The sequence below is a fragment of the Salmonella sp. SJTUF15570 genome (assembly GCF_043357055.1).
GTDB lineage: Bacteria > Pseudomonadota > Gammaproteobacteria > Enterobacterales > Enterobacteriaceae > Salmonella > Salmonella enterica.
The window spans coordinates 115,344-467,316 of the sequence record NZ_JBEUKJ010000004.1; the positions used below are offsets into that span (position 1 = coordinate 115,344).

At 52.2% G+C, this 351,973-nt stretch carries 327 protein-coding genes, 5 tRNA genes and 7 pseudogenes (1 of these 339 running past the window's edge); 145 read left to right on the top strand and 194 right to left on the bottom strand.

The genetic code is table 11. The features are described from left to right. Nucleotides 1-2,099: the 5' portion of a type III secretion system effector SspH3 gene (gene sspH3 / locus ABVN44_RS09295; RefSeq protein ID WP_048348800.1), read on the bottom strand. Its footprint begins 322 nt before the window's first position; only the first 2,099 of its 2,421 coding nucleotides appear in the window; it begins with the start codon at nt 2,097-2,099; its stop codon lies off the left edge, out of view. A 261-nt stretch (nt 2,100-2,360) separates the two neighbouring features. On the opposite strand from sspH3, the pseudogene ABVN44_RS09300 reads away from it, so the two are divergent. Further along, a pseudogene (locus tag ABVN44_RS09300) lies at nt 2,361-2,713 on the top strand (tyrosine-type recombinase/integrase); the annotation flags it as partial. Between the two features lie 373 nt (nt 2,714-3,086). On the opposite strand, the gene ABVN44_RS09305 reads toward ABVN44_RS09300, so the two are convergent. Genes ABVN44_RS09305 through yobA form a run of 3 tightly spaced genes read right to left on the bottom strand, consistent with a single transcriptional unit; the run spans nt 3,087 to nt 4,707 of the window. Next, nucleotides 3,087-3,440, bottom strand: a complete 354-nt coding sequence (locus ABVN44_RS09305) for a YebY family protein (RefSeq protein ID WP_023232537.1) — start codon at nt 3,438-3,440, stop codon at nt 3,087-3,089. Between the two features lie 16 nt (nt 3,441-3,456). Next, entirely contained in the window at nt 3,457-4,332 is an 876-nt protein-coding gene (gene copD, locus ABVN44_RS09310; protein ID WP_072103686.1) for a copper homeostasis membrane protein CopD, read from the bottom strand. Further along, a complete protein-coding gene (gene yobA / locus ABVN44_RS09315) occupies nt 4,333-4,707 on the bottom strand; it encodes a CopC domain-containing protein YobA (protein WP_000168393.1) in 375 nt (124 codons plus the stop codon). A 137-nt stretch (nt 4,708-4,844) separates the two neighbouring features. Between yobA and ABVN44_RS09320 the strand changes: the two genes are divergently transcribed. The 3 genes from ABVN44_RS09320 to exoX all read left to right on the top strand — a co-directional run bounded on the left by ABVN44_RS09320 (nt 4,845) and on the right by exoX (nt 6,561). Beyond that, nucleotides 4,845-5,075 (top strand): DNA polymerase III subunit theta, encoded by a 231-nt coding sequence (locus tag ABVN44_RS09320; protein ID WP_000856224.1) that lies wholly within the window; start codon nt 4,845-4,847, stop codon nt 5,073-5,075. A gap of 107 nt (nt 5,076-5,182) precedes the next feature. After that, nucleotides 5,183-5,839: a carbon-nitrogen hydrolase family protein gene (locus ABVN44_RS09325; protein ID WP_000100249.1), complete on the top strand. Its 657-nt coding sequence runs from the start codon at nt 5,183-5,185 to the stop codon at nt 5,837-5,839. 23 nt (nt 5,840-5,862) lie between these two features. Next, nucleotides 5,863-6,561, top strand: a complete 699-nt coding sequence (gene exoX / locus ABVN44_RS09330) for an exodeoxyribonuclease X (RefSeq protein WP_000944278.1) — start codon at nt 5,863-5,865, stop codon at nt 6,559-6,561. Between the two features lie 34 nt (nt 6,562-6,595). Here the strand turns inward: exoX and ptrB are convergent, their stop codons facing one another. The 4 genes from ptrB to yebG all read right to left on the bottom strand — a co-directional run bounded on the left by ptrB (nt 6,596) and on the right by yebG (nt 10,324). After that, nucleotides 6,596-8,647, bottom strand: coding sequence for an oligopeptidase B (gene ptrB / locus ABVN44_RS09335; RefSeq protein ID WP_048348801.1), 2,052 nt, complete (start codon nt 8,645-8,647; stop codon nt 6,596-6,598). A gap of 212 nt (nt 8,648-8,859) precedes the next feature. Further along, nucleotides 8,860-9,519 (bottom strand): tellurite resistance TerB family protein, encoded by a 660-nt coding sequence (locus tag ABVN44_RS09340; RefSeq protein WP_000024706.1) that lies wholly within the window; start codon nt 9,517-9,519, stop codon nt 8,860-8,862. Between the two features lie 93 nt (nt 9,520-9,612). After that, nucleotides 9,613-9,966, bottom strand: a complete 354-nt coding sequence (gene yebF / locus ABVN44_RS09345) for a protein YebF (RefSeq protein WP_001042123.1) — start codon at nt 9,964-9,966, stop codon at nt 9,613-9,615. A 67-nt stretch (nt 9,967-10,033) separates the two neighbouring features. Beyond that, nucleotides 10,034-10,324: a DNA damage-inducible protein YebG gene (yebG, locus tag ABVN44_RS09350; RefSeq protein WP_000257723.1), complete on the bottom strand. Its 291-nt coding sequence runs from the start codon at nt 10,322-10,324 to the stop codon at nt 10,034-10,036. Nucleotides 10,325-10,454: 130 nt separating this feature from the next. On the opposite strand from yebG, the gene purT reads away from it, so the two are divergent. Further along, the gene (gene purT / locus ABVN44_RS09355; protein WP_023232544.1) at nt 10,455-11,633 is read left to right on the top strand and encodes a formate-dependent phosphoribosylglycinamide formyltransferase; all 1,179 of its coding nucleotides are present in this window, start codon (nt 10,455-10,457) and stop codon (nt 11,631-11,633) included. 99 nt (nt 11,634-11,732) lie between these two features. Here the strand turns inward: purT and kdgA are convergent, their stop codons facing one another. The 3 genes from kdgA to zwf all read right to left on the bottom strand — a co-directional run bounded on the left by kdgA (nt 11,733) and on the right by zwf (nt 15,933). Then, entirely contained in the window at nt 11,733-12,374 is a 642-nt protein-coding gene (kdgA, locus tag ABVN44_RS09360) for a bifunctional 4-hydroxy-2-oxoglutarate aldolase/2-dehydro-3-deoxy-phosphogluconate aldolase (protein WP_000800494.1), read from the bottom strand. A 37-nt stretch (nt 12,375-12,411) separates the two neighbouring features. After that, nucleotides 12,412-14,223 carry a phosphogluconate dehydratase gene (edd, locus tag ABVN44_RS09365; protein WP_001069124.1) on the bottom strand — a complete coding sequence of 604 codons (1,812 nt, stop codon included), beginning with the start codon at nt 14,221-14,223 and terminating at the stop codon, nt 12,412-12,414. A 234-nt stretch (nt 14,224-14,457) separates the two neighbouring features. Continuing rightward, nucleotides 14,458-15,933, bottom strand: coding sequence for a glucose-6-phosphate dehydrogenase (zwf, locus tag ABVN44_RS09370; protein ID WP_000301711.1), 1,476 nt, complete (start codon nt 15,931-15,933; stop codon nt 14,458-14,460). Nucleotides 15,934-16,274: 341 nt separating this feature from the next. On the opposite strand from zwf, the gene ABVN44_RS09375 reads away from it, so the two are divergent. Both ABVN44_RS09375 and pyk read left to right on the top strand, forming a co-directional pair. Then, nucleotides 16,275-17,144 carry a MurR/RpiR family transcriptional regulator gene (locus tag ABVN44_RS09375; protein WP_001056719.1) on the top strand — a complete coding sequence of 290 codons (870 nt, stop codon included), beginning with the start codon at nt 16,275-16,277 and terminating at the stop codon, nt 17,142-17,144. A 123-nt stretch (nt 17,145-17,267) separates the two neighbouring features. After that, nucleotides 17,268-18,710: a pyruvate kinase gene (gene pyk / locus ABVN44_RS09380; RefSeq protein ID WP_000091156.1), complete on the top strand. Its 1,443-nt coding sequence runs from the start codon at nt 17,268-17,270 to the stop codon at nt 18,708-18,710. Nucleotides 18,711-18,782: 72 nt separating this feature from the next. Here pyk and lpxM read toward each other — a convergent pair whose 3' ends face one another. The 3 genes from lpxM to znuA form a co-directional block, all read right to left on the bottom strand. Next, the gene (gene lpxM / locus ABVN44_RS09385; protein ID WP_000448401.1) at nt 18,783-19,754 is read right to left on the bottom strand and encodes a lauroyl-Kdo(2)-lipid IV(A) myristoyltransferase; all 972 of its coding nucleotides are present in this window, start codon (nt 19,752-19,754) and stop codon (nt 18,783-18,785) included. A gap of 116 nt (nt 19,755-19,870) precedes the next feature. Further along, nucleotides 19,871-21,190: a murein DD-endopeptidase MepM gene (gene mepM / locus ABVN44_RS09390; RefSeq protein ID WP_001184028.1), complete on the bottom strand. Its 1,320-nt coding sequence runs from the start codon at nt 21,188-21,190 to the stop codon at nt 19,871-19,873. Between the two features lie 15 nt (nt 21,191-21,205). Beyond that, nucleotides 21,206-22,150 (bottom strand): zinc ABC transporter substrate-binding protein ZnuA, encoded by a 945-nt coding sequence (znuA, locus tag ABVN44_RS09395; protein ID WP_000939597.1) that lies wholly within the window; start codon nt 22,148-22,150, stop codon nt 21,206-21,208. A gap of 78 nt (nt 22,151-22,228) precedes the next feature. Between znuA and znuC the strand changes: the two genes are divergently transcribed. Together znuC and znuB are read left to right on the top strand one after the other, a co-directional pair. Beyond that, nucleotides 22,229-22,984, top strand: a complete 756-nt coding sequence (gene znuC / locus ABVN44_RS09400) for a zinc ABC transporter ATP-binding protein ZnuC (protein WP_000203023.1) — start codon at nt 22,229-22,231, stop codon at nt 22,982-22,984. Beyond that, nucleotides 22,981-23,766: a zinc ABC transporter permease subunit ZnuB gene (znuB, locus tag ABVN44_RS09405; protein WP_000571508.1), complete on the top strand. Its 786-nt coding sequence runs from the start codon at nt 22,981-22,983 to the stop codon at nt 23,764-23,766. The genes znuC and znuB overlap by 4 nt, the downstream gene beginning before the upstream one ends. A 78-nt stretch (nt 23,767-23,844) precedes the next feature. Here the strand turns inward: znuB and ruvB are convergent, their stop codons facing one another. Together ruvB and ruvA are read right to left on the bottom strand one after the other, a co-directional pair. After that, nucleotides 23,845-24,855: a Holliday junction branch migration DNA helicase RuvB gene (gene ruvB, locus ABVN44_RS09410; protein WP_000568504.1), complete on the bottom strand. Its 1,011-nt coding sequence runs from the start codon at nt 24,853-24,855 to the stop codon at nt 23,845-23,847. A gap of 8 nt (nt 24,856-24,863) precedes the next feature. Then, nucleotides 24,864-25,475 (bottom strand): Holliday junction branch migration protein RuvA, encoded by a 612-nt coding sequence (ruvA, locus tag ABVN44_RS09415; protein ID WP_000580335.1) that lies wholly within the window; start codon nt 25,473-25,475, stop codon nt 24,864-24,866. Nucleotides 25,476-25,894: 419 nt separating this feature from the next. Here ruvA and ABVN44_RS09420 point away from each other — a divergent pair, with 419 nt between their 5' ends. Next, the gene (locus ABVN44_RS09420; RefSeq protein ID WP_010989032.1) at nt 25,895-26,791 is read left to right on the top strand and encodes a DUF4034 domain-containing protein; all 897 of its coding nucleotides are present in this window, start codon (nt 25,895-25,897) and stop codon (nt 26,789-26,791) included. Between the two features lie 626 nt (nt 26,792-27,417). After that, nucleotides 27,418-28,017, top strand: coding sequence for a YebB family permuted papain-like enzyme (locus ABVN44_RS09425; RefSeq protein ID WP_023232095.1), 600 nt, complete (start codon nt 27,418-27,420; stop codon nt 28,015-28,017). A gap of 1 nt (nt 28,018) precedes the next feature. Here ABVN44_RS09425 and ruvC read toward each other — a convergent pair whose 3' ends face one another. The 4 genes from ruvC to aspS form a co-directional block, all read right to left on the bottom strand. After that, nucleotides 28,019-28,540 carry a crossover junction endodeoxyribonuclease RuvC gene (ruvC, locus tag ABVN44_RS09430; RefSeq protein WP_000022509.1) on the bottom strand — a complete coding sequence of 174 codons (522 nt, stop codon included), beginning with the start codon at nt 28,538-28,540 and terminating at the stop codon, nt 28,019-28,021. A gap of 36 nt (nt 28,541-28,576) precedes the next feature. Next, nucleotides 28,577-29,317, bottom strand: coding sequence for a YebC/PmpR family DNA-binding transcriptional regulator (locus tag ABVN44_RS09435; protein WP_000907242.1), 741 nt, complete (start codon nt 29,315-29,317; stop codon nt 28,577-28,579). 29 nt (nt 29,318-29,346) lie between these two features. Next, the gene (nudB, locus tag ABVN44_RS09440) at nt 29,347-29,799 is read right to left on the bottom strand and encodes a dihydroneopterin triphosphate diphosphatase (RefSeq protein ID WP_000653693.1); all 453 of its coding nucleotides are present in this window, start codon (nt 29,797-29,799) and stop codon (nt 29,347-29,349) included. A 102-nt stretch (nt 29,800-29,901) separates the two neighbouring features. Continuing rightward, nucleotides 29,902-31,674 carry an aspartate--tRNA ligase gene (aspS, locus tag ABVN44_RS09445; RefSeq protein WP_023232094.1) on the bottom strand — a complete coding sequence of 591 codons (1,773 nt, stop codon included), beginning with the start codon at nt 31,672-31,674 and terminating at the stop codon, nt 29,902-29,904. 324 nt (nt 31,675-31,998) lie between these two features. On the opposite strand from aspS, the gene ABVN44_RS09450 reads away from it, so the two are divergent. Genes ABVN44_RS09450 through cmoB form a run of 5 tightly spaced genes read left to right on the top strand, consistent with a single transcriptional unit; the run spans nt 31,999 to nt 35,580 of the window. Beyond that, nucleotides 31,999-32,565: a hydrolase gene (locus ABVN44_RS09450; RefSeq protein ID WP_000916144.1), complete on the top strand. Its 567-nt coding sequence runs from the start codon at nt 31,999-32,001 to the stop codon at nt 32,563-32,565. Further along, on the top strand, nt 32,562-33,380 hold the full coding sequence (locus ABVN44_RS09455) for a DUF72 domain-containing protein (protein ID WP_000639226.1): 819 nt from the start codon (nt 32,562-32,564) through the stop codon (nt 33,378-33,380). Before ABVN44_RS09450 ends, ABVN44_RS09455 begins: the two co-directional genes overlap by 4 nt. 52 nt (nt 33,381-33,432) lie before the next feature. Beyond that, nucleotides 33,433-33,828, top strand: coding sequence for an MAPEG family protein (locus ABVN44_RS09460; RefSeq protein ID WP_000252975.1), 396 nt, complete (start codon nt 33,433-33,435; stop codon nt 33,826-33,828). Between the two features lie 40 nt (nt 33,829-33,868). Beyond that, on the top strand, nt 33,869-34,612 hold the full coding sequence (gene cmoA, locus ABVN44_RS09465) for a carboxy-S-adenosyl-L-methionine synthase CmoA (protein WP_000019607.1): 744 nt from the start codon (nt 33,869-33,871) through the stop codon (nt 34,610-34,612). Further along, nucleotides 34,609-35,580: a tRNA 5-methoxyuridine(34)/uridine 5-oxyacetic acid(34) synthase CmoB gene (cmoB, locus tag ABVN44_RS09470; RefSeq protein ID WP_023232091.1), complete on the top strand. Its 972-nt coding sequence runs from the start codon at nt 34,609-34,611 to the stop codon at nt 35,578-35,580. The genes cmoA and cmoB overlap by 4 nt, the downstream gene beginning before the upstream one ends. 235 nt (nt 35,581-35,815) lie before the next feature. On the opposite strand, the gene cutC is transcribed toward cmoB, so the two are convergent. Together cutC and ABVN44_RS09480 are read right to left on the bottom strand one after the other, a co-directional pair. Further along, nucleotides 35,816-36,562 carry a copper homeostasis protein CutC gene (gene cutC, locus ABVN44_RS09475; RefSeq protein WP_001185774.1) on the bottom strand — a complete coding sequence of 249 codons (747 nt, stop codon included), beginning with the start codon at nt 36,560-36,562 and terminating at the stop codon, nt 35,816-35,818. A 19-nt stretch (nt 36,563-36,581) separates the two neighbouring features. Then, nucleotides 36,582-37,151: a VOC family protein gene (locus ABVN44_RS09480; RefSeq protein WP_023232090.1), complete on the bottom strand. Its 570-nt coding sequence runs from the start codon at nt 37,149-37,151 to the stop codon at nt 36,582-36,584. Between the two features lie 236 nt (nt 37,152-37,387). On the opposite strand from ABVN44_RS09480, the gene argS reads away from it, so the two are divergent. Both argS and mrdA read left to right on the top strand, forming a co-directional pair. Continuing rightward, a complete protein-coding gene (argS, locus tag ABVN44_RS09485; protein WP_001025358.1) occupies nt 37,388-39,121 on the top strand; it encodes an arginine--tRNA ligase in 1,734 nt (577 codons plus the stop codon). A 188-nt stretch (nt 39,122-39,309) separates the two neighbouring features. Further along, a complete protein-coding gene (gene mrdA / locus ABVN44_RS09490; RefSeq protein WP_000142857.1) occupies nt 39,310-41,181 on the top strand; it encodes a penicillin-binding protein 2 in 1,872 nt (623 codons plus the stop codon). A gap of 53 nt (nt 41,182-41,234) precedes the next feature. On the opposite strand, the gene ABVN44_RS09495 is transcribed toward mrdA, so the two are convergent. The 15 genes from ABVN44_RS09495 to flhD form a co-directional block, all read right to left on the bottom strand. Continuing rightward, a complete protein-coding gene (locus tag ABVN44_RS09495; RefSeq protein ID WP_000989908.1) occupies nt 41,235-42,374 on the bottom strand; it encodes a glycoside hydrolase family 105 protein in 1,140 nt (379 codons plus the stop codon). A gap of 236 nt (nt 42,375-42,610) precedes the next feature. Next, the gene (gene flhe / locus ABVN44_RS09500; protein ID WP_001233619.1) at nt 42,611-43,003 is read right to left on the bottom strand and encodes a flagellar protein FlhE; all 393 of its coding nucleotides are present in this window, start codon (nt 43,001-43,003) and stop codon (nt 42,611-42,613) included. Beyond that, nucleotides 43,003-45,081 carry a flagellar biosynthesis protein FlhA gene (gene flhA, locus ABVN44_RS09505; RefSeq protein WP_000002392.1) on the bottom strand — a complete coding sequence of 693 codons (2,079 nt, stop codon included), beginning with the start codon at nt 45,079-45,081 and terminating at the stop codon, nt 43,003-43,005. The genes flhe and flhA overlap by 1 nt, the downstream gene beginning before the upstream one ends. Further along, nucleotides 45,074-46,225 carry a flagellar biosynthesis protein FlhB gene (gene flhB, locus ABVN44_RS09510; protein ID WP_000797081.1) on the bottom strand — a complete coding sequence of 384 codons (1,152 nt, stop codon included), beginning with the start codon at nt 46,223-46,225 and terminating at the stop codon, nt 45,074-45,076. The genes flhA and flhB overlap by 8 nt, the downstream gene beginning before the upstream one ends. A 193-nt stretch (nt 46,226-46,418) precedes the next feature. Next, entirely contained in the window at nt 46,419-47,063 is a 645-nt protein-coding gene (gene cheZ, locus ABVN44_RS09515; RefSeq protein WP_000983586.1) for a protein phosphatase CheZ, read from the bottom strand. A 10-nt stretch (nt 47,064-47,073) separates the two neighbouring features. Then, nucleotides 47,074-47,463: a chemotaxis response regulator CheY gene (cheY, locus tag ABVN44_RS09520; RefSeq protein WP_000763861.1), complete on the bottom strand. Its 390-nt coding sequence runs from the start codon at nt 47,461-47,463 to the stop codon at nt 47,074-47,076. Nucleotides 47,464-47,480: 17 nt separating this feature from the next. After that, nucleotides 47,481-48,530: a protein-glutamate methylesterase/protein glutamine deamidase gene (gene cheB, locus ABVN44_RS09525; protein WP_000036392.1), complete on the bottom strand. Its 1,050-nt coding sequence runs from the start codon at nt 48,528-48,530 to the stop codon at nt 47,481-47,483. Next, nucleotides 48,527-49,393 (bottom strand): protein-glutamate O-methyltransferase CheR, encoded by an 867-nt coding sequence (gene cheR, locus ABVN44_RS09530; RefSeq protein WP_000204370.1) that lies wholly within the window; start codon nt 49,391-49,393, stop codon nt 48,527-48,529. The genes cheB and cheR overlap by 4 nt, the downstream gene beginning before the upstream one ends. 160 nt (nt 49,394-49,553) lie before the next feature. Further along, complete coding sequence (gene tar / locus ABVN44_RS09535) at nt 49,554-51,215, bottom strand: methyl-accepting chemotaxis protein II (RefSeq protein ID WP_000483265.1); 1,662 nt, start codon at nt 51,213-51,215, stop codon at nt 49,554-49,556. Nucleotides 51,216-51,451: 236 nt separating this feature from the next. Next, nucleotides 51,452-51,955, bottom strand: coding sequence for a chemotaxis protein CheW (cheW, locus tag ABVN44_RS09540; RefSeq protein WP_000147295.1), 504 nt, complete (start codon nt 51,953-51,955; stop codon nt 51,452-51,454). A gap of 20 nt (nt 51,956-51,975) precedes the next feature. Continuing rightward, complete coding sequence (gene cheA / locus ABVN44_RS09545) at nt 51,976-53,991, bottom strand: chemotaxis protein CheA (protein WP_000061307.1); 2,016 nt, start codon at nt 53,989-53,991, stop codon at nt 51,976-51,978. Nucleotides 53,992-53,995: 4 nt separating this feature from the next. Next, nucleotides 53,996-54,925 carry a flagellar motor protein MotB gene (gene motB / locus ABVN44_RS09550; protein WP_000795653.1) on the bottom strand — a complete coding sequence of 310 codons (930 nt, stop codon included), beginning with the start codon at nt 54,923-54,925 and terminating at the stop codon, nt 53,996-53,998. Then, nucleotides 54,922-55,809, bottom strand: a complete 888-nt coding sequence (gene motA / locus ABVN44_RS09555) for a flagellar motor stator protein MotA (RefSeq protein ID WP_000906312.1) — start codon at nt 55,807-55,809, stop codon at nt 54,922-54,924. Before motA ends, motB begins: the two co-directional genes overlap by 4 nt. Before the next feature lie 124 nt (nt 55,810-55,933). Continuing rightward, on the bottom strand, nt 55,934-56,518 hold the full coding sequence (gene flhC / locus ABVN44_RS09560) for a flagellar transcriptional regulator FlhC (RefSeq protein WP_000605987.1): 585 nt from the start codon (nt 56,516-56,518) through the stop codon (nt 55,934-55,936). Further along, nucleotides 56,515-56,856 (bottom strand): flagellar transcriptional regulator FlhD, encoded by a 342-nt coding sequence (flhD, locus tag ABVN44_RS09565; RefSeq protein WP_001518146.1) that lies wholly within the window; start codon nt 56,854-56,856, stop codon nt 56,515-56,517. The genes flhC and flhD overlap by 4 nt, the downstream gene beginning before the upstream one ends. Nucleotides 56,857-57,538: 682 nt before the next feature. On the opposite strand from flhD, the gene ABVN44_RS09570 reads away from it, so the two are divergent. After that, the gene (locus tag ABVN44_RS09570; RefSeq protein WP_001617301.1) at nt 57,539-57,655 is read left to right on the top strand and encodes a hypothetical protein; all 117 of its coding nucleotides are present in this window, start codon (nt 57,539-57,541) and stop codon (nt 57,653-57,655) included. Further along, nucleotides 57,652-58,080: a universal stress protein UspC gene (gene uspC, locus ABVN44_RS09575; protein ID WP_000122606.1), complete on the top strand. Its 429-nt coding sequence runs from the start codon at nt 57,652-57,654 to the stop codon at nt 58,078-58,080. Before ABVN44_RS09570 ends, uspC begins: the two co-directional genes overlap by 4 nt. A gap of 17 nt (nt 58,081-58,097) precedes the next feature. Here the strand turns inward: uspC and otsA are convergent, their stop codons facing one another. The 4 genes and pseudogenes from otsA to ABVN44_RS09595 form a co-directional block, all read right to left on the bottom strand. Beyond that, on the bottom strand, nt 58,098-59,519 hold the full coding sequence (gene otsA / locus ABVN44_RS09580; RefSeq protein ID WP_000089042.1) for an alpha,alpha-trehalose-phosphate synthase: 1,422 nt from the start codon (nt 59,517-59,519) through the stop codon (nt 58,098-58,100). Next, nucleotides 59,494-60,297 carry a trehalose-phosphatase gene (gene otsB / locus ABVN44_RS09585; RefSeq protein WP_048348803.1) on the bottom strand — a complete coding sequence of 268 codons (804 nt, stop codon included), beginning with the start codon at nt 60,295-60,297 and terminating at the stop codon, nt 59,494-59,496. Before otsB ends, otsA begins: the two co-directional genes overlap by 26 nt. 222 nt (nt 60,298-60,519) lie before the next feature. Next, nucleotides 60,520-60,703 (bottom strand): annotated as a pseudogene (gene araH, locus ABVN44_RS09590) (L-arabinose ABC transporter permease AraH); the annotation flags it as partial. Between the two features lie 228 nt (nt 60,704-60,931). Beyond that, on the bottom strand, nt 60,932-61,489 hold the full coding sequence (locus ABVN44_RS09595; RefSeq protein WP_000754796.1) for a DJ-1/PfpI family protein: 558 nt from the start codon (nt 61,487-61,489) through the stop codon (nt 60,932-60,934). Nucleotides 61,490-62,039: 550 nt separating this feature from the next. Here ABVN44_RS09595 and ABVN44_RS09600 point away from each other — a divergent pair. Next, the gene (locus ABVN44_RS09600; protein ID WP_000741707.1) at nt 62,040-62,543 is read left to right on the top strand and encodes a non-heme ferritin-like protein; all 504 of its coding nucleotides are present in this window, start codon (nt 62,040-62,042) and stop codon (nt 62,541-62,543) included. A 178-nt stretch (nt 62,544-62,721) separates the two neighbouring features. Here the strand turns inward: ABVN44_RS09600 and ABVN44_RS09605 are convergent, their stop codons facing one another. After that, nucleotides 62,722-63,360 carry an RpiB/LacA/LacB family sugar-phosphate isomerase gene (locus tag ABVN44_RS09605; RefSeq protein WP_023232076.1) on the bottom strand — a complete coding sequence of 213 codons (639 nt, stop codon included), beginning with the start codon at nt 63,358-63,360 and terminating at the stop codon, nt 62,722-62,724. A gap of 255 nt (nt 63,361-63,615) precedes the next feature. Between ABVN44_RS09605 and ABVN44_RS09610 the strand changes: the two genes are divergently transcribed. Together ABVN44_RS09610 and ftnA are read left to right on the top strand one after the other, a co-directional pair. After that, nucleotides 63,616-63,951 (top strand): YecR-like lipofamily protein, encoded by a 336-nt coding sequence (locus tag ABVN44_RS09610; RefSeq protein ID WP_000803229.1) that lies wholly within the window; start codon nt 63,616-63,618, stop codon nt 63,949-63,951. Between the two features lie 239 nt (nt 63,952-64,190). Next, a complete protein-coding gene (gene ftnA, locus ABVN44_RS09615) occupies nt 64,191-64,688 on the top strand; it encodes a non-heme ferritin (RefSeq protein ID WP_000920619.1) in 498 nt (165 codons plus the stop codon). A gap of 45 nt (nt 64,689-64,733) precedes the next feature. Here ftnA and ABVN44_RS09620 read toward each other — a convergent pair whose 3' ends face one another. Continuing rightward, nucleotides 64,734-64,973 (bottom strand): YecH family metal-binding protein, encoded by a 240-nt coding sequence (locus tag ABVN44_RS09620; RefSeq protein WP_000377238.1) that lies wholly within the window; start codon nt 64,971-64,973, stop codon nt 64,734-64,736. A 226-nt stretch (nt 64,974-65,199) separates the two neighbouring features. Here ABVN44_RS09620 and tyrP point away from each other — a divergent pair, with 226 nt between their 5' ends. Further along, nucleotides 65,200-66,411 carry a tyrosine transporter TyrP gene (gene tyrP, locus ABVN44_RS09625; protein WP_023232075.1) on the top strand — a complete coding sequence of 404 codons (1,212 nt, stop codon included), beginning with the start codon at nt 65,200-65,202 and terminating at the stop codon, nt 66,409-66,411. A gap of 74 nt (nt 66,412-66,485) precedes the next feature. Here the strand turns inward: tyrP and ABVN44_RS09630 are convergent, their stop codons facing one another. The 10 genes from ABVN44_RS09630 to uvrY form a co-directional block, all read right to left on the bottom strand. Continuing rightward, complete coding sequence (locus tag ABVN44_RS09630) at nt 66,486-67,151, bottom strand: YecA family protein (protein ID WP_000781521.1); 666 nt, start codon at nt 67,149-67,151, stop codon at nt 66,486-66,488. Nucleotides 67,152-67,389: 238 nt separating this feature from the next. Then, nucleotides 67,390-67,716, bottom strand: coding sequence for a glucose-6-phosphate dehydrogenase (locus ABVN44_RS09635; protein ID WP_000240837.1), 327 nt, complete (start codon nt 67,714-67,716; stop codon nt 67,390-67,392). A 212-nt stretch (nt 67,717-67,928) separates the two neighbouring features. Further along, nucleotides 67,929-69,368: an SH3 domain-containing C40 family peptidase gene (locus ABVN44_RS09640; RefSeq protein WP_077248372.1), complete on the bottom strand. Its 1,440-nt coding sequence runs from the start codon at nt 69,366-69,368 to the stop codon at nt 67,929-67,931. Nucleotides 69,369-69,581: 213 nt separating this feature from the next. Continuing rightward, nucleotides 69,582-69,914 (bottom strand): hypothetical protein, encoded by a 333-nt coding sequence (locus ABVN44_RS09645; protein ID WP_048348804.1) that lies wholly within the window; start codon nt 69,912-69,914, stop codon nt 69,582-69,584. A 249-nt stretch (nt 69,915-70,163) separates the two neighbouring features. Continuing rightward, a tRNA-Leu gene (locus ABVN44_RS09650) sits at nt 70,164-70,250 on the bottom strand. Between the two features lie 11 nt (nt 70,251-70,261). Beyond that, nucleotides 70,262-70,335: transfer RNA gene (locus tag ABVN44_RS09655), tRNA-Cys, on the bottom strand. A 52-nt stretch (nt 70,336-70,387) separates the two neighbouring features. Then, a tRNA-Gly gene (locus ABVN44_RS09660) sits at nt 70,388-70,463 on the bottom strand. Between the two features lie 151 nt (nt 70,464-70,614). Then, nucleotides 70,615-71,163: a CDP-diacylglycerol--glycerol-3-phosphate 3-phosphatidyltransferase gene (gene pgsA / locus ABVN44_RS09665; RefSeq protein WP_001160192.1), complete on the bottom strand. Its 549-nt coding sequence runs from the start codon at nt 71,161-71,163 to the stop codon at nt 70,615-70,617. A 56-nt stretch (nt 71,164-71,219) separates the two neighbouring features. After that, on the bottom strand, nt 71,220-73,052 hold the full coding sequence (gene uvrC, locus ABVN44_RS09670) for an excinuclease ABC subunit UvrC (protein WP_001289468.1): 1,833 nt from the start codon (nt 73,050-73,052) through the stop codon (nt 71,220-71,222). Further along, nucleotides 73,049-73,705 carry a UvrY/SirA/GacA family response regulator transcription factor gene (gene uvrY / locus ABVN44_RS09675; RefSeq protein ID WP_000611323.1) on the bottom strand — a complete coding sequence of 219 codons (657 nt, stop codon included), beginning with the start codon at nt 73,703-73,705 and terminating at the stop codon, nt 73,049-73,051. Before uvrY ends, uvrC begins: the two co-directional genes overlap by 4 nt. Nucleotides 73,706-74,016: 311 nt before the next feature. Here uvrY and ABVN44_RS09680 point away from each other — a divergent pair, with 311 nt between their 5' ends. Together ABVN44_RS09680 and ABVN44_RS09685 are read left to right on the top strand one after the other, a co-directional pair. After that, nucleotides 74,017-74,172: a hypothetical protein gene (locus ABVN44_RS09680; RefSeq protein ID WP_000546186.1), complete on the top strand. Its 156-nt coding sequence runs from the start codon at nt 74,017-74,019 to the stop codon at nt 74,170-74,172. Further along, nucleotides 74,169-74,393 carry a DUF2594 family protein gene (locus ABVN44_RS09685; protein WP_000106483.1) on the top strand — a complete coding sequence of 75 codons (225 nt, stop codon included), beginning with the start codon at nt 74,169-74,171 and terminating at the stop codon, nt 74,391-74,393. The genes ABVN44_RS09680 and ABVN44_RS09685 overlap by 4 nt, the downstream gene beginning before the upstream one ends. 66 nt (nt 74,394-74,459) lie before the next feature. On the opposite strand, the gene sdiA is transcribed toward ABVN44_RS09685, so the two are convergent. The 10 genes from sdiA to ABVN44_RS09735 form a co-directional block, all read right to left on the bottom strand. Further along, nucleotides 74,460-75,182, bottom strand: a complete 723-nt coding sequence (sdiA, locus tag ABVN44_RS09690) for a transcriptional regulator SdiA (RefSeq protein ID WP_001157172.1) — start codon at nt 75,180-75,182, stop codon at nt 74,460-74,462. Between the two features lie 232 nt (nt 75,183-75,414). Next, a complete protein-coding gene (tcyN, locus tag ABVN44_RS09695; protein WP_001273038.1) occupies nt 75,415-76,167 on the bottom strand; it encodes an L-cystine ABC transporter ATP-binding protein TcyN in 753 nt (250 codons plus the stop codon). Continuing rightward, on the bottom strand, nt 76,164-76,832 hold the full coding sequence (gene tcyL, locus ABVN44_RS09700) for a cystine ABC transporter permease (protein ID WP_023232071.1): 669 nt from the start codon (nt 76,830-76,832) through the stop codon (nt 76,164-76,166). Before tcyL ends, tcyN begins: the two co-directional genes overlap by 4 nt. Before the next feature lie 20 nt (nt 76,833-76,852). Then, entirely contained in the window at nt 76,853-77,839 is a 987-nt protein-coding gene (gene dcyD, locus ABVN44_RS09705) for a D-cysteine desulfhydrase (protein WP_023232070.1), read from the bottom strand. Nucleotides 77,840-77,992: 153 nt separating this feature from the next. Then, the gene (gene tcyJ / locus ABVN44_RS09710; protein WP_000761636.1) at nt 77,993-78,793 is read right to left on the bottom strand and encodes a cystine ABC transporter substrate-binding protein; all 801 of its coding nucleotides are present in this window, start codon (nt 78,791-78,793) and stop codon (nt 77,993-77,995) included. Between the two features lie 146 nt (nt 78,794-78,939). After that, entirely contained in the window at nt 78,940-79,491 is a 552-nt protein-coding gene (gene fliZ / locus ABVN44_RS09715; protein WP_000218080.1) for a flagella biosynthesis regulatory protein FliZ, read from the bottom strand. A gap of 58 nt (nt 79,492-79,549) precedes the next feature. Continuing rightward, the gene (locus ABVN44_RS09720; protein WP_001087453.1) at nt 79,550-80,269 is read right to left on the bottom strand and encodes an RNA polymerase sigma factor FliA; all 720 of its coding nucleotides are present in this window, start codon (nt 80,267-80,269) and stop codon (nt 79,550-79,552) included. 196 nt (nt 80,270-80,465) lie between these two features. After that, entirely contained in the window at nt 80,466-81,671 is a 1,206-nt protein-coding gene (gene fliB / locus ABVN44_RS09725) for a flagellin lysine-N-methylase (protein WP_048348806.1), read from the bottom strand. 78 nt (nt 81,672-81,749) lie between these two features. Further along, entirely contained in the window at nt 81,750-83,267 is a 1,518-nt protein-coding gene (locus ABVN44_RS09730; protein WP_129339460.1) for a flagellin, read from the bottom strand. 17 nt (nt 83,268-83,284) lie between these two features. Continuing rightward, complete coding sequence (locus ABVN44_RS09735; RefSeq protein ID WP_001141165.1) at nt 83,285-83,524, bottom strand: hypothetical protein; 240 nt, start codon at nt 83,522-83,524, stop codon at nt 83,285-83,287. On the opposite strand from ABVN44_RS09735, the gene fliD reads away from it, so the two are divergent. The 4 genes from fliD to amyA all read left to right on the top strand — a co-directional run bounded on the left by fliD (nt 83,523) and on the right by amyA (nt 87,275). Beyond that, entirely contained in the window at nt 83,523-84,929 is a 1,407-nt protein-coding gene (gene fliD / locus ABVN44_RS09740; protein WP_023232067.1) for a flagellar filament capping protein FliD, read from the top strand. The genes ABVN44_RS09735 and fliD overlap by 2 nt on opposite strands. A gap of 14 nt (nt 84,930-84,943) precedes the next feature. Next, nucleotides 84,944-85,351: a flagellar export chaperone FliS gene (gene fliS, locus ABVN44_RS09745; RefSeq protein WP_000287760.1), complete on the top strand. Its 408-nt coding sequence runs from the start codon at nt 84,944-84,946 to the stop codon at nt 85,349-85,351. Beyond that, nucleotides 85,351-85,719: a flagella biosynthesis regulatory protein FliT gene (gene fliT, locus ABVN44_RS09750; protein ID WP_000204899.1), complete on the top strand. Its 369-nt coding sequence runs from the start codon at nt 85,351-85,353 to the stop codon at nt 85,717-85,719. Before fliS ends, fliT begins: the two co-directional genes overlap by 1 nt. A 71-nt stretch (nt 85,720-85,790) precedes the next feature. Beyond that, a complete protein-coding gene (gene amyA / locus ABVN44_RS09755) occupies nt 85,791-87,275 on the top strand; it encodes an alpha-amylase (protein ID WP_000795489.1) in 1,485 nt (494 codons plus the stop codon). Between the two features lie 39 nt (nt 87,276-87,314). Here the strand turns inward: amyA and yedD are convergent, their stop codons facing one another. Further along, complete coding sequence (gene yedD, locus ABVN44_RS09760) at nt 87,315-87,728, bottom strand: lipoprotein YedD (protein WP_000754694.1); 414 nt, start codon at nt 87,726-87,728, stop codon at nt 87,315-87,317. A 128-nt stretch (nt 87,729-87,856) separates the two neighbouring features. Between yedD and yedE the strand changes: the two genes are divergently transcribed. From yedE to ABVN44_RS09775, 3 genes are all read left to right on the top strand, one after another. Further along, on the top strand, nt 87,857-89,119 hold the full coding sequence (gene yedE / locus ABVN44_RS09765; protein ID WP_324248798.1) for a selenium metabolism membrane protein YedE/FdhT: 1,263 nt from the start codon (nt 87,857-87,859) through the stop codon (nt 89,117-89,119). Next, nucleotides 89,116-89,349: a sulfurtransferase-like selenium metabolism protein YedF gene (gene yedF, locus ABVN44_RS09770; RefSeq protein ID WP_000790504.1), complete on the top strand. Its 234-nt coding sequence runs from the start codon at nt 89,116-89,118 to the stop codon at nt 89,347-89,349. Before yedE ends, yedF begins: the two co-directional genes overlap by 4 nt. Nucleotides 89,350-89,620: 271 nt before the next feature. After that, nucleotides 89,621-90,007: a hypothetical protein gene (locus ABVN44_RS09775; protein WP_000639596.1), complete on the top strand. Its 387-nt coding sequence runs from the start codon at nt 89,621-89,623 to the stop codon at nt 90,005-90,007. Nucleotides 90,008-90,126: 119 nt separating this feature from the next. Here the strand turns inward: ABVN44_RS09775 and fliE are convergent, their stop codons facing one another. Continuing rightward, nucleotides 90,127-90,441, bottom strand: coding sequence for a flagellar hook-basal body complex protein FliE (gene fliE, locus ABVN44_RS09780; protein ID WP_000719037.1), 315 nt, complete (start codon nt 90,439-90,441; stop codon nt 90,127-90,129). 216 nt (nt 90,442-90,657) lie between these two features. Here fliE and fliF point away from each other — a divergent pair, with 216 nt between their 5' ends. From fliF to rcsA, 14 genes are all read left to right on the top strand, one after another. Beyond that, on the top strand, nt 90,658-92,352 hold the full coding sequence (gene fliF / locus ABVN44_RS09785) for a flagellar basal-body MS-ring/collar protein FliF (protein ID WP_048348808.1): 1,695 nt from the start codon (nt 90,658-90,660) through the stop codon (nt 92,350-92,352). Further along, nucleotides 92,345-93,340, top strand: a complete 996-nt coding sequence (fliG, locus tag ABVN44_RS09790; RefSeq protein WP_000067735.1) for a flagellar motor switch protein FliG — start codon at nt 92,345-92,347, stop codon at nt 93,338-93,340. The genes fliF and fliG overlap by 8 nt, the downstream gene beginning before the upstream one ends. Continuing rightward, nucleotides 93,333-94,040: a flagellar assembly protein FliH gene (fliH, locus tag ABVN44_RS09795; RefSeq protein ID WP_000064158.1), complete on the top strand. Its 708-nt coding sequence runs from the start codon at nt 93,333-93,335 to the stop codon at nt 94,038-94,040. The genes fliG and fliH overlap by 8 nt, the downstream gene beginning before the upstream one ends. Then, nucleotides 94,040-95,410 (top strand): flagellar protein export ATPase FliI, encoded by a 1,371-nt coding sequence (gene fliI, locus ABVN44_RS09800; protein WP_023232064.1) that lies wholly within the window; start codon nt 94,040-94,042, stop codon nt 95,408-95,410. The genes fliH and fliI overlap by 1 nt, the downstream gene beginning before the upstream one ends. A gap of 21 nt (nt 95,411-95,431) precedes the next feature. Beyond that, entirely contained in the window at nt 95,432-95,875 is a 444-nt protein-coding gene (fliJ, locus tag ABVN44_RS09805; RefSeq protein ID WP_000046981.1) for a flagellar export protein FliJ, read from the top strand. Next, nucleotides 95,872-97,095 (top strand): flagellar hook length control protein FliK, encoded by a 1,224-nt coding sequence (fliK, locus tag ABVN44_RS09810; protein ID WP_023232062.1) that lies wholly within the window; start codon nt 95,872-95,874, stop codon nt 97,093-97,095. Before fliJ ends, fliK begins: the two co-directional genes overlap by 4 nt. A gap of 104 nt (nt 97,096-97,199) precedes the next feature. Then, nucleotides 97,200-97,667: a flagellar basal body-associated protein FliL gene (gene fliL, locus ABVN44_RS09815; protein WP_000132169.1), complete on the top strand. Its 468-nt coding sequence runs from the start codon at nt 97,200-97,202 to the stop codon at nt 97,665-97,667. A 4-nt stretch (nt 97,668-97,671) separates the two neighbouring features. Continuing rightward, nucleotides 97,672-98,676, top strand: a complete 1,005-nt coding sequence (gene fliM, locus ABVN44_RS09820) for a flagellar motor switch protein FliM (protein ID WP_000502811.1) — start codon at nt 97,672-97,674, stop codon at nt 98,674-98,676. Next, on the top strand, nt 98,673-99,086 hold the full coding sequence (gene fliN / locus ABVN44_RS09825) for a flagellar motor switch protein FliN (RefSeq protein ID WP_001282111.1): 414 nt from the start codon (nt 98,673-98,675) through the stop codon (nt 99,084-99,086). The genes fliM and fliN overlap by 4 nt, the downstream gene beginning before the upstream one ends. Beyond that, a complete protein-coding gene (gene fliO / locus ABVN44_RS09830; RefSeq protein ID WP_000978276.1) occupies nt 99,086-99,463 on the top strand; it encodes a flagellar biosynthetic protein FliO in 378 nt (125 codons plus the stop codon). The genes fliN and fliO overlap by 1 nt, the downstream gene beginning before the upstream one ends. Further along, nucleotides 99,463-100,200, top strand: coding sequence for a flagellar type III secretion system pore protein FliP (gene fliP / locus ABVN44_RS09835; protein ID WP_001253411.1), 738 nt, complete (start codon nt 99,463-99,465; stop codon nt 100,198-100,200). The genes fliO and fliP overlap by 1 nt, the downstream gene beginning before the upstream one ends. A gap of 9 nt (nt 100,201-100,209) precedes the next feature. Further along, complete coding sequence (gene fliQ / locus ABVN44_RS09840; RefSeq protein ID WP_000187355.1) at nt 100,210-100,479, top strand: flagellar biosynthesis protein FliQ; 270 nt, start codon at nt 100,210-100,212, stop codon at nt 100,477-100,479. 8 nt (nt 100,480-100,487) lie between these two features. Then, the gene (gene fliR / locus ABVN44_RS09845) at nt 100,488-101,282 is read left to right on the top strand and encodes a flagellar biosynthetic protein FliR (protein ID WP_000616953.1); all 795 of its coding nucleotides are present in this window, start codon (nt 100,488-100,490) and stop codon (nt 101,280-101,282) included. 281 nt (nt 101,283-101,563) lie between these two features. Then, a complete protein-coding gene (rcsA, locus tag ABVN44_RS09850) occupies nt 101,564-102,187 on the top strand; it encodes a transcriptional regulator RcsA (RefSeq protein ID WP_000103971.1) in 624 nt (207 codons plus the stop codon). Nucleotides 102,188-102,225: 38 nt separating this feature from the next. On the opposite strand, the gene dsrB is transcribed toward rcsA, so the two are convergent. Next, complete coding sequence (dsrB, locus tag ABVN44_RS09855) at nt 102,226-102,420, bottom strand: protein DsrB (protein ID WP_000867218.1); 195 nt, start codon at nt 102,418-102,420, stop codon at nt 102,226-102,228. Between the two features lie 128 nt (nt 102,421-102,548). Here dsrB and yodD point away from each other — a divergent pair, with 128 nt between their 5' ends. Further along, the gene (gene yodD / locus ABVN44_RS09860) at nt 102,549-102,776 is read left to right on the top strand and encodes a YodD family peroxide/acid resistance protein (protein ID WP_000844798.1); all 228 of its coding nucleotides are present in this window, start codon (nt 102,549-102,551) and stop codon (nt 102,774-102,776) included. A 309-nt stretch (nt 102,777-103,085) separates the two neighbouring features. Continuing rightward, the gene (locus ABVN44_RS09865) at nt 103,086-103,901 is read left to right on the top strand and encodes a mannosyl-3-phosphoglycerate phosphatase-related protein (RefSeq protein ID WP_023232061.1); all 816 of its coding nucleotides are present in this window, start codon (nt 103,086-103,088) and stop codon (nt 103,899-103,901) included. Here ABVN44_RS09865 and dgcQ read toward each other — a convergent pair. The 3 genes from dgcQ to ABVN44_RS09880 all read right to left on the bottom strand — a co-directional run bounded on the left by dgcQ (nt 103,880) and on the right by ABVN44_RS09880 (nt 106,936). Next, the gene (gene dgcQ / locus ABVN44_RS09870; RefSeq protein ID WP_001119828.1) at nt 103,880-105,592 is read right to left on the bottom strand and encodes a cellulose biosynthesis regulator diguanylate cyclase DgcQ; all 1,713 of its coding nucleotides are present in this window, start codon (nt 105,590-105,592) and stop codon (nt 103,880-103,882) included. The two genes, ABVN44_RS09865 and dgcQ, sit on opposite strands and share 22 nt — an antisense overlap. Before the next feature lie 164 nt (nt 105,593-105,756). Next, nucleotides 105,757-105,942, bottom strand: coding sequence for a YodC family protein (locus ABVN44_RS09875; RefSeq protein ID WP_001521741.1), 186 nt, complete (start codon nt 105,940-105,942; stop codon nt 105,757-105,759). A 76-nt stretch (nt 105,943-106,018) separates the two neighbouring features. Beyond that, nucleotides 106,019-106,936, bottom strand: coding sequence for a DUF808 domain-containing protein (locus ABVN44_RS09880; protein ID WP_085920526.1), 918 nt, complete (start codon nt 106,934-106,936; stop codon nt 106,019-106,021). A 169-nt stretch (nt 106,937-107,105) separates the two neighbouring features. On the opposite strand from ABVN44_RS09880, the gene yedA reads away from it, so the two are divergent. Beyond that, nucleotides 107,106-108,026 (top strand): drug/metabolite exporter YedA, encoded by a 921-nt coding sequence (gene yedA, locus ABVN44_RS09885; RefSeq protein WP_023232060.1) that lies wholly within the window; start codon nt 107,106-107,108, stop codon nt 108,024-108,026. On the opposite strand, the gene ABVN44_RS09890 is transcribed toward yedA, so the two are convergent. The 4 genes from ABVN44_RS09890 to drpB all read right to left on the bottom strand — a co-directional run bounded on the left by ABVN44_RS09890 (nt 108,015) and on the right by drpB (nt 111,056). Then, nucleotides 108,015-108,485 (bottom strand): very short patch repair endonuclease, encoded by a 471-nt coding sequence (locus tag ABVN44_RS09890; protein ID WP_000785978.1) that lies wholly within the window; start codon nt 108,483-108,485, stop codon nt 108,015-108,017. The genes yedA and ABVN44_RS09890 overlap by 12 nt on opposite strands. Further along, complete coding sequence (locus tag ABVN44_RS09895) at nt 108,466-109,896, bottom strand: DNA cytosine methyltransferase (RefSeq protein WP_023232059.1); 1,431 nt, start codon at nt 109,894-109,896, stop codon at nt 108,466-108,468. Before ABVN44_RS09895 ends, ABVN44_RS09890 begins: the two co-directional genes overlap by 20 nt. Before the next feature lie 73 nt (nt 109,897-109,969). Then, nucleotides 109,970-110,665: a phosphohydrolase gene (locus ABVN44_RS09900; RefSeq protein WP_000377042.1), complete on the bottom strand. Its 696-nt coding sequence runs from the start codon at nt 110,663-110,665 to the stop codon at nt 109,970-109,972. A 79-nt stretch (nt 110,666-110,744) separates the two neighbouring features. Then, entirely contained in the window at nt 110,745-111,056 is a 312-nt protein-coding gene (drpB, locus tag ABVN44_RS09905) for a cell division protein DrpB (RefSeq protein WP_000107443.1), read from the bottom strand. A 650-nt stretch (nt 111,057-111,706) separates the two neighbouring features. Here drpB and ompS1 point away from each other — a divergent pair. Continuing rightward, nucleotides 111,707-112,891 (top strand): porin OmpS1, encoded by a 1,185-nt coding sequence (gene ompS1 / locus ABVN44_RS09910; protein ID WP_017441838.1) that lies wholly within the window; start codon nt 111,707-111,709, stop codon nt 112,889-112,891. A gap of 259 nt (nt 112,892-113,150) precedes the next feature. On the opposite strand, the gene ABVN44_RS09915 is transcribed toward ompS1, so the two are convergent. The 3 genes from ABVN44_RS09915 to ABVN44_RS09925 all read right to left on the bottom strand — a co-directional run bounded on the left by ABVN44_RS09915 (nt 113,151) and on the right by ABVN44_RS09925 (nt 115,251). Next, nucleotides 113,151-113,339, bottom strand: coding sequence for a hypothetical protein (locus tag ABVN44_RS09915; protein WP_024131109.1), 189 nt, complete (start codon nt 113,337-113,339; stop codon nt 113,151-113,153). Nucleotides 113,340-113,349: 10 nt separating this feature from the next. Continuing rightward, on the bottom strand, nt 113,350-113,562 hold the full coding sequence (locus ABVN44_RS09920) for a cold shock domain-containing protein (RefSeq protein ID WP_000208509.1): 213 nt from the start codon (nt 113,560-113,562) through the stop codon (nt 113,350-113,352). Between the two features lie 578 nt (nt 113,563-114,140). Then, nucleotides 114,141-115,251, bottom strand: a protein-coding gene (locus ABVN44_RS09925; RefSeq protein WP_094204703.1) for an IS3 family transposase whose coding sequence is annotated in 2 segments (ribosomal slippage) — nt 114,141-114,999 and nt 114,998-115,251 — 1,113 coding nt in all. Because the reading frame shifts where the segments join, the coding sequence is not laid out codon by codon here. Between the two features lie 436 nt (nt 115,252-115,687). On the opposite strand from ABVN44_RS09925, the gene ABVN44_RS09930 reads away from it, so the two are divergent. The 3 genes from ABVN44_RS09930 (at nt 115,688) to ABVN44_RS09940 (ending at nt 117,179) form a co-directional block, all read left to right on the top strand. Further along, complete coding sequence (locus ABVN44_RS09930) at nt 115,688-115,870, top strand: hypothetical protein (protein WP_023232608.1); 183 nt, start codon at nt 115,688-115,690, stop codon at nt 115,868-115,870. A 65-nt stretch (nt 115,871-115,935) separates the two neighbouring features. Further along, a complete protein-coding gene (locus tag ABVN44_RS09935) occupies nt 115,936-116,571 on the top strand; it encodes a GAD-like domain-containing protein (protein WP_023232607.1) in 636 nt (211 codons plus the stop codon). 266 nt (nt 116,572-116,837) lie between these two features. Then, complete coding sequence (locus tag ABVN44_RS09940) at nt 116,838-117,179, top strand: hypothetical protein (protein ID WP_023232606.1); 342 nt, start codon at nt 116,838-116,840, stop codon at nt 117,177-117,179. A 1,212-nt stretch (nt 117,180-118,391) separates the two neighbouring features. Here ABVN44_RS09940 and ABVN44_RS09945 read toward each other — a convergent pair. The 3 genes and pseudogenes from ABVN44_RS09945 to putP form a co-directional block, all read right to left on the bottom strand. Then, nucleotides 118,392-118,520 (bottom strand): annotated as a pseudogene (locus ABVN44_RS09945) (integrase); the annotation flags it as partial. A 278-nt stretch (nt 118,521-118,798) separates the two neighbouring features. Then, nucleotides 118,799-119,587 (bottom strand): phosphate starvation-inducible protein PhoH, encoded by a 789-nt coding sequence (gene phoH, locus ABVN44_RS09950; RefSeq protein ID WP_000533527.1) that lies wholly within the window; start codon nt 119,585-119,587, stop codon nt 118,799-118,801. Nucleotides 119,588-120,479: 892 nt separating this feature from the next. Beyond that, nucleotides 120,480-121,988, bottom strand: coding sequence for a sodium/proline symporter PutP (gene putP, locus ABVN44_RS09955; protein WP_001018467.1), 1,509 nt, complete (start codon nt 121,986-121,988; stop codon nt 120,480-120,482). A 421-nt stretch (nt 121,989-122,409) separates the two neighbouring features. Between putP and putA the strand changes: the two genes are divergently transcribed. Together putA and ABVN44_RS09965 are read left to right on the top strand one after the other, a co-directional pair. Further along, complete coding sequence (putA, locus tag ABVN44_RS09960) at nt 122,410-126,372, top strand: trifunctional transcriptional regulator/proline dehydrogenase/L-glutamate gamma-semialdehyde dehydrogenase (protein ID WP_129339461.1); 3,963 nt, start codon at nt 122,410-122,412, stop codon at nt 126,370-126,372. Between the two features lie 58 nt (nt 126,373-126,430). After that, the gene (locus tag ABVN44_RS09965; RefSeq protein WP_000821059.1) at nt 126,431-126,826 is read left to right on the top strand and encodes a lysozyme inhibitor LprI family protein; all 396 of its coding nucleotides are present in this window, start codon (nt 126,431-126,433) and stop codon (nt 126,824-126,826) included. Here the strand turns inward: ABVN44_RS09965 and rutR are convergent. Together rutR and ABVN44_RS09975 are read right to left on the bottom strand one after the other, a co-directional pair. Further along, entirely contained in the window at nt 126,823-127,461 is a 639-nt protein-coding gene (gene rutR / locus ABVN44_RS09970; protein ID WP_000083128.1) for an HTH-type transcriptional regulator RutR, read from the bottom strand. The two genes, ABVN44_RS09965 and rutR, sit on opposite strands and share 4 nt — an antisense overlap. 136 nt (nt 127,462-127,597) lie before the next feature. Further along, complete coding sequence (locus ABVN44_RS09975) at nt 127,598-127,765, bottom strand: general stress protein (RefSeq protein WP_001273663.1); 168 nt, start codon at nt 127,763-127,765, stop codon at nt 127,598-127,600. A gap of 384 nt (nt 127,766-128,149) precedes the next feature. On the opposite strand from ABVN44_RS09975, the gene wrbA reads away from it, so the two are divergent. Together wrbA and ABVN44_RS09985 are read left to right on the top strand one after the other, a co-directional pair. Next, entirely contained in the window at nt 128,150-128,746 is a 597-nt protein-coding gene (wrbA, locus tag ABVN44_RS09980) for an NAD(P)H:quinone oxidoreductase (RefSeq protein ID WP_001062898.1), read from the top strand. 20 nt (nt 128,747-128,766) lie between these two features. Next, nucleotides 128,767-128,994, top strand: coding sequence for a YccJ family protein (locus tag ABVN44_RS09985; protein ID WP_001143125.1), 228 nt, complete (start codon nt 128,767-128,769; stop codon nt 128,992-128,994). Between the two features lie 33 nt (nt 128,995-129,027). On the opposite strand, the gene agp is transcribed toward ABVN44_RS09985, so the two are convergent. The 5 genes from agp to ABVN44_RS10010 all read right to left on the bottom strand — a co-directional run bounded on the left by agp (nt 129,028) and on the right by ABVN44_RS10010 (nt 133,815). Then, nucleotides 129,028-130,269, bottom strand: coding sequence for a bifunctional glucose-1-phosphatase/inositol phosphatase (gene agp / locus ABVN44_RS09990; RefSeq protein ID WP_000749201.1), 1,242 nt, complete (start codon nt 130,267-130,269; stop codon nt 129,028-129,030). Nucleotides 130,270-130,401: 132 nt separating this feature from the next. Next, the gene (locus ABVN44_RS09995; protein ID WP_023231552.1) at nt 130,402-130,908 is read right to left on the bottom strand and encodes a protein disulfide oxidoreductase; all 507 of its coding nucleotides are present in this window, start codon (nt 130,906-130,908) and stop codon (nt 130,402-130,404) included. Next, nucleotides 130,898-131,521 (bottom strand): DsbA family protein, encoded by a 624-nt coding sequence (locus tag ABVN44_RS10000; RefSeq protein ID WP_000876685.1) that lies wholly within the window; start codon nt 131,519-131,521, stop codon nt 130,898-130,900. The genes ABVN44_RS09995 and ABVN44_RS10000 overlap by 11 nt, the downstream gene beginning before the upstream one ends. Next, nucleotides 131,518-133,404: a protein-disulfide reductase DsbD gene (locus ABVN44_RS10005; protein ID WP_048348811.1), complete on the bottom strand. Its 1,887-nt coding sequence runs from the start codon at nt 133,402-133,404 to the stop codon at nt 131,518-131,520. The genes ABVN44_RS10000 and ABVN44_RS10005 overlap by 4 nt, the downstream gene beginning before the upstream one ends. 48 nt (nt 133,405-133,452) lie before the next feature. Continuing rightward, nucleotides 133,453-133,815, bottom strand: coding sequence for a copper resistance protein (locus ABVN44_RS10010; RefSeq protein WP_001118902.1), 363 nt, complete (start codon nt 133,813-133,815; stop codon nt 133,453-133,455). 235 nt (nt 133,816-134,050) lie between these two features. Here ABVN44_RS10010 and cbpA point away from each other — a divergent pair, with 235 nt between their 5' ends. The 3 genes from cbpA to ABVN44_RS10025 all read left to right on the top strand — a co-directional run bounded on the left by cbpA (nt 134,051) and on the right by ABVN44_RS10025 (nt 136,292). Next, entirely contained in the window at nt 134,051-134,971 is a 921-nt protein-coding gene (cbpA, locus tag ABVN44_RS10015; RefSeq protein ID WP_000420603.1) for a curved DNA-binding protein, read from the top strand. After that, a complete protein-coding gene (gene cbpM / locus ABVN44_RS10020; RefSeq protein WP_001284251.1) occupies nt 134,971-135,276 on the top strand; it encodes a chaperone modulator CbpM in 306 nt (101 codons plus the stop codon). Before cbpA ends, cbpM begins: the two co-directional genes overlap by 1 nt. Nucleotides 135,277-135,929: 653 nt before the next feature. Continuing rightward, the gene (locus ABVN44_RS10025) at nt 135,930-136,292 is read left to right on the top strand and encodes an anti-adapter protein IraM (RefSeq protein WP_001537781.1); all 363 of its coding nucleotides are present in this window, start codon (nt 135,930-135,932) and stop codon (nt 136,290-136,292) included. Between the two features lie 407 nt (nt 136,293-136,699). On the opposite strand, the gene ABVN44_RS10030 is transcribed toward ABVN44_RS10025, so the two are convergent. From ABVN44_RS10030 to hpaG, 9 genes are all read right to left on the bottom strand, one after another. After that, nucleotides 136,700-137,638, bottom strand: a complete 939-nt coding sequence (locus ABVN44_RS10030; protein WP_000976557.1) for an MBL fold metallo-hydrolase — start codon at nt 137,636-137,638, stop codon at nt 136,700-136,702. A gap of 13 nt (nt 137,639-137,651) precedes the next feature. Then, nucleotides 137,652-138,548 (bottom strand): 4-hydroxyphenylacetate catabolism regulatory protein HpaA, encoded by an 897-nt coding sequence (hpaA, locus tag ABVN44_RS10035; RefSeq protein ID WP_000336602.1) that lies wholly within the window; start codon nt 138,546-138,548, stop codon nt 137,652-137,654. Between the two features lie 9 nt (nt 138,549-138,557). Further along, complete coding sequence (hpaX, locus tag ABVN44_RS10040) at nt 138,558-139,934, bottom strand: 4-hydroxyphenylacetate permease (RefSeq protein ID WP_001285795.1); 1,377 nt, start codon at nt 139,932-139,934, stop codon at nt 138,558-138,560. Between the two features lie 71 nt (nt 139,935-140,005). After that, entirely contained in the window at nt 140,006-140,797 is a 792-nt protein-coding gene (hpaI, locus tag ABVN44_RS10045; RefSeq protein ID WP_000785082.1) for a 4-hydroxy-2-oxoheptanedioate aldolase, read from the bottom strand. A 10-nt stretch (nt 140,798-140,807) separates the two neighbouring features. Continuing rightward, nucleotides 140,808-141,611 (bottom strand): 2-oxo-hept-4-ene-1,7-dioate hydratase, encoded by an 804-nt coding sequence (gene hpaH, locus ABVN44_RS10050; RefSeq protein WP_000884795.1) that lies wholly within the window; start codon nt 141,609-141,611, stop codon nt 140,808-140,810. Between the two features lie 142 nt (nt 141,612-141,753). Next, nucleotides 141,754-142,134: a 5-carboxymethyl-2-hydroxymuconate Delta-isomerase gene (locus ABVN44_RS10055; protein ID WP_001119849.1), complete on the bottom strand. Its 381-nt coding sequence runs from the start codon at nt 142,132-142,134 to the stop codon at nt 141,754-141,756. A 9-nt stretch (nt 142,135-142,143) separates the two neighbouring features. Then, nucleotides 142,144-142,995 (bottom strand): 3,4-dihydroxyphenylacetate 2,3-dioxygenase, encoded by an 852-nt coding sequence (gene hpaD, locus ABVN44_RS10060; RefSeq protein ID WP_000517001.1) that lies wholly within the window; start codon nt 142,993-142,995, stop codon nt 142,144-142,146. A gap of 1 nt (nt 142,996) precedes the next feature. Further along, the gene (gene hpaE / locus ABVN44_RS10065; protein ID WP_000723529.1) at nt 142,997-144,463 is read right to left on the bottom strand and encodes a 5-carboxymethyl-2-hydroxymuconate semialdehyde dehydrogenase; all 1,467 of its coding nucleotides are present in this window, start codon (nt 144,461-144,463) and stop codon (nt 142,997-142,999) included. Continuing rightward, complete coding sequence (hpaG, locus tag ABVN44_RS10070) at nt 144,460-145,749, bottom strand: 4-hydroxyphenylacetate degradation bifunctional isomerase/decarboxylase (protein ID WP_023227208.1); 1,290 nt, start codon at nt 145,747-145,749, stop codon at nt 144,460-144,462. Before hpaG ends, hpaE begins: the two co-directional genes overlap by 4 nt. Before the next feature lie 274 nt (nt 145,750-146,023). On the opposite strand from hpaG, the gene hpaR reads away from it, so the two are divergent. The 3 genes from hpaR (at nt 146,024) to ABVN44_RS10085 (ending at nt 148,774) form a co-directional block, all read left to right on the top strand. Further along, nucleotides 146,024-146,464 carry a homoprotocatechuate degradation operon regulator HpaR gene (gene hpaR, locus ABVN44_RS10075; RefSeq protein WP_000543922.1) on the top strand — a complete coding sequence of 147 codons (441 nt, stop codon included), beginning with the start codon at nt 146,024-146,026 and terminating at the stop codon, nt 146,462-146,464. Nucleotides 146,465-146,681: 217 nt separating this feature from the next. Further along, the gene (hpaB, locus tag ABVN44_RS10080; RefSeq protein ID WP_000801496.1) at nt 146,682-148,244 is read left to right on the top strand and encodes a 4-hydroxyphenylacetate 3-monooxygenase, oxygenase component; all 1,563 of its coding nucleotides are present in this window, start codon (nt 146,682-146,684) and stop codon (nt 148,242-148,244) included. 17 nt (nt 148,245-148,261) lie between these two features. Further along, nucleotides 148,262-148,774 (top strand): 4-hydroxyphenylacetate 3-monooxygenase reductase subunit, encoded by a 513-nt coding sequence (locus tag ABVN44_RS10085; protein WP_001195556.1) that lies wholly within the window; start codon nt 148,262-148,264, stop codon nt 148,772-148,774. A 332-nt stretch (nt 148,775-149,106) separates the two neighbouring features. Here ABVN44_RS10085 and hiuH read toward each other — a convergent pair whose 3' ends face one another. Next, the gene (hiuH, locus tag ABVN44_RS10090; RefSeq protein ID WP_000833188.1) at nt 149,107-149,517 is read right to left on the bottom strand and encodes a hydroxyisourate hydrolase; all 411 of its coding nucleotides are present in this window, start codon (nt 149,515-149,517) and stop codon (nt 149,107-149,109) included. A 135-nt stretch (nt 149,518-149,652) separates the two neighbouring features. On the opposite strand from hiuH, the gene hprR reads away from it, so the two are divergent. The 4 genes from hprR (at nt 149,653) to ABVN44_RS10110 (ending at nt 153,551) form a co-directional block, all read left to right on the top strand. Then, a complete protein-coding gene (gene hprR / locus ABVN44_RS10095; RefSeq protein ID WP_023231786.1) occupies nt 149,653-150,333 on the top strand; it encodes a response regulator transcription factor HprR in 681 nt (226 codons plus the stop codon). Further along, nucleotides 150,326-151,690 (top strand): heavy metal sensor histidine kinase, encoded by a 1,365-nt coding sequence (locus ABVN44_RS10100; protein ID WP_023216403.1) that lies wholly within the window; start codon nt 150,326-150,328, stop codon nt 151,688-151,690. Before hprR ends, ABVN44_RS10100 begins: the two co-directional genes overlap by 8 nt. Before the next feature lie 172 nt (nt 151,691-151,862). Next, nucleotides 151,863-153,332 carry a C69 family dipeptidase gene (locus ABVN44_RS10105; protein WP_020898652.1) on the top strand — a complete coding sequence of 490 codons (1,470 nt, stop codon included), beginning with the start codon at nt 151,863-151,865 and terminating at the stop codon, nt 153,330-153,332. 108 nt (nt 153,333-153,440) lie between these two features. Then, the gene (locus ABVN44_RS10110) at nt 153,441-153,551 is read left to right on the top strand and encodes a hypothetical protein (RefSeq protein WP_000174815.1); all 111 of its coding nucleotides are present in this window, start codon (nt 153,441-153,443) and stop codon (nt 153,549-153,551) included. Here the strand turns inward: ABVN44_RS10110 and ABVN44_RS10115 are convergent, their stop codons facing one another. After that, on the bottom strand, nt 153,552-153,722 hold the full coding sequence (locus ABVN44_RS10115; protein WP_001111006.1) for a YlcI/YnfO family protein: 171 nt from the start codon (nt 153,720-153,722) through the stop codon (nt 153,552-153,554). Nucleotides 153,723-154,053: 331 nt separating this feature from the next. Between ABVN44_RS10115 and sopB the strand changes: the two genes are divergently transcribed. Further along, a complete protein-coding gene (gene sopB, locus ABVN44_RS10120) occupies nt 154,054-155,739 on the top strand; it encodes an SPI-1 type III secretion system effector inositol phosphate phosphatase SopB (RefSeq protein WP_023231787.1) in 1,686 nt (561 codons plus the stop codon). A gap of 16 nt (nt 155,740-155,755) precedes the next feature. Next, nucleotides 155,756-156,097 (top strand): type III secretion system chaperone SigE, encoded by a 342-nt coding sequence (gene sigE / locus ABVN44_RS10125; protein ID WP_000444723.1) that lies wholly within the window; start codon nt 155,756-155,758, stop codon nt 156,095-156,097. A gap of 9 nt (nt 156,098-156,106) precedes the next feature. Here the strand turns inward: sigE and ABVN44_RS10130 are convergent. Continuing rightward, a pseudogene (locus ABVN44_RS10130) lies at nt 156,107-156,428 on the bottom strand (hypothetical protein). A 649-nt stretch (nt 156,429-157,077) separates the two neighbouring features. Between ABVN44_RS10130 and pipB the strand changes: the two are divergent. Together pipB and pipA are read left to right on the top strand one after the other, a co-directional pair. After that, the gene (gene pipB / locus ABVN44_RS10135) at nt 157,078-157,953 is read left to right on the top strand and encodes an SPI-2 type III secretion system effector PipB (protein ID WP_023231788.1); all 876 of its coding nucleotides are present in this window, start codon (nt 157,078-157,080) and stop codon (nt 157,951-157,953) included. 221 nt (nt 157,954-158,174) lie between these two features. After that, nucleotides 158,175-158,855: a type III secretion system effector protease PipA gene (gene pipA, locus ABVN44_RS10140; RefSeq protein WP_000938180.1), complete on the top strand. Its 681-nt coding sequence runs from the start codon at nt 158,175-158,177 to the stop codon at nt 158,853-158,855. A 136-nt stretch (nt 158,856-158,991) separates the two neighbouring features. On the opposite strand, the gene ABVN44_RS10145 is transcribed toward pipA, so the two are convergent. Beyond that, nucleotides 158,992-159,079: transfer RNA gene (locus ABVN44_RS10145), tRNA-Ser, on the bottom strand. 394 nt (nt 159,080-159,473) lie between these two features. On the opposite strand from ABVN44_RS10145, the gene yccA reads away from it, so the two are divergent. Both yccA and tusE read left to right on the top strand, forming a co-directional pair. Continuing rightward, nucleotides 159,474-160,133, top strand: a complete 660-nt coding sequence (gene yccA / locus ABVN44_RS10150) for an FtsH protease modulator YccA (protein WP_000374046.1) — start codon at nt 159,474-159,476, stop codon at nt 160,131-160,133. A gap of 86 nt (nt 160,134-160,219) precedes the next feature. Further along, on the top strand, nt 160,220-160,549 hold the full coding sequence (gene tusE, locus ABVN44_RS10155) for a sulfurtransferase TusE (RefSeq protein WP_023231789.1): 330 nt from the start codon (nt 160,220-160,222) through the stop codon (nt 160,547-160,549). Here tusE and yccX read toward each other — a convergent pair. From yccX to ABVN44_RS10170, 3 genes are read right to left on the bottom strand one after another with little or no spacing between them, the layout of a single operon-like run. Beyond that, nucleotides 160,546-160,827: an acylphosphatase gene (yccX, locus tag ABVN44_RS10160; RefSeq protein ID WP_023231790.1), complete on the bottom strand. Its 282-nt coding sequence runs from the start codon at nt 160,825-160,827 to the stop codon at nt 160,546-160,548. The two genes, tusE and yccX, sit on opposite strands and share 4 nt — an antisense overlap. Nucleotides 160,828-160,875: 48 nt before the next feature. Beyond that, a complete protein-coding gene (locus ABVN44_RS10165; protein ID WP_000548082.1) occupies nt 160,876-161,655 on the bottom strand; it encodes a helix-turn-helix transcriptional regulator in 780 nt (259 codons plus the stop codon). A 25-nt stretch (nt 161,656-161,680) separates the two neighbouring features. Further along, a complete protein-coding gene (locus tag ABVN44_RS10170) occupies nt 161,681-162,229 on the bottom strand; it encodes a YbhB/YbcL family Raf kinase inhibitor-like protein (RefSeq protein WP_000859417.1) in 549 nt (182 codons plus the stop codon). Between the two features lie 214 nt (nt 162,230-162,443). Here ABVN44_RS10170 and rlmI point away from each other — a divergent pair, with 214 nt between their 5' ends. Next, on the top strand, nt 162,444-163,655 hold the full coding sequence (rlmI, locus tag ABVN44_RS10175; RefSeq protein WP_000140480.1) for a 23S rRNA (cytosine(1962)-C(5))-methyltransferase RlmI: 1,212 nt from the start codon (nt 162,444-162,446) through the stop codon (nt 163,653-163,655). Nucleotides 163,656-163,712: 57 nt separating this feature from the next. Further along, the gene (hspQ, locus tag ABVN44_RS10180; protein WP_000561983.1) at nt 163,713-164,030 is read left to right on the top strand and encodes a heat shock protein HspQ; all 318 of its coding nucleotides are present in this window, start codon (nt 163,713-163,715) and stop codon (nt 164,028-164,030) included. 44 nt (nt 164,031-164,074) lie between these two features. Here the strand turns inward: hspQ and ABVN44_RS10185 are convergent, their stop codons facing one another. After that, a complete protein-coding gene (locus ABVN44_RS10185) occupies nt 164,075-164,488 on the bottom strand; it encodes a CoA-binding protein (protein ID WP_001537782.1) in 414 nt (137 codons plus the stop codon). A 173-nt stretch (nt 164,489-164,661) separates the two neighbouring features. Between ABVN44_RS10185 and ABVN44_RS10190 the strand changes: the two genes are divergently transcribed. Together ABVN44_RS10190 and mgsA are read left to right on the top strand one after the other, a co-directional pair. Next, on the top strand, nt 164,662-165,324 hold the full coding sequence (locus ABVN44_RS10190; protein WP_000847736.1) for a DUF2057 family protein: 663 nt from the start codon (nt 164,662-164,664) through the stop codon (nt 165,322-165,324). Nucleotides 165,325-165,418: 94 nt separating this feature from the next. Beyond that, on the top strand, nt 165,419-165,877 hold the full coding sequence (gene mgsA, locus ABVN44_RS10195) for a methylglyoxal synthase (RefSeq protein WP_000424187.1): 459 nt from the start codon (nt 165,419-165,421) through the stop codon (nt 165,875-165,877). A 35-nt stretch (nt 165,878-165,912) separates the two neighbouring features. On the opposite strand, the gene helD is transcribed toward mgsA, so the two are convergent. Further along, the gene (helD, locus tag ABVN44_RS10200; RefSeq protein ID WP_393954262.1) at nt 165,913-167,967 is read right to left on the bottom strand and encodes a DNA helicase IV; all 2,055 of its coding nucleotides are present in this window, start codon (nt 167,965-167,967) and stop codon (nt 165,913-165,915) included. 123 nt (nt 167,968-168,090) lie between these two features. On the opposite strand from helD, the gene ABVN44_RS10205 reads away from it, so the two are divergent. Then, nucleotides 168,091-168,537 (top strand): YccF domain-containing protein, encoded by a 447-nt coding sequence (locus ABVN44_RS10205; protein WP_001261222.1) that lies wholly within the window; start codon nt 168,091-168,093, stop codon nt 168,535-168,537. An 18-nt stretch (nt 168,538-168,555) separates the two neighbouring features. Next, nucleotides 168,556-170,709 (top strand): YccS family putative transporter, encoded by a 2,154-nt coding sequence (gene yccS / locus ABVN44_RS10210; RefSeq protein WP_000950881.1) that lies wholly within the window; start codon nt 168,556-168,558, stop codon nt 170,707-170,709. Here yccS and ABVN44_RS10215 read toward each other — a convergent pair. Beyond that, entirely contained in the window at nt 170,696-171,301 is a 606-nt protein-coding gene (locus ABVN44_RS10215; protein WP_023231422.1) for a TfoX/Sxy family DNA transformation protein, read from the bottom strand. The genes yccS and ABVN44_RS10215 overlap by 14 nt on opposite strands. Before the next feature lie 216 nt (nt 171,302-171,517). On the opposite strand from ABVN44_RS10215, the gene sulA reads away from it, so the two are divergent. Both sulA and ompA read left to right on the top strand, forming a co-directional pair. Beyond that, complete coding sequence (gene sulA / locus ABVN44_RS10220; protein ID WP_000288732.1) at nt 171,518-172,027, top strand: SOS-induced cell division inhibitor SulA; 510 nt, start codon at nt 171,518-171,520, stop codon at nt 172,025-172,027. A 357-nt stretch (nt 172,028-172,384) separates the two neighbouring features. Continuing rightward, nucleotides 172,385-173,437, top strand: a complete 1,053-nt coding sequence (ompA, locus tag ABVN44_RS10225; RefSeq protein WP_001670727.1) for a porin OmpA — start codon at nt 172,385-172,387, stop codon at nt 173,435-173,437. 71 nt (nt 173,438-173,508) lie between these two features. Here the strand turns inward: ompA and matP are convergent, their stop codons facing one another. Then, nucleotides 173,509-173,961, bottom strand: a complete 453-nt coding sequence (gene matP / locus ABVN44_RS10230; protein WP_000877172.1) for a macrodomain Ter protein MatP — start codon at nt 173,959-173,961, stop codon at nt 173,509-173,511. A gap of 185 nt (nt 173,962-174,146) precedes the next feature. Here matP and ABVN44_RS10235 point away from each other — a divergent pair, with 185 nt between their 5' ends. Then, entirely contained in the window at nt 174,147-175,907 is a 1,761-nt protein-coding gene (locus ABVN44_RS10235) for a Lon protease family protein (protein WP_000156448.1), read from the top strand. A 68-nt stretch (nt 175,908-175,975) separates the two neighbouring features. Further along, a complete protein-coding gene (fabA, locus tag ABVN44_RS10240; RefSeq protein WP_000227928.1) occupies nt 175,976-176,494 on the top strand; it encodes a bifunctional 3-hydroxydecanoyl-ACP dehydratase/trans-2-decenoyl-ACP isomerase in 519 nt (172 codons plus the stop codon). A gap of 99 nt (nt 176,495-176,593) precedes the next feature. Here fabA and rmf read toward each other — a convergent pair whose 3' ends face one another. From rmf to rlmKL, 6 genes are all read right to left on the bottom strand, one after another. Next, nucleotides 176,594-176,761, bottom strand: coding sequence for a ribosome modulation factor (gene rmf, locus ABVN44_RS10245; protein WP_001537784.1), 168 nt, complete (start codon nt 176,759-176,761; stop codon nt 176,594-176,596). Nucleotides 176,762-177,016: 255 nt separating this feature from the next. After that, nucleotides 177,017-177,580, bottom strand: coding sequence for a membrane integrity-associated transporter subunit PqiC (gene pqiC, locus ABVN44_RS10250; RefSeq protein ID WP_000759136.1), 564 nt, complete (start codon nt 177,578-177,580; stop codon nt 177,017-177,019). Further along, nucleotides 177,577-179,217: an intermembrane transport protein PqiB gene (pqiB, locus tag ABVN44_RS10255; protein WP_000433414.1), complete on the bottom strand. Its 1,641-nt coding sequence runs from the start codon at nt 179,215-179,217 to the stop codon at nt 177,577-177,579. Before pqiB ends, pqiC begins: the two co-directional genes overlap by 4 nt. A gap of 4 nt (nt 179,218-179,221) precedes the next feature. Next, nucleotides 179,222-180,475 carry a membrane integrity-associated transporter subunit PqiA gene (gene pqiA, locus ABVN44_RS10260; RefSeq protein ID WP_000333153.1) on the bottom strand — a complete coding sequence of 418 codons (1,254 nt, stop codon included), beginning with the start codon at nt 180,473-180,475 and terminating at the stop codon, nt 179,222-179,224. 14 nt (nt 180,476-180,489) lie between these two features. Further along, nucleotides 180,490-182,397, bottom strand: coding sequence for an ABC transporter ATP-binding protein (locus tag ABVN44_RS10265; protein ID WP_000053044.1), 1,908 nt, complete (start codon nt 182,395-182,397; stop codon nt 180,490-180,492). Between the two features lie 12 nt (nt 182,398-182,409). Continuing rightward, on the bottom strand, nt 182,410-184,518 hold the full coding sequence (gene rlmKL, locus ABVN44_RS10270; RefSeq protein WP_001086485.1) for a bifunctional 23S rRNA (guanine(2069)-N(7))-methyltransferase RlmK/23S rRNA (guanine(2445)-N(2))-methyltransferase RlmL: 2,109 nt from the start codon (nt 184,516-184,518) through the stop codon (nt 182,410-182,412). A 98-nt stretch (nt 184,519-184,616) separates the two neighbouring features. On the opposite strand from rlmKL, the gene ABVN44_RS10275 reads away from it, so the two are divergent. After that, complete coding sequence (locus ABVN44_RS10275; RefSeq protein ID WP_045340691.1) at nt 184,617-185,726, top strand: YcbX family protein; 1,110 nt, start codon at nt 184,617-184,619, stop codon at nt 185,724-185,726. On the opposite strand, the gene zapC is transcribed toward ABVN44_RS10275, so the two are convergent. The 3 genes from zapC to pepN all read right to left on the bottom strand — a co-directional run bounded on the left by zapC (nt 185,723) and on the right by pepN (nt 190,261). Beyond that, nucleotides 185,723-186,265, bottom strand: coding sequence for a cell division protein ZapC (gene zapC / locus ABVN44_RS10280; protein ID WP_001220671.1), 543 nt, complete (start codon nt 186,263-186,265; stop codon nt 185,723-185,725). The genes ABVN44_RS10275 and zapC overlap by 4 nt on opposite strands. 165 nt (nt 186,266-186,430) lie before the next feature. Beyond that, complete coding sequence (pyrD, locus tag ABVN44_RS10285) at nt 186,431-187,441, bottom strand: quinone-dependent dihydroorotate dehydrogenase (RefSeq protein ID WP_000291723.1); 1,011 nt, start codon at nt 187,439-187,441, stop codon at nt 186,431-186,433. A gap of 207 nt (nt 187,442-187,648) precedes the next feature. Further along, nucleotides 187,649-190,261 carry an aminopeptidase N gene (gene pepN, locus ABVN44_RS10290; protein WP_048348814.1) on the bottom strand — a complete coding sequence of 871 codons (2,613 nt, stop codon included), beginning with the start codon at nt 190,259-190,261 and terminating at the stop codon, nt 187,649-187,651. A 266-nt stretch (nt 190,262-190,527) separates the two neighbouring features. Here pepN and pncB point away from each other — a divergent pair, with 266 nt between their 5' ends. Beyond that, the gene (pncB, locus tag ABVN44_RS10295; protein WP_023232662.1) at nt 190,528-191,730 is read left to right on the top strand and encodes a nicotinate phosphoribosyltransferase; all 1,203 of its coding nucleotides are present in this window, start codon (nt 190,528-190,530) and stop codon (nt 191,728-191,730) included. Between the two features lie 80 nt (nt 191,731-191,810). On the opposite strand, the gene ABVN44_RS10300 is transcribed toward pncB, so the two are convergent. Both ABVN44_RS10300 and dpaL read right to left on the bottom strand, forming a co-directional pair. After that, entirely contained in the window at nt 191,811-193,244 is a 1,434-nt protein-coding gene (locus tag ABVN44_RS10300) for a sodium:alanine symporter family protein (RefSeq protein ID WP_048348815.1), read from the bottom strand. Nucleotides 193,245-193,489: 245 nt separating this feature from the next. Continuing rightward, entirely contained in the window at nt 193,490-194,704 is a 1,215-nt protein-coding gene (dpaL, locus tag ABVN44_RS10305; protein WP_000544858.1) for a diaminopropionate ammonia-lyase, read from the bottom strand. Between the two features lie 317 nt (nt 194,705-195,021). Here dpaL and ABVN44_RS10310 point away from each other — a divergent pair, with 317 nt between their 5' ends. The 4 genes from ABVN44_RS10310 to aspC all read left to right on the top strand — a co-directional run bounded on the left by ABVN44_RS10310 (nt 195,022) and on the right by aspC (nt 200,157). Further along, the gene (locus ABVN44_RS10310; protein ID WP_023232659.1) at nt 195,022-195,483 is read left to right on the top strand and encodes an Lrp/AsnC family transcriptional regulator; all 462 of its coding nucleotides are present in this window, start codon (nt 195,022-195,024) and stop codon (nt 195,481-195,483) included. 200 nt (nt 195,484-195,683) lie between these two features. After that, nucleotides 195,684-197,084, top strand: coding sequence for an asparagine--tRNA ligase (gene asnS, locus ABVN44_RS10315; protein ID WP_000117867.1), 1,401 nt, complete (start codon nt 195,684-195,686; stop codon nt 197,082-197,084). Nucleotides 197,085-197,690: 606 nt separating this feature from the next. Beyond that, the gene (gene ompF, locus ABVN44_RS10320) at nt 197,691-198,782 is read left to right on the top strand and encodes a porin OmpF (RefSeq protein WP_000977709.1); all 1,092 of its coding nucleotides are present in this window, start codon (nt 197,691-197,693) and stop codon (nt 198,780-198,782) included. Nucleotides 198,783-198,966: 184 nt separating this feature from the next. Next, entirely contained in the window at nt 198,967-200,157 is a 1,191-nt protein-coding gene (gene aspC, locus ABVN44_RS10325) for an aspartate transaminase (protein WP_000462653.1), read from the top strand. A 61-nt stretch (nt 200,158-200,218) separates the two neighbouring features. Here the strand turns inward: aspC and ABVN44_RS10330 are convergent, their stop codons facing one another. The 7 genes from ABVN44_RS10330 to cmoM all read right to left on the bottom strand — a co-directional run bounded on the left by ABVN44_RS10330 (nt 200,219) and on the right by cmoM (nt 211,163). Next, nucleotides 200,219-200,866 carry an MBL fold metallo-hydrolase gene (locus ABVN44_RS10330; RefSeq protein WP_001109471.1) on the bottom strand — a complete coding sequence of 216 codons (648 nt, stop codon included), beginning with the start codon at nt 200,864-200,866 and terminating at the stop codon, nt 200,219-200,221. A gap of 27 nt (nt 200,867-200,893) precedes the next feature. Next, nucleotides 200,894-201,442 (bottom strand): YcbK family protein, encoded by a 549-nt coding sequence (locus tag ABVN44_RS10335; RefSeq protein WP_000357052.1) that lies wholly within the window; start codon nt 201,440-201,442, stop codon nt 200,894-200,896. A gap of 259 nt (nt 201,443-201,701) precedes the next feature. Further along, on the bottom strand, nt 201,702-203,549 hold the full coding sequence (gene ldtD / locus ABVN44_RS10340; protein ID WP_023204241.1) for a L,D-transpeptidase: 1,848 nt from the start codon (nt 203,547-203,549) through the stop codon (nt 201,702-201,704). 344 nt (nt 203,550-203,893) lie between these two features. After that, nucleotides 203,894-208,360, bottom strand: a complete 4,467-nt coding sequence (gene mukB / locus ABVN44_RS10345) for a chromosome partition protein MukB (RefSeq protein ID WP_023231942.1) — start codon at nt 208,358-208,360, stop codon at nt 203,894-203,896. Continuing rightward, nucleotides 208,360-209,064 carry a chromosome partition protein MukE gene (gene mukE / locus ABVN44_RS10350; RefSeq protein ID WP_000060024.1) on the bottom strand — a complete coding sequence of 235 codons (705 nt, stop codon included), beginning with the start codon at nt 209,062-209,064 and terminating at the stop codon, nt 208,360-208,362. Before mukE ends, mukB begins: the two co-directional genes overlap by 1 nt. Beyond that, nucleotides 209,045-210,367, bottom strand: a complete 1,323-nt coding sequence (mukF, locus tag ABVN44_RS10355; protein WP_001288828.1) for a chromosome partition protein MukF — start codon at nt 210,365-210,367, stop codon at nt 209,045-209,047. The genes mukE and mukF overlap by 20 nt, the downstream gene beginning before the upstream one ends. Further along, a complete protein-coding gene (gene cmoM, locus ABVN44_RS10360; protein WP_001154025.1) occupies nt 210,360-211,163 on the bottom strand; it encodes a tRNA uridine 5-oxyacetic acid(34) methyltransferase CmoM in 804 nt (267 codons plus the stop codon). Before cmoM ends, mukF begins: the two co-directional genes overlap by 8 nt. Nucleotides 211,164-211,298: 135 nt before the next feature. On the opposite strand from cmoM, the gene elyC reads away from it, so the two are divergent. Next, a complete protein-coding gene (gene elyC, locus ABVN44_RS10365; protein WP_023231944.1) occupies nt 211,299-212,075 on the top strand; it encodes an envelope biogenesis factor ElyC in 777 nt (258 codons plus the stop codon). Here elyC and ABVN44_RS10370 read toward each other — a convergent pair. The 14 genes from ABVN44_RS10370 to ABVN44_RS10435 all read right to left on the bottom strand — a co-directional run bounded on the left by ABVN44_RS10370 (nt 212,055) and on the right by ABVN44_RS10435 (nt 227,972). Continuing rightward, nucleotides 212,055-212,948, bottom strand: a complete 894-nt coding sequence (locus ABVN44_RS10370; protein ID WP_000436894.1) for a YcbJ family phosphotransferase — start codon at nt 212,946-212,948, stop codon at nt 212,055-212,057. The two genes, elyC and ABVN44_RS10370, sit on opposite strands and share 21 nt — an antisense overlap. Nucleotides 212,949-213,158: 210 nt before the next feature. After that, on the bottom strand, nt 213,159-213,905 hold the full coding sequence (gene kdsB, locus ABVN44_RS10375) for a 3-deoxy-manno-octulosonate cytidylyltransferase (RefSeq protein ID WP_000011576.1): 747 nt from the start codon (nt 213,903-213,905) through the stop codon (nt 213,159-213,161). Beyond that, nucleotides 213,902-214,084: a protein YcaR gene (gene ycaR / locus ABVN44_RS10380; RefSeq protein ID WP_000350061.1), complete on the bottom strand. Its 183-nt coding sequence runs from the start codon at nt 214,082-214,084 to the stop codon at nt 213,902-213,904. Before ycaR ends, kdsB begins: the two co-directional genes overlap by 4 nt. Nucleotides 214,085-214,135: 51 nt before the next feature. Continuing rightward, a complete protein-coding gene (locus tag ABVN44_RS10385) occupies nt 214,136-215,368 on the bottom strand; it encodes a winged helix-turn-helix domain-containing protein (protein ID WP_023231945.1) in 1,233 nt (410 codons plus the stop codon). Nucleotides 215,369-215,411: 43 nt separating this feature from the next. Beyond that, the gene (gene lpxK, locus ABVN44_RS10390; protein ID WP_393954263.1) at nt 215,412-216,389 is read right to left on the bottom strand and encodes a tetraacyldisaccharide 4'-kinase; all 978 of its coding nucleotides are present in this window, start codon (nt 216,387-216,389) and stop codon (nt 215,412-215,414) included. Further along, nucleotides 216,386-218,134 carry a lipid A ABC transporter ATP-binding protein/permease MsbA gene (gene msbA, locus ABVN44_RS10395; protein ID WP_000551246.1) on the bottom strand — a complete coding sequence of 583 codons (1,749 nt, stop codon included), beginning with the start codon at nt 218,132-218,134 and terminating at the stop codon, nt 216,386-216,388. Before msbA ends, lpxK begins: the two co-directional genes overlap by 4 nt. Nucleotides 218,135-218,170: 36 nt before the next feature. Further along, the gene (locus tag ABVN44_RS10400) at nt 218,171-220,435 is read right to left on the bottom strand and encodes a ComEC family protein (RefSeq protein ID WP_017440917.1); all 2,265 of its coding nucleotides are present in this window, start codon (nt 220,433-220,435) and stop codon (nt 218,171-218,173) included. A gap of 229 nt (nt 220,436-220,664) precedes the next feature. Further along, complete coding sequence (ihfB, locus tag ABVN44_RS10405) at nt 220,665-220,949, bottom strand: integration host factor subunit beta (protein ID WP_000167332.1); 285 nt, start codon at nt 220,947-220,949, stop codon at nt 220,665-220,667. A 155-nt stretch (nt 220,950-221,104) separates the two neighbouring features. Next, entirely contained in the window at nt 221,105-222,778 is a 1,674-nt protein-coding gene (gene rpsA / locus ABVN44_RS10410) for a 30S ribosomal protein S1 (RefSeq protein WP_000140324.1), read from the bottom strand. Nucleotides 222,779-222,891: 113 nt separating this feature from the next. Continuing rightward, nucleotides 222,892-223,575, bottom strand: coding sequence for a (d)CMP kinase (cmk, locus tag ABVN44_RS10415; RefSeq protein WP_000125007.1), 684 nt, complete (start codon nt 223,573-223,575; stop codon nt 222,892-222,894). A 172-nt stretch (nt 223,576-223,747) separates the two neighbouring features. Then, on the bottom strand, nt 223,748-224,509 hold the full coding sequence (locus tag ABVN44_RS10420) for a M48 family metallopeptidase (protein WP_000792301.1): 762 nt from the start codon (nt 224,507-224,509) through the stop codon (nt 223,748-223,750). A 142-nt stretch (nt 224,510-224,651) separates the two neighbouring features. Beyond that, entirely contained in the window at nt 224,652-225,935 is a 1,284-nt protein-coding gene (aroA, locus tag ABVN44_RS10425) for a 3-phosphoshikimate 1-carboxyvinyltransferase (RefSeq protein WP_001528800.1), read from the bottom strand. Nucleotides 225,936-226,005: 70 nt separating this feature from the next. Continuing rightward, nucleotides 226,006-227,094, bottom strand: coding sequence for a 3-phosphoserine/phosphohydroxythreonine transaminase (gene serC, locus ABVN44_RS10430; RefSeq protein WP_393954265.1), 1,089 nt, complete (start codon nt 227,092-227,094; stop codon nt 226,006-226,008). Between the two features lie 185 nt (nt 227,095-227,279). Continuing rightward, nucleotides 227,280-227,972, bottom strand: a complete 693-nt coding sequence (locus ABVN44_RS10435; protein ID WP_000642866.1) for a DUF421 domain-containing protein — start codon at nt 227,970-227,972, stop codon at nt 227,280-227,282. Nucleotides 227,973-228,108: 136 nt separating this feature from the next. Between ABVN44_RS10435 and ycaO the strand changes: the two genes are divergently transcribed. The 3 genes from ycaO to pflB all read left to right on the top strand — a co-directional run bounded on the left by ycaO (nt 228,109) and on the right by pflB (nt 233,473). Then, on the top strand, nt 228,109-229,869 hold the full coding sequence (gene ycaO / locus ABVN44_RS10440; RefSeq protein ID WP_001747674.1) for a 30S ribosomal protein S12 methylthiotransferase accessory factor YcaO: 1,761 nt from the start codon (nt 228,109-228,111) through the stop codon (nt 229,867-229,869). 404 nt (nt 229,870-230,273) lie between these two features. Next, nucleotides 230,274-231,131, top strand: a complete 858-nt coding sequence (gene focA / locus ABVN44_RS10445; RefSeq protein ID WP_000642539.1) for a formate transporter FocA — start codon at nt 230,274-230,276, stop codon at nt 231,129-231,131. A gap of 59 nt (nt 231,132-231,190) precedes the next feature. Next, a complete protein-coding gene (gene pflB, locus ABVN44_RS10450; protein ID WP_058109590.1) occupies nt 231,191-233,473 on the top strand; it encodes a formate C-acetyltransferase in 2,283 nt (760 codons plus the stop codon). Nucleotides 233,474-233,545: 72 nt separating this feature from the next. Here pflB and sopD2 read toward each other — a convergent pair whose 3' ends face one another. After that, complete coding sequence (gene sopD2 / locus ABVN44_RS10455; protein WP_048348816.1) at nt 233,546-234,505, bottom strand: type III secretion system effector SopD2; 960 nt, start codon at nt 234,503-234,505, stop codon at nt 233,546-233,548. Nucleotides 234,506-234,635: 130 nt separating this feature from the next. Between sopD2 and ABVN44_RS10460 the strand changes: the two are divergent. Continuing rightward, nucleotides 234,636-234,961, top strand: a pseudogene (locus ABVN44_RS10460) (cytoplasmic protein). Nucleotides 234,962-235,079: 118 nt separating this feature from the next. Further along, nucleotides 235,080-235,877 (top strand): pyruvate formate lyase 1-activating protein, encoded by a 798-nt coding sequence (gene pflA / locus ABVN44_RS10465; RefSeq protein WP_000067928.1) that lies wholly within the window; start codon nt 235,080-235,082, stop codon nt 235,875-235,877. Nucleotides 235,878-236,168: 291 nt separating this feature from the next. Here the strand turns inward: pflA and ABVN44_RS10470 are convergent, their stop codons facing one another. From ABVN44_RS10470 to lrp, 10 genes are all read right to left on the bottom strand, one after another. Beyond that, complete coding sequence (locus ABVN44_RS10470; RefSeq protein WP_001134264.1) at nt 236,169-237,590, bottom strand: APC family permease; 1,422 nt, start codon at nt 237,588-237,590, stop codon at nt 236,169-236,171. 217 nt (nt 237,591-237,807) lie between these two features. Further along, nucleotides 237,808-238,956 carry an MFS transporter gene (locus ABVN44_RS10475; protein WP_000109274.1) on the bottom strand — a complete coding sequence of 383 codons (1,149 nt, stop codon included), beginning with the start codon at nt 238,954-238,956 and terminating at the stop codon, nt 237,808-237,810. A 349-nt stretch (nt 238,957-239,305) separates the two neighbouring features. After that, complete coding sequence (locus ABVN44_RS10480) at nt 239,306-240,169, bottom strand: dimethyl sulfoxide reductase anchor subunit family protein (protein ID WP_000534681.1); 864 nt, start codon at nt 240,167-240,169, stop codon at nt 239,306-239,308. 1 nt (nt 240,170) lies between these two features. After that, nucleotides 240,171-240,788 (bottom strand): dimethylsulfoxide reductase iron-sulfur subunit DmsB, encoded by a 618-nt coding sequence (gene dmsB, locus ABVN44_RS10485; RefSeq protein ID WP_000213073.1) that lies wholly within the window; start codon nt 240,786-240,788, stop codon nt 240,171-240,173. Nucleotides 240,789-240,798: 10 nt separating this feature from the next. Then, complete coding sequence (gene dmsA / locus ABVN44_RS10490; RefSeq protein WP_000850250.1) at nt 240,799-243,243, bottom strand: dimethylsulfoxide reductase subunit A; 2,445 nt, start codon at nt 243,241-243,243, stop codon at nt 240,799-240,801. A 237-nt stretch (nt 243,244-243,480) separates the two neighbouring features. Then, nucleotides 243,481-244,773: a serine--tRNA ligase gene (gene serS / locus ABVN44_RS10495; protein WP_000886697.1), complete on the bottom strand. Its 1,293-nt coding sequence runs from the start codon at nt 244,771-244,773 to the stop codon at nt 243,481-243,483. A 258-nt stretch (nt 244,774-245,031) separates the two neighbouring features. After that, the gene (rarA, locus tag ABVN44_RS10500) at nt 245,032-246,375 is read right to left on the bottom strand and encodes a replication-associated recombination protein RarA (protein ID WP_023232101.1); all 1,344 of its coding nucleotides are present in this window, start codon (nt 246,373-246,375) and stop codon (nt 245,032-245,034) included. A 9-nt stretch (nt 246,376-246,384) separates the two neighbouring features. Then, a complete protein-coding gene (gene lolA / locus ABVN44_RS10505; protein ID WP_001519746.1) occupies nt 246,385-246,996 on the bottom strand; it encodes an outer membrane lipoprotein chaperone LolA in 612 nt (203 codons plus the stop codon). A gap of 142 nt (nt 246,997-247,138) precedes the next feature. Next, nucleotides 247,139-251,260 carry a DNA translocase FtsK gene (gene ftsK / locus ABVN44_RS10510; RefSeq protein WP_048348889.1) on the bottom strand — a complete coding sequence of 1,374 codons (4,122 nt, stop codon included), beginning with the start codon at nt 251,258-251,260 and terminating at the stop codon, nt 247,139-247,141. A 134-nt stretch (nt 251,261-251,394) separates the two neighbouring features. Beyond that, the gene (gene lrp / locus ABVN44_RS10515) at nt 251,395-251,889 is read right to left on the bottom strand and encodes a leucine-responsive transcriptional regulator Lrp (RefSeq protein ID WP_000228469.1); all 495 of its coding nucleotides are present in this window, start codon (nt 251,887-251,889) and stop codon (nt 251,395-251,397) included. A 546-nt stretch (nt 251,890-252,435) separates the two neighbouring features. On the opposite strand from lrp, the gene trxB reads away from it, so the two are divergent. From trxB to infA, 6 genes are all read left to right on the top strand, one after another. Further along, nucleotides 252,436-253,404, top strand: a complete 969-nt coding sequence (gene trxB, locus ABVN44_RS10520) for a thioredoxin-disulfide reductase (RefSeq protein WP_000537406.1) — start codon at nt 252,436-252,438, stop codon at nt 253,402-253,404. Nucleotides 253,405-253,517: 113 nt separating this feature from the next. After that, nucleotides 253,518-255,284 carry a cysteine/glutathione ABC transporter permease/ATP-binding protein CydD gene (gene cydD, locus ABVN44_RS10525; protein ID WP_001044541.1) on the top strand — a complete coding sequence of 589 codons (1,767 nt, stop codon included), beginning with the start codon at nt 253,518-253,520 and terminating at the stop codon, nt 255,282-255,284. Then, nucleotides 255,285-257,006: a cysteine/glutathione ABC transporter ATP-binding protein/permease CydC gene (gene cydC, locus ABVN44_RS10530; RefSeq protein ID WP_023231715.1), complete on the top strand. Its 1,722-nt coding sequence runs from the start codon at nt 255,285-255,287 to the stop codon at nt 257,004-257,006. Between the two features lie 44 nt (nt 257,007-257,050). Further along, nucleotides 257,051-257,755, top strand: a complete 705-nt coding sequence (aat, locus tag ABVN44_RS10535; RefSeq protein ID WP_001241650.1) for a leucyl/phenylalanyl-tRNA--protein transferase — start codon at nt 257,051-257,053, stop codon at nt 257,753-257,755. After that, nucleotides 257,756-258,139, top strand: coding sequence for a membrane protein (locus ABVN44_RS10540; RefSeq protein ID WP_001539595.1), 384 nt, complete (start codon nt 257,756-257,758; stop codon nt 258,137-258,139). After that, nucleotides 258,067-258,285, top strand: coding sequence for a translation initiation factor IF-1 (infA, locus tag ABVN44_RS10545; protein ID WP_001040187.1), 219 nt, complete (start codon nt 258,067-258,069; stop codon nt 258,283-258,285). Before ABVN44_RS10540 ends, infA begins: the two co-directional genes overlap by 73 nt. Nucleotides 258,286-258,375: 90 nt before the next feature. Here the strand turns inward: infA and ABVN44_RS10550 are convergent, their stop codons facing one another. After that, nucleotides 258,376-259,287 (bottom strand): LysR family transcriptional regulator, encoded by a 912-nt coding sequence (locus ABVN44_RS10550; protein WP_000597928.1) that lies wholly within the window; start codon nt 259,285-259,287, stop codon nt 258,376-258,378. A gap of 108 nt (nt 259,288-259,395) precedes the next feature. On the opposite strand from ABVN44_RS10550, the gene ABVN44_RS10555 reads away from it, so the two are divergent. The 3 genes from ABVN44_RS10555 (at nt 259,396) to ABVN44_RS10565 (ending at nt 261,189) form a co-directional block, all read left to right on the top strand. Further along, the gene (locus ABVN44_RS10555; RefSeq protein WP_000809969.1) at nt 259,396-260,256 is read left to right on the top strand and encodes a pirin family protein; all 861 of its coding nucleotides are present in this window, start codon (nt 259,396-259,398) and stop codon (nt 260,254-260,256) included. A 19-nt stretch (nt 260,257-260,275) separates the two neighbouring features. After that, nucleotides 260,276-260,953 (top strand): hydrolase, encoded by a 678-nt coding sequence (locus tag ABVN44_RS10560; RefSeq protein ID WP_000097893.1) that lies wholly within the window; start codon nt 260,276-260,278, stop codon nt 260,951-260,953. A gap of 148 nt (nt 260,954-261,101) precedes the next feature. Continuing rightward, nucleotides 261,102-261,189: transfer RNA gene (locus ABVN44_RS10565), tRNA-Ser, on the top strand. Between the two features lie 375 nt (nt 261,190-261,564). Here the strand turns inward: ABVN44_RS10565 and clpA are convergent. The 3 genes from clpA to ABVN44_RS10580 form a co-directional block, all read right to left on the bottom strand. Next, entirely contained in the window at nt 261,565-263,841 is a 2,277-nt protein-coding gene (gene clpA / locus ABVN44_RS10570; protein ID WP_000934064.1) for an ATP-dependent Clp protease ATP-binding subunit ClpA, read from the bottom strand. A 30-nt stretch (nt 263,842-263,871) separates the two neighbouring features. Beyond that, nucleotides 263,872-264,192: an ATP-dependent Clp protease adapter ClpS gene (clpS, locus tag ABVN44_RS10575; protein ID WP_000520789.1), complete on the bottom strand. Its 321-nt coding sequence runs from the start codon at nt 264,190-264,192 to the stop codon at nt 263,872-263,874. Nucleotides 264,193-264,287: 95 nt separating this feature from the next. Continuing rightward, on the bottom strand, nt 264,288-264,365 hold the full coding sequence (locus tag ABVN44_RS10580) for a hypothetical protein (RefSeq protein WP_212742690.1): 78 nt from the start codon (nt 264,363-264,365) through the stop codon (nt 264,288-264,290). A gap of 150 nt (nt 264,366-264,515) precedes the next feature. On the opposite strand from ABVN44_RS10580, the gene cspD reads away from it, so the two are divergent. Beyond that, complete coding sequence (cspD, locus tag ABVN44_RS10585) at nt 264,516-264,737, top strand: cold shock-like protein CspD (protein WP_000447499.1); 222 nt, start codon at nt 264,516-264,518, stop codon at nt 264,735-264,737. Between the two features lie 129 nt (nt 264,738-264,866). Here the strand turns inward: cspD and macB are convergent, their stop codons facing one another. Next, a complete protein-coding gene (gene macB, locus ABVN44_RS10590) occupies nt 264,867-266,813 on the bottom strand; it encodes a macrolide ABC transporter ATP-binding protein/permease MacB (protein ID WP_048348817.1) in 1,947 nt (648 codons plus the stop codon). Further along, the gene (macA, locus tag ABVN44_RS10595; RefSeq protein WP_001201754.1) at nt 266,810-267,928 is read right to left on the bottom strand and encodes a macrolide transporter subunit MacA; all 1,119 of its coding nucleotides are present in this window, start codon (nt 267,926-267,928) and stop codon (nt 266,810-266,812) included. The genes macB and macA overlap by 4 nt, the downstream gene beginning before the upstream one ends. 145 nt (nt 267,929-268,073) lie before the next feature. Here macA and ABVN44_RS10600 point away from each other — a divergent pair, with 145 nt between their 5' ends. After that, a complete protein-coding gene (locus ABVN44_RS10600) occupies nt 268,074-269,024 on the top strand; it encodes a VirK/YbjX family protein (RefSeq protein WP_023232208.1) in 951 nt (316 codons plus the stop codon). Here the strand turns inward: ABVN44_RS10600 and ABVN44_RS10605 are convergent. Next, the gene (locus ABVN44_RS10605; protein WP_000599765.1) at nt 269,021-270,679 is read right to left on the bottom strand and encodes an ATP-dependent endonuclease; all 1,659 of its coding nucleotides are present in this window, start codon (nt 270,677-270,679) and stop codon (nt 269,021-269,023) included. The two genes, ABVN44_RS10600 and ABVN44_RS10605, sit on opposite strands and share 4 nt — an antisense overlap. Before the next feature lie 201 nt (nt 270,680-270,880). On the opposite strand from ABVN44_RS10605, the gene ABVN44_RS10610 reads away from it, so the two are divergent. The 7 genes from ABVN44_RS10610 to ABVN44_RS10640 all read left to right on the top strand — a co-directional run bounded on the left by ABVN44_RS10610 (nt 270,881) and on the right by ABVN44_RS10640 (nt 280,025). Continuing rightward, entirely contained in the window at nt 270,881-271,780 is a 900-nt protein-coding gene (locus tag ABVN44_RS10610) for a lysine exporter LysO family protein (RefSeq protein WP_000491118.1), read from the top strand. A 143-nt stretch (nt 271,781-271,923) separates the two neighbouring features. Next, nucleotides 271,924-273,576 carry a hydroxylamine reductase gene (gene hcp, locus ABVN44_RS10615; protein WP_000458776.1) on the top strand — a complete coding sequence of 551 codons (1,653 nt, stop codon included), beginning with the start codon at nt 271,924-271,926 and terminating at the stop codon, nt 273,574-273,576. 11 nt (nt 273,577-273,587) lie between these two features. Continuing rightward, on the top strand, nt 273,588-274,556 hold the full coding sequence (hcr, locus tag ABVN44_RS10620; protein ID WP_023216393.1) for an NADH oxidoreductase: 969 nt from the start codon (nt 273,588-273,590) through the stop codon (nt 274,554-274,556). A 157-nt stretch (nt 274,557-274,713) separates the two neighbouring features. Then, nucleotides 274,714-276,432, top strand: coding sequence for a ubiquinone-dependent pyruvate dehydrogenase (poxB, locus tag ABVN44_RS10625; RefSeq protein WP_000815309.1), 1,719 nt, complete (start codon nt 274,714-274,716; stop codon nt 276,430-276,432). 38 nt (nt 276,433-276,470) lie between these two features. Further along, nucleotides 276,471-277,472, top strand: a complete 1,002-nt coding sequence (gene ltaE, locus ABVN44_RS10630) for a low-specificity L-threonine aldolase (protein ID WP_000566346.1) — start codon at nt 276,471-276,473, stop codon at nt 277,470-277,472. Between the two features lie 10 nt (nt 277,473-277,482). Then, nucleotides 277,483-278,916 carry an SDR family oxidoreductase gene (locus ABVN44_RS10635; RefSeq protein ID WP_023232205.1) on the top strand — a complete coding sequence of 478 codons (1,434 nt, stop codon included), beginning with the start codon at nt 277,483-277,485 and terminating at the stop codon, nt 278,914-278,916. Nucleotides 278,917-279,011: 95 nt separating this feature from the next. Beyond that, nucleotides 279,012-280,025 carry an NAD(P)-dependent oxidoreductase gene (locus ABVN44_RS10640; RefSeq protein WP_000866904.1) on the top strand — a complete coding sequence of 338 codons (1,014 nt, stop codon included), beginning with the start codon at nt 279,012-279,014 and terminating at the stop codon, nt 280,023-280,025. On the opposite strand, the gene ABVN44_RS10645 is transcribed toward ABVN44_RS10640, so the two are convergent. Then, on the bottom strand, nt 280,022-280,852 hold the full coding sequence (locus ABVN44_RS10645; protein WP_023203679.1) for an N-acetylmuramoyl-L-alanine amidase: 831 nt from the start codon (nt 280,850-280,852) through the stop codon (nt 280,022-280,024). The two genes, ABVN44_RS10640 and ABVN44_RS10645, sit on opposite strands and share 4 nt — an antisense overlap. Then, entirely contained in the window at nt 280,849-281,172 is a 324-nt protein-coding gene (locus ABVN44_RS10650; protein ID WP_001160725.1) for a heavy metal-binding domain-containing protein, read from the bottom strand. Before ABVN44_RS10650 ends, ABVN44_RS10645 begins: the two co-directional genes overlap by 4 nt. A 127-nt stretch (nt 281,173-281,299) precedes the next feature. On the opposite strand from ABVN44_RS10650, the gene ABVN44_RS10655 reads away from it, so the two are divergent. From ABVN44_RS10655 to artJ, 6 genes are all read left to right on the top strand, one after another. Further along, entirely contained in the window at nt 281,300-281,815 is a 516-nt protein-coding gene (locus tag ABVN44_RS10655) for a lipoprotein (protein WP_001270724.1), read from the top strand. Nucleotides 281,816-282,043: 228 nt separating this feature from the next. Next, nucleotides 282,044-282,772 carry an arginine ABC transporter ATP-binding protein ArtP gene (artP, locus tag ABVN44_RS10660; protein WP_000027186.1) on the top strand — a complete coding sequence of 243 codons (729 nt, stop codon included), beginning with the start codon at nt 282,044-282,046 and terminating at the stop codon, nt 282,770-282,772. A gap of 17 nt (nt 282,773-282,789) precedes the next feature. Further along, on the top strand, nt 282,790-283,521 hold the full coding sequence (gene artI, locus ABVN44_RS10665; protein ID WP_000756587.1) for an arginine ABC transporter substrate-binding protein ArtI: 732 nt from the start codon (nt 282,790-282,792) through the stop codon (nt 283,519-283,521). Between the two features lie 6 nt (nt 283,522-283,527). Then, the gene (artQ, locus tag ABVN44_RS10670) at nt 283,528-284,244 is read left to right on the top strand and encodes an arginine ABC transporter permease ArtQ (protein WP_001001677.1); all 717 of its coding nucleotides are present in this window, start codon (nt 283,528-283,530) and stop codon (nt 284,242-284,244) included. After that, complete coding sequence (gene artM, locus ABVN44_RS10675) at nt 284,244-284,912, top strand: arginine ABC transporter permease ArtM (RefSeq protein WP_000895396.1); 669 nt, start codon at nt 284,244-284,246, stop codon at nt 284,910-284,912. Before artQ ends, artM begins: the two co-directional genes overlap by 1 nt. A 236-nt stretch (nt 284,913-285,148) precedes the next feature. Further along, nucleotides 285,149-285,880 carry an arginine ABC transporter substrate-binding protein ArtJ gene (gene artJ, locus ABVN44_RS10680; RefSeq protein WP_000737538.1) on the top strand — a complete coding sequence of 244 codons (732 nt, stop codon included), beginning with the start codon at nt 285,149-285,151 and terminating at the stop codon, nt 285,878-285,880. A 219-nt stretch (nt 285,881-286,099) separates the two neighbouring features. Here artJ and ABVN44_RS10685 read toward each other — a convergent pair whose 3' ends face one another. The 13 genes from ABVN44_RS10685 to ABVN44_RS10745 all read right to left on the bottom strand — a co-directional run bounded on the left by ABVN44_RS10685 (nt 286,100) and on the right by ABVN44_RS10745 (nt 298,309). Then, entirely contained in the window at nt 286,100-287,587 is a 1,488-nt protein-coding gene (locus ABVN44_RS10685; protein WP_023232356.1) for a sulfatase, read from the bottom strand. A 9-nt stretch (nt 287,588-287,596) separates the two neighbouring features. Beyond that, a complete protein-coding gene (locus ABVN44_RS10690) occupies nt 287,597-287,917 on the bottom strand; it encodes a PTS sugar transporter subunit IIB (RefSeq protein WP_001522988.1) in 321 nt (106 codons plus the stop codon). Between the two features lie 29 nt (nt 287,918-287,946). After that, nucleotides 287,947-289,290, bottom strand: a complete 1,344-nt coding sequence (locus ABVN44_RS10695; RefSeq protein WP_023232355.1) for a PTS sugar transporter subunit IIC — start codon at nt 289,288-289,290, stop codon at nt 287,947-287,949. Nucleotides 289,291-289,572: 282 nt separating this feature from the next. Then, on the bottom strand, nt 289,573-290,703 hold the full coding sequence (rlmC, locus tag ABVN44_RS10700; RefSeq protein WP_023209111.1) for a 23S rRNA (uracil(747)-C(5))-methyltransferase RlmC: 1,131 nt from the start codon (nt 290,701-290,703) through the stop codon (nt 289,573-289,575). Between the two features lie 42 nt (nt 290,704-290,745). Next, complete coding sequence (locus tag ABVN44_RS10705; RefSeq protein ID WP_001668047.1) at nt 290,746-291,219, bottom strand: YbjO family protein; 474 nt, start codon at nt 291,217-291,219, stop codon at nt 290,746-290,748. 73 nt (nt 291,220-291,292) lie between these two features. Further along, on the bottom strand, nt 291,293-292,138 hold the full coding sequence (potI, locus tag ABVN44_RS10710) for a putrescine ABC transporter permease PotI (RefSeq protein ID WP_001061629.1): 846 nt from the start codon (nt 292,136-292,138) through the stop codon (nt 291,293-291,295). Then, a complete protein-coding gene (gene potH, locus ABVN44_RS10715; RefSeq protein WP_023232354.1) occupies nt 292,135-293,088 on the bottom strand; it encodes a putrescine ABC transporter permease PotH in 954 nt (317 codons plus the stop codon). Before potH ends, potI begins: the two co-directional genes overlap by 4 nt. A gap of 9 nt (nt 293,089-293,097) precedes the next feature. Then, a complete protein-coding gene (gene potG / locus ABVN44_RS10720; protein ID WP_001000698.1) occupies nt 293,098-294,231 on the bottom strand; it encodes a putrescine ABC transporter ATP-binding subunit PotG in 1,134 nt (377 codons plus the stop codon). A gap of 87 nt (nt 294,232-294,318) precedes the next feature. Then, nucleotides 294,319-295,431 carry a spermidine/putrescine ABC transporter substrate-binding protein PotF gene (gene potF / locus ABVN44_RS10725; RefSeq protein ID WP_000125769.1) on the bottom strand — a complete coding sequence of 371 codons (1,113 nt, stop codon included), beginning with the start codon at nt 295,429-295,431 and terminating at the stop codon, nt 294,319-294,321. Nucleotides 295,432-295,779: 348 nt separating this feature from the next. Then, the gene (locus tag ABVN44_RS10730; RefSeq protein ID WP_000624811.1) at nt 295,780-296,256 is read right to left on the bottom strand and encodes a YbjN domain-containing protein; all 477 of its coding nucleotides are present in this window, start codon (nt 296,254-296,256) and stop codon (nt 295,780-295,782) included. 96 nt (nt 296,257-296,352) lie between these two features. After that, the gene (gene rimK, locus ABVN44_RS10735) at nt 296,353-297,255 is read right to left on the bottom strand and encodes a 30S ribosomal protein S6--L-glutamate ligase (RefSeq protein WP_000684361.1); all 903 of its coding nucleotides are present in this window, start codon (nt 297,253-297,255) and stop codon (nt 296,353-296,355) included. A 57-nt stretch (nt 297,256-297,312) separates the two neighbouring features. Further along, nucleotides 297,313-298,035, bottom strand: coding sequence for a nitroreductase NfsA (nfsA, locus tag ABVN44_RS10740; RefSeq protein ID WP_000075300.1), 723 nt, complete (start codon nt 298,033-298,035; stop codon nt 297,313-297,315). Then, entirely contained in the window at nt 298,019-298,309 is a 291-nt protein-coding gene (locus tag ABVN44_RS10745; protein WP_001259137.1) for a YbjC family protein, read from the bottom strand. The genes nfsA and ABVN44_RS10745 overlap by 17 nt, the downstream gene beginning before the upstream one ends. Nucleotides 298,310-298,478: 169 nt before the next feature. Between ABVN44_RS10745 and ABVN44_RS10750 the strand changes: the two genes are divergently transcribed. Next, on the top strand, nt 298,479-298,742 hold the full coding sequence (locus ABVN44_RS10750; protein WP_000495513.1) for a GrxA family glutaredoxin: 264 nt from the start codon (nt 298,479-298,481) through the stop codon (nt 298,740-298,742). A 31-nt stretch (nt 298,743-298,773) separates the two neighbouring features. On the opposite strand, the gene ABVN44_RS10755 is transcribed toward ABVN44_RS10750, so the two are convergent. Continuing rightward, nucleotides 298,774-299,151 (bottom strand): inner membrane protein YbjM, encoded by a 378-nt coding sequence (locus ABVN44_RS10755; RefSeq protein WP_000680850.1) that lies wholly within the window; start codon nt 299,149-299,151, stop codon nt 298,774-298,776. A 270-nt stretch (nt 299,152-299,421) separates the two neighbouring features. Here ABVN44_RS10755 and ABVN44_RS10760 point away from each other — a divergent pair, with 270 nt between their 5' ends. After that, nucleotides 299,422-301,107 (top strand): aspartate:alanine antiporter, encoded by a 1,686-nt coding sequence (locus tag ABVN44_RS10760; RefSeq protein ID WP_001024853.1) that lies wholly within the window; start codon nt 299,422-299,424, stop codon nt 301,105-301,107. A 116-nt stretch (nt 301,108-301,223) separates the two neighbouring features. Here the strand turns inward: ABVN44_RS10760 and ABVN44_RS10765 are convergent, their stop codons facing one another. Continuing rightward, entirely contained in the window at nt 301,224-301,844 is a 621-nt protein-coding gene (locus ABVN44_RS10765; RefSeq protein WP_023232233.1) for a TetR/AcrR family transcriptional regulator, read from the bottom strand. A gap of 167 nt (nt 301,845-302,011) precedes the next feature. On the opposite strand from ABVN44_RS10765, the gene ABVN44_RS10770 reads away from it, so the two are divergent. Beyond that, nucleotides 302,012-303,223, top strand: coding sequence for an MFS transporter (locus tag ABVN44_RS10770; protein WP_000217430.1), 1,212 nt, complete (start codon nt 302,012-302,014; stop codon nt 303,221-303,223). Further along, nucleotides 303,220-304,035 carry a Cof-type HAD-IIB family hydrolase gene (locus ABVN44_RS10775; protein ID WP_000023554.1) on the top strand — a complete coding sequence of 272 codons (816 nt, stop codon included), beginning with the start codon at nt 303,220-303,222 and terminating at the stop codon, nt 304,033-304,035. Before ABVN44_RS10770 ends, ABVN44_RS10775 begins: the two co-directional genes overlap by 4 nt. A gap of 53 nt (nt 304,036-304,088) precedes the next feature. Here ABVN44_RS10775 and ABVN44_RS10780 read toward each other — a convergent pair whose 3' ends face one another. Next, nucleotides 304,089-305,321 (bottom strand): MFS transporter, encoded by a 1,233-nt coding sequence (locus ABVN44_RS10780; protein ID WP_001181284.1) that lies wholly within the window; start codon nt 305,319-305,321, stop codon nt 304,089-304,091. Between the two features lie 312 nt (nt 305,322-305,633). Here ABVN44_RS10780 and ybjG point away from each other — a divergent pair, with 312 nt between their 5' ends. Continuing rightward, nucleotides 305,634-306,242 carry an undecaprenyl-diphosphate phosphatase gene (gene ybjG / locus ABVN44_RS10785; RefSeq protein WP_023181381.1) on the top strand — a complete coding sequence of 203 codons (609 nt, stop codon included), beginning with the start codon at nt 305,634-305,636 and terminating at the stop codon, nt 306,240-306,242. 71 nt (nt 306,243-306,313) lie between these two features. Continuing rightward, on the top strand, nt 306,314-307,072 hold the full coding sequence (deoR, locus tag ABVN44_RS10790) for a DNA-binding transcriptional repressor DeoR (RefSeq protein ID WP_000450103.1): 759 nt from the start codon (nt 306,314-306,316) through the stop codon (nt 307,070-307,072). Nucleotides 307,073-307,117: 45 nt separating this feature from the next. Here deoR and dacC read toward each other — a convergent pair whose 3' ends face one another. Further along, nucleotides 307,118-308,320, bottom strand: coding sequence for a serine-type D-Ala-D-Ala carboxypeptidase (gene dacC, locus ABVN44_RS10795; RefSeq protein ID WP_000195712.1), 1,203 nt, complete (start codon nt 308,318-308,320; stop codon nt 307,118-307,120). Nucleotides 308,321-308,563: 243 nt separating this feature from the next. Here dacC and ABVN44_RS10800 point away from each other — a divergent pair, with 243 nt between their 5' ends. After that, nucleotides 308,564-309,190: a glutathione S-transferase family protein gene (locus tag ABVN44_RS10800; RefSeq protein WP_000631907.1), complete on the top strand. Its 627-nt coding sequence runs from the start codon at nt 308,564-308,566 to the stop codon at nt 309,188-309,190. Here ABVN44_RS10800 and ABVN44_RS10805 read toward each other — a convergent pair. Together ABVN44_RS10805 and bssR are read right to left on the bottom strand one after the other, a co-directional pair. Then, nucleotides 309,187-310,308 (bottom strand): PQQ-dependent sugar dehydrogenase, encoded by a 1,122-nt coding sequence (locus ABVN44_RS10805; protein WP_001252730.1) that lies wholly within the window; start codon nt 310,306-310,308, stop codon nt 309,187-309,189. The two genes, ABVN44_RS10800 and ABVN44_RS10805, sit on opposite strands and share 4 nt — an antisense overlap. 118 nt (nt 310,309-310,426) lie before the next feature. Beyond that, entirely contained in the window at nt 310,427-310,810 is a 384-nt protein-coding gene (gene bssR / locus ABVN44_RS10810) for a biofilm formation regulator BssR (protein ID WP_000259651.1), read from the bottom strand. A 230-nt stretch (nt 310,811-311,040) separates the two neighbouring features. Here bssR and rimO point away from each other — a divergent pair, with 230 nt between their 5' ends. After that, nucleotides 311,041-312,366 (top strand): 30S ribosomal protein S12 methylthiotransferase RimO, encoded by a 1,326-nt coding sequence (rimO, locus tag ABVN44_RS10815; RefSeq protein ID WP_000073317.1) that lies wholly within the window; start codon nt 311,041-311,043, stop codon nt 312,364-312,366. A 90-nt stretch (nt 312,367-312,456) separates the two neighbouring features. On the opposite strand, the gene gsiD is transcribed toward rimO, so the two are convergent. From gsiD to iaaA, 5 genes are read right to left on the bottom strand one after another with little or no spacing between them, the layout of a single operon-like run. Beyond that, nucleotides 312,457-313,368: a glutathione ABC transporter permease GsiD gene (gene gsiD, locus ABVN44_RS10820; RefSeq protein ID WP_001236024.1), complete on the bottom strand. Its 912-nt coding sequence runs from the start codon at nt 313,366-313,368 to the stop codon at nt 312,457-312,459. Nucleotides 313,369-313,370: 2 nt separating this feature from the next. Further along, on the bottom strand, nt 313,371-314,291 hold the full coding sequence (gene gsiC / locus ABVN44_RS10825) for a glutathione ABC transporter permease GsiC (protein ID WP_000936066.1): 921 nt from the start codon (nt 314,289-314,291) through the stop codon (nt 313,371-313,373). A gap of 60 nt (nt 314,292-314,351) precedes the next feature. Further along, a complete protein-coding gene (gene gsiB, locus ABVN44_RS10830) occupies nt 314,352-315,890 on the bottom strand; it encodes a glutathione ABC transporter substrate-binding protein GsiB (protein ID WP_000191427.1) in 1,539 nt (512 codons plus the stop codon). 32 nt (nt 315,891-315,922) lie between these two features. Next, complete coding sequence (gene gsiA / locus ABVN44_RS10835; protein ID WP_001120598.1) at nt 315,923-317,794, bottom strand: glutathione ABC transporter ATP-binding protein GsiA; 1,872 nt, start codon at nt 317,792-317,794, stop codon at nt 315,923-315,925. Nucleotides 317,795-317,804: 10 nt separating this feature from the next. Continuing rightward, complete coding sequence (gene iaaA / locus ABVN44_RS10840; protein WP_001030503.1) at nt 317,805-318,746, bottom strand: beta-aspartyl-peptidase; 942 nt, start codon at nt 318,744-318,746, stop codon at nt 317,805-317,807. Nucleotides 318,747-318,949: 203 nt separating this feature from the next. Between iaaA and moeA the strand changes: the two genes are divergently transcribed. The 4 genes from moeA (at nt 318,950) to ABVN44_RS10860 (ending at nt 324,549) form a co-directional block, all read left to right on the top strand. Continuing rightward, nucleotides 318,950-320,185, top strand: coding sequence for a molybdopterin molybdotransferase MoeA (moeA, locus tag ABVN44_RS10845; protein ID WP_000395792.1), 1,236 nt, complete (start codon nt 318,950-318,952; stop codon nt 320,183-320,185). After that, nucleotides 320,185-320,934, top strand: coding sequence for a molybdopterin-synthase adenylyltransferase MoeB (moeB, locus tag ABVN44_RS10850; RefSeq protein WP_000829280.1), 750 nt, complete (start codon nt 320,185-320,187; stop codon nt 320,932-320,934). Before moeA ends, moeB begins: the two co-directional genes overlap by 1 nt. Nucleotides 320,935-321,211: 277 nt before the next feature. Next, the gene (locus ABVN44_RS10855; RefSeq protein WP_000576947.1) at nt 321,212-322,111 is read left to right on the top strand and encodes a glycyl-radical enzyme activating protein; all 900 of its coding nucleotides are present in this window, start codon (nt 321,212-321,214) and stop codon (nt 322,109-322,111) included. Between the two features lie 5 nt (nt 322,112-322,116). After that, nucleotides 322,117-324,549 (top strand): glycyl radical protein, encoded by a 2,433-nt coding sequence (locus tag ABVN44_RS10860; RefSeq protein WP_023258304.1) that lies wholly within the window; start codon nt 322,117-322,119, stop codon nt 324,547-324,549. 77 nt (nt 324,550-324,626) lie between these two features. Here the strand turns inward: ABVN44_RS10860 and ABVN44_RS10865 are convergent, their stop codons facing one another. After that, nucleotides 324,627-325,436 (bottom strand): Cof-type HAD-IIB family hydrolase, encoded by an 810-nt coding sequence (locus ABVN44_RS10865; RefSeq protein WP_000217910.1) that lies wholly within the window; start codon nt 325,434-325,436, stop codon nt 324,627-324,629. 261 nt (nt 325,437-325,697) lie between these two features. Here ABVN44_RS10865 and ABVN44_RS10870 point away from each other — a divergent pair, with 261 nt between their 5' ends. Next, nucleotides 325,698-326,963: a DUF1479 domain-containing protein gene (locus ABVN44_RS10870; RefSeq protein ID WP_001586229.1), complete on the top strand. Its 1,266-nt coding sequence runs from the start codon at nt 325,698-325,700 to the stop codon at nt 326,961-326,963. A 121-nt stretch (nt 326,964-327,084) separates the two neighbouring features. On the opposite strand, the pseudogene ABVN44_RS10875 reads toward ABVN44_RS10870, so the two are convergent. Continuing rightward, nucleotides 327,085-327,168, bottom strand: a pseudogene (locus tag ABVN44_RS10875) (hypothetical protein); the annotation flags it as partial. Between ABVN44_RS10875 and ABVN44_RS10880 the strand changes: the two are divergent. Continuing rightward, nucleotides 327,159-327,887 (top strand): annotated as a pseudogene (locus ABVN44_RS10880) (Cof-type HAD-IIB family hydrolase); the annotation flags it as partial. The pseudogenes ABVN44_RS10875 and ABVN44_RS10880 sit on opposite strands and share 10 nt — an antisense overlap. 28 nt (nt 327,888-327,915) lie before the next feature. On the opposite strand, the gene ABVN44_RS10885 reads toward ABVN44_RS10880, so the two are convergent. Together ABVN44_RS10885 and ABVN44_RS10890 are read right to left on the bottom strand one after the other, a co-directional pair. Beyond that, entirely contained in the window at nt 327,916-328,659 is a 744-nt protein-coding gene (locus ABVN44_RS10885; RefSeq protein WP_077910764.1) for a DUF4261 domain-containing protein, read from the bottom strand. A 547-nt stretch (nt 328,660-329,206) separates the two neighbouring features. Continuing rightward, the gene (locus tag ABVN44_RS10890) at nt 329,207-330,799 is read right to left on the bottom strand and encodes an ABC-F family ATPase (protein ID WP_000961479.1); all 1,593 of its coding nucleotides are present in this window, start codon (nt 330,797-330,799) and stop codon (nt 329,207-329,209) included. Between the two features lie 218 nt (nt 330,800-331,017). On the opposite strand from ABVN44_RS10890, the gene ldtB reads away from it, so the two are divergent. Continuing rightward, nucleotides 331,018-331,938 (top strand): L,D-transpeptidase, encoded by a 921-nt coding sequence (gene ldtB, locus ABVN44_RS10895; protein WP_001056404.1) that lies wholly within the window; start codon nt 331,018-331,020, stop codon nt 331,936-331,938. A 43-nt stretch (nt 331,939-331,981) separates the two neighbouring features. Here ldtB and ABVN44_RS10900 read toward each other — a convergent pair whose 3' ends face one another. Both ABVN44_RS10900 and mntR read right to left on the bottom strand, forming a co-directional pair. Then, nucleotides 331,982-333,094 (bottom strand): anion transporter, encoded by a 1,113-nt coding sequence (locus ABVN44_RS10900; protein WP_001046525.1) that lies wholly within the window; start codon nt 333,092-333,094, stop codon nt 331,982-331,984. After that, on the bottom strand, nt 333,091-333,564 hold the full coding sequence (gene mntR / locus ABVN44_RS10905; protein WP_000533542.1) for a manganese-binding transcriptional regulator MntR: 474 nt from the start codon (nt 333,562-333,564) through the stop codon (nt 333,091-333,093). Before mntR ends, ABVN44_RS10900 begins: the two co-directional genes overlap by 4 nt. Nucleotides 333,565-333,749: 185 nt before the next feature. Between mntR and mntS the strand changes: the two genes are divergently transcribed. Next, a complete protein-coding gene (gene mntS, locus ABVN44_RS10910) occupies nt 333,750-333,878 on the top strand; it encodes a manganase accumulation protein MntS (protein ID WP_001001755.1) in 129 nt (42 codons plus the stop codon). Between the two features lie 264 nt (nt 333,879-334,142). Then, complete coding sequence (locus tag ABVN44_RS10915) at nt 334,143-335,723, top strand: phosphoethanolamine transferase (protein WP_001089328.1); 1,581 nt, start codon at nt 334,143-334,145, stop codon at nt 335,721-335,723. 62 nt (nt 335,724-335,785) lie between these two features. Here the strand turns inward: ABVN44_RS10915 and ompX are convergent, their stop codons facing one another. After that, on the bottom strand, nt 335,786-336,301 hold the full coding sequence (gene ompX, locus ABVN44_RS10920) for an outer membrane protein OmpX (RefSeq protein WP_000716763.1): 516 nt from the start codon (nt 336,299-336,301) through the stop codon (nt 335,786-335,788). A gap of 353 nt (nt 336,302-336,654) precedes the next feature. Between ompX and rhtA the strand changes: the two genes are divergently transcribed. The 6 genes from rhtA (at nt 336,655) to ybiO (ending at nt 343,436) form a co-directional block, all read left to right on the top strand. Beyond that, entirely contained in the window at nt 336,655-337,542 is an 888-nt protein-coding gene (gene rhtA, locus ABVN44_RS10925) for a threonine/homoserine exporter RhtA (RefSeq protein WP_001119555.1), read from the top strand. 302 nt (nt 337,543-337,844) lie between these two features. Further along, nucleotides 337,845-338,348, top strand: coding sequence for a DNA starvation/stationary phase protection protein Dps (dps, locus tag ABVN44_RS10930; RefSeq protein ID WP_000100805.1), 504 nt, complete (start codon nt 337,845-337,847; stop codon nt 338,346-338,348). A 476-nt stretch (nt 338,349-338,824) separates the two neighbouring features. Beyond that, the gene (gene glnH, locus ABVN44_RS10935; protein WP_000838671.1) at nt 338,825-339,571 is read left to right on the top strand and encodes a glutamine ABC transporter substrate-binding protein GlnH; all 747 of its coding nucleotides are present in this window, start codon (nt 338,825-338,827) and stop codon (nt 339,569-339,571) included. Between the two features lie 145 nt (nt 339,572-339,716). Further along, nucleotides 339,717-340,376: a glutamine ABC transporter permease GlnP gene (gene glnP, locus ABVN44_RS10940; protein WP_001159076.1), complete on the top strand. Its 660-nt coding sequence runs from the start codon at nt 339,717-339,719 to the stop codon at nt 340,374-340,376. Beyond that, entirely contained in the window at nt 340,373-341,095 is a 723-nt protein-coding gene (glnQ, locus tag ABVN44_RS10945) for a glutamine ABC transporter ATP-binding protein GlnQ (protein ID WP_000569093.1), read from the top strand. Before glnP ends, glnQ begins: the two co-directional genes overlap by 4 nt. 118 nt (nt 341,096-341,213) lie before the next feature. Then, entirely contained in the window at nt 341,214-343,436 is a 2,223-nt protein-coding gene (gene ybiO / locus ABVN44_RS10950) for a mechanosensitive channel protein (protein ID WP_063054249.1), read from the top strand. Here ybiO and rlmF read toward each other — a convergent pair. Beyond that, nucleotides 343,433-344,359, bottom strand: a complete 927-nt coding sequence (gene rlmF / locus ABVN44_RS10955; RefSeq protein ID WP_001275964.1) for a 23S rRNA (adenine(1618)-N(6))-methyltransferase RlmF — start codon at nt 344,357-344,359, stop codon at nt 343,433-343,435. The two genes, ybiO and rlmF, sit on opposite strands and share 4 nt — an antisense overlap. A 204-nt stretch (nt 344,360-344,563) precedes the next feature. On the opposite strand from rlmF, the gene ABVN44_RS10960 reads away from it, so the two are divergent. Together ABVN44_RS10960 and ybiJ are read left to right on the top strand one after the other, a co-directional pair. Next, nucleotides 344,564-344,830 carry a DksA/TraR family C4-type zinc finger protein gene (locus ABVN44_RS10960; RefSeq protein ID WP_000146330.1) on the top strand — a complete coding sequence of 89 codons (267 nt, stop codon included), beginning with the start codon at nt 344,564-344,566 and terminating at the stop codon, nt 344,828-344,830. Nucleotides 344,831-345,114: 284 nt separating this feature from the next. After that, a complete protein-coding gene (ybiJ, locus tag ABVN44_RS10965; protein WP_000849089.1) occupies nt 345,115-345,375 on the top strand; it encodes a DUF1471 family protein YbiJ in 261 nt (86 codons plus the stop codon). Nucleotides 345,376-345,530: 155 nt separating this feature from the next. On the opposite strand, the gene ybiB is transcribed toward ybiJ, so the two are convergent. From ybiB to ABVN44_RS10985, 4 genes are all read right to left on the bottom strand, one after another. Then, a complete protein-coding gene (ybiB, locus tag ABVN44_RS10970; RefSeq protein ID WP_023138452.1) occupies nt 345,531-346,505 on the bottom strand; it encodes a DNA-binding protein YbiB in 975 nt (324 codons plus the stop codon). 29 nt (nt 346,506-346,534) lie between these two features. Next, entirely contained in the window at nt 346,535-348,679 is a 2,145-nt protein-coding gene (gene dinG / locus ABVN44_RS10975) for an ATP-dependent DNA helicase DinG (RefSeq protein ID WP_001218630.1), read from the bottom strand. A 207-nt stretch (nt 348,680-348,886) separates the two neighbouring features. Continuing rightward, a complete protein-coding gene (gene rhlE, locus ABVN44_RS10980; RefSeq protein WP_023232305.1) occupies nt 348,887-350,251 on the bottom strand; it encodes an ATP-dependent RNA helicase RhlE in 1,365 nt (454 codons plus the stop codon). A 181-nt stretch (nt 350,252-350,432) separates the two neighbouring features. Further along, on the bottom strand, nt 350,433-351,973 hold a 1,541-nt coding region (locus ABVN44_RS10985; protein WP_393942366.1), incomplete at its 5' end, for an iron-containing alcohol dehydrogenase.

Here is a 351,973-nt window from a genome sequence, read left to right on the forward strand (position 1 = left end):
TCTGAAACCGTCACGCCGGATACGCCAAAGAAACGCATTTCTGCCGTCACGCTGGTCAGCCCGAGTGCTTTCTTCAGCTTATTCTGATACGCCAGATAGACTTCAACATCATCGGCCAAGGCCAGCGTTCCGGCCTTTTCCCGGGCAATCTGTTCCAGTTTTTCCAGACGGAACATCTCACGCCCCGTGGCAACCAGTGCCGCGAGATTGTTATCGTATTGCCCTTTTTCTGCATCATGTACCAGTTGTACGTTCTTCATCTGGTGCAGAGCAAGTGTGACCCGATCCTGGCAGCTTGCTGTTGCCTCTGTTGCCATGGCAAAGGTTTTTGCTCTCAGCGCCTCATCTTCAGCCAGTTGTACCAGCCAGGACGATATCTGTGCCTTAAACCCCGCGTCCTTCATGAAGTTTTCCGTCTCACTCAGTCTGTCCAGGAAGAGGCTGAAGGCAGCAGCGTTATCTTCCTGTCCGAACATATGCCATCTGTCTGCAGGAGCCGGTTCGCCCTCCCGGGCAGGCACCAGCCAGCCAGCGGCCGCCAGGTGCAGTGCCCGGGCTTCCCGGGGGGCTGAGGCTCCCGCCATATCGAATAGTATCCTGGGGCCTGAATAGCCTGGCGCGCTGGTGATCTCCCGCAGCGCCTGCAGAGTGCGTTCAGACAGAGGATTGCCTTCCAGATTTACGCTTGCCTCTGAAGACAGACCCGTGATGCTTTCCGGCAGGCGGGTCAGTTGGTTATTGCGGGCATACAACCGTTGTAGGCCTGACGGCAGCGCCGGCAGGCGGGTCAACTGTGGGTTAGCATCAACCGACAGCGTCTGTAGTCCTTCCGGCAACGGCGGCAGGCGCACCAGTTGTGGATTGCGCTCGAGCGTCAGCAACTCCAGTCCTGCCGGCAACAGCGGCAGGCTGGTCAGTTGATTATCTGATACCGACAGCACCTGTAGTCCTGCCGGCAACGGCGGCAGGCTGGTCAGTTGGTTACCTGCTACCAACAGCCTCCGTAGTCCTGCCGGCAACGGCGGCAGGCTGGTCAGTTGATTACCTGCTACCGACAGCATCTGTAGTCCTGCCGGCAACGGCGGCAGGCTGGTCAGTTGGTTACGTGCTACCAACAGCATCTGTAGTCCTGCCGGCAACGGCGGCAGGCTGGTCAGTTGGTTACCTGCTACCGACAGCGTCTGTAGTCCTGCCGGCAACGGCGGCAGACTGGTCAGTTGGTTACCTGATACCGTCAGCACCACCAGTCCTGCCGGCAATGGCGGCAGGCTGGTCAGTTGGTTATCTTCGACAGTAAGCACCTCCAGTCCTGACGGCAACGGCGGCAGGCTGGTCAGTTGGTTATCTTCGACAGTAAGCACCTCCAGTCCTGACGGCAGCGTCGGCAGGCTAGTCAGATAATTATTATGAGGAATAACTAATGTTGTTATATGCGTTGGTAAACAGTCTGGTAAGGCGGTAAGGCCTGACTCTCCCACATTAAGCTCTCGACTGCCGTTATTCAGGCAAGTACATATTCTCTGTACCGTCGCAGCACGACCGCGTAACTCTTCTGCTGGCGCAGCCCTCTTCCATTCTGACCAGACAGCATCATACGCTGCTGGTGTCTGTGGAGCCGCCGGATCAGGAAGGGGGGATACCTGGAGTGTCCCGGATGCCCCTTCCGCATGTTCTGTACATTCCTCTCCCTGTTCTATGTCCATGGTGAAGCGATATGTTTCATTGTGCCCCTGGCAATTCACGGTATAGTTCCCGGCGTCATCAAGGGTGACCGACAATATCTCCTGGTTGTCTGCATCCAGGATACAGAAGTGGCTTTCCCCGTGGCGGCCGGAGTGAATGCTTTCCTCGTATCCGGCATACGCGAGCATCCTGAGCTGTTCAAATCTGCTGACTACATCCTCCCGCGTCGTTCCGACCGAAGGGTGGCAAATCGTCCAGATACATTCCAGCGCTTCAGTCTGGTGCGTTGAGCAGAAAAACTCCTTAATTTTTTCCCATAAGCTCATTTCAGGCGGGGTTGCAGATTGGGCAATACAGTTAATACGAAGGTTAGTAATTGTGGCGGGAAGACATCCGCTTCCAACATGCAAGGGCATAATAAAAAACCTTTATAAATTTACACATAATGTCTGTCTGGCGGACATCCTCTTTCCCTGGTCTTAATTTCACAATAAGGTTATCGACGGATTCATGGTCGTCCTGCCATGGCGGACTTCAGTAGGTGCAGAAGAAAAATCCGTTATAATGACCAGATGGCGGGACTGTCATTTTGCAGCTAAAGGTGTCGATTTTTTCAGGGGCGCTTTCTACGATGACCAGATCATCCGGCATCAGCGCCCGGGCGCTCAATTTTGGCAGGCAGATCCCTGACACTTCAGGCGCCAGGGTTACGTCCGGGACGGTTATCGATCGCTGCCGACTGGTAAGCAGAACCGATTTCATGATCAGTGCCGGAATCAGGAAAAATAGCCCGACCGGGAATATTCACCCGGATGGGCTGACAAAGAAATTTGTAAAAGCCAGAAAAATTTCAGGCGCTAAATTTAGTGATAACCCACCGACATTTCACGAGATCCGTAGCCTGCCCGGGCGGCTATACAAAGACGAACTCGGCGAGGAATTCGCTCAAAAACTACTGGGCCACACCTCAGAGAACACCACGAAACTCTATCTCGATGAACGCGATAATAAAGCTTACGTGATGCTCTGATTTTGTTGTAAAAGAAATGTTAAACTGAATTTGGATGTGATATAACCAAAAAGACCGAAATACAGAAATTCGAGGAAATTTCGAGGAATTTCGAGGGGGAATACATAACCCATTGATTTATAATCTAAATAAAAAGAGACCGAATACGATTCCTGTATTCGGTCCAGGGAAATGGCTCTTGGGAGAGAGCCGTGCGCTAAAAGTTGGCATTAATGCAGGCTAAATCGCCTTGCCCTTTAAGAATAGATGACGACGCCAGGTTTTCCAGTTTGTGACGAAGGTGATTGAAAAAACCTGGCGTATTGTCTGTCATCAGAGATAAAAAAACCGTAAGCCTTTTCGTGAAGGTTTACGGTTTTTTATTAAAAATCAGTCAGCTATTGGATGGGTCACAAAGCTTTTGCGCACGTTCGATAAACGGCGCCAGACTTATTTTCTCACCGGGCTTCGCCGGGTTATCGATTTGAATGACGGCAATAGGCTGAGCGCGCGTTTTACCCTCCGCTACTTGCTGTTCGGCAATGGCATTCAAGGGATACTGCACCAGCGTACTGGGGTTGATCACATAGAGCGCCTGGCCAGGCCGACAGGTCAACATGACCTCTTCCCGATTAAACGCCCACTTGTCTTTTCCTACTTCAAAACGACTTACGGTAATCACCTGCGGCGCCGCCAACGCTACGCCCGAAGTGGCCAGCAGAAGCGCCGGAAGGAGTATTTTTTTCATTCGTTATGCCAGTCCATCAGAAAGGTTCGAGGGTTGCAAACAGGCTGACGATCGCCAGAACTATGCCTCCAACTCCCCATTCAATTTGCGTCATCCTGACAAACCATAGGTCAGTCCGGGGATTTTCCTGTCGCATACGTGGTACGAGAACATACCGATTCGTCAGCGCAATTGCTACCATAAGCACCACCAGCGCACATTTTAACAAAAGCAACTGTCCATAGGTGGTCTGCCAGATGGCGGTAAATCCCGTGATAAATAGCGTGTTGCCAATGCCTGTGAGCAATACGCCCGCCACAAAAAAGTGACCATAACGAGAAAAACGCATCATGGCGCTAATAGCATGTTGACGCCAGCGTCCCTGAGCCATGCGCATACAATAAACCACTGGCAACAGCCCACCAAACCAGGCTGCGGCACAGAGTAAATGCAGAGCATGGTTAATCTGCTGTAATGTTCCCGCTACACCGTCGCGCATCGTCGCATGTCCAACGCCTGCCAGCAGGATAAACTGAGCAACGGTGAGAATAAGAAGCCGTCGTTGCATTTTTACCGGCGCAATGATTACCACCGCCAGCGTGACCAGCGCGAGGATAATTTGCCATATCCAGACCGCGCCAAAGCGGGTTTGCAGTACCGCGCCCCACACCGAGACGGAAAAAACATCGGGCCAGCCGCCGCCCATCAGTCCGCCCTGAATCGCCAGCATGAAAGCCGCGCTGATAACGCTCCAGGCGGCGGCATGTCGTTGCAGATGTAAAAATCGACGCGTCATTAAACGACGAATTGATGCGGGTGCCAGCCAGGCGCCGTAAAGCGCGCAGCCGTAGACCAGCATCAAACTAGCAAAATGAATAAATCGGAGAGTTATCCAGACGAATGTCAGCATCATTTATTTCACGCTGAAGGTGTATTTCCCTTTTGTTTTATGCCCATCCACCGACACAACGTGCCAGTCTACCGTGTAAGCGCCAGATTTTAACGGCTGCTCAAGCGGGATAATCAACTGCGTTTTATCCTGTTCATTTCGCTTTGCCGGGCGCGTTTTGATGAGCTCTTGCTGAGGGCCAGTAATGGTTGCGCCGCTGAACCCTGGCTCAATCCCTTCAGAAAAATTCAAGGTCAGCGCCTGTGGCGAGGCCGTAACGGCAGCATTCGCCGCTGGATACTGATGCGTCAGGTGCGCATGTGCCCAGGCCGCTGGCGTCGCAAATGTCGATGCCAGCAACAGTAAAGCTAAACGTCGCGATGGTGCAGAAGAAGCCATATTCACTATTCCTTTTTGTTATGCCTACGTTACAAAGAATAACCTTCAACAATCAATGAGTCGAGGATCATCATTTCCACCTTGCCATTACCGCGGACTCTTAGTACCTTCTGGCGGCAACAAAAAAGGAGACGCGTATGAAAACGAATCTGGCTCAGCTTGAACAAGCGGAAATGGATAAAGTCAATGTGGACCTGGCGGCAGCCGGGGTGGCATTTAAAGAGCGCTACAATATGCCTGTTGTCGCGGAGGCGGTCGAACGTGAGCAGCCAGAGCATCTACGCGCCTGGTTTCGCGAGCGGCTGATTGCCCATCGTCTGGCTTCCGTATCACTATCCCGACTCCCTTACGAACCCAAAGTTAAATAAAAATTATATAACGTTACACTTCCTTACATGCAGACGACTACATTATAAGGCGATTCTTAACCTATGCTTTTTAGAATGGCTGTAGAGACTATGAAAAGGAAGTCATTATGTCCTCCTGGAAAATTGCTGCTGCGCAGTATGCGCCCCTGAACGCCTCGCCGGCGGAGCATGTCGCCCATCATCTGGAATATATTGAGCTTGCGGCTCGTCAACAGTGCGAACTGCTGGTCTTTCCGTCGCTGTCGCTATTAGGCTGCGACGAAAGAAATAAACCGTTGCCCGCCCCGCCTGACGAGGCGCTTTTACAGCCGCTCACTCATGCGGCCGATACCCACCATATGACTATCATTGTGGGTATGCCTGTTGAGCATAACTGCCGCTTCGTAAAAGGCATCGCTATTTTTGCCCCATGGCTAACGTCGCCGCTCATGTTTCACAAAAGTCATGGCGCCTGTATTGCCAGGCAGCGAAGCGCTATCAACGTGGTGGATGAGCAGCCAGAAGGTGGTGATATAGATCCCTCATTTACGTTATTCACAACCAGTCAATGTCTTAACGAACCTGAACTCCATGCTTCTACCTCACGCTTACAACGTTTTTCGCATAAATATGCGCTGGCCGTACTGATGGCCAATGCCTGTGGCAGTAGCGCGCTGTGGGATGAAAGCGGGCAACTTATTGTTCGTGCCGATTGCGGTTCGCTATTACTGACGGGCCTGCGCACAACGGAGGGTTGGCAAGGCGATATCATTCCATTACGCTAAGGTCTTTCGGTGAGGAATGAATCATGTTGCGGATTATAGACACGGAAACCTGCGGGCTGCAGGGCGGGATCGTAGAGATAGCCTCTGTAGATGTCATTGATGGCAACATTGTCAATCCCATGAGTCACCTGATACGCCCCGATCGCCCTATTACGCCGCAGGCGATGGCGATACACCGTATTACCGAAGCCATGGTCGCCGATAAGCCGTGGATTGAAGATGTCATACCGCTTTATTACGGTAGTGAGTGGTATGTCGCTCACAATGCCAGTTTCGACAGACGCGTATTACCTGAATTGCCGGGTGAGTGGATCTGTACCATGAAGTTGTCGCGACGCCTGTGGCCGGGAATAAAATACAGCAATATGGCGCTCTATAAATCGCGCAAACTAAGCGTACAAACGCCGCCGGGGCTGCACCATCACCGGGCGCTTTATGATTGCTATATCACCGCCGCCTTGCTGATTGATATTATGCAAACCACCGGCTGGACCGCGGAAGAAATGGTCAATATCACGGGCCGTCCTGCGCTGTTAACCACTTTCCCGTTCGGTAAATACCGCGGTAAGGCGGTATCTGAAGTCGCAAAACGCGATCCGGGCTATTTACGCTGGCTTTTTAATAACCTTGATAATATGAGCCCGGAACTTCGCCTGACGCTTAAACACTACCTGGAAGATGTTCAGGCTGGCGAGCAACGCAGCAATGGAACACCACAATAACCCGCGACGCTTACAAGCCGTTGCGGGCGCGCGTCTATGCGCTATGTAAGGTTCCCTGCGCCAGGCCGATTAAAAAGGCGAACTCCAGCGCGACGCCTTCGTAGGATTTAAACCGCCCCGACTTACCACCGTGCCCGGAGTCCATATCCGTACATAACAGCAGCAGACGTTGGTCCGTTTTTAGCTCGCGTAATTTTGCCACCCACTTCGCCGGCTCCCAGTATTGCACCTGGGAATCGTGCAATCCTGTCGTCACCAGCAGGTGCGGATAGTCCTGCGCTTTGACATTGTCATAAGGACTATAGCTTTTCATATAGTCATAATATTCAATATCCTGCGGGTTCCCCCACTCTTCAAACTCTCCTGTCGTTAGTGGGATCGACTCATCCAGCATCGTGGTTAATACATCAACAAAGGGTACCTGGGCAATAACGCCGTGGAAAAGCTCGGGGCGTTCGTTGATAGCGACGCCCATTAGCATTCCGCCCGCGCTCCCGCCCATCCCATAACACAGCGACGGTGAACCGTAACCCAGTTTTAATAAGGCATCGCAGGCATCAAGATAGTCATTAAAAGTATTCCGCTTTTTGAGGAATTTGCCATCTTCATACCACTGCTGCCCCAGCTCACCGCCGCCGCGAACGTGTACGATTGCGTAAACAAAGCCACGATCCAGCAAGCTCAGTCGGCTGCTGCTGAAGTCGGCGTCAATACTGGAACCGTAAGATCCGTAGCCGTAAACCAGAAGCGGATTTTGCCCTTTACGAAAATACTTCTGATGATAAACCAGCGATACCGGCACTTCGACGCCGTCGCGTGCAGTGATCCACAGGTGTTCGCTCTGATAACAGCCAGAATCAAACCCAGGCACTTCCGTCTGTTTAAGTACCCGTCGTTCTCCGGTATCCATATCCAGTTCAAACAAGGTATCTGGCGTCGTCATTGAAGAATAGCCGTAACGCAGCCGGGAGGTCTCAGGTTCGGGATTATAGGCAAGCCACGTCACGTAAGCCGGATCGTCAAAGGCGATGCCTATCACTTCACGGGTTTTACGGTTAATTTGCCGCAGGCTGGTAAGCCCCCGTTGACGCTCTTCGACCACTAACCAGTCGGTAAACAGGGTAAACCCTTCCAGCATAATATGCTCGCGCGGAGGGATCAGCTCTTCCCAGGAGTTTTCATTGCGCACGCGGGTACGGTACAACCCAAAGTTTTTACCGTTTCGGTTAGAGCGCAGGTAAAACTTATGTTGATAGTGATCGAGACTATATTCATGGTCTTTGCGGCGCGGTAAAAATGAAAACGGCTCGGCATCGGCCAGTTCCGCGTCAAGTAATAGCACTTCGCTAGTGGTGGCGCTGGCAAGATGAATTACCACATAATGCTGCGAAGTGGTTTTATGCAGGCTGACATAAAAGGTGTCGTCTTTCTCTTCATATACCAGTTCATCTTGCGATGACGGAGTGCCAATCGTGTGCCGCCAAACCTGATAGGGCAGCAGCGTCTTCTTATGCTTACGCACATAGTAAAGGGTCAGGGAATCATTGGCCCAGACAAATTCAGGCGCAACGTTATCCAGCAGTTCCGGATACCAGTTACCGCTTTCGAGGTTACGAAAACGCAACCCATACTGACGACGGGATAAATAATCTTCTGCCAGCGCCATGATGGTATTATCCGGCGTAATGGCAAGTCCACCGAGCGTATAAAATTCGCTGTGCGCGGCCCGTTGGTTCGCATCGAGCAAGGTTTCCCACACATCCCACTCTTCGCTTAACGCCGATTGTCGTTGATAGATGGCATATTCGCAGCCGGGTTCATAGATATAACGGTAGCGATAGCCATTTTTCACATACGGAGCGGAAACTTCTCTGGGCGGGATGCGATCGATAATTTCTTTTAGAATGCGGTCCTGTAACGCCTGCTGAGAGGTCATGACCTTCCGGCCATACTCATTTTCCTGATGCAGGTAATCAAGGACTTCCGGCTGCGAGCGAGTGTCATCTCGCAGCCAGTAATAATTATCAATGCGCGTATCGCCATGTACGGTCATGGCATAGGGAATTCGATTGGCTTTTGGCAACATGTCGTTTTTTCTTTTGCGTTAATATTTGTTATATATCACGCGGCAAACACAGCGGCGTAGCATGGTAGTCCCGGTCGCTCACCTCGGTAAACGCCTGAGATGTCACTGCTTCGCCGCTATCCTGCAACATGAATGACGTAAACTATCCATCCTATAAGGGTGGCAAAAGACACGCATGATGCAAGCGAAACATGTTACTTAATGGCAGGTTATCAGCCTGGTAGCGCCTGTTTTTGCTGCTGCAAGTCCTGCTCGATACCGTCCCGAACCTCCTGAGGAATTTTTAGTGCGTCTCCTAACGCATTCAGATAGCTACGTTCCATAAAGTGGTCAATATCAATGGCGGCGCAGCTCAGGAAGTAGATTTCCAGAGCTTCTTCTTCATTGCGAATGCCCTGTGCCAGACGTTGTGGATCAAGCGGCTGCTCAATAGCTTTTTCGATAAACACACGCCCTTGCTCTTCCACGCCTGATTCTCGCAGTTGGTGCTCAATCGCCGCGCGTTCTTTGGCATCAATATGCCCATCGCTTTTTGCAGCAAAAACCAGTGCCAGGATCAGTCGCTCAGTGCGAACATCCAGCGGCGTACTTTGGCTGCCGAATTGCGGCTCCCCCTGATGCGCAGCGCGTACTTTATCTTTGTACTTATTCCACAATACGGAACCCGCTACCGCGCCGCCGCCCACCAGCAAAGCGCCAGTACCGTATTTAGTTAATAATTTGCGCGAAGACTTATTGGCGACCAACAGTCCAGCCAGACCGCCCAGCGCGCCGGGAACCAGCAGTTTATTTAACCCCTGTTCACCGGAAGGCGATGCGGAAGCGCCTTTTTGCCCAAGAAGTGATTGTAATTGGTTCAACCAGTTAGCCATAGTACCCCTCAAATACAGACCAATAATGGTCAAGCGTACCTGAGGGGATGTCAGGAATTGTCTGTTCCGGCAAAAGAAGCGCAAATTACGCTGCTAGCGGGGCTTATATTCCGCCTTGCCGGCTTTGCAATCAACGATGACCTGATAATGAATATCGGCGCTTTTACCGCGAACAGTTAGCGGAACTGTCCATTTATCATTTTGACCCACAACGTCCTGCACATTAACCCACGCGACCGGGTCAGCCTGCCCGACCTTTTTTTGGTCGTCTGCCCACCGCACGATACGATTTTGCTGGTAGTCGCGCTTCACGCTTGCCGCAATCCCGGCGGCATCCAGCCCTTCGCACTGCGGAAACTTAACCGATTTACTCTCGGTGGATGCCGCAAATGCCGATACGCTGGCGGATAACAACAGCAGGCTCAACAACGCTCCTCTTTTATTCATACTTTTCTCCTTAGCACAATGATTCAGGAAAAGCATGGTACAAAACGCCGGGAGCGCAAGTGTGGGTTCAGGCGGCTTGCTTTTTCGTTTTACTCGCGGCGTCCTTTTCAACCGCCTGCGGAGAAGGCAACTTACCGGTTTTGAGGATCGTGCTTAACACCTCTTTATGTTCCGCCAGCCACAGCGACAACGCCTCGCGCTGCCCATCTTCCAGCACGACTGGCGACTGCTCAAGCCAGGTATCAAGAAGATCGGCAGTATCGAGCATTTTGTCCCAGGCGTCGGCTTCCTTTTTACTGGTAAATGACATCTTCTCCTCACCCTCGCGAATGACTACGTATTTAACTTCAACCGCCATTTTGCAGCCCCTTATTTACCTGTGCTTATATACAGTATATTGCAAAACGGCAAGAAAAGCAATCTATTCGAAAAGACATGCGCAAACGTTTTCGTATATACTGCGCGCAGGTAAATAAGGGGACAGAAATATGACGCTATTAGGCACTGCGCTGCGTCCGGCAGCAACGCGGGTGATGTTATTAGGGGCAGGTGAATTGGGAAAAGAGGTGGCGATTGAATGCCAACGCCTGGGGATCGAGGTTATCGCCGTCGATCGCTATCCTGATGCTCCCGCCATGCATGTGGCTCACCGTTCACACGTCATTAATATGCTGGACGGCGAGGCGCTACGTCATGTGATTACAGAGGAAAAACCGCATTATATCGTGCCGGAAATAGAAGCGATCGCCACCGATACGCTGCGCGAGCTGGAGGGCGAAGGGCTGAATGTCGTGCCTTGCGCCCGTGCAACGCAGCTCACGATGAACCGCGAAGGGATCCGTCGCCTGGCCGCAGAAGAATTAGGTCTGCCGACATCGACGTATCGCTTTGCCGACAGTGAGGCCAGTTTTCATGATGCGGTAGCCGCAGTGGGTTTTCCTTGCATCGTCAAACCGGTCATGAGCTCTTCCGGCAAAGGCCAGAGCTTTATCCGCTCGGCCGAACAGCTCGCGCAGGCATGGGAGTATGCTCAACAGGGCGGACGCGCTGGCGCGGGTCGCGTGATTGTGGAAGGCGTGGTTAAATTTGATTTTGAAATTACGCTGCTCACCGTTAGCGCCGTCGATGGCGTGCATTTCTGCGCGCCGGTCGGTCATCGTCAGCAAGATGGTGACTATCGCGAATCCTGGCAGCCACAGCAGATGAGCGAACTGGCGCTGAAGCGGGCGCAAGAGATTGCCCGTCATGTGGTACTGGCGTTAGGCGGTCATGGCCTGTTCGGCGTTGAACTCTTCGTCTGTGGCGATGAAGTCATTTTCAGCGAAGTCTCCCCTCGCCCGCACGATACCGGAATGGTCACGTTGATTTCTCAGGATCTCTCTGAGTTTGCGCTGCATGTGCGCGCCTTTCTGGGAATGCCCGTAGGCGCTATTCGCCAGTATGGTCCCGCTGCCTCGGCCGTGATTCTGCCGCAGCTTACCAGTCAAAATGTGACGTTTGATAATGTACACGCGGCGGTAGGAGCCGGAGTACAGCTACGGCTGTTTGGTAAGCCTGAGATCGACGGCACTCGTCGTCTTGGTGTAGCGTTAGCGACAGGTGAAAACGTTGAAGAAGCGGTGATAAGAGCGAAAAAGGCCGCCAGCCGCGTGACGGTAAAAGGCTAATGCGCCATCGCCTGATGGCGACGTTAGCGCATTTTTATCAGACCTGCCTGATCGCCACTCGTAAGCCCGATAAGCGAGCGCCATCGGGCATTTAACGGCTTACTGCTTCGCGCCTTCTACCGCTTCGCGCGCCAGTTTGGTGATGCGATCGTAATCACCCGCTTCCAGCGCGTCGGCCGGCACCAGCCAGGAACCGCCGATGCACAACACGCTTTTCAGCGCCAGATAGTCACGATAGTTTGCCGGAGAGATGCCGCCGGTTGGGCAGAAACGTACCTGAGAGAACGGACCGGCAATCGCCTGCAACGCTTTAGTGCCGCCATTCGCTTCCGCCGGGAAGAATTTGAACTCTTTCAGACCATAGTCCATGCCCAACATCAGTTCAGAAACGGTGCTAATACCGGGAATCAATGGGATAGTGCCTGCCGTCGCGGCTTTCAGCAGTGGCTCAGTCAGTCCCGGGCTAATCGCAAATTGCGCGCCCGCTTCCGTCACCTCCGCCAACTGCTGCGGATTGAGAACGGTTCCGGCGCCGACAATCGCTTCCGGCACGTCTTTAGCGATAGCGCGAATAGCATCCATCGCGCAGGCCGTACGTAAAGTCACTTCCAGAACGCGAACGCCCCCGGCCACCAGCGCTTTAGCCATCGGCACCGCGTGCTCCAGTTTATTGACTACAATGACCGGGACAACCGGGCCGGTGGTCAGGATTGCTTCTGCACTTGTTTTCCAGTTTTTCATCGGAATTCTTCTCTCGCCTGATTACTAGTGTGTCATCTTAAAAAGTGATACAGGTTGCGCCCTGCTCCGCACCCGACAGCTTTTCGCGCAGCGCGCCAAACAACTCACGCCCCGTTCCGACGCGCGACGCGCTCAGGTCCGGAATATGAGGCTGACGAGCGGCAAGTTCCGCCTCGTCGACCAGCAGAGTTAACTCACCTGTCTGCCCATTCACGCGAATGATGTCGCCATCGCGCACTTTTGCCAGTAAGCCGCCATCGTAGGCTTCCGGCGTTACGTGGATAGCTGAAGGCACTTTACCCGAAGCGCCTGAAAGTCGTCCATCAGTAACTAACGCGATTTTGAAACGGCGGTCCAATAATACACCAAGTGGCGGCATGAGTTTATGTAATTCTGGCATTCCATTCGCTTTTGGTCCCTGATGACGCACGACAACAACACAATCCCGGTCAAGCAGGCCCGCGTCAAACGCAGGCAGCACATCATGCTGACTTTCAAATACCATGGCAGGCGCTTCAATGATCTGGTTTTCAACCGGTACCGCAGACGTCTTCATTACTGCGCGCCCCAGATTACCGCTTAGCACCTTAGTACCGCCGTGAGGAGAGAACGGCTTATCAAAAGAGGCAATGACATCGTTATCCAGTGACCTTTCCGCGCCTTCACGCCAGTCCAGCTCGCCGTTGTTGAGCCATGGCTCCAGCGTATAGCGTTTCAGGCCGAAGCCTGCGACAGTATTAACGTCTTCGTGCAGCAATCCGGCATTGAGCAGCTCACGCATCAATACCGGTACGCCGCCCGCCGCCTGGAAGTGGTTAATGTCCGCCGGACCGTTCGGGTACAGACGCGCCATCAACGGAACCACTTCCGACAAATCCGAGAAGTCATCCCAGTTGATCAGAATGCCCGCCGCGCGCGCCATTGCAACCAGATGCATGGTGTGGTTGGTGGAGCCGCCGGTAGCCAGCAGCGCGACAATGCCGTTCACCACGACTTTTTCGTCGATCATTTTACCGAGCGGCATCCACGTATTGCCGTTGCCGGTAAGACGTGTTACCTGACGTGCGGCAGCGGCAGTCAATGCCTCGCGCAGCGGCGCATCCGGATGCACAAACGAAGAACCCGGCAACTGCATTCCCATAAACTCCACCACCATCTGGTTGGTGTTGGCGGTGCCGTAAAATGTACAGGTGCCCGGCGCATGGTAAGAGGCGGCTTCTGACTCCAGCAGCGCCATTCTGTCTACTTTTCCTTCCGCATATAGCTGACGAATACGGACTTTTTCTTTATTCGGCAGGCCGCTCGCCATCGGGCCTGACGGAACAAAAATCGCGGGTAAATGACCAAAAGAGAGCGCGGCCATCGCCAGCCCCGGAACGATTTTGTCGCATACGCCGAGGAATAACGCGCCGTCAAACATATTGTGAGAAAGGCCTACTGCTGCCGACATCGCTATCACTTCGCGGCTGAGTAATGACAACTCCATGCCATCCTGCCCTTGCGTAACGCCATCGCACATTGCCGGTACGCCGCCTGCGACCTGACCTACCGCATTCACGGAATGCAGGGCCTGACGAATAATCTGCGGATAATGTTCATACGGTTGATGCGCAGAGAGCATGTCATTGTAGGAGGTAATGATGGCGATATTATTGCGCAACATACTTTTCAGCGAGGCTTTGTCCTCTGGCTGACAGGCGGCGAAGCCATGCGCCAGGTTGCCGCAGGCCAGTTGAGATCGGTGGACCGTGGCGGTTTTCGCCTGCTCAATGCGGGCAAGATAGGCTTTTCGGGTCTGCTGCGAGCGTTCGACAATGCGCTGTGTTACGCGTAACAAATTAGGATTCATAGAGGCTCCTGAAATTTATCTGTCCGGCTACCGGGTTTACCATGCGTTTCATCAATGTGGAAAGACAGTGAAATACATGATGTCCGGTGATAATGGGGCAAAATCGTTTCAGGCAGTGTAATAAAAAAAGCCTCGCAGGTGAATCCACACGAGGCTTAAAAGTGCAAAAATGATTCTACAATCTGTGTTAGATCATGTTACCGGTAAAATACCACCTAAGAGTGAGTGGCAAATTTACTCAAACTCATTCCACGAACGACCGTCACGGGTAATCATCGCCACGGACGCTACCGGTCCCCAGGTGCCCGCCTGATACGGCTTCGGCGCGTCGTTGTCCATCGCCCATGCTTCGGTAATGGAGTCCACCCACTTCCAGGCTTCTTCCACTTCGTCACGGCGGACAAACAGCGCCTGAATGCCACGCATCGTTTCCAGCAGCAGGCGCTCATATGCATCCGCCAGGTGCGTCTGATTAAAGGTCTCGGAGTAGCTCAGATCAAGCTTCGTGATCTGCAGATTATGCTTATGATCCAGCCCCGGTACTTTGTTAAGCACCTGAATATCTACGCCTTCATCCGGCTGCAGGCGAATCGTCAATTTGTTCTGCGGCAGGTCTTGCCAGGACTCTTTAAAGAGGTTCAGTTCAGGCGTCTTGAAATAAACCACGACTTCAGAGCACTTGGTTGGCAGACGCTTGCCGGTGCGCAGATAGAATGGCACGCCCGCCCAACGCCAGTTATCGATGTCGACGCGGATCGCGACGAACGTTTCGGTGTTGCTGCTTTTATTCGCGCCCTCTTCTTCCAGATAGCCCGGCACCTTTTGACCCTGCGCAAAGCCAGCGGTGTATTGACCACGAACCGTTTTTTCACGCACGTTGGAGCGATCAATACGGCGCAGCGATTTCAACACTTTGACTTTTTCATCGCGAATACTGTCGGCGCTCAGGTCAGACGGCGGTGACATGGCAATCATGCAGAGAATTTGCAGCAAGTGGTTCTGGATCATATCGCGCATCTGACCGGCCTGGTCAAAGTATCCCCAGCGCCCTTCAATCCCCACCTCTTCCGCTACGGTAATCTCAACGTGATCGATAGTGCGGTTATCCCAGTTATTAACGAATAACGAGTTGGCAAAACGCAGCGCCAGCAGGTTGAGAACCGTTTCTTTGCCCAGATAGTGGTCGATACGATACACCTGGCACTCTTCAAAGTATTCGCCGACCCGATCGTTAATCTCACGCGAGGTCGCCAGCGAAGTACCCAACGGTTTCTCCATCACAACGCGCGCCGGTTTGGCGTTGAGTTTAGCCTCCCCTAACCCTTTGCAAATAGCGCCAAACGTGCTGGGCGGCATCGCAAAATAGTTAATGGTGGTACGGTTTTTTTGATCCAGCATATCGCCCAGGCGACTGAACGCAGGCGTATCGTTAACGTCAAGATTACAAAAATCCAGACGGCCGCTCAGCGTATCCCACAAGCCTTCATCAATTTTTTCCTTCATGAAGGTTTCCAGCGCCTCACGCACGACGTGGGTATAAGCTTCTTTATCCCAGTCCGCGCGCCCCACCCCAATGATCCGGGTATCCGGATGGATCTGGCCGGCTTTCTCAAGCTGATACAGGGAAGGCAGCAGTTTCCGGCGCGCCAGGTCGCCTTTAGCGCCGAAAATGACCAGGTCACATGCCTGGGCTGTTTGCGTTACCGCCATGTCATTCTCCTCAGTTAATCTCCTGGTACTTTAGCCAGGATATCGTTGTAATTTTATTACACAGCACTGTACTGCTTTTACGAGATTACGGAAACCGTAAACGCCTTTTCATAGGTGAACCGGCGTTTGATTGGCAATATAATCGGCAAAACGCCTAATAAAATTGTCGCTTTTCCACACAAGCTGGAACTTAAAATCCGACGTCGGTCATGTAATGAAAAAAAACGACACCTTTTTTAGCCATTTTGCCCCCTTTGACAGCCTCCAGGAGTAATATCTAACAAAACGCGCTCGGTTTCGCGCATCATTGAAATCGCTAATACCCATGAGCCTTGCTAATCATGAATATGCTGGAAAAAGTCCAGTCTCAACTGGAACATTTAAGCAAATCTGAACGAAAAGTCGCCGATGTTATTCTGGCCGCCCCAGGCAGATCGATTCACTTAAGCATTGCCATGCTGGCCCAGGAAGCTAACGTTAGCGAACCAACGGTGAACCGTTTCTGTCGCAGCATGAATACCCGCGGCTTTCCTGATTTTAAACTGCATCTGGCGCAAAGTCTGGCAAATGGCACCCCCTATGTTAATCGCAATGTGGATGAAGATGACAGCGTTGAGGCCTATACAGGAAAAATCTTCGAGTCCGCCATGGCCAGTCTCGACCATGTTCGTCAGTCGCTGGATAAATCGGCCGTCAACCGCGCCGTCGATTTACTGACCCAGGCAAAAAAAATCGCCTTTTTTGGTCTTGGTTCCTCCGCCGCGGTCGCGCATGACGCCATGAATAAGTTTTTTCGCTTCAATGTGCCGGTGATTTACTCCGACGATATCGTGCTGCAACGGATGAGCTGTATGAATTGTAACGATGATGACGTCGTCGTGCTCATTTCGCATACTGGCAGAACCAAGAGCCTGGTGGAACTGGCGCAGTTGGCGCGGGAAAACGATGCGATGGTGATCGCCCTGACCTCCGCTGGAACGCCGCTGGCGCGCGAAGCCACGCTGGCCATTACCCTCGACGTACCGGAAGATACAGACATTTATATGCCCATGGTCTCTCGACTTGCTCAGCTGACCGTGATAGATGTGCTGGCAACGGGATTTACTTTGCGTCGCGGGGCAAAATTCAGAGATAACTTGAAGCGTGTCAAGGAAGCGCTCAAGGAATCGCGTTTTGATAAAGAATTACTCATCAGGAGTGATGACCGCTAAAAGCAATAACAATGTTCTACCCTTTTCGTCATCCGGGGACGTTCATTTTATACCGTTAAGGTTTCAGAACGACCGGATCAATGTTCACGCAACACCAAGTTGTTTTAGTCAACGGAGTATTACATGTCCAGAAGGCTTCGCAGAACCAAAATCGTTACCACGTTAGGCCCGGCAACTGACCGCGATAACAACCTTGAGAAGGTTATCGCCGCGGGCGCAAACGTCGTACGTATGAACTTCTCTCACGGCTCGCCGGAAGATCATAAAATGCGTGCTGATAAAGTCCGTGAGATTGCCGCCAAACTGGGGCGTCATGTGGCTATTTTAGGCGACCTGCAAGGGCCAAAAATTCGCGTTTCCACTTTTAAAGAAGGCAAAGTGTTCCTCAATATCGGGGACAAATTTCTGTTAGACGCTAACCTGGGTAAAGGCGAAGGCGATAAAGAAAAAGTCGGCATTGATTACAAAGGGTTGCCGGCAGACGTCGTTCCTGGCGATATCCTGCTGCTTGACGATGGTCGAGTACAGTTGAAAGTGCTTGAAGTCCAGGGCATGAAAGTCTTTACCGAGGTCACCGTCGGCGGCCCGCTGTCTAACAATAAAGGCATTAACAAGCTCGGCGGCGGGCTTTCTGCTGAAGCGCTGACCGAAAAAGATAAAGCCGATATTCAAACCGCGGCGCTGATAGGCGTTGACTATCTGGCCGTCTCCTTCCCGCGCTGCGGCGAAGATCTGAACTATGCACGCCGCCTGGCGCGCGACGCCGGCTGCGACGCGAAAATTGTGGCTAAAGTCGAACGCGCCGAAGCGGTATGCGATCAAAACGCCATGGACGATATCATTCTGGCCTCTGACGTTGTGATGGTCGCACGTGGCGACCTGGGCGTTGAAATCGGCGATCCGGAGCTGGTTGGTATCCAGAAGGCGCTGATTCGCCGTGCGCGTCAGCTAAACCGTGCAGTCATCACCGCAACGCAGATGATGGAGTCGATGATCACCAACCCGATGCCGACCCGCGCGGAAGTGATGGACGTGGCGAACGCCGTCCTGGATGGCACGGATGCGGTTATGCTGTCTGCCGAAACCGCAGCCGGTCAGTATCCTTCTGAAACCGTTGCCGCAATGGCGCGCGTCTGCCTGGGCGCAGAAAAAATCCCCAGCATCAATGTGTCTAAACACCGTCTCGACGTGCAGTTCGACAACGTTGAAGAAGCTATTGCCATGTCTGCGATGTATGCGGCAAACCATCTGAAAGGCGTTACCGCGATCATCACCATGACGGAATCCGGTCGTACCGCGCTAATGACTTCCCGTATCAGCTCCGGCCTGCCGATTTTCGCCATGTCGCGCCATGAACGCACGCTCAACCTGACCGCGCTCTACCGCGGAGTAACGCCGGTGCATTTTGACAGCGCGGCTGATGGCGTTGTCGCGGCACATGAAGCTGTTAATCTGCTGCGCGATAAAGGGTATCTGGTTTCCGGCGACCTGGTTATCGTGACCCAGGGCGATGTCATGAGCACCGTCGGTTCAACCAATACCACGCGTATTTTGACCGTTGAGTAAAACTCCCCCACACCTGTTCATCAGGTAGTACAGGGTTTGTCAGCATAAAGCCTCTCTTACGAGAGGCTTTATTTATTTGATGGGATAAAGATCTTTACGCTTATACGGCTGAATCTCGCCTGGCTTGCGGGTTTTGAGCAGCTTCAGGATCCAGGTGTACTGTTCCGGATGCGGGCCGACAAAAATTTCGACCTCTTCGTTCATCCGTCTGGCGATAGTGTGGTCGTCAGCCGTGAGCAGATCGTCCATTGGCGGGCGAATCTGGATAGTCAGGCGATGCGTTTTACCATTATACACCGGGAAAAGCGGTATCACGCGTGCGCGGCACACTTTCATCAGCCGACCAATTGCAGGCAGCGTCGCTTTGTATGTCGCAAAGAAATCAACGAATTCACTATGCTCCGGGCCGTGATCCTGGTCCGGCAGGTAGTAACCCCAGTAGCCCTGACGAACAGACTGAATAAAGGGTTTAATCCCGTCATTACGCGCATGCAAACGTCCGCCGAAACGCCGACGCACTGTGTTCCAGATATAGTCAAAAACCGGATTACCCTGATTATGAAACATCGCCGCCATTTTTTGCCCCTGAGAGGCCATCAGCATGGCTGGAATGTCGACGCCCCAGCCATGCGGTACGAGAAAAATGACTTTTTCGTCGTTACGACGCATCTCCTCAATGATTTCCAGACCTTCCCAGTCAACACGCTGTTGAATTTTTTTCGGACCGCGCATCGCCAACTCAGCCATCATCGCCATTGCCTGTGGCGCGGTGGCGAACATCTCATCGACAATCGCTTCGCGCTCAGCTTCGCTACGCTGCGGAAAGCACAACGACAGATTAATTAGCGCCCGGCGACGAGAACTCTTCCCCAGCCGTCCGGCAAAACGCCCCAGCGTCGCCAGCAAAGGGTCGCGGAATGATGCCGGTGTTAGTGCGATCCCCGCCATTGCCGCAGCGCCCAACCAGGCGCCCCAATACTGCGGATAGCGAAAGGATTTTTCAAATTCAGGGATATACTCACTATTATTTTTTTTGGTTTCCATGCTTTTCCAGGGTCTGCTGACGCGAAAAGGAATTGTGAATAGTGTAGCGACGTCTGCGCCGCACACAAAACAAAAAAGCCGGCACACATCGCGTACCGGCTCTGTCAGCGCATTTGTTAATCGAAGCGCAGTTGCGGCAGAACCTCTTTCACCTGTGCCAGGTATTCACGACGATCTGACCCCGTCAGACCTTCCGTGCGCGGCAATTTTGCTGTCAGAGGGTTAACGGCTTGCTGGTTTATCCATACCTCATAATGCAGATGCGGCCCTGTGGAACGCCCGGTGTTACCAGAAAGCGCAATACGATCGCCACGTTTCACTTTTTGCCCCGGTTTCACCAGCAGCTTACGCAAGTGCATGTAACGTGTGGTGTAGGTGCGTCCATGACGAATCGCAATGTAGTAACCGGCAGCGCCGCTACGTTTAGCGACCACGACCTCGCCATCCCCCACCGACAGCACCGGCGTACCCTGCGGCATCGCAAAGTCAACGCCACGATGCGGCGCAACGCGTCCGGTAACCGGGTTCAGACGGCGCGGATTGAAGTTGGAGGAGATGCGGAACTGTTTGGCGGTCGGGAAGCGTAAAAAGCCTTTCGCCAGGCCAACCCCGTTACGGTCATAGAATTTACCGTCAGCGGCGCGAATGGCGTAGTAATCTTTACCATCGGAACGCATCCGCACGCCCAACAACTGACTCTGTTCACGCTTGCCATCCAGCATCTCGCGCGACATCAGAACCGAAAATTCATCGCCCTTTTTCAGCTTGCGAAAATCCATCTGCCACTGCATGGCTTTTATCACTGCGCTGATTTCGCTGCTGGTTAAACCGGCCTCTTTCGCGCTGGCGACAAAGCTACCCCCTACCGTGCCTTTCAGCAGACTGTTAACCCAGTCCCCCTGCTGCATTTCACTGCTCATTTTAAAACCGTTGGCAGTGCGATCGTAGGTACGCGTTTCACGGCGGGAGACTTCCCATGTCAGACGCTGTAAATCGCCATCGGCGGTCAGTGTCCAGGAAAGCTGTTGGCCAATTTTCAGATTGCGCAGCTCCTTATCAGAAGCGGCAAGTCGGCTAATATCGCTCATATCGATGCCGTACTGATTCAGAATGCTGCTTAACGTATCGCCTGTGGAGACGACGTATTCATGGACGCCGACTTCGCCTGCGGTTTTATCGTCCAGCTCATCCTGAGGAATAGCTTCATCTTCCTGCGCGGCCTGATCGATGGGTTCGCTGGCCTCCGGTAAGAGGGAACGAATCTCGCTTTTCTCCAGTTCAATAGTTTTAACGATTGGTGCGGATTCTGGGTGGTAAACATAGGGCCGCCATACGGCGACGGCCAGTGTCAGAACGGTAAGTGACCCCAGCATAACGCGGTGGGGTCGGGGCAGATTATTAAATGCCAGGGCGACAGAGCGGGCTATCTGTTGCACGTATTCACTTCCTCGTTAATCTCCTTTCAGGCAGCTCGCATACTGGTTGGCTAATTGGCTTAAAAACGCTGAATAGCTTGTTTTACCCAGTTTAATGTTCGTCCCGAGGGGGTCCAGTGTTCCCATTCGAACGGATGTCCCTCTCGCCACGGCTTCCACGACCGCTGGCCTGAATTGTGGCTCAGCAAAAACGCAGGTTGCTTTTTGCTCAACCAACTGTGTTCTTATTTCATGTAAACGCTGCGCGCCAGGTTGTATCTCAGGGTTCACGGTAAAGTGACCGAGCGGGGTGAGTCCGTAGTGTTTTTCGTAGTAACCGTAGGCGTCATGAAAAACGAAATACCCTTTCCCCTTGAGCGGCGCGAGCTCGTTACCGACCTGTTTATCGGTTGCGGCTAATTGTGCCTCAAAATCCTTCAGGTTGGCGTCGAGTTTGGCTCGACTTTGCGGCATAAGTTCCACTAATTTTTCATGGATTGCAACCGCTGTAGCCCGCGCTATCTCTGGGGAGAGCCAAAGATGCATGTTATATTCGCCGTGATGGTGATGTACGTCACCTTTTTCCTCATCGGCGCCCGTATGCGCATGTTCATCCTCATCATCATCCGCGCCCTTCATGAGTAACGGTTTTACATCGGCAAGTTGCGCAATGGTAACCTGCTTATTATCAGGAATATTCCTGACCGACTTCTCCATAAAGGCTTCCATTTCCGGGCCAACCCAGACGACTAAGTCCGCGCCCTGTAAGCGTTTTACGTCTGATGGACGCAATGAATAATCATGCTCGGATGCCCCATCCGGAAGTAATACTTGCGTATCCGTAACGCCATCAGCAATGGCGGAAGCGATGAACCCAAGCGGTTTAAGCGAAGCGACAACGGCGGCGTCGGCAGCCTGGGTTGCACTCCCCCAAAGCGCGGCGGATAATGCTGCGAAAAGAAGCGTATTTTTCTGTAACATAATGCGACTAATCATCGTAATGAATGTGTGAAATGTGATATTATAACATTCTATCACTTCTGCAAGCCTAAAATTAACATGACAAGTTTAGTTTCACTGGAAAACGTCTCGGTCTCATTTGGTCAACGCCGCGTCCTCTCTGACGTGTCGCTTGAATTGAGCCCCGGAAAAATTTTAACGCTTCTCGGCCCTAACGGCGCGGGGAAGTCAACGCTTGTACGCGTGGTTTTAGGACTGGTAGCCCCTGATGAAGGGGTGATCAAGCGCAACGGGCAACTCCGTATCGGCTATGTCCCGCAAAAGCTCTATCTCGATACCACGCTTCCGCTGACGGTAAACCGATTTTTACGTTTACGTCCCGGCACGCAAAAAACGGATATTCTCCCGGCGCTTAAACGCGTTCAGGCCGGACATTTGATTGACGCGCCCATGCAAAAACTCTCCGGCGGTGAGACACAGCGCGTACTGCTGGCGCGTGCTCTGCTTAACAGGCCGCAGTTGCTGGTACTTGATGAGCCGACGCAAGGCGTGGATGTCAACGGCCAGGTCGCGTTATACGACCTTATCGATCAGCTGCGCCGTGAACTCGATTGCGCCGTGCTGATGGTGTCGCATGACCTACATCTGGTCATGGCAAAGACGGATGAAGTGTTATGCCTGAACCATCATATTTGCTGTTCCGGCGCGCCGGAAGTGGTGTCTATGCATCCGGAATTTATTTCTATGTTTGGCCCGCGAGGCGCGGAGCAATTAGGGATTTATCGCCATCATCATAATCATCGCCACGATTTACAGGGTCGTATTGTACTGCGCCGGGGAAATGGTCACTCATGATTGAATTATTACTGCCCGGCTGGCTGGCCGGGATGATGCTGGCCTGCGCCGCTGGTCCTTTGGGCTCATTTGTGGTCTGGCGTCGGATGTCCTATTTTGGCGATACGCTGGCTCACGCGTCGCTTCTGGGCGTGGCGTTTGGCCTGTTGCTGGACGTTAACCCCTTTTATGCGGTAATCGCCGTTACGCTGCTGCTGGCCGCCGGTCTGGTATGGCTGGAGAAACGCCCTCACCTCGCGATTGATACCTTACTGGGCATTATGGCGCACAGCGCCTTATCTTTAGGACTGGTCGTGGTCAGCCTGATGTCCAACGTCCGCGTTGATTTAATGGCTTATCTATTTGGCGATTTGCTGGCCGTCACGCCGGAAGATCTTATCTCGATCGCTATTGGGGTCGTTATTGTGCTGGCCATTCTCTTCTGGCAGTGGCGCAACTTGCTGTCAATGACTATCAGTCCGGATCTTGCCTTTGTCGATGGCGTGAAGTTACAGCGCGTGAAGCTGCTATTGATGCTGGTAACGGCGTTAACTATTGGCGTGGCGATGAAGTTTGTCGGAGCGCTGATCATTACGTCGCTGCTGATTATCCCCGCCGCAACCGCGCGTCGCTTTGCCCGTACGCCGGAACAGATGGCGGGCGTCGCCGTTGGTGTAGGTATGATAGCGGTTACAGGTGGACTGACCTTCTCAGCCTTTTATGATACCCCGGCAGGGCCATCCGTAGTGCTGTGTGCCGCGCTGCTGTTTATCTTCAGTATGATGAAAAAGCAGGCAAGCTAAGCGTGTGTTGCCCGGTGGCGCTGCGCTTACCGGGCCTACAAAATCGCCCAGGTCTGATGAGCGCAGCGACTTCAGGCGCTAAGGCATCTCTGGCGGCGTGATCCCGAAATGGTTCCAGGCGCGCACCGTTGCCATACGCCCACGCGGCGTGCGCTGCAAAAAGCCTTGCTGAATCAGATACGGCTCCAGCACATCCTCAATGGTTTCACGCTCTTCGCCAATCGCCGCCGCCAGGTTATCCAGGCCGACCGGTCCACCGAAGAATTTATCAATAACCGCCAGCAGCAGCTTGCGATCCATATAGTCAAACCCTTCCGCATCGACGTTCAGCATATCCAGCGCCTGCGCGGCAATTTCCGCTGAAATAGCCCCGTCATGCTTCACCTCGGCGAAATCACGCACACGTCTGAGCAGGCGGTTGGCTATACGCGGCGTACCGCGCGCCCGACGCGCCACTTCCAGCGCGCCGTCATCGCTCATCTCAAGCCCCATGTGCCTTGCGCTGCGCCCGACGATGTGCTGCAGATCGGGCACCTGGTAGAACTCCAGGCGCTGCACAATACCAAAACGGTCGCGTAGCGGGGACGTTAACGACCCGGCGCGCGTCGTCGCGCCAATGAGCGTAAACGGCGGCAGATCGATCTTAATTGAACGTGCAGCAGGCCCTTCGCCAATCATAATATCCAACTGGTAATCTTCCATCGCCGGATAGAGTACCTCTTCCACCACCGGTGAAAGCCGGTGAATCTCATCAATAAACAGCACATCATGCGGTTCAAGATTGGTGAGCATAGCCGCCAGATCGCCTGCTTTTTCCAGCACCGGGCCGGACGTGGTTCGGAGATTGACGCCCATTTCATTGGCAACGATATTCGCCAGAGTCGTTTTACCTAACCCTGGCGGGCCGAAAATCAGCAAGTGATCTAGTGCGTCGCCACGCAGTTTTGCCGCCTGAATAAAGATCTCCATCTGGGAGCGCACCTGCGGTTGGCCGACATATTCCGCCAATAACTTCGGGCGAATGGCGCGATCGGCGACGTCTTCTGCGATCGTGGCGCCTGCTGAAATCAGGCGATCTGCTTCTATCATCCTTTACCTCATAACGCGGCGCGTAACGCGTCGCGAATCAGTGTTTCACTGCTTGCATCCGGACGGGCGATCTTGCTTACCATCCGACTGGCTTCTTGCGGTTTATAACCCAGCGCCACCAGCGCAGCAACTGCTTCTTGTTCTGCATCTTCCGAGGTTGGGCTGGCCGGCGACGTCAATACCAAGTCGACCGCTGGCGTAAAGAGATCGCCATGTAGCCCTTTAAAGCGGTCTTTCATTTCGACAATCAATCGTTCGGCAGTTTTCTTGCCGATACCCGGCAGCTTCACCAGCGCACCAAGCTCTTCGCGCTCAACCGCATTGACGAACTGCTGCGCCGACATGCCGGAGAGAATCGCCAGCGCCAGCTTAGGCCCGACGCCATTCGTTTTAATTAGCTCTTTAAACAGCGTGCGCTCTTGCTTATTGTTGAATCCGTACAGCAACTGCGCATCTTCACGCACCACAAAGTGGGTGAAGACGATTGCCTCCTGCCCGGCCTCCGGCAGCTCGTAAAAGCAGGTCATAGGCATATGTACTTCATAGCCTACGCCCCCTGTCTCCAGCAGCACGATCGGGGGTTGTTTTTCGAGAATAATGCCTCTGAGTCTGCCTATCACATGACGCTCCTGCGTAAAGGGCTGAAAAGATAATGCACTATCATAAAAAAAGACTGGATGTTTATCCAGATGAAAAACACGTTATTCGCCTATCTCAATGGCCTTCCCTTCGAATCGGTCGCGCAACACCACCGGGTGCCGCCGCGCCCCATGATGTGGAGATATAATAAGTGTCTATAATAAATATAATTCAATAACATTTTCTGTAAGAATAATAAATAAAAAGTCCAGATACGCATTATCACTATAGCTTGAATTTCCTCCGGTGAAAGCACATCCTTTATAAACATTTTTAATCATCTTGTTATTTAATCATTCAGGACAGAAATTCAATGTTATTGAAAAATATTGTCATAGGTGCATTAATGGCTATTCCTGCGCTGGCGTCAGCTAATAGCCTCACGGAAACACGGGAAAGAATGGCCATTGAGCAACAAGCTATCGCCTATACTGTCAGCCAAAAGTGGGACAAGCTGGACGCTATGTTTCAGGAATACAATACCGGATTCCCGACAACCAGCGGCGGAACTCATAAACTGGTTATCGCATGGGGAGGGATCTATAATCTTTTTTCAGTAGATGTTTCCGACAATGGTATTTCTGGCGTGGCAAAAGAGTGGCTTAAAGCAAACCCCAAATCCACGGGTGCAAGGCTGCTGCAAGCAATGGTTTTTGATGCTAAAGCCGTGAATTTACGCGGTGAAGGTGCGGCCAGCACGGTGGACTCTGATATATGGCCGAAATATAAGAAGCTGATGATTCAGGAAAAAGAGTATCTGTTAAAGAACAAAGATATTGCCGACAAAGATGTGACCTGGTATCAGGAAATGGAAATGGTCGCACGCAATCTTGAGGATAAAGAGCTGCTCTATAGCACTTTGGAAGAAGCCAGCAAAAAATATCCCGCCTATCAAAATATTTATATCGAGGCCATGGTCGCTCGTTTGCCTAAATGGGGTGGCTCTCCGGAAGAAGTCGAAAAAATCGCCAGAATGGCCGCAGAAAAAAACAAAGATCAATCGGGACTTTCTTACTACGCTTATATCTGGAGTAATGCAATCCATTACCAACCTGAATTAATGGCTTTACTGAATAAACGTCAGATTGTCTCCTGGGATGATATGCTGCAAGGTTGGAGAGATCGCTACAAACAGTTTCCATCAACCCGCACGCTTAATAATATTCTGATAAGCTCCTGCATTGCCCGCGATAAAGACTCCTTTGTGAAAGCAGATAAAATGATTCAAGGGGAAACAGAGCGGGATACCTGGCCACAAGGGTTAAATTATCGGGAATGCCAGCAGTCCTTCCAATAATTGCCAGATTACCATCACAGTTTAATGCACAGCATTAATTGAATTAAGCCGCCTCAGCCGTTATATGCAGAGGTGGTTTAATGGAAAATGTCCTTCAACCTCTGGACCATGAACGAGATAAACGGTACCGTTGTTAATCACTTCCTTACCCTTTACAACAATAATAATCAGCGATTGATGAACAGTACAAACTCGATATTTTTTGCATTGCAACCTAACCTTTTGCACTTTCGCCTCCTGTTCCCCCTGGCGCTTAATATAACGCAGAGTCAGCCAAATATTTGCGCCAACCACTCTTGCCAGATCACACCTCAAATGCCTATTAAAAACAAAAGCAATAAGCATGAAGAGAAACACAACCAGACAATAACATAGACTCAAGAAAAATATATGGCGATATAAACAATTATATAATATGGAAAGGACAGTCCACTTATTCCCTGCATTCGTCTATTTTCCCTTTCACTTTCACCTCTGGAAAGAGGTAAAAACATTATCACCGTAAACTATAATATTCATGATGGATATTTATTGATAATAATATCTTGTCATTATGTGAGTATAATGCTAATTATCCAATAGCGTAAAATAAAGGATATTATTTTAGGTAATAATGGAACGTGAACATGAAAAAACATTATTCTGTCCAATATGAAACCGGGGATATCGTCTTTACCTGTATAGGTGCCGCGCTTTTCGGCCAGATATCCACCGCTTCACAGTGCTGGAGCAACCATGTTGGGATTATTATTGGTCATAATGGTGATGACTATCTGGTGGCGGAAAGTCGCGTCCCCCTCTCAACCGTCACCACGCTGTCACTGTTTATACAACGTTCAGCCGGACAACGTTACGCGGTTCGTCGCCTGTGCGGCGGTCTGACGGTCGAACAGAAACTCGCCATCATGGAACAGGTTCCCGCCCGGCTGAATAAGTTTTATCACACGGGGTTTAAATACGAGTCATCGCGCCAGTTCTGCTCGAAATTTGTGTTTGATATCTATAAAGAAGCATTGTGTATTCCGGTAGGCGATATTGAGACATTCAAAGAATTACTTCACAGCAATCCTGATGCGAAACTCGCCTTCTGGAAGTTCTGGTTTTTAGGTTCAATCCCGTGGGATCGTAAGACGGTGACGCCCGCCAGTCTGTGGCAACATCCCAATTTAGAATTAATTAGCGCCTGTGGAATTGAACCCCCTCAACGCGAGGCTGAGGGAGAATGATTTAGCGCAACCTTCCCCGCGCCAGATTGAGTCGGCTCTCGCTCATTTGCATCGCGTTCTGGCTAACGTGGCAATGCGTAATGGCGATAGCCAGCGCATCCGCGGCATCGGCCTGCGGGTTAGCGGGCAGTTTGAGCAACGTGCGCACCATATGCTGAACCTGGCTTTTCTCCGCGCTACCAATACCGACGACGGTTTGCTTCACCTGACGCGCCGCGTATTCAAACACGGGCAGTTCCTGATTGACCGCGGCGACAATCGCGACGCCGCGCGCCTGTCCCAGCTTGAGGGCTGAATCGGCGTTCTTCGCCATAAACACCTGTTCGATAGCAAAATAGTCCGGCTGGAACTGCGTGATGATTTCCGTCACGCCTGCGTATATGAGCTTCAAACGAGACGGCAAATCATCGACTTTGGTACGAATACATCCGCTGCCCAGATAGGTCAGTTGTCTGCCTACCTGGCGAATAACGCCATAACCGGTAATGCGCGAGCCGGGGTCAATACCGAGAATAATCGACACGCTATCCCCCCTGCCCGCCGGCGTTTAACAGCACCATTACAGGGTCGCCGCCACCTCATCAGAGATCTCACCGTTATGGTAGACTTCCTGGACATCGTCACAGTCTTCCAGCATATCGATCAGACGTAGCAGTTTCGGCGCGGTTTCCGCATCCATATCCGCTTTGGTTGACGGGATCATGGACACTTCGGCGCTGTCCGCTTTCAGACCCGCCGCTTCCAGCGCGTCACGCACTTTGCCCATCTCTTCCCAGGCAGTGTAAACATCAATCGCGCCATCATCATAGGTCACAACATCTTCCGCGCCAGCTTCCAGAGCGGCTTCCATGATGGTGTCTTCATCGCCTTTCTCAAAGGAGATGACCCCTTTCTTACTGAACAGGTACGCCACTGAGCCATCGGTACCCAGATTACCGCCGCACTTGCTGAAAGCATGACGCACTTCCGCTACGGTACGGTTACGGTTGTCACTCAGACACTCAATCATAATGGCCGTGCCGCCAGGACCATAACCTTCATAGATGATGGTTTCCATGTTCGAGTCTTCATCACCACCCACACCGCGAGCGATGGCACGGTTCAGAGTGTCGCGGGTCATGTTGTTGGCCAGCGCTTTATCTACAGCCGCGCGCAGACGCGGGTTGGCATCCGGATCGCCGCCGCCCAATTTAGCTGCCGTTACCAGTTCACGAATAATTTTAGTGAAGATTTTACCGCGCTTGGCATCCTGCGCAGCTTTACGATGTCTGGTGTTGGCCCATTTACTATGACCTGCCATAAATATTTCCTCAAAAAAAGCGCGCCTTTTCAGGCGACGTTAATGACAAACTCTTCAATCGCTTGCCGGTTACTCCAGGACTTGGTAAGCGCCGCCGCGTCAGGCGCATCAAGCCACTGGTACGTCAGATGTTCAGTGAATATCACCTGCCGCTCATGCGGTAATGCAAGGCAGAACCAGAATTCTGTATTGTGCATGACGCCCGGCGCATAGCGATGACGTAAATGTGAAAAAATTTCAAACTCCACCGTACGTTGGCAGTCGATTAAGGTCAGTTGCTCTGCCGCAACATCAATCGTGACCTCCTCTTTGACTTCACGTACGGCGGCCTGCAACGCGGTCTCCCCTTCTTCTATGCTGCCAGTCACTGACTGCCAAAAATCCGGGTCATCGCGTCGCTGCAACATTAGCACCCGTTTCGTATCCTGCGCGAAAATAACCACCAGGACCGAAACGGGGCGCTTGTACACTTTATCCTTCACGCGACCTCGTTGTTGGCTGTTGGGTGACGCCGCGCATTGATGAGACTCGCCCTTGCGGGCCGCCGCGATATCACGCGAATGATGTCGTGTACATTGTTCATATCAGTTACTCTCGGCTTTCTTCACAACCTGAATCCCTAACTCCGTCAACGCTGCCTGGTTGGCGAAACTCGGCGCTTCAGTCATCAGACACGCGGCGGCGGTCGTTTTCGGGAAGGCGATAACATCACGAATATTGTCGGTGCCGGTCAACAGCATGGTCAGACGGTCCAGACCAAACGCCAGGCCCGCATGCGGCGGCGTACCGTATTTCAACGCATCCAACAGGAAGCCGAACTTCTCGCGCTGCTCCTGTTCATTGATACCGAGAATACCAAATACGGTTTGCTGCATTTCACCGTTGTGAATACGCACCGAACCGCCGCCCACTTCATAGCCGTTAATCACCATATCGTAAGCGTTAGCGACGGCTTCTTCCGGCGCAGTTTTCAGTTCAGACGCCGTCATGTCACGCGGGGCGGTGAACGGATGGTGCATCGCGGTCAGACCGCCTTCGCCGTCGTCTTCGAACATCGGGAAGTCAATCACCCACAGCGGCGCCCATTTGTCTTCGTCGGTCAGGCTCAGGTCTTTGCCCAGTTTCAGACGCAACGCGCCCAGCGCATCGGCAACCACTTTTTTGTTATCTGCGCCGAAGAAGATCATGTCGCCGTCCTGCGCGCCGGTACGTTCAAGGATAGCCTCGACGATGTCGGCGGTCAGGAACTTGGCCACCGGACTGTTAATCCCGTCCAGACCTTTCGCGCGCTCGTTAACTTTGATATACGCCAGTCCTTTCGCGCCGTAGATCTTAACAAAGTTACCGTAATCGTCGATCTGCTTACGGCTAAGCTGTGCGCCGCCAGGCACACGCAGCGCTGCCACGCGGCCTTTCGGATCGTTAGCCGGGCCCGCGAAGACCGCGAACTCTACCGATTTCAGCAGGTCAGCGACATCTACCAGTTCCATCGGGTTACGCAGGTCTGGCTTGTCGGAACCGTAGCGACGTTCCGCTTCGGCAAACGTCATGACCGGGAAATCCCCCAGATCCACGCCTTTCACTTCCAGCCACAAATGGCGCACCAGCGCTTCCATCACTTCGCGCACTTGTGGCGCGGTCATGAAGGAGGTCTCGACGTCGATCTGAGTAAACTCCGGCTGACGGTCAGCACGTAAGTCTTCATCACGGAAGCATTTGACTATCTGATAGTAACGGTCGAAACCGGACATCATCAGGAGCTGTTTGAACAGCTGCGGCGACTGCGGCAGCGCGTAGAATTTACCTTTGTGCACGCGCGAAGGCACCAGATAGTCGCGCGCGCCTTCCGGCGTGGCTTTGGTCAGCATCGGCGTTTCAATATCAAGGAAACCGTGATCGTCCATAAAACGACGCACCAGGCTGGTAATTTTGGCGCGAGTTTTCAGGCGCTGCGCCATTTCCGGACGACGCAAATCCAGATAGCGGTACTTGAGACGCGCCTCTTCGGTATTAACGTGGTTAGCGTCAAGCGGCAGTGAGTCTGCGCGGTTGATGATAGTGAGAGAGGACGCCAGCACTTCAATTTCGCCGGTCGCCATATCCGCATTGACGTTTTTCGCGTCACGCGCACGCACGGTGCCCGTAACCTGAATGCAGAACTCATTACGCAGTTCAGAGGCCAGCTTTAACGCGTCCGCACGATCCGGATCGAAGAACACCTGCACAATACCTTCGCGGTCGCGCATATCGATAAAGATCAGGCTGCCAAGATCACGACGACGGTTGACCCAACCACACAGAGTCACCTGCTGCCCCACGTGGGACAGACGTAGCTGTCCGCAATATTCTGTACGCATGAGATATCCCTTAACTTAGCCGCAGGCGGATTGTTGCCTGCCATGCAGGCGACGAAGTCGCAGCTTTAGCTGTATGTCACAACTGGATGAAAAAAGGCGGCTATTATACTGGAAATTCTGCCGCACGATAAGAGTCAATCCAGCATGGGAGCGATAACTTGCCCGTTTCATGCGGTATCGACACTTGGTTCATACTGACTGTACCCGGGTTTTTCACGCGGGTATTGCGTATGCTCACAAAAATTAACAATATTTGTCGCCGCTTTCCTCTTTAATCGCGCTTAAGGTGTAGTGAAATCCGCTATTTTTAGGAGAGTGATTATCATGCTGAAACTCAACGCGACCACAACCGCCCTGGTGGTTATTGATTTACAGGAAGGAATTCTTCCGTTTGCCGGCGGCCCGTATACGGCAAATGAGGTGGTCGCCCGCGCCGCGCGGCTGGCGGAAAAGTGTCGTGCCAACGGTTCGCCCGTGGTTATGGTACGCGTCGGATGGTCTGATGATTATGCCGAAGCGTTAAAACAGCCGGTGGATGCCGCAACGCCTGCGCACGCGTTGCCGGAAAACTGGTGGACCTGGCCTACGGCATTGGGTAAAAAGGACAGCGATCTGGAAGTGACTAAACGCCAGTGGGGCGCGTTTTACGGCACCGACCTGGAATTACAGCTTCGCCGCCGGGGTATCGACACCATCATATTGTGCGGGATCTCAACCAATATCGGCGTCGAATCCACAGCGCGCAACGCCTGGGAGTTAGGATTTAACCTTATTATTGCCGAAGATGCCTGTAGCGCCGCCAGCAGTGAGCAGCATCAGAGCAGTATGACGCATATTTTCCCGCGCATTGGCCGGGTACGCAGCGTAGAGGATATTTTAAACGCCTTATGATCTACATTGGCCTGCCGCAATGGTCGCACCCGAAATGGGCGCGGCTCGGCATCACCAGTCTGGAAGAGTATGCCCGCCACTTTAACTGCGTGGAGGGCAACACCACGCTTTACGCGCTGCCGAAAGCGGAAATTGTCGATCGCTGGTATGCGCAAACTACGGACGATTTCCGTTTTTGCTTTAAATTTCCCGCCACCATTTCTCACCAGGCCGCTCTGCGCCATTGCGACGATCTGGTACAGGCGTTTTTTACCCGCCTGGCGCCGCTGGAAACGCGTATTGGCCAATACTGGCTGCAGTTGCCCGCCGCCTTTGGACCGCGCGATCTCCCCGCCTTATGGCAGTTTCTTGATGCGCTCCCCGCCACGTTTACCTATGGCGTAGAAGTTCGTCATCCGTGTTTTTTTGACAAGGGTGAGGATGAACAGCGGCTCAATCGCGGGTTACACGCGCGCGGCGTAAACCGCGTGATCCTGGATAGTCGTCCGGTTCATGCCGCCCATCCCCACAGCGAGGCCGTCCGCGACGCGCAGCGAAAAAAGCCCAAAGTCCCGGTACATGCAGTCGTGACGGCTAGTCATCCGATGGTGCGTTTTATCGGTAGCGATAATATGGCGCAAAACCGTGAATTTTTCGCCGCCTGGTTGCAGAAACTCCCGCAGTGGCGGCAGACCACCACGCCTTTTCTGTTTTTACATACACCGGATATCGCGCAGGCGCCGGAACTGGTGAATACGCTTTGGCATGATTTACGCAGCGTCTTACCGGAAATCGGCACTGCTCCGTCCATTCCACAGCAATCTTCTCTTTTCTGAAAATGCCCCCTATCATAGACAGTGCCATCAGCCATTTTAAAAGGGAGTTTGTATGGTAAGCGCGCTGTATGCCGTTTTGGGTGCGTTATTATTAATGAAGTTCTCTTTTAATGTCGTTCGCTTGCGAATGCAGTACCGTGTCGCCTATGGCGACGGCGGTTTTAGCGAATTGCAAAGCGCCATCCGTATTCATGGCAACGCGGTGGAATATATTCCTGTCGCGCTGGTGCTGCTGCTGTTTATGGAAATGAACGGCGCCGAAACGTGGATGGTGCATATCTGCGGCATCATTTTAATCGCCGGTCGGCTGATGCATTATTACGGTTTTCACCACCGCCTGTTCCGCTGGCGGCGGGCGGGGATGAGCGCGACCTGGTGCGCATTGTTGCTGATGGTGCTGGCAAACCTGTGGTATATGCCCTGGGAGTTGGTTTTCTCCCTATATTAGCGCACAATATGCGCCTTTATTTTTCCCGGATGTATACGTTATGTCTCACCGCGACACGCTTTTTTCTGCGCCTATCGCCCGTCTCGGCGACTGGACTTTTGATGAACGAGTAGCCGAAGTTTTTCCCGACATGATTCAGCGTTCGGTACCAGGCTACTCCAACATCATCTCCATGATCGGCATGTTAGCTGAACGCTTTGTGCAGCCGAACACGCAGGTCTACGATCTGGGCTGCTCGCTGGGTGCCGCGACGCTGTCTGTTCGGCGTAATATCCGCCATGAGCATTGTCGCATTATCGCCGTCGATAACTCCCCGGCCATGATTGAACGCTGCCGCCGTCATATTGATGCGTATAAAGCGCCTACGCCGGTTGAAGTCGTTGAAGGCGATATCCGCGATATCACTATTGAAAACGCCTCGATGGTGGTGCTGAATTTTACCCTGCAATTCCTTGAACCTGCCGAACGCCAGGCATTGCTGGATAAGATTTACCTGGGGTTGAATCCCGGCGGCGCGCTGGTACTGTCGGAAAAATTTAGCTTTGAAGACGCGAAAGTGGGCGAGCTGTTATTCAACATGCACCACGATTTTAAACGCGCTAATGGGTACAGCGAACTGGAGATCAGCCAGAAGCGCAGTATGCTGGAAAACGTGATGCTCACCGACTCGGTGGAAACACATAAAGCGCGCCTGCGTAAGGCGGGTTTCGAACACAGTGAACTGTGGTTCCAGTGCTTTAATTTCGGGTCGCTTGTCGCGTTAAAAGCCGGAGTTGCCGCATGATCGAGTTTGGTAACTTTTATCAGCTCATTGCTAAAAATCATCTCTCCCACTGGCTGGAAACATTGCCCGCGCAGATTGCCGCCTGGCAACGCGAGCAGCAGCATGGCTTGTTTAAACAGTGGTCGAACGCGGTAGAATTTTTACCGGAAATTACGCCCTGGCGGCTGGATTTACTGCACAGCGTCACGGCGGAAAGCGAAACGCCGCTCAGCGAAGGTCAGCTAAAGCGTATTGATACATTGCTGCGTAATCTGATGCCGTGGCGTAAAGGCCCGTTCTCGCTTTATGGCGTAGATATTGATACCGAATGGCGCTCCGACTGGAAGTGGGATCGCGTACTGCCGCATCTGTCAGATTTAACCGGCCGGACGATCCTTGATGTCGGCTGCGGCAGCGGCTATCACCTGTGGCGGATGATTGGCGCGGGCGCACATCTGGCGGTCGGCATCGATCCTACGCAGCTTTTCCTCTGCCAGTTTGAGGCGGTGCGTAAACTGTTGGGTAACGATCAGCGCGCGCATCTGCTGCCGTTGGGCATTGAACAACTCCCGGCGCTGAAAGCATTTGATACCGTCTTCTCGATGGGGGTGCTTTATCACCGTCGCTCGCCGCTGGAGCATCTGTGGCAGTTAAAAGATCAGTTGGTCAACGAGGGTGAACTGGTACTGGAAACGCTGGTCGTCGACGGCGACGAAAATACCGTTTTGGTGCCGGGTGACCGCTACGCGCAGATGCGTAACGTCTATTTTATTCCTTCCGCGCCGGCATTAAAAAAATGGCTGGAAAAATGCGGCTTTATTGATGTGCATATCGCTGACGTTTGCGTCACTACCACCGAAGAGCAGCGCCGTACCGAATGGATGGTTACCGAGTCGCTGGCCGATTTTCTTGACCCGAACGATCGCAGCAAGACGGTGGAAGGCTATCCCGCCCCGCAGCGCGCGGTGCTGATTGCGCGTAAACCGTGATGGATTGCCGAATGACCGTTACGTATAGCACCGTTTCTCCAAAATAGTTCAAGTTGCAGCAAGGCGGCAACGCAGCAAATCCCCGGGAACGTAGGTAGCTACGTGACCGGGGTGCGCGAGGCGGCCAACGCTGCTGCGGCTTGAAATATGAAGGAGAAAAAAAGGCCCCTGTTGAATTGGCAGGGGCCTGGTACGAGCAAGCATCATATTGGGCGACATGATGCAACGGTAAAAATCATTTGGCCTGATGGCGAACAATGATTCCTTTCATTTCAGCGACCGCCGCACCCTCTACCCTATAGCGAGAATACTCGTCCGCCTGTATATCGGCAGACATCGATAACCCCTGATTGCGATAGCGCATCGGCGAAGGCAGTAAGACTCCGGCGGAACTGTGTACTTCCCGTACTCCGGCATCGAGGAAATTCTGCAGGTTATTTGCACGAACCCCCGCACCAGCCATAATGGTTGGAGCATCCCCCTGGGCAATAAGTTCCATAATTATTGATAAACCTTGCGCCGCATCGGCTTTTTGCCCGGAAGTCAGTACTCTTGCTACGCCTGCGTCAGCCAGATTCTTTAGCGCATTGAAGGGATTAGCGCACATATCGAAGGCGCGGTGGAATGTCACCGCCAGAGATCCGGCCGCCGCCATTATTTTTTCCATTCGCGACATATCGACATCCCCATCAACGGTCAACACGCCAGTAACCAGCCCGGGAAACCCCAACTCTCTGACGAGGCGGATATCTTCCAGCATGGCGGCAAATTCGCCGTCAGTGTAGTAAAAATCCCCGCCGCGAGGACGAATAATCGGATGTACGGGAATCGTAATATGCTCGCGTACGCTGCGTAAGACGCCGAAAGAAGGCGTAAGCCCCCCTTCTTTCGGCGCGGCGCACAGTTCGATACGATCCGCGCCGTTTCGCTGCGCGGTGAGCGCGCATTCCATGCTGTAACAACAGATCTCAAGTAACGCCATATTCACTCCACTCGGCAGGTTAATGGGCCGCCTGTTCGCTGGCGACAATCGCTTCAATCGACCATGGATGAAATTTTACCGTGATGCGGCCATCGGTCACGGCCAGCGTAGGGTTTGGCAAACGTTCATGCTCGCCCTGTGGCGAACTGGTTTTAACCACGATCCCCGGCTGACTAAGCCCCTCATCCGACAACAACGCCAGGGCCCTCGCGTTCAAGGTCTCCGGCTCGCCGGGCAGCACGATTTCAATATGCTCCCACCCTTCGTGTGGATAGCGTTTTTCTCCCGGCCACGGTAATTCAATAACAAAAAACCGCCAGTGTTCCACACATACCGGTTCATGCAGTTTAAACAGACAAATCGGCCTGCCGTTGATGATATTTTCCGACAGTAGCTCGCCGCATTGTTCAAAACCGCGACGCCAACGCTCCGCCGTCGTATTCTGGTGACAGCGCAATGAAATGTGATCGGCCTCAAGGGTGCTAATCTGCAGACCAAGGCGAGTGGAAAGTTCTCTGAACGCCAGAGTGAATCGCGGTAAATCTGCGGAAATATCATGCAGTTCATCAATGTGTTGCCAGTTCGCCATATCAGGACGCTCTTCTTGCTGTGAAAACCGCTAATTTACGCTGTTGCGCCCCGGCAACCAACCTTTGATTTGATTGGGCGTTTATTGAATGCTTATGCAGATTATTGTTGCGTATATTTCAGGCGACGCGCCGCGCGCGCAATGCTGACGCCAACGGGCATTTGCAGTATACTCCCGCCCTAATTCTTAAACTGGCGCGGGCAATACAGCCCGCTTCATAAACGTAAGGTATTCCGGTGAATATTCAGGCTCTTCTCTCAGAAAAAGTTAGTCAGGCCATGATTGCTGCAGGCGCGCCTGCAGATTGCGAGCCCCAGGTTCGTCAGTCAGCCAAAGTTCAGTTCGGCGACTATCAGGCCAACGGCATGATGGCAGTTGCGAAAAAACTGGGTATGGCCCCCCGACAACTTGCAGAGCAGGTGCTGACTCATCTGGATCTCAGCGGCATCGCCAGCAAGGTTGAAATCGCCGGCCCTGGCTTTATCAATATTTTCCTCGAACCGGCTTTTCTCGCTGAACAGGTGCAGCAGGCGCTGGCCTCCGATCGTCTGGGCGTTTCTCAGCCGACTCGCCAGACGATTGTCGTCGACTACTCCGCGCCCAACGTCGCGAAAGAGATGCACGTCGGTCATCTACGCTCCACGATTATCGGCGATGCGGCAGTACGCACGCTGGAGTTTCTGGGCCATCATGTTATTCGCGCTAACCACGTCGGCGACTGGGGCACCCAGTTCGGTATGCTTATCGCCTGGCTGGAAAAACAGCAGCAGGAAAACGCGGGCGACATGGCGCTGGCGGATCTCGAAGGATTTTACCGCGATGCGAAAAAGCATTATGACGAAGATGAAGCGTTTGCCGAGCGCGCGCGTAACTACGTCGTCAAATTGCAGAGCGGTGATGCCTATTTCCGTGAGATGTGGCGTAAGCTGGTTGATATCACGATGACGCAAAACCAGATCACCTATGATCGTCTGAACGTCACTCTGACGCGTGACGATGTGATGGGCGAAAGTCTGTATAATCCGATGCTGCCGGGCATCGTCGCCGATCTGAAAGCCAAAGGACTGGCGGTTGAAAGCGAAGGCGCAACTGTGGTTTTCCTTGATGAGTTTAAAAACAAGGAAGGCGATCCGATGGGCGTCATTATTCAGAAGAAAGATGGCGGTTATCTGTATACCACTACCGATATCGCCTGCGCCAAATACCGTTACGAAACGCTGCACGCCGACCGCGTGCTCTACTACATTGACTCCCGTCAGCACCAGCACCTGATGCAGGCCTGGACCATTGTGCGTAAAGCCGGTTATGTGCCGGATTCCGTTCCGCTGGAACATCACATGTTCGGCATGATGTTGGGTAAAGACGGTAAACCGTTTAAAACTCGCGCGGGCGGTACGGTGAAACTGGCGGACCTGCTGGATGAGGCGCTGGAGCGCGCGCGTCGTCTGGTGGCGGAGAAGAACCCGGATATGCCGGCTGACGAGCTGGAAAAACTGGCTAACGCCGTCGGTATTGGCGCGGTGAAATACGCCGATCTGTCAAAAAACCGCACCACTGACTATATCTTCGACTGGGATAATATGTTGGCTTTCGAAGGCAATACCGCTCCTTATATGCAGTATGCCTATACGCGTGTGCTGTCTGTTTTCCGTAAAGCGGACATCGACGAGCAGGCGCTGGCGAGCGCGCCGGTTATCATTAGCGAAGATCGCGAAGCGCAGCTCGCTGCCCGTCTGCTGCAGTTTGAAGAAACCCTGACGGTGGTCGCGCGTGAAGGTACGCCGCACGTCATGTGCGCGTATCTGTATGACGTCGCCGGGCTGTTCTCCGGCTTCTACGAGCACTGCCCTATTCTCAGCGCCGAGAATGACGCGGTTCGCAATAGCCGCCTAAAACTGGCGCAACTGACGGCGAAGACGCTGAAACTGGGTCTGGATACGTTGGGTATCGAAACCGTAGAACGCATGTAAACGCGCCGTCGTTAACATCATCAGGCCTGACTCCGGGTAACGGACTCAGGCCTTTTTATTGCCACAGCGGTATATCTGTAACAAATCACAAGGAATGACACATTTCTATAGAGAGATGGAACATCTTTTACCTGTGCTGGCGCTGACCGCCCCGTATCATTAGGCGGCGGATTGTTCAGGTACAGGTAATGACTTTTAAAGACTTTGATGCGGAAGAGAAACTCTTCCTGAGACGTGTGATTGTGGCGTTTGGTGTAGTGGTTGTCTGCTTTGGTATCCTGATCTTCAACCTCTATAACTTGCAAATCCGTCAGCACCACTACTACACCACCCGTTCGAATGAGAACGATATCAAGATGCTACCCGTCGCTCCCACGCGCGGCATCATTTACGATCGCAACGGCATTCCGCTGGTGCGTAACGTAACCTGGTATGATATCGCGGTTACGCCCTATAAAATTGCCGATATGGATGCGCTGCTAAAACAGCTCACCCCTATTGTTGATCTCTCCCCCGACGATATCGCCGACTTTCGCCATGCGCTAAAATCCAGTAGCCGCTATCGTCCGGTTGTGCTCAAAAACGCGCTAACGGATGTTGAAATCGCACGCTTTGCGGTCAATCAGTTTCATTTCAACGGCGTCACGATCAATAGCTATCAGGATCGGCAGTATCCTTACGGCGCGGAGCTGGCGCATGTTCTCGGTTACGTGTCAAAGATAAACGATAACGACCTTAAAGCGCTGGATAAAAAAGGGTTGGCAGAGAATTACGCGGCGGACCATAACATCGGTAAACAGGGGATTGAGCGTTACTACGAAAACGATCTTCATGGCAAAACCGGTTATCAGGAGGTCGAGGTGGATAATCACGGGCGTATTGTCCGCCTGCTGAAAGACGTTCCTCCCATCGCGGGTAAGAACATTCACCTGACGCTGGATCTCCATTTACAAGAGTACATTGAAAGTTTGCTGGCCGGGCAGCGTGCTGCCGTACTGGTTGAAGATCCGCACGATGGTTCAGTGCTGGCGATGGTATCTATGCCCAGCTACGACCCGAACCCCTTTGTAAAAGGCATTAGCTATCAGGATTACGGCAAACTGCTGCACGATAAAAATCTGCCGCTGATCAACCGCGTGACGCAAGGGCTTTATCCCCCGGCATCAACGGTTAAACCCTATATGGCGATGTCCGCGCTGTTATGCGGGATTATTACGCCGCAAACCACCTTCTTTGGCGCGCCAACCTGGACGCTTCCCGGCACGCAGCGGCATTACCGGGACTGGAAAAAAACCGGACACGGTATGCTGGATGTCACTAAAGCGATTGAGGAATCTGCGGATACCTTTTTCTATCAGGTCGCTTATATGATGGGTATTGACCGTATCGACACGATGTTGTCTCAGTTCGGCTATGGCAAACCGACGGGCATCGACCTAAATGAAGAGTATGACGGGCTGCTTCCCAGCCGCGCATGGAAACAGCGGGTCCATAAAAAAGCCTGGTATCAGGGCGATACCATCTCTGTCGGCATCGGCCAGGGTTACTGGATTGCCACCCCCATCCAGATGGTTAAAGCGATGGTGGCGCTCATCAACAACGGTAAGGTGATTGCCCCTCACCTGTTACTCAATGAAGAGAGCGGCAAAACGGTGGTTCCGTATCGTCCTTCAGGAACACCGGCACAGATAGCCGATCCGGCGTCGCCATACTGGGGACTGGTGCGTCAGGCGATGTACGGCATGGCGAATGCACCCAACGGAACGGGCTATAAGTTCTTTCACACCGCGCCCTACGGCATTGCGGCCAAAAGCGGCACGTCGCAGGTATTTAGCCTGAAAGAAAATCAGACCTACAACGCGAAAATGATCCCCATTCGCCTGCGCGATCATGTGTTTTATACCGCTTTTGCACCGTATAAAAACCCTAAGGTCGCTATTGCCTTGATTCTGGAAAACGGCGGAAGCGACGGCGTTACCGCCGCGCCCATCATGCGAAAAATCCTTGACCACCTGTTTGATCCACAGGCTGATACCACACAGTCGGGTCAGGCGCCATAATCAAATAAGCAAAGCGCCATCAGACAAGGATACGACCGGAATATCTGCATACATCAGAAATAGTTACGCAGATATTCCGTCAAACACAGCATTGCCATCGCCTGCCCGTAAGGCATAGAGGTCAACGGAATATGACGGTAAAAATCGAGATCGTGGCCCATGCCAGTGCCAAATGACGTTTGCAGCAGTTCGCCTTCCGGCGAGATATGTTTCACTATCCCCCGGATAGCTTTTTCCGCCACCTGCGCATAGTGCCGTTCGACATAACGTTTGCGCACCGCTTTAAGAATACCGTAGGCAAAACCCGCCGTCGCCGACGCCTCAAGATAAGAGTGCGGATCGTCAAGCAGCGTATGCCACAAACCGCTTTCATCCTGACATTTCGCCAGCGCGGCGATCTGCGCATTCAGTACCTGGACCAGATAACGGCGCACGGCATTATTTTCCGGCAAGTCCAGCAGTTCAAGAAAATCCGGGATCACAATGGTCAGCCAGCTGTTGCCGCGCGCCCAGCGAGCGTTAGCGAAGTTATGATGACCGTCATAGCTCCAGCCGTGGAACCACAGCCCCGTCTCTTTATCCATCAAATTCTGCACGTGTAGCAGGAACTGATAGGTTGCCTCTTCCACATATTCCGGCCGGTTCAACAGCTTACCGATTTTCGCCAGCGGCAGCACCGTCATCATTAGCGTGTCGTCCCACATCTGCTGATGATTTTCCTCCGCCAGCGTGATGTGCTGCATTCCGCCGTGATCGGTACGGGGCATTTCATTCATCGCCCATTCGGCCCACGTTTCCAGCCACGGTAAATACGCTGGATTACGCGTCTCTTCATAGCGATACGCCAGCGTTAAAAACGGCGCCATCGTATTAACGTTTTTCGTCGTCGCGCCTTCCGCAAAACGATCGGCAAACCAGTCATCAATGATCTTACGCATCGTCTGGTCGCCGGTCTGTTGGTAATAGTGATACATTCCGTACAGGCCCACGCCGTGCGTCCACTCCCATCCGGCCCAGCCTTTAGTATCGATCACGCGTCCGTCGTCCAGTCGCAATAAAAATTCGCCTGTCTCATCTTTAATATTGACCAGGTTATGCGTCACCTTTTGCACCAGGGCTTTTAGTTCATCTCTGGCGATAAAATGCTCAGGCTGACGCAATAGCGGACTGTGTTTGACTGGATAAACCATCATTTGCTTAACCTCTGTGTAATGTCGAATTCAGTGCTGCGTGCAGTTTTACCGCCGACGCAGTCGATTCGCTACAGTAAAAGCTAAGCTGGGCGGAAACCTTTTTGTTTCTGCCATTGCCAGAGCGTAAATGGCAAAAACGCAAAGAGTCCGGCAACCTACCTCACCATTTTATAAAACAGCGTTTCTATTTATTCAAAAAGAGAGTCAGATCTGCTACCTGGCAAAGAAAGGGGCGGTTAGCGGTAGTTCACAATCACCTGATTGCTCCGCACTTTTAACGCCGGGATAAGTCGGCCGCCGCCGGGGACTTCCCAGACAAAGCGGAGCGGCTCGACTGCGGGAACATGAGCAAAACCGTGGGTCGTGCCACTCTGACCATCAAGTTCTACGCAACGGGACTGGGAACATAAACGTACCCGTAAGCCCGCGGGAGTCGGGCCATTCAGTTCATAACGCCAGGCGACCAGCGTCATCACACCGGAAACCGGCTGGCGCGCCGACAATGGCGAAGACGATGCGGAAACACCCCGGTAATTTAAGGTTACACCCATACCGCTATCCTGCCACGCGCCTTCGCCTGCGGCCTGAACCGTCAGGGGAAAGAGCAACAACGCCAGCCATTTACGCATTATTTTCCTCCAATGGTCGCCGTCATGCGGATATGACGGTTATCGGAAAGCTCAAGGTTCGACAACACCACCAGCTGCGGTAAACTGCGCCGCAAAAAGCGGGACAATAATGGACGTAGCGCATGGTTAACCAGTAATACCGGCGGCGCGCCAAGCATCTCCTGGCGAGAAAGCGCCTCTTGCGTCTGCGCCAGCAGGCGATCCGCCAACCCAGGCTCAAGTCCACCGCCGCCCTGCAATGCCTGAAGCAGCAAACGCTCCAGCGCGGTATCCAGGCCAATCACCTGCACTTCTTCATTACCGGGGAACCACTGTTGCGTAATCGCTCGTCCTAATGCCACGCGTACCACGGCGGTTAATTCATGCGGATCGCTTTGTAACGGCGCATGTTCCGCCAGCGTTTCCAGAATGGTGCGCATATCGCGAATCGGGACTTTTTCCGCCAGTAAGTTTTGCAGGACTTTGTGTAAAGTCGTGAGGGTCACTACGCCGGGGACCAGATCTTCCGTGAGTTTAGGCATCTCCTGAGAGACACGATCCAACAGTTGCTGCGCTTCCTGGCGGCCAAACAGTTCGGCGGAGAATTGGCCAATCAAGTGGTTAAGGTGCGTCGCTACAACGGTACTGGCTTCAACGACGGTAAAGCCCTGAATTTGCGCCTGCTCTTTCAGGGCGCTTTCAATCCAGATGGCATCAAGGCCAAAAGCTGGATCGACGGTTTTCTCGCCCGGTAGCGTTCCCGCCGCCGTGCCGGGGTTAATAGCCAGCCAGCGTCCCGGATAGGCGTCCCCGCTGCCGATCTCTACCCCTTTCATCAAAATACGATAGCGCGCAGGCTGTAAATCCATATTGTCGCGAATGTGGACCACCGGCGGCAGGAACCCCATATCCTGCGCGAATTTTTTACGAATACTGCGAATACGTCCGAGCAATTCGCCATCCTGTTGAAAATCCACCATCGGGATCAGGCGGTAGCCCACTTCCATTCCCAGTGAATCCTCAAGCTGTACGTCATTCCAGGTGGCTTCGACCACCGAGTTATTTTCCGGCATTTTTACCGGCTGCGGCTCCTCCGGCGCTTTTTCTTCACGCCCGCGCAGCCACCATGCCAGGCCGAGCAAAGCGGCGGTAAAAAGTAAAAATACCAGGTTAGGCATTCCTGGCACCATGCCAAGCAGCCCCAGCACCGCCGCCGCCAGCAGCATCACCCTTGGATTACTGAACAGTTGGCCAACCATCTGCTCGCCTACATCCTGATCGGTACTGACGCGGGTCACAATGACGCCCGCCGCCGTGGAGATAACCAGCGCCGGGATCTGGGCGACCAGGCCGTCGCCAATGGTCAGCAGGGTGTAGCTTTCCGCCGCGCTGCCCATGCTCATTCCGTGCTGCAATACGCCGACCAGCAGCCCGCCGACCACGTTAATGACCATGATGAGAATACCGGCGATGGCGTCGCCGCGTACAAATTTACTTGCCCCGTCCATCGAGCCGTAGAAGTCGGCTTCCTGAGTGACTTCCGAACGCCGTTTTTTGGCCTCGTCTTCACCAATCAGACCGGCATTAAGATCGGCGTCAATCGCCATTTGCTTGCCGGGCATACCATCCAGCACAAAGCGCGCGCCGACTTCGGCAATACGTCCGGCGCCTTTGGTGATGACCATGAAGTTGATAATGACGAGGATGATAAAAACCACAATCCCGATCGCGAAGTTACCGCCGACCAGGAAATGACCGAACGCCTCCACTACCTTTCCCGCCGCCGCCGCGCCGGTATGCCCTTCCATCAAAATAATGCGCGTTGAGGCAACGTTAAGCGCCAGACGCAGTAGCGTGGTAAACAGCAGAATGGTCGGAAACGCGGCAAAATCCAGAGTACGCTGGGTAAACATCGCCACCAGCAGCACCATAATTGATAGCGCAATATTAAAGGTAAACAATAAGTCGAGGATAAAAGCAGGCAGCGGCAGCACCATCATCGACAAAATCAGCAGAATGAGGATCGGCCCGGCAAGAATTTGCCATTGCGTCGATTTCAGGTTGCTGGGCAGGCGCAGCATCGCGACCAGATTAGCCATCAGTATTCTTCTCGTTCATAAAATCCAGCGCTTCTGGCACCGGAAGGTTCTCAGGTTGTGGAGGACGTTGCCCGCCCGCAAGCCGCCAGCGTTTAAGCTGCCAGACCCAGGCCAACACTTCCGCAACGGCAGCATATAACTGCCCGGGAATTTGCTGACCAATTTCGGCGTGGCGATATAATGCCCGCGCCAGCGGCGGCGCTTCTAAAGTGGGAACCCGATGTTCAGCGCCGATCTCGCGAATGCGCAGCGCTATTAATCCAGCCCCCTTCGCGACCACTTTCGGCGCGCTCATTTTGTTTTCGTCATACTGCAGCGCCACGGAATAGTGCGTCGGGTTAGTGACAATGACGTCCGCTTTCGGCACATCTTCCATCATGCGGCGCTGCGCGGCGGCGCGTTGCATCTGGCGAATTTTGCCCTTAACATGCGGATCGCCTTCGCTCTCTTTAAATTCGTCGCGAATGTCCTGCCGCGACATGCGTAATTTTTTCAGGTGGCTAAAGATCTGGAAAAACACGTCAAATCCCACCATCGGAATCACGCCCAGTACCACCAGTAACGCGCAGAGTCCAACCAGATCCAGCGCATTCCCCATTGCGACGATCGGCGACTCCGCCATCAGGCGCATCATTTGCGGCCAGTGATGCCAGAGATAAAAGCCGGTAACGCAGCCGACCAGCGTGGATTTCAACACCGCTTTTAGCAGTTCCGCGCCGGTCTGCGCCGAAAACATGCGCTTAATTCCCGGCAGCGGGTTTAATTTAGAAAATTTTGGCTGTAGCGACTTACCGCTAAAAATCAGGCCGCCAAGCATAACCGGCGAGATAAGCGCCACCAGCACCACGCCCGCGATGAGCGGTAGCAGTGCCATCATCGCCGCTTTAATCAGCAAAATTATCTGCCCCAGGATCAGGTTAGGATCGTTCACCATACGGTGATCGAAGTGCAGGCCTGCTGAGAGCATTCCCGCCAGCTGCCGCGCTAACGACTCGCCGCCGAACCAAATAATACAAACGCCCACCAGCAATATCAGCAGTGAGGTCAGTTCTCTGGAACGGGGGATCTGCCCTTCTTCCCGCGCTTTTTCAAGTCGGTGGGGTGTGGGGGCTTCTGTTTTGTCGTCGTCGCTCTCTTCTGCCACGCAGCAAACCCTGGATAGATTGATAAGCGAGAATGATGCCAGAACCGCTTTACACCAATGGGCAGAGTAAGAGGTAAAAAAGGCGGGGTTTATGGCGTTAATAGAGATAGCCGGATACGATAAGAAAGTATCGTATCCGGCCGGGTTGACGGATTCGGACCCGATAAGCGCAGCGCCATCAGGTCAAAAAAGCTTAAAAGCCAAGACTGTCCAGCAGGTCGTCCACCTGATCCTGACTGGCGACGACGCCAGCTTTCGAGGTATCCACCTGCGGGCCGTTGAGCAAGCTTTCGTTCTCGCGTTTTGGTCGCGCGCTCTGTTCCGGGATGTTTTCCAGCAGCACCATTAACAACTGGCGTTCAATCTCCTGAATCACGTCCATCATGCGTTTGATCACCTGACCCGTCAGATCCTGGAAATCCTGCGCCATCATGATGTCCAGCAGTTGCGCGTTAGTAAAGCTGGTATGACCCGGGACATCCCTGAGAAACTGGCGCGTATCCGTCACCAGTTCACGGGCGTCGGAAAGCTCGATCGGATTGTCAAACCACTCGTCCCAACGTTGGGTTAGCGCTTTCGCCTCTTTCTCCATCGCATCCTGATGCGGCTGCGAAGCTTCGACACTGTTTAGCGCGCGTTCCGCCGCCTGCGCCGTCATCTGGACGACGTAATCCAGACGGTCGCGCGCATCAGGGATCGCCTCCGCCGCTTCGGCAATCGCCTGGTCCAGCCCCAGTTCACGCAGGCTGTCGCGCAGCATTCGGGTCAGACTACCGATGCGCGCAATGATGTCTCCTGCTGAGCCTTCATCAGCAGGCTTGATAGATGGTTGCATCATCATCGCATCCTCACATGCCCAGTTTCTCAAAGATTTTGTTGAGCTTCTCTTCCAGAGTCGCTGCGGTGAACGGTTTTACGACATAACCGCTGGCGCCAGCCTGTGCGGCGGCGATAATATTCTCTTTCTTGGCTTCCGCCGTGACCATCAACACGGGTAACGCCGACATGGCGCTATCGGCGCGAATGGTTTTCAGTAGCTCCAGGCCATCCATGTTCGGCATGTTCCAGTCGGAGATAATAAAACCAAAGCCGCCCGCCTGGAGCTTGTTCAGCGCATCGACGCCGTCTTCGGCCTCTTCCACATTGTTAAATCCAAGCTCTTTTAAGAGGTTGCGCACGATACGACGCATGGTCGAAAAGTCATCCACAACCAAAAATTTAAGCTCTTTATCCGCCATAAAATACTACTCCTGGTTCAAATACGTATCGCCTGTCCGGCACTGATTTTCGCCAGCATCTGCTGGCTTACCTGGCTAAGATCGACCACTTCGCTTACGCCACCCATATTGATGGCCTCGCGCGGCATGCCGAACACCACACAACTTGCTTCGTTTTGCGCAATGGTCCAGGCGCCAGCCTGGTACATCGCTAACATTCCAGCGGCGCCATCGTTGCCCATCCCCGTAAGAATGACGCCTACGGCGTTGCGCCCCGCGTGTTTCGCCACCGAATGAAACAGCACATCCACGGAAGGCCGATGCCGGTTTACCGGCGGGCCATCATGAATTTTGATTTGATAATTCGCCCCGCTACGCGCCAGCTCCATATGCTTGTCGCCGGGCGCAATGTAGGCATGACCTGGCAATACGCGTTCGCCGTCCTCGGCCTCCTTCACGCTGATTTGACAGAGTTTATTCAGACGCTCGGCAAACGAGCGGGTAAAGCCAGGCGGCATATGCTGCGTAATAATCACTGCCGGACTGGAAAGCGGCAGCGGTTGCAGCACATGTCGGATAGCTTCAGTACCGCCCGTTGAAGCGCCGATAGCAATCAGTTTTTCCGAACTGAGCAGCGGACCGGCTTTTAAGGTTGTCGGGGCCGCCATCGGTTTATGTGCGGCGATGCGGGCCCGCGCGGCGGTACGCACTTTTTCGGCAATCATCTCGCTATACGCCAGCATACCTTCACGAATGCCAAGCTGCGGTTTGGTGACAAAATCGATGGCCCCCAACTCCAGCGCCCGTAGCGTCACTTCGGAACCTTTCCCGGTCAGCGAAGAGACCATCACCACCGGCATCGGTCGCAGGCGCATCAGTTTTTCCAGAAAATCGAGGCCGTCCATACGCGGCATCTCAACGTCCAGGGTCAATACGTCCGGATTAAATTTTTTGATGAGATCCCTGGCGACCAACGGGTCCGGCGCAGTCGCCACCATCTCCATATCGCTATGGCTATTAATAATTTCAGTCATGATTTGGCGCATTAGCGCGGAATCATCAACTGACAATACCCTGATTTTACTCATGCTTTATCCTTACTTAGCGCATACACCGTCTGTCCGCGCAGGCTAAACTCGCGCACGAGGTTGCTAAAGTTTTCTGAGTGACCGGCAAACAACAGTCCGTCAGGTTTAAGGAGTGGAACAAAACGGCGCAGAATGTCCTCCTGAGTCGTTTTATCAAAATAGATCATGACGTTACGGCAAAAAATCGCGTCAAAGGGACCGGGTACGTTGTACTGCTTTTCCAACAAATTAACGGAGGAAAATTCAACATAATTGGCCAGTTCCTGACGCACGCGCACCAGTCCTTCATGCGGCCCCGTACCGCGCATGAAGTAACGTTGTAGCTGCTGCGGCGATAACGTTTTTAGTTCGCTGAGGCGATAAATACCGCTTCTCGCTTTTTCCAGCACTTCAGTATCAATATCGCTGGCGAATACTTTCCAGCGACCGGGGGCCATCCCTAACGCATCCGCCAGCGTAATGGCGATACTGTAAGGTTCTTCTCCTGTCGATGCCGCCGCACTCCAGACGCGGTACTCGCCGTGGCGGCGACGCGCATGTTCCGCAAGGATGGGAAAATGGTGCGCCTCGCGAAAAAAAGCGGTCAGGTTGGTAGTCAGAGCGTTGATAAAAGCCTGCCACTCAGCGCTGTTTTGATTAGCCTCCAGCATACTGAGATAACGGCCAAAATCATCCAGTCCCAGGGTACGCAGCCGACGGACCAGGCGGTTATAAACCATATCCCGCTTATGGTCGGCCAGCACGATCCCTGCGCGCTGGTAGATTAATTGACATATCCGACGAAAATGCGCGTCGGACAGCGCGAGGCGCTGTGTCATCTGTAACAATACTGACGTTTGCCCGGAGGGCAGAGATGATGTCATAGCGCCTTCTTAATCACATTCAAAGTACAACGGGCGCGCCCTGCGGCAGCGCCATGCTTCCCGTATTACACATTTTTTGCTTTTATCTATGCGAACCAGACGAAAGGGATCGGCGGGTTCGCAAATTAATCGATAACCGACAGCACACAGCGCACATCGATCAGAAGGTTTCCCAGTTCGCATCATCCCCGGCGGCTAAGGGCCGCGGCGTATTGCCGGACTGAGCGTCCACTGATAAACGCATCTCAGGTTTATTTACCGCCAGCGGTCGCGATGCCAGGCGGAAAGCCGATACCGCCTGGGTCAGACGGCTGGCCTGCTCTTCCAGCGCGGCGGCGGCCGCTGCGGATTCCTGAACCAGCGAGGCGTTCTGTTGCGTTACGCGATCCATTTCGGAAACGGCCAAAGCGACCTGATCGATACCCCGGCTTTGCTCATCCGAGGCGGAGGCGATTTCGCCCATGATATCCGTGACGCGCGTAACGGCATTGACGATGTCAGTCATGGTTTCCCCGGCGCTTTCCACCAGCACTGAACCGGTATCGACACGCGAGACGGAATCTTCAATCAACGCTTTTATTTCTTTCGCCGCCTGGGCACTGCGGCTGGCCAGATTACGCACCTCGCCTGCCACGACCGCAAAACCGCGCCCCTGCTCTCCCGCGCGCGCCGCTTCTACCGCCGCATTCAGCGCCAGAATGTTAGTCTGGAAGGCAATACCGTCGATAACGCTGATAATGTCAGCGATTTTTTTCGAACTGTCGGCAATTTCGTGCATGGTGTTTACCACGCCGTCGACCACTTTGCCGCCATGACGCGCGGTCTCGGAGGCGCTTTGCGCCAGTTGCGAAGCCTGACGGGCGTTATCGGCGTTTTGCTTCACGGTGGCCGTCAGTTGTTCCATGCTGGCCGCCGTCTCCTCCAGAGCGGAGGCTTGTTGTTCGGTACGGGAAGAGAGGTCGGTATTACCGGCGGCAATTTCACTGGTGCCGGAATAAATCGCATCCGAACCTTCACGAACCTGCGTCACGGTGTCAATCAGCGAGCGTTGCATATGTTCAACCGTTCCCGCCAGTTCGCCAATTTCATTACGTCCTGAGACGGTGAGCGTTTTCGTCAGATCGCCGCTGGCAATTTCACGGATATGAGTAATCACTCGCGCTAATGGGTTAAGCAGGGCATGACGAATGCCGAACCAAACCACCATCAAAATCAGCACCAGCACGACCGCAAGCCCCCCCAGTTGCCATTGCGCAAAACGGTAGTCATGAGCGCTTTGATCAAATGTCTGGCGGTACAGGTTTTCGCTCACCCGGGCGTAATTGCCCAGCGCCTCGCCCAACGCGTTTTGCATTCCCTGGGTTGGCTGGGCGAAGTAGGCATCCATATTGCCATTGTCCAGAAACTGAATAAGTTCGGCTAATGCGGCCTGATAGCGCTGATATTTTTCATCGACGTTCGCGCTGGCCTCCGCCATCGCTGGCAATGGCGTCATGTTTTTGAAATTGGCGTAGTGCGCCGCCGCCTGTGCGAGGGTCGTTTTTGCATTCTGGAGTAAATCCGTTTTGGCGCTGCTCTGCTGGTTAGAAGCGTCCATCATCATGCGTGCGGCGGAGCGGCTCAGGTTAATGCGCGTTTGCAGCATTAAGTCCCATGTCGACGTGAGTTCGCTTTGTTGCTGACGTAATTCGTTAGAAATAACAAAACCTTGCTGGTTATGCTGTAATGAAGAAAACAGCAAACCACCGGAAACAAGCTGTAGCAGTGCGAAAACCCCCAGCACCATCATCAGCATTGTGACAACGCGGATACGGTTAAACATAAGGCACCTTCCTGATAACGAGTTATCAACGTTATCGGCACCTACGGTGATAACTTTACTTTTGCAAAAAGGAAATACGCTGTTCCGGAAGACGATATTGACAATAACAGCGTCGCAGCGGCGATGCCGGCGCAAAATGCAGGGGCTGGGCGCGGGCGATGAAGAGGCACTCTCACCGCTGGCGGAAGCATAACGGTGAATATTGCCGGATAGCGCGACGCCATCCGGCAACGTTATTACGCGACGTGTGATGCTGCGATATCCAGCAGCGCCATCTCTTCGCTGTTAAGCAGTTTTTCGATATTCACCAGAATCAGCATACGCTCGCCGAGCGCGCCCAATCCCGTCAAATATTCTGTTGACAAGGTCACGGCAAATTCTGGCGCCGGACGGATCTGTTCCGCCGTTAACGACAGTACGTCAGACACGCCGTCTACCACTATCCCGACGACACGTTGCCCCAGATTCAGTACGATCACTACCGTATTGTCATCATACTCAACGTCGCCTTCGCAGAATTTCACGCGCAGATCGACAATGGGGACAATCACGCCGCGCAGGTTAGTCACCCCTTTTATAAAGGCCGGTGTATTGGCGATGCGCGTCACTTGGTCATAGCCACGGATCTCCTGCACTTTCAGGATATCGATGCCGTACTCTTCATTTCCCAGTGTAAACACCAGGAATTCCTGACCTGACGGCTCGCCGGCCAGTTTGCTTACATTACTCATACCGGTCATATTATTCCCTTCTCACTCAATCAGGCGGCTGTGATCGCCATACGTTGTTCGCGGTTTAAACCCTGCAATGCGGAAACATCAACAATCAGCGCGACGCTGCCGTCGCCCAGGATCGTCGCGGCGGAAATCCCCGGTACCTTGCGATAATTGCTTTCCAGATTTTTGACCACCACCTGGTGCTGACCGATGAGCTGATCGACCAGCAGCGCGTAACGGCGTCCCGCGCTTTGCAGGATCACAACAATGCCCTGCGTGGCTTCGGTTTTCGCCCCGTCCACGTCAAACACTTTCCACAATTCGACCAGCGGCAAATACTCGCCGCGAACTTCCAGAACCCGTTCGCCGCCCGCCAGCGGATGAAGATCCTCTTCACGCGGTTGCAGCGACTCCATCACCGCATTCAACGGCAGGATAAAAACTTCCCCCGCCACGCGAACCGACATCCCATCGAGGATGGCCAGCGTCAGCGGCAGCAGAATACGAATCGTGGTGCCGGAGCCTTGTTTTGACTGGATCTCAACGTGACCGCCCATCTCCTGAATGTTACGTTTCACCACATCCATGCCAACGCCGCGACCGGAGACATCCGTGACCTGTTCCGCAGTTGAGAATCCCGGCGCGAAGATCAACATGCCTACTTCATCGTCGGTCATGTTTTCATTCACCGCCATCCCCTGCGACATGGCCTTCGCCAGGATACGCTCACGGTTAAGCCCCGCGCCGTCATCGGTCACTTCAATACAAATATTCCCGCCCTGATGTTCTGCGGAAAGAATCAGGTTGCCGACAACATTTTTCCCCGCCTCAAGGCGTTTTTCCGGCATTTCAATCCCGTGGTCGAGACTGTTGCGCACCAGGTGCGTCAGCGGGTCGATAATGCGTTCGATCAGGCTTTTATCAAGTTCAGTGGAGCTCCCCACCAGCGTCAGCTCTACCTGCTTGCCCAGTTTGCCCGCTAAATCGCGTACCAGACGCGGGAAACGGCTGAAGACGTACTCCATAGGCATCATACGAATCGACATCACCGACTCTTGTAAGTCGCGGGCGTTACGTTGTAACTGACCCATACTGGTAATGAGATCGCCGTGGTTTACCGGGTCCAGCTCGTTAGAACGCTGGGCCAACATTGACTGGGTAATCACTAACTCGCCGACCAGGTTTATGAGCTGATCCACTTTCTCTACCGCCACGCGAATGCTGGTGGACTCGCGTTCACGCGCAGGTTTTTCACGCCCCGCATGATGTTCATGCGCCGCGCTTTTGGCGGCTGGCGCAACGACTGCCGGAGACGCTACCGGTGCTACCTCGGTTTTCTCTTGCGCTTTTTCAACCGGCGCGGTGACCACTTTTTCAAAAGCGATCTGATCGGCCTCGATGACAAAACAGAGCACCGCGACAATGTCATCTTCCGCGACGCTGCCATCCAGAGTTGCCGACAGTGAATCCGCCCCCTTAACGACATCCGTCAGAGTAGCCAGATTGCCCAACTCTTCTTCAAGCAGATCGACCTCATTGGCTTTCAACCGTGAAAGTACAATGCGCAGTTTACTCTCGTCACGAGGCGATTCGGTTTCGGCTACGCTCTCTTCCTGGATCGCCGCGCTTAGTGCCGCGGTTTCTACGACCGCCGGCGTGGTTTCGCCTTTCGCCTCCAGCGCCAACTGGCGTAGCGCATTGCAGATATATTCGAAGCTTGCGGCATCCGGCTCTTCGGAGTTTTTATAGGCGTCGAGCTGTTCCTGCATAATATCTTTCGTTTCCAAAAACAGGTTGATAATGTCGGTATTGAGCTGCATTTCACCGCGTCGGGCTTCATCCAGCAGGTTTTCCATTAAATGTGTGGTTTCCTGCAGAATAGTGAAGCCGAATGTGCCCGCGCCGCCTTTAATGGAGTGCGCCGCGCGAAAAATGGCGTTCAGTTGTTCAGCGTCCGGGGATTCCGGCACCAAATCCAGCAGATGCTGCTCCATATCAGCCAACAGCTCGTCAGCTTCATCAAAAAATGTCTGATAAAAATCGCTAATATCCATGCTCACGCTATCACCTCGGTTCCGCTTTTGGCGATGTGGGTACGCTTGCCGGCGGGGCTGCCGCAGGCTGTTGTAATACACTTACCGGCTCATTCTGGCTTTCAGCGTTTTCATGCAAAATGGCCTGTTCCGCCTGTTTGTTTAACACCAGCAGGCTTATACGGCGGTTGATGGCGTCATCAGGACCGCGATCGCTCAGCCGCATCGTGGCGGCCATGCCAACCACCCGTAATACTTTTCCGTTATCCAGCCCGCCAGCGACCAGTTCGCGACGCGAGGCATTGGCGCGATCGGCGGATAACTCCCAGTTGCTATAGCCTTTTTCGCCGTTCGCGTAGGGAAAGTCATCGGTATGGCCAGCCAGGCTAATGCGATTAGGTATACCGTTTAACACTGGCGCAATCGCACGCAGGATATCGCGCATATACGGCTCAACTTCGGCGCTGCCGGTTTTAAACATCGGGCGGTTCTGGCTGTCGATAATCTGGATGCGCAACCCCTCCTGAACCAAATCAATTTTCAGATGCGGACGTAACGCTCGCAGTTTGGGATCGGATTCGATCAGTTGATCCAGATCGCCGCGCAGTTTGTTTAAGCGACTCTGCTCCATCCGTTTTTTCAGCTCGTCGATATTCGGCTGCTTTTCCACTTCACCCTGCTGTTGGGTGTAATCATCGCCGCCGCCTGGTATCGGGCTCTCGCTATTGGCAATCCGATTTCCCCCCGTTACCGCGGTGGCCAACGGCGTACGAAAATATTCGGCAATCTGAATTAATTCTTTAGGGCTGGAGATGGAAATCAGCCACATCACCAGAAAAAAAGCCATCATCGCCGTCATAAAATCGGCGTAGGCAATTTTCCAGGAACCGTGCGCCCCGCCGCCGTGCGGTTTGTGCCTGCGGCGTTTTACGACGACAATGGGATGAGCCTGATTTTTCATGCTTCCTCAGTCGTCTGCTGCTGGTTTGGGTTTCTCACTGCGCGAACGTGTTCTTCCAACTCAATAAACGATGGACGCTCACTGGAATAAAGCGTTTTACGACCAAATTCCACGGCAATCGGCGGCGCATAGCCGTTCAGATTAGACAGCAGTGTAATTTTTACGCACTGCATCATCTTGGTGGTTTCGGCGCTCTTCTGGCGCAAAACGGTCGCTAACGGTGAAATGAATCCATAAGCCAGTAAAATACCGAGGAACGTACCTACCATGGCATGGGCAATCAGCGCCCCCAACTCCGCTGCCGGACGATCGGCTGAAGCCAGAGCGTGAACCACCCCCATTACCGCCGCGACAATACCAAAGGCAGGCAGCGAATCCCCCACCATCGCCAGGCTGTTGGCCGGGACTTCCGCCTCGCTTTCATGGGTTTCAATCTCTTCATCCATCAACGCTTCAATTTCGAACGTATTCATGTTGCCGCTGATGATCAGACGCAGATAATCGACAATAAAATCAAGCATTACCGCATCGGCCAGAATACGCGGATAACTGGCGAAGATTTCACTCTCTTTCGGATTTTCAATATCGCGTTCAAGGGAGAACATCCCCTGCTGGCGTGATTTGGCCATCAGGCGATAGAGCAACGCCAGCAAATCCATGTACATAGATTTCGTGTATTTCGAACGACGAAATAACAACGGGATCGCTTTCATCGTGCCTTTGATGGCCTTCCCGTTGTTGCCGACAATGAACGCCCCTATCCCCGCGCCGCCAATGATGACCAGTTCAGCAGGTTGATAGAGTGCCCCAAGGTGTCCGCCGGTCATGACATAACCGCCGAAAACTGTACCGATAACCACCAGGTAACCTAATAAGATAAGCACGACATCATCCTTCCGCTGTTGACTATGACAGGATGCGCAGTCGGGCGATTAACGCGAAGGCAAGGCAAAAAAAAGCAGCGGTAATGGCTTACCGCTGCTGGAGTGTTTGTCCACACCGTTTCGGTTAAACAGCCTGTTCGATCTGTTCATCCAGCAGTTGTGGAATAATATCGGCAGCATCTCGGGAAAGTTTACGTCTTTTTACTGCGCGGGATGGCGGCTGGCATAAACTACACGCAAAGCTGCCTACGGGCTGATGCGCATGGGTAATAAAGTTCCCACCGCAGCAGTTACAGCTCGACAATTCAAGCAACCCACTTTCAACAAAACGCACCAGCGTCCATGCGCGAGTCAGCGCCAATAACGGCCCTTCAGGCGGTTGCGGACACTGCTCAAGATAAAGCCGATAAGCTTTAATCACCGCATCCACACCGCTGCATAAGCCGGTCTTCAGTAAAAATTGCCAGGCGTTGCAGAACATGGAGGCATGAATATTTTGCTCCCAGGTCATAAACCAGTCTGTCGAAAATGGCAGCATCCCTTTAGGCGGCGGGCTACCGCGTAATTCTTTGTACAGCCTGATGAGGCGACCACGGCTGAGCTGTGTTTCGCTTTCCAGCATTTGTAGACGAGCGCCAAGATTAATCAACTCCATCGCCAACTGGATATCGCGAGCTTCCTGAACAATGCTTTTTTCACTCATTATCATGCCCTTTTCTTACGCGCCGTATCGTCCACTTCATTGAGCAGACGCGTTGAAAGCATGATACCTGTGTGAATCTGCTGTAAGTCATCGACGCGCGAATCCTGAGTCAAACGGGTGATCGTCTGATGATCGTCAAACCGGAAATGACAAACTAACTGGTTCGTCTCCGCCAGTTTGACCATCTGCGGCAGGGTCAACGCGCCCAGTGTGTTTGCCATCTCTTCGTTGATACCGAGGCGGAACATCGCAGATGCTTTGTCCTGGACGATCAAACGCTGTGCAAGGAGTAAATATGACAAATTGATGTCATAAATGTGTTTTAGCAACTCGGATGTATGCATTGTTCCCATCCAGAATAACCAACTTTATTTTTGTGCGACGTAGCCGCACCCCGTGATGTCGCCGGGAAGGCCCGGTAAAAGAAGCAAAAAGGTCAAATGCATAGCAGCGCTCAGACATTGTGGACATTGTGACGTATAACGCAGCTTCCCACTGAGATTCGCCTTACACGTTTACATCAATTTTTACAAATGCCTAAGATTTTTCCTAATTCGACGCAACTCTACTCGTCAGCTTCGTGACATACAACGGAGCGGGACGGCGATTTTAGAAAATATGTGATGTAGATCACATAATTTAACGGAATACTTACGATAAAACCATCAGCATGGCTTTTACTTTGTTTAATTAATAACCTAATGTTCACTTTTTCTATTCCACACTGCTGAATAGGGGTACGTCAACACCAAATTCTTTTTTGTTTCTCTCTGTTAAAATAACGCCAGGATAATAGATAACAGGCTATTATTTCTATTTTAGAAACGATTTTATTTTACCTTTAGTAAACAGTGGCTTAAATATTAAACGTTATTAATTAATCTCGTCACAGCATACGCCCTCCGCTGTTAAAAATAAGCTCATTTGATTTAACTTTTAGCTTTCCTTGTTCACCCGTTTAAATGAAGCATCCTGGTGGTGTGTAAAAAGTGTCTTATGCCACGATTCTTTACATAAGAATAATTAATGATTAATTATGATGTCCTTCACATTAATGTGGCATTAGCGCATTGCAGAAATGCGATAAACAGAGTAAAGCTAAAGCACAATCTCATATTCTTGCAATCAAGGAGCGAGTTATGAGCTACACCCATATTCTTGTCGCCGTTGCCGTCACCCCGGAAAGTCACCAGCTACTGGCTAAAGCGGTCTCTATCGCCCGCCCTGTTCAGGCGAAAGTAAGCCTGATTACTCTCGCTTCCGATCCTGAACTGTATAACCAGTTCGCCGCGCCCATGATGGAGGATTTACGCGCGGTTATGCATGAGGAAACCGAGAATTTTCTTAAGATGCTGGGGGAAAAGGCGGATTATCCGATTGAACAAACTTTCATCGCATCAGGTGAGTTAAGCCAGCATATTTTGGCTGTGTGCCGCAAACACCATGTTGATCTGGTCATTTGCGGCAACCATAACCACAGTTTCTTTTCGCGCGCGTCCTGCTCGGCAAAAAGTGTCGTCAGCGCCAGCCAGGTAGATGTGTTGCTGGTACCGTTAGCGGGCGACTAGTCGCCGCTCGCGATATTTCAGGCCAGCTTAGGGAACGTCGCCACGTTGTTCTGCTGCTGACGCTCAGGGCTACGCGGCGTGACCTCCTTTAGGTCATGAATAAAACGCTCCTGCCAGCGGTTAATGTCATTTTTAACGATCACGTCCAGCATTTCCGCATGGCGCGAAATACGCTCGGCAAGGGGCATCGTTAACGCACGATTGAGCGCCGCCGCCACGTCATCCCGATCGTAAGGATTGACGATTAACGCCGACGTCAGTTCATTCGCCGCGCCGGCAAACTGTGACAGTACCAGTACGCCAGGGTTAGCGGGGTCCTGCGCGGCGACAAACTCTTTCGCCACCAGGTTCATCCCGTCACGCAACGGGGTGACGAGCCCGACGTCTGAATAACGGAATATCTTCATTAACAGTTTACGGTCGAAATGCTGATTCAGATAATAGAGCGGCGTCCAGCCCAATTGTCCATATTTCCCATTAATCCGGCCTGCTTCCGTCTCAAGCTGGTGGCGAATATCCTGATATGCCTGTACTTCGCCGCGTGACGTAGGCGCAATTTGGGTATAACGAATTTTTCCCCGATGCTGCGGGTAGTTTTCCAGTAGCGCTTCATACGCCAGAAAACGTTCCGGCAGCCCTTTCGAATAATCCAGCCGCTCAACGGAAAAAATATTCTTCACATTTTTCAGTTCCGCCTTGAGCTGCGCCAGTTTTGGCGGCAACGGCCCGGCAGCCTGCAGAGCAATCTCATCGGGCTCAATACCGATGGGATACACTTCTGTCTGGAAGTCTTTACCCCACGCGATATGCTGCTTGCCGCTGCGAGTCGTGACTCGCGTTTGACTCGAAAGGCTATCCAGAAAAGCCAGGCGATCATTTTCGGTCTGGAACCCTAGCAGATCAAAGTCACACAACTGCTCCAGCAGTTCATCATGCGGCGGTAAAGCGTTAAAAATCTCCGGGGTCGGGAATGGAATATGCAGGAAAAAACCAATTCGGTTGTTCACGCCGCGTTTACGCAGCTCGCTGGCAAACGGTAACAGGTGGTAGTCATGCACCCAAATGATGTCGTTCTCTTTAATGAGGGGCAATAACTTATCCGCTAATAACGCATTCACCCGCATATAGCCTTCCCATGCAGGACGCTGAAACTGTACCAGGTCCAGACGATAATGGAACGCAGGCCAGAGAACCGCATTGGAAAATTGACAGTAATAATCTTCGTAATCTTGTTCGCTCAGGTTAAACGATGCCCAGGTAATATTACCTTTTGTCACCTTTTTTAATGGCTCATCCTCGTTACCTGTCTCGCCACTCCAGCCGAACCACAACCCGCCAGCCGCTTTTAGCGCGCCAAGCACGCCAACGGCGAGGCCGCCGGCGCCGCCTTTATTATCCGGGGGGGCAATTCGATTAGATACTACGACTAAACGACTCATAGCCATCTCTCCTGTTATTCATTACTTGTTGTTCTTGTTGTGGATAATTGATTTGTTCCAGCCAGCGCCAGACATCGGGTACGCTTTCCAGCCGCCATGCCGCCTGGGTTGCCCCGACGCCCACTTTTACGGAAATTCCGCCAGCGTGATTCACCACGCCAAAGCCAGCCTCATCGGTCAAATCGTCGCCCACAAAAACGGGAATCCGTCCCGCAAAGGGCGCCTCCTGCATAAAGGCGGCAATCGCTTCGCCTTTATTGGTTCCCTTAGGTTTGATTTCCACAACACATTTACCAGGCTGCAACGCCAGTTGCGGCCAGTGCTGCGTAACGTGTTGCGCAAGCGCCAACAGCGCCGCTTCATGTTCCGGAGCCTGACGGTAGTGCAGCGCAAACGCCATCCCCTTCGTCTCCAGCTCCGTTCCGGGCAGCGCTACAAGCGTCGAACGTAATAACGCCTCCACCTCACGGACTACCGCTTCAGGAAGGCGCACGATATGGGTTTTACCATTGATGTCACGACGCTCTGCCCCGTGAACGCCAGCGAGCGGAAAGCGAAAAGGCTTCGCCAAAACATCCAGCTCAGTCATTGAACGCCCTGAAATCAATGCCAGTGCCCCTGCGTTGTGCGCCGCGAGACGGTCTAACAACTGAAGGATTTTATGCGGTACCACTACCTGATCGGGATGAGGCTTTATCTCTGCCAATGTGCCATCAAGGTCAAAAAAATACGCATAGTTCGCAGTGAGTTCGGGGGATACGGTTAACGGTTCTGCCACCCTGGTCTCCTCCTTATCATCATATTGAGATTCACAAACGGTCTCATTAGTCATGTAAGTATAGACAGTGTGACGCTGCTCGCCATTTAGAAAGACCATCGCCAGCCGGGGTAGCGGCTGGCGATGACGTGAAGCTATACTGTTTAGTTGAGTGTTAATTCATCAAATCATACGCTTCGCTTTTTACTTATAATGGTCGAAGATAACTGTTGTCAGAAGGATTCAGCCGCGAACCACGTACTGTGCAAAAGGTGAAATGTTGAGCAGGTTCATCGCGTTCTCCACTGCTCCTGATATCAGTACGCTCGCCACCACATATGAGATTTTTCCGAGGCCGCCTCTCAGGAATCCCCCCCCCTAAGACACACGCAGAAATAACGATTAACTCATAACCCAGGGAATTCATTGACCTGCTTTAGCGTTTTTTATGTAGGGTAAAATCAAACGATTCTTGTTAGAGAAGACGTAAAACGGTGCACTGTCTTTCATTCATTAGATAAATGCTGATGGCGGGAATAGTTTTAGCGGAAAATGACATAACCCAGAGCGAATTCATCAGCCAAAAGGCAGGAAAGCCAGCACATTAATCCATAACATCAGCCAGCTAATCCTTATGGCCCTGGGTGAATAACGATTACCAGGGATAATAGATATGTTCAGCCTGTTCGCGAACCGGCGCATCGTCTCCCAGCAGTCTGGCGGAAAGGGTTAGCGCGAAATCAAAGACATGACCCAAGCCTTTACCGCTAATTAAATTACCATCTTCAACAACGGGCGCATCCACATAGACACCTTCCGGAACCGCTTTCCACAGGTCGCCGGAACAGACATAACGACGCCCCTTCAGCAATCCGTGAGCCCCCAGCACCCTTGCCGCCGCGGAACAGATAGGACAAATAAATTTCCCTGCCGCATCATGACGCGCAACGAAAGCGATCACCGCCGGATTAGCCGCCAGATTAGCGCTCCCCTGCGGACCGCCCGGCAGCACTACCGCATCGAAAAGCGCCTGCTGGCGTTCACTCAGCGTACTGTCCGCAACCATAGGAATATCATGGTAACTCACCACCGCCCGAGATTCAGCACACGCCAGCGTTTCGACGTCGATATGCAAACGTCGCAGAATATCAAGAGTAACAATGGCCTCTGCTTCTTCAAATCCTGGTGCCAACAGCACCGCGACCTTTTTCATTGACTGCTCCTTGTTAACGAGTCACCCATCAAAACTGCGCTCAACCGAATAACGTGCTCGTATGATTAATGACATTAAAAATGATCTACCGCAAAATCGGCTAGTTTATAAAAACAGGCATATTTGCTCTCAACCGTTTATGCGTGTGGTATCCAGACTGACTAATGTTTATTTTATTGAAATTACCATACTTGAAAGGCTTACCCCATGATCTGAAACAATGTTTCATAAATTACAAATCTATATAATATCATTTAACTTTCAAATGGTTGTAACTGCTCCACACCAAAAATCATTACACCTGAAAAAATCACACCGCTAAAAATGTAAAAAAAGATAAACAATTGCATTTAAGGATTTTCTTATTTTTATTGACGCGCTATTCTCATTACCGATCGATAAACAGGAAATGAGATCGCATAAGGGACTGGCGGAACGGAGTTCTTCTGCTAAGAGTATTTATTGTGCATAGAGGTAAGAATGTGACAACGGCCCGTTGCATTCTCGTCTGTCATGCACATCAACACTTTCTGGAAATAAGGATATTGTTATGGCAGCTGTAGGAATGGTTCAAAAGCTCAACACGCCAATGAACCTTGAGTTTTACGCATCAAATCTTTACCTCCATCTAAGCGAATGGTGTTCTGAACACAGTTTAACAGGCACCGCCACCTTTCTTCGTACCCAAGCGCAAGGCAACGTGACGCAAATGATGCGCATGTTTAATTTTATGAAAAACGCCGGCGCCACCCCTATCGTTAAAGCCATTGACGTTCCGGGTGAAGAGCTCTGCTCTCTGGAAGAATTGTTCCAGAAAACCCTGGAGGATTATCAGCAACGCGCCAGCACGCTGTCGCGTCTGGCAGATGAAGCGAAAGCGCTGAATGATGCCTCAACGCTTGATTTTCTCCATACCCTGGAAAAAGAGCAGCAGCAGGATGGCGTACTTTTACAAACTATTCTCGAAGAAGTTCGCAGCGCTAAACGAGCAGGGTTATGCCTGGCGCAAACCGATCAGCATCTCCTTAACGTCGTGACCTATCAGCATCACTGATAGCGGCTCCCCGAGCGACAATATTGAGACGTTATTAGCCGGATAGCAACGCGAAGCAGCTTATCCGGCCTACACCGTTTCTGGTCTGTTTGCCAGAGGTGGCGCCTGTCGCTGCTGGCGTATAATCGGCACATCATGCCAGCCGACAGGCGCGAAACGTCTCTGTCTTGTCCAGGCATTACCCCAGCATCTCACGTACAAACGCTTCTATTTCTTTATTCTGGCCGTTTTCAAACAAACATTGCTGGAAACGCGGCCCTGAAACCGCCGTTTTAACCAGTTCAGGATCGATAGCCCGTAGTGTATCCAGATAATTCTCTTTGACGACCGCGGCCTTAACCTGGTTCAAAATGCCCGCATTGCGTACCTGCGGCGCTTTGCGCTCAGGCGGATACCCCTCGCCTTTACGCCCGGTAAACGCTTTTTCAAAGATGAAACGCACGTTCAGCTCAGCGCCCCAGCCAAAGCCTTTCGCAAATGGCAGGGACAACGCATTGCCGTTGTTGATCTGCGCAAACAGAAAAGCATCTGCCGGATCGATGCAATAGCCACAAATGACACCTGGATGAATATTTAACGACATCAGCGCGCCCTGCCCGGTGCCACAGCCAGTAACCACAAAATCAACCGCGTTTGCATTAAGCAAAATACTCGCCATGATGCCCAAGTGAATGTACGTCAGGTGATGGTCATTTTCGTCGCACATGCCAACGTTAAAAATGGGAAATCCCTTTTCATTGGCGACGGCGCTAAGTTCGTTATAAATGATGGCATTTTTGCTGGCCTGGCTATTTTCCATCATCAGTGCAATTTTCATCGTGTTCCTCCTGAATGCAGACGGTCGCGTCTGCGTAAATCATGACGTTTTGCCCACACTACACACTTAAGAACACGCATTCAAATTTAATGAAACCAAGTTTCATTAAATGAAGAGACGCTCACACATTTTCTGTTCCCGCTGTAAACCTCCTGCCGTTACCTTTAATCAAGGCGAATCCGTAAGTTATTCCAGCCATTGACGGTGCAAGACACGAGGTAGCATGGTCTGATACCGAATTGTCGGAGCGATTTTATGAAGCCTCTTATTTTTACTCTTTCACTGCTAGCCCTGACGGGATGCACCATTACTCGACAAGCGCAGGTCAGCGAAGCCAGCCCGATAAGCGGCATCGTGCGCCTGACGTATAACCAGCCGCTATTTTTTACTTCACGGACAGATGACTATGTATCTCACGGGACCGCAACACGCGAATGCCAGCAGATGGGCTATGCCGATGCCGTTTCGTTTGGTCAGCCGGTAGGAACCTGTAGCATTTATGCGGGCTCGTTGTGTCTGAACACCCGATTTACCCTCTCCTGGCAGTGCCGGGGCGTTGCCGTCCCGCAAATCATGCCGCTTTATTATTAAGGCGGCTGGCTTAACGCCGACACCATCTACAATAGAGGAGAGTGCAGGGTCGCTATTGCCAGCATGAAGATGCTGGCTTTCCTTTATTTTTATACCCTATACACTGGCGTTAATGCGTTTTATTCCCATTCGTATTTTTAATAATTAAATTTAATATTTTACCTTTTGCAAATAATAAAATAACAAATTATAGTGGCGCCACATTACCGTATATCTTTTGCTATTTGTGGAGCGGAACCATGCTGAAAACAGAAATGATCGACAAACTGAATGAGCAAATGAATCTGGAGTTGTACTCCTCCCTGCTCTATCAACAAATGAGCGCGTGGTGTAGCTATCATAGTTTTGAAGGCGCAGCCGCATTTCTTCGTCGCCATGCGCAAGAAGAGATGACGCATATGCAGCGCCTGTTTGACTACCTTACCGATACCGGAAGCCTGCCGCGCATTAATACCGTTTCTTCGCCCTTCGCTGAGTACACCTCACTGGATGAACTGTTCCGCGCGACCTATGAGCATGAGCAGCTTATTACGCAAAAAATTAATGAACTGGCTCATGCCGCAATGACCAGCCAGGATTATCCGACATTTAATTTCTTGCAGTGGTATGTGGCAGAACAGCATGAAGAAGAAAAACTGTTCAAATCTATTATTGATAAATTAACGCTGGCGGGAAAAAGCGGCGAAGGGCTTTATTTCATTGATAAAGAACTCTCCACCCTGGATACGCAAAATTAATCCAACACGTCCTTACACGGTGAGACGCGCTCTCACCGTGGCGTATTAATGGCGGCAGATTTTACTCTCATGCGTTGAAAAACCGTCCTCCACCGCAATAAACTTTCCTTTCGCCGCCAGAAACGCGACCAGTTCCGCCGCCGTCATATCTGACGCTGAACAGGTGTGAAATCGTGCCCGCTCGCCAAAGCGCGCTTTTATTGCCGCCTCCAGCGAGGTATGCGTGTACTGCTCGCCAGACTCAATCATCATGTTGAGTACTTCGTGACCGTGAATAGAATCCATAACCCCTCCTGAATAAAACTCGTAGCCTAATGTGTCCGTGTGCGAGCGACTTTGCGCTAGCGCAGGTTTGCGGCGGTTGTCCGCGTCTCCTCTCATATTCGCTTTTATGCCCGAAACTGTAAATTTTACAGTACATCCATTGTAACGACCATTTGACGAAAATAGCGTAATGCCTTACCCTGCGCCGCGGATATCACCGTTCTTTGTTACCGGGGTAGTAGAAAGCGTGAAAAACAGAACTCTGGGCAGTATTTTTATCGTGGCAGGCACCACTATCGGCGCCGGGATGCTGGCAATGCCGCTGGCAGCGGCTGGCGTTGGTTTCAGCGTCACGCTGGGATTGTTGATTGGCCTGTGGGCGCTGATGTGTTATACCGCGCTACTATTACTGGAGGTATATCAACACGTTCCGGCGGATACCGGGCTGGGCTCGTTGGCAAAACGCTATCTTGGACGTTACGGACAGTGGCTTACGGGATTCAGTATGATGTTCTTAATGTATGCGCTCACCGCCGCCTACATTTCCGGAGCCGGAGAATTACTGGCATCCAGTATTAATAACTGGCTTGGCGCCACGCTCTCGCCCGCTGCCGGAGTACTGCTGTTCACCTTTGTTGCCGGTGGGGTGGTATGTGTGGGCACCTCGCTGGTCGACCTTTTTAACCGCTTCCTGTTTAGCGCAAAGATCATTTTTCTGGTCATCATGCTTGCGTTGCTCACGCCACATATTCATAAAGTAAATCTTCTTACGCTTCCTTTACAGCAGGGGCTGGCGTTATCCGCCATACCGGTCATTTTCACCTCGTTTGGTTTTCACGGAAGCGTGCCGAGTATTGTGAGTTATATGAACGGCAATATTCGCCGGCTGCGTTGGGTCTTTATGACGGGTAGCGCCATTCCGTTAGTGGCCTATATTTTTTGGCAGCTCGCCACGCTGGGAAGCATCGACTCGCCGTCATTCAGAGGGCTACTGGCCAGCCATGCCGGGTTAAATGGCCTGCTGCAGGCGCTCAGAGAAGTGGTCGCTTCGCCACATGTCGAACTGGCGGTCCACCTGTTCGCCGATCTGGCGCTGGCGACCTCTTTTCTGGGCGTAGCGCTAGGATTATTTGATTACCTGGCCGATCTATTCCAGCGCCGCAGTACGGTGTCCGGACGCCTGCAAACCGGGCTGATTACCTTTCTGCCGCCGCTGGCGTTTGCGCTTTTCTACCCACGCGGATTTGTGATGGCATTAGGCTATGCCGGCGTAGCGCTGGCAGTGCTGGCACTGCTCATCCCTGCCATGCTGGTCTGGCAGTGCCGTAAACAGATCCCTCAGGCGGGCTATCGTGTGGCAGGCGGCACCCCAGCGCTGGCGCTGGTGTTTATCTGCGGCATTGTCGTGATTGGCGTCCAGTTTTCGATCGCACTGGGGTTCCTGCCCGATCCAGGTTAACGCCAGGCAAAGATTACCGGGCCCGGACGCCGTCCAGGCTCGATAATCATCACGCTATGGCCGTTTACGAGCCATTAATGCAGGCAGCACTGCTTAAATTTTTTGCCGCTCCCGCATGGACAAGGATCGTTACGCCCCACTTTCACCTCCGCTTTTATCGGCATCTGTAGCGGCGTCGTGTGCGGATGCGCCATCCACCAGGCATGCAGCTCAAGCGCCGCGATACGGATAGCATCAACGCTTTTATCGAACGCTTCCGGGCTCATTTTATCCAACAGCGCAAAGTTTTCTTCCGTGCCGTGTAAGGCAATCGCTTCCAGCGCCGGTTTTAGCGTATCCGGCAAGTCAGACCAGTCGGACAGCGACACTCCGCGCATGTAACCAAAGCACCATTCTTCAACAATCGTTAATTCATGGCCATCAACTTCTCGCAGGCCAAACAGCGGCTCGAACTGTTCTGGATAATCTTCAAGCCGGGCGGCTGTGTCCGCCATGTGCTGGAACACCAGATCCATAAATCGCGTCATTTCTTTTTCAGATGTCCAGCGCGGTACGTACGCGGGTCCCCCCCATATCGCGACCAGCCACTGTTCCGGCTCGATGGGACGCGGAGAACTTAGTACCGCAGTAATCAGACCGTCCAGCTCCGCGACATCCAAAATGGCCTGATCGGTATTGTATTTCGTCAGCACATCATCCAGCCATTCCAGCTCGTTCTCGTTTAATGGTTCCATTTTCATAACGCTTTTCCTCAGTGATGACTTCCGCCTGTAGGCCTCTTACATTGCAGCGGATAAAAATAATTTTTTTGCAGGCAGTTTGGATGGCAACCATCAGGGGCCAGATTAACACGAAATGAGGAGGATTCCGGAAGTTAACGCACAAAAGGAGGATCAGGGCGCAGATTTTCCGCCAGGAAGCGCTCGCCCCACACAAAAGCGAGAGATAGGTTTCTCGCTATATTATACTCATGCTAACTTATACCACCGCCGCGGACAGATAAAACCGCCCTCTCAAATAGAGCTTATTTTCAGTAAAAAAGTGTTTAATGAGTTCGTCTACCGCTTCTCTGTCAGCAGAAAAGGTTATTTCCATAAACAGCGTATCGTACCCTATTTTGATATTTTTTTTCTTACAGTAAACACGGATCTCATCCTGCACACTCAGCAACGGCAGGCTAAATGTGTATAGCGGTTGCGGTTCTTTTTTCGCCGCTTTCTCAAAAACTTTAGTGACCAGATCCCCAAGATCGCGCTCTGACCGGGCACCGTTATTAAAATGCAATAAATTACGTCTTTTTACCACCCAGCCTCCAGCCAGATACCGCTAACAATAACTCTCACTTCAATGTGTGAGGCACATAATCACATCCAGAATCAGCTCCAGATAGTATTTCAAATAAACAGCCCGCACTATAGCGCATACTTTTTTCAGACACAGTTTACAGGGATACTCTCTTTATATCCACGCGCACGGTTGCCTTAATCATGTCTTCCGCGATAACACAGTTTGTCAACCTATTCTATATAACCAAGCTTAAACAGAACCTTACCAGCCAGCGATATCAGCTCAGGATTTTCAGGATAAAAACGCAGTAACGGCAAAAATACCGCCTCACCGATAATGCTCCGGCTATTAGCATGGTTTGGGCGCAATCCCCAGATATTCTGATAAGTCATCGGTACGACCTGCCCATTCATGGTTGTGTTACCGATATACAGCATAATATGTCCTGGAATATAGACCAGCGTAGTAAACGGTTTTCCGTATCTGGTGAGATAATCGATCCGCATTTGGGGACTTTTATGACTAAGATCGACCACCCGTCCAGCAGCCTCTACCTGCGCGGATGAATGTCTGGGCAGGAATATGCCAAACGGCATTAACAGGCTGCGGACTTCGGCTGAACAATCATTATAAAAGTTAAAATTTCCCCAACCGTAGGGGGTGCCATGCATTGCTTTCATTAGCACGGCGATATTTTCCGGCGTCATTTTCCACGGCATAGCCGTAAACTCGTTACCGCTTAGCCAGACCCAATGGATAGACGCGCGACCATTGCTATTGCGAACTGGCGCCGCAATCAGGAACTGGCCCGCCCGTTGATGTCGGAACGGTAAAATAGTGCCCGGTCGCCCGGTGAAATAATAGACGCCTGCGGCATGGACAGAAACCGGCGCGTTGATAAATGCCCCCAGTTGCTTGTGAGCGAGCAAAACCCACTGTGTTATAAATTTCTGATCCGTACTGGCAATATCTTCACTATGAACCCAGCCAGTTACCGCTGGTGAAACGACATATTGCCAGCGTTGGTCTTTGCTCTTCGTCAGCGTATAGACCGGCGTACCGGGACGCAGCGAAGACATTTGTAAATTATCAAACGGATACCCCTCGCCCGCCTGACGGGGATCGTTAAAGAGCGGGTCGTCCGTTGGCAGCGCTCTGACTAAACTTTCTCTGACCATAATGCCTCGCCGGGAGGCATGATAGATATTGTCAATTTGCGTATCCGTATTCCCTCTAACCTCCTCTTTCCAGCGAGAGGTATAAAGTCTGAAGTTTTCTCCCCAATAAGCACTGCCGTCGCTAAGAAACTGCTTAATACTGGCATCCCGCGCCTGTGCTGCGTTTTTTTTCAGCAATGCGGTAATATAAAAACCATTCCACGGCGAGTGCGCTTCACTGTCCATTCCGAAATAATGAGATTTTAGTGCGTTAAAGTAGCGTTGTTGGGTAGCACTATCAATAACCGGAATAGTGTAATCAGCCGAGTCCGGAGGTATCCATTTATCAACCGACTGTGAATAATCCGCTAACGGAAAGCGTGTTTTTGTCGGGTCAATATAGCTCCCTGCGACAATTTCATCTTTGGCTGTTGATCGGTAGGTCGTCTGGTGGCAAGCGGTGAGGCACAATGGTATCAATAAAACGGCCCAGGTTTTCTTTTGCATCATCATCTCCGTAAAGCGGGGAAAGCATAATATAGAGACTGACCAAAACCGCCATTCACGAAAACCCGAAATTATCTGTAGTTGACCTGTTATTAAGACAATATTGCAAAACGTGATTAAAGCATGAAGCGGATCACATTACCTAGTGATGAATATTAGTTCGCTATCTACCTTTAATTAAATTGTGCAGAAAACACCCCTGAACAGTTATATACTCGTTTAATTTGCATAAATACTCCACTGGCCCGCCCCTGTTTTTTTCAGACAATACATACTGTAGCGCGTCAGTTCTACTTTTTTTATATACTCTGCAAAGTCATTTTCATCGACGTAGCCAATAAAATTACGCGCATCACATGTTGAAGAGGAAACCTCTCCTGGAAGAGAGTAGGTTACGATTGCACTCTCAGGCTCATACAAAATAAAAAAAAGTAAAAAAGCGCAACCTACAATCCCAATATTAATGAAGCTAATAAATAATTTTGCATTATCGGTATATTTCACTGGCAGACCTACTCTCTTTAATAAAGCAGGCATAAAACATATCAGCATTTTTTATAGAGATTAATGGATTTTATCGGCTGATTTACCCGACGTTTAGTATTTACCAGGCATAAGTTCTTGCGGGTCGGTAGCACATAACTGTTGTACTGGCAGAAATGCCGCTACCGATGTTTTTTACTGTATATCGCACTGGAGAGTTCACGCTCGCGGTCGGCATACAAACTGAAGGCACAAAAAAACCACCCGTAGGTGGTTTCACGACACTGCTTATTGCTTTGATTATTCTTGTCTTTCCCATGGTACCCGGAGCGGGACTTGAACCCGCACAGCGCGAACGCCGAGGGATTTTAAATCCCTTGTGTCTACCGATTCCACCATCCGGGCTCGGGAAAAATTGGAGGCGCGTTCCGGAGTCGAACCGGACTAGACGGATTTGCAATCCGCTACATAACCGCTTTGTTAACGCGCCAAATTTTTTTGGCTTTTCAGCCAGCATCCGCTTTACGCCAATGCTTTTAAACTGGAGCGGGAAACGAGACTCGAACTCGCGACCCCGACCTTGGCAAGGTCGTGCTCTACCAACTGAGCTATTCCCGCAGTATCAAGCAACTTTGTTAATCACTTGATTTTGTTATCGTCTGGCAATCAGTGCTGCCGTTCGATGCGTTGCATTCTACTTACCTGACGCACTGAGTCAACGATATTTTTCGTCACTCACGATCGTTTGCTGAAATTTGCGGCGAAACGATCACTGATCAAGCAAATCTCCGCGTGCAGCGCTCAAATATTGCAACATGGACCACAACGTTAGCACCGCTGCGACAAAGAAAAGCGCGATCCCGGCATACTCTACCCAGATATTCGGACGCCACAAGAGCCACGCCAGCGCCACCATCTGCGCGGTAGTTTTGACTTTACCGATCCAGGAGACCGCTACACTACTGCGTTTGCCCAGCTCCGCCATCCATTCACGCAGAGCAGAGATAATAATTTCGCGGGCTATCATCGTCGCCGCAGGTAACGTCACCCACCAGCTATGATAATGCTCGGTGACCAGCACCATGGCGATCGCCACCAGCACCTTGTCGGCGACGGGGTCGAGGAAAGCGCCGAAACGCGTACTCTGGTTCCAGCGTCGCGCCAGAAAGCCGTCAAACCAGTCGGTAATCGCGGCAATACAGAAAATCAGCGCGCTGACCATCGGCGCCCAGGCGAACGGCAAATAAAACACCACGACAAAGAATGGAATCAGGATGACGCGAAACAGCGTGAGCAACGTAGGGATATTAAATTGCATAGTGACGGGTAACTATCTGTTGTCAGTGAAATTACCCCTATGTTGCTACAGTGGCCTCAATGTTTCAACGACCAGAAGATCTTTTCTGCCAGACCTTGCGAAATACCCGGCACTTTTGCAATTTCTTCTACGCTGGCGTTACGTAGTCCTTGCAAACCGCCCATATATTTCAGCAGCATCTGGCGACGTTTAGGCCCAACGCCTTCAATAGTTTCCAGCGTACTGGTATTTTTAACCTTCGCGCGTTTTTTACGGTGCCCGCCGATCGCGTGATCGTGCGACTCATCGCGAATATGCTGAATAACATGCAGCGCCGGCGAGTCCGGCGGCAGGCTAAACCCCTCGCCTTCCGGTTCAAAAAAGAGTGTTTCCAGACCGGCCTTTCTGTCCGCGCCTTTGGCGACGCCGAGCAGCAAAGGACGATGCTTATCCCAGGGGACATCCAGCTCAGCGAAAACGGCTTTCGCCTGGGCGAGCTGCCCTTTTCCGCCGTCGATCAGAATAACATCCGGAATCTTACTTTCTTCTATGGCCTTGCCATAACGCCGACGTAGCACCTGATTCATCGCCGCGTAGTCATCACCCGGCGTGATGCCCGCGATATTATAACGACGATACTCGGCGCGTAACGGCCCGTTAGCGTCAAATACCACACAGGATGCGACCGTTTGCTCCCCCATGGTATGGCTGATGTCAAAACACTCCATCCGCTTGATCGCAGGAAGTTTTAATACCGCCGCCAGCGCGGTCAAACGCTGCGTGATGGTGGACTGCTGCGAGAGTTTAGTGATTAAGGCCGTTGCCGCGTTGGTCCGCGCCAGCTTGAGATAACGGGCGCGATCGCCGCGCGGTTTTGTCTGGACATGAATACGCCGTCCGGCAAGTTCCGACAACGAATCGGCCAGCAGCGTTTTATCACTCAGATTAAAATCGAGCAGTATCTCGCCCGGTAGCGTACGCATCTGGCTACCCTGCAGGTAAAACTGCCCGACAAAGGTTTCCACCACTTCGCCCAGTTCCGTACCGCCAGGCACTTTTGGAAAATAGCTGCGGCTGCCCAGCACCTTACCCTGGCGAATAAACAGCACATGCACACAGGCCATACCCGCATCAAAAGCCACGCCGATAACGTCGAGATCGTCGCCCGCATTGGAGACAAACTGTCTCTCCGTGACCCGGCGTACCGCCTGGATCTGATCGCGAATACGCGCCGCCTCTTCAAATGCTAAATCCTGGCTGGCCTTTTCCATCCGGGCAATCAGCTGTGTTAAGACCTGGTCGTCCTTACCGGACAAAAACAACCGGACATACTCCACCTGTTGCGCATACTCCTCCTCGCTGACCAGTCCTGCAACGCAGGGGCCTAAACAGCGGCCAATCTGATATTGCAGGCAAGGACGCGAGCGGTTGCGATATACGCTGTTTTCGCACTGGCGGATAGGGAAAATTTTCTGTAACAGCGCCAGCGTTTCCCGCACGGCATAGCCATTAGGAAATGGGCCGAAGTACTCGCCTTTCGCATGTTTGGCGCCACGGTGCATCGCCAGACGCGGATGGGTATCGCCGCTCAGAAAAATAAAAGGATAGGATTTATCATCACGCAACAACACGTTGTAACGCGGTTGATACAACTTGATGTAATTATGCTCAAGCAGCAGCGCTTCCGTTTCGGTATGCGTTACCGTGACATCAATGTGTTGAATTTGCGCAACTAGCGCTTCGGTTTTACGCGAAGCCAGGTTGCTGCGAAAGTAGCTGGAAAGACGCTTTTTCAGGTCTTTTGCTTTACCGACATAGATAACCGTACCGCCGGCGTCATACATACGATAGACACCGGGTTGGCTGGTAACGGTTTTCAAAAACGCCTTTGCGTCAAATATTTCACTCACTGGCTTGTTAACGTCTCCGCATTACACAGGCCATGGCGGATTGCCAGGTGAGTCAGCTCAACATCACCATGAATGTTTAATTTACTGAACATACGATAGCGATAGCTGTTCACCGTTTTAGGACTAAGATTCAGCTGTTCTGAAATCTCATTGACCTTCTGACCCTTGGTGATCATCAGCATAATCTGCAACTCGCGTTCAGACAAACTGGCGAACGGCGTTTCCGTTTTTGCAGGCTCGATCTGACTGAGCGCCATCTGCTGAGCGATATCGGAGGCGATATAACGTTGTCCGGAATACACCGAACGAATAGCGCTCACCACCTCCTGAGGCGCAGCGCCTTTGCTGAGATAGCCAGCTGCGCCAGCCTGCATCACTTTGGCGGGCAACGGGTTCTCCGTATGGACGGTCAGCATGATCACTTTGATATCCGCTGTCGATCGGGCAATTTTACGCGTCGCCTCAAGGCCGCCAATACCGGGCATGTTCATATCCATCAGCACGACGTCAACGGCGTTAGTACGGCACCATTTTACCGCATCCTCTCCGCAGCACGCTTCACCGACAACTTTAATGCCCTTTATATCTTCAAGAATGCGTCGTATCCCTGCGCGCACCAGTTCGTGGTCATCAACAAGAAGAACGTTGATCAAAGGAATATCTCCAGAATAGGGATAACGCTACTGATAGTTAATCGCCCTTATATTAGCTGGTTTTATCTCAACTTTGAAACGTAAAAAAACACCGGGTATTCGATTTTGCTCTCGTTTTTGGAAATTATGTTGTACGTCATGTGGCAACTGCCAACGTTGTAGCCCCTTCTGACGGCGCTGTCCCGGGCTGCTATTTCATAATGGTGACAAAAATTTCACGTTCCGCTGTCTAAACACTAATTAGGGAATAAACTTTGTAACAATAATTAACGAGTAAAATACGCGTAATAAACAAAGAATGAAGAAAATATATGCATCACGCGGCAACGTTTATTTTGTGGGTAACCCCTCCGCTTTTTGATCAAAAAACAACCACTGCTATTTTTAGCGTAGCTTATGGTATACTCCGCCGCCTTAACATCTGCTATCGCACATTTTCACTGAAACATAACGAGGAAAATAAATGAGTACGCCTGATTTTTCCACCGCTGAGAATAATCAAGAACTGGCTACTGAAGTCAACTGCCTGAAAGCCATGTTAACGCTGATGCTGCAGGCGATGGGCCAGGCCGATGCAGGGCGCGTGATTCTTAAAATGGAAAAACAGATCGCGCAGATGGATGATGAAGCACAAGCGGCGGTATTTTCCAGTACGGTTAAGCAAATTAAACAAGCTTACCGCCAGTAGTAAAAAACCGGCTGTTAGCATCGCTTTCAGCCGGTTTCGCGTCTGGCGCGAAGCATCTTCAGCACGTCATATCAGACCTGTCGCCGCAGCGTAGCAGGCAATCTGTGTTTTATTTGGCGCATTGAATTTCTTCTGCATGTTTTTCTGATGGAAGTTAACGGTATTTTCAGAAATTGACAGAATAATGGCGATCTCTGATGAGGTCTTCCCTTCCGCCGTCCACTTCAGAATCTCTTTCTCACGTTTACTGAAACGCATCTCAGGCGCCATCACCATGTCGTCTTCAAATCTTGTCAGCGCCGAAAGACTCTCCCGCGCCAGCAGTTGTAACCTCAGCTCCACTTCATCGTAGGTAAACGAGGAGCAGCGTAAACTGCTACGGGAGAAAGATAAAAAGCCCAGCGCCCGGTTCGGCAACATCACACACTGGGTTACGCCTCTGCGTAATCCGAAACGCTGGGCGGCATCCCACATCGCCTGCGCTTCATGAAATAGCACGTCATCCCAATGTAAATGACCCTGCCTGAAATTTTCCGGCTTTAATACCGGATCGATCGCAAAATAGTTTTCGGACTGATAATGCGTTACCCACGCCTGAGGATAAGTGGTACGAAGCGATATTTTAGGCCGGGTAAAGGGGACGGGATGACGAACACACAGGGCATAATAATCAAATTCCAGCCGCTGTGTCTGATATTGCAATTCAGTATAAACATCCTCTGCTGCCGCCATCTCCTGAAAGCGTAACAACATTGCGCGTCGCCAGGTGAAGAAATCATTTTCCTGCATATTTTATGGTCACGCCTTTGATATTGATAATCATTATTATGAATGACTTAAATTAACACATAAATAGTGTTTATATATAAGAAATATCGGACGAATCATAGAATACTTGAGCGGCATTACAGTTTTTTGGCTTCCGCCAGAGAGCGAGGTTAATAATCTGGCAGAATGACTTCATAATTATTCATTGCGCTCGCCCGAGGCGCGGCTAATTCGGGCGAGCGTTGAAAAGGCATTATTTCACTAAAAATTTCTCAAGGAACTGGCGGGTACGCGGATGCTGAGGATCGGCGAACAAGGTTTTCGCTGGCCCCTGCTCGACGATTTGCCCCTGATCCATAAATATTGCCCGATCAGCCACGTCACGCGCAAAGCTCATTTCGTGAGTGACGATCACCATCGTGCGCTTTTCCTGCGCCAGCTGGCGAATCGTATTAAGCACCTCGCCGACTAATTCAGGATCAAGCGCCGACGTGGGCTCATCAAACAGAATCACTTCCGGGCGCATCGCCAGCGCGCGTGCAATCGCCACGCGCTGCTGTTGCCCGCCCGACAGGCGGCGCGGATAACGGGTCTCTTTACCGGCCAACCCGACTTTGGCTAACAGTTCCCGCGCCAGCGCCGTCGCCTCGGCTTTCGGCTCTCCCTTTACAATCACCGGACCTTCAATGATATTTTCCAGCACGGTACGATGCGGGAACAGGTTAAAACTCTGAAAGACAAAGCCGACATGCTGACGCAACTGGCGAATCAACCCTTTTTGCTGGCTGAATGGGCGGGCGGTATCGATGATAATATCGCCCACTTTAATGGTGCCCGCTTCCGGTTGTTCCAGTAGGTTAATACAGCGTAATAACGTTGTCTTCCCTGAGCCGCTCGGGCCGATAATGGCGACGACTTCTCCGGGCTTCACCTCAAGGTCAATACCGTGCAGCACCGTTTGACCATGAAATTTTTTGACCAGGTTGGTGACTTCGATAGCACTCATTTTGGCTCTCTCTCCTGGCGGTTAAGCTGGTTTTCAAAATAGTTTTGCAGTGCCGATAAGACGGTCGCCATTACCCAGTAGATTAACGACGCGGCCAGATACATGGTAAACACCTCCAGCGTTCGCGAGGTAATTAACTGCGCCTGGCGGAACAACTCCGGCACCTGAATCGTCGCGGCGAGCGACGTATCTTTCACCAGGCTGATAAAGCTGTTGCTCAACGGCGGAAGCGCGACGCGAGCGGCCTGCGGCAAAATAGCGCGACGTAGCGTTTGCCACGGCGTCATGCCAATGCTCGCCGCCGCTTCCCATTGCCCCTTGTCGATAGCCGAGATCGCCGCGCGCAGCGTCTCGGACGTGTAAGCCGCGGTATTGAGCGATAAACCAATCATCGCCGCCGGGATAGGGTCCAGCTCAATCCCAAATTGCGGCAGGCCGTAATAGATCATAAATAACTGGGCGATAAGCGGCGTACCGCGAAAAATCGAGATATAAAAGCGCGCCAGCCAGCGAACCGGCCATAGCGGAGACATCCGCATCAGCGCCAGCACAAATCCCAGAAGCAGACCAAAAAACATACCGCCAACACTCAGTTGCAGGGTAAAGACGGCGCCTTTAAGCAAATACGGCAGCGATTCAATAACCAGTTGGATACTTTCTTGCATTCGCGTTGATTACCTGGAGGTTATACATGAGGATGGTAGGCAAACAGCGCAGGCGCCCCACCGGTGTGAATAAAGAGAATCGGCCCGTCATCGTTAAAGCGTTTCTGGCTGATGCCGTCTATCAGACCCGCCATCGCTTTACCGGTATATACCGGATCCAGCAGCACCCCCTCCAGGCTCGCCAGCAGTTTCACCGCCTCCATCCCCGCGTCATTTGGCACGCCGTAACCCGGGGCAAAATAGTCATCCCATAAATGAATATCCGCCGTCGCCGTCAGCGCCAGCTGACCGGCAATAGCCTGCTGCAAGGCAATCACTTTGGGTTTCTGCTCGGCGACAGAACGTGAAACGGTCACGCCAATCAGTTCGACATCCGGCATCAGATGTTCCAGCCCGACAGCTAACCCGGCGTGCGTTCCGGCGCTGCCGGAGGCCACCACCACCGAAGAGAGCCCGACGACCTCTTCACACTGCTGGGCGATTTCCAGAGCGCTCTCTACGTATCCCATTGCGCCCAGCGCGCTGGAGCCGCCGACCGGAATCACATAGGGCCTGAACCCTTGCGCTTCAATGCGCGTCGCCAGCGTTTGCAGCTGCGCATCCGGATCGGTTAGCGCATCGCACATCTCAATTCGCGTATTAAATAAATCCAGTAACAGGCGATTACCATTCGTCAGGTAATTTTCCGCGGTGGTACCGATTGGATTTTCCAGCAAGGCGACGCAATGCAGTCCCAATTTGGCCGCGACTGCCGCCGTCTGACGGACATGGTTCGACTGAATCGCCCCTGCGGTTATCAGCGTATCCGCCCCTTCTCGCAGCGCGTCGGCCACCAAAAACTCCAGCTTGCGCAGTTTATTGCCGCCCATTGCAATGGGCGTAACGTCATCGCGCTTAATGTAAATCTCACGGCCAAGATAATCAGACAATCGCGGCAGGTATTCGAGCGGGGTCGGCGCGCCAATAAGCTCCAGGCGAGGAAAGCGCGTTAAGTGATGTAGTGGCATTGAGCCTCCGGTAACGTTGTGGTGTGTTCTTTTTATTATGCACGTTGATCTAACGGAAATAAAAAAGGCGCCGATTCACGCGCCTCCGTTTGCTGACATAGTATGAGGTTGATATTGCCCGGCGGCGCACTGCCTGCCGGGCAACGTAGAGCATTATTGGGTCACGTCAGCGCCAAACCATTTTTCAGAGAGCGCTTTTAAGGTGCCATCTTTTTGCATTTCCGCAATGGCGTTATCTACCGCCTTCAGCAAGTCTTCGTTGCCTTTACGTAACGCAACGCCGGACTCCTGACGCGAAAACGCATCACCGGTGACGGCCAGCGTACCTTTGGTTTTTTTCACCAGATCCAGCGCCGCCAGACGATCGACTAAAATCGCGTCAATACGGCCTACGCGCAGATCCTGGTATTTTGTAGGATCATCGTCATAGGTACGGATATCCACGCCCTGCACATGTTGACGTAGCCACTCTTCATAGTTAGTCCCCAGCCCAACGCCGACTTTTTTGCCCTGCAGATCGGCAGCCGTTTTGATCGTGCCTTCATTGCCTTTTTTCACCAGCGCCTGAACGCCGGAGACAGTATAAGGCGTAGAGAAATCATATTTTTTCTTGCGGACGTCTGAAATCGTGACCTGGTTTATCACTACATCAATGCGTTTAGCGTCCAGCGACGCCAGCATTCCGTCCCATTTGGTCGGCTTCAACGACGCTTTAACGCCCAGATGTTTTGCCAACGCCTCGGCGAAATCGACTTCAAAACCGGTTAATTTGCCGTCTTCGCCCTGAAAGCTAAACGGCGGATAGGTACCTTCCAGCCCTACCAGCAGCGTGCCGCGTTCTTTAACTTTGTTCAGCAAACCCTCATCGGCAAAGCTCTTCGCGCTCATTCCCGCCACCAGCGCTACAGCCATTACTCCCATCAGTGCCTGACGTCCCAGCAGTGCTAATTTCATAGTAACCCCGAATATTGCCGTTAATGACCATAGACTGTGTCCCGCCATGGCGCATCGTCACGTCTCGCGAACCTTTGGGGGACTCAGCCTAATGTAGAAGGTTCGCCACGTTTCACCAACACGACTCTGCTACATCTTATGCTTTTTTAATATATATCAGAACTGGCGGTAAAGGGGGATTTCTGTCTGGGTGCAATCTGCTGATGCGCTTTATATTGCTGGTATTTACGTAGTGCGATACGGTAATTATTGGTGCTGGTTTCCGGCAACCATGGCGCCAGGCTTTCATCGAGAAAACCGTCCTGCAGCAGATCGTGGGAAATGTTTTGCTCGCTGAGGTAATTGCCAAGACGTCGTAAACGCACGACATATTCCCGCACCGTGCCATGACTCATCTCGGTTTGTTCAAACAAATACTGTTTGAAACCGATAATATCGAAAAAATCACTCTGCTTTTTGCAGTGCAAATCGCCGCAAAAGCGACACAGCGCCACCCACTCCTTCTGCTCCCGCTGCCAGGCAGCGTCGTCAAGTAGCATATCCAGCTGTGAAATAGCGATTTTATTAACGATCTTGCCACGGCGAACCAGCGTAATGCGGTCGAGCAGCTTGTGACAATGCGCGCAATGCGTCTGGCTGTGTTTAAAGTCTTTAAGATAGCGGCTCAAGGGCCGCCTTTTAGGTTGCTGCACCGTCATGAGAACTCCTGGTAGTCTATACGTTGTGCGGCACTTTTCGGGTGCGACCATGCGCGACCTATAACTTACCCAGTTTGGTGCGTAATCGTTTGATGGCCTGACTATGCAACTGGCTGACCCGCGATTCGCCGACTTCCAGTACCGCGCCAATCTCTTTGAGGTTGAGCTCTTCCTGGTAATACAGCGTTAACACCAGTTGCTCGCGTTCCGGCAGCGATTCAATCGCATCCATTACCCGCTGTCGCAGGTCGCCCTCCAGCAGTTGATGTAACGGGTTTTCCTGTTGATGTTCTTCAGTCACCAGTTCGATGCTATCGCCATGCTCTTCCCGCCACTCATCGTAAGAGAAAAGTTGGCTGTTGTTGGTATCGAGCAACATCTGACGATACTCCGCAACAGGGATGCCAAGACGTTCCGCCACTTCGGTTTCCGTCGCATTACGCCCCAGTTCCTGCTCCAGTTGTCCCATCGCCTGCGCCACTTCGCGGGCATTACGCCGGACGCTACGCGGCACCCAATCGCGGCTGCGTAATTCATCCAGCATCGCCCCACGAATACGCTGCACTGCGTAAGTGGTAAATGCCGTTCCTTGCAAAGCGTCATATCGGTCGACCGCATTTAATAACCCGATGCCGCCCGCTTGTAGCAGATCGTCCAGTTCCACGCTCGCCGGCAATCGCACCTGCAGGCGCAATGCTTCGTGACGCACCAGCGGTACATAACGCTGCCACAGCGAGTGTTTATCCATTACACCTTCAGCGGTATACAGTGAATTCACGATAAACAGCCCTGCGTTAAATGAGTTATCGGCATGATTATCCGTTTCTACAGAGGGTTCTATCGAAGGAATAAGGCTATAAAAGAAGGGTTATTTCACTTATGTAACCTGTAGCACCTTTTTAGCGGCTAAAAGAGCAGAATAAAATCAGCCAGATAGGATAAACGGGATGCGCAAAAGCCCACCCCGAACAAAACTATGTCAGAAGATGAATCATCGACAGATCGTCGCCAGTACGCACCGTTTCTATATGGCGATGAAAATTCTTCGCCACCTCGCTGTTATGCTGGCTGCGGGAGTGAAAACTATACACAATATTAGTAACGTCATCCCACTCAAGCCGCCCGCGCTCATGCACGCTGGCTGCCGTTAATAGCTTAATAAAGGCATATTCCGCTACGATAATATACAGCGCGCGTAACGGGTCGACATTCGGCTGGTTGGGGAAATTATTTTCCCAAATTTTATAGAGAATTAAATTTCTGAAAGCCCAGTTCTTCTGCTGCTCATCCGCCTGTAAACAGCGCGCTAATGAGGACTCAATATCGCTAACCTTTTGCTCCATTGAAACGCCCTCTTCCGCCGTCAGCACCCGCAGAAGACACTGGATGTAGTGATCGAGGACATAGCTTCCTCTGCTCGGTGGGAGAGCCCTGAAATAATCCTGCATCAACAGTACCAGGGATGTTTTGAATTTCTTATCCGGCGTAATATTAGCGAGTTCCTGAGTTAACGAACCGGACTGCAGCTGGGAAACTAACGTGCCATACACTTGCTCAATCTCCCCTAATGCAGCGTCATCAATCCGGGGAAACTTCTGCACATACATTACAAACTTGATCAACGCGTATAATGCCGCATCCGGATTGCTGGCAGCATGGTTAATCAAACTCAGGCAAAACAAGTTAAGTAGTTTTTGCTGTGGGGAGAATAGCGGCGCGGTATTGTACTTCTGCTGAATGATCGCCTTTTCATTGAGTGTTACCGCATCGGGGTCGTTTAAAAGATGGGCTGTCACTTCCGGGCAGGCAAGGCTTAGAGAATGTCGTACCTCGTTTTTATAAGTATGGAACACCCGCGGAAACGTAGTGCAGGTATAACTTAATGCTTTAGCTCCCAGTTTTTTTTGTACCTTGCACAGACGATCGTCATCCAGATAAGGGCAGCTGCCTGTCCCAGATGGTAATTTAATCTCCCCCCAGTTATTTGGGGCTTTCTTTAACAGAATAATACTATTTTTGGCAATCTCTCTGATGGTTACATCCTTGCTGGTAAGGTACTTTTTGACCGTCGTCTTATCCAGCGTGATTTTCCAGCCCTTACAACAGTGGTCGCGACAGGCCGAGCCAGAACAGGAAAAGCGGGTGACAAAGGCAGGTTCAGTGACGGTGATTTCTTTCATTACACAGGCTCCGGAATTAAAAAAGGCAGCTTTCGCTGCCTTGATTGTGTACCACGTGTCGGTGAATCAATCGCCGGATTAACGCAGTAAAGAGAGGACGTTTTGCGGAACCTGGTTAGCCTGCGCCAGAACGGAAGTACCAGCCTGCTGCAGAATCTGCGCTTTAGACATATTAGAAACTTCCGTTGCATAGTCAGCATCTTCGATACGGCTACGCGCGGAGTTCAGATTGGTTACCGTATTGCCAAGGTTGGTAATGGCTGAATCAAAACGGTTTTGAATTGCCCCCAGAGAAGAACGAACTGCGTCCACTTTTGACAATGCAGAATCAATTGAAGCCAGTGGGTTAGCGGTACTTTTCTTAGCAGCGGCAGCGTCTTCATTGATTAATGTACTAACGCCAGAAGCTGTTTTGTCAATAAACATGGTTTTGCCTGCTAAGGTGACCTTATCACCCGTGGCGTTAGCAGTATATTCAGCCCCGTTTACTGTAATTTTACTTTCGCCTTTAACAGCATTGTTTGCTTCCAAATCAGAAAGTTTCGCACTCTCGTTTTTGGTTTTATCATCAAAAGTAAACTGACCGTTCACTACAGATGTATAAACATTTTTGCTTGATTGTAAGGTAGCAGCATCAACATTCGCCGCACCAACGGTAATATCAGCGACAGTTAACGTAACTTTTTCACCATTGATGGTAGTAGAAACCTTACCATTACCGTCATTACCAGTTTTTGTATCAATAGTAAAAGTCACGCCTTTATAATCAAAGGTATCTCCTTCCTTACCACCCTTAATGGCACCAGCTATCGCTTTGGCTTCAGCGGTACCAGCAGTAGATTTAGTGGTCTTAAAGAGGTTAACCGCAGTGTTATTTTCCGCATCGTCAGTTGTTAACTGACCGTTTGCTGCATTTACATATACTTTATTCGGTGCTACTGCATCAGTCACTACAGCACCGGAATTAATATCTACACGATATTTATCGGCACCCGCTGCATAGGTGTCGTAACCCGTAACATTCTTGAAGCTGGACTTCAGATCACCCACTGTCGCTTCTTTTGGCCCATTAACATTGAACCCATCAAGGCCAAGGCTTTTCACATCAATTTTTTGCAGATCGATGGTAATGGTTTCACCATCGTTAGCACCAACCTGGATTTTCATCTGGTTGTCCTGAGACAGGACTTTAACACCGTTAAATTGAGTCTGATTAGAAACGCGATCGATTTCCTCCAGACGTTGCTGAATTTCATCCTGGATAGATTTCAGATCGGAATCAGAGTTAGTCCCGTTAGTGGCCTGAACAGACAACTCACGCACACGCTGCAGGTTGTTGTTGATTTCATTCAGCGCACCTTCAGTGGTCTGCGCAATAGAAATGCCGTCGTTAGCGTTACGGGAAGCCTGAGTCAGACCTTTGATATTAGACGTGAAACGGTTAGCAATCGCCTGGCCTGCCGCATCGTCTTTCGCGCTGTTGATACGCAGACCAGAGGACAGACGCTCAATAGCGGAACTCAGTGAGGACTGAGATTTGTTCAGGTTATTCTGGGTCAACAGCGACAGGCTGTTTGTATTAATGACTTGTGCCATGATCTTTTCCTTATCAATTACAACTTGATGTTATTGGGCTGTTGCCCACGGTTTCTCACCGTAACCCTTGTATCGGCACCTGAATTTCGAACTTTAGAAAATTTTTCACTTCCCCCGATCTTTTTCTTAGCCTGCGAAATAGCCGCTTTATGCATCATTATTCCACGCATTATTTTTGCAAAATTATCATTAAACTTTGCTTCCAGATTGCCGATAACGCGTTTAACTACTGTTTGCAATCGAAAGGAAGATGGCATGGCTTCAATTTCATCATTAGGTGTAGGGTCAAACTTACCTCTGGATTCACTGCTGACTAAACTGACCAACGCTGAAAAAGGACGCTTAACGCCGATCACACAGCAGCAGAGTGCTAATACGGCCCGTCTAACGGCATACGGTACTTTAAAAAGTGCACTGGAGAAGTTTCAAACAGCAAACACGGCCTTAAATAAAGCCGATCTGTTTAAAAGTACGAATGTCACCAGCAGTACAGAAGACCTGAAAGTCTCGACGGAAGCTGGGGCCGCACCTGGAACTTATGTGGTTAGCGTAACTCAGTTAGCACAAGCACAATCTTTGAGTACAGCAACCAAAATTACATCCACCAAAGAAGTGCTGGGAGATACCACATCTGACAGCCGTACCATAAAAATTGAACAGAAAGGCCGTAAAGAACCACTTGAAATCAAGCTCACTAAAGATCAAACCTCTTTAGAGGGCATCCGTGACGCCATTAATGATGCTGACAGTGGTATTTCCGCCAGTATCGTTAAAGTTAAAGAAGGCGATTATCAGCTTGTACTGACCGCAGATAGTGGCACGGATAATCAAATGACTATCTCTGTGGAAGGCGATAGCAAACTCAGCGATCTGTTGTCCTATGATAGTAGTACTGGCACGGGCAAAATGAAGCAACTGGTTGCTGCAGATAATGCTTTGTTAACCGTTAACGGCATTGATATTGAGCGACCGAGTAATAAAATCACTGACGCTCCACAAGGTGTGACGCTTGAACTAACTAAAGAAGTAAAAAACGCCCGTATTACTGTCACAAAAGATAATGAAAAGGCGACCGAAGCCGTCAAAGGTTGGGTTGATGCCTACAACTCGCTGCTTGATACCTTTAGTTCATTAACAAAATATACAGAGGTTGATCCAGGGGCTGAAGAACAGGACAAAAACAACGGTGCACTACTTGGAGATACCGTAGTGCGAACGATTCAAACTGGAATCCGCGCTCAGTTCGCTAATGGTGCAAGTACAGGTACATTTAAGACCCTGAATGAAATTGGTATTACTTCTGATGGTACCACCGGAAAACTAAAAATTGATGATACCAAGCTTAAAAAAGCGCTGGATGAAAATACCGCTTCTGTACGTGAGCTGCTGGTAGGTGATGGTAAAGAAACGGGGATCACCACCAAAATTGCCACCGAAGTGAAAAGTTATCTGGCCGATGACGGCATTATTGACAGCGCCCAAGACAGTATTAACGCCACGCTGAAAAAGCTGACTAAGCAATATCTGACCGTCAGCAGTAGCATTGACGACACCGTTGCCCGTTACAAGGCCCAGTTTACCCAACTGGATACCATGATGAGTAAGCTGAATAACACCAGTACTTATTTGACCCAGCAATTTAATGCTATGAACAAGTCCTGATAACAGAGGTTACCATGTACACCGCGAGCGGTATCAAAGCTTATGCGCAAATCAGCGTGGAAAGCGCCGTGATGAGCGCCAGCCCGCATCAGTTGATTGAAATGTTGTTTGATGGCGCGAATAGCGCTCTGGTGCGCGCTCGCCTGTTTTTAGAACAAGGCGATGTTGTCGCGAAAGGTGAAGCGTTAAGCAAAGCCATCAATATTATCGATAACGGGCTGAAAGCCGGCCTCGATCAGGAAAAAGGCGGTGAGATTGCGACGAATCTTTCCGAGCTATACGACTATATGATTCGCCGTTTACTGCAGGCTAATTTGCGTAACGACGCTCAGGCCATCGAAGAAGTGGAAGGGTTACTCAGCAATATTGCAGAAGCCTGGAAACAGATTTCACCGAAAGCATCTTTCCAGGAGTCTCGTTAATGACCTCAACCGTGGAGTTTATCAACCGTTGGCAGCGTATTGCGCTGCTCAGTCAATCGCTGCTTGAACTTGCGCAGCGAGGTGAATGGGATCTCTTACTGCAACAAGAGGTCTCCTATCTGCAAAGTATTGAAACGGTGATGGAAAAGCAAACTCCACCGGGCATTACGCGAAGTATTCAGGATATGGTCGCCGGATACATCAAACAAACGCTGGATAATGAGCAGCTCCTGAAAGGGCTGCTGCAACAGCGACTGGATGAACTCAGTAGTTTGATCGGACAATCCACCCGCCAAAAATCACTCAACAACGCTTATGGGCGTCTTTCCGGTATGTTACTCGTGCCAGACGCGCCTGGCGCCTCATAATATTTTCTCGTCTCGTATGAAAATTCTTCCATACTCCAGAGGTCGGCTAAACGACTTCTGGAGCACGGAAGATGAAAAACCCCACGTTATTGCAGTACTTCCACTGGTATTATCCCGACGGCGGTAAACTCTGGTCTGAGCTGGCGGAACGTGCTGATGGGCTGAATGATATCGGTATCAATATGGTCTGGCTACCGCCCGCCTGTAAAGGCGCCTCCGGCGGCTATTCCGTAGGCTATGATACCTACGACCTGTTTGACCTCGGCGAATTTGACCAAAAAGGAACTATCGCGACAAAGTACGGCGATAAACGCCAGTTACTGACGGCGATAGACGCGCTCAAAAAAAATAATATTGCGGTGCTGCTCGACGTCGTCGTGAACCACAAGATGGGCGCAGACGAAAAAGAACGTATTCGCGTTCAGCGCGTGAATCAGGATGACCGCACGCAAATCGATGACAACATCATTGAATGCGAAGGCTGGACGCGCTACACCTTCCCTGCCCGCGCGGGCCAGTATTCCAACTTTATTTGGGACTATCACTGTTTCAGCGGCATTGATCACATCGAGAATCCCGACGAAGACGGCATTTTTAAGATCGTCAATGACTATACCGGCGATGGCTGGAACGATCAGGTTGATGATGAGATGGGTAATTTCGACTATCTGATGGGGGAAAATATCGATTTTCGCAATCACGCGGTTACGGAGGAGATTAAATATTGGGCTCGCTGGGTCATGGAACAAACCCATTGTGACGGCTTTCGCCTGGACGCGGTAAAACATATACCCGCCTGGTTTTATAAAGAATGGATTGAGCATGTACAGGCGGTTGCACCAAAACCGCTGTTTATTGTCGCAGAATACTGGTCGCATGAAGTAGATAAACTGCAAACGTACATCGATCAGGTCGACGGGAAAACCATGCTGTTCGACGCGCCGTTGCAGATGAAATTTCATGAAGCCTCGCGCCAGGGCGCGGAGTATGACATGCGCCACATTTTCACCGGCACGCTGGTAGAAGCCGACCCTTTTCATGCGGTGACGCTGGTCGCTAACCACGATACACAACCGTTACAGGCGCTGGAAGCGCCGGTAGAACCCTGGTTCAAACCATTGGCCTATGCGCTGATCCTGCTTCGTGAAAACGGCGTGCCATCGGTGTTTTATCCCGATTTATACGGCGCCAGCTATGAGGATAGCGGCGAAAATGGCGAGACCTGTCGGGTCGACATGCCGGTGATTAACCAACTGGATCGGCTGATCCTTGCTCGTCAGCGTTTTGCGCACGGTATACAAACTCTCTTTTTCGATCATCCTAACTGTATCGCCTTTAGTCGCAGTGGTACTGAAGAGAATCCAGGCTGTGTGGTCGTACTTTCCAATGGCGACGACGGTGAAAAAACCCTCCTGCTCGGCGACAATTACGCTAACAAGACCTGGCGTGATTTTCTGGGAAACCGCAGTGAGCATGTTGTAACTAATGATCAAGGCGAAGCGACGTTCTTCTGCAACGCAGGCAGCGTCAGCGTGTGGGTCATTGAGGACGTGTGATGAGCGTTCCCGGCGGCAGAGCGCTGCCGGGAAGCGAAATTACGGCAGCGGCGTCGGCAGCGGCGTTTTTTCTAACGCGGCGGCGCACTCCGGCGTCGGACGAGCGACCCGTTGCAGCGTCATGCCATCATATTCCAGGGTATTCCCGTCGCGCTCAATCTCATAGAGCTCACGCTTAACCGTAACATTGGTTAAGTCATCGGAGAGCATGGTCAGCTTGCCCGGCAGAGCAATAACGCGCTGCCACTGGCGGCAGTCCAGCGTATCGCCTTCTTTAGTCACCACCAGGCTGGCGATAGCTTCAGGGCTCACCAGCTTACGTTGCGGGCCTTTTGACTGCCAGTACCCTTCCAGACCGGCCGGCGCGGGCGTTTTCACCACATCATTATAGTTTTCCACCTCGGCGCATCCGGCCAGAACCAGCAATGCGCCAACGATCGCTACTTTTTTCATCATTCATCCTGCATCAGAAGAAAGAGGAATTGTGGCATTAAAGCCCTGACGCCGCCAGCCTTTCCAGGCGCTGGCCGCAATTTGATCCAGTCGGTATTACCGCTTATTAGGTGTAGGCAAATTCTGTGATCGGTGTAGTATGCGCACTTCTTGTTTCACACCTTCTGAGTTCAGAGGCTAAACACATGTCATGGCAACACTTCAAGCAAACCTGGTTAATTAAATTCTGGGCGCCGGCCCCTGCGGTGATCGCAGCCGGTATTCTCTCTACCTACTATTTTGGCATCACCGGCACGTTCTGGGCCGTGACGGGCGAATTTACCCGCTGGGGCGGGCAAATTTTGCAGCTTTTTGGCGTTCATGCCGAACAGTGGGGCTACTACAAGCTGATTCATCTGGAAGGTACGCCGCTGACGCGTATCGACGGCATGATGATCCTCGGCATGTTCGGCGGCTGTTTCGCCGCGGCGCTGTGGGCCAACAACGTAAAACTGCGTATGCCGCGCAGCCGAATCCGTATCGTACAGGCGGTGGCCGGAGGCATGATCGCTGGCTTCGGCGCGCGTCTGGCGATGGGGTGTAACCTGGCCGCCTTTTTTACCGGGATCCCGCAGTTCTCCCTACACGCGTGGTTCTTTGCGCTGGCGACCGCTATCGGTTCCTGGTTCGGCGCCCGCTTTACGTTGCTGCCGATATTTCGCATACCGGTGAAAATGCAAAAGGTCTCCGCGGCTTCGCCACTGACGCAGAAACCGGATCAGGCAAGACGGCGTTTCAGGCTCGGTATGCTGGTCTTTATCGGCATGATTGGCTGGGCGTTATTAACGGCAATGCATCAGCCGAAACTGGGGCTGGCGATGCTGTTCGGCGTCGGGTTTGGGCTGCTGATCGAGCGCGCGCAAATCTGCTTTACTTCGGCCTTTCGCGACCTGTGGATCTCCGGACGCGCCCATATGGCGAAAGCGATTATTTTCGGCATGGCGGTCAGCGCCATTGGTATTTTCAGCTACGTGCAGTTGGGCGTTGCACCTAAAATTATGTGGGCTGGCCCGAATGCGGTCATTGGCGGACTGCTGTTCGGTTTTGGCATCGTGCTGGCGGGCGGCTGCGAAACCGGCTGGATGTACCGCGCCGTAGAAGGCCAGGTGCATTACTGGTGGGTGGGCCTCGGCAATGTCATCGGTTCGACCATCCTGGCTTACTACTGGGATGATTTCGCACCCGCGCTGGCGACCAGTTGGGATAAAGTTAACCTGCTGAATACCTTTGGTCCGCTGGGGGGTCTGCTGGTCACCTATCTGTTGTTATTTACCGCGCTGATGTTAATCATCGGCTGGGAAAAACGTTTTTTCCGTCGTGCGGGGCTGACGCCTGCTAAGGAATCTGTATGAAAAATATCGTCCCTGATTACCGTCTGGATATGGTTGGCGAACCTTGCCCGTACCCGGCGGTCGCCACTCTGGAAGCGATGCCGCAGCTAAAAAAAGGTGAGATCCTGGAAGTGGTGAGCGACTGTCCGCAATCCATTAATAATATTCCACTGGATGCGCGCAATCACGGTTATACGGTGCTGGATATCCAACAGGATGGCCCGACAATTCGTTATCTGATTCAAAAATAAGCGCATACTCCCGCTGTACGTTACGGCGGGAGACCTTTTTACGGCATAACCGGCAAAAATCTACAACGCATAAAAGAAATCAGACAAGGTCGTCTTGTGCGCCGTGGCATAAATCTATTATATAACGTATACCGTTTTAATTTTGTCTGAGCCGATGAAAAACCCATGACTATTTTAAGCAAAACATAAAATAATTATTATTTTCCCTCTACGCATAAAAGACTATCAGGTATTAGGTATTTATATTTTTACTCACTGACATTATCAGGTGATGATTTATTTATGCACAGCAGAAGCCAAAAAAATGATAAAAATTATTTTCATCTCCATTATTGGAGTCGTCTGTCTTGCCGCTGCCCGTTACTCACCCGTCACAGTGGTCAATGCACATCCGAGCGCCATTGCCCGCTGTCTCGCTGATAATCTGTCCCCGTATGGGTATATACTGGATCTCCATGAAACAGATATTCCAGGCATTAATAAAGAATTTACCGTGTATTATCGCAACGGCGCATATATTGCAGGAACATTCTGGATTGCAAACTCAATGACAATAGCATCAGAACGAATAGTAGGAATGAATGGCGTCAGTAAACAGGCGTACCCTATTTTTAATAAGTCCCTGCAACAATGTGCAACCCGCTTATCAATAAAATGAGCGCGCCTCGCAAAAAACAAGCCCACATAATCACGCACTGGTTGCATGGGCGTCGCGTCCCCGTCGCTGACTTAGGTAAGCGCCCGGGAGTTCGCTGCGGATGTGTTGTCAGCCCTGGCTTAAACCTGCATGGACATGACTTCCTGATACGCGGCGACCAGCTTATTGCGCACCTGAATCCCCATTTGCATAGAGACGGACGCTTTTTGCATATCAGCCATCACGTCATTAAGCGCAATGCCCGGCTCACCCAGAGTGAATTTTTCCGCCTGAACGCGCGCCGCCGTTTGTCTGTCGCTAATACGATCCAGCGCAGCATGTAGCTGGCCGGCAAAACTCACCGTCGACTGCGAGTGCGTGTCTTGCCCGCGCGCGGCCATCGCCGTCGCCTGTAACTGGCTAATAACCCCTTCAATCCCCTGTATTGCTGCCATGCTATTCCCCTGGATGATTTTTTACGCAGCAGAGATTACCAGTTTGTCAATAAGATAAAGGCGTTAAATAACGATAAAAAACCTCGGTTTTTAGCGCATAGAAAAATTCGAAACCACAAATAATGAGACCGTCAATTTTTCGAGTTTGCTGACCCGGGAGTGAGTCTTGTTCCACTTTGCAAAAAACGCCGTCCACGATCAGTCACGAGGTGCGAGATGAGTGCGACTGCATCGACTGCAACCCAACCTAAACCTCTCGAGTGGCTTAATCGCCTACGCGCGAATCCCCGAATTCCGTTAATTGTGGCGGGTTCCGCTGCCGTGGCGATCGTCGTTGCGATGGTGCTGTGGGCCAAAACGCCCGATTACCGCACGCTATTTAGCAACCTTTCCGATCAGGACGGCGGCGCGATCGTCGCGCAGTTGACCCAGATGAATATCCCCTATCGCTTTGCCAATGGCAGCGGCGCGATTGAAGTGCCCGCCGACAAAGTGCATGAACTGCGTCTGCGTCTGGCGCAGCAGGGACTGCCTAAAGGCGGCGCGGTAGGCTTTGAACTGCTTGATCAGGAAAAATTCGGTATCAGTCAGTTCAGCGAGCAGGTGAATTATCAGCGCGCGCTGGAAGGTGAACTGGCCCGGACGATCGAGACGCTGGGTCCGGTAAAAAGCGCCCGCGTTCACCTGGCGATGCCAAAGCCGTCGCTATTTGTGCGGGAACAAAAATCCCCTTCCGCCTCCGTCACCGTCACACTGGAACCGGGCCGGGCGCTGGATGAAGGACAAATTAGCGCCGTGGTACATCTGGTTTCCAGCGCTGTCGCCGGTTTGCCGCCAGGAAACGTCACTCTGGTCGATCAATCCGGTCATCTGCTCACGCAATCCAATACCAGCGGTCGCGACCTTAATGACGCGCAATTAAAATTTGCTAATGATGTGGAAAGCCGCATCCAACGCCGTATCGAAGCCATTCTGTCGCCTATCGTCGGGAACGGTAATGTTCACGCTCAGGTAACCGCCCAGTTGGATTTTGCCAATAAAGAGCAGACGGAAGAGCACTACAGCCCGAACGGCGATGCGTCGAAGGCCACTCTGCGTTCACGTCAGTTGAATATTAGCGAACAGGTAGGCGCGGGCTATCCCGGCGGCGTGCCTGGCGCGCTGTCGAACCAACCAGCGCCGCCTAACGAGGCGCCGATCGCCACGCCGCCGACCAATCAACAAAACGCGCAGAATACGCCACAAACCAGCACCAGTACCAGTACCAGTACCAACAGTAACAGTGCTGGCCCGCGCAGTACACAGCGTAATGAAACCAGTAACTACGAAGTGGACCGCACCATTCGTCACACCAAAATGAATGTGGGCGATATTGAGCGTCTCTCCGTGGCCGTCGTGGTGAATTACAAAACGCTGGCGGATGGCAAACCGCTACCATTGACCGCCGATCAGATGAAACAGATCGAGGATCTAACCCGTGAGGCGATGGGTTTTTCTGATAAACGCGGCGATACGCTAAATGTGGTGAATTCACCGTTTAGCGCAGTGGATAACACCGGCGGCGAACTGCCCTTCTGGCAACAGCAGTCCTTTATCGATCAGTTGCTCGCGGCAGGTCGCTGGTTGCTGGTGCTGGTGGTGGCCTGGATTCTGTGGCGCAAAGCGGTACGTCCGCAGTTGACGCGCCGCGTTGAAGAAGCGAAAGCGGCGCAGGAACAGGCGCAGGTTCGCCAGGAAACCGAAGAAGCCGTGGAAGTACGCCTTAGCAAAGACGAGCAGCTCCAGCAACGCCGGGCTAACCAGCGTCTGGGCGCCGAGGTGATGAGCCAGCGTATTCGCGAAATGTCAGACAACGATCCGCGCGTGGTGGCGCTGGTCATTCGCCAGTGGATGAGTAACGATCATGAGTAATCTTAGCGGTACCGATAAAAGTGTCATTTTGTTGATGACCATTGGCGAAGACCGGGCGGCAGAGGTGTTTAAACACCTCTCCACTCGCGAAGTGCAGGCGTTAAGTACGGCGATGGCTAACGTGCGTCAGATCTCCAACAAACAACTGACGGACGTACTATCAGAGTTTGAGCAAGAAGCGGAGCAGTTCGCCGCGCTGAATATTAACGCCAACGAATACCTACGCTCCGTACTGGTTAAAGCGCTGGGCGAAGAACGCGCCTCCAGCCTGCTGGAAGATATTCTGGAAACGCGCGATACCACCAGCGGTATCGAAACGCTCAACTTTATGGAACCGCAGAGTGCCGCCGACCTGATTCGCGACGAACACCCGCAGATTATCGCCACCATTCTGGTCCACCTCAAACGCAGTCAGGCCGCCGATATTCTGGCGCTGTTTGACGAACGACTGCGTCATGATGTGATGCTGCGTATCGCGACATTTGGCGGCGTACAGCCGGCGGCGCTGGCGGAGTTGACCGAAGTGCTGAATGGCCTGCTCGATGGTCAGAACCTGAAACGCAGCAAAATGGGTGGCGTAAGAACCGCGGCGGAAATTATCAACCTGATGAAAACGCAGCAGGAAGAAGCGGTTATTACCGCTGTGCGCGAATTCGACGGCGAACTGGCGCAGAAAATCATCGACGAGATGTTCCTGTTCGAAAATCTGGTGGATGTGGACGATCGCAGTATCCAGCGTCTGCTGCAGGAAGTGGATTCCGAATCGCTGCTGATCGCTCTGAAAGGCGCCGAACCGCCATTACGCGAGAAGTTCCTGCGCAATATGTCCCAGCGCGCCGCCGATATCCTGCGCGACGACCTTGCCAACCGTGGCCCGGTTCGTCTGTCTCAGGTGGAAAACGAGCAGAAAGCGATTCTGCTTATTGTGCGTCGTCTGGCGGAAACCGGCGAAATGGTGATTGGCAGCGGCGAGGATACCTATGTCTAATGAATTGCCGTGGCAAGTCTGGACCCCCGACGATCTCGCCCCGCCGCCGGAGACGTTTGTGCCGGTTGAGGCTGATAACGTGACCTTGACAGACGATACGCCGGAGCCCGAACTCACTGCCGAACAGCAGCTGGAGCAGGAGCTGGCGCAGCTAAAAATACAGGCCCATGAACAAGGTTATAACGCCGGGCTGGCGGAGGGACGGCAAAAAGGACACGCGCAGGGATACCAGGAAGGGTTAGCGCAGGGGCTGGAGCAAGGACAAGCCCAGGCGCAGACGCAGCAGGCGCCGATTCATGCCCGTATGCAGCAGTTAGTGAGCGAGTTTCAGAACACGCTTGACGCGCTCGATAGCGTTATCGCCTCACGGCTGATGCAAATGGCCCTGGAGGCCGCGCGTCAGGTCATCGGCCAAACGCCGGCGGTGGACAACTCGGCGCTGATTAAACAGATCCAACAACTGTTGCAGCAAGAGCCGCTCTTTAGCGGCAAGCCGCAGTTGCGCGTGCATCCGGACGACTTACAGCGGGTGGAAGAGATGCTGGGCGCCACGCTCAGTCTTCACGGATGGCGGTTACGCGGCGATCCAACGTTGCATCACGGCGGGTGTAAAGTCTCTGCCGATGAGGGCGATCTGGACGCCAGCGTCGCCACTCGCTGGCAAGAGTTGTGTCGCCTGGCGGCGCCGGGAGTGCTCTGATGACCACGCGCCTGACCCGCTGGCTTACCGCGCTCGACAACTTTGAAGCCAAAATGGCGTTATTGCCGGCGGTGCGTCGTTATGGACGTTTAACCCGCGCCACTGGCCTGGTACTGGAGGCCACCGGTCTCCAGCTTCCGCTGGGCGCCACCTGCATTATTGAGCGCCAGGACGGCCCTGAAACCAAAGAGGTGGAATCGGAAGTCGTCGGTTTTAACGGCCAGCGTCTGTTTTTAATGCCGCTGGAAGAGGTCGAAGGCATTCTGCCCGGTGCCCGCGTTTACGCCCGTAACGGGCATGGCGACGGTCTGCAAAGCGGCAAACAGTTACCGCTCGGCCCGGCCCTGCTTGGTCGGGTGCTGGATGGCGGCGGTAAACCGCTCGACGGACTGCCTGCGCCGGATACGCTGGAAACCGGCGTGTTAATCACGCCGCCGTTTAACCCGCTACAGCGAACGCCAATCGAACATGTGCTGGATACCGGCGTACGCGCTATCAACGCGTTGTTAACCGTAGGGCGCGGTCAGCGTATGGGACTCTTTGCCGGTTCCGGCGTCGGTAAGTCGGTTCTGCTTGGCATGATGGCGCGCTACACGCGGGCGGACGTGATTGTCGTGGGACTTATCGGCGAACGTGGCCGCGAAGTTAAAGATTTTATCGAAAATATTCTCGGCCCCGACGGTCGCGCGCGTTCGGTGGTGATCGCCGCCCCGGCGGATGTCTCGCCGCTGCTGCGGATGCAGGGCGCCGCCTATGCCACCCGTATCGCCGAAGATTTTCGCGATCGCGGACAGCATGTGTTGCTGATTATGGATTCGCTGACGCGCTATGCGATGGCACAGCGTGAAATTGCGCTGGCAATCGGCGAACCGCCAGCCACCAAAGGTTATCCGCCCTCGGTGTTCGCAAAGCTGCCGGCGCTGGTCGAACGTGCCGGTAATGGCATCCACGGCGGCGGCTCTATCACCGCGTTTTATACCGTGTTGACCGAGGGGGACGACCAACAAGATCCCATTGCCGACTCGGCACGCGCAATCCTCGACGGGCACGTTGTCTTGTCCCGCCGTCTGGCGGAGGCCGGGCACTATCCGGCCATTGATATCGAGGCGTCAATCAGCCGGGCAATGACCGCGCTCATTACCGAGCAGCACTATGCGCGGGTACGGCTATTTAAACAGTTGCTTTCCAGTTTCCAGCGTAACCGCGATCTGGTCAGCGTCGGTGCCTATGCCAAAGGCAGCGATCCGATGCTCGATAAAGCCATTACCTTATGGCCGCAACTGGAAGCGTTTTTACAGCAAGGCATTTTTGAACGGGCCGACTGGGAGGACTCTCTGCAGGCGCTCGATTTAATTTTCCCGACGGTGTGATAAAGCAGGAGGGCGACGATCATGGCACAACATGGCGCTCTGGAAACACTCAAAGATCTGGCCGAAAAAGAGGTAGATGATGCGGCGCGTTTACTGGGCGAAATGCGTCGCGGCTGCCAACAGGCGGAAGAACAGCTCAAAATGCTGATCGATTATCAGAATGAGTATCGCAGTAATTTGAACACCGATATGGGCAACGGCATCGCCAGTAATCGCTGGATCAACTATCAGCAGTTTATTCAGACACTGGAAAAGGCGATAGAGCAGCATCGCCTCCAGCTTACGCAGTGGACGCAAAAAGTCGACCTGGCGCTGAAGAGCTGGCGTGAGAAAAAGCAGCGACTTCAGGCCTGGCAAACCTTACAGGACCGACAAACCGCGGCAGCGCTGTTAGCTGAAAACCGCATGGATCAGAAAAAGATGGATGAATTTGCTCAGCGTGCAGCAATGAGGAAACCCGAATGATCACCCTGCCCCAACTGATCACCACCGATACCGACATGACCGCGGGTCTGACGTCAGGAAAAACCACCGATTCAGCCGAGGACTTTCTGGCGCTACTGGCGGGCGCGTTAGGCGCAGACGGCGCACAGGGCAAAGACGCCCGCATCACGCTGGCCGATTTACAGGCGGCAGGCGGCAAGTTATCGAAAGAGCTACTGACCCAACATGGCGAGCCGGGCCAGGCGGTGAAGCTTGCCGACCTGCTGGCGCAAAAAGCGAATGCGACGGATGAAACGCTTACCGATCTAACACAAGCGCAGCATCTACTGTCTACGCTAACGCCATCGTTGAAAACCAGCGCTCTGGCCGCACTGAGTAAGACGGCGCAGCATGATGAGAAAACGCCCGCGCTGAGCGATGAGGATCTTGCCAGTCTGAGCGCCTTATTCGCCATGCTGCCCGGACAACTTGTCGCGACGCCTGTCGCCGGAGAGACGCCGGCTGAAAATCACATCGCCTTGCCGTCACTGTTGCGCGGCGACATGCCATCGGCGCCGCAGGAAGAGACACATACGCTCTCTTTTAGCGAGCATGAAAAAGGGAAAACCGAGGCGTCGCTTGCGCGCGCCAGCGACGATCGCGCCACGGGGCCATCACTGACGCCGCTGGTGGTCGCTGCCGCCGCGACCAGCGCGAAAGTGGAGGTGGATAGCCCGCCCGCGCCAGTAACGCATGGCGCGGCAATGCCGACGCTCAGCAGCGCCACGGCGCAACCGCAACCGCTACCTGTCGCCTCAGCCCCGGTACTCAGCGCGCCGTTAGGCAGCCATGAATGGCAGCAAACGTTCAGTCAGCAGGTCATGTTATTTACGCGTCAGGGACAGCAAAGCGCGCAGCTTCGATTGCATCCGGAAGAGTTAGGTCAGGTGCATATTTCGCTCAAGCTGGATGACAATCAGGCGCAGCTCCAGATGGTATCGCCGCACAGCCATGTCCGCGCCGCGCTGGAAGCCGCCCTGCCCATGTTGCGCACTCAGTTGGCGGAAAGCGGCATTCAGTTGGGACAAAGCAGCATCAGTAGCGAAAGCTTTGCCGGACAGCAGCAGTCTTCATCGCAACAACAGTCTTCCCGCGCCCAACACACGGACGCGTTTGGCGCTGAAGATGACATAGCGTTAGCGGCGCCGGCCTCGCTTCAGGCCGCCGCGCGCGGCAATGGCGCAGTGGATATCTTCGCCTAACGCCAGAGGTAGCATGATTATCCGCGTCTTTTCCACGCTTTGTCGTGGACAGGACACGGGATAATCAGCCAATAAGCAGTACCGAAACAGGAAGCCCGTATCAGATGACTGACTCCGCGATTAACAAAAAGAGCAAACGCTCGATTTGGATACCTTTGCTGGTGTTGATTACCCTCGCCGCCTGCGCGACCGCTGGTTATAGCTACTGGCGTATGCAGCAGCAACCGACCACGAACGCTAAAGCGGAACCGGCTCCGCCGCCCGCGCCGGTATTTTTTGCGCTGGATACGTTTACCGTCAATTTGGGCGATGCGGATCGCGTGTTGTATATCGGCGTGACCCTGCGTCTGAAAGACGAAGCGACGCGCGCGCGATTAAATGAATATCTGCCGGAAGTACGCAGCCGTCTGCTGTTGTTGTTTTCCCGCCAGAATGCCGCCGAGCTCTCAACAGAAGCTGGCAAACAAAAACTGATTGCCGCCATTAAAGAGACGCTGGCCGCGCCGCTCGTTGCCGGACAACCAAAACAGGTCGTCACTGACGTGCTTTATACAGCTTTTATTCTGCGGTAACGATATGGGCGATAGTATTCTTTCTCAGGCTGAAATCGACGCGCTGTTGAACGGCGACAGCGACACCAAAGACGAACCCACTCCCGGTATCGCAAGCGATAGCGATATTCGCCCTTACGATCCCAATACTCAGCGTCGCGTCGTGCGTGAACGCTTGCAGGCGCTGGAGATTATTAACGAGCGTTTCGCACGCCAGTTCCGGATGGGATTATTTAACCTGCTGCGCCGCAGCCCGGATATTACCGTGGGCGCCATACGTATTCAGCCGTATCACGAATTTGCGCGTAACCTGCCGGTACCGACCAACCTGAACCTGATCCACCTGAAGCCGCTACGCGGCACCGGGCTGGTGGTGTTCTCGCCGAGTCTGGTGTTTATTGCCGTCGATAACTTGTTCGGCGGCGACGGTCGTTTTCCGACCAAAGTCGAGGGCCGCGAGTTTACCCATACGGAACAGCGTGTCATCAACCGTATGCTGAAACTGGCGCTGGAAGGCTATAGCGACGCATGGAAAGCCATTAATCCGCTGGAAGTGGAGTATGTGCGTTCCGAAATGCAGGTGAAATTTACCAATATCACCACCTCGCCGAACGATATCGTCGTCAATACGCCGTTTCATGTGGAGATCGGCAATCTGACCGGTGAATTTAACATCTGTCTGCCATTTAGCATGATCGAGCCGCTGCGTGAGCTGCTGGTGAATCCGCCGCTGGAAAACTCGCGCCATGAAGATCAGAACTGGCGTGATAACCTGGTACGCCAGGTTCAGCACTCTGAACTGGAGCTGGTGGCCAATTTTGCCGATATTCCGTTACGTCTTTCCCAGATTTTGAAGCTGAAACCCGGCGATGTACTGCCGATTGAAAAACCCGACCGCATTATTGCTCATGTGGACGGCGTTCCGGTACTCACCAGCCAATATGGCACCGTAAACGGACAGTATGCGCTACGCGTAGAACATTTGATCAACCCAATTTTGAATTCGCTGAATGAGGAACAGCCCAAATGAGTGACATGAATAATCCGTCCGATGAGAATACTGGCGCATTGGATGATCTGTGGGCTGACGCGTTAAACGAGCAAAAAGCGACCACCAATAAAAGCGCCGCCGACGCGGTTTTCCAACAGCTTGGCGGCGGCGATGTCAGCGGTGCTATGCAGGATATCGATCTGATTATGGATATCCCGGTCAAACTGACCGTAGAGCTGGGCCGCACGCGAATGACCATTAAAGAACTGCTGCGTCTGACGCAGGGGTCGGTCGTCGCGCTGGACGGGCTGGCGGGCGAGCCGCTGGATATCCTGATTAATGGCTACCTGATTGCCCAGGGTGAAGTGGTCGTCGTGGCGGATAAATACGGCGTACGTATCACCGATATTATTACGCCATCCGAGCGTATGCGTCGCTTGAGTCGTTAATGATGAAGACAGAGGCCACGGTTTCTCAGCCCACCGCGCCAGCCGGATCGCCGCTCATGCAGGTGAGCGGCGCATTAATTGGCATTATTGCGCTCATTCTGGCGGCGGCCTGGGTGATTAAGCGTATGGGATTCGCGCCAAAAGGAAATAGCGTCCGGGGACTCAAGGTGTCAGCCAGCGCCTCGCTTGGCCCGCGCGAACGCGTGGTGATTGTCGAGGTCGAAAATGCGCGTCTGGTACTGGGCGTGACCGCCTCGCAGATCAACCTGCTGCACACCCTGCCGCCCGCGGAGAATGACACGGAAGCACCCGTTGCCCCACCGGCGGATTTCCAGAACATGATGAAGAGCTTACTCAAGCGTTCCGGGAGATCCTGATGCGCCGTTTGTTATTCCTTTCTCTGGCGGGTCTGTGGCTTTTTAGTCCCGCCGCTGCTGCGCAACTGCCGGGGCTTATCAGCCAACCATTAGCGGGCGGAGGCCAAAGCTGGTCATTATCCGTCCAGACGCTGGTTTTCATCACCTCGCTGACGTTTCTGCCAGCGATTTTACTGATGATGACGAGCTTCACGCGTATCATCATTGTTTTTGGCCTGTTGCGTAACGCGCTGGGCACGCCCTCGGCACCGCCAAATCAGGTGTTACTCGGGCTGGCGTTGTTTTTGACCTTTTTTATTATGTCGCCCGTCATTGACAAGATTTACGTGGATGCTTACCAGCCGTTTAGCGAGCAGAAAATTTCTATGCAGGAAGCGCTGGATAAAGGCGCGCAACCGTTACGCGCGTTCATGCTGCGCCAAACCCGCGAAGCCGATCTGGCGCTGTTTGCCCGTCTGGCCAATAGCGGTCCGTTACAGGGACCGGAAGCAGTACCGATGCGTATCCTCCTGCCCGCTTATGTCACCAGCGAATTAAAGACGGCGTTTCAGATCGGTTTTACGATTTTCATCCCTTTTTTGATTATCGACCTGGTGATCGCCAGCGTATTGATGGCGTTGGGGATGATGATGGTGCCGCCAGCGACAATCGCCCTACCGTTTAAGCTGATGCTGTTTGTGCTGGTCGATGGTTGGCAATTGCTTGTGGGGTCGCTGGCCCAAAGCTTTTACAGTTAGAGGCGCAAAATGACTCCTGAATCCGTCATGATGATGGGCACCGAGGCGATGAAAGTCGCTCTCGCCCTGGCTGCGCCGCTGTTACTCGTCGCGCTGATTACCGGCCTCATTATCAGCATCTTGCAGGCCGCGACTCAGATTAATGAAATGACGCTGTCGTTTATCCCTAAAATCGTCGCGGTATTCATCGCAATTATCGTTGCCGGCCCGTGGATGCTCAACCTGCTGCTGGATTACGTGCGCACTCTGTTCAGCAATTTACCTTATATCATCGGATAAACAGAACGATGATCCAGGTTACAAGCGAGCAATGGCTATACTGGCTGCATCTCTATTTCTGGCCTTTGCTGCGCGTACTGGCGCTGATTTCAACGGCCCCCATTCTCAGCGAGCGCGCTATTCCCAAGCGGGTAAAACTGGGGTTGGGAATAATGATTACCCTTGTTATCGCGCCGTCGCTACCGGCAAACGATACGCCGCTTTTTTCTATTGCCGCCTTATGGCTGGCGATGCAACAAATTCTGATCGGTATTGCGCTGGGATTTACCATGCAATTCGCCTTTGCGGCGGTGCGTACCGCAGGTGAGTTTATCGGTCTGCAAATGGGGCTTTCCTTTGCCACCTTCGTCGACCCGGGCAGCCACCTGAATATGCCGGTTCTGGCGCGTATTATGGATATGCTCGCCATGCTACTGTTTCTCACCTTTAATGGCCATTTGTGGCTTATTTCGCTGCTGGTCGATACCTTCCACACCCTGCCCATCGGTAGTAACCCGGTGAACAGTAATGCATTTATGGCGCTCGCCAGGGCCGGAGGGCTCATTTTCTTAAACGGACTGATGCTGGCATTGCCGGTCATTACCCTCCTGCTTACGCTCAACCTGGCGCTGGGGCTATTAAACCGCATGGCGCCGCAGCTCTCGATATTTGTTATCGGTTTCCCGCTTACCCTCACCGTCGGCATTATGCTGATGGCCGCGCTAATGCCATTAATTGCGCCGTTTTGCGAACATTTATTCAGCGAAATTTTCAATTTGCTTGCTGATATTGTTAGCGAGATGCCGATAAATAATAACCCATAATTTTTATCCTGTTTTACTAAGGTTTATCCGAAAATAAATTTTAAAAAACATTCACCAGGATATATCCACTGCCCCTTATTTGTTTTTACTTCACTCACATAACGCAACATTCACTTTACTTTAAGATGATTCCTGGCAAATTATATGTAACTTTACGGGATAGTAAGTTCGCCTGAAAAACCGCGTAAGCGTTGTCTAAGGTGACTATTCGTGTTCCGTCTGATTATGGTGAGTTATTCAGGTAAGGGGAATTATCGTTACGCATTGAGTGAGGGTATGCCATGTCAACGATTATTATGGATTTGTGCAGTTACACCCGGCTAGGGTTAAGCGGGTATCTGGTCAGCAGAGGGGTGAAAAAAAGGGAAATCAACGACATCGAAACCGTTGACGAACTCGCTATCGCTTGTGGCGCGCATCAGCCTTCGGTGGTGTTTATTAATGAGGACTGTTTCATTCATACGCCTTCAGACAGTCAACAAATAAAGCAAATCATTAATCAGCATCCTGACACGTTATTTATTGTTTTTATGGCAATTGCTAATGTGCATTTTGATGAATATTTATTAGTAAGAAAAAACTTATTGATTAGCTCAAAATCGATTAAACCTGACTCGCTGGATACCATTCTTGGCGATATTCTGAAAAAAGAGTCGGGTATTTCAGGAACCATAAATTTACCAACATTATCGTTAAGTCGAACTGAATCCAGCATGTTGCGAATGTGGATGGAAGGTCAGGGAACCATTCAGATTTCTGACAGAATGAATATTAAAGCAAAAACAGTATCCTCCCATAAGGGGAATATAAAAAGAAAGATAAAAACGCATAATAAACAAGTGATCTATCACGTAGTGCGGCTGACAGATAACGTCACTAACGGCATTTTTGTTAACATGCGCTGAGACATCCGGACTGGCAATGTACCTCCAGTCCGGCTCAATTAGTCCTGCTCCGCCTTCTCGACAAAAATACCATCCTGGTGACCTGACTCATTGAAGAACCAGATGCCGAGCGGGTAATCCTCCAGCGAAACCAGGTACATTGTGCCTTCACTAAATTCTTCCACTGCCAGTACCACGCCCGGTCGGCGGGGACCGCCGTCCGTTTTAACGGTTACCCGATCATTCACCTTCATCATTTTCCTCCTGTCGCTTTGTGCCAGTGTAGAACAATTTTCTGCGTCTGACAGCGCCTTGCCGGCGTGTTTGCTGGTTTTCTCAACGGTCTATACTTAGGCTGTCAGGAACCCGTGAGGTAGTGAAGATGAAAACGGCAAAAGAGTACAGTGATACGGCCAAGCGCGAAGTGAGCGTCGATGTAGATGCGCTACTGGCGGCCATCAATGAAATCAGCGAAAGCGAGGTTCACCGTAGCCAGGAAGATCCTGAGCGGGTGAGCGTAGACGGACGGGAATATCATACATGGCATGAATTAGCTGAAGCATTCGAGCTGGATATTCATGATTTTAGTGTAACAGAAGTAAACCGTTAAAAATGGCCGAAAAAAATCCCGGCCCTACGGGTCGGGATCAAACTTGCTTATGCAAGAAGCACTTGAAAATTCGTTACACCAGGAAATCTGATGTGAGATTTACCTTATCTGCAATTTTTTTGCATGACAAGTAAATATTTTTTACATGAATGATTAAGCGCGCTAATAGTTCGGTAGCAAAAGTGTGACAACGCATGTGCTGCCTGGAAGCGACGGGATCGGTTCCAGTTAGCGTTCGACTTCTTTCGGGTGTGCTTTAGGACTTTTCCTGGAAATAAGCCCGCCGTTGCAACGGAAAATGAGGAAAAAATGCTCTCAATCCATGACCCCTTGCTGATTTTTACCGATCTGGACGGCACATTGCTGAACAGCCACACGTTTGAGTGGCAGCCCGCGGCTCCCTGGCTTACACGCCTGCATGAAAGCGGCGTGCCCGTGATCCTCTGTAGCAGTAAAACCGCGGCTGAAATGCTCCAGCTCCAGACGACGTTAAATCTACAGGGACTGCCGCTGATTGCGGAAAACGGCGCGGTGATCCAACTGGACGTTCACTGGGAAGACCATCCCAACTATCCCCGCCTGATAGCCGGTATTTCTCACAACGAAATCCGCCTCGTCCTGCATAAGTTGCGTGAAAAGGAACAGTTTAAGTTCACCACGTTTGATGACGTTGACGATCAGGTGATAAGCGAATGGACGGGCCTAAACCGGGCCCAGTCTGCCCTAACCCGTCTGCATGAAGCGTCGGTGTCGCTGATCTGGCGCGATAGCGATGAACGCATGACGCAGTTTGTCGCCCGTTTAAATGACCTGGGACTGCAATTTGTCCATGGCGCCCGTTTCTGGCATGTGCTGGACGCCTCCGCCGGTAAAGATCAGGCTGCCAACTGGCTGATTGAAGCATATCGTCGGCAGTGGCGCGCGCGTCCTCTGACGTTGGGGCTAGGAGACGGCCCCAATGATGCGCCTTTACTGGATGTGATGGATTATGCGGTTGTCGTTAAAGGGCTAAACCGGGAGGGCGTACATTTGCGTAACGACGATCCTCAGCGCGTCTACCGTAGCCAGAACGAAGGGCCGGATGGCTGGCGCGAAGGAATGGACTATTTCTTTTCCCGCTCCTGAGTCGCGTCGCTGGCGCAAATACGGTTACGTCCGGACTGTTTGGCGTAATAAAGCCGTTTGTCGGCCAGCGACTGCAACTGCTCAAAATCATAGTCGCCGTATTCCTCCGCGCTACTGATCCCCATTGACGCGCTGATACGAAGCGTCGTGCTTTTCGTCACCAGAATCTCTTTGTCATTAATGCGCTGGCGTATGCGTTCGGCAATCTGCAGCGCCTGCGCTTTCGTCGCGCCAGGCAGCACGATACAAAACTCTTCGCCCCCTACCCGTCCGGCGATGTCGTGCGCCCGAATGGTGCTGCCAATGAGCCCAGCGGCATGGGACAACACGCGATCGCCTGCCTGATGACCAAAGCGATCGTTAACGCTTTTAAAATAATCTAAGTCCAGCTGTATCACAGAAAATGGCTGGCGGGCTTCCCGGTAACGCTTTGCCAGCCTGGACGCTTTTTCAAACAGCGCGCCACGGTTATACAGCCGGGTCAGCGGATCGTGCCATGCCTGCCATTGCAGCGAATTTTGCAGAACAAACATGTTTTTGACCATATGTCGAATAACGCCCCAGGAGATCAACAGCATCGCCGTAAAAAGCACCCATAACAGCGTCAGCGCGATACTAATACTGCCAAAATTCCCTTGTATGCCTTCACGTAATGTATGCACGCGCAGCAGGACGCCATCAAAATGATCCAGCCGCTCCCAGCTGACATAATGCGTTCCTAAACGCAGCCCGCCCAGGGTATCTTTTTCTATTTCACGCGCCAGTAAGGCGCGCTCACGGTCATTTAACGTATTCGCGGTTTGTTGTTCCGGCGCGGAGTCCGTCAACAAACGGAGATGGTTATCGTATAGCTGATATTCCCCTTCAATATCCTTTTCGGCCGCATCGCGCAGGAACCGCTGTAATGACGCGACGGGAATATCCATTGCCAGTACGCCATACCAGTAATTATCGTGATCCAGCGGTAGACTGGCTGTCACTTTTTTCTGCTCGTCAGCAACATAGGGCTGTGCGGAGGTAAACCACCGCACGCCGCGCTGTGGGTTACGCCGTTGGCTTTGCTCGATAAACCAGGGCTGGGTCACGTACTGATAGTAACGGGAGACAATATCGCTACCGTACGCCGTAGGGAGAGTTGAGAGGTAAAACCCTGAGCGAGAAACATACATCGTCTCCAGCGTCAGCATGGCGGATGAGCGCGCCAGACGCGCCAGATACCCTAACTCCAGCGTGGCGGTTAATTCATTTGCCAGGTCACGACTCTCCCGCGAAAGAAGCGTCGTCCGGGCGACAAATTGATCGGAAACGCCATATAACGGCAATGTCCGCCGCTTATCCAACTCCAGTTGCCAGAAATGTCTGACGCGTCGTTGCTCAAACTGCGTCACCGCGCTTTGCAATGCGGAAAAAGCCAGCGGCGCCACCAGCGCTTCATGCATACCGTTGCGTAAAAAGATCAACCTGTCCATGTTGAATTGCAGTTGGCGGTCAAGGACATTCGCGACGCTCCCCAGATGATTGCGCTGACTGGCGACATACGCGTCTTTCAGTATCATCACTTCCCGCCAGGTAAGTAGCGTCGAGAACAGCATCACGATCAGAAAACAGGTGTTGACGACATGACCGGGACCAAAACGCCGCGCCAGCTTTTTAAACCAGCCTTGATTGTCTAACAGTGTTTCGTGCGGCACCCTGGTAACTCCTGGTTATTGATACAACTCCCCCTGATGGCTTATGGTAGCCAGACCTCATCAAGGGATACCACTCAATCCTGGCATAACCAGGTAGCAGCATGTCGCAGCGCGACGACTCTTTTTCTCCACAGCAAAACGCCCGGCATTAACCGGGCGTTTTGTCATCGGGCTTCGTCCCGCCCGCGCCTTTCCTTGCCTGGCACGAGCTCATTCTCATGGAATGCCTCCCGCTTTACGCCAAAACCATCATACCAGCGACACTCTACCATTCCGCTGGAATAACCGGTGACGATCATCCGGGGCCCACCCTCTTTCACGGTAACTTCCTCACTGACAGAAAAGACCATACCTGCCTCCTGTATCAGATGAAACGTTTTCACCTTAGACGAGGATGGACAATTTTGCATAATTCATTGTAGAAAATCAGTGCGAAACACCGCGAATTTTCGCCACACCTTTCACCAGCGCCACCACAATGGCGCCGATAATAAAGCCGAGCACCAGATTCAGCCCCGCAGGGATCGTATGCGCCATGAAAGCCCCCTGCTGCTGCGCAAAATGTTCAATGGCATGGTGTAGCGGCGCAATACCGTGTACGACAATCCCGCCGCCGACCAGAAACATCGCCAGCGTACCGACAATGGATAATGCTTTCATTAACCAGGGCGCGATAATCAGTAATCCTTTACCGACGCCCTGCGCCAACACGCTACGCTTTTCCGCCAGCCAGTACCCCATATCATCCAGTTTGACAATAATACCCACCAGGCCATACACGCCAATAGTCACAACCAACGCAATCCCCGCCAGCACCAACACCTGATTAAGCAGCGGCGCCTGCGCGACAATCCCCAGGGTAATGGCCACAATTTCAGCGGACAGAATGAAATCGGTACGGACCGCCCCTTTTACTTTATCTTTTTCAAAGGCCAAAGGATCTTGCGCAGCCAGCGCCTCAAGACGTTTTTGCCGCTCCGCCGGGTCTTCTTTGTGTTTTCGCGCCTCAAAGGTATGCAGGACTTTTTCTACCCCCTCAAAGCAGAGAAACGCGCCGCCTAACATTAATAAAGGCGTGATGGCCCACGGGATAAATGCGCTTATCAGCAGCGCCAACGGCACCAGAATAACCTTGTTGATTAATGATCCTTTCGCCACGCTCCATACCACTGGCAGCTCGCGATTAGCGCGAACGCCGGTCACCTGCTGCGCATTGAGCGACAGGTCGTCCCCCAGTACGCCCGCGGTTTTTTTCGCGGCCAATTTGCCCATTACCGAAATATCGTCCAGCAGCGTGGCGATATCGTCGAGTAATGTCAGTAAGCTACTTCCTGCCAAAATGATTTCCTCGGTCTTTTCTTCTAAGACGTTAAGTATGTAGCAAAACGCGCAATGCCGAAACCGGCGGCGCGGGTCAACGCCTTTTTATTCCAAAAGGACAATTATAATGCTCGCCAGCATAATAATTTTGACGTTTACTATATTCACCCTTTTTATTTCACCGTGAGTGATTATGCGTTTCCGGCAGTTATTACCTCTTTTTGGCGCGCTTTTTGCCTTGTACATCATTTGGGGGTCTACCTATTTTGTTATCCGCATAGGCGTTGAAAGCTGGCCGCCGCTGATGATGGCAGGCGTACGTTTTCTCTCGGCGGGGATGTTGCTCATGGCGTTTTTGCTGCTGCGCGGCGAAAAACTTCCGCCGCTGCGCCAGACCATCAACGCCGCGCTGATTGGTCTACTGCTGCTGGCGGTGGGTAACGGCCTGGTGACGGTGGCGGAGCATCAAAACGTGCCATCGGGCATTGCTGCCGTCGTGGTCGCCACTGTCCCGTTATTTACGCTGTGCTTTAGCTACTTTTTTGGTATTAAAACGCGCAAATTAGAATGGGTGGGGATTGCCATTGGACTTGCCGGGATTATTCTGCTGAACAGTGGCGGCAACTTAAGCGGCAATCCGTGGGGCGCGATTTTGATCCTGATAGGTTCGATGAGCTGGGCATTTGGTTCCGTTTACGGCTCGCGCATCGCCCTCCCTGTGGGCATGATGGCGGGTGCGATTGAAATGCTGGCGGCGGGCGTGGTATTGCTTTGCGCGGCGTTTCTTTCCGGCGAAAAGCTCGCCACGCTGCCTGGTTTATCGGGGCTTATGGCCGTCGGCTACCTGGCGTTGTTCGGTTCTATTATCGCCATTAATGCCTATATGTACCTGATTCGCAACGTCAGTCCGGCGCTGGCGACCAGCTACGCCTATGTGAATCCGGTTGTCGCCGTGTTGCTTGGCACTGGCCTGGGCGGCGAGAGGTTATCGCCCGTTGAATGGGCCGCGCTGGGTGTGATTGTGTTTGCCGTAGTGCTGGTGACTCTGGGTAAGTACCTGTTTCCTGTCAAGGCGGTGGTCACGCCGTGTAAAACGGAAGATTCACGCCAGTAGATGAATCCCCTGGGTGTCGATCTGCGCGCTGGCGCCGCCGCCGCAGATCCACTCTTCCAGGCGCTCCGCCAACGCCGCGTCGCTCAATTTCGCTCGCCCGCGCAAGGCGCACTCCCAGACGATCAGTACCCGCCAGCCAAGCGCCTGTAAACGCTGAATATCGCGCTCATCGCGCTCAACGTTCTTACCGATTTTTTCCAGCCAGAAAGCCGTTCGCGTGGCCGGCACTTTGAACAGATAACAGTGGTGATGATGCCAAAAGCAGCCGTGAGTAAAAATCACACAATCATAATCATTCACCACAAAGTCCGGCTTGCCCGGTAATGTCGCGTCCTGAGTATGAAACGTAATCCCCTGTGCACTTAACAGGCCAGCAAGACGTTTTTCAATAGCCGTATCGCGGGTCGCTATCGCGCGCATATTTTTACTGCGCGTGGCTTTATCGTGAACGTCCGCCATCTGCCGTCTCTCTCTGACGCAGCGTCACCGCCTGGTGAATTTTGGGTTCCAGCAGCTTTGCTACCGCAGCAAATACCGGCACCACCACGGAGTTGCCAAACTGGCGATAGGCCTGCGTATCCGAGACAGGTATCCTGAACTGGTACGTTTGCGGCGCCTCAAATCCCATTAAACGCGCGCACTCTCTCGGCGTGAGTCGGCGGGGACGATGTTGTTGGTTGCCAGCATCGTCGAAATTCACTTCGCCTTTCGCCATATCCCAACCACGATCGATCAGAATTTCGGCACCATCTTTGTAGTAGCGAGCAGATAACGTGCGCGCCACACTTTCCGGATTGTCAGGATAAACCATGCCATAGCCAAAACCGTTTCCCCGCGCCTGGTGCTTTTTCGCGTAGCGATATAAATATTTCCACAGCACCGGCGTCAGGATATATTTGGCTTCGACGACGGGCTCCAGCAGTTCTGCCAGCGTCGGACGGCGCGGTGGATAACAACGGGCGATATTGCGTAACGTAAAATCGGTTTTCAGGTTTAAATCGCGACGGAATCCCACCAACACAATACGTTCCCGATGCTGAGGAAGAAAGTGCTGCCCGTCGATAATTTTCGGATCGTCCGGGCCATTGTCAGCGGCATCCGCCACGTCATATCCCAGTTCATCGAGCGTTTGCATAATAATGCGGAAGGTGTTGCCCTGGTCGTGACTTTTAAGGTTTTTCACGTTTTCCAGCACAAACAGCGCGGGGCGGCGGGCGTCGATAATTCTTACGACATCAAAAAATAATGTCCCCTGAGTCTCGCAGGCAAAGCCGTGGGCGCGGCCCAGCGCATTTTTCTTGGAAACGCCCGCCAGAGAAAATGGCTGACAGGGAAAGCCCGCCAGCAGGACATCATGTTGCGGAATATGCTGGCGAATGTGTTCCGCCGCCTCATCATCGCTGACCCCTTCCCGGTGGCTCAACGTGATATCGCGGATATCTTCATTAAAGCGATGTTGCAGCGGATCGCAAAAATAGTTCGCTTTATATGTCCGTACCGCGTGCTTATTCCATTCGCTGGTAAACACGCACTGTCCGCCTATCGCTTCAAATCCGCGGCGAATGCCGCCGATGCCCGCGAAGAGATCGATAAAACGAAAGGCGTAATGTGGATGATGCGATGGCGGCGTCGGCAACTCTGTTTTAAGACAGGTGAGTTCATTGTCGCTCAAACGATGCCATGCCGCGTTCATTATTACGCGCTTTAAGATGGCCGGGCTCCAGTGCTGCTCGCCCAGGCCGTTAAGGTGCGCCACCAGCGTTTTAACATCATAGATTTCCAGCAATTGACTCAGCATCGCCTGGATCTCGCTTCCGGCGTCGTCGGCGATGAGGTTCCGGGCGTGTGTTACTGAAATATTTTCCTGCATACATTTAACCGGCCAAAAATAATTGCCGACAGACTAACATAAAATGACGCGGTTTACGTTTCAGCGGCAGGGGTTACTGATGCGTAGCAAACATCTGGATGACCGCCTCATCCCGTGTTTCATAGTCGCCTTTCAGCTCAGCGCTCAGTTTCGCCATGTACGACACCAGAAAATCCGCATTACGCTGCGCCAGGTACTTGCCCCGTTCGGTCTGCATCGTCAGCGGCAGTTTCAGCAGTTTGGTTTGAAAATGGTCGAGCGCGAATTGCTTATCGTTAAGAGGCCGTCTGTCGGCAAAGGGATCGTCGGCATCAAACAGCGCGACGCCCAGCGCGCCGGAGACCGCGAAGACCCGCGCCAGACCAATGGCGCCCAACGCCTCCAGCCTGTCTGCATCCTGCACGATTTTTGCCTCTGGCGTGGTAGGCGCAATTTTTGCGCTGAAGCTATGCGCTTCGATAGCATGACAAATGCCCGCCAGTTTTTCTGCCGGAAAGTCAGGAAAATCCCGCAGAAAAATACGCCGGGTTTCTGCCGCCGCCAGAATGGAAGAACGATGCCGCTGCGGATGATTTTTCGCCAGGCTGACGATGTCATGGAAATAACATGCCGATAGCACCACCAGCCAGTCGACAGGACTGTTTTCCCCGAGCGTTTGCGCGGTTGCCCAAACACGACGAAAATGGAAGATGTCATGGGCGGCATCCTGTTCCTGGTGGTGGTGACGTAGCCAGTCTTCAAACTGCGATTGCCAGTATCCTGAGTCCATACGCCCTCTCTTTATAGCAGACCATTTTTATTACATGCCTGAGCACAGGGTTCGCTATCCTGACATATCCGCCACCACTTTACATCCTTGCGTGCTTGCGCGTTTCTGGCTGAGTGTCGGCGGGATACCCCCTGTTTTTGCGAGGCCGGGTGTACCAGGCAATACTCCCCAGAATAAGCCAGACGACGCCCAGCGAAAGCGCGTTAAGCCATTTTTCCGTTGCGCTGCCAGGAGTGCTGATTGGGCCGAGAACCGGCTCGGTTTGTATGGCGGACATCAGCCACACGCAACGCGCCATCGCCCAGATAAAGTAGCCGCAAAAGGTATAAAAAACCCATAACGCTAATTTACCGCCCATGCTACGGGTGGCGTTCTCCTCCCTGGTACTCAAACTTTACTCCGCTTTTGTGATGTAAGTCATATGACATTAATTACATTATAATGTGACATTAGTCACATTTCGACCATGGAATACCTTATCCACCAGTTCTGATTATTCATTCCACAAATAGTTTATTCTCAGTTAATGTTGCATCTGGCGCTGAACCTGCTGTTAAATAAGGGAATGGTGATTGAATCGCACTCTGATGCAGAATAACCCATAACCAGAACAACTTATTTTTACGCACCGCGATAGCGTTTTATTTTATTAGCATTAAGTGTCAGAATGATTCGGTTATTAGCCTTTTATCATTTATTTTATCATTACCCACATTACCGGCATTTATGCCGGTTTTTTTTTATGCTTTTTCATAATCAAAGCTTCAAATACATATAAAAAACAAATTATATTCACACCAGCAACCATCAAATCAAAACACATAACTCATTGATAAAAAATGATAATTATAGAATATATATTCTTGGTTATTTATATGACCAGTATTATAAAAAACCAAACGGAAACAAATTGAAATATTTTAAATAGCTTTGTTACATGTTATTTTTTAAATTCCATGAACTTCATAGAATAGTATCAATTTGTAGTTTTGTTGAAGTGGCTACATATTCATATAAATTATTATCATAAGGGAATACATAATGAACAGAAAAGTTCTGGCACTGCTTGTCCCGGCGTTATTAGTGGCAGGCGCAGCAAATGCGGCTGAAGTTTATAATAAAAATGGCAACAAACTCGACCTGTACGGCAAAGTTGATGGTCTGCGTTACTTCTCTGACAATGCAGGCGACGACGGCGACCAGTCCTACGCCCGTATTGGCTTTAAAGGCGAAACGCAGATCAACGATATGCTGACCGGCTATGGTCAGTGGGAATACAACATTAAGGTAAACGCCACCGAAGGAGAAGGTTCAGGTGCAAACTCCTGGACTCGTCTGGGCTTTGCCGGTCTGAAATTCGGCGAGTACGGCTCTTTCGATTATGGCCGTAACTATGGTGTTATCTACGACATTGAAGCCTGGACCGATGCGCTGCCGGAATTCGGCGGTGATACTTATACCCAGACCGATGTCTATATGCTGGGCAGAACCAACGGCGTTGCCACCTACCGTAATACCGACTTCTTCGGTCTGGTGGAAGGCCTGAACTTCGCGTTGCAGTACCAGGGTAATAATGAAAACGGCGGTGCTGGTGAAGGTACAGGTAACGGCGGCAGCCGCAAACTGGCCCGTGAAAACGGCGACGGTTTCGGTATGTCTGCCTCCTATGACTTTGACTTCGGGTTAAGCCTGGGTGCGGCCTACTCTTCCTCTGACCGTACGGACAATCAGGTTGCTCGTGGTTATGGCGACGGCATGAATGAGCGCAACAACTATGCTGGTGGTGAAACCGCTGAAGCCTGGACAGTAGGTGCCAAATATGACGCCTACAATGTTTACCTGGCGGCGATGTACGCTGAAACCCGCAACATGACCTATTATGGCGGCGGTAATGGCGAAGATAATGGCGGTATTGCTAACAAAACCCAGAACTTTGAAGTGGTTGCGCAGTATCAGTTCGATTTCGGTCTGCGTCCGTCCATCGCCTACTTGCAGTCTAAGGGCAAAGATTTAGGCGGTCAGGAAGTCCATCGTGGCAACTGGCGTTACACCAACAAAGATCTGGTTAAATATGTTGACGTCGGTATGACTTACTACTTCAACAAAAATATGTCCACCTACGTTGATTATAAAATCAACCTGCTGGACGAAGATGATGACTTCTACGCAAGCAACGGTATTGCAACCGATGATATCGTAGGTGTTGGTCTGGTCTACCAGTTCTAAGACGCTTTATGTTATTCAAGCCCGTGCTTAGCGCGGGCTTGTTATTATAGGGCAAGAATTAAATAACGGATAACGGCGCAAAGACAGGTGACCTGGCTTCATCGGATAGATGAAGACAACGTCGCTCTTTTCAGGCGCTGTCTGCAAGAGAAATAACACCTTTGGGGAAAGGTAAATGCCACTATAGATGATGGATGTCAGCGTCTATAGATGATAATCATCCGGGCATAAAAAAGCTCCGGTACGGAGCTAATATGAATTATTTTCTAAAATCTGGCGGAACCTGTCCTGAGCGAATGTATAATCCAACATTATCAAAAGTAATCATGGTTGACTTACAAAAAATACATTTCGCGCCAAATGGGTTTTGCTCAGTAACATCGAATGTCGATGTTCTGTATTGTGAACCATGGCAACATGGACACCGGAAGTGAATTTTATTAGTAATATCAGTTGCCTTAAAGCGCCACAACGTTGACCGCTGATGGACCTTTTGGTCCCTGCTCTACTGAAAACTCCACTTCCTGATTTTCATTCAGAGTGCGGAATTCATTACTTTGAATGGCGGAAAAATGCACAAACACATCTTTGCTGCCATCTTTAGGCGTAATGAAACCAAAGCCCTTTTCAGGGTTAAACCATTTTACTAAACCAGTGATTTTCGTCGTCATAATATTGTTACCTTTTGAATGAGCCCTTGGGCGAAATGGCCTGAAGAAAATTATCAGAGAGAAAAAAACCTAAAGGAGATCTCAAGAGGAACAAATGATGAGAAATATTACAATCACTACTTCAGATAAGTTTGTATCAAACCGCACAACCATTAACGCATGGTTAACTGCACATAGCAAGCTTTAGTTTTGTTAAAAAAATATTAATTGTTTTTTAGTATTATCACGCTGATTGCCATACTCTTTTTATCCATGCCCATCGCTACGGCTGAAACCTGGCGTAAATAAGTGACGTCTCATAACGCCTACCTGGCAATAAACGCGCCACATTTCCTGATGTCGTAAACCAGGATACATGCGCCTCATCGTGAGAGGTTCCTGTGATCTTGTGTGACCAGTTTATAAGGGTGGTCAAGCAGAGAATTAGTGTGTTCATTATGTTTACAGGCAAGCCATAATAACCGCGACAGCGGCGTTGAAATCTGTGTTGATGGCTTAGTCTGAGAGGAATAAAACCGACTGATGAATGACTCAAGATGCTACATTTTTACAACGAAACAGGTGTAAATAGACCCGTTTTAGTTCCAGGCATTTTTTGAGATCCCGGCCAAATGATTGTGTTGCCGATATTCCTCCGGCGTCATATTGTTCAGTGATTCATGAGGGCGTTCACAGTTATATTCTGACACCCATCTTTCCGTGATCTCCCGCACTTCATTCAGCGTTCTGAACAGATAAAAATCGAGTATTTCTGTACGGTATGTTCGGTTAAAGCGCTCAATAAAAGCGTTCTGCGTCGGCTTACCCGGCTGAATAAATTCCAGTTTTACTGCATGTTGCTCTGCCCATTCAGCCAGTGCAAGTGAGATAAATTCCGGACCATTATCCATGCGTAGCATAACCGGATAGCCGCGATTTGCCGCGATCCTGTCGAGTACACGGACCACGCGCAAAGCTGGCAGATTCAGATCGATTTCAATCGACAATGCCTCACGGTTAAAGTCATCAACGACATTGAACGTGCAAAAACGACGGCCACAGACCAGAGCATCATGCATAAAATCGACAGACCAGCTCTGGTTCAGCGCTTCCGGTGTGGCCAGTGGCGAGGGATTACGCACCGGCAACCGTTGTTTGCCTTTACGGCGAAAATTCAGCTTCAGCAGACAATAAATACGATGGATCCTTTTGTGATTCCACGGGTATCCCTGCCGCCGCAGAACCTGGAAAAGTTTTGGAAAACCGTACCGTGGGTATCGCTCTGCCACTGCCTGCAACGCGACAATAACGGGTTCGTCACGCGTGGTATCCGGACGGTAATGGTAAACCGTTCTGCTCAGGTTCAGACTCCAGCAGGCCTGACGGATACTGAGTCCAAATGTCGTTATCAGATGAGTGACCAGCTCACGCTTAAAGGCTGGTTTTAAAGCTTTTTTCGATAACGTCTTTCAGCGCCCGGTTCTCAAGGCTCAGGTCGGCAAACATCTGTTTGAGACGCCGATTCTCGTCCTCAAGATCCTTGATCTTTTTAATATCAGAAGCCTCCATGCCGCCGTATCTGGACTTCCAGTTGTACCAGGTGGCTTCAAATATACCGGCCTCCCGGCAGACATCTTTAACGATTCGTCCGGCTTCAACCGATTTAATTACGGCAATGATCTGATGCTCAGTAAAACGGGCTTTATGCATAGCGATCTCCTTTGTTGGCAGATTGATTATGCCGGAGGATCTCTAAATGTGAATGGCACGATTATGCGGGATACTTACACCAGCGTCGACACCAGCCTCCATAGCGTCATAGCGGTATGGCTTTCTACATCCGTCTCAAAGGCTATATCCGGGAAGACCCAGGCTTGAGCGTTATTGACTACGTATTCGGTAAGCGTGTGTAAATCACCTCCAATCCGTTAAATCCACAGCATTCCGCCTTAATGGCAGGATGCTGTTTTTGTCCGGAAACGGAGACAAAAAACCCGTTCCAGCAATGAGTTACGTCTGTTACGTTTCATATATGGGAGATGGCGGATGCCGGAAACTTCGGCGGTAGTGTGTCTGAAACGCCTGCCCTCCCCACTGCCACGAACGGCCGTGATTCCTTTTTCGCCAATGAATCCAGGATAAGGTTATGTCACAAAACGGCCTGCGTTTTACGCTGGATGTGGACGGATTAACGCCGACGGCAACCGCTGTCGTCGGCTTCCCCTCTAGTGGTATCAACAGTTCAACAGGTGCAAGCTGGAATCAGAATGAAAGACTAAAAACACCAGATGAAGCACCTAATGATAGCATTAAATCAGGCCATATTTGAGAAAAGATGAATGTTAAACTGGTATTATGCCGGGGCAAAGGGCTTAGAATCCAGGGGGAAATATTATGCGAGATCAAGACTTTAGTTACTTCATTGAGAAATTTGGAGAAGCTACATCTTATAGCGCTGTTCCAGAGAAAAGTATGACAAAATGGAAAGGAATTCTTCCGGATAAACTTCTTTCTTACTGGAAAACAGAGGGATGGGGAACGTATAAAAATGGATTGTTTAGTCTTGTCAATCCTGATGAGTATGAAGATGTACTGGATATATGGCTAGAAGATACTCCATTTAAAGAAATGGACGCATACCATGTCATAGCCAGGAGTGCCTTTGGCGAATTATATGTTTTTGGTGAGTCTACCGGAAGAAATATTACGATTCAGCCTTTATTTAATCAAATAATTTTTTCCGAAAATGGTTTTATGGTAAAAACAACAGATGAATTAAATAGTGAAATTGAATCTTTTCTTGCATTTTCAAGTGTTGAAGAGTTTGATTTATTTGATTGTAATGATAATTACATTTTTGACCGGGCAGTTAAACAACTAGGCGTATTAGCTGATAATGAAATGTTTAGTTTGGAACCTGCATACATTTTTGGCGGAGAAATAAAAATTGAAAATTTGAGTAAAGTGGACTGTCAAATACATTTGATGATTCTGAGAGAGTTATCTTCCCCTAATATTATAGGCTTCTAAAGGAGGGATTTATCAATTCTGGAAATGGCTTGAAATAGATGATGGACGCCCTTCCTAAAGTAGTCAGTGCCATACTTTTACTGACTGCATTAGCTTTGTTGAATAAATCGGATTTCAGTGGATTTTGGGTTGCCTGATACCCCATATCCTTTTGTAACGATTAGGTGGGGACATAGAAATTCAATTTGCTCCTCTTGTGTCCCCTTCGGCGGGTGGCACTGGAGCTGTCATTACAGATTTTTCAACGGTGATTATCGGAGACTAAAATGAGTCAATATAACAAAACAGTTAGGATGTTATTTGGAGTGATAGCTTTCCTGTTATTTTCAAAAGTTAGTATTATGCTTGGAACTACTGGTTGGAAAGATGTGTGTTTTCTTATTGGCTGTTATTTGTTTTTGTATTTTTTTATTTTCTCCCTTATCGATTCATCTGTCGAAAACATATCATCATTCCATCAAGAATATAATAAAGAAAATATCAAAAAACCATTTCTTAAAAATTTTATTGGAAACACAAACTTAGTATCCAGAGGATATAAATTAATATTCAATTTGGGATTTTTACTTATCTTATTTCTCAGATTGAAGAAGGAATTATTATCATAAATAAATATAATAATAAGCCATCATTACAGGGTCAGTGACATATAGTTTTGAATACCAGAAAGAACATTTTGGCGATGTCGTTATACATCCTCAAAGGGAAACATATCATCATTCCAAAATGGTAATATTTCCATCACCACGAAACAGACTCCTCTCACAGCATCAAACGAGGATGTAGAAGGGTATGATGTTAAAGCTATTATCACCATCAAAGTAAGGAATGAGGAAAAACATCTTGATATGTCCGGATACTGTGGCGTTTAGGTAATGAGAATGACATTAAACAATGAGTAATGTATCGCGGGTGTGGTGAAATAAAGCACCGGGTATTGGAATTGACCTGGAGGAAGATATACAAACAGGCCTCTTGACTGAACCCCCCTGGCCAGTACAACCAGAGTTGGCAGGTTCAACATCGGGGGGCTATATTGACCGGGAAAGCAAATGTTAACATTGGTGGATAATGGTATCTTATGAAACTGTCAGGCAAGATTATCAAGGTGTATCATAATAATTTTTTTAGATTTTTTTTTGGCATCGTAATGTCCTCGCTAATTTGTTTTTTATTGATCAGGAATATAAATAATATACATAGCATTATATTTATTAAATTTCTTGTAGCACTATCAGGATATATATTCTTTTATTATAGTGCATTTTCATTAGTAGACATTGGGATTGAGGGAATACACCACTTCCACATTAAATACAATAATAAAAACATTAATAAACAGCCAATACTCTCATTTATGAAACATAAACATATGATAAGTTTCTCTTTAAAGATTTGTATTACTATATTTTATTTCTATATGGCCATTAAATTTATAATATTCGAATATTAGAAAAAACTTTTAATATAAAATGTTTAATTTTTCTAGTTGTGATGTATTTTATGTTAAAAAATGAAATGTAGATAATCCAGAGAGAGTTATCATAATGAAAGGAATCAATAATAAACCATCCTTCCTGTGGGCAGTGACATGTAGTTTTAAATACCAGAAAGAACATTTTTAGCGATACCGTTATACATCCTCAGAAGTAACAAATTTATATTACAAGATATTACCCCCATCAGATGTAAAACCGGGCAGTATTAAACCTGAGCTAATCGCAGTGACCAATAATCTTTATGCTACTGGTTGCTATAAGACCATTTCAGAAGCAAAATCCTCCTTTACAGAACTTGATGTAGTCTATGAGCATATAAATAAGGCCCCATGCGCGTGAGCGTCCGGCGATCCGCAGATACAATCCGTCAACACCACTTACAGCATAGCGACCTTCCGCTTTAAGCCTGGAAACGGCTAAGGCGGACAGTTCTCTGGCTTTCTTTGGCATAATCCCCACTCTTTTGTCATGCATCCTGTACTGCATAAAATGACGATTTTACGAAAGATAGCAATACGCCAGCGAACAAAGAATAATGGCAACGCATTGTATATAAAGAAATAATTATGATTAATGCGAATGATAATGAACGTAAATATGGCAGCCCTCTCACCGCCATCTTCAAGAAGGAGCTCGTACGAAAGTACGGGCTTTTTTTCGTATTAAGTCACCTGACCGGGGATAGACAACAAAGCCCGGTCTCCCGGGCTCTGAAAGTCAATGCTATATTAGCTGTATGCGTGAAGTGTTCGCTGACAAAGCGCCGAGCGCACGCAGTCGTCTTTGTTGAAATGCACAATCCCCACCATTTCATCTTCTTCAAAGCGTTCCAACGCATCGCTCAACCCGGAACGCACGCCGCGCGGCAGGTCGCATTGCGTAATATCGCCATTGACAATGACCGTGACATTTTCACCTAGTCGCGTCAAAAACATTTTCATTTGCGCCGCAGTCACATTTTGCGCCTCGTCGAGGATCACGACCGCATTTTCAAAAGTACGCCCACGCATATAGGCGAACGGGGCAATTTCTACCTTACCGATTTCCGGGCGCAAACAATATTGCATAAAGGACGCGCCCAACCGTTTAAGCAGGACATCGTAGACGGGACGAAAATAAGGCGCGAATTTTTCAGCGATATCACCGGGCAAAAAACCAAGATCTTCATCAGCCTGCAATACCGGACGCGTCACAATGATCCTCTCGACGTCCTTATGAATCAATGCTTCTGCCGCCTTTGCCGCACTGATCCATGTTTTTCCACAGCCGGCTTCGCCGGTCGCAAAAATAAGCTGTTTACTGTCAATAGCGTTCAGATAATGCGCCTGTGCTTCATTTCGCGCCTTAACAGGAGAGGTATCGCGACTATCGCGCGCCATGCCAATGGCTTCTACTCCGCCCATCTGCACCAGTGACGTGACCGATTCTTCTTCACGTTGCTTATGACTACGCGAATCTCGTCTCAACACACGCTTTGCTTCACGACGAGCTTTGATCACTGCTTTTTGTCTTCCCATGGATAGCACCTTGAGTTGTAGGTATACATCACCCGCGTTCTCTTGAACGCGATTATGCGCACACACATCTGAGGGTTGGCTTCCTTGTAAGCCTTAGCTTGCTTTTTGAAACGACGCCACACACGGCTACGCGCACCACATATGACGTCATGGGTATGGACAGTAAGAGAAATGATGAGAGCTTTTAAGGTGACAAGACCACCACCGGAGAGAGAATGTCCGTACAGGGTGTTGTAACTACTGTAAACAATGTGTCCTGGTGCGGACATTACCATTCGCGATCTCCATAGTGAGTGACCATCACTGCCGGGGAACTACCGCTATTACTACTAAGTACAACACAAAACATCAATAATGCAACAATATATTCACCAAGCATTAACCAAAAATTATTGCGTCATTGTCAGTCTCTTACAGAAAGATTACACGATTATTTCATCGGCAGGAGACTAAAAAAGATAATCATTAGCTACTGCGGGTATTAATGGTGAAACCACCCATAACCCATTGAATATTCAACATATAAAAGGTTAAAATGGAGTAATTAACGTGTCCTCTCTCCCATCGCTAAAACGGCATTATTTATGCAAAATTTTGTGCGGCATACTTACGCCAGTAACGCTGACTCGTTTTAATTTTTGTCATTACTCTATTGCGTCAAGGCTATTGGTACCATTAACAGGCGATTTCATATATGGCCAGTTAGTGATTACTCGAGACGTATTACGGCCGCGTTAACGGCGCTCAAGGGCTAAAAATAGTTTGAGAGAGCGTCCTCATTTACCTGAACATCTTCAGTCAATCGGTCCGGGACTTATCAGAGGACCAGGCAGGCGTATAACGCCGCCTGGTAAAATATGTCCGATGGCAATAATGCTATCGGACATGTCGGTTATTCCGCCTGTAGCTTCGACGGCGGCGCGGAATGATAATGCGCGTCCGCTTTTGCAAAGCGTTCCTGCATCGCTGCTGTCGGCGCTTTGCCAAGCAGGCTAAAGATTACGATCCCCAGGCTGCCGAAAATGAAGCCAGGGATAATCTCATACAGATCCAGCCAGCCATATTGTTTCCAGACGATAACCGTCACCGCGCCAATAATCATTCCCGCCAGCGCGCCGTTACGTGTCATACGCGACCACATCACAGAAAACAGGACAACAGGTCCAAATGCCGCGCCGAATCCAGCCCAGGCGTAGCTCACCAGCCCCAGCACACGGTTATCGGGGTTCGCCGCCAGCGCAATGGCGATCAGCGCTACCACCAGCACCATCACTCGCCCTACCCATACCAGCTCTTGCTGGCTGGCGCTTTTACGCAGAAAAGCCTTATATAAATCTTCCGTAATCGCGCTGGAGCATACCAGCAACTGACAGCTCAACGTCGACATCACCGCCGCCAGGATAGCAGACAGCAGAACACCGGCAATCCACGGGTTAAACAGGATCTGCGCCAGTTCAATAAATACGCGTTCTGAGTTTTGGTTCACCGCCCCGGCCAGCGCGGGGTTATTGTTAAAGTACGCAATGCCAAAGAAGCCCACCGCCACCGCGCCCGCCAGACACAGAATCATCCAGGTCATACTGATACGACGCGCATGAACAATACTGTGATGGGAATCCGCCGCCATAAAGCGCGCCAGGATATGCGGCTGACCGAAGTAACCCAGTCCCCAGCCCATCAGAGAAATAATAGCGACAAAATTCAGCCCCTTGAGCATGTCGACATTCTCGATGCTCTTTTGCTTGATCACCTCCAGCGACTCGCTAAAACCGCCTACGCCGACAATAACCATCACCGGCGTCAGGATTAACGCAAAAATCATCAGGCTGGCCTGAACGGTATCCGTCCAGCTAACGGCAAGAAACCCGCCTATAAACGTATAAATAATGGTTGCCGCGGCCCCCGCCCACAGTGCGGTTTCATAGCTCATACCGAAGGTGCTTTCGAACAGTCGTGCCCCAGCGACAATACCTGATGCGCAATAGATAGTGAAAAACAGCAGAATGACCAGCGCGGAAATAATACGCAGAACTCGGCTCTTATCCTCAAACCGACCGGTAAAATAGTCCGGCAGCGTGAGCGCGTTATTGTTAAATTCGGTATGCACGCGCAGGCGCCCGGCCACCAGCTTCCAGTTAATCCATGCGCCTAACGTCAGGCCAATGGCGATCCAGCTTTCAGAGATCCCCGACAGAAAGATAGCGCCAGGCAGCCCCATTAACAGCCAGCCGCTCATATCCGACGCGCCGGCTGATAAAGCCGTAACAAACGGCCCCAGGCTGCGACCGCCAAGAATATAGTCATCAAAGTTTTTGGTTGAGCGCCAGGCGATAAACCCAATCAATATCATGCCAAAAATATAGACACAGAATGTCACCAACATCGGTGTGCTAATAGCCATCAAGGTTCTCCAAATTTATTTATTGGCACTACCGTAGCGTGCCGTTTTGTACCCTGCCGGAACGTGGCAAGGGTGTTATGTTTACCAGGGCGACCGTATCCTGCCGGAAGCGGTGGTTATTCACAATCGATTTAACACACCATTTACATCAAATTTGATTGCAGAGGGATACTATTTTTCTCCAGGTTGCACTCTCTCACATTTTTTGCGGTTGCACCTTTTAAAAGTGTTAACTACCGCAGAGAAAATAAATCCAGATGGTTTTCCCCGTCAGACTCCCTCTTTCTTTTTTTAACAATTTATTCATTTTTAAGCTTGCAACGCTGGTCACATTTAACGTGGTTGCACAAAGTTGCAACATAGTGGATATTTTCCGCTAACTATTGGTTAGCAGACAGAGCGAATAACAGGAGTAGAGGGTATGGGAACCACCACGATGGGGGTTAAGCTGGACGACGCCACGCGCGAACGGATCAAAATGGCCGCGTCGCGTATCGATCGCACGCCGCACTGGTTAATAAAACAGGCAATCTTTAGCTATCTGGACAAGCTGGAAAATAGCGATACGCTACCGGAGCTACCTGCGCTGTTTGCCGGCGCGGCAAATGAAAGCGAGGAGCCGGTCGCGCCGCAGGATGAGCCGCATCAGCCCTTTCTGGAGTTTGCCGAACAGATTCTTCCCCAATCCGTCTCTCGCGCCGCCATCACCGCCGCCTGGCGCCGCCCGGAAACCGATGCGGTGTCAATGCTAATGGAACAGGCGCGCCTGTCGCCGCCTGTCGCTGAGCAGGCGCATAAACTGGCGTATCAACTGGCGGAGAAATTGTGCAATCAAAAATCCGCCAGCGGTCGCGCGGGTATGGTACAAGGCCTGTTGCAGGAGTTTTCCCTCTCTTCGCAAGAAGGCGTTGCGCTGATGTGTCTGGCGGAAGCGCTGCTGCGTATTCCCGACAAAGCTACGCGCGATGCGTTAATTCGCGACAAAATCAGTAATGGCAACTGGCAGTCGCATATTGGCCGTAGCCCGTCGTTGTTTGTAAACGCCGCCACCTGGGGGCTGCTCTTTACCGGCCGACTGGTCTCAACGCATAACGAAGCCAATCTTTCGCGCTCGCTGAACCGCATTATCGGCAAGAGCGGCGAACCGTTAATCCGCAAAGGCGTCGACATGGCGATGCGTTTAATGGGCGAGCAGTTCGTGACTGGCGAAACCATTGCTCAGGCGCTGGCGAATGCCCGAAAGCTGGAAGAGAAAGGGTTCCGCTATTCTTACGATATGCTGGGCGAAGCCGCGTTAACCGCCGCCGATGCGCAGGCTTATATGGTCTCTTACCAGCAAGCGATTCATGCCATCGGCAAAGCGTCTAACGGTCGCGGTATTTACGAAGGGCCAGGCATCTCGATTAAGCTGTCCGCCCTGCATCCACGCTATAGTCGCGCGCAATACGATCGGGTAATGGAGGAGCTTTATCCGCGCCTGAAATCCCTGACTCTGCTGGCGCGCCAGTATGATATCGGTCTCAATATCGACGCCGAAGAGGCGGATCGTCTGGAGATCTCGCTCGATCTGCTGGAAAAACTCTGCTTCGAACCCGAACTCGCAGGCTGGAACGGCATTGGCTTTGTGATCCAGGCTTACCAAAAACGCTGTCCACTGGTCATTGATTATTTAGTCGATCTGGCCTCCCGTAGCCGCCGTCGGCTGATGATTCGTCTGGTGAAAGGCGCCTACTGGGATAGCGAAATCAAACGCGCGCAAATGGAAGGGCTGGAGGGCTATCCGGTTTATACCCGCAAAGTGTATACCGATGTCTCTTATCTGGCCTGCGCGAAAAAACTGCTCGCCGTTCCTAATCTGATCTACCCGCAGTTCGCGACCCATAACGCTCACACACTGGCGGCGATTTATCATCTGGCCGGGCAAAATTACTATCCGGGTCAGTACGAATTCCAGTGCCTGCACGGCATGGGCGAACCGCTGTATGAACAGGTCACCGGTAAAGTAGCGGACGGAAAACTTAACCGTCCCTGCCGTATTTACGCGCCGGTGGGAACACACGAAACCCTGCTGGCCTATCTGGTACGACGCCTGCTGGAAAACGGCGCCAACACCTCTTTTGTCAACCGCATCGCCGATGCCACCCTACCGCTCGATGAACTGGTGGCCGACCCGGTCGAGGCCGTGGAAAAACTGGCGCAGCAGGAAGGTCAGGCTGGCATACCGCATCCGAAAATTCCGCTGCCGCGCGATCTGTACGGCGAAGGTCGGATAAACTCCGCCGGACTTGATTTAGCGAATGAACATCGCCTCGCCTCGCTTTCTTCTGCCCTGTTAAGCAACGCCATGCAGAAATGGCAGGCCAAACCTGTGCTGGAACAACCGGTGGCCGACGGTGAGATGACGCCGGTTATCAACCCGGCGGAACCGAAAGATATTGTCGGCTGGGGACGCGAAGCGACAGAAAGCGAGGTTGAACAGGCATTGCAAAACGCGGTCAATCAGGCGCCGGTTTGGTTTGCGACGCCGCCGCAAGAACGCGCCGCCATTTTGCAGCGGGCGGCGGTATTGATGGAAGACCAAATGCAGCAGTTGATTGGCCTGTTGGTGCGTGAAGCGGGGAAAACGTTCAGCAACGCCATTGCCGAAGTGCGCGAAGCGGTAGACTTCCTCCATTATTATGCCGGTCAAGTGCGTGACGATTTCGATAACGAAACGCATCGCCCGTTAGGGCCGGTAGTCTGCATCAGTCCGTGGAACTTCCCGCTGGCCATTTTCACCGGCCAAATCGCCGCCGCGTTGGCGGCAGGTAACAGCGTTCTGGCGAAACCGGCAGAGCAGACATCGCTGATTGCCGCCCAGGGCATTGCCATTTTGCTGGAAGCGGGCGTACCGCCGGGCGTCGTGCAACTGTTGCCGGGACGGGGAGAAACCGTCGGCGCCCAGCTTACCGCCGATGCGCGTGTACGCGGCGTGATGTTTACCGGTTCCACGGAGGTCGCGACGTTGTTGCAGCGCAACATCGCCACGCGTCTTGACGCCCAGGGCCGCCCTATTCCGTTGATTGCGGAAACCGGCGGTATGAACGCTATGATTGTCGACTCTTCCGCGCTCACCGAGCAGGTGGTCGTGGATGTGCTGGCTTCCGCTTTCGACAGCGCCGGACAACGCTGTTCCGCGCTCCGCGTGCTGTGTTTACAGGACGATATCGCCGAACATACGCTGAAAATGTTACGCGGCGCGATGGCGGAGTGTCGGATGGGGAATCCAGGCCGTCTGACGACCGATATCGGGCCGGTGATCGATAGCGAGGCCAAAGCCAACATTGAACGTCATATCCAGACAATGCGCGCCAAAGGCCGCCCGGTTTTCCAGGCCGCGCGTGAAAACAGCGATGATGCGCAGGAATGGCAAACCGGTACGTTTGTAATGCCCACGCTTATTGAGCTGGAAAACTTCGCAGAACTGGAAAAAGAGGTCTTCGGGCCTGTGCTGCACGTCGTGCGTTATAACCGTAACCAACTGGCGGAGCTTATCGAACAGATTAACGCTTCCGGCTACGGGCTAACGCTGGGCGTACATACCCGTATTGATGAAACCATTGCGCAAGTCACCGGTTCCGCCCACGTCGGCAACCTGTACGTTAACCGTAATATGGTGGGCGCGGTCGTCGGCGTCCAGCCGTTTGGCGGCGAAGGACTGTCCGGTACCGGGCCAAAAGCGGGAGGGCCGCTCTATCTCTACCGCCTGCTGGCACACCGCCCGCCCAATGCGCTCAATACGACGCTGACTCGTCAGGATGCGCGTTACCCGGTAGATGCGCAGCTTAAAACCACGCTACTTGCGCCGTTGACCGCCCTGACGCAATGGGCGGCGGATCGCCCGGCGCTACAGACGCTCTGCCGACAATTCGCCGATCTGGCGCAGGCCGGCACGCAGCGCCTGCTACCGGGACCGACCGGCGAGCGTAATACCTGGACGCTGTTGCCGCGTGAACGGGTATTATGCCTGGCTGATGACGAACAGGACGCGTTGACGCAGCTTGCCGCCGTTCTCGCCGTCGGCAGTCAGGCGCTATGGTCAGACGACGCCTTCCACCGCGATCTGGCGAAACGTCTCCCCGCCGCCGTTGCGGCGCGTGTCCAGTTTGCGAAAGCGGAAACGCTGATGGCGCAGCCGTTTGACGCGGTGATTTTCCACGGCGACTCCGACAAGCTGCGAACCGTGTGCGAAGCCGTCGCCGCCCGCGAAGGCGCGATAGTGTCGGTACAGGGGTTCGCCCGCGGCGAAAGCAATATGTTGCTGGAACGGCTCTATATTGAACGTTCGCTGAGCGTAAACACTGCCGCCGCTGGCGGTAATGCCAGCCTGATGACAATTGGCTAATACTGTGGTTAATTAAGGCTCCGTCAATGGAGCCTTTTTACTCGCGTCAGAGGACCGTATGAAACGAATTTTCCTTACCTGCGCGGCGTTGTTGTTCAGCAGTCAGGCGTTGGCCGATGAGTGTGCCAGCGCCAGTACGCAGCTGGAAATGAATCGCTGCGCCGCCGCGCAATACCAGGCGGCAGATAAAAAGCTGAACGAAACCTATCAAAGCGCGATTAAGCGTGCACAACCGCCGCAGCGCGAGCTGTTGCAAAAAGCGCAGGTGGCATGGATTGCACTGCGGGACGCCGATTGCGCTCTGATTCGCTCAGGTACGGAGGGCGGCAGCGTGCAACCCATGATCGCCAGCCAGTGCCTGACCGATAAAACGAACGAACGCGAAGCGTTTTTAGCCTCGCTGCTGCAATGTGAAGAGGGGGATTTGAGCTGCCCACTGCCGCCAGCCGGTTAACGCACGCGAATCCCTTCAATAATAATGCGCTGAACGCTTTCGACCGTTTGGTTAAAAAAGGCTTCATCGCGAAGCGTCGCGCCGGTTACCGCCTCAACCTGAGGGGCAAAATCGGCGTAATGTTGCGTGGCGGCCCAAATCATGAAGATCAAATGGTGCGGGGAGACGGGCGCCAGTTTCCCGCTGTGCACCCATCCGGCAATCAGCGCGGATTTTTCATCTATCAACGCTTTTAGATCGCCGGTCAGTTCCTCCATTAAGAGCGGCGCGCCCGCCAGCATCTCCATGCAGAAGAGCCGCGACGCCTGCGGATAATCACGCGAAACCTCCAGCTTGAGACGGATATACTCTTTGATGGCCTCCAGAGGGGAAAATTCTGCGCGAAACGCCTTGAGCGGCGCCAGCCAGACATCCAAGATCTGTCGCATTACCGCGACATACAGCGCCTCTTTCGAGGGATAATAATAAAGCAGATTGGTTTTGGAGACGCCTGCCCGCTCGGCGACCTGCTCAAGACGCGCGCCATGGATACCATACTGGGAAAAAACGGCAAGCGCGGCGGTTAAGATAAGCTGCCGTTTTGCACCGGTGGCCTGCGAACGTTTTCCGATTTTTTTCTCTGTGCGTTGCGACATGCGCCCTCTCCTTTTCGTCAGGACGCAAGCATACCAAATCCGGCTTATAAACAAAAAAACCGCCGGAAATCCGGCGGCGGTGGCGCATGACGCTTTTTAGCGCGAAACGCTCAGCGTCTTGCTGTTGTGACGCAGGCTAGCTATTACGGTTACTGCTTTTGCCCCCTTTTTTGCCTGCTTCGGATGCACGCTGCGGGTCATTCTTAAAATTGCCCCCGCTGTGCTGACCACCTTTACGACCTGCTTCTGATGCTCTTTCGCGGTCTTCCGCAAAATTACCGGAACCGCCACGATGGTTTGCCATTACTGACCTCCGTCATAGATTAGACATCATATTGCATAGGTAATGAGGAGTATCTCCTCGCGCAGCGTATGAACGATATCATCAGTAACGCCGCGTAACATTAAGCATAGTGAAAAACGCCGTGGTAGGCCGCTTACCGAAATATTCTGCAACATCAGAAGCCGAATATGCAGAATAATAACCATAAGAAATAAATAAGTTATTCTTATATTTGGGAAAATCAAAGCGCTTAAAAATGTATCATTTTGCAACAAAGGTCGCCAAATTAATTATTGTTATAAATCAAAGAAATGGCGCTGAAATTTGCACTCTTCACAGGAGAGCATATCTTTAAATAGACGTAGCGAATCGCTACACACCTGATTAATCTGAGGAGTAGTACAAATGGCAAAGATTCTGGTGCTCTATTATTCCATGTACGGACACATTGAAACCATGGCGCACGCGGTGGCGGAAGGGGCAAAGAAAGTCGACGGCGCAGAGGTCATTATAAAGCGTGTGCCAGAAACAATGCCGCCTGAAATCTTCGCAAAAGCTGGCGGTAAAACGCAAAACGCACCGGTTGCCACCCCACAGGAGCTGGCGGATTACGATGCCATTATTTTTGGTACGCCAACCCGGTTTGGCAATATGTCAGGCCAGATGCGTACCTTCCTGGATCAAACCGGTGGACTGTGGGCATCCGGCGCGCTATACGGCAAGCTCGGCAGCGTGTTCAGTTCTACCGGAACGGGCGGCGGCCAGGAGCAGACCATCACCTCGACCTGGACTACGCTTGCCCATCATGGGATGGTGATTGTCCCGATAGGCTATGCCGCACAGGAACTGTTTGACGTCTCCCAGGTTCGCGGCGGCACGCCTTACGGCGCAACGACTATCGCCGGAGGCGACGGTTCACGTCAACCAAGCCAGGAGGAACTCTCTATCGCTCGCTATCAGGGGGAATACGTCGCCGGTCTGGCAGTCAAACTCAACGGCTAATCTTCAACAGGAGGATTCGAATGCCAACTCAAGAAGCAAAAGCGCACCGCGTCGGCGAATGGGCAAGCCTGCGTAATACGTCGCCGGAAATTGCCGAAGCCATTTTTGAAGTCGCTCACTATGACGAGAAACTGGCAGAAAAAATATGGGAAGAAGGTAGCGATGAGGTGCTGATCAAAGCCTTTGAGAAAACGGACAAAGACTCGCTCTTCTGGGGCGAACAAATCATCGAACGTAAAAACGTATAACACAAACGCCCCCGCCTGCGCGGGGGCATATGGCTATTTTGCAGCAGTGTTCATGACGTTATCGAACTTATCCAGCGGACAGAAGCCGTTCGCATCCACCGGACATCCTTTCAGTTCCAGGGTTACCCTTTGCGCGGGCGATTTGAGCGTTAACGCTTCCGCATTGCGTAACTGCCGGGCGCTCTGGTAGACATACTCGATTTTCATCAAATCCCGGTTAGCGTTGCCGTCATGCCAGCGTTGGAAGACAAGCTGACCGCCAATCGGCGTTCTCTCATACTGGTCATGGAGCTGATAGGGTTTAAAATCCAGCGCCGTCAGCAGCGACGCGATATTGGAATCATGCCCCACCAGCACGGTAACCTTCGGCGCGCTAACGCGATCGGCAACCAGCACCTTATCGATATATTTCACCAGCGGCGCAGCGACATTGCGCGCCACCGTAGGTGAGGTAAACAGGCTGTCCTGATAGCCGTTTTTCAGTTTTGACAGCACCTTCCACTGCCGATCGGTGTGGATCCCGCCCCAGGCGACCTGATCCATCGGAAACCCTTCGTAATATTGCAGGGTAAACGCATCCACCAGCGAGTTCCCTACTTTCAGCGGCCCCTGCACGCCAGGCTCTTGCTGATAGTTCGCGCTGAAGGTATCTTTCGCATCGATTAGCGAACACTGATGCTTCTCTTTGCAGGACGGCGAGTCCTGATAATGCGTTATCTGCTCAAGCAGTTTATAACTCTCATCAAGATGTAGCTGACTACGCGCCTTTTCCATCGCCTGTACGGCCTGTTGCCGGAACGCGGCGGAATCATCGGTAATCACCGGATTGAAGGTAGGGTCCATAGTGCCCATTTTTTCCTGATGATGAACAGGAATATCACAGCCGGGGAAAGCGCCGGTAATGAAAAATTGCGCGGTGGCGACGGTGCGCTGCAAACTATTCGCATAGGCATATACCGTGTCGGGCGCCGGACATTCTCCTGACGGTATCAGCCCCTGCGCGACCAGCCATTCACGTGTGTAGTGTCCCATATAGACTTCCAGCACGCCGCCTTTCGTCGTCAGTTGCCCGCCGGGAACGTCCCACGCCGGCCAGGCGTTCGGCGTCGACTGCGCCAGTACGCTGCCATTATTCGCCAGCGGCGCCCGCAGATTATGGCGGCTCATCATCAGCACCTGTTGTAATTGATAACCCTCCGGCGTTGTCTGCGCCTGTACGGCGGATGACAACAAAACAGCCCCTGCCACAGCAACAGCGAGTAATGATTTTTTCATCCCTATGACCTCTTGTTGTTATCAAATCGTTCTGAGTGTGACAGAAATGGATCATTTTTCCGGGAACGATTTCGCAAAACGGGGGTTTTTCTTACAGTAAACGCGTTAGCGCCGGGAAACCCCGGCGCATATTCAGAACGTTTTTGCCCACCATAGCCGAAGCTTCATGCCCCAGTAGCTGGTCCAGCCGCTGGTGGTGAACACAACCCGACCTTGTGAAACCACCACCAGCGTTGGCGTCACGCTGATTTCCCAGCCAGCGGATAAGGCGCCGTTAGCATCATTGACGACCGGGAAGTCAACGCCCCTGCGCGCCAGCCAGCGGGCAACCTCAGCGTCATCGCCGGAGCGGAGCGCAACGGTCATGACGTTTTCCCCTTCCGCCGCCAGGCGAGCGACCGCAGGCGTAGTAAAGCGGCATACCCCGCACCAGCTGGCCCAAAAATAGAGCAGTACGGGGCGTTCTTCGCTCAAGGTCGCCAGAGTTGTCGACTCTCCCGTCAGCGTATGTAACGGTGTCGCGGCAAACGCCGGAGGCGCCTGCGGCGCGCGCCAGACGTCCATGACCACCATTATCGCGATGAGGAGCGCCAGAAAAACCGCGGCTTCACGCAGCCAACGCCGCAGTTTACCCGCCATTGGCAGCCGCCAGTTTTTCTTTCACCACCGCTTCCAGCGTATCCCAGGGCACCGCGCCCGGAATCAGCTCGTCGCCAATGATCGTCGCTGGCGTTCCTTGCACGCCGACCAGCCTTGCCAACTGCAAATTAGTGCGTATCGTTTCCATGCTTTTTTCATCCAGAGTCACTGGCGTAGCCCCTGCTTTCTGCTGGGCCTGTTTAATACTGTCATCCGTATGGTAACCGCGCTTTTGCATGAGTTTTTCATGTAGCGCGAGGAACTGTTGCGGATGCTCGCGCCAGGTGGTCAGCGCAATACGCGCCGCCAGTATGGAACTCTCTCCTTTGAATGGCAGCGGTTTAATAATGACCGCAACGTCAGGATATTTCTGCACAATCTTTTCCAGCATCGGATCAAGCTGTTTGCAGTACGGGCAGTTGTAATCCGTAAAGTTCACCAGCGTCAGCTTAGGGTGTTTAGCGCCTATCCGCGGGCTGGCAGGATCGTTAAACAACGCCGCATGGATCAGATTTTCAATCTGCTTTTCCTGATCCGGCGTAAAAGGGGCGGTTTCTTGCGCGATGCTCAGCGTTGAAAACAGCGCCAGCAGTAAAACAATCATGTATTTCATTGGGTTATTCCTTTCGCTTTTTTCAACGTTTGTAATACCGCATCGCGGGTCAGCAAAGTGGGCAGTGCCTCCCCTTCCGGCAATCCGGGGCCATATACCTGATTAAACGGCACGGCGACCTGGCCGCGCGTTTTCAGAAAATCTGTAATGGCATCGGACGGCAGCGTCCAGTCTCCCCGCAGCGCCACAACATCCGGCTGTTGCAAGGCGGCCTGCACATCCTCTTTTTGCAGAACGTTGTATTTATTCACTTTACAGGTAATACACCAGTCCGCAGTGACATCGACAAATACCCGCTTATGCTGTGCCAGCGCCGACTGGATTGCCTGTTCACTCAACGGTTGCCACTGAACAGTGTCTTGCGCGCTCTTTGACGCAGTGAAGCCGAAATGCGGCAGGAGTAACGTCGCCAGCCAGATAGCCGACCCCAGCATCATCAGACCGAGGATCCTGCGCAGGACATTCATCCAACGTCCGGGGCGCGGTAAACGTAGCGCAAGTCCTGGTCGTAGCGCGACCAGTAGCCACGGCGCGCTCATCCCCAGGCCTAGCGCAAGGAACAGCCCCCACAGCGTCGGCAACGACGCCGTGAGCGCCACGGCGACCGCCGTGCCCAGAAACGGCGCGCTACAAGGCGTCGCCAGCAGCGTGGCGAATGCCCCCTGCCAGAAATGTCCCGACATACCGTTACCGCCGTAAGTGGCCAGTTTCGTGGTCATAGATGAGGGAAGCCTGAACTCAAAAAGCCCGAACAGGCTGGCGCTAAACAACAACATCACCAGCGCCATAAAACCAATAAACCATACATTCTGGAACTGGACTCCCCAGGCCAGCGCATGGTTTGACAGGCGAAGGAGGGTCATAAACGCCGCCAGCGCCATAAATGACGCAATGATACCGGCGACCGAAGCCAAAAATTGTCGCCTGATGTGAGAGCGGCTTTTTTCCTCTACCAATAAAATAGAGCCAAGTTTCATGCCCAGAACCGGCAGTACGCAGGGCATTAAATTAAGAATCAGTCCGCCGATCAGCGCCATCATTACAACTTGCCAGAAAGGTAGCGCCGCATTGTCCGGCGTTTGCGCTGGCGCAGCGCCAATGGTTTGCGTGCTCTCCTGGGCGATAGCGCCATCGGCTAACACGAGGGTCAGCGATTTGTTGCGCAAATCGGGCGCCTTTTCGCCCCAACTGTCCGTCACCGGCACCGTCGCCTGTAACCTGTCGCCCTCTACGCGCAGGCGAGGCTTCGCAAAATCGACGTCATCTATGGTGTCAAGATAGAGCCCGGGCGATGACCAGCCCGCCGCTCGCGTAGCAGTGACCACCAGTTCTCCCGGGCGATAGCCGACGTCAAGCGAGTCCGTTAGTCCACTGCGGAGCGGAACTTTACCCATCGCCCGCGCATAGTCATGGGCAAAATCGGCATTCTGCACAGTGGGCGTCACGGAAAAGGGGTAATCGGTCAACAGACAAACATTGCTGCAGGTTGATAACGTCAACACGCCGCGCAAGGTCGCGGGCGGCGTACCGCGCACGATCATCGGAAAGGTCACCTCGTCGTGATATCCCTGGGTGGTGATATTCGCCACATCAAAGCGCGAGGGGGTTGGCCAGAACCAGCTTACCTCAGGCATGTCGCCTTTCCAGGCGATAGAGGGCGCCACGCCCCCTTCCCCCGGCGCGCGCCAGTAGGTTTTCCAGCCGTTTTCCAGTTTGACGTCAAGCAACAGCCGGGTCTCGCCGTTAGCGGACGTATCGGCACGTAGCCGTATGCTGGCATGGTCGTTATCGGGCGAGCGCAGCCAGCCGCTTTCCGCCGCCCAGGAGACGGGCAGCCAAAGCCATAACAGGCAGAACAGTATCCGCCTGAACAAAATCATCATATTTTTTCTCCGTGAATGAGTAATTAACCGTTAGCAATAACCGGTCTGTCATTCACGGAAGACACAAAATCGTAGATGTACCCGTAATGTGGGCGGCGAAATAGCCCGTGGAGGCGAAAACGGCAGGCGCATGACCCGGACAGGCGCCAGTAAGGAAAGCAGTAGACAAAGCGCAAGGATAGCGCCTTCAAAGAGTACCGGAGGCGCCGCCAGCAGCGACTTGGCGCTTAATTCACAGGGGGTGACCGGCGAGCCGTCATCTGTCGAGGAGGGAGCGCTGACCACCGCAGCAGAGGCCGTCGCCTGCATCTGCAAGGCGTGCAGGCCCGCCATGCGTTGCGCGGTACAAACCATTACCACGACACATGCAAGGCAAAGAAACCACCAGCCCATCCGTTGTTGTTTCGCCATTGCGCCCTCACTGTTTAACGCGAGTTATCTTAGCCACTGGCGCGGTTTTGGCAACCTTTCCCCTGTAAAGTTATGTCGGCGCGCTGCGCAACCTTCTGATAGTCGAACAACGTAATTTATTCTTACTAATGATATAACTGGTGTTTTCATACGCACTTTTCAGGTTTACCCTACACTTAGTGGAGAAACCTTTTTGGGGTCCCTTCTGTATGTATTGATTTAGCGAGATGATGCTATGGAACTTAAGGATTATTACGCCATTATGGGCGTGAAACCGACGGACGATCTCAAGACGATTAAGACCGCCTATCGCCGACTGGCCCGCAAGTACCATCCAGATGTCAGCAAAGAACCCGATGCCGAAGCCCGTTTCAAAGAGGTTGCTGAAGCATGGGAAGTGCTGAGTGATGAGCAACGGCGCGCCGAGTATGACCAGTTATGGCAACACCGTAACGATCCACAATTTAATCGCCAGTTCCAGCAACACGAAGGCCAGCCGTATAACGCCGAAGATTTTGATGATATTTTCTCGTCTATTTTTGGTCAGCACGGTCGCCATTCGCACCACCGCCACGCCGCACGCGGTCATGATATCGAAATTGAAGTGGCGGTATTCCTGGAAGAAACGCTGGAAGAGCACCAGCGTACGATTAGCTATTCCGTCCCCGTTTATAACGCGTTCGGCCTGGTGGAGCGGGAAATTCCCAAAACATTGAATGTGAAAATCCCGGCTGGCGTCAGCAACGGGCAACGAATCAGACTGAAAGGCCAGGGCACGCCGGGGGAAAACGGCGGACCTAATGGCGATTTATGGCTCGTTATCCATATTGCCCCGCATCCGCTCTTTGATATCGTCAATCAGGATCTGGAAGTCGTCCTTCCGCTTGCCCCATGGGAGGCGGCGCTCGGCGCTAAGGTGTCTGTGCCAACGCTTAAAGAGCGTATTTTGCTGACCATTCCCCCCGGCAGCCAGGCAGGTCAGCGGCTGCGTATCAAAGGAAAAGGATTAGCCAGTAAAAAGCACACTGGCGATCTCTATGCCATCATCAAAATCGTTATGCCGCCGAAACCTGACGAGAAAACAGCTGCCCTGTGGCAACAACTGGCGGACGCGCAGTCGTCCTTTGACCCACGCCAGCAATGGGGGAAAGCATAATGGCTAACATCACTGTCACCTTTACCATCACCGAATTTTGTTTGCACACCGGCGTGACGGAAGAAGAGCTAAACGAAATCGTCGGACTTGGCGTAATTGAGCCTTACGAAGACGATAACGCCGACTGGCAATTCGACGATCGCGCAGCGAGCGTGGTACAACGCGCGCTACGCTTACGCGAGGAGCTGGCGCTCGACTGGCCTGGGATCGCGGTCGCGTTAACGCTGCTGGAAGAGAATTCACGGCTGCGCGAAGAAAACCGGTTACTGCTGCAACGCCTTTCTCGCTTTATCTCGCATCCCTAATCCACGATAAAGGCAATAAACCGAGGGTGGGCTTTCTGCCCACCCCGGATTTACATGCACCCGGTATAATACCAGAATGCCTCTGACATACTTCCCCCAACGGAAGAAATATAGCCTTTCACCGCGCACAACCCGATCAACGAACCGCCAATGTCAGCCATTAATGCGCCATTGCGAAGATCATCGTTTAAATAAAGACCAGCCACACGTTCACATTTTTTAGATACGTCGGTTATTTTTACACGTTAGCGATCATTTATTGCCTGAAGAATATATTCTTTCACTGTTTTGTACTCTCTGGTTGATACGTACCTTCTCCCTGTCAATGCCGGGTAAAATGTACCGCTGCGCTTACAGGTTGCGGTATTTATAAATAAGAAATACAACAGTCACTTACAGTTTAATAATTGAGCGTTATAACATCCACTACCGCCCAATATTTACACCACGCCTAAAATACAAAAATGTAATAGAATGTAAACAAAATAAGAGCATAAAATAAATAACTTATTAAAAAATCAATATAAATAGAGTGGTCAATAAAAAACGATCGTTTTCAACGAGTTATGTTTCTCAGATTTTCATCTATCCTGAATAGGCTTGCGGAAAATGTAATTTACACCATTGACTATTTCACTTAAAAGGTTTCTGTAATGGAATGGAAGGTCGTTGATACAGTTATAAGTCCCTCTACCGGAGTGTCGTTCTCATGCATACATAGCCTAAAAAATCTTAGATTGACCTTATGGTATCAGGCAGATGTTTACATGCCTCCAGGTAGCATTATCATCCCCTTTAATAAGGGGGTCTTAATAAACGATAAACTTTATCCCGTTACTGTTTACAACGTTACCAGGTTTAATCCTGTTCTATGGAAATCGCTTAAAGAAAATAGCCACTGTCCTGGTAACTGCAATCCTAAACCAGAAGCCTGCAGTTATCCTTTCGAGTGTCTGGTATCCGTTTGTCCATTTGGTTTAACCAGAAATATTCAAATAGATAATAAGAAAGTTTAGGAAATAAAGTATGCATTAGCCATACTACTGATTAAGTGTATTCGCGCACGTTTGCAGTATTTTGCAGTTAAATATGTTTGATATAAAAATTGTACAGTTCGGATATTTTTTGATTCGTTTAATCTAACCTTCACTTTGGCAACGAGGAGCCGGTACAGAGGATATTACTGATGGCCGGCAGACAAAGAAACGCATTGCTTTTAACACTGTATAAATTCCATCCGTGACATTCTTCTTTAGTAATATTTCACCAGAGCAATCATCTTACCTTTATTGTGCATAAAAATCAGCAAGTAGTGTTTAGAAAAAATAATGTTTTAGACAAAAGCTCTGCGCGTCATGCTGATCGCCAAAAGCATAACGGGCTGACATCATGTCAGCCCGTGGGTTTACCCCTGCCCTGATACTTACGGTACGCTTATCGTCATATTGTCATGACCGACAATGACAGGGCCCGGGTAATTTTTCATGGCTTCCTGTTGCCAGACGTCATCCGCAACCGTCGCAGGCACCAGATGACTTAACACCAGTTTTTTCACGTGGGCCTCGCGAGCAATCTTACCGACATCTTCAATCGTGGTGTGATGCGACGCAATCGCTTCAGCCAGCGTTTTTCCGTTGCCAATACTATTAGCCAGTTTTGCTACCGAGGGGACATGTACCGCCTCATGTACCAGGATATCCGCCCCTTGGGCAAACGTTGCAAGCGGCGGAAACCAGGACGTATCGCCAGAGAAGACGATTCGCTTACCCTGGGTATCAAAACGGTAAGCAAACGCTTCACCGTCCGGGAAAGGGGAATGAGGCACTTTTAGCGCGCTTATTGTGACCAGTTCATCTTTATAGATGACGCCCTGACCAATATCGGTCGCCTTAACCAGGTTGCGCGGATCGGGTTTCCCCTCTTCTTCCATGCGTAGCGTGATATCCCTGTCAAAAACCTTCCAGCTAGCCTTCGTCATCGCCTGGGTTCCCGGCGGGCCATACACCTGTATGGTATGGTCTTTCAGACCACTTGCCCAGGCATTCATCAGCAAGGAAGGATAATCCAGTATGTGGTCGCTGTGCAGATGGGTGAGCAAAATAGTATTGATGTTGCGCAGTGGAATGCCGTTTTTCACCAGTTGCAGACTGGCGCCGTAGCCGGCATCTATCAGCCATATTTTATCGCCGATAGTGAGCGCCGTCGCTTGCGGTAGTCTGGCTGTATTGAGCAAAGAAGGCCCGCCTTTGGTGCCCAGTAAAACAATGTTGATCTCTTGAGGCGCAGGAGCACCGGCAGCAATGGCAAGGTGGCTTTGCGCCAGCATACAAACCGCCAGCATAGCGACGCTTTTTTTCATCATGTTTTTACTCTTCTTAGTTGAGAAAAGAGGGAACTTCACGTTGGCGAAACTGCGAAGGAGAACAGCCAGCAAGGCGATTAAAGAAACGGGCGAAATAAGCCGGATCTTTAAAACCTAATTGCCAGGCGATCTCGTTGACAGCATTGTCGGAAAAAAGCAGCAGTCGTTTCGCCTCGCGTAATTGCCGATCAAAAATCAGGCGTTTAGGCGGGCGATTAGCAAAACGTCGGCAAATATCGGTCAAACGAGATTCGGTAATATGCAACTCGCAGGCATAATCGGGCACCGTCCAGTGCTGATGGAAGTGGTTGTCAATTAACAGGGTAAAGCGCTGAAAAAGTTTCAGTTCACCGCGCATCCCGGTTGCGGCGTGATCGTCCAGCTTCGCATTACGCAACAGCAAGGTAAATACCGCCTGCGCCAGTAGCACCAGGGTATGTTCGCAGCCAGCCAGTTGCTCCGTGGACTCCCGCTCAATTAGCTGCCAGTAATGTTTGAGCGCCGCCAGCTCGTTGGGTTTATCCGCCAGCGACAGACAGATTCCCGGCAGGCCGAAGGCCTCTCTGGTGCCGGGATAAAGCACTTCCAGCAGCGGCCAAACCAGCTCTTCGCGTACCGTCAGAACATGGCCATCGCTATCCGATTCGGTAATAAAAGCATGCGGCACCGAGGGCGGCGTAAGCACAAATAGCGGCGCCTGCACCGAATAGCGATGATCGTCGAGCTGTAGCTCAATCTGCCCGGTATCAAGAAAGTGCATTTGAAAAAACTGGTCGTGGCGATGCGCCTGCATATCACGACCAAAGAAATCCGCCATACGAGCAAACGACTGATAATGCACATCGTTACTGCCCATGCTTTCGTCATACTCTTTGCTGATATCAATATTGGCGATCGCACGTTGGCACATAGTTTCTCCTCAAGGGGTGGCGCGCGGACGCGATGCTTTCATGGGAATGAGCCAGATAATGGCGGCGCCGACGACTAACAGAGAAGCGACAAACCAGAGTCCGCTATTGAAGCTACCGGTGATATCTTTTAGCCAGCCAATCATAAACGGGCTAAGCGCGGAGCCAATATTGCCGGTGGCATTGATGACCGCAATGCCTATCGCCCTGGCGCGTAAACTGATCGACTGATCCGGCGTGGTCCAGAAGATCGCCATCGCGCTAAAGGAACCCGTGGATGCCATCACGATCCCCAGGAGCTGGATCAGGTTATGGTCGGTCGCCGACGCCAGCAGCCAGCCCGCGGCGGCAAACAGGAACGGCAACGCCGTGTGATGTTTACGCTCCTGATGTTTGTCCGAATGGCGGCTCCAGTAAATCATGCCCAGAATAGTACAAATCTGCGGGATCGCCGCCAGCAGGCCGATGGTGATATTGCTGCTGCCTTCATTAAAACTTTTCAGGATTTGCGGCGTCCAGATACTAATGGCGCTAAGCGTATTGGTAAGGCAAAAATAGGCCAGCGTATACATCAGTACAATTGGCGTGAATACTTCGCGCCACAGACTACGCTGCTGCATGGCGTTATGGCTGATGGCCCCCTCCGGCTGAACCAGCGTCAGGCGGTCATTATCCATCATCTCCTGCAAACATTTTTTATCCTCTGCCGTCAGCCATTTGGCTTTTGCCGGGGTATCATCCAGGTAAAACCAGACCATAATGCCTAACAAAACTGACGGAAATCCCTCCAGCAGGAATAACCACTGCCATCCATGCAGATTGAATATGCCGTCCAGCGATAAAATATAGCCGGAGACAATCGACCCCAACGCGGTAGTGGCTGGCATGGCAATCATAAATAATGCGTTGGCGCGGGCGCGGAAAAATGCCGGGAACCAGTAGGTTAAATAGAGCAATATTCCTGGCAAAAAGCCCGCTTCGGTAATGCCCACCAGCATTCGCAGCACATACAGGCTTTTCGGTCCCACCGCGAACATCGTGGCGGTAGATGCAATGCCCCATAGCACCATAATGGTCGCAATCCAGCGGCGGGCGCCGACGATGCTCAACATCACGTTGCTGGGAATGCCGAAAATGACGTAGGTAGCGTAAAACAGCGTCGTGGCAAGGCCAAACATGGTGGCGCTTAACCCCAGATCCTGCCCCATCGTCAACCCGGCAAAACCGATGTTGATACGGTCTAAAAACGAGAAGATAAACAACACGAATAAAAATACGATCAGTCGGCGGAACAGTTTATTTATGACGGTTTGTTGACCCGTGCTGAGCGCGTTGTGCGAACGGACAGACTCGGGGCTTTCCGGAAGTGCAGATGATGTGTCGCTCATTTTTTTTCCTCTGATGGGAATTTTGTAGGGTACTACGGTTGCCCGGTAGCGCTGCGCTTACCGGGCCAGGCTTAATAGACGCCGGACGCACCGGACAGCTTTTTTTCTGCGCCAAAGCGCGCCGCCAGCGCCTCCGCGCCGCGCGCCAGCAGCGTGGTGTCAACGCCGACGGCGACAAATAGCGCCCCCAGTTCCAGATAACGTTTCGCCAGTGCTTCATTGGCCATCAGAATCCCCGGTGCTTTCCCCGCCGCGCGTATCTGCACGATGGCGTTCTCAATCGCCGCCTGCACTTCCGGGTGCTGCGGATTGCCGGCAAAGCCCATATCGGCGCTGAGGTCCGCCGGGCCGATAAACACGCCGTCAATGCCATCCACGTCGAGAATTGACGCCAGATTGCTCATCGCCTCACGCGTTTCAATCTGCACCAGTACGCACATGGCGTCGTTGGCCTGGTGGAGATAGTCCGGAATGCGATTCCAGCGCGATGCCCGCGCCAGCGCACTGCCCACGCCGCGAATACCAGCAGGCGGATAACGCGTAGCCGCCACGGCGTTTCGCGCTTCATCGGCATTCTGCACCATCGGTATCAGCAGCGTTTGCGCGCCGACGTCGAGCAGTTGCTTAATCTGTACCGGATCGTTCCATGACGGACGCACCACCGGCTGGCTGGGATAAGGCGCAATCGCCTGCAACTGGGTCAACACCGTCTGCACGTTGTTTGGCGCGTGTTCACCGTCGATCAGTAGCCAGTCGAAGCCGGCGCCCGCTAACAGTTCAGCGCTGTAACTGTTGGCAAGCCCCAGCCACAAACCGATTTGCGGACGCCCCGCTTTTAACGTGTCTTTGAAAGCATTTTTCATCGTTTTTTCCTTACACAAACCGGCAACTGATCGCGCCCATGTTGCCGTAATCGACATGGAAGGTGTCGCCCTTGCGCGCCGGCACCGGGCGGGTGAACGAGCCGCCGAGGATGATCTGCCCGGCTTCAAGCTGGACATCGTAGGGGGCAAGCTTGTTCGCCAGCCACGCCACGCCGTTGGCCGGATGATTCAGCACGCCTGCGGCGACGCCGGTTTCTTCGATCACGCCGTTGCGATAGAGCAGCGCGGAAATCCAGCGCAGATCCAGCTCGTCTGGTTTGATGGGACGACCACCGAGGATCACCCCGGCGTTGGCGGCGTTGTCGGAAATGGTGTCGAACACTTTGCGCGGACGCTGGGTTTCCGGGTCGATGTTGTGGCTGCGGGCGTCAATCAGTTCCAGCGCCGGAATCACATAATCCGTGGCGTTGTAGACGTCGAACAGCGTGCAGTGGGGGCCGCGCAGCGGTTTCGCCAGCACGAACGCCAGCTCCACTTCAATACGCGGGACGATAAAACGGTCGGTGGGGATATCGCCGCCGTCATGGAAGAACATATCGTCAAGCAGCGCGCCGTAATCCGGTTCGCTGATTTGCGAGCTGGCCTGCATCGCTTTTGAGGTCAGGCCGATTTTGTGGCCTTTGAGCGTGCGCCCTTCGGCGATCTTGATATTGACCCATTCACGCTGTACGGCATAGGCATCTTCAATAGTGATGTTGGGATAATCCAGCGACACTGCGCGAATCTGTTCACGCTGTTTTTCAGCCTGATTAAGTCGCTGGGCGATCAGGGTATGGGTCTGTTTATCGAGCATAGTGTTTCCTGTTACGTCATTCGGTGCTGCTGTGCCGGGTGGCGACGCGGGTGCGTCTTACCCGGCCTACGGTTCGGTATTGCTTCGTGCATCGTTTTTTTGTAGGCCCGGTCAGCGCAGCGCCACCGGGCGAAAGAGTGTGCTATTTAAATAACGCGTGTACGTTGTTTTGTTTGTAATTGAGCGTTGGATGTAACTCGGCAATCTCAAACGACAGCGCCAGATAGCGGTTCTCCATCAGGTCGGCGAAGTGGGCTTTAATCAGCCCAAACAGCATTTCGCCAACTTCCTGACGGCTCTCCAGGCTGCGCCCGGCGCCGATTTTCAGCGTCATATGCACAAACGCGTAATCATGCTTACCGTCAGCCATCTGCCAGGTATCCAGCCAGTGGGCGCGACTGCGGATACCGCCGATGGGGAAAATCCCGCTGGCGGCCAGCGCCTCGTTTACCTTGCTGAACAGGCCGGGTAAATCAGCCTGCTCGCGAATATTTTCAGTACATTCAGCAATAAAGTGCGGCATAAACACCCCTTACGCAGGCAGCGGGAAAACAGCGTTCACCTGGCCGGTACCGGAGCTGGCGAACAGGTCGGTGATGAACTCCACCTTGCCGTCGTATTTGTCCCAACCCAGCATTCCCAGCAGCATGACCGTGTCGTGCATGTTGCCTTCGCCGTAGCAGTAGTCGGCGTACTCCGGCAACATGGTGCAAAACTCCTTGAATTTGCCCTCGCGCCACAGCTTGACCACGCGCTCGTCCATCTGATGATCAAACTCGCGGGTATAGCTGTTCATCCCCTCTTCCGCCCGTTGGTCGTCAATAAAACGGTGCGACAGAGAACCACTGGCGAATACCGCTACGGTACCGTCATATTTCTCAATCGCCTTGAGAATGGCTTCGCCCAGTCTGCGACTGTCGGCAAAGTCATGCACAGTACAGAACGCCGAGATGGAGACCACTTTGAAGTGCTTGTCGCTGTTCATGTAGCGCATCGGCACCAGCGTGCCATACTCCAGCTTCAGGCTCGGGATGTTATGCGCTTTAGCGCGCACGCCCAGTTTGACTGCCTCGTCGGCGATCAGGTGGCCGAGCTCCGGATTACCGTCATAGTCATAGGTCATGTCGCGAATAAAGTGCGGCAATTCGTTGCTGGTATAGACGCCCTGGAAATGGTCGGCACAATTAATGTGGTAAGCGCTATTCACCAGCCAGTGGGTGTCGAATACGATAATGGTGTCAACGCCCATTTCGCGGCAACGCTTGCCAATTTCAATATGCCCATCAATGGCTGCCTGACGACAACCGTAATTTTTTCCCGGCAGTTCAGAAAGATACATCGACGGCACGTGGGTAATTTTTGCTGCTAACGCTAACTTGCCCATATCAAACTCCCCATTTTGGGATAGGATGGTCGCCCATTGAGATGCAGACGTTTTTCATTTCCGCAAACACTTCGAAGCTATATTCGCCGCCTTCGCGCCCGGTACCGGAGGCTTTCACGCCGCCGAACGGCTGGCGCAGGTCGCGGACGTTCTGGGTGTTAACGAAGACCATGCCGGCTTCAATCCCACGCGCCAGGCGCAACACTTTGCTCACGTCCTGGGTCCAGATATAAGAGGCCAGACCGTATTCCACGTCGTTCGCCAAACGTAACCCTTCCGCTTCGTCTTTGAATGGCAGCAGACAGGCGACTGGCCCAAAGATCTCTTCCTGCGCGACGCGCATACGGTTATCGACATCGGCCAGCACGGTTGGGCGCAGGAAGTTACCGCCTTTCAGATGCGCAGGCAGGTCAGTGGGTTTTTCCGCACCGCCCGCCAGCAGCGTTGCGCCCTCTTCAATGCCGAGGCGAATATAACCGGAGACTTTTTCCCAGTGCTGTTGGCTAATCAGCGCGCCGACCTGGGTGTTCGGGTCGGTCGGATCGCCGACACGCAGGCGATTCGCGCGTTCGGCAAAGCGCTTCACGAACTCAGGGTAAATGCTCTGCTGGATAAAGATGCGCGACCCGGCGGTGCAGCGTTCGCCGTTGATCGAGAAGATGGTGAACAGCGCGGCGTCCAGCGCGCGCTCAATGTCGGCATCTTCAAAAATCAGCACCGGCGATTTGCCGCCCAGCTCCATCGAGTATTTTTTCAGGCCGGCATTTTTCATGATATTGCGACCGGTGGCGGTACCGCCGGTAAACGACACCGCACGCACGTCATGGTGGCGTACCAGCGCATCGCCCGCCGTCGCGCCGTAGCCCTGCACCACGTTCAGCACGCCTGCCGGAATTCCTGCCTCCAGCGCCAACTCGCCCAGCCTGTCGGCAGTCAACGGCGACAGCTCGGACATTTTGAGCACCGCGGTGTTACCCAGCGCCAGGCACGGCGCAACTTTCCAGGTCGCGGTCATAAACGGCACGTTCCACGGCGACACCAGCGCGCAGACGCCGACGGGCTGCACCAGCGTATAATTGAGCATTTTATCGTCAACCGGATAGGTCTTGCCGTTCATCTGCTGGCACACTTCGGCGAAGAATTCGAAGTTATGCGAGGCGCGCGGGATCAGCACGTTTTTAGTCTGGTGAATAGGCAGACCGGTGTCGGCGGTTTCCATCGCCGCGATTTCCGGTACGTTCTGGTCAATCAGGTCGCCAAGGCGGCGCATCAGGCGCGCGCGCTCTTTCATCGGTAGGTTGGCCCATTTCGGGAACGCCTCTTTGGCCGCCGCGACAGCCTGGTTCACTTCTGCTTCACCGCCGGAGGCTACTTCCGCCAGCACGTCACCGGTCGCCGGGTTAGTGGTCTGGAAGTAGTCGTTACCTGCAACGTTTTTGCCGTTAATCCAATGATTTATTTTCTTCATTTTGCGCTCTCCTCACTGACGATTCGGTTAACCAGGCGACCCACGCCTTCTACTTCCACGACAACTTCATCCCCCGGCACCACATCGGACAGCCCTTTCGGCGTACCGGTGGCAATCATGTCGCCCGGTTGCAACGTCATAAATTCGCTCAGATAAGAAATCAGGAACGGGATGCTGAAGATCAGATCGGCGGTCGTCCCTTCCTGGCGCAGCTCACCGTTGACAAAGGTGCGTAACGTCAGGTTGTGCGGATCAGAAACCGCCTCTTTATCCACAATCCACGGGCCTATCGGCGTCAGGCCGTCGCGGCTTTTTACCCGCAGATTCGGACGGTAGTAGTTTTCCAGATAGTCGCGGATCGCGTAGTCGTTGCAGACGGTGTAACCGGCCACATACTCCATAGCTTCGGCTTCGCTCACCTTACGCGCCGTTTTGCCAATCACCACGACCAGCTCGGCTTCATAGTGCATATATTCGACGTTGTTCGGGCGCACCGACGTTTGGTGATGTTCGGTAAAGGTGTTTGGCGCTTTGATAAATACCAGCGGCTCTTTCGGCGGCGTAAATGCCAGCTCGCTGGCGTGATCGGCGTAGTTCAACCCCAGCGCAAATAACGTTCCCGTCGCTGACAGCGGCCACGTAAACGTCTGGTGGCGGGCGAATTCATCTTCTGCGACAACCGGATTTTCCAGCGCGGGTAAACCTTTCGCCAGAATACGCACCCGATCGCCGGGACGCAGCGCAACGCGATTCTGCGGCGTACCGAGTAAGATCGCATCGCCAGGGTTAAGCGTAGCGAACTCACTTAACGCGCTAAGCAGTTGTGCGGCGCTACGCTGTAAATCGGCAGTATTCCAGTGGTCCGCTTCTCGTCCGTTGATTTCAGTGATAATGGTGAGGTTATCCACATCACTCAGCGGCGCCATTTCACCCAGCGGGCAAAAGCCATCGCGACATTTCGCTTTAATCGCCGGGCGATAAAAGCTCTCTTCCGGCAGGCTGACCTCGTTAGCCAGCGCATACCCGGCGATATAGTCCGCCGCCGCTTCAGGGCGTATCCGGCTGGCGGTTTTCCCCACGATGAGCGCCACTGTCGCGCCGCTCAGTACCTTTTCTCCCTGCGGATAAGGAATGGGTTCGCCGTAACGAATCACCGTATTACGCGGCTTGATGAACCACACTGCGGTTTTAGGCGGCGCATTATAGGGAGGCTGAGAGAAAGCCTCTTGCCAGGCATCAAGCTGACTGCGATGGTTTAACGCAACGGCGAAAACAGTACCCTTCATACATAAACTCCTCAGGCCGATTTAACGGGCTGTGATTTCATTAATATATTAATAATTAGATTTATGCTTTCGCTGTACATTTAGCAAGCTGAAGTAAAGTATTTGTGATGCGATTAACAATATTTTCACAAAATAATAATTAAATGCATATATATCAAATAGTTAAATAAAAGACTTTGTTTCTGTTAAACTTTGGACATAAAACAGATGTCATAGCTCACATCGGTAAACACGATTATTCAGGTATTAATAATTCTGCAAAAGAGAAACGCTTATGCATGATTCATTAACCATCGCCTTGCTTCAGGCGCGCGAAGCGGCAATGACCTATTTCCGCCCCATCGTTAAAAGCCACAATCTGACCGACCAGCAATGGCGCATTGTGCGAATCCTGGCCGATAGCCCCTCTATGGATTTTCACGAGCTGGCCTTTCGTACCTGTATTTTGCGTCCAAGTCTGACCGGAATATTGACGCGCATGGAGCGAGACGGACTGGTGTTGCGACTCAAGCCGGTTAACGATCAGCGTAAGTTATATGTCATGTTGACGGAGCAGGGACAAACGTTGTACGCCCGTGCCCGAAGCCAGGTAGAAGAGGCTTATCGAAAAATTGAGGCCGATTTCACGCCCGAAAAAACACAGCAATTGATGCTGCTGCTGGACGATCTTATTGCTCTGGGGCGCCAGCATCCTGATAGCGAAGCGGAAGCATAGTATTCTTACCTTCCCACGCCGCCGACACGGGAATCCCCTCCCGCTTACAACGTTGACGGCGATCGCATTTTACTCTTCTTCTTCGACGTTCATCTGAAAAGTACCCGCCGTTGTCCTGAAAGTCTCTTCACAGTTTACGCTTCTGCCTATTCAATTAAACAACAAATAAGAAACATATTATTAACAAAACATTCCGATTAACGAGGAAGAGGCCGCAATGAAACCTGAAGATTTTCGTACTGATAACAAGCGTCCGTTAACGGGCGAAGAGTATTTAAAAAGCCTGCAGGACGGGCGGGAAATTTATATTTACGGCGAACGCGTTAAAGATGTTACGACACATCCGGCATTCCGCAATGCCGCAGCCTCTGTCGCACAACTGTATGACGCATTACATAAACCGTCGATGCAAGATACCCTGTGCTGGAATACCGATACCGGCAGCGGCGGTTATACGCATAAATTTTTCCGCGTGGCGAAAAGCGCAGACGATCTGCGCCAACAGCGTGATGCTATCGCCGAGTGGTCACGCCTGAGTTACGGCTGGATGGGACGCACACCGGATTACAAAGCCGCCTTTGGCTGCGCTCTGGGCGCTAACCCAGCCTTCTACGGCCAGTTTGAGCAGAACGCCCGCAACTGGTACACCCGTATTCAGGAGACCGGCCTGTACTTTAACCATGCAATCGTCAACCCGCCCATTGACCGCCACAAACCTGCCGACGAAGTGAAAGACGTCTATATCAAGCTGGAGAAAGAGACGGACGCCGGGATTATTGTCAGCGGGGCAAAAGTCGTCGCCACTAACTCCGCCCTGACTCACTACAACATGATTGGTTTCGGCTCAGCCCAGGTGATGGGCGAAAACCCGGATTTTGCTCTGATGTTTGTCGCGCCAATGGATGCCGAAGGCGTAAAACTTATTTCACGCGCCTCGTATGAAATGGTCGCGGGCGCGACGGGCTCGCCGTTTGATTATCCACTCTCCAGCCGCTTTGATGAAAACGATGCCATTCTGGTGATGGACAAGGTGCTGATCCCGTGGGAAAACGTATTAATTTACCGTGATTTCGATCGTTGCCGTCGCTGGACGATGGAAGGCGGCTTTGCCCGTATGTATCCACTGCAAGCCTGTGTTCGTCTGGCGGTTAAACTTGATTTCATTACCGCGCTGCTGAAAAAATCGCTCGAATGTACGGGTACCGTAGAGTTCCGGGGCGTGCAGGCCGATCTCGGCGAAGTCGTGGCCTGGCGCAATATGTTCTGGGCATTGAGCGATTCTATGTGTTCTGAAGCAACCCCGTGGGTAAACGGCGCCTGGCTGCCGGACCACGCCGCGCTGCAAACCTATCGTGTCATGGCCCCAATGGCCTACGCGAAAATTAAAAATATTATTGAACGTAACGTTACCAGCGGCCTGATTTACCTGCCTTCCAGCGCCCGCGATCTGAATAATCCGCAAATCGACCAGTACCTGGCGAAATACGTACGCGGCTCTAACGGAATGGACCATGTTGAACGTATCAAAATTCTTAAATTGATGTGGGATGCCATCGGCAGCGAGTTCGGCGGTCGCCATGAGCTGTACGAGATTAACTACTCGGGCAGCCAGGATGAAATTCGTCTGCAGTGCCTGCGTCAGGCCCAGAGCTCCGGCAATATGGATAAGATGATGGCAATGGTCGATCGCTGCCTCTCCGAATACGATCAGAATGGCTGGACGGTTTCGCATTTGCACAATAACGACGACATCAATCAACTGGATAAGCTGCTGAAATAACGCGGCAGGAGGTTCTCATGCAAGTAGATGAACAACGTCTGCGTTTTCGCGATGCGATGGCAAGTCTGGCGGCAGCGGTCAACATCGTAACCACGGCGGGTCACGCCGGACGCTGCGGTATCACCGCAACAGCGGTCTGTTCCGTCACCGATACGCCGCCCTCCGTGATGGTATGTATTAATGCCAATAGCGCCATGAACCCCGTCTTTCAGGGCAACGGCAGGCTGTGCATTAATGTACTTAACCATGAGCAGGAGCTGATGGCGCGCCACTTTGCCGGTATGACGGGGATGGCGATGGAAGAGCGTTTTCACCAGCCATGTTGGCAAAACGGGCCGCTGGGCCAGCCAGTACTTAACGGCGCGCTGGCCGGTCTTGAAGGCGAGATCAGCGAGGTACAAACCATTGGCACGCATCTGGTGTATCTGGTGGCGATCAAAAATATTATTCTTAGCCAGGATGGGCATGGCCTGATTTATTTCAAACGCCGTTTTCATCCGGTCAGACTTGAGATGGAAGCGCCTGTTTAACCGTCACTCATGCCCACAAGCGGGATAACCACCGCTTGTGGGAGAAGAGTCGATACGCTGAAGATTTTTATTCCCGCCGCGATGTTTGCTCGCCATAAATCGCGGCGATTAATACAATCTAAGAGCCTATCCCACCAGGCGTTATTGGCGCAGCCAGTTTGGACACGGACAGCGCGCAAAAACCGGAGCGTACACGTAGTACGTGAGGTTTGACTCGCTACGCTCGCCCTTCGGGCCGCCGCAAGCGGCGTTCAAAACGCTAACGCGTTTTGGCGAGCACTGCCCAGGACCAAAATGGCAAGTAAAATAACCCTAATGGGATAGGCTCTAAATTAGCTCCCGCGATAGGTTGAATAACCATACTGACTTAATAACAGCGGCACATGATAGTGCTCATTCGTTTTGCTGATATGAAACTCGACGGGAATCTCCGGGAAAAACGTATCCAGTTTTTTACTTTCAAAATACTGGCCGGTTTTAAAAATAACGCGATAATCCCCCGGCGCGGCAGCTTTTTCGGGCCACAGTGCTTTAATACGTCCATCCTGGTCGGTATGCCCGGTGTTTAATTGCGTCCATCCGTTATCCTTTTTCTGCTCCAGTACCACCTCCACGCCGGGCGCCGGTTTGCCTGTTTGCTGATCGAGAATATGTACGCTGAGAATATTGTTGCCAGCGGCCAGCGCCATTGCCGGGGCTGCAACAAGAGATGCTATCACGGTAGCCAGTATATATCGTTTCATGCTTCACTCCTTTACGGTATTGATGCAGGAAAATATATCTGGCGCGTCCAGGATTAACCTTACACGGACATGACAATTATGTCATCTTGTTGGAGATTTACGGATTCGCTACCAAGCCTATGGCATACTGCGTTGATGAAGATTTTATTGATTGAAGATAACCAGAAAACCATTGAGTGGGTATGTCAGGGACTCACGGAAGCAGGCTATGTGGTTGATTATGCCTGTGATGGACGAGACGGATTGCACCTGGCGCTTCAGGAACATTATTCATTGATTATTCTTGATATTATGCTGCCGGGGCTTGATGGATGGCAGGTTTTACGCGCGTTACGCACTGCGCATCAGTCCCCTGTTATTTGCCTGACGGCGCGCGACTCGGTTGAGGATCGCGTCAAAGGTCTTGAGGCGGGCGCTAATGATTACCTTGTTAAGCCTTTTTCCTTCGCCGAACTGCTGGCCCGGGTGAGAGCTCAACTCAGACAGCACGTCCCGGTCTTTACCCGACTGACGATCAATGGTCTGGACATGGATGCCACAAAGCAATCGGTGTCACGAAATGGCAAACCGATTTCCCTGACCCGCAAAGAATTCCTGCTCCTCTGGTTACTGGCGTCCCGGGCAGGAGAAATCGTGCCCCGAACCGCGATCGCCAGCGAAGTTTGGGGAATTAACTTTGATAGTGAAACCAACACCGTTGATGTCGCGATTCGTCGGCTGCGCGCCAAAGTAGACGATCCATTTGAAAAGAAGCTCATTATGACCGTCCGGGGGATGGGTTATCGATTACAGGCGGAAACGTCGCAGAATGGTTAAGTTATCAATGACGCTGCGCCTGACAATTTCTTTTATCGCCATCCTTATCCTCGCCTGTACCGGCATTAGCTGGACGCTCTATAACGCGCTGAGCAAAGAATTAACGTATCGGGATGATATGACGCTAATAAATCGGGCGGCGCAAATGCAGCAACTGTTACTGGATGGCGCCAGGCCGGAAAATCTGCCGCTCTATTTCAATCGGATGGTGGATACGAAGCAGGATATCTTATTGATCCATTCAGCAACAGGCCACAATGTTGCGATTAATCATAGTGGTATCCCCGACCAACGCTTTAACGAGATTCCGCTGGCTAAAAACATCACCCGCGAAACCTTATTTCGCCAGGCGGTACAAGGCACGGAGCTGACCGCGGTACGAGTAAACGCCAGAAGCGGCGATGACCCGCTGACCCTTACTATTGCCAGGCTGGCGACGGAAAGGCGGCAAATGCTGGCGCAATATCGCCGCAACAGTTTGCTGATGAGCCTTATCGCGATCCTCGTCTGTTCGGCGCTCAGTCCATTAGTCATCAGAAACGGGCTGCGGGCCATTACGTCGCTCAGCCGACTCACCGCGGCGACAGATAGCGGCACACTTCGCCAGCCGTTGGCGGAACAGGCGTTACCCGTTGAGCTCAGGCCGCTTGGACAAGCGCTAAATACCATGCGCCAGAAGCTTTCCGATGATTTTGAACGCCTGAACCAATTTGCCGACGATCTGGCGCATGAGCTGCGCACGCCGGTTAATATTTTACTGGGGAAGAATCAGGTGATGCTGAGTCAGGAACGCAGCGCCGAAGAGTATCAACAAGCCCTTGTCGATAATATTGAAGAGCTGGAGGGACTGTCGCGACTGACAGAAAATATTCTCTTTCTGGCACGCGCGGAGCACCAGAATATAGCGGTAAAAAAACAGCCTGTTTCGCTCAATGCGCTGGTCGAAAATATGCTGGATTATCTTAGCCCCCTTGCCGAGGAGAAGCGCATCTGTTTTATAAATCAATGTCAGGGAACGGTATGGGCTGACGAAATATTATTACAAAGAGTGCTCTCAAACCTGCTGACGAATGCCATCCGTTATTCTGATGAAAACGCCGTGATACGTATTGAAAGCGCTTATGATGATAACGTTGCAGAAATTCGGGTCGCTAATCCGGGCAGCCACCCCGCCGATGCGGATAAGCTTTTCCGGCGTTTTTGGCGAGGAGATAATGCCCGCCATACTGCTGGTTTCGGCCTGGGGCTATCGTTGGTTAATGCGATTGCTCTATTGCACGGTGGCTCGGCATCTTACCGATATGCCGATGAACATAATATCTTTTCGGTTCGTCTGCCTGATAGCGGTGATAGCTAAGGTCAGTACAGGTTCTGTTCCCCTTCCCTGCCACAGGGCTGTGGTTATCAATACAACCTCAATAAAAAGAAAATAAAGGATGCCGGCAAAGAATATTGCTGGCTCGATCACTTTCTCGGTTTCCAATCCAGGGTCAATTCATCCCATAACGCGTTATTCAGTGGGAACCTTTATGAAAAAGTATCTTGCATTCGCCGTTACGCTGCTGGGTATGGGTAAAGTCATCGCCTGTACTACCCTTTTGGTAGGCAATCAGGCTTCGGCTGACGGCTCCTTCATTATCGCGCGCAACGAGGATGGCTCGGCAAATAACGCCAAGCATAAGGTTATTCATCCCGTCGCGTTTCATCAACAAGGCGAGTATAAAGCACATCGCAACAATTTTAGCTGGCCGCTTCCGGAGACAGCGATGCGCTATACGGCAATTCATGACTTTGATACTAACGATAACGCCATGGGTGAAGCCGGTTTCAATTCGGCGGGCGTCGGAATGAGCGCAACGGAAACCATTTACAACGGCAGAGCGGCGCTGGCTGCCGATCCTTACGTGACAAAAACGGGAATCACGGAAGACGCCATTGAGTCCGTGATCCTGCCAGTGGCGCAATCGGCGCGTCAGGGCGCCAAATTACTGGGCGACATTATTGAACAAAAAGGCGCGGGCGAAGGTTTCGGCGTCGCGTTTATTGATAGCAAAGAGATATGGTATCTGGAGACGGGAAGCGGTCATCAATGGCTGGCAGTACGACTTCCGGCAGATAGCTATTTCGTTTCCGCCAATCAGGGACGTTTACGCCATTACGATCCGAATGATAACGCGAATTATATGGCGTCACCAACGTTAGTAAGCTTTGCGAAAAAGCAGGGATTATATGATCCGGCCCGCGGCGAATTCGACTTCCATCAAGCCTATTCGCAGGATAACAAAAACGATACCACCTATAATTATCCGCGCGTCTGGACGCTACAACATCAGTTTAATCCGCATCTGGATACGGTCGTTAGCGAAGGGAAAACATTTCCTGTTTTTTTAACGCCAATAACGAAAATTAGCGTGGCGGCAGTAAAAAACGCGTTACGCAATCACTATCAGGGAACGTCGCACGACCCTTATGCCAGTCATAATCCACAAGAACCATGGCGACCTATATCCGTTTTTCGTACCCAGGAGTCGCATATTTTACAGGTCAGACCGAAATTACCGCAGGCTATCGGTAACGTAGAATACATCGCCTATGGAATGCCATCTCTTAGCGTCTATCTCCCCTATTATCAGGGAATGCGTCATTATCAACCCGGAGATGATAAAGGAACCGATCGGGCGAGCAACGACTCTACCTACTGGACATTCCGCACGCTGCAAACGCTGGTTATGCAGGACTACAATGCGTTTGCGCCAGATGTGCAACACGCCTGGAAAACATTTGAACAGCAAACAGCTAAGCAGCAGTATAAGATGGAACAGAGCTATCTGAGATTATATGCGTCGCATCCGAAAGAAGCGCAACGCTTACTGCAAAATTTTGAAGATAAAACGATGCAAAATGCGCAGACGCTCGCCCGTCGCCTGACCAATAATATTATTACGACAATGACTTACCGCACAGATATGAAATATCACTTTTCAAGTACGCAACCATAAATTTAATGACAATCTATTAGCCACTCATACACAATAAGATAAAGCGGCACCAGAATTAGCCAGATATAAAAGACAATAATTATTATGGATTCATAGAGAGGATAGTTTATGACACTCCAGGCAAATATCAGCAGAGAGACAAAAGCGGCAAAAACCCAGGAGGTATATAAGCACGTTGTTCTTTTCAAAATGGCCGCCTCCTCTCGCATAAAACGATAACTACAGCTTATGTCCCGTGTTACATAACTTTTCCCGACAGGCCTCTTTTACCCATGCTGAAAAATTCCGCGTCTTTTCAGATTTCAACGCGAATTCTATCTGTTCAAGCATGGAATAGGAAAAACGAATATTCTTCGTCACGGTCTTACTTGTCCGGGGCTTTGCTGGCATACACACACCTGTATAACATTTGATGTAACGCCGTTACTTTACGCAGGAGTAAATCGGTGAATTTGATCTGAATCAAGAAGGTGGGTTTTCAATAAAAGTTGTGCCCTAAATTGTGAAGTTTGTAGATTTTATGAACATTTGATGTACCGATCTCCCCCATGATCGCCACTACGTATGGACGTCAGGATGCCTCCCCGCCTGATCAGAAGCGTTTCCTCATTAAAAAGGACATTTTTTTAAAGTTCCTGGTGCATAAAAGTCACATCCTTTTAAAGGGTTGTTAACCCTGTTGAATGTTCCCACTCCCCTATTCAGGAATATTAAAAACGCTATGCAAATACAGAGCTTCTATCACTCAGCTTCACTAAAAACCCAGGAGGCTTTTAAAAGCCTACAAAAAACCTTATACAACGGAATGCAGATTCTCTCAGGCCAGGGCAAAGCGCCGGCTAAAGCGCCCGACGCTCGCCCGGAAATTATTGTCCTGCGAGAACCTGGCGCGACATGGGGGAATTATCTACAGCATCAGAAGACGTCTAACCACTCTCTGCATGACCTCTATAACTTACAGCGCGATCTTCTTACCGTCGCGGCAACCGTTCTGGGTAAACAAGACCCGGTTCTAACGTCAATGGCAAACCAAATGGAGTTAGCCAAAGTTAAAGCGGACCGGCCAGCAACAAAACAAGAAGAAGCTGCGGCAAAAGCATTGAAGAAAAATCTTATCGAACTTATTGCAGCACGCACTCAGCAGCAAAATGGCCTACCTGCAAAAGAAGCTCATCGCTTTGCGGCAGTAGCGTTTAGAGACGCTCAGGTCAAGCAGCTTAATAACCAGCCCTGGCAAACCATAAAAAATACACTCACGCATAACGGGCATCACTATACCAACACGCAGCTCCCTGCCGCAGAGATGAAAATCGGCGCAAAAGATATCTTTCCCAGTGCTTATCAGGGAAAGGGCGTATGCAGTTGGGATACCAGGAATATTCATCACGCCAATAATTTGTGGATGTCCACGGTGAGTGTGCATGAGGACGGTAAAGATAAAATGCTTTTTTGCGGGATACGTCATGGCGTGCTTTCCCCCTATCATGAAAAAGATCCGCTTCTGCGTCAGGTCGGCGCTGAAAACAAAGCCAAAGAAGTATTAACTGCGGCACTTTTTAGTAAACCTGAGTTGCTTAACAGAGCCTTAGCGGGCGAAGCGGTAAGCCTGAAACTGGTATCCGTCGGGTTACTCACCGCGTCGAATATTTTCGGCAAAGAGGGAACGATGGTCGAGGATCAAATGCGCGCATGGCAATCGTTGACCCAGCCGGGAAAAATGATTCATTTAAAAATCCGCAATAAAGATGGCGATCTACAGACGGTAAAAATAAAACCGGACGTCGCCGCATTTAATATGGGTGTTAATGAGCTGACGCTCAAGCTCGGCTTTGGCCTTAAGGCATCTGATAGATATAATGCCGAAGCGCTACATCAGTTATTAGGCAATGATTTACGCCCTGAAGCCAGACCAGGTGGCTGGGTTGGCGAATGGCTGGCGCAATACCCGGATAATTATGAGGTCGTCAATACATTAGCACGCCAGATTAAGGATATCTGGAAAAATAACCAACATCATAAAGATGGCGGCGAACCCTATAAACTCGCACAACGCCTTGCCATGTTAGCCCATGAAATTGACGCGGTGCCCGCCTGGAATTGTAAAAGCGGCAAAGATCGTACAGGGATGATGGATTCAGAAATCAAGCGAGAGATTATTTCTTTCCATCAGACCCATATGTTAAATGCGCCTGGCAGCCTTCCGGATAGCGGTGGACAGAAAATTTTCCAAAAAGTATTACTGAATAGTGGCAACCTGGAGATTCAGAAACAAAATACGGGCGGGGCGGGAAACAAAGTACTGAAAAATTTATCGCCAGAGGTGCTCAATCTTTCCTATCAAAAACGAATTGGGGATGAAAATATTTGGCAGTCAGTAAAAGGCATTTCTTCATTAATCACATCTTGAGTCTTGAGGTAACTATATGGAAAGTCTATTAAATCGTTTATATGCCGCGTTAGGCCTGGATGCGCCAGAAGATGAGCCACTGCTCATCATTGATGATGGGATACAGGTTTATTTTAATGAATCCGATCATACACTGGAAATGTGCTGTCCCTTTATGCCATTGCCTGACGACACTCTGACTTTGCAGCATTTTTTACGTCTTAACTACGCCAGCGCCGTCACTATCGGCGCTGACGCAGACAATACTGCTTTAGTGGCGCTTTATCGCTTGCCGCAAACCAGTACCGAAGAAGAGGCGCTCACTGGTTTTGAATTATTCATTTCTAACGTGAAGCAATTGAAAGAGCGTTATGCATAATTTAATACATCAACATGCTTTCTTAATGAGATAAAGCGCGATACGTATGCCCTTTACAAGAGACAAGACCAGAATCTTTGGTGGAAATGTAAGGGGCAAACGTTCCTCTCTCTCATTTCGCTCTGTTTGCGGGAGCATTTTTAGTGTGTAAGTATTCCTGATCATCAGGTTTTTACGCCATCTACGCGCATTTATTCTGCTATAAGTTGAAATACTGCAAAAAAATATTAGTGCTTATTATTTTTTCTTTAAGTAAATTTTCGCTCAACAAACTTAATTGTTTATTCAATGATGATGAAGCGTGAGTTATGCTGGAAATGAAGGAAGCCAATAGCAAGGATAATCTGATTATTCACGGGTGATATTATGAGACATCGTATATTTTTACCATTGCTTCTGGTGTTGTCGGCTACAGCCTTTTCGGCATCGGCGATGGCTGCCAGTGATTCCCCCCCACCACCAGATAATACAAAACACGCCTCCGGTGGCTGGCCGTCAGGCCCCGCATCATGGGTTCACCCACCCTGGTGTGATAACTGGCCACAAGATATAGAGATACCAGATTTTTGGTGTGATGTATGTGGTTGTTAATTTTTTACAGAAAGCTATAACAACCATATCAGGATTGAGAGTATTTCTGATCATTATGTTTCATCAGTTCCTGATGAACTGAATATGACTTCAGGCTGGCGTGTTTTATTAACGTCAGCCTGATTTTTTACAACATCATATTACTGACTTACAGGCGCAGCTAGTGCGTTCTATATCTAAGCTGGTGATTGTAACGACCCCGACAGTACTTCTGCTTCACCGTTATGGCAGATATCATCGCCTCTTGTCAGATGCCAGACACCTACTCATACTCAACCAAAGCTCTAAATACAAAAATCACCTTATATCTTTTTTTATTATTCCTTGTATAAATGTGACTTGACTCACACCTATAAGGAATCGACTCACTTCCATAAGAAGGAATCAAAATGCCAATAACTAACGCGTCCCCAGAAAATATATTAAGATATTTGCATGCGGCCGGTACCGGTACGAAAGAAGCAATGAAAAGTGCAACTTCACCACGCGGTATACTGGAATGGTTTGTCAATTTTTTTACCTGTGGTGGAGTAAGAAGAAGCAATGAAAGATGCTTTCGGGAGGTAATTGGAAAACTGACCACATCATTATTATATGTAAATAAAGATGCTTTCTTCGATGGTAATAAAATATTTCTGGAGGATGTCAACGGGTGTACTATATGTCTGTCATGTGGAGCAGCATCCGAAAATACGGATCCCATGGTCATTATTGAAGTGAGCAAAAATGGAAAAACTGTAATGGATAAAGTTGATAGCGAGAGATTTTGGAATGTATGTCGAATGTTAAAGCTGATGAGTAAACATAATATACAACAGCCTGATTCACTTATAACCGAGGATGGTTTTCTGAACCTGCGCGGAGTAAACCTGGCTTATAAAGATTTCCAGGGGGAAGATTTGTCAGAAATAGATGCTTCTGATGCAGATTTCCGTGAAACAAATCTTTCTAATGTAAATTTAGTTGGTGCAATTTTGTGTTGTGCAAATCTACACGCTGTAAATCTAATGGGTTCAAACATGACTAAAGCAAACCTGACTCACGCAGACCTGACTTGCGCTAACATGTCCGGTGTAAACTTAACCGCTGCAATTCTATTCGGCTCAGACTTAACTGACACCAAATTAAATGGTGCAAAATTAGATAAGATAGCTCTAACTTTAGCGAAAGCATTAACAGGAGCCGATCTGACAGGTAGTCAACATACCCCTACTCCACTCCCGGATTACAATGATAGAACTCTTTTCCCCCATCCGATATTTTAGTCGAGATAAAGGGATTTTATAAACAAGAAGTATTCAAACAGAGGCCCCCTTGTTTTATTAAATAAACCCCGCCCCTAAGTTTCATTATAAATAACATTTTCAGCGTATTACTTGTTGGCTTTGTCTGAATCATAGCGTTATCTGTATGTGGCACATTAACTAAAAACACTATTATTGTTTAATTTAAATAATTCATAATTGTAGTCAGGAAATAAGAAGTTATGCTTCCGGTCACCTACAGATTAATACCTCAAAGCGGAGTATCCACATATGGATTAAATACCGCAGATACACCTGTTTTCCCCGATATTCCCGAACATGCACCAAACCCCTCACGGCTACGCCTTGCTCATGACAGCCTTGCCATAAACAGTGAATTCCGTCTGGAGCCAGAGTGTGTGGTGGAGTACCTTATCTCAGGCGCGGGTGGAATAGACCCTGATACAGAAATTGATGACGACACTTATGACGAATGCTACGATGAACTATCCTCCGTACTTCAAAATGCGTATACCCAAAGCGAAACATTCCGCAGACTGATGAATTACGCATATGAAAAAGAACTACATGATGTGGAGCAGCGCTGGCTACTGGGGGCAGGCGAAGCCTTTGAAACTACCGTGGCTCAGGAACACTTCAAACTTTCAGAAGGCAGGAAAGTTATTTGTCTCAATCTGGACGATTCTGATGATTCATATACCGAACATTATGAAAGTAACGAAGGACCACAACTTTTTGACACAAAACGTTCATTTATTCATGAAGTTGTACATGCACTGACCCATCTTCAGGATAAAGAAGAAAATCATCCAAGAGGCCCTGTTGTCGAATATACCAACATTATTCTGAAAGAGATGGGGCATCCTTCACCTCCCAGAATGGTCTACATCTTCAATAAATAGACACATCGGGAAACGAAAAGAAACTAAAGACTCGCGTAGTCCGTTTTTTCGGGAAATGTTCTGGCAGTATTTTCTAACTATATTCTAAGCGCCTAAAAAACAAAGGGGCTACCTTTCGGTAACCCCTTGTTTAATCTGGCGGAAGCGCAGAGATTCGAACTCTGGAACCCTTTCGGGTCGCCGGTTTTCAAGACCGGTGCCTTCAACCGCTCGGCCACACTTCCGGAATGAGGCGCACTATAAACATCCCGGTGCGTCATGTAAAGACCGAATGTGTTCGTTTGCGTGAAAAACAGGCAAAATTTCGTTAATTGCCTGAAATAGCGGCACATTGACCATTTATTCAACACAAAAACGGGCTTAATACGTGTTGTTCGTCCCCACTGTTTTACCGCTGTGATTATCAATTTTTTATCGGTAACGCGTGGTTGGCGCTGCCGCCTGTTTTATGGCGTAGCGCCAGGCATGAAAAGACCGTTTTAACGACGGTAATCACCTGAAATCTCTTAAGGAAACTAAACGTAAACGAATGCGTAAAGATGGGTAAAACCACTGGGTGACAGTGACTGTTTTTATTATTCTCCTTTATTAATTACATCTGTCATAAGAGAGTGACTAATGGATCGTATCATTACATCATCGCGTGATCGTAGCTCGCTACTGAGTACGCACAAAGTACTGCGCAACACCTATTTTCTGTTGAGCCTGACGCTGGCTTTCTCCGCAATTACCGCGACAGCCAGTACGGTACTGATGCTGCCCTCCCCCGGCCTGATTCTGACGCTGGTTGGTATGTATGGGCTGATGTTCCTGACCTATAAAACCGCCAATAAGCCGGTCGGTATCCTGTCTGCTTTTGCGTTTACCGGCTTCCTCGGCTATATCCTAGGCCCGATTCTTAACGCCTATCTGTCAGCAGGCATGGGCGATGTCATTGGCCTGGCGCTGGGTGGGACCGCGTTAGTATTTTTCTGCTGCTCCGCTTACGTTCTGACCACCCGTAAGGATATGTCTTTCCTGGGCGGTATGTTAATGGCCGGGATCGTCGTCGTGCTGATTGGTATGGTGGCGAATATTTTCCTGCAACTGCCTGCATTGCACCTGGCGATTAGCGCGGTGTTTATCCTGATTTCCTCGGGCGCTATCCTGTATGAAACCAGTAACATCATTCACGGCGGTGAAACCAACTATATTCGTGCGACCGTCAGTCTGTACGTTTCGCTGTACAACATCTTTGTCAGCCTGCTCAGCATTCTGGGCTTCGCCAGCCGCGACTAATCGACATTCCCCTCTTCCAGCCCTGCTTATGCAGGGCTTTATTTTTTGCTACACTGCCGCCCGTGTTGATTACGCAGTGAAACGTTATGTTGATCTTTGAAGGTAAAGAAATCAGTACTGATAGCGAAGGCTATCTGAAAGAGACGACGCAGTGGAGCGAACCGCTGGCCGCCGCTATTGCGGAAAATGAAGGCATTACCCTCTCACCTGAGCACTGGGAAGTGGTGCGCTTCGTGCGCGAATTTTACCTGGAGTTTAATACCTCTCCCGCCATCCGAATGCTGGTAAAAGCGATGGCGAATAAGTTCGGCGAAGAAAAAGGCAACAGCCGTTATCTGTATCGTCTGTTCCCGAAAGGCCCGGCAAAGCAAGCGACCAAAATCGCCGGCCTGCCCAAACCGGTAAAGTGTATTTAATACCGAATACTGAAGCCTGTTAGCGTCTCGCGAGGGCTGTGCGGTTCAGTGAGGATTTTGTCCACACGAGCAGAGCGCGGCCCGCCCTCTTTCAGCCACTTGATGAGTTTTTCCACCTGCGCCGCGTCGCCACAGGCCACCACTTCTACACTTCCGTCATCCATATTCTTCGCATAGCCGGTTAACTCCAGCCGCTGCGCCTCATGCTGCGTGGTATAGCGAAACCCGACTCCCTGAACTCGACCATAAACCCAGGCGATAATGCAGACGTTCGACATGATGGTTCTCCTTTCATAATCAGTGGTGGAGGCTCATACAGGACATACTTAACGTACCTGACTGGGCAGACACCCATAATGTTGGCGGAATCTGGCCGTAAATCTCGACCCCGACAGGTAACCGCACCGTAGCGCTATTTCGCCGATCGGCAGCGTCGTCGATTGCAGTTGAGAAAGCGCGCAGGACATGCGCACCTCTTCAACAATTTGTCGATAACTCTGCGATTCGCGCTGCAAACGCCGACGCAGCGTCGATGTTCCCATAGCAAGACGGCGGGCTATCTCCTGGGCTGTCCATAGCTTAGCAGGCGAGAGCATAATCAGTTGCCGCACCTGCTCCGTGAGGGTGTAACGCCGTTCAATAAGCAGCGGTCCCGCCGCGCCATCATGTAAAAGCGCTAACAGTAACCCCATCGCCTGATGTTCCTGTAGCCCAACGGGCAACCCCTGGCGCACAGCATCCAACACGTTCTCCCACATAAATGTCAGGCTACGGCTCATCGGGGTACACAGCGATGTCAGGTTTGCCGGTGGATAATCCTGAACGTACATCGTTTTAAAGCGAGCAATAATCTCCGGTGAAAGTAACAACAGGTCGGAGCGAAAACCGTTCTGCGCAGGCTGATTAATAATCTCCAGCGGCGTGTTCGCCGGAATAATAATCAACTCGCCCGGCCCGGCGACAAGGCGGCTATCATCCTGAATGATGACTTTACTGCCCTGCGTAATATGGCAGATAGCGGCGGAAAAAAGCGTAACACGATGCAAACGGTGCAGATGACTGGAACGCACCTCTGCCGTCGTAAGATCCTGATGTCGAATATGCATCTCCTGCACCGTGCCGTCCTCTATTTTATCTTCCGTATGTGGCCGTGAATTGTGCTTTCGCAATCACATGCGCGTTAAGCATAAACCCTACCAACGCGCCACTCGACTCACTGTCGAGCGGCAGTGTTGCCGTATTCAGCGCCCACACAGTAAACTGATAGCGATGAGGCTTATCGCCCGGCGGCGGACAGGCGCCGCCAAAGCCAGCATAACCGAAATCATTCCGTCCCTGCACCACTCCAGCGGGTAACGTTTTTTTATCAGCCCCCGTCGGCAGGTCGTGAATCTGCGCAGGAATATTCACCATCGTCCAGTGCCACCAGCCGCTTCCGGTGGGCGCATCAGGATCGAAGACGGTAATAGCGTAGCTTTTGGTTCCGGCAGGCGGATTGCGCCAGCTCAGCTGCGGCGAAATATTTTCTCCGCTACAACCAAATCCTTTAAAGACATGCTGTTGCGTTAAACGAAAATCCGCCGGAATATCCGCGCTACTGAGGCTAAACGCCGATGCGGCAGATACGCCGCCACTCAATGCCATCATTGCGGCTGCGGTCAAAGAGAAGACTGTTTTCATTGTATTTCCTTCTTCATATAAAGAAATAACACTATAAAAAGCGCCCGCTGAAGAAACTGTGCCTTTACGATTCTATTTTGTGCAGAAACGCTCACCGCCATACGCTGGTGATTGCCTCTCTCATCTGTGCTACCCTACGCGCCATTTCGTTTTCACGGTCCCTGGCTGGAGCTATCATCCGGCTCGCGTCACTGTTTGTGAGAGGTTACTCCGCATGACTGAATCTACATTTCCGCAATATCCCCGTTTAGTCCTCAGCAAAGGGCGAGAAAAATCTTTACTCCGCCGCCACCCATGGGTCTTTTCCGGCGCCGTCTCCCGCCTGGAAGGCAAAGCCAACCTCGGTGAAACTATCGATATCGTCGACCATCAGGGAAAGTGGTTAGCACGCGGCGCCTGGTCGCCAGCATCTCAGATCCGCGCGCGCGTCTGGACATTTGATAAAGCAGAATCCATTGATATTGCGTTTTTCACCCGCCGCCTGCGCCAGGCGCAGCAGTGGCGCGACTGGCTGGCGAAAAAAGACGGCCTGGATAGCTATCGTCTGATCGCCGGTGAGTCCGATGGCCTGCCTGGCGTCACTATCGATCGTTTTGGTCATTTTTTGGTGCTGCAACTGCTCAGCGCCGGGGCCGAATATCAACGCGCCGCATTAATTAGCGCGCTGCAAACATGCTATCCGGATTGCGCTATTTACGATCGCAGCGACGTCGCCGTGCGGAAAAAAGAAGGGATGGCGCTGACGCAAGGTCCGGTCACTGGCGAACTGCCGCCTGCGCTTCTGCCAATTGAAGAACACGGTATGAAATTACTGGTCGATATCCAGGGCGGCCACAAAACCGGTTATTATCTTGATCAGCGCGACAGTCGTCTGGCGACGCGCCGCTACGTGGAAAATCAGCGGGTACTGAACTGCTTCTCTTATACCGGCGGTTTTGCCGTGTCGGCGTTAATGGGCGGTTGTCGCCAGGTTGTCAGCGTGGATACCTCACAGGATGCGCTGGATATCGCCAGGCAAAACGTTGAACTGAACCAACTGGACTTGAGCAAAGCCGAATTCGTGCGCGATGACGTGTTTAAGTTGCTGCGCGCTTACCGTGAACACGGCGAAAAATTCGACGTCATCATCATGGACCCGCCCAAATTCGTCGAAAATAAAAGCCAGTTAATGGGGGCCTGCCGGGGCTATAAAGACATTAACATGTTAGCGATTCAACTGCTCAATCCGGGCGGCATACTGCTGACATTCTCTTGCTCCGGACTGATGACCAGCGATTTATTTCAGAAAATCATTGCCGATGCCGCAATAGATGCCGGTCGTGATGTACAATTTATAGAGCAGTTCCGTCAGGCCGCCGATCACCCGGTGATCGCCACCTACCCGGAAGGGCTGTATCTGAAAGGGTTTGCCTGTCGCGTCATGTAACTTGAAAAGTGGAATAGTATCCTCATATAAAGGGTATCTATTTCCCGGGAGGTGACTATGATAGCCAGCAAATTCGGTATCGGCCAACAGGTCCGCCATTCCCTGTTAGGTTACCTCGGAGTGGTCGTCGATATCGACCCGGAATATTCGCTTGATGAACCGTCGCCTGATGAACTGGCGGTTAACGACGAACTTCGCGCCGCTCCGTGGTACCACGTGGTAATGGAAGATGATGATGGTCAGCCAGTGCATACTTATCTGGCCGAGGCCCAGTTGCGAAGCGAAATGCGGGACGAGCATCCAGAACAGCCATCGATGGATGAACTGGCGCGTACCATTCGCAAGCAGCTTCAGGCGCCGCGACTACGTAACTGATTGTATGTAAAAGGCCGGAGAGCGATATCCGGCCATTTAAACTTTTATTTCGCCAGCCCCAGGCGAGGGATCTCAATCGCCGGGCAGCGATCCATCACCACGGTCATGCCTGCATCCCGCGCCAGTACCGCCGCTTGTTCGTTGATCACGCCAAGCTGTAGCCACAGCGTTTTTGCGCCGATGGCGATAGCTTCCTGCGCGACGCCCCATGCAGCTTCAGAGTTGCGAAAAACATCCACCATATCGACTTTTTCGGGAATATCCGCCAGCGTGGCATACCCCTGTTGCCCCAGCAATGTCTTACCCGCGACTTTTGGCGCAACCGGAATCACATGGTAGCCCTGTTCAAGCAGGTATTTCATTACCCGATAACTTGGACGATCGGGTTTATCGCTCGCACCTACCAGCGCGATAGTGCGAGTGGACGTCAAAACATCAGCAATATCGGTCTCTTTCATCATCTTTCTCCTGGCTGTTTTGCAAAGTGTACGACAAACCTGACATAGCAACCATTCATCCCATACCGATGTATGAGAGCAAAACGCCAAAATATGTCTATATGTTAGTAAACATGATCTAAGAAAAATTTCGATACATTATTAGCCAGACGGCCTTTGGACAGGAGAACCTTATGAAAACCGGCGCGCTAACCACCTTCCTTGCTCTCTGTTTGCCGGTGACTGTTTTTGCCACAACGCTCCGTTTGTCTAATGAGGTTGATCTGCTGGTGCTGGACGGCAAAAAGGTATCCAGCTCTTTATTACGCGGCGCAGAGAGCATCGAACTGGAAAACGGGCCGCATCAACTCGTTTTCCGGGTGGAAAAAACCATCCGCCTGTCCGGTAATGAAGAGCGGCTTTATATTTCTCCGCCGCTGGTGATAAGTTTCGATACCCAACTGATAAGTCAGGTCAATTTCCAGCTCCCGCGGCTGGAAAACGAGCGCGAAGCCTCGCATTTTAACGCGGCGCCGCGTCTGGCGCTTTTGGACGGCGACGCCATGCCCATTCCGGTAAAACTCGATATTCTGGCCATTACTTCTACGGCTAAAGTGGTCGATTATGAAATAGAGACCGAGCGTTATAATAAATCGGCGAAACGCGCCTCGCTTCCTCAGTTCGCCACGATGATGGCAGACGACAGCACATTACTTTCCGACGTCTCAGAGCTTGATACCGTACCGCCGCAATCACAAACTCTGACAGAACAGCGGCTGAAATATTGGTTCCGACTGGCCGACCCGCAGACACGCCATCATTTTCTGCAATGGGCGGAAAAACAGCCGCCCTCTTGATATGAGTTGTCCCAGCGCGCAATTTTTTTGTCTTTCTCTTGCAGCATCAAGCGCTTCCAGTAATCTGTAGACAGGTTAACTACGGAATCGAATTATGGAACTGACGACTCGCACCTTGCCGACGCGCAAACATATCGCGTTGGTTGCTCACGACCACTGCAAACAGATGTTAATGAACTGGGTGGAACGCCATCAGCCGTTGCTGGAAAAACACGTTCTTTATGCAACCGGCACCACGGGGAATCTGATCCAGCGCGCAACCGGTATGGACGTTAATGCGATGCTGAGCGGCCCGATGGGCGGCGACCAGCAGGTTGGCGCGCTCATTTCAGAAGGGAAAATCGACGTGTTGATTTTCTTCTGGGACCCGCTTAACGCGGTACCGCACGACCCCGATGTCAAAGCGCTACTGCGTCTGGCCACCGTATGGAATATCCCTGTCGCCACTAACGTCTCAACGGCGGACTTTATCATCCAGTCCCCGCATTTTAATGACGCTGTAGATATTCTTATTCCGGATTATGCGCGTTATCTGGCCGAGCGCCTGAAATAACCGCTACGCGGGCGGGATGCTGTACCGCCCGCGCTTTAGGGCTTCCTCGCCGCCGGCACATCCAGCTGTTTAAGCGCCTCCACAAAGCGCGAGGGATTATCTTTATTAAAAAGCAGCCAGACCCGCGCACGCGCGCGCGTCAACGCCACATATAACAAACGCCGCTCTTCAGCGTCCGGAAAATCCTCAACCTGAGGAAGAAGCGCACTTTCCATAATGGATTCGCGCGCCGGGGCGGGGAAACCGTCGTTACCCTCCTGCAATCCAACAAGAATCACGTAATCGGCCTGTTGGCCTTTGCTGGCATGGATAGTCATGAAGTCTATCTGTAACTTCGGCCAGCGAGTCGCCGCTTTTTGTAGACTCGCGGGTTTCAGATGATGATAGCGCGCCAGCACCAGGATACGTTCATCTTCCTTCGCATAGCCGGATAATTTATCCAGTAACGCGTCCAACTGGCTTTCATCCAATAACGTCACCGCTTTTTTATCGCCTGGGGTCAGACTATTTAACGGTTTTTTAAGCTGGTGCGGATTCTGCTGTACAAAGCGATTGGCAATATCGCCAATCCGACTGTTAAAACGGTACGTGGTGTCCAGGTGGCAATGCTCGCCCTCGCCGAACGTCTGATGAAACGCCGTCGTTAAGGAGAGCTGCGCCCCGCTAAAACGGTAAATCGCCTGCCAGTCATCGCCCACGGCAAACAGCGTAGTCTGGCTATTCTGCTTGCGTAGCGCCTCTAACAGCGCCGCCCGTTGCGGGGAAATATCCTGAAATTCATCGACCAGAATATGCTTCCACGGGCTGATAAAACGCCCTTTTTCGAGGATCACTATTGCCTGATGGATCAGCCCGGAGAAATCAACGGCATTTTCCGCTTTCAACGCGCTTTTCCAGGCCTTTAGCAGCGGCGCCATCAGCTTAATGCGTTTGCCAAACAGCTCGCGGCACTCCTCTGGCGCGCCAGCGATCATTTCTGCCTGCGCGCCGCCGTGCATACGCATCAAACTGACCCAACGATCCAGGCGAGGGGCCAGACGCCGCTGCAATGTCTCATCGTCCCAGAAATTACCTTCCGGCACCGCCCACTGCATCTCCTCTTCCAGCCACTGACGCCAGCCTTTGGCCTGCGCTTTTTTCTCGCTACACTGCTGACGCCAGGTGCGCAGAAATAGCTGATGCCGCGCGGTGGCGTCACTTTCCAGCTTACTGACAACCGGCGCTTTTTTACTGCCTTGCTGAATAATATACAGCGCCAGCGAATGGAACGTACGGGCAGTAATCTCTTCCGTATGTAAGCGCTCGCGGATACGCTCATCCATCTCCTCTGCCGCCTTGCGACCAAACGCCAGTAAAAGAATTTGCCCCGCATCTGCTTGTCCGCGCGCCAACAGCCAACCCGCGCGCGCCACCAGCACCGAGGTCTTACCGCTTCCCGCGCCCGCCAGTACCAGTAACGATGATTCGCCGTTAACCACCGCCCTGGCCTGGGAAGGATTAAGCGGAGAAGATTCTATCTGCGTAAAAAAGTCGGCATGCGCTTCCAGCATGGCATCAGCATACGCCTGATTATGCTGCTGCCGACTTCCCTCGCTATCCTGTAACCATGCCAGACACTTACGCCATATCTCGCGACAGTGAGCAAACTCCTCCAGACGTGAGACCGGCAGCGGCAAGGCGGCAAACGTCTGGCGAATTTCGTGTTCCAGCCCCCGAACGCGTTCACGGGTAAGCCATTGGTTTTCGCCCGTTCGCTCACTAATACGCGCCCATTGCTCTTGTAATGCCTGCGCGGCGACATCACTCATCTCCTGGCTCCAGCGACGCCAGTGCGCGTCCAGATAGCGATGGAATTGCTGGGTTTCCGACCACTCGGTACCGTGCAAACGCACAACTTTATCCTCCGGCAGGACAAACTCCAGCTCGCCCCATACCAGCCCACGCTTACAGTGAATCGCCAATAACTGATTGAATGGAATAAGATATTCATGCCTGTCGCCAGACACTTTCACCCCAGCGTTGAGGATCTCGGCACGATCATACGGGTGTTGCGCCAGACGTTTTCCAAGAGAAGTTGCTTTCAGTTCCATGACTCAGCGAATCCAGACGTAAAGATGTGCTTATCAGTGTAACCGCCAGAGAAAACGTGCTCCAGTCTAAAAAAACGTTACAATTGCCCGCAGTGATAGAAAACCGGAATGAACTGAGGGTTTATGCGTACCGTTCTGAATATTTTAAACTTTGTACTGGGCGGCTTTGCCACTACGCTGGCCTGGCTGCTGGCGACGCTGGTCAGTATTGTGCTTATTTTTACCCTGCCGTTGACCCGCTCCTGCTGGGAGATAACCAAACTGTCCCTGTTCCCTTACGGTAATGAAGCCATTCACGTTGACGAACTTAATCCGGCGGCGAAAAGCGTATTAATGAATACTGGCGGTACCTTGCTGAATATTTTCTGGTTACTTTTTTTCGGCTGGTGGCTATGCCTGATGCACATTGCCTCCGGTATCGCGCAGTGTGTCACTATCATCGGGATACCTGTCGGTATTGCGAACTTTAAAATTGCCGCGATTGCGCTTTGGCCTGTCGGTCGCCGCGTCGTCTCTGTAGAAACCGCTCGCGCCGCGCGAGAAGCTAACGCGCGCCGCCGTTTTGAATGATCGGGACAAATAGCCTTTATGTTAAGTCCGTTGATTCGCCGTTATACCTGGAACAGTACCTGGCTGTATTACATCCGCATTTTTATCGCTCTGTGCGGCACCACCGCCCTGCCCTGGTGGCTGGGCGACGTCAAACTGACCATCCCGCTCACGCTCGGTATGGTTGCCGCGGCGCTAACCGATCTCGACGACCGCCTTGCCGGACGCTTGCGTAATTTAATCATTACCTTAATTTGCTTTTTTATCGCGTCGGCTTCTGTTGAGCTGCTCTTTCCCTGGCCGTGGCTATTTGCGTTGGGCTTAACGTTATCCACCAGCGGATTTATTCTGTTGGGAGGACTAGGGCAACGCTATGCCACCATCGCGTTCGGCGCGTTACTCATTGCCATCTATACGATGCTGGGTACCTCTCTATACGACCACTGGTATCAGCAACCACTGCTCCTGCTGGCAGGCGCAGTATGGTATAACCTACTGACGCTAACCGGGCATCTGCTATTTCCGATCCGTCCGTTGCAGGATAATCTGGCACGCAGTTACGAACAGTTAGCGCACTATCTGGAACTGAAATCACGTCTGTTTGATCCTGATATTGAAGATGAAAGCCAGGCGCCGCTCTATGATTTAGCGTTAGCGAACGGGCAGTTAATGGCGACGCTAAACCAAACGAAAGTGTCGTTGTTGACTCGCCTGCGCGGCGATCGCGGTCAACGCGGTACGCGCCGCACCCTCCATTACTATTTTGTGGCGCAGGATATTCATGAACGCGCCAGTTCTTCGCATATTCAATACCAGACGCTGCGCGATTATTTTCGCCATAGCGACGTCATGTTCCGCTTTCAACGTCTGATGTCGATGCAGGCGCAGGCCTGTACGCAGCTGGCGCGCTGTATCTTACTGCGTACGCCGTACCAGCATGATCCGCGCTTTGAACGCGTCTTTACCCACATTGACGCCGCGCTTGAACGTATGCGCGCCAGCGGCGCTTCTTTAGAGCTGTTAAATACGCTTGGGTTCTTATTAACCAACCTACGCGCCATTGATGCGCAACTGGCGACGATCGAGTCGGAGCAGGCCCAGGCAATGCCGCGCAATGAGTCAGAAAACCAGTTGGCTGATGATAGCCTGCACGGGTTTAGCGACATCTGGCTGCGTCTGAGCCGTAATTTTACCCCGGAGTCCGCTCTCTTTCGCCATGCGGTACGCATGTCACTGGTATTGTGCATCGGTTATGCTCTCATCCAAATTACCGGGATGCGCCACGGGTACTGGATATTGCTCACCAGCCTGTTCGTTTGTCAGCCTAACTATAACGCGACCCGCCATCGCCTTGCGCTCAGGATTATCGGTACGTTGGTAGGAGTTGCGATCGGCCTGCCGATTTTATGGTTTGTCCCTTCGCTTGAAGGACAGTTAGTTCTGCTGGTGATTACCGGCGTGCTTTTCTTCGCATTCCGTAATGTGCAGTATGCCCATGCGACGATGTTCATCACCCTGCTGGTATTACTCTGCTTTAACCTCCTGGGCGAAGGCTTTGAGGTAGCGTTACCGCGCGTCGTCGACACGTTAATTGGCTGCGCTATCGCCTGGGCTGCGGTCAGCTTTATTTGGCCGGACTGGCGCTTTCGTAACCTTCCCCGGGTACTCCAGCGCGCCACCGATGCTAATTGCCGCTACCTTGATGCGATCCTTGAGCAATATCACCAGGGACGGGATAACCGCCTGGCCTATCGCATTGCCAGACGCGACGCGCACAACCGCGATGCAGAACTGGCATCCGTGGTTTCTAATATGTCGAGCGAACCCGACGTCACGGCTGAAACCCGGGAGGCGGCGTTCAGGCTGCTTTGCCTCAATCACACTTTTACCAGCTATATCTCCGCCCTCGGCGCGCACCGCGAAAAGCTCAGTAATCCGGACGTGTTGGGGCTTCTGGATGACGCGGTCTGCTACGTTGATGATGCGCTCCATCATCAACCTGAAGACGAACAGCGCGTACACCAGGCGCTGGAGGGTTTAAAGCAGCGAGTTCAGTCGCTGGAAACACGTCCGGACAGCAAAGAACCTCTGGTTGTTCAACAAATTGGTTTGCTCATTGCCTTACTGCCCGAGATTGGACGCTTGCAACGGCAAATTTCACCGCCGACTTCTACATTAATTACCCAGCCGTAAGCGAATGAGCCCAGTCGGCAAGCTCCTGGCGACGACTCGCCGGGAGCGCCGCTTCATGTACGCCGACAATTGCGCCTTCCAGGACATACAAAACTTTCACCGTCAGCAAGGGATTGCTTTGTCGCAACCTTAGCCAGCACATTTTCGCGCCCAGTATGCGTAACATATTTTCGTCCTTTATCCCTGACTCATTGAGCAATGTTTCCAGATGGAAGGTCATATTGGGGAGATCTTTGAGTCTGTGCTGTAAAATACGGCTGTGTTTTTCCTTCATTGCCGCGTCAAGAGAATACTTCGATAAACGCACCAGCTGCTGCTGATCGCGCCACAGGCTTTCATCCACCCGGTAATAGTTGAGCATAACGGGACGTCCACACTTCATAAACATGAGCCAGGCGGGAGGATGCTTCACACAGTAGGGTACGCTTTCTTCACAGGCGCGGAGATAAAGCTCGCCATTAGCCACCATCGCAAAGACGGTATCCTCCACGGTCAGACTATAGCTACCGAATAAAGATCGATACTGGATCGTCCCCAAAGAGGCCAAATATTCTTGCGATTTATAGATCCTGTCATAAGAGAGTGCTCTCATAAAATTCCTTTTAAATCATAAAGTAAAAGAATGATTTGCAGTAACGGATCCGTTAATGACGAAAATAGGCAACTTATACTCCGCGAGCAAGATGATTTTTATTTTTGGCGCCACTAAGAATAAAAATTGCGAGACAGTTTCCGAAAATAGAGTTGATCTTTCATCGCCACAGGGGTACTGTATGAATATACAGTAACTCACAGGGCTGGATTGATTATGTACACTTCAGGTTATGCAAATCGTTCTTCGTCATTTCCTACCACTACCCACAACGCTGCGCGCACCGCTACGGAAAATGCCGCGGCAGGACTGGTCAGCGAAGTTGTCTACCACGAAGACCAGCCCATGATGGCGCAACTCCTGCTTTTGCCTTTACTCCGTCAGTTAGGCCAACAATCACGCTGGCAGCTCTGGCTCACGCCGCAGCAAAAGCTCAGCCGTGAATGGGTACAGTCTTCAGGTTTGCCATTAACGAAAGTGATGCAAATTAGCCAGCTTGCGCCTCGTCATACGCTGGAGTCGATGATCCGCGCTTTGCGTACAGGAAATTACAGCGTGGTAATTGGTTGGATGACTGAAGAACTGACAGAAGAAGAACATGCCAGCCTGGTTGAAGCAGCGAAGGTAGGTAATGCGGTAGGGTTTATCATGCGCCCTGTACGTGCACACGCTTTACCCAGGAGACAGCATTCCGGGCTAAAAATTCACTCTAATTTGTATCATTAAGTAAAATTAGGATTTATCCTGGACTTTTTTTTTACGCGAACGTATCTCCTTTGAGTGCTAACGTTTTTTTTGCGAGAACGCTTGTCAGAAGCGGTTTCCGCAATTTTTGCTGTACGATTTATCATCTGAAACTGTTAAATGATGTGTATATCCGTCATGTTTTTTTCACATGTCTGACGGAGTTCACACTTGTAAGTTTCCAACTACGTTGTAGACTTTACATCGCCAGGGGTGCTCAGCATAAGCCGTAGATATCGGTAGAGTAACTATTGAGCAGATCCCCCGGTGAAGGATTTAACCGTGTTATCTCGTTGGAGATATTCATGGCGTATTTTGGATGATAACGAGGCGCAAAAAATGAAAAAGACAGCTATCGCGATTGCAGTGGCACTGGCTGGTTTCGCTACCGTAGCGCAGGCCGCTCCGAAAGATAACACCTGGTACGCTGGTGCTAAACTGGGCTGGTCTCAGTACCATGACACCGGCTTCATTAACAATGATGGCCCGACTCATGAAAACCAACTGGGCGCAGGTGCTTTTGGTGGTTACCAGGTTAACCCGTACGTTGGCTTTGAAATGGGCTACGACTGGTTAGGCCGTATGCCGTACAAAGGCGACAACATCAATGGCGCTTATAAAGCTCAGGGCGTTCAGTTGACCGCTAAACTGGGTTATCCAATCACTGACGATCTGGACGTTTATACCCGTCTGGGTGGTATGGTATGGCGTGCAGACACCAAGTCTAACGTCCCTGGCGGCCCGTCTACTAAAGACCACGACACCGGCGTTTCCCCGGTATTCGCGGGCGGTATCGAGTATGCCATCACCCCTGAAATCGCAACCCGTCTGGAATACCAGTGGACTAACAACATCGGTGATGCCAACACCATCGGCACCCGTCCGGACAACGGCCTGCTGAGCGTAGGTGTTTCCTACCGTTTCGGCCAGCAAGAAGCTGCTCCGGTAGTCGCTCCGGCACCGGCACCGGCTCCGGAAGTACAGACCAAGCACTTCACTCTGAAGTCTGACGTACTGTTCAACTTCAACAAATCTACCCTGAAGCCGGAAGGCCAGCAGGCTCTGGATCAGCTGTACAGCCAGCTGAGCAACCTGGATCCGAAAGACGGTTCCGTTGTCGTTCTGGGCTTCACTGACCGTATCGGTTCTGACGCTTACAACCAGGGTCTGTCCGAGAAACGTGCTCAGTCTGTTGTTGATTACCTGATCTCCAAAGGTATTCCGTCTGACAAAATCTCCGCACGTGGTATGGGCGAATCTAACCCGGTTACCGGCAACACCTGTGACAACGTGAAACCTCGCGCTGCCCTGATCGATTGCCTGGCTCCGGATCGTCGCGTAGAGATCGAAGTTAAAGGCGTTAAAGACGTGGTAACTCAGCCGCAGGCTTAAGTTTCCGTCTGATAAAAAACCCCGCGTCGCGGGGTTTTTTGCTCTGGTCTGGATGACAACGCCTTTCAGCGTCACTTCTTGCCTAATAACGCCTGTAAATCCTGCTTTAACGTGGTCATTTGCGTGGCATATTTCTCTTTATGCTCCGCGTCTTCTATCAGTTGCACTATCGTTTCGGATAATGTTTTACCGCGTCGCTGCGCAAGGCCCGCCAGACGCTGCCAGACCATAAACTCTAAATCGATAGATTTTTTGCGCGTATGCTGATGTTCCGCATTGAAGTGTCGTTTGCGTCTTGCCCGAATGGTTTGTTTCATCCGATTAAGCAAGGCAGGATTCATATGCCTGTCTATCCAGACGTTTACCCGCACCGGTTCATTTTCGAGGGCCAACAACAAATTGACGGCTTCCTGGGCAGCACTGGCTTCCACGTAGCGGGTGATCAACTCCCCTTCGCGATGCTTTTTCACCAGATATTTCCATTTCCAACCGCTTTCAAGATTTTCAAGTTGTTGATATTTCATTGCGATCCCAATGTTACCGTGTAACTGTTATCAGAATATCAGTTTTTTAGCCATCTGAAGAAAAGAATCTCGAACCTGTGAATGGTTACACGTCTTCATATTACTTTGCATTCGCTTTCCGCGTGTGCAGCGTGACGGGTTAGGCTATAATCCCCCCTTTTACAACAGACTAAAAAACCTCAACTTTGACCATTACGAAACTTGCATGGCGTGATCTGGTTCCGGATAGCGAAAGCTATCAGGAGATATTTGCACAGCCACACGCGACTGACGAAAACGACACCTTACTCAGTGATACTCAGCCACGACTGCAATTTGCGCTTGAGCAACTTATACAGCCGTGGGCATCATCCTCTTTTATGCTGACTAAAGCGCCTGAAGAGCAAGAGTATCTCACTTTACTTTCAGATGCCGTCCGCGCTCTGCAAACCGATGCCGGACAATTAACCGGCGGACATTATGACGTTTCCGGGCATACTGTTCATTACCGCGCCGCGCAGAATGCGCAAGACAACTTTGCCACCGTCACACAAGTCGTCAGCGCGGACTGGGTCGAAGCCGAACAGCTCTTTGGTTGCCTGCGGCAGTATAACGGCGACATTATCCTGCAGCCGGGACTGGTTCATCAGGCGAACGGCGGCGTGCTGATTATTTCCTTACGAACCCTTCTGGCGCAGCCGTTACTGTGGATGCGTCTGAAAGCCATCGTTAGCCGCGAGCGTTTTGACTGGGTGGCCTTTGACGAGTCGCGTCCATTACCGGTCTCCGTGCCATCAATGCCGCTCAAACTGAAGGTGATTCTGGTTGGCGAACGTGAATCACTGGCTGATTTTCAGGAGATGGAACCGGAGCTCGCGGAACAGGCTATCTACAGTGAATTTGAAGACAATTTACAGATAGCGGACGCAGAAGCTATGACCCTGTGGTGTCAATGGGTGACGCGTATCGCTTTACGCGATAATTTGCCCCCTCCGGCTCCGGACGCCTGGCCCGTTCTGATACGCGAGGCTGTGCGCTATACCGGCGAACAGGATACGCTGCCTCTTTGCCCACTGTGGATAGCCCGCCAGTTTAAGGAGGCGTCGCCTTTATGCGAAGGCGATACCTGCGGCGCAGAAGCGCTCAGCCTGATGCTTGCCCGACGCGAATGGCGAGAAGGCTTTCTGGCGGAGCGGATGCAGGATGAGATTCTGCAAGAGCAGATCCTGATTGAAACCGAAGGCGAACGCGTTGGACAAATCAATGCGCTTTCCGTCATTGAGTTTCCCGGGCATCCGCGCGCCTTTGGCGAACCGTCGCGAATTAGCTGTGTTGTGCATATCGGCGATGGCGAATTTAACGATATTGAGCGCAAGGCCGAACTTGGCGGGAATATCCACGCTAAGGGAATGATGATTATGCAGGCCTTCCTGATGTCGGAGTTGCAGCTGGAGCAACAAATTCCCTTCTCTGCCTCGTTAACCTTTGAGCAGTCCTACAGCGAAGTGGATGGCGATAGCGCCTCAATGGCGGAATTATGTGCGCTCATCAGCGCGCTGGCCAATGTGCCGGTGAATCAAAACATTGCGATTACCGGCTCGGTCGATCAGTTTGGTCGCGCGCAACCGGTGGGTGGGCTAAACGAAAAAATTGAAGGTTTCTTCGCCATCTGCGAGCAGCGGGAATTAAACGGTAAACAGGGCGTGATTATCCCTGCAGCCAATGTCCGCCATCTCAGTCTTAAATCTGAACTGCTGCAAGCGGTTAAAGAAGAGAAGTTCACTATCTGGGCGGTAGACGACGTGACCGACGCCTTACCGCTACTGTTAAATCTGGTGTGGGATGGCGAAGGTCAAACGACGTTGATGCAGACTATCCAGGAGCGTATCGCGCAGGCGACGCAACAGGAAGGCCGTCATCGTTTCCCGTGGCCATTACGTTGGCTGAACGCTTTTATTCCGAACTGATCGGACTTGTTCAGCGTACACGTGTTAGCTATCCTGCGTGCTTCAATAAAATAAGGTTTACATAAAACATGGTAGATAAACGCGAATCCTATACAAAAGAAGACCTTCTTGCCTCTGGTCGTGGTGAACTGTTTGGCGCTAAAGGGCCGCAACTCCCTGCGCCGAACATGCTGATGATGGACCGCGTCGTTAAGATGACCGAAACGGGCGGCAATTTCGACAAAGGCTATGTCGAAGCCGAGCTGGATATCAATCCGGATCTATGGTTCTTCGGATGCCACTTTATCGGCGATCCGGTGATGCCCGGTTGTCTGGGTCTGGATGCTATGTGGCAATTGGTGGGATTCTACCTGGGCTGGTTGGGCGGCGAAGGCAAAGGCCGCGCTCTGGGCGTGGGCGAAGTGAAATTTACCGGCCAGGTTCTGCCGACAGCCAGGAAAGTCACCTATCGCATTCATTTCAAACGTATCGTAAACCGTCGCCTGATCATGGGTCTGGCGGACGGTGAGGTTCTGGTGGATGGTCGTCTGATCTATACCGCACACGATTTGAAAGTCGGTTTGTTCCAGGATACTTCCGCGTTCTAAGTGTTGAATTGATATTCCGCGCTATCGGTATCATGCTTGCAAAACCAATAAAGGCGAAACCTCCGCACTGCGGAGGTTTCTTTTCCTAAAGAGACAGAATCAGGCCATTACCGCCCTGTCCTCCATGGCTTGTCGCCAACCTCCCAACCAGTATGACCGTTGATTCAGCGTCTGATAGGGACACATTTCTTTTGATCGTCCGGCGATGCCGGCCTGATATCCACGTTGATGTGCCCGTTCCAGGCGATCTCGTTTTTGTCTCTTCATGCCTCGTTTCCCTCATATTTGTATCTGGTGGAAAAGAAAACAGTGATTACAAAATGTGCAATCACACTACACGAATACCTCTAAATGGATCGCCCGTCAATGCGCAAAATTCACACCAATGTCATATTTGTGAGCTATACGGTAAATCATTTGTACAAAAAATGTGAGCCATAACAACTATTTTTCCGGCGTCAAAAATAAAAAAACCGCCTCAGGCGCACGACCTGAAGCGGTTAAATTTACATTACTTTTATCTCAGGGAAGGCGCTTTATCTCATCTGCGATAGCGGCTGCTTCCTGACTCCATGCGCTTGCCAGTACTTTGACCATCTCATCATAGCCATCTTTCTGCTGGCTGGCTTCGATATGGAAAGGCCGCTTAATCAGTTGTCCGTTGTGGTTTAATAACCACTCCCCGCTGACGATAACCTTACCATCGTAACGTCCATGGAATCCGGTTACGGTAACGTTTAACGTATCCTGGGTGGTTCCCAACGGCTGGGAAGCGACGACCCAGCCAGGAAGCCGGGCGCTAAGATTCGCCACCAGCGTGTTACGTAATTGCTGGTCCAGCGGGCTGGCCCACAGATTGTTATTGGCAATCACATACTGGACATCACTGGTTTGATACACCACGCCGTTACCTGCCAGATAGTCAGGTACGGAAACCTGCTCTACCCATAAGAGACGGTTGCCCTGGCTTGCGGTGCTTTGCACACCGCTTTGCGCTATCGGGAGCTGATAATAGCTTTTATTCTCTCCGCCGGAGCTACATGACGCCAGCCAGAACGCCATTATCACGACTAGCCATTTTTTCATTGTTTCGCCCTCTTAGGCTCAGGATCTTTTTTATCCTTCGCTTCAAATACCAGCGCGTTGCTCTTCTCGTTCAGAGTTTTCAACACCGGTTGTAACTCACGAAGCACCTGATCGAGACGCTGCATATCCGCCACCATTTTGTTATACGCCGCCGATCCAGGCTGGAAGCCTTGCATACTGCGGTTAAGTTCGCGTAACGTCGTTTGCATATCTGCCGGAAGCTGCTGCATCGACTGACTGGAGGTAATCTTGTTCATATTATCCAGCGTGGTTTGCAGCCGACGCATAGTACGCTGGCTTTCAGACAGCGTATTAGTCGCTTGTTCAATCATCGGATTCAGCGGCAGGTTGTTGATCTTATCCAACGTTTCCACCAGTCGCTGTTGAATTTGCGCCAGGCCGCTGCTGACGGTGGGAATAATTTCATAACCATCAAATTCGCGTAGCCCGGTGATCGGCGGCTCCTTAGGATAAAAATCCAGATCGACATACAGCGCCCCGGTCACCAGGTTACCGGTTTTAAGCGAAGCGCGTAAACCGCGCTTAAGCAGTTCCGTCAAATGCGCGCCAACATCCGCATTTTCTCCCAGTTGCGCTTTCAGACGCTCCGGTTCAATGCGCACCAGCACAGGAATACGGTAATCGTCGTTAAATACCTGGCGCATTTTAGACGCAAAGAAAGGCACTTTGCTTACCGTCCCCAGACGAATACCGCGGAACTCCAGCGGCGCGCCGGGTTGTAATCCGCGCACCGAATCTTTAAAGAACATCAGGTAATCGATATGATCGGTATACAGCGAATCCTGAATACTTTTTTGATCGTCGTAGAGATTAAACGCCGTTTTTTCGGCGACGGGTTGCCCCTGCTCAAGTCCTTCCGGCACATCAAAACTCACGCCGCCGCCAAACAACGTCGTCAACGATCCCATTTCCACGCGCATTCCCGCCGATGTCAGATCCACAGCGATACCGCTATCTTTCCAGAATCGGACATTACTGGTGACCAATCGATCGTTTGGCGCCTTAATGAACAACTGATAACTCATTGTCCGTTTTTGCGGATCGAAAGAGCTGGTTTCAACGGATCCTACCCGATAACCCCGGAACAGAACGGGATCGCCAGGACTGAGCTGACCGGCCTTTTTGCTGTCCAGAATCACACGAATACCTTTGGCATCGGGCGGCGCCAACGGCGGTGAGTCAAGAAGCTGATAGCTTTCCGGCTGACTGCCCTTACTTCCTGGTTGTAGTTCAATATACGCGCCTGATAGCAGCGTCCCAAGCCCGCTGATGCCTTCACGCCCCACCTGCGGTTTTACGACCCAAAATACCGAGTCTTTATGCAGCAACTTCTCCATACCGGAATGAAGCCGCGCTTTGATTTGTACATGGGTCAGATCGTCAGTCAGCGTCGCGCTTTCAACCACGCCAACATCCACGCTGCGACTTTTGATCGTCGTTTTTCCGCCTTCAATGCCTTCCGCATTGGTGGTAATTAAGGTAACTTCCGGTCCCTGGTGGCTGTAGTGATAAAACAGAATCCAGGCTCCGATAAGCGCAGTAACAATCGGGAATATCCAGACAGGCGACCAATTTTTCACCTTTTGTACTTTGGCTTCCCCTTTTTTAGGTTCCATGCTATCAGGACTCCTCATGGCCTGGTTCGTATTCACGATCCCACGACAGACGCGGATCAAAGGTCATCGCAGAAAACATTGTCATTATGACGACTAAAGCAAACATCAACGCACCCATCGCAGGATAAATATTCATTAACCCTCCCATGCGCACCAGCGCAGAGAGTACGGCAATGACAAAGACATCAATCATTGACCAGCGCCCCACAAACTCCACTACTTCATAAATAAAATGCATCCGTTCACTGTCGCGCTTACCGTGGCCTTTCGCATCCCAACAAAGCCAGGCAATGGCGATCATTTTTAGCGTCGGCACCATAATACTGGCGAGAAAGATAACCGCCGCCACCGGATAAGACCCCTCGCTCCACAGCAAAATCACGCCAGCCAGAATGGTCGACGGCATTTTCGAGCCCAGTAAGTCGGTAATCATAATCGGCAAAATATTGGCGGGCAGATAAAGCATGATCGAGGTAAATAATAACGCCAGCGTCCACTGCAAACTGTTTTTACGCCGGACATAGCCTTTCGTATGGCAACGCGGACAGACGAGACTCTCCGCAGGCAGGATCGCCGTACAGCAGGCGCAAGAACGCAAAGACTGCCGGATACCGGTAATCCCCGGCGTTAACGGCTGCGCCAGTACAGGCTGCGGGGCGATATCATCCCACAACCAGCGGCGATCGACACACTGGAACGCCCGCAGTTGAACGAGACAAAATAAGCACCAGGGAATAAAACTGCTGCCGATGCCGATATCGCCGTAGGCCATCAGCTTAACAAAACTGACCAACACCCCGGCGAGAAATATTTCCGCCATTCCCCACGATTTGAGGAGGAAAAAGATCCTTGCCAGCGTTTTTTTTACCGACAACGGCAGACTGGCGCGGTTGACAAGTAATAGAATGGTCACCAGGCAAAATGCCGGCACCAGTTGGACAAATAACAAAAAGAACGTGCCGAGGCTGGCGTAATCTTCAGAAAACATGACGCCGGGGATTTCCAGAAGCGTGACTTCGCTGGTGACGCCCGCGACATTCATATTCACGAAGGGAAAAAGGTTAGAAAGCAGCAACATAAATAGTGCCGCTAACGCATAGGCGGTAGGACGCTGCCGGGGCGCGTCCCACTCGGTCGTTAACGTTGCGCCGCATCGTGGACATGCTGCTTTTTGCCCATGCGAGAGGCGGGGTAAAGCCACCAGCATGTCGCATTGCGGGCACAATATGTGCTTCGCAGCATGGTGATGTTCACACATAGGCGCTCCTTTCGTTATGCCCCGTTTTTCAGGCCTTCAAGATACTCCCAACGTTCGAAGGCTTGCTCAAGTTCTTGCTCCGCCTGACTTAAATCGGCCAGAACTTTCTGCGTTTGCTCATGGGGTTGGCTAAAAAAGGCCGCATCCGCAACCTGCGCCTGTAGCGCTTCCAGCTTCGCTTCCAGGTCTTCAAGCTGACCGGGTAACTGCTCCAGCTCGCGCTGCAGTTTATAGCTTAGTTTGCTACTGCCACGTTTTACAATTTCTGCTTTAGGGGCAATAACTTCCTCATTTTTTTTCGCCATCGGCTGTTTCGTCGCCAGATGCTGCTCTTGCTGCGCACGCGCATCATGGTAGCCGCCGATATAACGTCCGATTTTGCCGCCGCCCTCGAAAATCCAGCATTCCGTCACGGTATTATCGACAAATTGCCGATCGTGGCTGACCAGTAGTACCGTGCCCTGATAGCCATCAATTAATTCTTCTAATAGTTCCAGCGTTTCGACGTCAAGATCGTTCGTTGGTTCATCGAGAATTAAAAGATTGCTCGGCTTGAGGAACAGTCGTGCCAGCAGCAGACGGTTACGTTCGCCGCCGGAAAGCGCGCGGACGGGTGTCATCGCCCGTTTGGGGTGAAACAGGAAGTCCTGCAAATAGCCCAGTACATGGCGCGGCTTACCGTTTACCATCACCTCTTGCTTGCCTTCCGCAAGGTTATCCATCACGGTTTTTTCCGGATCCAGTTCGGCGCGATGCTGATCGAAGTAGGCGACTTCCAGCTTCGTTCCTACGTGGATGCGCCCGCTGTCAGCCTGAAGCTGTCCCAGCATCAGTTTCAGTAGCGTGGTTTTACCGCAGCCGTTCGGGCCAATTAACGCAATCTTGTCGCCGCGCTGTACCTGAGCGGAGAAATCTTTTACCAGTTGTTTTCCTTCTACCTGGTAATCGACGTTTTCCATCTCAAAAACGATTTTACCGGAGCGCGTCGCCTCTTCGACCTGCATCTTCGCCGTGCCCATCACTTCCCGGCGCTCGCTGCGTTCACGACGCATCGCTTTTAACGCCCGCACGCGCCCTTCATTACGGGTGCGGCGCGCCTTGATACCCTGGCGAATCCAGACTTCTTCCTGCGCCAGTTTGCGATCAAATTCCGCGTTTTGTAATTCTTCTACGCGCAGCGCTTCTTCTTTCTCCAGCAGGTATTGATCGTAATTTCCCGGATAGGTGACCAGTTTGCCACGATCGAGATCGACAATGCGGGTTGCCATATTGCGAATAAACGAACGATCGTGAGAGATAAAAATAATCGTTCCGTTAAAGGTTTTCAGAAACCCTTCCAGCCAGTCGATAGTTTCGATATCCAGATGGTTAGTCGGTTCATCCAGTAACAATACGCGCGGATTGCTGACCAGCGCCCGACCCAGCGCGGCTTTACGCAGCCAGCCGCCGGAGAGCGACGACAGCGCGGCGTTAGGATCGAGTCCAAGCTGCGCCAGCACTTCATTAATACGGTTTTCCAGCTGCCAAAGATTATGATGATCGAGCTGTTCCTGTACGCGCGCCATTTCATTGAGGTTTTTCTCGCTGGGATCGGTCATCACCAGACGGGAAATCTCATGATAGCGCTTGAGGTATTCCGCTTGTTCTTCGATACCTTCGGCGACAAAGTCATAGACGCTGCCCGCAATATTACGGGGCGGGTCCTGTTGCAGACGCGCGACGATCAGATCCTGCTCATAAATAATACGCCCATCGTCCAGACCCTGTTCGCGGTTGAGGATCTTCATCAAGGTGGATTTCCCGGCGCCGTTACGCCCCACCAGACAGACGCGTTCGTTATCTTCGATATGCAACTCTGCGTTATCGAGAAGCGGCGCGTCGCTGAACGACAGCCATGCGCCATGCATACTGATTAATGACATTTACTTTTCCTTTCAGGCGGCGCGGATCAGCCAGCAGTTATGAATCTGACGGTTACGGGCAAAATCCGGGGAGAGCGTTTTTTGCGTAATTTCTTGTGCGGTAAGCCCCAGTTCCGCCAGCCCTTCCAGATCCATACGGAATCCGCGCTTATTATTTGAGAACATGATGGTGCCGCCTTTACGCAGCAGGCGTTTTAAATCTTTCATTAACGCGACATGATCGCGCTGAACATCAAACGACTCTTCCATACGTTTTGAGTTAGAGAACGTCGGCGGATCGATAAAGATCAAATCGAACTGTTCATTCGCCTCGCGCAGCCAGCCCAGGCAGTCGGCCTGAATCAGGCGATGCGCGCGGCCGCTCAGTCCGTTCAGACGCAAATTACGTTCGGCCCACTCCAGATAGGTACGGGACATATCCACCGTTGTGGTGCTGCGCGCGCCGCCCAGACCCGCATGTACGCTGGCGCTGCCGGTATAAGAAAAGAGGTTCAGGAAATCTTTGCCTTTGCTCATTTCTCCCAGCATTCTGCGGGCAATACGGTGATCGAGGAACAGACCGGTGTCGAGATAATCCGTCAGATTTACCCATAAGCGCGCATTATATTCGCTGACCTCAAGGAACTCGCCCTTCTCGCTCATTTTCTGATACTGGTTTTTTCCTTTTTGCCGTTCACGGGTTTTTAACACCAGTTTATTCGGCGGAATACCGAGCACTGACAAGGTTGCCGCAATAATATCGAACAGACGCTGCCGCGCTTTTTGCGCATCCACCGTTTTCGGCGGCGCATATTCCTGAATCACCGCCCAGTCGCCGTAACGGTCTACCGCCACGTTATATTCCGGCAGGTCGGCATCATACAAGCGATAGCATTCAATCCCTTCCTGGCGCGCCCATTTCTCCAGCTTTTTAAGATTTTTACGCAGGCGGTTAGCGTAATCTTCCGCCACCGTCGCCGGTTTACTGTCCGCCGTGGTTTCCGCAATATGATAGTTTTTCTGCACGCAGTCCAGCGGGCCATTCTTGGCTTTAAACTGTTTGTCGGCACGTAATTGCAGGCTGCCCAGCAAATCGGGCGAAGCGCTGAACAGCGACAGGTTCCAGCCGCCAAACTGATTTTTCATGGTACGGCCCAGCAGGCTGTGCAACGCAATCAGCGCCGGTTCGCTGTCCAGACGTTCGCCGTAAGGCGGGTTACTGATCACCGTACCATACGGGCCTTTCGGCAATGGATTACTCAGTTGCGCCACATCTTTCACTTCAAAGGTGATAAGCTCCCCGATACCGGCGCGACGGGCGTTGCTGCGCGCCCGCTCAATGACGCGCGCATCGCTGTCGGAACCGTAGAAATGAGAGGAATACTCCGCCAGCCCCTTACGCGCCCGGGTCTGCGCTTCGGCTTTCACTTCCTGCCAGATAGTTTCGTCATGCTGCGCCCAGCCGCTAAATCCCCAGTGACCACGGTGCAGTCCCGGCGCGCGATCGGTCGCCCACATCGCGGCCTCAATCAACAGTGTCCCCGAACCACACATAGGGTCGAGCAGCGGCGTACCTGGCTGCCAGCCGGAACGCATAACAATCGCTGCCGCCAGCGTCTCTTTAATTGGCGCCAGCCCGGTGCGATCGCGATAACCGCGCAGGTGCAGGCCATCACCACTGAGATCCAGCGCAATGCTGGCAGTTTCTTTATTCAGCCAGACGTTAATACGGAGGTCCGGCGATTCACGGTCCACATTTGGACGCGGAAGATTTTTCCGCGTAAACGCATCGACAATCGCGTCTTTAACTTTCATCGCGCCATACTGACTATTACGGATGGTGTCGTTCAGGCCGCTGAAATGCACCGCAAACGTCGCGCCAGGATTAAAAATCTCTGTCCAGTTTATCGCCTGAACGCCGAGGTAAAGATCGAGATCGCTGTAGACCTTGCACTCACCCATCGGCAGGATAATACGCGAGGCCAGGCGGCTCCACATCAGGCTCTGGTAAATAAGCCGCGTGTCGCCCTGAAAATGGACCCCACCCTGAACAACCTGACACCCTACGGCGCCCAGTTTTTCCAGTTCAGTTTTTAACAGCTCTTCCAGCCCGCGGGCCGTACTGGCAAACAGAGAATTCATATTGTCACTTTTACGCTAAGAAAATTGTTGCGCATTATAGCTAATCTCACGCCCATGTCATAAAGTTGAAGGCTTATTTTCATTTGAGGGACTGTACGGTGGCGACGTTATCACGGCTCTTTATTCATCCGGTCAAATCCATGCGCGGCATTGGTCTGACTCATGCGCTGGCAGATATCAGCGGCCTGGCTTTTGATCGCATCTTCATGGTGACCGAGCCTGACGGCACATTTATTACCGCCCGCCAGTTTCCACAAATGGTACGTTTTACCCCTTCTCCCTTACACGACGGCCTCCATTTGACCGCGCCAGACGGCAGTAGCGCGCTGGTTCGCTTTACGGATTTCACCCCGCAGGATGCGCCGACCGAGGTCTGGGGAAACCATTTTACCGCTCGCGTCGCCCCGACGGCGATTAATCAATGGTTGAGCGGCTTTTTCTCCCGCGATGTCCAGTTGCGCTGGGTTGGGCCGCAGTTGACGCGCCGGGTTAAACGGCATAACGCGGTGCCGCTGGGATTTGCCGATGGCTACCCGTATTTATTGACCAACGAAGCCTCGCTGCGCGATCTGCAACAGCGCTGTCCGGCAGGCGTACAAATGGAACAATTTCGCCCAAACTTAGTGGTTTCCGGCGTAACGGCCTGGGAGGAAGATAGCTGGAAAGTGCTTCGCATTGGCGATGTGATTTTTGACGTCGTGAAGCCCTGTAGCCGCTGTATTTTTACGACCGTCAGCCCTGAAAAGGGGCAAAAACATCCTTCCGGCGAACCGCTGGCGACACTGCAAGCTTTTCGTACCGCCCAGGACAATGGCGATGTGGATTTCGGTCAGAATCTGATTGCCCGCAATAGCGGCGTCGTTCGCGTCGGCGATGAAGTGGAGATTCTGGCGACAGCTCCGGCAAAAGCTTATGGCGCCACAACGGTCGACGACAGCGTTACGCCAGATAAACACCCGGACGCGAGTGTAACCATCGACTGGCAGGGGCAAACCTTCTGCGGGAATAATCAACAGGTACTACTGGAACAGTTGGAGAATCAGGGGATTCGTATTCCGTATTCTTGCCGGGCTGGTATCTGTGGTTGCTGCCGGATACGTTTGCTGGAAGGCGAAGTAAGTCCGCTGAAAAAATCGGCTATGGGTGACGATGGTACGATTCTGAGCTGTAGCTGCGTGCCTAAGACCGCGTTACGACTGGAAAATTAAACCGCTTGTTCAAGGCTGAAACTGTGACAGTGAACCTGCGGTTTCAGCCTGTCGTTCATAATTTTAATCGCATCGCCAAGCTGCATGGTTCGGCCTGCTATCACCACACCCGGCTGGGCCAGCAGACACAACGCGGCATTTTCTCCCGGCTCAACGACCAGCAAATTAACCTGTTCCGCCGTATCGCTTAACCAGACGCTTGCGGCATCACCCGTTCCTGGGGTCCACATTTCGCCATGCGCTACAAAATGCCAGCTTTTTGGCATCTGCGGTTTGAGATAGCGAATCGCCACCAGCGCATTCAACACCAACTCCGCGCGTTGCTCTTTGGTTAATTCGAAATCCCGGCATTTTTCTTCAAAGGAAAAATAGAGCGCGGCATCATCCACACAAAAACCGGTCGGGCAAAACGCGTCCGGCGTAAGCATTTTACGAGAGAAGCGCGAGCGAAAAAGCATACCATTGGCGAGATCGAGCATCATACGATCGTGCTCTTCATCATAATACCAGCGCCAGTTATCGTCAGGTTTAATTCGCATTACCTCTCTCCCGCTTTTAAGCAACTCGTAACAGCATTGTCCTTTTGCCGCTTCGTTTATTACCCCAATAATAAAAGCCTAAAATGTCTAAATAAGCAACAGTGGAGAAATATAAAACAACCAGCGCCGGAAATAAAGCCCTGGTTGTCTGATAAAGGCTAAAGTTTAGATGTGCGTTACGATTTCTTTAATCAATGGCGGGCCTTTAAAAATAAAGCCAGAATAAATTTGTACCAGCGTAGCTCCTGCCGCTATCTTCTCGCGCGCGGCGATAACTGAGTCAATGCCGCCGACGCCGATAATAGGCAATTGTCCCTTTAACTCCTGGGATAAACGGCGAATAATTTCTGTGCTTTTTAATTGTAATGGCCGGCCACTTAATCCCCCCGTTTGCTGGCAATTTTTCATTCCTTGTACCAGAGAACGATCGAGGGTGGTATTTGTCGCAATCACCCCATCAATATTATGACGAAGCAGGCTATCGGCAACCTGGATCAATTCTTCTTCACAAAGATCCGGCGCGATCTTTACTGCCACCGGCACATATTTATGGTGGATCGCCTGAAGATCGTTTTGCTTATTTTTAATGGCAGTTAACAGATCGTCCAGCGCATCGCCATACTGGAGCGTACGTAGCCCTGGCGTATTCGGCGAAGAAATATTAATGGCGATATAACCCGCATAAGCATAGACTTTTTCCATACAAATCAGGTAGTCATCTTTGCCATTTTCGACAGGCGTATCTTTATTTTTACCGATGTTAATTCCCAGAATACCATCAAAATGGGCTTTTTTAACATTCTCGACCAGGTTATCGACGCCCAGATTATTAAAGCCCATCCGATTGATCAGACCTTCAGCATCCACCAGACGAAAAAGACGCGGCTTATCGTTACCCGGCTGTGGGCGCGGCGTCACGGTGCCGATTTCCAGGGAGCCAAACCCCATCGCGCCTAACGCGTCGATGCACTCCCCGTCTTTATCCAGACCGGCAGCCAGCCCCAGTGGATTTTTAAAGGTAAGTCCCATGCAGGTAACCGGCTTTGTCGGTACTTTCTGGCGCACCAGCGCTTCCAGCGGCGTACCTGTAATGCGGCGTAATTGTTGAAATGTAAATTCATGAGCGCGCTCTGGATCGAGCTGGAAAAGGGCTTTACGAACGAAGGGATAGTACATGAACTCTCCTGGATTCCCGGTGTGCAAACCGGGGGCGTATTATGGGCGATAACAAGGCAAAAGGGAATTGACCTACGGCAATAAATAGCAATCGTTTTCCTTCATTCTCACTTCACGTTTCGCCAGGAAGCGTCATCGTCCGGCAAAAAAATGCCCGGCAGCGCTAACGCTTACCGGGCATGTCTTACCTCTTTATAACGGATACTGTCAGGCTAACGCTTTAGTTATCTTCTCGTACAGATCGCCGGAAAGATTCTCCAGTCCTTTTAACTGCTCCAGCGCCGCACGCATTTTCTCCTGACGCTTATCATCATAACGTTTCAGACGAATCAGCGGTTCAATGAGGCGAGATGCTACCTGCGGGTTACGGCTATTCAGATCGGTCAGCATCTCGACCAGGAACTGGTATCCGCTACCGTCTTGCGCATGGAACGCCGCCGGGTTGCTGCCAGCAAACGCGCCAATTAATGAACGGATGCGGTTCGGGTTGCTCATACTGAAAGAACGGTGTTTGAGCAGGCCGCGTACGGTTTCCAGTACATTTTCCGCCGGGCTCGTGGATTGCAGGATAAACCATTTATCCATCACCAGGCCGTCCTGATGCCACTTATCGTCATACTCCTGCATCAGCGTATCTCGGCACGGCAACTGCGCCGCCACAGCAGCAGACAGGGCCGCCAGCGCATCGGTCATATTATTGGCGTCGCGATACTGTTTGCTGACCAGCGTATTAGCCAGCTCCGTCTCGCCAAACGCCAGGAAGCGCAGGCAAGCATTGCGCAGCGTGCGCTTACCGATATCGCCGTGATCAACACGATACTCATCCAGATGATTGGCGTTATAGATAGCCAGGAACTCATCCGCCAGTTCTGCCGCCAGCGTACGCGTTAGCGCTTCACGAACTTGCGCAATGGCGATCGGGTCAATGACCTCAAACAGCTCCGCAATTTCATTGGCCGAAGGCAGCGTTAAAATTTCTGCGGCCAACGCCGGATCGATTTTCTCATCCAACAGTACTGCGCGGAACGCATCAGCGACATGCACCGGAAGCGATAGCGGTTGCCCCTGCTGATGACGCGCCACATTCAGTTTAATGTATGTGGCCAGCAGGCTTTGCGCCGCATCCCAACGGGAGAAATCATTGCGCGCATGGCGCATCAGGAACGTCAACTGCTGATCGCTCCATTTATATTCCAGTTTCACCGGCGCGGAAAACTCGCACAGCAAGGCCGGAACAGGCTGGAAGTAGACATTATCGAAGGTAAATGTCTGCTCCGCCTGCGTGACGTTCAGCACGGCGTTGACCGGATGACCACCTTTTTGCAACGGAATGACGTTGCCTTCGTTATCGTACAGTTCAATGGCGAATGGAATATGCAGCGGCTGCTTCTCCGCCTGATCCGCCGTCGCCGGAGTACGCTGGCTGATGGTCAACGTGTACTGCTCGGTTTCCGGATTATAATCATCTTTTACCGTTACAATCGGCGTGCCGGACTGACTGTACCAGCGGCGGAAATGGGACAAATCGACATTAGAAGCATCTTCCATCGCCTGTACGAAGTCATCACACGTCGCGGCGCTGCCGTCATGGCGCTCAAAATAAAGCTGTATCCCCTTCTGGAAATTTTCCTCACCCAGCAACGTGTGGATCATGCGAATGACTTCCGCACCCTTTTCATAAACGGTGAGGGTGTAGAAGTTATTCATTTCGATTACTTTATCCGGGCGGATAGGATGCGCCATCGGGCTGGCGTCTTCCGCGAATTGTAAACCGCGCATGGTACGCACGTTACTGATGCGGTTCACCGCGCGTGACCCCAAATCAGAGCTAAACTCCTGATCGCGGAACACGGTTAGCCCCTCTTTCAGGCTCAACTGGAACCAGTCGCGGCAGGTGACGCGGTTGCCGGTCCAGTTGTGGAAATACTCATGACCTATCACGCGCTCAATATCGAGATAATCTTTATCCGTCGCGGTATCGGTTCGCGCCAGCACGTATTTGGAGTTAAAGATATTGAGACCTTTATTCTCCATCGCGCCCATATTAAAGAAATCCACCGCGACAATCATATAGATGTCGAGGTCATATTCGAGCCCAAAACGCGTTTCATCCCATTTCATGGAATTTTTCAGCGAAGTCATTGCCCACGGCGCGCGATCCAGATTGCCACGGTCAACGTACAGTTCTAATGCGACTTCACGCCCGGAGCGGGTGGTAAAGGTATCGCGCAGCACGTCAAAATCACCGGCCACCAGCGCAAACAGATAACACGGTTTCGGGAACGGATCTTGCCACTGAACCCAGTGACGGCCATTCTCCAGTTCCCCCTGCGCAACACGGTTGCCATTGGAGAGCAGGAACGGATATTTGCTTTTATCGGCAATAATTTTGGTGGTAAATCGCGCCAGTACGTCCGGGCGGTCAAGATACCAGGTAATATGGCGGAAGCCCTCCGCTTCACACTGGGTACAGAGCGCATCGCCGGACTGGTACAATCCTTCCAGCGCCGTATTCGCCGCCGGACTTATCTCGTTGACAATGCGTAACGTAAAACGCTCTGGCAGGTCGCTGATGATAAGCGCGCCCTCTTCTTCCTTATATGCTGTCCACGGCGCATCGTTGACGTGGATAGATACCAGCGTTAAATCTTCCCCATCAAGGCGAAGAGGCGCATCAGGCGCGCTATGACGAACAGCCTGGCTTATTGCGGTGACCACGGTTTTTTCGGCATCGAGGTCAAAGGTCAAGTCAATATCAGTAATCTGGTAATCCGGCGCGCGATAGTCATGGCGGTATTTGGCTTGTGGCTGTTGTGTCATAAAAAACCTTTCGCATCTTTGTGTAGAGTGTCGACTCCAGTCTATTCCTGTTGCGCAAATCGCGCTACGCAGAATGTTCATCTTTTCAGGCACAAACGGCCTATTTGCTACATTTTTATAACATGGGGCACGAAATGCGCTCGACCCTAAAGACAGCTTATGGTGTGATCGGGGTTCAATAAATCGCTAAACAAGGTATACTCCAGCGGTTTTCTTAGTTGTTTATTGTACTAAACGCTCCCGTGAGAGGACGCAACAGCGCACCTATGACACAATTCGCTTCTCCTGTTCTGCACTCGTTGCTGGATACAGATGCTTATAAGTTGCATATGCAGCAAGCCGTTTTTCACCACTACTATGATGTGCAGGTAGCGGCTGAGTTTCGTTGCCGTGGCGACGACCTGCTGGGTATTTATGCCGATGCTATTCGCGAGCAGGTGGACGCGATGCAGCACCTGCGCCTCCAGGAGGACGAGTTCCAGTGGCTCTCCGGCCTGCCCTTTTTTAAACCGGATTATCTGAACTGGTTACGCGAGTTTCGCTATAACCCGGCTCAAGTCTGTGTCACCAACGATAACGGCAAGCTGAATATTCGCTTAACCGGCCCGTGGCGTGAAGTCATTATGTGGGAAGTGCCGCTGCTGGCCGTGATCAGTGAGCTGGTTCATCACTACCGCTCGCCAAACGCGGGTGTTGATCAGGCGCTCGACGCGCTGGAAAGTAAGCTGGTTAATTTCACTGCGTTAACCGCCAATCTCGATATGTCCCGCTTCCACCTGATGGACTTCGGCACCCGCCGCCGTTTCTCTCGTGAAGTGCAGCAGGCGATAGTTAAACGTCTCCAGCAGGAGTCATGGTTCGTCGGCACCAGCAACTATGATCTCGCGCGTCGCCTGGCGCTGACGCCGATGGGCACTCAGGCGCACGAATGGTTCCAGGCGCATCAACAAATCAGTCCGGACCTGGCGACCAGTCAGCGTGCCGCGTTGGCCGCCTGGCTTAACGAATATCCGGACCAGCTTGGTATCGCATTGACAGATTGCATTACAATGGATGCGTTTTTACGCGATTTCGGCATTGAATTCGCCAGCCGTTATCAGGGGTTACGCCACGACTCAGGAGACCCTGTCGCATGGGGCGAAAAGGCGATTGCCCATTATGAAAAGCTGGGGATTGATCCGCTGACAAAAACGCTGGTCTTTTCAGATAACCTTGATCTGCCAAAGGCGGTCGAGCTCTATCGCCATTTCGCCTCTCGCGTGCAGTTAAGCTTCGGCATCGGTACCCGCCTGACCTGCGATATCCCTCAGGTAAAACCGCTCAATATCGTGATTAAACTCGTGGAATGTAACGGAAAGCCGGTGGCTAAACTTTCCGACAGCCCCGGTAAAACGATCTGTCATGATAAAGCGTTTGTGCGCGCGCTGCGTAAAGCGTTCGATCTCCCGCAGGTGCGTAAAGCAAGTTAACCATGCCTGTGCGAAGCGCCCGGAAAGTGGGCGCTTTGTTACTCTTCTGACCATTTTACCTGTTCTGCCCGCGATGGTGACTATTCTTCCCCTTCACTCTTCGACATATTTACGTGCGTAATTTGCGTTGTTTTTTCAGAATGAGTGTCCCGCTGTGTACGCGTTCTGAATATATTGAATTCGCTAATAAATTCTTTACGCAGCAAGAACAGAGCAATTACGTTGGGGATAACCAGAAAACCGACAGCAATATCAGCCATTAACCAGATTACCGGGATTTCCATATTAACGGCAATCAGTGGCGGCAAAAAATATAGCCATTTAATAATTCGTTCTAGCTTGTCGCCAAAAATATAGTTTATCGAAGTGCGAAATTTAATATATGAACCAAGATAAGAAGTAAACAGAATCAACGCCACACCGAGACAGAGAAACTGAACAATAATCGGATGCCATGTTTCTTTTAAGGCGGCAAAGATAATCTGAATACCTTGATAACTGGCGTCTGTCCACATACCAGAAGCAAGTACAGCAAATGCGGTAAAGTTACAGGTAATCATTGAGACAAAAAATACTTCCACTGCCCCCCACATTCCCTGACGGAAAGCGTAATCCACGTTGGCAGTAGCATGTACTGTGGCCGAGGTACCCATGCCGGCTTCGTTAGTGAATATTCCGCGACTGGCTCCTTTACTGATGGCCATCATGATGGTTGACCCGACAAAGCCACCGGCTGCTGGCGCAGGGGCAAAGGCATAATAGAAAATACTTTTTATAACCTGTGGGATAGCCTCGATATTCAATACCACTACACCAGCGGCACCAATGAAATAGGCAATGGTGATCGGTGGAAGTGCAATCGTACAGAATTTACCAAGACTGGCGAGTCCTTTTAAAATAACCAACGCGCCTACGATGACAATAAATCCCCCGATGACGCTTGTTGGGATGTCAAACGTATAGTGAATGACCGCCGCCATCGTATTAGTTTGCACAAAACAGGCATCCGTAATAACCAGAATCATTAATGCAAACGCATATAATCCTGCCAGGGGATGCCATTTTTTATTGAGCCCTTTCTTAATATAATGCATTGGGCCGCCATAATATTCGCCATTCTCACCTTTACTTCGGTATTTCACCGCCAGCGTCACTTCAACCATTTTGGTCATCATACCCACGACCGCAATGATCCACATCCAGAAAATTGCCCCAGGTCCGCCAACCGCAATAGCCGCAGCAACACCTGCGATCGTTCCCGCGCCTAATGAGCCGGATAGCACAGTGGCAGCCACCTCTATTGATTTTAAGGATTTTTTAGACGCTGCCTCGCCAGTAGTGCTTTGTTTATTTTTTCCGGCAAGTGTACCAATTGTATTACGGTAAATTTCTTTTAAATTGATAATCTGGAAAAATTTGAGGCGTACTGTAAAATAAAAGCCAATGCCGATGACACACAAAAATAATGGGCCACCCCATAGAAATTCAAAGAGTTGTGAAAGTTGCTCTAACATAATGACCTCGGATTTAAATTAATTCGTTCAGTCTCAGAAATAATCTTTCCAGTTCAGCGTAATCCTGAATTTTGCCAACAACACTAAACTGGAAAGTCAGCGGGTAGGAGCATCCCTTACTCACTAAATGCCGTTTTAATGGTATATTGTTATGAAGTTTTGCTTCCTGCATTAGATTTATTATGCGTAAAAAAAACGCGTTTTTTACATGCTGCCTTTATTATCTAATTTTTTAGTCGTAATGTTTAAGCACTGCGTCCGTTCCAGACTATATCTTCATAAATATCTGGGGACGTATCGCCTTCGGTGCTAATAAGCAGAACATGAGCATTGGCATCAAGCTGTAAGCGATTAGCAAGATCCTGATAATGCATATTGTTCATCAACTCATAAAGTAACCCTACGCCAATAGCTCCGGACTCGCCGGAAATAAAAGGCGTATCAGTGCCTGGACGCGGCGCGGCAGAAATGCGCATACCCTTAGCCGCCAGACAATCATCAGCGGAAATAAAACAACTGGTGTTGTCCCGAATAATAGGCCAACTGATAATATTCGGCTCCCCACACGCAAGCCCGGCCATTATCGTCGCCATATCGCCAGTGACGCAGTGAGGTTGACCATCATTCATAACTGCGGATTGATAAAGACAGTTGGCCTGATGCGGCTCAACCACAATAATATTAGGGATATTTTCCTGCATTTTTTCAACAAAATAACCCATAACACTGCCAGCAAACGATCCCACCCCCGCTTGTAAAATAAGGTGGGTTGGCAACGGACTGTTTGTTTCTGCGAGCTGCTCATAAGCTTCAACCGCTAGTGTCATATAGCCTTGCATAATCCACGTTGGGATCTCTTCATACCCTGTCCAGGCTGTATCCTGCAAAAGCACCCAGCCTTTTGTTTGCGCCATTCTATGGGCCAGTCGCACTGCATCATCGTAGTTCAGATCGGTGATGGTGCATTCAGCTCCATGATGGCGAATATTCTCTGCCCGGATTAACGATGATCCTTTAGGCATATAAACGACGGCTTTTAGACCTAATTGCTCCGCCGCCCACGCCACACCACGGCCATGATTGCCATCCGTCGCGGTAACAAAAACACAATCCTTAATTTTTTCTTTAATCTCAGGAGTGTTAAGGGCAGCAAAACTTAACGAGTTAATATCACATTGCAATTTATCAGCGAGATATTTTCCTACAGCATAAGAGCCGCCCAGACCTTTAAAAGCATTCAGACCAAAACGCCAGGATTCATCTTTAATATGGATGGACCCTAGTCCAAGCCGCCGGCTTAGATGCGCCAGATTATGTAACGGCGTGACGGCATAATTGGGTAATTTTTTATGAAATGCTAACACCTCACGCCCAACGTTTCCGTTAAGCAAACTTAAGGCCGCTCCTGTACCATATTTTTTCCGACGTGTATTAAACTGGTATTTAATAAGTTCATGCATAATGATACCTTTTGTTAAAGTTTATTTATTGAAATAATATGTTTTTGGCAATTATTGAGTAGAAACAAGTAAAGAACTCGCGTTTTGTGGCTGTAGTAGTGGTTATCCTCACTTTAATAAACCGTACTGATAAAAGAGTCGCACAATATCTATTACGTCCTTTTCTTTATTCCACTGATTATGATAGTACTATGCTTATTGCTGTTAAATGGCGCGAAAATGCCCATCGTCGTGCAATTTTCACCTTTTTTTAACGACCTGGACGCGGCAAAATTGCGCACAGTGATAGTCATCACCTTAAAGAGGTTATTTGCGATATGAAGCTTGACGCCTGGGATAAAAACATTCTGACATTATTGCAGCGCGATAATCGTCTTTCTCAGCGGGAAATCGCCGAACAGGTCAATCTTTCACCTTCGGCAGTGAATCGTCGTATCGCGGCACTGGAGGAGGCGGGCATAATTAAAGGCAATGTCAGCCTTGTTGATGCTGGCAAAGTGGGACGCCCGGTCACGATTGTGGTGCAGGTGGTGATCGAAAACGAGCGATTCAATTTACTGGAAGAGGCTCGTCAACGGTTTGTCAGTTGCCCGCAGGTGCAGCAGGTCTACTACGTAACGGGCGATTTCGACTTTTTACTGGTGCTCAATGTTCGTGACATGGCGGAATATGAAGCGCTTACCCGTGAGCTTTTCTTTTCCTCAGGCAATATAAAGTCTTTTAAAACGATTGTCGTGATGCAAAACGCCAAGCAAGAGATGCGCGTCCTGATCGAGTAACGTGCGCAAAGCTTGCAAAACCAGCCTAAATTCTCAATGGTTCGCGAGCAGGTGCGAACTTTTTACAGGTTTCTTTCTGAAAACCTGCTTCCAGATGCGATTTCTGCTTGTCTGATTGCAGATGCCAGGTAACATAGGAATACCCCCATTTCGGGTGGACAAGTGTTTATTTTTTCCGACTATTAACTAGAGAGAATATTATGAGCGTTGTGCCTGTAGCCGACGTACTCCAGGGCCGCGTAGCCGTTGACCAAGAAGTCACCGTGCGCGGATGGGTGCGTACCCGCCGAGATTCAAAAGCTGGCATCTCCTTCCTCGCCGTTTATGACGGCTCCTGCTTTGATCCTGTACAGGCTGTCATTAATAATTCTCTGCCCAATTATAATGAAGAAGTATTACACCTGACGACAGGCTGCTCCGTGGTAGTAACAGGTAAGGTTGTCGCGTCGCCGGGACAGGGGCAAAGTTTCGAAATCCAGGCCACGAAAGTAGAGGTCGCAGGCTGGGTGGAAGATCCGGATACCTACCCGATGGCGGCAAAACGCCATAGCATTGAGTATCTGCGTGAAGTCGCGCATCTGCGCCCGCGCACCAACCTGATTGGCGCGGTAGCGCGCGTCCGCCATACTCTGGCGCAGGCGCTGCATCGCTTCTTCGATGAGCAGGGTTTCTTTTGGGTCTCTACCCCGCTGATTACCGCTTCCGATACCGAAGGCGCTGGCGAAATGTTCCGCGTCTCAACGTTGGATCTGGAAAACCTGCCGCGTAACGACCAGGGCAGAGTAGATTTTGACAAAGACTTTTTTGGCAAAGAATCATTCCTGACCGTCTCCGGCCAGCTCAACGGTGAAACGTATGCCTGTGCGCTGTCCAAAATCTATACTTTTGGGCCGACCTTCCGCGCGGAAAATTCCAACACCAGCCGCCACCTGGCGGAGTTCTGGATGCTGGAGCCGGAAGTGGCGTTCGCCGATCTGGAAGACAACGCCCGTCTGGCGGAAGCCATGCTGAAATATGTCTTCAAGGCGGTTCTGGAAGAGCGTGCGGATGACATGAAGTTCTTTGCCGAACGCGTGGATAAAGACGCTATCGCTCGTCTGGAGCGTTTTGTCTCCACCGACTTTGCTCAGGTGGATTACACCGATGCGGTCGCCATTCTGGAACGCTGTGGTAAGACATTTGAAAACCCGGTGTTCTGGGGCGTCGACCTCTCTTCCGAACACGAACGTTATCTGGCGGAAGAGCATTTCAAAGCGCCGGTAGTGGTGAAAAACTATCCGAAAGAAATTAAAGCGTTTTACATGCGCCTTAACGAAGATGGCAAAACCGTGGCGGCCATGGATGTGCTGGCGCCGGGAATCGGCGAAATCATCGGTGGTTCCCAGCGTGAAGAGCGTCTGGATGTGCTGGATGCCCGTATGGCCGAAATGGGGCTGAATAAAGAGGATTACTGGTGGTATCGCGACTTGCGTCGCTACGGTACTGTACCGCATTCCGGCTTTGGCCTGGGCTTTGAACGCCTTATCGCTTACGTCACGGGTGTGCAAAACGTGCGCGATGTTATTCCGTTCCCACGGACCCCACGCAACGCCAGCTTCTGATTTTTACGTCACACTCAAGGCCAGCTATGCTGGCCTTTTTTTTCGCCTGAACGTCAGTTTTATTATCAATAAGTAAATAAATTTAATTACAACCCTCTGAATTACCACATCTTGTTACTGTATATTTCACGAAAATATTTACACATAAAAATTAATCCTTAATTTTATTGCGGATTAGATTTTTCTGCTCTAATAGCACAATTTTTCACCACAATTTCGGACATCAAGACTTCTAAATGGCTATTTTTATGAAATAGCTCGTCTGCTGCTTTTTCAGGCACAACGGTGCTACAAGCCAATAATTACAATAAAATCATAGTGATAAAAGAAAAACGATCAAATCAAAGCGAGAACTCAGGGGAAGTTTGACGTTGTTCACAAAGTTCCGCGAAAATAACATTTGTTTACATATTTTTTCCTTTTGAAACCAAATCTTTATATTTGTAGCACTTTCACGGTAGCGAAACGTTAGTTTGAATGGAAAGATGCCTGTCAGACACATAAAGACACCAAACTCTCATCAATATTTCTGTAAAGTTTTATTGACGGAATTTATTGACGGCAGTGGCAGGTGTCATATAAAAAAACCAATGAGGGTAATAAATAATGATGAAGCGCAAAATCCTGGCAGCGGTGATCCCTGCCCTGCTGGCTGCTGCAACCGCAAACGCAGCAGAAATTTATAATAAAGATGGTAATAAGCTGGATCTGTACGGTAAAGCCGTGGGTCGTCACGTATGGACAACGACCGGCGATAGTAAAAATGCCGACCAGACTTATGCCCAGATTGGTTTTAAAGGGGAAACGCAGATTAACACAGATCTGACCGGTTTCGGTCAGTGGGAATACCGTACTAAAGCAGACCGCGCTGAAGGCGAACAGCAGAACTCGAATCTGGTACGTCTGGCTTTCGCGGGTTTGAAATACGCGGAAGTGGGTTCAATCGATTATGGTCGTAACTACGGTATCGTTTACGATGTTGAATCCTATACCGATATGGCCCCCTACTTCTCCGGCGAAACCTGGGGCGGCGCCTATACTGATAACTACATGACCAGCCGTGCTGGCGGTTTGTTGACCTACCGTAACTCTGACTTCTTTGGTCTGGTGGACGGTCTCTCTTTCGGTATCCAGTATCAGGGTAAAAATCAGGACAACCACAGCATTAACTCTCAGAATGGCGATGGCGTAGGTTACACCATGGCATATGAGTTCGACGGCTTTGGCGTCACCGCAGCGTACAGCAACAGCAAGCGTACTAACGATCAGCAGGATCGCGATGGTAATGGCGATCGCGCAGAGTCATGGGCCGTTGGCGCGAAATATGATGCAAACAACGTCTACCTGGCTGCCGTATATGCTGAAACCCGCAATATGAGCATTGTTGAAAATACGGTTACCGATACCGTGGAAATGGCAAACAAAACGCAGAACCTGGAAGTGGTCGCTCAGTACCAGTTTGACTTCGGCCTGCGTCCGGCAATCTCGTATGTGCAGAGTAAAGGTAAGCAGTTGAACGGCGCCGACGGCTCGGCCGATCTGGCGAAATATATTCAGGCGGGCGCGACTTACTACTTCAACAAAAACATGAACGTATGGGTTGACTACCGTTTCAACCTGCTGGACGAAAACGACTACAGCTCCAGCTACGTTGGCACCGACGATCAGGCGGCTGTCGGTATTACTTACCAGTTCTGATCAGCAGACCCCTTTGTTTTATGCCTCAAAAACAGGACTTCGGTCCTGTTTTTTTATCTCTCTTAGAGAAAATGTGCGTCTTTCAAAAACAGGCGGGCTTTTTAGCGCTAACGGTTGGCATTTTGTAAATCTGCCGTTAACCTGATAGCGGATTTCCCTTCTGTAACTATAATGGAACCTCGTCATGTTTGAGAACATAACCGCCGCTCCTGCCGACCCGATTTTGGGCCTGGCCGATCTGTTTCGCGCCGATGACCGTCCAGGGAAAATTAACCTTGGCATTGGCGTATATAAAGATGAAACCGGCAAAACACCGGTGCTCACCAGCGTTAAAAAAGCCGAGCAGTATTTACTGGAAAATGAAACGACGAAAAACTATCTCGGCATTGACGGGATTCCGGAATTTGCTCGCTGCACTCAGGAACTGCTGTTCGGCAAAGGCAGCGCGCTGATTAACGATAAGCGCGCACGCACGGCGCAAACGCCGGGCGGTACCGGCGCGTTACGCATTGCCGCCGACTTTTTAGCAAAAAATACTCCGGTAAAACGGGTGTGGGTGAGCAACCCCAGCTGGCCGAACCACAAAAGCGTGTTTAACGCTGCCGGCCTGGAAGTTCGGGAGTACGCTTACTACGATGCGGAAAATCACACGCTGGATTTTGAAGCGCTACAAGCCAGCCTGAGCGAAGCACAGGCCGGCGATGTGGTTCTGTTCCACGGTTGCTGTCATAACCCAACCGGCATTGACCCTACTCTGGAACAGTGGCAGGTTCTGGCTGAGCTTTCCGTTGAAAAAGGGTGGCTGCCGCTATTCGATTTCGCTTACCAGGGCTTTGCCCGCGGCCTGGAAGAAGATGCGGAAGGTCTGCGCGCCTTTGCCGCGCTGCATAAAGAGCTCATTGTCGCCAGCTCCTACTCCAAAAACTTCGGCTTATATAATGAGCGCGTCGGCGCCTGCACCCTCGTGGCTGCCGATGCGGAAACCGTGGATCGCGCTTTTAGCCAGATGAAATCCGCCATTCGCGCTAACTACTCCAACCCGCCAGCGCACGGCGCGTCCATCGTCGCGACTATCCTGAGTAATGACGCCCTGCGCGCTATCTGGGAACAGGAACTGACGGACATGCGCCAGCGTATTCAGCGTATGCGTCAACTGTTCGTGAATACCTTGCAGGAAAAAGGCGCGAACCGTGACTTCAGCTTTATTATCAAGCAGAACGGGATGTTCTCATTCAGCGGTCTGACCAAAGATCAGGTGCTGCGTCTGCGTGAAGAGTTTGGCGTTTATGCCGTGGCTTCTGGTCGCGTGAACGTGGCGGGCATGACCCCGGATAATATGGCGCCGCTGTGCGAAGCCATTGTCGCGGTACTATAAAAAGCTGTCGACTGGCGTGACCGATAAAAAAGCCTGCACATTGCAGGCTTTTTCATTCTGCTTACCAGACCGGCATCTCATCTTGCAGGAAGGGATTATGCAGACGCTCGTATCCGAGCGTAGAGAGCGGGCCGTGGCCAGGAATAAAGGTCACATCATCGCCAAGCGGCAATAATTTACGCTTAATGGCGTCAATCAACTGGGTGTGATCGCCGCGAGGAAAATCGCTGCGCCCGACGCCACCTTTGAAAATCACATCGCCGGAGATCAGCAGTTGCGACTGTTCATCAAAGAAAACCACGTGTCCCGGCGTGTGTCCCGGACAATGTAACACCTGTAACGTCACATTCCCTACGCTGACGCGATCGCCGTCGTTCAACCAGCGATCAGGCGTCAGCGGCTGACACTCATCCAGACCAAACATGCGGCTTTGCGCCGGCAGTCCTTGCAGCCAGAACTCATCTTCTTTTTCCGGACCGATAACAGGAACGCCGTAATGCTGCGCCAGTTCACTCGCCGCGCCGACATGATCGAGATGCCCATGCGTGAGTAAAATTTGCATCAACGTCACGCCGCTGGCGTCCACTTCCTGTTTAATTTTTTCCGCGTCGCCGCCCGGATCGACCAGCGCCGCCAGCCGGGTTTGTTCGCACCAGATTAATGAACAGTTCTGGGAGAACGCGGTGACCGGAATAATACGATAGTTCATACTGCTCCTTTGATTAAGCCTCGCTGATTACCAGTGCCGCGCCGGCCCGGTATCAATATGCACAAAGTTACTACGTGGGTAATATCCTACACCACCTGCGCGCATAGATAACGCCGCTTTGCGAATATTGCTCAGCGCCACGCCTTCAATATGAAAATCCATCGCCTGCCCTTTTGTATGGTAGCTTTTTTTCGCTACGCCGCTGCTACGGGCGCGTAATTCATTATTGGTATCAAGAGAACGGTAGCCTGAGATGAGCTGCACAGGTTTACGCGTCCCTAACAGCCCCTGAAGTCGGTAAAGTTGGTCAAACAGGCGGGGATCGATTGATCGGACTTTATTCGCGCGATAGTCACGGAAAAAATGGTTTAACTTTGCTAATTCATCCTGAATGTAGGCTCTTCCATCGAAAAACTCCGCCTTGATTGACTCTCCGGTATGGAGATTGTTTAACGTCAAAATGCGCGGGCGTGGGGTCGAGAGTGTGGCAAACGCTGGCGCGGGCAGGATGGCGGCGCCGAGAGCGACACCACCAAGCGCCAGCAGCTTGCGGCGATTAGCGTCAAATTTGTCCATGATAATCAGGTCTACAGGTCAATGTTATCGTTAATACACTTCTACCTTTAAGCAAACATGATACCGGCTGGCACAGACTTCTGAACGGCCCGGTCGACTTAAAGGTTGTTGTATATGCACTTCTGGCGCACGAAAGGCACCTTAACTGCCGATAAAGCCCGCGTCAAGATGGCCCTCCCCCAGCCACAACGGGGGTCTACAGCGAAACGCCCCGTTGAAGCCAAACATTAGGACAACATATTTACCAGAACTTCTTCATTTACCTGATTAATTGTTCAACCTTTGGCACAATTTGTGCGCTGGATCGCGCTGTGAGATCGTAATTGTAAATATCTGTACGATATTGCATACGTCCATCTGCGCCGACAAACGCGGTCAGATAGTAAAGATTTACTGGAATGTTCTGCCGGATATTGACATACCGCGTGTCGCCTTGCTTCAGGGCGCCAGAGATCCGCGCATCGTTCCAGCCAGCATCCTGCAAGAGCATATTCGCCAGTTCAGAGGCCTTATTGACCCGCACGCAGCCGGAACTTAACGCCCTGGCGTCACGCTGAAAGAGAGTATGGTTAGGCGTATCGTGCAGATAGATAGCATCTGAACTCGGCATATTAAATTTATAACGCCCCAGCGAATTGTGCGCGCCTGGCGCCTGCTGGAAACGGAACGGAAGATTCGATGGCGTAATGGTGGCCCAGTCAACCTGCCACGGATCGATCGCTTCTTTGCTGTTCCAGCCGCGCATCACGGTGTAGCCATGGCGCTCCAGATAGCCTGGGTCATTCCACACCTTCGGTAAAATGTCTTTACGCGCAAGCGTGGGCGGAACGTTCCACGGCGGGTTCACCACCACATTATTCAGCGCGCTGCTCATCATCGGCGTTTTACGATCGGGACGCCCGACGATCACCCTTGAAGCCAGCACCTGGTTGCCATTCTGATAGTAGACCAGCGAATAAGCGGGAATGTTTACCATAATACCGGTAGAGAGTTCCGCCGGCAGCAGGCGTAAACGTTGGATATTCAGTGCCAGTACGCCTGCGCGTTGCGCGGGGGTCATATTAAGCCAGTTACGCGTCGCCGGGCCAATAACGCCATCCGCCCCCAGCCCTTGCCATGCCTGAAAACGCTTTACCGCCTCGACCAGTTCACGATCGTAGGCGCGTGCCGCCGGAGCCGACTTGCTACGGCGGGCCGTTGGTTCGTCGACCGGCTGCGCCACCGATGTTTCGACTACCGCGGCGGAGGGGCTGACGACGGCGCTATCAGCAGTGTTATCGCCGGGTAAGGCTATCTTTGGACCGCCATCCAGCATCCCCGTACGCTGTAATATTTCGCGCAGCGCAGGCACATCGTTACTCCATTGCCCCGGGCGCAGCGTCGCGGTATTGGCCAACTGCGGCCACGGGCGAGAGTCCGCCACCAGCTTCAGTAGCGCGTCATGCATGGGCGCATACTGTGGATGCTGCGGCGCCAGGCTGGCGACAAACATCGGCAACTGGCCCTCTTCCAGCGCGATTTGCCACTGGTTAATCACCGAGACTGGCGGCGTCGCCAATGCGTAAGGTTTGTTGCTATATAACCAGCGCTGGCCTTTGACGGGGATATTCGCAATGAAATGGAGATAGCCCATCATGGCGTCTGACAACACAACATCGCGCGCCATACCGTTTACGGCGGGATCGGTCAACAATGCCACCCAGGCGGTAAACTGCGGCTGGAATCCGGCAATCGCCACCTCCGCCAACTGTTGCTGGAAGACTTTCACCGCATCGCGATTATCCCACATGGGCTTCATGTCGCGCGCGGCATACAGCAATGTCAGCTGGCTCATATAGACCGGCGTATAGCCGGAAGGAAGCTGCGACTGTAAATCAGCCCGGACTTTCTCGGCTGAAACGCCCTCCGGCAGCGGCTGAATCCCGGCCATAATCGCCGTCGCGGCTGATTGCTTCTGCGGCCCAGCCAGATCCGGCGCGGCAACGGCGCTATCGCCAGGTATCATTTCAGGCTCATCGGCCTGCGCATTGAACAGTGGAGCGAATGTTACGGCCAGGCATAAACTGATTGCCGACAGACAACGACCACACATCTTGTTAAGCAACATCCCTTGCCCCCTGTTTTCGTTATCATACTCCGCATGACTGTGCTGCCCGCAGCGCGGGTCAACCGCAACCAATGCTTTTGTTTAGTATGACGAGTCAGCCTGCTCACTCGTCAGGCTTAACTCCAGTATATAAAGTTCGTTACGTTTTTGCCTAACCTAATGTAAAGAAGTTTAAAGAAAATGCACTACCCGGAGAGATTTTTCAGATAAAGAAAAAGGCGGCTTTCGCCGCCCCAGGCTAATGATAAAGCAGAACTTGTTGTGCCGGATGGCGGCGTAACCGACTTATCCGGCCTTGCCTGATAAACGAGGCGCCATCAGGCACGTCATCGTTTCTGCCGTATTTAACTCGCTTCTGAAGGCGTATCTTCCGTTTGCGTACCGGGAAGCGTTTCCGGAAGCTGCGGCGCAAAGCCACGCAGCCCGACAACATGAACATGCTCAGTATTCTGAAACACTTTACGCACCAGTTTATACGTCGTGCCCTTCTCCGGACTGATGTTTTCCGGCGCGGCGATGATGAGCTGCATCTGCAAACGTTCGCATAGTTCAAACAGCGTGGCGATAGAGCGCGCATCCAGACGCGCCGCTTCATCGAGGAACAGCAGGCGACATGGCGAAATATCTTTCCCGCGCAGTCTGCGCGCTTCGTCTTCCCAGCTTTGCACCACCATCACCAGAATTGACATCCCGGTCCCGATAGCTTCCCCCGTTGATAGCGCGCCGGATTCCGCACGCAGCCAGCCGTCGGACCCACGGTTAACTTCAACTTCCATTTCCAGATAGTTACGGTAGTCCAGCAGCTCCTCGCCGATGGTCTGCGGCGTGCGTTGCCCCATATCGATCTGCGGATTCAGGCGCTGGTACAGTTTCGCCAGCGCTTCGGAGAAGGTCAGACGATTGCTGTTAAACAGATCCTGATGCTGCTCCTGCTGTTCTGAAAGCACATCCAGCAAGGTGGCATGCGTTTCACGCACGTTGACGTTTAACCGCACGCTATTCACCTGGCCAAACGAGACGCTTTGCAAACCCTGGTTCAGCATACGGATACGGTTCTGCTCACGCTGGATAGTTTTGCGGATAATGTTTGCCACGCTGCGGGAACTGATCGCCAGCTTTTGCTCACGCGATGTCAGCTCTTCCGTCAGACGGCTCAGTTCAATCTCCATTTGTTCAATGGCTTCAACCGGATCGTCGGTACGAATAATATCCTGACGAATACGTTCGCGCAGATGCTGGTAAACGGCCACAAAGAACTGGATTTTACGTTCCGGGCGTTTCGGATCTTCCGACAGACGCAATACGTCGCGCAGATGTTCGTTATCCGCGACGGCCAGGCGCAGCGCGCCCAACGCCTTATCCGACATGGAGCGCAGTTCATCCGCCGACAGATAAGCCAGCTCACGACGGTGCAGACGGCGTTCCACGCCATTGTCTTTCACCATCCGCATGACTGCGCACCAGCCAGCTTTCGCGGTCACGACCTGCTCGCGCATTTCATGATAATCACGCTCCAGCTTGCGCAGCTTACGGGTCAGGTTCTCCATCTCCGCTTCGCAGAAGGTGAGCGCTTTCTCAAGCTGATTGCGACGCGAACGGTTATTGCTCAACTGAGCGTGCAGTTCATCCCGACGCTGGCGGGCGCGCTCTTCCGCCCCGCTGTCGGCGCGAACGCCAATATCCTGTAATTCGCGCTGCAAATCGTTAAGCAGCTCTTTTTTCGTGTCGTAAGAGCTTTTTAGCGAGGCCAGAACCTGGCTGTACTGACTTAACTGCGCGGCATGGCTGCGCAGCGCTTCGCGGGCGCGGGTACGCTCGGCTTCCGCCTGCTCCAGCCGCTGGCGCAGCTTTTCGTTGAGATCGCTGTTGCCGCTCAGCATTTCCGCCGAGTCGGAATAGCTGAAATGCGCCCGACGTTCGACAACTTCAGCCAGAGCAAAAGCCTGCTGGCGCGCGTCGCGCTGCATTTGCTGCGACCATGCATAGTCTTCTTTTAATTGCTCAAACTGTTCCGGATCGCTTTGCAGAACGGAAACTACTGGCTCCAGTTTGGCTAACTGGTTGCCATATTGCTGCACAAATCGCGCCGCTTCCTGCGCCTCATCCAACCGCTCCTGAATTTCATCGACCCGATCGGCCAGCGTTTCATCGGCCAATAAATTCAGCCGCGGCAGCAAACGGTTAAGCGCGGAAACGCCCTCTTTGGCCTGCTCAAACTGAAGGCGCTGCTGCTGGTTGTCGCTTTCATGCGTCGCCAGCGCGCGCTCCAGCTCGACGCGACGCCCGTTCAGTCGGCGAATTTCCGCTTCCGGATCGTCCTCAAAGGCAACAGAAAGGTGGCTACCGATAAAACGGCTGAACGCCTGGTGCAAACGCTGGGTTTTCTGCACGTCAAACGAGAGCGTGGCAAAGCGCTCGGAAAGCACTTCCCGTTCCGCATGGAGACTTTCAATACGGTTCTCGCGCGCCGCACGGCCAAAAATAGGCAGCGACGGGAAACGCGAATAACGCCACTGACGGTCGGCAATTTTCACGACCACCGCCTTTTCCAGCTCGTCAACGCTGAATACGCTGTCATCAAAAGACTGCGGATCGCCTTCGATCAGGTACAGATCTTCCGGGCAGTCGGTCAGACCTTCAAGCTGTTCGGCTATTTGCGATAAATCCGGTACGACGATCGCATGGCGCGACGGGCCATACAGTGCGGAAAAGTACGGCGCATCTTCAAGACTGACATCGTCGTAGATTTCCGACAGCAGTACCCCGCCAAAACGCTCCGCCAGCGCATTCAAACGCTGGTCTTCCGCGCCGCCCGGCTGGCTTAAACGTTCGATCTCTTCATCAACCGCATTTTTACGCGCGCCCACTTCGTCGCGTTCGACAATGGCTTCGCGCTCACGCTCCAGTAGCTGTTGCAGGTATTCGGTCACTTCCTGGCTGGACGTAAACTCCTCGCCGCACTGTTCGCTAAGCTGGTTCAGGCTATTCTGCGCCGCCAGCCAGACAGGAGCGCGTTGCATCAGATGTTGAATACGCGACTGAAGCTGCTCCTGCTCCTGACGCAAGGCCATACGCTGTTCGCTGGCTGACGACACGCTATCAGACAAGGACGCTATGCGGGCTTCCAGCTCCTGATGCAGCGCTTCCAGTTCGTCAATATCAAAATTTTTGCCCTGTCGCTTACAGAACTCAGCCAGCAGACGTTCCGCCTCTTGCTGCTCGCGCAGCCGCTGTTCCAGTTCGCTCAGGCGCATCCGCAACGGCTGTACCTGTTCCGCCAGATGACGCTGGTTCACGCCGTCCCGTAACAGCTCGCGCGCCACATCCCAGGCTTCGCTACGCGCCAGCGGGCCGTTGATCGCCGCTACTAGCTGGTAAGCCTGCTCAAACTGGCTGTGCGCGGTTTGCGCCACGCTCATTTTTTGTTCCAACGACAGCAGTTTTTCCGTAGCTTCCTGCTCTTTTGCCTGGAAAGTATCCAGCCATTCGGCGGCGCTTTCCGGCGTTAGATCCGGCAGATGGCAAAGTTCTTTAGCGCGGGCGAGCGCTGATATCGCCTGGTTATACTGAATCGCGCGCGTTTGCTGTACATCCAGCGCCTGCTGGTAATCCGCAAGCTGGCTTTTGAGTTCATCGACTTCCAGCTCGGCGGCTTCGGCACGCGCTTCATTTTCGTCCTGCATTTCGGCGGCTTCCGCCACCACTTCGTTTTGCTCTTCGAGTCGAATCTGCAGCTCTTCAAGATCCGCTTCGTAGCGTTCAATTTTTTCCTGCTGACGCAGCGCGGTTTGCACCAGATTCAGGTGATCGCTCGCCGCCTGGTAATCCGCCTCAAGAGAACCTTCGGCACCGTTATGTTCGCCCAACTCACGGGCCATATCGACGTGCTTGTACTGCTCCGCCGCCAGCTGCTTGCGCGATGTGTACAGTTCGCGTCGAAACGCCAACGCCTGATCAAGGTGAACCCGACGCTCATTGGAGTGGCGCATATAATCCGCCGCCACATAATCGGTGGCTTCGCTGATCAAATGCTTAAACAAATCGCGATCGGATTGGGTAACACGAATCGCTTCCAGCGTGAGTCGGTTCTCGCGCAGCGCCGCTTCCATATCCTGGAATGCCTTGCGCACGCCGCTGTTTTCCGGCAATAAATAATCGCGTAGCGATCGGGTAATGGCGCTGGAGATCCCGCCGTACAGCGAGGCCTCTATCAAACGATAGAATTTACTACGATCGGAAGCGGAGCGCAGACGACGGGCGATAATCCCTAAGTCAAACATCAGCGAATGATAATCGGTGATGGAGTTAAACTGCTTAAACTGCACGCCTTCCATCTCGTCAAGCTTGTCTTTCAGCTCAGCAAGCGATAGTACGCGCGCCTGACGTTCGTTTAATGTCTCCGTCACCAGTTGTGTCGGCTGTACCGACATCGGCAGCCCCTGGATAGCGAACGGTTTGATGTCCACTTTGCGATCGCGCCCAGCGACCTGCTGCAGACGCACGCCGACCACCACCCGCTGATGGCGGGAATTAATGGTGTCGAGCATGGAGTAACAGACGCCCGCCTTCAGCTTACCGTGCAAACCTTTATCGCGCGAACCGCTGGTGGCGCCGGCTTCCGTGGTGTTACGAAAGTGCAGTAATGTGAGATCCGGGATCAGCGCCGTGACGAACGCCGCCATCGTCGTGGATTTCCCGGCGCCGTTGCCCCCGGATAACGTCGTGACCAGTTCATCCAGGTCAAAAGTGCGAGCAAAAAAACCGTTCCAGTTAATCAGCGTTAGCGAGCGAAATTTACCGCGTTCAATCATTATTCTTCCTCTCCACTGTCCGGCTGATTCTCTTCGGTCTCATCATTAAGTTGCAGATGGTTTTCAATGGGCATCGCTTCCCCGTCGCGGATGAGACGACGCTGCGCCTCGCGAGGATCGTCGCCGGCGCGGACATCCGCGCCAAAGCGGAAGACCGATTCGGTAATGCGGAATTTGCTGCTGTCGTGGCCCATAAACCATACCATGCCCAAACGACGCAGGCGGTTCAAAGAAGAACGCACCTTTTCCTGCAGTTTCTGACGATCAACGTCAGATCCCGTCGAGCGGTTATTCACCAGCTTTAGCAGTTTGGCTTCGTCCGCAAGGGTAAGCAGCTCGTCGTACAACTCTTGCTGAGTAAAGATCCCTTCGTTGGCCAGACGCTCCGGGCTAAGATAGAGGTAGCAGAGAATTTTACCGACCATCATATCCAGTTCGGATAACACCGAGCGCGGGATAAGCGTGGTAGAACGCGGACGCAGGTAGAAGAACCCCTCCGGCGCGCGAATCAGTTCCACGTTATAACGCGCGTAAAACTCTTCCAGGTATTCCTGAAAATCCATCAGAAAGGCATGATTATCCAGTTCGTCCAGCCCGATGTGGCGGCCCGAACGTAATGCGCTATCCAGCGCCGGAAATAACGGATTCGCCAGCGCCTGCGCCAGCTTAACCGGCATCACTTGTTCAATATTTGTCAATGACATGCGCCTGTACCTTGGCTCCGTAATCATTAATCGGCTGCCATTTGGCTGGCAGTCCGGTGAAATCTGCTTGCGCTACGCCAAGACGTACCGCTTGATCGATAACAATACGCGCCACGTCGAAATGACGCGCGCGCGGGTATTGCGCCAGATACTCGCGCACCACCAGCCCAAGATCCAGTGGCGTTTGTCTGGTTTTGTAGATAGCCAGCTGTTCTTCAATGATGGCCGCTAACTGCTCGCGGATCTCGTTAAACTCTTCATATTCCAGATCCGGCGGCAACTCCCCGGTGACTTCATCGTCACGCAACGCCATCTCTTCATCGCGCATATCCAGCAGACGATCGGCATTCGCGTAGGTTAGCGCCCACGGATCGTCAAAATAAGTCTGCACGGACTGGCGCAACCGCTGGGCGAAGACACGGTTTTTATCCATATCGATCGCGGTACGGATAAATTTATGCACGTGACGATCGTAGCCGATCCATAAATCAATAGACTGCTGACCCCAACTGATAATACGGTCGAGTTTACTTTGTAAGTCAAACACCAGCCTGTCGACAAAATGCAGATCGTCGTGCGTCATCGTGGCATCCTGAATGCGCAGCAGGTTAGCCTGTAGCTTATCGCCCGCCGCCTCCAGCGTATCCTGCAACTCGCGCAGCGTACCGGACGTTTCGGAAAGCAGCAGTTCACAGCTGGAAATCGCCGCCCGCCAGTCTTTATTCAGCAGTTGTGCGATATCATCTTTCACCTGCTGCTGCTGTTCATCCATGATGCGCTGGGTGAGATCGATACTGTCGAAAATCTCCGCCACCGAATATTTCAATGGCGCGTAAACGTTGCGATGCCAGTGGAACTCATCGCCACCCTCCGCTGCCGCATCCGCCGCGCGCTTCAATTCGCCGGCCACAATCGACAACTGCATAGAAAGACGCAGCGTAGAGAATTCGCGTTGACGAATGTAGTAATCGGTGATGCCAATCCCGAGCGGGGTTAATCGGTAAATCGCATTGCCTTCCGCCTGCTCGCTGGTAAAGCGGTTCAGCAGACGTTGACGCACCATATCGTTAATCGCGTTGTTCGCGCGCACGCCGATGGTTTCGCTGGTTTGCTCAAACGCATCACTCACATGGCGGAATGCATCCACCAGCTCGCCTTCACTCATCTCGCCGTCAAGGCGTTCGCCGTTCAACGTGGCGACCGCCAGCAGAAAGGAAAGTCTGTCTACCGGCAGCGAGATGGAAAAGTCGTTTTTTCTGGCCCAGGCAACCAGTTCGGGGACTGTCTGGGAAAATTCACTCATAGGTTATCCTTGCATCTGCGGCTAGCGCCGGGCTTTTAATCGCGGTGACATGAATGTAGCGCCCAAGGCTAATATACGGCTCCTGGCGGCAATAACGCGTTTCCAGTTCGACCAGGGTCTCATAACAGTCACGCTGCTGGTGTTTTTCACGCAGATAATCATGAAACACACGCACGCCGGTTTTACCGGTAATCTGCCAGCCAATCGCCTCCAGCCACTGGTACACCTGCGCGGGGTCGCGCGGGTAGTCAGGCGACAGCGTGCGCTTCTTGCGTTTAGGCATCCCCGCCTGCACGTAGTCAAAATTACCCGCCACCATATTGTGCATCAGCAAACCGTTAGCGTTATAGAACATCAACGACAGCGCGCCGCCAGGGCGCAATACTGACCAGAGCGTTTCTAATACGCCGACAGGATCGGCTACCCACTCCAGCACAGCATGAAACAATATCAGATCAACCGGGCTTTCCAAATGCGAAGCGACGTCCTGAGCCGGGCATTGTATAAAATGCATGTCTTTGCTCACACCTTTTGCCTCGGCCGCCTGCCGCGCGCGGGCGATCATTTCGCCAGACAGATCGCATAACGTCACCTGATGGCCGCGTTCCGCCATCTTAATCGCCGTTTGCCCTTCGCCGCCGCCGGCATCCAGCACCCGCAGTTTCCGCCCGCCAATCTCCTCCAGCACGCGATCCAAGTCTTGCCACAGAATGGCTTGCCGCAGTTGCCCTTTGGTCGTGCCGTAAATGTTACGGGAAAACTTTTCAGCAATGTCATCAAAATTGCGATCCTGCATCGGACTCTCCACAGGCTGGCTCAGGCGTTATCTGATAAAACCGCTATTTTGTCACAGCCGCGGCGAGAATGAACCTGTCTGGTGTAATATCACCGTTAATCCTCCGCTATATGGTTAAAAAAGGAACCAAAAAGGATGCTTTTTACGCTAAAGAAAGTGATTGGCGGTATGTTATTGCCGCTTCCGCTGATGTTGCTGATCATTGGCGTCGGCCTGGCGCTGCTCTGGTTTAGCCGCTTTCAGAAGACCGGAAAAGTATTTATCAGCGTAGGTTGGCTGGCGCTATTGCTATTAAGCCTGCAACCCGTTTCCGACCATTTGCTACGTCCGATAGAAAACCGCTACCCTACCTGGCAGGGTCCGCAAAAGGTGGAATATATTGTGGTTCTCGGCGGCGGCTATACCTGGAACCCGCAGTGGGCGCCGAGCTCTAATTTAATTAACAACAGCTTGCCGCGGCTGGCGGAAGGCATCCGGCTGTGGCGCGCGAATCCGGAAGCCAGGCTGATTTTTACCGGCGGCGTAGCAAAAACCAATACGGTAAGCACGGCGGAAGTCGGTGCGCGGGTGGCGCAGTCGCTGGGCGTACCGCGTAGCGATATTATTACGCTGGATAAGCCAAAAGATACGGAAGAAGAAGCCGTCGCCGTTAAGCAGGCCATCGGCGACGCCCCTTTCCTGTTGGTAACCTCCGCCTCGCATTTGCCGCGTGCGATGATTTTCTTTCAGCATGCCGGGCTGAATCCGCTTCCCGCACCGGCGAATCAGTTGGCGATCGATTCGCCGCTCAATCCCTGGGAGCGGGCAATTCCGTCCCCGGTCTGGCTGATGCACAGCGATCGCGCTGGGTATGAAACATTAGGGCGACTTTGGCAATGGCTGAAAGGCATATCAGGCAAGCCAGGGGAGTAATGATTTCGCCGCCAGATCAAAATTGGTACGGTTAAAACGTCCGGTATTGACCAATTGCGCAACCTCGTCCCACAGCACATAGAGCCAACGCCGCCAGATGAAGGACTCCGCCACTGGCGCGCGTTGCAGATAATGCCAAAGCAATCCCTCCGCCAATGGATTATCCATCAGGCGAAACAGTTCGAACTCTCTCGGCGCCCACAGCATCAGCCCGGGGCCGACCATCGCCAGAAGCTGATCGCTACGGGCGTCTTTAAGCATACTGCGCAGGCAGAAGTTGCCATGCACCAGTACGCAGTTGTCGTTAAACCCTTCAAATAACGAAGGAAGACATTCTCTGGTACGAAACAGAATGCGTCTGTCCTGCATCGTCAGACCGGTATTGCTGAACTGATTTAGCGTCGTCCACAGCACCTCCACCCGCTGACGATACCAGGAAGGCCAGATATTCTCCTGAGTATGGTCTACGGCGCCAACGCAACCGCGGCTATCCTGCCGATGCCAGGCTAACAGCCCTTCGACAATCTGATCTTTTAGCTGTTCCCAGCGTTCCGGAGTGCGCGCCGGCGCCTCGACCGGCACACCGCGCAGCCGTTCCAGCAGCAGCACATCCGGACCAGGATGCTCTTCATGCGTCAATACGCCATAGATTACCGGCATCCTCACCGTACCGCTACGCGCCAGCATTGAGGTTTTCCATGCCAGTTGCTGCGCAACGCCGGGAGTGGTAAAGCTTCGCGCCATCAGCGGCATCGGATTTCCCTGGCTGTCATATAATGACCACAATGCGGAATCCGCTTTCTCATTCACGCACTCTATACGGCTAAGTTTTTCACCCAACAAATGACTGAGTTCGGCCCGCAACTGTTCCATTCCAGATTACCCCCATTAGTGCTACTGCTTTAATAATGAGCGTCGTATGGACAGATGTCACCCGTATCAGATCAAGGGAAGAAAAGAAAAATGAGGAAAATCGTAACGGTACGAGAAAGCCGCCACTGATGAGCAGACGTGAGTATTCATCTTTGCGCTACCATACCGCGCTGTTCATGACCGTCTAAGACGATCATGAACAGGATCATGTTAACGCATTTCAGCGCGCACGCGCTCCAGGTCGTCGGCGGTGTCTACGCCCGTGCCGGGCACCGCTTTGGCGACGGCGACATGAATTTTTTCGCCGTACCACAGCACACGGAGTTGCTCCAGCATTTCAATATGTTCCAGCGGGCTGGGTTGCCAGCTCACGTAACGGCGGATAAATCCCGCGCGATAGCCATAAATGCCCAGGTGACGAAGGCAAGTATCCCCTACCGTTTCCAGACTTTTTGCAAAGCGGTCGCGATCCCAGGGAATCGTCGCCCGGGAAAAGTAAAGCGCATAGCCTTCAGCATCCAGCACGACTTTTACCGCATTCGGGTTAAACGCTTCTTCGGCGCTGTGAATCGGCACCGCCAGCGTCGCCATGCCAACCTGGCGCTGCGCCAGATTTTCCGCGACCTGGCGAATAATAACCGCCGGGATCATCGGCTCATCGCCCTGAACGTTCACAATAACGGTATCGTCGCTGAATCCGCACTTCTCTACCACTTCCGCCAACCGTTCGGTGCCGGACTGGTGATCGGCGCGCGTCATGCACACTTCGCCGCCAGCCGCTTCTACCGCACGAGCCACGTCTTCATGATCGGTCGCGACAATAATGCGTTCCGCGCCAGATTCGCGCGCCCGCTCCAGGACATGAACAATCATGGGCTTACCATTAATATCCACTAATGGTTTGCCTGGCAGTCGGGTAGATGAAAAACGGGCCGGAATGATGACGACGAAACTCATGATTTACTCTCATCAGATGTCAGGGCGCGAGCTTCATTTTCCAGCAATACAGGAATGCCGTCGCGTAACGGGAAAGCGAGATTATCCAGTTTGCAAATTAATTCTTGCTGTTCCTGGTTATACCAGAGTTTGCCGTTACATACCGGGCAGGCGATGATTTCAAGCAGACGATGATCCATAGTTCCTCCAGATGGACCGGATTGTGAATCCTTCAATATTAACATAATCGGTTATGGTGCAGGGTCTATTTCCCAGCCATGACGCATGGCGCTAAACAAGCCTGGAGGACATTGTCCCAGCGTCACGCGCGATGCCCGTTGCCAGGCAGCAAACGCGCTAATGGCCTGCCAGATTCCTTTTTGCAGACTAACGCCAGGGCGAATATCGTCCTCCAGATACAGCGAGATAACCTCAAGCACCCCGGTTTTACGGTGCATTTTGGCATCCATTCGCCCGACTAAACGGCCCCGGTATAATAACGGCAGCACAAAATAACCGTACTGGCGCTTCGCCGCGGGCGTATAACATTCCAGCCGATAGTTAAATCCGAAAAGCTGCGCTGCCCGCTTGCGATCCCATACCACAGGATCGAAAGGCGACAGTACTGCGCTATGGGTCGCCTTTAAGGCGTTATTCAGCGCCGGTTCCAGCTGCGAAAGAAGATCGGCATGAAGCCACATCCGCCCCAACGTTTCCACCTCGACCGGAATAATCTGCTGCTGTTCCGCCCGGCTCTCCCGCCATCCCTTCAGGTCAGGACGTTTCAGGCGGTAGTAATCCGCCAGCCACTGTTCACGGAAAATCCCCAGACTGCGCGCGCTATTATCCAGCATCAGGCTTTCCGCCTGCGGCTGTGACAGTCCATCGCGTTCATCATCCCAGTGCGGCATCACACGGGGCGTTAAATCATATACACGTTGAAAATTACGCCGCTCAACAACCATGACTTTTCCGGCGGTAAATAAACCCTCAAGGTGGCGTTTATGTGGTTTCCATTCCCACCAGCCGCTGACGCCTTTCTGCGCATGTTCAAAATCGGCAGAACGCACTGGACCCTGCTCCTGAATATGCCGCACTAGCTGTTCTATTTCTTCCGCGTGCTCATGCATCCATGCCGCGCGATATTTCCAGCCCATCTTTTCCGGCGACAGCATACGATGGCGGATAAGTTTAAAGTCGCGGCGTGGTAAGAAACAGGCCTCATGCGCCCAGTATTCCATTAACTCGCCGCGTCGCAGCGCCTCATCCAGCCAGGCCTGCGGGTACGAACCGAGACGGCTAAACAGCACCAGATAGGGGCTACGTGCGACAACATTGATGGTATCAATTTGCAGCAACGCCATGCGTGAGATGGCGGCAAGAACATCGCCAGGCAGCGCGTTACGGCGCGGCTTTTTCAATAGCCCCTGCGCAGCAAGGTGAAGACAACGGGCCTGGGAAAGAGAAAGGTACGGCAATGACATTCATGACTCCATAAATTCATCACTGCCGCTGCATTGGGGGACGCTAGCGAACCAGCGAGGTGATATGTTGAAGCAACTTATCAGGCTGCTCACCGGACAAACGCGCATCAACCGGTAAGAACCACCAGTTATCTTCGGCAAAAGCACGGCATTTCACCGCGTCTTTTTCCGTCATTACCAGGGTCTGCCCTTCACCGACCAACTCCTGAACGTCAGCAGGGGCGAGCGTTTGATGATCGGCCAGCGGGACGCACTTTTGCGGATGCGCGCCACAGGCTTCCAGCGTGGCGAAAAAGCGCGGCGGATGACCGATGCCCGCCATCGCCACAATATTGCTCAGTTGCGCCACATCGCAACGCGCTCCCGTACGTAAGTTCACCGCCAGTCCAGGCGCTAGCTGCATGGGGATTTCGCCCGCCCGGGCGACGCCGCCATTGACGATAGCGGCGTCTACGGTTTTCAGGCGACTGGCGCGTTCGCGCATAGGACCGGCAGGAAGCCACCAGCCGTTGCCAAAACGGCGCACGCCGTCAATCACCACAATTTCAATATCTCGCGCGAGCCGGTAATGCTGCAACCCATCGTCGGTGATAATAATCTGCACATTATGCGCCGCCAGAATCGCTTTCACCGCCGCGGCGCGTTCAGGCGCTACCGCGACAGGCGCGCCGGTCCGTTGATAAATCAATACCGGTTCATCTCCCGCTTCTGCGGTTGTCGTCTCCGGCGTCAGGAGCAGCGGATAAGCGGCAGCTTTCCCGCCATAGCCGCGGGAAACGACCCCCACGCACACGCCACGCTGTTGCAGCTTTTCCACCAGCCAAATAACTACGGGGGTTTTACCGTTACCGCCAGCCGTAAGATTCCCTACCACAACCACCGGTACCGGCGCTCGCCAGGCGCGTTTAAAACCAAGCTTATAGCTCAGACGAATCGCCCCGCTCACCAGGCCATACAGCCAGGAGAGCGGCAGCAGTAACCGCCATAGCGGGGATTCACCCGACCAGATACGCGCAATCATTGACCAAATTGCATCTTATGCAGCTGGGCGTAAACGCCGTGTTGCGCCAGCAGCTCGCTATGAGTGCCGCGCTCAACGATAATACCGTCTTCGACCACAACGATCTCATCCGCCTGTTCGATGGTGGAGAGACGGTGTGCAATCACCAGAGAGGTACGGTTTTTCTGCAGCTCATCCAACGCTGCCTGAATCGCACGCTCAGATTCGGTATCCAGCGCGGACGTAGCTTCATCAAGGATCAGAATCGGGCTGTCGCGCAGTAAGGCGCGGGCAATTGCGATACGCTGGCGTTGACCGCCGGAAAGCAGTACGCCGTTTTCGCCGATGATGGTATCCAGGCCATTATCCATCTTGTTGATAAAGTCCATGGCATAGGCCATGCGCGCCGCCTCTTCAATCTGCTCGCGGCTATATTCTTCCGTCCGGGCATAAGCAATGTTATTGGCGACCGTGTCGTTAAACAGATGCACGTTTTGCGAAACCAGCGCCACCTGATTACGTAGAGAGGCCAGAGTGTATTCGCGTAGATCGTGACCATCCATCAGGATGTGTCCTTCATCAATATCGTAGAAACGGGTGATCAGACTGGCGATAGTTGATTTACCCGATCCGGAACGCCCCACCAGCGCCACGGTTTTCCCGGCAGGAATTTTCAAATTGATGTTACGCAATGCCGGCACTTCACGGCCCGGGTAAGTAAACGTCACATTGCGGAATTCGAGATCGCCGGTCGCGCGGTCAATGACACGTTTACCTTCATCTTTCTCCTGTTCGCTATCCAGAATCGCAAACAACGTCTGACAAGCCGCCATCCCACGCTGGAACTGCGCGTTAACGTTTGTCAGCGATTTTAATGGACGCATCAGCGCGATCATGGAGGAGAACACCACGGTGATGGTCCCAGCCGTCAGGCTATCCATTACGCTTGGGAAGCTCGCAGCATAGAGGACAAACGCCAGCGCCAGCGAGGCAATGAGCTGAATGATAGGATCGGAAATTGACGAGGCAGAGACCATTTTCATGCCTTGCAGTCGCATCTTATTGCTGACTTTATCAAAGCGTTTAGTTTCGACTTCCTGACCGCCGAAAATCAGTACCTCTTTGTGTCCTTTCAGCATTTGTTCAGCGCTGGTAGTCACTTGTCCCATCGTGTTCTGCATATTTTTACTGATGCTGCGGAACCGCTTTGAGACAACGCGAATCGCAATCGACACAATCGGCGCTAAAACAACCAGGATGATCGACAGCTGCCAGCTGTAATAGAACATCATGATAAACAATCCGATGATCGATGCCCCTTCACGCACCACGGTAATCAGTGCGCCAGATGAAGAAGAGGCAACCTGTTCTGAATCGTAAGTAATACGCGACAGCAGCGTACCGGTAGACTGTTTATCAAAGAAGGCGACGGGCATTCCCATCATATGGCCAAACAGGCGACGGCGCATGGTCATTACCACCTTGCCTGACACCCATGAAATACAGTAGCTGGAGATATAGCTAGTGATGCCTCGTAATATCATCAGCCCAATAACCACCAGCGGCATCCACAGCAACACTGAGCGATCCGTTTTACCGAAACCATCATCCAGTAATGGCTTGAGGAGCGATAGCATGAAGGTATCGCTGGCTGCGTTGAGAATTAACGCTATGCCCGCCACGATCAGACCTGCTTTAAAAGGCGCTATGGTTGGCCACAGTCGGCGGAAGGTCTGCCACGTAGAGAGATCTTTATCGTTATGCATTCAAAAAACCAGCATTTGTTGAAATAGCCGCATATTCTACCCGTTATCCTCGGACACGCCAAACCACTGATGATACCAGCGAGGTAAAATTTGATCCCGTAAGCCTTGTATGCGCCAGCCCTGCGGAGAAAACAGCAGCGAAATTTGCCCCTGGTGGGGTGTATCAAACCACTGATACGCCTGCTGTCGGTAGCGCTGTTTTACCTTGCGGGACGGCAGCCGCCATGCGTTATAGCGCGATGCGGACGCCAGCGCCGCTTCACCATGTACGCGCTGAATAAATGGTAGCGACGACGACGTATTACTACCATGATGCGGCACCTGGATAAACGTCGCCGCAAGATGTCGCCAGTAACGACTTAGCATTTTTTGTTCAGCGCCCGCTTCGATATCGCCCGTGAGCAGGATGCTATGTACACCGTCATCCACTTTGACCACACAAGAACGGTTATTTCCTCGATCGGCACTTTCGCGTAACGGCCAGTGCGCCTGAAACGTTAGCCCCTGCCATTGCCACTGCTCGCCACGAAAACAGGGCAAATGTCCCTGCCAGCCTAACGGGCTGCGAATCCACATTGACGGCCAGACCTGCTGTAGCGAACGCAGCCCGCCCCGATGATCCAGATGCTCATGACTCAAAATAACGCCCTCCGGCGTCAGATTATGCCAGCGCAACCAGGGAATAATAACCTGTTGCCCGCTGTCGCCCTCCGGCCATGCCCGACCGGTATCGTAGAGTATTACTTTATCGCCCCTGACGATCGCTATCGCCAGCCCCTGACCGACATCCAGCATATGCACCTGCCATCCGCTGGCGTTTATCGGCCGCCAGAGTGGCCAGCTCATCAACAATAACCCGCATAAACAAACCGCCGGCCAGGTACGCCAGACGTTTAATCGCCACGCGATAAGCGTTAACCAGGGTAAAAGCGTCAGCCACTGCCAACGGTTATCAATATTGACCCAGCCCTGCGGTAAAGCATTCAACAGGTAAAATAGCGCGGCTAACGCGCGATCGGTCAGGTACCATACCCACTCTTCAAGAAAAAACGGCCCGGTTAAATGCAGAATCATTCCCGCCAGGATGAGTGGAACCGTCACAAATGTGACCCAGGGTACGGCAAAAAGATTCGCCAGCATTGCGGTAACGCTTATGCCATGAAAAAGCGCCACCTGGAGAGGCAAAAGCAGAAGTGTAATGCCTGCCTGTAGGTGAAGCAGGTTAAGCAACCAGCGTAAGCCTCGTGGAAAATTTCCGTTTGGCGCAGGAAACCACTGATACCAGAATAACAGGCCGGCAACCGCAAATGCTGACAGCCAAAGACTTTGTGATATAACCGCCACAGGATCGGCGAAAATAATCGCGGCCAGACAGCAGCACCAGACTTGCCAGCCGCTCCACTGTCGTCCGCTTAATTTTAATCCTCCCCAGACGCTCAGCGCCGCCACCGTGCGCAGCGCAGGCGGTTGTAAGCCGGTAAGCCAGGCATAACATATCGCGCAAAGAATGCCGCCCAGCAATGGCGTCTGCCAACGAATCCATCTGACCGGCAAAAAGAATTGTCCGCCACGGATTAATCCGGCAGCCAATAACGCAGCAAAAGCGATATGCAGGCCGGAAATCGCCATCAAATGGGCAGTCCCCGTATCGCGCATAACGGCCTTCACCTCCTGCGACACCGCTCCCCGCTCCCCCATTCCCAACGCCAGAATAACCTGCTGCCACGGATAAGGCGCAAGCGTAGCGCGAAGCGAAGCAAGATAGCGCCCACGCAAGCTACACTCAGGGTTAATCGCTTTAGCCTGTAGGAAACGCCCGGTCAACGGTTGGTGCTGCGCTAGCGCGTAACGCTGGCTATCAAAACCGCCTTCGTTAAGCTGTCCGTGTACCGCTCTGACCTTCAGCGTCATCGCCCACTGTTGCCCGGCACACACTTCCGTGGGTAAGTACTGGCCATGCAGGACAATCCCTACAGCAGGAAAGAGCGGCTTTCCGCGCAAATGGGTGATTCGCCCATAATGAGTGGTCATATGATCGGTGGCAGTAATGACGACTGTCGCCTCCTGCGTCGCGGCGGGCAGGACGTTTCCCGCCCAGATGGCCTGCCTGGCGGCAAATATCCCCCACATGAAAAAGAGCAAAGTTAATGCCGCGTAGCGCGCATAGTGATGGGGTATGAGGCAAAGCAAACATGCCAGACAAAACAGCACCGCGAGAATCCACGTATCAGGTAATACTGGCAATATCATGAGTGGAAGTATGCCGCATACTACGCATACGCTGACCGTCGTTATCTTCATAGACACCTCCCTGTGCGGGAAAGTGTGCAGGTTCAGGACGCCATTGTCTGGAGGGGATTTTGTGCTATACGGCGCGGATTCCAGGTTTTTTACCTGATAAATGTAAGACGCAGCAAAAAATGCGAAACGTTTTCCAGTTTTCGGTCGAATAGCGTTTGCGCCTGACGGCGTATAAATGAAAAAAGCACCCTGACGGTGCTTTTTTCGGGTTCAAGTTTTGCGTTAAAACTTAACCGTAAATATTGGCGCGATCGCGCAGTTCTTTACCCGGTTTAAAGTGAGGAACGTATTTTCCTTCCAGTTCCACTTTATCGCCGGTCTTGGGGTTACGTCCGGTACGAGGCGCGCGGTAATGCAAAGAAAAACTGCCGAAACCGCGGATTTCAATACGCTCGCCCTGCGCAAGAGTCGAGGCCATATGCTCCAGCATCTCTTTTACCGCGTCTTCAACCGCCTTAGCGGGAATGTGAGATTGCTGGGTTGCAAGTCTTTCAATCAATTCTGACTTGGTCATGATTCCTCCGGTTCCTTAAAGGCAAATTGGCTGCAGCCGTGAGATTGATTAAGGGCGGCCGTAGCCGCCCTTAGTGCTTGATTACAGGCCGAAACCTGCAATCTGTCAAGTAATCTCGTTATACTTCGGACTAAAAGACCCGAAGTTTCAGAGGATTACTCGCCTTTAGCTGCTTTGAATGCTTCAGCCATTGCGTTGTTAGAGAAGTTTGCATCTTCCTGTTTGTTAACAGTTGCGATGGCATCTTTCTCATCAGCTTCGTCTTTCGCACGAACAGACAGGCTGATTGCGCGGTTTTTACGATCAACGCCGGTGAATTTAGCTTCAACGTCGTCGCCAACGCTCAGAACCAGAGTCGCATCTTCAACGCGGTCACGGGATGCTTCAGAAGCACGCAGGTAACCTTCAACGCCGTCAGCCAGTTCTACGGTTGCGCCTTTCGCGTCAACTGCAGTGACTTTACCGGTTACGATAGCGCCTTTCTTGTTCAGAGCAACCCAGTTGTTGAACGGATCTTCGGCGAGCTGTTTAACGCCCAGGGAGATACGTTCACGTTCTGCGTCAACCTGCAGAACAACTGCAGCGATTTCGTCGCCTTTTTTGTATTCACGAACTGCTTCTTCGCCTGCAACGTTCCAGGAGATGTCAGACAGGTGAACCAGGCCGTCGATGCCGCCGTCCAGGCCGATGAAGATACCGAAGTCAGTGATAGACTTGATTTTACCTTCAACGCGGTCGCCCTTGTTGTGGGTTTCTGCGAACTGCTGCCACGGGTTAGATTTGCACTGCTTCAACCCTAAGGAGATACGACGACGTTCTTCGTCGATATCCAGAACCATCACTTCCACTACGTCGCCAACGTTAACCACTTTGGACGGGTGGATGTTTTTGTTGGTCCAGTCCATTTCGGAAACGTGAACCAGGCCTTCAACGCCTTCTTCGATTTCAACGAAGCAGCCGTAGTCGGTCAGGTTGGTCACGCGACCGGTCAGTTTGGTACCTTCCGGATAACGTTTAGCGATAGCAACCCACGGATCTTCGCCCAGCTGTTTCAGGCCCAGAGATACACGGGTACGCTCGCGGTCGAATTTCAGCACTTTCACGTTGATTTCGTCGCCAACGTTCACGATTTCGCTCGGATGCTTAACGCGTTTCCAGGCCATATCAGTGATGTGCAGCAGGCCGTCAACGCCGCCCAGATCAACGAATGCACCGTAGTCAGTGAGGTTCTTAACGATACCTTTAACTTCCATGCCTTCCTGCAGGTTTTCCAGCAGCTGATCGCGTTCTGCGCTGTTTTCGGATTCGATAACGGCACGACGAGAAACCACAACGTTGTTACGTTTCTGGTCCAGCTTGATTACTTTGAATTCAAGCTCTTTGCCTTCCAGGTGCAGAGTGTCACGCACCGGACGAACGTCTACCAGAGAACCTGGCAGGAACGCGCGAATACCGTTCAGCTCAACAGTGAAGCCACCCTTAACTTTGCCGTTGATAACACCGGTAACAGTTTCAGCATCTTCGTAAGCTTTTTCCAACGTGATCCATGCTTCGTGACGTTTAGCTTTCTCACGAGAGAGCAGAGTTTCACCGAAGCCGTCTTCTACTGCATCCAGAGCAACGTCAACTTCGTCACCAACCTGGATTTCCAGTTCGCCCTGGGCGTTTTTGAACTGCTCAGCCGGAATGGCAGACTCAGATTTCAGACCGGCGTCAACCAGTACTACGTCTTTGTCGATAGCAACAACAACACCACGAACGATGGAACCCGGGCGGGTTTCGATTTCTTTTAAGGATTCTTCAAAGAGTTGAGCAAAAGATTCAGTCATGTTTAATCTTCAGGTTTCATATTTAACGTCCACCTGGCTCCGTGCCGGATGGGGTTGTTTAACATACCCGCTGTCAATCCTTTGCAACGGGGGTACTACAAATTCGGTCGCATTTAAGCGAGAGCCAATTTTTGGCGCGCATATTGTAACGCTTTTTCAATCACTTGCTCAATGCTTAATCGGGTAGAATCCAAAACTAATGCATCAGCAGCAGGAACTAACGGCGCTACAGCGCGATTACGATCGCGATCGTCGCGTTCCTTGATCTCGGCCAAAAGGCGTTCAAAGTTAACACTAAAGCCATTCTCCTGCAACTGTAGCATACGTCGATGCGCACGTTCCTCCGAGGAGGCGTCAAGGAAAATTTTTACCGGCGCATCCGGGAAGACTACGGTCCCCATATCGCGTCCATCGGCGATTAAACCAGGCGCTTCGCGGAATGCGCGTTGGCGGCGAAGAAGCGCTTCACGCACGCGTGGGAATGCCGCCACCTGGGATGCCGCGTTCGCGACTTCCTGCGTACGGATTTCGCCGCTAACGTCCTCGCCTTCCAGGATAACTTCCAGGTTGCCGTCCGTTGAGACGAAACGCACGTCCAGATGGGACGCCAGCGGCACCAGCGCATCTTCAGAGGCAAGATCGACATGGTGGTGCAATGCCGCCAGCGCCAGTACGCGGTATATCGCGCCGGAATCCAGCAGATGCCATTGCAATGCTTCCGCCATTGCTTTGCACAAGGTGCCTTTACCTGCACCGCTTGGGCCATCAATGGTTATTACCGGGGCAATTGCCGTCATCTTTATCTCCTTAAACAGGCGTACCGTTAACGTAAACGCCGCGCATTATACGCGCCAACGCTCGCGACCGTTAACGTTGCGTGCAAAAACCAGTTTTGTCTGTAATCAGATGCGGAATAATTGCGCAATTATAGCGGGCCGGCGAGAAACCAGCCCGAAAGATGACAATGATTTACTTTTTATCTTCGGCAATTCTGTCGCGCATATGCTGCGCGCGATCGGCTGAGGCCGGGTGGGAGTCCATCAATGATTTTGCATGACCTGCGTCCATTGTGGCGAATTTATCGAATGCCGTGACTAAGCCCTGGGTGTTAATCCCGCGTTTTTTCAGCAGATCGTAAGAGAAGTCATCCGCATCCGACTCCTGACTGCGAGAAAACGCCGAATTGATGACGCCTTCCGCCAGATCGCCCAATTGAGACTGGGAAAGCTGCGCTGCGACGCCGCTGGTGGCGGAAATCGCATCGCGAGCCGCCAGTGTGGCATAGGCGGTCTGCATTGCCTTGCGGGAGTGCCCTAAAGAGACATGGCCCAGTTCATGGCCCAGTACGCCTTCAATTTCATTATCGGTCATCAGATCCATCAGGCCGGAGTATACGCGAACGCAACCGTTCGCCATCGCCCATGCGTTGATATCGCTGGTCATATAGACTTTATAGCTAACCGGCGTACCGTCAATGTTGTTACCCAGCGCTTTAGCGATTTTGCTCAGACGTTTGGTGTATTTGCTTTTCGAACCTGCCAGTTGATTCTCGCTGTCCATTTGTTTACAGGCATTATTAGATAATGCTTTAACATCCGCATCGGACAGTGTGGCGGCTTTGTAGGCTGACATGCCGGAACTGGCGATTAAATTGCCATTCACGCCATTTTTACATCCTGCCAGTAGCGTAGCGGAAATCGCCACCGCCAGTAATAATGATTTATTTTTCATACTAATCTTCCGTTGATAACTATTATAAAAAACACATAAATCAATGTGTTAAATCATCAACAAATTAGCATTAGTCATAATTATAAAAATAGTGCGAATACGGACTCGGCGCGCCAGCCCGTCGACTGGCGCAATAGAAGACTTAGGCAGGCGTACTCATTCGCGCCAGTTGTTCGAAATAATCAGGGAACGTTTTTGCGGTACATTTAGGGTCCAGGATCGTAACTGGCGTATCGGACAGTGCGACCAGTGAGAAACACATCGCCATACGGTGGTCGTTGTACGTGCCAATATCCGCGTGTTGGAGCTTCGCCGGCGGCGTGATACGAATATAGTCGTGCCCTTCTTCGACTTCAGCGCCCACTTTACGTAGCTCGGTCGCCATCGCGAACAGGCGATCGGTTTCTTTCACTCGCCAGTTATAAATATTGCGCAACGTCGTGGTTCCTTTCGCAAACAACGCCGTGGTGGCAATCGTCATCGCCGCATCCGGAATATGGTTCATATCCATATCTATGGCGTGCAATTCGCCGCGCGTGCAGGCAATAAAATCATCGCCCCAGGTAATGGTCGCGCCCATTTTCTCCAGCACATCGGCAAAACGAATATCGCCCTGCATACTTTTGCGGCCAATCCCGGTCACTTTTACCGTGCCGCCTTTTATCGCCCCAGCGGCGAGAAAATAGGACGCTGACGAGGCATCGCCCTCGACCAGATAGCGACCTGGAGAGTGATACTGTTGACCGCCCTTCACGACAAATTGTTGGTAGTGATGGTTCGCTATCTCCACGCCAAAGGTTTTCATTAAATTTAGCGTGATATCGATGTAAGGTTTTGATACCAGTTCGCCTTTAACGCGAATAATTGTGTCTTCAGGCGCCAGCGGCGCCGTCATCAGCAGAGCGGTCAGGAACTGGCTGGAAACGCTACCATCAACCTCAATGTCGCCGCCGGTAAAACCGCCGCGCAGACGCAGGGGCGGATAGTTTTCCTGCTCCAGGTAATCAATATTCGCCCCGCCCTGACGCAGCGAATCGACCAGATGGCCTATCGGACGCTCTTTCATACGCGGTTCGCCGGTTAACACTATCTCATTTTGCCCCAGACATAGCGCTGCCGCTAACGGACGCATCGCGGTTCCGGCATTACCGAGAAACAGTTCCAGAGCGCCTGACGCGCGTAATGGGCCGCCATTACCCGTGATATCACAGCGGGTGCGATCGGCAGAAAGGGTGTAATTGATCCCCAACGCGCTCAGGGCATTGAGCATATGGCGGACGTCATCGCTATCCAGCAGATTCGTCAGAACGGTTTTACCACAAGCTAAAGCCGCCAGGAGCAAAGCACGGTTTGAAACACTTTTGGAGCCAGGTAAATTAATGGCGCCATCGACCCGCGCGATGGGTTGTAACGTCAGGGATTCCATGAAACTCAACTCTCAAAAAACAGAAATAAAAACCCCACAGACTGGCCGTGGGGATGAAAAAAGAAACGTATTAGCCGTGGCGACGCTCAAAATCGATCATGAAATCGGTCAGCGCTTTCACCCCTTCAATCGGCATGGCGTTATAGATAGAGGCGCGCATACCGCCAACAACACGGTGCCCTTTTAAGGCGTGCAGACCGGCGGCGAAAGACTCTTCCAGAAAGACCTTGTCCAGCGCATTGTCCGCTAACTGGAACGGAACGTTCATCCGTGAACGGTTGGCCTGTGCGACATCGTTACGGTAGAAATCGCTGTTATCAATCACACCGTACAGCAACTCCGCTTTTTGCTGATTGATTTTGTGCATCGCCGCCACGCCGCCCTGCGCTTTCAACCATTTGAACACCAGACCGGAAAGATACCAGGCGAAAGTCGGCGGCGTATTAAACATCGAGTCGTTATCATTCAGGACGGTGTAGTCGAGGATGGACGGGCAGCTCTCATGCGCCTTGCCTAACAGCTCCTCCCGGACGATAACCAGCGTCAGTCCTGCCGGACCGATATTCTTCTGCGCGCCAGCATAAATTACGCCATAGCGAGAGACATCCAGCGGCGCAGACAGGATGGTAGAAGAAAAGTCCGCCGTGACGACCACCTCCGGACCAAAATCAGGCGTTTCATCGATGGCGATGCCGTCAATGGTCTCATTCGGGCAATAGTGTAAATAAGCGGCGTTATCGGAAAGCTGCCACTCGCGCATCGGTTTTACGGCACGTTTGCCGTCAACGGTGATTTTGGCGTCGATAATCTGCGGCGCACAGTATTTTTTGGCTTCTTTGATAGCGCTCGCCGCCCAGTAACCGGCATCGACATAATCCGCCGTGGTTTTATCGCCCAGCAGATTGAGCGGCACGCCAGCAAACTGCCCGCGACCGCCGCCGTGACAAAATAAAACTTTATAGTTGGAGGGGATATTAAGGAGATCGCGAAAATCCTGCTCCGCCTCTTCAGCGACCTGGATAAACTCTTTGCCTCGATGGCTAATTTCCATTACCGACGTACCAAGACCGTGCCAGTCACGCAGTTCCTGTTGCGCCAGTTTAAGTACTTCCGCCGGTAGCATCGCCGGACCTGAACTAAAATTAAAGACCTGAGCCATTTCCCCTCACCACGCTGCATTGTTCCCTGCCTGACAGACATCAGGCAAACGTTATTCATGTGAATATCGGTTTTATCATTCAGTGACACGCGCCGCAATGGGTAAAACAATGCGAGGAGAAAATGCGGCATGCGTCACACAACAGAATCTTCCGGATTAACCGTATAAATCCGATATTTTCGCTGTTAAACAACGCGTTTAGCCCGGCTTGCCTTCGTCCATTCTGGATTTGCGCAGCGCGGACATAATTGCTTTTCCCCGGCGTTCATGCGTATCACTTCACTGCAACGTACGCAGGCATAGTCGCCAGCCTCCGGCGCCACGATAAAGCGTGGCGTACAGTGCTCAGGAAGAATGCTTAACCCCGGCTTAACGTCTTTATTTTCAAAGAAATAGACGCTGATTTGTCCGTTTGTCTCCAGAATGGCCAGTCTGACCTGCCCCAGTTGCTCAACGCCATTCAAGCGAAGCTCCATAAAAAACTCAAACTCCGTCATGTTTGAGCGCTGCAGTTTTTCCCACGCCAGTTCGCCGTCTTCAACAATGACCACCGACTTGCCTTCCAGCAGATCTTCCAACTTTTCACTATGCGCCATCAGCCACATGACCAGGCGATAGAGCAGCGCCAGGGTGATGAATACCACCAGAACAGGGAGCATCGGAACGTCATCATAAAACGCGACGTCGCCTGCCGCCGACCCCAATGTCAAAATGATCAGCACTTCAAAAAGCGACATTTGCCGTACGCCGCGTCGTCCTGTCACCTTTAAGAAAAGAAACACCAGAACAAAGGTGTAAAAGCTACGCAGCGCCACTTCCCCCAAAAACGCTACCGGCACGTTATCCAGCGCCATTCGTTGCAAATCAAATGCTTTCATTTTTTATGCTCTTCCTGTGAATTCCAGTGTAAAAGCATAGCCAATACTTTTATTTCCGCCGATGTCCCGGCGAGATAGCGCCCGTCACATAAAACCCGTATCATTGCGCGCTTTCCGTACGACAAAAGTGATTTTCATGACGCAAACATTTATTCCCGGCAAAGACGCCGCGCTGGAAGACTCCATCGCCCGCTTCCAGCAAAAGTTACTCGACCTCGGCTTTCACATCGAAGAGGCCTCCTGGCTGAACCCGGTGCCAAACGTCTGGTCAGTGCATATTCGCGATAAAGAGTGCGCGTTATGCTTTACCAACGGAAAAGGCGCGACCAAAAAAGCGGCGCTGGCCTCGGCGCTGGGCGAATACTTCGAGCGTCTGTCAACCAACTACTTTTTTGCTGATTTCTGGCTTGGCGAAACGATCGCCAACGGGCCATTCGTGCATTATCCGAACGAAAAGTGGTTCCCGCTGACTGAAAATGACGACGTACCGGAAGGCTTGCTTGATGCCCGTCTGCGCGCGTTTTACGATCCGGAAAATGAACTCACCGGAAGCCAGTTAATTGATCTTCAGTCCGGCAATGAAGCACGCGGCGTCTGCGGCCTGCCATTTACCCGTCAGTCCGATAACCAGACCGTGTATATTCCGATGAATATCATCGGCAACCTGTACGTCTCTAACGGAATGTCCGCCGGCAATACGCGTAATGAAGCCCGCGTTCAGGGACTGTCGGAAGTCTTCGAGCGTTATGTGAAAAATCGCATCATTGCGGAAAGTATCAGTCTGCCGGAGATTCCCGCAGAGGTGATGGCGCGTTATCCGGCGGTAATGGAGTCAATCGCCACGCTGGAAGCCGAGGGTTTCCCGATTTTCGCCTATGACGGCTCGCTGGGCGGTAAGTATCCGGTTATCTGCGTCGTGCTGTTCAACCCGGCTAACGGTACCTGCTTTGCTTCTTTTGGCGCCCATCCTGACTTTGGCGTTGCGCTGGAACGTACAGTGACCGAGCTACTCCAGGGACGCGGACTGAAAGATCTTGATGTCTTCACGCCACCAACGTTCGATGATGAAGAAGTCGCGGAGCACACTAATCTGGAGACCCACTTCATCGACTCCAGCGGCCTGATTTCCTGGGATCTGTTCAAACAGGACGCCGATTACCCGTTCACGGACTGGAGTTTTTCCGGCACTACCGAAGAAGAATTCGCCACGCTGATGGCCATCTTTGCTGCTGAAGATAAAGAAGTTTACATTGCCGATTACGAGCATCTCGGCGTATACGCCTGTCGTATTATCGTACCGGGAATGTCTGATATTTATCCTGCCGAAGATCTGTGGCTGGCCAACAACAATATGGGTAGCCATCTTCGTGAGACTCTGCTTTCGCTGCCCGGTAGCGCCTGGAATAAAGAAGACTATCTCAATCTGATTGAACAATTGGATGAAGAAGGTTTTGACGATTTCACCCGCGTGCGTGAACTGCTGGGTCTGGCGACCGGAGCGGACAATGGTTGGTATACACTGCGCGTCGGCGAATTAAAAGCAATGCTAGCGTTAGCGGGCGGCGATTTGGAGCAGGCGCTAATCTGGACAGAATGGACGATGGAGTTCAATTCGTCGGTCTTTAGTCCGGCACGCGCAAACTATTACCGTTGCCTGCAAACGCTGCTGCTCCTGTCGCAAGAAGATGCGCGTCAGCCACTGCAATATCTCAATGCTTTTATAAAAATGTATGGCGCGGAGGCTGTAGAAGCCGCCAGCGCCGCGCTTAGCGGTGAAGCGGCTTTTTATGGACTACCGGCTGTCGACCACGATCTACAAGCGTTCCCGGCGCATCAGTCCTTGTTAAAAGCGTATGATAAATTACAGCGCGCGAAAGCGGCATACTGGTCAAAATAAGGCCATATGAGTGACTTAGGGTAGGTTTACCCTCTCGGCTGCGTTATATTACGGGGCGCCTTTGCGGCCCCGTTTTATTTATTTTCACTAAACGGCGAAAAATGTAATAACAAGGTTAAATATTGGTTGTTGACATTAAATTAATTGACATAGTGATGTTACTTTATTTGTTGATTACTCCATATTAATTAACCGTGCAGCAGGAGGAGCCAGGAAAAAATTCAACTCTATTTATAATTTTTAAAATTTATTTTTATTAGGATAATCAAAAAGTTACACCGTAATTGCATAAAAGCCATGCGACTTACGGGCCTATAAGCCAGGCGAGATATGATCTATATCAAATTCTCATCTATAATGCTTTGTTAGTATCTCGTCGCCGACTTAATAAAGAGAGAGTTAGTGTGAAAGCTGACAACCCTTTTGACCTTTTACTCCCTGCAGCAATGGCCAAAGTGGCTGAAGAAGCAGGCGTCTATAAAGCAACGAAACATCCGCTTAAGACTTTCTATCTAGCGATTACCGCCGGCGTATTCATTTCAATTGCCTTTGTTTTTTATATTACTGCGACAACCGGTACTGGCGCGATGCCTTATGGTATGGCGAAACTTATCGGGGGTATCTGTTTCTCTTTGGGACTGATTCTCTGTGTTATTTGCGGCGCTGATCTTTTCACCTCTACTGTTCTGATCGTTGTAGCTAAAGCTAGCGGTCGCATCACCTGGGGGCAACTGGCTAAAAACTGGTTAAACGTCTATTTTGGTAACCTGATTGGCGCTCTGCTTTTCGTGTTACTGATGTGGCTTTCCGGCGAGTATATGACTGCCAACGGTCAATGGGGACTTAACGTCCTGCAAACCGCCGACCACAAAATGCACCACACTTTTATTGAAGCTGTCTGCCTCGGTATTCTGGCGAACCTGATGGTTTGTCTGGCCGTGTGGATGAGCTACTCAGGTCGTAGCCTGATGGACAAAGCGTTCATCATGGTACTGCCCGTCGCCATGTTTGTCGCCAGCGGTTTTGAGCACAGTATCGCAAACATGTTTATGATTCCTATGGGTATTGTAATACGCGATTTCGCTACACCGGAGTTTTGGACCGCGGTTGGTTCGTCTCCGGAAAGTTTTTCTCACCTGACCGTGATGAGCTTCATCACTGATAACCTGATTCCGGTCACGATCGGTAATATTATCGGCGGCGGTTTGTTGGTCGGGTTGACATACTGGGTCATTTACCTGCGTGGTAACGAGCATCATTAATCTGTTGATGCCCATTACACGCAGTAAATAAAAAATCCACTTAAGAAGGTAGGTGTTACATGTCCGAGCTTAATGAAAAGTTAGCCACAGCCTGGGAAGGTTTTACCAAAGGTGACTGGCAGAATGAAGTAAACGTCCGTGACTTCATTCAGAAAAACTACACTCCGTATGAGGGTGACGAGTCCTTCCTGGCTGGTGCTACTGACGCGACCACCAAGCTGTGGGACAGCGTAATGGAAGGCGTTAAACAGGAAAACCGCACTCACGCGCCTGTTGACTTTGACACCTCCGTTGCTTCCACCATCACTTCTCACGACGCTGGCTACATCAACAAAGCGCTTGAGAAAATTGTTGGTCTGCAGACTGAAGCTCCGCTGAAGCGTGCGATTATCCCGTTCGGCGGCATCAAAATGGTTGAAGGTTCCTGCAAAGCGTACAATCGCGAGCTGGACCCAATGATCAAAAAAATCTTCACCGAATACCGTAAGACCCACAACCAGGGCGTATTCGACGTTTATACTCCGGACATCCTGCGTTGCCGTAAATCCGGCGTGCTGACCGGTCTGCCGGATGCGTATGGCCGTGGTCGTATCATCGGTGACTACCGTCGCGTAGCGCTGTACGGTATCGACTACCTGATGAAAGACAAATTCGCACAGTTTACGTCTCTGCAATCCGATCTGGAAAACGGCATAAATCTGGAAGCGACTATCCGTCTGCGTGAAGAAATCGCTGAACAGCACCGCGCTCTGGGTCAGATCAAAGAAATGGCGGCTAAATACGGCTGCGATATCTCTGGTCCGGCGACTAACGCTCAGGAAGCAATCCAGTGGACTTACTTCGGTTACCTGGCTGCGGTTAAATCTCAGAACGGCGCAGCAATGTCCTTCGGTCGTGTATCCACCTTCCTGGATGCGTACATCGAACGTGACCTGAAAGCAGGCAAAATCACCGAGCAAGACGCACAGGAAATGATTGACCACCTGGTCATGAAATTGCGTATGGTTCGCTTCCTGCGTACTCCTGAATATGATGAACTGTTCTCCGGCGACCCGATTTGGGCAACCGAATCTATCGGTGGTATGGGCGTTGATGGCCGTACTCTGGTCACCAAAAACAGCTTCCGCTTCCTGAACACCCTGTACACCATGGGGCCGTCTCCGGAGCCGAACATCACCGTTCTGTGGTCTGAAAAACTGCCGCTGAACTTCAAGAAATTCGCCGCTAAAGTCTCCATCGACACCTCTTCTCTGCAGTACGAGAACGATGACCTGATGCGTCCGGACTTCAACAACGATGACTACGCTATCGCATGCTGCGTAAGCCCGATGATCGTTGGTAAACAAATGCAGTTCTTCGGCGCGCGTGCAAACCTGGCGAAAACCATGCTGTACGCAATCAACGGCGGCGTTGATGAAAAACTGAAAATGCAGGTTGGTCCGAAATCCGAACCGATCAAAGGCGATGTTCTGAACTTCGACGAAGTGATGGATCGCATGGATCACTTCATGGACTGGCTGGCTAAACAGTATGTCACCGCGCTGAACGTTATCCACTACATGCACGACAAGTACAGCTACGAAGCCTCTCTGATGGCGCTGCACGACCGTGACGTTATCCGCACCATGGCGTGTGGTATCGCTGGTCTGTCCGTTGCGGCTGACTCCCTGTCTGCTATCAAATATGCGAAAGTTAAACCGATTCGTGACGAAGATGGTCTGGCTATCGACTTCGAAATCGAAGGCGAATACCCGCAGTTTGGTAACAACGACGCTCGTGTAGATGACATGGCGGTTGACCTGGTAGAACGTTTCATGAAGAAAATTCAGAAACTGACCACCTACCGTGGCGCTATCCCGACGCAGTCTGTTCTGACCATCACTTCTAACGTTGTGTATGGTAAGAAAACCGGTAACACCCCGGATGGTCGTCGCGCTGGCGCGCCGTTCGGACCAGGTGCTAACCCGATGCACGGTCGTGACCAGAAAGGCGCTGTCGCTTCTCTGACCTCCGTTGCTAAACTGCCGTTTGCTTACGCGAAAGATGGTATTTCTTATACCTTCTCTATCGTTCCGAACGCACTGGGTAAAGACGACGAAGTTCGTAAGACTAACCTGGCAGGTCTGATGGATGGTTACTTCCACCACGAAGCGTCCATCGAAGGCGGTCAGCACCTGAACGTCAACGTCATGAACCGTGAAATGCTGCTGGACGCGATGGAACATCCGGAAAAATATCCGCAGCTGACCATCCGTGTATCTGGTTACGCAGTACGTTTTAACTCCCTGACGAAAGAACAGCAGCAGGACGTTATTACTCGTACCTTCACGCAGACCATGTAATGGGTTTGACTGAAATTACGCTATAAAAAGCGTACAAAAAAGGCTCCATGTCAGTGGAGCCTTTTTAATTTTTTATATAAGCATATTGCGACAACCAGAACCGTCACTTATAAATAAAGTGTTATTATGTGATCTATATATTCTTCTCAGAATAGCATCAATTTCTCTTTTATTATTTTGATACTCATTATAATCCTTATTTAATACATCAGAAAACAGCATGGTGTTAGTTTCTATTAAATCAGGTAACAATGACGGTTTATATGCTTGTAGCAGATAGCTAAGTATTGGATGAACCATATCAAACAGGACTTCCCCTTCTAATTCCCAGTAACCTATTTTAAAAAATTGGGTAGCAATACTAAAAGACCCCATTTGAAGACAGCATAGTTTGTTCATCTCCTCTTCAGTAAGCGTACCATTCCATTGAACACATGCCATTTTTCGATCTTCTCCAGATCGCATAAGCTTATAAACTTCATCCTTAATGTCATCATCCTCATTAACTGCATCTTTAAGTTCATTAGCAAAGCCTTCTAATAATTCTGGATAGCGAGCAATTTTTTCTCCATACTTAATACATACTTTAAAAAACAACTCTACTTCATCGTCTTCCATCACTTTAAAAATACAGTTTTCTGAGACGTTGAGGAGACGATGCAAATTACATTTATCAATAACCTGGCCATCAATCTCAAATAAAACTTGTGTCTGATTCATATCAAAACGCATAACAAAGCGCTCTTGTTGAGATGGATTAGCATATTGTTTTAATTGTGTAAAGGCATGTATCTTCTCCATGCCGGTTATATCAACATTAAGTTCAGCTTGATTTTCACGTTCACATCCATGGATGAGTGTATATAATACCTCCAGCACCTCTTTTTTTTTGTGTGTTCTGAAGCAGTCCTTAAATCTATCCCATACCCCCATGTATAGCGCTTCTTCTTTATCAGGACTCATCAAACGGGTTAGCCGTGAAGTATTAACTTCATAGTTATGACGATTACCAAAACTTAACGTAACTGGCATAATAACTCCTTTGATTATTTACCGCGAAAGCAAAATCCAATCCGTTGCTCTCATTTTTTGATTAAAACCACACTCTATTTAAGAGATTGAATCAGTCCGGGTTTAGAAATAACATCAGATTTACACCTGATTGCGCGTTGAATGCAACGCCAGGCGCTGGACAGGCGTAACGTTCTTTGGACGCATCTGAATTATGTTGAGAATTATTTTCGTTCTGACCACAACAAAACAGTGCCAACCATTCGAAAAAAGAGGCGGATCATAAACAGCAAAACCAGGACGCTACGGATGATACACTTACAGTATGTATTGCGGTTCGGGCGTTACGAGCTGATGAATGAGCCAGAATTTCTGGCGGTGCGAGTTATGCAGCATAGATTTGCCGTATATTTTATACTGAATAGAGGTAAAATAGCTCCATTGCAGCACATTCTGGAACAGCCACACATTCTGTAGTCCAAAATTTACGCTCGCAGTACCGCTTTTTTACAGGATGCAACCCCCTTACCAGGGTGCTCAACATGCCCGGAATGTGTCCATAAACCCCATGTTATTTAGAGCTAACCGAAGCGATATGAGTAACTTAACCGATTGTATTACAAATGAAAGTGTTGCAGTAACTGCTGATAAAAAGCCGGTTATTGGTCGCATTCACTCCTTTGAGTCCTGTGGCACCGTTGATGGCCCAGGCATCCGCTTTATTACCTTTTTCCAGGGCTGCCTGATGCGCTGCCTGTATTGCCATAACCGCGACACATGGGATACGCATGGCGGTAAAGAAATCACCGTTGAAGACTTAATGAAAGAGGTGGTGACCTATCGGCATTTTATGAATGCTTCTGGCGGCGGCGTGACGGCATCCGGCGGCGAGGCCATTTTGCAGGCAGAATTTGTACGCGACTGGTTTCGCGCCTGTAAAAAAGAAGGTATCCACACCTGTCTCGACACCAACGGCTTTGTGCGCCGTTATGACCCGGTGATTGATGAACTGCTGGACGTTACCGATCTGGTGATGCTCGATCTCAAGCAGATGAATGATGAGATCCACCAGAATCTGGTCGGTGTCTCTAATCACCGGACGCTGGAATTCGCGCAGTATTTATCAAAGAAAAATGTGAAGGTCTGGATCCGTTACGTTGTCGTTCCCGGCTGGTCTGACGACGATGATTCCGCGCATCGCCTGGGCGAGTTTACCCGCGATATGGGTAATGTCGAAAAAATCGAACTGCTGCCCTATCATGAGCTGGGCAAACATAAATGGGTGGCAATGGGCGAAGAATATAAACTGGATGGCGTGAAGCCGCCTAAAAAAGAGACCATGGAACGTGTAAAGGGTATTCTTGAGCAGTATGGTCATAAAGTGATGTATTAATCGCCTGCTATCTTACCCGCTTTTAAACGGCTACCCATGACGGTAGCCGTTTTGCTGTCTGGGTAACGCTCTTACCGCTAAAATACCCGACCCCGCCGTCAGACAGGCCTTGTTAACAATATTGCGCTTACCTGGTATTAAATACAGAGTCGCTTATCTGCTGCTGGGTTGAAGGTCTGACAACTATTGCTGCCCCGGCGCCTGTTAATACCGTGGTCTCCGCCTGGAACCCAGGCACCTGTAACCTTAAAAGGCGCTCGCCTGACAGGAGCGCCGTGGAAAAGAGCGTCGTTATGTGTTTCTACGCGCCAGCAATGGGAAAATTAATCCCAACCCAACCAGGACAAAAGGCGTCACGATGTTCAACGTCAGCTGGAATGTCCACTCCGGTGTGAACGCCTCCATTTTGGGGAAAATACCGGTAAGGCAGGCAAACGCGGTGAAGGCAAAACACCATATCCCCACAGTTAACGCCAACGCCCGGTTGCGAATAAACACATATTCGGGTTTGTACTTTTGCGCCAGTCGAATGACGGCAATAAAGGCGACAAATACCCACAGATAGCGCAGCGGCATAACAACTGAGTTGAGATTAAGCAGCCATTTGTACAGGTTGTTCATATCGCCGATGCCAAGCGTTGGCAACATAATCAAGATAGCGACCAACACTAATGTCAGCAAATAACCGTTAACTGGTGTACCTGAAGCGTTAGTACGACATAAGCGCTGCGGGATATATTTACTGTCTGCATCACCCAGTAAGACTTTCAGTGGCGCATCAATAGAAAACACCAGCGCGGCGATTTGCCCCAGAGTATTGGCAATGGCATAAATCACCATTAATGAATTACCCATATGGTAATACTCACCCAATTTCTGGAATGCATAATATTGCCCATTGGTCATTAAATCGTCAGGTATATGCCGGGAATCAAACATCATTCCCATCGCCAACGAACCGAGGATAGCGCAGACCGCAACCATGACGGCTAAAAAGAGCATCCCCTTCGGAAATTCTTTTCCTGGATTCCGCGTCTGGTTAACGTAAGGCGAGATCTTCTCTGCCCCACCAACCGCAAAGACCAACATAGAGATGGTGGTGATATAGGTAAAATCGATATGAGGAATAAATGACTGCCAGGTGATGTTAGTGGTCGCAATTTCAACGTTTGTAATTGCTGGCGCGGTCACTGCCATCACAACATATAAAATTGACATGATAAACATGGCAATCCCGGCCACAGACCCCACAACCTTTAGCGATTTCATCCCCCTGGAAGCAACCCACATAAAGAAAACAAACAATGCCAGCGTCAGCCCCTGCAAGGCAACGACGGTATATTCTTTTATCAACGAGCCGTCGCCTTTTAAAGCCCATCCCAATGCAATGAGTATCGCCTGCGGCTTTTGCGCCAGGTAGGGAATATGCACGACCCAATAGGTCCATGCCGCAAGGTAAGCCAACCCCGGCCCCATCGTATGCTTAATCCAGGTACTGACGCCCCCTTTTCCCTCTTTGAAGGTTGAGCCCAGTTGCCCCACGATTAAGGCATAAGGAATAAAATAGAGCGCAAAAATAAACACCCAGGAGAAGACAACCACTAACCCCTGGTTAGCATAGTTATTGACAACATTGCCGAATCCCCAAACGGTAATAAACGACATCAGGGCGATGTTGTACCATCGCAACTGTTTTTCCTGCACATTCGGCATAACGCGATCCTTCGTGAACACAATGCTATTACTATAAATGAAGCGGGGGATTATGCGCGGTAAAGACGAAGAGAGAAAATAGAGGAACGCAAAATTATAACCTTCGGCACATTTTATTTTTCAGTAAAGCAAGAAAATTATGCAGGTCAATTATTTTACGTAAAACATAAACAAAGAGTATGCAAGACTCACGTCCTGCATACGATTCAGAGAACAGTTAGATGTGGGCGACAGGATTGGGCGTCTGGCCGGCGTTACGTAACAGCATCAGCAGATAAATAAACGATACGCTGGCGATCATAATAAACAGCAGATTATCTGAATAATTCTGCATTAACATCGCAGCAAAAGACGGCCCCAACAGGCTCCCTACCGTATAACTTAACAACAGCGCCTGGTTCATTGCCACAAGCTGGTGGTGTTCGACTTTTTCACAGGCCCAGGCCATTGCAACAGGATAAAGCGTAAAACCCGCCGCCCCCAGAATAAACAGAGCTGGCGCCATCGCCGCCTGGGTTAACATGGCAATACTGCCGAGTATGACAACGAATACCTGTACGCGTAATACCAGCAAGCGACCAAATTTGTCCGCCAGACGTCCCATTGGCCATTGCCCCAAAATACCGGCGCTCACCAGCACCGCCATCCAGAAACCGATGCTGGCGTTAGCCATCCCCTGATGCTTCAGATATAACGGCATCAGACCATATAATGAACCAAGAACAATGCCGGAAATAATACAACCATTCACGCCAAGACGCGCCTGGCGTAGCTTCAGCATGGCGCTAATAGAAGAGGAATGACGTGTCTGCGTTTGCTGATTTACAATTCGGGTAAAGAGTAGCGGCAGAATTCCCGCCAGAATCATTCCGGTCACCCAGGGAAGGACGTGCAGCAATTCACCAGATACTTTACTGACCAATAATTGTCCAAGGAAGGTCCCCATGTAATAGACCATCATATAGGCAGCAAGCAGGCGCCCGCGATTATGCGAGGTTCCGCTGCACATCAACGCGCTCTCGACAACCACCCAAATCATAGCGCAGCCGATACCGGCAATAAAACGCCAGCTCATCCAGCTCCAGAACCCCACCATCACCCCCAACCCGACACAACCCGCGGCGAAGATCAGCGAGGCAAGATAATAGCTACGGTTAAACCCAATGCGTTTAATTAAATACCCGGTAAATAACGTCCCGACCAGATTGCCGGTAAAATAAGACGAGCTGACCATCCCCACCTGCCAGGTCGGAAGGTTTGCCTGAGCAAGCCACAGCGGCACAAGCGTATTCAGTACCGCAATGGCCAGGGTCAACAAAAGTAGCCCGCACAGCAAAAGCATGACGGGACGGGTATAGGTGGACATGAATAAAAACCGTGAGGAAGTTCAAATTTCATGCGCATCATGCCATCGCCAAAAACATTGTCAATCGGCTCCGCATGGGCGATCCGCAAGTTTTGAGACTATCGATTTGATTTACTTATTCTGCACGTGAATATATTGAAAGGCTAAAAATTCATCCCCTTGTTTTTATTGATCTAACCCGCAAAATCGGCGTTTTGTTCAGTCGAAAAATTTCATGGTTCCTTTAGCTTCGTTTTCTTCTCTATGGATTTATATGCGTCTTCTACGCCCCGGTTATATTCCTTAGATTGATGGCGGCTAAAGACGCATTCGGCCTGCACGTTCTGCAGGCCGAATGCGCGTCAACGCGTTAGCTGGCTACCGCCATGCCCACGGTCATATGCAGCCCATAGAATACGCCGCGGCCAATCAATTCCCCCGCCAGCATCAGAATGAAGGCGACAGAGAGCAACGGTACCGCAGGTTGATACCCTTTTAACTGTGGCACAATCCAGCAGCACAACGCCGCCGCAAGCAGCACCATACGCCAGGCCATCAGGGAACCATAATCCGGCACCAGAGCAGACGCCTGCTGAATGGAACTGTGAATCGTCGCCAGTTCCGCGCCCTGCATGGCCACCATAATGGCAATAACCACCAGCGCCAGCACCGAAACCGCAGGCAACAGACGCATCGCCCAACCGTTCACGCCCGCGATGCGCAGCAGCAGATAACCCAGTAGCGGGCCACCCATAAAGAGCGTCAGGAAGAAGCCCAGCGGCGTCCAGACGCTATACCAGGTCGGTACTGTATCGATGCTGTTATAGACGCGTACCATCATCCAGACGAAGACGACGCCCAGTACCATCGTGATAATCAGCCAGAGTGTGCGCAGTGCCGGCGGCAGCTTTTTCAGTACCGCCAGCAGCCAGCCAATCCCGCCGACCGCAAAAAACACCGAGCCGCTGGCAATTTCATTGCTCAGTGCGGAAGCACCCACGCGGTTAAGCGAGTTAAACGCGCGCATCGGCGAGCCCAGATGCAGCATCGAGGCGATAAAGCCAATCCCCATCAGCACCCACAGACCAAACATACAGGCGATCACCCGCTGCTGCGTTTCCGCGCGCAGGTCGCCCTTCATCAGCGCCAGAGCCAGAACAATAAAACCACCGGCCACGCACTGACCAAAGACCGTGAAGATCATCAACGGCCATTCATGCCATCCACTTCCCATCTTATACCTCCTTCGGATTGGCCAGATAACCGGTGGTGTCCCCGGTCGGGCGGCTGTTGGCGTTGGGTTTAATCACAATATTCGGCTTCGTGAAATGCGCGCGCGGCAACGGCGCGACGGCAGCCAGCTCACCGTGTTTTTTGCGCAGTTCGTCTATCGGGCCGAAATCCAGCGCCCGCAGCGGACAGGATTCGACGCAGATCGGTTTCTTGCCTTCCGCCACCCGGTCATAACAGCCGTCGCACTTGGTCATATGACCTTTGGCCTCGTTGTACTGCGGCGCGCCGTACGGGCAGGCCATGTGGCAGTAGCGGCAACCGATACAGACCTCTTCGTTCACCACCACAAAACCGTCATCGCGCTTGTGCATCGCGCCGCTCGGGCAGACTTTGGTACAGGCCGGGTCTTCGCAGTGGTTACAGGAGATGGAGAGATAGTAGGCAAAGACGTTCTGGTGCCAGACGCCATTATCTTCCTGCCAGTCGCCGCCCGCATACTCATAAATGCGGCGGAAGCTGACATCCGGGGTCAAATCTTTGTAGTCCTTGCAGGCCAGTTCGCAGGTTTTGCAACCGGTGCAACGGCTGGAATCAATAAAAAATCCATACTGGGTTGTCATCGGTTACTCCTTACGCCTTTTCAACCTGAACGAGGTTCGTATGTGACGGGTTCCCCTTCGCCAGCGGAGAAGGACGTTGGGTCGTCAGTACGTTAATACATCCGCCCTGATCCACGCGTTTTGCATCCGGGTCATACCATGCGCCTTCTCCCAGGGCGACCACACCCGGCATCATGCGCGGCGTCACTTTAGCCTCGATATGTACTTCGCCGCGATCGTTGAAGATGCGGACTTTATCGCCATTGTTGATACCGCGTTTCTGCGCATCCATTGGGTTAATCCACATTTCCTGGCGACAGGCGGCTTTCAGTACGTCTACGTTGCCATAAGTGGAATGCACACGCGCTTTATAGTGGAAACCCGTCAACTGCAGCGGGAATTTATCCGTTAGCGGATCGTTATAGTTTTCAAAACCTGGCGTGTAGATCGGTAATGGATCGATCACGTCGCCTTCCGGCAGCTCCCAGGTGGCGGCGATATCCGCCAACGCCTGTGAATAGATTTCAATCTTGCCCGATGGCGTTGTAAGTGGATTCGCTTGCGGATCTTCGCGGAAGTCTTTATAGGCGACATGGTGGCCTTCGGGGTCACGCTGTTTGAAGATGCCTTGCTTACGGAACTCCTCAAAGGTGGGCAGATTCGGAATGGATTTACGCGACTGTTCGTACAGATGACGCATCCACTCTTCTTGCGTCCGTCCTTCGGTAAACTGTTGTTCCACGCCAAGACGTTTCGCCAGTTCGCTGGTCATCTCATAAATCGTCTTACACTCGAAGCGCGGTTTAATCGCCTGGTCAGTGAAGATAACGTAAGACATGTTTCCGCAGGAGGCATCCAGCGCAAAGTCCATCTGCTCAGAAGCAGTGCAATCAGGCAACAGAATATCGGCGTATTTTGCCGACGAGGTCATATGACAGTCGATAACGACGATCATTTCGCATTTCTTGTCATCCTGCAGGATTTCGTGGGTGCGGTTAATCTCAGAGTGCTGGTTAATCAAACAGTTGCCAGCATAGTTCCAGATCATTTTGATCGGCACGTCCAGCTTATCTTTCCCCCGCACGCCATCACGCAACGCTGTCATTTCCGGGCCGCGTTCAATGGCATCGGTCCACATAAACATGGAGATGCTGGTTTCAACCGGGTTTTCTAACGTGGGCATACGTTCAAATGGCAGGGCATAAGACCCTTCGCGCGCGCCGCTGTTACCGCCGTTAATCCCAACATTACCCGTCAGGATCGCCAGCATCGAGATGGCGCGCGTGGCGATTTCTCCATTAGCATGACGCTGTGGCCCCCACCCCTGGCAAATATAGGCGGGTTTAGCGCTGCCGATTTCTCGCGCCAGCTTAATAATGCGATCCGCCGGAATACCGGTAATTTGCGCCGCCCACTCCGGCGTCTTCGCAATACCGTCTTTACCCTGGCCCAGAATATAGGCTTTGTAGTGACCGTTTTTCGGCGCGCTGGCAGGCAAGGTTTTTTCGTCATAACCGACGCAATATTTATCCAGGAACGGCTGATCGACCATGTTCTCGGTGATTAAGACATATGCCAGACCATTGACCAGCGCCGCATCGGTACCTGGACGAATCGGAATCCACTCATCTTCGCGACCGGCGCCGGTGTCGGTGTAACGAGGATCGATAATGATCATCCGCGCGTTTGATTTCTGCCGCGCCTGTTCAAGGTAATAGGTTACACCGCCCCCGCTCATGCGGGTTTCGCCAGGGTTATTACCAAACAACACCACCAGCTTACTGTTTTCAATGTCGGATGGACTATTGCCATCCGCCCAGCCGCCATAGGTGTAGTTCAGACCCGCTGCGATTTGCGCGGAAGAGTAATCACCGTAGTGGTTAAGATAACCGCCGCAGCAGTTCATCAGACGAGCGACCAGCGTTTTTCCCGGCGGCCATGAACGTGTCAAAGTGCCGCCCAGCGTACCCGTGCCATAGTTCAGATAAATGGACTCGTTGCCATACTCTTTGATAAGACGCTGCATATTGGTGGCAATGATATCGTAGGCTTCGTCCCAGCTAATACGCTCAAATTTACCTTCGCCGCGCGCGCCGACGCGCTTCATCGGATACTTGAGCCGATCCGGGTTATAGACGCGACGACGCATAGAACGACCGCGCAGGCAGGCGCGAACCTGGTGCAGGCCATCGTAATCATCGTTTCCGGTATTATCCGTTTCAACATATTTGATTTCGCCATCCACAACATGCATACGTAGCGGACAACGGCTGCCACAGTTTACCGTACAGGCGCTCCAGACGACTTTCTCGCCGGTTTTCGCCGGGCTTATTGCCTCTGCGGCGTTAGCGATGCGGGTAAATGGCAGGGTAAATGCGCTACTGGCCATCGCCAGGCCGCCTATCGCGGTGGTTTTGACTAAACCACGACGGCTCACCTCGGCTGCCAGCACGGCATCAGGGATCTTAGTTTTCATAAGGGCTCACTCTGCTGCTCACAATAAAAAAAACAATAAAACGATGTATAGAATTTTATATAGCGATAGCATCGCTATAAAGTCTGATATATATCGAAAAAGTAGAAAAATAGTGTTAAAAACTGACCTTCATTCGAAATCAGTATTACCCCTAATAGGGTAGGGATTATTGTCCGGTATCAAACTGGCATAAAAAAAGCGCCCGAAGGCGCTTTTTAGAAGAGAAGAAAGCGAGGATTAGCCGATATATTCCAGTCCGTTCATGTACGGACGTAATACTTCCGGCACTTCAATGCGGCCATCAGCCTGCTGATAGTTTTCCATCACGGCCACCAGGGTACGACCTACCGCCAGACCAGAACCATTCAGGGTATGGACCAGACGGGTCTTTTTGTCGGACTTGCTGCGACAGCGTGCCTGCATACGACGCGCCTGGAAGTCCCAGACGTTAGAGCAGGAAGAGATCTCGCGGTAGGTATTCTGCGCCGGAACCCAGACTTCGAGGTCATAGGTTTTGCAGGCGCCGAAGCCCATATCGCCAGTGCACAGAATAATTTTACGGTACGGCAGTCCCAGTAGCTGGAGCACTTTTTCCGCGTGACCGGTCATCTCTTCCAACGCAGCCATAGAATCTTCCGGGCGAACGATCTGCACCATTTCCACTTTGTCAAACTGATGCATACGAATCAGGCCACGGGTATCACGGCCATAAGAACCTGCTTCAGAACGGAAACAAGGCGTATGCGCCGTCATTTTAATCGGCAGCTGATCTTCGTCGATGATTTCATCGCGTACCAGATTGGTCAGCGGAACCTCCGCCGTCGGGATCAAAGCATAGTTGCTGCTGTCTGCTTCTTCTTCCAGCGGACGGGTATGGAACAAGTCGCCTGCGAATTTCGGCAGTTGACCGGTGCCATACAGCGTGTCGTGGTTAACCAGATACGGCACGTAGTTTTCGCTATAGCCGTGCTGTTCCGTATGCAGATCCAACATGAACTGCGACAATGCGCGATGCATACGCGCAATCTGTCCTTTCATCACCACAAAACGGGAGCCGGTCAGCTTAACCGCAGCGGCAAAGTCGAGACCGGAGTGCATTTCCCCTAAGGTGACGTGATCGCGGATTTCAAAATCAAACTCACGCGGGGTACCCCAGCGGCTGACTTCAACGTTGTCGTTTTCATCTTTACCTACCGGCACTTCATCCGCAGGCAGGTTTGGGATGGTCAGCGCGATATCGCGGATCTCCGCCAGCAAGGTATCCAGCTCGGCTTTCGCCGCATCCAGCTCTTCGCCCAGTTTATTCACTTCCAGGCGTAAAGGCTCAATATCTTCCCCGCGCGCTTTCGCCTGGCCGATGGATTTCGATCGAGAATTACGCTCCGCCTGCAGGTTTTCCGTGTTGACCTGCAAAACTTTACGACGCTCTTCAAGAGCGCGCAGCTTATCTACATCCAGCTTAAAGCCCCGGCGTGCCAGTTTTTCAGCGACTGCGTCTGGCTCATTACGCAGCAGATTGGGATCGAGCATGCTTATCCTGTGCTTATCGAATAATAAAAGGAAACGCGATCAATTGATGATCGCCTCTGATTGTATTGATGAACGTAAACCGCGTTTACGTAATAGCGACGTTTTCGCCTTACCTGACCGACGACAGCAACAACGCATCCATTGCGCTATACCCGCGGACCTCATAAGCAACGTGCTATCAGGCATAACGAGATTCATCATCAACGCCATGATACCTGGAGCATCATATTTAGAGATAACCTTACCGCAACGTTTACACTAGCGGTAGCGTTTTGTGGGGCTATTTTGATCCTGTTCAGCCAGCCAGGCGAGCTTTTCGCCAATCTTGCCTTCCAGACCACGATTTGTCGGATGATAATAGCGCGTTTGCGCGATTTCCGGCGGGAAGTACACTTCACCCGCAGCATAGGCATTGGGCTCATCGTGGGCATAGCGGTACTCCTGGCCATAGCCCATCTCTTTCATCAGTTTGGTTGGCGCATTACGCAGATGGACAGGAACGTCATAATCAGGACGTTCGCGCGCGTCGGCCAGCGCAGCCTTAAAGGCGGTATAGACGGCGTTGCTCTTCGGCGCGCAGGCGAGATAAACGATAGCCTGCGCGATCGCCCTTTCGCCTTCAGCCGGGCCGACGCGGGTGAAACAATCCCACGCGGCAATGGCGACCTGCATCGCGCGTGGATCGGCATTACCCACATCTTCCGAGGCAATCGCCAGGCAGCGACGCGCCACGTACAGCGGATCGCCTCCCGCGGTAATGATACGGGCATACCAATAGAGGGCGGCATCCGGCGCGCTGCCGCGCACTGATTTATGTAAGGCGGAAATAAGATCGTAGAAGCGATCGCCTTTGTTATCAAAACGCGCGCTGCGCTCGCCGGCGATCTCGGTCAACAAGGCGGGCAATAAAACGCGTTTGCCGCTGTCATCCGCCTCCGCCATATCAGCCATCATTTCCAGCGTATTTAAGGCGCGCCGCGCGTCGCCATTGACCAACTCAGCAATCGCTCGCCGTGTCTTATCCGGTAACACGATATCCTGATCGCCGTAACCACGCGTTTTGTCCTGCATCGCCTGGTCCAGTACTTGCTCGATATCGTCAGTGGTCAACGATTTCAGCAGATAGACCCGCGCTCGCGACAATAGCGCCGAGTTCAGCTCAAAAGAGGGATTTTCCGTGGTCGCGCCGATAAAGGTGATAGTGCCATCTTCGATATGCGGTAAAAAGGCGTCCTGCTGGCTTTTGTTAAAGCGATGCACTTCATCAACAAACAGGATGGTACGGCGTCCGGCATTACGATTCTGGCGGGCGCGCTCAATAGCTTCGCGAATCTCTTTTACCCCAGAAGTGACGGCGGAAATACGCTCGACATCGGCGCTGGCGTAGCGGGCGATCACTTCAGCGAGCGTGGTTTTCCCCGTCCCTGGCGGCCCCCATAAAATCATGGAGTGCAGATGCCCGGCCTCAATAGCGCGAGGCAACGGTTTACCTGCGGCCAGCAAATGCTGCTGGCCGATATACTGCGCTAAATTTTCCGGCCGCATTCGAGCGGCCAGCGGTTGAAACGTATTATCAGAAAAATCGAGCGACAGATTGCTCACTCATCGCCTCTACTTACGTTGGTCGTCTATCGTTACCCCTTGCGGCGGAGTAAACGTAAATTTTGACGGATCAACAGCGCCGTTTTGCTGGGATTTTAGCTGATAGGCGCTACGCTGATCGTCTTGTTCTACAGCGCTAAACTGGTGGATAGTCCCGTCGCGTCCCACATTGATGGTGAACTGTTTCAGATTGCCGTTGCTGGCTTTCGGCGTCAGCACAAAATTATCGCCATCCTGCTTAATATTATATTGCTGCCAGTCGCTGGCCTGGTTGCGGGCAATCAGCATAAACGGTGTATTTCCGGTGGCATCTTTCAACCACGTGGCGGTAGCCTGTTCTACAAACGGGTTATAGAACCATAACGTTTTGCCGTCAGAAACCAGAATACTCTCGTCAGGTTGCGTCATATGCCAGTTGAATAGATTTGGCCGCTTAACCCATAAATCACCCTGTCCCTCCTGCACCGCGGCACCGCTGCCATCGGTGACTTTTTGAGTAAAGGTGGCATGAAAGCTGCTCACTTTATCCAGACGGCTTTTCAGAGAGCTGGCGGCGTCAGCCCATACGCTGCTGGCTACAACGCTTGAAAGTAATGCACAGGCGATTGCCATTTTTTTCATCATTATTCCTCAAGTTTCGACACTCCCGACCAGGAGCTCCTTTTGCTTTCTATTCCAGGCCAAAAATCAGCATGAGGAAAGAAGAAAATACTGAATTTTGTTACCGGATGGCAGCCTGCACAGCGCCATCCGGCTTATAGGTTTACTCAAAAGGCGGCGGAGCCAGCACTTCACGATTACCGTTATGCCCCTGAGCGCTGACAATACCCTGCGCTTCCATCTGTTCGATAATACGCGCCGCACGGTTATAGCCGATGCGGAACTGACGCTGAACGCCGGAAATGGACGCTTTACGCTTCTGGGTGACGAAATTAACGGCCTGATCGAATAGCGCATCTAATTCTTCGCCGCCGTCAAAACCGCCACCGCCACCTTCGCTTTCGCTGTCGGAGGTAATGCCATCCACATATTGCGGACGACCGCGCGCTTTCCAGTCCTGCACCACCGCATGGACTTCCTGGTCACGCACAAACGCCCCATGGACACGTACCGGCATGGTGGAGTTTGGTCCGGAATAGAGCATGTCCCCCATTCCCAATAGCGACTCAGCGCCACCCTGATCAAGAATGGTGCGGGAGTCGATCTTACTGGATACGGTAAAAGCGATACGGGTTGGTATGTTGGCTTTAATTAAACCAGTAATCACATCGACCGACGGACGCTGCGTCGCCAGTACCAGGTGAATCCCCGCGGCGCGCGCTTTCTGCGCCAGACGCGCGATCAGCTCTTCAACTTTTTTACCGACGGTCATCATCAGGTCGGCAAATTCATCAACCAGTACCACGATATACGGCAGTTTTTCCAGAACCGGATGCTGAACATCCATACTGTCGCCCGGCTTCCAGTACGGGTCCGGAATCGGACGCCCCATGCGGGCCGCTTCGGCGATTTTCTCGTTATACCCAGCCAGATTACGCACGCCGAGCGCGGACATCAGCTTATAGCGACGCTCCATCTCATTGACGCTCCAGCGTAACGCGTTAGCCGCGTCTTTCATGTCGGTAACAACTTCTGTCAGCAGATGCGGTATACCTTCATAGACCGAGAGCTCTAACATTTTCGGGTCGATCATGATAAAGCGAACGTCTTCCGGCTGCGCTTTATACAGCATACTGAGGATCATGGCGTTAACCCCGACCGACTTACCGGAACCGGTCGTACCGGCCACCAGCAGGTGAGGCATTTTCGCCAGATCCGCCACTACCGGATCGCCCGCGATATCCTTACCTAACACCACGGTAAGCGGCGACGGATTCTCGCGGAATTTAGCGTTATCCAACACTTCGCGCAGATAAACGGTTTGCCGTTTCTTGTTCGGCAATTCCAACCCTACGTAAGGTTTGCCTGGAATGACTTCCACAACACGTACGGCTACCGTTGACAAGGAGCGCGCCAGATCCCGGGAAAGGTTGGAGATACGCGCCGCTTTAACGCCCGGGGCCAGATTCAGTTCAAAGCGAGTAATGACCGGGCCTGGCGAATAGTTCACCACATCAGCTTTAATGCGGAAATCCGCCAGGCGCGCTTCAACCAGACGCGCCATTTGTTCCAGCGCAAAGGTATCTACCGGTTCAACTTCGCTCGGCGGCGGCGTCAGAAGATCTAACGAAGGCAGCGGCGTCGTCGGACGCTGTAATGGACGACTGTCGCCGTTACGCATCAACAGCGGGTGGATCAGGCTGTCTTGCGGCGCTGTCGGCTGTTGCGGCTGCTGATACTGTGGTTGCGGCGCTACCGGCTGTTGCGGCTGCTGGTACTGCGGCTGCGGCGCTACCGGCTGTTGCGGCTGCTGATACTGTGGCTGCGGCGCTACCGGCTGTTGCGGCTGCTGATACTGCGGCTGCGGCGCTACCGGCTGTTGCGGCTGCTGATATTGCGGCTGCGGCGCTACCGGCTGCTGCGACTGCTGATACTGCGGCTGCGGCGCTACCGGCTGTTGCGGCTGCTGATACTGCGGCTGCGGTGCTACCGGCTGCTGCGGCTGCTGATACTGCGGCTGCGGCGCTACCGGCTGTTGCGGCTGCTGGTACTGTGGCTGCGGCTGCGGCGCTACCGGTTGCTGAACAGGCGTTGACTCGGGCATGACACCCGGCGTGAACAGCGGTTCGTGCGGACCTTCATCAACCAATACTTTCATTGGCGAGAAATCCAGATCGTCCAGTGAGAACGGCTGCGCGCCAGCGGGTTGCTCGCCGGAATAGCGCTGCTGTTGCGAAGCGGCAAACTGGCGGGCTAATTCAGCTTCCGCAGCGGTATCGTCATCTTCTGCCTGTTGAGTATCGTGCTGATACGTCTCACCATAACGATGCTGCTGCGACTGCGCAAACTGACGGGCTAACTCGTCCTGATGCATTGCATCTATTTCTTCATCGGTTAGCTGCACGCCCGTCTCGTACTGATTGCGCTCCGCCTCGCGGGCTTTTTCTTCTGCAATCCTCTGTGACGGCAGCTTAATACCGTACGACGCCAGTTCCCGTCGGGTCGGCACGCGAACGCGGTTCGGACGCGGCAGTTGTGGACCAATTCCCTCTTTCACCTGCGGACGCGGCGCGCCGCCGGTAGCCAGACCAAATGCAGGCGCCGCGGCCGCGGCGCCTGCTGCCAGGGCGCCACTCTTAATACCTGCGTCAAGCGACGCGGCGGCGGCTACCGCTTCCACTGGCGGTATGGACGGCGCGACAGATACCGTAGGTTTGACCGGCACGTTCTCTTTTACCGGCTCCGGAATCGGTTGATACCATGCCGCCAGTTGTTCGCGTTCACGGGCGCGTTTCTCTTCCACCTCTTCAAAATAGTAAAGCGGAGGACGGGCGGGTCTGGTCTCTTCTATGCCAGGTTCAGGCTCGGTGGTAACCGGCTGTTCGATAACCGGCGGCGGCATGTGGGAAGGTTCAGCCGCTATCGGCTCCGGCTGATAAACCGGCGTCGGCTGATGGGTCGGCTCCGGCTGCCAGTGTTGTTCGGCATCCGGCGCCTGCCATTGCGGCTGTGTTTCCTGCGGCGCAAGAGAGTCATATTCTGCTGCGGTCGCTGGCGTCGCGGCGTATTGCGGCGCGGAAGCGACAGGCACAGGTTGCTGCCACGGCGCACTTTGCGCCTCCTGCGGTTGAGCATATTGCGGATGCGGCTGATACCCCTCCGGCGCAGGCGCGATAACCGGTTCGCCGGTTTGCGGCCCCGGTACGGGCTGCCACTCCACGGTCGGTTGCGCGACAACCGGCTCAGCCCCCGGCATGGGCGGCGTTTGCATTATGGGATCGGCGGACGCTGCCCACGTCTGGGTGACGGCGGTTGCAGCCGCAGCGGCGGCGACCGGTTCGGTGACAGAATGGCCGTTTAACAGCGGATCATATTCATCATATTCCGGCTGCGTCGCACGGTTGCCCGAAAACAGAACGTCGTCGGGATCGGCAGCGACGCCGCGCGCGCTATACTGAATGTCCTCGTCATCATCCATCCGTTTGCCGGAAAAGAGCGCGGCATCGGTCTGACGGCCCCGTGGATTGCTGAATTTTTCAGCCAGTCGCTTACGACGCGCCAACGCGCCGCGCAAAATACGCGCCCGGCGAGATTCACGCTGCACGCCGTCGGTTTCTTCATCGTATTCGTCATCATACTCTTCGTCGTCAACCCACGTATCATCACGCCGGGTACGGTTGCTGGCGAAGGTCAGTATATTAAGCAGCCAGCCGCCTAATTTTTCGGCGATACTGACCCAGGACCAGCCGGTAAAGAGCGTCAGCCCGGCAGCCCAAATACAGAGAAGCATTATCGTTCCGCCGCTACTATGCAACAACGGCTGCAGCGTGGTGCTTAACAGGCTGCCAATTACGCCGCCGGAGGCGAAATACCAGATATCGTCGGCATTAATGGCCGCCAGACCGCAGGAAGTGAGAATCAGCGCCAGCACGCCGATAAGGCGTAGCGACACAGCAAAATAGTCGATGTAATCATCCGTAGACTGATGACGCCACGCAAACCAACACCCGCCGACAATAATGACAGGGATGGTGTAGGCCATTACGCCAAAAATAAAGAACAGTGTATCGGCCAGCCACGCGCCCGGCGCGCCGCCTAAATTATGGATGGGTTCATGCCAGGCGGTTTGCGACCAACTGGGGTCCGAAGGGTTAAAGCTCAACAAGGCCGCCATCAACCAGACGGCAAAAAGGGCAATAAGTATCAACAACGCTTCCAGAAGTCGGCGCCCGCTGCTTAACTTCGTCAATGTGACGTCTTTGTCTTCAGTATATTCCTGGCTCAAAAAAGGCTCTCCAGGTTCCAGGCTTTTCCCGCCCGATGCTAAAACGGACAACAGCACCGGGTTGCCCCGGCACTGTTGCTGTATGGATTAACAGGAGTGTAATCAAACTACAGCGATTTTGCACCTGTTCCGTGTTAGCGTGTCTTAATAACCAGACGATTACTCTGTTTTACCTCTTCCATCACTACGTAAGTTCGGGTGTCGTTCACACCTGGCAAGCGCAGCAACGTCTCTCCCAATAGTTTTCGATACGCTGACATATCCGGTACACGGGTTTTCAACAGGTAGTCGAAATCGCCGGAAACCAAATGACACTCCTGAATCTCTTCAAGCTTTTGCACGGCGGCATTAAACTGTTCAAACACATCCGGCGCGCCGCGATTTAAGGTAATCTCAACGAATACCAGAAGTGACGCATCCAGATAATGCGGGTTCAACAGCGCCGTATAGCCCTGGATAAACCCCTGTCGCTCCAGCCGACGCACACGCTCAAGGCAAGGTGTCGGCGAAAGTCCTACTCGTTTAGAAAGCTCGACGTTGGAAATACGCCCATCCTTTTGCAGTTCATTAAGAATGTTACGATCGATACGGTCGAGATCTTTGCCAGGGCGCTTCTTGCTATCTACCATTATTATTGTCTCTCTGTATTCCTTCCCTACTCCTGCCTGACTCTACTCACATCACTGTTCAGAGTCGCTGCCCATCACAATAGACCGAAACCCAGAGGGATTAACGGCGCGCAATGCCTGGTCTATGGTGAGAAGACCGTTGCCTCGCGGCAGCTATCGACATCACGAATGGCGTCTGTCCACGCCATGCGTAGATTTCACTAGCCCGGTAAACATGGTATTTACATGCATGATTATGCAGCACATACATAACACAGTTTTTTTCTTCCTCGAATGTTTTCGCAAAACAGCAGGTGATTGTCAAAGCAAAACATCGATTTTTAGTACAACATGCCAGTTATTCATTAGAGAGGGCGGTAAACTGTCATTTCGTCACCTTATAAGTTACCGATTTTAATTAAAGTTTGTGATGATAACGTCGCTGTCGCGGTCGTTCATCGGTTCATGCTATTACACATATTGTTAACAAAATCGTTATGCTCTTTTTTTACGTCTGTAAATTCCCTACAATTCTGCTCATTGTCTGCCAACAACTATGGGGATCTCATGGGCACGACCAAACACAGTAAGCTGCTTATTCTGGGCTCAGGACCGGCGGGATATACCGCGGCGGTGTATGCCGCACGCGCAAATTTACAGCCGGTACTTATTACCGGTATGGAAAAAGGCGGTCAACTGACTACCACGACGGAAGTGGAAAACTGGCCCGGCGATCCAAACGATTTGACCGGCCCGCTGCTAATGGAACGCATGCATGAACATGCGGCAAAATTTGAAACCGAGATAATCTTTGATCACATCAACAAAGTGGATCTGCAAAATCGTCCGTTCCGTCTGACAGGTGACAGCGCAGAGTACACTTGTGATGCGTTGATCATTGCGACCGGCGCTTCCGCGCGCTATCTGGGGCTGCCATCGGAAGAAGCCTTTAAAGGGCGCGGCGTTTCCGCCTGCGCAACCTGCGACGGTTTCTTCTACCGCAACCAGAAAGTGGCGGTGATCGGCGGCGGCAACACCGCGGTTGAAGAAGCGCTTTATCTGTCCAACATCGCTTCGGAAGTGCACCTTATCCATCGCCGTGACGGTTTCCGCGCTGAAAAAATCCTCATTAAGCGCCTGATGGATAAAGTCGAAAATGGCAATATCATCCTGCACACCAACCGGACGCTGGAAGAAGTGACCGGCGATCAGATGGGCGTTACTGGTCTGCGTCTTCGCGACACGCAGCAGAGCGATAATATCGAGACGCTGGACATCGCCGGACTTTTCGTAGCCATCGGTCATAGCCCAAACACGGCGCTCTTCGAAGGCCAGCTTGAGCTGGAAAATGGTTATATCAAAGTTCAGTCCGGCACCCATGGCAACGCCACACAAACCAGCATCCCTGGCGTATTCGCGGCGGGTGACGTCATGGATCATATTTACCGTCAGGCGATCACCTCTGCAGGTACGGGCTGTATGGCGGCGCTGGATGCTGAACGCTATCTCGATGGTCTGGCCGACGCGAGCAAATAGTTTTTACAAATCAGTAACAAAAGTAAAAAAGGCGACTATAAGTCGCCTTTATTTTTGCGTCGTTGTAACATTGCCCTGCCTGAAATTCCAATAACTCACCTGCTAAGCGTGCAATGAATAAAACCCGTCAAAAAGAGCTGACCCGCTGGTTAAAACAGCAAAGCGTAATCTCCCAACGGTGGTTGAATATTTCCCGCCTGTTGGGGTTCATGAGTGGCGTATTAATTGTCGCTCAGGCCTGGATCATGGCGCGTATCCTGCAACATATGATCATGGAGAACATTCCACGGGAAGCGCTGTTGCTCCCTTTTATCCTGCTGATACTGGTCTTTGTCCTCCGCGCCTGGGTGGTGTGGTTGCGCGAGCGCGTCGGTTTTCATGCCGGACAGCATATTCGCTTTGAGATCCGCCGTCAGGTTTTGGATCGTCTGCAGCAAGCCGGCCCAGCCTGGATTCAGGGCAAGCCCGCCGGTAGCTGGGCGACGCTGGTGTTGGAGCAGATTGACGATATGCATGACTATTATGCGCGCTATCTGCCGCAAATGGCGCTTGCCGTTTGCGTACCGCTCTTAATCGTGGCGGCGATTTTCCCGTCAAACTGGGCGGCGGCGCTGATTCTGCTGGGCACCGCCCCGCTCATTCCCCTATTTATGGCGATGGTAGGAATGGGCGCGGCTGACGCCAACCGCCGCAATTTCCTGGCGCTTGCCCGGCTAAGCGGCCATTTTCTTGACCGTCTGCGCGGGATGGAAACGCTGCGAATTTTCGGTCGTGGAGAAGCGGAAACCGAGAGCATTCGCGCAGCATCGCAGGATTTTCGTCAGCGCACAATGGAAGTTCTGCGCCTCGCCTTTTTATCTTCCGGCGTACTGGAGTTTTTCACCTCGCTTTCTATTGCGCTGGTCGCCGTTTATTTTGGCTTCTCTTACCTGGGCGAGCTGAACTTTGGTCATTACGGTACCGGTGTGACGCTCGCCGCCGGGTTCCTCGCCTTGATCCTCGCGCCGGAGTTTTTCCAGCCATTACGCGACCTCGGCACGTTTTACCATGCTAAGGCGCAGGCGGTTGGCGCGGCGGATAGTCTGAAGACGTTTCTGGAAACACCCCTCGCCCACCCGGCGCGCGGCGAAGTTGAGCTGGCGGAAAACGAACCTGTAACCATTGACGCAGTCAATCTTATTATCACCTCGCCAGAAGGCAAAACGCTTGCCGGGCCGCTGAATTTCTCATTAGCGGCAGGAGAACGCGCCGTCCTGGTAGGACGCAGCGGTTCCGGTAAAAGCTCTCTGTTGAATGTATTATCCGGTTTTCTCTCCTATCAGGGCTCTTTGCGTATTAACGGTGTCGAGCTTCGCGATCTCTCGCCGGAATCCTGGCGCCAGCATCTCTCCTGGGTTGGACAAAACCCGCAATTACCTGCGGCGACGCTACGCGAAAATGTATTACTGGCGCGCCCGGACGCCAGCGAGCAGGAACTTTATGCCGCGCTTGACGCCGCATGGGTAAGCGAGTTTTTACCGCTGCTGCCGCAAGGAGTAGACACCCCGCTCGGCAATCATGCCAGCAGACTTTCCGTCGGCCAGGCACAGCGTGTAGCGGTCGCCCGTGCGCTACTTAATCCCTGTCAACTGCTACTGCTGGATGAACCGGCGGCAAGCCTGGACGCTCACAGCGAGCAACGCGTCATGCAGGCGTTAAAAGCGGCGTCAAAACGCCAGACCACATTAATGGTGACGCATCAGTTGGAAGATCTCGCCGACTGGGACGCTATCTGGGTTATGCAAGATGGCGCGATTGTCGAACAAGGCAGTTATGCCGAACTCAGCGCCGCCAACGGCGCTTTTGCGACGTTATTGGCTCACCGTCAGGAGGATATTTAAATGCGCGCGCTACTCCCTTATCTGACGCTCTATAAACGCCATAAATGGATGCTAACGCTGGGAATTGCGCTGGCAATCCTGACCCTGCTTGCCAGTATCGGGCTGCTGACGCTTTCCGGCTGGTTCCTGTCCGCGTCCGCTATCGCAGGCTTCGCGGGAATTTACAGTTTTAACTATATGCTCCCGGCAGCCGGCGTGCGCGGCGCGGCCATTACCCGTACCGCTGGTCGTTATTTTGAACGTCTGGTAAGTCATGACGCCACGTTCCGCGTACTGCAACATCTGCGTATTTATACCTTTAGCAAACTTCTACCACTCTCCCCCGCGGGTCTGGCGCGTTATCAGCAAGGTGAACTGCTGAACCGCATCGTTGCCGACGTCGACACGCTGGACCATCTCTATTTGCGCGTCATCTCCCCGCTGGTCGGCGCTTTTGTAGTGATTATGATTGTCACCCTGGGGCTTAGCGTTCTCGACGTGACGCTGGCGATCACGCTGGGCGGCATTATGCTGTTGACGCTGTTTATTATGCCGCCGGTGTTTTATCGCGCCGGCAAAAATACCGGCCAAAATCTGACGCATCTACGAGGTCAGTATCGCCAGCAGCTCACGTCATGGTTACAGGGCCAGGCGGAACTCACCATTTTTGGCGCCAGCAAACGCTATCGGGCGCAAATGGAAGCCACCGAATTACAATGGCATGAGGCCCAACGCCGACAGTCTGAACTGACCGCCTTATCGCAGGCGTTAATGCTGCTGATTGGCGCGCTGGCGGTGATGTTAATGTTGTGGATGGCCTCCGGCGGCGTTGGCGGCAATACGCAGCCCGGCGCGCTCATCGCGCTGTTTGTCTTCTGCGCGCTGGCGGCTTTCGAGGCGCTTGCGCCCGTTACCGGCGCATTCCAGCATCTGGGGCAGGTTATCGCCTCTGCGCTTCGTATCACTGAATTAACGGAGCAAAAACCGGAGGTGACCTTTCCACAGGCAGAAACTCCCGCGCCGGAAAAGGTCACACTCACCCTGCGGGACGTTTCGTTTCGTTATCCCGACCAGCCGATTAATGCGCTCAATGCCCTCTCATTACAGGCTAATCCTGGCGAGCATGTCGCTATTCTGGGGCGTACCGGCTGCGGAAAATCAACGCTGTTGCAGCTACTCACCCGCGCCTGGGACCCGCAACAAGGCGAAATTCTGCTCAACGATCTTCCGCTATCCTCGCTGAGCGAATCCGCCTTACGCCGGACTATCAGCGTGGTGCCGCAGCGTGTCCACCTGTTCAGCGCCACGCTGCGTAATAATTTATTACTGGCGGCGCCCAATGCCAGCGACGAAGCCCTTTCCGACATGCTGCGTCGCGTCGGCCTCGAAAATCTGCTCGAAGATAGTGGGCTTAATAGCTGGCTCGGCGAAGGCGGTCGCCTGCTATCCGGCGGCGAACTTCGTCGTCTGGCCATCGCCCGCGCGCTGTTGCATGATGCTCCGTTAATGCTGTTGGATGAGCCCACTGAGGGGCTGGATGCGACCACCGAGAGCGAAATGCTGGAATTACTTGCCGATGTGATGCGCGAGAAAACCGTCCTGATGGTGACGCACCGTTTGCGCGGCCTGGCCCGTTTTGATCAAATCATCGTAATGGACGACGGGCGCATCATTGAGCAAGGCACTCATGCAGAATTGTTAGCCGGACAAGGACGCTATTATCAGTTTAAACAACGTCTGTAAGCTATTATTGAACGATCCGACTTGCGTACTGGAGTTTCGCCGTCATGCGTCTGGTTCAGCTTTCCCGACATTCTATCGCTTTCCCTTCGCCGGAAGGCGCTTTACGCGAGCCTAACGGTTTACTGGCGCTGGGCGGCGATCTCAGCCCTGCCCGGTTGTTAATGGCCTACCAGCACGGGATTTTCCCGTGGTTTTCGCCGGGCGACCCGATCCTGTGGTGGTCGCCCGATCCGCGCGCCGTGCTGTGGCCTGAAAAGTTTCACCTCAGTCGCAGCATGAAGCGCTTTCACAACGCATCCCCTTACCGCGTGACGCTCAATTACGCTTTCGACCGGGTCATTGATGGATGCGCCAATCACCGTGACGAAGGCACCTGGATAACGCGTGGTATTGAGGAAGCCTATCGCCGATTACATGAATTGGGCCACGCGCACTCCATTGAAGTGTGGCGCGATCGGGAACTGGTCGGCGGGATGTATGGCGTCTCGCAGGGGGCGCTGTTTTGCGGCGAATCGATGTTTAGCCGCCAGGAGAATGCCTCCAAAACCGCACTGCTGGTTTTTTGCGCTGAATTTACCCGTCACGGCGGTAAACTTATTGATTGTCAGGTACTTAATAGTCATACCGCCTCGCTCGGCGCCATTGAAATTCCACGTCGTGACTACCTCGATCACCTCGCGGCCTTACGCCAACAGCCGCTGGCCTCCCGTTTTTGGGTGCCGCGGACATTATTTTTGCCCCGGAAGTGAATGTTTTCGGCACATTTTTTATTGGGGTGTTATAATTGCTGCCGCAGAATTGGTTTAGCTCATTATCCCGCAGCCCGTTGTCAGGTAACGCCCATCGTTTATTTCACCGTTCCCTTATATGTTGCGCTTATGTCGATACATCAGGCGGTAGTATCAGGGAAAAGGTGTATAACGCGGCGTTGTCGTGTGTCGCGGAATCATGTGCTAAACCTGGTTTGCTGTGTTTTAAACGCACAAATCTTTACTTATCAAAAGAAGTTCGGCATTATCTTGCCGGTTCAAATTATGGTAGTGATACCCCAGAGGATTAGATGGCCAAAGAAGACAATATTGAAATGCAAGGTACCGTTCTCGAAACGTTACCTAATACCATGTTCCGCGTAGAGTTAGAAAACGGTCACGTGGTTACTGCACACATCTCCGGTAAAATGCGTAAGAACTACATCCGCATCCTGACGGGCGACAAAGTGACCGTTGAGCTGACCCCGTACGACCTGAGCAAAGGCCGCATTGTCTTCCGTAGTCGCTAATTGTCTCCTCACGCCCTGAAGGGCGGCTGGATAAAAGGTCGGTTTAACCGGCCTTTTTTGCGTCCATTAAGTCGATGAATGACGAGCAGGTTACTCTTCCACCATCCGCGCATACTCTTCCGTCAAAAAATCGACCAACGCGCGTACGGAAGGTAATAATCCTCGCCGGGATGGGAACACAGCATGAATAACCTCCCGCCGGGGCTCCCACTCTTCCAGCACCGCGACCAGTTCACCGGCGGCCAGTTGTTCTTTCACCATTAAGACAGGTAACTGCACAAGCCCCACGCCCGCCATCGCCGCCTCGCGTAGCGCCAACATGTCTGTAGTAATCATACGCGGGGTAAAATGGACTTCCGCACGCGCGCCCTGCGGGCCGTAAAGTTCCCAGCGGTGGATATGCTTGCCGGATGCAAGACTTAGCCCTGGCCAATGGCTCAACTCCGCCGGCGCGGAAGGGATTCCCATCCGTGCGATAAGATCCGGGCTGGCAAACAGGCGATGCCCTCTGTCAGCCAGGACGCGCATCACCAGGTCGCTATCCTCAAACGGGCGCGGCCTGACGCGAATCGCCACATCCACCCCCTCCCCTACGACGTCCACCCGACGATTGGTTGCTTCAAGCTGTAGCGAAACATCAGGATAACGCGCCATAAATTTCGCCAGCATTGGGCCGATGTGTACATGCAGCAGCGTCACCGGGCAGGTCAGCTTCACGATACCGCGAGGCTCTACCTGCAATGCGGCAATGGCATCCTGCGCCGCCTGAGCTTCCACCAGCATCGCTTTACAGTGCTCATAGAATGTTTGTCCCACTTCGGTAACGTTAAACTGCCGGGTAGTTCGCTGAATCAATCGCACGCCCAGCCGTTCCTCCAGTTGCGCAATACGCCGGCTCAGTTTTGATTTTGGTTCATCAAGCGCACGCCCCGCCGCGGCAAACCCACCCTCTTCGACCACATGCACAAACCACGCAAAATCATTGAGATCCGTTTTTATCATTACATTGTCCTATTAATGGAACGGTATGAGCCATTTTAGCCACTACCGAACCTTTTGTCATGAATATAAGCTTATTCACATCAAGACAACGCCACTGAGGAGAACACCATGAAACAGATTACAGGCGTCTATACCGCACCTCGCCCGCACTGGGTTGGCGATGGATTTCCGGTTCGTTCACTCTTTTCTTATCAGTCACATGCGCAGCAGTTGAGTCCATTCCTGCTGCTGGATTATGCCGGGCCGCACACATTTACGCCGGGTAATGAAAAACGCGGTGTTGGGGAGCATCCACACCGCGGTTTCGAGACCGTGACGATTGTTTATAGTGGCGAAGTCGAGCATCGGGACTCTACCGGTCGCGGCGGCGTTATCGGCCCGGGCGACGTTCAGTGGATGACCGCAGGCGCAGGCATTTTGCATGAAGAGTTCCATTCCGACGCGTTTACCCGTCGGGGCGGCGAACTGGAAATGGTGCAGTTGTGGGTTAACCTTCCAATGAAGGACAAAATGACCACCCCGGGTTATCAAAGCATTACCCACGATGTTATCCCGACCGTTACGTTGCCGGATGACGCCGGAGTCGTGCGGGTCATCGCAGGGCGTTATGAAGAGACAAAAGGCCCGGCGCACACTTTCTCGCCGCTCAATGTCTGGGATATGCGCCTGCAACGCAATCGCCAGCTTACATTGGCACAGCCGGAAGGATGGAGCACCGCGCTGGTGGTACTGAAAGGCAATATCACGGTGAACGGCACGACGCCGGTCAACGAAGCGCAACTGGTGGTGTTGAGCCAGCAAGGGAAAACGCTGCACCTTGAGGCCAGCAGCGACGCCAGCGTATTGCTGTTATCAGGCGAGCCGCTGAATGAACCGATTGTGGGTTACGGCCCATTTGTTATGAACACGAAACAAGAGATCGCAGAAGCAGTCCGCGATTTCAACTCCGGCCGTTTTGGCCAAATATGAAAACATGAAGGAGAACACGATGTCAAGTCCTGCTAATTTTAATGGTTTGCGCCCGGTAATTGATGTTAACGATTCCGTGATGCTTTTAATCGATCATCAAAGTGGTCTTTTCCAGACCGTAGGCGATATGCCAATGCCGGAATTACGCGCTCGCGCCGCGGCGTTGGCGAAGATGGCGACGTTAGCGAAAATGCCGGTCATTACCACGGCATCCGTACCGCAAGGTCCGAACGGCCCGCTGATCCCGGAGATCCACGCTAATGCGCCACATGCGCAGTACATTGCGCGCAAAGGTGAAATTAACGCCTGGGATAACGAAGATTTCGTTAAGGCGGTAAAAGCGACGGGTCGTAAGACGCTGATCATTGCCGGGACGATTACCAGCGTGTGTATGGCATTCCCGGCCATTAGCGCGGTAGCGGAAGGTTATAAGGTATTTGCCGTGATCGACGCATCCGGTACCTACAGTAAGATGGCGCAGGAGATCACCCTGGCGCGTATCGTACAGGCTGGCGTCGTACCGATGGATACTGCCGCAGTCGCCTCTGAGCTGCAAGGCACCTGGAACCGTGAAGACGCCGCCGCGTGGGCCGACGTTTATACTCAGGTATTCCCGGCCTATCAACTGCTGATCGAAAGCTACAGCAAAGCGCAGGATGTGGTGAAAAACAACGAAATGTTGGATTCACAGCGCTAATTTGCCTCCCCGCGCCAGTTTGGGCGGGGATTGTGTCTATTGCATGAGCAAACGACAGTGAATATGTAAATTCTGCTTGACCGTTTTAGCGCAACTCCCTATAGTAGCGCCCCGTTGCCCCCCAAGCGGTCAGGCAGCAATACAATATGGTGAGGTGTCCGAGTGGCTGAAGGAGCACGCCTGGAAAGTGTGTATACGGCAACGTATCGGGGGTTCGAATCCCCCCCTCACCGCCATATTTAAGTTGAGAGCCTGTACAGAAGTACGGGCTTTTGCTTATATGTATCCCCCAAACCAAGGGGGGATGAGAACCACCGACCGGGGTTCGACAACTGGCGCAGCCAGTTGGACAGACCGGGCGCACAGCGAACGGGCTGCCCCGAAGGGGCGAGCAAAGCGAGTCAATCCCCCCCTCACCGCCATATTTAAGAAAGAGCTCGTACGAATGTACGGGCTTTTTTTTCGCATTACCCCCCGTCGATTACCGGATGATGACGCAATTTACAAGCGCCTTGTCCGCCTACCGCGAGCACAACGCCATCAGGCTAACTATTAGCCGGCATAAAAAAACCGGGCGCTAAGGCCCGGTTTGTACGGCAGTGAAACGAAGATTAATGCGCGGCTTCTGGCTTGTGCTTTTGCGCACTCTGGAAGCCATACGTCAACGCATTTTTCTCTTTATCCAGCGCGACGGTGACCTGTCCGCCGTCAACCAGCGATCCAAACAGCAACTCATTGGCCAGCGGTTTTTTCAGGTTATCCTGAATCACACGCGCCATTGGTCGTGCGCCCATCGCCCGGTCATAGCCCTTTTCCGCCAGCCAGTCGCGCGCTTCCTGACTGACTTCCAGGGAGACGCCTTTCTGATCCAACTGAGCCTGCAACTCGACGATAAACTTATCGACAACCTGATGAATCACCTCGCCAGACAGATGATCGAACCAAATAATGTTGTCGAGACGGTTACGGAACTCCGGCGTAAACACTTTCTTGATCTCGCCCATCGCATCGGTACTGTTGTCCTGATGAATAAGACCAATAGATTTACGTTCGGTTTCTCGCACGCCGGCGTTGGTGGTCATCACCAGCACCACGTTGCGGAAATCCGCCTTACGGCCGTTGTTATCGGTCAGCGTACCGTTATCCATCACCTGCAGCAGCAGGTTAAAGACATCCGGGTGCGCTTTTTCGATCTCATCCAGCAGCAGCACCGCATGAGGATGCTTAATCACCGCATCCGTCAGCAGCCCGCCCTGGTCGAAACCGACGTATCCCGGAGGCGCGCCGATCAAACGGCTCACCGTATGACGCTCCATATATTCGGACATATCAAAACGCAACAGCTCAATACCCAGCGCTTTTGAAAGCTGTACCGTAACTTCAGTTTTCCCTACGCCAGTTGGCCCGGCGAACAAGAATGAGCCGACAGGTTTATGCTCATGGCCCAGACCCGCACGACTCATCTTAATAGCTTCGGTCAGCGCCTCAATCGCGTTATCCTGGCCGAAGACCAGCATTTTCAGACGATCGCCCAGGTTCTTCAGCGTATCGCGATCGCTCTGCGAGACGCTCTTTTCAGGAATTCGCGCAATTCGCGCCACTACGGACTCAATATCCGCCACGTTGACCGTTTTCTTACGTTTGCTCACCGGCATCAGACGCGCCCGAGCGCCCGCTTCGTCAATCACGTCAATGGCTTTATCCGGCAGATGGCGGTCATTGATATATTTTACCGCCAGCTCGACCGCCGCACGCACCGCTTTCGCGGTATAACGCACGTCGTGGTGCGCTTCGTACTTAGGTTTCAAGCCGTTGATAATTTGCACCGTCTCTTCCACCGAAGGCTCGGTAATATCAATTTTCTGGAAACGGCGTGCTAATGCACGGTCTTTCTCAAAAATATTGCTGAATTCCTGATAGGTCGTTGAGCCGATCACCCGGATCTTGCCGCTGGAAAGCAGCGGTTTAATCAGATTTGCCGCATCCACCTGTCCGCCCGACGCCGCGCCAGCGCCGATAATGGTATGGATTTCATCGATAAACAGGATGCTGTTGGTATCCTGCTCAAGCTGTTTCAGCAACGCCTTAAACCGTTTTTCAAAATCGCCGCGGTATTTGGTGCCCGCCAGCAGCGAACCGATATCCAGAGAGTAAATGGTGCAATCGGCCATCACTTCCGGCACATCGCCCTGCACGATACGCCAGGCCAGCCCTTCGGCAATCGCCGTTTTGCCAACACCGGATTCCCCTACCAGCAACGGGTTATTTTTACGGCGACGACACAAGACCTGGATCGCGCGTTCCAGTTCTTTTTCACGACCAATCAGCGGATCGATGCCGCCCACGCGAGCAAGTTGGTTAAGATTCGTCGTGAAGTTTTCCATACGTTCCTCCCCGCCAGCTTGTTCGTCGCCAGTTGGCTGATTGCCGAGATCGGAAGATTGGCTCGGTTCGTCTTTTCGCGTCCCGTGAGAAATAAAGTTCACGATATCCAGACGGCTAACTTCATGCTTGCGCAGCAGATAAGCCGCCTGTGATTCCTGTTCGCTAAAGATAGCCACCAGCACATTCGCGCCAGTCACTTCACTACGCCCGGAAGACTGAACGTGGAAGACGGCACGTTGCAGGACACGCTGGAAACTTAACGTCGGCTGCGTATCACGCTCTTCTTCACTGGCAGGCAGTACGGGTGTGGTTTGTTCAATGAAGGCTTCGAGTTCCTGACGGAGCGCCACCAGATCCACGGAGCATGCTTCCAGCGCTTCGCGAGCCGATGGGTTGCTGAGCAGCGCCAGCAACAGATGCTCGACGGTCATAAACTCATGACGGTGCTCGCGCGCTCTGGCGAAAGCCATGTTTAAACTGAGTTCCAGTTCTTGATTGAGCATAGGCACCTCCCCCAATTTTTATACCTGCATTCAGGCTTTTTCCAGCGTACACAGCAACGGATGCTCGTTCTCCCTTGCATACTTGTTCACCATCGCCACTTTGGTTTCCGCCACCTCGGCGGTAAACACGCCGCAGATAGCTTTGCCTTGATAGTGAACCGCAAGCATCAATTGCGTTGCACGTTCTACATCATAAGAAAAGAATTTTTGTAACACGTCAATAACAAACTCCATCGGAGTGTAGTCATCATTGACTAATATCACTTTATACATAGATGGCGGTTTTAGCGCGTCGCGCACGCTATCTTCCACCAACTGGTCAAAATCCAGCCAATCGTTCGTCTTACCCATTGTCAGTCGTCATTATCGGTTACGGTTGTCGGCAGGAAAATCTGCCGCTGACCAGAGTCTATGCACACAATCAATCTACCTCAATTGATAGATAACTAACATCTATCAGTACCATCCGCGACATCTGTCACATTCCCGGCAATAGCGTTAACTGCTTCAAATTTTTGATTCATTTTTACCCGATCCCCCCTGCCTGATGCTTGACGCCTCGCCTGATTTCTCTAAATTGTAATGTCGAGAGTTGGTGAGGTTTTGAACAGCCCCCACTCCGTCACCGGTTCATTCCATCTTACTTATATAAGATTTACGAAGGATGTCGAAGCATGGAAACGGGTACTGTAAAGTGGTTCAACAATGCCAAAGGGTTTGGTTTCATCTGCCCTGAAGGCGGCGGCGAGGATATTTTCGCCCATTATTCCACCATTCAAATGGATGGTTACAGAACGCTTAAAGCCGGACAGTCTGTCCGGTTTGATGTCCACCAGGGGCCAAAAGGCAATCACGCCAGCGTCATCGTGCCCATCGAAGCAGAGGCCGTTGCATAGCTCCTCTGTCTCATTGTGTACATCCAGGAGGCAAAATGCCAGCCCGATCGGCTGGCATTTTTATTTAACGCCAGTTCCTGATAGCAACACTGTTGCATCTTATCAGGCCGACAAATGACGTCAGCAAGATTACTCCCTTGCCAGCGCATCCACCGGGTCCAGTCGCGCCGCGTTTCTCGCCGGTAGCCAGCCAAACAGTATCCCGGTAAACGTCGAACATAAAAACGCGCTCGCCAGCGCAGTCAGTGAAAAACCGATCTCCCAGCCGGGCAGGAAAAGCTGTAGCATAAATGCGATGAACATCGACAAGCTAATCCCCAGCGCTCCCCCAACCAGGCAAACCAGCACCGCTTCAATAAGAAACTGCTGTAGCACATCGCTGGCGCGCGCGCCTACCGCCATACGGATGCCGATTTCACGCGTTCGCTCGGTGACGGAAACCAGCATAATATTCATAACGCCGATGCCGCCGACAACCAGCGAAATGACAGCCACCAGCGTCAGAAATAACTGAAGAGTATAGGTGGTTTTTTCAGCCGTTTTCAGGACGCTGTCCATATTCCAGGTGAAGAAGTCTTTTTTACCGTGGCGTAAGGTGAGCAGGCGGGTAAGCTGCTGTTCAGCCTGATCGCTATCAACGCCATCTTTCACACGAACGGTGATCGAGTTAAGCCATGACTGACCCATTATGCGATCTGACATCGTGCTATAGGGCAACCAAACTTGCAACAGATTGCTATTGCCGTACATGGACGGTTTCTCTTCCGCCACGCCAATAACAATAACCGGCATATTACCCACCAGCACCACTTCCCCTACGACATTCGCTTTATTTGGAAATAGCTGGCGTCGCGTGTTGGCATCCAGCACCACCACCTGCGCGCGATCCTGTTGCTGTACAGCATTGAAGGTGTTCCCCTCCCTAAAGGACATGCCGTAAACGTTAAAATAATCGCCACTGACGCCATTAGCATTTACGGCAATATCAATATTGCCATAGCGAAGACGTAGGCTCTTTGAAACGCTGGGCGTCGCAGAGTTAACCCACGGCTGTTTCTGAATAGCCACCAGATCGTCATATTTCAGCGCCTGTCGATACTGCGGGTTGTCGTCGCCAAAATCTTTGCCTGGATGAATATCAATCGTGTTAGTGCCCATAGCGCGGATATCCGCCAGTACCATCTGTTTTGCGGCGTCGCCGACCACCACAATCGACACCACCGACGCAATACCGATAATAATTCCCAGCATGGTCAGTAAAGTACGCATTTTGTTAGCGGCCATCGCTAACCACGCCATTGACAGCGCTTCGCGAAAGCTGCTGGCAAATTGCCGCCAGCCGGGAGCCGTATTAACTACGGCAGCGTCAACGCTCTGTTCGCGTTTCTTTTCCTGCGCGGGCGGATTATGGACAATCTTGCCATCGTGAATTTCAATAATCCGCTCCGCCTGGGCGGCAATCAGCGGATCGTGCGTCACAATGATCACCGTATGTCCGCGATCGCGCAGTTGGCGCAAAATCGCCATCACCTCTTCGCCGGAATGGCTATCCAGCGCGCCGGTCGGCTCATCCGCCAGAATCACCTGTCCGCCGTTCATCAGCGCGCGGGCAATACTGACACGCTGCTGCTGTCCGCCAGAAAGCTGTGAAGGTGGGTAATCGACGCGATCGCTTAATCCCAGCCGCAAAAGCAACTCTCTGGCGCGCGCCTGGCGTTTTTTGCGTTCAATACCGGCGTAGACGGCGGGGATTTCAACATTTTGCGCTGCCGTTAAATGCGACAACAGATGGTAGCGCTGAAAGATAAAGCCAAAATGCTCACGCCGCAGCTGCGCCAGCGCGTCCGGGTCCAGCGTCGAGACGTCCCGCCCCGCCACCCGATAAGTGCCGCTGGTCGGTTTATCCAGGCACCCGAGGATATTCATCAGCGTTGATTTTCCAGAACCGGAAACGCCGACGATCGCCACCATCTCCCCGGCGTGGATTTGCAGGGAGATATCTTTCAACACCGCCACCTGCTCTTCTCCGGAGGGGTAGCTGCGACTCACATTGCGCAGTTCAAGCAATGCCGTCATGGCGTCGCTCCTGGCCTGCTCTCGCCGATGATCACCTCATCGCCCGCTTCCAGACCTTTAACCACTTCCACGTCTGTATCGTTACGCTCGCCAATGATCACTTCGCGCTCACGTTTTTCGCCGTTACGCAACAGCGCCACTTTATAACGATTGCCGCCCACCGGTTCGCCAAGCGCGGCGAGAGGAATAATCAACACATTTTTGACATCCATGAGTTGAATATAAACCTGTGCGGTCATATCAAGACGCAAGATTCTTTTGGGATTCGGCACTTCAAACCGGGCGTAATAAAAAATAGCATCGTTGATCTTTTCCGGCGTCGGCAGAATATCTTTTAAAACGCCTTCATAGCGCGTTTGCGGATCGCCTGCAATGGTGAACCATGCTTTCTGCCCCGCCCGAAGATGGATCACGTCCGCTTCCGAGACCTGCGCTTTTACCAGCATGGTGCTCATATCCGCCAGCGTCAGAATATTGGGCGCCTGCTGAGCTGCAATCACCGTTTGTCCTTGCAGGGTAGTGATTTGCGTCACTTCCCCCGCCATGGGGGCGACAATACGGGTATATTCCAGGTTGGTTTTCGCGGTGTCCAACGAGGCCCGATTACGTTTGATCTGGGCATCTATGGTGCCAATACGCGCCTGTTTAACCGCCATCTCCGTCGCCGCGGTATCCAGATCCTGTTGCGATACCGCCTGAGTCTTAGCTAACTGCTGCTGGCGCGCCAGCGTAACCCGCGCCAGCTTTAACTCAGCGGCTGCCTGCTGACGCTCCGCGTTCAGCTCCATCAGGGTGGCCTCGACCTCTTTTATCTGGTTCTCCGCCTGATCTGGGTCAATCACGCCGAGTAGCTGATCTTTTTTAACGTTATCGCCAATGGAGACCAGCAGCGTTTTCAACTGGCCGCTCACCTGCGCGCCGACATCCACTTTACGCAACGCGTCCAGTTTTCCAGTCGCCAGTACACTCTGTTCAAGATCGCCTGGCCGCACGATTAATGTCTGATAAGTTGGCAGCGGCGCATTTAGCATTCGCCAGCCAGCCATCCCCCCCACTAAAAGAATTAAAATAATGACCAGATAACGCTTTTTAAATTTCTTTCCCTTAGCACGCATAGAAACCCTGACGGCAAAATTTCAACCAGAAAGTAAACCGTATCTAAACAAACCTGACACAATAAAGATAGCGTCGGCTGTATTGACGATTGGTTAATGTTTCCTGTGGTTCAATCTCGACAATCTTATGTCGCGGATTACGATCATGACACAGCTTACAGATAATACCTGGTACACTTCAGATTACATCTCTCCTTTACAATTATTTATTCGTCTGACGCGCGGGCAATTACAGCCAGGAAAATTCTGGCGTAAAGCCAGCTTTCGTCGCAAGTTTTTAATCCGCTCATTAGTCATGCCGCGTGCGACCAGCCAATTACTGACTAATCTCACCCAATGGCCGGAGTTAAATACGTTACTTGCTCGTCAGCCGCGTTTGCCTATTCGGCTACATCGTCCTTATATGGCTGTAAATATTAAACGCGATTTCGCCTTAGACGCTCTGTGTTTTCATTATCAACAGATGCACCAACTTTTATCGCGGGAACAACAAGTTAGCTATTTAAGTCAGTATGGCCTGAATCTTGCTAAATTTGAAACTAAAACCGGCGAGTTGTTTCAACTTGATTTAGTCAGTCTGGTCTCACTGGATAAAGAAGGTGAAAGCACTATTGTTGTTCGCGACGCACAGTTACGTATTCTGGCAGAGATCACATTTACTCTGTGTCGCTTTAACCAACAACGCACACTATTTATCGGCGGATTACAGGGCGCGGCAAACGACGTCCCTCACGAAATTATCCAGCAGGCGACCAAAGCCTGCCATGGTCTTTTTCCCAAACGCATCGTGATGGAGGCTCTCTGTCAGTTTGCGCAAGTCTTTCAGGCAGAAAAGATTATAGCTGTGAGTAACGATGCGCACGTTTACCGTAGCTGGCGATACATGGATAAAAAGACGCAAATGCATGCCGACTATGACGCGTTTTGGGAATCGTTAGGCGGTGAAAGAATTAAAGGAAATTACTATGCGCTACCGCTGGCGATCGCCCGAAAAAGCGAAGCGGAGATCGCCAGTAAGAAACGGGCCGAGTATCGCCGCCGCTATGCGTTACTCGATAGCGTCGTCGAACAGGTTCCGGCCACATTCAAACGTTAATCCGCCCGGCCCCGCGCCAGCCAAACCACGCGCGAGAACATCTTTCTGAACAGCGGCGGCACGGCGTCAATTCCCCGCCGCCCGGCTTCCATCGCGACTTCAATCGCCAAATCCGGCTTTGACGAGCGGTGGATAGCTTTAGTGATAATTTTCCGGGTATTCATCGGCACATTAGGCGGAAGTTGCGCAACCCGGTGAAAAACATCGGCAAAGCCCTGACGATACATAAAATGTTCCATATCCAGCGCAGGCAGCGCCGTGAGATGTTCGCGTTCTTCTTCCCGATCGTTATTAAGCAGGCTGCGGACCGTCGCGGCATATTTTTTCCCCGCTTCGTCGCCATCCACCAGGACATGCCACTCGATTCCCATACGGCGGGCGAACTTCACCAGCGGTTTCAGGCCAGACTGAGCAAACTCAATGACTTTAATGCCCTCCGCATCAAAATGATGTCCACACTGACGCGCCAGCTCATTAATAACCCAGGTTTCCGTCTCGCCTTCCACCAGTAGCCAGCAACGCGCAAACAGCGACGACGCGCGATTAAAGCGGATATGAAAGGCGATACGCCGTCCATCTTCCGCGCTTAACCCGCCCGGGCCCAGACGCCAGGCGGCGACGCGGGAAGATTCGCGCACCAGCCGTACGACATGTTCCACCGGCGTTAGCGAAAGCAGTTCGCCTGAGTTGGTTGTCGCTATCCGCTGTAGCGGTAACAGATTGAGCAATTGCCAGGCGACTGAAAGCATAATGGGATGTAAACGGGTTTCCGGATCTTCCACCAGCAGTAATGGTCGTGCGTCTTTATGTAACCGCAGCGTCCCTTTCGCCTGTAACAGCGTGGAGAAAAGCCCCAGCAGGATCACCCGATGCGACCGGCTGCCCGGTTTGTCGATCATCCGATTAATAATATCCAGATAGCGCCAGCTACGCTGCTCATTTTGCGAACGCCGGCGCATGAGTCGGTGACGCGCCTGTCCTGCGCCCTGCTCTGAGAAATAGTGTTCAAGCAGTTGCACCATCGCGGACAGTCCCTGACGAATCTGCCCGTCGGTTAAATTTTGCGGCCGGGTCGCCAGCTCACGCGCCAGAAAATCCAGCTGTCGGGCCGTGACTTCAACATCCGGCACATTGGGCACCGTACCGTTGCGAATACGTCGCATAAAGCGCGCATCGCGCAAACGTAGCACTGGCATCAGACGAACCAGGTGGCGCACCTGATCGTTAATATTTTCCACCAGTAATGGCTGCCCATCGCTATTGAGAAAACTGCGCAGCGTCATCACGCTGCCATCGGCGCCGCATTCGCCCTCTAGCCGATAAAAAATACGGTGAAAATCATCCTCGCAAGGCGACCAGCATGCTTCCAGCGCTCGATAACGACGTACCCGATGCCGCCCTGGCTGCGTTTCGCGAAAAGTCAGAATAATATGCAGGTGATGCTCGCGTCCTTTTATGTCGCCAGGCGGAAACCAGAAATCCTCACGGACAAAATGGTAAAGATCGAGTTCCGGCGACAATAACAGAGTCAGCGCATCCAGCAGGCTGGATTTTCCCCAGGCGTTTTCCCCAATCAGCACGTTGTTTTGCTCCAGCATCAACGACAGTCGGTTGATACCGCGAAATCCTACTATTTCAACGCGTTCGAGAATCATGCTTCCTCCAGAAAAACGTCATCACTCCATAAAATTCACCGCAGTATAACGGCAAATGCGTCCGCCTGGCGTGATATTCCCCCCCTTTGCCTGGGGCAAATGTCTGATAAATGTACGGCTGACGGTGTCGCTTTACTGATAGTCTGGAATTCGGTAGTGTCATGTACGCTATTCAAACAATAAAAAAGGGCCCGGCTGTTCATGTTTTCAGGACTTTTAATCATTCTGGTTCCACTGATTGTGGGCTATCTCATTCCACTGCGACATAAAGCCGCATTACAACTTATTAACCGGCTACTGAGCTGGATCGTGTACCTTATTCTCTTTTTTATGGGAATAAGCCTGGCGTTTTTGGATAACCTCGCCAGTAATCTGGTGGCGATTTTTCATTATTCCGCCGTCAGTATTACGATTATTTTATTGTGTAATATCGCCGCCTTATTGTGGCTGGAACGTATCCTCCCGTGGCGTCACCATCATCAGCAGGAAAAACTGCCTTCACGTATTGCCATGGCGCTGGAGTCGCTGCAACTGTGCGGCGTAGTGGTATTGGGGTTTGTCATCGGCCTGAGCGGACTCTCTGTTTTACAGCACGCCACCGAAGCCAGTGAATATACGCTGATCTTTTTATTGTTCCTGGTGGGGATTCAGCTACGAAATAGCGGCATGACCTTAAAGCAAATTGTGCTTAACCGCCGGGGAATGATGGTCGCGGTCGTTGTCGTGGCAAGCTCATTACTGGGCGGCGTGATTAATGCGTTTATCCTGGACTTACCGCTAAAAACCGCCCTGGCGATGGCGTCAGGTTTCGGCTGGTACTCTCTTTCCGGTATTTTGCTGACGGAGTCGTTTGGACCGGTTATCGGCAGCGCGGCATTTTTTAACGATCTGGCCCGCGAGCTCTTAGCCATTATGCTTATTCCCGGTCTGGTTCGCCGCAGCCGTTCAACGGCGTTGGGCCTGTGCGGAGCGACCTCAATGGACTTTACGTTGCCGGTATTACAGCGCTCCGGCGGCGTAGAGATTGTTCCGGCGGCTATCGTACATGGCTTTATCCTCAGCCTGCTGGTCCCCCTCTTAATGGCGTTCTTCTCGGCCTGATACCTCTTTGGCGGTAGGCATCTGCCGCCAAAATTGCGCTAAATCAATCTCCTTGCACATTATGGCAGAAATCCCTTTTATCCTTTTGTTCACAGGCATAACCTTAAACATGTATATTAAATATAACTTTAAAAGGTGTGACCATGTTTTGTGTGCAATGTGAACAAACCATCCGTACACCAGCCGGAAACGGCTGCTCCTACGCGCAGGGAATGTGCGGTAAAACAGCTGAAACGTCCGATCTGCAGGATCTGCTGATTGCGGCTTTGCAAGGTTTGTCTGCCTGGGCGGTGAAGGCCCGTGAATATGGCATCATTAATCACGACGTTGATAACTTTGCGCCGCGCGCGTTTTTCTCCACGCTGACCAACGTTAACTTCGACTCTCCGCGTATCGTCGGCTACGCCCGTGAAGCGATTGCCTTGCGTGAAGCGTTGAAAGCGCAGTGCCTGAGCGTGGATGCTAATGCGCATTGCGACAATCCGATGGCCGATCTGCAACTGGTCAGCGACGATCTGGGCGACCTGCAACGTCAGGCGGCGGAATTTACCCCGAATAAAGACAAAGCCGCCATTGGCGAGAACATCCTCGGCCTGCGTCTGCTGTGCCTGTACGGTCTGAAAGGCGCGGCGGCGTATATGGAGCACGCGCACGTTCTCGGTCAATACGACAACGACATTTACGCGCAGTACCACAAAATCATGGCCTGGCTGGGCACCTGGCCTGCTGACATGAACGCGCTGCTGGAGTGCGCAATGGAAATCGGCCAGATGAACTTCAAAGTGATGAGCATTCTGGATGCCGGTGAAACCACCAAATACGGTCACCCAACGCCGACTCAGGTCAACGTCAAAGCGACTGAAGGCAAGTGCATTCTGATCTCCGGTCACGATCTGAAAGATCTCTACAACCTGCTGGAGCAGACCGAAGGCACCGGCGTTAACGTCTACACTCACGGTGAAATGCTGCCCGCACATGGCTATCCGGAACTGCGTAAATTCAAGCATCTGGTCGGTAACTACGGCAGCGGCTGGCAGAATCAGCAGGTCGAATTCGCCCGCTTCCCTGGCCCAATCGTGATGACCTCTAACTGCATTATCGACCCGACCGTGGGCAGCTATGACGACCGTATCTGGACCCGTAGCATCGTCGGCTGGCCGGGTGTAAGCCACCTGGAAGGCGATGACTTCGGGCCGGTCATTGCCCAGGCGCAGCAGATGGCGGGCTTCCCGTATAGCGAAATTCCGCATCTCATCACCGTCGGTTTTGGCCGTCAGACCCTGCTCGGCGCTGCCGATACGCTCATCGATCTGGTCAGTCGTGAAAAACTGCGTCACATCTTCCTGGTCGGCGGCTGTGACGGCGCGCGCGGCGAGCGTAACTACTTTACCGATTTCGCCACCAGCGTACCGGATGACTGCCTGATCCTGACCCTGGCGTGCGGTAAATACCGTTTCAACAAACTGGAGTTCGGCGACATCGAAGGGCTGCCGCGTCTGGTCGATGCCGGTCAGTGTAACGATGCTTACTCCGCAATTATCCTGGCGGTGACGCTGGCGGAAAAACTGGGCTGCGGCGTCAACGATCTGCCGCTATCGCTGGTGCTCTCCTGGTTTGAGCAGAAAGCGATCGTGATTCTGCTGACGCTGCTGTCATTAGGCGTGAAAAATATTGTCACCGGGCCGACCGCGCCGGGCTTCTTCACGCCGGATCTGCTGGCTATCCTCAACGAGAAGTTCGGCCTGCGCTCCGTGACCACCGTTGAAGAAGACATGAAGCAATTGCTGAGCGCGTAAGGAGGTCAATGATGACGATGCCAACCTCACAATGTCCCTGGCGAATGCAGGTGCATCACATCCGTCAGGAGACGCCGGATGTATGGACAATTGCGCTATTATGCCATGACTACTACCCTTATCGCGCCGGGCAGTATGCGCTGGTGAGCGTGCGTAATTCAGCGGAAACGCTGCGCGCCTACACCCTTTCGTCTACGCCGGGCGTCAGTGAATATATCACGCTGACCGTTCGTCGGATTGACGATGGCACGGGCTCACAGTGGTTGACCCATGACATCAAGCGCGGCGATTACATCTGGCTGTCTGATGCAATGGGCGATTTTACCTGTGACGATAAAACAGAAGACAAGTTTCTGCTGCTCGCCGCCGGTTGTGGCGTAACGCCAATCATGTCGATGCGTCGCTGGCTGGCGAAATACCGCCCGCAGGCCGACGTGCAGGTCATCTTTAACGTCCGTTCGCCGGATGATGTGATTTTTGCCGACGAGTGGCGACAGTATCCGGTCACGCTAGTGGCGGAAAATCATGCCACGGAAGGTTTTGTCGCGGGCCGTCTGACCACGGAATTATTACAGCGCGTACCGGATTTGGCATCGCGCACCATCATGACCTGCGGCCCGGCGCCCTATATGGATTTCGTCGAACAGGGAGTGAAAGCGCTTGGCGTAACGCGCTTCTTTAAAGAGAAGTTCTTCACGCCGGTGGCGGAAACGGCAACCAGCGGCCTGAAATTCACCAAGCTACAGCCAGCGCAGGAATTTTATGCCCCGATCGGTACGACGCTGTTGGAGGCGCTGGAGAGTAATAAAGTACCGGTTGCCGCTGCCTGTCGGGCAGGTGTTTGCGGCTGCTGTAAAACCAAAGTCGTTTCCGGCGACTATACGGTGAGTAGCACCATGACGCTGAGCGAGGCGGAGATTGCCGAAGGTTACGTACTGGCCTGCTCCTGCCATCCGCAGGGCGATCTTGTTCTCGCATAATCGGTAAACGTTCCATCATAGGCCCGGTAAGCGTCAGCGCTACCGGGCGATTTGCCGCTCGCTTCATCCTTTCGCCCCTCTCTTCGCCAAAGAAAAACGTCATCGTCATCTTCAACTAAACTTGTAATCGTTATCACATTTAAGGAGATGGAGAACCATGAAACAAACCGTTGCTGCTTTTATCGCCAAAACGCTGGAACAGGCTGGCGTAAAACAAATCTGGGGCGTCACTGGCGATTCCCTGAACGGCCTGAGCGATAGTCTTAATCGTATGGGAACCATTGAATGGATGCCAACCCGCCACGAAGAGGTCGCCGCTTTCGCTGCCGGCGCACAAGCGCAACTTACCGGCGAGCTGGCAGTGTGCGCCGGTTCATGCGGACCGGGCAACCTGCACCTGATCAATGGCCTGTTTGATTGCCACCGTAACCACGTCCCTGTTCTGGCGATCGCCGCCCATATTCCGTCCAGTGAAATCGGCAGCGGTTATTTCCAGGAGACCCACCCGCAGGAGTTGTTCCGTGAATGCAGCCACTATTGCGAGTTGGTTTCCAGCCCGGAGCAGATCCCGCAGGTACTCGCCATCGCCATGCGCAAAGCGGTGCTAAACCGCGGCGTCTCCGTGGTCGTACTTCCGGGTGACGTGGCGCTGAAACCTGCGCCTGAAAACGCCGTCACTCATTGGTACCATGCCCCGCACCCCGTCGTCACGCCGGCAGAGGAAGAGCTAAAAAAACTGGCGCAACTGCTGCGCTACTCCAGCAATATCGCATTGATGTGCGGTAGCGGCTGCGCGGGCGCGCATGAGGAGTTGGTCGCGTTGGCGGCAAAACTAAAAGCGCCAATCGTTCATGCCCTGCGCGGCAAAGAGCACGTTGAGTACGATAACCCTTATGATGTGGGAATGACCGGCCTGATTGGCTTCTCTTCTGGCTTCCACACCATGATGAACGCCGATACGCTGATCCTGCTCGGCACCCAGTTCCCCTATCGCGCCTTTTATCCGAGCGATGCCAAAATCATTCAGATTGACATCAACCCGGGCAGTATTGGCGCGCACAGCAAAGTCGACATGGCGCTGGTGGGCGATATTAAAGCCACGCTTCGCGCCCTGCTGCCGCTGGTGGAAGAAAAAAGCAATCGTAAATTCCTCGATAAAGCTCTGGAGCACTATCGGGACGCCCGTAAGGGACTTGATGACTTAGCCAAACTCAGCGATAAAGCCATCCATCCACAATATCTGGCGCAACAAATTAGCCATTTCGCCGCTGACGACGCTATTTTTACCTGCGATGTCGGCACGCCGACCGTCTGGGCGGCCCGCTATCTAAAAATGAACGGCAAGCGCCGCCTGCTGGGCTCGTTTAACCACGGGTCAATGGCCAACGCCATGCCACAGGCGCTCGGCGCTCAGGCCACCGCGCCGGGTCGGCAGGTTATCGCGATGTGCGGTGATGGCGGCTTCAGTATGCTGATGGGCGATTTTCTCTCGGTGGTACAGATGAAGCTGCCGATAAAAATCGTCGTCTTTAATAACAGCGTGCTGGGCTTTGTGGCGATGGAAATGAAAGCCGGCGGCTACCTTACCGACGGTACCGAACTGCACGACACCAATTTCGCGCGTATCGCCGAAGCCTGCGGCATTACCGGTATTCGCGTGGAAAAAGCCGCAGACGTGGACGGTGCGCTACAGCGCGCGTTTTCCATTGACGGCCCGGTACTGGTTGACGTGGTCGTGGCAAAAGAAGAGCTGGCGATCCCGCCGCAGATCAAACTGGAACAAGCGAAAGGCTTTAGCCTGTACATGCTACGCGCCATTATTAGCGGCCGCGGCGATGAAGTGATCGAACTGGCGAAAACGAACTGGCTAAGGTAAAACAGTGCACATCACCTTTTAAAATCCAGGGATGTGCCATGATTGATTTACGCAGTGATACCGTTACCCGACCGGGTCGCGCCATGCTCGAGGCGATGATGACCGCCCCGGTCGGGGACGACGTATACGGCGATGACCCTACTGTTAACGCCCTTCAGCGCTACGCCGCCGACCTTTCCGGTAAAGAAGCGGCGCTTTTTTTACCCACCGGCACCCAGGCCAATCTGGTCGCGCTGCTTAGCCATTGTGAACGCGGCGAAGAGTATATCGTCGGTCAGGGCGCGCATAATTATCTCTATGAAGCTGGCGGCGCGGCGGTGCTCGGCAGCATTCAGCCGCAGCCCATCGACGCCGCCGCGGACGGTACGCTGCCGCTGGAGAACGTGGCGGCGAAGATTAAAGCGGATGACATCCACTTCGCGCGCACGCGCTTGCTCAGTCTGGAAAATACGCATAACGGGAAAGTGCTGCCGCGCGCGTATCTGAAAGACGCCTGGACATTTACCCGCGAACGTGGGCTGGCGCTGCACGTTGACGGCGCCCGAATTTTTAACGCGGTGGTTGCCTACGGCTGTGAGTTAAAAGAGATTACGCAGTATTGCGACTCTTTTACCATCTGCCTGTCAAAAGGTCTCGGAACGCCGGTCGGTTCGCTGCTGGTCGGCAACCGCGATTACATTAAACGCGCGACGCGCTGGCGTAAAATGGTCGGCGGCGGAATGCGTCAGGCCGGGATTCTGGCAGCGGCCGGACTGTATGCGCTGAAGCATAACGTGGCGCGTCTGCAAGAGGATCATGACAACGCCGCCTGGCTGGCGCAGCAGCTTCGCGAAGCGGGCGCGGAGGTCATGCGCCACGAAACGAATATGCTGTTTGTTCGCGTTGGCGAAGCACAGGCCGCCGCGCTTGGCGACTATTTACGGGAACGGAATATCCTGATTAACGCCGCGCCGATTGTGCGTCTGGTGACGCATCTGGATGTCTCTCGCGAACAGCTTGCCGACGTCGTCGCCCACTGGCGCGCCTTTTTAGCCCGCTAAGGAGAGCAACGTGGCGCAACGCATTCTGGTTCTCGGCGCCAGCGGCTATATCGGCCAGCACCTGGTCTGTGCGCTAAGTCAGCAAGGGCATCAGGTGCGGGCGGCGGCGCGGCGCGTGGAACGTCTGGAAAAACAGCGCCTCGCCAACGTCAGTTGTCATAAGGTCGATCTGCACTGGCCGGAAAATTTACCCGCGCTGCTTCGCGACATTGATACCGTTTACTATCTGGTACACGGCATGGGCGAAGGCGGCGATTTTATCGCCCATGAGCGTCAGGCGGCGCTCAACGTGCGCGACGCGCTGCGCCAGACGCCGGTTAAACAACTTATTTTCCTAAGTTCACTGCAGGCGCCAACGCATGAGCAATCCGATCACCTGCGCGCCCGCCAGCTTACGGCTGACACGCTGCGCGACGCAGGCGTGCCGGTGACGGAATTACGCGCCGGGATCATCGTCGGCGCAGGCTCCGCCGCCTTCGAAGTCATGCGTGACATGGTTTACAACCTGCCAATACTCACGCCGCCGCGCTGGGTGCGTTCGCGCACCACGCCCATCGCTCTGGAAAATTTACTCTACTACCTGGTCGGCTTGCTGGACCACCCTGCTCGCGAGCATCGTATTCTGGAAGCCGCCGGGCCGCAGGTATTAAGTTATCAGCAGCAGTTTGAACGTTTTATGGCCGTCAGCGGTAAACGGCGTCCGCTGATCCCGGTGCCTTTTCCGACCCGCTGGATTTCGGTCTGGTTTTTAAACGTCATTACCTCTGTGCCGCCGACTACCGCAAAAGCGTTAATCCAGGGGTTAAGGCACGATTTGCTGGCCGATGACGCCGCGTTAAAAAAGTTGATCCCCCAAACGCTTATCACCTTTGATGACGCCGTTCGCCGCACGCTGAAAGAAGAAGAAAAACTGGTGAACTCCAGCGACTGGGGCTACGACGCGCTGGCCTTCGCCCGCTGGCGTCCCGAATACGGCTATTTTCCAAAGCAGGCGGGCTTTACCGCGCAGACCCCGGCCAGCCTATCGGCGCTCTGGCAGGTCGTAAATCGGCTGGGTGGCAAAGAGGGCTATTTTTTCGGCAATATTTTGTGGCAGACGCGCGCCGCGATGGATCGTCTGGTGGGGCATAAACTGGCGAAAGGCCGCCCGTCGCATACTTTGCTCAAGCCTGGCGATACGGTAGATAGCTGGAAAGTGATCATTGTCGAACCAGAAAAACAGCTCACGCTCTTGTTTGGCATGAAAGCGCCGGGTCTGGGGCGGCTTAGCTTCACGCTGCACGATAAAGGTCGCTACCGCGAAATTGACGTGCGCGCCTGGTGGCATCCACACGGAATGCCGGGCCTGATTTACTGGCTACTGATGATCCCGGCGCACCTGTTTATTTTCCGGGGAATGGCAAGGCGTATTGCCCGACTTGCAGAACAAATCACAGAAAAATGAGAAAAAGTTGCTGTATTCTTTCGTGTTTCCCATTGCATACCGACGTAATTCACGGAAGAATGCGCACGACGGTTTATTAAACACAGTGGATTGATATGAAGGTACTGGTTACCGGCGCCACCAGCGGCTTAGGTCGAAACGCGGTTGAATTTTTGCGCAATAAAGGCATCAGCGTCAGAGCGACGGGTCGCAATGAAGCGATGGGCAAGCTGCTTGAAAAAATGGGCGCGGAATTCGTCCATGCGGATTTAACCGAACTGGTCTCCTCGCAGGCTAAAGTGATGCTCGCCGGGATCGACACGTTGTGGCACTGCTCCAGCTTTACCTCGCCCTGGGGAACCCAACAAGCTTTCGATCTGGCGAATGTTCGCGCTACCCGCCGCCTGGGAGAATGGGCGGTCGCCTGGGGCGTGCGCAATTTTATTCATATCTCCTCTCCCTCACTCTATTTTGATTACCACCATCACCGTGATATCAAAGAGGATTTCCGTCCGCATCGGTTTGCCAATGAATTCGCCCGCAGTAAAGCCGCCGGCGAAGAGGTGATTAATCTGCTGGCGCAGGCTAATCCGCAAACACGTTTTACGGTGTTGCGTCCGCAAAGCCTGTTTGGCCCGCACGATAAAGTATTTATCCCACGTCTGGCGCATATGATGCACCATTACGGTAGCGTCTTATTACCGCACGGGGGCAGCGCGCTGGTCGATATGACCTACTATGAAAATGCGATCCACGCCATGTGGCTGGCCAGCCAGCCGGGCTGCGATCATCTGCCTTCTGGCCGCGCTTATAACATCACTAACGGCGAAAACCGCACCTTACGCAGCATCGTACAAAAGTTAATTGATGAACTGACTATCGACTGCCGCATTCGCTCTGTGCCTTACCCGATGCTGGATATGATCGCCCGCAGTATGGAGCGCTTCGGCAAAAAATCCGCCAAAGAGCCCCCGCTAACGCATTACGGCGTGTCAAAACTGAATTTTGATTTTACGCTCGATACGACTCGCGCGCAGGACGAGTTGGGCTACCAGCCCATCGTCACGCTGGACGAAGGCATTGAGCGCACCGCCGCCTGGCTGCGCGATCACGGAAATTTACCGCGTTAATCCTGGCCGTACTTCTCCAGTAATGCTTCGGCAATCGCCTGCGTTTCGGCATCTGCGATACCGTTCCATTGCGCCGGACGGAAGTGCATCTGGAACGCCATAATCACCCGCTGCTGCTCGCGCGCCGTCATATCGGCTTTGACTTCATAGCCATAGCGCGAGAGTAACGCAAGCACCGTTGCGGTATCGACTGGCGTATACGGCGCGCGTCCAGCCAGATAAAACGCCACACGCTGGGCGTCAGGCCAGGCGCCAATCCCCTGCGCCGCCAGCTCGCGCCACGGGAAGCGCGGGCCGGGATCGTCTTTACGCTGCGGCGCGATATCCGCATGGGCCACCACATTCTGCGGTTTGATGTTATAGCGCGCGATAATATCCTTCGCTAACGGAATCAATGCCTGAATTTGCGCGGATTCAAACGGCGCGAAAGATTTCACCCCGCCGGACATTCGCCAGCCGCGATTTTCCAGCTCAATGCCAATAGACGTATCATTGAGACGCGTGGCGCCTCGCCAGAAACTGACGCCCGCATGCCAGGCCTGATCCTGTTCCGGCACCAGTTGCCAGATGCGCGGTTTACCGCCATATAATGGCGGGGTTGCGGGAATCAGGTAATGCGAACTGACGTTGCGGCCCGTTAACGTCGCCAGCGAAACGTCAAAGTTTTCCGCCGTATAGTGAATCACCAGGACTTTAATGCGCGGATAGGCCGCCTGCGCCCGATGTCGGGTATCAAGCTGATATCCCTCTTTATCGATAATTCCTTTTTCGCTCGCGCAGCCTGTTAACAGCAACGCGAGACCCACCAGCCACAGTAGCGCTCTCATCGGCGCGTTTTCACCGCCGTTCCGCTGACGCTGACCATCAGCATACTGCCATCCTTGCCGACAGTTTCGTAATCAATATCGATGCCTACCACCGCATCGGCGCCCAACGCTTTAGCCTGCTCGCCAAGTTCCTGAAAAGCGATTTCACGCGCTTTACGCAGCTCTTTCTCATACGCGCCGGAACGTCCGCCGACGATATCCCGAATGCCGGCGAAAAAATCGCGGAAAATATTGGCGCCTAAAATGGCTTCGCCCGTCACCACACCGCAATACTCCACGATGCTTTGTCCTTCCAGCGTTGGGGTTGTTGAAAACTGCATAGTGAATCTCCCGGGTTAGCTAAGCACACGATCTCAAACGCATTATCAAGCTGATACGCTATCATTGAAAGGATATAATTGATTATCGTAGATCGGTTTTTGCTCGATCGCCTATAAGGAAATCATCATGCGCTATTCTAAACTCTCTTTGCTCATCCCGTGCGCGCTTCTGCTTAGCGCCTGTACGACCGTCACTCCCGCCTACAAAGATAATGGCCCGCGTATCGGCGCGTGTGTGGAAGGCGGCCCGGACAGCGTGGCTCAACAATTTTACGACTACCGTATTCAACACCACAGCAATGATATCGCCGCGCTTCGCCCCTACTTGAGTGATAACCTGGCGAAATTGTTGACCGACGCCAGCCGCGATACGGAGCACCGCCAGTTGATGAGCGGCGATCTGTTCTCCAGCCGCGCTACGCTGCCGGATAGCGCCAACGTCGCCAGCGCATCAACCATTCCGAACCGAGATGCGCGCAACATTCCTCTGCGGGTGGCGTTAAAACAGGGCGATCAAAGCTGGCAGGATGAAGTGCTTATGATTCACGAAGGCTCATGCTGGGTGATTGACGACGTTCGCTATCTGGGCGGAGATGTCCATGCCCCTGCCGGTACGCTGCGCCAGTCGATAGAAAACCGTTAACAGCCAGTATTCCCCGCTTTTGCACCTATAACCCCGTAAATTGTCTGGCATTCTGCCCGGGATGCCGACAATTCTTCTTACCTACTATTCCTCCTGCTATTTTGTGCTATGTTTAGGGAAGAATGTGGGATATATTTAACTTTTAACGCATAAATATTGCATAACTATTCTGCGAAAGGTACTATCTGCGGCTTCAATAGCTATCAGACTGCCTGTATACGAGTGTCAATGAGTATTCAATTAAACGGCATTAATTGCTTTTACGGCGCGCATCAGGCGCTGTTCGATATCACGCTGGATTGCCCCGAAGGCGAAACGCTGGTGTTGCTTGGCCCAAGCGGGGCGGGTAAAAGTTCGCTGCTGCGTGTACTCAATCTGCTTGAGATGCCGCGCTCCGGCACTCTGACTATCGCCGGGAACCATTTTGACTTTACGAAAACGCCGTCCGATAAGGCGATTCGTGAGCTACGTCAAAATGTCGGAATGGTCTTTCAGCAATATAATCTTTGGCCGCATCTCACCGTTGTGCAGAATCTGATTGAAGCGCCCTGCCGCGTACTGGGTCTGACAAAAGATCAGGCGCTGGCGCGCGCAGAAAAGCTGCTGGAGCGTTTACGTCTGAAGCCATATAGCGATCGTTATCCGTTGCACCTTTCCGGCGGTCAGCAGCAGCGCGTCGCGATTGCCCGCGCGCTGATGATGGAGCCGCAGGTGCTGCTGTTTGATGAACCGACCGCCGCGCTGGACCCGGAAATTACCGCTCAAATCGTCAGCATTATTCATGAGCTGGCGGAAACGAACATTACTCAGGTGATCGTTACGCATGAAGTCGAAGTGGCGCGTAAGACCGCCAGTCGTGTGATTTATATGGAAAATGGTCACATCGTCGAGCACGGTGATGCGGGTTGCTTTGCCCACCCTCAGACCGAAGCGTTCAAAAACTATCTCTCTCACTAAGATTCGGGACAATGACAATGAAAAAAGTTCTGATTGCCGCGCTAATTGCAGGCTTTAGCCTTTCCGCTACAGCAGCCCAGACCATTCGTTTTGCGACCGAAGCGTCTTATCCGCCGTTCGAATCGATGGATGCTAATAACAAGATTGTCGGCTTTGACGTCGACCTGGCCAACGCGCTATGTAAAGAGATCGACGCCTCCTGTACCTTTACCAATCAGGCGTTCGACAGCCTGATCCCCAGCCTGAAATTCCGCCGTTTCGACGCTGTAATGGCGGGAATGGATATCACGCCGGAACGTGAAAAGCAGGTGCTGTTTACCACGCCATATTACGACAACTCCGCGCTGTTCGTGGGTCAGCAGGGCAAATACACCAGCGTCGATCAACTGAAAGGTAAGAAAGTCGGCGTACAGAACGGTACGACGCACCAGAAATTCATCATGGATAAGCATCCGGAAATCACCACCGTACCGTATGACAGCTATCAGAACGCGAAGCTGGATCTACAAAATGGCCGTATCGACGCTGTTTTCGGCGACACGGCGGTCGTGACCGAATGGCTGAAAGCCAATCCTAAGCTGGTGCCGGTCGGCGATAAAGTCACCGATAAAGATTATTTCGGCACCGGCCTGGGTATCGCGGTACGCCAGGGCAACACCGAGCTGCAGCAGAAATTCAATACTGCGCTGGAAAAAGTGAAGAAAGATGGGACTTACGAGACCATCTATAACAAATGGTTCCAGAAGTAATCTTTGATGAACGAATTTTTTCCTTTAGCAAGCGCCGCCGGGATGACCGTCGGCCTTGCCGTCTGTGCGCTGATCATTGGCCTCGCGTTAGCCATGTTCTTTGCCGTCTGGGAGTCCGTAAAATGGCGCCCGATTGCCTGGATAGGCTCCGCGCTGGTCACTATTTTGCGCGGCCTGCCGGAAATTCTGGTGGTGCTGTTTATCTATTTCGGCTCCTCGCAACTCCTGCTTACGCTGTCTGACGGGTTTACCCTCCATCTCGGCTTTACGCAGATCCCGGTGCAAATGGAGATTGAGAACTTTGACGTCAGTCCGTTCCTGTGCGGCGTGATTGCGTTGTCCCTGCTGTATGCGGCCTATGCGTCGCAGACGCTACGCGGCGCGCTGAAAGCCGTTCCGTCTGGTCAGTGGGAGTCGGGTCAGGCACTGGGATTATCAAAGACGGCGATTTTTTTCCGTCTGGTGATGCCGCAGATGTGGCGTCACGCTCTGCCAGGGCTGGGTAATCAGTGGCTGGTGTTGCTAAAAGATACGGCTCTGGTCAGCCTTATCAGCGTTAACGATCTGATGTTGCAGACCAAAAGTATTGCCACACGCACCCAGGAACCGTTTAACTGGTACATTATTGCGGCGGCTATTTACCTGGTCATTACGCTGATCAGTCAGTACATTCTCAAACGCATAGACCTGCGCGCGACACGTTTTGAGCGGAGGCCGGACTAATGCTTGAGTACTTACCTGAACTGCTAAAAGGGCTACACACCAGCCTGACGCTGACCGTGGCTTCTATTGCCGTCGCTTTGGTGCTGGCGTTAGTTTTTACCATTATCCTGACACTAAAAACGCCGTTCGTGGTGTGGCTGGTGCGCGGCTATATCACGTTGTTTACCGGTACGCCGTTGTTGGTGCAAATTTTCCTGATCTACTACGGACCCGGTCAATTCCCGACGCTGCAAGAGTATCCGCTACTCTGGCATCTACTGTCTGAACCGTGGCTGTGCGCACTGATCGCGTTGTCGCTAAACAGCGCCGCTTACACGACGCAGCTATTTTATGGCGCGATTCGCGCGATTCCGGAAGGTCAGTGGCAGTCCTGCGGCGCGCTGGGGATGAGTAAGAAAGATACGCTGGCGATTTTGTTGCCCTATGCGTTTAAACGCGCCCTCTCCTCCTATTCTAATGAGGTGGTACTGGTCTTCAAAAGTACCTCGCTGGCCTATACCATCACCTTGATGGAAGTCATGGGGTACAGTCAGTTGCTCTATGGTCGTACCTACGATGTGGTGGTATTTGGCGCGGCAGGCGTAATTTACCTGGTCGTCAACGGTCTATTGACGCTGATGATGCGGTTGATTGAGCGTAAAGCCCTGGCGTTTGAGCGGCGCAATTAACCAGGCAGGATAAGGCATTCTCGCCGCCGTTCGACAATGGTCAGATGGCGCTGCGCTTATCAAGCCTACGATGCATAATATTGAATAAATCCGACGGACAAGTGGTTAACCTGTCCGTCTTTTTTTATCCATTTCAAAATATTTAATCATTTTTATTGCATACAAATTCAATTGATGGCATTGTAAATCTATGCCGCAGACACGGCGCATAATCATAAGATTACGGGAGTGACATCATGAAAAAGTTAGTTCTGGCCGCATTACTCGCCTCTTTCGCCACTGGCAGCATCGCCGCTGAAAAAATCAATTTCGGGGTTTCCGCCACCTATCCCCCGTTTGAATCCCTGGATGCGAGTAATAAAATTGTGGGCTTCGATATCGATCTGGCAACCGCATTATGCAAGCAAATGCAGGCAGAATGTACTTTTACCAATCATGCTTTCGATAGTCTTATCCCGGCGCTGAAATTCAGAAAATATGATGCCGTCATTTCCGGAATGGACATTACCCCGGAGCGCAGTAAGCAGGTCGCCTTTAGCAATCCCTATTATGCGAACTCCGCGCTGGTGATTGCCAAAAAAGACACCTATAAAACCTTTACCGATCTAAAAGGTAAGCGTATCGGTATGGAAAATGGCACCACGCATCAAAAATATCTCCAGGATAAACATCCGGAGGTCAAAACCGTGGCCTACGACAGCTACCAGAATGCGATTATCGACCTGAAAAATGGCCGTATTGACGGTGTCTTTGGCGATACCGCAGTGGTCAATGAGTGGCTGAAAACGAATCCGCAACTGGGTCCGGCAACAGAGAAAGTGACCGATCCGCAATACTTCGGTACCGGACTTGGCATCGCGGTGCGCCCGGACAATAAGGCGTTGCTGGAAAAACTGAATAATGCGCTGGCCGCCATTAAAGCGGACGGCACTTATCAGAAAATTAGCGATCAGTGGTTCCCGCAGTAAGACGTATGTGATTAGCCTACCGTGTTGCGAAATGGCAGTATAAATACCTTATTCAGCCCACGGGTCGCCATCAGGAAACTATCCTGGCCTGATAAGCGCAGCGCCATTGAGCATGCTACAGTTTGTCATCAGTCTCAAACGCCTGCATCAACAGGCGATTCGGACTAATACTTGCCGGGTGACGCTGACGCGTACCCGGCTTACAACATTGTTACGTTTTTAGATAACATCCAGACCCAGACGGCGATACTGCTCCGCCGGAGCATCATTTTCTTTCATCAAACGGATAAGTAAGTTGATCATCCTTGCTTCGATGGCCTCATCATGAATAGGATGTTGCTGCTGCGGATCGTCTCTGAGATCAAACAAGAGATGACCAAAGCTATTCACACCTTTATATTTTTCCCTGGCCGGAATACGTAATACCTGAAGCCCTTTAGTGAATTTAAACGGAGGTGCCAGAGATAATTTTCCCAGTTCATCCACTTCATAACGCGCATTCATCTTGATCGGCATTAACGTGTAGTTCGCAATGTCATGCTCACGCCCCGGCTGCGCGGCCCGCATATAAACATAGCGTCCGTCGGTAACATTAACATGTCCGCTAAACACGCCAAACAGCGCGCCTTCCCTGACGGGTTCATCACTGGCAATGACTTTCGCCAGCGGTTGGCCCTGCATATCTGCGGGAATAGGTTGCTGAAAATAATCCAGTAGCGTTGGCGCCCAGTCAATCATCTGCACCAGCGACTGCCGTCGCGCTCCGCATACCGCGCTGCGCGGGTCCCAGATAAACAGCGGGTTATTCGCCACCTCGTTATAATAGGGCATTTGATTTTTAGCCCACCAACCGTGCTCCCCCAGCAAGAAGCCGTGATCGGTACCGACAATCAGCATCGTATCGCGCCAGAGATCGTGTTCATCCATCAGATCAAGGATACGTCCCAGATTGCGGTCGCACATGGAAACCAGGGCCCGATAACGACAGCGAATATGCGCTATCGCCTCCTCACTTTCACTGACTTTGCCGCGCGGCCAGTCATAATGCGGGCCTTGCCACTCATCGTCATAGAGCGATAAATATTCCTCGGTGGTATAAAACGGCTCATGCGGATCAAACGTCTCAACCTGCAATAACCAGTTATCTTCGGCATGATTTTTATGGATAAAATCGCACCCGGCGTCAAAAACTTTCGTCTGGGGAAAATCGGCTTCCTGCTGGATGTATTCGCGGTTCGCCCAGTCATGACGCCATAGCCCGGAAACGCCGCCTCCGGTTTGTTTTTGTGGAACGCGCAGTACTTCCGGAATGGGCGGCTCGCCAACACTTGCCTTCCAGTGATCGCCCTCCTGACCGCGTACTACGTCCCAGGAGCTATAGCGGTTATGGTAGTTACCGCCGCCGTCTTCCCAGTAATGCAGATGATCGCTGATAAGATGGGTGTAGATCCCTGCTTTTTTCAATAATTCCGGCATGGAATCATCAAAGGGTTCCAGCGGCCCCCACTCACGATGCAGGAAATTATAGCGCCCGGTGTGCAGTTCCCGACGGGCTGGCATACAGGGCATGCTGCCGACATAACTATTGTCAAAGGTGGCGGCATGTGCCGCCAGGCGTTGAAAGTTAGGCGCTTTCGTTAGCAAATCACCATAGGGCGGCAAATAGTTTTTATTCAGACTGTCAAACAGCAGAATAATCGCTTTCATGACTCACCCTCATTTGTTGAGCAGGTGCGGAAAATTTTTCTCTACCACATCGTAAATCTGTTTACCTATTGATTCGCCATCCATGATATTTTCAATGGGAATGAGATATTGTCCGTGTTTAGGATCGAGGCTAACAACATCAAGCAATTTTTTCGAAATCGCATAAATATCTGCCCAGTCGGTAAATCCACCGACCTCTCCCGCTGCCGTATGCTCCATATCAAAAGAGAAGTCATATTTTGCTAACGCTTTTTTAACAACAGTCTGTAACATTACGCTACTGCCTACACTATAACCGCATACGAATAAAATATTTACAGAATCTTTCATAATAAAATCCTTTATATAAACCGAATCAATTAAATGGAATAAGGACCAAGATGGAACGTTGAAGCAATAAATTTCAGTAATTCACAAATTGCAGGCCACAGAGTCGCCCAGTCAAATATTCCCGTCCAGCCCACACCTTCTTTTGCCAGCCCGGTTAAAGGAATGGCCCATACCGTACCGAAAGTCTGAATAATCCCTAACAGGAAAGTACAAATAATAACGGAACGATATCCCCCCATTCGGTTGGCTAATACGCCGATGGGACCGCCGGAAAAGAAGAGCGGAACAAAACCAGGCAATACCATAATAGGGCTATGGATGAGCAGCAGAATGCCCATGGAAAAAATCGTGCCGAAAGTACAAAAGACGAATCCCAGCGTGGCCGCGTTAGGCGAAAAAGGTAATAAAGCAGCAACATCCACAGCCGGTATGGCGTTAGGAATAAAGCGATCCTGCCATCCTTTAAACGAACCGTTAATTTCACCAACCATCATCCGCACGCCCTGCAGCAAGATGACCATATACATAGAGAATTGCAGGCCCAGATTGATGATATAAATATACCAGGGTTTGCCTTTCGCCATTAACTGTACGTTATCGATCCCTGTCGCCAATAGAAAACCGCCAACGAAGAGCGTCATCACAATGGCGATTGCCGTCACGTTGTGGTTAAAAATGGCTAACCAACCGGGAAGTTTCAGGTTTTCGGCGTCATGCTTTTCCGGATCGCCGAATTTATGCGCGAATTTCGAGAAAAACCACAGTCCCAGCATCTGGTTATGCGCAATGGTAAAACCGGCGTTATTGGTCACTTTGGCGATGGGTTTAACAATAAGTGTAGTTGAAAACGCCCAAAAGACCCCGGTCAATACCCCGGCAATTACAATGGATTGTACCCAACCGAACGCCAGCCAGAAGACGATTAACCACAGTACTGCCTGTGAATGAGAGACCCCGGTATTACCGGTAAGAAATATACCTTTTGCGCCGGTATAACGGCCAAATAAAACTAATAACAGGTTAGTAAAAAACGCCAATACAAAAACGTATCCTACATAGCCGAAATTATCGCCCAGCGCTATTTGCGTCGCGGCTTTCATGGCGTATGAATCCATTAAGTATCCATGCACGCCATAAGCCTTGCTGACTGCCTCTGCAACCGGTTTAAAAGTGGCTGAAAATTGAAAGCCGCCAAATAACACCATCATCAAACCGACCATCGCGCTGATCATACCGGTGATAATTTTTATAGGCGTCTTTTTATCCAGCGCATAGCCAACACCGACTAATATCCCAATTAATATTGCCGGTTCAGTTAAAAACGTTTGAATAACATCTATAAATTTGGCAAACATCGTCTGAACGCCCTCCATAAGCGTGCCTATTCGTTGTCATGATTGACCCCTTTACTGACGTTACGTATTGCTTCGCTGATGCTATTGAAAGTTACCCGATAAACCACCTTGTCTGATTTTGCCTTACACGCACTGTAATAATCAAAAGTAGTCATTAAAAGATTTAAAGTGATTATTTGTGATTTGATTTGCAAAAATAGGATAATATATAAATACAACCAATTGAATTAAATAATCAATTGGTTGTATTTATTATTTTTATGAAATAGTTAAGGGATAAAAATAAATACTGTGAATATATTATATTGACCTGCGCAGTAACGCTAAAACCTCATAATGCGCGGTATGCGGGAACATATCGAAAAGCTGAACACGTTGAATACGGTAGTTCGGCAGATGGCGAATATCCTGCGCCATCGTCTGCGCGTTACAGCTTGAATAAATGATAAAACGCGGCGCCATTTGTGCAAGGTAATCGCACAACGGCTTGCCAATGCCGCGGCGGGGAGGATTCACCAATACCAGGTCGGGCGTTTCGCCTTGTGCGATGGCGAATTGGGTGGAATCCAGCGCCTGGAAATGAAGGCGGGTCAATCCCAGCTCGGCAGCGGATTGCTTCGCGCAGGCAATCGCCTCCGGCGCGATCTCAATACCGGTTAATTGCATCTGCGGCGTCGCGCAGTGCAGGCCGAATCCGCCCACTCCGCAAAAAAGATCCCACATATGGCGTACCGGCAGTTGCCCTACCCAATCGCGCGCCGTTGCATATAATCGGCTGGCGACCGTAGGGTTGGTCTGAAAGAAACTTTGCGGGCGAATCCACAGCGGCACATCGTTAAAACGTTCCGCCAGCGCCTGCTGATCCGTCAGGTAGATTTCCGTCTCCCCTTCCATAATCGCCATATGTACCGGCTGGATATTTGCGGTGATCACTCTGAGCTGCGGCAGTTGCGCGCGCAGCCACGGTAACGCCGCGCGCAGTTGCGTAAGTTTGGTTTCTGAACGCAACACGAAGCGTAGCATCATACCGCCATCGAACTGACTTTCCGTCAGCAACAGGTATTTCAGTTCGCCACGTTTTCGCGCCACGTTATAAGGCGTGAGTCCGGCACGGGCAATAAAAGGTTTTAGCGCGCTGAATACGGGGGCAAAGGAGGCGGGATACAGCGGGCAGCCGCAAAGATCGACCGGCGTACCGTCGCGATGCAGCATCCCGAAGAGCGGTTTTTCTACACTACCGCTCACGACCATTTTCGCTTTGTTGCGGAAATGCTGTTCCGGGCCGCCAATCGGCGCGCACCACTGTTCAACAGGCAGTCCGGCGAGCAAACGATGTAAATCGGCTGTTTTTGCGGAAAGTTGTTCGTTAACCGACTGCGTAATCCATTGACAGGAACGGCAGCGACCCGCGTCATAGAGTGCGCACTGCATACCAAAAAACCTTCATATTATCCGGGGCGACGATTATACACATTATTGCAGCCGGAAGAATCGACGGCTGGGAGCGGGAATAAACAGCAGAAACAGAATTAAAAGATCGGGGAGTTTTTGCATGACCAGGGAATGCAGGATATCACGCTTCGATTCTCCCGCGATGCTAAACAACTCCGGATACCCGTAGCCTAACGACGCCGCCCACAGATATCCGCTCACAATAATTTGTGTCGCCAGGTACACCCAGCGCGCCCAGCTACGGCCTTTCACCAGCGAAAACGCACAATAAATTTCAATAAAGACCAGCACTAAGCTTGCCAGAAAGACCAGGGTTAAGCTCCACGTCTGCACGCTGCGATGAATAAACTCGCCCATCCCGCGTATGCCGAGGGTATTCATAATCATCAGCACATCGAGACCGCGAATCAAAATAATCGCCATAGCCGCAACCTGCACCAGCGTAGGCACATTTAAACGGGCATGTGATGAGGTTGATTGCTTTATAAATCCCAATGAATGTCTTCCCTGAAAATGATGCCGCGACCCGCGCGGCAACGCATTGCCATAGTGGAAGATTTTAGTGGCTTCAGCCGCGTCTTGCACGCTGGATATCGCGAATCCGCTGTTTTTCCGCTCGCGCCATCAGGTACCAGGCAATAAATCCGACGATTCCTACCACGCCGAGGATTAACGTCGCCAGCGCGTTGATTTCCGGGTTCACGCCCATGCGCACGCTGGAGAAAACCAGCATCGGTAGCGTGGTGGCGCCGGGACCGGAAACGAAGCTGGCAATCACCAGATCGTCAAGGGAAAGCGTAAAGGCCAACAGCCAGCCCGAGATCACCGCGGGCATGATCATCGGTAACGTAATGACGAAAAAGACCTTCAACGGCGCCGCGCCAAGATCCATCGCCGCCTCTTCAATCGAACGATCCAGTTCGCGTAATCGCGAAGCGATCACCACTGCCACGTAGGCGGTACAGAAAGTGACGTGCGCCAACCAGATGGTCAGCATCCCGCGATCGGAGGGCCAGCCGATAGCATGACCGAGCGCGACAAACAGCAGCAGCAGCGACAGCCCGGTAATCACATCCGGCATCACCAGCGGCGCGGTGATCATAAACGCAAAGCCGTTTGCGCCGCGAAATCGTCCAAATCGCACCATCACCACCGCGGCGATAGTACCGAGCACCACCGCCATCGTCGCCGCGCAGGCGGCAATTGTCAGGCTTAGTCCCACTGCGCTCATCATGGCGGTATCCCGAAAGAGCTCGCCATACCAGCGCGTCGACCATCCCGCCCACACCGTCACCAGCTTCGAACTGTTAAACGAGTAAATCACCAACATTAACATCGGCGCATAGAGAAAAGTAAACCCCAGCACCAGAATCAGAATGCGCCAGGGCGAGCGAACGACCGGTAAGTTATTCATCCGTGCTCCTCCACACTTTTTTGCTGATGTTTATGGAACCACATGATCGGTACTATCAGCAGCAGCAACATAATAATGGCGACCGCAGAAGCCACCGGCCAGTCGCGGTTATTGAAAAACTCCTGCCACAGGACGCGACCAATCATGATACTGTCCGGCCCGCCAAGCAGTTCCGGGATCACGAACTCGCCCACCGCCGGGATAAAAACCAGCATCGAGCCGGCGATGATTCCGCCTTTGGTGAGCGGGACAATGATGCTAAAAAATGTTTTCAGCGGTCGGGCGCCGAGATCCAGCGACGCTTCCACCAGCGAATAATCAATACGCGTTAATGCGGTATAAATGGGCAGAACCATAAACGGCAGATACGCATAAACAATGCCGATATAGACGGCCAGGTTAGTGTGCAGGATCGTCAGCGGCTGATCGATAACCCCTAGCCACAGCAACACATTGTTCAGCACGCCGTTGTTTTTCAAAATGCCCATCCAGGCATAGACGCGTATTAAAAAAGACGTCCACGAGGGCAGGATCACCAACAGCAGCAGGATATTGCGCGTGGAGGGCTTGCTGTGCGCCACCGCCCACGCCAGCGGGTAGCCCAACAGCAGGCAGCAGATTGTGGAAATACCGGCAATTTGTAACGATTGCAGATAGGCTTCGAAATAGAGCGGATCGTCGGTCAGTTGCAAAAAATTGCCGAGGTTGAGCGTAATCGACAACTGACCGTCAGCCCATTCCAGCAGATCGGTATACGGCGGGATCGCCCGCGCCATTTCCGCCAGGCTTATCTTAAAGACGATAAGAAACGGCAGTAAAAACAGCAGAATGAGCCAAATATAGGGCAAAGCAATAACCAGCTTACGCCCATGTTTCATTTGCATTCGCGCCAACCATAGCGCCGCGCCGCCAGGTTTACTGATGCGTGCCGGAGGTTCAAGTGTGCTCATGTTTCCCCCTTATACCGTCAGGACCACGCAGCTATCCGCTTCCCAGCACAAACGCACTTCATCGCCCCAGGTCGGTAACCCTTTCCGGTAACGGTGCGCATTCTGCAGTTGAGCGCTGATCATCTGCCCGCTTTTTAGCCGCACATGATAAATAGACAGATCGCCGAGATACGCAATATGCGCCACTTCGCCGACGGCGAAATTATAGCCATCGGCAGGCGGCGACTCACACAGCATGATTTTTTCCGGACGTAGCGCCACATATACCGGCACATTATCAACGACAGAGGCATCCGCATCGACTTTTAACGGATGAACCAAACCGGGCGCGTCAATGACCAGACCGTCCTCTTCACGCGCTTTCAGTAAGCCCTCAAAAACATTTACCGATCCGATAAATTCGGCGCTATAGCGGGTCGTCGGATGCTCGTAAATCTCCTCCGGTTCGCCAATTTGCACAAATTTTCCACGGTTCATGATGGCAATGCGCCCCGCCATCGTCATCGCTTCTTCCTGATCGTGCGTCACCATGACGCAGGTCACGCCGACGCGCTCAAGGATATCCACCACTTCAAGCTGCATCCGGTCGCGTAATTTTTTATCCAGCGCGCCCATCGGTTCATCCAACAAGAGCAGCTTAGGACGTTTCGCCAGGCTGCGCGCCAGGGCCACGCGCTGGCGCTGACCGCCGGAAAGCTGATGCGGCTTACGTTTTGCAAACTCCTGCATGTGCACCAGACCCAGCATCTCATTGACGCGGCTGGTAATCTCCGCCTTCGGCAGTTTGTCCTGCTTCAGACCAAAAGCGATGTTCTGCTCTACCGTCATATGCGGAAACAACGCATAGGACTGAAACATCATATTAATCGGACGCTGATACGGCGGAACATGCGCCAGATCGACGCCGTCGAGCATAATTTGCCCGCTGCTCGGCGGTTCAAAACCTGCCAGCATCCGTAGCAGAGTCGATTTTCCACAACCTGACGCGCCCAGCAGGGCAAAAATCTCGCCTTTATAGATAGTCAGACTGACATCATCGACAGCATGTTGCCCGTCGAATGACTTCGTCAGGTTGCGAATTTCCAGAAGCGGCGTCAGCGCTTTACGGGTTTTCACCTGCGGGCGGTGGGGGACATCATTCACAAGGCGCTCTCCGGCATAACACAATCAAACGATACAAACGGTGGAATGCCCGATAGCGCACGCTTATCAGGCCATACCGTTAATAAATTACTTACCGCTTTTCACCTTCGTCCATGCGCGGGTGCGGACGCGATCAATCTTCGGCTCCTGCACTTTCAGGGTAAACAACTTGGCCCGCACATCCGCCGGCGGATAAATTCCCGGGTTATCGCGCACCTGCTGGCTGACCAGCGCCGTCGCCTCTTTATTCGCATTGGCGTAGAAAACGTGATCGGAAATATGGGCAATCACATCAGGGCGCAGCAGATAATTAAGGAACTGGTAGGCCTCGTCTTTATTTTTGGCGTCAGCCGGCATGGCAAACACATCAAAAAACGCCATTGCCCCCTCTTTGGGGATCGAGAAAGAGATATTGACGCCATTTTTCGCCTCTTTCGCTCGGTTAGCGGCCTGCCAGACATCGCCCGCCCAGCCGATGGCCACACAGGTATCGCCATTAGCCAGATCGTTAATGTATTGCGAGGAATGGAAATAGCGAATGTTTGGCCGTAGCTTCAACAACAGATCGGTTGCCGGGCCGGTGTAGTCATCCGCTTTGCTGCTATTCGGATCTTTACCCAGATAGTTCAGCACAGTGGCAAAAATTTCTTCAGGCGCATCAAGGAAAGAGACGCCGCAGCTTTTTAGCTTCTCCAGATTTTCCGGCTTGAGGACTAAATCCCAGCTATTCACTGGCGCATCATCCCCCAGCACCGCTTTCACTTTATCAACGTTATAGCCAATGCCCGTCGTGGCCCACATGTAGGGCATGGCGTATTTGTTGTCAGGATCGTGCTTCGCTACCAGTTTCAGCAGTTCAGGATCGAGGTTTTTCCAGCCGGGAAGTTTGCTTTTATCCAGCGGCTGAAAAACGCCCGCGGTGAGCTGGCGCTCAAGAAAACTGGCCGATGGCACCACCAGATCGAACCCGGTGCTGCCTGCCATTAACTTGCCTTCCAGCACTTCGTTAGAGTCAAAGACATCATAGATAACGTTAATCCCGGTCTCTTTTTCAAAGTTCGCCACCGTGTCCGGCGCGATATAATCTGACCAGTTATAAATGTGCAGCGTTTTTTGTTCGGCAGCGAGCGTGCCGACAGAGACGACCATCAGAGCACCCGCAACCAGACCCGATAGCCATTTTTTCTTTAAGGCGGTCATCATCGCTTTCCTTCTGAAATCCGTTAACAAATGAACCCATTAGGCGTGGTTTAAAACATGCCTGAAATGTGCATACCTTTTCATTTGATACAAATGAAGAAGAGAGGTCGCCCTCCCTGCCATCAAGCTCGCTATAGAAGCTTCGCAAGAATAACTTTAGCTAAGGTTTGAGGCTATAGCCCAGATTAAAAAACGCCTTTTATCAATTTTTTATGCAGGTTTTGTCTATGTGATAAAGCGAAATGGTCAGAAAGGAGGTGAATAATTCTTTAAATAAAGGTTAACAGCAGCATAAAAAAACGTAAACAGCAGCCGCGCTGGCAGCGACTGCCTGATTATCGGGAGGGATCAGTGAAGAAAATGGTCAACCACGCTGGTTTTTTGCGCGTCTTCTTCCGCGTTAAACAGAAGCTGATGCGCCCCGGCCTCAAGGATCACCATAGAAATCTGCTCTTCACTTTGGCGAACAAACCATTCGAACTGTTCGTAGGTGACGCCTTGCATAACGGATAAAGACTGGCACACAACCAGTTTTGGCAGATTATCATCCTGCATATCGAGAAAGGCTTTTACCGTCAACGAACTGGCGTTGATAGCAGAGAGATCGGCCGCCAGCGGCAGCAACGCGGAAGGCCTGACCTCCGCCATCGCGGAAAAAAGAATGGTGTTGTCCACCAAATCGATTTTAGCATCGTAGACGCCGTCAAAATTCTGCATATGCGGCAAATGCAGCGCCTGGCAGGTATCACATTCGAAGAAATTCATGCCCAGGTCGTCGAGCCATTGACGCAACGTATCCAGAGTGGGAACGACCAGTGATATCATAATAATGTGCTACCTCTTACGATGACGATGAAAAAATTACCGGCACAGCTTACGCAAAAAGCGTGCTTCGTACTACGGCGGAATCCATGATTGCGATTAGCCGCCGATTTTAAGGCAAAATTCAGGCGTAGCGTGACGTTCTATCCACTGAATCATTCGCCCCGCGATATCCACGCCCGTAGTCTTTTCGATACCTTCCAGTCCCGGCGAGGCATTCACCTCCATCACCAGCGGCCCGCGCGCGGCGCGTAAAATATCGACTCCCGCCACATCCAGCCCCAGCGTCTGTGCGGCTTTGATGGCGATATCCCGTTCACGGGGCGTGATCGTCGCGATGCTGGCCACCCCGCCACGATGAAGATTGGAGCGAAAATCACCGGCTTTCGCGCACCGCTCAATCGCCGCCACAACCTCATTGCCGACGACCAGACAACGAATATCGCATCCTTTAGCTTCGGCAATGTATTCCTGAACCAGGATATGGGCATTCAGCCCCCGAAACGCATCAATAACACTTTCAGCAGCCTGACGCGTCTCCGCCAATACCACGCCGATCCCTTGCGTGCCTTCTACCAGCTTCACGACCAGCGGCGCCCCGCCAACCATCTTAATAAGATCGCTGGTATCATCCGGCGAATGGGCGATCCCGGTAATAGGAAGATCGATCCCCTGGCGCGCCAGAAGTTGTAGCGATCGCAGCTTATCGCGCGCGCGGGTAATGGCGACGGATTCATTCAGCGGATAGCTACCCAATAGCTCAAACTGACGTAGCGCAGCGGTACCATAAAAGGTAATGGCCGAACCAATACGGGGAATAACGGCGTCAAAATGGGGCAGACGACGCCCCTTGTAATGGATCGACGACGCTGCCGGATTAATATTCATATAGCAGGAAAGAGGATCGAGTATCTCGACCAGATGGCCGCGCCGCATCGCCGCTTCGCGCAGACGTTTGCAAGAATAGAGCGTTCCATCCCTGGACAATATGGCAATTTTCACCCTGCACCTCGCTGAAAACCCTGAAAAGCCCGCGTATCATACACTGGCCCGCAGGTTTTAGCGCGTCGCCCAGCCCTGTTTATGCAAATATTCAAGGATAAATGGGCGATTTTCTTTAATCAGGGTGCGACGGATATGATCGCTCCAGGTATCGCGTCGCGTATTACTGCCGCGGGTCAGATAATACTCAGCCAACTGCTCGTCATAGCGCGCCAGCAGCTTTTCATCAAGCGGTTGATACTGGTTCTCATGAACCACAAGCTCGGCAGGCAGGCGCGGTTTCAGATCCGGATTATCCGCAGGCCATCCCAAACACAGGCCAAAGAGCGGCAATACATGCTTCGGCAATTTTAATAGTTCGGTAACAGACTCAATATTGTTACGGATGCCGCCGATATACACGCCGCCTAACCCCAGTGATTCCGCCGCCGTCAGCGCGTTTTGCCCCATCATCGCCGTATCGACGACACCGAGCAGCAGTTGTTCGGCAAGCCCCAACTGCGCGTCAGGACAGATCTGCAAATGACGATTAAAATCGGCGCAAAATACCCAGAACTCAGCGGCCTGCGCCACATGCTTTTGCCCGCCCGTCAGGGGCACTAACGCCTCGCGCAGCGCCCGATCGGTAATACGGATAATAGAGCTGCACTGTAAAAAACTGGAACTGGACGTGCTGCGCGCGGCGGCAATAATGGCCTCTCGCTGCGCGTCAGTCACGGGTTCATCGGTGAAATGGCGAATAGAACGATGGCCACAAAGAAGTTCAATGGTCGGACTCATTATGCTTTTCTCTATCTGAACGGGAAGAAATGTCGGGTGGACGTTTCATCAACTGCGGCGCCAGTAACTGCGCAATACGCCACATCATCGCCACCGCGGCGGGGAGGATCAACACGACGCCCAGGAAAACCATCAATACGCCAGCCAGCGGCGTATTGAACGGCGCGGGCAGCGTAAGGTAATGATTAAGCGATAGCAGAGCAAGCGCCAGCAAAATCATACCGAGGTATTCCAGTATCAGTACGCTTTTGGGTAACACGCCAATCGTGCGCATATCAAGCCTCCCGGTTAACTGACGCACAGTGTAGAACGTTCTGGTCCGGCGTGCTTAACAGATATAGCCCTGGGTTATCAAAGGAACAGGCGTAACCTGCTTTTCATCTGCCGTAAATCGCGGCATGATAACACCTGTTCGCCGTCTGGCTTTATGTTCGAGGAGAGATATGTTTACTGTTATTTTTGGCCGCCCAGGGTGCCCTTATTGCGTGCGTGCAAAAGAGTTGGCGGAAAAACTGAGCAAAGAACGCGACGATTTCAACTACCGCTATATTGATATCCATGCTGAAGGCATTACTAAAGCGGATTTGGAAAAAACCGTAGGTAAACCTGTAGAAACCGTACCGCAGATTTTTGTCGATCAAAAACATATCGGCGGCTGTACGGATTTTGAAGCATGGGCAAAAGAAAATCTGAATCTTTTCGCCTGATTGCTCTGGCAACGCCCTCTACCGGAGGGCGCTATCGGCGTTTTTTTCGCCGGTGGCTAAACAGGCTGCTAATAAACAAATAGCAGAGCGCGCCTAACGCACACCAGAATACGGCGCTAAATAACCACGCCAGTTCTTGCCAAAACGATCGGGTAGGCATAAATACCACGCGCATTAACACCAGGCAAAACGGCGCCGCCAGCATCGCCCCGATCAGCGGTCGGATCACCTCGCGTCGGTGAGAACAAAAACTGGCCACCGCGCCAGGTAACGTAAAAAATAACAGTCCAATCTCAGGATGCCCTGCCGCGCGAAAAGCGCCTTGTACATGCATAGTTAATGAAAGACACACCACAATAAAGAGTACAAAGCAGCAGACAACGCTTGCCCACCCGTGTTTATGTTTCAATCGTTCCTCCTGACACTCTCTATCGAACACGCTTTCCGCCGTGAGGCATCCAGTCAGATAAAGTCATGTGGCATTCCATGCCAAAAACACACCTGCACGATTCTTATAGCCGTTAGTACGCAATAAGATTAAACTAGCAGGATATATTGTTGTGTTGTTTTTATTTGGATGCTGTATGCAATACGATTGCACCCTTAATTCATGATAAAAACAGTAGCGTAAATTACCATTTCTTTCAACAGCTTACTCGTAAACAAGAAGTTAGTCTCCGTGAATATAAACGTCGCAGATTTGTTAAATGGGAATTACATCCTGTTATTATTTGTGGTCCTGGCTCTTGGCCTGTGTCTTGGCAAGTTACGTCTGGGTTCAGTCCAACTTGGTAATTCCATTGGCGTTTTAGTGGTCTCTCTATTATTAGGGCAGCAACACTTCAGTATTAACACCGACGCGCTAAATCTGGGATTTATGCTGTTTATTTTTTGTGTCGGCGTCGAGGCTGGCCCCAACTTTTTTTCGATTTTTTTTCGCGACGGTAAAAATTATCTGATGCTTGCCCTGGTCATGGTCGGTAGCGCTCTGCTAATCGCCTTAGGCCTTGGTAAGCTATTCGGCTGGGATATCGGCCTGACGGCCGGTATGCTGGCCGGCTCAATGACATCCACGCCCGTGCTGGTTGGCGCAGGCGATACCCTGCGACATTCCGGCATCGCCAGCACCCAACTCTCCTCCGCTCTTGATAATCTGAGCCTGGGCTATGCCCTGACCTATCTGATTGGGCTGGTCAGTCTGATCGTGGGCGCGCGCTACTTGCCTAAACTGCAGCATCAGGATTTGCAAACCAGCGCCCAGCAAATTGCTCGCGAGCGCGGTCTGGATACCGATGCTAATCGAAAGGTTTATTTGCCGGTTATCCGCGCCTATCGGGTTGGCCCGGAACTGGTGGCCTGGACTGATGGTAAAAACCTGCGCGAGCTGGGTATTTACCGCCAGACAGGCTGCTATATCGAACGTATTCGCCGTAACGGTATTCTGGCGAACCCGGATGGCGATGCGGTGCTGCAAATGGGCGATGAGATTGCGCTGGTCGGCTATCCGGACGCGCACGCCAGGCTCGATCCCAGCTTCCGTAATGGTAAGGAAGTGTTTGATCGCGATCTGCTTGATATGCGCATCGTGACGGAGGAAATTGTGGTGAAAAACCACAATGCGGTCGGTCGCCGCCTCGCTCAGCTCAAGCTGACCGATCATGGCTGCTTCCTTAACCGCGTCATCCGCAGCCAGATCGAAATGCCTATCGACGATAACGTCGTGCTGAATAAAGGCGACGTGTTACAGGTGAGCGGCGACGCCAGACGCGTAAAAACCATCGCCGATCGCATTGGTTTTATTTCAATCCATAGTCAGGTGACGGACCTGCTCGCCTTCTGCGCTTTTTTTATCATCGGGTTAATGATCGGGATGATTACCTTCCAGTTCAGCAATTTTAGTTTCGGCATCGGCAACGCGGCCGGATTGCTGTTCGCCGGGATCATGCTCGGTTTCCTGCGCGCTAACCATCCTACCTTTGGTTATATTCCGCAGGGCGCGCTTAACATGGTGAAAGAATTCGGCTTGATGGTATTTATGGCAGGCGTTGGTTTAAGCGCTGGCAGCGGTATCAGCAACGGTCTGGGCGCGGTCGGCGGACAAATGCTGATCGCCGGGCTTGTCGTCAGCCTGGTACCGGTGGTGATCTGCTTCTTGTTTGGCGCTTATGTGCTGCGCATGAACCGGGCGCTGCTGTTCGGCGCCATGATGGGCGCGCGTACCTGCGCCCCGGCGATGGAAATCATTAGCGATACGGCGCGCAGTAATATTCCAGCGCTGGGTTATGCGGGGACTTACGCCATCGCCAACGTTCTGCTAACGCTGGCGGGGACGCTTATTGTCATCATCTGGCCGGGGTTAGGATAAAACTGAAGTTTGCCTTTAAGTGAAAAAATTTTGCCAATAGGTCGAACTTTTCGTTAAAGCATCAGTCATACCTATTGCCACTGCTTTTCTTTGATGTCCCCATTTTGTGGAGCCCATCAACCCCGCCATTTCGGTTCAAGGTTGGTGGGTTTTTTGTTGCCCAACGCAGAGTGACACGACATTGACTCTCCGGCGATTCGCTTTACCATCTGTAAAATCGCTTCACGCGCCAGCGGCGTTCGATCCGTTACAAAATGCAGCGTCATCCCCTCGATAAACGCATCCAGCGCTCGGGCGGTCTGTGCGTCAAACCACTGCGCCAGCGTATTCTGGCTACGCTGCATCCAGTTTTGCATGACTATTTTTAACGCTGGCTTATCGCTGGCATAGGCATATAACTGATACATTAACGCCATATTATCCGGCGTCGTAACCTGCGAGCCGTAAATCATTTCCGTTATCGCCTGGCACGCCCCCTCCGCATCCGTCACCTGCGCAAAAAAATCCTGGTATTGACGCGACATGTTCTCGGTGAAAAGTGTAAAAGCTTCACTCAATAACGCATCCATACCGGCAAAATAGTAGGTCATCGAGCCAAGCGGCACCTGAGCGATAGCGGCGATTTTCCGGTGCGTCACGGCATGAACGCCATAGGTCTTTACCGCTTCCAGTGTGGCCTGAATTATTTTTTCCCGTCGCTTAGGATCATTGGCGCGTCTTACGGCATTTTCTTTCATGATGAGTTCCACATCTCATTCAGGATGCAGGCGATAGTAGCCTGCCGTTTACGCTGAAAAAACAGACAGTAAAAACTGTCTGCACAACGAAGTATGACGACGATATGTACAAATGTACACAAGCTTGCTAATGTTTACCTCTCGCTTCTATTTTCTGGCCTGACGCTATGACCGTCCTCTCCTCACGTAACGCCTTAAAACGCCGTACCTGGGCGCTGTTTATGTTCTTCTTTTTACCCGGACTGCTGATGGCCTCCTGGGCAACCCGAACGCCTGCTATTCGGGATATTCTTTCCGTCTCTACCGCGGAAATGGGGGCGGTCTTATTTGGGCTTTCTATCGGTTCAATGAGCGGTATTCTTTGTTCCGCCTGGCTGGTGAAACGATTTGGCACCCGAAAGGTTATTCGCACGACGATGACCTGCGCAGTAACCGGGATGGTTATTCTTAGCGTCGCGCTGTGGTGCGCCTCGCCGCTGATTTTTGCCCTTGGATTAGCCGTTTTCGGCGCCAGTTTTGGCGCCGCCGAAGTGGCGATTAATGTCGAAGGCGCGGCGGTCGAACGCGAGCTGAATAAAACCGTTCTGCCGATGATGCATGGTTTTTACAGTTTCGGCACGCTGGCGGGCGCTGGTGTCGGCATGGCGTTAACCGCATTAAGCGTCCCGGCTAACATCCATATCATCCTCGCGGCTGCCGTGGCGATCGCGCCCATTTTTATCGCCATTCGGGCGATCCCTGACGGTACGGGTAAAAACGCATCGGAAGATGCTCACCTTCAGGAAAAAGGATTACCTTTTTATCGGGACATCCAGCTTTTGCTTATTGGCGTGGTGGTGCTGGCAATGGCATTCGCCGAAGGCTCTGCGAATGACTGGCTGCCGCTACTGATGGTAGACGGACACGGTTTTAGCCCAACCTCCGGCTCTCTGATCTACGCCGGTTTCACGCTTGGTATGACCGTTGGCCGCTTTACCGGCGGCTGGTTTATTGACCGCTATAGCCGGGTGACGGTTGTTCGCGCCAGCGCGTTAATGGGAGCGCTGGGCATTGGCCTGATTATTTTTGTCGATAGCGACTGGGTCGCCGGCGTCTCGGTCATTCTTTGGGGCTTAGGCGCTTCGCTCGGCTTCCCGCTGACCATTTCCGCCGCCAGCGATACCGGTCCCGACGCGCCGACGCGCGTGAGCGTTGTCGCCACGACCGGCTATCTGGCGTTTTTGGTCGGGCCGCCGCTGTTGGGCTATCTGGGAGAGCATTATGGATTACGCAGCGCCATGATGGTTGTGCTGGCGCTGGTTATTCTGGCGGCGCTGGTGGCGAAGGCCGTCGCCAAACCTGTATCGACTCCGCAACCAGTGATGGAGCATAACGCATGAGTATCAAATTAATCGCCGTCGACATGGACGGCACGTTTCTGAGCGATCAAAAAACCTATAACCGTGACCGGTTTATGGCGCAGTACCAACAAATGAAGCGGCAAGGCATTCGCTTTGTCGTGGCCAGCGGCAACCAGTATTACCAGTTAATCTCGTTCTTTCCGGAAATTGCGCACGAAATCGCTTTTGTCGCGGAAAACGGCGGTTGGGTGGTCAGCGAAGGAGAGGATATTTTTAACGGCGAGCTGACAAAAGCCGACTTCCAGACGGTTGTCGAACACCTGCTCACACGCGCCGATGTGGAGATTATCGCCTGTGGAAAAAACAGCGCCTACACGCTGAAACGGTACAACGATGCGTTAAAAGCCGTTGCGGCAATGTATTATCATCGTCTGGAATTTGTGGATAATTTTAACAACATCAACGATGTCTTTTTCAAATTCGGCCTTAATATTACCGATGAACGGATACCGGAAGTACAGGCGGCGCTGCACGACGCCATTGGCGATATCATGGTCCCCGTTCATACCGGCTATGGCAGTATTGATTTAATAATTCCCGGCGTGCATAAAGCCAACGGCCTGCGTCTGTTACAGCAGCGCTGGGGCATTCATGATAGTGAAGTGGTGGTATTCGGCGACGGCGGCAACGATATTGAGATGCTGCGTCAGGCCGGGTTTAGTTTTGCCATGTCGCACGCCAGCGAGGCGGTCGCGGCGGCGGCGAAATACCGCGCCGGATCGAACAACCAGGAAGGCGTGCTGGATATTATCGACAGCGTATTAAACAACGAGCCGCCGTTCAACGTCTAGCGGATGCCTCTCTATGCCTGATAACAGAAAGCTTATCAGGCGTAGCCGCTCTCTCAGACTGTTTGCAAATTCCCCGTCCGCTTATCTTTTAAGAAGACCAGCATCAGCAGTAGCCAAAGAATACCGTTTGCCAGATTAAACAGGCTAAATAGCCCATTGCCGCCGCTTAACCAGGCGTGTTTACTGACTTCAATGCCAACGGTAAAAATCAGCATTTGTAGCATTCCCATCGCCGCCGAGACCGTTCCTTTACTCATATCGCTGGAGAAGAGCGTCAGACGCACCAGTCCGGCATTCGCCAGCCCAATGCCAAAAGCGTATACGCTTAATCCCGCCGTCATCCATAAATAAGCATGGGATGAAACCACCGTCGCCGCCGCGGCGATGATCAGCCCCGCGACGATAGGCCAGCCGCCCATCACGATCAGCGAGCGAACCGTACGTCGGGAGGTTAAACGCGCTAACACCAGATTACCGGCAATGAGCGCGCCAAAAACGGGCACCTGCAGCAGACCATATTCATAGCTGCTGAGCTGTTCGCCGCTAATGATGATAATCGGCGACTGCGCAATCCAGGCCAATAGCGGCAGGCTGACAAATCCCAGCGCTAACGCCCCTGCGACGAACCGCCGGTTTTTTATCACCAACCGATAATCCCGGCCCAGCGCCTTAAATGACAGCGTTTCGCCCCGCCGCGTGGCGGTCTCCGGCATTGCGCGCTGTAGCCCGAAAAAGGCGATAGCGGCCAGTGCGGCAAATAAAATAAACATCCCCTCCCACGGCAGAACATGCACCCATGCCGCCCCAACCAGTGGTCCCAGTAGCGGCGCGATTAACGCCACGTTCGCCATCAGCGCGGTAATTTTTATACACACCGCTTCCTCAAAGGATTCCTGAATCGCGGCATACCCTACAGCGCCGATAAAACACAGGCTAATCCCTTGCAAAAAACGCAGGAAGGTAAATTGTTCGATGTTTTTCGCCAGTAACGTCGCCAGGCAGGTGACAATAAACCACACGACGCCTGCCAGCATCACGGGACGACGGCCAATCCGGTCAGACAACGGGCCAAGCAGCCACTGTAAGAACATACCGCCCGCCAGATAAGCGGTCATGGACGTCGGAACCCAGTCCAGGCCCGCCTGATACTGCTCAACCACCGCCAGCATACCCGGCTGGATCATGTCGTTGCCAATATAAGTAGAAAACTCGTACAGCACCAGACAGAGAGGAAAAAGCAGCGCCTGACGTCCCAGCCTGCCGCCTGATTGTAAACGATTCTGCATACCATCTCTTCGCCAATAAAAACCGCGCAGAGTGTAATGAAAGTCGGGGAACTGAGATAGCGAATTATGAGGCTGCAAGGGAAATAGCGCACATTTTTACAGAAAGCCGCTTAGCGCTTGCGTACTTTAAGGTTAATTTAAGTTTGCGCCGTTATCATCGACATTATTTTATGCCATTGTCTTAAATCTCTTCATGTTGCCGCCAAATAAGACAATACTGCTTTTCCTCTCTGTTACGCTGCATTTATGCTCAGTTTGCACGGGGATGAGCTGGCTATCCCTTTTGATTTCATTGCTCCGAGCCTGGATGTTATGCTGGAAAACCTTAACAACTCGCTGTTTTATTTTATTAACGCCACGCCTGATTCCGCGCAGTGGACAATTTCGCTCGCTATCTTTATCGCCAAAGATGTCATCAACATCGTCCCGCTCTTAGCCGTGGTACTCTGGCTGTGGGGTCCCCGCGATCGGGTCTGCGCCCAGCGCCAGCTGATCGTTAAAATCGGCATCGCGCTGATTATCAGTCTGGCGGTCTCCTGGACAATGGGACACCTTTTCCCGCACGACCGTCCGTTTGTCGATCATATCGGCTATAACTTCCTGCATCATGCCGCCGATGACTCGTTCCCCAGCGATCACGGTACGGTGATTTTTACCTTTGCGCTGGCGTTTTTGTTCTGGCACCGCCTCTGGTCAGGCATCGTGATGATGGCGATAGCCATGACCATCGCCTGGTCGCGCGTCTATCTCGGCGTACACTGGCCGTTAGATATGATTGGCGCGCTGCTGGTAGCGATGCTTGGCTGCCTGAGCGCACAGCTGATCTGGCAATGGTACGGCGCGCCGCTCTACCAGGCGCTGCAACGTTGTTACCGTTTCTGTTTCGCATTGCCCATTCGAAAAGGCTGGGTACGTGACTAAATAGCGAAAAAAAGAGTAATATTAAGCGCTCTGTATGGTGCGGAGCGCTTATTTAACTCTCCAGGGGAACTATGGAAACGCGACGCGACGAGCGTATTGGTCAATTGCTGCAGGCCTTAAAACGCAGCGATAAACTTCATCTTAAAGAAGCCGCGACCCTGTTGGGCGTCTCTGAAATGACCATTCGTCGCGACCTGAACCATAAAAGCGCGCCTGTCGTATTGCTGGGCGGCTATATCGTACTGGAGCCCCGCAGCGCCAGTCATTATCTGTTAAGCGATCAAAAATCTCGTCTGGTGGAAGAAAAACGCCGAGCCGCTCAGTTGGCTGCGGGCCTGGTGCAAGCGCATCAGACGGTATTTATTGACTGTGGCACCACCACGCCGTGGATCATTGAAGCCATTGATAATGACCTTCCCTTTACGGCGGTGTGCTATTCACTTAATACCTTTCTGGCTCTGCAGGACAAACCCCATTGCCGCGCCATCCTCAGCGGCGGGGAGTTTCACGCCAGCAACGCCATTTTCAAACCGCTTGATTTCCATGAAACGTTAAACAATATTTGTCCGGATATCGCGTTTTATTCCGCCGCCGGGGTTCATACCAGTAAAGGCGCTACCTGCTTTAATCTGGAAGAGCTGCCGGTAAAACATTGGGCAATGACAATGGCACAGTGCCACGTACTGGTGGTGGATCACAGTAAATTCGGCAAGGTACGTCCGGCGCGGATGGGGGAATTATCACGCTTTGATACGATTATCAGCGACCGCCGTCCCGATGAGGCCTTTGTGGCCTACGCTAAAGCGCAACAAATTACTCTGATGTATTAACCGCAGGTTTGCCGGATGCGACGCGCACCCGGCAACGGAGTTATTTTACGAGAACCAACTGCCAAACCACTGATGGAGTTTCATCAGCACAAAATCCCACATCCGGCTGAAAAATCCCCCCTCCTCGACGTTTTCCATCACCATTAACGGGCGTTGCTCAATGGATTTTCCGTTAAGCTGGAAATCGATGGTGCCGACAACCTGCCCTTTCTTCAACGGCGCCGTGAGCTGTGGTTCGTTCAACGTAAAGCTGGCCTTCAGGTTTTTAAGCTGCCCACGCGGAATCGTCACAGACCCCGCATCGCCCGCCCCCAAATTGACCTCACGCTTATCGCCAAACCAGACCCGTTGCGTCACGAATGTCGCGTCAGGTTTAATCGGTGTGACCGTTTCAAAGAAGCGGAAACCCCAGGTCAGCAGTTTTTCTGACTCATTAAAACGAATACGGTCCGTTTTCGCCCCCAGCACGACAGAGATCAGGCGCATATCGCCCTGGGTGGCGGAGGCGACAAGGTTATACCCAGCGCCAGCCGTTGTCCCCGTTTTCATGCCGTCGACATGCAGATTGGTGCTCCACAACAGGCGGTTGCGGTTCGGTTGACGAATATTATTAAAAGTAAATTCTTTCTCTTTATGAATGGCGTATTCGTCAGGCACATCGTGAATCAAGGCCTTGCCGAGCAACGCCATATCGCGAGCGGTACTGAACTGCCCTGGCGCATCAAGACCGTGTACCGTCTGGAAGGTTGTATTGGTTAACCCCAGTCGTTTCGCATAGGCGTTCATCAGGCCGATAAAGGACTCCTGGCTTCCGGCGACGTAGTCGGCAAGCGCGATACAGGCATCATTACCTGACTGAATGATGATGCCTTTATTAAGATCCGCAACCGACACCTGATCGCCTGGCTTCAGAAACATCACCGACGACCCACGTAGCGCCGGGTTCCCCGTCGCCCAGGCATCTTTGCCCACCGTTACCATATCGGTTAGCTTGATTTTCCCTGCCTTCAGCGCCTGGCCCACCACGTAGCTGGTCATAATTTTTGTCAAACTGGCAGGGTCGAGTTTCTCATCGGCGTTGCCTTCCGCCAGTACTTTACCGCTGGCGTAATCCATTAAGATCCAGGCTCGCGCATCAACGCCCGGCGGCGCGATCGTTTGTTCCTCTGCCTTTACAGGCGAAGCGAAAAGGAATAAGAGAACCGAACCTGCCGCGAGGCTACGAAGGGAAGAAGCGTATTGCGTCATAGTACCACCCGAGTATCCATTCCAAAAACACACGTCACACCACCGTGTAATAAGTGCGGTGAGTAATAACGCACTCACGACGTTAAAGAAACCGTAACTTGGTAAAGTTTTTAAAGTTTATGCAATAACATCCCGTTACGCTTCCTTCATAACGATTTTTTTACAGACCATTGTGTAAATGTTAGGTTTATCTCACGGTAGGCCGATTACTGTCATCATCCTGATAAAACGGAAGGGGTTAATATGATTACGCTGTGGGGCCGGAACAACTCGACTAATGTTAAAAAAGTGTTGTGGACGCTTGAAGAGCTGGAACTGCCATACGATCAAATTCTGGCAGGCGGAAAATTCGGCGTTAACCAGGATGCCGACTATCTGGCGATGAATCCTAATGGGCTGGTGCCGCTGCTTAAAGATGATGAAACCGACCTGTTATTGTGGGAATCCAATGCCATTGTCCGCTATCTGGCGGCGCAATACGGCCAGAACCGGCTATGGGTTGATAATCCGGCGCGGCGTGCGGAGGGCGAAAAATGGATGGACTGGGCGAATCAAACGTTAAGCCCGGCGCACCGCGTGATCCTGATGGGACTGGTCAGAACCCCGCCGGAAAAACGCGACCAGGCGGCAATTGAAGCCGGTATCGAAAAGTGTGATAGCCTGTTTGCGCTTCTTGATGACGCTCTGGCCCACCAGCCGTGGTTCTCCGGGGATAACTTTGGCACCGGCGATATCGCTATTGCGCCTTTCGTCTATAACCTGCTGAACGTGGGTCTGAAATGGACGCCGCGACCGAATCTGGAGCGCTGGTATCAGCAGCTTACCGAGCGCCCTGCTTTTCGCAAAGTGGTGATGATCCCGGTGACCTAACGCGTGGCTGCAGGACTTACCTTGAGTAACTGCCCGTCGGACTCATCGGTTAACACATATAAGTAGCCGTCAGGTCCGACACGCACATCCCGAATACGCTGCTTTCTGTCACCCAGAATACGGCCTTCTTCCGTCACCGTATTGCCATCGACACGCATCACAATGACCTCTTTATCTTTTAGCGCGCCGATAAACAGTTTGTGCCGCCACGGCGCAAAAACGTCGCTGGCATAAAAAGCCATCCCGCTGATCGCCGGAGAATCCTTCCAGTAGTAAACCGGTTGCTCCGTTCCCTCGACAATTTCACCTTTGGCTTCCGGCACTTTCAGACCACTATAGTTGACGCCCCATGTGGCCAGCGGCCAGCCATAATTTTTGCCTTTTTCCGGGATGTTAATTTCATCGCCGCCGCGCGGACCGTGTTCATGCAGCCATAGCGCGCCGCTCCAGGGATTGATGGCCAGCCCCTGCGGATTACGAATACCGTAAGACCAGATTTCCGGACGCGCGCCCGCCTGATGCACAAACGGATTATCCGGCGGAATTTCGCCCTGCCCGGTCAGGCGCACCAGCTTACCCTGTAATTTATCCAAATCCTGCGCGGTAGCGCGCTGGTTATTTTCACCCAGGGCAATAAAAAGAAACCCTTGCGCATCGAATACCATACGTCCGCCGAAATGGTTGCCGGTAGACAGCTTAGGCATCTGGCGAAACACGGTACGAAAATGTTCCAGACGCTGAAGATCGTCGCTCAGCCGTCCAAAACCGACTGCCGTACCGGCGTTTCCTTCGCGGTCAGCTTCAGCATAGCTCAGCCAGACGCGGCGCGACTGGGCAAAGTCAGGCGCCAGCACGACGTCCAGTAAACCTCCCTGCCCGTTTGCCCACACTTTCGGTACGCCAGCCAGCGGATCGGAAAGTCCCCGCCCCGCCTGCCAGTGGCGCAGTTGTCCCCCTTTCAGGGTAATGAGCATTCCACGGTTATCCGGCAAAAAAGCCAGCGACCACGGGTGATCGAGCCGGGTTTGCAGCACCTCAACGTTCACCGGCGCAAGATTGGCGTTCGCCCACGAAGAGAAAAGAGAGAATGAAACTATCGCGAGAAGTATTCGACGCATACCGCCTCCTTCAGGGCTCTGCGTTAAAGCGTAGTCAGCATCGCAAGAGGTCGGGTTTATTTTTACAAAACATTAAGCGGCGCGGTCCGGTAAAAAGGGGGAGTCGCCTCCCCCTTATTCAGACCTGTGTAAGCGGTGAATGTGCTTTCAGACTCTGAATACTCAGCGTCAAAGTTGTCAGACAGTTTTCAAGTTTATCTGCGTTGACGGCAATAAAGGTCGGACAATCATGGTGTCCGCTCATTAAACAAACGGCGGCGGCTGCAAGCGCGCCTTCGGCACGGCGCAGCGCGTTCCACTCTTCCTGATCGAGATGCAGTCCCTGCCGTAAAGCGTGATCGTGGAGCTCGCGATTCAGTTCAAAAAAATTGTCACGCAGAGTGTCACTTTCGCTGACTGACATATACCCCTTCGCTTTTCGCAATTGCAGATAAGCGGCAAGATCGATACGCGCGTTTATCAGCTTGTTGAGAAGATCGGTTCTCAGTCTGTCAACGACCATACCTTTTTTCCTCCTCTTTTCTACCAGGGTTCAACTTAATAGTATGGTCGTTTTTTAGACAAAGGGGTGTCAGAGATCAAGAATTTTCTTAGAATTGCCCTTTTTCACCTTTTGCTGATAACCACAACGGTTGATGCCGCCGCTCCTGATGAGATTGCGATACAATTTTTGTTCGGATATCTGTAGAATCCCTGCCCTGACCATTCCAATAAATGAACACTTTTTAAGCTATGAGTAATGTAACCCACCAGCCAAAGATCGGCTTCGTTTCCCTGGGCTGTCCGAAAAACCTCGTTGATTCGGAACGCATCCTGACTGAGCTGCGTACCGAAGGCTATGACGTTGTGCCACGCTATGACGATGCGGATATGGTTATCGTTAATACCTGTGGCTTTATTGACAGCGCGGTACAAGAGTCACTGGAAGCCATTGGCGAAGCGCTGAACGAAAACGGTAAGGTAATCGTCACCGGCTGCCTGGGCGCAAAAGAAGATCAGATCCGCGAAGTGCATCCGAAAGTACTGGAAATCACCGGGCCGCATAGCTATGAGCAAGTTCTGCAGCACGTACATCATTACGTACCGAAGCCGAAGCACAATCCATTTTTAAGCCTCGTACCGGAACAGGGTGTAAAACTGACGCCGCGCCATTATGCGTATCTGAAAATTTCTGAAGGCTGTAATCACCGCTGCACGTTCTGCATCATCCCGTCGATGCGCGGGGATCTGGTCAGCCGTCCGATTGGCGACGTATTAAGCGAAGCGAAACGTCTGGTTGATGCCGGGGTCAAAGAGATTCTGGTGATTTCGCAAGATACCTCCGCCTACGGCGTAGATGTGAAGCACCGCACCGGATTCCATAATGGCGAACCGGTGAAAACCAGTATGGTGAGCCTGTGCGAACAGTTATCAAAACTGGGCGTCTGGACACGTCTGCACTACGTCTACCCCTACCCACACGTTGATGATGTGATTCCGCTAATGGCGGAAGGCAAAATCCTGCCTTATCTGGACATTCCGCTGCAACATGCCAGCCCGCGGATTCTTAAACTGATGAAACGTCCCGGTTCCGTTGACCGCCAGCTGGCGCGCATTAAGCAGTGGCGCGAAATCTGCCCGGAACTGACCCTACGCTCCACCTTTATTGTCGGCTTCCCCGGCGAAACGGAAGAAGACTTCCAGATGCTGCTCGACTTCCTGAAAGAGGCGCGCCTCGATCGTGTAGGCTGCTTCAAGTACAGCCCGGTGGAAGGCGCAGGCGCGAATGAGCTGCCGGATCAGGTGCCGGAAGAGGTGAAAGAAGAGCGCTGGAACCGCTTTATGCAACTGCAACAGCAAATCTCCGCTGAGCGCTTGCAGGAAAAAGTGGGCCGCGAAATTCTGGTGATCGTCGATGAGGTTGACGAAGAAGGCGCTATCGGGCGTAGCATGGCGGATGCGCCGGAAATTGACGGCGCGGTCTATTTGAACGGCGAAACCAACGTCAAGCCGGGCGATATCGTGCGCGTGAAAGTGGAAAACGCCGACGAATATGATTTGTGGGGCAGTCGGGTTTAACGCCACCTCCCCCGGCGCGGGTGCCGGATGTGTTATCCCGCCTGACGAGCCCGTTCCAGGCCCGCCAGGCGTCAACGCCACCGGGCTGGCTTACCCCTTAATCTTCGGGTCCAGCGCATCGCGCAACCCGTCGCCTAACAGGTTAAACGCCAGCACTGTCAGGAAAATCGCCACCGCCGGGAAGAGCGCTACGTGCGGCGCGATGACCATATCCGCCCGCGCTTCATTGAGCATCGCTCCCCACTCCGGCGTTGGCGGCTGCGCGCCTAATCCGAGAAATGACAGGCTTGCCGCGGAAATAATTGACGTACCGATACGCATCGTAAAGAAAACCACAATTGACGAGACCGTTCCCGGCAAGATATGGCTAAACAAAATCGTCGTGTCGCTGGCGCCGATACTGCGGGCAGACTCAATAAACGTCTGCTGTTTTAAGACCAGGGTATTTCCGCGCACCAGACGTGCAAACGCCGGAATAGAGAAAATCGCCACCGCAACGATCACATTAGCAATACCGCTGCCTAACACCGCCACAACGGCAATCGCCAGCAAAATGCCGGGGAAGGCGAACAGCACATCGCAAATGCGCATAATAAAACGATCCCACCAGCCTTCATAATATCCCGCCAGCAATCCCAACACCGTGCCGATTATCGCGCCGATAAATACCGCGAACACGCCCGCCGCCAGTGAGATCTGCGCCCCAACGAGAACCCGGCTAAAGATGTCTCTTCCCAGCGAGTCAACGCCAAACCAGTGCTGCAAAGAGGGGCCATTGTTCAGGCTATCGTAGTCAAAATAGTTTTCCGCATCGTAGGGCGTCAGCCAACGGGCAAAAATCGCCACCAGAATTAACGCCAGTACGAATCCCCCGGCGACCAACGCAACATGCTGGCGGCGAAAACGACGCCAGAACTCCCGCCACGGCGTGCGTATCTGGTCGGGTTTTACCACCGGCATAGCATGTAAAATCGCCTGACGGCGCCAGTTAAATAATCGCATCCTTACTTATACCTGATAGCCGGATTAATGGCGGCATAGAGGACATCCACCACTAAGTTGATAAGAATAAATTCCAGGGAAAACAGCAGCACTTCCGCCTGAATCACGGGGTAGTCGCGCATGTCGACGGAGTCGACCAGTAATCGCCCAAGCCCCGGCCAGTTAAACACTTTTTCAACGACGATCGATCCGCCAAGCAGGAAGCCAAATTGCAGTCCCATCATGGTGACGACCGGGATCATTGCATTGCGCAGGCCATGTTTTAACACCACCCACGTTTCACTGACGCCTTTCGCCCGCGCGGTCCTCATGTAATCCTCGCTCAGCACATCGACAAACGAGGAGCGCGTAAAACGCGCCATGACTGATGCCACCGCCGCACCAAGCGTCAGGGAGGGTAAAATATAATGTTGCCAGCTATCCGCCCCCACGGTCGGTAGCCAGCCCAGATCCACGGAAAAAATCTGCATTAACAACATTCCCAGCGCAAAAGCCGGGAAAGAAATGCCGGTCACGGCAAGCGTCATTCCTACCCGGTCAGGCCAGCGATTACGCCACACGGCGGCGGCGATGCCGATCGCCATGCCAAACAGCACCGCCCATATCATACTGGTTATCGTCAGCCACAGCGTCGGCAAAAAGCGGCTGGCGATCTCCTCAGAAACCGGGCGGCGGGAAACCATTGACGTCCCGAAATCGCCTTGTAAAACATGGGTGATGTAATGCCAAAACTGGACATGAAGCGGCTGATCAAGCCCCAGCTGCTGACGAACCAGCGCGATCACCTGCGCGTCGGCTTCCGGTCCGGCTATCAGCCGCGCCGGGTCGCCGGGCAACAAATGAACAAATAAAAACACCAGCACTGCCACAATCAACAGCGTAGGAATTAATCCCAGCAGGCGCTTGAGAACATAGTTAAGCATCACACGAACCTTTTACCGGATGGCGGACAACGCGCGCGCCATCCAGCCCCATCGCATTACTTACTTCAAATCCGCATCGTCAAAGCTGAAACCGGTATCCGGCATAATCCAGAAACCGGTCAAATTTTTACTGTGCGCAGAAACCAATTTCTCCACCACCAACGGTATCCAGGGCGACTCTTTCCAGATAATATCCTGCGCCTCTTTGTACAATCGTGTTTTCTCCTGCGGATCGTTGGTCTTTAAGGCCGCCGCCAAATCGCTGTCGACCTGCTTGTTGCTGTAAAAAGCGGTATTAAACTGCGTCGGCGGCCAGTTTTGTGATGCGAAGAGCGGCGATAACGCCCAGTCAGCTTCGCCCGTCGACGCCGACCAGCCGGTATAGAACATTCGCACGCCGCTCTCTTTTTGCCCTTTGCCCTCGACTTCCGCGGCGCGCTGGCCGGCGTCCATCGCGGTTATCCGGGCTTTAATGCCAATCTGCGCCAGTTGCTGTTGGGTAAACTGCAACACTTTTTGCGCGGTGCTATGGTTGTGCGATGACCACAGCGTGGTACTGAAACCGTCTGGATACCCCGCCTCTTTCAACAGTTCGCGCGCTTTAGCCGGATCATAGGGCCATGGCTGATAGCTTTGCGCATAGGCTATCGACGGCGGCACCACGCCCGTCGCCGGCGTGGCGTATCCGGCAAACGCCACTTTAACCAGCGCCTGACGATTGATAGCGTAATTCAACGCCTCACGCACCTTAGGATTATCAAACGGCTTCTGCGTCACATTCATACTGATATAACGCTGCATAATGGACGGGCTGGCGACCAGTTCGAGGTTTTTATTTTTCGCCAATAACGCGGCCTGCTCATAAGGGATAGGAAAAGCAAATTGCGCTTCGCCGGTTTGCAGCATCGCCGCGCGGGTATTGTTGTCAGTAACCGGACGCCAGGTAATAGAATCCAGCTTGGGTAAGCCCTGCTGCCAGTAACCGGCGAACTTCTTCACTTTGACAAAGTCGGTCTGATTCCAGGTTTCAAGCTGGTATGGACCGGTACCGACCGGATGAAAACCAATATCCTTGCCATATTTTTCCAGCGCTTGCGGCGAGATCATCGCCGTCGCCGGGTGTGCCAGAATATTAATGAAAGCGGAGAACGGCTGTTTCAGGGTAATTTTTACCGTTGCCGGATCGACGACCTCCGTTTTTGCGATATTTTTATACAGGTTATAACGCTTGAGGTGGTTATCCGGATTGCTGGCGCGATCGAGATTCGCTTTCACCGCCGCCGCATCAAAATCCGCGCCGTCCTGAAATTTCACCCCCTGCCGTAGGGTAATGGTGTAGGTCAGACCGTCATCAGAAACGGTATAGCCTTCCGCCAGGACGTTTTTTACCTTCATGTCTTTATCCAGGCCAAACAGCCCCTGATAAAATGACTTCGCCACCGCCTGCGAGAGTGTATCGTTGGCGTCATACGGATCGAGCGTGGTGAAATTAGACCCTACCGCCACCACCACATCTTTGGCCGCCAGGGCCGGAAAAGCCGCAATGGATGAGGCCAGTCCCAGCGCCGCCAGCCATTTATGCGTAATAAATTGCGTCATGTTGTTCTCCTGAAACCCTGCCTGTCTGAATGTTATAAGCGCGAGAGCGCATTATCCTGCAGCGGCCGCGCAACATAATGTCCCGGCCCGACCAACTGTAATGAAACGGCGGGCGTCTCTTCGCCACGTTTATGAATATTGCTGGGTATATCATCTGATAGCAGAACGCGCCGCGGCCGGTGTCTGGAGGGATCGGCAACCGGCACCGCCGCCATCAATTTACGCGTATAAGGATGCTGCGGATTTTCAAAAACGGCGCGCCGCGGCCCCATCTCAACAATTTGACCAAGATACATCACCGCCACGCGATGGCTAATTCGCTCCACGACCGCCATATCATGCGAAATAAACAGGTAGGCGATCCCCATTTCCCGTTGTAAATCGAGCAGTAAATTAATGATCTGTCCGCGAACGGAAACATCCAGCGCGGAGACCGCCTCATCAGCAATAATCACTTTAGGATTCAATGCCAGCGCGCGAGCAATGCAGATGCGCTGACGTTGACCGCCGGAAAACTCGTGCGGATAACGCCAGGCATGTTCAGGACGTAATCCGACACGCTCAAGCAACCAGGCCACGCGCTTTGCCGCAGCGTCCCCCTGCCCCAGACCATGAATCCGTAAAGGTTCCATAATGGAATACCCCACGGTCTGGCGCGGGTCGAGCGAGGCGTAAGGGTCCTGGAAAATACACTGAATATCGCGGCGCAACGGCTGGAGTTTACCCGCAGACAGCGTGTCAATGCGCTGGCCGTTAAAGATAATCTCCCCCTGCCGGGATTCAACCAACCGCAGCAGCGCGCGTCCGGTCGTCGATTTTCCGCTACCGGACTCGCCCACCAGCGATAGCGTTTCGCCGGGCCAGAGATCGAAACTGATATTCTCAACGGCATGAACTTCACGCGTAACGCGGTTAAAGAGACCGCTACGCAGCGGGAATCGCGTCACCAGCCCCCGAACCTGGAGAATAGGCTCGCCTTCCACCACCGTGTCTTGCTCAATCTGCGATTCATAAAGGGCCGGTTCGTCAGCGGAAATCAACGGGAAACGGCGTGGCAGCGAGTGGCCGCGCATCGCGCCAAGCTGAGGGACGGCGGCCAGCAACGTTTGGGTATAAGGATGCGTCGGCGCGTGGAAAATCTGCTCTACGCTGCCGGTTTCCACGGCCTCGCCCTGATACATCACCAGCACGCGATCGGCGATATCCGCCACGACGCCCATGTCGTGGGTGATAAAAATCACGCCCATCGACATCTCTTGCTGCAACACTTTGATAAGTTGCAGAATTTGCGCCTGGATAGTGACATCCAGCGCCGTGGTGGGTTCATCGGCAATCAATACCGCCGGACGGCAGGATAGCGCCATCGCGATCATGACTCGCTGGCGCATCCCGCCGGAAAGCTGATGCGGATAACGCGATAAAATCGCCTGCGACTCCGGGATCCGTACCTGATCGAGCATACGTTTCGCTTCCGCCAGCGCCTCTTCGTGGCTGGCGCCCTGATGCAAACGAATAGATTCGGCAATTTGCTCGCCAACGGTAAATACCGGGTTGAGCGAGGTCATTGGCTCCTGGAAAATCATGGCGATATCCGCGCCGCGCACACGCCGCATCTGCGCGTCACTCTGCTCAGACAGCTCAATCACCTGGCGATTACGCCGACGCAACAGCATTTCGCCGCAGCGCACGTTCGCGCCCGACTGCTCAATCAGCCGCATTAACGCCAGCGCCGTCACCGATTTTCCCGAGCCCGACTCGCCGACAATCGCCAGAGTCTCTCCACGCTTCAGGCGTAATGACACATTACGCACGGCGTCTACCTGTTGCCCTTCGTGGTGAAACGCGATATTCAGGCCACTGACGGACAGAACATCTCGGCTATCCAGTTCATCGCTGTGCGGCACCTGCGGCTCCTTATTCCCGGTAAATTCCTGTGGTCGGCGTATCCCCGGCATATCCCCAGGCGCGATACATCCCTTCGCTGTTAAACGGCAACGCGACATTACCTTCGTGATCAACGGCGATTAATCCACCGCTGCCGCCCAGCGCCGGTAATTTTTCCATCACCACGCGCTCACAGGCGTCGGCAAGGCTGAGTCCGCCATATTCCATCAATGCGGCGATATCGTAAGCCGCAAGCGTGCGAATAAAGACCTCTCCCGTTCCGGTACAGGAAACGGCGACGCTGGCGTTGTTGGCATAACACCCGGCGCCGACCAGCGGGCTGTCGCCGACGCGCCCGGGCAATTTATTGGTCATCCCGCCGGTAGACGTTGCCGCCGCCAGATTGCCGAATTTATCCCGCGCCACTGCGCCGACTGTACCCATTTTTTTCGTTTCGTCCAGCGGCGCGCCGCTGTGATCGAGCGCCATTTCACCCGCCGCACGCGCCGCCAGCAATTGCTCGTAACGCGCCGGGGTGGAAAAGATATCCGGCGAAACGCGCGCCATCCCCTGTGAAAAGGCAAAGTTTTCCGCCCCTTCCCCCACCATGAGTACATGCGGGCTGCGCTCCATCACCAGTCTGGCGGCGAGCACAGGATGGCGAACATGACTCACGCCCGCGACGGCTCCGGCTTTCAGGGTATTGCCGTCCATCACGCAAGCATCCAGTTCATGAGTCCCGTCTCGGGTATAGACCGCGCCGATACCCGCATTGAAGAGCGGACACGCTTCCAGCAGGCGCACCGCTTCCGTCACTACATCAAGCGCGCTGTCACCCGCTTCCAGCATCTTTTGCCCGCTTTCGACAATCTCTGACAGCGCCTGGATATAGCGTAGCTCCTGCTCATGGCTCATTTGCGCGCGAGCAATCGCGCCTGCGCCGCCGTGAATCGCAATCACTGCTTTATTCATTTTTAGGGTCCATTAACGGTGGCACACAACTTTTACTATAACTATCAGAATTGTTGTGAGTTATTCATTCGATTTTTGAATATAGAAAGATGCGTAAGGTATGTAAAGGCGCAAGGCCGTCTCTAAGACCGAGGTAGCATACTGCCCGCCACTGTTTTCTGACATAATAGCCGGATTCGATTTTGCCTCGCAGGAGTATGTTCATGGAATTTTCCGCCGGATTGATGCCGCTTGAAACGGCGCTGACCCAGATGCTTTCACGTATTACCCCGCTCACCGCCGTAGAAACGTTGCCGCTGGTGAACTGCTTTGGCCGCATCCTGGCGACCGATATCGTTTCTCCCCTCGATGTCCCCGGCTTTGATAATTCAGCTATGGATGGTTATGCGGTACGCGTGGCGGATTTGTCCGCCGATAAGCCGCTGCCCGTCGCCGGCAAAGCATTTGCCGGTCAGCCCTACCAGGGAGAGTGGCCTGCGGGAACCTGCATTCGCATTATGACCGGCGCCCCGGTACCGGCAGGTTGCGAGGCGGTAGTCATGCAAGAGCAGACGGAACAAACCGATGACGGCGTGCGTTTTACCGCCGATGTTCGTTGCGGACAAAACATCCGCCGCCGCGGCGAGGATATTCGCCAGGATGCGGTGGTCTTTCCGGCCGGTACGCGCCTGACTACTGCCGAACTGCCGGTGCTGGCGTCGCTGGGAATTGCCGATGCGCAGGTTGTACGTAAAGTGCGCGTAGCGCTGTTCTCGACCGGCGACGAGCTCCAGCTTCCGGGCCAGCCGCTGGAGGCGGGACAAATTTATGACACTAACCGTCTAACTATACATTTGATGCTGCAACAGCTTGGCTGCGAAGTGATCAATTTAGGCATTATTCCTGACGATCCCGGTAAGCTTCGCGCCGCATTTATCGACGCCGACAGCCAGGCCGATGTAGTGATAAGCTCCGGCGGCGTCTCGGTTGGTGAAGCGGACTATACCAAAACCATCCTTGAGGAGCTGGGCGAAATCGCCTTCTGGAAGCTGGCTATCAAACCAGGCAAACCGTTTGCCTTCGGCAAACTCAGTAATAGCTGGTTCTGTGGCCTGCCGGGGAATCCAGTCTCTGCGGCGCTCACGTTTTATCAACTGGTTCAGCCTTTACTGGCGAAGCTTGGCGGCAACACGGCAAGCGCTGTACCGCCGCGCCAGCGTGTACGCACAACATCTCGCCTGAAGAAAACGCCGGGGCGTCTCGATTTCCAGCGCGGCATCCTGCAACGTAGCGCCAACGGCGAACTGGAGGTCACGACCACCGGACACCAGGGTTCACATATTTTTAGCTCGTTTAGTCTGGGCAACTGCTTTATTGTGCTGGAGCGTGAACGCGGAAATGTTGAGCCGGGAGAATGGGTGGAAGTCGAGCCGTTTAATGCTCTGTTCGGAGGCCTGTAATGGCGGAACTTAGCGACCAGGAGATGCTGCGCTATAACCGACAAATTATTCTGCGCGGCTTCGATTTTGAAGGGCAGGAAGCGTTAAAAGATGCGCGGGTATTAGTGGTCGGGCTGGGCGGACTCGGCTGCGCGGCAACGCAGTATCTGGCCGGCGCTGGCGTCGGGCAACTGACGCTACTCGATTTTGATACCGTTTCCGTTTCCAATCTCCAGCGTCAAACCTTGCACAGCGACGCCACGGTCGGGCAGCCAAAGGTAGAGTCCGCCCGCGACGCGCTGGCGCGAATCAACCCGCATATTACCATTACGCCCGTTAACGCGCGGCTGGACGACGACGCTATGACCAGCCTGATTGCCGGGCATTCGCTGGTACTGGACTGTACTGATAACGTTAGCGTACGTAATCAACTTAACGCCGGGTGCTATACCGCGAAAGTGCCGCTAATCTCCGGCGCGGCAATTCGTATGGAAGGACAAGTTACCGTCTTTACGTATCGGGAAAACGAACCCTGTTACCGCTGCCTGAGCCGTCTGTTTGGCGAAAACGCTCTGACCTGCGTAGAGGCAGGGGTGATGGCGCCACTGATTGGCGTGATCGGTTCGCTACAGGCAATGGAGGCCATTAAGCTGCTGGCGCATTACGGTCAGCCCGCTAGCGGAAAAATCGTCATGTACGATGCGATGACCTGTCAGTTCCGCGAAATGAAGTTAATGCGCAACCCCGGCTGTGAAGTCTGCGGACAGTAGCCACTTTACGGATAAACATACCGAAGCACGGTTTATGGCCGTGCTGTATCAACAGATAATTACTGTCATCAGACGCAAAGCCAGCTTACCCAAGCTCCGACTGACGATCGGCTCAAGCAGCGCGGCATCATCTTAAACGCCATACCACAACCTCAAACCGTGATGTTGTACCTCATTTAACGCCTCTTTGTCAGAACCTCTCCATTCGTTGACGCACATCAAGATAACTTTCATTCGAAAATAATTTAATCTTTATATGAAATAAGAGAGGCCGTTTATGATCTTCAATATTCAGCGCTATTCTACCCACGATGGCCCCGGTATCCGTACCGTAGTATTTCTCAAAGGCTGTTCGTTGGGCTGTCGCTGGTGCCAGAACCCGGAAAGCCGCGCCCGCGCTCAGGATCTGTTATACGACGCGCGGCTGTGTCTCGAAGGATGCGACCTGTGCGCGCAAGCCGCGCCGGACGTCATTGAGCGCGCGCTAAACGGCCTGCTCATCCATCGCGAGAAACTGACCGACGCCCATTTTTCCATCCTGGCGCATTGCTGCCCCACACAGGCGTTAACCGTGTGCGGCGAAATAAAAAGCGTGGATGAGATCATGGCGACGGTACTGCGCGATAAACCTTTTTACGATCGCAGCGGCGGCGGTCTTACGCTTTCCGGCGGCGAACCGTTTATGCAGCCGGAACTGGCGGCAGAGCTGTTTAAAGCCAGCCATGACGCCGGTATTCATACGGCGGTTGAGACCTGTCTGCATGTTCCATGGAAATACATTGCTCCCTCACTGCCTTATATCGATCTGTTTCTGGCTGATTTGAAACATGTCGCCGACGGGCCGTTTAAGCAGTGGACCGATGGCAGCGCCTCGCGGGTGCTGGAAAATCTCAGGAAACTCGCCGCCGCGGGCAAAAAAATGGTGATTCGCGTCCCGCTGATTCAGGGATTTAATGCCGATGAGGAGGCCATTAAAGCCATTACCGACTTTGCCGCCGACGAACTGCACGTCGGGGAAATTCATTTTCTGCCCTACCACACGCTGGGCATCAATAAATACCACTTACTCAGTCAACCCTATCATGCCCCGGATAAACCACTGGATGCGCCGGCGTTACTTGATTTTGCCCAGAAGTACGCCTGCCAAAAAGGTTTAACCGCGACCCTACGAGGATAATTATCATGACCCAACTGAAACTGGACACGCTCAGTGACCGCATTAAGGCGCACAAAACCGCGCTGGTACATATCGTGAAACCGCCGGTCTGTACCGAACGCGCGCAGCATTATACCGAAATGTACCAGCAGCATCTGGATAAACCGATTCCGGTACGCCGTGCGCTGGCGCTGGCCCATCACCTGGCGGAACGCACTATCTGGATAAAACACGATGAACTGATCGTCGGCAACCAGGCAAGTGAAGTCCGCGCCGCGCCGATTTTCCCGGAATATACCGTCTCGTGGATTGAAAAAGAGATCGACGACCTGGCAGACCGACCCGGCGCAGGTTTTTCCGTAAGTGAAGAAAACAAGCGTATTCTGCACGACGTCTGTCCGTGGTGGCGCGGTCAAACCGTCCAGGATCGCTGCTACGGCATGTTTACCGATGAACAAAAAGGGCTTCTGGCGACTGGCATTATCAAAGCCGAAGGCAATATGACCTCCGGTGACGCGCACCTGGCGGTGAACTTCCCGCTGCTGCTGGAAAAAGGGCTTGATGGCCTGCGCGATAAAGTCGCCGAGCGCCGCTCACGCATCAACCTGACCGTGCTGGAAGATCTGCATGGCGAGCAGTTCCTGAAGGCGATTGATATTGTGCTGGACGCGGTAAGCCAGCATATCACGCGCTTTGCCGCGCTGGCGCGCCAGATGGCGGGCGAAGAGTCCCGTGAAAGCCGTCGTAAAGAGCTACTTACCATCGCCGAAAACTGCGAGGTGATCGCCCACCAACCGCCGCAGACCTTCTGGCAAGCACTGCAATTGTGCTACTTCATCCAACTGATTCTACAAATTGAGTCTAACGGTCACTCAGTGTCATTTGGTCGTATGGACCAGTATCTTTACCCCTATTATCGTCGCGATGTCGAACTAAACCAGACGCTGGATCGTGAGCACGCCATTGAACTGCTGCACAGCTGCTGGCTGAAACTGCTGGAAGTAAACAAGATCCGCTCCGGTTCGCACTCTAAAGCCTCCGCGGGCAGCCCGCTGTATCAAAACGTCACCATTGGCGGTCAGAATCTCATCAACGGTCAGCCAGTGGACGCAGTGAATCCGCTGTCTTACGCCATTCTGGAGTCCTGCGGACGTTTGCGTTCTACCCAGCCCAACCTCAGTGTGCGTTATCACGCCGGAATGAGTAACGATTTCCTTGACGCCTGCGTCCAGGTCATCCGCTGCGGCTTTGGGATGCCGGCGTTTAACAATGATGAAATCGTCATCCCGGAATTTATCAAGTTGGGGATCGAACCACAGGACGCTTACGATTACGCGGCGATCGGCTGTATCGAAACCGCCGTCGGCGGGAAATGGGGTTATCGCTGCACCGGCATGAGCTTTATTAACTTCGCCCGCGTCATGCTGGCGGCGCTGGAAGGCGGTCGCGACGCCACCAGCGGCAAGGTATTTCTGCCGCAGGAAAAGGCGCTCTCCGCAGGCAACTTTAACAATTTTGACGAAGTGATGGCCGCCTGGGATACCCAAATTCGCTACTACACGCGCAAATCGATCGAAATTGAGTATGTGGTCGACACCATGCTGGAAGAGAACGTCCACGATATTCTCTGCTCAGCGCTGGTAGACGACTGTATTGAACGCGCGAAGAGTATCAAGCAAGGCGGCGCTAAATATGACTGGGTATCCGGTCTTCAGGTCGGTATCGCCAACCTGGGCAACAGCCTCGCCGCCGTGAAAAAACTGGTCTTCGAACAGGGCGTTATCGGTCAACAGCAGCTTGCCGCCGCGCTGGCCGATGACTTTGACGGGCTGACCCATGAGCAGCTGCGCCAGCGTCTGATTAACGGCGCGCCGAAGTACGGTAACGACGATGATACCGTCGATACGCTGCTGGCGCGCGCTTATCAGACCTATATTGATGAGCTGAAGCAATATCATAACCCGCGCTACGGTCGTGGCCCTGTCGGCGGCAACTATTACGCCGGTACGTCCTCTATCTCAGCAAACGTGCCATTTGGCGCCGCGACTATGGCAACCCCGGATGGCCGCAAAGCGCATACGCCGCTGGCGGAAGGCGCAAGCCCTGCATCAGGTACGGATCATCTCGGCCCGACGGCGGTGATTGGTTCCGTAGGCAAATTACCTACCGGTTCCATTCTCGGCGGCGTGCTGCTCAACCAGAAACTGAACCCAACGACGCTGGAAAACGAATCCGACAAACAGAAACTGATGGTTCTGCTACGGACGTTCTTTGAGGTGCATAAAGGCTGGCATATTCAGTACAACATCGTGTCACGCGAAACGCTGCTGGATGCGAAAAAACATCCGGACCAGTACCGCGATCTGGTCGTGCGTGTGGCAGGCTACTCCGCCTTCTTCACCGCGCTGTCGCCGGATGCGCAGGACGATATCATCGCCCGTACCGAACATATGCTGTAATTTACCCTGGCGCCATCGGCAATATGTCCGAACCGCCTGATGGCGCTACGTTTAACAGGCCTACGCAGGCCTGTTAATCAGAAGGGATCGGTGCCGTCAAGCACGGCCTGAATGACGTTGAGCGCGCCTTGATGGTTATTATCATCAGTGTGATAACGTGAAAGCGCTTTGATATTGTCTGCGGCATTGCCCATGGCAAAAGAGTAATGCGCCATTTTCAACATTTCCGCATCATTACCGCTGTCGCCAATGGCGACGACATTCTGTGGCGACCTGTTCCAGCGCTTTAACAGACGACTGATGCCATTCGCTTTATGCAGTCCCGGGATAATCAGGTCGATAAAACCGAAGCCGCTGGTGACGGGCTTCATGATGCCATCCAGAGATACATGCAGTTTGTCGATAACCAGCGGAATTTGTTCATCGGGCAAATTCAGGGAGAACTTAAACAGGATATCGTCAATGTCGTGATAATCGTTTACCGGCTGCAGGCGGTGATAATGTTTGGCCATCAGCGCCACGAAAGTCTCGGGAGCGTTTTTGCTGACATAAGCGCTTTTCAGACCGCAGGCGACGAAGTTAAGCTGCTTATCCTTCAGCAGTTCGCCAATCACAATCCGCGATTCATGCCGGGTTAGCTCCCCGTGAAACAACTGCTTGCCATGTTCATACACCAGCGCGCCATTTTCTGCGACAAAGGAAATTTCGTCTTTCAGCTCGGGGAAGAAGGAGATCAACTGGTAGTACTGATTACCGCTGGCGACCACAAATTCGATATTACGTTTTTTCAGTTCCTGGTATTGCGCCATGAAGCGTACACGATCGTACTGCTTGGCATCGTCGAGAAAAGTGCCGTCCATATCGGTAACGACAACGTTAACGGTCATACTTAAGCTCCTGGCTGTAACTGCGACCAGAAACATTTTAATAACAATGTGAGCAGAACCACAAATTTATTTCGAATGAAAAGTAGCTGAACGAAAGGAATAGCCGCATAAGACATTAAGGCGTCCTGGCCACCTTACGTTTTCCTCTCGCTTCCCTCTTTGTGCGCTCCTGCAATATTTTAAACTTGCATTAACCTTATTTTAACTTAAAGTATCATATGTAACTAATTTTACTTTCGAACGAAAGATGATGAGGTTGATATGACGACTCCTTTTACCCACGAAACGCTGCCCGCCGACCCAAAAGCGGCCATTCGCCAGATGAAGCAGGCGCTACGCGCGCAAATCGGCGACGTACAGGCGGTGTTCGACCGTTTGAGTGCCACCATAGCAGCCCGGGTGGCGGAAATTAACGATCTGAAAGCGCAGGGACAGCCGGTATGGCCAATTATCCCTTTTAGCGAACTGGCGATGGGCAACATTAGCGATGCCACCCGCGCCGAGGTTAAGCGCCGCGGGTGCGCGGTGATTAAAGGTCATTTTCCACGCGAACAGGCGCTGGCATGGGACCAGTCGATGCTCGACTATCTGGACAAGAACCATTTTGACGAGGTGTATAAAGGACCGGGGGATAATTTTTTCGGTACGCTGAGCGCCTCCCGGCCTGAAATCTATCCTGTCTACTGGTCGCAGGCGCAAATGCAGGCCCGCCAAAGTGAAGAGATGGCGCTGGCGCAGTCGTTCCTCAACCGTCTGTGGCAGGTAGAGCACGACGGCAAGCGATGGTTTAATCCGGATATCAGCATCATTTACCCGGATCGCATCCGTCGCCGCCCGCCGGGCACCACATCCAAAGGACTGGGAGCGCATACCGACTCCGGCGCGCTGGAACGCTGGCTGCTGCCAGCCTATCAGCAGGTATTCGCCAGCGTGTTTAACGGCAACGTCGAGCAGTACGATCCGTGGAATGCGGCGCACCGTACCGAAGTTGAAGAGTATACGGTGGATAACACCACCAAATGCTCGGTATTTCGCACCTTCCAGGGCTGGACCGCGCTCTCCGATATGCTGCCCGGTCAGGGGTTGCTTCATGTCGTCCCTATCCCGGAGGCGATGGCGTATATTCTGCTGCGCCCGCTGCTGGATGATGTCCCGGAAGATGAATTATGCGGCGTCGCGCCGGGCCGGGTGCTGCCGATTTCTGAACAGTGGCATCCTTTACTGATGGCGGCGTTAACCAGCATTCCGCCGCTGGAAGCCGGGGATTCCGTGTGGTGGCATTGCGATGTCATCCACTCCGTCGCCCCCGTCGAAAACCAGCAGGGCTGGGGCAATGTGATGTACATTCCTGCCGCGCCAATGTGTGAGAAAAACCTGGCCTATGCGCGTAAGGTGAAAGCGGCGCTGGAGACAGGCGCATCACCGGGCGATTTCCCGCGCGAGGACTATGAAACCACCTGGGAAGGGCGCTTCACGCTGCGCGATCTGAATATTCACGGTAAACGGGCATTAGGTATGGACGTTTGACGGTCGTACCGCCCTGCCCGCTCACCTGCGGTGTGCCCTTTTCCTGGGCGCACCCGTCTTACCGAACCTACGCGCCAGGATACGTAGGCCCGGTAAGCACAGCGCCACCGGGCGTCAGTGTTTAGCTTTCGATCCCTTTACTACGCAAATAATCGTCGTAGTTGCCGCTGAAGTCCACCACGCGCTCCAGCGTAATTTCAGGAACTGAAAAAGCGCGGCATTGAGTTCGTTGTCGCCAGCGGTAATCAGTATTACCAGCTTATTTCGTTCTTTCCTGAGCTAAAGGATGAGATCTCTTTTGTCGCGGAAAACGGCGCACTGGTTTACGAACATGGCAAGCAACTGTTCCACGGCGAACTGACCCGACATGAATCGCGGATTGTTATTGGCGAGGTGCTGAAAGATAAGCAACTTAATTTTGTCGCCTGCGGTCTGCAAAGTGCATATGTCAGCGAAAATGCGCCAGAAGCATTCGTTACCCTGATGGCAAAACACTACCATCGCCTGAAACCCGTAAAAGATTATCAGGAGATTGATGACGTACTGTTCAAGTATTCGCTCAACCTACCGGATGAACAAATCCCGTTAGTGATCGACAAACTACACGTTACGCTCGATGGCATTATGAAGCCCGTCACAAGTGGTTTTGGCTTTATCGTTCTGATTATTCCCGGCCTGCATAAAGTAAACGGTATTTCGCGGTTACTGAAACGCTGGGATCTGTCGCCACAAAATATGGTAGCGATTGGCGACAGTGGCAATGACGCAGAGATGCTTAAAATGGCGCGTTATTCCTTTGCGATGGACAATGCCGCAGAAAACATTAAACAAATCGCCCGTTACGCTACCGATAATAATAAGCATGAAGGCGCACTGAATGTGATTCAGGCGGTGCTGGAAAATAAAGTACCGTTTACACTTTAACGAGAGTCGGGGCAATTGCCCCGATTTCTCAATGAGCATTACACTCATCTTCTTCAATCAGTTCAACCACTAATGTGGTTCCAGGTCCCTGTAAGTAATATTCATCGTCAAGGGGATCGCGCAGTTTCATAAATGTCGTTTTACCGACTTGCATGGTATGCCCGGCAGCCATTTCTGCTCCACTTTCAAGCAGGTAACGCAGAACATTATTGAAAATATCAGAATATTTTTGCCCTTCGTGATGGCCTTGTGCGTGTGCTGCGAAATCTGGTAGCCCAAAGCAATCAGCACCATAGGTACGCATCCATACGCCTTCGATATCCTCAACTTCATATTTCACAAATCCACAAAATAGAGAGGTCAGCGGGAAACCTTCACGCAACATTTCCAGACTATGCTTACCCAACTCCTGAGACTTAAATACCCCCGCAGGTAATGAAGTGTGAGCCGATTCATTTAATACAGCGACAGCCCCCATGTTACTTAATGCACCTGCAACCACAGCCAACGCAACATATTGCTCTAAAGGTGAAGTATCATACCCCTTATAATATAAAATAATATTTGCACTGGTTGCCCGTACTTGCTCTTTTACTTCCTGGGGATAATGAGCTGGCGCGACACATTGTTCGATTGATTTCTGGGGGTAAGGCGTTTTAAATCCAACCATCGATATTACATGCTTACCCCATCCTGCTAAACCAAAAAAATCCAGTTCAGGGACAAGTTCACACGTTGCCTGTTTCATACTGGAATGATAATTACGCAACAAGCGGGTGAGTTCTTTTGAATTATTTTCCGGGAGAGTATCAAATACAACAACTAAACTTAGTGGGTTATCAATTTCAGCATTCGCTACTAAAACACCTTGTATATTAGATGAGTTTTTTTCTTTACGGCCAAAAAAGCGTTCCAAAATGCTCATATTTATTCCTTTTGTTGAACAATAAAGGAATATAAAATAGCACTTGAATTCTTATAAAGAAAATAACATTACAATATGTTTACCACAAAATATATTCGCAATTTTTATGATAGATCCTCTTCTTTCATTTAATTTTAAAATAGAATATTAAGAGCCTATCCCACCAGGCGTTATTGGCGCAGCCAGTTTGGACACGGACAGCGCGCAAAAACCGGAGCGTACACGTAGTACGTGAGGATTTTGAGCACTGCCCAGGTCCAAAATGGCAAGTAAAATAGCCCTAATGGGATAGGCTCTAAGAGTATATATAATTTTCACATTGCATTCGGAAAAAATAAAAATTACCTTGTTAACATTCTGTAACCCCGACGCTATCGGGGTTACAGACAATAACTTACTCGATCCCTTTACTACGCAAATAATCGTCGTAGTTGCCGCTGAAGTCCACCACGCGCTCCGGCGTAATTTCAATGACGCGGGTTGCCAGCGAGCTGACGAACTCACGGTCGTGCGAAACAAAGATCAGCGTGCCCTGATACAGCTCCAGCGCCATATTCAGCGATTCGATCGACTCCATATCCAGGTGGTTAGTCGGTTCGTCCATGATCAGGATATTCGGCTTTTGCATCATCAGTTTGCCGAACAGCATACGGCCCTTCTCGCCACCGGAGAGGACTTTCGCAGGCTTTTTGATATCATCCTGGCTAAATAGCAGGCGGCCCAGAATACTGCGCACTGCCTGCTCGTCGTCGCCTTCCTGCTTCCACTGACTCATCCATTCAAACACCGTCAGGTCATTTTCGAATTCATATTCGTGGTCCTGCGCGTAGTAACCAATACGCGCGTTTTCCGACCATTTAACGGTGCCGTGATCGGCGTCCAGATCGCCAACCAGCGTCTTCAGCAGCGTAGATTTACCCACGCCATTGGTGCCGAGTACCGCCAGCTTCTCGCCGACTTCGAGCAGCAAATTGACATTTTTAAACAGCGGACCGTTATCAAAACCTTTCGTCAGCGCCTCCACTTCCAGAGCGTTACGGAACAGTTTTTTATCCTGCTCAAAACGGATGAACGGGTTCTGACGGCTGGAGGCTTTCACCTCTTCCAGCTTGATTTTATCAATCTGCCGCGCGCGCGACGTTGCCTGACGCGATTTAGAGGCATTGGCGCTAAAACGGCTAACAAAAGATTGCAGCTCGGCAATTTGCGCTTTTTTCTTCGCATTATCGGCCAACAGACGTTCACGCGCCTGAGTCGCCGCCGTCATATACTCATCATAGTTACCCGGATAGACGCGCAAGTCGCCGTAATCCAGATCCGCCATATGCGTACAAACCATGTTCAGGAAGTGACGGTCGTGCGAAATGATGATCATCGTGCTATCGCGCTCGTTCAGCACCTGCTCCAGCCAACGGATAGTATCAATATCCAGGTTGTTGGTCGGTTCGTCGAGCAACAGGATGTCCGGATTAGAGAATAACGCCTGCGCCAGTAGCACACGCAATTTCCAGCCTGGCGCGACTTCACTCATCAGACCGTAATGCTGCTCCAGCGGGATGCCCACCCCCAACAGCAGTTCGCCCGCGCGCGCCTCAGCGGAATAACCGTCCATCTCGCCGTATTTTACTTCCAGATCGGCGACTTTATAGCCGTCTTCTTCGCTCATTTCCGGCAAGGCGTAGATACGGTCGCGCTCCTGCTTGACTTCCCACAGTTCGCCATGCCCCATAATGACAGTATCAAGTACGGTGAATGTTTCAAAAGCGAACTGGTCCTGACGCAGCTTACCGATGCGCTCATTCGGATCGAGGGAAACATTGCCCAGCGTCGGCTCCAGGTCGCCGCCGAGGATTTTCATAAAAGTGGACTTTCCGCTACCGTTGGCGCCAATCAGGCCGTAACGGTTGCCGCCGCCAAATTTGACGGAAATGTTTTCGAACAGCGGCTTACTGCCGAACTGCATGGTAACGTTGCTGGAAACTAACACAGGCTTATCCTGAAAAAAGATGTGACAAACCGCTTATTATGCCACAAGTCTGAAATAAGATCGCGCCCTGTACAAAGGGCTACACTGAACCGTAAGGGAAAAAAACGTGATTTCGTACACATCTGAATTCCCTGTTTACTGGAATGCACCTATAATGCGCTCCCAACATGACAGAATTCTCAACCTACTAGCCTGCTTGGCACAGAATCTCGCATAACATGAATATGAAATTAACAACGCTTTTCGCGGCGGCTTTCGCTGTAGTTGGTTTTTGTAAAACAGCCTCAGCAGTCACTTACCCGCTGCCTACCGATGGTAGCCGTTTAATTGGGCAAAATCAGGTCATCACCGTTCCGGAGGGCAATACCCAGCCGCTGGAGTATTTTGCCGCGGAGTACCAGATGGGGCTCTCCAACATGCTGGAAGCCAACCCTGGCGTGGATACCTTCCTGCCGAAGGGCGGTACCGTGCTGAATATTCCGCAGCAGCTGATCCTGCCGGATACCGTACACGAAGGCATTATCATCAATAGCGCGGAAATGCGCCTCTATTACTACCCGAAAGGCACAAACACCGTTATCGTCCTGCCGATTGGGATCGGTCAGTTAGGTAAAGACACGCCTATCAACTGGACGACCAAAGTTGAACGTAAAAAAGCCGGTCCGACCTGGACGCCTACGGCAAAAATGCACGCTGAATATCGCGCCGCCGGCGAGCCGCTGCCTGCCGTCGTACCTGCGGGCCCGGATAACCCGATGGGCCTGTACGCGCTGTACATCGGTCGCCTGTATGCTATTCACGGCACCAACGCCAACTTCGGCATCGGGCTTCGCGTGAGCCACGGCTGCGTGCGTCTGCGCAACGACGATATCAAATTCCTGTTTGAAAATGTGCCGGTCGGTACCCGCGTGCAGTTTATCGATGAACCGGTAAAAGCCACCACCGAGCCGGACGGTAGCCGTTACATTGAGGTGCATAACCCGCTGTCAACGACGGAAGCGCAGTTTGAAGGTAAGGAAGCGGTGCCGATCACGCTTAATAAGAGCATCCTGGCCGTTACCAACGAGCCTGACGTTGATCAGACCGTCGTACAACAGGCGGTTCAGGATCGTTCCGGGATGCCGGTTCGTCTGAACTGACAGACTCTGCCTGCGAAGCCCGATAGATACTATCGGGCTTCTCTTACGGCATCAGTTGCAATAATCCATATCCCACCAGCGCCGCCCATGCCAGCATCGGCAGCGAATAGAAATGAAATCGCCACCAGATTCGGCGATCGTTCGCCATCCGTAAAGCAATAAGATTTGCCAGCGACCCCGGCAGCAGACCAAACCCGCCGATATTCACCGCCCACGCCAGCAGCGTCGAGGCCGGTACATAGTTCAGCAGGAGAATGGTACTGGGCACATTACTGATAACCTGCGACAAGCCGATAGCGGTTAGCCAAAGTCCCAGGTGAGACAGTGCGCCAACCTGGTTGAAAACGCCCTGCAACGCCGGCAATTGCGTTAGTAGATGGACATCAATAAACATCGCCATAAATACCAACAGCAGCGTCCAGTCCACGCTGACTATCACCCTGCGCGCCAGCACAATAAACCCAGCCGCCACCAACACCAGTCCCCATAACTCTTGCCTGAGCTCCAGCGCGGTAAGAAAAACGACATATAATCCCAGGCAACTCCACACCAGACGGGGCTGCCACTGCGGCGAACGCGTACCGGTATGGTACTGTAACGCCCTACCCGGAAAACAAAACCAGCACAGGAGCAGTAACGTCAGCATCATCATGACGGCAAGCGGCGCCATTTGCCCGCTAAATTCAGCAAAGGTTAAGCCGGAGCGTCCCCACAACAGAATATTTTGCGGATTACCGACAGGCGTCAGCAGCGAACCGGCGTTCACCGCCAACGCTTCAAAAATAATCAATCGGTTGACCGGAATCGCGCACAGTTTTTTCAACGTTATCGTCAGCGGCACAACGATAAACAGCGCGACATCGTTTGTCAGAAAGGTCGACAGCACCGCCGCAGCCAGCACCAGGAACATCGCCAGTTGCCGCTCGGTATGAAATCGGCGCGTCATCTTGCGTCCCAGCACATCAAAATAGCCGCTCAGCTCAACGCCTTTAGTGAGCAACATTAACCCACTGAGGGTAATAATGGTGTGCCAGTCAATCGCGCCAGGCCAGGCGCGAGGCGCAAAAGGAACAAACAGGCTTAACGCCATCCCCACAATGATCAACAACTGAAAAAAACGGTCACGCCGCAGCGCCCGTAAAAAGGCCAGATTCATTCTGCAGATGTTCCATGCTGTTGCGTGAAGGCCAAAAAGGCATCCAATGTCTCCTGGCTGACATGGTGTTCCATCCCTTCCGCATCACGACGCGCGATCTCCGGACTTACGCCTAATACCAGTAAAAAATTTTCGACAATTTGGTGCCGCTCGCGGCTTTCCTGCGCCAGCTTCTCCCCTTCCGGCGTCAGAAAAACGCCGCGCCAGGGGATCATTTGAATAAATCCTAACGATGCCAGGCGCTTAAGCATTTTGGCCACAGTTGGCTGGGAGACGCCGAGCCGAGCCGCCATATCCACCTGACGCGCTTCCCCTACCTCAATAATTAAATCGGAAATCAGCTCAACGTAATCGTCTATCAACTCACGGCGATGCGCCTCTCTGACCTGACGAAATCCTTCAACGTGTTCTTCTACGTTCACCAATTGCGTCACTTTTTTTGTTGTTGGCGTACCTGCGCGACGACCCATTTTGCTTCCTCGTTTCTGTGACGCGTTAACGCGTCAGCTGACAGAGCGCTCATTGTAAACCAGAGTTGTCCGGGCACAAAAAATTAACGTTTTAGCAATAGCTATAAAACATAGCCTGTGCTATATCTGTATGTAATGCAGACATCCCTCACGGATCGATGGGATAGAAACATCAGGAGGTTTATATGAACGAATTTAAGAGGTGTATACGCGTGTTCAGTCACTCTCCCTTTAAAGTCCGGTTAATGCTGCTCTCTATGTTGTGCGATATGATCAACGGCAAACCGGAACAGGATAACCCTTCCACGAAATAAGGCGGCGGTGCGGTACGCCGCTTTATTTTGCATCCTCAACGGAAATGGCGCCCATTTCCCCTGTTTTTTTGTGGTTTTGCTATTCTCTTCGCAAAACATTTTCTTTCCGGCGGTTGACCTTCTTACCCGCACGCTCTATCTTCTGGCAGCCCTGAATATTTTGCGACTCGCCGTTGCGAACCCAATACCTTTTTTACGCATAATCAGGCAGGTAATGACCCTTCGCGCCAGGGTTAGCACATGGCGTTTTTGCAATAGTGGCATATGAATTCAACCCTTATCGATTCACTTCTCGCCCGTCGTCGGGCTGTAAGCCCGTGGGCGGGCCTCTACTTTTTACAGTCGCTGCTGATTAACCTCGCGCTCGGCTACCCCTTTAGCCTGCTTTATACCGCGGCGTTTACCTGCCTGTTGCTGCTGCTCTGGCGCTACCTGCCCCGCGGACAAAAAGCGCTGCTCGGCATCTGTTCGCTGGTAGCCGCTTGCTATTTTCCCTTTGGACAGGCTTACGGCGCGCCGAACTTTAATACGCTGCTGGCGCTGCACTCCACCAATATGGAAGAGTCGAGCGAAATCCTGACCATCTTCCCGTGGTATAGCTACCTGACCGGACTTTTTATTTTTGCGCTGGGTATTATTGCGCTTCGTCGCCGAAAAGAAGAGGTCAGGCCGCGCTGGAATAGCCTCGACAGCCTGTGCCTGCTGATTAGCGTCGCGGCATTTTTCGTCGCGCCGGTACAAAATCTGGCGTGGGGCGGCGTTTTTAAGGTTATTGATACCGGCTATCCGGTTTTTCGCTTCGCTAAAGACGTTATCGTCAATAACAACGAAGTCATTGAAGAGCAGCACCGTATGGCGCAGCTATCCGGCATAAAAGATAGCTGGACGGTTACTGCGGTGAAACCCAGATATCACATCTATGTCGTGGTGATTGGTGAAAGCGCGCGACGGGATGCCATGGGCGCTTTCGGCGGCCACTGGGATAATACCCCCTTCGCCAGCCATGTGAATGGCGACTTCTTTATGGATTACATCGCCGCCAGCGGCTCAACGCAAAAATCGCTCGGTTTAACGCTCAATCGCGTGGTGGATAACAAACCGCAGTATCAGGATAATTTCGTCACGCTGGCTAACCGCGCCGGTTTTCAGACATGGTGGTTTTCCAATCAGGGGCAAATCGGCGAATACGACACGGCCATCGCCAGTATCGCCAAACGCGCCGATGAAGCGCATTTCCTGAAAAACGGCGATTTTGAAGCGGATAAAAATACTCGCGACGACGCGCTGTTAACCATGACGGCGCAGGTATTGGCGACAGAACGCACGCAACCGCAGTTGATTGTGTTGCATTTAATGGGATCGCATCCCCAGGCCTGCGACCGTACTCAGGGAAAATACGCGACGTTTGTCCAGTCGAAAGAGACGTCTTGTTATTTATACACCATGACGCAAACCGACAATTTGCTCCGTCAGCTCTATACTCAGCTTCGTCATAGCGGCGACAGTTTTTCGCTCGTCTATTTCTCCGATCACGGGCTGGCGTTTAAAGAACGCGGCAAAGCGGTACAGTACCTGGCGCATGACGACAAATTCCAGCAAAACTTCCAGGTGCCGTTTATGGTGCTATCCAGCGACAGTAAAGCGCATCGGATCATTAAAGCTCGCCGTTCCGCGAACGATTTCCTGAGTTTTTTCTCGCAATGGACAGGAATTAGCGCTAAAGAGATCAAAAATCGCTATCGTTTTATTTCGGAGCAGAAAGCCGGGCCCGTTTATATCACCAATTTCAAATTACAGAAAGTGGACTATAACCATCTGGGCAGCGATATTTTTTCACTAAAATAATGCATGTTTCAGGCAAAAAAAATCCGCCCTGAAAGGCGGATTTTTCATTTTCACCGACGTGATTAGAAGCGGTAACCCACGCCAGCAATCCAGGTGCCAACGTCAACGCTACGAATACGGCTCTGCTCGTAAGAGAAGTCCAGAGCAACATTTTCCATCGGGTTGAATTGCAGACCAGCGCCATAGGAGAAGCCATAATCGCTGGTGTCATGCTTGTAGGTTGGGTAATCGGTCGTCTGGAATTTACCGTAACCCACACCGACTACACCGTAGATGCTCGCCCAATCGTTCAGACGGTAAGCCGGGCCGGCAGTGATGCCGTAGTACTGACCTTTGTTGTAATCGCCCGCACCGTTAGTACGATCTTTTTCGGTGTAGGTGAAGGAACCGATTACGCCCAGCGGGTTGTCGTCCTGCTCGTAACGATACTTCAGGTTGAAACCGCTCATTTTATTCGCTACGCCCTGCGCGTCGCTCTGAGCGTAACCACCGGTAACGGTAGAAGTAGCAGCTACTGCAGTACCTGCGGAAAAAGCCAGAACAGCGGCCAGTGCTGAAAGACATGCAATTTTTTTCATAACCACCTCAAATGTGCTTCAAGTAAGTCCTAAGTTTTAAATATATCAAAAATTAATGGGAAACTCTTTGCGATTCACGGTGTCTAAGGGCGCCTTTCATGTAACAGAACGTTTCCATATCGCGCTATCTTATTCAATTAACATCACTTTTCCGGCTGATTGCACCAATAATGCGCGTGCGACGCGATACATTCATCCAGATTATTCCTAAACTAACAGTCTATTTATCCATCAATTTAAGTTCATTTTATGAAATCCTGGAAATTTTTTTTCAACGAATCCTAAACCGCCACGGGGAATTTCCATTACACTGCCACCTCTACTCGTACTGACATTTTTTGACAGGAGAAAGGATGCCGGGGTCAACACGTAAACTACCAGTCTGGTTGCCCATTTTGGTTTTGCTCATTGCCATGTCCTCTATTCAGAGTGGCGCTTCACTGGCGAAATCGTTATTTCCTCTTGTCGGCGCGCCGGGCGTAACGGCGCTTCGTCTGGCGTTGGGAACGCTTATCCTTATCGCCTTTTTCAAACCCTGGCGTTTGCGTTTTGCCAAAGAGCAGCGGCTGCCTTTACTGTTTTATGGTCTGTCGCTGGGCGGGATGAACTATCTATTCTATCTGTCGATTCAGACGGTGCCGTTGGGTATTGCGGTCGCGCTGGAATTTACCGGTCCTCTGGCGGTCGCGCTGTTTTCATCCCGGCGGCCGGTAGATTTTATTTGGGTCGTACTGGCTGTGCTTGGGCTCTGGTTCCTGCTGCCATTAGGGCAAGATATGTCTCACGTCGATCTTACCGGGGCCGCGTTAGCGCTCGGCGCTGGCGCCTGTTGGGCTGTCTATATTCTTACCGGCCAGCGAGCAGGCGCGGAACATGGTCCGGCCACGGTGGCGGTAGGCTCGCTGATTGCCGCCATCATTTTCGTGCCGATTGGCGCAGTTCAGGCTGGCGACGCGCTATGGCACTGGTCGATTCTTCCCTTAGGGTTAGCGGTCGCTGTGCTTTCTACGGCGCTGCCTTATTCACTGGAAATGATTGCGCTGACGCGCCTGCCAACCCGCACCTTCGGTACGCTGATGAGCATGGAACCCGCGCTGGCCGCCGTTTCCGGGATGATTTTTCTGGGCGAAACGCTTACGGGCATACAAATCATGGCCCTGTGCGCCATCATTGCCGCCTCAATGGGTTCTACCCTAACGATTCGACGCGAACCGCAAATTAAACAAGTTGACGTAAAATAGTTTCTTATTCTGCATGATGTGCATAATCATGCAGAATATCACCTCGTTATTCACCTTTTATTATTGCGCTATTACTTCGTCATTTTTTGTCATATTTTTTCTCATTTTTTACATTAAAATGAGAATTATTACCCACCAAACAGCAAACTCGTCTAACCAGTTGATTTTTAATCAAAATAAATATTAAATCTTGTCTGTACTATTAAAGTGATAGGTAAATTCAAAAAAGCAAAGTTAAAAACCGGTGCTATACTTATTTTCGTTAATTACCTGGGACACAAACATCAAGAGGATATGAGATTATGAGTACCGCTAAACTGGTAAAAACAAAAGCGTCTAATCTGCTTTATACCCGTAACGATGTATCAGAGAGCGATAAAAAAGCGACGGTTGAGTTGCTTAATCGTCAGGTGATCCAGTTCATTGACCTGTCGCTGATCACGAAACAGGCCCACTGGAACATGCGCGGTGCTAACTTTATTGCCGTTCATGAGATGCTGGATGGCTTCCGTACCGCACTGACCGATCATCTGGATACTATGGCCGAGCGTGCCGTACAGCTTGGCGGTGTGGCGTTAGGCACCACGCAAGTTATCAACAGCAAAACTCCACTGAAAAGCTATCCGCTCGACATCCATAACGTGCAGGATCACTTAAAAGAACTGGCCGATCGCTACGCTGTTGTCGCTAATGATGTTCGCAAAGCTATTGGTGAAGCCAAAGATGAAGACACTGCCGATATCTTTACCGCCGCATCACGCGACCTCGATAAATTCCTGTGGTTTATCGAATCCAACATCGAATAAATCTATCTCTACCCTGAATACTTCGAGTTGCAGGAAGGTACAAACGCAGCGAATCCGCAGAAGCCTGACTTCCGTCGGTCACTGAAGCGAACGCACCTGCAACTTGATGTACACAGGTATATAAGTCATCCCTATACCCCTGCCTGGCACAGGGGTTTTGCACTTAAATAGTGCACACGTCTTGTACTCCCCTCCGATAAAAGTGAATTATTTGTAATAATTACATCACACAATCGTTAATTAAAGATTGTTTTAACAACAATTTTTACGCTAAATAGACCCTGTATCTCTACTTTGTTATTCATGCACTAAATCAGTGCCCCAAAACGGTGCGGCATACTGGTTTTGCCCGACTTATTGTGCACAGGAATGGTTCACGCTTCTGTTAAAACAATGAGTTACATAATTGGCATGATTTTTTCATTACGCTACATGTTCTCGCAGGGGATCGCCCCGTGGATAGAAAAGGAAATGCTATGAAGTCTCTATTAAAAGTTTCACTGGCTGCACTTACCCTGGCTTTTGCGGTGTCTTCGCACGCCGCGGATAAGAAACTCGTTGTGGCAACCGATACGGCGTTCGTTCCGTTTGAATTTAAACAGGGCGACAAATACGTCGGTTTTGATGTTGATCTGTGGGACGCTATCGCGAAAGAACTGAAGCTGGACTACACCCTGAAACCGATGGATTTCAGCGGCATTATTCCGGCATTACAAACCAAAAATATCGATCTGGCGCTGGCGGGTATTACGATTACGGACGAGCGTAAAAAAGCGATCGACTTTTCCGATGGCTATTACAAAAGCGGTCTGCTCGTGATGGTGAAAGCCAACAATAACGACATTAAAAGCGTTAAAGACCTCGATGGCAAAGTCGTTGCCGTGAAGAGCGGAACCGGGTCGGTGGATTACGCGAAAGCGAATATCAAAACCAAAGATCTGCGTCAGTTCCCGAACATTGATAACGCGTACATGGAATTAGGCACCAACCGCGCAGACGCCGTTCTGCACGATACGCCGAACATCCTGTACTTTATCAAAACCGCAGGCAACGGCCAGTTCAAGGCGGTAGGCGAATCGCTGGAAGCACAGCAATACGGAGTTGCCTTCCCGAAAGGCAGCGATGAACTGCGCGAGAAAGTCAACGGCGCGCTGAAAACGCTGCGTGAGAATGGCACCTATAACGAAATCTACAAAAAATGGTTCGGTACAGAACCTAAATAAAACGACCTGATGTTGGCTTGTGGCCCGGTAGTGAGGACGCTCACCGGGCCTACAGCTCTTTTCCGTGACGGATAAGACACTTTCACGCCATTTCCGCGCCGGATAGAGCATTTGACTATTTACACCACGGTAACAGGAACGACATATGCAGTTTGACTGGAGCGCCATCTGGCCCGCCATTCCGCTTTTGCTTGAGGGCGCTAAAATGACCCTGTGGATCTCGGTCCTCGGTCTGGCTGGCGGCCTGGTTATTGGACTGGCGGCAGGTTTTGCCCGTACGTTTGGCGGCTGGTTCGCCAACCACATCGCCCTGGTTTTCATTGAAATTATTCGCGGCACGCCCATCGTTGTCCAGGTCATGTTTATCTACTTTGCCCTGCCGATGGCATTTAATGATTTGCGTATTGATCCGTTCAGCGCAGCGGTCGTGACAATTATGATTAACTCCGGCGCTTATATCGCGGAAATTACTCGCGGCGCAGTACTATCCATTCACAAAGGTTTTCGCGAAGCGGGTCTGGCGCTGGGCCTTTCTCGCCGGGAAACCATCCGCCATGTTATTTTACCGCTTGCTCTGCGCCGTATGCTGCCGCCGCTGGGCAATCAGTGGATCATTAGCATCAAAGACACCTCGTTGTTTATTGTTATCGGCGTAGCCGAGCTGACCCGTCAGGGCCAGGAAATTATTGCCGGTAACTTTCGCGCCCTGGAAATCTGGAGCGCCGTGGCCGTCTTCTATTTGATCATTACGCTGGTGCTGAGCTTTATTTTGCGTCGTCTTGAAAGAAGGATGAAAATCCTGTGATTGAATTTAAAAACGTCTCCAAGCACTTTGGCCCCACCCAGGTGCTGCATAACATTGATTTAAACATCCGTCAGGGCGAAGTGGTTGTGATTATCGGCCCTTCCGGTTCGGGTAAATCCACGTTATTACGCTGTATCAATAAACTGGAAGAGATCACCTCCGGCGATCTGATTGTCGATGGTCTGAAAGTCAACGATCCTAAAGTAGACGAACGGCTGATTCGCCAGGAAGCCGGCATGGTGTTTCAACAGTTTTATCTGTTCCCGCATCTGACCGCGCTCGAAAACGTGATGTTCGGTCCTCTGCGCGTGCGCGGCGTAAAGAAAGAAGAAGCGGAAAAACAGGCGAAAGCTCTGTTAGCGAAAGTTGGACTGGCGGAACGGGCGCATCACTACCCCTCCGAGCTTTCCGGCGGTCAACAACAGCGCGTCGCCATTGCCCGAGCGCTGGCAGTGAAGCCGAAAATGATGCTCTTTGACGAGCCAACCTCCGCTCTGGACCCTGAACTGCGCCATGAAGTGCTGAAAGTCATGCAGGATCTGGCGGAAGAAGGCATGACCATGGTCATTGTCACTCACGAAATCGGCTTTGCCGAAAAAGTCGCCTCACGGCTGATTTTTATCGATAAAGGCCGTATTGCCGAAGATGGCAGTCCGCAGGCGTTGATCGAAAACCCGCCAAGCCCACGTTTACAGGAATTTTTACAGCACGTCTCCTGAGATATCGCCCTTCCTGCCCTGCGGCAGGAAGGGCATCATGGAATAGTCCCATTTCATTTTCCCTCCCCTGCGCCATCTATACTTAGTGTTTTGCGTCTCTTTTCTCACTGGAGGAGTCATGCGGTGGACCCTGTTCATCCTTTTTTGTCTACTGGGCGCGCCTGCCCATGCGGTCGCCATACCCGGCGTGACCACGGGGACATCAACCAGCCAGCAAGCAGCGCCAGAGCCCAGTCCTGAACAAAAAAAAGCGGCCTATGCGGCCCTGGCTGACGTACTGGAGAACGAGGCTTCACGTAACGAATTGATAGCGCAACTCCGCGAAGCCTCAACCACGCCGCCGACCGAGCCGGCGCCAGCGCTTGCGCCGCCTGCGGCCAAAGATGAGAAAACGGTACTGGAGAACGTCACCACCGTTACCCGTCAGTACGGCGATGCTTTCGCTACCCGTTTCGCCCAGCTTTATCGCAACATCACCGATGCGCCGCACAAGCCGTTTAACTCGCAAACCTTCACCAACGCGTTAACCCACTTTTTATTTCTGGCCGTCGCGGTATTTGGTTTTTATAGCGTGATACGGCTTTGCGCCCTGCCGTTATATCGAAAAATGGGCCTGTGGGCGCGCAAGAAAAACCGTGAACGCAGCAACTGGTTACAGCTCCCGGCGATGATCGTCGGCGCGTTTATTATCGACCTGCTGCTACTGGCGCTCACCTTATTTATCGGTCAGATGCTCAGTGATAATTTCCATGCGGGAAGTCGAACTATCGCTTTTCAGCAAAGCCTGTTCCTGAATGCCTTCGCGCTGATAGAGTTCTTTAAAGCGATTCTGCGGCTTATTTTTTGCCCTAATGTACCGGAATTACGCCCATTCGCGATTCAGGATGCGACAGCGCGTTACTGGAATCGCCGTATGAGTTCCCTTAGCAGTTTGATTGGCTACGGGCTAATTGTTGCCGTTCCGATTATTTCCAACCAGGTGAATGTTCAGGTTGGCGCGATGGCTAATGTGGCGATCATGCTCTGCATCACCATCTGGGCGCTGTACCTGATCTTTAAAAACAAAGCGGAGATTACGCAACATTTATTAAGCCTGGCGGAACGATCATTAGCCTTTTTTAGCCTGTTTATCCGCGCCTTTGCGCTGGTGTGGCACTGGCTGGCCAGCGCTTACTTTATCGTGCTGTTTTTCTTCTCGTTATTCGACCCAGGCAATAGCCTGAAGTTTATGATGGGCGCGACTGTGCGCAGTCTGGCGATTGTTGGCATCGCGGCGTTTATCTCCGGTATGTTTACCCGCTGGATAGCGAAAACCATCACCCTGTCGCCCCATACGCAGCGCAATTACCCGGAATTACAAAAGCGGCTTAACGGCTGGCTCTCCTCGGCGCTAAAAGTCGCACGCTTTTTGACCGTCTGCGTCGCCGTTATGCTGTTGCTCAACGCCTGGGGATTATTCGATTTCTGGCACTGGCTACATTATGGCGCGGGGGAAAAGATGGTCGATATCCTCATCCGTATCGCGTTAATCTTATTCTTCTCCGCCGTGGGATGGACGATTCTCGCCAGTCTGATTGAGAATCGCCTGGCCTCCGATATTCATGGCCGCCCGCTACCCAGCGCCCGCACGCGCACGCTGCTGACGCTGTTCCGCAATGCGCTGGCAGTGATTATCAGTACCATAACCATCATGATCGTGTTATCGGAAATCGGCGTCAATATCGCGCCATTGCTGGCTGGCGCGGGGGCGTTAGGTCTGGCTATCTCTTTCGGTTCGCAAACCCTGGTGAAAGATATTATTACCGGCGTCTTTATTCAGTTTGAAAACGGGATGAATACCGGCGACTTAGTCACCATAGGCCCGCTGACGGGGACGGTCGAAAGAATGTCGATTCGTTCCGTCGGCGTGCGGCAGGATACCGGGGCATACCATATTATCCCGTGGTCCTCGATCACCACTTTCGCCAACTTTGTGCGCGGTATCGGCTCAGTTGTCGCCAACTATGACGTGGATCGCCATGAGGATGCGGATAAAGCGAATCAGGCGCTGAAAGACGCGGTAACGGCGCTGATGGAGACGGAGGATATTCGCGGGCTGATTATCGGCGAACCCACGTTCGCCGGTATTGTCGGTTTAACGAACACGGCGTTTACTTTACGCGTATCGTTCACCACCCTACCGCTCAAGCAGTGGACGGTGCGTTTTGCCCTTGATAGCCAGGTGAAAAAGCATTTTGATCTGGCCAATGTGCGCGCGCCGGTGCAAACGTATCAGGTTCTACCCGCCCCCGCTGGCGGCCCGTCGCCTGATTCACTGCCGCCGCGCGAACCGACGATTTAGCGTTTACGGGTGATAAAACGGCGACGCTGGTCGTCATCCATAAAGGTCCAGGCAATAAAGCGGCTTTGCTTTTGCCCCTGGGCCATCTCTTTTTTCACCACTTTCACCGCGCCAGCCTCCGTCAACGCCCGGTAAAGCGGCGGTAAATTCTCGCCGCGCGACACCAACGTCGTAAACCACAACACCTGACGGCGGAAGGTTTGGCTTTCAGCAATCATTTTTTTAATAAAGGCGACTTCGCCGCCTTCGCACCATAGCTCCTGCTGTTGACCGCCAAAGTTCAGCGCATCATCTTTATTCTGCCCCAAATTGCGGCGCTTACGCTCGCTGCCCGCGCGGGCTGCGGCGGCGGAGTCGTGAAAAGGCGGGTTACAAAGCGTTGCGTCATAAAATTCATTTTTATGAATGATACCGGTAAAAATGGCCGCCGGATCTTTTTGCCGACGCAGACGAATGGCGCGGCTTAACCCCGTATTAGCCTGAATGATAGCCTGCGCGCTGGACATCGCTGCGTCGCTGACTTCACTACCGGTAAATCGCCAGCCATATTCATGGACGCCGATAAGCGGATAAATACAATTGGCGCCCACGCCCACGTCCAGAATAGTTGCCTGCGCCGGAATACTCCCTGTCGTTTCGCCAAGCAGATCCGCCAGATGATGGATATAATCCGCACGACCAGGCACCGGCGGACATAAAAACCCTGGCGGAATGTCCCAGTGTGTGACGGCATAAAAATGCGCCAGCAATGCCTTATTGAGCGCTTTTACCGCTTGCGGATTAGCAAAATCAACGCTCTGTTCACCGGCGGGCGTGCGGATAAGAAAGGACGTCAATTCCGGCGTGGTCTGACACAGTGCGGCGAGATCATAACGGTGTTGATGGCGGTTGCGCGGGTGTAACCCCGGTTTCTGGGCGGACATGGCATTCTCCTTTTAGCAGCGGCGTAAGATACCCGTATAACGCCACGGGGTAAATATACCACCGCGAATTCCCTGCCTCGCTCGTTTGATCGGATATCTGAATGACATTGGCTCTGCTCATGGTCTGAAAAGATCGCGCGATGCGATTTTTTCGCCTGACGGCGCTACACTTAACCTCAGGTACCCTAAAATCAGGAGAGCGTGATGGCATCCGGCTGGGCAAATGACGACGCAGTGAATGAACAAATCAACAATACCATTGAAGATGCCGTTGCCCGCGCTCGCGGCGAACTTCCCCACGGCGAAAGTCGCGATGAATGCGAATCTTGCGGCGATCCTATCCCTGAAGCGCGGCGTAAAGCCGTGCCGGGCGTTCGGTTATGCATAGCCTGCCAACAGGAGAAAGATTTACATAACGCAACATTTTCAGGATATAATCGCAGAGGTTCAAAAGACAGCCAGTTACGCTGACTTTTCTTTACCGAAACCGCCAGTATCATCCATTCCTTTACGCTCATGCTTTTTAGCGTTCTGCGTCGCAGAATGTGCCGTTAACCTCGACTCTGTAAAGCCAGATGACAAGAACGGTAAATTCCACCGTTGAATTAATTAATAATCAATAGGTTATTTGTCATTCAAAAATTTTGAGCAAGGCCGTCAATTCTATTCGATTTTATCTTTCGCAAAAAACCGTGATACTCATCACATCGACGGAACATCGTCCCATAAACAGAATAACCTGCGAGAGATTAATCATGAAAACCATTAAATATGCTGTTGCAGCCATCGCGCTTTCCACCCTTTCTTTTGGCGCTTTTGCCGCAGAACCGGTTAGCGCGTCTCAGACGCAAAACCTGCATAAAATCGGCGTAGTGTCTGCCGATGGCGCCACCACGCTGGATGGCCTGGAAGCTAAACTGGCTGAAAAAGCCGCCGCTGCTGGCGCAAGCGCTTATAACATCACCTCCGCCGTAGGTAATGACAAAATGAGCGGCACTGCGGTGATTTATAAATAATTTACCTGCCCGCCAGATTTCAGGCTGTAACATCGCTGTTGTTTGAATTCTGACGGGTATTACCCTCGTCTGTTTGCCAACAGACCCACTGCTCCAACCCTCATTAACCCTGTTTGTTACCCTTATTTGCCCGTCCGCCACTGGACGGGCTTTTTTTATTCGCTAAAAGCCTGTTCGACGCGCGCAAGCCCGTCTTCTAACGTCGCCGCCTCTCCCGTCGCAACCAGACAACAGGCCATTTGCGTTTTTAATGATTGCGGCACCGACTCGTGGCCGGCAAGGCAGCGCTCAATCCAGCGCGCGGTGATTTCAGGATCTTTAGTCGCAGGCAGTGAAAGCGGCTCGTCGTACGTGTCGCTCTGGCGCTCATGCAGTACCTGCACGCCGCGGCTATCAATCAGGCTAATTTGCGGACAGCGTTGCGGGTTGGCATAGACTTCGCCTTCGGTACCATGCATCAGCAAAGCCCGCCCGCCAATGCGGCTAAAAAAGGTCGCCACACGCGGAACATATTCAGGATGAGAAACGCTTGATAAACGCAGCGCGGCATCCTCAGCAAATGGCGTCGCCAGCTTGGCCAGTGAATGCGCGCTGTTGCGCACGCCCATCCGCCAGCGCATCGCCAGCTGTTTTTCCAGCGGCGGGCAGAGCGCGCTCACCGGGATAAACACCGGCTGGCGCCCGTCCAGTTTGGCCTGCGCTTGTCCGCCGTGTAGGGTGGGGACAATCCCCATCAGCTCAAATATTGTTTCCGTCAGTACGCGGGTCGGATCTTCACTGACGCCGTGTACTACAACTGGAAAGCCCAATTTATGCAGCAGGATAGCCAGCAACGGCGTTAAATTCGCCTGTTTACGCGCGCCGTTATAGCTGGGAATAACGACCGGCAACGGCCTATCTGCGGGCGGTGTCAGTTTGATGGTATGATTCTGCATGGCTTCATAAAAGCCCAGCATTTCGGCTTCGCCTTCGCCTTTAATACGCAGCGCCATCAATATACTGCCCATCTCCAGGTCGGGGACGTCGCCATTCAGCATTCGGGTATACAAACCGCGCGCGGTATCCAGATCCAGATCGCGGGCGTGATTTTTACCTCGCCCGATCTCTTTGATGATCTTGCGATAATCCATTGAAAGCTCCTTGAAGTGTGCTCACAGCATTAACGCCGTCGGCGGCGTGCAGGTTTTGCTTTTGGTTTTACTATAACGTCTGGCACGGCAGGCTGCTCTATCGGAAAAACAGGTAAGGCATTCAGTAAACGCTGTCCGTAGTTTTTGGTCAACAACCGCTTATCATAAATGACCACTTCTCCCCGACAGGCATGGCTACGGATCAATCGCCCTACCTGCTGAATTAAATTAAAAGACGCGCTTGGTAAACTTTGTACCTCAAACGGATAACGATTCAGACTTTTTAGCCATTCGCCTTCGGTGATCACGACCGGGCTGTCGATCGGCGGGAAGGCAATTTTATGGATATGGACCTGCGTCAGCAGCTCGCCTTTAAGATCCAGCCCTTCGGCAAAAGACTGAAGCCCAACCAGCACGCTGCGTTCGCCGCTCTCCACCCGTTTACGGTGCAGCTCCACCAGCCGGTAACGCGGCTGGTCGCCCTGGACCAGGAGGAGTAAGCGCACATCAGCGACATGCTCCAGAAAACGCTGCATCGCCCGCCCGCTGGCGAACAGTACCAGCATACCATGATGTTTTTTGCTCTCCAGTTGCTCACGAAAATAGGCCGCCATTTCGGCAATATGCTGCTCTTCGTTATCAATGGTGGGTTCGTAGCGCATTTGAGGAATCACCAGTTTCCCCTGTTCCACATGATTAAACGGCGAATCCAGCGCCACAAAGCGGTCGCCGGCTTTTTCTTTTAAGCCGCTCATTTCCTGCAGACGCGAAAAGCTATTGAGCGAGCGCAGTGTCGCCGAGGTGACAATAATGTGCGGTACGCTGCGCCATAACAATCTTTCCAGCTGATCGCTGACGCGGATACCGACACAATGGAACCAGACGTGGAGTTGCCCTTCGCGTATTTCACGCGTCGCCCATTTGGACACCGGCGCGCCTGAAGACTGCGCCATCGAAGCCAGCCGCCATAATTTACTTTGCGCCTCGAACATTCCCAGCGCCCGGTTCATCTGTAAAATCACCCGATGCAAACGCACAATATCGTGCGACCCGGTTTTTTCGCTGAGATCGTTGAGAAAGGATTCCGCCAGCCCACGCAGCGTCTCGGTCAGCTTCGCCAGTCGCTGGCAGATTTCCATGACCTCATCAGGCAACTCGCCCATTGCAAAACGGTGTTCCGCCTCCTGCGCTGCGGGCATATACAGATTAAGAATGGCATTGAGCGAGGCGATCAGTTCGTACACCTCCTCGCAATGGGCGTTAAGTCGCTCAGGATTCGCTAACGGCGGCGTGGTCTTAGGGCGAAATTGCTCCATGCAGGTCGCCACCAGTTTGCTGAACAGGTCCAGTTGCAAGCGATACCAGGAGGCGGTAATTTCCGCGCTCATCTCCAGCGCATCGCGCGCGACATCGGGCAGATGATGACCTTCATCCAGTACCAACAGCAGATGCTTTGGTTCCGGCAGTACGGCTTCACTTTCCATCGCCGCCATTACCAGCGCGTGATTCGCCACCACGACTTCCGCTTCCTGTATTTCACGTCGGGCGACAAAGAATGGACATTCGCGGTAATAGTGACAGTTGCGGTTCAGACAACTGGCTTTATCGGTACTTAATCGCCGCCACAGATCGTCGTCAATAGCAATGTCGGTATGATCCCGCAGACCATCCCATTTGTAACCGTCAAGATCCCCTTTCAGCCTGGCGCAGCGCTTTTGCTCTTCCTGGTTGTTAGGCGTCAGTTCGTCATCAAGAAAGGCGAGCAGATCCTGCTGCGTAGGCTCGCTACTGGCGAGCGCCGCCAGGTTTCGCGGACACACGTAACGCCCGCGGCCAAAGGCGGCGGTAAAGCGCAGATCGGGGATGATTTTTCGTAGCAGCGGCAAATCTTTGCTAAAGATCTGATCCTGTAACGCCACGTTAGCGGTACTGACCACCAGTGTTTTTTGCTCTTCCCGGGCAATGGCAATACCGGGAATAAGATAGGAGAGGGTTTTCCCGACGCCGGTCGGCGCTTCAATAGCCAGATGTCTCCCTTCTTCCCCGGCCAGCGTTCTGGCGACGTCAGCAATCATCTGCCGCTGCGGCGCACGGGGAATAAAGTCGGGAATCTGGTCCTGAAGCGCCTTATACCAGGCGGCGATTTGCGCTTTCAGCGCAGCGGTCAATGCCATGAGAAAACCTGAAGTACTGTATAAACAGCCACTATTGTGTCACATTTCAGGGGCGGGAAGTACCTTTTTTACCGGTTCTGGAAGGCGGCTCGCAACGCGATGTGTATTTTGCCGGATGACGGTGCAAGCACCTTACCCGGCCTACGTATTTGCATAGTCCGTAGGCCCGGTAAGCGTCGCGCTACCGGGCATGTTGCCGGATAAAATTTACTGGGCAGGCGTGATTCTGCGCGGGCGACGCGGCGGACGTGCTTTGTCGCCAGCGAGTTTCCCCTCGCCTGTGCGCGGTTTGGGTTTCGCCTTCGCCGCCCCGCTATCCTGACGTCGCGGCTGCTGACTGCGCCCCGCTCCTCCCTGATTTTGTCCGCGTCCACGACCGCCGCCGCCGCCGCGCTGCTGACGACCATTCTGAATCGGCTCCGCTTTAATCGACGGGTCCGGCTCATAGCCCGGCGTCGTAATGCGTGGGATCTCTTTTTTCAGCAACTTTTCGATATCACGCAACAATTTATGCTCGTCAACACAGACCAGCGACAGCGCCTCGCCAGTTGCCGCCGCGCGACCGGTACGGCCAATACGGTGTACATAATCTTCCGGCACGTTCGGCAGTTCATAGTTGACCACGTGCGGCAGCTCTTCAATATCCAGACCACGCGCCGCAATATCCGTCGCCACCAGCACGCGAATATCGCCGGATTTAAAATCGGCCAGCGCGCGGGTACGTGCGCCCTGCGATTTATTACCGTGGATCGCCGCGCTGCGAATACCGTCTTTATTAAGCTGTTCCGCCAGATGGTTCGCGCCATGCTTAGTGCGGGTGAAGACCAACACCTGCTGCCAGTTGCCCTGGCCAATCATTTGTGACAGCAGTTCGCGCTTACGTTTTTTATCGACAAAGTGCACGTGCTGCGTCACCTGCTCTGAGGCCGTATTGCGGCGCGCCACTTCGATTTCCAGCGGGTTGCGCAACAGCTTTTCGGCGAGCGCTTTGATGTCGTCGGAGAACGTGGCGGAGAACAGCAGATTCTGACGCTTCGCCGGCAGTTTCGCCAGCACGCGACGAATGTCGTGAATGAAGCCCATATCCAGCATACGGTCGGCTTCATCCAGTACCAGAATCTCAATCTGATCCAGCTTCACGGCATTTTGATGTTCCAGGTCGAGCAGACGTCCCGGCGTCGCCACCAGCACATCCACGCCGCCGCGCAGTTTCATCATCTGCGGATTGATGCTTACGCCGCCAAATACCACCAGCGAGCGAATATTGAGATATTTACTGTAATCTCTGACGTTTTCGCCAATTTGCGCCGCCAGCTCGCGGGTTGGCGTGAGGATCAACGCACGCACCGGGCGACGACCTTTAGCGTGCGGCTGATGGGTAATCAGATGCTGCAACAATGGCAGGGTAAAACCCGCCGTTTTACCGGTTCCAGTCTGGGCGCTGGCCATCAGATCGCGGCCTTCCAGCACGGCGGGAATCGCCTGTTGCTGAATAGGGGTAGGTTCACGGTAACCCTGCTCGGCAATGGCGCGCAGGATATCAGGGTTTAATCCCAGGGAATCAAAAGACATAACTACTCCGGACCGCCCCGACCGTTGCCGGTGTAGTTTTCAGGGAGATGCTCAAATTTGGAATGACAAAAACCACAATGTCATGAAGGGGCGGAGTGTAGCAGTTTTTGTGATGCGGCGCATAAATTATCCTTACGGTGAGCCGCGGGGAAAATGACGCCCCGCGGCGGGGATCCATGCGTTATTGTTCAGCAAACGCCTCGCCGTAGAAACTTGCCAGCAGCAGTTGGCGCAGTTCCGATACCAGCGGATAACGCGGGTTAGCGCCGGTGCACTGGTCATCGAAGGCATCTTCAGACAGTTTGTCAACGTGTGCCAGGAAGTCAGCTTCCTGTACGCCTGCTTCACGGATAGACTTAGGAATACCCAGCTCAGCTTTAATGCTTTCCAGCCATGCCAGCAGTTTTTCAATCTTAGCGGCGGTGTGGTCGCCCGGCGCGCTCAGGCCCAGGTGGTCAGCAATTTCAGCGTAACGACGGCGTGCCTGCGGACGATCGTACTGGCTGAAAGCGGTCTGCTTGGTCGGGTTGTCATTCGCGTTGTAGCGGATAACGTTACAAATCAGCAGGGCGTTCGCCAGACCGTGCGGAATGTGGAACTGAGAGCCCAGTTTGTGCGCCATGGAGTGACATACACCGAGGAAGGCGTTGGCAAACGCGATACCGGCGATAGTCGCTGCACTGTGAACACGTTCACGCGCAACCGGGTTTCTAGACCCTTCGTGGTAAGACGTCGGCAGGTTTTCTTTCAGCAGTTTCAGGGCCTGCAGAGCCTGACCGTCAGAGAACTCAGAAGCCAGTACGGAAACGTAAGCTTCCAGGGCGTGAGTTACCGCATCCAGACCACCGAACGCACACAGGGACTTCGGCATATCCATCACCAGGTTGGCATCGACAATCGCCATATCCGGGGTCAGGGCATAGTCAGCCAGCGGATATTTCTGACCGGTTGCATCGTCGGTCACAACCGCAAACGGTGTGACTTCAGAACCGGTACCGGAAGTGGTGGTGACGGCGATCATTTTCGCTTTCACGCCCATTTTCGGGAACTTGTAGATACGTTTACGGATGTCCATAAAGCGCAGCGCCAGCTCTTCAAAGTGGGTTTCCGGGTGTTCGTACATGACCCACATGATTTTCGCGGCGTCCATCGGGGAACCACCGCCCAGCGCGATAATCACGTCTGGTTTGAAGGAGTTAGCCAGCTCAGCGCCTTTGCGAACAACGGAAAGCGTCGGGTCGGCTTCAACTTCGAAGAAGACTTCGGTTTCAACGCCAGCCGCTTTCAGCACAGAGGTGATCTGGTCTGCATAGCCGTTGTTGAACAGGAAGCGGTCAGTCACGATGAGCGCACGTTTGTGGCCATCAGTAATCACTTCATCCAGCGCGATGGGCAGAGAGCCACGGCGGAAGTAGATAGATTTCGGAAGTTTGTGCCACAACATGTTTTCAGCTCGCTTAGCAACGGTTTTCTTGTTGATCAGGTGTTTCGGACCAACGTTTTCAGAGATGGAGTTACCACCCCAGGAACCACAACCCAACGTCAGGGAAGGTGCGAGTTTGAAGTTGTACAGGTCACCGATACCCCCCTGAGAAGCAGGGGTGTTGATCAGGATACGCGCAGTTTTCATCATCTGACCGAAGTAAGCAACGCGTTCTGGCTGGTTATCCTGGTCAGTGTACAGGCAGGAGGTGTGACCGATACCGCCCATAGCGACCAGTT

Excerpts from the sequence above, each read along its gene's own strand:
- ABVN44_RS10770 (WP_000217430.1), top strand. The coding sequence starts at position 302,012 with ATGACCGTCCTCTCCTCACGTAACGCCTTAAAACGCCGTACCTGGGCG.
- ABVN44_RS10580 (WP_212742690.1), bottom strand. The coding sequence starts at position 264,365 with ATGAATCAAAAATTTGAAGCAGTTAACGCTATTGCCGGGAATGTGACA.
- fliK (WP_023232062.1), top strand. The coding sequence starts at position 95,872 with ATGATCACCCTGCCCCAACTGATCACCACCGATACCGACATGACCGCG.
- iaaA (WP_001030503.1), bottom strand. The coding sequence starts at position 318,746 with ATGAATAAAGCAGTGATTGCGATTCACGGCGGCGCAGGCGCGATTGCT.
- ABVN44_RS09940 (WP_023232606.1), top strand. The coding sequence starts at position 116,838 with ATGAGTCAATATAACAAAACAGTTAGGATGTTATTTGGAGTGATAGCT.
- tar (WP_000483265.1), bottom strand. The coding sequence starts at position 51,215 with ATGTTTAACCGTATCCGCGTTGTCACAATGCTGATGATGGTGCTGGGG.
- pflB (WP_058109590.1), top strand. The coding sequence starts at position 231,191 with ATGTCCGAGCTTAATGAAAAGTTAGCCACAGCCTGGGAAGGTTTTACC.
- exoX (WP_000944278.1), top strand. The coding sequence starts at position 5,863 with ATGTTGCGGATTATAGACACGGAAACCTGCGGGCTGCAGGGCGGGATC.
- ABVN44_RS10420 (WP_000792301.1), bottom strand. The coding sequence starts at position 224,509 with ATGAAAAATAAATCATTATTACTGGCGGTGGCGATTTCCGCTACGCTA.
- ABVN44_RS10610 (WP_000491118.1), top strand. The coding sequence starts at position 270,881 with ATGTTTTCAGGACTTTTAATCATTCTGGTTCCACTGATTGTGGGCTAT.
- ABVN44_RS10640 (WP_000866904.1), top strand. The coding sequence starts at position 279,012 with ATGAAGGTACTGGTTACCGGCGCCACCAGCGGCTTAGGTCGAAACGCG.
- ABVN44_RS10690 (WP_001522988.1), bottom strand. The coding sequence starts at position 287,917 with ATGAAAGATTCTGTAAATATTTTATTCGTATGCGGTTATAGTGTAGGC.
- potI (WP_001061629.1), bottom strand. The coding sequence starts at position 292,138 with ATGAATAACTTACCGGTCGTTCGCTCGCCCTGGCGCATTCTGATTCTG.
- ABVN44_RS10780 (WP_001181284.1), bottom strand. The coding sequence starts at position 305,321 with ATGCAGAATCGTTTACAATCAGGCGGCAGGCTGGGACGTCAGGCGCTG.
- rlmKL (WP_001086485.1), bottom strand. The coding sequence starts at position 184,518 with ATGAATTCTCTGTTTGCCAGTACGGCCCGCGGGCTGGAAGAGCTGTTA.
- ompF (WP_000977709.1), top strand. The coding sequence starts at position 197,691 with ATGATGAAGCGCAAAATCCTGGCAGCGGTGATCCCTGCCCTGCTGGCT.
- artM (WP_000895396.1), top strand. The coding sequence starts at position 284,244 with ATGCTTGAGTACTTACCTGAACTGCTAAAAGGGCTACACACCAGCCTG.
- hprR (WP_023231786.1), top strand. The coding sequence starts at position 149,653 with ATGAAGATTTTATTGATTGAAGATAACCAGAAAACCATTGAGTGGGTA.
- ABVN44_RS09975 (WP_001273663.1), bottom strand. The coding sequence starts at position 127,765 with ATGGCAAACCATCGTGGCGGTTCCGGTAATTTTGCGGAAGACCGCGAA.
- flhe (WP_001233619.1), bottom strand. The coding sequence starts at position 43,003 with ATGCGTAAATGGCTGGCGTTGTTGCTCTTTCCCCTGACGGTTCAGGCC.
- serC (WP_393954265.1), bottom strand. The coding sequence starts at position 227,094 with ATGGCTCAGGTCTTTAATTTTAGTTCAGGTCCGGCGATGCTACCGGCG.
- mgsA (WP_000424187.1), top strand. The coding sequence starts at position 165,419 with ATGGAACTGACGACTCGCACCTTGCCGACGCGCAAACATATCGCGTTG.
- pipA (WP_000938180.1), top strand. The coding sequence starts at position 158,175 with ATGCTTCCGGTCACCTACAGATTAATACCTCAAAGCGGAGTATCCACA.
- cbpM (WP_001284251.1), top strand. The coding sequence starts at position 134,971 with ATGGCTAACATCACTGTCACCTTTACCATCACCGAATTTTGTTTGCAC.
- cmoA (WP_000019607.1), top strand. The coding sequence starts at position 33,869 with ATGTCTCACCGCGACACGCTTTTTTCTGCGCCTATCGCCCGTCTCGGC.
- dmsB (WP_000213073.1), bottom strand. The coding sequence starts at position 240,788 with ATGACAACCCAGTATGGATTTTTTATTGATTCCAGCCGTTGCACCGGT.
- ldtB (WP_001056404.1), top strand. The coding sequence starts at position 331,018 with ATGAATATGAAATTAACAACGCTTTTCGCGGCGGCTTTCGCTGTAGTT.
- yccA (WP_000374046.1), top strand. The coding sequence starts at position 159,474 with ATGGATCGTATCATTACATCATCGCGTGATCGTAGCTCGCTACTGAGT.
- elyC (WP_023231944.1), top strand. The coding sequence starts at position 211,299 with ATGCTTTTTACGCTAAAGAAAGTGATTGGCGGTATGTTATTGCCGCTT.
- ybiO (WP_063054249.1), top strand. The coding sequence starts at position 341,214 with ATGCGGTGGACCCTGTTCATCCTTTTTTGTCTACTGGGCGCGCCTGCC.
- mukF (WP_001288828.1), bottom strand. The coding sequence starts at position 210,367 with ATGAGTGAATTTTCCCAGACAGTCCCCGAACTGGTTGCCTGGGCCAGA.
- ABVN44_RS10215 (WP_023231422.1), bottom strand. The coding sequence starts at position 171,301 with ATGAGAGCACTCTCTTATGACAGGATCTATAAATCGCAAGAATATTTG.
- ABVN44_RS10560 (WP_000097893.1), top strand. The coding sequence starts at position 260,276 with ATGTCAAGTCCTGCTAATTTTAATGGTTTGCGCCCGGTAATTGATGTT.
- pqiC (WP_000759136.1), bottom strand. The coding sequence starts at position 177,580 with ATGAAAAAATGGCTAGTCGTGATAATGGCGTTCTGGCTGGCGTCATGT.
- fabA (WP_000227928.1), top strand. The coding sequence starts at position 175,976 with ATGGTAGATAAACGCGAATCCTATACAAAAGAAGACCTTCTTGCCTCT.
- ompA (WP_001670727.1), top strand. The coding sequence starts at position 172,385 with ATGAAAAAGACAGCTATCGCGATTGCAGTGGCACTGGCTGGTTTCGCT.
- cbpA (WP_000420603.1), top strand. The coding sequence starts at position 134,051 with ATGGAACTTAAGGATTATTACGCCATTATGGGCGTGAAACCGACGGAC.
- hpaE (WP_000723529.1), bottom strand. The coding sequence starts at position 144,463 with ATGAAGAAAATAAATCATTGGATTAACGGCAAAAACGTTGCAGGTAAC.
- yedD (WP_000754694.1), bottom strand. The coding sequence starts at position 87,728 with ATGAAAAAAGTAGCGATCGTTGGCGCATTGCTGGTTCTGGCCGGATGC.
- fliE (WP_000719037.1), bottom strand. The coding sequence starts at position 90,441 with ATGGCAGCAATACAGGGGATTGAAGGGGTTATTAGCCAGTTACAGGCG.
- sigE (WP_000444723.1), top strand. The coding sequence starts at position 155,756 with ATGGAAAGTCTATTAAATCGTTTATATGCCGCGTTAGGCCTGGATGCG.
- ABVN44_RS09865 (WP_023232061.1), top strand. The coding sequence starts at position 103,086 with ATGCTCTCAATCCATGACCCCTTGCTGATTTTTACCGATCTGGACGGC.
- motB (WP_000795653.1), bottom strand. The coding sequence starts at position 54,925 with ATGAAAAATCAGGCTCATCCCATTGTCGTCGTAAAACGCCGCAGGCAC.
- yebF (WP_001042123.1), bottom strand. The coding sequence starts at position 9,966 with ATGAATAAAAGAGGAGCGTTGTTGAGCCTGCTGTTGTTATCCGCCAGC.
- ABVN44_RS10745 (WP_001259137.1), bottom strand. The coding sequence starts at position 298,309 with ATGCGCACGATTGGCGTGTTACCCAAAAGCGTACTGATACTGGAATAC.
- fliZ (WP_000218080.1), bottom strand. The coding sequence starts at position 79,491 with ATGACGGTGCAGCAACCTAAAAGGCGGCCCTTGAGCCGCTATCTTAAA.
- fliQ (WP_000187355.1), top strand. The coding sequence starts at position 100,210 with ATGACTCCTGAATCCGTCATGATGATGGGCACCGAGGCGATGAAAGTC.
- yebG (WP_000257723.1), bottom strand. The coding sequence starts at position 10,324 with ATGGCGGTTGAAGTTAAATACGTAGTCATTCGCGAGGGTGAGGAGAAG.
- ABVN44_RS09935 (WP_023232607.1), top strand. The coding sequence starts at position 115,936 with ATGCGAGATCAAGACTTTAGTTACTTCATTGAGAAATTTGGAGAAGCT.
- gsiD (WP_001236024.1), bottom strand. The coding sequence starts at position 313,368 with ATGCGATTATTTAACTGGCGCCGTCAGGCGATTTTACATGCTATGCCG.
- ABVN44_RS10085 (WP_001195556.1), top strand. The coding sequence starts at position 148,262 with ATGCAAGTAGATGAACAACGTCTGCGTTTTCGCGATGCGATGGCAAGT.
- ABVN44_RS10190 (WP_000847736.1), top strand. The coding sequence starts at position 164,662 with ATGAAAACCGGCGCGCTAACCACCTTCCTTGCTCTCTGTTTGCCGGTG.
- hcp (WP_000458776.1), top strand. The coding sequence starts at position 271,924 with ATGTTTTGTGTGCAATGTGAACAAACCATCCGTACACCAGCCGGAAAC.
- deoR (WP_000450103.1), top strand. The coding sequence starts at position 306,314 with ATGGAAACGCGACGCGACGAGCGTATTGGTCAATTGCTGCAGGCCTTA.
- copD (WP_072103686.1), bottom strand. The coding sequence starts at position 4,332 with ATGATGCTGACATTCGTCTGGATAACTCTCCGATTTATTCATTTTGCT.
- cmoM (WP_001154025.1), bottom strand. The coding sequence starts at position 211,163 with ATGCAGGATCGCAATTTTGATGACATTGCTGAAAAGTTTTCCCGTAAC.
- ABVN44_RS09735 (WP_001141165.1), bottom strand. The coding sequence starts at position 83,524 with ATGCCATCTTCCTTTCGATTGCAAACAGTAGTTAAACGCGTTATCGGC.
- ABVN44_RS09930 (WP_023232608.1), top strand. The coding sequence starts at position 115,688 with ATGTCACAAAACGGCCTGCGTTTTACGCTGGATGTGGACGGATTAACG.
- sdiA (WP_001157172.1), bottom strand. The coding sequence starts at position 75,182 with ATGCAGGAAAATGATTTCTTCACCTGGCGACGCGCAATGTTGTTACGC.
- ABVN44_RS10110 (WP_000174815.1), top strand. The coding sequence starts at position 153,441 with ATGACACTCCAGGCAAATATCAGCAGAGAGACAAAAGCGGCAAAAACC.
- ABVN44_RS10645 (WP_023203679.1), bottom strand. The coding sequence starts at position 280,852 with ATGAGAGCGCTACTGTGGCTGGTGGGTCTCGCGTTGCTGTTAACAGGC.
- fliR (WP_000616953.1), top strand. The coding sequence starts at position 100,488 with ATGATCCAGGTTACAAGCGAGCAATGGCTATACTGGCTGCATCTCTAT.
- aat (WP_001241650.1), top strand. The coding sequence starts at position 257,051 with ATGCGTCTGGTTCAGCTTTCCCGACATTCTATCGCTTTCCCTTCGCCG.
- hcr (WP_023216393.1), top strand. The coding sequence starts at position 273,588 with ATGACGATGCCAACCTCACAATGTCCCTGGCGAATGCAGGTGCATCAC.
- fliB (WP_048348806.1), bottom strand. The coding sequence starts at position 81,671 with ATGAAAGAAATCACCGTCACTGAACCTGCCTTTGTCACCCGCTTTTCC.
- hpaX (WP_001285795.1), bottom strand. The coding sequence starts at position 139,934 with ATGAGCGACACATCATCTGCACTTCCGGAAAGCCCCGAGTCTGTCCGT.
- hspQ (WP_000561983.1), top strand. The coding sequence starts at position 163,713 with ATGATAGCCAGCAAATTCGGTATCGGCCAACAGGTCCGCCATTCCCTG.
- ABVN44_RS09305 (WP_023232537.1), bottom strand. The coding sequence starts at position 3,440 with ATGAAAAAAATACTCCTTCCGGCGCTTCTGCTGGCCACTTCGGGCGTA.
- ABVN44_RS10960 (WP_000146330.1), top strand. The coding sequence starts at position 344,564 with ATGGCATCCGGCTGGGCAAATGACGACGCAGTGAATGAACAAATCAAC.
- pncB (WP_023232662.1), top strand. The coding sequence starts at position 190,528 with ATGACACAATTCGCTTCTCCTGTTCTGCACTCGTTGCTGGATACAGAT.
- ABVN44_RS10185 (WP_001537782.1), bottom strand. The coding sequence starts at position 164,488 with ATGAAAGAGACCGATATTGCTGATGTTTTGACGTCCACTCGCACTATC.
- lrp (WP_000228469.1), bottom strand. The coding sequence starts at position 251,889 with ATGGTAGATAGCAAGAAGCGCCCTGGCAAAGATCTCGACCGTATCGAT.
- pgsA (WP_001160192.1), bottom strand. The coding sequence starts at position 71,163 with ATGCAATTTAATATCCCTACGTTGCTCACGCTGTTTCGCGTCATCCTG.
- ABVN44_RS09420 (WP_010989032.1), top strand. The coding sequence starts at position 25,895 with ATGGCCATTGAGCAACAAGCTATCGCCTATACTGTCAGCCAAAAGTGG.
- znuC (WP_000203023.1), top strand. The coding sequence starts at position 22,229 with ATGACAAGTTTAGTTTCACTGGAAAACGTCTCGGTCTCATTTGGTCAA.
- cheY (WP_000763861.1), bottom strand. The coding sequence starts at position 47,463 with ATGGCGGATAAAGAGCTTAAATTTTTGGTTGTGGATGACTTTTCGACC.
- ABVN44_RS09680 (WP_000546186.1), top strand. The coding sequence starts at position 74,017 with ATGCATCACGCGGCAACGTTTATTTTGTGGGTAACCCCTCCGCTTTTT.
- ABVN44_RS09630 (WP_000781521.1), bottom strand. The coding sequence starts at position 67,151 with ATGAAAATGGAACCATTAAACGAGAACGAGCTGGAATGGCTGGATGAT.
- ABVN44_RS10100 (WP_023216403.1), top strand. The coding sequence starts at position 150,326 with ATGGTTAAGTTATCAATGACGCTGCGCCTGACAATTTCTTTTATCGCC.
- zwf (WP_000301711.1), bottom strand. The coding sequence starts at position 15,933 with ATGGCGGTAACGCAAACAGCCCAGGCATGTGACCTGGTCATTTTCGGC.
- ABVN44_RS10480 (WP_000534681.1), bottom strand. The coding sequence starts at position 240,169 with ATGGGAAGTGGATGGCATGAATGGCCGTTGATGATCTTCACGGTCTTT.
- yodD (WP_000844798.1), top strand. The coding sequence starts at position 102,549 with ATGAAAACGGCAAAAGAGTACAGTGATACGGCCAAGCGCGAAGTGAGC.
- ABVN44_RS10000 (WP_000876685.1), bottom strand. The coding sequence starts at position 131,521 with ATGAAATACATGATTGTTTTACTGCTGGCGCTGTTTTCAACGCTGAGC.
- ABVN44_RS09610 (WP_000803229.1), top strand. The coding sequence starts at position 63,616 with ATGAAGCCTCTTATTTTTACTCTTTCACTGCTAGCCCTGACGGGATGC.
- macA (WP_001201754.1), bottom strand. The coding sequence starts at position 267,928 with ATGCGTGCTAAGGGAAAGAAATTTAAAAAGCGTTATCTGGTCATTATT.
- ABVN44_RS10385 (WP_023231945.1), bottom strand. The coding sequence starts at position 215,368 with ATGTCATTGCCGTACCTTTCTCTTTCCCAGGCCCGTTGTCTTCACCTT.
- fliG (WP_000067735.1), top strand. The coding sequence starts at position 92,345 with ATGAGTAATCTTAGCGGTACCGATAAAAGTGTCATTTTGTTGATGACC.
- clpA (WP_000934064.1), bottom strand. The coding sequence starts at position 263,841 with ATGCTCAATCAAGAACTGGAACTCAGTTTAAACATGGCTTTCGCCAGA.
- ABVN44_RS10695 (WP_023232355.1), bottom strand. The coding sequence starts at position 289,290 with ATGGAGGGCGTTCAGACGATGTTTGCCAAATTTATAGATGTTATTCAA.
- ABVN44_RS10475 (WP_000109274.1), bottom strand. The coding sequence starts at position 238,956 with ATGTCCACCTATACCCGTCCCGTCATGCTTTTGCTGTGCGGGCTACTT.
- yccX (WP_023231790.1), bottom strand. The coding sequence starts at position 160,827 with ATGTCGAACGTCTGCATTATCGCCTGGGTTTATGGTCGAGTTCAGGGA.
- lpxK (WP_393954263.1), bottom strand. The coding sequence starts at position 216,389 with ATGATTGCGCGTATCTGGTCGGGTGAATCCCCGCTATGGCGGTTACTG.
- cheZ (WP_000983586.1), bottom strand. The coding sequence starts at position 47,063 with ATGATGCAACCATCTATCAAGCCTGCTGATGAAGGCTCAGCAGGAGAC.
- ABVN44_RS10805 (WP_001252730.1), bottom strand. The coding sequence starts at position 310,308 with ATGCGTCGAATACTTCTCGCGATAGTTTCATTCTCTCTTTTCTCTTCG.
- bssR (WP_000259651.1), bottom strand. The coding sequence starts at position 310,810 with ATGGTCGTTGACAGACTGAGAACCGATCTTCTCAACAAGCTGATAAAC.
- ABVN44_RS10540 (WP_001539595.1), top strand. The coding sequence starts at position 257,756 with ATGTTTTCGGCACATTTTTTATTGGGGTGTTATAATTGCTGCCGCAGA.
- ABVN44_RS09570 (WP_001617301.1), top strand. The coding sequence starts at position 57,539 with ATGATTAATTATGATGTCCTTCACATTAATGTGGCATTAGCGCATTGC.
- ybiJ (WP_000849089.1), top strand. The coding sequence starts at position 345,115 with ATGAAAACCATTAAATATGCTGTTGCAGCCATCGCGCTTTCCACCCTT.
- pyrD (WP_000291723.1), bottom strand. The coding sequence starts at position 187,441 with ATGTACTATCCCTTCGTTCGTAAAGCCCTTTTCCAGCTCGATCCAGAG.
- ABVN44_RS09900 (WP_000377042.1), bottom strand. The coding sequence starts at position 110,665 with ATGGACTCAGGATACTGGCAATCGCAGTTTGAAGACTGGCTACGTCAC.
- pyk (WP_000091156.1), top strand. The coding sequence starts at position 17,268 with ATGTCCAGAAGGCTTCGCAGAACCAAAATCGTTACCACGTTAGGCCCG.
- rutR (WP_000083128.1), bottom strand. The coding sequence starts at position 127,461 with ATGTCGCAACGCACAGAGAAAAAAATCGGAAAACGTTCGCAGGCCACC.
- mntS (WP_001001755.1), top strand. The coding sequence starts at position 333,750 with ATGAACGAATTTAAGAGGTGTATACGCGTGTTCAGTCACTCTCCCTTT.
- ABVN44_RS10865 (WP_000217910.1), bottom strand. The coding sequence starts at position 325,436 with ATGACCGTTAACGTTGTCGTTACCGATATGGACGGCACTTTTCTCGAC.
- ABVN44_RS10870 (WP_001586229.1), top strand. The coding sequence starts at position 325,698 with ATGACGACTCCTTTTACCCACGAAACGCTGCCCGCCGACCCAAAAGCG.
- ABVN44_RS09775 (WP_000639596.1), top strand. The coding sequence starts at position 89,621 with ATGATTTATTTATGCACAGCAGAAGCCAAAAAAATGATAAAAATTATT.
- yobA (WP_000168393.1), bottom strand. The coding sequence starts at position 4,707 with ATGGCTTCTTCTGCACCATCGCGACGTTTAGCTTTACTGTTGCTGGCA.
- poxB (WP_000815309.1), top strand. The coding sequence starts at position 274,714 with ATGAAACAAACCGTTGCTGCTTTTATCGCCAAAACGCTGGAACAGGCT.
- ABVN44_RS10470 (WP_001134264.1), bottom strand. The coding sequence starts at position 237,590 with ATGCCGAATGTGCAGGAAAAACAGTTGCGATGGTACAACATCGCCCTG.
- ABVN44_RS09340 (WP_000024706.1), bottom strand. The coding sequence starts at position 9,519 with ATGGCTAACTGGTTGAACCAATTACAATCACTTCTTGGGCAAAAAGGC.
- mukE (WP_000060024.1), bottom strand. The coding sequence starts at position 209,064 with ATGTCATTGACAAATATTGAACAAGTGATGCCGGTTAAGCTGGCGCAG.
- serS (WP_000886697.1), bottom strand. The coding sequence starts at position 244,773 with ATGCTCGATCCCAATCTGCTGCGTAATGAGCCAGACGCAGTCGCTGAA.
- ABVN44_RS10650 (WP_001160725.1), bottom strand. The coding sequence starts at position 281,172 with ATGCAGTTTTCAACAACCCCAACGCTGGAAGGACAAAGCATCGTGGAG.
- artQ (WP_001001677.1), top strand. The coding sequence starts at position 283,528 with ATGAACGAATTTTTTCCTTTAGCAAGCGCCGCCGGGATGACCGTCGGC.
- ABVN44_RS10105 (WP_020898652.1), top strand. The coding sequence starts at position 151,863 with ATGAAAAAGTATCTTGCATTCGCCGTTACGCTGCTGGGTATGGGTAAA.
- sopB (WP_023231787.1), top strand. The coding sequence starts at position 154,054 with ATGCAAATACAGAGCTTCTATCACTCAGCTTCACTAAAAACCCAGGAG.
- gsiC (WP_000936066.1), bottom strand. The coding sequence starts at position 314,291 with ATGCTTAACTATGTTCTCAAGCGCCTGCTGGGATTAATTCCTACGCTG.
- ABVN44_RS09460 (WP_000252975.1), top strand. The coding sequence starts at position 33,433 with ATGGTAAGCGCGCTGTATGCCGTTTTGGGTGCGTTATTATTAATGAAG.
- tusE (WP_023231789.1), top strand. The coding sequence starts at position 160,220 with ATGTTGATCTTTGAAGGTAAAGAAATCAGTACTGATAGCGAAGGCTAT.
- ABVN44_RS10005 (WP_048348811.1), bottom strand. The coding sequence starts at position 133,404 with ATGATGATTTTGTTCAGGCGGATACTGTTCTGCCTGTTATGGCTTTGG.
- ABVN44_RS10600 (WP_023232208.1), top strand. The coding sequence starts at position 268,074 with ATGACACAGCTTACAGATAATACCTGGTACACTTCAGATTACATCTCT.
- ABVN44_RS09450 (WP_000916144.1), top strand. The coding sequence starts at position 31,999 with ATGCTGAAACTCAACGCGACCACAACCGCCCTGGTGGTTATTGATTTA.
- ABVN44_RS10915 (WP_001089328.1), top strand. The coding sequence starts at position 334,143 with ATGAATTCAACCCTTATCGATTCACTTCTCGCCCGTCGTCGGGCTGTA.
- dinG (WP_001218630.1), bottom strand. The coding sequence starts at position 348,679 with ATGGCATTGACCGCTGCGCTGAAAGCGCAAATCGCCGCCTGGTATAAG.
- hpaA (WP_000336602.1), bottom strand. The coding sequence starts at position 138,548 with ATGTGCCAACGTGCGATCGCCAATATTGATATCAGCAAAGAGTATGAC.
- ABVN44_RS09375 (WP_001056719.1), top strand. The coding sequence starts at position 16,275 with ATGAATATGCTGGAAAAAGTCCAGTCTCAACTGGAACATTTAAGCAAA.
- ABVN44_RS09620 (WP_000377238.1), bottom strand. The coding sequence starts at position 64,973 with ATGGATTCTATTCACGGTCACGAAGTACTCAACATGATGATTGAGTCT.
- macB (WP_048348817.1), bottom strand. The coding sequence starts at position 266,813 with ATGACGGCATTGCTTGAACTGCGCAATGTGAGTCGCAGCTACCCCTCC.
- ompX (WP_000716763.1), bottom strand. The coding sequence starts at position 336,301 with ATGAAAAAAATTGCATGTCTTTCAGCACTGGCCGCTGTTCTGGCTTTT.
- moeB (WP_000829280.1), top strand. The coding sequence starts at position 320,185 with ATGGCGGAACTTAGCGACCAGGAGATGCTGCGCTATAACCGACAAATT.
- mntR (WP_000533542.1), bottom strand. The coding sequence starts at position 333,564 with ATGGGTCGTCGCGCAGGTACGCCAACAACAAAAAAAGTGACGCAATTG.
- rhlE (WP_023232305.1), bottom strand. The coding sequence starts at position 350,251 with ATGTCTTTTGATTCCCTGGGATTAAACCCTGATATCCTGCGCGCCATT.
- pflA (WP_000067928.1), top strand. The coding sequence starts at position 235,080 with ATGAGTAACTTAACCGATTGTATTACAAATGAAAGTGTTGCAGTAACT.
- ABVN44_RS10300 (WP_048348815.1), bottom strand. The coding sequence starts at position 193,244 with ATGTTAGAGCAACTTTCACAACTCTTTGAATTTCTATGGGGTGGCCCA.
- zapC (WP_001220671.1), bottom strand. The coding sequence starts at position 186,265 with ATGCGAATTAAACCTGACGATAACTGGCGCTGGTATTATGATGAAGAG.
- ABVN44_RS10605 (WP_000599765.1), bottom strand. The coding sequence starts at position 270,679 with ATGATTCTCGAACGCGTTGAAATAGTAGGATTTCGCGGTATCAACCGA.
- ABVN44_RS09640 (WP_077248372.1), bottom strand. The coding sequence starts at position 69,368 with ATGATGATGCAAAAGAAAACCTGGGCCGTTTTATTGATACCATTGTGC.
- glnH (WP_000838671.1), top strand. The coding sequence starts at position 338,825 with ATGAAGTCTCTATTAAAAGTTTCACTGGCTGCACTTACCCTGGCTTTT.
- dacC (WP_000195712.1), bottom strand. The coding sequence starts at position 308,320 with ATGACGCAATACGCTTCTTCCCTTCGTAGCCTCGCGGCAGGTTCGGTT.
- ABVN44_RS09685 (WP_000106483.1), top strand. The coding sequence starts at position 74,169 with ATGAGTACGCCTGATTTTTCCACCGCTGAGAATAATCAAGAACTGGCT.
- ycaO (WP_001747674.1), top strand. The coding sequence starts at position 228,109 with ATGACGCAAACATTTATTCCCGGCAAAGACGCCGCGCTGGAAGACTCC.
- ABVN44_RS09645 (WP_048348804.1), bottom strand. The coding sequence starts at position 69,914 with ATGCTGATATGTTTTATGCCTGCTTTATTAAAGAGAGTAGGTCTGCCA.
- ABVN44_RS09455 (WP_000639226.1), top strand. The coding sequence starts at position 32,562 with ATGATCTACATTGGCCTGCCGCAATGGTCGCACCCGAAATGGGCGCGG.
- ABVN44_RS10400 (WP_017440917.1), bottom strand. The coding sequence starts at position 220,435 with ATGAAGATAACGACGGTCAGCGTATGCGTAGTATGCGGCATACTTCCA.
- cheB (WP_000036392.1), bottom strand. The coding sequence starts at position 48,530 with ATGAGTAAAATCAGGGTATTGTCAGTTGATGATTCCGCGCTAATGCGC.
- purT (WP_023232544.1), top strand. The coding sequence starts at position 10,455 with ATGACGCTATTAGGCACTGCGCTGCGTCCGGCAGCAACGCGGGTGATG.
- pipB (WP_023231788.1), top strand. The coding sequence starts at position 157,078 with ATGCCAATAACTAACGCGTCCCCAGAAAATATATTAAGATATTTGCAT.
- hpaG (WP_023227208.1), bottom strand. The coding sequence starts at position 145,749 with ATGAAGGGTACTGTTTTCGCCGTTGCGTTAAACCATCGCAGTCAGCTT.
- fliI (WP_023232064.1), top strand. The coding sequence starts at position 94,040 with ATGACCACGCGCCTGACCCGCTGGCTTACCGCGCTCGACAACTTTGAA.
- rimO (WP_000073317.1), top strand. The coding sequence starts at position 311,041 with ATGAGTAATGTAACCCACCAGCCAAAGATCGGCTTCGTTTCCCTGGGC.
- phoH (WP_000533527.1), bottom strand. The coding sequence starts at position 119,587 with ATGGGAAGACAAAAAGCAGTGATCAAAGCTCGTCGTGAAGCAAAGCGT.
- ftnA (WP_000920619.1), top strand. The coding sequence starts at position 64,191 with ATGCTGAAAACAGAAATGATCGACAAACTGAATGAGCAAATGAATCTG.
- lpxM (WP_000448401.1), bottom strand. The coding sequence starts at position 19,754 with ATGGAAACCAAAAAAAATAATAGTGAGTATATCCCTGAATTTGAAAAA.
- cydD (WP_001044541.1), top strand. The coding sequence starts at position 253,518 with ATGAATAAAACCCGTCAAAAAGAGCTGACCCGCTGGTTAAAACAGCAA.
- rpsA (WP_000140324.1), bottom strand. The coding sequence starts at position 222,778 with ATGACTGAATCTTTTGCTCAACTCTTTGAAGAATCCTTAAAAGAAATC.
- ABVN44_RS10860 (WP_023258304.1), top strand. The coding sequence starts at position 322,117 with ATGACCCAACTGAAACTGGACACGCTCAGTGACCGCATTAAGGCGCAC.
- dpaL (WP_000544858.1), bottom strand. The coding sequence starts at position 194,704 with ATGCATGAACTTATTAAATACCAGTTTAATACACGTCGGAAAAAATAT.
- gsiB (WP_000191427.1), bottom strand. The coding sequence starts at position 315,890 with ATGACGCAATTTATTACGCATAAATGGCTGGCGGCGCTGGGACTGGCC.
- ABVN44_RS10550 (WP_000597928.1), bottom strand. The coding sequence starts at position 259,287 with ATGATAAAAACGGATCTCAATGATTTTGCGTGGTTTGTGCATGTGGTC.
- cheW (WP_000147295.1), bottom strand. The coding sequence starts at position 51,955 with ATGACCGGTATGAGTAATGTAAGCAAACTGGCCGGCGAGCCGTCAGGT.
- ABVN44_RS09600 (WP_000741707.1), top strand. The coding sequence starts at position 62,040 with ATGGCAGCTGTAGGAATGGTTCAAAAGCTCAACACGCCAATGAACCTT.
- dps (WP_000100805.1), top strand. The coding sequence starts at position 337,845 with ATGAGTACCGCTAAACTGGTAAAAACAAAAGCGTCTAATCTGCTTTAT.
- ldtD (WP_023204241.1), bottom strand. The coding sequence starts at position 203,549 with ATGTTGCTTAACAAGATGTGTGGTCGTTGTCTGTCGGCAATCAGTTTA.
- msbA (WP_000551246.1), bottom strand. The coding sequence starts at position 218,134 with ATGCATAACGATAAAGATCTCTCTACGTGGCAGACCTTCCGCCGACTG.
- ABVN44_RS10265 (WP_000053044.1), bottom strand. The coding sequence starts at position 182,397 with ATGTCATTAATCAGTATGCATGGCGCATGGCTGTCGTTCAGCGACGCG.
- dcyD (WP_023232070.1), bottom strand. The coding sequence starts at position 77,839 with ATGCCACTACATCACTTAACGCGCTTTCCTCGCCTGGAGCTTATTGGC.
- rmf (WP_001537784.1), bottom strand. The coding sequence starts at position 176,761 with ATGAAGAGACAAAAACGAGATCGCCTGGAACGGGCACATCAACGTGGA.
- ABVN44_RS10370 (WP_000436894.1), bottom strand. The coding sequence starts at position 212,948 with ATGGAACAGTTGCGGGCCGAACTCAGTCATTTGTTGGGTGAAAAACTT.
- rhtA (WP_001119555.1), top strand. The coding sequence starts at position 336,655 with ATGCCGGGGTCAACACGTAAACTACCAGTCTGGTTGCCCATTTTGGTT.
- fliJ (WP_000046981.1), top strand. The coding sequence starts at position 95,432 with ATGGCACAACATGGCGCTCTGGAAACACTCAAAGATCTGGCCGAAAAA.
- hpaH (WP_000884795.1), bottom strand. The coding sequence starts at position 141,611 with ATGCTCGATAAACAGACCCATACCCTGATCGCCCAGCGACTTAATCAG.
- otsA (WP_000089042.1), bottom strand. The coding sequence starts at position 59,519 with ATGAGTCGTTTAGTCGTAGTATCTAATCGAATTGCCCCCCCGGATAAT.
- fliO (WP_000978276.1), top strand. The coding sequence starts at position 99,086 with ATGATGAAGACAGAGGCCACGGTTTCTCAGCCCACCGCGCCAGCCGGA.
- moeA (WP_000395792.1), top strand. The coding sequence starts at position 318,950 with ATGGAATTTTCCGCCGGATTGATGCCGCTTGAAACGGCGCTGACCCAG.
- fliD (WP_023232067.1), top strand. The coding sequence starts at position 83,523 with ATGGCTTCAATTTCATCATTAGGTGTAGGGTCAAACTTACCTCTGGAT.
- sulA (WP_000288732.1), top strand. The coding sequence starts at position 171,518 with ATGTACACTTCAGGTTATGCAAATCGTTCTTCGTCATTTCCTACCACT.
- rlmF (WP_001275964.1), bottom strand. The coding sequence starts at position 344,359 with ATGTCCGCCCAGAAACCGGGGTTACACCCGCGCAACCGCCATCAACAC.
- kdsB (WP_000011576.1), bottom strand. The coding sequence starts at position 213,905 with ATGAGTTTCGTCGTCATCATTCCGGCCCGTTTTTCATCTACCCGACTG.
- hpaB (WP_000801496.1), top strand. The coding sequence starts at position 146,682 with ATGAAACCTGAAGATTTTCGTACTGATAACAAGCGTCCGTTAACGGGC.
- lolA (WP_001519746.1), bottom strand. The coding sequence starts at position 246,996 with ATGAAAAAAATGGCAATCGCCTGTGCATTACTTTCAAGCGTTGTAGCC.
- fliL (WP_000132169.1), top strand. The coding sequence starts at position 97,200 with ATGACTGACTCCGCGATTAACAAAAAGAGCAAACGCTCGATTTGGATA.
- ABVN44_RS09890 (WP_000785978.1), bottom strand. The coding sequence starts at position 108,485 with ATGGCGGACGTTCACGATAAAGCCACGCGCAGTAAAAATATGCGCGCG.
- ABVN44_RS10310 (WP_023232659.1), top strand. The coding sequence starts at position 195,022 with ATGAAGCTTGACGCCTGGGATAAAAACATTCTGACATTATTGCAGCGC.
- ABVN44_RS10335 (WP_000357052.1), bottom strand. The coding sequence starts at position 201,442 with ATGGACAAATTTGACGCTAATCGCCGCAAGCTGCTGGCGCTTGGTGGT.
- ABVN44_RS09325 (WP_000100249.1), top strand. The coding sequence starts at position 5,183 with ATGTCCTCCTGGAAAATTGCTGCTGCGCAGTATGCGCCCCTGAACGCC.
- rlmC (WP_023209111.1), bottom strand. The coding sequence starts at position 290,703 with ATGCAGTGCGCACTCTATGACGCGGGTCGCTGCCGTTCCTGTCAATGG.
- pqiB (WP_000433414.1), bottom strand. The coding sequence starts at position 179,217 with ATGGAACCTAAAAAAGGGGAAGCCAAAGTACAAAAGGTGAAAAATTGG.
- ABVN44_RS10730 (WP_000624811.1), bottom strand. The coding sequence starts at position 296,256 with ATGATATCACTGGTCGTTCCCACTCTGGATACGTTGCGTCAATGGCTC.
- ABVN44_RS09985 (WP_001143125.1), top strand. The coding sequence starts at position 128,767 with ATGCCAACTCAAGAAGCAAAAGCGCACCGCGTCGGCGAATGGGCAAGC.
- rlmI (WP_000140480.1), top strand. The coding sequence starts at position 162,444 with ATGACTGAATCTACATTTCCGCAATATCCCCGTTTAGTCCTCAGCAAA.
- ABVN44_RS10055 (WP_001119849.1), bottom strand. The coding sequence starts at position 142,134 with ATGCCGCACTTTATTGCTGAATGTACTGAAAATATTCGCGAGCAGGCT.
- ompS1 (WP_017441838.1), top strand. The coding sequence starts at position 111,707 with ATGAACAGAAAAGTTCTGGCACTGCTTGTCCCGGCGTTATTAGTGGCA.
- ABVN44_RS10165 (WP_000548082.1), bottom strand. The coding sequence starts at position 161,655 with ATGCATATTCGACATCAGGATCTTACGACGGCAGAGGTGCGTTCCAGT.
- pepN (WP_048348814.1), bottom strand. The coding sequence starts at position 190,261 with ATGACACAACAGCCACAAGCCAAATACCGCCATGACTATCGCGCGCCG.
- artP (WP_000027186.1), top strand. The coding sequence starts at position 282,044 with ATGAGTATTCAATTAAACGGCATTAATTGCTTTTACGGCGCGCATCAG.
- ABVN44_RS10775 (WP_000023554.1), top strand. The coding sequence starts at position 303,220 with ATGAGTATCAAATTAATCGCCGTCGACATGGACGGCACGTTTCTGAGC.
- sopD2 (WP_048348816.1), bottom strand. The coding sequence starts at position 234,505 with ATGCCAGTTACGTTAAGTTTTGGTAATCGTCATAACTATGAAGTTAAT.
- potF (WP_000125769.1), bottom strand. The coding sequence starts at position 295,431 with ATGACCGCCTTAAAGAAAAAATGGCTATCGGGTCTGGTTGCGGGTGCT.
- cutC (WP_001185774.1), bottom strand. The coding sequence starts at position 36,562 with ATGGCGTTACTTGAGATCTGTTGTTACAGCATGGAATGCGCGCTCACC.
- kdgA (WP_000800494.1), bottom strand. The coding sequence starts at position 12,374 with ATGAAAAACTGGAAAACAAGTGCAGAAGCAATCCTGACCACCGGCCCG.
- artJ (WP_000737538.1), top strand. The coding sequence starts at position 285,149 with ATGAAAAAGTTAGTTCTGGCCGCATTACTCGCCTCTTTCGCCACTGGC.
- fliT (WP_000204899.1), top strand. The coding sequence starts at position 85,351 with ATGACCTCAACCGTGGAGTTTATCAACCGTTGGCAGCGTATTGCGCTG.
- ltaE (WP_000566346.1), top strand. The coding sequence starts at position 276,471 with ATGATTGATTTACGCAGTGATACCGTTACCCGACCGGGTCGCGCCATG.
- tcyN (WP_001273038.1), bottom strand. The coding sequence starts at position 76,167 with ATGAGTGCTATCGAAGTCACCAACCTGGTCAAAAAATTTCATGGTCAA.
- glnP (WP_001159076.1), top strand. The coding sequence starts at position 339,717 with ATGCAGTTTGACTGGAGCGCCATCTGGCCCGCCATTCCGCTTTTGCTT.
- ABVN44_RS10900 (WP_001046525.1), bottom strand. The coding sequence starts at position 333,094 with ATGAATCTGGCCTTTTTACGGGCGCTGCGGCGTGACCGTTTTTTTCAG.
- wrbA (WP_001062898.1), top strand. The coding sequence starts at position 128,150 with ATGGCAAAGATTCTGGTGCTCTATTATTCCATGTACGGACACATTGAA.
- ABVN44_RS10330 (WP_001109471.1), bottom strand. The coding sequence starts at position 200,866 with ATGAACTATCGTATTATTCCGGTCACCGCGTTCTCCCAGAACTGTTCA.
- fliP (WP_001253411.1), top strand. The coding sequence starts at position 99,463 with ATGCGCCGTTTGTTATTCCTTTCTCTGGCGGGTCTGTGGCTTTTTAGT.
- matP (WP_000877172.1), bottom strand. The coding sequence starts at position 173,961 with ATGAAATATCAACAACTTGAAAATCTTGAAAGCGGTTGGAAATGGAAA.
- infA (WP_001040187.1), top strand. The coding sequence starts at position 258,067 with ATGGCCAAAGAAGACAATATTGAAATGCAAGGTACCGTTCTCGAAACG.
- hpaR (WP_000543922.1), top strand. The coding sequence starts at position 146,024 with ATGCATGATTCATTAACCATCGCCTTGCTTCAGGCGCGCGAAGCGGCA.
- ABVN44_RS10170 (WP_000859417.1), bottom strand. The coding sequence starts at position 162,229 with ATGAAAACAGTCTTCTCTTTGACCGCAGCCGCAATGATGGCATTGAGT.
- yccS (WP_000950881.1), top strand. The coding sequence starts at position 168,556 with ATGTTAAGTCCGTTGATTCGCCGTTATACCTGGAACAGTACCTGGCTG.
- cspD (WP_000447499.1), top strand. The coding sequence starts at position 264,516 with ATGGAAACGGGTACTGTAAAGTGGTTCAACAATGCCAAAGGGTTTGGT.
- ABVN44_RS10555 (WP_000809969.1), top strand. The coding sequence starts at position 259,396 with ATGAAACAGATTACAGGCGTCTATACCGCACCTCGCCCGCACTGGGTT.
- putA (WP_129339461.1), top strand. The coding sequence starts at position 122,410 with ATGGGAACCACCACGATGGGGGTTAAGCTGGACGACGCCACGCGCGAA.
- ABVN44_RS09595 (WP_000754796.1), bottom strand. The coding sequence starts at position 61,489 with ATGAAAAAGGTCGCGGTGCTGTTGGCACCAGGATTTGAAGAAGCAGAG.
- flhC (WP_000605987.1), bottom strand. The coding sequence starts at position 56,518 with ATGATAATGAGTGAAAAAAGCATTGTTCAGGAAGCTCGCGATATCCAG.
- uspC (WP_000122606.1), top strand. The coding sequence starts at position 57,652 with ATGAGCTACACCCATATTCTTGTCGCCGTTGCCGTCACCCCGGAAAGT.
- nfsA (WP_000075300.1), bottom strand. The coding sequence starts at position 298,035 with ATGAGTCCGACCATTGAACTTCTTTGTGGCCATCGTTCTATTCGCCAT.
- edd (WP_001069124.1), bottom strand. The coding sequence starts at position 14,223 with ATGAATCCTAATTTGTTACGCGTAACACAGCGCATTGTCGAACGCTCG.
- yedA (WP_023232060.1), top strand. The coding sequence starts at position 107,106 with ATGCGTTTCCGGCAGTTATTACCTCTTTTTGGCGCGCTTTTTGCCTTG.
- ABVN44_RS09435 (WP_000907242.1), bottom strand. The coding sequence starts at position 29,317 with ATGGCAGGTCATAGTAAATGGGCCAACACCAGACATCGTAAAGCTGCG.
- yedF (WP_000790504.1), top strand. The coding sequence starts at position 89,116 with ATGAAAAATATCGTCCCTGATTACCGTCTGGATATGGTTGGCGAACCT.
- fliN (WP_001282111.1), top strand. The coding sequence starts at position 98,673 with ATGAGTGACATGAATAATCCGTCCGATGAGAATACTGGCGCATTGGAT.
- ruvB (WP_000568504.1), bottom strand. The coding sequence starts at position 24,855 with ATGATAGAAGCAGATCGCCTGATTTCAGCAGGCGCCACGATCGCAGAA.
- flhD (WP_001518146.1), bottom strand. The coding sequence starts at position 56,856 with ATGCATACATCCGAGTTGCTAAAACACATTTATGACATCAATTTGTCA.
- hpaD (WP_000517001.1), bottom strand. The coding sequence starts at position 142,995 with ATGGGCAAGTTAGCGTTAGCAGCAAAAATTACCCACGTGCCGTCGATG.
- ABVN44_RS09920 (WP_000208509.1), bottom strand. The coding sequence starts at position 113,562 with ATGACGACGAAAATCACTGGTTTAGTAAAATGGTTTAACCCTGAAAAG.
- aroA (WP_001528800.1), bottom strand. The coding sequence starts at position 225,935 with ATGGAATCCCTGACGTTACAACCCATCGCGCGGGTCGATGGCGCCATT.
- ABVN44_RS09895 (WP_023232059.1), bottom strand. The coding sequence starts at position 109,896 with ATGCAGGAAAATATTTCAGTAACACACGCCCGGAACCTCATCGCCGAC.
- tcyJ (WP_000761636.1), bottom strand. The coding sequence starts at position 78,793 with ATGAAATTAGCACTGCTGGGACGTCAGGCACTGATGGGAGTAATGGCT.
- ABVN44_RS10685 (WP_023232356.1), bottom strand. The coding sequence starts at position 287,587 with ATGAAAGCGATTATTCTGCTGTTTGACAGTCTGAATAAAAACTATTTG.
- dmsA (WP_000850250.1), bottom strand. The coding sequence starts at position 243,243 with ATGAAAACTAAGATCCCTGATGCCGTGCTGGCAGCCGAGGTGAGCCGT.
- trxB (WP_000537406.1), top strand. The coding sequence starts at position 252,436 with ATGGGCACGACCAAACACAGTAAGCTGCTTATTCTGGGCTCAGGACCG.
- ABVN44_RS10655 (WP_001270724.1), top strand. The coding sequence starts at position 281,300 with ATGCGCTATTCTAAACTCTCTTTGCTCATCCCGTGCGCGCTTCTGCTT.
- fliH (WP_000064158.1), top strand. The coding sequence starts at position 93,333 with ATGTCTAATGAATTGCCGTGGCAAGTCTGGACCCCCGACGATCTCGCC.
- artI (WP_000756587.1), top strand. The coding sequence starts at position 282,790 with ATGAAAAAAGTTCTGATTGCCGCGCTAATTGCAGGCTTTAGCCTTTCC.
- pqiA (WP_000333153.1), bottom strand. The coding sequence starts at position 180,475 with ATGTGTGAACATCACCATGCTGCGAAGCACATATTGTGCCCGCAATGC.
- znuA (WP_000939597.1), bottom strand. The coding sequence starts at position 22,150 with ATGTTACAGAAAAATACGCTTCTTTTCGCAGCATTATCCGCCGCGCTT.
- ABVN44_RS10205 (WP_001261222.1), top strand. The coding sequence starts at position 168,091 with ATGCGTACCGTTCTGAATATTTTAAACTTTGTACTGGGCGGCTTTGCC.
- ABVN44_RS09605 (WP_023232076.1), bottom strand. The coding sequence starts at position 63,360 with ATGAAAATTGCACTGATGATGGAAAATAGCCAGGCCAGCAAAAATGCC.
- potH (WP_023232354.1), bottom strand. The coding sequence starts at position 293,088 with ATGAGCACACTTGAACCTCCGGCACGCATCAGTAAACCTGGCGGCGCG.
- asnS (WP_000117867.1), top strand. The coding sequence starts at position 195,684 with ATGAGCGTTGTGCCTGTAGCCGACGTACTCCAGGGCCGCGTAGCCGTT.
- aspS (WP_023232094.1), bottom strand. The coding sequence starts at position 31,674 with ATGCGTACAGAATATTGCGGACAGCTACGTCTGTCCCACGTGGGGCAG.
- dsrB (WP_000867218.1), bottom strand. The coding sequence starts at position 102,420 with ATGAAGGTGAATGATCGGGTAACCGTTAAAACGGACGGCGGTCCCCGC.
- ABVN44_RS09875 (WP_001521741.1), bottom strand. The coding sequence starts at position 105,942 with ATGGTCTTTTCTGTCAGTGAGGAAGTTACCGTGAAAGAGGGTGGGCCC.
- ABVN44_RS10800 (WP_000631907.1), top strand. The coding sequence starts at position 308,564 with ATGATTACGCTGTGGGGCCGGAACAACTCGACTAATGTTAAAAAAGTG.
- hiuH (WP_000833188.1), bottom strand. The coding sequence starts at position 149,517 with ATGAAACGATATATACTGGCTACCGTGATAGCATCTCTTGTTGCAGCC.
- mrdA (WP_000142857.1), top strand. The coding sequence starts at position 39,310 with ATGACTTTTAAAGACTTTGATGCGGAAGAGAAACTCTTCCTGAGACGT.
- ABVN44_RS09480 (WP_023232090.1), bottom strand. The coding sequence starts at position 37,151 with ATGGCGAACTGGCAACACATTGATGAACTGCATGATATTTCCGCAGAT.
- ABVN44_RS10115 (WP_001111006.1), bottom strand. The coding sequence starts at position 153,722 with ATGCCAGCAAAGCCCCGGACAAGTAAGACCGTGACGAAGAATATTCGT.
- ABVN44_RS10855 (WP_000576947.1), top strand. The coding sequence starts at position 321,212 with ATGATCTTCAATATTCAGCGCTATTCTACCCACGATGGCCCCGGTATC.
- znuB (WP_000571508.1), top strand. The coding sequence starts at position 22,981 with ATGATTGAATTATTACTGCCCGGCTGGCTGGCCGGGATGATGCTGGCC.
- cmk (WP_000125007.1), bottom strand. The coding sequence starts at position 223,575 with ATGACGGCAATTGCCCCGGTAATAACCATTGATGGCCCAAGCGGTGCA.
- ABVN44_RS10765 (WP_023232233.1), bottom strand. The coding sequence starts at position 301,844 with ATGAAAGAAAATGCCGTAAGACGCGCCAATGATCCTAAGCGACGGGAA.
- agp (WP_000749201.1), bottom strand. The coding sequence starts at position 130,269 with ATGAAAAAATCATTACTCGCTGTTGCTGTGGCAGGGGCTGTTTTGTTG.
- tcyL (WP_023232071.1), bottom strand. The coding sequence starts at position 76,832 with ATGCAAGAAAGTATCCAACTGGTTATTGAATCGCTGCCGTATTTGCTT.
- cydC (WP_023231715.1), top strand. The coding sequence starts at position 255,285 with ATGCGCGCGCTACTCCCTTATCTGACGCTCTATAAACGCCATAAATGG.
- ABVN44_RS09995 (WP_023231552.1), bottom strand. The coding sequence starts at position 130,908 with ATGGCGGGTAAACTGCGGCGTTGGCTGCGTGAAGCCGCGGTTTTTCTG.
- clpS (WP_000520789.1), bottom strand. The coding sequence starts at position 264,192 with ATGGGTAAGACGAACGATTGGCTGGATTTTGACCAGTTGGTGGAAGAT.
- ycaR (WP_000350061.1), bottom strand. The coding sequence starts at position 214,084 with ATGGATCATCGTCTGCTTGAAATCATCGCCTGCCCGGTATGTAACGGC.
- rcsA (WP_000103971.1), top strand. The coding sequence starts at position 101,564 with ATGTCAACGATTATTATGGATTTGTGCAGTTACACCCGGCTAGGGTTA.
- ABVN44_RS10030 (WP_000976557.1), bottom strand. The coding sequence starts at position 137,638 with ATGATGAAAAAAAGCGTCGCTATGCTGGCGGTTTGTATGCTGGCGCAA.
- amyA (WP_000795489.1), top strand. The coding sequence starts at position 85,791 with ATGAAAAACCCCACGTTATTGCAGTACTTCCACTGGTATTATCCCGAC.
- cheR (WP_000204370.1), bottom strand. The coding sequence starts at position 49,393 with ATGACATCATCTCTGCCCTCCGGGCAAACGTCAGTATTGTTACAGATG.
- ABVN44_RS09495 (WP_000989908.1), bottom strand. The coding sequence starts at position 42,374 with ATGATGGTTTATCCAGTCAAACACAGTCCGCTATTGCGTCAGCCTGAG.
- mukB (WP_023231942.1), bottom strand. The coding sequence starts at position 208,360 with ATGATTGAACGCGGTAAATTTCGCTCGCTAACGCTGATTAACTGGAAC.
- cmoB (WP_023232091.1), top strand. The coding sequence starts at position 34,609 with ATGATCGAGTTTGGTAACTTTTATCAGCTCATTGCTAAAAATCATCTC.
- fliF (WP_048348808.1), top strand. The coding sequence starts at position 90,658 with ATGAGTGCGACTGCATCGACTGCAACCCAACCTAAACCTCTCGAGTGG.
- ABVN44_RS09730 (WP_129339460.1), bottom strand. The coding sequence starts at position 83,267 with ATGGCACAAGTCATTAATACAAACAGCCTGTCGCTGTTGACCCAGAAT.
- hpaI (WP_000785082.1), bottom strand. The coding sequence starts at position 140,797 with ATGAAAAATGCTTTCAAAGACACGTTAAAAGCGGGGCGTCCGCAAATC.
- ABVN44_RS09965 (WP_000821059.1), top strand. The coding sequence starts at position 126,431 with ATGAAACGAATTTTCCTTACCTGCGCGGCGTTGTTGTTCAGCAGTCAG.
- ABVN44_RS10435 (WP_000642866.1), bottom strand. The coding sequence starts at position 227,972 with ATGAAAGCATTTGATTTGCAACGAATGGCGCTGGATAACGTGCCGGTA.
- ABVN44_RS09320 (WP_000856224.1), top strand. The coding sequence starts at position 4,845 with ATGAAAACGAATCTGGCTCAGCTTGAACAAGCGGAAATGGATAAAGTC.
- ABVN44_RS09425 (WP_023232095.1), top strand. The coding sequence starts at position 27,418 with ATGAAAAAACATTATTCTGTCCAATATGAAACCGGGGATATCGTCTTT.
- ABVN44_RS10010 (WP_001118902.1), bottom strand. The coding sequence starts at position 133,815 with ATGGCGAAACAACAACGGATGGGCTGGTGGTTTCTTTGCCTTGCATGT.
- putP (WP_001018467.1), bottom strand. The coding sequence starts at position 121,988 with ATGGCTATTAGCACACCGATGTTGGTGACATTCTGTGTCTATATTTTT.
- helD (WP_393954262.1), bottom strand. The coding sequence starts at position 167,967 with ATGGAACTGAAAGCAACTTCTCTTGGAAAACGTCTGGCGCAACACCCG.
- aspC (WP_000462653.1), top strand. The coding sequence starts at position 198,967 with ATGTTTGAGAACATAACCGCCGCTCCTGCCGACCCGATTTTGGGCCTG.
- ybjG (WP_023181381.1), top strand. The coding sequence starts at position 305,634 with ATGCTGGAAAACCTTAACAACTCGCTGTTTTATTTTATTAACGCCACG.
- flhA (WP_000002392.1), bottom strand. The coding sequence starts at position 45,081 with ATGGCTAATCTGGTCGCGATGCTGCGCCTGCCCAGCAACCTGAAATCG.
- fliS (WP_000287760.1), top strand. The coding sequence starts at position 84,944 with ATGTACACCGCGAGCGGTATCAAAGCTTATGCGCAAATCAGCGTGGAA.
- ptrB (WP_048348801.1), bottom strand. The coding sequence starts at position 8,647 with ATGTTGCCAAAAGCCAATCGAATTCCCTATGCCATGACCGTACATGGC.
- ihfB (WP_000167332.1), bottom strand. The coding sequence starts at position 220,949 with ATGACCAAGTCAGAATTGATTGAAAGACTTGCAACCCAGCAATCTCAC.
- ABVN44_RS10025 (WP_001537781.1), top strand. The coding sequence starts at position 135,930 with ATGGAATGGAAGGTCGTTGATACAGTTATAAGTCCCTCTACCGGAGTG.
- ABVN44_RS10750 (WP_000495513.1), top strand. The coding sequence starts at position 298,479 with ATGTTTACTGTTATTTTTGGCCGCCCAGGGTGCCCTTATTGCGTGCGT.
- ybiB (WP_023138452.1), bottom strand. The coding sequence starts at position 346,505 with ATGGATTATCGCAAGATCATCAAAGAGATCGGGCGAGGTAAAAATCAC.
- fliM (WP_000502811.1), top strand. The coding sequence starts at position 97,672 with ATGGGCGATAGTATTCTTTCTCAGGCTGAAATCGACGCGCTGTTGAAC.